This is a genomic window from Streptomyces sp. CLCI03 (genome assembly GCF_053615355.1).
Map to the genome: position 1 here is coordinate 6707501 of NZ_CM132132.1, position 460273 is coordinate 7167773.

Below are 460273 nucleotides of genomic sequence, written 5' to 3' on the forward strand. Positions count from 1 at the left end.
TAAGCGATGGGGTGACGCAGGAAGGTAGTCCAGCCCGGGCGGTGGTAGTCCCGGGGTAAGGGTGTAGGCCGAGGGGTAGGCAAATCCGTCCCTCATACAAGGCTGAGACCTGATGCCGAGCCGATTGTGGTGAAGTGGATGATCCTATGCTGTCGAGAAAAGCCTCTAGCGAGTTTCATGGCGGCCCGTACCCTAAACCGACTCAGGTGGTCAGGTAGAGAATACCGAGGCGTTCGGGTGAACTATGGTTAAGGAACTCGGCAAAATGCCCCCGTAACTTCGGGAGAAGGGGGGCCATCACTGGTGATCGGACTTGCTCCGTGAGCTGGGGGTGGCCGCAGAGACCAGCGAGAAGCGACTGTTTACTGAAAAACACAGGTCCGTGCGAAGCCGTAAGGCGATGTATACGGACTGACGCCTGCCCGGTGCTGGAACGTTAAGGGGACCGGTTAGTGACCTTTCGGGGTTGCGAAGCTGAGAACTTAAGCGCCAGTAAACGGCGGTGGTAACTATAACCATCCTAAGGTAGCGAAATTCCTTGTCGGGTAAGTTCCGACCTGCACGAATGGCGTAACGACTTCTCGACTGTCTCAACCATAGGCCCGGTGAAATTGCACTACGAGTAAAGATGCTCGTTTCGCGCAGCAGGACGGAAAGACCCCGGGACCTTTACTACAGTTTGATATTGGTGTTCGGTTCGGCTTGTGTAGGATAGGTGGGAGACTTTGAAGCAGCCACGCCAGTGGTTGTGGAGTCGTCGTTGAAATACCACTCTGGTCGTGCTGGATGTCTAACCTCGGTCCGTGATCCGGATCAGGGACAGTGTCTGATGGGTAGTTTAACTGGGGCGGTTGCCTCCCAAAGGGTAACGGAGGCGCCCAAAGGTTCCCTCAGCCTGGTTGGCAATCAGGTGTTGAGTGTAAGTGCACAAGGGAGCTTGACTGTGAGACCGACGGGTCGAGCAGGGACGAAAGTCGGGACTAGTGATCCGGCGGTGGCTTGTGGAAGCGCCGTCGCTCAACGGATAAAAGGTACCCCGGGGATAACAGGCTGATCTTCCCCAAGAGTCCATATCGACGGGATGGTTTGGCACCTCGATGTCGGCTCGTCGCATCCTGGGGCTGGAGTCGGTCCCAAGGGTTGGGCTGTTCGCCCATTAAAGCGGTACGCGAGCTGGGTTTAGAACGTCGTGAGACAGTTCGGTCCCTATCCGCTGTGCGCGTAGGAATATTGAGAAGGGCTGTCCCTAGTACGAGAGGACCGGGACGGACGAACCTCTGGTGTGCCAGTTGTCCTGCCAAGGGCATGGCTGGTTGGCTACGTTCGGGAGGGATAACCGCTGAAAGCATCTAAGCGGGAAGCCTGCTTCAAGATGAGTATTCCCACCTCCTTGAGAGGGTAAGGCTCCCAGTAGACGACTGGGTTGATAGGCCAGATGTGGAAGCCCGGCAACGGGTGAAGCTGACTGGTACTAATAGGCCGAGGGCTTGTCCTCAGTTGCTCGCGTCCACTGTGTTAGTTCTGAAATAACGAACAGCTGTGTCAACACCAGCATGTTCAGAATTTCATAGTGTTTCGGTGGTCATAGCGTTAGGGAAACGCCCGGTTACATTCCGAACCCGGAAGCTAAGCCTTTCAGCGCCGATGGTACTGCAGGGGGGACCCTGTGGGAGAGTAGGACGCCGCCGAACAATCATTGCGGAAGCCCCGCACCAGCCCTTTACGGGTTCGGTGCGGGGCTTTTCTGCGTTCAGGACACGTGTGCGGTCTCCTGTAGGGTCAGAGGGCATCGAACGACAGATTTCTACAGTCACAGTGGAGGCCCCCGGGTGGAGGTCCAGGAGACTCGGGTTCAGACTGACCGAATTTTCACCATTCCGAACATCCTGAGCATGGCTCGCCTGGCCGGCGTGCCCCTGTTCTTGTGGCTGATCCTCGCGGAGTACGACGGGTGGGCTCTCGCCGTCCTCATGCTCAGCGGGATCAGCGACTACCTCGACGGGAAGCTCGCACGGCGCTGGAATCAGATCAGCAAGCTCGGCCGGCTGCTCGATCCCGCCGCCGACCGGCTCTACATCCTGTCGACCCTCTTCGGTCTGACTTATCGCGAGATCCTGCCGCTGTGGCTCACCGGAGCGTTGCTCGCGCGCGAGCTGATGTTGCTGGTCATGGTGTGGATCCTGCGCCGTCACGGATATCCGCCGCCGCAGGTCAACTTCCTCGGCAAGGCCGCCACCTTCAACCTGATGTACGCGTTTCCCTTGCTGCTGCTCAGTGACGGAAGCGGCTGGTTGGCCTGGTTGGCCGCAGTTTTCGGATGGGCGTTCGCCGTATGGGGTACAACCCTCTATTGGTGGGCAGGAATCCTTTACGTGGTTCAAGTCCGCCGTCTTGTGAAGGCTGACTCCACGGCCGATTGAGCCCGCCCGGCGCCGGATGACGCGGAGGAGTTGCGAAGTCACCGACCGAGACGGGTGAGGGTCGGTACGACTGTCGTCTCCCAAGGAGGACTCTTCCGACATGAAGGCCGTCGTGATGGCCGGTGGCGAGGGCACGCGTCTTCGCCCCATGACGTCGAGCATGCCCAAGCCGCTCCTGCCGGTGGCCAACCGGCCGATCATGGAGCATGTGCTCAGGCTGCTCAAGCGGCATGGGCTCAGCGAGACCGTGGTCACCGTGCAGTTCCTGGCGTCACTCGTCAAGAACTATTTCGGGGATGGCGAAGAGCTCGGAATGGAGCTCACCTATGCCCACGAGGAGAAGCCACTCGGCACTGCCGGCAGCGTGAAGAATGCCGAGGAGGCCCTGAAGGACGATGCCTTCGTCGTCATTTCCGGCGATGCGCTCACCGACTTCGACCTCACCGATCTGATCCGCTTCCACAAGGAGAAGGGCGCCCTCGTCACGGTGTGCCTGACCCGGGTGCCGAACCCGCTGGAATTCGGCATCACGATCGTGGACGAGCAGGGCAAGGTCGAACGGTTCCTGGAGAAGCCGACCTGGGGACAGGTCTTCTCGGACACCGTCAACACGGGCATCTACGTCATGGAGCCCGAGGTCTTCGACTACGTGGACCCCGACGTCTCCGTCGACTGGTCCGGCGATGTCTTCCCCCAGCTGATGAAGGAAGGCCGGCCCATCTACGGCTACGTCGCCGAGGGCTACTGGGAGGACGTCGGCACGCACGAGAGCTACCTCAAGGCGCAGGCCGACGTGCTCGAAGGCAAGGTCCAGATCGAGATGGACGGCTTCGAGATCTCCCCCGGGGTCTGGATCGCCGAAGGGGCCGAGGTGAGCCCCGACGCCGTGCTCCGCGGGCCGCTCTACATCGGGGACTACGCCAAGGTCGAGGCCGGCGCCGAGATCCGCGAGCACACCGTCATCGGGTCGAACGTCGTCGTCAAGAGCGGGGCCTTCCTGCACCGGGCCGTCGTCCACGACAACGTCTACATCGGCCCCCACAGCAATCTGCGTGGCTGTGTCATCGGGAAGAACACCGACATCATGCGGGCCGCGCGCATCGAGGACGGCGCCGTCATCGGTGACGAGTGCCTCATCGGTGAGGAATCGATCGTTCAGGGGAACGTGCGGGTCTACCCCTTCAAGACGATCGAGGCCGGCGCCTTCGTCAACGAGTCGGTGATCTGGGAGTCCCGCGGCCAGGCGCATCTGTTCGGCGCGCGCGGGGTCTCCGGAATCCTGAACGTGGAGATCACCCCGGAGGTGGTGGTCCGGCTCGCCGGCGCGTACGCCACGACCCTGAAGAAGGGGGCGACCGTCACCACGGCCCGTGACCACTCCCGAGGCGCCAGGGCGCTCAAACGGGCCGTGATCTCCGCGCTCCAGGCCAGCGCCATCAACGTACGCGACCTGGAGAACGTACCGCTGCCCGTGGCACGCCAGCAGACCGCGCGCGGGAGTGCCGGCGGAATCGTCCTACGGACCTCACCAGGTGTCCCCGACTCCGTGGACATCATGTTCCTCGACGAGCGGGGAGCGGACCTCTCGCTCCAGGGACAACGCAAACTGGACCGGGTGTACGCACGCCAGGAGTACCGGCGGGCGTTCCCCGGAGAGATCGGAGACCTGCAGTTCCCGGGCAGCGTCTTCGACGCCTACACCGGCTCGCTGTTGCGGCGGGTGGACACCACCGGCATCGCCGATGCCGGGCTCAAGGTCGTCGTGGACGCCTCGAACGGAAGCGCCGGACTGGTTCTGCCCAGCCTGCTGGGTCGGCTCGGTGTGGACGCGCTGACGATCAACCCTGGGCTCGACGAGTCCCGCCCGACCGAGACCAGGGAATCCCGGCGGGCCGGGCTGGTGCGGCTGGGAGAGATCGTGGCCTCCGCGAGGGCCGCCTTCGGGGTGCGCTTCGACCCGGTGGGCGAGCGGATCTCCCTGGTGGACGAGCGCGGGCGGATCATCGAGGACGACCGGGCGCTCCTGGTGATGCTCGACCTGGTGGCCGCGGAGAAGCGCAGCGGCAAGGTCGCGCTGCCGGTGACCACGACCAGGGTGGCCGAGCAGGTGGCGGCCTACCACGGCACGCAGGTCGAGTGGACGACGACCTCGCCCGACGACCTGACCCGGGTGGGCCGGGCGGAGAACACCATCTTCGGCGGCGACGGCCAGGGCGGCTTCATCGTTCCCGAGTTCAGCAGCGTCTTCGACGGCTCGGCCGCGTTCGTACAGCTGCTCGGGCTGGTGGCGCGCACACAGCTCACGCTGAGCCAGATCGACGCACGCATCCCGCGGGCCCACGTGCTCAGGCGGGACGTGGCGACACCGTGGGCGGTGAAGGGGCTCGTCATGCGGCGGGTCGTGGAGGTGGCCGGAGACCGGCAGGTGGACACCACCGACGGGGTACGGGTGGTCGAGGCCGACGGCCGGTGGGCGCTGGTCCTCCCGGACCCGGCGGAAGCGGTCACCCACCTGTGGGCCGAAGGCCCCGACGACGGCACCGCACAGGCCTTGCTCGACGAGTGGGCGGGCGTGGTCGAGGGCGCCGGGCAGTGAGTGCCGGGCGTGCGATGACGTAGGGCGGACGTCCGGTGGGCCGGGTACGGAGGCACCCGTCCGGCCCACCGGATGGACGCATTGGGTGACTGCGCTGCCGACATGCGACGATGTGCGGCATGTCGCAGCCGCCCCACAACCGGACTCCGGCGTCTCCGGCCCCTGCGCGCCCGGACGCCTCCATGTCGCTGCTGACGCACGTGATGGACCACAGTCTCGACGAGGGCTACGCGGAAGCCGCGGCCCGGCGCGAGGCGGACGGCACGGCCGGCCTGCCACGCACCCTCAAGGCGAAACTGGGGCTCGCCGCCGGGCTCGTCGTCACCGCCATGGTCGTCACGCTCGGTGCGGCCGAGGCACGGATAGCGGCGCCCGTGCTGGCCAAGGAGCGTCAGGAACTGATCGACCGGGTGGAACGGGCGGACGACCGCACGCACGGCCTGGAGCGTGACATCGACCGCCTCAGGACCGATGTCGCGGCCCGCCAGCGTGCGGCACTGAAGCAGCCCGGCGGGGGCCAGGGCGAGCTCGTGGCCCTGCTGGCTGGTGCCACCGCGGTCCGAGGCCCGGGCATCAAGCTGGTCGTGGACGACGCGAAGGGCGCCTCGTCGGGCGGCGGCGGCAAACCGCGCGAGAGCTCGGGCTTCTCGGACACCGGCCGGCTCCGTGACCGGGACATGCAGAAGATCGTCAACGGGCTGTGGCAGTCCGGGGCGGAGGCCATCTCCATCAACGGCCAGCGGCTGACGGAACTGTCGGCGATCAGGGCCGCGGGTGACGCGATACTGGTCGACAACAGGCCGCTGGTGCCGCCGTACGAAGTGCTGGCGGTGGGGGACAAGAAGCGGCTGGGCACGGCCTTCCAGGACTCGGCGGACGGACAGTACCTGCACGTGCTGCAGGAGAGCTACGGGATCCGTTCCTCCCTGTCCCCGGCGGACGACCTGCGGCTGCCGGCCGCGTCGAGCCTGACCGTACGTACAGCTACACCGGCAGAGCAGCAGAAGGGTGCATCGTGATCGCGGTACTGGGCCTCTTGGCCGGAGTGGTGGCCGGACTTCTGGTCCGGCCCGAAGTGCCGGCCGTGGTGGAGCCATATCTGCCGATCGCCGTCGTGGCGGCGCTGGACGCGGTGTTCGGCGGCCTCCGCGCGATGCTGGACGGCATCTTCGTGGACAAGGTCTTCGTGGTGTCGTTCCTGTCGAACGTCGTCGTGGCCGCGCTGATCGTCTTCCTCGGTGACAAGCTCGGGGTCGGTTCGCAGCTGTCCACGGGCGTGGTCGTCGTCCTCGGCATCCGCATCTTCTCCAACGCCGCGGCCATCCGTCGGCACGTGTTCCGGGCGTGAGGCCGATGAGTACGAACGACAACCCCGAGGAGCCGGAGGGCACGGGCCGGCCGCCGGAGCCCCCGAAGTCCCCCGAGCCCCAGAAGTCTCCCGAGCCGCCCCAGCTGCCGCAGTCCCCGCAGCAGCCGCGGTCTTCGGAGCCTGTGCAGCCCCCGGAAGCGCCGGAGCCCTCGGAGCCTTCCGAGGAGGCGCCGGCGCAGCCCGAGGAGACCGGTCGGCAGCGGCTCGCGGCCGGGCTGTGGCCCCCGCGGGTGAGCCGTGCCCAACTGATCGTCGCGCTGCTCCTGTTCGTCCTCGGCCTCGGTCTGGCGATCCAGGTCCGGTCCAACAGCGACTCCAGCGCCCTGCGCGGGGCCCGCCAGGAGGACCTCGTACGGATCCTCGACGAGCTCGACGGGCGGACCAAGCGCCTGGAGGACGAGAAGCAGCGACTGGAGGATCAGCGCAAGGAGCTGGAGAGCAGCTCCGACCAGGCCGAGGAGGCGCGCAGACAGACCGTCGAGAAGGAACGCCAACTCGGCATCCTGGCCGGTACCGTGGCAGCCCAGGGTCCGGGCATCACGCTGAAGATCACGGATCCCACGGGTCAGGTGCAGTCCGACCAGCTGTTGGACACGCTGCAGGAGCTGCGGGCGGCCGGGGCGGAGGCGATCCAGATCAACGGGGTGCGCATCGTGGCGAGCTCGTACTTCTCGGACGAGAACGGCGGAGTCGCCATCGACGGTAAGAAGATCACACAACCCTATGAGTTCAAGGTGATCGGCAAGCCCCAGGATCTGGAGCCCGCGCTGAACATCCCCGGCGGTGTCGTGCAGACGCTGGAGAAGGAGCAGGCCACCGTTGCCGTCACACGGTCGGCGAAGATCGTTGTGGATGCCTTGCGGGCTGCGAAGCAGCCTGACTACGCTCGGTCGTCATCGTCATGATGCGGAGTGAAGAGTGGAGCGGCCCACGCGGGCGGACGCCTGCGGGGGGTCGGCGCACGGAAGTCGCCGTGCGTGGTGGAAACTGTCTGGTGGTTACGGACGTTGTGAGAATGTCCGGGTCGGCAGGTGTCTGCATTCGGAGTTCGTCCTGCCCCACGGGCGGGTCTATTTCGGTCAAGGGGAATCGCCCGTGAAGTTGTTTGAGAAGTTGTTCGGCAAGAAGAACCGCGAGGAAGGCGGCGCGGCACGGCACCGCGCCGGGCACGCGGACGTGGAAGGGCAGGGCGACCGGCCGCTCTTCCGCGACGAGGTCGCCGGCGCGGGTGATGTTCCGGGTGCCCCCGGCGCGTCGTCTGTTGACCCTGCTGGTACCGGGCGCATAGGTTTCGGTGAACCATCAACCTCAAGTGCGGGTGGAGGGTTTGCCCCCGACCCGTATGCCACCAATGCATCCGCGGGGTACCCGCGGCGCGAGGAGCCGTCCATGTCGGCCGAGCAGATTTGCAGCAGGTGCGGACACCGTAGCGATGCGGCCAGTCGGTTCTGCTCGAACTGCGGTGCGCCGCTGCGGGCGGGTCTGACGCCGGAGCGTGCCTCGGAGACCACGTCCACCATCTCGATCTCGGGCCTCGAGGCCTACGAGGCCGAGGTGTCGGGACAACCGCACGTGTCGTCCTCCTCGCTGTCCCCCGAGGCGCAGGCCGCGGTGGAAGCGCTGCCCCCCGGTTCCGCTCTGCTCATCGTGCGGCGCGGCCCCAACTCCGGGAGTCGTTTCCTGCTGGACGGTGAGCTGACCACGGCCGGCCGCCACCCGCAGAGCGACATCTTCCTGGACGACGTCACCGTCTCCCGGCGCCATGTCGAATTCCGCCGGAGCCAGGAAGGCGGCTTCACCGTCGCCGATGTCGGCAGCCTCAACGGCACGTACGTGAACCGTGAACCGATCGACTCCGTCGCTCTGCAGAACGGCGACGAGGTGCAGATCGGCAAGTACCGGCTGGTCTTCTACGCGAGCCTGCGGGGCATCTGACCCTTTTAGGGAAGGTTCCATGCTGCGTACCCCGACCGGCGGTGCCCCGCGAAGTGGCACCGCCGGCACCGCCGGCCCGGCCGGGCGGCTGGTGAGCATCGGCACGGTGCTCACCACGCTGCGTGACGAGTTTCCCGAAGTCACGATCTCGAAGATCCGTTTCCTGGAGGCGGAGGGACTCGTCGAGCCCCGACGCACACCTTCGGGATACCGCAAGTTCAGCACCGAGGACGTGGAGCGGCTCGCGCGCATCCTGCGTCTGCAGCGCGACCACTACCTGCCGCTGAAGGTCATCCGCGAGCAGCTCGACGCGCTCGCCCGCGGGGAACAGATCCGCATCCCGGCGCCCACCGCGCACGGGGACTCCGTCGACCCGTCCGGACCGGCGGCCGTCTACGGCGAAGTCGGGCGGGAGCGCCCCACCGTGGCCCGGGTGGGCCGGGAGGAGCTCCTCGCGGCCGCGGGGGTGGACGAGGCGCAACTGGTCGAGTGGGAGTCCTACGGGCTGCTCGCCGAGGGCGCGGACGGCGGATTCGACGCCGAGGCCGTCACGGTGGCCCGGCTGGTGGCCGACCTCGGCCGCTTCGGGCTGGAACCGCGGCACCTGCGCGCGATGAAGGCCGCCGCGGACCGTGAGGCGGGCCTGGTGGAGCAGGTCGTCGCACCGCTGCGCCGGCATCGCAACCCGCAGACCAGGGCTCACGCGGAGGCCACCTTGAAGGAGCTCGCGGGGCTTTCCGTACGGCTCCACGAGGCCCTCGTGCAGACCGCTCTCGGGGTTCGGCTGCCCTGAGGTGGGGGGCCCGACTACCCAAACCTGCCGAGCAGGTCCTAGGGTTGCTGTGTGAACGAGCTCGACGTTGTGGGTGTCCGGGTGGAAATGCCCTCCAACCAACCGATCGTGCTCCTGCGTGAAGTGGGAGGCGACCGGTACCTCCCCATCTGGATCGGTCCAGGGGAGGCGACCGCCATTGCCTTCGCGCAGCAGGGGATGGCCCCTGCCCGACCGCTGACGCACGACCTGTTCAAGGACGTGCTGGAGGCGATCGGCGAGGAGCTCACCGAGGTCCGGATCACGGATCTGCGGGAGGGCGTCTTCTACGCGGAGCTCGTCTTCGCCAGCGGGGTCGAGGTGAGTGCGCGCCCTTCCGACGCCATAGCCCTCGCCCTGCGGACGGGGACGCCGATCTACGGCAGTGACGGCGTGCTGGACGACGCCGGAATCGCCATTCCGGACGAGCAGGAGGACGAGGTGGAGAAGTTCCGCGAGTTCCTCGACCAGATCTCGCCGGAGGACTTCGGTACCGGCCCGCAGTGAGTGTCGGCCGCGTCGTCCTCGGGGATCCTCAGCCCATTCGATTAGCCTTTCCCCGCAAAGGGATACGGGAAACCACTCTCAGGGTGATTATCACTCGGCGTGCCGAGTGTGGCGATCGTTGACGCACCCCTGGTGACTGCCTACCTTCGAGGTGGGCAGGTCAAGGACGGAGGGTCGGCGTGAGGATCACGGGCGACGGTACGACCGGGGGCACCCCCGTACGGAGTGAGGCTGGGCCGTACCCGCTGCGCGGCGGTGCGGTCGGTTCCGCGCGCCGTCAGCCGGAGTCGACGCCGGTCGGACCGGTGAGCGCCGACCCGGAGCCCGAGCAGATCGGCTACCGCGGGCCGACGGCGTGCGCCGCGGCCGGCATCACCTACCGGCAGCTCGACTACTGGGCCCGCACCGGGCTGGTGGAGCCCAGCGTGCGGGCCGTCCACGGCACGGGGACGCAGCGGCTCTACAGCTTCCGCGACGTCGTGGTCCTCAAGATCGTCAAGCGCTTCCTCGACACCGGGGTGGCGCTGCAGAACATCCGCACGGCCGTCCAGCACCTCCAGGACCGCGGGTTCTCGGACCTCGAACGGATGACGCTGATGAGCGACGGCGCCACCGTCTACGAGTGCACCTCGCCGGACCAGGTCGTGAGCCTGCTCCAGGGCGGGCAGGGCGTCTTCGGCATCGCCGTGGGCGTGGTGTGGAGCGACGTCGAGAGCGCGCTGTCGCAGCTGCACGGGGAGCGCGTGGACACCGGCGAGACCCTCGTCCGGCACAACCCGACGGACGAGCTGGCCGCCCGCCGCAACCGGGCCGTGTGACCCGAGCCGAGGCGTTGTCAGTGGCGTAGGGCAGCATCGGGCTGTGAGAGCCGCGCCGACCATCCTGCATCTGGACATGGACGCCTTCTACGCCTCCGTGGAGCAGGCGTCGAAGCCGAGCCTGCGGGGCAAGGCCGTCATCGTCGGCGGTCTCGGTCCACGCGGGGTCGTCGCCACGGCCTCGTACGAGGCCAGGCGCTTCGGGGTGCACTCGGCGATGCCGATGGGGCAGGCACGGCGGCTGTGCCCGAACGGCGCCTACCTGATCCCCCGCTTCAGCCTCTACCGACAGGTCAGCGACGTGGTGATGGCCCTGTTGCGCGAGCTGTCGCCCCTGGTGGAGCCGCTCAGCCTGGACGAGGCCTTCGTGGATCTGGAGGCGGGCGGGGTGGCCTTCGACTCGCGCGGCGCGCGGGAGACGGGGGAGCGGCTCCGGGCGGACATCCGGGCCGCCACGGGGCTCAGCGGGTCGGTGGGGCTGGCCGGGTCCAAGATGCTGGCCAAGGTGGCCTCCGAGGAGGCCAAGCCGGCCGGACTGCTGCTGATCGAGCCGGGGACGGAGCGCGAGCTGCTCGCGCCGATGTCGGTGCGGACCCTGCCCGGGGTGGGGCCGGCCACGGGCGAGCACCTGCGCCGGGCCGGGATCACCACGGTGGGAGAGCTGGCGGAGGCCGGGGAGGACGAGCTGGTCCGGATGGTCGGCCGCTCGGCCGGCGCCGGGCTGTACCGGATGGCGCTCGGGCTGGACGACCGGCCGGTGGTCGCGGAGCGGGACGCGAAGTCGGTGTCGGTCGAGGACACCTTCGACGTGGACCTGCACGACCGGGTCAGGATCCGCGGCGAGGTGCAGCGGCTCGCCGACCGGTGCGTGCGGCGGCTGCGGGACTCGGGGCACTCGGGGCGCACCATCGTGCTCAAGGTGCGCCGGTACGACTTCTCCACGTTGACCCGGTCCGAGACCCTGCGGGGGCCCACGGACGATCCGGCGGTGGTGCGGGAGGCGGCGGCCCGGCTCCTGGAGGGTGTGGACACCACGGGAGGGGTGCGGCTGCTGGGGGTCGGGGTGAGCGGCCTGGCGGACTACACGCAGGAGGACCTGTTCGCGCAGTCCCTCGCCGCTGAGCCGGACGGGGCGGACAGGGCGGACGGGGCCGGCGGTGCCGATGTGGCCGACAGGACGGCCAGGGCGGACGGGGCGGACGGGGCCGGAGAGGCAGCTGTGACGTCCGGTGCGGCCGAGACGGAGGTGGAAGGTGCCCACGGGGCTGCGGAGCCGTCCGAGGAGCCGGAGCAGGCCCCCGAGCGGCGCTGGGCGGCGGGGAGCGACGTACGGCATGCCGTGTACGGGCCCGGTTGGGTGCAGGGCAGCGGGGTCGGGCGGGTGACCGTGCGGTTCGAACAGCCCGGATCGGAGCCCGGCCGGGTGCGGACCTTCCGGGTGGACGACCCCGAACTGGAGCCGTCCGATCCGCTGCCGCTGGTGGGGGACGGAGCCGAGGGAAGGCCCTGAGGGAGGGCTTGGTGGGAGGCCGGGGAGGGCCCGGCGCGGCTCAGCTCTCGTCACCCGCCAGTCGGCCGAAGTCGCGGTTGAAGTCCGCCGGCAGGGTCGTGTCCAGACCGTAGTGGTGGTAGAGCTGCAGCTCCTGCTCGGGCGAGAGGTGGCGCCCGACACCGAAGTCCGGGGCGTCCCTGATCAGGGCGCGCTCGAAGGGCACCCGCAGGGTGTCGCCCACCAGCTCGCTCGGCTCCAGAGGAACGAACGCGTCCCGGCTGAAGAGCCCCGTCCGGACCGCGGCCCATTCCGGGACGCCCGTGGCATCGTCGAGGTAGACCTCGTCGATCGTGCCGATCTTGGTGCCATTGCGGTCGAACGCCTTGCGGCCGATCAGGCTGCGCGGATCGATGTCGGTCTGCACGGTCCCTCCAAAAGGTCGCAACTGCTCCGTAATGACTACAGAAGTGCATATCCGCAGCGGAGGCCACTCGGGGAGGGTTCAGATCCTCGCTGGTACGCTGGTGAACGGCTGTCGACCCTGTGCGGGAGAGTCCTCCGAGTGAACGAGACGGAGGCGCCGAAGGAGCAAATCCTCCCCGGAATCTCTCAGGCATACGTACCGCACGGACGAGGCCACTCTGGAAAGCAGGGCGGGTACCGGGCACAGTGCCGGTCCCCCTCCTCACCGACGGTGAAAGCCGGATCCTCGGGAGACCCCCGTGACTCCGGTGAAACTCTCAGGTGCAGATGACAGAGGGGGAGGCCGTCCGGGTGCCCGCGCCGTGGTGCCCCTCGCAGGTCATACGACCAGGAGGCCTCCGTACATGACCGCCAACCGCATTCCGCTCTCCCAGCTGGAGCGAGGCATCCCCTTCGAACAGCGCCACATCGGCCCGGATGCCGAGGCGCAGGCGAAGATGCTCGCCCAGGTGGGCTACGGCTCCCTGGACGAACTGACCGCTGCCGCGGTCCCGGATGTGATCAAGACCGCCGAGGCGCTCGACCTGCCCGAGGCGCGTACCGAGGCCGAGGTACTTGCCGAGCTGCGTTCGCTCGCCGACCGTAACCAGGTCCTCTCCCCGATGATCGGTCTCGGCTACTACGGGACCTTCACGCCGCCGGTGATCCTCCGCAACGTCATGGAGAACCCGGCCTGGTACACGGCGTACACGCCCTACCAGCCGGAGATCTCCCAGGGCCGCCTTGAGGCGCTCCTGAACTTCCAGACGGTCGTCGCCGAGCTGACCGGGCTGCCGACCTCGGGCGCCTCGCTGCTCGACGAGGGCACCGCGGCCGCCGAGGCCATGACCCTGGCCCGCCGCGTGGGCAAGTCCAAGGGCAACGTCTTCCTGGTGGACGCAGACGCGCTGCCGCAGACCATCGCCGTCATCGAGACCCGCGCCGAGCCGATCGGCATCGAGGTCGTCGTCGCCGACCTGTCCGCCGGTATCCCGGCCGAGGTCGCCGAGCGCGGCGTCTACGGTGTGCTGGTCCAGTACCCGGGTGCCTCCGGTGCCGTCCGCGACATCAAGCCGGTCATCGACCAGGCCCACGAGCTCGGCGCCGTCGTGGCCGTCGCCGCCGACCTGCTCGCGCTGACCCTGCTGACCTCCCCGGGCGCGCTCGGCGCGGACATCGCCGTCGGCACCACCCAGCGCTTCGGCGTCCCGATGGGCTTCGGTGGACCGCACGCCGGCTACATGGCCGTCCAGGACAAGCACGCCCGCTCGCTGCCCGGCCGCCTCGTCGGCGTCTCCGTGGACGCGGACGGCAACAAGGCCTACCGCCTCGCGCTCCAGACCCGCGAGCAGCACATCCGCCGTGAGAAGGCCACCAGCAACATCTGTACCGCGCAGGTGCTGCTCGCCGTCATGGCCGGCATGTACGCCGTCTACCACGGCCCGGACGGCCTGCGGACGATCGCGAACCGCACCCACCGCTACGCCGCCCTGCTCGCCGCGGGTCTGACGGCCGGCGGGGTCGAGATCGTGCACGGCTCGTTCTTCGACACCGTCACCGCCCGCGTGCCGGGCCGTGCCGCCGAGGTCGTCGCCGCCGCCCGCGAGGGTGGGGTCAACCTGTTCCAGGTCGACGCCGACCTCGTCTCCGTCGCCTGCGACGAGACCACCCTGCGCGCCGACATCGAGGCCGTCTGGGCCGCCTTCGGCGTCAGCGGGGACGCCGCAGACATCACGGCGCTCGACGGGACCACCGCCGACACCCTGCCCGAGGGCCTGCTGCGCTCGGACGCCTACCTGACCCACCCGGTCTTCCACCAGCACCGCTCCGAGACCGCGATGCTGCGCTACCTGCGCAAGCTCTCGGACAAGGACTACGCGCTGGACCGCGGCATGATCCCGCTGGGCTCCTGCACCATGAAGCTCAACGCGACCACCGAGATGGAGCCGGTGACCTGGCCCGAGTTCGGTCAGCTGCACCCCTTCGCTCCGGTGGAGCAGGCCGAGGGCTACCTCACGCTCATCAACGAGCTGGAGGAACGTCTCTGCGAGGTGACCGGCTACGACAAGGTCTCCATCCAGCCGAACGCCGGCTCCCAGGGTGAGCTCGCCGGTCTGCTGGCCGTCCGCGCCTACCACCGTGCGAACGGTGACGAGCAGCGCACCGTCTGCCTGATCCCGTCCTCCGCGCACGGCACCAACGCCGCCAGCGCCGTGATGGCCGGTATGAAGGTCGTCGTCGTCAAGACCGCCGACGACGGCGAGGTGGACGCGGCCGACCTGCGTGCCAAGATCGAGCAGCACCGCGACGAGCTCGCCGTGCTGATGATCACCTACCCCTCGACGCACGGTGTGTTCGAGGAGCACGTCGCCGACATCTGCGCCCAGGTGCACGAGGCGGGCGGCCAGGTCTACGTCGACGGCGCCAACCTGAACGCCCTGGTGGGCCTGGCCAAGCCGGGTCACTTCGGCGGCGACGTCTCGCACCTGAACCTGCACAAGACCTTCTGCATCCCGCACGGCGGCGGCGGCCCGGGCGTCGGCCCGGTCGGCGTCCGGGCGCACCTGGCCCCGTACCTGCCGAACCACCCGCTGCAGCCCACCGCGGGCCCGGAGACCGGTGTCGGCCCGATCTCGGCCGCTCCGTGGGGTTCGGCGGGCATCCTGCCGATCTCGTGGTCGTACGTGCGCCTGATGGGTGGCGAGGGCCTCAAGCGCGCCACCCAGGTGGCGGTACTGGGTGCCAACTACATCGCCAAGCGCCTGGAGCCGCACTACCCGGTGCTCTACACCGGCCCGGGCAACCTGGTCGCGCACGAGTGCATCATCGACCTGCGGCCGCTGTCGAAGGCCACGGGCGTGAGCGTGGACGACATCGCCAAGCGTCTGATCGACTACGGCTTCCACGCGCCGACCATGTCCTTCCCGGTCGCCGGCACGCTGATGATCGAGCCGACGGAGTCCGAGGACCTCGCCGAGATCGACCGCTTCTGCGACGCGATGATCGCCATCCGCGGCGAGATCGAGCGGGTCGCGGGCGGCGAGTGGCCGGTGGACGACAACCCGCTGGCCAACGCCCCGCACACCGCGGCGGCGCTGGGCGGCGAGTGGAACCACCCGTACACCCGGGACGAGGCCGTCTTCCCGGGCGGGGTCACGGCCGCCGAGAAGTACTGGCCGCCGGTGCGCCGCATCGACGGTGCGTTCGGCGACCGCAACCTGGTGTGCTCCTGCCCGCCGCTGGACGAGTACGACGCCTGACATGAGTAAGGGGCCGGTCCGGGAGAAGTCTCCCGGACCGGCCCCTTCGTCGTTCCACCGTCGGCCGGACGGTTCGATCGCCTAGGCCGCCGCGAGCGGGCGGTGCGGGGCGATGATCTGGCCGTCCGGCAGGAGTTCACCGGTGTCCTCGAAGAGCAGGACGCCATTGCACAGCAGGCTCCAGCCCTGCTCCGGGTGGTTGGCCACCGGGCGCGCGGCCTCCCGGTCGGCGGATTCGGCTGACGGGCAGGCTGGCTGGTGCTGGCACATGGATGCGTTCTTTCGCTGCGGTGTGGTCTGTGTGCTACGGCTCGATGCGTGATTCATGGCCGTCCCCCTGGGTCATCCCCGCACCCGCGGGGAGCGTGTCATCAGTCTTCCCCCATGACAGCCGCTTCGCAGGTATTTCCCGGCAGCTGTCCTCACAGATTGATGACGCATCACTCGTGCGGGCGGTTCAGGCCAACTCCCCTGTCATTTCGGATGGTTCGCAAGTGGCCCGGGAGGACTAGGCCGAATGGGTGATTCGGGTCAGGCGGCCGGCGCCGCCAGGGTGGGAGGGGTCGGCGCCGGCGTCGGGGTCAGCCGGCGGACCATGACGGGCAGCAGCTCGGAGACCGGATGCGGTCGGTACGGGGCGATGCCGGGCGGGGCCGGGGCGAGGGGTACCAGCAGGTCCTCTCCGGCCGGCAGCCCGGCGGCGGCGTCCGCGCCCACCGCCCCGTGCAGCCACAGGGTCAGCATGTAGAGCTCCGGTACCGACAGCAGCCGTGGCTGGTAGCCGGTCGTGAGGGACTCCGCCTGGCGCAGGGCGCGTTCGGTGGCCGCGACGTAGGGGCCCTCGAAGAAATGGGAGAAGACCCAGCCGTCGGGCGTCAGTCGGGTGTCGGCCGCCGCCACGTGGCGGTCCCCGCTGCGGATCAGGAACCGCCAGCCCGTGAGCCGGGTACGCGGCGGCCTGCCACCGGCCGCGAGGTTGGACATGCCCAACCGGTCGAGGACGTGGACCGGAAGGGGGAGTTCGGCGGTCAGCGGCCCCTGGATCGCGCGCAGGGCCGGGGTGTGCGCCTCGTGGACGGCGGTGGGGGAACCGAGTGCCGCGAGGACGCTGCGCAGGGCGGGCGCGGGAGCCGGAGGGACATGCAGCGGCATGGTGGGTCGCCTCTCACTTGGGAGACCGGTGGAACGGGGGCAGGTGCGGACTCGCATTCTGGGGCCAGAGGGGGGCCGAGGGGCAATGGCCGCGCGCCAACTCTCTGCCTCGTTTGCGGAGTTTATACGACATGTGTTCACGCAGTGTTTCGGCTAGCTGTCCCGCCTATTGCCGGCAAGGCGCTTACCGGACCCGCTGACATGGCATTCATGTCGGATGCACGCGAACATGTCGCGCTGACCTCGGAGGTTACCGGACGGGGGCTCGGCTGGAAAGCGTCGGTTATCCGAACAAGGCAAAGTCGAAGCGGAATTTGCATAACGCGACTTGCCAGGTGAATGTGCCGAAGCGCCCTTCGGCCAAACCGGCGCGCGCTCCTCGCCACGCACGCCCCTCGCGCGTTATGGATCACGCTGCCGGGGCATCATCGACCGTAACGCGTGCCTGGGTGTCACGGGCCAGGCCCACTCGAGGAGGGACGCTTCGATGGGGGAGAAGGTCGTGGCAGGCGGATTCGACCTGTCCGATCGGCAGCGGTATCGAAGGAAGCTCCACGAGTGTCTGGAGGGACTGGAGCGGCTCCTGGCGGAGAAGAGGTTCGATCGCCCCAAGAACATGATGGGACTGGAGATCGAGCTGAATCTCGCGGGTTCCGACGGGATGCCGAGAATGGTGAATGCCCAGGTGCTGGAGCGGATTGCGAGCACCGATTTCCAGACCGAACTCGGAATGTTCAATCTGGAGGTGAACGTCCTTCCGCACCGACTCGGCGGCCGGGTATTCGACCAGCTCGCCGAGGAACTCAGCGCCGGGCTCGGCTATGCCCACAGGCAGGCCGCCGAGATCGACGCCGGGGTGGTGATGATCGGCATTCTGCCGACGATCTCCCGCACGGACCTGGTCACCGCGAACCTCTCGGCGGTGGACCGCTACTCGCTGCTCAACGAGCAGATCCTGATGATGCGCGGGGAGGACTTCACGCTCGACATCGACGGCGTCGAACGGCTGATCTGGACCTCCGGGTCGATCGTGCCGGAGGCCGCCTGCACCTCCGTGCAACTGCATCTGCAGGTGACGCCGGCGCGGTTCTCGGCGGTGTGGAACGCGGCGCAGGTGGTGGCCGCGGTACAGATCGCCGTCGGCGCCAACTCGCCCTTCCTGTTCGGGCGTGAGCTGTGGCGGGAGTCGCGGCCACCGCTGTTCACGCAGGCCACCGACACCAGGCCGCCCGAGCTCCAGGCGCAAGGCGTGCGGCCGCGCACCTGGTTCGGGGAGCGGTGGGTGGACTCGGCGTACGAGCTCTTCGCCGAGAACGTCCGCTACTTCCCGGCCCTGCTCCCGATATGCGACGAGGAGGAACCGCTGCGGGTGCTGGCCGAGGGCGGGGTGCCGGCGCTGCAGGAGCTGGTCCTGCACAACGGCACCGTCTACCGGTGGAACCGGCCCGTGTACGGGGTCGCCGACGGGGTGCCGCACCTGCGGGTGGAGAACCGGGTGCTGCCGGCCGGGCCCACCGTCGCCGACGTCGTCGCCAACGCCGCCTTCTACTACGGGCTCGTACGCACCCTCGCGGACGAACCGCGACCGGTGTGGACCCGGCTGCCCTTCGCCGAGGCGGAGGCGAACTTCGACGCGGCCTGCCGGTACGGGATCGACGCGCGGCTGCGGTGGCCACGCCGGGGCCGGGCCGGGGGGCCGGCGAGCGTGCCGGCCGTCCGGCTGGTCCTGGACGAGCTGCTGCCGATGGCGGCGGCGGGGCTGGACGCCTGGGGCATCGAGCCCGCGGACCGGGACCACTACCTCGGCATCATCGAGGAGCGCTGTCGGCGCCGGGTGAACGGGGCGACCTGGCAGGTGGACACCTACCACCGGGCGCTCGCCGGCGGACTGGAGCGGGACGAGGCACTGGCGGCGACGACCCGGAGGTACACGGAGCTGATGCACAAGGGCGACCCGGTACACACCTGGCCGGTGGGGCTGACGGAGGAGGTGAGCGCCTCGGTGCCCGTCGCCCGCTGACCGGCCGTTCGCCCGACACCGTCCGACGATGCCCGTGATCCCGGCGATCCCGGAGATCCCCGTGATCCCGGCGATCGCCGGTGATGGCCCCGCAGTGATCCTCCCGGCCCGCCGAGGAGGCAGTATGGGGTGATCGCAACGGGATGGCAGGACGGAGTCGGGCGTGCGGACGGAGCCGGAGCCGGTGTTCGTGGAACTGGACGAGGACGGGCGGCGGAGCCTGCTGCGCACCGAGACGCTGCTCGTCCTCGCGCTGTCGCTGGGCGCGAGCGGGGTCTCGGCCCTGATCAGTTTCATCGGCTCGCTCACCAAGCCCGGCGGCCTCAAGGACCAGGCGGCCACGCTCAACGGCTCCTACGCCCCGGGCCGGCCCTGGCTGGACCTCGCCTGGCAGCTGTTCGGGATCGCGAGCGCCCTGGTGCCCGTACTGCTGGTGGCGCACCTGCTGACCCGTGAGGGCGCTCCCGGACTGCGGGTACTGGGATTCGACCGCACCCGCCCCTGGTGGGACCTGGGCCGGGGCGCCCTCGTCGCGGCCGGGATCGGTAGCGCCGGACTGGCCTTCTACCTGGGCGCCCGGGCCGGCGGCTTCAACCTCACCGTGGTCCCCGAGGCGCTGCCCGACGTGTGGTGGAAGTTCCCCGTACTGATCCTCTCCGCGCTGCAGAACGCGATCGTCGAGGAGATCATCGTGCTGGCCTACCTGCTGCGCAGGCTGGGCCAGCTGGGTTGGTCGCCGATGGCCGCGCTGCTGGCCAGCTCGGTGCTGCGCGGCTCCTACCACCTCTACCAGGGCATCGGCGGCTTCATCGGCAACATGGTGATGGGCGCCGTCTTCGTCCTCGCCTACCGGCGCTGGGGCCGGGTGGGACCGCTCGTCGTCGCGCACGCGCTCCTCGACCTCGTGGCCTTCGGCGGTTACGCCCTGCTCGCGGGCAAGGTGGGCTGGCTGCCGACACCCTGACCCGGGCGGGGCCACCCGATCGGCCCTTCCGGACGGTGCCGGATGCCGGGGCGATGCGACGCTGGAGGCGAGCAAGGAGGCGCGCCCGGTGGCTGTTCTGGACACCTTGGTACCGTTCGCGCCCTTCCTCGTGCCCGTGGTCACCGGCCTGGTGGGCGGCATCAGCCTCCTCATCCGCGACCGCCGCGAGGCGCGCAGCAGCGACCACCACTACCGCAGGCGCTTGGAGAAGGCCCAGCTGGAGATCCAGTTCCTCTCGGGCTGGATCCAGGCCAAGCAGGCGGCGCCGACCGACTCCGTGCCGGACCCGGAGCCGGGGCGCTGGCTGGACGAGTGCTACGCGTCGGTGCGCCGGGCCAAGCAGGACACGGGCGGCCGCCACCGGACCGGGCCGGTCACCCTGCGGCGCCTGCTGCTGCTGGGGGAGCTGAGCGGCCCGGCGAAGACCGTACGGGTCGTCTACTGGATCTCCCTCGTCCTGTTCAACGCGGCGCTCGCGTGGTCGGTGAACGTGCTCATCACCGGCGTACCGGGGTTCCTCCACGAGGAAGGCGCCTCCGAGGGCGAGGAGATCGCCTCCTATCTGGGGCTGGCGGGTGTCCTCTTCGTGGTGTCGGCCCTTCTGTGGGGGTGGACGGTGCACCTGGGCAAGGCCGAGCCGGCGCAGGTCTACCGCAAGCGGATCGACTCGGCGGCCTGGGCGGAGCACGAGGAGGCGCGGCGGACCGCCGCCCGCGCGAAGGCCGACGCGAAGACAGAGGCGAAGGCGCGGAGGACGGAGCGGAGGACGGCGCGGTCGAAGGGCGACCGGGACGGGCACGCGGGCTGAGCCGACCCGGGCGGTCCCGCGTCCGTGCCCCCGGCCGTCCCGTCGGTCAGGCGGCGGGCGGCGACGCGAGAAGCTCGCCGTCGACGACGGTGACGGCCCTGCCGGTCAGCAGGGTGCGGTCGCCCGCCAGGGTCACCCGTACGAGACCGCGCCGCGCGCCGCCCTGGAGGCCGGTCAGCTCGGTGCGGCCCAGCCGCTCCGCCCAGAACGGGGCGAGCGCGGTGTGGGCGCTTCCGGTGACCGGATCCTCGTCGATCCCGAAGGCGGGGAAGAAGCCGCGGGAGACGAAGTCGTACCCGAGGGAGGGATCCTCGGCGGGCGCGGTGACGATCACCCCACGCCGGGCGAAGGCGCGCAGGGCCGCGTGGTCCGGCTCCAGCTCGCGGACGGTCTTCTCGTCGGCGAGCTCGACGACGAGGTCGCCGATGTGATCGGCGGTGTCGTGCACGGAGAGGATCGGGGGGCCGCCGAGCGCGTGATCCACGGCGGCGGGCGCCGGTACCGGGGTGAGCGAGGACGTCGGGAAGTCCATGGTGATCGTGCCGTCCTCGGCCGTCTCGGCGGTCAGGATGCCGCAGCGCGCGGAGAAGCGGATCAGTCCCGTGGCCAGCCCGCTGGTGGCCAGTACGTGAGCGGTCGCGAGGGTGGCATGGCCGCACATGTCGACCTCGGCGGCCGGGGTGAACCAGCGCAGCGCCCAGTCGGCGTCCCCGCCGGGCGGCAGGGGGTGGGCGAACGCGGTCTCGGAGAGGTTCATCTCGCAGGCGACCTGCTGGAGCCAGGCGTCCCCGGGGAACGCGGTGTCGAGGAGCAGGACTCCGGCGGGGTTCCCGTGGAAGGGACGGTCGGCGAAGGCGTCGACGATTCGGATGCGCATGTCCCGACGGTAGGACGATTTCTTGATCGTCGACAAAGGCCAATCGGGGGTGACTGGCCCTGTCGGGGGACCGGCCCGACGGCGGCCGGGCGGACGGTGACCGCTTCGAACGGCTCGGCCTCGATGGCCGTGAGGTCATCGAGGGCGGCGAAGCGGCCGGTGTGTTGTGAGCGGCGGCTCAAGGGCGTTCGGCGTCCACGGGCGGAGCATCCGTGGTCGGGGAGTCGTCACCGGCCGGTGGCCAGACAGGGTCTCCGCCCCACGCGGTCAGCGTGAGGAGCAGCCTGCCGTCCACCACGGCCGCGGACACGTGCTCGTCCGAGGCGGCGGCCTCGGTGAAATCGGCGGGTGCGACGTGGTCGAGGAGGAAGACGAAGTGCAGGGCGAAAGGGGAACCGTACGAGTGCGGCTCACCATCGAGGTCGACCATGAAGTTGGCCCGCCAGGCGCCGTCGCACAAGACCGATACGAGGACATCGAGGAACTCGACGTCCAGCAGTGTGTCCGCGCCGTCGATCAACACCGCCACGTCCTGTTTGCCGTGTCCGGGCCCGTGCCAGTCGCCGAGGCAGTCCACCAAGGCGTTCCAGTTGTGCCCGAAGTAGCCGGGGAAGCCCAGTTCACGGGCGAATGCGCGGAACATGCATCCCTTCTCGTGCAGCTCCTCGCCGTCCAACCGCAGCACGATCCCACCCCGGGCTCGCAGCTCGGCCTCGGCCGCGGCGACCCAGGGATCGGCCGAGGAGGTGAAGGTGACCCAGGGCGATCGGCGTTCGGTGAGGGTGGGAAGGAAGCTGCTCATGCGGCATGTTCGCACCCGACCGGTCCGGGCGCGTACCCCATTTCGTCCGCACCCCGAGCGGTCACGGTGACACCGCGACCGGTCTCACCGAGCCTTGACCGGTCGCGCCCCGCCCCTGGCCGGCGAACCGAGGTGCGGTGGCTTGAGGCTGTGGCGTTGCGGTCGGTGCCGCAAGGTCGAGCGCGCGGGCGAGGGCGGCGGTGACGGGAGCCCGGTGGCCGGGCAGGTGTTGCGCGATCCAGCCGGTGGCCAGTGCGAAGAAGCCGGTCAGGTCGCGTTCGGCGGCGTCGAGGAGGGTGCGGAGCTCGGTGACGGACAGTTCGATCACCGGGCTGTCGCTCTGTTCGCCGTTGACGGTGAGCCGGACGGTGTCGCCGAAGCGCTCGGCCATGGGCGACACAGGGTCGTGGCCGAATCCGAGCAGGCCGCCCACGTCGGCGAATCGGTGCCAGTCGCGCCAGTCCTCCAGCCCGTCGCAGCAGCCGGGCTGGAAGGTGACGCCCGTGGACGTGTCAGTGACCTGCAGACCGCCGGCAGCGAAGACGTTCTCGAAGGTCAGCAGTCCGTGAAGGAAGGAGGAGAGCGGGTCGGTCGGCCGGGGCGGCCCGTCCTCGTCGAGGTCGCTGTCGTTGAAGCCGGCGATGCTCGCGATCGCTGCCCCGACCTCGGCGGGTGAGAGCTCCCCACCGAGGGGCAAGAAGCCGAACCGCTCGACAGCGGCTACAGGCCAGAGGTCGAAGGGGGCAGGGGTGCACATCTCCAGGACGGGCCGCATCACGATCACCCGACGAAGTGTTCCGCATCCCGCCCGCACACCGCCTCCCCTTACGTAGGGCAGGATGATTCCGATGCATTCCGATATATCGTTGACACATCGCGAGCCGTCGCCGATAGTGGAGACAGCGGACAACCGATGAACAGACGACAACGTGACGAAAGGAGCGCAGTCATGCGTTCACACGGACAGCACGGACACGACCACGGACATGACCACGGACGGGGCCACGACCACTGCGGGCCCGATCGTCGGGAGGGTTTCAAGGGGCGGCGCGCCGCCTTCGGCCCGTTCGGGCCGCCCTTCGGCGGAGGCCCCTTCGGTGGCCGCGGCGGCCGCGGCGGACCGCGGGGCCGGGCTCGGCGCGGCGATGTGCGCGCCTCGATCCTGGCACTGCTCGCCGATCGGCCGATGCACGGCTACGAGATGATCCAGGAGATCGGCGAGCGCAGCGGCGGGGCCTGGAAGCCCAGCCCTGGGTCGGTCTACCCGACCCTGCAGCTGCTCGAGGACGAGGGGCTCATCGAGAGTGCGAGCGAGGGCGGCAAGAAGCTGTTCACGCTCACCGAGGCGGGCCGCACCGAGGCCGAGTCGGGTCCGGACGCCCCCTGGGCGGATGCCGGGCGAGGCTTCGACTTCGAGGCGATGCAGGAGGTCCGGACGGCCGGTGTCGGCCTGATGGAAGCCTTCGCGCAGGTCTTCAAGACCGGCTCCCCCCAGCAGCGGGAGAAGGCGCTCGGCGTCATCAACGACGCCCGTAAGAAGCTCTACCTGATCCTGGCCGACGAGCATTGAGCCCGACCGGCCCCGGCGTGCCACGGCACGCGAAGGCGCGCCCCGCGAGTTCCTCTCGCGGGGCGCGCCTTCCTGTGTCGCTGTCAGACGACCATGCCGGCCAGCTTGCGCAGCGACTCGTTCAGCGCGGCGGTGGCCGAGTCCTTGAGCTTGCCCGCCATCAGGGAGACGGCGGCCCCGGTGAACTCGCCGTCGATGCGGACCGTGGTGGCCTCGCCGTCCGGGATCAAGGTGTACCGGGTGAGGACCGCCACACCCATCGGGCCCTTGCCGGTGATGGCGAAGAGGCGCTCGGCCTCCAGTTCCGAGACCGTCCAGACGACCTCGGCGGGGAAGCCCATCATCTTCATGTTCTCCGCGAAGGTGGCGCCCACCGCGAGGGTCTCGGGTCCGCCCTTGGGGAAGTTCGTGTGGGTCATGCTCCACTGCCCGTACGCGTCCCAGTCCGTCAACTGGGACCAGAGCTGCGCGGCGGACGCCTCGATGCGTGATTCCGCGGTGACTTCAGCCATGCGACCACCCCTTCTCGTCGGGTACGTGCGGCGGAAGGTAGCCCCGGCGGGCGGAACATTCAATACTGACGACCTGTCAGATGTGGCCGGGGTCGGCGGGGCGTGATCTCGACTCCGTCTCAACAGGTGTCACCCCGGTGACGGTCCTGACCCGCCCTGTCATGATGGCGGGATGCAAGCGTCAGGGAGAAACGCCGGACTGGGCCTGGCCCTCGTCTCGGCGTTCGCGTTCGGTGGTTCCGGAGTGGCGGCGAAGCCGCTGATCGAGGCGGGTCTGGATCCCCTCCACATGGTCTGGCTCAGGGTGGCCGGGGCGGCGCTCGTGCTGTCCCCGCTGGCCTGGCGCCACCGTGGCCTCCTGCTGCGCAGGCCCGCGCTGCTCGCGGGCTTCGGCCTGATCGCCGTCGCGGGTGTGCAGGCCTTCTACTTCGCCTCCCTGTCCCGCATTCCCGTCGGCGTGGCCCTGCTGCTGGAGTACTTGGGGCCGGCGCTGCTGCTCGGCTACATCCGCTTCGTGCAGCGCAAGCCCGTGACGCGCGGGGCCGCCGCGGGCGCGGCCGTGGCCGTCGTCGGCCTGGCCTGCGTGGTCGAGATCTGGGCCGGGCTGAGCCTGGACCTGCTCGGCGTGCTCTTCGGCCTCGCCGCCGCCTGCTGCCAGGCCTTCTACTTCGTCTTCGCCGACCAAGGCGCCGACGGGGAGGACGCGCCCGACCCGCTCGGCGTGATCGCGTACGGCATGCTCGTCGGCGCCCTGGTGATGACCGTGATCGCCCGCCCCTGGGAGATCGACTGGCAGGTGTTGGGCGGCGAGGCCTCCGTGGGCGCCGCGATGGTGCCCGCTCCGGTGCTGCTCGCCTGGGTGGTGCTGATCGCGACCGTCTTCGCCTACCTCACCGGTGTGGTCTCGGTGCGCCGGCTCTCGCCGCAGGTCGCCGGCGTCGTGGCCTTCCTGGAGGCGGTCGTCGCCACGGTGTTCGCCTGGATCCTGCTCGGTGAACACCTCTCCACCTGGCAGATCGTCGGCGGCGGTCTGGTGCTCGGTGGCGCCTTCATCGCGCAGTCCTCCCGGCCGGCTCCGCCGGTGTCGGTCCTGGCCGACCTGGCCGTGACCGATGAGGCCGTACCGGGCCGTGAGACGGCCCCGGCCGGCAAGGGCTAGGGTGGCGTTCATGCATTCGACCGTGCTTCCGCCTCCCGCCGCCTAGCGCGGGCGGCGCCGCCACGACAGGTACCCGGCCCGGGAAGCCCCTGGGTGGGTCCGTGCTGCTCGCGAAGCGATGACCTGCTTCTTTCATCCTTCATGCATGCGCGGAGACTTCTGTGTCGAACCATTCGCCCGCTGCCGGGCGCAGTCTGCTGTACCTCGTCGTCGCCGGAGCCGCCTGGGGCACCGCCGGGGCGGCCGCCTCCCTCCTCTTCCTGGCCAGTGACCTCGGCCCGCTCGCCCTCTCCTTCTGGCGGTGTGCCGGCGGGCTCGTGGTGCTGCTCGGCGTGCTCGCCGTACGCGGATCCAGGCCCGTCCCGGGGCGGGTGCGGCCCTCGGCGGCTTCGCTGATCGGGACCGGGCTCCTCTTCACCCTCTTCCAGGCCGCCTACTTCGCCGCCGTGCGCGAGACCGGGCTCGCGGTGGGCACCGTGGTCACCCTCGGCGCCGGGCCCGTGATCATCGCGCTGGGCGCCCGGTACTGGATGGGTGAGCGGCTCGGTCGCGGCGGCGTGACCGCCGTCGTGGGAGCCCTGGCCGGGCTCGCCGTACTGGTGCTGGGCAGCGGCGGCGGCGAGGTGCGGCCGCTCGGTGTCGGTTGGGCGCTGCTGTCGGCCGCCGGGTACGCGGGGATGACCCTGCGGGCCCGTTGGCTCGGGCAGCGCGGGGCGGGCGGCGACCCGCTGGTGACCACCGCCTGGTCGGTCGCGGTGGGCACGGTGTGCCTGCTGCCGCTCGCCGTGGTGGAGGGCGTGCTGCCGCACACCGCCGACCTCGGACGGGTGCTGTGGCTGCTGGTGTACGTCGCCACCGTGCCGACCGCGCTGGCGTACGCGCTGTACTTCACCGGCGCCGCCGCGGTACGGGCCGCCACCGTCTCGGTGATCATGCTGATCGAGCCGGTGAGCGCGGCGGTCATCGCCGTCCTGCTGCTCGGGGAGCGCCTGACCGGCGCCGTGGTGCTGGGCACCGTACTGCTGCTGACGGCGGTGGGCGCCCTGATCGTGGCGGAGGCCCGTAGGCCGGCGACGACCGCGCCCACCCCCGAGCGGCGCACCCCTCAGAGCGCGCTGAGGTAGTCCGGGACGGCGGTGCCGGGGGCCAGGTCCGCGTCCGGCACCGGGGTTCCGTAGGCCGGGGCCACCGGAACCACGCCCGCCCAGTGGGGCAGGTCCAGGTCCTCGGCGTCGTCGTTCACCGGGCCGGTGCGGATCTTGGCGGACACCTCGGCGAGGTCCACGCGGATCACCGCGGTGGCGGCGAGTTCCCGGGCGTCGGCGGGCCGGACGTCGGCGGAGCGGCCCGGGACGACGGCGTCGACCATGGCGTCCAGGGCGATCCTGCACTCCGCCTCGTCGGTGACCTGGTGGGCGGTGCCGTGGACGACCACCGAGCGGTAGTTGAGCGAGTGGTGGAACGCCGAGCGGGCCAGGACCAACGCGTCGACGTGCGTCACGGTCACGCATACGGGCAGGCCCGGGTCGCTGCGGCGGGCCGCGAGCAGCGGGCGGGACCCGGTCGAGCCGTGCATGTACAGCGATTCGCCGACCCGGGCGAACAGCGTGGGCAGGACCACGGGCGCGCCGTCGCGGACGAAGCCGAGGTGGCAGATGTAGGCAGCGTCGAGTATCGCGTGCACCGTCTCGCGGTCGTAGCGCGCCCGGTCGCGGGAGCGGCTGGGCACGGTGAGGTCGGTGGGCTCGTAGCGTCCGGTCGACCCGGTCCCGTCGGACGACCCGGTCCCGTCGGTCCGGGTGGTCCTCTGGGTGCTCGTCCCGGGCGTCTCCGTGTCAGGCGTGGCGGTCATGGTGCGAACTCCATTGCACTAGTGCATAATGTTGTTTGTGCTAGGAGAGTATCGGATCACAGGACGTCGTGCAGCTGATATCGCCGCCCGGGTGGAGGCGGGCGTGGCTTCGGGCGCGCTCCCACCGGGTTCGGTGCTGCCGCCGATGCGGGAGCTGGCGGCCGATCTGGGGGTGAACCCCAACACCGTGGCCGCCGCCTACCGGACGCTGCGCGAGCGCGGGGTCATCGAGACCGACGGGCGGCGCGGCAGTCGGGTGCGGGCCCGCCCGTCGAGCACGCCGCGGGACGCGCTGCGGATGTCGGTGCCGAAGGGCGTACGGGACCTCGCCGAGGGCAGTCCCGACGTGTCCCTGCTCCCTTCGCTGGAGGGACCGCTCGCGGCGGCCGCCCGGCGCTACGCGCAGGCGCCGACCCTCTACGGGGCGGCCCCCGTCGCCCCGGAGCTCGCCGAACTGGCCCGGGCCGGCTTCGACGCGGACGGGGTGCCGCCGGGGCCGGTGGCGGTGACCTCGGGTGCGCTGGACGCGATCGAACGCGTGCTCGGCGCCCACCTGCGGCCGGGTGACGCGGTGGCGATCGAGGACCCGGGCTGGGGCGGCGCGCTGGACCTCGTTCCGGCGCTCGGCCTGCGCGTACTGCCGGTGGCCGTGGACGACGACGGGCCCCGCACCGACGCGGTGGCCCGGGCGCTGGAGGCCGGGGCGCGGGCCCTGGTGGTGACCTCGCGGGCGCAGAACCCGACCGGGGCGGCGGTGGGCGCGGAGCGGGCGCGGGAGTTGCGGGCCCTGCTGGCGGACCACCCCGAGGTGCTGCTGATCGAGGACGACCACGGGAACGGGTTCGTCGACCTGCCGTTCCATCCGCTGGGCGGGGTGACCCGACACTGGGTACTGGTGCGCTCCACGGCGAAGGCCTACGGGCCGGACCTGAGGCTCGCCGTACTCACGGGCGACGCGGTCACCCTGGACCGGTTGCGGGGACGGCAGCGGCTCGGGCCGGGCTGGGTGAGCCGGCTGCTGCAGTACGCGGTGGTGGAGCTGTGGACCTCGGGCGCGGTGGACACGGCGACGGTGGCCCGGTCGTACGCGGAGCGGCGGGACGCACTGGTCGAGGCCCTGCGGCAGCGGGGGGTCCGGGCGCACGGGCGCAGCGGCCTCAACGTCTGGGTGCCGGTGGTCGACGAGACGGTGGTGGTGACGCGGCTGCTCGCCGCCGGTTGGGCGGTGTCCGCCGGGGCGATCTTCCGGGTCGAGGCCGGGCCGGGGGTGCGGCTGACGGTGTCGCAGCTGGCGGTCGACGAGGTGCCGGACCTGGCCGACGCGGTGGCCGCGGCGGTCAGCGTCGGGGCGGCGGGGGGCCGCCACGAGTGACCGCCGCGGACCTCCCGGCCGGGTCAGGCGGGTTTACGGGCGCCGGGGCGGGTCTGGGTGAGGGCCGCGCCGGCCAGGACGATCGCGGCGCCGACCGGGGTGTTCCAGTGCAGCTGCTCGCCGAGGACCAGGACGCCCGCCGTGGTGGCGATGACCGGGATGAAGTACGTGACCATCTGGGCGGTGGTCGGGCCGACCTCCGTCACCAGCCCGTACTGCATCTGCAGGGCCATGCCCGTGCCCAGGGCGCCCAGCGCGATCACCGACAGGGTCGGCCAGAGCGGGAACGAGGTCGGCGCCGAGGTGAACACGGCGCTCACGAGCGCCAGCTGCAGCGTGGAGATCATGAGCTGCCCGCCGGTCAGGGCGACCGGGGAGCCGGGGGTCCCGGCCAGCGTGCGGCGGACGTAGATCCAGCCGATGGGGTAGCAGAGCGACGCCAGCAGGGCGAACGCGGTGCCCTTGGCGTCGACGCCGGAGAAGCCCTGCCAGGCACCGAGCACGGTCAGGACGCCGAGGAAGCCCAGGCCCAGTCCGGCGAAGCGGCGGCGCGTCGGACGGTCCTCGGACAGGGCGACCATCGACAGCGCCATGCCCCACAGCGGCGAGGTGGCGTTGCAGATGCCGGCCAGGCTGGAGGGGATGCTCAGCTCCGCGTACGCGAAGAGCGAGAACGGGGCGGTGTTGAGCAGGAGCGCCGCCACGGTCAGGTGGCCCCAGGTGCGCAGGCCCCGGGGGAGCGGCTCGCGGCGGACCAGCAGCACGGTGAGGAGGGCGAGCGCGCCGAACAGGACCCGACCCAGCGCCACCTGGAAGGGCGCGTACGCCTCCGTGCCGACCTTGATCAGGAGGAAGCTGAAGCCCCAGATCACCGAGAGGATCGCGAACCGGACCCGCCAGTCCAGCAGGCCGCCCCGGCGCCGGGTGGTGGTGGGGGCGGCGGTGGTCGCGGTGGGGGAGACCGGGGAGGTGGGTGCCGGGGAGGTGGCGGCGGCCGGGAGGGTCGGCCCGGGGCTGGTCGGTGCGCTCATGCCCTTTACTGTGCTCGTATCAACTTCGTAGGACAAGCGAAAGTTTCTCTGGGTGACGCCGTAGCATTGCTTACATGTTGAACCTGGAGCGCCTGCGCACCCTGGATGCCCTCGCCCGCCACGGCTCGGTCGGCGGCGCGGCCGACGGCCTCCACGTCACCACGTCCGCCGTGTCCCAGCAGCTCGCCAAGTTGGAGCGCGAGGTCGGCCAGCCCCTGCTGGCGAAGAACGGGCGCGGGGTCCGGCTCACCGACGCCGGGCGGCTGCTCGCCGACCACGCCGCCCGGATCATCTCCCAGGTGGAACTCGCCCAGGCCGACGTCGAGGCCCAGCGCGGCTGCGCCGTGGGCGAGTTGCGGATCGGCGCCTTCCCGACCGCCATGCGCGGGCTGCTGCCCCAGGCCCTGGCCGCACTGCGGGCCGGGCATCCGGAGCTGCGGGTGCGGGTGCGCGAACAGGAGCCCGAGGAGAGCATGGCGGCCGTCGTGCGCGGGGACCTCGACCTGGCCCTGGCGATCGACTGGAACAACAAGCGGATGCCGGTGCCCGCCGAGCTGACCCGGACCCATCTGCTGGACGACACCGTCGACATCGCGGTCCCCGCCGGTCACCGACTGACCGACCGGACCGTGAGCCCCGGCGCCGGGATCTCCCTCGCCGAATTCGGCGACGACGACTGGATCTCCTGGAACGAGGGACAGTTCTGCCACGAGTGGCTGGTCTTCACCCTGCGCGGTACGGGCATCGAGCCGCGCATCGCCCACATCGCCGAGGAGCACCACACCCAGCTGGCCTTCGTGGAGGCCGGACTCGGCGTGTGCGTGGCGCCGAAGCTGGGCCGCGGCCCGGTGCCGCCGGGCGTGCGCCTGCTGCCGGTGTGCGACAGCGTACGCCGTCACGTGTACGCCGTCTGGCGCGCGGACGCCGACCGCCGGCCCTCCGTCCGGGCCGCGGTCGACAGCCTGCGGCAGGCGGCCGCGGGCCTCGGCCGAGGGGACTGACGGTGCCCGCTACAGCTTGCGGAAGTCCCAGGAGACCACCGACTCCGGCGTGAGGCGGATCCAGGCGTGCCGCCCGTCGTGCGGCATCTCCTCGATACCGAAGTTCTTGACCGGGAAGATCCGCTCCGCCTCCGCGAGCTCGGGGCAGGGCTCGCCGGTCCGCGGGGCCTCGCCCACGAAGACGGCGCTGCCGGACAGTTCCACCCCGCGCAGTTCGTCGTACGACTCGCCGGAATCCACCACCACCGAGATCCGCGGATCCTTGCTCAGGTCGGACCAGCGGCGGCTGCGCGTGATCGAGTACAGCCACAGCGAGCTGCCGTCCCACGCGAACCACAGGGCGCCCACGTGCGGGCGCCCGTCGGGGGAGACCGTCGCGACCCGGCAGGTCTTCTGCTCGCGCAGGAAGGCGTCCACTTCCGCGTCGCTCATCATGATGCGCCGGCCCCGCCGCTGCGAGGTTCCCGTTCGTGCCCCGTCCACGTCCATCCGTCCTGCACCCCTTCACATCTGACTGTGTGTCAGGAATCATGAGGGCTCTTCCGTCGCCACGCCAGGGGGAGCCATGCCCGATCTCGATCCCGACACCACCGCGCTGCTCACCGTCGAGTGCCAGAACGGGGTCGTGGGCGAGGAGAGCGCGCTGCCCGAGCTCGCCAAGGAGGCCCGGGACTCGGGGATGCTGGAGCGGGTGGCCGCGCTGGTCGACGCCGCGCGCGGGGCGGGCGTACAGGTGCTGCACGCGGTCGCCGAACGGCGGCCCGACGGGCTCGGCGCGAACACCAACGCCCGGCTGTTCCGGGCCGCGGAGCGGCTGCCCGTGCGTCAGCTGACCGGGAGCCGGGCCGTGGAGGTCGCCGCGCCCATCGTGGTGGCCGAGCAGGACCTGGTGGTGCGCCGACTGCACGGACTCTCCCCGATGGCGGGGACCGACCTCGACGCCCTGCTGCGCAACCTCGGCATCCGTACCCTCGTCGTCACCGGGGTCTCCTCCAACATCGCCGTCCCGAACACCGTCTTCGACGCCGTGAACCTCGGGTACCAGGTGGTGGTGCCGGCCGACGCCATCGCCGGGGTGCCCGCCTCCTGCACCGCCGAGGTGATCCGCAACTCCCTCGCGCTGGTGGCGTCCGTCACCACGACCGAGGAACTGCTCACGCGGTGGGCTCCCGCGACCTGACCGCCGTAACCTGGGCGGATGCTGTCCGAAGTGATCGCGACCCGTTACGTCACGCCTCTGCGTGAGGGCGGCTCGCTCCCGGGGATCGTCGAAGCCGACGACCTCGGTACCTACGTCATGAAATTCACCGGAGCCGGCCAGGGACGCAAGACCTTGGTCGCCGAGGTCATCTGCGGCCGCCTCGCCCAGCGGTTGGGGCTGCGGGTCCCACGGCTGGTGCAGATGCAGCTCGACCCCGTGATCGGGCTCGGCGAGCCCGACCAGGAGGTCCAGGAGCTGCTCAAGGCCAGCGGTGGGCTCAACCTCGGCATGGACTACCTGCCCGGCTCGATCGGCTTCGATCCGCTGGCGTACCAGGTGGACCCGGTCGAGGCGGGGCGCGTGGTCTGGTTCGACGCCCTCATCAACAACGTCGACCGCTCCTGGCGCAATCCGAACATGCTGGTCTGGCACGGGGACGTCTGGCTGATCGACCACGGCGCCACCATGATCTGGCACCACAACTGGCCCACCGCGGCGGCCGCGGCCGCCAAGCCCTACAACGCCTCCGACCACGTACTGGCCCCCGTGGGCCCGGACATCGCCGCGGCGGCCGCCGCGCTCGCGCCGCTGGTGACCGAGGAACTGCTCACGGAGGTCGCGGCCGACGTCCCCGACGAGTGGCTGGTCGACGAGCCGGGATTCGACTCCACCGACGCGCTGCGGCGCGCCTATGTGGAGGCGTTGCTGCCGCGCGCGGCCACCATCCACGAGAGGATCTCGCTGGAGGCGGAGGTGAGGGAGCCCGCCGGACCTCCCGGCTGGCTCACCGACCACCTGCCGGAATGGCCCCACAAGACCCACAAGAAGAAGAGCGACAGCGAGTGACCAAGCGGGACGTGTTCGAGTACGCGCTGGTGCGTGTGGTGCCCCGGATGGAACGGGGCGAGTGCTTCAACGCCGGCGTGATCGTCTACTGCCGGGCGCACACGTACGTCGCCGCGCGCACCCACCTCGACGAGGCGAAGCTCCTCGCGCTGGACCCAGGCGCCGATGTGGCCGGGGTACGAGCCGCCCTGCGCGGGGTCGAGGGCGTGTGCAGCGGCGGGGCCGACGCGGGGCAGGCGGCGGGTGACGACGCGGGGCGACGGTTCCGCTGGCTGATCGCGCCGCGGAGCACCGTGGTGCAGCCGGGTCCGGTGCACACCGGCCTGACGGCCGATCCGGCGGCGGAGGTGGAGCGGTTGCTGGACCTGCTGGTCCGCTGACGTCGGGCCGGGGCCCCGCCCCGGACGCCCCGCCCCCAGGACCTGCCTCCTGCCCTCGCCCGGGGCACCCGCGGCCGAGACGCGGACGGGGGCGACCCGCCTGGCGTTGACACCGCGTGCCAGGGCTCCTAGCGTCTCCTCAGCTGAAGCTACTAAGCGGTTGCTCACCTCTGGGCGACCGCGTCTCAAGGGCGAGGAGATCCAGCATGTCCACCACCGAGCAGCGCGTCGCGATCGTGACCGGAGGGGCCCGGGGCATCGGCGCGGCCACCGCCGTACGGCTGGCCGCCGAGGGCCGTGCCGTCGCCGTACTCGACCTCGACGAGGCGGCCTGCAAGGACACCGTGGAGGCCATCACGGCCGCAGGCGGCAGGGCTCTCGCGGTCGGCTGCGACGTCTCCGACGGCGCGCAGGTGGAGGCGGCCGTCGCCCGCGTCGCGAGCGAACTCGGCGCCCCGACCATCCTGGTCAACAACGCCGGTGTGCTGCGCGACAACCTGCTGTTCAAGATGACCGAGACGGACTGGGACACCGTCATGAACGTGCACCTGCGCGGTGCCTTCCTGATGTCCAAGGCCTGTCAGAAGCACATGGTGGAGGCCAAGTTCGGCCGCATCGTGAACCTCTCCAGCAGCTCGGCGCTCGGCAACCGGGGCCAGGTCAACTACTCGGCCGCCAAGGCCGGCCTGCAGGGCTTCACCAAGACCCTCGCCATCGAGCTCGGCAAGTTCGGCGTCACCGCGAACGCCGTCGCCCCCGGCTTCATCGCCACCGAGATGACCGCCCAGACGGCCGCCCGCGTCGGCATGGGCTTCGAGGACTTCCAGGCGGCCGCCGCCACCCAGATCCCGGTCCAGCGCGTCGGCCGTCCGGACGACGTCGCCAACGCCATCGCCTTCTTCACCGGCGAGGCCGCGGGCTTCGTCTCCGGCCAGGTCATGTACGTGGCCGGCGGCCCGCTCAACTGACGGTTCCACGAGAGGCAGGGCGTAGGACATGACGTACAGCGGTATCGACAGCGGCAAGGTCGCGCTGATCACCGGGGCGAGTCGGGGCATCGGGTACGGCGTCGCCGAGGCGCTCGTCGCCCGCGGCGACCGGCTCTGCATCACCGGCCGCAACGAGGAGGCCCTCAAGGAGGCCGTCGAGCGGCTCGGCGCGGACCGGGTGATCGGCGTCGCGGGCAAGGCGCACGACGAGGCCCACCAGGCCGTCGCCGTCGAGCGCACGATGGAGGCCTTCGGCCGCGTCGACTTCCTGGTGAACAACGCCGGCACCAACCCCGTCTTCGGGCCGATCGCGGACCTGGACCTCGGGGTGGCGCGGAAGGTCTTCGAGACCAACGTGATCTCGGCGCTCGGCTTCGCCCAGCGGACCTGGCACGCCTGGCAGAAGGACAACGGCGGCGCGATCGTGAACATCGCGTCCATCGCCGGGGTCTCCGCCTCGCCCTTCATCGGGGCCTACGGGATGAGCAAGGCCGCCATGGTCAACCTCACCCTCCAGCTCGCGCACGAGATGGCGCCCGGGGTACGGGTGAACGCGATCGCGCCCGCGGTGGTCAAGACGAAGTTCGCGCAGGCGCTCTACGAGGGCCGGGAGCAGGAGGCGGCGGCGGCCTATCCGCTCGGCCGGCTCGGGCTCCCGGAGGACATCGGCGGGGCCGCGGCGTTCCTGACATCTGCACAAGCGGAATGGATCACCGGGCAAACTCTCGTCGTCGATGGCGGGATGTTCCTCAATGCCGGGGTCCACTGACCGATAATCGGACATATTTGCCTCCGAAAGAGAGGTAAATGCGTATCGAATATGCACGGAACCGGTCAAGTGCCTCACGAAACCAACCCATTGGATTCGTGGGGCACTGCGGTAGGGTCTGCCGCACCCCTGGCTGATCGAGGAGCGTGCACGTGTTCAACCGGACCAGATGCCTGCAGATCTCTGCGGCCCTTGCGTCCATATCCCTGCTCGCCGGATGCGGCCTGCTGTCGGAGGACGACGGCGACGATATGAAGAGGATCGTCGTCGGTACCACGAGCGCACCGAGCACCCTCGATCCCGCGGCCGCGTGGGACGGCTCCTGGGAGCTGTACCGGAACGTCTACCAGACCCTGCTGGCCTTCCCGACGGGCTCCAGCAAGCCCCAGCCCGACGCGGCCCAGAACTGCGAGTTCACGGACGCGGCGAGCCAGGCCTACCGCTGCACCCTGCGCAAGGGCCTGAAGTTCTCCAACGGCGAGCCGCTCGACGCCAAGGCGGTCAAGTACTCCCTCGACCGGATCAGGACCATCGGCTCCAACGTCGGTCCCAAGGGACTCTTCGGCACCCTCGACAAGATCGAGACGCCGGACGCGCTGACGGTCGTCTTCCACCTGAACACCTCGGACGCCACCTTCCCGTACGTCCTCGGCTCGCCCGCCGCCTCGCTCGTCGCGCCCAAGGACTACCCGGCCGACAAGGTCCGCGAGGGCGACAAGGTCACCGGCTCCGGCCCGTACGTGCTCGACTCGTACAAGGAGGGCGCCGAGGCGGTGCTCACCACCAACACGGGCTACACGGGCTTCGCCAACCGCAAGAACAAGGCCGTGACCATCCGCTACTTCGCGGACTCCCCGAAGATGGTCGCGGCGCTGAAGGCGAAGGAGATCGACGCCACCTACCGAGGCCTGTCGGCCCCGGAGATCACCGACCTCCAGACCCCCGCGGCGCACGCACTGGGCGTCCAGGTCGTCGAGAACGTCGGCGCCGAGATCCGCTACCTGGTCTTCAACCCCAAGGACCCCTCGGTCGCCAAGCTCCCGGTCCGCCAGGCCATCGCCCAGATCGTCGACCGCGGCGCGCTCGTCTCCAAGGTCTACCAGGGCACCGCCGAGCCGCTGTACTCGATGGTCCCCAAGGGGGTCGTCGGCCACAAGACGCCCTTCTACGACAAGTACGGCGCCGCGGACGTCGCCAAGGCCAAGAAGATCCTCAGGGACGCCGGGATCACCCAGCCGGTCGAGCTGACCTTCTGGTACACCACCGACCGCTACGGCTCCTCGACCGCCGACGAGTTCACCGAGCTCAAGCGTCAGCTGGACGAGAGCCAGCTGTTCCGGATCAACCTGCGCAGCCAGCCCTGGAAGACCTTCCAGACCGGCTACAAGAGCGGTGAGTACCCGATCTTCGGCCGCGGCTGGTTCCCCGACTTCCCGGACCCGGACAACTTCATCGCGCCGTTCGTCGGCAAGGAGAACGCGGTCGGCACCCCGTACGAGCCCAACCAGATCCTGACCGAGCTGCTGCCGAAGACCCGCCGCGAGGGCGACCGCTCGGCCGGCGTCCAGGAATTCGAGCAGGCCCAGAAGATCTTCGCCGAGGACGTCCGGCTGCTGCCCCTGTGGCAGGGCAAGCTGTACGTCGCGGCCCGTGAGGACATCGCGGGCGCCGAGCGGGCGCTGGACCCGCAGACCGTCATGCAGATGTGGGAGTTCTACCGCAAGACCAGCTGGTAGTACGTGCACCGATGCGTCGGCCGCCCTGGGCGGCCGACGCATTGTCAGTGGGCCCCGGTAGGTTCTGGAGCAGTTGCACGAGCAGTCGCACGAACTTGTACCGGAGGTTGTCGCCGTGACCCAGATGCTGCCCGAGTCCTGGCTCCCCGTCCTCGGCGGAGAGCTGGACCAGCCCTACTTCAAAGAACTCACCGAGTTCGTCGAGAAGGAGCGGGCGAACGGGCCGGTCTACCCGCCCCGCGAGCAGGTGTTCGCGGCCCTGGAGGCCACTCCCTTCGACCGGGTGAAGGTCCTCGTCCTCGGCCAGGACCCCTACCACGGCGCCGGCCAGGGCCACGGCCTGTGCTTCTCCGTGCAGCCCGGGGTCAAGACCCCGCCCTCGCTGCGCAACATCTACAAGGAGATGAAGGAGGAGCTCGACCTGCCCGTCCCGGACAACGGATACCTGATGCCGTGGGCCGAGCAGGGCGTCCTGCTGCTCAACGCGGTGCTCACGGTCCGGGAGGCCGAGCCCAATTCGCACAAGGGCAAGGGCTGGGAGAAGTTCACCGACGCCGTGATCCGCGCGGTGTCCGAGCGGCCCGACCCGGCCGTCTTCGTCCTCTGGGGGGCCTACGCCCAGAAGAAGCTCCCGCTGATCGACGAGGACCGGCACGTGGTCGTCAAGGGCGCCCACCCCTCCCCGCTGTCCGCCAAGAAGTTCTTCGGGTCCCGGCCCTTCACGCAGATCAACGAGGCCATCGCCGCCCAGGGACATGAGCCGATCGACTGGCGGATCCCCAACCTCGGCTGACCTCCCCCCGCGCCTCGGCGCCATTGCCGGTACCTCCGGCTAGCTTCTAGATGATCAGACCGGAGCAGGTCTGGCAGAGCAAGCCGGAGGCCGCCGTGACGGAGCAGCAGGAGGCGTCGGAGGACGCCGTCATGACCAGGATCGGCCAGGCGGTCATCCTGCTGCACGCCGGGGACCGCGAGGAGGCCCGCAACCGGCTCGGGGAGATCTGGTCGGAGATCGGCGAGCAGGGGGACTCCCTCCACCGGTGCACCTTGGCCCACTACATGGCCGATGCCCAGGACGACCCGGCCGACGAGCTGGCCTGGGACCTGCGCGCCCTGACCGCTGCCGCCACCGCCGACGGGCCGGGTGACGAGCCGGACGACGGACCCGGGACCGGGCCGCCCCAGGACGGGCGGCCCGTACGGGAGGAGCCGCATCCGGCCATGCGGGTGTTCTACCCGTCCCTGCACCTGAGCCTGGCCGCCGACTACGTGAAACTGCAGCGGCCGGAGGCGGCCCGGATCCACCTGGCCCGGGCCCGCGCGGCCACCGGGGCGCTGTCCGACGACGGGTACGGGAACGGCGTACGGGCCGCCATCGCCCGCCTGGAGCGGCGCCTGGCCGCGGAACCGGGAGCCGGGCCGGGGCCCGGGACCGGACCCCGGCCGTTCCCCGAGCAGTCCCCGTAGGACACCCCTGTGCCCGCGGGCGGTCAGTCCCCCTGGACGCCCGAGCAGATCCGGGCCTCCGGACTGTCGGGATGCCAGTGGCCGTGCCTGCGGCCCAGCGCGCACACATCGGCCGGCCGCGCCGGAAGCTTGCGGATCAGCTCGCGCTCCACCTCGGCGTCGGGCCGGGGACGCTGTGGACGGCCTCCAGGGCGCCCGGAGACGGGCTCGGCGGCCCGTCGGGGCTCCGGGATGTCCGGGACCGGCGGCGCCTCCCGTACGGGCCCACCGGAGCCGTCGGGTACGGGCCGCTGCGCGGACCGCTGGGCGGGCGCGGGGGCCGCCGGGGCCGCGGGCGCCCCCGGGGCGCTCTCCACCGCTTCCAGCGCCTCCAGGGCGGGCGCCCGGACGACCACGGGGGCGGCCCCGGGCCCGCCGCGCGGCTCATGGCGGGGCGGTACCCCGGCGGCGGGGGCCGCCGCGGGCTGCACGGGTCCGGGGCTCACATTCACACAGCCGGAGACCGCCGAGACGGCGCAGGCGACTCCGAGCAGCAGCGTTGTCGTGGTTCGGGTTGGATGCACCCGCGCAACTCTGCTGTGCGAGGACCCCGTTGCGAAAACCCGCGGGCGATATTCACCCCGCACGGGTGACGGACCCACCCGCCGTCCAGGGCCTTGCCCGAGCCGCGCCGGCTCCTCCGGAAAGCCGGCAGGGACGGATCAAGGGCCTGTCTTCCGGATCATGCCGGGCCCGCGACGCCTGGCACCGCACCTCGCCGCGTTCTCGTCGGTCGTCGATGCTCCGCATGGACTCCCCCCTCGGCCTTGCGATCCACGGCACCGGACGCCGCGGGCTGACCCGGCCTGATCCGAAAGACAGGCCCTAGTCGCCGGTGGCGCCGTCGATCTGCTCGCGCACCAGATCCGCGTGGCCGTTGTGGCGCGCGTACTCCTCGATCATGTGGGTGTAGACCCAGCGGAGGCTGAACACCTCGCCCCGGTGGTGGCTCTCGGCCTGCGAGACCAGGTCCAGGGAACGCCCCGCGGCAGCCTGACGGGCCAGTTCGACCTCGGTCTGCCAGACCTGCTCCGTCTCGGCCCAGGTGGCCTTGTCGGTGAAGTGGAAATCGCCGTCCGGATCCTCGCTCGTGCAGAACAGCTCGGGCAGGTCCTCGCCCAGCATGACCTCCCGGAACCAGTACCGCTCCACCTCCGCCATATGCCGTACGAGGCCCAGGAGGCTCAGTTCGGAGGGCGCGAGCGGGGCCCGGCGCAGCTGTTCGTCCTGGAGCCCCTCGCACTTCCAGACGAGGGTGGCACGGTGGTAGTCGAGCCACCCGTCCAGCATGTCCCGCTCGTCGGCGGTGGTGGCGGGTTCGGCGCGATGTGATCCGGAGCTGATGGTCATGGGGCTCATCCTCGGCGAACAGGGCCCCCGCCACCAGGGATTAAGCTGCTGGAATCCCACAAGGAACCAACCTGGAGGCCCCGGTGAAGGTCGGCTGCATCGGACTCGGCGACATCGCGCAGAAGGCGTACCTGCCCGTCCTCACCACCCGCCCGGGCATCGAGCTGCACCTGCAGACCCGGAACCCCGACGCCCTGGAGCGGGTCGGCGACACCCACCACGTACCGGCCGCGCGCCGGCACACCGATCTCGACGCGCTGCTCGCCGAGGGACTCGACGCGGCCTTCGTGCACGCCGCCACCGTGGCGCACCCCGAGATCGTGACCCGGCTGCTGGAGGCCGGCGTGCCCACCTACGTGGACAAGCCGCTCGCCTACGAACTCGCATCGTCGCGGCAGCTCGTGGAACGGGCCGAGCGGCTCGGGGTCTCCCTCGCCGTCGGCTTCAACCGGCGCTTCGCCCCCGCCTACGCGCAGTGCGCCGACCACGCCCGCGAGCTGATCGTCATGCAGAAGAACCGGGTCGGGCTGCCCGAGGACCCGCGGACGCTGGTGCTGGACGACTTCATCCACGTCGTCGACACGCTGCGGTTCCTCCTGCCCGGCGAGGCCGACCACTTCGACGTGCGGGCGGTGGTGCGCGAGGGGCTGATGCACCAGGTGGTGCTCCAGCTGTCCGGCGCCGGCTTCACCGCCCTCGGCATCATGAACCGGCTGTCCGGCTCCACCGAGGAGATCCTGGAGGTGTCCGGGCGCGACACCAAGCGGCAGGTCGTCAATCTCGCCGAAGTCATCGACCACAAGGGTCAGCCGACTGTGCGGCGCCGCGGGGACTGGGTCCCCGTCGCCCGCCAACGCGGCATCGAGCAGGTCGTCGACCACTTCCTGGAGGCGGTCGCGGCGGGCACCACGCTCAGCGCCCGCGACGCCCTGCGAACCCACGAGCTGTGCGAGCGGGTGGTGAGCTCGGCTCTGGAGCAGGCCTCCTGAGGGACCGGCTGCCCGCCACCGCGCAGTACACCGCGAGGGCGGCGAGGGCCGCGGTCACCGGCCAGTCCCCGAAGCGGACGTAGAGGGTCGTGCCGCGGGCGAGGGGGACCTCGTACACGGCCGCCGTGCTCGCGGACGTGGGCAGAGCGGCCCCGACCCGCGCGCCGGACGGGCCGCTCACCACGCTGATGCCCGTCAGGGTGGCGTGCACCATCGGGCGGCCGTTCTCGGCCGCCCGCAGCGCGGCCAGCGAGGCGTGCTGGGCCGGGGCCCAGCTCTCCTGGAACGAGGAGGTCGCCGACTGGGCGACGAGCAGGGAGGCCCCGTCCCGGGTCAGGCGCCGGCTCATGTCCGGGAAGGCCGACTCGAAGCACACCAGCGGGCCGATCCGGACCCCGCCCGGCCCGTCCGGGCGGGCGGGAAGGTCCATGACCACCGGGGCGTCGCCGCGCACCCGGTCCTCGCCCGCCGCCTTGCCGACCGAGGTGGCCCAACCGAACAACGCACGGGCCGGCACGTACTCCCCGAAGGGGACGAGCCGCATCTTGTCGTACCGGTCGCCCGTGGGGCCCTGGGGGCCCACGAGGACCGCGCTCTTGTAGATCCCCGGGCGGTCCGCCCTCCGCGCGTCCACGTTCACCAGCAGCGGAGCCCCGACCTCCGCGGACAGCGCGGCCAGCCGCCGGGCCAGGTCCGGACGGGCGCTCAGGTCCGCGCCGACGCTGCTCTCGCCCCACACCACCAGATCGACCCGCTGCCCGGCCAACGGCCGCGTCAGCCGCTCACCGACGTCGAAGCGCCGATCCGCGCTGTCCGGACCGTCCGCCACCGGACCCGGCTGTACGACGGCCACGCGCAGCCGGCCCGATTCCTCGGGCCGCGCCGCCCACACCCACACCGCTCCCGTCAGCACCGCGCAGCCGGTCATCCCGGCCACCGCCGGGATCCGCGCGCCCGGCACCGCGATCAGCAGCACCAGCGCGCAGTTCACCGCCACCACCAGCAGGCTGACCAGCCACACCCCGCCCACCGAGGCCAGCCGCAGCGCCGGCGCCACCTGCCACTGGCTCGCCCCCAGCAGCCCCCACGGCCCGCCCAGCCCCTGCCAGGACCGCACCAGCTCCGACAGCAGCCACGCCGCCGGTACGAGGACCAGCGCGCAGCCGGCCCGGCCCGCCGCCGGGGTTCCGCCGAGGAGCTCCCGCACCAGGAGGGCCCAGGGGATCCAGAGCAGCCCGAGCAGCGCGGCCACCGGGATCAGGAACACGTGCAGGCTGGGCAGCAGCCAATGGTGGACGGCCAGGATGTACCCCGCGCCGCCGAGCCAGCCCTCCAGCGCGGCCCGCCGCCCGGTGGGGGCCGACCGCAGCAGCAGCATCCAGGGCACGAGGGCGGCGTAGGCGAACCACCAGAGGGCGGGGGCCGGGAAGGCGAGGGCCGGTAGCGCCCCGGCGGCCACGGCGGCGGGCGCACGCCATCGAGGGGACCACCACCGCATGCGCATCATGATCATGGCGTGCCTCCGCTTCCAGTGTGGCAGTGCCGGACGTCCGGGCCAGTCGAGCGGTCCCGGTCCGGCTCAGGCGGTCATGTGCCGCCACTTCTCGTGCACCGTGACGCGGGTGAGCCGCCAGCCGTCACGGGTGCGGGCCAGCGCGAAGCCGTAGCGTCCGGCGGCGACGAAGTTGGGGGAAGTGATCGCGGTGTCGGCGTCCGGTCCCGCCAGCCGCATGGGATTGAGGAAGTCCGCCCGGACCTCGGCGCTGTCCCCGGGGGAGCCGCCCACGTCCTCCACCCGGATCAATCGGTTCACGATCAGGTGCTGGCGGACGGGGAACAGCGTCATCGTCTCCGCCAGCCAGTCCGCGACCTCCGCGACCGAGCCCTCGATCCCGCCGGCCGAGCTGTAGTCGACCCTCCCGGAGGCCGTGAACAGGGCCCGGTACGCGGCCCAGTCCCCGTCGTCGACGGCCACCGCGTAGCCCGTGACCACCTCGTCGATCGCCAGCCTGTCCATCACCGTCGCGAGATCCACACGCTGAGTCATCGGGTCAGTCTGGGGCTGCGCGGGCGCGAGGCCAAGGGCCGTGCGCCCACCGGATCTTCCCGCGGCCGGTCAATGACCGGAACGGGACTCCCGCTGCCGGACCACGACGAGGAACGCGTCGCTGTCCAGGTCCATGACCACCTCCGCCTGTACGCCCTCGCGCATCCGCTGCGCCGCGTACTCCTCGGCGGGCCAACTTCCCCGCGGACTCCCGGCGGGAAACCGCTCCAGCACCACTCGACCCATGGGGCACCCCCTGCGTTCGCCTTCCACTCTCTTCAGGCACAACGACGCACAGGCCGCCCGGGAACGTTCCCGAGCGGCCTGCGGTTCACGCGAAGAGGTGGTGCGGGGCCCCGCTAGGAGCCGGACTCACCCGCGTGCGGGCTCAGCACGTCCGTGCCGATCAGCACGAACAGCAGGATGCCCAGGAGGATCCGGTAGATCACGAAGGGCATGAAGCTCTTGGTCGAGATGAACTTCATGAACCACGCGATCACAGCGTAGCCCACGAAGAAGGCGATGACCGTCGCGAAGATCGTCGGGCCCCAGGAGATGTGCCCCGGGTTCTCCACGACGTCCTTGATCTCGAACGCTCCCGAGGCCAGCACGGCCGGGATCGCGAGGAGGAAGGAGTAGCGGGCCGCTGCCTCACGGGTGAAGCCGAGCAGCAGACCGCCGGAGATCGTCGCGCCGGACCGGGAGACGCCGGGGATCAGGGCCATCGCCTGGCAGACACCGAAGATCAGACCGTCCTTGACGCCCAGCTGCGCCAGCGTCTTGCGCTCGCGGATCGCGCGGTGCCGGCCGCCTTCCTCGTCACGGGCGGCCAGCCGGTCGGCGATGCCCAGCACGATGCCCATGAGGATCAGGGTGGTGGCCGTCAGTCGCAGGTCGCGGGCCGGGCCCACGATCGCGTCCTTGAAGACGAGACCGAGGATGCCGATCGGGAGCGAGCCGACGATCACCAGCCAGCCCATCTTGGCGTCCTGTTCGGACCGCAGGGCCTTCGTGTAGAGAGAGCGGAACCAGGTGGAGACGATCCGCGCGATGTCCTTGCGGAAATAGATCAGCACGGCGGCCTCGGTGCCGATCTGGGTGATCGCGGTGAAGGCCGCTCCTGGGTCGTGCCAGCCGGCGAACGCCGCGGTCAGCCGCAGGTGGGCGCTGGAGGAGATCGGGAGGAACTCCGTAAGCCCCTGGACGAGACCGAGGATTAGGGATTCGAACCAGCTCATGTCGGGGTGCGCTCGTCCTTGTGATCGTCGGGCAGTTCGCGTCCGATGCTAGGGCCCGTGCGAAGCGGCGCTGACCACAGGGGGGTGTTGGGGTACCGGTTCGGGCATCCGACCCTCGGTTCGAGGGGGCGTCAGACGGTGTCGTTTGCGCCACGCGAGGACCCCGCCGCCCACCAGCGAGACGACGATGAAGCCGAACGAGACGAGGAACGCGGGCGATCCGGGAGAGGAGGCACTGGCCCCCGCGATCACGTACGCGGCGGTGTTCGGCACGACCCCGATCGCCGTGGCGAGGAGGAAGGGACCCCAGCCGCACCGCGACACCGCGGCGCAATAGTTGGCCACCACGAACGGCATACCGGGGAAGATCCGCACCGCCAGGATCGAACGGAAACCGTGCCGGCTGAGCTGGCCGTCGGCCGCCTGGAGCCAGCGCCCGCGCAGGAACGGCCGCAAAGCCTCCTGGCCCAGGACCCGGCCCAGCCCGAAGGAGATCGCACCGCCCAGCACCGTGCCGCCGACCGCCGCGACAAGGCCGAACTGGCTGCCGAAGACGGCTCCCGCGGCCAGATTGAGCAGGGGGCGCGGCACGAGGGCTGCCGTGCACACGCCGTACGCGGCTGCGAACAGCAGGACCGCCGTGCCCATCGGGAGCCCCGGGGGCCAGCCCTCCGAGAGGATGCGCTGCGGCTCGTACCGCAGCACGCACACGCCGGCCGCGACGAGCAGCACGACGAGCACCGACAGCCGGGTCCACGGCGCGAGGAGGAGGGACATCCCGGGAGACTAGCCCACGTATACGGCGGTGCGCCGTAATCTGGGCCTCATGCAGTCGAACGACCGGCGCCCTCCGCGAGTTCCCCGCAGCGCCCTCGCGGACACCCTGCTGGAGCGGCTGCACCAGGCGTACCCGCCCGCCGCCGATCCCGTACGGGCCCGGGCGATGGGCGCCTACATGAAGGACGTCGCGCCCTTCCTCGGCATCCCCACCCCCCTGCGCCGGGAACTGTCGAAGACCGTGACGAAGGACACTCCGACACCGTCCGAGACGGACTGTGCGGCGCTCGCGCTGGGCTGCTGGCTCCTCCCGGAGCGCGAGTACCAGTACTTCGCGGTGGACTATCTGCGCCGCCACACCGCCCGCTGCTCCTCCGGCTTCCTGCCGGTGGTCCGGCACCTGATCGTCACCGTCCCCTGGTGGGACACCGTCGACCTGCTCGCCGCGCACACGGTCGGACCGCTGGTAGCCGCCGACCCGGAACTCGCGGCCGTGACGGACGAGTGGATCGAGGACGAGAACACCTGGCTCGCCCGCACCGCCCTGCTCCACCAGCTCCGTTTCAGGTCCGCCACGGACACCGACCGGCTCTTCGGCTACTGCCGCCGCCGGGCCGGCCATCCGGACTTCTTCGTGCGCAAGGCCATCGGCTGGGCCCTGCGCGAGTACGCGAAGACGGACCCGGCGGCCGTACGCGCCTTCGTCGAGGCCGAACGCGGCTCCCTGGCCCCGCTGTCGGTCCGCGAGGCGCTCAAGAACCTCTGACCACGCCGAAATTCGCTCGACGGGTCCCGGACCGTCCGGCAGGATCAGGGGCATGAACCGGTATGCCTTCCTCGCAGTGCGGTCCGCGGTCGCGGACGCGCCGAAGGCTGCCGCAATCGTGGAGGCACTGGCAGGCGCACCCGCGTTCGCACCCGTCCTCGCCGCATTCGACGGCGCACGAAGCTGACCCTTCCCGGATCGTCCGGCGGACCCCACAGGGGGAGGGTCGGCTCGCTCTCGGGGTCCCGTAGCAGCTTCCAGACACGGGAATGAATCATGGCCAAGACGGCCTTCGTGCGCACCAAGCCGCACCTCAACATCGGCACCATGGGTCACGTCGACCACGGCAAGACCACCCTCACCGCCGCCATCACCAAGGTCCTCGCCGAGCACGGCGGCGCCTCCTTCGTGCCCTTCGACCGCATCGACCGGGCCCCCGAGGAGTCCCGGCGCGGCATCACCATCAACCTCACGCACGTCGAGTACGAGACCGACACCCGGCACTACGCCCACGTCGACATGCCGGGGCACGCCGACTACATCAAGAACATGGTCACGGGCGCCGCCCAACTCGACGGCGCGATCCTCGTCGTCTCCGCGCTCGACGGCGTCATGCCACAGACCGCCGAGCACGTGCTCCTCGCCCGGCAGGTCGGCGTCGACCACATCGTGGTGGCGCTGAACAAGGCCGACGCCGGGGACCCCGAGCTCACCGACCTGGTCGAGCTGGAGGTCCGTGAGCTGCTCACCGCGCACGGGTACGGCGGTGACGCGGCGCCGGTGGTACGGGTCTCCGGACTCGGGGCGCTGGAGGGCGACCCGCGGTGGACGGAGGCGATCCAGGCGCTGCTGGACGCGGTGGACACGTACGTACCGACCCCGGTGCGCTACACGGACGCGCCGTTCCTGCTGCCGGTGGAGAACGTGCTGACCATCACCGGGCGCGGGACCGTCGTGACCGGCGCCGTCGAGCGCGGCACCGTACGCCTCGGGGACCGCGTGGCGGTCCTCGGCGGTGACGGCGAGCCGGTCCTGACGGTCGTCACCGGGCTGGAGACCTTCGGGAAGCCGATGGAGTCCGCCGAGGCCGGGGACAACGTCGCGCTGCTGCTGCGCGGGGTACCACGCGACGGCGTGCGCCGCGGGCACGTGGTGGCCGCGCCGGACAGCGTGACGCCGCAGCGCCGGTTCACGGCGCAGGTGTACGTGCTGTCCGGGCGCGAGGGCGGCCGTACGACACCGGTCGCCAGCGGCTATCGGCCGCAGTTCTACATCCGCACCGCCGACGTGGTGGGGGACGTGGACCTGGGCGAGGCCGCCGTGGCCCGACCCGGGGAGACGGTCACGATGACCGTCGAGCTCGGCCGGGACGTCCCGCTGGAGTCGGGTCTCGGCTTCGCGATCCGCGAGGGCGGACGGACGGTCGGCGCGGGGACGGTGACGGCCGTACTGGGGTGATCCGGATCTGATCCCGGTCCGATCCGGACCCCTCTGTGGTGGCGGTGGCCCGGCTGCGCCAGACTGCCGTCACCACAGGCATGCGCGGAGGGGCGGGCGGAGATGAGCGGCGACACGGCACTGGTGCTCGGCGGCGGGGGACTGACCGGCATCGGCTGGGAGTGCGGAATCCTGTACGGCCTCGCCCGCGCGGGCGTGGACCTCACCACCGCCGACCTGGTCGTCGGCACCTCCGCCGGTTCCGTGGTCGGGGCCCAGCTCACCTCCGGACTGCTCACCGCGCAGGAACTGTACGAGCGCCAGCTCGGGGACCCCTCCGGCGAGGCCACGGCGAAGCTGGGGGCCGGTCTCCTCGCCCGGTACGCCGTCGCGATGGCGCGCTCGCGCACCGCGACGGCCTACCGGCAGCGGGTCGGCGCCATGGCCCTGGCCGCCGACACCGGCGCGGGCGGCGAGGCCGAGCGGCGCAAGGTCCTGGCCGCCCGGCTGGTCTCCCACGAGTGGCCCGAGCGCCGGCTCGTCGTCACGGCGGTGGACGCCCTCACCGGTGAGCTCAAGGCGTTCGACCGGGGGAGCGGCGACGGGCTCGTCGACGCGGTCTCGGCGAGCTGTGCGGTGCCCGGGGTGTGGCCGCCTGTCACCGTCGGCGGCCGCCGCTTCATCGACGGCGGAATCCGCTCCGCCACCAATGCCGACCTGGCCGCCGGGTACGCACGCGTGGTGATCCTCGCCCCGATGTCGCTCGGTTCGGGCCTGGTCCCCTCGCCGTCGGCGCAGGCCGAGCGACTGCGGGAGGCGGGGGCGCGGGTCGTGCTGATCACCCCGTCGACGGCCGCCCGCAAGGCCTTCGGGCGCAACGTGCTGGATCCGGCGCGGCGTGAGCCGGCCGCCCGGGCGGGCCTCGCGCAGGCCGAGGAGCACGTGGAGGCGACGGCGGCGGTCTGGTCCGCCGCGGCCGCCTGAGGGCTGTTCGAAGCCCGCCCGGCCGCTGCCGGACAATGGACCGGTGAGCGACGAACAGATCCCGGTCGTCCGGGACGTGGGCCAGGGCACCGCCAAGCTGATGCCGGACGTGGACCGGGAGCGGGCCTGGCTGCTGACGGTCGACGGGGCCCCGCAGTCGTATGTGGACCTGGACGATCCGCAGCACCTGGAATTCGAGTACGTACGCCGCCTCGCGCACGTCCTGGACTGCGCCGCCGAGCCCGGCCTCGCGCTCGACCTGCTCCACCTCGGTGGCGGCGCGCTCACCCTGCCGCGCTACGCCGCCGCCACCCGGGCCGGATCCCGGCAGACGGTCGTCGAGTTCGACGCGGGCCTGGTCGACCTCGTGACCGAGCACCTGCCGCTCGCGGCGGACTCCGGGGTCACCGTCCACACCGCCGACGCCCGGGCCTGGCTGGAGGCCGCGCCCGCCGCGAGCGTGGACCTGGTGGTGGCCGACGTGTTCGGCGGCTCGCGGGTGCCGGCGCAGTTGACGTCGGTGGAGTACGCCCGGGCGGCCGCGCGGGTGCTGCGGCCCGGCGGGCTGTACGCGGCGAACCTGGCGGACGGGGCGCCCTTCGACTTCCTGCGGGCGCAGGTGGCGAACTTCGCCGAGGCGTTCGCGGAGCTGGCGCTGATCGCCGAGCCGGGGGTGCTGCGGGGGAGGCGGTTCGGGAACGCCGTACTGCTCGCCTCGGACGCCCCGCTGGAGGTGGGGGCACTGGCCCGCAGGTGCGCGGCGGACGCGTTCGCGGCCAGGGTGGAGTACGGGGACGGGCTGGCCCGGTTCCGCAAGGGCGCGGTGCCGGTGGCCGACGTGGACGCGGCTCCTTCCCCGGTGCCGCCGGAGGGCGCGTTCAGCCTGGGGTGAGCGGCCGGGGCCGACGGCGTCCCGACGGCCGACGAGGTCTCGGCGACCGACGGCGTCTCAGCGACCGACGGCGTCGGCGGGCGCAGCGGGGGGAGCGGGCTCGGCCGCGGCCGCCGTCGACGTCGCCGTCACCGGGACGATGGTCTTGCTGTGCGTCCGGCGGGTCATGCGGCGGACGTCCGGGACCAGCAGCACGAGTGCGGTGGGCACGACGACCAGCACGGCGCAGCCCCACAGGGACGAGGTGCGCCCGAAGGCCGATTCGGCGGGCCCGGCCAGGGCGGTGGCCAGCGGAAGCATCGACACCGAGCCGAACCAGTCGTAGGCGGTGACCCGGGAGAACTTCTCCTCCGGGATCTCCTGGTGCATCGCGGTCATCCAGTTCACACCGAAGACCTCGATCGCGGCGCCGCTGACGAACATCACCACGCACAGCCCCCACACGGGCAACGGCACGGCGAGTCCCGCCGAGGGCAGCGCCAGCGGGAACACGCACAGCGTGCCGACGAGCAGCAGGCGGCGCGGCTTCCACGCCATCATCAGGACGGCTCCGGCGATGGTGCCGACGCCGAAGAAGGCCAGGGCCACGCCCCAGGGCGCGGGCCCGCCCAACTGGTCCCGGGCGACCAACGGCCCGTAGACCGCGTCGGCGGCCCCGACGACGGCGACCACGACGGAGAACTGGAGCACGATGCTCCACAGCCACGGGCGGGTCCGGACCTCCACCCAGCCCTCGCGCAGATCGGACAGCAGACCGCCGCCCGGTGCCCGGTCCGGTACGTGGCTGACGTCGAGGAAGGCCCGCAGGGCGCCGGCGAACGCGAAGGCGGCCGCGTCGGCGGCCAGCACCCAACCCGGGCCCACCGCGGCGATCATCGCGCCGCCGAGGGCCGCGCCGCCGATGCCGGCGCCGTTGATCGCCATGCGGAAGAGCGCGAAGGCGCGGTTGGAGTGTTCGCCGGAGACGGTGGAGAGCAGCATGCCCTCGGCCGCCGGATTGAAGAAGGCCGTGCCGGTGCCGCACAGGGCGGTCAGCAGCATCATCTGCCACAGCTGGGGTTCGCCCGCGAGGACGAGGACGGCGAACGCTGCCTGCGAGAGGCAGTTCAGGACGTTGGCCGCGACCATCACGCGGTGGCGGGGCAGCCGGTCGGCGATGGCGCCGCCGATCAGCAGGAAGAGGACGAGCGGCAGCGTGCGGGCGGCCGCGATCAGTCCGACGTCGCCCACGGATCCGCCGGCCTCCATGACCGCGAAGGCGGCCGCGATGTGCGCTCCGTGGCTCCCCAGGTTCGTGATGATCGCCGCACCCGTGAGCAGGCTGTAGTTGCGGCCGGCCCACTCGGGTCGGCGGCGGTTCACGGGCGTACGGGGTGCTGCGCTGCGGGGAGAACTCACCCCCGGACTATCCCCGCCCCGGGCCGAGAATCCAAACGGATTCGCCGGCCCGGGCCGTGGGACGGATCACGGCTGGGTGAGCCGGATGGAACTCATGATCTTGTTGGAGACGTCGTCCGGAACCTCGTCCTTCACCCCGGCCGCGCTGATGAGTACGAAGCTGGCGAAGTCACCGACGGCGTTCTTGAAGCCGAAGCCGACCGTCTTGCCGTCGGTGGAGCACTTGTGCTCCTTCTTCAGGTTCGGAGCGGTCGCCACGACCATGTGGCCCTTGATCCCGGAGGAGGTCGTGAACTCCTTGGCCGCGGCCACCTTGACCGTGCCCTTGGGCTCCTTCTGGGCGAAGGCCGCCCAGGCCCAGGCACTGGTGTTGTCGGTCGCCACCTGCGCGGTGTCCTTGGCGCCCTGGGCACCCTTGATGCCGGTGTCCGCGAGCGAGAACTTCTCGACCCTGCCGTCCGCGTCCTTGTCGACCGTGCACCACTCCTCCTTGAGGGTGGCGGTGCCGCTCATCGTGATGATGGGGCTTCCGTCGTTCTTGACCTCGTCGTGGAAGGAGAGGCTCACGCCGGATTCGTTGACGTTCCACTCGGGGGGCACGTCGTAGCTGACGCCGTACTTGGTGTTGACGACGACCTTCCAGCCCGGGATGACGGGCTGGGCGTTGCCGCCGGCCCGCGGGTTCGGGCTGCTGCCCGCCGGAGCGGGTGCCTCGACCGGCGCCGAGGGGCTTGCCGCCGGCTTGTCGTCGGCCTCGGTCTTCTTGTCGTCCCGGGTCAGGACGAACGCACCGGTCGCGGCGGCCACGACGACGACGGCGGCCGCGGCGACGATCGCCACGGTCTTGGTCGAGTACGGGCTCCCGCCGCCGGTGGCGGCGGGCTGGGGCGGCTGCGGCAGTTGGGGCTGACCCCACTGCTGGCCGGGGGCGCCCTGGGGCGGCTGGTACCCCGGCTGCTGCGGGTAGCCGTAGCCGGGCTGCTGCTGGTACGGGTTCGGCTGCCCCGGCTGCTGCTGGTACGGGTTCTGTTGCGCGTCCTGAGGGTTCTGTTCTCCCCCGGGCGGCTGCTGCTGTCCTGGCCACATGGCCGGTAACGATAGTGGCCGTGGCCACGGGGAGCCACGGCCGCCCCCTGGGGAGCTCTGGCCAACGGCGACTACTCACGGGTAACATCGCGTTCCATGAGCGCAGACCAGATGAACGTGGGCGAACTGCTCGCCGCGACCGTGCCGATGGCCCGGACCCTGAACCTCCAGTTCCTGGAGACCACCCCCGAGCGCGCGGTCGTCCGGCTTCCGGACCAGCCCGACTACCACAACCACGTCGGCGGCCCGCACGCCGGCGCGATGTTCACCCTCGCCGAGTCCGCGAGCGGCGCGATCGTCCTGGCCGCCTTCGGCGACCAGCTCTCGCGCGCCGTCCCGCTCGCCGTGAAGGCCGAGATCGGCTACAAGAAGCTCGCCAAGGGCGTCGTCACCGCCACCGCCACCCTCGGCCGCCCGGCCGCGGAGGTCGTCGCCGAACTCGACGCCGGTGGCCGCCCCGAATTCCCGGTCACCATCGCCATCCAGCGCGAGGACGAGGCCGTGACGGGCGAGATGACCGTCATCTGGACCCTGCGCCCCAACGCCTGACGGCCTCCGTCGCGCGGCGCCGCAGGCGCGCCGCCGCTGCCGGAGGGCTGAACCTCGGCGCCGCGGTGGCGCGTCTCGGTGGACCCGGCGGGCGCGCGGCGCACAGTGGGCGCGGGAGCGGTCCGGCGCGGGCCGCTCCCGCCGACCCACGCCGCAGGGAGCGCCCATGAGCGAGGCCGTGTCCAGACGTTCCGCGATGCGACTCCTCGCGGCGGCGGGCACGGCGGGTACGGCCCTCGCGGCGAGCGCCTGCGCGCCCGGCGTGCCGCCGGGCGCGGGCGCCCCCAGGACGCCGCCCACCGCACCGGCCGGCGCAGGCGCCGGCGCCAAGGGCCCCGCCCGCATCGACGCCCTGCTGGAGCGGCTCACCCTCGACGAGAAGACCGCCCTCCTGCACGGCGCCCCCGACCCCACCTCCCTCGGCCAGGCCGGCTACGTGCCCGGCGTGCCCCGCCTGGGCATCCCGCCGCTGCGCCTCACCGACGGCCCCGCCGGGGTACGCGTCGCCCGACCCGCCACCGCCTTGCCCGCGCCGGTCCTGCTCGCCTCCGCCTTCGACCCGGCGCTGGCCCGCGAGTACGGCCGCGTCATCGGCCGCGAGGGCCGGGCACTGGGCCAGGACGTCGTGCTGTCCCCCATGGTCAACCTCATCCGTACCCCGTATGCGGGCCGGAACTTCGAGACGTTCGCCGAGGACCCGCGCCTGACCGCCGACCTCGTTGCCGAGATGATCCGCGGCATCCAGGACGAGGGCCTGATCGCCACCGTCAAGCACTTCGCCCTCAACAACCAGGAGCACGGCCGCGACACGGTCGACGTGATCGCCGCCGAGCAGACCCTCCACGAGACGGAGCTACGGGGCTTCGAAGCCGCGGTGGCGGCCGGCGCGGGCGCCGTCATGGGCGCCTACAACAAGGTCAACGGCGTCCACGCCTGCGAGAGCAAGCCGCTGCTCGACGAACTGTTGCGCAGCGGCTGGGGGTTCGACGGCTGGGTGATGTCCGACTGGGACGCCACCCACAGCACCGTCGCCGCCATCGGCGCCGGCCTCGACATGGAGATGCCCGGCGGCACCCACTTCGGTGCGCCCCTGCGCGAGGCGGTGCGCGGCGGATCCGTACCCGAGAGCGCCGTCGACCTCGCCGTCCGCCGGATCCTCGCCACCATGGACCGCTTCGGGCTGCTGGCGGCGCGGCCCGCCACCCGGCCCCCGCGCGACTCCGCCGCCGGGGCCCGGACGGCCCGCAAGGTGGCCACCGCCGGGGCCGTACTGCTGCGCAACGAACACGGCACCCTGCCCCTGACCGGCGCCTCCGCCCGCTCGATCGCGGTGATCGGACCGACCGGCCAGGTGCCCTTCGTCGGCGGCGGTGGCAGCGCGCACGTGATCCCCGACGGGGCGGACGGTCCGCTCACCGCCATCCGGCGACGGGCGGGGAACGGCTCGACCGTCCGCTACGCCCTCGGGGAGGACGTGTACGGGAGGCCGCTCCCGGCGAAGCTGCTGACCCCGGCCGTCGACCTGGAGGCGCGGGCCGTGGAACCCGGGCGGGTCTGGAGCCAGGAGGCGGAGTTCCGCCTCGCGGCCGACGACGAGTGGACCCTGCTCGTCCACTACACCGGGAAGCGGCCCGTCGTGCGCCTCGACGGGAAGGAACTGTTCCCCGTCCGGCAGGGCGTGGCCGAGTACTTCGCCGGCGGACTGCTCGGCTCCGCACCCGACGGGATGAGCGTCCGCCGCACCACCATCGCCCTCAAGGCGGGCACCCACCGGCTCGCCGTGACCGCCGAGGGCGGCGACAAGGGCCAGCGTTTCCGGCTGCGGCACACCACCGGGGCGACCCGCGCCGCGGACCTCGCCGAGGCCGTGAAGACCGCGAAGGCGGCCCGCAGCGTGGTGCTGTTCGCCTACGAGGACGCCACCGAGGGCCGGGACCGCACCTCCCTGGCTCTCCCCGGCGGGCAGGAGCGGCTGATCGAGGCCGTGGCCGCCGCGAACCCCCGTACGACCGTCGTGCTCAACACCTCCTCCAGCACGACCATGCCGTGGCTCCCGCGTACCGGAGCCGTCCTCCAGATGTACTACCCCGGCCAGGAGGGCGCGGGAGCCACCGCCGACCTCCTCTTCGGGGACGTGGACCCCGGCGGCCGCCTCACCCAGACCTTCCCGGCCGACGAGCGGGCCACCCCGGTCGGCGGCGAGCCGCTGCGCTACCCCGGCGTGGGCGGCCGCCAGGAGTACTCCGAAGGCATCCACGTCGGCCACCGCTGGTACGACGCCCAGCGCGTGACCCCGCTCTTCCCCTTCGGGCACGGGCTCTCGTACACCACCTGGCAGTACGAGAAGCTCACCGTCCGGCCGCAGCGCGGTGGGCTGCGCGTGGAGTTCACCGTCCGCAACACCGGTCGCCGCAAGGGCACCGAGGTGGCCCAGGTGTACGTCGGACCTTCCACGGAGCTGGAGCTCGACCAGCCGGTCCGCGCGCTGGCCGGCTACCGGCGGCTCGTCCTGGCGCCGGGCCGGGCGGAGCGGGTCACCCTCGACATCGACGCACGGGCCCTGTCGTCGTGGGACCCGGAGCAGCACGCCTGGGTGCTGGGTTCCGGCCGACGCCAGGTGTTCGTGGGCCGATCGTCGCGTGAACTGCCACTGAGGTCCAAGGCGGTCGTGGCGAGCCGATAGGCTGCCCGTTCGGCGTGTCACAGGGGGCGCGCCGGGGACGACACGGGAGGACGTACCGGTGCACATCCAGGAATGGCTGGAGACGATTCCGGCGGTCAGCATCTATCTCCTGGTGGGTCTGGTCATCGGGTTGGAGAGCCTCGGCATCCCGCTGCCGGGAGAGATCGTCCTGGTCAGCTCGGCGCTGCTGGCCTCGCAGCACGGGGAGATCGACCCCGTGATCCTGGGACTCTGCGCGATCACCGGGGCGATCGTGGGTGACTCGATCGGCTACGCGATCGGCCGCCGGGGCGGCAAGCCGCTGCTGGAGCGGCTGGGCCGGCGCTTCCCCAAGCACTTCGGGCCCCAGCAGGTGGCCCTGGCGGAACGCTCCTTCGAGAAGTGGGGCATGTGGGCCGTCTTCTTCGGGCGGTTCGTGGCCCTGCTGCGGATCTTCGCCGGGCCGCTGGCGGGCGTGTTGCGCATGCCGTACTGGCGCTTCCTGATCGCCAACGTCTTCGGCGGCATCCTCTGGGCGGGCGGCACCACGGCCGTCATCTACTCGGTCGGGATCGTCGCCGAGCCGTGGCTGAAGCGGTTCTCCTGGCTGGCCCTGGGACTGGCCGTGCTGTTCGGCCTCGCCGTGACGCTCGTGGTGCGCAGCCGCATGAAGAAGGCGGCCGCGGCCGCCGGCACCGCCGAGGCGGAGATCCCCGCACAACAGTCGGCCCCGGCCACGGTCGGCGAGTAGCGGCAGCACGGTTCACCGCCCGCCCGCCCGCTCAGCGGGTCAGGCCCGCCAGGACGGTTCTGGCGGCGGCACGGAACTCCTCGTCGTCGCGGATGATCTCGGTATGGCTGCCCGAGCCGATGACGCGACACTCCCCGTCCGCGAGCAGCCGTACACGTTCGCGTCGGGTGGGGGTGAACGCGGCGGGTCCGAGGGCGGCGAGTGCCTCCAGGGAGTTCCGAGCGGAATGAAGGTGCCCGCCCGGCCGCACCGATGAGAGGACCCGGTCGGCGAGATCGGTGAGCCGGACACCGGCCGGACGGTCATCGCCCGGGTACGCGGCGACCAGCGCCCGTGCGGCGCCCGCCACCGTCTCCGGTCGGTCGAGCATCGGCAGCAGATGAGGGGTGGCGGCCGGCCGTGCGGCGGGGCCGAGGAGGGCGGCGACCGCGGCCGCCTGGTTCGCGACCCGGTGGCCCCATGGCCTCGTCGCCCAGGTCAGGCCTTCCAGGATCATGGGCAGCACGGCATCCTGATCGGCGGTCAGCTCCCAGACCGTGGCGGCCGCCGTCAGTCCCGCCTGGGCCGTGTCGAGGGCGGTCCGGGTCTCCGGCGGCTCGGCGAGCAGTGCGAGGAGCTGGGGGAGCATCGGACGGGCCTGCTCGCCGAGCGGAGCGACGGTCCGCAGGCACTGGTCACGTGCGCCGCCCCGCTCACCGAGTGCGTCGCCCAGGACGGCGATCAACGGGCCGGCGTCGCCCGTCAGGGAGTGGAGGGCGCTCGCGGCCGCCTGACGGTTCGCCGGGGGACCGGTTCCGGCGTGGGCCCGAAGCGCGGTCACCGCGTCGGGGTCCCGCTCGGCGTCGGCGACCGCGGCGAGCGCCCGGCAGATCGGGAGGGGGTGGTGGGGCAGCGCGTCCATCAGTTCGGGCAGCGCGGCCCGTGCCGCGGGACCCCAACCGGCCGACAGACCGGCGAGATGCACAGGCTCGTTGACGGCCGCGAGGCCGCCCCCGTCGCCGTATCGCGACCGGCGCCCGCGCGGCGTCGCGGCGGCGGCCGTCACGACGGCCAGCCGCGCGCGGACCGCGTCGAGGAGCACCGGGGTGCACGGCAGCGGAGCCGGGCGCGGGCCGAGGGTGCGTCGGAAGGCGGCCTCCAGCGCGTGCGGCCGGTCCGCGAGCCGGGGCGCGAGGAGTTCCCCGGCCTCGGGCGCGCCCAGCGACACCAGGGCCGCGAGGGCCCGGTCGGCCGTTCCGTCCGTCCCCCGGGAGAGGCGGACCAGTGCCGGCACCGCCTGCGGGGCGGGCTCGGCCCAGTCGCGCACGGCGGAGACGACGTCGTCGGCGGCGGCCGGAACATCGAGCAGCGGCAGCATCGCCGGCAGCAACCGGGCCGGCGCGGCCCGTGAGCGCAGCGCGAGCGACTCGGCCGCCCAGGTCGCCTCGGTGACCGCCGTCCCCGGATCCGCCCCGGCGCGTACGGTTTCCACCGCGCGCTGCAGCGCCGCGACGACGACATCGACCGCCGCGTCGACATCGCCGCGCTCGCGCAGGCCGTCAGCGAGGTCCTTCAGCGGTTCGCCTCGCCACTGACTGTCCGTCGTGTGCCGGTCCAACGGCGACAACGCCGCCACGACAGAGGCCAACTTCCGATCCCAGGGACGACCCGTTTCCACGCACGCCAACAGGGCCGCCACGCGCACCGGCGGAGCCTCCGCCGGGCTCAGGGCGATCGCGGCCATCCCCTCGGCCGCGTCCGGATCGACCCGGACGCACGCGGTCAGCACATCGGCCCGCACCACCGGATCGGTCTCCGACTCCCAGCGCCGGCGCAACGCCGCACGGGTGTCCGGGCCCGCAGCCGGCCCGCACCGGGCCACCGCCCACGCCGCGCACTGCCGCACCTCGGGGACGGCGTCCGCCAGCGAGGGCAGCAACGACGGCAGCTGCGCGACGACCGCCGCGCGCGCCGCGCCCTCCCGGGCGAGGCCGCGCTCGTCCGTGCTCTCGGCGACCGCCCCCAGCATGCCGAGCAGGTGCGCGCGGCGCACACCCGCCTGCGCGAGGCGAGCCAGGAACGGCACGGCCGCCACCGTGGCCTCGTACACCGAGCCTTGGTGAACGAGGCTGTCCCACAGTTCCTGCTCGGCCTCCGCCGCGGCCTCTTCGGTGGAGGCGGTCAGCGTCCGCAACAGATCGGGGACGTCCTCGGCGGAGCCGTAGGCATGGTGCAGTTCGGACCACGCGATCCGGTCGAGGCCCGCGAACACAGCGGCAAGATCCATGCGGCGGATCCTGTCAGACGGCTCCGACAACGCCACGCCCCCCGGCGGAGACGGCCTAGACCTCCGGGGTCACCGAGGCGCGGTGCTGCTTGGCCAGCTCCACGTACATCAGGGCGTTGACCTTGATGCCCTCGCGCTCCTCGTCGGTCAGCGCACGGCGCACCTTGGCGGGCACGCCCGCGACCAGTGAGCCGGGCGGGACGACCATGCCCTGCGGGACCAGGGCCTGGGCCGCCACCAGCGAACCGGCGCCGATCACGGCACCGTTCAGTACGGTCGCGCCCATGCCGATCAGGCAGTCGTCCTCGACGGTGCAGCCGTGGACGACGGCGTTGTGGCCGATGGAGACGCGCTCGCCGATCGAGACCGGGAAGCCGGGGTCCACGTGCACCGTGCAGTTGTCCTGCACATTACTGTCGGCGCCGAGCGTGATCGGGCCGCAGTCGGCGCGCAGCACCGCCGAATACCAGATGCTCGCGCCGGCGGCGAGGGTGACGTCGCCGACCGTGACCGAGGTCGGAGCCGTGAAGGCCGTCGGGTCGATGTCCGGGGTCTTGCCGCCGACACCCGCCACGAGTGCCTGGGCCGCCTGGTACGTCATGTTCTCTTCCTCTGCCGTCTGTCGTCCGGTTGCCGCGCCAACAGCACCGTAGGCCACGCGCGGCATCGTGCCCGCGATGGGGTGAAGATCACAGGAGTGTGGTCGGGGCGACGCGGGTCGGGCGCACTACCGTGGCCGGGTGCCGAAGAAACAGAACACGTTCTCATCTCTGACGGCCGCGCGCCGCCGGTTGGCGAGCCGCGTGGTCCACGCCGGCTGGCGCTGGATGCAGCAGGCCGGTGCGGTCACCGCGCAGACTCCGGGGCGGCTCAGGTTCGGGGCGATCGGTGACAGCACCCGGCTCGCCTTCCCGCAGGGCACCGTCTTCGGTGAGCGCTGGATAGAGCTCGGCTCGCACTGCATCATCGGCGAGCAGGTCACCCTCACCGCCGGGATGATGCCGGACCTCGACCTCGGCGCCGAGCCGATGCTCGTCCTGGGCGACGGGGTGGTCATCGGCCGGAACAGTCATGTCATCGCCGACGCCCGGATCGCCATCGGGTCCAACACCTTCTGCGGCCCCGGCGTCTACATCACGTCCACCAACCACAGCTACGACGACCCGCACGAGCCCGTCGGCCGGCAGTGGCCGCGCAGCGAACCCGTGGAGATCGGCCCGGGATGCTGGCTCGGTACCGGCGCGGTGATCCTGCCGGGCGCGCGCCTCGGCCGCAACGTGGTCGTGGCCGCGGGAGCCGTCGTACGGGGCGAGGTGCCCGACCATGCCGTGGTGGCGGGGGCGCCGGCCCGCATCGTACGGCGCTGGCAGCCCGAGACGGGCTGGCAGCCGCCGCTGCGCACGCCGACACCGGTGCCGATCCCGGACGGGATGACCCCGGAGCAGCTGCGCGGTCTGGCCGAACTGACGGAGGCCGAGCTCGCGGAGATCGAACTTGCCGAGGCCGAGCGTTCGTAGCGGCCTCCGGCGTCGGAATCGCTCAGCCCGCGGCCAGCAGAACCGTTCCGGCGAGGGCCAGGCCGGCGCCGGCGGCCTGGACCGTGCGCAGTCGTTCCTTGAGTACGGCGAAGGCGGCGAGTGCGGTGATCACCGGGTAGAGCGAGGACAGTACGGCGGCCATGGTGACCGGGCCGTTCTGGGCGGCTATCGAGTACGTGCCGTTCGCCGCGACGTCCGCGAGGCCCACGAAGGCCAGGGCGGGCAGCAGCCCCCACAGGATCTTCGGTCCGGTGCCCGCCGGAAGCGCGGGTATGCCGCGCCGGGTCTGCGCCCACAGGGCGGCGCCTCCGACGGTGACGTTGGTGACCCGCTGCACGAAGAGGGCCAGGAACAACCCCGTCACGGTGGTGGACGCCTCCGCGATCAAGGCCATCACCGCGCCGAAGCCGAAGGCCGCGACCAGGGTGAGGACGACGGCCTGCCGCTGGACGGGTGCGCCGCGCAGCTCCGGTCCGCCCGCGAGGACGATGCCGACGACCGCCACGGCGATCCCCGCGAACTGGCCGAGCCCGGGCCGCTCACCCAGGATCAGCCCGGCGGTGACGGGTACGACCACGCCGAGGGAGCCCAGCGGCGAGACCACGCCCATCGGGCCGAGGGCCAGCGCCTTGTAGAAGCTGAGCATGGCGACCGGCCCGACCAGACCGGCGCCGACCGCGAACCACAGCTGCGGACCGGCCTCCCGCCAGGCGCCCGTGCCGAGCACCACCGCGCCCAGCACGACCACGGCGACGACCTGCGAGACGACGACCACCGTGAGCGCCGGGATCCGGCGGGTCAGCAGCCCGCCGCCGAAGTCGGCGAGCCCCCACAGCACGGCTGTGGCCAGGGCGAAGAGGGCGGTCATGGGGCCTCGCAGTACAGTGCGGTGAACGCTGGAGTGCAGCATCGAACACAGAACACGTTAGTTCACTCTGTTGGACCGTGTCATCCAAAATATTGGACGGAATGGTGTCGGACCTCGAACAGCTCACCCAGGCGCTCGCCCGGAACCTCAAGCGGTGGCGCGGCGAGCGCGGTTTCACCCTGGACTCCCTGGCCGCTCGCGCGGGAGTGAGCCGCGGGATGATCATCCAGATCGAGCAGGCCCGTACGAACCCCAGCGTCGGCACCACCGTCAGGCTGGCCGACGCACTGGGCGTCAGCATCTCCGCGCTCCTCGACCACGACCGGGGCCCGCAGGTCCGGATCGTCCAGCCGGACCAGGTGGTACGGATCTGGTCCAGCGAGGCGGGCAGTTCGACGACGATGCTGATCGGCACCGACGAGCGCGGGCCGATGGAGCTGTGGACCTGGCACCTGGTGCCGGGCGAGGGGACGGACTCCGTCGCGCACCCCTCCGGCACCATCGAGATGCTGCACGTCACGGCCGGGGAGCTGACCCTGGTGGTGGGCGAGGAGGAGTTCCGCGTGCCGGCCGGGGCCGCGGCCACCTTCGAGGCGAACCTCGCGCACTCCTACCGCAACGACGGCTCCGTACCGATGGAGATGACCCTCGCCGTGTCGGTCCCCCCGGTCTCGGCGCCGGGCCCCGCGCACACGCACGGGGGCGGCACCGCCTCGACCTCCTAGGTGTGTTGTTCGGACAGGTTGGTGGCGCGGCTGGCGGGGGTTTGGCCTGCGATGCCGGTGTGGGGTCGGTGGTAGTTGTACCAGTGCAGCCAGTCGGTGAATGCTTCCATCCGTTCTCGGTCCGAGGTGTAGGGCCGTTGGTAGGCCCATTCCTCGAGCAGGGTGCGGTGGAAGCGTTCGACCTTGCCGTTGGTCTGTGGCCGCCAGGGGCGGGTCCAGCGGGGGCTGATGCCCAGCTCGCGGCAGGTGCTCCGCCAGGTGTTCCTGCTGTAGGACCAGGCGTTGTCGGTAAGGACCCGCTCGACGCGGATGCCCAGGGACGCGAACCACGCGGTGGCCCGGGTGAGAAAGCCTGCGCAGGTCGGGGCGGTCTCGTCGGGCAGGTCCTCGGTGTAGGCGAGGCGGGTGTGGTCGTCGAGGGCGGTGTGGAGGTAGGCGTATCCGGCGCCGTTGCGGCGGTCCTTGTTCGGGCTGCCGGCGGCCCGGCCCAGGACCTTGTGGCCGCCTCCGTCGGGGATCCGGCCCAGCTTCTTGACGTCGATGTGGATCAGCTCGCCGGGGCGGGCGCGTTCGTAACGGCGGACGGGCTCGCCGGTGGCCCGGTCCAGGGCGGCCAGGGGTGGCTGACCGTGCCGGGCGAGGATGCGGTGGGCGGTCGAGGCCGCGATGCCGCAGCGGACGGCGAGCCGCAGTGGGCCGATGCGGTGTTCCCGCCGCAGGCGCAGCACCTCGGCCTCGACCTCGGCAGGTGTCTTTCGGGGCTGGTGGTGGGGGCGGCTGGAGCGGTCACCCATTCCGGCGACGCCGAGCTGTCGGTAGCGGCCGGCCCAGCGGGCCGCGGTGGTGTGGCTGACCTGGAAACGTTCCGCGGCCCGCCGCACGGGCCATCCGTCGTCCACGACACAGCGGGCGAGACGAAGTCGTCCGGTCTCGGTCAGCGGGGCGTTACGGTGGACCACGAGGGCCTCCTCGGCTAGGTGCAGATGTCGCAATCCACACCGAACCCGGAGGCCCTCACCCATTTCAAGCACCCAGCACGTGTGTCACCAACGTCCCGGGACAACACACCTAGGCCGTCTCTTTCGGATCTTGCCGGGCCCGGCCCGCCCGGCACGGCACCCCGCCGCGTTGTCGGGGCACATGAGTACGTCCAGTACACGAGCGCCCCTCCGCCTTGCGAGGCACCGCACCGGACGACCCGGGCTCGGCCGACAAGATCCCAAAGGGGCGACCTAGAGCGCCGGGATCTCGATCGCCGGGCAGCGGTCCATGACCATCGTCAGCCCCGCCTCACGGGTACGGGCGTAGGCGTCCTCGTCGATCACGCCGAGCTGGAACCAGACGGCCTCCGCGCCGACGGCGGCCGCCTGGTCGGCGACCGGACCGGCCAGCTCGCTGTTCACGAAGACGTCCACCACGTCCACCTTGAACGGGATCTCCGCCAGCGAGGCGTACCCGGGCTCGCCGTGCACCGTCTCGGCCTTCGGGTGCACGGGGATCACGCGCTTGCCGAACCGCTGGAGCACGCGGGCCACCCCGTAGGCCGCGCGGTCCTGGTTGTTCGACAGGCCCACCACGGCCCAGGTGTCGCCGAGCTCGGTGAGGATCTTGCGGATGGTTGCCGGATCGCCGTACACGTGTGCCGCCTCCTGGTGTTCTCGTTCCCGCAGACCCTGACGACGGTTTCCCCGCCGCCCTCGGACCGGCGCTCTGCCGGGTCAACCGAAACGGCCCGCGCCCGATTCCCGGACGCCCGTCCCGGGGCCGCTCGGTAATCTGTCGCTCCGTTCGAACGGATACGAGGGGTGGCACGTGGACACGCTGGTGGAGGCCTCCGTCGTGGAGGCCCTGCGCACGGGTGACGGCGAGGCGGTCCGCCTCTACGTGGCCGCCTGCGCCGAACGCGCGGCGCCCCTGTTCATCGGCTTGCGGGCGGGCATGCCGGACCGCGCGGCCGACCTCGACCTCTGTGTGGAGTCCGTGCGCGACCTCTGGTTCGCCGACCGGGCGCTGCCCGATGCCGCCGAGCGGGTACGCGCGCTGGAGGGCTTCCCGGAGCTGCGGCCGTGCGAGGAGGGCATCACCGATGTCGCGGGAACGTACGCCTTCTTCGGTGTCCTCGTCCTGCGGCACGCACTGCGGGCCAACGCCTCGGCGGACGCCGACCACGCACTGTCCTGCGGTCATGCGGCGCTCACCGCGATGGACCTGCTCGACCGAAATCGTTTCGGTGGCGCCGCCTTCCGGGCCGAGGAGGAGGCACTGCAGGCCCGCTCGCTCAGCGGCGATGCCGCGGGCCTGTGGGAAGCGAGCGTCGCGTCGGGGCGCGAGAGGTTCCGGGCCGTGCTGGGGTGCCTACCCCGTTGACGGGTCCACGTTCCACCTCGGCGGGAGCGGCCCGTCGCAGAAGACGCAGACGAAGTACTCGTCCCGGACGATGTTCAACTGCGCGCAGGCGGGACACCTACGGAACACCACCTCGTGGGTGAAGCCGCCCGGACGCCCGATCCCGGCCGCGTCCAGGGCGTCCGCCACGGCCGGCCACGAGCAGGTGCCCGGGCAGTATCCGGTCGACTGGTTGCTCACCTCGCGGACCACCCACCGCCCGGCCTCCCGCCCGAAGGTCATCTCCCCGGCGCTCAGCACCGGGCCGCCACCCGCGCACACCACGTGCTCGCTCCGCCGCGGCGCGAGCCGCAGCACACCGGCGCCGTCCACGACGAACGTCACGGGCTCGGACAGCTCGGCCGCCGCCCGGCCCGCGGCCCAGTCCTGGAGGTCCTCGGCCGAGCGGATACGCCGGCCCTCGCCCTCCGGCCGGACGAGCGCCCTCAGCTCGGCCGGTCCCACGTACCGGTAGTTCCGCCCCCGTGATTCCATACCCGCCAACCTAGGGCCTGTCTTTCGGATCAGGGCGGATCAGCCCGCGGCGTCCGGTGTCGTGCATCGCAAGGCCGAGGAGGGAGTCCATGCGGAGCATCGACGACCGACGAGAACGCGGCGAGGTGCGGCGCCAGACGCCGCGGGCCCGGCATGATCCGAAAGACAGGCCCTAGGGGGTGCCGTGGGCGATGCCGCGACCTCGTCACGGGCGGGAGGGGGCCCGTTCCGTACCGCTTAGGGTGGTGAGGTGAAGGCAGACCAGTACGTGACGGTGGCCCGTGAGGGCATGCACGAGTCCGAGATCAACCGCTCGCGCTTCCTCTGCTCGCTCGCGCCGGCCGCGACCGAGCAGGAGGCCCAGGACTTCGTCGCGCGCATCCGCAAGGAGCACCCCACCGCCTCGCACAACTGCTTCGCCTACGTCGTCGGCGCCGACGCCTCCGTCCAGAAGGCGAGCGACGACGGGGAGCCCGGCGGCACCGCCGGGGTGCCCATGCTGCAGATGCTCATGCGCCGCGACATCCGTTACGCCGTCGCCGTCGTCACCCGCTACTACGGCGGCGTGAAGCTCGGTGCCGGCGGGCTGATCAGAGCCTACGGCGGAGTCGTCGGCGAGGCTCTCGACGAACTCGGCACCGTCACCCGGCGCCGCTACCGGCTGGCCACCGTCACCGTCGACCACCAGCGGGCCGGCAAGATCCAGAACGATCTGCGCTCCACCGGCCGGACCGTGGTGGACCTGCGCTACGGCGCCGAGGTGGAGATCGAGGTGGCCCTCCCCGAGGCGGACCTGCCCGCCTTCGAGGCCTGGCTCGCCGACACCACCGCGGGCAGCGCCGGTCTCACCCTCGGCGGGGAGACGTACGCGCCCTGAGCGCCCCCGGGGACGGGTTAGCGTAGAGGGGTTCAGCGAGCGGGAGACGACCAGGGGGAGACGGCATGCGCGGCGGGGCCGGCGAGTGAAGTTCCTGCACACCTCCGACTGGCACCTCGGGCGGGCCTTCCACCGGGTCAACCTGCTCGGCGCCCAGGCGGTCTTCATCGACCACCTCATCGAGACCGTGCGCGAACGCGAGGTCGACGCCGTCCTGGTCGCCGGTGACATCTACGACCGCGCCGTGCCCCCGCTGCCCGCCGTCGAGCTGTACGACCGGGCCCTGCACCGCCTGGCCGACCTGGGCGTACCCACCGTGATGATCTCCGGCAACCACGACTCCGCGCGCCGGCTCGGCGTCGGCGCCGGACTCATCGACCGGGCCGGGATCCACCTGCGCACCGACCCGGCCGGCTGCGCCGACCCCGTCGTCCTGACCGACGTACACGGTGACGTGGCGCTGTACGGCCTGCCGTACCTGGAGCCCGCCCTGGTCAAGGATCAGTTCGGCGCCGAGAAGGTGAGCCACGAGGCGGTCCTCGGCGCCGCCATGGACCGCATCCGGGCCGACCTCGCAGGCCGCGCGCCCGGAACCCGTTCGATCGTCCTCGCGCACGCCTTCGTCGTCGGCGGACAGGCCAGCGACAGCGAGCGCGACATCACCGTCGGCGGGGTCGAGGCCGTACCCGCCTCGGTCTTCGACGGCGTGGACTACGCCGCCCTCGGCCACCTCCACGGCAGCCAGACCATCGCCGAACGGGTCCGCTACTCCGGTTCCCCGCTCGCCTACTCCTTCTCCGAGGCCGACCACCGCAAGACCATGTGGCTGATCGAACTGGGTGCGCAAGGGGACATCGTCCACGCCGAGCGCGTCGACACCCCCGTACCCCGCACCCTCGCCCGACTGCGCGGACGGCTGGAGGACCTGCTGAGCGATCCGGCGCACCAGGTGCACGAGGACGCCTGGGTCGAGGCCACCCTCACCGACCCGGTCCGACCCGACGACCCCATGGCCCGCCTCGCCGCCCGCTTCCCGCACACCCTCACCCTCGCCTTCGACCCCGAGGGCCGCCAGGAGGAGGCCGGCGCCTCCTACGCCCAGCGGCTCAAGGGCCGCAGCGACCAGGAGATCGCCGAGGACTTCGTCGCCCACGTGCGCGGCGGCGGCCACGCCGACGAGGCCGAACGGGCCGTCCTGCAAGGCGCCTTCGACGACGTACGGGCCGACGACAGCCACCGGGAGACCCACCGATGAGGCTGCACCGTCTGTCCGTGACCGCCTTCGGACCCTTCGCCGAACCTCAGGAGATCGATTTCGACGCCCTGTCCGGCGCCGGCATCTTCCTGCTGCACGGACCCACCGGAGCCGGGAAGACCTCCGTGCTCGACGCCGTCTGCTACGCCCTCTACGGTTCCGTGCCCGGCCCCCGCCAGGCCCCCGGCACCAGCCTGCGCAGCGACCACGCCGCCGCCGACACCCCGACCGAGGTGACCCTCGAACTCACCGCGGGCGGACGCCGGTTGGAGATCACCCGGCGGCCCGAACAGGAACGCCCGAAGAAGCGCGGCACGGGCACCACCAAGGACAAGGCCCAGAGCCGGCTGCGCGAGCACACCGGCGAGGGTTGGGAGCCGCTCAGCCGCTCCCACCAGGAGATCGGCGAGGAGATCGAGCAGCTGCTCGGCATGAGCCGCGAGCAGTTCTGCCAGGTCGTGCTGCTGCCGCAGGGGGAGTTCGCGAAGTTCCTGCGCGCCGACGAGGCGGCCCGCGGCCGCCTGCTCGGCCGACTCTTCGACACCCGCCGCTTCGCCGCCGTCGAGGCCCTGCTCGGCGAGCGCCGCCGGGCCGCCGAGGCCAAGGTCCGCGCCGGCGACGAGAAGGTGCTGCACACCGCCCAACGGCTCGCCCAGGCCGCCGGCGACAGCGCCGACCTCCGGGCCTGGCCGATGCCCGGCCACCAGCCGGGCGATCCCGGACTCGCCGAGGCCGTCCGCGCCTGGGCGGCCGTCGCCCGCTGCGCGGCCCGCGAACGTCTCGACGTCGCCGAGTACGCGCTGGCCGCCGTCGAGAGCCGGCACGCCGCCGCCCGGCGGGCCGCCGAGGACGCACGGGAACTCGACCGGCTCCAGCGCCGCCACGCGGAGACCCTCCGGCGGGCCGCCCTGCTGGCCGAGGCCGCACCCGAACGGGACCGCGTGCGCGACCTGCTGGACCGGGCCCGGCGCGGAGCCCTGGTGGCCCCCGCCCTGGAACTGCGCGGCGCCGCCTCCGCCGCGCACCTGGCCGCCGCGCACGCCGAGACCTCCGCCCGGGCTCAGCTCCCGCCGGCGCTGGGGGAAGCGGGCGCCGAGCAACTGGCCGACGTCGAGCAGCGCCTGCGCGAGGCCTTGGGAGCCCTCGGCGCGGCGCAGCGCTCCGAACAGCGCAGCGCCGAGATCGGCCGCGAACGGGCCGACCTGGAACGGGAGTCCCGCGCCGCCGAGGAACAGCACCAGGAGTCCGCCGAGTGGCTGGAGCGCTGGGAGGCGACCCGCGCGGCGCTGCAGGAGCGCGTGGACGCCGCCCAGCAGGCCGCGACCCTGGCCGAGCAGCTCGCGGGCCGACTGGAACCCGCCCGCATGCAACTGAACTCCGCCCGGCGACGGGACGAGCTCGACGGCGACGCGACGCGCGCCGCCGGTGAACTGCTCACCCTGCGCGAGGAGTCGGCCGCCGCCCGCGAGCGCTGGCTGGAGCTCAAGGAGGCCCGGCTGCGCGGCATCGCCGCCGAGCTCGCCGAGGCACTGGTCGCGGGGGAGGCCTGCACCGTGTGCGGGTCCGCGGAACACCCCGCTCCGGCCCGTCCGGCCCCCGGCCACGTGGACCGCGCGGCCGAGGACGCCGCCCATGCCCATCTCGAACGGGCCGAGCAGGCGCGGGCCGCCGTCGAGCGCCGGCTCGCCGCCGCGCAGGAGGCCCGCGCCGAGGCCGCGGCCGCCGCCGGGAACGCCACCACCGCCGAACTGCTCACCCTGACCGCCGACCTGAGCGATCGTCATGCCGCCGCCCATGCCGCGGCCGCCGGCCTGCACGCCGCCCGGGAACAGCTCGCCCGGGCCGAGCGGGAGCACGCCACGCGCAACGCCGACCGGCAGGGCGCCGAGAACCGGGCCGCCGCCAGGGCCTCCCGACGCGAGGCCCTGGACCGCGAACAGGCCGGACTGGAGGCCGAACTGGCCCTCGTCCGGGACGGTGCGCCCACCGTCGCGGCCCGTGCCCGCACCCTGGAGGACCGGGTCCGGATCGTCTCCGGCGCCGCCACCTCGCTGCGCCGGGCCGAGACCACCGCGGCCCGGCTGAAGGAGGCCGACGACCAGCTCGCCGACGCCTCGTTCAAGGCCGGGTTCGACACCGTCGAGGCCGCCGCCGACGCGGTGCTCCCGGAGTACGAACGCACCGCGCTCCAACACCGGATGGACGCCTGGCAGACGGAGGAGGCCCTGCTGGCGGACCGCCGTCGCGAGACCGGCGCCGCCCAGGCGGCAGCCCTGCCTCCGGCCGCACCGGACGCGGCCGAGGCGGCCGCGACCTCCGCCGCGGCGAAGCTTCGTACGGCGGGGTCGGCGGCCGACGCGGCCCGGGTGCGCTGCGCGGAGCTCGACCGGCTCTCCCGGCAGGCCGAGCAGGAACTGCGCGCGCTCGGCCCGCTGCGCGAGGCCTACGACCGGGTCGCCCGGCTGGCCGGACTCACCGCCGGCACCTCCGCCGACAACGAGCGCAAGATGCGCCTGGAGGCCTACGTGCTGGCCGCCCGCCTGGAGCAGGTGGCCGCCGCCGCGACGGTACGGCTGCTGCGCATGTCCGGCGGCCGCTACACCCTGGTCCACTCCGACGCGCGGGCGAGCGGACGGGGGCGCTCCGGCCTCGGACTGCACGTGGTCGACGCGTGGACCGGCAGCGAGCGGGACACCGCCACCCTGTCGGGTGGCGAGACCTTCTTCGCCTCGCTCGCCCTGGCGCTCGGCCTCGCGGACGTGGTCACGGACGAGGCGGGCGGCATGCGTCTCGACACCCTCTTCATCGACGAGGGCTTCGGCAGCCTCGACGACCAGGCGCTGGACGAGGTGCTCGACGTCCTGGACGCACTGCGCGAGCGGGACCGCAGCGTCGGCATCGTCAGCCACGTCGCCGACCTGCGGACCCGCGTCCAGACCCAGCTGGAGATCGTCAAGCAGCGCGGCGGCTCCGTGGTGCGCCACCGGACGGCGGCGCTCACGGACTGAGCGGCCTGCGGGGCAGCGGCGAGGAGTAGACGACGCTCGTCGTCACCGAACCGAGCCCCGCGATCCGGCCCGTGACCTCCTCCAGGTGCGCCATCGAACGCGTCGCGACCTTGAGGACGAAGCAGTCGTCCCCCGTGACGTGGTGGGCCTCCAGGATCTCCGGGGTGGCCTCCAGGAAGTCGTGGAAGGGCTTGTAGTTGCCGTGCGGGTAGCGCAGTCGCACCAGCGCGAGGATCGACTTGCCGAGCTTCTCCGGATCCACCACCGCCGTGTAGCCGGTGATGACGCCGCTCTCCTCCAGCCTGCGGACCCGCTCGGTGACGGCGCTCGCGGACATGGACACGGAGCGGGCGAGCTCGGTGAAACTGGCGCGCCCGTCCCGCTGGAGGGCTTCGAGGATCCGCCAGTCGGTGGCGTCAGGGGAATAGTCGGTCATGCTGCAGGTCTAGCAGGGAATTCCCCGGTCGGACAAGGAGAAGGCCGGGGAAAGTCACTTCCTGCGATGATCGACGAATCGTAGATTTCTTGCCATGACGACGACGCAGAACACCACCTCCGCCCCCACGGCCACCCCCAACCCCGTGCTGCGGGTGCCCCCGGCCTCCCCGGCAGCGGCGGCCGCGTACTTCTCCGCGAGCCTGGCCTTCCACGCGGACGTGTCGGATGTCGCCGCCGCTTTCAAGGCCCACCGTGAGCAGGGCGCCGAGCTCGGCTTCCAGCTCGTCGACTCCCGTTCCACCCCGTCCTGGGACCAGGCCCACGTGCCCGGCGCCGTCCACCTGCCCACCGCCCTCGTGCCCGATCAGGCCGAGCGGCTCCTGGACAAGAACGTCCCCGTGGTGACGTACTGCTGGGGCCCCGGCTGCAACGGCGGCACCCGCTCCGCCCTCGCCCTGGCCGAACTGGGCTTCCAGGTCAAGGAGATGCTCGGCGGCATCGAGTACTGGATCCGCGAGGGCTTCGAGGTCGAGACCTGGCAGGGCGGCCGGCAGCGCGCCGAGGCCGACCCGCTGACCGCGCCGACCGATTCGGACGACTGCGGCTGCTGATGTGTGCGTCTTACGGCGCCGACGCGGACGGGCCGCCCACCCCCGGGGATGAGCGGCCCGTCCGTCGTCCGTCGTCCGTCGTCCGACGTCGGCCTCGGCCACCGGAGCGGCCGAGGCCGTGCCGTCAGAGCTTCGACAGCTCGTCCACCAGATCGTCCAGACCCAGTGAGCCCTGCGAGAGCGCCGCCATGTGCCAGGCCTTCAGGTCGAAGGAATCGCCCCGCGCGGCACGCGCGTTGTCCCGGCCCAGCAGCCAGGCGCGCTCGCCCAGCTTGTAGCCGATCGCCTGCCCCGGCATCGACAGGTAGCGGGTCAGCTCGCTCTCGACGAAGTCCGCAGGGCGGCCGCTGTGCAGGCCGAAGAACTCCTGCGCGAGATCCACCGTCCACCGCTCGCCCGGGTGGAACGGCGAGTCCGCCGGGATCTCCAGGCCCACGTGCATGCCGATGTCCACGATGACCCGCGCCGCGCGCATCATCTGGCAGTCCAGGTAGCCCAGGCGCTGCTCGGCGTCCTTGAGGTAGCCCAGCTCGTCCATGAGCCGCTCCGCGTACAGCGCCCAGCCCTCGGCGTTGGCGCTGACCATGCCGACGGTGGCCTGGTAGCGCGAGAGCTGGTCCGCCACGTGCGTCCACTGCGCGAGCTGCAGGTGGTGGCCCGGCACACCCTCGTGGTACCAGGTGGACACCAGGTCGTACACGGGGAAGCGGGTCAGGCCCATGGTGGGCAGCCAGGTGCGGCCCGGGCGGGAGAAGTCCTCCGAGGGGGACGTGTAGTACGGGGCCGCGGGGCCGCCCGGCGGGGCGATGCGGGACTCCACCTTGCGCACGCGCTCGGCGAGTTCGAAGTGGGTGCCGTCGAGGTTCTCGATGGCCTCGTCCATCAGGCCCTGCAGCCAGGCCTGGACCTCGTCCACGCCCTCGATGTGCGTGCCGTGCTCGTCCAGGTGCCCCAGCGCCTCCCAGGGGCCCGCCCCCGGAAGGATCTTGGCCGCCTCGGACTTCATCTCGGCGAGCAGCCGGTGGTACTCCGACCAGCCGTAGGCGTACGCCTCTTCCAGGTCGAGGTCGGTGCCGTTGAAGAAGCGGGCCCAGCGGGCGTACCGCTCGCGGCCCACGGTGTCCGGCTTGCCCTCGACGGCCGGGGCGTACACCGACTGCATCCAGTCGCGGAGTTCGACGACGGCGGCGGTCGCGCCCGCGGCCGCGGCGTCGAGCTCGGTGCGCAGGGGGTCGGGACCGGCGGAGACGAAGCCCTCGAAGAAGGGTGCCTCGGAGCCGTCCTGGCCGACCCAGGTCGTGAGCTGGCCGATCATGGTGGTGGTGGCGCGCGGGCCACCGTACAGGCCGCGCTCCAGGCCCAGTTCGAGGCTCTCGCGGTAGCCGGCGAAGGCGGCCGGTACGGCCCGCAGGCGTTCGGCGATCGCCGCCCAGTCCTCGTCGGTGTCGGAGGGGGTCAGGGAGAAGATCTCACGGACGGAGTGCGCGGGGCTGTGGATGTTGCTGACCGCGCACAGGTCCTCGTCGGCCTCCACCACGGCGAGCTCGGCGGTGAGGCGCTCGCGCAGCAGCCGGGCACATCGGCGTTCGGCGTCGCTGTCGGCGCCGGGCACCGACTCGGCGGCGTCGAGGTGCGTGAGGGTCTCGCGGATGAGCTCGGCCAGGGCCGCACGGCCCGCCGGGGAGAAGTCCGGGAGCTTGCTCGAACTCGCGGCGACACCGAGGTAGGTGCCCGTGATCGGGTCGAGGGCGATGAGGTCGTCGACGTATGCGTCGGCCACCTGGCGGGGCAGCCGAGGTGCACTGCCGTTGTGGAGGGTCTCTGACATGCGGACATCTTCGTATGCGAGACGGGTTCCCGTCATCACCGATTGCCGTCGGACTGCTGACGAGGGCCGGAGCGAGGTCGGCAGTCCGTGCGAAAAACATTCAACCACCGTGCCGGACAAGCGACTTCACGGCCGTGGCCGGAGCGTCGCCGAGGGCGGTACGCGCGCAGCTTGGCCGGATCCCGCCGGAACCGCCGCCCCGCCGGAGCCGGGACCCGGTCGGGGTCCCGGTGGTCCGGACGGATCGTTCAGCGGCGGCGGTGCGGAGCCGACTGCTCGCGGGGGAGCTCGTACGGGAGCGCGCGGGGCAGCTCGTACGGCGGCTCGTAGGGCAGGCGGGAGCTGACCGGGGTCGCGTCCAGCCGGGCCGTGATCACCAGGGTGCCCTCCTCGATCTGGTAGTCGAGAGGGAGGCCGAGGCCGCGCATGGCGGCGACCATGCCGGTGTTGGAGGCCTGGGTGACGGCGTACACGCTGTCGCACCCGGCCTCGACGGCCATCGCGAGGAGCCGGCGCAGCAGCTCGGAACCGATGCCGCGGCGCTGCCAGTCGTCCTCGATGAGCAGGGCGACCTCGGTCTCGTCGCCGTCCCACAGCAGGTGGCCGAGGGCGACGAGCTTGCCGGAGGCGGTGGTCGCGGCGAGGGTGCGGCCGAAGCGGGGGCTCAGCAGGTGGCCGAGGTAGCGGTCGGCGTCGTGGACGGGGCCGTGGTAGCGCAGCGACAGGGTGCGCTCGGAGCAGCGGTCGTGCATGGCGCGGGCCGCCGGCAGGTCGGAGCCGTCGGCGCGGCGCACGGTGATCTCGTTGCCCTCGGGCAGGGTCAGCACGTCCTGGTTGCGCGGAACGCGGGGGCCGAGCCGGGCGTCGAGCTCGACGAGGGCGCGGGCCCGGGCGAATTCGGTCGGGGTGAAGGGCAGGTACGGCCGCTCCACGGTGATCGCACCGCCGGAGGGGTCGCGCAGCCGCATCACCGTCGCTTCCAGGACCCCCTCGACCGGGGCGTCCGCGCCGGCGTTGGGGCGACCGGCGAGGGTGGTCGCCGGGATCGAGTGGATCGTGCAGCGGCCGAGCAGCTGACGCAGGGCGAGGGGAAGCTCGGCGGCGTCCAGGGCGGTGCGGGTGGCGAGGCCGAGGACCCGTGTGGGGGTGTCGACCAGGTCGTGGGCGTCGGCGCGCTCGATCCAGGTGCTGTGGCCGCCGGCCCGGGAGACGGCTCGGCCGAGGTCGGCGGAGGGCAGTTCCTGCGGGGCGCGCAACAGGAACTCGTCGACGGTGCCGCCCTCGGGAAGCGGGTGCGTCTGGAGGGTCAGGATGTCGACGCTGTTACGGGCGAGGGCGGTGCAGAGTGCGGCCAGGGAGCCCGGCTCGTCCCGTACGGTCGTGCGCATCCGCCAGAGGGTGGTGCTGTTGGCGGTCGCGGTCGCGGTCGCGGTCGCGGTCGCGCTCGCTGTCGCGGCCGCGCCGGGGCTCGTCGACGGGAGCGACTCGGGATCGGTGGGAGCTGTGCCCCGCGGCGGGGGCGCATGGCTGTGGCGCCGGGCCCACCAGGTGTGGAAGGCCGCCGTCACCAGGAGTGCGACGGCCGAGGCCACGAGCAGGACGGGGCCCCTCGGGCCGTGCACGACGAGATTGGCGATGGCGTCGGCGACTGCCACGGCGCAGAACATAGCGGCGAGTTCGACGACGTCACGGCGCCAGTGGTGACGGTGGTGACGGTGGACGGAGGCGGGGTTACGGTCAGTCATGCACACCACTGTGGCGCAGGGGTGTTGCGTGATCACGAACGATCTGTGACCGACTGGTTAAGTGTCCATCTGGCCGATTTCACCCAGTTTTCCGGGCCATTTCCGGATCGCGGGCCGGAGCGGCCGCCGCTTCCGGAGGTATCCGGTCGTTCCGACGTCACTGACCCACGCGGCCGGGCTGGAGCGTCCGCGTGAAGAGCACGCCCCCTCCCTGGCGGCGCAGCCGGACGGTGAGCTCCCCGCTGCCGCCGTCGATGTCGACCTCACCGTAGTACGGCGGGTTCTCGGACGGTGACATGTTGGCGAAGGGGGCCGACTGTACGTAGGCGGTCTCCGGGCCGAAGGTGGCGTCGAGCCGCCCGGCCGGGAAGCCGCCCGCGCCGATCGGGCCGGACACGAACTCCCAGAACGGCGCGAAGTCGGTGAAGGACGCCCGCTCCGGCGCGTAGTGGTTCGCGGCGGTGTAGTGCACGTCGGCCGTGACCCAGAGGGTGCCCGTGATGCGCTGGTGCTTGATGTGTCGCAGGAGCTCGGCGATCTGGAGCTCGCGGCCCAGCGGTGCGCCCGGGTCGCCCTGGGCGACGGCCTCGAAGTTCGCCGCCCCGTCGGGGACGACGATGCCCAGCGGCATGTCGGCGGCGATGACCTTCCAGGTGGCGCGGGAGCGGGACAGCTCGCGCTTGATCCAGGCCAGCTGCTCGGGGCCGAGGATGCCGATGGGGTCCTCGGGCTGGGTGTCGGGGGAGTTGGCGTTCCGGTAGGTGCGCATGTCGAGGACGAAGACGTCGAGCAGCGGGCCGTACCGCATCACCCGGTACATCCGGCCCTCGGCGCGGCCTCCGCGCAGGTCGGTGACGGGGAAGTACTCGCCGAAGGCCTGGCGGGCACGGGCGGCGAGGGTGTCGGCCTCCTTGACGGTGTAGCGGGGGTCGTCGATGAGCTGGCCGGGGTACCAGTTGTTGCGCACCTCGTGGTCGTCCCACTGGGCGAGGACCGGGACCTGGGCGTTGAAGCCGAGCAGATTGCGATCGAGCAGGTTGTAGCGGAAGTTCCCACGGAACTCGGCGAGCGTCTCGGCGACCTTCGCCTTCTCCTCGGTGGTGACGTTGCGCCAGAGGGTGCCGTCGCGCAGCGGCGCGGTGGCGTTGATCGGCCCGTCGGCGTAGATGGTGTCCCCGCTGAAGAGGAAGAAGTCGGGGTCGCGCAGTCGCATCTCCTCGAAGACGCGGTAGCCGCCGAGATCGGGGTTGATGCCCCAGCCCTGGCCCGCCAGGTCGCCGGACCACAGGAAGCGCACGTCGTGGCGGCGGGAGACGGGGGTGGTGCGGAAGGTGCCGTGGACCGGTGCGGAGCTGCGGCGGGGGTCGTCGGGGTCGGTCAGGACGACCCGGTAGTGGATCTGCCGGCCGGGCGGCAGGTCGCGGAGCACGGTGGTGCCGGTGAAGTCGCTCGACGGGCCGAGCAGCGGGCCGCGGTGGCGGCGTACGGCGTAGCGGAACGCCTCGCTCGGGGAGGTCTCGACGTACATCCGTGCCAGGCGGTCGGAACGGGTCCACACGGTGGCCGAGTGGGCGGTGATCTCGCCGGACTGGACGCCCCAGAGCGCAGCCGGCCGGCCGGAGCGCGCGAAGGCGGGGGCGGCGAGCGCGGGTGCGGCGATGAGCGCGGAGGACAGGGCGAGGGAACCGCCGATGAGGGACCGTCGGGTGTGCGGGATCGATGCCATCGGTACGTCTCCTGGGGCCGGCGAGGACGGGTCGGACCAGCGTGCCGTCGCACACCGGCCCGGCCGCGTTGCCCACGCGAACCCCGGATGAACAGCCGTCAGCCGCTCATTCGTTCATCTGTTCAGATGTTCGGTTGATCCGGGATCCGATCCGGCCGGATCGGATCGGGTCGGGTCGTTCAGGCGGCCACGAGCTGTGCGCTGCGGGCCGTGTCGAGCACCACCCGGGACACGAGCGCCGGATCGTCGTTCATCGGGACGTGGCCGCAGCCCGGAAGACGGACCAGTCGCGCGCCGGGAACCGTGTGCTTGGCCCGGACGCCCTGCCGGCGCAGCAGCAGTCGGTCACGGCTGCCCCAGGCGATGGTCACCGGCATGCCGGGCACGTCGTCGGTGAAGCGTACGGAGCCGCCCGCGGCCAGTGTGTCCTCGAACCCGGTGGCATCGCGCAGGGCCAGGGTCTCGGCGACGACGGCCTCGGCGGGGCGGCGGGACGGGCGGGCGTAGATCGTGCCGGTGAGCGCGGCACGCCCGGCGGCGGTGCGCGAGAGCCGCCGGACGGCGGGCAGGGGCAGCGCCCTGGCGCCCGCGCGCATCGCGAGGAGGGTGGCGAAGGCGTAGCGGCGCTCGGCCTCGGTCCAGAAGCCGGCGGGGGAGAGGGCGGTGACGGAGCGGACGAGGTTGCTCCGACCCATTTCGAGGGCGAGCAGACCGCCGAGCGAGTTGCCCGCGACGTGCGGGCGCTCGACGCCGAGGGCCGTGCAGAGCGCCCCGAGTGCCGGGGCCACCGTCCCCAGGGAATACGGAACCCCCTTGGGCAGGGGCTCCGAGGCGCCGAAGCCGGGCAGGTCGACGGCGATCACGTCGTGCTCGGCGGCCAGGATGTCGATCACCGGGTGCCAGGCCTGGAGGTGGTGGCCTATGCCGTGCAGCAGCAGAAGGGGTTCACCCGCGCCTTTGCGCTCGTAGGCGATGGTGGTGGGGCGGGGGCCGAGCGGCGAATCGATCGTGAAGGAGACCGTGGCGGTCATGCTGCTCCTCGTCGGTTGGACGCGTGCGAGACAGGATGTCAGTAGTGCCTACCGCCATGATTACCGTCCGGTAGCCCTTGACTACAAGCCTTCCGTGCCCACGAGAACATCCTATGAACGGCTTGATACGTATGCCCGTTCTGCCCGGCAAAGGTATGAGCATTGGTCTTGACCAAGGGGGTGTGCCGTCCTATCGTCGCAGGGATAGTGCAGGAACCTTTAATAAACAAAGGCGCGGAACTGCCGCTGGAACACACGGCGAGTGCAGCGATGGCAGGAGGAGTCAGGGTGGGGACCACGCAGCTCGAAACGGCACCGGAGCCGAAGTACTGGCACCTCAAGACCGTCCTCAGCGAGGCGCTCGACCAGGACTTCGCCGTCGGTGAGGTGCTGCCCAACGAGCGTGAGCTCGCCGCCCGTTTCGGTGTCGCCCGCGCGACCCTGCGTCAGGCACTGGAGCAGCTGGAGCTCGAAGGTCGCCTGCAGCGCCGCCGTGGCGTGGGCACCACCGTCGCCCCGCCGCGCGTCGGCGTCGCCGTCGGCAGCGCGCAGCACAGTTGGCCGGGCGAGAGCGTCGACGGCTGGGAGCCGGTGGACGCGGCCGAGACCCTGCCGACGGCCGCAGTGCTGAAACTCCTCGGAACCGGGGGCGCCTTCGCCGCTGACCAGCCGGTGCACACGGTGCGCCGGACCCGCGTCTCCCACGGCCAGGCCGTCGCCGCCGAACTGCTCTACGTCCCCGCCGCGTCGGTGCCCGGACTCCCCGCCATCGAGGCCCCGGCCGGCCCGGCCCGCGCCCGCGCCGTCCTGCGCGAACTGCAGCGGCTGGTGCTCGACGGACAGGACCGCTCGGTGGAACTCGGCTCCGCCCGCGCCGACGACGCCAAGGAGCTGGACCGCCTGCCCGGAGCCCCGGTGCTCGTGGTCACCACGCGCTACTTCACCACCGCGGGCACGGCTGCGGTCTCGGTGGCCACCTACCGCGCGGACACCTGCCGCCTCACCTTCGGCGACTCGGGCAACGTCGAGATCACCCACGAGTCGCGCGTCGCCTCCTGACGCGACCCTGTGCGAGGCTTCCCGGCCACCGCGGCCTCGGACCACTGACGGCGGCGATCGGCGGGCGTATGCGTACACGTGCCCGGATCCCTGTCGCGAACAACGAGGACGCGCGGAACCGGGGCTGACGGGGCATCGGTGGAGCGCAGCGCCTGCCACCCCCGCCACGCCAGGCTCCGCCACGCCCAGCGAGGCCACGCGAGGCCACGCCTCCCGGGCCCGCCGGCTCCTCGGCCGCCGCTGCCCGAGCCCGCGTGGCCGATAGGCGCCCTGACGCGGGGGCCCGGGCCGTGTTCAGCTGTCTCCCGGCCCGTGGCACCGGCACGCGTACCACCGTGGCACCCCGGCCTGCCGCTGCGCCTCCCGCACGCACCCGAAGAGCCAGGAGGGAAAGAACGTGCCTCGCATCGTCCGACCGGCGGCGGTCACCGCAGCCGCCGTCGCAATCCTCGCCACCGCTCTCACCGGAACCGCCGGCGCAGACCCCACCGGTACGCATGCCGTCCCGGACCGGAACGAGCCCCGGCCCGTGCACTGGACCGTTCCGGAACCCGGGGTGGCGGCCCCCGCACCGCAGCGATTACTGAACCAGCCCGTCCGGATCACCAACGACTTCGCCAAGCGCCCCACCACGCAGTGTCTGGACGTGGACGCGAACGGCGGCGGCAACGGCACGGTCGTCCAGATCTGGCAGTGCAACGGCTCCACCCAGCAGCGTTGGTACCTCTGGAACAACGGCGCGCTGGAGAGCTACCGCTTCCCCGGCAAATGCCTGGACGCCGACCTCAACGGCGGCGGCCGCAACGGCACCAAGGTGCAGATCTGGGACTGCAACAACACCCCGCAGCAGAGCTGGTCCCACCCGTCCGGCGACCGCGCGATCTACAACGCCCGCTTCTACGGCGGCGGCAACATCGTCATGGACCGCGACGCGAACGTCGTGGGCAACGGAGCCCGTGTCCAGCTGTGGCAGAAGAACTTCCAGTCGCAACAGTGGTGGGACGTCTGGACCGACTGACCGCGGTATCCGGACGCGGTATCCGGAGGCGGACCGCCCTCGGGGCGCGCGTCGACGACGGGCGACCCGAGGAGCCCGTGCCGGACCGGACCCAGGATCCACGGCGGGGTCAGCGGCGGGCCGTGACCGTCTTCTCCACCGCGAAGAGCTCCTCCTCGACATGGTCCAGCGCGAGCCGCAGGGCGCCGGTCGCCACCGCGGCCTCGCCGAGCATCGACTGGGCCACCCGCGGCGGGCGCAGGCAGTAGCGCTCCAGTTCCTGGCGGAGGGGCTCCAGGACCCCGTCCAGGCCGGCCGCCCAGCCGCCGACGACCACCAGCTCCGGATCCATCGCCAGGACCAGCGCCGCCACGTCGTGCACCAGCCGCTGCAGGAACCGCTCCACGGCGGCCACCGCCCGCTCGTCGCCCCGCTTGGCCATCGCGAAGACCTCGGCGACGGCAGGCTCGTCCAGCGGATGCAGCGGCTCACCGGTGGTCGACAGCAACCGCTCGGGCGTGACCTCGCGGCCCAGCAGGTGCAGGGCGCCGATCTCGCCGGCCGCTCCACCGAAACCCCGGTGCAGCCTGCCGCCGATCAGCGAACCGGCCCCGGGGCTGAGCCCGGCCATCACGAACACCATGTCGCCGGTGTCCCGCGCGGCACCCTTCCAGTGCTCGGCGACCGCGGCCGCATTCGCGTCGTTCTCCACCTGCACCGGGCAGCGGAAGGAGCGCCGCAGCCGTTCCCCGAGCGGCAGCCCGGTCCAGCCGGGCAGCGCCGTGCCGAGGCGGACCGTACCGTCCGCCTCCACGATGCCGGGGCTGCCGACGCCGACCGCCCGCAGCGAGTCCCGCGGCACCCCGGCGCGGCGCAGCAGATCGGCTACGGCCGCCCGTACCTTCTCCAGCCGCTCATCGGCGGACGCCGTCTCCGCGATGTCCTTGGTGCCGGCGCCGATGACCCGGCCGTCGAGCCCGGACAGCAGCACCGCGATCCGGTGCGAGCCGATCTCGATGCCCAGCAGGTGCCCCGCCTCGGTCCGGAACCGGAACCGCCTGGCCGGGCGGCCCTGCCGCCGCGCACCCTCCTCCGCGTCCGCCTCGACCACGAGCCCGGTGGCGATCAGCCCCTCCACGACACCTTCGACGGTCGGCCGGGAGAGCCCGGTCAACCGTGTGAGGTCGGTCAGGGTCGGCGATCCGGCCGTCCGCAGTGCGCGCAGCACCACGGCGGAATTGATCCGCCGGAGCAGAGAGGGGTCCCCGCCGGTCAGCTGCCCCAACGTGTGTCCTCCCAGGTAGCGAGCTTGTCAGCCGGATCGTACTGCCCGACCGGTGTGTCGGCGAGAAGCAGCCCCCCATCGGCCGGAAGCAGACCTTCCCTCATGCGGGGGAGACGAACCCCGACTCGTACGCCGTGATCACGGCCTGGGTCCGGTCCCGCGCCCCGAGCTTCGCCAGGATCGCGCTGACGTGCGACTTGACCGTCTCCGTCCCGATGATCAGCTCGGCGGCGATCTCCACGTTGGTGAGCCCCCGCGCCATCAGCCGCAGGACCGCCTCCTCCCGCTCGGTCAGGGCGGCCCGCTCCAGCACCGCCCGGGCCTGTCGGTTCCCGTACTCGGCGGCCAAGGCCCGCACCGCCGCGGGGAAGAGCAGCGTCTCGCCCTCCGCCACCAGCCGTACCGCGTGCACGATCTCCGAAGGCCGGGCCCGCTTCAGCAGGAAGCCGTCCGCGCCGGCCCGCAGCGCCTGGTAGACGTACTCGTCGTTCTCGAAGGTGGTCACCACGAGAATCTTCGGCGGGGAGTCCACCGTCCGCAGCACCGCGCGGGTCGCCTCGATCCCGTCGAGGAGCGGCATCCGCACATCCATCGCCACCACGTTCGGCCGCAACTGCCGGACCAAGGGGATCACGGAGGCCCCGTCGGCCGCCTCGCCCACCACTTCGATGTCGGGCTGGGCGTCCAGGACGGCGCGCAGACCCGCACGCACCAGGGGTTCGTCGTCGACGAGCAGTACGGTAACCGGCATCCGGTCAGCGTATTCGCTCCAGAGGCAGCCGGGCGCGCACTCTCCAACCCCCCTCGTGCAGACCGGTCTCGGCCTCGCCGCCGAGCAGCGCGGCCCGCTCTCGGATCCCGCGCAGCCCGCTCCCGCCGCCCGCCGTGACCCCGGGGCTTTCCGGCAGGGGGTTGGTCACCTCCAGGTCCAGCCGGCCCGCGGTCATCTCCACCCGCACCCGCACCGGCACGGGACCGCAATGGCGCAGGACGTTGGTCAGAGCCTCCTGCAGGATCCGGTAACCCTCCCGGGTGACCGGACCCGGCAACTTCTCCAGCGACCCTGTCAGTTGCGCGTCCACGGCGGAGCCGGAAGCCCGGGCCGACTCCAGCAGCCGGTCGGCCTCCGCCAGCGTCGGCCCCTGGGACGGTCGCTGTCCCGACTCCCGCAGCACCCCCAGCACCCGCTCCAGATCCTCCAGCGCGGCCCGGCCCGTCTCCTCGATCGCGCACAGCGCCCGATCGGTGAAGGCGGGATCACCCGCGGCGCGGGCCGCGCCCGCCTGCACGACGGCCACGGTGAGGGCGTGCCCGATGGAGTCGTGCAGTTCCCGCGCGATGCGGGTGCGCTCCAACAACTGCTCCGTGCGCGCCTCCAAAGCGGTCAGCCGCTCGGCGGCGGACGGGCTGAGCAGACGGGTGGCGACCGCGGTGATCAACTCGCCGAGCAGGGCCACGATGGCGATGAGGACGACCAACGGCACGGGCACCAGCAGTGCGGCGACCCAGCGCCCGGGCACGAACGGCAGGAAGAGGTCCGAACCCAGAGGATGACCGACGGCTGTCGCGACGAGCTCCACCGCCATCGCCGACAGCCAGACCGTGGCGCCGAACGCACCGACCGCGATCACCATCCGCGTCTCCAGCCACAGCACGGTGCGCCAGCGGTCCGCCCAGTGGGCCGACGGAGCCAGGCTTATGGCGCTGTCGGAGGAGTCGCGGTCGTACGGCGTGAGCAGGAACCGCGCCTGAAGGCCTTCCGCCAGTCGCACCCAGGGCAGCAACCCGAACGGCAGGACGAGCAGCAGCGGCACCCAGGGCCACCGGGGCATGATGAACATCCATACGGCCAGGAGGAGCAGCGGCACGCAGAGGTGCAACCAGCGTGAATAGGTCACCGGTTGGAACGGGGCGCGCAGCAGTCGGTTCATGACTCCATGGTGGCAGCGCCCTGTTCGCGGCCGTCTCCCCCACGTGGGGGAGACGCCACCCTCGCATGGGGGAGGGAAGGGGATGGGGCCGGCGGCGAGTCTTGAGCCATGAACAGCATCGAGATCCGAGAACTCACCAAGCGATACGGCACCCACCGTGCGGTGGACGGCCTCACCTTCGACGTCCTGCCCGGGCGGGTCACCGGATTCCTGGGCCCCAACGGCGCGGGGAAGTCCACCACGATGCGCCTGCTCCTGGGTCTGGACCGGCCCACATCCGGCACGGCCACCCTCGGCGGCCGGCACTACCTCGACCTGCCGGACCCGTTGCATCGGGTCGGCGCTCTCCTCGACGCACAGGCGGCTCACGGCGGGCGGACCGCCCGTGACCACCTCCGCCTGCTCTCCGCGGCCGGCCGCATCCCCGCGAACAGGGTGGACGAGGTCCTGGAGCAGGCCGGCATAACCTCCGTCGCCGAGCGGCGGATCAAGTCCTTCTCGCTCGGCATGCGCCAGCGCCTCGGCATCGCCGCCGCGCTGCTGGGCGACCCCGGTGTGCTCCTGCTGGACGAGCCCACCAACGGCCTCGACCCCGAGGGCATCATCTGGATCCGCGAGCTGATGCGCTCCCTCGCCGCCGAAGGACGCACCGTCCTGGTCTCCAGCCACCTGATGTCGGAGACCTCCGCGCTGGCCGATCACCTGGTCGTGCTCGGCAACGGCCGGCTGCTGGCCGACACCTCGATGAAGGAGTTCATCGACGCCCGGAGCACCCCCAGGGTGCGCCTGCGCACCTCCGACCCGGTGCGGCTACGGGCCGCACTGGCCCGGGACGGCTTCGAGCTGGCCTCCTCGACCGAAGGGCGATGGACCGTCGAGGGCATACAGGCCGAGCGGCTGGGCACCCTCGCCGCCCGCGAAGGGGTTCCCCTCCTGGAACTGTCCGATGAGCGCGCCTCGCTCGAGCAGGCCTATCTCGACCTCACCGCCGATCACGCGCAGTTCACCGCGACCCACTGACCGACCACCCGCTCCCGCACTTCCAGGAGGCTTCGCCATGAGCGCCGCTCTGCCCACGACCGCCGTACTGCACTCGGAATGGATCAAGATCCGGTCCCTGCGGGGCACCTTCTGGTCCCTGATATCCGTCCTCGTCGCCACGGTGGGCATACAGGCCCTGACGGCCGCGGCACTGGGCGGGACCGACGAGGGCGGCATGGGGGAGGACCCGCTCCTCGCGGCCTTCTACGGGCTCAACTTCGGCCAGATAGCCGCCATCGCCTTCGGCGCGACCGCCTTCTCCGCCGAGTTCCACAACGGAGCCCTGCGCACCAGCCTCACCGCGGTGCCCGACCGCACCCGGTTCTACCTGTCGAAGATCGCGATGCTCGGGGCGCTCGCCCTCGTCGTCGGCCAGTTCGCCGGACTGCTGACCTTCACGGCCGGCCAGGCGTTCATGGGAGAGCGCGCCCTCGCCCTGGGGGACCCGGGCACCGTGCGGGCCGTCGTCGGCTGCGGCCTCTACCTGACGCTCATGACGCTGTTCGCGGCCGGACTCACCGCGGTGCTGCGCAGCGGCGTGGCCGTCCTGAGCATGCTCATACCCTTCGTGGTCATGGTGTCCTTCGTCGTCGGTTCGGCGGCGAGCGGGATCGGGCAGTTCATGCCGGACCGGGCCGGACAGGCCATGATGCGCAGTCAGTCGTACGGTGACCTCGGCCCGTGGGCCGGTCTGGGCGTGCTGGCGCTGTGGGCGGCGATCGCCGTGCTGGGAGGCTGGCTGGCGGTGCGCCGCCGGGACGCGTGACGTCGGGCCAGTTGTCAGTGGGCCTCGGGATACTGACGGTATGACCACGGCAGAGCACCTCGACACGATCGACCGGCTCCGGGCGAAGGAGTTCCCGCCCGAGCCGGTCCGGACCGGAGGAAACAGCAGCGGCCCGGGATTCCACCTGGTCCAGCTCGCCAGGACACAGGACTTCTGGGACGACGACGGCACGGGCCGGATCGAGGCGGCCGATCAGATCGGTGCCGAGTACGGGGCGCTCGCCCAGGCGGTGACCGACCGGTGGGGGGAGCCGCAGGTCGTGGGTCTGGAGACGCTGAGGGAGCGCGGTTTCGGCGGGGAGGAGATACCGCAGCCGTGGGGGGAGATCGGCGACTGCACCGACCACGTGCACCTGTGGCGGGTCGGAGAGCACTGGCTGGTGGCCTACGTGGCGCAGTGGTCCGAGGAGGACCCCTACCAGCTCATGGCAGGGGTCACCGTCATCGATCCGCTCTAGGGCCTGTCCGACGGATCGTGTGACCGGTCCCGGGTTCAAGTCCTCGGCACGTTCATGGAGCGGGGAGACCAGCACGCAAGAAGCCACCCCGGGTTCCGGGATGACGGATGCCCAGGCAGCACCGCCCCGATGAGGGGCTCGGACGCTCTCGGGCGGGCTGACCTGCACGATTCATCTGCTTGGTCAGGGAGTTGCCGGCCTCTCGCCTTCCTCGTCACGCCGGGTCGGTGGGGCGACCCACCGCAGCTCGTTCCCGTGATGGAGCGTGTCCGTGTCGCCCGCCCGGACGGTGGGCGCCCGCGGACCCGGCCCGATCATCTCGGCGGCGACCAGGCGTATTCATCCCGGCGGAACCGCCGCTACCTGCGCCGACGCCAGATCGAGCACACCATCCCCGAACCGAAGAACCAGCGGACGAGATACGAAAAGAGGGCCCACATCTTTCACGGCACCGTCACCGCCGTAGCCATTCGGCTCCGGCTCCGGTCCCAGTCGGAGTGAAGGAGCCGGCACCCGTCACGAGAAAATCGCGTGCACCTGATCGACCGCTTCGGGTCCGTAGCCCACCGCGCCCACGGGGACTGCGCCGTTGATCGCCTCGATCACACGCCCGGCCCATACCGGCCCGAATCCCCCGCAGAGTTCAATCAGCTGCACGCCCTCGCCCACCAGGCGGCGCGCGGCCTCGATGACCTCCTCGGGCGTCTCCACCCCGACGAACACACTGCGGCACGTACCCGTGTCCACGACGCTGACATCGCCACCTGCAGCGCTGCCGTCCGCCGTGTAGATGAACCCCCAGTGTGTGAGCGCCATACGTATCGACCTCCTGTGATCGTCAGAGCCACCAGCCAAGCAGAGCCAGGGCGGGAACGGTCTGGAACGCGGACAAGCCGTGAGTGATCTATGCCGCACTCCGGATGCCCGCGCCGTCCGAGTACGGCAATACGGCCCGCCGGCGCATGAGCCGCCGGACAGCTCCTAGGTCGTCTCTTTCGGATCTTGCCGGGCCCGGCCCGCCCGACACGGCACCTCGCCGCGTTGTCGGAGCACCCGAGTACGTCCAGTACACGAGCGCCCCTCCGCCTTGCGAGGCACCGCACCGGACGACCCGGGCTCGACCGACAAGATCCGAAAGAGACGACCTAGTCGTCGCCGGCTTCGGAGGCTTCCGCGGCCGTTCGGAGGCGGGCGTACTCCTGGGCCATGGACTCGGCGGTCCAGTGGGCGTTGAGACCGCTCGGGTTGGGGAGGGCCCAGACGCGGGTGGCGCCGATGGTCCGCTCCTGGGGGCCGATCTGGGCCTTCCGGTCGCCGAATGCGGTGCGGTAGGCCGTGACGCCGACCACCGCGAGCCACTGGGGGCGCAGCAGTTCCACCTTGGCCGTCAGGATGCGGCCCCCTTCGCGGAACTCCTCGGCGCTCAGTTCGTCGGCGCGGGCCGTGGCCCGGGCCACGACGTTGGTGATGCCGAGGCGATAGGTCAGCAGCTCTTCCTGTTCCGCGGGGGCCAGCCGGCGAGGGGTGAAGCCCGAGAGGTGCAGGACGGGCCAGAAGCGGTTGCCGGGGCGGGCGAAGTGGTGGCCCGTCGCGGCGGAGAGGAGTCCGGGGTTGATTCCGCAGAAGAGCACACGCAGACCGCCCGCGACCACGTCCGGGAGGACGCGGTCACGGGCGGCGTTCAGCTCGTCGGGGGTCAGAGGATCGACCCCGGCGCGTACCCGGCGGCCTCCGGGTGCTGCTTGGCGATCGCCTCGATACGGGAGACCACCACCGCGACCTGGTCGCCCGCGGCGCCCGTGAAGGACAGCTTGTCGGCCATCAGGGCGTCGAGCTGGGCCCGGTCCAGCGGCATCCGCTCGTCGGCGGCCAGCTTGTCGAGCAGCTCGTTGCGCTCGGCGCCCTGCTCGCGCATGGCCAGCGCGGAGGCCACCGCGTGCTCCTTGATGACCTCGTGGGCGGCCTCGCGGCCCACACCGGCCCGCACCGCGCCCATCAGGACCTTGGTGGTCGCGAGGAAGGGCAGGTAGCGGTCCAGCTCGCGGGCGACGACGGCCGGGAAGGCGCCGAACTCGTCGAGGACCGTCAGGAAGGTCTCCAGCAGGCCGTCGAAGGCGAAGAAGGCGTCCGGCAGAGCCACGCGGCGGACCACGGAGCAGGAGACGTCGCCCTCGTTCCACTGGTCGCCGGCCAGCTCGCCGGTCATCGAGGCGTAGCCGCGCAGGATGACCATCAGGCCGTTCACACGCTCGCAGGAGCGGGTGTTCATCTTGTGCGGCATCGCGGAGGAGCCGACCTGGCCGGGCTTGAAGCCCTCGGTCACCAGCTCGTGGCCGGCCATCAGGCGGATCGTCTTGGCGATCGACGAGGGGGCGGCGGCCAGCTGCACCAGCGCGGTGACCACGTCGTAGTCGAGCGAGCGCGGGTAGACCTGGCCCACCGAGGTGAAGGCCTCGGCGAAGCCGAGGTGGGCGGCGATCCGCTGCTCCAGGTCGGCGAGCTTGGCGGCGTCGCCACCGAGCAGGTCGAGCATGTCCTGGGCGGTGCCGACGGGGCCCTTGATGCCGCGCAGCGGGTAGCGGCCCAGCAGGTCCTCGAGGCGGGCGTAGGCCACCAGCAGCTCGTCCGCCGCGGTGGCGAAGCGCTTGCCCAGCGTGGTGGCCTGCGCGGCCACGTTGTGGGAGCGACCGGCCATGACCAGCTCGGCGTGCTCGCCGGCCAGCTTGCCGAGGCGGGCGAGGACGGCGACCGTGCGGTCCCGGGCGAGCTCCAGCGAGAGCCGGATCTGCAGCTGCTCGACGTTCTCGGTCAGGTCGCGGGAGGTCATGCCCTTGTGGACGTGCTCGTGACCGGCGAGGGCGTTGAACTCCTCGATACGGGCCTTCACGTCGTGCCGGGTGACCTTCTCGCGCTCGGCGATGGAGGCGAGGTCGACGGTTTCGAGAACACGCTCGTAGTCGGCGAGGGCCTCGTCCGGGACCTCGATACCGAGGTCCTTCTGGGCGCGCAGCACGGCGAGCCACAGCCGCCGCTCCAGCGTCACCTTGTACTCGGGGGACCACAGGACGGCGAGCTCCGCGGAGGCGTAGCGGCCGGCCAGGACATTGGGGATGCGGGGCTTGGCAGTCACGTGGAGGGAGTTTACCTGCCGTCCATGGAGGACCGCACATGTCCATGCCGCGCAGGAAAATGCAGGTCACGGGCGCATTACGCAGCACTCTGTGTGTAGGTCTGTGATACGTGTGTGAGATGCCTGTCGTAGCAAAAGACGAAGGCCCCGCCGGTCATCCGGCGGGGCCTTCTTTGCGTTGGGGTGGTGCTGCGCTGCGCTCATCCCCACCTCATCGTCAGTCGAGGTCGTACTCAGACATGAGTTCGCGGCCAGGCGCGTGATAGTCGACGGCGTACTCGGTGGGTTCACCGTGCTGGTCCCAGTACCGGTTGGTGACCACGAGGACGTCACGGCCGGCCTGTACGCCGAGGAGCGAGGCCACCTCGTCGGGTACTGCGCGGACGGACACGGCGTCGCGCCGTCGGGTGGCCCGGCGTCCGGTCCGCTCCTCGATGAGCCCGAAGGTCATCGAGGGGAGGGGCTCGGCTCGCGTGAACTCGGGCAGCTCGCGTGCCAAGGTGCCCGCGATCCAGGTGGAGGACACCGCAGAGACTCCCGCGGTGTCGACGTAGCGTCGGCGGCGCACGGCGACCAGGTCGCCCACGTTCAAGCCGAGGGCATCGGCGACCTCCTGTTCGGCCGGCGTAGTGATGCCGAGCAGGATCTCGACCCGCTCGCCATCGGCAAGGCCGGTTCCACCGCCACGGAGCATGGACAGCCGGTCCGCGCCCCGTGTCAGCGGGGCGGGCGTCCTCACGAAGCTTCCTCGCCCGGGAACGGTGTCGATCCATCCCTCGTCGCGGAGCACGCCGAGCACTCGGGCCGCCGTCGCACTGCTCATGCCAGTGCTCTCCACGAGCTGGCGTGCCGAGGGGGCGGCCCCTCCAGGCTGCAGCTCTCCGCTCTTGATGCGCTCGATGATCTCGTTAGCCGCCTCCCGGTAGACCGGTAGCCGCTTGCCTTCCCCAGCCATCCAAACTCTCCCTTCTTAAGACACCTTACGAAGCCTCTTGACATGACAGAGCCTCTTAAGACACCTTAGTGCCATGCCCGGCGGAACGACAGGCCGGGACAAGTCAGGCATGCAAAAGGCCCCGACGGGGGGGTCCCGGTGCTACCAACACCGAGCCCGTCAGGGCCGCGCATCGAGCCTTGGAGAAAGCAGATGCAGGAGAACTCTACCCCCGTGCGCCCTGGCGCCGGGGCCCTCAAGGTCAAGGACGTCGCCGAGTTCCTGGACGTCGACAAGTCCACCGTGTATGTCGCCGTCCGGACAGGCCTGATCGGCTCGTACCGCGTCGGCGTCGGCCGCGGCACCATCCGCATCCCCCGCTCCGCCCTCAAGGCCTACGCCGACGAGCGCGGCATCCCTGCGGCAGAGCTGGGGGTGGCGCTGTGAACGCGATCCCCGCCGACCTGCCCCGCATGTTCCGTCCGGAGCCGAAGCTGTCCGCGGTCCCGACGCAGCCGACGGCCAAGTCCCGCGAGGTCGTCGAGCAGGAGGCCGCGCAGCGCTCCGTCGACGCGCAGTTCCCCCTCGTCGCCGAGCTCGTCGCCAAGCCGGTCCCCCGCACGTGGACGTTCATCGACCGCACCACCGACAAGCTGCAGGAGGTCACCTGCCTGGCCGGCTGCACCGTCGACCACGACGGCGACCGTGAGACGCCGACCCACCCGTATGACGTCTGGTGCCAGACCGACCCGTCCAACGTGTACCTGCCCCTCACCGAGGGACCCGGCAACGTCGAGGAGTTCCGCGTCCTGTCCGCGTACATCCGGCAGGAGCCGTTCTCGAAGCACATGCACGAGCGCGTGCCGCACGCCCAGGTCGAGATCGTCGACGACCACTTCATGGAGAGCCTGGACCCCGACGGCCTGGCCGCGGTCATCCTGACCCTCGAGGCGCAGCTGGCCGGCTTCCGCAAGGTCCACGCCCAGCTGACCGAGCTCCGCGAGCAGGGCCGGGTGCAGCTGTGACCGCCCCCCGCATCGTGTCGGTACGAACGGTCGACCACGGCGTCGTCGAGGTGCCCGAGCCCTCCTGGTGCGCCATCGCCCACCGGGACGACATCCACCGGGCGGACATCCACCACCAGGGCGTCGAACAGCCGGCCACGATCCACATCCCGGGGACCGGGGACGTCACCCTGCTGACGGCGTTCCTGTCGCAGTACCCGTACTCGGAGCACGGGCACCGCGGGGTGTGGGCGGCCGTCGAGATCGAGGGCGAGCACTACGAGTTCGGTCCCGCCGGCCTCGGCGATCTGGCCGCCACCCTCACCGCGCACGCGCTGTACACGCTGCTGCCGCTACGGGCCCGCCTGCAGTCGCTTCAGGAGGACGAGTCATGAGCGCCTACACGCCGCTGTACGGTCCCGGCGACGAGCAGGCGATCGAGTCCGTGACCGTCAGCCGTCGTCTCGCCCGCCAGGCGCTGGACGAGCAGCAGTCCGCGAACATCCACGACCACAAGGCCATGCTGCGAGCGGCCGTCCACCTGGACATGGCGCTGAGGCGGCTCGTCGACAGCCTCGACGCCCAGGACGGAACGTCGTGAGCGCCCCGAAGGCCGCCTCCACCGCATGCGACTGGTGCGGGCAGGGCGGCAGCGACCCGATCGAACCGCAGGACGGCGAGTGAGCTCGCACTGGCCGATTCGCCGGCCGACGGAGAACGCCGCGCTGCGTTCCGTCGGCCGGTCGGCCCGGCCCCTCCCCGAGATTCCGGCCCTGATGGCCGCCCTGATCGTCGCGAACCGTGCCTCGGATCGGCACGGCGCCAACCTGGCCGCCCACCGTGTGGTGCGCGTAGCCGAAGGAGTCTCCGAATGAGCACCCCGGGAATGACCGCCCGCGCCGCACAGACGGCCCGGCAGCTGCTCGCCAAGTGCGAGCAGTTCGACTTCGAGAACGCCACGGACCTCGACCTGTGCCGACTGATCGGCAGCCTGCAGGCCAGCCTTCAGATCCTCCTCCTCGCCATCTCAGAGCCGACCGACGACAAGAACGGAGAGGCCCGATGAAGTTCATCAAGGAGATCCGGCACCAGCTCGTCGACCGGACCATCGACGGCACCACGAACCAGGTGTCGGAGCCGTACACGGTCCGCATGCCGAAGCTCCCCAAGGACAAGGACCAGATGGCGCTCGTCGGCGTCAGCGGCCTCGTCCTGGCCCTCACGCTCGTCGCGATCGTCTGGTCGACGCACAGCATCGGCAACCTGCTGGGCGGTGGCGTCGGCTACGCGGCCGGCATGGTCTTCGACGCGGCGTGGCTGGCCGTGCTGCTGCTGGAGTGGCTGGCCCGCTTCGACCCGGCCAAGCGGGACTTCCCCCGCAAGGTCGGTTGGGCGCTCGCCCTCGTCGCGGCGGCCGCCATCTTCCTCGAGGGGATGCTGGCCGGAGGCTGGCAGATGGCCGCGGTCGGAGCGGCCGTCTCAATCGTCGCGAAGGTGCTGTGGTGGGCCGTCTTCAAGCACATCGACAAGGACCTGTCGCCGGCCGACTCCCAGTGGGTGGCCGCGGAGATGTCGAAGGCGAACGCCAAGCTCGCCATCGCCGGTGTCCGCCGCCAGGCAGCGAAAGCGGAAGTCGCCGCACGCCTCGAGCTGCTGGCCGCCGAGCGGGACCTGAACGAGCTCGCCGGGCTCGATTACTTTCCCGGTGCCGGGAAAGTGATCACGGCCGAACAGGTCCGCGAACACGACCACGGTTCGGGGCTCCCCGAACCGGTGTTGAACAGGGCGAACACGGTTCGCGAACAGGTCGAGCAGGGCCCGAACATCTCGCACCTGGCGCGCGTCGAGCTGAAGGCCGGAGCGTCCCGCGAGGAGGCCGTCGAAGCGATCCTCGCCAGGGTTCCGGACGCCAAACAGGCATCCGTCGAGGCGACCGTGCGACGGGAGCGGAACAAGCTCGACCGCGCCGCCTACCGGTAGAGCCGGCCCCTTCCGTCCCCCGCGCCGAGCGTGCGTGGGGGTGCGGTGGGAGCCGGGATCCACCCGGACCGAGCTGGAGGACATCTGATGCCGATCAACGGGCAGCGCACCAGCAGCAACCCGCAGACCAAGGGCGGCAGCAGCAAGACCAAGCACGGGCCCTCGTTCAGCTTCGGCCCGAACATCAACGTCAACTCGACCAAGACCACTACGACCGGCGGCGGCCAGGGCCGGGGCGGCAACTACGGCCGCTCTCAGCTGATGCTCCCCGACCCCGAGTTCGGGTCCGCGGCCGAGCTGCGGAACTACTGCAACACCCTCCGCGCGTTCGGCGTCCACGCCTCCATCGAGGTGATGGTCGCCGCCGAGATCCTGCAGGCCGCCCTGTCCCAGGCCAGCGGCCTGAAGGACGACAACTTCATCCAGCACAAGCTGAGGGCCCGGAAGGTCGCCCGGAAGCTGAAGAAGTCCGGCGAAGCCCTCGCCGACGCGGCGGCCCTGGCCGCGGCCACCTACGCCGCGTTCCAGCGCGAGTACGCCGACATCATGTCCGCCCGCACCCCGAACCGGCCGGCACAGGCCCGCCCGTTCCAGTACTGAGAGGAGGCACCCCCCATGACCGGCAAAGACATCGAGCAGCGGCACGAAGACCAGCTCAAAGGCGGTTCCGACAAGGGCGGCATCAAGGGCTACCTGCTCCACCGGGCGAAGCCGTACCTGCCGCCGTGGCTCGGCGTCGGAACGGTCGGCATCACCGGCGCCGCCGCGAACCTGGTGTGGGAAGGCGACACCGGCATGGGGGTTCTCCTCACGCTCGGCTCCGTGGCCCTGACCGGCTCCACCTGGTGGGCCGCCAGGTCGACGGGCAAGGAACGGCGCCTGCACTCGGCCATCACCGTGGCCGCCGGCTCGTCCTGGTTCACGTCGGCCGCCCTGTTCGGGCCGAGCTGGGACATGTGGTTCGTCGGCGGGATCGTCGGCGCCCTGTCGTGGAACGTTCGGCAGATCATGCGCCGTGACCCCGACGGTGCCAAGGCGGCATCCTCCGACGGCGGTCTGCTGGAGAAGGTCGGCCTGGCCAAGGCCAAGTTCGGAGAGGCCAAGGTCGAGCCGAATCGGGTGACCGTACCGCTGGCCCTTGAGGGTGGCGAGCAGACCAACGAAGACGCGGCCCGTGCCCTGGCCCGCATCGCGTCCGCGCTGGATCTGCCGACCACCGCCATCCGCTACAGCCCCGACCCCGACTCGGCCCGCCGCGGCGACCTGGTCATCGTCCCCATGGACATGCTGTCCGAGATCGTCCTGTGGGAGGGGCCGGCCCTGCCGGGCGGCTCGATCGCGGACCCGCTCGTCATCGGCCGATACGACAACGGCGACCCGCTGATGATGTGGCTGCCCGCAGACGTTCCCGCCGGCCGCAACGGGACCCACCTGCTCATCGCAGGTGGCACCGGATCCGGCAAGGGCGACGGGGCCCTGAACGTTCTGACAGAGATCCTGTCGAGGAAGGACGTCGTCGTCTGGCTGTCCGACCCGAAGAGCTTCCAGGACTTCCGCCCCCTGCTGCCCGGCATCGACTGGGCGGTCGAGGCGGGAGCCGGCACCGAGGCCATGGTCGAAGCCGTCCAGGCCGTCATTCCCGCCCGCACCCGCTGGCTCGGCCTCCACAAGTACCGGGCCTGGGAACCCGTGTGCGCCGGCACTCAGGACAACCCCCAACACTCCTGCAAGCCGAATGGCCCGTGCGGCTGCGAGGGCATGCCCTACCTGGTCACGTGGTTCGAAGAGGCCGCGAACACGCTGCGCGCCCTCGGCGACGACGCGTTCACCGGCATCGCCCAAGAAGCCCGCTCCGCCGGCGTCTCCCTCGTTGTCTCGCTCCAGCGGCCCAGTCACGACCAGATGTCGACCAGCACCCGCGCGTCGTTGCCCTCGGTCCTGTGCTTCGGAGTCGACAAGCGCGACGAAGGCTTCGCCCTGCCCGACGAAGTACTCGACGCGGGCGCCCACCCGGGCGTCTGGGGCAACCGCCGCCCCGGTTACTGCTACCTCGTCACCCCCGGCGTGGACGAAGCCCTGTACGCGTCGCCCGCCCGGACCCGCCGCTTCACCTGGGATTCCGTGTCTTTGATGGAGACGCTGGCCGCATGGGCCGGTCGGAACGGCGCCAAGCCCGACCCGATCACCGCCGGTGCCGCCGCATCCGTCGTGGGGAAGGCGTACACGGAACGCGCCCGCCATCAGGAGCAGAACTCGGTAGCCGACGAGGACGAGGAGACGACCGTGAGCCGGCTCGACGACGAGGACCTCGACATCGACCCGCGCGAGGAACTGCCGCCGCCGCGGCCGGGCGAGGAGGACGTCCCCTTCGGGCAACTGGAGGGGCGCGACCTCAACGCGGACCAGGCGCGCGATGTCCTCGAGGAGATCCTCGCCGAGTACGAGAGCGCGGGCACCATGGTGATCGGTCCGGTCGACGTGTTGAAGCACGGCGAACGGCTCGGCCGGAAGCGCGGATGGGTCTCCGGAGAGCTGCAACGGCTCATCCAGGACGGCCGCCTGGCCATCACCGCCAAGCCCGGCCGGTACCGGATCGTGCCCGCCATGGCCGACGCCTGACACCCCTGACACCTCTGACGCGTCAGACCGGTCTGACACCCATTCTCCTAGGCGGGAGCGGGTGTCAGGCGGTTCTGACGGTCGGCCTGACACCTTCTGACACCTGACCTGTCGTTACGGCTGACAGCGAAGCACGAAAGATCCAGCCGAGAGGGACTACCCGTATCGGCTTCCCGGTAGTACAGTTCTCGGCCAAAGAGAACACCGAGTTCTAGCCCCCAGGGGCGCAGCCCGACCGACACGGACGGGCAGCCGAATGGCGTTGCGCACGCAAGGGCGAACGGCGGGACCCAGCCACCGACACGGCAGGCGGGAACCCCCCGACACGGGAAGCCGAGACGACTGAGACCGAAGACCGGTCAGTCGTGCTCGGCGTTCGTGTTTTCAGGAGACACATCCCGATGGCTCGGCACTTCTCAGGCCGCCGCCTCCGCGAATCCCGCAAGGCCGCAGGCATCTCCATCGAACTTCTCGCGATCACCATCGCCCGCTCCGCCTACTCCATCCAAGAGTACGAGCGCGGACGCGTCACACCACCCATCACCGTCCTCGCCGCGATCGCCGACGCCCTCGGCCGGTCGATCGAAGACCTCCTCACCGAAGAGGAAGCCCATGCCGCGTAACCGCATCGCCGCGCTGCCCACCGGGGCCAAGACCACGAAGACTCAGCCGACACTCGCCGAGGTCCGCACCTGGCCGGCGACAGTGAGCATCCCCATCGCCGCCAGCGCACTCGGCTGCAGCAGGCAGCATCTGCTCGACCGCATCAAGCAGGGCGACTCGCCCGTCAAGACCATCCCGTTCGGCAGCCGGTACGTCGTCATCACCGCAGACCTCGTCCGCCTGCTGTCCGGGGAGGAGCGAGGAGCCGCATGAGCCAGAACGCAAAGACGCCCCGGCTCGTATCCGGGGCGTCTCAGGAAGTCTCCGCCGGCAGCGGGTCGACTGCTACCAACGTACCGCAGGGTGAACCCCGTCGCGTAGAGGGTCGCATTGATACCTACCGTTCCCGGTCCCACAAGTGGCACCGACAGGTGAAGGTCGAGCGGTGCCCTGGGTGCGGACACCCGCACCTGCACCGCGCGCCGCTGCCGCTCGTCCGCTCCGTCCTGAAGACCGGCCCGTGCGGGACCACTTACGTGGTGGTCCTCCGGACTGATCCGGCGGTGGCCGCATGAGCGCATACCGGCGCGTCATCGACGCGCTGAACGCCAAGGGGAGCAAGGGCCGCGGCAACTCTTGGCAGTGCGTCGCCCACGAGGACAACGCGCCCTCCCTGTCGGTCACTAACGGCACGAAGGGCGTGGCCATCTACTGCCAGGCCGGGTGTCCCACAGAGGCCGTCGTCGCGGCCCTCGGCCTGACCATGGCCGATCTCTTCGACGAGCCGCTGCAGCAGCGGGAGCGACCCAAGGTCGTCGCCGAGTACCCGTACACCGACGAGCACGGCGAAGTTCTGTACCTGGTCCGGCGCATCGAGCCGGGCTACGACGGGGAGCGGAAGACGTTCCGGCAGTACAAGCCGGACAAGACCCCGGGCGTCGCCGGGATCCGCCGCGTGCTCTACCGGCTGCCCGAGGTGCTGGCTGCTGCCGCGGCCGGCGGCCCGGTGTTCGTGGTCGAGGGCGAGAAGGACGCCGACAACCTGAGGGAGACCGGCGCCACCGCCACCTGCAACGTGGGAGGGGCGGGGAAGTGGCACGACGACTACACGCGAGCCCTGGTCGGGGCTTCCGAGATCATTGTGATCCGGGACCGCGACGAGCCGGGCGCCAAGCACGCCGCGACTGTCGTTGCCTCCGTTGGGGCCGCCGGAATTCCCGTCCGGGTGCTGGAGCCGGCCCGCGGTAAGGACGTCTCCGACCACCTGGCCGCGGGGCTCGGATACGAGGATCTGCTCACCCCGGATTCGCATCCCACAAATCCCAAAATGGCAGTGCCATCTCAGGGGGCGGGACCGGACCCGAGTTCTGGGATTTCTGGGACACAGATCCTGGATGGAGGGTGGGACGAGCCGGTGTCCCTGGCCGCCGCCCCGGTACCGCCCTTCCCTGTGGCCTCCCTCGGGGGACTGGGTGAGTTCGTTACTGCGGCTGCCGCGTCCCTGCAGGTGCCCGTCGACCTCGTCGCGTTCGCCGCGCTGGCCACCATCTCCACCGCGACCGGTGGCCGGCGCCGTGTGCAGGTGAAGGCCGACTGGCAGGAGTCGACCGCGCTCTACCTGGCCGCCCTGGCCGACTCTTCCGAGAAGAAGACCCCGGCCCTGAACGCCGCTGCCGGGCCGCTACGTGAGATCGAGGAAGAGCTGATGGAGGCGGCTCGCCCCGACGTCGAAGCGACCGCCCAGGAGATCCGCATCACCACGGCCCGCATGAGTAAGGCCGAGCAGAACGCGGCCAACGCCGCCCCGGACAAGCGCCTCGAGGCTGAGGCAGATGCGGAGGCGGCCCGTGTGAAGCTCCTCGAACTCGGCGACGCCCCCGAGTTGCCGCGGCTCCTGGTCCGCGACATCACCCTCGAAGCGCTCGCCAAGCGCATGTACGAGCAGGGCGGCCGGATCGGCTCCCTCGCCTCCGAGGGCGGCCTGTTCAAGGTCGCGGCCGGCCTGTACGGCAACAACGGCAAGGCCAACACCGACCTGCTCCTGGAGGCGTACACCGGCGGCCCGTACACCATCGACCGCACCGGTCGGGCCTCCGCGCGGATGGCGCACACGTTCCTGGCCCTCGGGTTGATTGTCCAGCCGGGCATCATCTCCGGACTGGAGAAACAGAACCCCGAGTTCAGGCAGTCCGGTCTCCTGGGCCGCTTCCTGTATGCCAAGCCCGCCCCGACCGAGGAAGACACCTTCGACTCCCCGTCCATCCCGGCGCAGCTGTCCAGCGCCTACGACCACCGGATCCGCGACCTCATCAAGCAGGTGTGGGCCAGCCCCGACGTCCTCACGATCGAGCTGTCGGCTCCGGCACGGCAGGCGTTCGGCGACTTCTACAATGCGTTCGCCAAGCGGCGGAAGCCCGGTGGCGACCTGCACGACCTGGCCGACTGGGCCGGCAAGCTCCGTGGCCAGCTCATCCGCATCGCGGCCTGCCTCACCCTCTACGAGGACCCCGGCGCCCGGGAGATCAGCCACCAACGCATCACAGACGTCATCGCCATGGCCCCGTACTTCATCGCTCACGCCCGAGCCGTCTTCGACCTCATGGGCAAGAACCGCGAAGGCGCCGTCAAGCCCCTCAGGGACGTCCTCGCCTGGCTCAAGGGGCGCAACAACCCAGGGGACTCCTTCTCTGCCCGCGACGCCTGGCAGGCACTCAAGGGCCGCGAGTGGGCCACGGAGATGGACGTCATGAACGACGTCCTCCTGCAGCTGGAGGAATACGGCTGGCTCGCCCTGATCCCGCCGCCCGAGACCGGTCGGCGCGGGCGCAAGCCGTCCCCACGCTTCGACGTCCACCCCTACATCGCCAGCCCGAAGGAGATGGCGAAGTGACTCGGACGCGGCGGCGGGAGCCGCTCCTCTGCGAGGCCTGCAGTACTCCCGTTCGCCGCGGCAAGTACCGGCTGTGCCCCACCGGCTGCGGCGCCCGCCTCCACACCGACCGGCACAGCCCCTGTACTGACGCGCACGCCCCCGTCTGCCCCCGCTACCAGCCCCATCCGGAGTCCCAGTGACCGATACGGAAGCCATCGCGACACAGCCCGGAATCACCATCCCCTCCGCCGCACCTGACGAAAGGAACGCCATGACCGACGAGCTCACCAGCGCACTCCACGCCATCCCCGGCTACGACGACCGGGATCGGGCCGTCGCCACCATCAACGAACGCCTCAACGCCGTCCGCACCGCCACGTTCACCGTCGACCCCAACGCGATGGGCCTCCTGCCCGCCCGACAGAAGCTCACCGAGCAGATCGTCGACCTCGCCGCCGGCGGCCGATTGCCCGACGACCTCGCCGCCCACAACTGGGGTTCCGCCTGGCGCGACAGCATGCGCCTCGCCGAGAACCAGAACCTCCTCGCCGTCCTCACCGAAGCCGCCCAGCGCGCCGAAGACGCACGCCAGTTCCACATTGAGCAGAACTCCGCGCCCGCCTTCCAGCACCTCCACGAGCGGCTCCAATCCGTACTGCAGGACACGCGCACCACCGGACCCACCCCTGAAAACGTTCAGGCCTACACCGACACCCGGGCCGCACAGACCAACCTCACCATCCAGGTGATGAACCCCGGCCCGCCGCAGTACCGGACCAACATCCGCCCCACCCTCGACCTCCTGTTCACCGCCGGAGAGATGGCCGACCAGTTCGAGCAGTGGCCCCGATGGACCAAAAATGGCAAGCCCGGCAGCCCGCAGGACAGGGAGACTCCGCCCTGGCCGCTCGAAGACCGAGCCGGCCGCGACAGCACTTTCGGCGCGGTCGCCCCCGACGTCAGGCGCCGCGACTACTCACCCGCCTACCTCAAGTGGGCAGCCGGCAGCAGCGCCCACTTCTGGGTGCCGACCATCCCCCAGCTGCAGGCAGCAGCACGACGGCACCAGGCCCTCGAAGACGCCCGCCTCGTACACGCCCAGGCCGTCAAGCAGCAGCACCTGCCGCCCTCCCGCTGGACCATCCCCGCCGAACTGTCCCTGCCCGCCATGCTCGCCACGTTCACCGAGAAGGAGCACGCCCATGCCTGACCAGAAGCGCAGCACTGCAGCGGGACGCGAACTGTGGCGAGAGCTGCACCCGACCCCCACGGAACCCGGCGTGGACACTGACGACGCCGACCAGAGTGAAGGCAGAACGAACATGGACCGCGGCCGCCAGATGTGGCTCAGGCGCAAGGCCGGCGGGGTGTTCGCGCTGGGCCCCGAGCCGCTGGCCCCTGACGTCACGCCTGACCACAACGACGCGGCCTGACCGCCCTCAGACCCGACGTCAAAGCCACCCGCGCGGATGCTGATTCCGTTCCTGCCGCACGGGAGCCATGGGCGTGAAGCATGCGTCACCCCAGCGTCGACCACGACCCCGGCCGCCACCAGGCGCCGGGGCTTCGTGGCTCCCTGGGCCCCCCTCCCACCCCCCACCCCCCTGAAGACCGGAGAGGTGCTGCGGCTGAAGCTGGGTACGGGTCTGGGGGATTCCGGCCTGAGAGGGCCCTGGAGGGGGTCTCAGGCCGTCGTTCGTGGCCCTGGTGGCGGTTCAGGGGGTCTGGTGGCGACGGTCGGTAGGAGCCCGACAGGGCGCTCCGGGCATTCACCCGATAGGGCAAACATGCAGGTCAGAGCCTAGATTGCCGTTACAGCAGGCGGTATCATGGGGGTATGAACACACGGCGGTGCGAGCAGTGCGGCGACCATCTCGCCGCCCGGCATGCCCACAACGCCCGCTTCTGCTCGGGCCGCTGCCGCACCGCCGCGTGCCGAGCGCGTCGGACGGTTCCGGCGGAGCTGACGTCTCGCCCGCGGTGGATTCGGCACACGGCCCGCAAGGTGCCCCTGACGGCCGCCGGGCGTGCGGCCAGCAGCACGGACCCTGAGACGTGGTCGACGTACCGGTCTGCGGCTGTCAGCAAGGCCGGCGTCGGGCGGGGGTTCGTTCTGAACGGCGACGGCATCGTTTGCGTGGACCTGGACCACTGTCTCGACGAGTCCGGCCAGCCGCTGCCTTGGGCGCAGCGGCTTCTGGACCTGGCTCCGTCGACGTGGGTCGAGGTTAGTCTCAGTGGCGACGGCCTGCACGTGTGGGGGTTCGGCAGTCTCGAGCGGGGCCGGCGGCTGCCGGTCGGTGGTGGCACCGTCGAGGTGTACGGCGACGGCCGCTTCATCGCCGTGACCGGCCGGTCGTTCGTCGATGCCCCGTCGCGCCTGGCCGGCATGCAGCCGCTGCTCGACAGCCTGGGCATGTGAGGCTCTGACGGCTCTCAGCCGTGTTGTGTGCACCGGGTGTCGAGTACACCGCCCTCCGGGCGCTCGGCGTGCTGGACTGACCGCAGCCCCGCACGCTGGACGCATGGAGCATGCGCCGATCCTCGTGCACCGGATCTCCCCCACCGGCGGCCGGCGAGTCGTCATCCGCATCCACGGCGTCGACACCGTCCTCGGCGTGGCGTACTCCGACCGCGACCTGGTCGAGTTCCTGCGGCGGATCGAAATCCCCGACCCCGACGAGCTCGTCCACGGCGACTCCGAGGTCATCGCTTGGCAAGGCGGGCGGCCGCACGTGTACGAGGACGAGGCTGAGGAGTGAGCGGCCCGCTGGTCGACTTGGCCGTATCGACGAGCGTCTGCGCGGACGCCCGATCACCGACCGAGAAACAGTCGGGGTTCTGGAGGATCGCGTTCGCGGCCTTGAGGGTCTGCGGCCTATAGGCGACCTGCTCGGCGTTATACGTGGACTCGGTTTCACCCGCCGTGCGCGTCGGGGCCTGAGCGACAACGTCCGCAACCAGCTTCTGGGCTTCATGGCAGCCAGCCGTTGACGACGATGCAGCCCGGTCGCGGAGCTCATGGATCTCCAGGTACTGGACAACGAGTCCCGTTGCCATCGCCCCTACCGTGACGCCGACGGCAGCCACCGCCCCAATGCGGCCCCAGGTGCGCCGCTGCTGCTGCTCGGGCTCGCCTGCCGGTATCGGCTGTCCTGCATCCCCTGCTGCCCTCCCGTGGATCCGGGCACATCATAAGTCCGGCCTGCCGCGGGGCTGGACGCGCGGCAGGCCTCCCGTGGGGAGGGCCGGGAGGGACGCCGGCCCCGGGGGGGGGGGGGGGGGGGGGGGGGGGGGGGGGGGGGGCGATGGATGCACCGTAAACCCGCAGGCCGTCGGGGCGGTAGGGATATGACAGGGGTAGTTCCGGATGCGAGAAAGCCCCCACCCGCAGGTGGGGGCCGTGGTGGTACCTGGCGTAAGGTGCCGCTAAGCTCCGGATCCCCGCAATAGGGGATCCGTGCCTACCTCGCGCCGCGCCTGCTCGGTAAGAGCCTGCCGAGTTGCGGACACCTCGCCCTTCAGGCGTACATACTCGGAATCCTGATCGGCGTCATGGCTAAGCACAGCGCTGCGGTCACCGTCCGACACCAGCAGGTTCTCGACTACGTAGAAGTCCAGCTGCTGCTCTGCGCGTGAGAAGGCGCGCCAGCGCTCCTCGACGGCGGGCGAGCCGAACAGTTGGACTCGCGCGGTTAGGTCTCGCCTGAGCTTCTCTCTCTCGTCAGCCCAGCCGTACTGCTCGAAGGCGCCGTCGTCATCCCTGTGTGCGACCTTCCCGCCGCCATCGCGCAGAAGGTCCTGGTACATCGTGGCGCGCTTGTCCCACAGGTATTGCACGCGCGTGGCGCGGCGTTGCATTCGCGCCTGCAGGTAGGTAGTTGTACCTCCGCCGACGAGAGCGATGGCACCACCCAGCGCAACACTCCATAGATCTGCCACTGAATCCCCTCCCTAAGCTGACCGCAGGAGCATACGAGGGCCAGCGCTAACGTTCCCTTAGGCGGTGGTGCGACTGACCCTCACTACACTCGTGGCTTTCGGACCACGCGGAGGAGCAGTCATGGAGCCAAGTCCCGACAGAACCTGGCGAGTAACAGCCTTCGGAGCGGACGGAGGTCAGGCATCGCTTGACTGCGAGAGCGAACACCGTGCGCAGAACCTTCTTCGTGGGTTCCTGTTCGACACGAATGCTGAACGCGCACGGGTGGAGGAGTGGGAAGACGGCCGCTGGCGGCCACATGAAACCCTCACCAAGCAAGACCTGCTGTGACCGACCCGCGACCGGGCCCCGCCTGCTAGGGCGGGGCCTTTGCCGCCACCCCAGGTCCCCCAGGGTGGGCGCTGTCGTGCCTACTCTTCCTCGCGCTGGTCCGCGAGGAATGTGATCAGGGATTCGGGCTGATGGAAGCTATAGCCGTCGTCTGCGGGCCACTTCGTACCGACCACCAGGACGTGGGCGTCGACCATGCCCGGGACGATGTCGGCCGGCAGTGCTTCGTCTCCCTCGAGTTTCAGGATCCTCTGGTGCGTGGGCTCGTCGAGGGTGTCCCACCAAGCTTGTATTCGTTCGCTCTGTTCCATGCTGCGACGATACGACTGCTGATCCCTGTATGCCGGGACTAGTTCACGATGTACGTCCAGCGCTGCCGCCGACCGAGCCAGCCTCGCCAGGTGACAACCACGGCGTAGTCCAGGGCGCTGCCGTAGGTCGCGGCCACCAGGACCGGCACGGGTTCCCCCGGTGACACCAGACTGACCCGCGCTTCCGTGTCGACGTCCGCCGCGTTGGCGGCCGACCCGACTCGGAAGTGCACGTCACGGGCCTTGCCGCTGCCTGAGTTGACGACCCGGGAACGACCGTGTTCAGCCAGCTGCAGCTCCCACGTGATCGCGCTCCGCCCCCTCCACCACACTGCTACAGACGCGACCGCAGCCACTCCGGCGCCAGCGGCACCCGCCCATGTCGCCCAATCCCCTGCTTCCATGCGTGCGATCCTCTCGCGTTCCGCATCCCAGCGACAGCCCCAGGAGCAGCAAGGGCCCCGCGAGCGTGCATCGCGGGGCCCCTTGCCGTGAGGGCCGGGCTACTCGGGGCAGTCGATCGGCTCGCCCGGAACGGTGCAGTGGACGGGCGGCTGCGGCAGCCCCGTGAGCGGGTGCGCGAACTCCGCAACCGGACGCTTGCAGTGGATGCAGGACGAGATGAGACGGGCTCCGTCGTGCGACATGAGATCCTCCTGGCTGGTTGGTGCTCAGTGCCAGTGGATGATCCGGGCTCGCTTTTACAAAGCCTCCCAAGGACCCTTGGAGAGTTGCAGCGAGGCGATGGCTGGAGAACAGAAAGGGGCCGCGGGAAGTGCTGTTACGGGCCCTCAGCAGCGCCACCTGCCGCGCGTCTCGGGACTCTGAGTCCGGCGGACACGCTCCCCATCTCCCGGCGATCCGATGTGATCGCCGCTGGGTGTCATACCCCTGCCTCAGGCTTGGCGGACGCGACACACTGTCACTAGCACCCGGCTCGGCGACTGCTCCCGCCAGCCGTAGCCGCACGGAAGGGGCGACATGGCAGAGCCGAAGAAGATCGTGCTACGTGACGGCAAGGTCCGATACCGGACCATGGTCGACGCCGGTCGGGATGAGAACGGCAAGCGGATCCAGCTCACGATCACCAAAGACACCAAGAAGGAAGTCCTCGCGGAGCGGGCGCGGATCCAGGCCGGTCGCGACGCGGGCACGCTGATCGTGCCCAACAAGATCACGCTAGCTGAGTGGCTGGATCAGTGGCTGGAGTACAAGCAGCGGGACGTCGAGGAGACGACCATCCGCACCTACCGGCTCGCCCTGGTGCACGTCTACGACGAACTCGGGCACATCCGCCTGCAGGAGCTCACCGAGGACGACGTCCGCGACTTCATCGACGAGCTGGTCGCCGGAGGGCGCAGAAGGGGCGGGGAGCGCGGCACCCGCCTCGCTGTCAGCACTGTCGACGGAGTCCTCACGCGGCTCCGCGGGGCCCTGGCCCGGGCCGTGGTCCGCAAGCTTGTCGCCGTCAATGTCGCCGCTGAGGTAAGGCCGTCACTCGCCGACAAGAAGACCGACAAGCGCGAGCGGGGCCGAGCCAAGCCGTGGACCGTGGCGGAGGTGCAGACCTTCATCCGTGGGATCCATGAGGACCGGCTCTTTGCGCCGCTGCTGCTGTCGCTGATGGGTCTGCGGCCGGCTGAGGTCTGCGGTGTGCGCTGGTCGGACGTCGACCTCGAGGTGGGGCTGCTGTCCATCAACCAGACGCGGACGATGATCGGCAACCATCGCGTGCTGGAGAAGGACACCAAGACCGCATCCGGCGAGCGAGTGCTCCCGCTGCCCCGCGGCCCCTGGGAGGCGCTCCGCGCTCTGCGCATCCGCCAAGCGCAGGAGCAGGAGAGGGCGGGGGAGGGCTACACAGACTCCGGCTACGTCGCCGTCGACGAGCTGGGCGTCCCGCTTAACACGCGGCAGCTGCGCGAGTACGCCTACGACTTCATGGCCACCCTGGAGCTCCGCCGCGTGCGGCTGTACGACGCGCGGCACTCGGTCCTGAAGGCACTCGCTCTGAGCGGGGTGCCCGACGTCATCCTCGCCGCGTGGGCCGGCCACACGAACGCGGCCTTCACTAAGCGCAAGTACGTGTCCATCGAAGCCGAGGACATGAGGGGCGCGGCTGAGGCCCTTGACGCCTTCCACGGGGGAGATCAAAAGGAGCTCGTGTGAGAGATTGTGAGAAACGATCTATCGCAGCGTTTCTCACATTGCCTCTGATCTGCGTAGATGAATTCTGGCGTAGAACAGTGGAGGGATTCTACTTGGGCCACGGCTGTGTGTTTACGCAGGTAGGGCCACCACTCGGGATTGTGGCTTGCTACGAGGCGCTGTCCTCGTACGGCAGCAGCTCGGGGCGCTTGGCCGGGCGGCCGTCCCCGGAGGAGCGGCCCGTCAGGCGGCGGCCGATCCAGGGGAGCAGATGCTGCCGGGCGAAGCTGAGGTCCTGGGCCCGGCGCACGCCCCAGCCGGGGGGAGCCTCGGTCGGCAGTGCGGTGCGCCAGTCCTGTTCGGCGGGCAGACCCAGCGCCTGCCACACGGCCTCCGCGACCCGGCGGTGGCCCTCGGCGGTCAGGTGCAGCCGGTCGACGTCCCACATCCGGGGGTCCGCGAGCACGGAAGCCCCGTAGAGGTCGACCACCACGGCGCCGTGCCTGGCGCCGAGCTCCTCGATGGTGGCGAAGAGCTCCTCCATGCGCGGGCGGAAGCGTTCCATGACCGGCCCGTTGCGCCCCGGGGAGCGCATCAGGACGAGGCGCTTGCAGGACGGGGCCAGGAGTTCCACCGCCGACTCCAGGTGGTCGCGCACCCGGCCCATGTCCACCTTGGGGCGAAGGGCGTCGTTCAGCCCGCCCACCAGGGTCACCACGTCGGCGCCCATCGCCGCCGCCACGGGGACCTGGTCCTCGGCGATCTGGCCGATCAGCTTGCCGCGGACCGCGAGGTTCGCGTAGCGGAAGCCCGGCTCCCGGGCGGCGAGGCGGGCGGCCAGCAGATCCGCCCATCCGCGGTAGGAGCCGTCCGGAAGCAGGTCGGACATGCCCTCGGTGAAGGAGTCACCGATCGCGACAAAACTGGTGTAAGAGGCATTCATCTCCATGGCGGAGTGATGTTACCGCGCGGTACCCCGGCCGCGCAGGGCCGGGGACCGCACACCTCGAACGATCACATGGAGGGGGGCCTGCCGAACAGCTCCCGCAGCACGTCCTCCATCGTCACCAGGCCCGTCATGGCGCCGTCCGCCCCGAGCACCGCCGCCAGGTGCGTACGGCTGCGCCGCATCGCGGTCAGGGCGTCGTCCAACGGGGTCTCCGCCCGCACCTGCGCGATCGGTCGCAGCGCCGACACCGGGAACGGCTCGTCCCGTTCCTCGTCGTCCACGTCCAGGACGTCCTTCACGTGCAGGTAGCCCAGGATCTTGTGCTCCGCGTCGATCACCGGGAACCGGGAGTACCCGGAGTCGGCCGACAGCAGCTCCAGCCCGCCCGGGGTGATGCCCTCGCGGGCCGTCACCACCCGGTCCGCCGGCAGCACCACGTCGGTCACCGGACGCCGGCCCAGTTCCAGGGCGTCGTGCAGGCGCTCGCTCGCCCGGTCGTCCAGGAGCCCCGCGTCGCTGGAGTCCTTGACCATCCGGGCCAGCTCGTCGTCCGTGAAGGTCGCGCCGACCTCGTCCTTCACCTCCACCCGCAGCAGGCGCAGCAGGGTGTTGGCGAAGGCGTTGATCGTGAAGATCACCGGCCGCAGCGCCCGCGTGAGCGTCACCAGCGGTGGCCCCAGCAGCAGCGCGGTCCGCACGGGCTCGGCCAGCGCCACGTTCTTCGGCACCATCTCGCCGAAGAGCATGTGCAGGTACGTCGCCAGCGTCAGCGCCACCACGAAGGAGATCGCGTGGGTCAGGCCCGCCGGTACCCCGACCAGGTCGAACAGCGGGGTCAGCAGATGCGCGATGGCCGGCTCGGCCACCACACCCAGCACCAGGGTGCACAGCGTGATGCCCAGCTGGGCCGCCGCCATCAGCGCCGACACGTGCTCCAGGCCCCACAGGACGGCGCGGCCGCGCCGGTCGCCCTGCTCGGCGTACGGTTCGATCTGGCTGCGCCGGACCGAGATCAGCGCGAACTCCGCGCCGACGAAGAAGGCGTTGACGACCAGGGTCGCCAGGCCGATCAGCAGCTGGATGACGGTCATCGGGCCTCCTCCGTACCCTCGGCGGGTTCGGCCGGGGCGTGCAGCAGCACACGCGAGGCCCGACGCCCGACGGCGTCCACCACGTCCAGGCGCCAGCCGTTCAGTTCCATCCGGTCGCCGACCGCCGGGATCCGGCCCAGCTCGGTCGCTATCAGGCCGGCCAGGGTCTCGTACGGGCCGTCCGGCACGCGCAGCCCGATCAGCCGGAGCTGGTCGGTGCGCGCCGCGCCGTCGGCGGAGTAGAGCAGGTGCCCGGCCTCGTCCGTACCGGCCGGGGCCAGATCCGGGGTCTCGTGCGGGTCGTGCTCGTCGCGGACCTCGCCGACGACCTCCTCGACGATGTCCTCCAGCGTGGCCACGCCGGCCGTGCCGCCGTACTCGTCGATGACCACGGCCATCGTCTGCTTGCCGGACAGCCGGTCCAGCAGCCGGTCCACGGTCAGCGACTCCGGTACGAACAGGGGCTCGCGCAGCAGCTGCGACACGGGGCGGCGGCGACGCTCCGCGGCCGGCAGCGCCAGGACGTCCTTGACGTGGACGGTGCCGACGACGGTGTCGAGGCTGCCCCGGTACACCGGGAAGCGGGACAGGCCGGTGGCCAGCGTCGCGTTCGCGACGTCCTCGGCCGTGGTCTGCACGTCGAGGGCGGTGACCTGGACGCGCGGAGTCATCACGTTCTCGGCGGTCAGATCGGCGAGGTTCAGCGTACGGACGAACAGCTCGGCGGTGTCCTTCTCCAGCGCGCCGGCCTTCGCCGAGTGGCGCGCGAGGGCGACCAGCTCCTGCGGCGTGCGGGCGGAGGCCAGCTCCTCGGCCGGCTCCAGGCCGAAGCGGCGCACCATGTGGTTCGCGGTGGTGTTGAGGTGGCTGATCAGGGGCCGGAACGCCCGGCTGAAGACCCGCTGCATGGTCGCCACGCGCTTGGCGATCGCGAGCGGGGAGGAGATCGCCCAGTTCTTGGGCACCAGCTCGCCGACGACCATCAGGACGACGGTCGAGAGCGCGGTACCGAGGATCAGCGCGGCGGAGGAGGCGGTGGCGGTCGACAGGCCCATGGCCTCGAAGGGGCCCTGGAGCAGGGCGGAGATCGAGGGCTTGGAGATCATGCCGATGACCAGGCCGGTGACGGTGATGCCGAGCTGGGCGCCGGAGAGCTGGAACGTCAGGGTGCGGACGGCGGCCAAGGCGCTGTCCGCGCCGCGCTCGCCGCGCTCGACGGCTCGTTCGAGCTCGCTGCGTTCGACGGTCGTCAGCGAGAACTCGGCGGCGACGAAGACCCCGCAGACGATGCAGAGCACCAGTGCCACGACGAGCAGGAGCACCTCGGTCATCGGTCGATCACCTCCGTCCCATGATCGGCCAGGAGGCGGGGGATCGCGCGATGTTGCGAACGGGTATGTCGGGGACTGGGAGGCTCGCCCATGGGCGGACGCTCACACCTTTCACTCAAGAGGGACCTTTCACCACATGGTAAAGGACAAGCAAAGGGAACGGATCATTCTTTCGGCGGAGCGCGACCGGATGATGGGGTTCGGCCATGACTGATCTTCATATCGGCCCTGCGGCGACCACCGACCTGGCCGCGGTCCTGGACTTCTGGAAGGCCGCCGCGGAGGGAACGAGTATCAGCGACGATCTCGCCGGGGTCGAGCGTCTGCACGACCGGGACCCCGGGGCGTTGCTCCTCGCCCGGCGCGACGGGGAACTCGTCGGCACGGTGATCGCCGGATTCGACGGATGGCGCTGCCACCTCTACCGGCTCGCCGTGCATCCGGGGCACCGCAGGCAAGGCGTCGGGGCCGCGCTGCTGTCCGCCGCGGAGGAGCGGTTCGTGGCGCTCGGCGGGCGCCGGGGGGACGCGATGGTGCTGGACCGCAACGAGCGGGCGCACCGGGTGTGGGACGCGGTGGGCTACCGGCCCCAGGAGCAGTGGACGCGCTGGGTCAAGCCGCTCGGTCCGTCACCCGCAGGCCGCGCCGTCGGCGCCGTCGGCGTCGCCGATCAAGGTTCGCGGCCATGACCGATCCCACCGCGGAGGCCTGGCCGGAACCGCCCCTCGCCGGCACCGAGGCGGCGGCCGTCCTCGGCGCACTCGAACGCCAACGGGCCACCTCGGCCTGGAAGTGCTCCGGCCTGGACGCCGCCGGCCTGCGCGCCACACTCGGCACGTCCACGATCACTCTCGGCGGCCTCCTCAAGCACCTGGCGCACGTGGAGGACAGTCACTTCGCCCGGCTGTGGCTCGGCTCCCCGGTCGGTGCTCCCTGGGACGCGGTCGACTGGGAGAGCACCCCCGACTGGGACCACCGCTCCGCCGCCGAGGACACGCCGGAGGCGCTCCACGCCCTCTGGCGGGGAGCGGTCGCCCGCTCCCGCGCCATCGTCGACGAGGCGCTCGGCGCGGGTGGGCTGGACCAACTCGGTGCCCACACCACCCGGAGCGGCGAACGCCCCAACCTCCGGCGCGTCCTTCTCGACCTCGTCGAGGAGTACGCGCGCCACGCCGGCCACGCCGACCTCATCCGTGAGTCCGTCGACGGACTCACCGGGGAGGACCCGCCGCGGTGAAGCCGCTCTGCGCCCGCCCGGCGCCCCCGTCGCCCGCCCCGCGCCTCAGACGCCGGCGGGGTCGGGGGTGGCCGGGACGTAGGGCGGCGGGGCCCACGTGGAGAGGAAGGAATCCACCGCCCAGGTGCCCGAGAGTGACGGGGCCAGCCAGGTCGGGGCCGACGCGCGGAACCGGTCCGGCGTGAGGGTTCCCGAACCCTCCGGGACCGCCCCCAGCAGCGGCAGTCCCGAGGACTTCGTGAGGTCCGCCAGGTTGCAGCGGGCCGCCAGATCCGGGATCCGCGGCCAACTGCCGACCACCACACCCGACCCGATCAGGTCCCGGGCCCGCAGCGCCTCCGCCGCGAGGGTGGTGGAGCTGAGCGTGCCGAGACCCGCCTGGGCGACGAGCAGCGTCGGCGCGCCGAGCAGGCGGGCCGCGTCGGCCAGCGTGTGGCCCGCCTCGTCGAAGCGCACGAGCAGTCCGCCCGCGCCCTCCACCAGGACCAGGTCATGGTCCTGCGAAAGCCGCTGCGCGGCCTCCGCGATCTGCGCCGGGGAGAGCGTCGCCAGTCCCGAGCGCCGGGCCGCCGTGTCCGGGGCCAAGGGCTCCGGATAGCGGGCCAGTTCCACCGCCGTGACGGAGGGGCCGGCCAGTCGGACCGCCTCCGCGGCGTCCCCCGGCTCCTGCGGGCCGACACCCGTCTGCGCGGGCTTGAGCACGGCCACCGAGCGGCCGGCGGCCACCGCGGCGGCCGCGATCGCCGACGTGACCACCGTCTTGCCGATCTCGGTGCCCGTGCCGGACACCATCAATACGGACATCTCAACCTTCCTGCGCCGCCGCGCACACCGCACGGCAGATCCGGGCCACGTCCTCGTCGCCGGTCACGAACGGCGGCATGACATAGATCAGGTCCCGGAACGGGCGCACCCACACGCCCTCGCGCACCGCCGCCCAGGTGGCCGCCGGCACGTCGATCTCGTGGTCGAGCTGGACCACGCCGATGGCGCCCAGGACGCGTACGTCGTTCACCCCGGGGATGGTCCAAGCCGCCGCCAGGCCCTCGCGCAGCCCCGCCTCGATCCGCTTGACGTCCGTCGCCCAGTCCTGACCGAGCAGCAGCTCGATCGAGGCCAGGGCCACGGCCGTGGCCAGCGGGTTGCCCATGAAGGTCGGCCCGTGCGCCAGCACCGGGACCTCGCCCTGCGAGATGCCGTCCGCCACCCGCGGCGTGCACAGCGTGGCCGCCAGCGTGAGGTAGCCGCCGGTCAGCGACTTGCCCAGGCACATCACGTCCGGGGTGATCCCCGCGTGGTCGGCCGCGAAGAGCGCGCCCGTACGGCCGAAGCCCGTGGCGATCTCGTCCAGGATCAGCAGGACCCCGTACTCGTCGCACAGCTCGCGCAGTACCCGCAGGTGGCCCGGGTGGTGGAAGCGCATACCGCCCGCACCCTGCACCACCGGCTCCACGATGACCGCGGCCAGCTCGTCCGCGTGCGCCGAGATCGTGGCGCGCAGGTGGTCGGCGTACGCCGGGTCCACGGGCGTGTCGAAACCGGCGGGCGGCGCGTCCGCGAAGACCTGCCGCGGCAGGTGACCCTGCCACAGCTCGTGCATCCCGCCGTCGGGGTCGCACACCGCCATCGGCTGCCAGGTGTCCCCGTGGTAGCCACCGCGCCAGGTCAGCAGCCGGGTCTTGCCCGTCCGCCCCAGCGAACGCCAGTACTGGAGGCACATCTTGACCGCGACCTCGACGGACACCGAGCCCGAGTCGGAGAGGAAGACGTGCTCCAGCCCCGGCGGGGTGATCTCGACGAGCTTGGCGGCGAGCCGGACGGCGGGCTCATGGGTGAGCCCGCCGAACATCACGTGCGACATCCGGCCCAGCTGCGCGGTGGCGGCCTCGTTGAGCACCGGGTGGTTGTAGCCGTGGATGGCCGACCACCAGGAGGACATGCCGTCGACCAGCTCTTCGTGACCGTGTCCCTGGGACGGGTCGGCGAGCCGCAGCCGCACCCCCGAGGCGGAGGCGATGACCAGCGGCTCCTGCCGCCCGGGCATCGGGCCGTACGGGTGCCAGACGTGCTGCCGGTCCAGCGCGAGCAGTTCCGCGCCGGCCGACAGGGGGCCGAGCTGATCAGGCATTGGGGGCGACGTCCGTCCCCGCGCCGCGTCGGCGCACCGCCACCAGCTCCGGGCGGACCTCGCCGGCCTCGGCCTGGACCGGTGCGGACGTCCGGGCCGCCGGCGCGTGGCCGGAGCAGCCGCCGCACGCCGAGCCGCAGCCCGCGGCCTCGTCGCCCTCGGCGGGCGCGCCCGAACCGCAGAGCGAGGCGCCGCCGTTCGAACCGCAGCCCCCACCGGTGGCGGCGGCCGCGATGTCGGAGCGGTGCGCGGGAAGGGTCGACGTACCGGCGCCCTCCACCTCGAAACCGGCGTCCGCGATCATGTCGAGGTCGGCCTGACCGGCCTGGCCCTCACTGGTCAGGTAGTCGCCGAGGAAGATCGAGTTGACGATGTGCAGGGCCAGCGGCTGCATCGAGCGCAGGTGCACCTCGCGCCCGCCGGCGAGGCGGACCTCGACGTCGGGGCAGACGAACCGTGCCATCGCCAGGATGCGCAGGCAGCGCTGCGGGGTGAGGTTCCACTCCTTGGCCAGCGGGGTGCCCTCGAACGGGATCAGGAAGTTGACCGGCACCGAGTCCGCGTCCAGCTCGCGCAACGAGAAGACGACGTCGACGAGGTCCTCGTCGCTCTCGCCCATGCCCGCGATCAGACCGGAGCACGCGGACAGACCGGCGCCGTGCGCCTTCTGCACCGTGTCGACGCGGTCGGCGTAGGTGTGGGTCTTGGTGATCTGCCCGTACGTCGCTTCGGACGTGTTGAGGTTGTGGTTGTAGGCGTCCGCGCCCGCGTCCCGCAGTCGCTCCGCCTGGCCGTCCGAGAGCAGGCCGAGGCACGCGCAGACCTCGACGCCCTCGTTCTGCTCCTTGATCGCCGCGATGGTCTTGCCGACGCGGTCCACGTCCCGGTCCGTCGGCCCGCGGCCGCTGGCGACCAGGCAGACCCGCTTGGCGCCACCCGCGACTCCGGCGGCGGCGGCCTGGGAGGCCTCCTCGGGCTTCAGCCAGGTGTACTTGAGGATCCCGGCCGTCGATCCCAGGCGCTGGGAACAGTAGGAGCAGTCCTCGGGGCACAGGCCCGACTTCAGGTTGACCAGGTAGTTCAGCTTGACGCGACGCCCGAACCACTGGCGGCGCACCTTGCCGGCGGCGGCCACCACGTCGAGCAGTTCGTCGTCAGAAGTCGCCAGTACGGCGAGCGCTTCTTCGCGGGTCGGCAGCTCGCGCCGCAGCCCCTTGTCCACCAGGGTGTTCAGCAGGTCCATGGACCAGATCCTGTCCCACACCCCCGCTCCCGGCCAAGGAGAGATCGCACAACATGGCCGGATGGGTGTGTGTGTATCACCACACCTGGCGCAGCGGTCACGCGAGCTAGGGTCGGGGCAGGTCTGTGGACTGCCGACAAAACACGAGGACGTGCCGATGCCCCAGCTCACTCCCGACCCGGTGGACGTCTTCGCGTGGATCGACGACGCGGAGCGCGCGCGGGAGGAGGCCGGCCTCGTCCGCACCCTGCGCCCCCGGCCGTCCGTGTCGCCGCTGCTGGACCTCGCGAGCAACGACTACCTCGGTCTGTCCCTGCACCCCGAGACCGTCCGCGGGGCGCAGGAGGCGGCAGAGACCTGGGGCGCCGGAGCCACCGGTTCGCGGCTCGTGACCGGCACCACCGAGCTGCACACCGAACTGGAGCGGGAGCTCGCCGCCTTCTGCGGCTTCGAGGCCGCGCTCGTCCTGTCCTCCGGCTACGCCGCCAATCTGGCCGCGGTCACCGCGCTCAGCGGCCGGGGGACGCTGGTCGTGTCCGACGCCGGGAACCATGCCTCGATCGTCGACGGATGCCGGCTCTCGCGCGCCGGGACCGCCGTGGTCCCGCACGCCGACCCGGACACCGCGCGCAAGACGCTCGCCGCGCACGAGGGCCGGGCGCTGCTGGTCAGCGACTCGGTGTTCTCCGTGGACGGGGACGCCGCCCCGCTGGCCGAGTACGCCGCCGCCTGCCGGGACGAGGGCGCCGCCCTGGTCGTCGACGACGCCCACGGGCTGGGCGTGCTGGGCGAGGGCGGCCGGGGCGCGCTGCACGCCGCCGGGCTCGCGGGGGCGCCCTACGTGGTCGCCACCTTGACCCTCTCGAAGTCCTTGGGCAGCCAGGGCGGGGCCGTGCTCGGTCCGGCCAAGGTGATCAGGCACCTGGTCAACACCGCGCGCACCTTCATCTTCGACACCGGACTGGCCCCGGCCGCCGCCGGAGCGGCGCTGGCGAGCCTGCGCCTGCTCCGGCGGGAACCGGAGCGCGCGGACCGCGCCCGCGAGGTGGCCGCCCAGCTGTACGGGCGACTCACCGCGTCCGGCCTGACCGCGGCCCGGCCGGACGCGGCCGTGGTGTCGGTACGGGCCCCCTCGGCGTCGACGGCACTGCGCTGGGCCGCCGACTGCCGCGAGGCGGGACTGTTCGTGGGGTGCTTCCGTCCGCCGTCGGTGCCGGACGGCATCTCCCGGCTGCGGCTGACCGCCCGGGCCGATCTCACGGGGGACGAGATCGATCGGGCGGTCGGGACGATCCTGGCGACCGCACCCGCCGGAGCCACGGACGGCCGGGGCCGGTAGGCCGTAGCGGCCGAAGTCCTGGGCGTTCGGGGTTTCCGGGCGGTACCGGTCGCTCCCGGGGTGTTCCCGGTCGGTGTCCGGGTGGTCCCGGGCCGGGCTACGCGTGCACGTCGGCCCGTACCGAGGCGAGGAAGCCGGTCCAGGCGGATCCGGTGAAGAGCACGGCCGGGCCGTCCGTCCGCTTGGAGTCACGGACGGCCAGCAGACCGCCGTCCAGGACTGCCGCTTCCACGCAGTTGTTCATTCCGGTGCTGCGGCTGCTCCGCCGCCACCGCGCGCTGATCCGAAGTCCGCCGGGAGATAACGGGGTTGCGGACACGGGGGTGCCTCCTTACGCGTCGTCAGCGAGTGAGCTGATGAGATCCGACGAGTCCTGGGGCGGGAGGGCGTGCGCCTGGATGGTGCGGAACGCGGCGCCGTACGCCTCAAGGTCTTCCTTCCGCTCCAGATAGAGGCTACTCGTCAAATGGTCGAGTACCACCACATCCAGATCAGCGATGTCCGGAAATGAAAAAATAACGAACGGTCCGGTCAGGCCGAGATGCCCTCCGACGCTGAACGGAAGCACCTGCAGGCGCACTTGAGGCAGCCTCGACACCTCCGCCAGATGTCGCAATTGCTCGGCCATCACCCCGGGCCCGCCGATCTGACGGCGCAGCACCGCCTCGTCCAGTACGGCGCTGAGCTCCAGCGGCGGATCGGCCCGCAGCACCGTCTGCCGGGCCAACCGTACGTCGACCAGCGCGTCCACCTTCGGCTCCGGAAGCCCGCCCAGCGCCGCCCGGGTCACGGCCCGCGCGTACTCCGGGGTCTGCAGCAGACCCGGCACCACGGACAGCTCCACGGTGCGGGCCGACCGCGCCCCGGCCTCCAGGCTGATGAAGTCCCGGTACTCCTGCGGCAGGAGCCCCCGGTAGTCGTGCCACCACTGGCGGCCGCGCCCGGTGTCGCCCGCCGGACCGGGGCCGGCGGCCGAGGCCGACAGCGCCTCCAGCAGCGCGCGCTGCTCGGGGCTGACGATCTCCCCGTAGGCATCGAGGAGGAGCCGGATGTCCTCCGGCTTCACGCCGCTGCGGCCCGTCTCGATACGGCTGATCTTCGATTGGTGCCACCCCATGATCCGGGCCGCCTCACCACTGGTGAGTCCGGACCGGTCGCGTAGGGCACGCAGTTCCTCGCCGAGCTTGCGTCGGCGCACCGCGGGACCGTGCTGCACACCCGCCTCCTTCCACCGGCACAGCTCGCACCAGTTTGCCGTCCAAATACGCTCTTCCGTAGCAGAGTTCACCGCATCGAGCGACAGATATATGCATATCTTGGGGGAAAGGCAGATGTGACGGCACGATGGGTGGCACTCTGGCGTCCAGCACAGATCCGGGGCTTTTCGCCCCGGTGGGAAAGGGACCGTCGCCATGGCAGATCACCAGGAAGCATCCGTCACTCTGCCGAGCGATCCCGCCTCGGTCGCCACTGCCCGACGCTACGTCGCGGAGGTGCTGAGCGAGTGGGGACTCCCCGATGACGCCGACACCGCCGACAGCGTCCGGCTGATCGTCTCGGAGCTCGCCACCAACGCCGTGCAGCACACCTTCGGCCAGTCGCCCACCTTCACCGTCGACATCCGCCTGGAGCGCCAGGAGTGGTTGCGCGTCGGGGTGACCGACAGCCACCCGCGCTGGCCCAAGCGGCTCCCGGCCGCCGTCCAGCAGGACAACGGCCGGGGCATGGTGATCATCCGCTGGCTGACCGCGGAGGCGGGCGGCCGGCTCTCGGTCACCCCGACCGAGGACGGCGGCAAGACGGTGTGGATCGCGCTGCCCTGGGCCGTCGGCGCCCCGGCGCGGAGCGTCTTCGGCCGCTGACCTGCCGGGGACGGCTCAGAGCAGGCCGCGTTCGCCCGCGCTGCGCTCGATGCACAGCTCGTTGCCCTCGGGGTCGGCGAGTACGACCCAGCCCGCCACGCCGTCCGCGTCGCGGCGGTCGTCGACGAGCTTCGCGCCGAGGCCGATCAGGCGCTCCACGGTCTCGTCCCGGGTGCCCGTGGACGGCTGGATGTCCAAGTGGACCCGGTTCTTGACGGACTTGGCGTCCGGGACCCGGATGAAGAGCAGCCCCGGCACCCCGGGCCGGCCGGGCTCCAGCATGACCTCGTCGTCCCCCTCCACGTCGTCGGGGTGGAACGTGTAGCCGGTCACCGCGGACCAGAACTCGGCGACCCGGTAGGGGTCGAGGGCGTCGAAGGTGATGTGTCGGACGGGATTGATGAACATCTGTCTCCTCGGGGGCGTCCGCGTGCGGAGCCGTATACGGAATCGGGCGCGTGGGGCACCGGAGTTGAACCGGGTACCTGCCGGAAACGTGGGTTAACTCAGCGGAAAAGCGCAGCGCTTAGCGTGGCGGCCACGTTCGACCGCCAATGATCACCCATGATCCGGTAAAGCGGCGGTGGTCGGGGCGGAAAGCCTTTCCCAGTGTTGGGCAAGACTCGCTTGGTTCGGATATGCGCAGGTCAACAAAGTGTTGAAGGCCGATAGGGTCGCCCCGCCCCTTGTTGATCTTGTCCCGGAAGCTTGGTGATACACGTGCAACTGACACCGCACGAGCAGGAGAGACTGCTCATCCACGTGGCCGCCGACGTGGCCGAGAAACGGAGGGCGCGCGGGGTCCGCCTCAACCATCCGGAGGCGATCGCGCTGATCACGTCGCACCTCCTGGAGGGTGCCCGTGACGGCCGGACCGTGGCCGAGCTGATGGCCTCGGGCCGCACCGTCCTGACCCGCGAGGAGGTCATGGAGGGGATCCCCGAGATGATCCACGACGTCCAGGTCGAGGCGACCTTCCCGGACGGCACCAAGCTCGTCACCGTCCACGACCCGATCGTCTGAAACGGAGTACCCCCGCATGATCCCCGGCGAAATCGCCTACGGGGACGGCCCGGTGCTCCTCAACGAGGGCCGTCCCGTCACCCGCCTCACCGTGCTCAACGCCGCCGACCGGCCCGTCCAGGTCGGCTCCCACTACCACTTCGCCGAAGCCAACCCCGGCCTCGACTTCGACCGCGCCGCCGCCCACGGGCTCCGGCTCAACGTCGCCGCCGGTACCGCCGTCCGCTTCGAGCCGGGCATCCCGGTCGCGGTGGAACTCGTCCCCCTGGGGGGCTCGCGCACCGTGCCCGGACTGCGCGGCGAGACCGGAGGACCGCTCGATGGCTGAGCTCTCGCGCCAGGTGTACGCCGACCTCTTCGGGCCGACCGTCGGAGACCGGATCCGCCTCGCCGACACCGACCTCTTCGTCGAGATCGAGCAGGACCTCGGCGGCGGCCCCGGGCGGGCCGGCGACGAGGCCGTCTTCGGCGGCGGCAAGGTGATCCGTGAATCCATGGGGCAGGCCCGCACCACGCGGGCCGAGGGCGCCCCCGACACCGTGATCACCGGCGTCGTCGTCCTCGACCACTGGGGCATCGTCAAGGCAGACCTCGGCATCCGCGACGGCCGGATCTGCGGCATCGGCAAGGCCGGCAACCCCGACACCATGGACGGGGTCGATCCCGCACTGGTCATCGGCCCCGAGACCGAGATCATCGCCGGCAACGGGAAGATCGTCACTGCCGGCGCCATCGACGCCCACGTCCACTTCATCTCCCCGACGGTCATCGAGGAGGCGCTCGCCTCCGGGATCACCACCCTCGTCGGCGGCGGCACCGGACCGGCCGAAGGCACCAAGGCCACCACCGTGACCCCCGGGCCCTGGCACCTGGCCCGGATGTTCGCGGCCCTGGAGGCCTACCCGGTCAACATCGGCCTGCTCGGCAAGGGCAACACCATGTCCCGCGAGGCGATGCACTCCCAGCTGCGCGGCGGCGCCCTCGGATTCAAGATCCACGAGGACTGGGGGGCCACCCCCGCCGTCATCGACGCCTGCCTCTCGGTCTGCGAGGAGACCGGCGCCCAGGTCGCCATCCACACCGACACGCTCAACGAGGCCGGATTCGTCGCCGACACCCTCGCCGCCATCGCCGGGCGGACCATCCACTCGTACCACACCGAGGGCGCGGGCGGCGGGCACGCACCCGACATCATCACCGTGGTCTCCGAGCCGAACATACTGCCCAGCTCCACCAACCCCACCCGGCCGCACACCGTCAACACCGTCGAGGAACACCTCGACATGCTGATGGTCTGCCACCACCTCAACCCGGCCGTCCCCGAGGACCTCGCCTTCGCCGAATCGCGGATCCGACCCTCGACCATCGCCGCCGAGGACGTCCTCCACGACCTCGGGGCCATCTCCATCATCTCCTCCGACTCCCAGGCCATGGGCCGGGTCGGCGAGGTCGTCCTGCGCACCTGGCAGACCGCCCACGTGATGAAGAAGCGCCGCGGCTTCCTCCCCGGCGACGGCCCCGCCGACAACCACCGGGCCCGCCGTTACGTCGCCAAGTACACGATCAACCCCGCGGTGGCCCAAGGGCTCGCCCGCGAGATCGGCTCCGTCGAGACCGGCAAACTCGCCGACCTGGTCCTGTGGAACCCGGCCTTCTTCGGGGTCAAGCCCGAACTCGTCATCAAGGGCGGCCAGATCGCCTACGCGCAGATGGGCGATGCCAACGCCTCCATCCCCACGCCGCAGCCCGTCCTGCCCCGACCCATGTTCGGCAGCCACGGCCGCGCACCCGGCCTCAACTCGCTGAACTTCACCGCCCAGGCGGCGCTCGACGACGGGCTGCCCGAACGCCTCGGGCTGGGCAAGCGGTTCGTGGCCATCGAGAGCACCCGCAAGGTCACCAAGGCCGACATGCGGGGCAACGACGCCATGCCGAGGGTCGAGGTCGACGCCGACACCTTCACGGTCACCATCGACGGGGAGCCCGTGGAACCGGCGCCCGCGGCGGAACTGCCCATGGCCCAGCGCTACTTCCTGTTCTGACCGCTCTCCGCGTCCCGACCGTCCCCACCGTTCCGACCGTTCGAGAAGAGGTCCCTGTCGATGAGCCGCGCCGCGCTGCTCGTCCTCGCCGACGGCCGCTTCCCCGCCGGGGGCCACGCCCACTCCGGCGGGGCCGAGGCCGCCTGCAAGGCGGGCCGGATCCATGACGCCGCCACCCTGGAGGACTTCTGCCGGGGCCGGCTGCACACCGCCGGCCTCACCGCCGCCGCGCTCGCCGCGGCCGCCGCCCTCGGGCTCGACCCGGCCGCCCTCGACGCCGCCGCCGACGCCCGTACCCCCTCCCCGGCGCTGCGCACCGCGGCCCGACGGCTGGGGCGGCAGCTGCTGCGGGCCGCCCGGGCCACCTGGCCCGCCGCCGAACTGGAGGCCCTGGCCGCGGCGTTCCCGCGCGGGGCCCACCAGCCCGTGGTGCTCGGCGTCACCGCCCGGGCGGCCGGCCTCGGGCCGTCGGACGCCGCGCACGTGGCGGCGTACGAGAGCGTCGGCGGGCCCGCCACGGCGACCGTACGGCTGCTGGGCCTGGACCCCTTCGAGGCGAGCGGCGTACTGGCCCGACTCGCCCCCGAACTCGACGCCGTCGCCGCCGAGGCGGAGCGGGCCGCGCTGCGCGCCCGCTCCCAGGGCCCGCAGGCGCTGCCCGCGGCCTCCTCGCCGCTGCTGGACATCTCGGCGCAGGTCCATGCCGACTGGCCGGTCCGCCTCTTCGCCTCCTGACCCCTCGACCTCCTGACCTCCTGACCTCCCGAAGGAGACACCCCCCATGCACCTCGACCACGCCGTGACCTACCCCCACCGGCACACCCACAGCGCCGACCCCCTGCGCCCCGACGGCACCCGGCGGGCGCTGCGCATCGGACTCGGCGGACCGGTGGGCTCGGGCAAGACCGCCACCGTCGCCGCCCTGTGCCGCGCGCTGCGCTCCGAGCTGTCCATGGCCGTCGTGACCAACGACATCTACACCCGCGAGGACGCCGAGTTCCTGCTCCGCGAGGCCGTGCTGCCGCCCGAGCGGATCGCCGCCGTCGAGACCGGGGCCTGCCCGCACACCGCCATCCGCGACGACATCTCCGCCAACCTGGAAGCCGTGGAGGAACTGGAGGACGCCTTCCGGGAACACGGCCGACTGGACCTGATCCTCGTCGAGTCCGGCGGGGACAACCTCACCGCCACCTTCTCCCGCGGACTCGTCGACGCCCAGATCTTCGTCATCGACGTGGCCGGCGGGGACGACATCCCCCGCAAGGGCGGCCCCGGTGTCACCACCGCCGACCTGCTCGTCGTCAACAAGACCGACCTCGCCCCGCACGTCGGCTCCGACCTCGGCCGGATGGCCCGCGACGCCGCCGAGCAGCGCGGCGAACTCCCCGTCGCCTTCCAGTCGCTGCGCGGCCCCGAAGGGGTCGGCCCGGTGGCCGCCTGGGTGCGCGAGCGGATCGCCGCCTGGTCCTCGCGGTGAACGCCGCGACCACCGAGGACATCGCGCAGGCACCACCGACGCCGCCCGCGGGCCTGCGCGCCACCGCCCGCATCCACGCCGTGGCCGACGGGCGCGGCGGCACCGCCCTGCCGCTGCTCGCCGGGGAGGGCCCCCTCGCGCTGCGCCGCACCCGCTCGTCGTCGCGGGTCGAGGCCGGGGTCATGCTGGTCGGCGCGATGAGCGCCCCGCTCGGCGGGGACCACCTCACCGTCGAGGCCACCGTCGGCCCCGGTGCGCACCTCTCCCTCGGCTCCGCCGCGGCCACCCTCGCACTGCCCGGCCGGACCGGAGCGCCCGCGCGGTACGACGTCCACCTCACCCTGGAGGACGGGGCCACGCTCCGGTGGCTGCCCGAGCCGCTGGTCTCGGTGCGCGGCAGCGACCTGAGGGTGCGCACCCGGGTCCGACTCGCCCCCACGGCGCGGCTGGTGCTGCGCGAGGAGCAGGTGCTCGGCCGCACCGGGGAGGTTCCGGGGCTGCTGCGCAGTCGCCTCGCCGTCGAGTACCGGGGGCGTCCGCTGCTGGACCAGGAACTCGCCTGCGGCCCCGGCGCGCCCGGCGGTTGGGACGGTCCGGCCGGCCTGGCCGGGCACCGGGCGCTCGGTCAACTCCTCGTCGTGGACCCCGCCTTCGCCGAGGACGCGCCCGCCGCGGCGGTCCTGGGGGAGTTCGCGGCGGTGACGCCGCTGGCCGGTCCGGCCGTCCTGGTCACGGCCCTGGCCCCGGACGCCCTGCGGGTGCGCGAACTGCTCGACGCGGCCTGCCGAACGTACGGGTGGTGAAAGCGGGACGCATCAGGCACCGCTCAGCGGTACACGCCTTTCCGGTTATCGGGTTGGCAAAGAAGTCGATCCGGCCCTGTCGCCAGGTCCCGATCAGACGACAGGATCCCCCTGCACGCCGACGACCGAACCCGACCAACCCGGCCGCCCACGGCGGTACCTGACGCAGGGGGAACAACCACGTGATACGCAACGCGGCGCTGGGGAGCGCCGCCACACTGATCACCGGCACACTCGCGGCGAGCCTGCTGCTGGCCCCGCCGGCCGCGGCGGCCTCCGCCGGCAGCGACGGCAGGCTGCCGGAGGCGCTGGGCGTTCAGATCGCCGCCGCCCGCGCCGCCCGTGCCGGGATCGACTGGAAGGACTGCCCGGCGGACTGGGGCTTCGAGAAGCCCATCCAGTGCGGCTGGGTGAAGGTTCCGCTCGACTACGCGAAGCCGTACGGCAAGACCATCGACATCGCCGTCGACCGGATCGGCAGCACGGGCACCAAGGAGGAGCGCCAGGGCGCGCTCGTCTACAACCCCGGCGGCCCCGGCGGCTCCGGCATGCGCTTCCCGCGCCGCGTCACCACCAAGAGCCCGCTGTGGGTCAACACCTCCAAGGCCTACGACTTCGTGGGCTTCGACCCCCGCGGTGTCGGCCACTCGGCGCCGATCTCCTGCATCGACCCGCAGGAGTTCGTCAAGGCCCCCAAGGCCGACCCGGTCCCGGACTCCGAGGCCGACAAGCGCGCCCAGCGCAAGCTCGCCGCCGAGTACGCGGACGGCTGCAAGGAGCGCAGCGGCGAGATGCTGCCGCACATGACCACGCCGAACACCGCGCGCGACCTCGACGTGATCCGGGCCGGCCTCGGCGAGAAGAAGCTGAACTACCTCGGCGTCTCCTACGGCACCTACCTGGGCGGGGTCTACGCGACCCTCTTCCCGACCCACGTGCGCCGCATGATCGTCGACAGCGTGGTGGACCCGTCGCAGGACAACATCTGGTACGAGGCCAACCTCGGCCAGGACGTCGCCTTCCAGATGCGCTGGAACGACTGGCAGGACTGGGTCGCCAAGAACGACGCCGTCTTCCACCTCGGCGACACCCGCGCCAAGGTCGAGGCCCGCTACCAGAAGCTGCGCGCCAAGGCCAAGGCCGCCCCGCTCGGTGGGGTCGTCGGCCCGGCCGAGCTCATCGGCTTCTTCCAGGGCGCCCCGTACTACGACTCCTCCTGGGTGCCCGTCGCCCAGACCTGGGCCGCGTACGAGGCCGGTGACGAGCAGGCGCTGATCGACGCCATCGCCCCGGACATGACGGACACCAAGGGCAACGCGGCCTCCGAGAACAGCAACGCCGTGTACACCGCCGTCGAGTGCGCCGACGCGAAGTGGCCCACCAGCTGGTCCAAGTGGGACCGGGACAACACCAAGCTGCACCAGAAGTACCCGTTCCTGACCTGGTCCAACGCGTGGATGAACCTGCCCTGCGCGACCTGGAAGGCCAAGCAGAGCACCCCGATCGCGGTCGGCGCCAAGCACGGGCTGCCGCCCGTACTGATCGTCCAGTCCGAGCGGGACGCGGCCACGCCGTACAAGGGCGCGGTCGAGCTGCACCGCCGTCTCGCCGGTTCGCGTCTGATCACCGAGAAGGGCGCCGGCTCGCACGGTGTCACCAGCCTGGTGAACCCCTGCATCAACACCCGGGTGGACAGCTACCTGCTCACCGGCAAGGTCGACGCCAAGGACGTGACGTGCGCCCCGCACGCCACCCCCGTGGCCCCGGCCCCGGCCGCGGCGAAGTCCCTGTCGTCCGACGCCCGGGCCGAGTCCTCGGCGCTCCCGGCGCCGGAGGAGCTGCCCGCCGTCCGGTAAGGACCGGCGGGAGCGAGCGGGAGAAGGCTCAGCGCGTCGTGCGCCGGGCCTTCTTCCGCTGTTCCTCCTCCTCGGCCTTGACCTCGGCCGCGTACCGGTCGACGTACTCCTGGCCGGACAGTCCGAGGATCGCGTACATGATCTCGTCGGTGACCGCCCGCAGGACCGCCCGCTCGCGCTCCATCCCGGCGTACCGGGAGAAGTCCATCGGTTCGCCGAAGCGGATCGTCACCCGCCGGATCTTCGGGATCCTCTTGCCGGGCGGCTGGATCTCGAAGGTGCCGACCATCGCGCAGGGCACCACGGGTACCCCCGCGCCCAGGGCCATCGCCGCCACCCCCACCTTGCCCTTGTAGAGCCGGCCGTCGTGCGAGCGCGTCCCCTCCGGGTAGATGCCCAGCAGCTCGTCCTTGGCCAGCACCGCCAGCCCCTCGCGCAGGGCGGCCTGCCCGGCGTCCTTGCCCGAGCGGTCCACGGGGATCTGCCCGGCACTGCGGAAGAAGGCGGCGGTCAGCCGCCCCTTGACCCCGGGTCCGGTGAAGTATTCGGCCTTCGCCAGGAAGGTGATCCGCCGCTTGAGGATCGCGGGCATCAGGAAATGGTCGGAGAAGGACAGGTGATTGCCCGCGACGATGGCGGCCCCTTCGGCCGGGATGTTCTCCAGACCCTCGATCCGAGGTCTGAACAGCAGCCGCAGCAGAGGGCCGAGCAACACGTGCTTGAGCAAGTGGTAGAACACCAGGCCGCTCCTGTCGATGTCCCGTTGTCACCGCCATTTTACGAACGGTGAGCCGCGGGACGTCAGGGGGCGGGAAGGGACCTTACTCAGACATTGCGCGTCGCGGCCATCCCGGCGGTCAGCAGCCCCAGCACCACCCAGCCGAACCACAGCCAGCCGTTGCTGCCGAGGGCCACGGAATACGCGGCGACGGCCACCAGAGCGGCGAAGGTCATGACGCACATCGCCTTAACGGATCCGGTCATGCCCCATGGTGGCGCGCGAAGCCGGTGTCGCGCTACTGGCCACGCGCTTGGAGCGACGCGAGATACGCGTTGTACGCAGCCAGCTCCTTGTCACCGCTGCGGTCCTCGGCCCGGTCGGACCGCCGCGCGGCCCGCTGCTCCGAGTGGTACCACTGGTAGACGAGGGCGATCAGGACCAGGACCGAGGGGATCTCGCTGAAGGCCCAGGCGATGCCGCCGCCCCACTGCTGGTCGAGCAGCGGGTCGATGCCGAGGGACGCCGGCGGGTTCTCGTACGTCTTGATCATCGGCTGGCTCGCCATCATCAGGGCGATGCCGAAGAAGGCGTGGAAGGGCATGCCCGCGAACAGCTCCAGCATCCGCATCACGTAGCCCGGCCGGTGCGGGCCCGGGTCGATGCCCATGATCGGCCAGAAGAAGATCAGGCCGACGGCGAGGAAGTGCACCATCATCGCGATGTGCCCGGTCCGGCTCCCCATCAGGAAGTCGAAGAGCGGGGTGAAGTACAGGGCGTAGAGGCTCGCGATGAACATCGGGATCGTGAAGGCCGGGTGCGTGATCACCTTCATGTACCGGCTGTGCAGCAGCATCAGCAGCAGTTCGCGCGGCCCCTTGTGACCGCGGGCGGCGGGCGGCAGCGCGCGCAGCGCCAGCGTCACCGGGGCGCCCAGCAGCACCAGGATCGGGGTGATCATGCTGATCACCATGTGCTGCACCATGTGCACGCTGAACATGACCATGCCGTAGTCGTTCAGCTTGGTGCACATCACGAGGATCACGGTCAGCACGCCCACGGTGAAGGCGATGGTCCGGCCCAGCGGCCAGGAGTCCCCGCGCCGGCGCAGCCGCAGCACGCCCCACCCGTACAGGGCGAGCCCGACCAGCGAGCCGATCAGGAAGAAGGCGTCGAAGGAGAACTCCAGCCCACGCCCGAGAGTGAACGGCGGCAGGTCCATGTCCATGTGCATGTCCATGCCGTGCCCGCTGTGATCCATCTGTTCACTCCCTTGACCGTGATGCCCCACCACAGTAGTGCCGCCCCCGAGCGCTCGTGCGCGCGGGGGCGGCCTGTCACAAAAGGGGCGTCACGGAAGGGGACGTCACAGAACGGTCTGCGCCTCGTCGTACCGCTCGGACGGCACCGTCTTGAGGGTCGAGGTCGCCTCCGAGAGCGGCACCATCACGATGTCCGTCCCGCGCAGCGCGGTCAGCATGCCGAACTCGCCGCGGTGCGCGGCCTCCACGGCGTGCCAGCCGAAGCGGGTGGCCAGGACCCGGTCGTACGCGGTGGGCGTGCCGCCACGCTGGACGTGGCCCAGGATCACCGGCCGGGCCTCCTTGCCCAGGCGGTTCTCCAGCTCCACGGCGAGCCGGTTGCCGATGCCGGCGAACCGCTCGTGGCCGTAGATGTCCTTGCCGCGCTCCTCGAAGTCCATCGAGCCGGGCTTGGGCTTGGCGCCCTCGGCGACCACGACGATCGCGAACCGCTTGCCCGCGGAGAACCGCTCGCCGACGATCTCCGTCAGCTCGTCGATGTCGAAGGGGCGCTCCGGGACGACGATCGCGTGCGCGCCGGCCGCCATGCCGGAGTGCAGGGCGATCCAGCCGGTGTGGCGACCCATGACCTCCACGACCATCACGCGCTGGTGGGACTCGGCGGTGGTCTTCAGCCGGTCGAGCGCCTCCGTGGCGACCCCGACGGCGGTGTCGAAGCCGAAGGTGACGTCGGTGGAGGCGATGTCGTTGTCGATGGTCTTCGGGACCCCGACGATCGGCAGACCGGCCTCGGAGAGCAGGTGCGCGGCCTTCAGGGTGCCCTCGCCGCCGATCGGGATGATCGCGTCGAGGCCGAGGTCCGCGACGTGACCGCGGGCGCGCTCCACACCGTCGCGCAGGTGCGCGGGTTGGACCCGGGAGGAGCCGAGGATGGTGCCGCCGCGGGCGAGGATGCCACCGACGGCGTCGAGGTCGAGCTTGCGGTAGTCCGCCTCCAGCAGGCCCTTCCAGCCGTCGAGGAAGCCGATCACCTCGTCGCCGTGGTCGACCACGGCGCGGTGCACGACGGAGCGGATGACGGCGTTGAGACCGGGGCAGTCGCCACCGGAAGTGAGCACACCTATGCGCATGGCAGGAACGGACCTTTGCAACGTGGGCCGACGACCGGACCACGTCGTCCGGTTGGAACTACGGCCACCCTACAAGCGGTGGAGAGGTGGACTGAACCATCCTCCACATGCTGGTCGCACTCGTCGTACGAAACGACGTCGGCCCGGTTCCCCCTAGGGAAAACCGGGCCGAACACATGATGAGGAGGCCGCCCCGATGAGCGCTCGGCAGGGCGTTGAACGGGGTGCTACGCGGGCTGCGTCGCGGCCGCGATGCGCTCCGCGCGCAGCGCCTCGTACCACCGGTCGTCTATGGCCGGCAGCGCGTTCACATCGAGGGCCAGCTTCAGCAGCAGGTCCGCGATCTGCGGGTTGCGGGCCATCACGGGACCGTGCATGTACGTGCCGAACACCGTGTCGTTGTACGCGCCTTCGGTGCCGTCACCGGTGCCGTTGCCACGGCCCATGCTCACCCGGGCGAACGGCTTGGCCGTCGGGCCGAGGTGGGTCACGCCCTGGTGGTTCTCGAAGCCCGTCAGCTGCGGCAGGCCCAGGCGCGGGTCGATGTCCGCGAGGACGTCGCCGACGCACCGCTCGCCCTCACCGCGCACCGTGACGACGTCCAGCAGGCCGAGGCCCTCCTGGCGCTGTCCCTGGTCGTTGACGAATTCCTTGCCGAGGATCTGGTACCCGGCGCAGACGGAGAAGACGATCGCGCCGTTGGAGACGGCGCGCTCCAGACCGCCGTCGCGCAGCAGGCGCTCCGCGGCCAGGCGCTGCGGCCGGTCCTCGCCACCGCCGATCAGGTAGATGTCGCCCGAGGTGGGGATCGGCTGGTCGCTGCGCACGTCCACGCGCTGCACGTCCAGGCCGCGCTGGCGCGCCCGGCGTTCCACCACGAGGGCGTTGCCCTGGTCTCCGTAGGTGCTCAGCAGGTCCGGGTAGACCCACACCAGACGCAGGCTGTTGTCGCTCATGCTCTTGTCCTTATGGGTACTAGTTGCCGACGCGGCGGCGCACGTCCTGGAAGGCGGTGTAGTTGGCGATCAGCTCGATCTGTCCGGGCGGCGCGAGCTGCACGGCCTCGTCGAGGGTGTCGCACACCCGGAACTCCAGGCCCGCGACCTCCAGGCGGACCGCGAGGTCCAGCTTGCGGTCACCGATCACGAAGATCGGGTGACCGGCCAGCCGCGGGTAGTCCACGTCCCACAGCCAGGAGGTGTCGGTGCCGTCGGCGCCGCGCGCGTTCACCGAGAGGATCACCGGGGTCGGCGGGGGATCGATCAGCGAAAACGTTTCGAGCCAGCCCGCCGGGTTCTTCGCGAGCAGCAGCCGCAGCTCACGGCCCTGGAAGTTCACCACGTCGTAGCGGCCGGCGACGGCCTGCACCTGGTACATCCGCTCCAGCGCGACCTGCGGCGGGACGCCGAAGACGGCTGCCACGGCGGCCGAGGTGGCGGCGTTGGCCTTGTTGGCGCGGCCGGGCAGCTGGAGGTGGATCGGCCAGGCCGAGCCGTGCGGGTCCAGGACGTGGTCGCCGGAGAGCACCCAGGTCGGCGTCGGGCGCCGGAATCCGCACTCGCCGCAGAACCAGTCGTCGCCGGGGCGCTGCATGACGCCACCGCAGGAGGGGCACGACCAGGCGTCGTCCTTCCACTCCTGGCCGGCCGCGACCCACACCACGTTCTGCGAGGAGGACGCGGACCACACGATCAGCGGGTCGTCGCAGTTGGCGACGATGACCGCCTTGGACCCCTGCAGGCCCTCGCGCCACTTCTCCGCGAGCATGCGGGTCTCGGCGGCGCGGTCCAGCTGGTCGCGGGAGAGGTTGAGCAGGGCGATCACCTTGGGGGTGACGTCCCGGGCCACTCCGGCCAGGTACTTCTCGTCCACCTCGATGACGCCGTACTTGGCGTCCGAGCCACCGGCCAGCGCCGAGGTGATGCCGGCCGGCATGTTGGCGCCGAGGGCGTTGGAGACGACCGGACCGCTGGCCCGCAGGGCCTCCGCGATCAGTCGGGTCGTCGTGGTCTTGCCGTTCGTCGCGGAGACGAGGACGACATCGAGATGTTGCGCCAGCGCGCCGAGAAGATCGGGGTCGAGCCTGAGTGCGACCTTGCCACCGATCACCGATCCGCTTCCGCGTCCCGCGGCCCGCGACACCGCCGCCGCGGCCTTGCCCGCCGTCACGGCCAGCTTGGCCCGCGGCGAAAGCGGCTCCGTGTTGCCTGCCATCGTCCCTTGTCCTCCTTGCGTCGGTCGGCCCCAGCCTATCCAGTACCTGCCGCGGCCTTGACCGCGGCGCCCCCGCCCCGCCGCGGATCTCCTCATATAGTCGCCCGTCGTAGGCTTACGGCCATGCGACAGCGCCCCATCCCCGGTACCACCGGCCACGTCCGCACCATGAGCCTGCTGGGTGATCCGGTGCTCCGCTCCGCGTGCGCGGAAGTCACCGCATTCGGCCCGGAACTCGACCGGCTCATCGAGGACATGTTCGCCACGATGTACGCCGCCGAGGGTGTCGGGCTCGCCGCGAACCAGATCGGCGTCGGGCAGCGGGTGTTCGTCTACGACTGCCCCGACGACGAGGACGTCCGCCACGTCGGGCACATCGTCAACCCGCGGTTGGTGACGGCCGACGGGGACGAGTTCCTGGGGCCGGAGGGATGCCTGTCCCTGCCGGGGCTGGAGGCGGGCACCCCCCGCTTCGACCACGCGGTGGTGGAAGGGGTCACGTCGGACGGGGCGGCGGTGCGGATCTCGGGGACGGGGTTCTTCGCGCGGTGCCTGCAGCACGAGTGCGACCACCTCGACGGGACGGTGTACGCGGACCGCGTGACGGGCCTGCGAGCCCGTCGCCTGCGGCGCGCCATCCGCAAGACCCCGTGGGGTGCCGAGGGCATCTCCAGCCTCGCCGGCGTGTGGGGGGCGGGGTCTGGGCGGAGCCCCAGGAACCCGGCTCCGCCGGGCACCGCGCCTCAAACGCCGGCGAGGCTGAAATGAGCCGGCGGGGCCGGGTGTGCCGGCGAGGCCGACAGGGTCGGGCTAGAAGCCCGGGCCGTCCGCGCGGTTGCCGGCGGTGGCCAGGCGGCCCCAGAGGAGGTCGGTGAGGCCCGCGACCAGTTCCGCGCGCTCGCAGGGGCGTTCGCCCAGCCACCAGTCGCCGGCCGCGTGCATCATGCCGACGATGCCGTGCCCCCAGATCCGGGCGAGGCGTTCGCCCCCCGGGCCGAGGTCCACCCGTTCACCGATCACCTCGGCCAGTTCCTCGCCGAGCCGGCGCAGCAGCGGGGCCGAGTGCAGGCCGACGTCGAAGCCGCGTTCCGCGGTGTGGGAGTCCTCGGCGGGGTGCATGAGGAAGCGGTAGACCTGCGGGCGGGCCTCGATGGCGGCGAGGTAGGTGTCGAGGGTCGACTCCACCCGGCGGCGCCGCTCGGCGGGGGCGTCGAGCGCGGCCCGCAGCGAGTCGAGCAGTGCGTCGGTGTGCCGGACGGCGAGGGCCTGGTAGAGGCCCGCCTTGTCCCCGAAGTGCCGGTAGAGGATGGGCTTGGTGATGCCGGCCTCCGCCGCGATCGCGTTCATGGAGGCCTTGGGGCCGTCCCTGAGCACGACCCGGTCGGCGGCTTCGAGCAGCTCCCGGCGGCGGCGTTCGGCCGCTCCCGGCTCACCGGCCTGCTGAGTGGTCTCCATGACGTGTTTCTCTCCCCGCCCTTGCGATGTGCGTGACGCCCACGCAACGTAACACCCCGCACACCCTGTCGATCGAATCGGCGGTCATCCCGTCCGGCGGCAGGGCCGGTGCGGGCGGTGCTTGACAGTGCTTACTCGTCAGTAACAGACTGTGGCCTTCGCGTAGGTTACCGCTAGTAACTTCCGCAGGGACGAGTACAGACAGGTGGAGGGGACATGGCGGAGTTCACCATGGAGCTGAACGACGACCAGAAGCAGGTGCGGGACTGGATCCACGGCTTCGCCGCCGATGTGATGCGCCCCGCCGCCGCGGAATGGGACGAGCGCGAAGAGACTCCCTGGCCCGTCATCCAGGAGGCCGCCAAGGTCGGCATCTACTCGCTGGACTTCTACGCCCAACAGTTCTTCGACCCGACCGGCCTCGGCATCCCGATGGCCATGGAGGAGCTCTTCTGGGGCGACGCGGGCATCGCGCTGTCGATCGTCGGCACCGGACTCGCGGCCATCGGCGTCGTCGCCAACGGCACCGAGGAGCAGATCGGCACCTGGATCCCGCAGATGTACGGCACCCCGGACGACGTCAAGGTCGCCGCCTTCTGCTCCTCCGAGCCGGACGCCGGCTCCGACGTCGGCTCGATGCGCACCCGGGCGGTCTACGACCAGGCCAAGGACGAGTGGGTGCTCAACGGCACCAAGACCTGGGCGACGAACGGCGGCATCGCCAACGTCCACATCGTCGTCGCGGTCGTCGACCCGGCGCTGGGGACCAAGGGGCACGCCTCCTTCATCGTCCCGCCGAACACCCCCGGCCTGTCCCAGGGGCAGAAGTTCAAGAAGCACGGCATCCGCGCCTCGCACACCGCCGAGGTGGTGCTGGAGGACGTCCGGATCCCCGGCTCCTGCCTGCTCGGCGGCAAGGAGAAGCTGGACGAGCGCCTCGCGCGGGCCCACGAGCGCGCGCGCAGCGGCGGCGGCGAGCGGGTGAAGAACGCGGCCATGGCCACCTTCGAGGCCTCCCGGCCGGCGGTCGGCGCGATGGCCGTCGGCACCGCCCGCGCGGCGTACGAGGTGGCCCTCGACTACGCGAAGACCCGTACGCAGTTCGGCCGCCCGATCATCGACAACCAGGGCGTGGCCTTCCAGCTCGCCGACATGCGGACGCAGATCGACGCGGCCCGACTGCTGGTGTGGCGGGCGTCCTGGATGGCGGTGGCGGGCCGGCCGTTCGAGTCGGCGGAGGGCTCGATGTCCAAGCTCTTCGCGAGCGAGGTCGCCAAGAAGGTCACCGCCCAGGCGGTCCAGATCCTCGGTGGCAACGGCTTCACCCGCGAGTACCCGGTCGAGCGCATGCACCGGGACAGCGCCATCTACACCATCTTCGAGGGCACCAGCGAGATCCAGCGCCTGGTGATCGCCCGCACGATCTCCGGCATGCCGATCCGCTAGGCCGTCTGGAGGTCGTGCGGTCGCCGGGGTGCGGGGCGGACGCCCCGTACCCCGGTGGCTCGGCCTGCGCGGCGGACGGTGCGGCGTCCTCAGGGCCGGAGCAGCCGCGTGAGGGCCCGGCCGAAGAGGAGCCGGCCCGCCGCCGCGACCAGGGGATCCAGGGCGCGGGGGAGGCCGCGCAGGCGCAGCTCCTCGCGCCAGTGGATCTCGGCGCCGCCCGTGGCGAGGGGGCGGATCTCGATCTCCGCCCAGCCCGTCACCGTCCGGCCGCGCTTCTCCAGTCGAACCAATCCCGACAAACCCTCCACGGGGGGTCGCCACACGACGACTTCCATGCGGTCGTCGAATGTGATCCTGCTCACGCCCGTACGTGCCGTGAAGATCGTTCCGACGTGGGTGGGCGGCGGCGTCTCGATGATCGTCCGGGTGAGCGGGACCTGTGCGCCGTGGCGCTCCCAGTCCGTGAGCATCGACCACGCCTCGACCGGCGGAAAAGACGTGCGGTGAATGATCCGGATAGCGGGCATGAGCGCATCGTAATCGGGCATACACACCGTGAACTGGACGGCGGATATGGGTTCCGTCCGGGGGCGGCGATCAGTAATACTCACCGCCACCGTGGATCGCGGAATCGACCGGGTGACCACCGGCGCTCCCGCCCCACTTCGCGAGGAGGTGCGCCATGTGCTCCCACCAGCCACCCTGCCCTACCGCCGACAGCGCCGATCACGACGCCGCCCGCATTGTGGCCTCTCACCCGGAACAGGGCTGGAGCCTGCTGTGCAACGGAGTCGTGATGTTCGACGACACCGGTGAACTGCTCCCCGACAGCCGCACGGTGGAACCCCGCCGCCCGGCCCTGGTCTGAGCGAGGAGGCAGCATGCGCCAGCAGCTGATCCGTAAGCCCGTCCCGAAGCCCGCCCCCCGAGACCTGGACCTGCGTACACCGTCGGGCAGACCCCTCCCGTACTGACGGGAGCCCAGGATTTAGGCCGTACCCCGGTCCCACCGGCCGAGACTCAGCCGGTGGGCGCCGCCGCGCCGCCCAGGAACGCCGTCTCGTAGGCGGCGTCCCCGATCGCCGCGCGGGCCTGCCGCTCGCCCTGGTCCCGTAGGGCCGTCAGCGAGGGCGAGCCCATCTGCGGCCGGCCCACCGTGCGCCACCAGGCGTGCCCGGTGCCCAGCAGCCGCGCCGCGAGTTCCCCGTCGCCCAACCCGGCCACCGCCGCGGCCAGCAGGTCCAGGCCGAGCGCGATGCCGAAGCGGTCGCCGAGCAGCCGTTTCCCCGAGAGCATGGCCCGTACGTGCCGGGCGGCCTCCCCGTGGTCCCCGAGGCCCAGCGCGGCCACGGCCAGGATGTAGTCCGCGTACGCCCGCAGCCAGCGCTCGCCCAGCTCCACGCAGGCCTCCCGCAGGGACCGCGCCTCCTCGGTCGCCTCCTCGAAACGCCGCAGGTCGCACAGGGCGTAGCCGGTGGCCAGCTTGCACAGGAGCCAGCCCGCGCCGCTGGTGCGTCCGCCGTGTCCCGCCCGGGCCCGGGGGCCGGCCAGCCGCAGGGCCCGTACGGGATCGCCGGGCATGAGGACGGAGACCGCGTGCAGGTAGCCCGCGCGCAGCTCCCGCTCCGGGTCCGCGAGCCGGGCCGCGTCGCGTGTGCACTCGCCGCCGAGCTTCTGGGCCGCGTCCAGGTCGCCCTGGAGCAGCGCGGTGAGCCCGAGGGCCCACACGGCCTGGTTGTACGCGGCCCCCGAACGCGGAGCGGCCCGCAGGGCCCGTTCCAGGAAGCCGCGGCCCTCGTGCACGTGCCCGCACGCGAACCAGTAGAACCACAGCGCCCCGGCCATCTCCAGCGCCGCCGTCGGGTCGGCGGCGATCAGGTGTTCCAGGGCCGTACGCAGCTGCGCGTGCTCGGCGGTGATCCTGCGGTACCAGTCCACCTGCCCCGGGCCCAGCCATCCGCGGTCGGCGGCCTGGGAGAGCGCCGCGTACCAGTGGGCGTGCCGGTCGGTGACGATCTCCACCTCGCCGAGCTCGCCCAGCCAGTCCTGCCCGTACTCGCGGATCGTGTCCAGCATCCGATAGCGGGGCCCGGTCCCGCGTTCCTCGATGCGCAGCACCACGGACTTGGCGGCGAGGCCCGCCAGCGCGCGCTCCACCCGGGCGGCCGGCAGCGGTCCGCCCGAGCAGACGGCGCGTGCCGCCGCGATGTCGAAGTCACCGGTGAAGACCGAGAGTCGGGCCCACAGCAGCCGTTCCAGCGGCTCGCACAGTTCGTGGCTCCAGCCGATCGTGGTCCGCATCGTCTGATGCCGGCGCGGTAACGCGGCCGCCCGGGCGTCGGACAGCACCTCGAAGCGCTCCCCGATCCGCTCGGCCATGTGCTCCAGCGTCCACAACCGCATGCGGGCGCCCGCGAGTTCCAGCGCGAGCGGGATGCCGTCCAGGCGTCGGCACACCTCGGCGGCCACAGCGGTCCGCGCGGGGTCGGCGAAGACGGCAGCCGCCCCCGGGGTCGCGGCCAGGGCGCGGGCCCGGAACAGGGCGAGGGCGTCGCTGTCGGCCCCCTCGCAGGGCAGCGGCCGGACCTCGAGGACCTCCTCGGTCGGCATGCCGAGCGGCTCGCGGGAGGTGACCAGGATCGTCAACCCGGGTGCGGACTGCAGGAGTTCACCGACCAGGTGGCGGCAGTCGGCCACCAGGTGCTCGCAGGTGTCCAACACCAGGAGCAGCTCCTTGTCGGCCATCCACGCGCACAGCTCCTCGTCGGGAGGGCGCGGAGAGTGGTCGGCGAGGCCGACCGTGTGGGCGACGGTGGCCGTGAGCAGGCTCGGGTCGCGCAGCGGGGACAGCTCCGCCCACCAGACTCCGTCGGGGCGGGCCTGGCGGGCGGCGGCGACGGCGCGTAGGGCGAGCCGCGACTTGCCGACGCCCCCCACGCCCGTGAGCGTGACCAGTCTTCGTTCGCGCAACAGGTCTTCGAGCAGCTGGAGTTCCTGCTCCCGACCGAAGAAGCTCGCAGGTTCCGGGGGGAGGTTGCCGGGCACCGGGCAGGGAGCCGGTCCGGGATCGCCGTCCGCGGAGTCTGCCTGATTGTCATGGAACGAATACTCACCGAACACGGATGTATTGTGCGCGATCTTTCCGGGCGGCCGCGCCGTTCGAGCCGGATCGGTGTCTTCTTTCACGCGACGAGTGTGATCCGCCGCTCCGCGGAGAAGGATCCCCAGTTGCCGTCGGGCAGTCTGGCCCGCAGTTTCACGGCCCACACCGTGCCGGCGGGTTCGGCCACCGTGATCCGGTGTTCCGCCCGGCCGCTGGGCACCGCACCCGCTCCGAACTGGATGACGGTGGTGGGCCGTCCGTTGACGTACAGCTCGTACTCGGTGGTCTCGCCACCGGTGTCCGGGGCGGTCCAGGTCAAGGTGACGGTGCCGGGGGAGGCGGTCGCGGCGAATTCGGCGGGGGCGGTGCCCGGGCCGTCACCGGATGCGGGTGGGGTCGTCACGTCCACCGCAGGGCCGTCGGGGGAGGAGTTGTCCGCCCCGTCGCGGGCCCGGACGGTGAAGGTGTAGACGGTGTCGGGCCGGAGGACGTCCAGGGTCGTGGCGCTCTCGCCGGGGCCGGCGGTGTGGATGCGGACGCCGCCCTGGTAGATGTCGTAGGCCGTGACGCCGGTGTCGTCGGTCGCCGCCGTCCAGGTCACCCGGGCGGACCGCGGTCCGGTCGCCCGGGCGGTGGTGGCGGCCGGGGGAGTGGGAGCCGTGCGGTCCTCGGCCTTGGCGGCGGGCGTGGTCACCCGGGTGACCGGGGCGGGGGCGGAGAGGTTGCCGGCGGCGTCCTCGGCCCGGACCGTGAAGGCATAACCGGTCTGCGGGGCGAGGCCGGTGATGTCCACCATGGTCTTCTCGGCGGGGAGTTCACGGACCAGACGGTCGGCCTCGAAGACCTGGTAGCCGGTCACCCCGTCCCGGTCGGCGGCCGCGTTCCACATGACGTGCACGCTGGTGGCGCTGCCGGCCTGGGCGGTCAGGCCGGCGGGGGCGGGCGGGGGTCGGGTGTCGGGCGTGGTGCAGGCCGTGAGGCCGGTGAGGCCTGCGACGGCCAGGCAGAGGGCGAGCGTGGGGGCGCTGCGTCGCACGGGGGTGCCTTCCTCGGCTTCCTTGGCTCCTTATTGGTCTAGACATATATGGCACGGCGGGCGGGAGCCCGACAAGACCCCTGCGTCCGGCGGCCCGTGGCGTGCCCGGATTCGCGTCCGTCTGTTCCGGACGGCGGCGGCGACTCCACCGTCCTCGACAGTGCCGCGTCGGGGCCGACCGGTCGTGACGAGATCGTCAAGGACCGACCGCCCGTCACGGACGGTCAACACCCGTACGGCGGACACATCTTTCGCCCGAAGGCACCCCCTCCTGCGCCACCATGGCGGCGAGTAAGGAGGTTTCGATGGTGATTTCTCTCTCGGTGGTCGTCCTGCTCCTCATCCTGGCCTGGATCTTCCTGCGCAGCGGCGGACTCAAGTTCTCGCACGCCCTCGTCTGCGCACTGCTCGGCTTCTACCTCGCGAGCAGCAGCATGGCCACGACCATCCACAACGGTCTGACGGCCACCGCGAACGTGGTGGCCGGCCTCAATCCTTGATCGACTGTTGCGCGTTCGTGAATCATCCGGCCCGTCCATGGACTCCTCGTGCGGTGCGATCTAGCGTCTGGCGGCGGCGCGACATCAGACGCAATGTCAACAACGCACAGAGACATGGAGGAAGCCCGGATGCTCCGAAGATCGCTGAACTGCGCCGTGCTGCCCGTCGTCGCCGCACTCACGGTGATGTACGGCGGCTCCTCGGCCCAGGCCGAGGAGATACCCAAGGCCCCCGGTCACCGCCTCGTCACCCACTACGACGGCAGCCCCGCGGCCGCCGCACCGCTGCCCGGCGAGGCACCGCCGCAGCACCCCTTCCTCGCACCCAACGGCCGCAGCGGCATGCACTCCGACGCGGCGGGCAGCGCCACCTCCCCGTGGTCGGGCCCGCTCGGCAGGAACCCGAAGGTCACCAGCGAGAAGATCGCCGCCCTCGGCGGTGAGTGCGCCACCGCGACCTTCGACTCGGCCGGCCGGCTCGTCACGGTGTGCGGCACCTTCTCCGGCTTCAAGGTCAAGCTCCTCGAACCCCGTACGCTCGCCACGCTCGCGGAATACCAGCTCCCGCAGCGCTCCTCGACGGTCGAGGCGATCACCTCGCTCGACTTCGCGAAGATCTTCAAGGACACCTCGGGCGGCGCCTACTTCTACCTGGACGACCAGGACCGGGCCGTGCTGGCCGACTCCCGCCAACACATCCTGCGCCTCGGACACTCCCAAAGCCCCGACGGCACCTGGAAGTTCACGGTCGACGACGACTGGGACCTCACCGGGCAGGTCCCCCACGACTGCGTGACCTGGACCAACCTGTGGCCCAGCGGCACCTGCGACCCCGTCACCTCCGTGATGCCCGACTGGGACGGGCGGATCTGGTGGGTCACCCGCCAGGGACGGGTCGGCACGGTGGACCCGGCGACCGACCGGATCCGCTCCGTCCGACTGCCGGGCGAGGAGATCCAGAACTCCTTCTCGGTCGCCGAGGACGGAGTCTCCATCGTCTCCGACCACGCGCTCTACAGCTTCCGCGCCGGCGCCGACGGCACCCCTGAGGTGCAGTGGCGCCAAACGTACGACCGTGGCACGGCGTCCAAGCCCGGCTCCGTCAACCAAGGCTCGGGCACGACCCCGGACCTCTTCGGCCAGAACTACGTCGCCATCACCGACAACGCCGACGACCGGATGAACGTCCTGGTCTACAAGCGGGGCGTGGACGTGCCCGCCGACCGTCGACTGGTCTGCAAGGTGCCGGTGTTCGGCTCCGGCGCCTCGACCACCGACAACTCGCTCATCACCTGGGGCAACAGCATCGTCGTCGAGAACAACTACGGCTACGAGAACCCCACCACCCTGCTGCTGGGCAAGTCCGTCGTGGGCGGAGTCGCCCGCATCGACGTACGCGCCGACGGCAGCGGCTGCGACACGGTCTGGGAGAGCGCGATCCGCGCTCCCTCCGTGGTCCCCAAGCTCTCCACCGCGAACGGGCTGCTCTACTTCTACGAGAAGGAGCCCAACGCCTGGGGCATCGACGCCTGGTACCTCACGGCCGTGGACTTCCGCACGGGCGAGCGCCGCTGGCGGCAGCTGACCGGCACCGGCCCGCTCTACGACAACAACTGGGCCCCGATCACCCTCGGCCCCGACGGCACCGCGTACGTCGGTGTCTTCAACGGCATCGTCGCGGTCCGCGACAACTGACCGACGAACCGCCCGCCGCCGGATCCCTCCGGCGGCGCGTGGCGTCGGTGCGGGACGTGGTCGAACCCCGGCCGCGAACACGGCCCTTCGACGGTTGCGCGGTCCCGGCCCGGGGTACTCCAGCATGATGTGCGGGCATGGGGTGGCAGGCGGGTGCCGAAGCGGGATCGTCACCTGCGGCCGCGCACGGCCCGCACCACCTCGGCGACGGCCTCGAGAATCCGGGCGCGGTCCCGCGAAGGGGTGCCCTTCACCGCGGCGACCACGATGAGCACGGCCGCAGTGGCCGTGACCACCATGCAGACGACGGGCACCAGGGCCCACACCGTGACGTCCATGACGATTCCTCCGTCCAAGCCGCCGACGGTCGAGCGGCACGAGAGACATCCCAGCAGGACGGTCCGGGCCGGCGAAGACTTGCCGGACCGGGCGGATGGAATCGACGACATGCCAGGTCGCAAGCACGTCCAGCCATCATCCGGGCGGATCCGCCGGATTCCGGGACTCGCGAAGGGGACGCGGTGAGCAAGAAGACGAATCCGGGAGCCGAGAGGCAGACGCTGCGCGACGCGCTGGCGGCGCTGGAAGGGCGGGCGCTCCAGGCAAGGAAACGCAACGGGCCGACCGATGAGGGCAACGCCCGGCCGAACCAGGCCATCAGCCGCGAAGGGGCGATCGACGAGGCGAACTCCCGACGGAAGGCCGCCGGGATGGGCGAGCTCAGGTCGAGCACCGTGGGCGGCTGGTTCGAGAAGGGCACCCCGGCCAAGGACTTCGAGGACCTGTGGGCACTGGTCGAAGTGCTACTGGTGTGGTCCGGACTGCCGGGAGCGGAAACCGTCGACATCTCCTCCCGTGCCAAGGCGAGAGCACGATGGACCAGCAGCAAGGAGGTGTGGAAGGCCCGGTGGGAGCAGGCCAAAGCCCAGCGGCCGCTCCCCGGACCGCCGCACGAACCTGTGCTGGTCGGTACCTTTCCGCAGGTCGTTTCGTGTTTCCAGGACCGTGCTCTCGTCGGTGAACTGGACGCGGCACTGGCCGGCTCGGGCACGGTGGTGTTGTCGCAGGTTCTCGCCGGAACCGGCGGGGTCGGCAAGACGCAGCTCGCGGCCCACTACGCCAAGACGATCCGAGGTTCGGTCGACGTGCAGGTGTGGGCGACGGCGACCAGCCGTGACTCGGTCGTATCCACGTATGCCGCCGCCGCACGCAAAGTCTGCGCAGGTGTCCCGGACGAACCGGAACAGGCCGCGGTCATGTTCCGCGATTGGCTGGAGACGACCGATCGAAGCTGGCTGCTCGTCCTGGACGACGTCACGGAGGCGGCGAACCTGCTGCACCTGTGGCCACCGCAGAGATCTTCGGGACAGTGCTTGATCACCACCCGCAACCGCAACGCACGGATCCTCCGGGGCCGCCGTCTGATGGACGTAGGAGTGTTCACCGAGGCGGAGGCCGTGTCCTACCTCGCCGCCGAACTGGCCGAATATGGGCGGACGGAAGAACGGCACGAGCTTGCCGCCCTCGCGGACGATCTCGGCCACCTGCCACTCGCCCTGGCCCAGGCCGCCGCCTACATGCCGACGAAACGCCTGACGTGCACGGCGTACCGAGCCCGTCTGGCCGAACGAACGCTGGCCACGGCGATGCCCCCTCCGGGGGACCTCGGAGATCACCAGCACACCCTGGCCGCGGTATGGAACATGTCCATCGAGGCCGCCGATGAGCTGCATCCTGCCGGACTCGCCCGCCCTGTGCTCCAGTTGGCATCCATGCTGGATCCCAACGGCATCCCGATCGGCGTCCTGACCGGCGCACCCGTCCTCAACCACCTCATGACCCATGCCGCGTACGGCTCCCCGCGACACGAACCGGAGCCCTCATCGGCGCAGACCGATGCCGAGGAGGTGACGAACGCCCTGCACAACCTTCGCCAGCTGAGCCTCGTCGACTGCATACCCGACGGACCCGAAGACGGGATCCGGACCGTACGGGTCCACCAGCTCGTCCAACGGGCCGTCCGCGAAAGCCTCACTGCTGACCAGCGCCGCCGGACGGCCCGGGCGGCCGCCGACTCCCTGACCGCCAGTTGGCCTCAGGTCGAACGTGACACCGCCCTCGGTCTGCAGTCCAATGCCACTGCCCTGGTCGCCCTGCGGGCCAATGTCGTCGCACTCATCGAATGTGCTGAAGAACCCCTGTACGAGAGCGATGTCCACCCCGTTGTCTTCCGGCTGGGGGAAAGCCTCGCCAGGGTCGGTATGGTCGATGCCGCTCACAAGTACTACCGTCGCGTTTTCGCCGTGGCCGGGGAGACCCTTGGCCCCGAGCATCCCGACACGCTGGAAGCCCAGGACAGCCTCGGTACCTGGTTGGGGGAGTCCGGTGACCTGCGGAGCGCTCTGAAACACCTCGGGGAGGCGCTGGAAACCCGAAAAAGGGTCCTGGGCCCACAGCACCCTGACACCTTGACCACTCAAAGTCATATGGCTGAATACCTGAGTCTCTCCGGCGACCTGGTCGGCGCCCAGGAGAAGCTCGACGAGGTGCTGGACGCGCGAAAGGCGATCTTCGGTGAACTCCATCCGGAAACCTTGATCGCCCAGAACAATTCCGCCCGCCTCAGGGCGGTGACCGGAAGTCCGGAAGAGGCCGCGGTCGAGTTCGAGGAAGTCTTCAGGAAGGCGGCCGAGGTGCTGGGGCCGGAGCACCCGGACACGCTGTCGGCCCGGGGTAATCTCGCCTTCTGCCGGGGGAAGTCCGGGAATGCGCAGAAGGCTGTGCATGAATATTCCGAACTGCTGAAGATCTCCGCTCGGGTCATGGGTCCTGAACACCCCGACACGCTCATCGCCAGGGGCAACCTGGCTCGATGGACAGGGGAGTCCGGTGATGCCGTCGGCGCCGCGGCCGCATTCGCCCTCCTGCTCGAAGACATGGTGCGCGTCCTCGGTGAAGGCCACCCGATCACGCTGACGACGCGCCGCATGCTCGACCAGTGGCAGCAGAGCGCCGAAGGCGGCCATCGATCGGAGTGATCGTCCGCACGTGAACCGGACGCGTCCGATACGGCAGCCCGGGTCGGCGCCGCGCCCCTCACGCCGACCGGCGGTGCCACTCCTCGGCGAGCAGGCGGTAGGAGTTCACCCGGTCCGCGTGCCCGTGCGTGATCGTGGTGATCAGCAACTCGTCCGCGTCCGTCGCCTCCTGGAGTCGCTCCAGGTCATCGGCGACGGTCCGCGCCGAGCCGACGAACCGGGTCTCCACCCGGTCGGCCACCAACCGTCGATCCTCCTCGGTCCACGGCAGGGCCCGCGCCTCGGCCGGGGTGGGGTAGGGGATGGCACCCTCGGCCGTCCGGATGCTGCGTACCCAGGCCCCGTAGCCGGTGGCCAGTTCGCGCGCCGCCTCCTCGTCCTCGGCCACCACCACATCGGCGGACACCGTCAGATACGGCCGTTCCAGCTCGGCCGACGGCTTGAACGCGGCCCGGTACCCCTCGGCCGCCTCCAGCACCGCCGCCGGACTGACGTGGTAGTTCGCCGCGAACCGCAGCCCGTTGCGGCCCGCCGTCTCCGCGCTCACCCCGCCGCTGCTCCCCAGGATCCACACGTCCACCTCGGCCCCCTCGCCGGGGACGGCATGCGCCTCCACCCCCTCCGGCGAGCGGTACTCGCCCCGCAGCAGCGCGAGCACGTCGTCGACCTGCTCGCCGTACTCCTGCGGCCGGGCCCCCGGCAGGTTCAGCAGCTCCTGTTGCAGGGCCACCCGCGGATGGCCCAGGAGAGGGGCGAAGGAGAACGGCTCGGGGATCCGCAGCCCGTTCGGGGTGTACCCGTCCACGACGGGGGTGAGCGGCGGCCGCGGCGCCGGACCCTCGGACGGCCGGGGGCGGCCCGCCGAGCGGCCCAACCCGAGGTCGATGCGCCCGGGATGCAGCGCGTCGATCAGGCCGAACTCCTCGACCGTCGACAACGCGGTGCGGTGCCCGAGCTGTACGGCGCCGGAGCCGAGCCGGATGGTCGAGGTCGCGGATGCGGTCAGCGCGAGCACGACCGCCGGGGACGTCCCGGCGACCCCGGGATTGAGGTGGTGCTCGGCGAACCAGTAGCGGGCGTAGCCGAACTCCTCGGCCCGCCGCGCGAGATCGATGCTGCGCCGCAGGGCATCGGCGGCGGTGGAACCGGAGGAGACGGGGACGAGGTCGAGGACCCCGAGAGGGATGCCGGGCATGGCCGGACTCCTTAAAGGTCGGGGAGGGCGGGGTCGGGGAAGGCGGGGTCGGGTATCGCGCGGCGCAGGACCGGGGCGATCTCCGACTGGAAGAGTTCGAGCGAGGCGCGGTGGTCCGCCTCGGGGAGCCCGCCCGCCTCGGCCTGCAGGTGCAGGGCCGTGTGGCCGAAGGCCTCGTGGTAGCGGTGCACCTTCTCGATGACCTGCTGGGGGCTGCCGATCAGTGCCGAGCTCCGCTCGACGAAGTCCTCCAGCGTCGGGAAGACCGGGGCGGTGCCCAGCTGCTCGTGGAAGGCGAGGTAGCGGGCGAACGCGGGCCGGTACGCCGCGACCGCCTGCTGTGAGCTCCGGGCCGCGTGGTAGCCGGCCGTGCCCGCGCCGACCACGGCCCGCGCGGGATCGTGCCCGTAGTGCTCCCAGCGCTCCCGGTAGTGGCGGATCAGTTCGGCGTAGGGGCCGATCGGGTGGGTGACGTTCGCCGAGAACAGCGGATCGCCGTACCGCGCCGCGAGGTCGACCGACTCCCGGCTGGTGGCACTGCCGTGCCAGACCCGCAGCGTCCGCCGGTACGGCCTCGGCAGCACCTCGGCGCCGCTGAGCGCGGGCCGGAAGCGCGGCCGCGCGCTGACCTTGTCCTCCCGCCAGATCCGGCGGAACAGCTCGTAGCCCTCGGCGTTACGGGCCCACTGGTCCTCGGGGGTCACCTGGAACAGCTCGCGCTGCGCGGTGCCGTTGCCCTTGCCGATCATCAGCTCCAGGCGCCCGTCGCTGAGGTGGTCGAGTGTCGCGTAGTCCTCGTACGCCCGTACCGGGTCGAGCAGGCTCAGGGTGGTGACGGCGGTGAACAGCCGGATCCGGCGGGTCAGCGCGGCGATGTGGCTGAGCACCACGGGCGGTGAGGAGGACAGGAACGGCCGCTCGTGGCGCTCTCCCACGCCGAAGCCGTCGAAGCCGAGCTCCTCCGCCCGCAGTGCGGCGGCGACCACCTCACGGAACCGCTCCCGGGTGGGCCTGAGGCATCCCGTCACCGGGTCCGGGGAGTCCGCGATCAGGGTGATGGCGAGGAACTTCACGAGACCGAGGCAGGCGCAGGCGCAGGGGCGGAGGTGGAGGCGGAGGCGGAGGTAGGTGTCGGGACCGCGAGGCCGAGGTGGTCGCGCAGGGTGGTGCCCTCGTACTCGGTACGGAAGACCCCCCGCTCCTGGAGCAGCGGTACGACGGAGTCCGCGAAGCCGTCCAGGCCGCCCGGGGTGATGTGGGGGACCAGGATGAAACCGTCGGCGGCGTCGGCCTGCACCAGCGCGTCGATCGACTCGGCGATCGTGGCGGCCGAACCGACGAAGGTCTGGTCGGCGGTGGCCCTGATGACCAGCTCGCGGATGGACAGGTTCTTGGCCCGGGCCAGCTCGCGCCACTGCCGGGCGGTGGCGAGCGGATCGCGGAACTGCCGTACGCTCGCCCGCCCCAGGGCGATGGTGTTCTCCCCGAGCAGGGGGTCGATCTCGGGCAACGGGCCGTCCGGGTCGTAGGCGGACAGGTCCCGGTTCCAGACGTGCTCCAGGAACTTGATCGCGGTCTGCCCGCTGACCTGGAGGCGGCGCACCTCGTGCGCGATCTCCCGGGCCTCCGCGTCGGTGTCGCCGAGCACGAAGGTGGCCGCGGGGAGGATCTTCAGCTGGTCGCGCGTCCGGCCGTGCCGGGCGAGCCGGCCCTTGACGTCCGCGTAGAACTCCCGGCCCGCGTCCAGGGTTCCGTACCGTCCGAAGATCGCGTCGGCGCCGGCGGCGGCGAACTCCCGGCCCTCCTCCGAGTCGCCCGCCTGGAAGATCACGGGCCGGCCCTGTGGGCTGCGCGGCACGTTGAAGCGACCCTCGATGTCGAAGTGCCGGCCCCGGTGGGCGAAGGCCCCGGCCCGCGCGTCACGCAGGAAGGTGCCGGACCCCGCGTCGGCGGCGATCGCGGAGCCGTCCCAGGAGTCGAAGAGTTCGGTGGCGGTGGCCAGGAACTCCTGGGCGCGGGAGTAGCGGTCCTCGCGCGGCAGGAATCCGCCGCGCCGGAAGTTCTCGCCGGTGAAGGCGTCCCAGGAGGTGACCACGTTCCAGGCGGCCCGGCCCTCCGAGAGGTGGTCGAGGGTGGCGAACTGGCGGGCCACCTCGTAGGGCTCGTTGAAGGTGGAGTTGATGGTGCCGGTCAGGCCCAGCCGATCGGTCACCGCGGCCAGGGCGGCGAGCACCGTGAAGGTGTCGGGCCTGCCGACCACGTCCAAGTCATATATCTCACCGCCCTGTTCGCGAAGCCGCAGGCCCTCCGCCAGGAAGAGGAAGTCGAACTTGGCGCGCTCGGCCGTCCGCGCGAAGTGGACGAACGAGTCGAAGTCGATATGGCTGCCGGCGGCCGGGTCGCTCCACACGGTGGTGTTGTTGACGCCCGGGAAGTGGGCCGCGAGATGGATCTGCTTGAGCGGCTTGCTGCTCATGGTTCGTCCTTCCGGATGGTCCGGGGTCGGGCGGCGGGTCGCGCGGCGGTCAGGCGGCGGGCCGTGCGTAGCGGTTGGCCGGACGCTCCAGCCCGAGCAGGCCGCGCAGCGTGTCCGCCTCGTAGGCGCGGCGGAAGACCCCGCGCCGCTGGAGTTCCGGCACCAGGGTCCGGGTGATGGCGGGCAGGTCGTGGGCGATCACGCCCGGCCGCAGCAGGAAGCCCGACAGTCCTGCCGCCCGCCGCTCCAGGAGCAGGTCCGCCAACTGCCCGGGGCTTCCGGTGAAGACCGCGCCGTCACCGGCGTACGGGTCGCCCGCGAGCGCGTCGAGGCGCTCCAGGCGGGCGGCGGCGGCCGGGGCGTCCGCGTCGAGGAACACCGTGAGTTCACCGAAGAGGTGCAGCGGGTCCGCGGCGAGCCCGGTCGCCTCCCGGGCCCGTCGGATCGCCGCCACGGCGGCGCGCGTACCGTCCCCGTCGTGCGCGGGCACGTACCCGACCTCGACGGACCGGGCGATGAGCGCGTACGAGGCTTCGCCGGTGCCGGACGCGGTGACGAGAGGCTGCCCCTGCGGCGGGCGTGGAGTGATCGAGGGGCCCCTCACCCTGAAGTGGCGGCCCTCGAAGTCGATGTGGTGCAGCTTCTCGCGGTCGACGAAGCGGCCCGTGGCCACGTCCCGGATCTCCGCGTCGTCCTCCCAGCTGTCCCACAGTCGCCGGACCACCTCGACGTGGTCGGCGGCCTCCGCGTGCAGCTCCCCGTCCGCGAACGGAGCGGTGCGCCGTCCGAAGTGCCGTGCCTCGTGGGCGAGTCCGGACACCTGGATCCGCAGGCCGGCGCGGCCGCGGCTGACGTGGTCGAGCGTGGCGATCGCCTTGGAGATGTGGAAGGGCTCGGTGTGGGTGGCCGTCACGGCCGGGACCAGCCCGATGCGCCGGGTCAGGGGCGCCACCCGGGCCGCGGTGAGCACCGCGTCCAGCCGCCCGCGGACCCGGTCCGTGCGCTCGTCGGATCCGGTGGGTGAGGAGGACTGCAGGGCGAGACCGTCCTCGAAGGTGATGAAGTCGAGGAGCCCGGCTTCGGCCTCGGCGGCGAGACCGGCCCAGTAGCGGGCGGTGAACAGCTCGGTGGGTCGGGCACCCGGCTCGCGCCAGGCGGCCGGGTGCCGGCCCGCTCCGTCGAGGGCGACGGCGAGGTGCAGGGGCGCCGGGGAAGATGAGGGAGCGGACACGGAGAATTGCGCCTTCCTGCTCGGCGTGCGGAAAAGGGAAGCCGATGCGGATCAGGTAATTCGGCCCGTCATCAATTTCTTCGAAAACGCTACGTCCGATAGTGGTGGCATACAATGACCGCAATATTAAGAGAACTTGGCAGCGGTGTTGCCCGGGGCCCGGACGGCCAGGAAGAAGGGCCGGCGGCGCAGGGTGAAGCCGATCGACTCGTAGAGCCGGACGGCCCGCGTGTTGCTCGCCGAGGTGTGCAGGAACGGGACCTCGCCGCGCTCCCGGATGCCCGCGGCGACGGCCCGCACCAGCCTCGTCGCCAGGCCCTGGCCGCGGTGGTCGGGATGGGTGCACACCGCGCTGATCTCGGTCCAGCCGGGCGGACGCAGCCGCTCCCCGGCCATGGCGACCAGCCGGCCCCGCCGGCGGATGCCGAGGTACGTGCCCAGCTCGACGGTGCGGGGCAGGCAGGGGCCGGGCTCGGTCAGCCGGATCAGTTCGAGGACCTCCCGCACGTCGTCGGCGCCCAACCGGACCGCCTCCGGGGCCGGTGCGAGGGGACGATCGCCCGCAGTGCCTGCGGCAGGACGATCCGGGTGAAGCGGTAACGCCCGGGCAGTCCCAGCGCGGCCGCCGCCTCGTGCTGACCCTGGTCCACGGAGAGCAGGCCCGCCCGTACCACCTCGGCCGCGTACGCGGCTTCGGCCAGGCTCAGGCCGACGACCGCGATGACCATGTCCGGGGCTGGTCGGGATGCGTCGAAGGTGAGGAAGGCCGGTCCGAACGGTACCCCGATGCTGAGGGTGGGGTAGAGCGCCCCGAGGTTGTAGAGGAAGAGCAGGACGACGATCAGCGGCACGGAACGCAGCAGCCAGACGTACGTCCAACTCACCGACCGCAGCACCGGGTTGGCGGAGAGCCTGGCGAGGGCCGGCAGGACACCGCCGACCAGGCCCAGCACCGCGCTGTACGCGGCCACCTGAAGGGTGATGAGCAGCCCGTCGAGAATGACGGGCCGCAGGAAGAGGCCGCCGATGTCGACGTCTGCGGCGTAAGCCAGGCGGCCCGGAGAAGGGCTGTCAACGTTTCTGATCGCTATCCGGATAAGCGCCCGGCAATTTCATCGGCCGTACATGAAACGCCTTCCGGCGAAATAGTTCGGGGTGCATGAGAGGTACGTGGGGTACCTGTGGCACATGGGGGCGTCAGGTGTGCGAGGGCCGTACGGGACGCACGGGGTGTGCGAGTGCGCCTCACAGCCAGGGGAACTGCTCGGCGGCGTACCGGTAGGCGCGGAAGACGGAGTTCTGGGCGCCGGCCGAGGACTCCAGGCCCACGCCCTCCCCGAAGGACCGGAACTGCGGGACCACGAACTCCCACACCACGTCCCCGCCGGGAGTCACCTCGAAGAGCCGCCCGAAGGAGCCTTCGGCGATGAAGGTGTTGCCGTTCGGCAGGCGCTGGGCGCTGGACATGTACGGGCTGAAGAAGTTCTGCGGCGGGTTGTCCTCGTACGCCCACACCTCCTTGCCGGTGGACGGGTCGAGCTCCAGCACCCGCGAGTACGGCACCGAGGTGGTGTCGCGGTAGGTGCCGTTGTCGAAGACCAGCAGGGTGCCGCCGGGCAGTTCGTGCGGATGGTGCTGCTGGGCGAGCACGTCCGGGCCGATGCGCCACCGCACCGACCCGTCGGTGCGATCGACGGACACGGTGGTGGACGCGCTGCGGAAGCCCACCACGATCGAGCCGTCCGCGCTCTCGTTGACGGTGTTGGCCATCGGCCAGTGGTTGCGGGCGAAGTGCCGGTTCAGCGGTACCTCCTCCGGGTCCAGGTGCTCGATGGCGGCCCAGCGCCACACGATCTCCCCGTCCCAGGTCAGCTCGTACACCACGTCCCCGTAGATCACCCCGCCGGGCGCCTCGGAGCCGGGGATGCCGCCCCGGATCCGGGCCGCGTCGGCCGGGTCCAGCGGCTCCACGGCCCCGATGAGCAGGTTGCCGTTGCGCAGGATCGAGGCGTCGTGGTGGTGGAAGGGGTGCCGCACCTCGCGGAGCACGGTGGAGTCCGGCGCCAGCTCCTGGAAGATGCCGCCGTGGTAGACGTCCCAGATGGGGAAGAGGGTCGGACCGCTCGTGTCCTTGGCCGCGTAGAAGAGGTTGCCGTTCGGCAGGATCTGGGCCTGACGGCCGGGCGGGTGCGGGGAGTTCCAGGTGTGGACCGGTCGGCCCTCGATGTCGACGAGGTGGATCTCGCCGGCGCTGGTGATCGGTGTGTAGAGGGTGAGGCCGCCGTAGCTGCGCTCGGGGTCGTGGGCGATCAGGCCGACGCCGCGGCGGCGCAGGGTGTTCTGGTCGACGGTCATGGGATCTCTCCTCGGTGCGTGTGCGTGTGCGTGTGCGTGCGGGTGTGTGCGTGCGGGGTTCAGCGGACGGTGACGGCGGCCGGGTCGACGGCCGTCAGGGGGCCGGAGTCGAGGAATCGCAGCAGCGCGGCGCGGTCGGCGGCGCCGGGCAGGTTCTGGGCGGCCTTGGCCCAGGCGGCCTCCTCCTCCAACTGGGCCAGCAGTTCGGGGGAGAGGGTGGTGCCGTACGTGTAGCGGGGCTGGTAGGTCTCGACGTAGGCGGCCTGCAGGACGCCCTTGGACTGGGCGAGTACGGCCTTGCGCGCCGCGGCCGGGTCGGCTTCGAGCTCCCGCTGGGCGCGCAGCAGCGTACGCAGGACCGCGGTGGTGCTCTCCGCGTTAGCGGACGGGCCGGCGACGAGGAGGGTCCTGGCCGTGTATCCGGTGAAGGGGAGCTCGGCGTAGGCGCCGCCGAGGGCGGTGCGCGCGGCGTCGTAGAAGCTGGGGAAGGTGACACCGGCGTCGATGTCGCCGCGGGCCAGGGCCGAGGTGACCTGGTTCGGGGCCAGGTTGACCACGGTCACGTCCGAGGCGGTCAGCTGCGCCGAGGCGAGCATCCGCGACAGGGCGTACTCGACGTTCGTGCCCTGCGGGACCCCGACCTTGCGGCCCTTCAGCGCGGCGAAGCCGGTGATCTGCCGGTCGGTCCGGGTGAGCAGCCGCCAGTCGGAGAACCGGGACAGGTCGGCCACGACCCGCAGCTCGCGCCCGCCCAGTGCGGCCGTCACGGCGGGCAGATCGCCGACGACGCCGAGCTGGGCCTGACCGCCGAGCACGGCGTTCAGCGCGTCCCGGCCGGTGGGCTGGGTGGTGACGGTGGCCGCGATGCCCTCGGCCGACCAGAGGTCGCCCTCCTCGGCCAGGTGGACGGGGGCGCCGCCGAGATGGTCGCTCGTGGCGAGGGTGACGGCCGGGCGGGCGCCGTCCGCGGTGCCCGAGGCGGAGCCGGTGCAGGCGGTGGCGAGCGGGGAGAGCAGGACGGCGAGCAGTACGGCGGCCGCCGCGCGGGGTCTGAGCATGGTGAACGGTCCTTCCGGGGACAGGAGGAGGAAGCAGGGGTCAGGGGAGACGGCGAGCAGGGGGTGCGGGGATCACTCGGAGCCGAGGTGGCGGGCGATCAGGGAGCGCAGGTCGGGATCGGGCGGGCCGGTCGGCACGACGTGGTCGGCGAGCACCCGCCCGGGGATCCCGCCGAGGACGATCACGCGTCCGGCGAGAGCCAGCGCCTCGTCGATGTCGTGCGTGACGAACAGGACGGTGGTGCCGCGGCGCTGCCACAACTCCCGCAGCAGGGTCTGCATCCGGGTCCGGGTCAGCGCGTCCAGCGCTCCGAACGGCTCGTCCATCAACAGCACTTCGGGCTCGGCGGCCAGCGCACGGGCCAGTGCCACCCGCTGCTGCATCCCGCCCGACAGCTGGGCCGGGTACTTCTCCGCGCCGTCCGCGAGCCCCACCTCGGCCAGCGCCGCGAGCGCGCGCCGGCGGCGCTCCGCGCGTGGCAGGCCGAGCCGCTTGAGGGCGAACTCGACGTTTCCGCGGGCGGTGCGCCACGGGAACAGCGCGTAGTGCTGGAAGACCACGCCCCGTTCCGGGCCGGGGCCGCGCACCGGCTCCGCCCCCGCCGTCACCTGCCCGGCGGTGGGCCGTACGAAGCCGGCCACGGTGTTGAGGACCGTGGACTTGCCGCAGCCGCTGGGCCCGAGCAGCGCCGTGAAGGAGCCCGCTGCGAACCTCAGGTCCGTGTGCTCCAGCACGGGGGCGCCGGCCGCGTAGCCCGCCGACAGCCCTTCCAGCCGTACTTCCAGGCTCATGACGCGCTCCAGTGCACGAACCGGCGGCCCACCGCGGCCAGTACGAGGTCGACGGCCACCCCGAGCAGCCCGAGCACGAGCAGCCCCGCGAACATCCGGTCCACCCGCAGGAACTGCCCGTCGACCTGGAGCCGGTACGCCAACCCACTGTCCGCGCCGCCCAGTTCGGCCGCCACCAGTGCGAGCAGGGCCACCGAGGCCCCGTAGCGCAGTGCCGCGAGCACGGCGGGGGCGGCGGCGGGCAGCAGCACCTCGGTGAACCGCCGGTGCAGCGGCGCCCCCAGCGACCGGGCCGCCCGCAGATGGGAGACCGGGACCCGGGACACCCCGTCGTGGACGTACAACCAGACGGCGAGCAGGACGGCGTAGGCGATGAGCAGACGCTTGGCGCTCTCGCCGATGCCGAACCAGGCGGTCGCGAGCGGCACCAGGGCGATGGCCGGGATCGGCCGCAGGAAGGAGATCACCGGGGTGACGGCGGCGGACACCTTCGGTAGGTAGCCGGTGGTGAAGCCGAGCGCGCTGCCGATGACGGCGCCCAGCGCGAAGCCCTGTCCGGCCCGGGACAGGCTGGCACCGAGGTCGGTGGCCAGGGTGCCGCTGCGGGCGCTGTCCGCCAGAGCGGCCATGGTCCGGCCGGGGGTGGGCAGCAGTCCCGGGGCGACCCCGCCGGAGTGGGCGAGGAGGTACCAGAGCGCGAGTACGACGCCGGCCGCGCCCAGGGCCGGGCCGAGCCCGGCGAGGCCCCGGCCGGGGGGTGAGGGGGTGGCGTGCACGGGGCGACTCCTCGTTCGTTGCGGCGCGTTCGTCGGGTGCCGTCGTTCCGCCGGATTTCGACGTGCTCCGACGTGCTCCGATGTGCTCCGACGCGTTGATAAGTGAGGTCAATAATTGACCACGCTTATGACGGGAGTGTTGCGGCAGTGCGAACCCTCCCGCGGCCCGCCGGCCCGCCGGACCCCATGAGGTACGTTCACCTGCGTGTCTCGCCCCGAACCCACGCCCGAAGCGATCGAGGTCGGACGGGTGATCCGCGGCTGCCGCAAACAGCGCGGCGTCTCCATGGCCGCGCTCGCCACCCGCTCAGGCCTCTCCCAGCCCTTCCTCAGCCAGTTGGAACGCGGACTCGCCACGCCCAGCCTCAGCTCGATCTACCGGATCGCCGAGGCCCTGGACGTCACCCCGGGCACCTTCCTGCGGCCGCCCGACCGGCCCGGCGCCGTCAGCCACGAGAGCGACCCGCAGGTGATCCGGGTGGACGAGGCCGCGGGCCAGATCGCCCACGTGCTCATCCCCGGTGGGCGCAGCGCTCTGATGGAGGCCTACGAGCACCACTTCGAGCCCGGCCGGGGCGAGCGCGGCTGGTTCGAACACCCCGGCGAGGACTTCCTCTACGTCCTGGAGGGCGAGATCGTCCTGGAGGTCGAGGGCGAGGAACCGCTGACCCTGCGCGCGGGCCAGAGCGCCCACCACCGGGGCGAAGTCCCGCACCGCTGCCGCCTGTCGGGCCCGGTCGCGGCGCGGACCCTGCTCGTCATCGCGAACGCCTGACCCCGAGGGACGGACCCCCGTCCTGCCCCTCGGGGTCGGACGCCCGCAGCCTGTCGACCGCCGCGAGGCGCGCTCCGACGTCCAGGTCCCACAGCCGTACCGTTCCGTCCGTACCGCTGCTGGCCACCGTCCGCCCGTCGGGGGCGAAGACCACGCCCCACACCGCGTTCGTGTGGCCGGACAGCGCGGCCACCGGTCGGCGCCCGGCCACGTCCCACAGCCGTACCGTGCGGTCGTTGCCGCTGCTCGCGAGCGTGCGGCCGTCGGGGGAGAAGGCGATGCCCCGCGCGGAGCCGGTGTGGCCGGCCAGCGCCGCCCGGAAGCGGTGGTCCCGCGCGTCCCACAGCCGCACGGTGCCGTCGTTGCCGCTGCTCGCCAGCGTCCGCCCGTCCGGGCTGAAGGCCACCCCGCGCACCGCGCCCCGATGACCGGTGAGGACGGCCACGGGACGACGCCCCGCGACATCCCACAGACGGATCGTCAGATCGTCCCCGGCGCTCGCCAGGGTGCGCCCGTCGGGGCTGAACACCACGTCGTCGACGAAGTCCGTGTGACCGGCCAGGGTCGCGAGCGGGCGGCGCCCCGCCACGTCCCACAGCCGTACGGCGCCGTCGGAACCGGCCGAGGCCAGCGTCCGCCCGTCCGGGGAGAAGGCGACAGAGAAGACGGTCCCGCCCTGCCCGGTGAGGACCGCCGGCTCCCCGCCGGCCCCCGTGTCCCAGAGCCGGATCGTCCCGTCGGAACCGGCCGACGCCAGGGTCCGCCCGTCGGGGGAGAAGGCCACCGAGAACACCGTCTCGCTGTGTCCTTCGAACGTGGCCACGACCCGGCGCTCGGCCACGTCCCACAACCGGACCGCGTGATCGGCCTCCGCGGTCGCCAGCCGCTTCCCGTCCGGGCTGTACGCGGCGTCCCAGATCTCCGTGAACGGCCGCGAGGTCAGCGCCGATCCCCGCAGGTCCCACAGCACCACCGACGTGTCGAAACCGGCGGTGGCCAGCACGGCGCCCCGGCGGTCCACGGCCACCCCGAGGACGTAGTCGGTGTGTCCGGCGAGCGTCGCCACCGCCCGGCCCCCGGCCACGTCCCACAGTCGGGTCGTGCCGTCGCCGCCCGCGCTGACGACCGTCGTCCCGTCCGGCGTGTAGGCGACCCCGTTCACGTCGTCGCTGTGCCCGGTGAGCGTGGCCGTCGTCCGCCGGCCCACCACGTCCCACAGTCGTACGGTGCGGTCGACGCCCCCGGTGGAGACCGTCCGGCCGTCCGGGGCGAAGGCCGCGCCCAGCACCTCGTCGGTGTGCCCGGTGAGGACCGCGAGCGGCTCGGCCCCCACCGGATCCCACAGCCGTACGGTCCGGTCGGCGCCGGCCGACACCAGCGTCCGGCCGTCGGCGGAGTACGCCAACGCGTTGACCCGCCCGGTGTGACCGGCCAGGGAGGCCAAGGCGCCATGGCTCCCGGCGGCGTCCCACAACCCGATCGTCCCGTCGGCACCGGCGACGGCCAGGCTCCGCCCGTCCGGCGCGAAGGCCACGGCGCGGGCGCCCGCCGTACTCGCCGGGAGCGGCGTGCCGCCGCCCCCACCGACGGAGGTGCCCCAGAGCCGCGCCGGCCCGTCCGTCGACGTGGCCGCCAGGGTCGAGCCGTCGGGGCTGAAGGCCACCGCGCGCACCCGCCCCGGCAGGGTGAAGGTCGCGATCGTCCGGCGGTCGGCCACCCGCCGCAGGATCACCGTCCCGTCCGAACCGGCCGTCGCCAGCGTCCGCCCGTCCGGCGCGAAGGCCACCGCGTTGACCGGCCCTTCGTGCCCGTCCAGGCGCGCCACGAAGGGCTGGGACTGGGTGCTCAGCAGCGCCCCGCGGGCCTCGATCGTCGCCGAGGTCCGGTACGCCTGACCGGCGAGCCGCATCGAGTCCTCGGGCCGACCCACGGCCAGCGCCGCGGACTGCAGGGCGAGCGCCCGCGACCGGGCGACGCGCTCCTGGCCGAGCGCGCCCGCGCGCTGTTGGTACGCGAGCCCACCCGCGCCCATCGCGAGGACCAGCAGGACCACCAGCGTGGCCAGCGTCCACTGCCGAAGCCGCACCTGGCGACCGGCCTGCCGTTCGCGACCGTCCTGCGCGTCCTGGCTCGCCCGTAGGAAGGCGGCCTCCAGCGGGCCGAGCCGGTCCCGGCCGTCGTGCTCGTCGGCCCAGGCCCGGGCGTTCTCCAGCCGCGTCCCGCGGTGCAGCGCCGACGGATCGCGCCCCTCGCGCTCCCATTCGGCGGCGGCGTGGGCCAGTTGCTGATGGACCAGGAGCCCGGCCCGGTCGGCGCGGATCCAGCCGCGCAACCGCGGCCAGGCGTGCAGCAGGGCCTCGTGGGTGATCTCGACGGTGTCGCTGTCCATGGTGATCAGACGGGCCCGGACGAAGGTGTCGAGCGCGGCCGCGGCGGGGCCGGCGTCGGTCAGCTGTTCCATCAGGGCGGTCCGGCTCATCCGGCGGCGCGTGGCCCCCGTACCGTCCGCGACGTGCACCAGCCGCACCAGGACGCGGCGGAGCGTGTTCTGCTCTGCCGGGTACAGGCGGGTGAACACCTCCTCGGCGGTGCGGGCGATCGCCCCCTGGATGCCGCCGGTGCGCTCGTAGCCGGCGACGGTCAAGGTGGCGCCCTCGCGCTGGCCCCAGGTGGCCAGCAGGGAGTGGGAGACCAGGGGGAGCACCCCGGAGGGCATCCGGTCGGGCGGATCGTCACGCAGGCCGACATCGCGCATCAGCAGCGGGAACAGGCCCGGTTCGAGGGTCAGACCGGCGAGGTCCGCGGGGCGGGTGATCGATTCCCGCAGCTCCGCGAGGGACATCGGGGGCAGGACGAACAGCCCTCGGGTGAACACCGGGGCCAGCTCCGGCAGGTCCAGACAGTTCCCGGAGAAGTCGGCCCGTACGCCGAGCACCACGACCGCGGGGTCGAGGCCCCCCGGTTCCGGGCCGGCCGTCTCGGGACCTGCCGTTTCGGGACCTGCCGGTTCGGGTGGGGCGGCCGCCAGCGCGCACAGCACCCGGACGAACGCGCGCCGCTCGCCCTCGTCGGCGCACAGCGTGAACAGCTCCTCGAACTGGTCGACGAGCAGCACCGGACGCGGGGGAGGCGGCGTCCGGTCGGGGCCGCCCTCCGGGGGGCCGTTCTCCGTGGGTTCGGCCGAGCGCCGCCGGACGGCTTCGAGCAGCGCGTGCGGCCGTTCGCGCACCTCGTCCACGGTGACGCCGAGATCGCCGCCCAGGACTCTCGCGGCGCAGTCCAGCAGTTCCCCCATCGGGTGCGCGGTGGGCGTGAACCGCAGCACCGGCCAGGTGTCGGAGCCCGGCATCGGGAAGGCGCCCCCGCGCAGCGCCGGCACCAGACCGGCGTTCAGCAGGGAGGACTTGCCGGCACCCGACGGGGCGAGCAGCATCAGCGGCCCGTCGCCGATCCGTTCGAAGACCCGCTCGATCAGCTCGGCCGTCGCCCGGTCCCGCCCGAAGAACCAGCGGGCCTCCCGCGCGGTGAAGGCCGGCAGGCCCCGGTAGGGACACTCGGCGTCCACCTGCGGACCGGCGGCGCCCGGGCCGTCGGTGCCGGAGCCATCGGTGCCGTCGCCTTCGGAGCCACGCGGGCCCGTTTCCCGGACCATCCGCACCAGTTCACCCCCGGCCCGCAGTACGTCGTCGCAGCGTCGTGCGACGTCGACGGTGACGCGCTTCGAGCCGGTCTCGATCTTGCTCAGGTAGCCCTTGCTGTAATGCGTCTGCCGGGCGAGGTCGGCGAGGGACAGGCCACGTTGCACCCGCAGACGTCTCAGCTGTGCGGGGAAGTGCATCGCGGCGCCGTCGAACTCGGGCCGGCTATCGGTCTTCCGCCGGTGGTCCGGATCCCCCAAGACATCCCCCATGGCAGTGCGCGCCCAGGCAGCGGTACGGGAGTGCCCAGGCTACAGCGGGGGTGGGGCCGACGACCGCCTCTTCGGACCGGTACGACCGGCGTACGAGCGTGCGGAGCCACCTGGCGGGCGGCTCCGCACGCCGCCCTGACGGGCGCGGCTACCGGTTGAGCCGGATCGAGTTGATGGGCGTGAGGTCGGCGTAGACACCGGTCTTGGAAGCGATGGGGCTGCCGCAGCCCGAACCTCCGGACCCCGTGCACAGATTTGCGGTCGCACCGCCGTACTGGTTGTTGAGCACCCAGTGGTTCCCGAACTGGTTGCTCAGATTGTGCGCCCCGTAGGAGTAGAAGACGTGCGTCGGCTTGACGGCGGGGTTCTGGTTCTGAGGGTAGATGCAGACCGCACCGTCCGGGCAGCCGGCCCACGCGTCGGCCGGCTTGGCCTCGACCGAACCGCTGAGGGCGATCACGGCGACGACGGCGGTGGCGAGCGCGGCGGCGCCGCGGAACATCTTGCGCATGGTTTCCCCTTGTGGAGCTTGCCTCGTGCTGACGACTTCAGCCTGCCCCCGGCCCGCACCCGGGTCGACGGGTTGCCCGTTGCCCATCGCCGTCGTCGCCGGGAAACCCACTACCACCAGCACGAATGCGGAGCAGGGGGCAACGGCCGGGCGGGCCGGCGTAAGACTTTCGTCATCGGCGCGGGCATGGCGCACGGCGGCCCGGCCGCGTTGAATCCGTAGGGACGGGATCAGGACGACGAAGAGGGAACGGCAGTGACACGGATCAGGCGGCGCGGGCGGCTGTGGGGCGGAGCGTCGATCGCGGTGGCGGTGGTGGTGGCGGTGGCCCTGTACTGGTTGCAGCCGTGGAAGTTGTGGCAGGACGAGACCGTCCGCGAGGCGCTCCCGGCCGCCGCCGCGCCGGCGGGCCCGGGCGCGTCCGCGGCCGTACCGGGTGCCCCGGCCGCCCCGGTGACCGTCGCCCGCGGGACGCTCATCAGCCACGAACACAGCACCACCGGCACGGTGGAACTCATCCGACTCCCCGACGGGTCCCACACCCTGCGACTGGCGAACCTCGACACCAGCAACGGACCGGACCTGCGGGTGTGGCTGACCGACGCTCCGGTGAAGGAGGGAGTGGCGGGCTGGCGCGTCTTCGACGACGGCAAGCACACGAGCCTCGGCAAGCTCAAGGGCAACAAGGGGGACCAGAACTACCCGGTCCCCGCCGACGTGAACATCGCCGACTTCAGCAGCGTGACCATCTGGTGCGACCGCTTCGACGTCTCCTTCGGCGCGGCGAGTCTCGCCGCCGTGTGACGCGCCGTCGGGCTCCGTCCGGACCGGGCGACACGCCGTAGGGCCGGAGCTGACCGGGCGTCACCCCGTTCGGCCGTCGCCCGGAGTACGACTATCCACTCCTCCGGACGTCAAAATGCGGCCGTTTGCCCACGGGGTGTATCCATCCGCTCGCGCAGTGTGGCGAGCGGTCGCCATCGCCCATAACTTCGGCATCGTGACGAACCGACAAATCAAGTCCCTCACGTGCATCGCAGTCGTCATGGCCGCAGGTCTCGGCGTGCTCGCGCCGTCCTCGGCCGCCGCCGGACGCAGAGTGCACCCGGGCGACTCGATCCAGGACGCGGTGAACTACGCCAGGCCGGGCGACACCATCACCGTGATGCCCGGCACCTACTACGAGAACGTGCTGATCACCAAGCGGTTGACCCTGCGCGGGTACGGTGCCCGGACGGTGATCAGGCCGCCGGTCACGGCCGTCACGCCGGTCGCCCCCGTGACGCCGCAGGCCCCCGGCGCGACGGGGGCCCCGGTGGCACCCGGGGCGGCCCAGGCACCGGCCGCGCAGCCGCCCGCGAAGCCCGCCACCTCCACCACGCCCGCGACGTCCGGCCGGGCGCTCGCCTGCTCGCAGGCCGACACCGGCATCTGCGTCATGGGTACGGCGGAGCAGCCCGTCGTCGGCGTGGACATCCGCTCGCTGACCGTCTCGGGCTTCAAGCGCAACGGCATCTGGGCCTCCTACACCGACCGGCTGAGCGTCCAGCGGGTGATCTCCGAGAAGAACGGCACCTGGGGCATCGCCCAGGAACGGTCCACGCGCGGGCTCTTCCGCGACAACACCGCCCGCGACAACGCCGAGTCGGGCCTCTTCATCGCCAACACCGTCGACCGGGAGGGCGGCGCCACCGACACCCTGGGCGCCGTGGTCCGCCGGAACACGCTGACCGGCAACCGGATCGGCGTCACCGTCCGACGCGTGCGCAACCTCTCCGTCTACGGCAACGAGCTCACCGGCAACTGCGGCGGCATCTTCGTCGTCGGCGACGAGGGCGAGCCCGGAGCCGGCGACATGACCATCCGCAACAACCGGATCCACGAGAACAACAAGTTCTGCAAGGGCAACACCCGCCTCCCCGACATCCAGGGCGTCGGCATCGTCCTCACCGGGGCGGAGCAGACGGTCATCCGTTCGAACGACATCCGCGGCAACGTCGGAGCCTCCCCGCTGTCGGGCGGAATCCTGCTGTTCAAGAGCTTCGTGGGCGCGACGAACACCGACAACGTCATCCGGGACAACGTGGTGCGGGACAACAAGCCGGCGGACCTGGCCAACCAGGGGACCGGAACGGGCAACCAGTTCGTCAACAACCGGTGCGCATCCTCCGTGCCGGCCGGGATGTGCTGACGCGTGATCCCCCCGATCAGCAGAATCGAGACGTCATGACCACGGTAAGTCCCACCACCACCCCGATCCCGTCCCCCCAGCACACCCCCCAGCCGGCCATGCGCATGCGCGAGCTCGTCTTCGGGGCGGCCTGCGCCGCCGCCGTACGGGCCGCCGCCCGCCTGGGAGTGGCCGACGCCCTCGGGGAGTCGCCCGCCACCGCGGCCGAGCTCGCGACCGCGGTGAACGCCGAGCCGCTGCCCCTGCAGCGACTGCTCCGCGCCCTGTCCTGCTACGGGATCTTCGCGGAGACCGAGGACGGACGGTTCGTCCACACCGAGATGTCGCACCTGCTGCGCGAGGACGACCCGCACAGCCTGCGCTACATCGCCCTGTGGTGCACCGAGCCCTGGACCTGGCAGGCATGGCCGCGGCTCGACGACGCCGTCCGCTCCGGCGGCAGCGTCTTCCAGGAGCTGTACGGCAAGGGGTTCTTCGACTACCTGCACCAGGACGCGCACGAGTCGGCCCACGTGTTCAACCGGGCCATGACCACCTCCAGCATGCAGTCGGCGCTGGACGTCGCGGAGCTCCTCGACCTCACCGGGATCTCGGTCGTCGCGGACATCGGCGGCGGCCAGGGCCACGTACTGGCGAGCCTGCTGGAGAAGCACCCGACGGTACGGGGCGTCCTGCTCGACCTGCCGGGCGTGGCGGCGAAGGCGGACCCGCGCCTGCGCGAGGACGGGCCGCTCGCCGCACGGGCCGACATCGTCCCCGGGGACTGCCGCGAGGCCATCCCGGTCGACGCCGACATGTACATCATCAAGAACATCCTGGAGTGGGACGACGACAGCACCCGCAGGACCCTGCGCAACGTCGTCGAGGCTGCCCGCCCCGGATCCAGGGTCGTCATCATCGAGAACCTGGTCGACGACACCCCGTCGATGAAGTTCACCACGGCCATGGACCTGCTGCTGCTGCTCAACGTCGGCGGCGCGAAGCACACCAAGGCCAGCCTCTGCGCCCGTATGGAGGACGCCGGCCTGGTGATCGGCGAGATCCAGCCGGTCAACGCGTACCTGCACGCGTTCGAGTGCACCGTGCCCGGCTGATGCCCCCCGGCATACGACCGAACGCCTCGAGACCGGCACGAAGCCGGTCTCGAGGGCGTGGGCGGTGTCCCGGGCGGCGTTGTCAGGCGGCCAGGGCGTTGTTGACGAGGTCGAGGAACTCGCGCGGGGACTTGCACCGGTCCGCGTCGGCCGGCAGCGGCCGGCTGTGCCGGTTCTCCAGCTCACCGACGATGCCGAGGAGGCCCAGGGAGTCCAGGCCCCACTCGTCGAAGCCCGAGTCGGGGCGGCTCGCCATGGCCGCGGGGTCGACGGTGACGCCGGCCCCCTTCTTCATGAGCGCGGCCAGTTCTTCCATGGTCAGTCGAGCGGTCATGACGGACAACTCCTCAGGCTTGGACCGGCGAACGCCGGTCGGTGATCAGGCGCATTTCAGAGCGCGCGAGGAAGCGGGAGATCTCCTGGTCGGTGGTGGGGACGCCGTCCTTGGCGCTGTCGAGCAGCCGGGCGAGCACGGCGGCCTTGTGGTCGCCCTCGACACCGAGGGCGAGTGCGGGGCGCGCGTCGAGCGGGCCGCGCAGGTCGAGGAGGCGCACGACGATGTCGTCGCGCTGGAAGACGGTGCTGCCCTCGATGGGGCTCGTCGGGTCGTCCACGGCCGCCTCGTCCTGCCCGGCGAGGAGCCGGGCGAGCGCCGTGCCGCACCCGTCCTTCGCGGGGTAGAAGAGGGCGTGCCGCCCGACGTCCGCCCGCTCGCGTCCGCCGGCCGCCACATGGTGCACCGCGGGGAGCGCCGCACGGGTGAAGAACATCCGCGCCGATCCGGGATCACCGAGATCCCGGTCCTGCTCCAGGTACGGGTTGATGGCCTCCTCCAACGCCCGTACCTCGGGCTGCTGGGCCACGTGCCGCAGGGCCGCCAGCAGGTCGCCCTCGACCTCGACCGCCCGAACGACACGGTTGCCGTGCATGAACAGCGAGGTGCGGCGCAGCCGGGTGGTCTCGTCCACCTGGGCCTGCGGGGACGTGTACCCGGCGAGGAGCTCCGCCACCACCGGTTCGCTGCCGGGTTTCACGGTGAAGGTGAGCGCGTGGCGGACCACGCCGTCGCCACGCCGTGGAGCGACCTGGAGGCTGCCCCGGGCCCGATCCGCGGCGTCCGGTGAGGAGGCTTCGGCGGAGGGCGGGCCGGTGGGGGAGTGCGAGCCGGGGGCCGGCCCCTTGCCGATCTCCCGCAACACGCTGAAACGCAGCGAGCGGGTGTCCCGTACACAGCCGTGGAGCGGCTGCACCGACGCGACGTGTTCCTCACTGTTGATCCAGGCCAAGAACCGCGGTGCGCTCTCCCATTCGCTGGTGATGAGCCACTGGGACGGGTTCTCGATCGACTGGCACAACTCGTCGCTGATGTGTCCGGGGACGGAGGACACCTGCTTCTGGAGATGCTCGTACACCTCCAGGAACTGATTCTGCGCACCGTCGTACAGATCCAGCAGCAGCACGACCCGAAGCCTCGAGCCGTCGAAGGCGGACTGGGATATCCGTTCCGACAAGGTTGTCATCTTCACACTCCTTCGAGACCACACGGTCGCCACGGGGCGGCGCCACCCGAACCGATCGTCGTTCCGTAATCCGTGCGGCGCGAGAGGAGAGAACCAAGCGGGTGAACGAGCGAGGGAACCGGCCTCGTACAGGGCATGGAAGAGCCATGAAGGAAAACGTCGACCACCACGTCCCGGTCCTCATCGTGGGCGGCTCGCTGGTGGGTCTGTGCACCTCGCTCTTCCTCGGCCGGCATGGCATCCCGCACATGGTGGTCGAGAAGCACGCGGGTACCTCGATGCACCCACGCGGACGCGGTATCAACGTACGGACGATGGAACTGTTCCGGGTCGCCCGCGTCGAGGACCGGATCCGTGAGGCCGCCTCGGTCCTGGCGGACAACCACGGCATCATGCAGGGCGGCTCGCTGACCGGTGACGACCAGGAGTGGCTCTTCGAGGAAATCGACCCGGGGGGCGCGCTCGCGCGTTTCAGCCCGGCGGCATGGTGCCTGTGCAGCCAGAACGACATCGAGCCGGTCCTGATGTCCGTGACCCCCACACTCGGGGCCGACCTGCGCTTCTCCACCGAACTCCTCTCCTTCGACCAGGACCCCGGCGGGGTCACCGCGATCGTGAAGAACCGGGAGACCGGGGAGCACAGCACGGTGCGCGCGGACTACCTCGTCGCGGCCGACGGGCCGCGCAGCCCGGTACGGGAGGCGCTCCGGATCGGCCAGAGCGGCTCCGGAGACCTGTTCCACAACGTGAGCATCACCTTCCGGTCCCAGATGCTCTCCCATGTGGTCGGTGACCGGCGTTTCATCGTGTGCTACCTGACGAAGCCCGACGCCGACGGGGCCCTGCTGCCCGTCGACAACGCCGAGCGGTGGGTCTTCCACGCGCCCTGGCACCCGGACCGCGGCGAGACGTTGGAGGACTTCACCGACGAGCGGTGCGTGGAGCACATCCGCCGGGCCGTCGGCGCACCCGACCTGGACATCGAGGTCACCGGGAAGGCGCCGTGGCACGCCGCCGAGCGGGTCGCCGAGCGGTACGCGGTCGGCCGGGTCTTCCTGGCCGGCGACTCCGCCCACGAGATGTCACCCACCGGCGCGTTCGGCTCGAACACCGGCATCCAGGACGCCCACAACATCGCCTGGAAGCTCGCCGCGGTGCTGAACGGCTCGGCCGGGCCGGGGCTGCTGCAGACCTACGAGACCGAGCGGTTGCCGGTGGCCCGGGCCACCAGTGAGCGCGCTTCGGCGCGTTCGGCGGAGCACAGCCACCCCGGGTACGAGCCCGACCCCGAGCACACGCTCCCCGTCGGGTCCGCGCCGGCGGCCCTCCCGGACGCCGCGCCGGGCGCCGGCGGCCGGCAGGGCGGGGTCCTGTCCGTGGCCATGGGCTACCACTACAACCAGGGCGTGGTGCTCGGAGCCGATCCGGACCGACCGGTCGTGCCCGAACGGATGCGGCTCTGCGGCGATCCGGGCAGCCGCGCGCCGCACATGTGGCTCTGCGCTCCGGGCGATCCGGAGCCCAGGTCCACCGTGGACCTCTACGAACGTTCCTTCGTCCTGCTGTGCTCGGAGGAGACGCCGTGGCGGGCGGCCGGGCGATCCGTCTCCGAAGAGCTCGGCCTGCCCCTGGACGTGTACGCGATCGGCACCGGTCCGGAGGCCGACCTGATCCCGGCGAACGGCGGCGACTGGACCGAGGTGCACGGTACGACCCCGGACGGTGCGATCCTCGTCCGCCCGGACGGGTTCGTGGCCTGGCGCTCGGCGCAGGCGGTGGCCGATCCGGCGGCCGTCCTCCACGAGGTCCTGACCACGCTGCTGGACCGATCCTGATCCGACCGCTCCCGGTCCCGTTCCGGTTCCCGTGCCGTCGAGGGCGCCGTCCGGTGGAGGAATCCACGGACGGCGCCCTTTCACGCGGCGCCGGCGCCGGACCGGGTCATCGAGGCGTCTTCGAGCCGAGGGCCCCGGGGATCCGCGGCACCCAGTCGAGCGTCGCCGAGGCCTCCTTCGGATCCGGCTCGCGCATGGTGACGTGCCAGCCGTCCTCCCCGGTCCGTCCGGTGATGCGGACCGTGAACGACTTGGTCTGGCCCGTGTCGTGGAAGTAGACGACGACGAGCTGCCGCACGGACCCCTCGTCGTAGAACTCCGCGGTCACCTTCCCCTTGGCCCCCTCATGGAAGGACCGGATCCAGTTCCGGGCGGTCCGCTCCACGTCCCCCCTCGCCTCGTCGGGGTCGGCGGCGAGCGCCTCCACCTCCTCGGCCTTGCCGTCGGCGAGCCGCCAGACCAACTGCTGGGTGATCCGCAGGGAATCGGACGTGGGATAGCCGACCACGCCCAGCGGATCGTGGTTCGCGTAGTCGGTCGCGTACCGCAGCGCCTCCTCGTCGGAGCCGCACGCGGTGAGGGCGCCGCAGGCCAGCACGGACGCCAGGGCGGCGCGGACGACGAGCGCCGTCCTCGGGCGGGCGCTCATCGGGGAACCCGCGATTCGAGCTCGCCGGGTGTCTTCGGGATCCACGGCTCCACGGCGGTGGCTTCGGCGGGGTCCGCCTCGGTCATGCGCACCAGCCAGGCCTCCTTGTGGTCCACCAGCACGGCCCGGACGTAGAGCTCCTTGATCTGGCCGGTGTGGTGCAGGTAGAGCACGACCGTCTGGCGGTACGAGCCCTCGTCGTAGAACTCCGCGGTGACCGGCCCGCCGGCGCCCTTGCGGAAGGCACTGACCCAGTTCTGGGCGGTCTTCTCGGGGATGCCCTCGCCCTGCTTGTCGGACACGAGCGACGCCAGCCCGTCGACGTCGCCGTCGGCGATCCGCCACACCACTTCCTGGGTGATCCCCAGCGATCCCGTGGAGGGATATCCGACGACGGCGAGCGGCTGATGCCGGCTGTAGTCCCCGACGTAGTCGTTGCCGTCGGCGTCGTTCGCCGTCGAGCAGGCGGTCAGCACGCCGAGTGCCAGGGCGCAGCCGAGCGCGGCGCGCGGGACCGGTCCAGCCATACTTCCTCGGTCTTCCGGTGGTCATCGAGGGATCTCGATGGAGTGAGCTGCAAGGTACTGCGCTGACCGGGCAGTTAGATCCGGTAAACGGACAAGAGGGACACAACTCGCGCCTCAGTGACGCAATTCACTCAATGGCCGAATTTCGACCCCCATGAGTCTCGCCCGACCATCCGAATACCGGACAACTCCGCGCGCCATCGGGGAACGCCGTCTACTCTGGCCGAGCAGCTGGTTCGCCCCGTCCGCCAGGCGGGATGCGTCGTAAGAGGGAACCCGGTGGGAATCCGGGACTGCCCCGCAGCGGTGAGCGGGAACGACCGCCGTCATACGCACTGGACCCGACCGGGTCTGGGAAGCGACGGCCAGTAGGAGTCTCGTACGGCATCCGTACGACGGGACGCGCCCGCGAGTCCGAAGACCTGCCCGTTGCCCGTGCGCGACCGATCGCGCACGGAGATCCCGGTGACCTCGTGGGCGGGTCGGCGACACATCAGGCGGACGACCGCGGACGCGTGCACCTGCACGTACCCGGTCGGGATCCGCCCGGTTCGTCATCCCTTCGCGCCCTCGGCCCCTCATCGGGTCCACAGGAGAACGCTCGCGAAGGAGAGTTCCGTGACCAGCACGACCCCCGCCGCCGGACGGCCCACCGTGGCCACCGTGTACGGCTACCCCCGCCAGGGCCAGAACCGCGAACTGAAGAAGTCCGTCGAGGCCTACTGGAAGGGCCGCACCACCGCCGACGCCCTCCGGGACACCGCCCGCGAACTGCGCCGGACCAACTGGCGGCAACTGGCCGACGCCGGCATCACCGAGGTGCCGACCGGCGACTTCTCGTACTACGACCACGTACTGGACACCAGCGTGATGGTCGGCGCCGTCCCCGAGCGGCACCGCGCCGCCGCCCTGGCCGACCCGCTCGACGGGTACTTCGCGATGGCGCGCGGAACCCAGGACGTGGCGCCGCTGGAGATGACCAAGTGGTTCGACACCAACTACCACTACCTGGTGCCGGAACTCGGCCCGGACACGATCTTCACCGCCGACTCGACCAAACAGGTCACCGAGCTGACGGAAGCGCTCCGGCTGGGCCACACCGCCCGCCCGGTCCTGGTCGGCCCCGTCACCTACCTGCTGCTGGCCAAGCCCGCACCGGGCGTGGCCGCGGACTTCGATCCGCTGGCCCTGCTCGACCGGCTGCTGCCCGTCTACGCCCAGGTCCTGGCCGACCTGCGCGCCGCCGGAGCCGAGTGGGTGCAGCTGGACGAGCCCGCCCTCGTGCAGGACCGCACCCCGGCCGAACTGAACTCCACCGCCCGCGCGTACCGGGAGCTCGGCGGCTCGACCGACCGGCCCCAGCTGCTCGTCGCCTCCTACTTCGACCGGCTCGGCGAGGCGCTGCCCGTACTGGCCAAGGCCCCCGTCGAGGGGCTCGCCCTGGACTTCACCGAGGCCGCGGCCGGAAACCTCGACGACCTCGCCGCCGTCGGGGGACTGCCCGGCAAGCGCCTCGTCGCCGGCGTCGTGGGCGGCCGCAACATCTGGATCAACGACTTCGAGAAGTCCCTCGGCACCCTCGGTACCCTCCTGGGGCTCGCCGACCGGGTGGACGTGGCCGCCTCCTGCTCGCTGCTCCACGTGCCGCTGGACGCCACCGCCGAACGCGACATCGACCCGCAGGTCCGGCGCTGGCTCGCCTTCGCCCGCCAGAAGACCGCGGAGGTCGCCACCCTCGCCCGGGGCCTGGCCCGCGGCACGGGCGCGATCGCCGCCGAACTCGCCGCCAACCGGGCCGACCTGGCCTCCCGCGCCGGCTCCGCCCTCACCCACGATCCCGCAGTCCGGGCCCGCACCGCCGCCGTCACCGACGCGGACGGGCGGCGCGCCCAACCGTACGCGCAGCGGGCCGCCGCCCAGCGGGCACACCTGGGCCTCCCGCTGCTCCCGACGACCACGATCGGATCGTTCCCGCAGACCACCGAACTGCGCACCGCCCGCGCGGACCTGCGCGCCGGGCGCATCGACACCGCCGGCTACGAGGACCGCATCGAGGCGGAGATCCGGGAGATCCTGGCCTTCCAGGAGAAGGCCGGCATCGACGTCCTGGTGCACGGCGAGCCCGAACGCAACGACATGGTCCAGTACTTCGCCGAGCAGCTCACCGGCTACCTGGCCACCCAGCACGGCTGGGTCCAGTCCTACGGCACCCGCTACGTCCGGCCCCCGGTCCTGGCCGGTGACATCTCCCGCCCCGACCCGATGACCGTGCGCTGGACCACCTACGCCCGGTCGCGGACGTCCAAGCCGGTCAAGGGCATGCTGACCGGGCCCGTCACCATGCTCGCCTGGTCCTTCGTACGCGACGACCAGCCCCTCGGTGACACCGCCCGCCAGGTGGCCCTCGCCCTGCGCGACGAGGTCGGCGACCTGGAGGCGGCCGGCACCTCGGTCATCCAGGTCGACGAGCCCGCCCTGCGCGAGACCCTCCCGCTCCGGGCCGCCGACCGTGCCGCGTACCTCGCCTGGGCCACCGAATCCTTCCGGCTCACCACCGGTGGGGTCCGGCCGGACACCCAGATCCACACGCACATGTGCTACGCCGAGTTCGGCGACATCGTGGCGGCCATCGAGGACCTCGACGCCGATGTCATCAGCCTGGAGGCCGCCCGTTCCCACATGCAGGTCGCCGGTGAACTCGCGGGCGCCGGCTACCCGCGCGAGGTCGGTCCCGGCGTCTGGGACATCCACTCGCCGCGGATCCCCTCCGTGGCCGAGGTGACGGCGCTGCTGCGCAAGGGGCTGGGGGCCATCCCGGCCGAGCGGCTGTGGGTCAATCCCGACTGCGGCCTGAAGACCCGCGGTTGGCCGGAGACCGCGGCCTCGCTGGAGAACCTGGTCGAGGCCGCCCGGCAGGTCCGCGCCGAAACGGCCTAGCCTTCGGGTTCCCGGTCGTCGCCGACGAGACTCGCGACGTGGTCGGTGATCATGTCGAGGATGTTCGCCGCGATCCTGTCGTCGCCGAGGACGAGATGGTTCAGCGTCAGACCGTCCGTCATGGCGGCCAGGTAGTGGGCCAGCACCCGGACGGGCACGTGGAGTTCGAAGCCCATGTGGTGGCGGAGCTGCTCGATCAGTTCGGTGTAGGTGTCGCAGTACCGCTCGTACTGCCGCCGCGCCAGGTGCTCGAAGTCCGGTCGGCGCAGGGCGTACTGGGTGAGTTCGTAGGTCAGCATGTGTTCGCCCGGGTGGGCGGACACATGCTCCCAGTACGCCTGGAAGCCCGCCCGGACGGTCTCCCGGAGCGTGGCCTTGGGCTGGATCGCCTGTTTCACCAGGGTGACGCTGTGGTCGGTGATCGCCGCGATCACGGATTCGAGCAGGGCCTGCTTGGAGTCGAAGCAGTAGTGGAAGACGCTCAGGGACACGCCCGCCTCGGCGGCGATCGACCTGGTCGTCGTCCCGGCGACGCCGTCGCGGGTCATCGCGCGGATGGCGGCCTCGGTCAGCTGCCGGCGTCGGTCGGCCGAGGGCATCCGTGCCATGGGCGTTCCTTTCGGTTCGTGCCGCGGTGCGTCGTGCGTGGTGCGTGGTGCGAGGGAGGCCGGGGTCGGCCGGATCCGCAGATCCGGCCGACCCCGGCCCCTGGAGTCCCGCTCGGCGGGATCAGCTGCTGAAGACGCCGACCTCGTGGAGCGAGTACCCCCACTTCGTCGCGCGTTGGAGTCCCTGGACGCGGACGTAGCGGGCCGTCACCCCGGAGAAGCGGGCCGTGTCCAGGCCGCCGTCACTCGCGGTCGTGGACCAGACGGTCTGCCAGTTCGTGTCGTCCGTGGAGACCTCGATGCGGTACGCCTTGCCGTACGCGGCCTCCCAGTCGAGGGTGACGCGCCCCACGCGGTTCGCGGACCCGAGGTCGATGCGCAGCCACTGGTTGTCGTTCCACTCGCTCGCCCAGCGGGAGCCGGAGTCCCCGTCCACGGCCCGGCCCGGGGAGAAGTTCACGAAGGGGTTCCACCACTCCGCGCTCGACGCCGAGGCGGGGGAGCCCGTGGCGAGGTTCACCCCGGACCTGTGCTTCTCGGAGTTCCCCCAGGTGGTCAGGTAGGACTCGGCGCCCTTGAACAGGTCGTCCACCACACCCTGGCCGCCGACGAGGCGGATGTCCTCGATCCAGTCGGGGACCAGACCGTAGTGCGAGGCGCCGTCGGTGTTGAGGTCCCACGTGCGCGAACCGGTGGTCTGCTTGTCGATGACCGAGCCGCCGTCGGTGCTGCGGAACGGGTAGCGCACCGGGTTCGGGGTGTCGGCCCCGCGCGGTCCGGGCCAGCCGCCGACACCGTTCATGTCGGTGCCGTAGCCGTAGCCGACGTTGTACTTGTCGCGCAGCGCGTCCGTCCGCTTCGCCTCGGCGCTGAATCCCTCGGCGCCGCTCATGTACGAGGCGATGAAACCGCCGAGCTTGTAGACCCGCTCGGTCCACTCCATGTCCATCCAGCTGTGCGAGGAGATCACACCCGGGTACGACTCGGACTCCATGATGTCGAAGGACCGGCCCGCGGCCTTCACGCTCATGTGGTCGACCTCCAGCATCATCTTGCGCTTCATCATGCCGCGCAGCGCGTACTCGCCGAGTTCCGTGAGTCCGCGCGTATTGCACTGGGCGTCGGCGGCGTAGGACGGGATCGCCACGCCTTCGGGGAGTTTGCTCTGCACCGCGGGTGCGGCGGCGGCCAGTCCGATGGGGTTGTCGTGCTGGGGGCCGGTGCACTTCTCCGTCTTCCAGAAGGTTCCGGTCGACAGGAACTGGCCCGCGTTGATGGCCGTGCCGAGGGCGCCCTCGTCGAAGCGGACGCCGCACAGGGCGTTGTCGAACTTGTGGCACAGGAACATGCTGCGCACGCCGAGGCGGTACAGCTCGTCCAGGCCGCGGTCGATGTCCGCCTTGCTGCACTGGGCGATGTCCAGGATCTGCTTGCAGCCGAACGGCTCGGAGGTCTCGACGCCGAGGACCACGGCCAGCTTGCCCTGCTGGACGACGTCGCGGGCCTGCGCGGAGTCGGTGACGATGCGGAACCAGCCCTTGCCCGGGCCGCCGTACATCTTGTCTATGTAGGCCTGCATGTCGTAGGTCTTCTGCGCTTCGAGACGGATGGCGGTCATCTCGTCGCAGCCGCGGTCCTTGAAGAAGTAGACCGAGCAGATGACGCCGTTGGTGACGAGGTCGTTCACGAGCACGCGCTGACCGCCGCGCCAGGCCCGTTCGACCCAGGCGTAGTAGTTCTGCTGGTGGGTCAACGAGTCGTGGGCGGGCCAGTCCTTGAAGGTCGGCCAGCCGTTCGGGTCGTGCTTGCCGTCACCACCCTTGGTGATGAAGTCGAAGATCGCGAGGGTGCCGTCGGGGTAGTGCTCGGGGCAGTCCTTGAGCGCGTCGGCCACCCCCGCCTCGGAGAACGGCTTGCCGCAGATGAGCCGGCCGCCGAAGCCCTCGTTGGACATCAGGTGGTCGTGCGCGTCGACGAAGCCCCGGACCCGTCCCTGGGCGTCGGTGCCCTTGAAGGGCTCGCCGGTGACGTTGATGTCGGAGTCGGGTGCGGGCCGCGCGACCGGGTTCCACCAGCCGGGATCGGCGGCGGAGGAGGAGGGCACGGGGCCGAGCACCATGGCCACCACGGCGAGGAGCAATGACAGGACCGCCAGGGGCCTACGCCTGTGGTGCGTGTGTCGAGAAATGGTCATCACTCACGTCTTAAGGTCAGCCGGATGGCACGGTCGAGGAGCCGGATCCGTTCGGAGACACGACGAGCCGCGGTCACAGCCATGACTTGTCATGGACCTCACAAATGGTGGGACGAGAATCGCGACTGCCATCGACGGAGTCAATAGTCCGGGACAGGTGACCTGATGATTCATCAGATCCGCCGATTCTTCACAAGGTCCACGCACCGCTCACGGGCGGAGCGGATACGGCGACGGGGCAGCCCCGGCTCGGCCGCGTACGGGACGGCGTACGCGAGCCGGCCGGGTCTGCCCCGTTCGGGAGGAGGGTGCTACGGCGTCAGCGCGCGTTGTGTTCCGGCAGGTCCATCTCGGCCGGGGCGAAGCCGAATCCGCGCTGGGTGGTCTTCGGGGCCGGCTTGCCGCAGAACGCCGCTTCGAGGGTCCCGCCGAGGGCCGTGTTCGCCTCCCCCCTGTTCGAGGTGTTCGCCATCGCGGAGAGCGAGCGGCGCCCGTCGCGGGTGGAGAAGGCGTAGGTGTAGAAGCCCTGCACGGTACCCGTGTGCCCGTAGACCGAGGTGCCGCACGACAGGTCGTAGCGGCGCAGGCCGAGCCCGTAGAACCGGGTGTTCGTGGCGTCGGTCGGCGTCACCGTGAGCATGGCGTCCAGCAGGCGGGCGGGCAGCAGCCGGCCGCGGAGGAGCGCGGAGGTGAAGGTGTTCAGGTCGGCGGGGTTGGAGATCACCGCTCCGGCCGACTGGGCCCACGACACCGTCTGCTCGGTGGAGTCGACCAGCGGCGCGCCGGCCTCGTCGGGGTGGAGGTAGCCGCGGGTGTGCAGTCCCTTGATCTGCGTGCCGGGGTGCACGTAGGAGGTGTTGCGCAGCTTCAGCGGCTTGATGATGCGCCGCTCGTACTCCTCGGCCACGCCGTTGCCGGTGGCCTTCTCGATGAGCATGCCGACGACCACGAAGTTGGTGTTCGAGTACTTGTACGCGACGCCGGGCTCGGTCGTCCGCGGTTCGCGGAGCGAGAGGTCCACCAGCTCCTGGTAGCTGAACACCTTGTTGCGCACGGCCTCGAAACCCGGCACGGTGTGCTCGAACATCGCGTCCGTGTAGTCCGCCAGCCCGCTGCGGTGGGTGAGCAGATGGCGCACGGTGATCCGGTCGTCGGGCAGCAGCCCGGGCAGGTACCGGTTGACGGCCGTGTCCAGGTCGATCCGGCCCTCGTCCACCAACTGCAGCAGGACGACGGAGGTGAACGTCTTGCTGACGCTCCCGATCCGGAAGCGGGCCTGCGGGTCCATCGCCGAGCCCGTGGCCCTGTCGCGCACCCCCACCGTCCGGACGCTGACCCCGCCCGGTCCGCTGAAGCGGGCCAACGCGCCCGGCGCGCCGGCGGCGGTCGTGTTCCGCAACGCCTGGGTCAGCGCTTCGAGATCGGGGGTGGTGGGGGCGCCCTGGGCGGTGATCGGCGCGGCGTGGGCGGTGGTCGCCGGAGCCACGGCGGCCGTCACCGCCAGCAGGGCCGCACCGAGGGCCAGACGTCGGTTCATGGGCAGGGGCACGATGCTCCTCCGGTGGGGGGCGTACAGGTCGGGCGATACGAGCCTACGCAAGATCATCGGACCGACCGGCCATCGGTATGAGCCAGAACCCGCCATTTACGCACGGCAGTTCCGCCACACGGGCGAGCCACCCCGCGCGCCTGCCCGGGTGCGCCGCACCCAGGCAACCGCGCGAGGGCCGTTCTAGTCTGAAGCCGTGACCAGCAGCGATCTCGGAGACTTCCTGCGCGCCCGACGCGCCCGCCTGCGGCCGGACGACGTCGGACTCGTCTCCTACGGACGCCGCCGCGTGGCAGGGCTGCGTCGCGAGGAGGTCGCGGTCCTGGCCGGGATGAACAGCGATTACTACGCGCGGCTGGAACAGGGGCGCGAACGCGGCCCGTCGCCGCAGATCCTCGACGCGATCGGCGACGCCCTGCGCCTGGACGAAGCAGCGCGGGAGCACCTCTTCCGGCCGGCGGGCACGGCCCCGGACGGCGGCCGGCGCGGTGCCCGCCGGCCGAGGGAGTCGATCGGCGCCCCGCTGCGCCAACTGCTGGACGGATACACGGGCACCCCGGCCTTCGTCCTGAACCCCGCCACCGACGTGCTGGTGGCCAACGCCCTGGCCGACGCGCTGTTCTCCCCGTTCACGCGGCGGGACAACCTGGCACGCATGATCTTCCTCGACCCCGCGGCCCGGTCGTTCTTCGTCCGGTGGGACCTCGCGGCCGAGGCGGTGGTGGCCGGCCTGCGCCACGCGACCGGCCTCGACCCGCACCACCCGCGCCTGAGCGCCCTGGTACGGGAACTCAGCGCGAACGGGGCGGAGTTCACGGAGCTCTGGTGCGCGCACCGCGTCCGCGGCAAGACCCGCGACACCAAGGAACTCGACCACCCCGACGTCGGTCCGCTCTCGCTCGCCTTCGAGTCGTTCGCCGTGCTCGGGGCGCCCGGCCAACAACTGGTGATCTACCACGCCGAACCGGGAAGCCCGAGCGCCCGCGGCCTCGCCCTGCTCGGGAGCCTGCACGCGACCCGCCGGACGAGCTGACCGCGCGGCGGTCGGGCCGGGCCGTGCCGGGCAGGGGTGCCCGTGCCCGGTCTCAGGGTGCGCCGGCCCGCGTCGTCCACGCCGCGAGCGCGTTCTCGCGGCCGGTGCGGCGCGGGTCGAGGTCGGGGCTCCGGGTGGCCCAGGCGACGTGCCCGTCGGGGCGGACCAGGACCTCGCGGACCCCGTCGAGCTCCGGGTGTTCCTCGGTCGCGCGGGCGGTGACGGCGCTGATGCGCGGGCCCCGTCCGGCGGCGGGGGCCTCGTACGTCCGCGGCCGCGGTTCCCGCGCGTGCGCGAGGCGGAGCAGGACGAAGCCGCCCCGGTGCAGGAGTTCGTACACCCGCGTCGCACCCGGACCCGGACCGGCCGGATCGGTCGTGCTCAGGCCGATATCGGGCATGCGGCGGCCGATCAGCGGATCGGCGTCGGGGCGGGCAGGCGGGTAGGCGGTGCCGAGCGCGGAGACCCGGTCGGCGAGCCGGCGGTTGACCTCGGGCATCCCCAGCAGCTCCTCGAAGAGCCCGCGCAGCGCGGCGACCGGCCGCCGGTAGCGGGCCACCAGCGGCAGCTCCGCCAGCAGCGTCTGCACCTCGGTGTTCTCGGTGACGGCCCGGCCGACGGGGTGGCGTTCGGCGTGATAGCTGTCGAGGAGCCCGGGCGGGGCCCAGCCGCGCACCTCCGCCGCCAGTTTCCAGCCGAGGTTCATGGCGTCCTGGAGCCCGGTGTTGAGGCCCTGACCGGCGGCCGGGAAGTGGATGTGGGCGGCGTCGCCGGCCAGCAGGACGCGGCCGGAGCGGTAGGCGGCGGCCAGCCGGGTGGCATTGCCGAAGCGCGAGAGCCAGTGGGGCCGGTCGACCCCGAAGTCGGAGCCGCAGATCCGCACGAGCCCCGTACGGAACTCCTCCAGGGTCACCGGCACCCGCGCCGGCGTCCGCAGCCGCTCCGGATCGATGTACACGAAGCGGGTCAGGCCGCCTTCCAGCGGGACGGCGAGCACGCCCGCGTTCCGCGCGGCGGCGAGGGCCGCGGGGCCGGCCCCGACGGTGGCGAAGTCCCCGAGGACCCCGGTCAGGGTCTCGTCCGTGCCCGGGAAGTCGATTCCGGCCGCCTGCCGGACGAGGCTGCGCCCGCCGTCGCATCCGACCAGGTACGCGGCGCGAACGTGCCGCGGGTCCCCGGCCGGCCCGCGCACCTGTGCCTCGACCCCGTCCTCGTTCTGCCGCAGGCCGGTGAGCGCGTGGCCGCGGTGGATCCGCACCCCCAACTCGTCGGCCCGTTCGGCCAGCAGGGCCTCGGTGCGCGCCTGGGCCAGGAACAGCGTGTACGGGTGGCGGCTGTCGAGGGCGGCGAAGTCCAGCGGGGTGTCGAGGGCGGCGAAATGCCAGCCCGGCACGGTCCGGCCGAGCCCGAGGAAACGGGGGGCGAGCCCGCGCAGGTCCATCAGTTCCAGGCTGCGCGGATGCAGGGTCAGCGCCCGGGAGTCCTGCTGGGGCCCGGTGCGTCGCTCGACGACATGGGTCCGTACGCCGGCCAGGGCCAGCTCGCAGGCGAGCAGCAGCCCGGTCGGTCCCGCGCCCACGACGATCACATCGGTATCCATCGGCGATCCCTCCCACATTTAGTGAACAGTGTTCACGTGAACGGTGTTCACTATAGTGAGGTCCATGAGTTCTCCGTCAACCCCGACCCGGGGTCGCCCGGCCCGCCTCGACCGGGACCGGACCGTCGACACGGCCCTGGACCTCTTGGACGAAGTCGGCCTCGACGCGCTGACGATGCGCCGCCTCGCCGACGCGATGGACGTCCAGGCCGGCGCGCTGTACCGGTACTTCGCGACCAAGGACGACCTGCTGACCGCGATGGCGGAACGGATGCTGGCCGGCCTCGCGGCCACCGACACCGACACCGGCGGCGACTGGAGCGAGCGGCTGGCCACCCTCGCCCGAGCCATGCGGACCGCGCTGCTCGCCCGTCGCGACGGCGCGCGCGTCTACGCGGGCACGCACGCGACCGGACCCCACACCCTCGGCTTCGCCGAAGCGGTCGTCGACGTGCTGCGCACGGCCGGTTTCGGCGAGGAGGACGCGGCGCGCTCGCTGATGGCGTTGGCCCACTTCACCATCGGCCACACGCTGGAGGAGCAGGCCGCGCTCCGGCCGTCGGGGGACGGCGGGGCGTCGGATCCCGAGCGTCTGCGCCTCGCGGCCGAGCCCGAGCGCTATCCGCAGCTCGCCGCCGTGCTGCCCACGCTCACGAGCGGTGACTTCGCGGCGCACTTCGACTTCGGGCTGTCCTTGCTCCTACGGGGGCTGCGCGCCCTGGAGCACTCGTAGGGCCGGCGCCCGGGTCGGGGCCGGACCGGTCCGGGGCACGCCGCTCGCTGACCTGCGGCGATGGGCCCTGAAATATACTGACGGGGTGACTGAGAACCCCCTGCCTCCCTGCCCCGAATGCGCGGGCGCGTACACCTACGAGATGGGTGCGCTCCTGGTCTGCCCCGAGTGCGGCCACGAGTGGCCCCTCGCCCCCGGCGAGTCCGGCGGTGCCGCCGAGGAGCGGGTGATCAAGGACTCGGTCGGCAATGTGCTGGCCGACGGCGACACCGTGACGGTGGTCAAGGGCCTCAAGGTCAAGGGCAGCGCCTCGGGCATCAAGGCGGGCACGAAGGTGCGCAACATCCGCCTGGTGGAAGGCGTCGACGGCCACGACATCGATTGCAGGATCGAAGGCTTCGGCGCGATGCAGCTCAAGTCGAGCGTGGTCAGGAAGGTCTGACCGGAGGTCTGAGCGGAGGCGGCCTCGGGCGCGAACGGAAGAAGGCGCCTGTCGGGCACGGTCCCGATCAGGCGCCTTCGTCGTTCCTCCGCGGGGGTGGAGCCGGTCCGACGGTCGGTTCATGAGCCGGCGCGCTCATGAACCGACCGGATCACCGACGGTCCTTCCTCGGCGGGGACGGGCCGGTCAGCCCGCGGTGTGCAAGCGGAGGGGGACGGTCGTCGCGGTGGCGACGGCCGCCGTGGCGTCGAAGACGACCTCGCCGTTCTGGTGGGCGACGACGCTCACGGGATGCCGGTCCGGCATGGTGGTCGTCTCCCCGGGGTTGGGGAGCGTCTCGATCCAGCAGGCCGAGGTCAGCTCCGCGTAGCGGGAGAAGCGGATCTCCATGTCGGTCAGGACTCCCCGCCGGGGGAAGGCGGATCGGTACGCGGCCTGGCGAACGGCCTCCAGGAGCAGCATGCCCGGGGCGTGGTCGACGGGGTGGTCGAAGAGGATCGGATGGTTGACGTCGGCCCGGAGCTGGGCACGCCGCGTGGAGCTGGTGGGGGAGAGGACCACGTCGTGGAAGCGGTCGCGGCCCACACGGCGGGGGGTCAGCGGGGGCGGAAGCGGGATGGTGCGGGCGGCCACCTCGGCGAGATCCGCGTTCCGGCCGCGCAGGCGCTGGTAGACGGCCTCGGGCTGGTTGGTGAATCCGGCCTCGGCGGTGCCGAGGAACGCTCCGTCGCGGGTCGCGGTCACGTGCATGGTGAGACCCGCGAGTCTGCGACCGCGGCGCGAGATGCCGGAGCAGCGGATGTACAGGGAGATGTCGGCCGGGGTCGAACCGACCGCGAGGGCGTCGGGGTCGGTCGCGTAGCGGAACGTGTCCCAGATCTGGCGGTGACCGAAGGGGACGTCGTACGCGACGTGACTGAGGAGCGGGATGGCCTGGCGGACCGTTTCGGCGAGGAGCAGGGGATCGTGGTGGCCCTCGTCCGGCGTGTAGAAGCTGTGGGTGCGGGGCCATTGGGCGGTGACGACGAACTCGTCAGGCGCGACGGTGCGCCATCCGGTGAGCAGGACTTCCGAGTGTGCGCTCTTGTGTACGTACTCCCGAGGTAAGGCGCTGCTGAGCGCGGCGACGGGTGAGGCGGAACGATCGGTGGACACGGTCATGGTGGAGCCCCCCTGGACGTCGGACATGAGCTGGTGCTTGTTCGGCGCAGGTCCTAAAATAAAGGATGTTCGTTTTTTTTGTCGAGATTAGTTAGGTGCCCATGTCAGAACGAAAGCAGCAACGCGCCCCTCAACTCAGGGCAGTTCAGACCAAAGCCGCCATCCTGCGGGCCGCGGCGGAGGTCTTCGACGAGTTCGGCTTCAGCGGAGCCAGCATCAGCAAGATCATGAAGCGGGCGGACGTCACGCAGGGCGGGATGTACTTCCACTTCAGCTCGAAGGAGGAGCTCGCCTACGCCGTCATGGTCGGCCAGGGCGACGGCCTGGAGTTCCCCGCCGGGGAGGACGGCCTGCAGCACCTGGTGGACATCACGCTCTACCTCGCCGAGCAGCTCCGCCACAATCCGGTGCTCCGCGCAGGCGTCCGACTGGCCGTGGAACAGGGCGAGTTCGGCCTCCGCGACGACGTGGCCTACCAGGCCTGGGTACTGGAGTTCCGCCAGCAGCTGCGCTTCGCCCGGGCCAAGGGCGAGCTCCAGCCGGACGTCGACGACCACGAACTGGCCTGGGTGCTGGTCAGCTCCTTCACCGGGGCGCAGCTCTTCTCCCAGGCGTCCACCGGCCGGGTCGACCTGCCGCAGCGGATCGCCTCCCTGTGGCGCTACCTGTTGCCCGCGGTGGCCGCCGACGACATCCGCGACGGACTGCGCCTGACGCTGCCGCCGAGCGAGCCCACGCCCGAGCCGGCGGCGGACCCGAAGCCGGAGCCGCAGCAGGCCCCGGCGCCGAAGCGCAGGTCCAGGTCGGCATCGGAGAAGGGGGCTTGAGCACCCGTCACGTCGTCGTCACCGGCGCGACGGGCTTCGTGGGCTCGGCGGTGCTGCGTCGACTGGCCGAACAGGGCCCCGGAGACCGGGGGAGCCGGGGGAGTCAGGGAGCCATGGTGCGTGCGGTGTCCCGTACGCAGCCTCCGGCGGGATTACCCGGGGCGCACTGGAAGGGCGCGGACCTGGCCGACGGACCGTCCCTGCGCGGGGTGTGCGACGGTGCGGACGTGCTGCTGTCCCTGGCCTCCTACGTCGGACCGGACGCGGAGCGGTGCACCGCCGTCAACTCCGCCGGAACCGCTGCCCTGATGGCCGAGGCCCGGCGGGCCGGAGTCGGGCGGATCATCCACCTGTCCACCTGCGCGGTGTACGGACCCGGACCCCATCGGGGGCAGGACGTCGGCGAGTTGACGCCCGCCCCGGTATCCGCGGCCAGCGCCGGCCGGCTGGCGGGGGAAGAGGCGGTGCTCGACGCGGGGGGACTGGTCCTGCGCGCGGGGCTCGTGCTGGGAAAGGGCGACCGGTGGGCCGTACCGGCTCTCGTCGACGCCTTCCGGCGCGTACCGGCGGGGTGGGACGGAGGGGCGGGACGTGCCTCCTTCGTCGACGTCGACGACCTGGCCCGGCTCATCGTGGCGCTCGCCTTCGCCGATGGCGCCGAGAGCGACGCCCCGGGCGTCCTGCACGCACACCACCCGGAACCGGTGCGCAACCGCGACCTCATGGACGCCCTCGCCGCTCACCGGGTGCTGCCGGCGCGGCCCGAGGCCGACTGGTCGTGGCGCAGATGCCTCGACGCCCTGGCCGCGACCCCCGGATGGGTGAGCGAGCGTCAGTTCACCCTGCTGGCCGGTGACCACTGGTACCGCGCCGACGCGGCATGGGAACGCGCCGGCATCGCACCGGGGCCCGGCCCGCTGAGCCGGCTCGGCTCGGCGGCGCGGTGGTACCGGGAGAGAGGCGGGGTGGCCCCGGGCTGACGCCGATCTGCCAAAGCCTCGGCGGGATGGGGCGTGGACGGGCTGTGTCGAGCCGGGCGGCGGGTAGCGTCCGAAGCACAGCCGGTCCCCCCTGAAGGAGTGGAAATGCCCGACCTTTCGAACATCGTCAAGGCGTACGACGTGCGTGGTGTCGTGCCGGACGAGTGGGACGAGTCCCTGGCCGAGCTGTTCGGTGCCGCGTTCGTGGAGGTCGTGGGCGCCGCGGCGATCGTGATCGGTCATGACATGCGTCCGTCGTCGCCGGGTCTGTCGGCGGCGTTCGCGCGGGGTGCGGCGGCGCGGGGTGTGGATGTGACGTTGATCGGGTTGTGTTCGACGGATCAGCTGTACTACGCGTCGGGTTCGTCGGGTCTGCCGGGTGCGATGTTCACGGCGTCGCACAATCCGGCGCGGTACAACGGCATCAAGTTGTGTCGTGCGGGTGCGGCTCCGGTGGGTCAGGACACGGGACTGTCGCAGATCCGTGAGCTGGTGGAGAAGTGGTCGGACGAGGGTGTGCCGGCGATCGCCGGAGGCACGGTTCCGGGCACGGTCACGGAGCAGGACTCCCTTCCCGGTTATGCCGCGCACCTGAAGGGTCTGGTGGACCTGGCGTCGATCCGTCCGTTGAAGGTCGTCGTGGACGCGGGCAACGGGATGGGTGGTCACACCGTCCCGACCGTCTTCGACGGCCTGCCGCTCGATGTCGTTCCGATGTACTTCGAGCTGGACGGGACGTTCCCGAACCACGAGGCGAACCCGCTGGACCCGAAGAACATCGTGGATCTGCAGGCCCGTGTGGTGGCGGAGGCCGCGGATCTGGGGATCGCGTTCGACGGCGACGCGGACCGCTGTTTCATCGTGGACGAACGCGGCGTCGGTGTGTCCCCGTCGGCGATCACCGCCCTCGTCGCGGCGCGTGAGCTGGCCCGTAACGGTGGTTCGGGCACGGTGATCCACAATCTGATCACCTCGTGGTCGGTGCCGGAGGTCGTCCGGGAGAACGGCGGCACCCCGGTCCGCACCCGTGTCGGTCATTCCTTCATCAAGGAGGAGATGGCGAGGACGGGTGCGATCTTCGGTGGCGAGCACTCGGCGCACTACTACTTCAAGGACTTCTGGAACGCGGACACGGGCATGCTGGCGGCGCTGCACGTGCTGGCGGCGCTGGGAAGTCAGGACGGTCCGTTGTCGGCGCTGGTGGCCTCCTACGACCGGTATGCGGGCTCGGGGGAGATCAACTCGACGGTCGGTGACCAGGCGGCCCGTCTGGCGGCGGTGAAGGCCGCGTACGGCGACACCGAGGGTGTCACCCTGGACGAGCTCGACGGTCTCACGGTGACGGGCGAGGACTGGTGGTTCAACGTCCGTGCCTCCAACACCGAGCCGCTGCTGCGTCTGAACGTGGAGGCGCGGGACGAGGCCACCCTGGCGAAGGTCCGCGACGAGGCCCTGGCCCTCATCCGCGCCTGACCCCACGCGGTCCCACACCCGGGCGTCGGGCTCCGCCGATTCCAGCCCCGCCGTCGTTCGAGGCGCAGGTCCGGTCCGCACCCGGGAGCCGGGCTCCGCCGATTCCAGCCTCGCCGGCGTTCGAGGCGCGGGTCCGGGCGGAGCCCGGTGCCCGGCGCGGCCGGGATCCCCGAAGCCGCGCCGCGCCGCTCAGGCGGACCGCTGCCCGAGCTCCCCCCGCTCCCCCTCCCGCCCCCGCACCGCATACGCGTAGGCGTACGCCGCCGACATCAGCGTCATGTGGTGGTGCCAGCCCGGGAAGGACCGCCCCTCGAAGTCGAGGAGCCCGAACTCGTCGGCCAGCGAGCCGAGCACCGCCGTGGACCGGGCCGACCGCCGCACCAGGTGCAGCAGGTCGTCCATCCGGTGGCGGTTCATGTTGGTGAGCCAGACGGGTCCGCCGCCCTGCCGGCCCGGCCGCCGCTCACCGAACAGCCGATAGATCTGCTGCGCCCCCCGCCCGGCCGCGTCCCCTTCCGGCAGCCGGACCAGCGCCGAGTGGATGAGCTGCCGCTGCGGCCGCGCGTCGGGGCCGGCGAGCGGCGCGGAGTACGGGTGGCTGGTGTTGCCCAGGCGGGCGAAGTCGCCCGCGGTGGTCCCGCCGCGCCCCGGCCTGCGCGCGGGGTCGCCCCCGTGGGTCAGGGCGGCGGCCCGTACCGCGAGGGTCGGGGGTACGGAGACCAGGAAGTCGTGCCCGCGGCGGCCGAGTACGCCGATCAGCGCGGCGGCGCCGGCGAGGCGGCTGAGATCGGCGACCACGGGCGGACGCGCCGACGAGGTACGGGCGGCGATCGATTCGACGAGTTCCAGGACGAGAGCCTCCGGGCTCTGGTGGACGGCCTCGGGGGAGATGCGCGCCCGGCGGCGCAGGACGGGATCCGCCACCCAGGCCTCGGGGAGCGCCAGCCGCCAGTCCACGGGCACGCTCATGCCGTCGTCCAGGGACAGGAAGAGGCAGAAGCCCAGCTGGCAGTTGACGATGCGTCCGGCGACGGGGTCGAAGCGGCGGTGCACGCCGACCGAGTGCTCGCCACGTTTGGGGAAGCACACCTGCCCGATCGTCCAGGCCCGTACGGGATGTCGTTCCTCCACCCAGCGGAGCAGTTCGGTGCGGGCCGGGGTCCAGTCCCACGGGCTCGCGTTGATGAACTGCTGCAGGGACTGGGAGGCCGTGGGCGACTCGGTGACGGATGCCGCGAGCCGCCGTACGGACTTCTTTCCCGGGGTGGTGAGCAGTCCTTGCAGGTAGACCCGGGCCCAGCGGCGCTGGTCGGCTCTCGGTAAGTGACCGAAGAGGCGTTCCGTGAAGTCGGCCAGGGCGGTGTCACCGGCAGTCAGGGCTCGGGTCCTCGTCCGTGCCGTCATCTGTTCCCCCTCCACTGCGGACGTCGGCGTGCGCCGTCGGTAGTAGTTACAGAATACAGAACGTTCGTTTTTTTTCTAGCGAACCCATGGCGCTCCGCCCCCGACTTCGGCACGTTGGAGGTGGAGGCCCGCGGTGTCCGTGCCGGGGTCGCGCCGGGCCGCTCCCCGGGAGGCGGGGCACGGGCGCTTCTTCGTCAAGTCCGCGTTGTCGACGGTCGGCGTCCGGGTGACGCTGGAGGTCGCCAGCTCCGTACGGGGCGCGATGGCGAGTGAGGAACGACCTGGATGGCAGTGATAGCGCAGTGGTGAAGCAAGAGCGCGGCGTACGCACCCGTAATCATCTGATCTCGGTGGCCGCCGCTGAATTCGACCGCAATGGGTACGACGGGACGTCGCTTTCCCGGTTGAGCCGTTCCGCCGGGATTTCGATCGGAGCCCTCACCTTTCACTTCGCGGCGAAAGGGGAGTTGGCTTCCGCCGTCGAGGATTCGGGGCGGGCCGCCACCCGCAGAGTGGTCGAGGGGGTGACGGCCCGCGGCGGCCCGGCGCTGGACACCGTTTCCGCGCTCGTCCTCGCCCTCGGCCGCCTGATCGAGACGGACGCGGCCGTGCGCGCCGCGGCACGGCTGACCCAGGAGCGGGTGGGCGCCGGACCCGATTGGTGCGGCTGCTGGCTCCCTGACGTCAAGGAGCTGCTGAAGCAGGCCGCGGAGCAGGGTCAGCTGGATCCCGAGGTCGACCCGTGCCCGGTCGCCCTGCTGACGGCGCATCTGGTGGGCGGTGTCGTCACCCGGGTGCGCCGGGGTCGGGGAGAGGGCCCCGGCGCGGTGGCCGGCGAGCTCAGGGAGCTGTGGCGACTCATCCGTCGGGGCATCACGGCCCGGACGGATCCGGAATTGGAATTGCCCAAGTAGGAAGAATGGCAGGGCAATTCAAGCCGTCGGAGTGCGCTGCGCCCTAACGTCGGTGACATGAATTCCACACCTCACCGGATAGCCAAAGCAGTGATCCCCGCCGCGGGACTCGGCACGCGATTCCTCCCGCTGACCAAGGCCACCCCGAAGGAAATGCTTCCGGTCGTCGACAAGCCGGCCATCCAGTACGTGGTGGAAGAGGCCGTGGCGGCGGGGATGTCCGACATCCTGATGGTCACCGGCCGCAACAAGCGGGCGGTGGAGGACCACTTCGACCGTAATCACGAGCTGGAGGAAGCCCTCCGGCGCCGGGGTGATCAGGACAAACTCAGGAGCGTCCGCGCCTCCACCGAACTCGCCGACATCCACTACGTACGGCAGCGCGACCCCAAAGGTCTCGGGCACGCCGTCCTGTGCGCCGCGCCCCACGTCGGCCGGGAGCCCTTCGCCGTCCTCCTGGCCGACGACCTGATCGACCCCCGTGACCCCCTGCTCGCCCGGATGGCCGAGGTGCGGGAGCGGCTCGGTGGCAGTGTCGTGGCCCTCATGGAGGTGGACCCGCAGGCGATCCACCTGTACGGATGCGCCGCGGTCGACCGGTCGGCGGGCGGTGACGGCGTACGCATCACCGAGCTGGTGGAGAAGCCGGAACCCGGCACCGCGCCCAGCAACCTGGCCGTCATCGGCCGCTACCTCCTCGACCCCGAGATCTTCGAGGTCCTGCGGAACACCGCCCCGGGGCGGGGCGGCGAGATCCAGCTCACGGACGCGCTGCGCACACTGGTCCGGGCCGGGCGCCCTGTGCACGGCATCGTCTTCTCCGGCCGGCGCTACGACACCGGGGACCGCGCCGAGTACCTGCGCGCGACGGTCCGGCTCGCCTGCGAACGCGCCGACCTGGGCCCCGAATTCCTCGCCTGGCTGCGGGAGTTCGTACGGGCGGAAGAGCTCGTCGGGGTCTGAGCGGTCGTTCGGTGGGCGACCGGGGAACTTCCGCGGTCGCCCACCCCACCTGGCACTCCTTCGTCAACTTGCCCAGATCTCAACGGGGTTCGCCTTCCCGATGGGTTACCGAACGGTAATTACGTAATTTCTTCTCCGAGGCCGCCCCACCGAACGGAGCGGTCCACGAAGCACCGAGTGCAGACAAGGAGGTGAACCTCATGGACCAGCCGAACCCACGGCACGCGACGCGGACCCCCGACGTCGTCACCGAGGTGCCGGTCGGCGCCCTGCTCGCCGCGGATTCCCCCCGCACCGTCCAGGTCGACGAGAGCCACGCACAGGCCCTCGCACAATCCGGCTGGACACTGCCGCCGCTGCTCGTGCACCGCCCCACCATGCGGATCATCGACGGCACGCACCGGTTACGGGCCGCCGTACTGCGCGGGCAGGACACGGTGGGAGTGACGTACTTCGACGGCAGCGCCGAGGACGCGTTCGTGCTCTCGGTCGAGGCCAACATCAGTCACGGGCTCCCGCTCACCCACGCGGAACGGACCGCGGCGGCGCTACGGATCCTGCGGTCCCACCCGGAGTGGTCCGACCGCGGTATCGCGCGGCGGACCGGACTGGCGGGCAAGACCGTCGGGGCGCTACGACGCCGCGAGGTGCCCGGGCCCGCCCCACCGGGACGCGTCGGCCAGGACGGCCGCGTCCGGCCGGCCGATCCGGTCCGCGGCCGGGAGACCGCGGCCCGACTGATGGCCGGCCGGCCCACCGCGTCGCTGCGCCAGATCGCACGGGAGGCGGGCATCGCACCCTCGACCGTGCGGGACGTACGACGCCGGATGGGAGCGGGCGCGGACCCCGTACCGGCCGCCCAGCGGCGCTCCGGCACCACCCCGGCCCCCGCACCGCCCCCGGTACCCGCCCGGGTCCGGGGGCAGCCACTGCCCGCCCTCGTCGGCAGCCTGTGCAAGGACCCCCTGCTCAGGCTGAGCGATGCGGGCAGGCTCCTGCTCCGCATGCTCGACCTCCAGGTGAGCGGACTGCGTCAGTGGGAGCGGATCGTCGCCGCGATACCCCCGTACCGCGTGGAGACGGCGGCCGCCGCGGCCGCCCAGTGCGCACAGGACTGGCAGGAACTGTCCGAAGAACTCCGGCGCCGGGCCTCGGCGCACACCCCTGCTTGAGCCGGCTTCCCCGGCGAGTACCGGCCTTCGAGTCGGAAGGCCTCAGTTGTGATCGAAAGGATGTATGGCGATGTCGGTTGTCGAGGGAGCGCGTGTTGACGCGGGTTCAGGGGAGGGGGAAGGAGCAGCGGGGCCTGTTCGGCTGGACGGGCGTCTCAAGCTGGTTCTCGTGGTGCTGCTGGTGGCGCAGTTCATGCTGGCGGTCGATTTCTCGATTCTGAACGTGGCGTTGCCGGTGATCGGTGACGGGCTCGGTTTCTCGTTGTCGAATCTGCAGTGGATCGCGACGTCGTTCGCGTTGTGCGCGGCGGGTTTCACGCTGTTGTTCGGTCGGGTGGCGGACCTGTTCGGTCGGCGCCGGTTGTTCCTGGTGGGTTTGGCGGTGCTGGGCCTGTCCTCGCTCGTGGGTGGTCTGGCGACCTCGCCGGAGATGCTGATCGCGGCGCGCGTGTTCCAGGGCCTCGCGACGGCGGCGGTGACGCCGGCGGGTCTGTCGCTGTTGACGACGTCGTTCCCGGAGGGGCCGTTGCGTCAGAAGGCGCTGGGTCTCAACGGTGCTCTGATGTCGGCGGGGTTCACGACGGGCGCGATCCTGGGTGGTGTCCTGACGGATCTGCTGTCGTGGCGGTGGGCGTTCTTCATCAACGTCCCGGTGGCGCTCGCGGTGTTGTTCATCGCTCCGACCGTGATCAAGGAGTCGCGTCCGCAGGTGCGTCCGAAGCTGGACGTGCCGGGTGCGACGGCCGTGACGTTGGGTCTGCTGGCGCTGATCTACGGGCTGACGCAGGCCGGTGAGCACGGCTGGGGCGCTCCGTCGGCGCTGGGCTGGCTGGCCGCGGGTGCGGTGCTGCTGGTGGCGTTCTACGCCATCGAATCGAAGAGCTCGGACCCGCTCGTGCCGGTGTCGGTGCTGAAGAAGAAGACGGTGGCGTGGGGCAACATCGCGGGTCTGATCGCGTTCCTGACGGAGACCAGCCTGGTGTTCCTGATGACCCTGTACCTCCAGGAGGTCCTGGACTTCTCGCCGCTGACGGCGGGTCTGTCCTTCGGTGTGCTGGGTGTAGGCACCGTGATCGGTGGTTCGATCGCACCGCGGGTCATCGCGGCGACGAACACCCGCAGCACCCTCATCATCGGTGGTGTGTTGCAGGCCGTCGCGACATTGAGCCTGGTGGCGCTGGGGGAGACGTCGGCGTCGATGTGGCTGCTGCTGGCGGCGACGTTCGCCGGTGGCGTCGGCAACATGCTGGTGATCGTCGGGTTCATGGTGACGGCGACGACAGGTCTGCCGGACCACGAGCAGGGCATGGCGACGGGTCTGGCGACCATGACCCAGCAGATCGGCATCACCATGGGCACCCCGATCATGTCCGCGGTCGCCGCCGCCCACACCGACATCCACGCCGGCATCACGACCGCGGTCATCGTCAACACCGTGATCGTCGTGGTCGGCATCCTCACCACCGTCCTCTTCCTCCGGAACAAGGCCGCGAAGGATCCCGCCGCCACCGGCTGAACTCCCTGACCGGCCCTTCCCCCCCCAGAGGCGCCCCGGCACGGCCTCCTTCCCCCGACCGTGCCGGGGCGCCCCCTCCCCAGGTCTCCTCCCCAGGTCTCCTCTTCTCAAGGAACGTGATGGACCTCCGTATCGAAGACCGCGTGTACCTCGTGACCGGCGCGTCGTCCGGAATCGGCGAGGCAACCGTCCGCCTCCTGGCCGCCGAAGGCGCCACCGTCGTCGGCGTCGCCCGCAAACCCTGGAACACCGAAGGCCTCGGCGACCGGGTCAGCACCGTCGCCGCCGACCTCACCGACCCCGACGCCGCCCGCCACGTGGCCGACACGGTCATCGAACGCCACGGCCGGCTCGACGGCCTCGTCAACAACGTCGGCGCGCTCCGGTCCCGTACCGGCTTCCTCGACGTGACCGACGAGCAGTGGAAGAGCACCTTCGAGGTCAACTTCCACTCCTTGGTCCGCATGACCCGTGCGGCCCTCCCCGCGCTCCTGGACAGCGGAGCGGGCGCCCTCGTGCACATCGCGAGCGAGGCCGCCCGATTCCCCGACCCGGGCATCGTCGACTACGCCGCCACCAAGACGGCACTGCTCTCCCTCTCCAAGTCCCTCGCCGCGGAGTTCGGCCCCCGCGGCGTACGCTCCAACGTGGTTTCTCCCGGGCCCACCCGGACCGCGCTCTTCGACGCCCCCGGCGGCTTCGCCGAGCAGCTCGGCGAGCGGTTCGGCCTCCCGGCCGACGAGGCCGTCGACCACTTCATCCGTGAGGTCCGCCGACTCCCCACCGGCCGCATCGGCACCCCCGACGATGTCGCCGGCGTCGTCGCGTACCTGCTCTCACCCCTCGCGGGGCAGGTCACCGGCGCCGAGTGGAGCGTCGACGGCGGCGCCCTGCGACAGGTCTGACCGGGCCGATGCGCGCTTCCCTCCTCGCCCTCGCCATCGGTGCCTTCGGCATCGGGACGACCGAGTTCGTCATCGTCGGTCTCCTCCCGGAGGTCGCCGACGACCTGTCCGTGTCCATCCCCTCCGCCGGCATGCTGGTCACCGGCTACGCCCTCGGCGTGGTCGTCGGCGCACCGCTGATGACCGCGGCCGGTGCCCGGCTGCCGCGCAAGACCATGCTCGTCGTCCTCATGGCCGTCTTCATCGCCGGCAACCTGCTCTGCGCCCTGGCCGGCGACTACACCGCACTCATGGGCGGGCGGCTGATCGCCGCCCTCACGCACGGCGCGTTCTTCGGGATCGGATCCGTCGTCGCCGCCGACCTGGTGGCACCCGACCGGCGGGCGAGCGCCATCGCCCTGATGTTCACCGGCCTCACCCTGGCCAACGTGCTCGGCGTACCCCTGGGCACCTTCCTGGGCCAGGAGTTCGGCTGGCGTTCGACCTTCTGGGCGGTCACCGGCATCGGGATCGTCGGACTGCTCGGTCTGCTCGCCCTGGTGCCGGCGCAGCCCGCGCCGGAACGCGGAGCGTTGCGCGGCGAACTCGCCGTCTTCCGCAAACCTCAGGTGTGGCTGGCGCTGACGACCACCGTCCTCGGTTTCGGCGGGGTCTTCGCCTCCTTCACCTACCTCGCGCCGATGATGACGGAACTGGCCGGCTTCTCCGACGGCGCGGTCGCCTGGCTCCTCGTCCTCTTCGGTGTCGGACTGTGCGTGGGCAACGTCCTCGGCGGCCGGGCGGCCGACCGGGCCCTGATGCCCAGCCTGTACCTCATCCTCGGCGGGCTCTGCCTGGTCCTGGTGATCTTCACGTTCACCTCGCACGCCGCCCTGCCCGCCGCGATCACCCTGGCCGCCTTCGGCGCGATCGGCTTCGCGACGGTGCCGCCGCTGCAGGCACGCGTGATGCAGCAGGCCGCGGGCGCCCCCGCCCTCGCCTCCGCGGCGAACATCGCGGCCTTCAACCTCGGCAACGCCCTCGGCGCCTGGCTCGGCGGCCTCGCCGTCGCCCACGGCCTCGGGTGGACCTCGCCGACCTGGATCGGTGCCGGCCTGGCCGCCGCCGGTCTGGGCACCGCGGCGCTCTCCGGTCGACTCGACCGCCGCGGCCACAGGAGCCACGGCAACCGGGGGAGCGGCGAGCCGCACCCGCGGCCCGACACCGGGCTCCCCACCGCACCACTCACGAACGCACCAGGTGCCGGGTTCGGCACCCACTCCATCGTCGAACAGAAGTCGAGGTAGACGCACATGAACGGTGTCGATCGCCGGACCATGCTCACCCGTGGCGCGGCCGTCGTCGGAGGCGCGGCGGTGGCCGGCGCCCTGTCCGGGCACGCGGCGGCAGCCGCGCCCAGCCCCTCCGGCGACGCCGCCCGCGCCGCGGCCGCCGGGACCGGATCCGTCGTCAGGCCGGGGGATCCGCGCTACGAAATGCTCACCACCGGCAACAACCAGCGGTTCGTGGCCCGCCCGGAGTACATCAAGATGGTCCGCTCGACCGCGGACGCCGAACGCGCGCTGAGAGACGCGGTCCGGGCGGGCAAGCGGGTCTCGGTGCGCAGCGGCGGTCACTGCTTCGCCGACTTCGCCGCCCACTCCGCCACCCAGGTCATCATCGACTTCTCGGAGATGACGCACGTCGGCTACGACCCGAAGTTCCGCGCGTTCGTCGTCGAGGCGGGCGCCCGCCTGATCAACGTGTACGAGGCCCTGTACAAGGGCTGGGGCGTCACCATCCCCGGCGGCATCTGCTACAGCGTCGGAGCCGGCGGGCACATAGCGGGCGGCGGCTACGGCCTGCTCTCCCGGGCCCACGGCCTGGTCGTCGACCACCTCTACGCCGTCGAAGTGGTGGTGACCGACGGGAAGGGCGGCGTACGCACCGTCGTCGCGACCCGGGAGAAGAACGATCCGCACCGGGAGCTGTGGTGGGCGCACACCGGCGGGGGCGGCGGAAACTTCGGCCTGGTGACCCGCTATTGGTTCCGCTCCCCGGGCGCGAAGGGCTCCGAACCCTCCGAACAGCTGATATCCCCGCCGTCGAAGGTACTGGTCAGCGCCGTCGACTTCCCCTGGGAGCAGTTGACGGAGGCGAAGTTCACCCGGCTGCTGAAGAACTTCGGCGCCTGGCACGCCGCCAACAGCGCCCCCGACTCCCCCTACCGCGACCTCTCCAGCCTGTTCAACGTCAGCTCCAAGGCGCACGGCAGCCTCGGCATGTTCACCCAGGTCGACGCGACCGTGCCGAACGCGAGAAGACTCCTCGACGACTATCTTGCGGCCATCACGGCCGGTACGGGCGTCACCCCCAAGGCACTCACCCGCCCCACCGGCGAACTGCCCGCCATGCCACAGCTCGCGGAGCCCAGGACCCTGCCCTGGCTCCAGGCGACCAGACTGGTCGGCACCAACAACCCGGTCATCACCGATCCGACCTCACGCGGCGCGCACAAGTCCGCCTACATGCGCGCGAACTTCACCGACCATCAGATCTCCGCGCTCTACCGGTACATGAGCCGGCCGGACTTCAAGAACCCGGACACCATGCTGGTGCTCTTCTCCTTCGGCGGGCAGGTCAACGCCATGGCACCCGACGCGACGGCGAACGCGCAGCGCTCGTCCATCTTCAAGATGTGCTTCCAGACCTTCTGGCAGGACGAAGGCGAGGACGGGTACTACCTGGGCTGGCTGCGCGACCTGTACGAGGACTTCTTCTCGGCGACCGGTGGCGTACCGCTGATCGACGAGAGCACCGACGGCTGCTACATCAACTACCCCGACCGCGACGTCACCGACCCGAGCCGCAACAGGTCCGGTGTGCCGTGGCAGACGCTCTACTACAAGGACAACTACCCGCGCCTGCAGCAGGTGAAGAGGAAGTACGACCCCTCCGACTTCTTCCGCCACTCCATGTCGATCAAGCCCGCCCGAGGTTGACGCCGGCATCCCCACACCCCCATGTAATCCCTGGTCAGAAGCCCCGTACTCCGGTCTCCGGAGTGCGGGGCTTCTGACGTTCCCGCTGGGCCGTTCGAGTGGCCGCGGGCGTTCGTTGACTCCCCGGCCGGCTCCGGGAAAGCTGTGTCTTGGCCGGAAGAGGGCAGCTGAAAAGCCCCTCGCAGTGAGATCCGATCCCCTGGCCACCACCTCTCGTCAGGCCCGCGGTACACCGCCGTGCCGTGCCCTCGTACGCCCCGCCACGGCTCGATTTCGATTCCCAACGTGTCAGAAAGATGAGGAAGCCATGCGTTCCGTCGCCGTAGTCCTCGGCACCCGGCCGGAAGCCATCAAGTTCGCGCCCGTCATCCGCGCCCTCCAGGACGACCCGCGCTTCGAGCCCGTCGTGATCTCCACCGGGCAGCACCGCCAGATGCTCGACGAGACCCTGGAGGCCTTCGGCCTCACCGCCGACGTCGACCTGAAGGTGATGGCCCCCAAGCAGACCCTCTCCCAGGTCACCTACCGCTCGCTGCGCGGCCTGGAGGACTACTTCGCCACCGCGCCCGCCGACGCGGTCCTGGTCCACGGTGACACCGCCACCACCCTCACCGGAGCCCTGGCCGGATTCCACCAGCGGATCCCCGTCGTCCACGTCGAGGCCGGACTGCGCAGCGGCCGGCTCGGCTCGCCCTTCCCCGAGGAGGGCAACAGACGGCTCGTCGCGCAGGTCGCCGCCCTCCACCTGGCCCCCACCCCGGGCAACCTGGCGAACCTGCTGCGCGAGGGCATCGCCGCCGACACGATCACCGTCACCGGCAACACCGTCATCGACGCCCTGCGCTGGGCCAGCGGCCGCGCCGGGAGCTACGGCGACCCGGCCCTGGCCGACCTCGACCACGACCCGCGCCGGATCGTCCTGGCCTCCGCGCACCGCCGCGAGGCCTGGCCGCACCTGCCACAGATCGGCCGGGCCCTCGCCCGCATCGCCGACGAGCCCGGCGTCCGCGTCGTCGTCCCGCTGCACCGCAACCCCGTCGTCCGCGAGGCGCTGCTCCCGTACATCGGCGGCCACCCGAGCATCACCGTCGTCGACCCGCTGCCCTACCTCAGCTTCTGCAAGCTCATGGGCCGCGCCGACGTCATCGTCTCGGACAGCAGCGGCAGCCAGGAGGAAGGGCCCGCGCTCGGCAAGCCCACCCTGGTCCTCGGCGACGTCACCGAGCGGTCCGAGGCCATCGTCGCCGGCACCGCCTGCCTGGTCGGCACGGCCACCGAGGGCATCGTCACCCGCACCCTGGCCCTGCTGCGCGACCGCGCCGAGTACGACCGGATGGCCACCGCCGCCAACCCGTACGGCGACGGACGCGCCACAGACCGCACGGTCGCCGCACTCGCCCACTTCTTCGGCCTGGGACCCGCGCCCGAGCCCTTCGTCCCCGACAGCGCCGTCGACGAACTCAGCGTCGAGCTCGCCCGCACGGCCGACTTCGCCCGCACCTGAACCCCCGAGAGGAAGCAGCCGTATGAGCGCCACCCCGTCCGCCGTCGAACGCCCGCTGAACTTCAGCACCCCGTACCTGAGGGCCGCGCTCGTCCGCGACGCCGTGGACTACACCGTCGAAGGCCGCACCATCGTCGTCAACCCCGGCGTGACGCCCGTGACCATCGCGGAGACACCCCGCAAGACCATCCCCCCGCTCTCCTCGACCGTCCTCGCCGACACCCGCATCGAGAAGGCCGACGCGCTCCTCCTCCTGCGCACCGCCCCCGACGGCACCGACATCACCGGCATCACCGAGGAACCCGGCTGGTCCCACCTCGCCGACCTCCTCGGCCCCGGCGAATTCCCCCGCGAGACCGCCCTGTACCGCAGCCCCCAGGACGACATCAACACCGTCCTGTTCGACCCGGCCCACGTACTCGGCGAACGTGAGAGCGCCCTGGACCTGCGCGAGTTCAACGTCCGCGCCAACCTCTGGTTCTCACCCGCCGGCACCGACTGCGCCGTCCACAACAGCCACGACTTCATCGAGGTCCACACCCAGGTCCACGGCCTCGGCCGGATGCAGCGCTTCCGGGACCGGGACCACGCCTCGCTCTACCAGGACGTCCTGATGAGCCCCGGCTACACCACCCCGGACCCGTTCTGCGCCACCGGCCCCCAGTGCACCTACCACTACCCCTGGCACCAGTACCGGGCCGACACCGACTGCATCTGGCTCGCCATCGAGTACCACCCCGTACCCCGCGCACTGCGCACCCTCCACCCCGCGACCGCCCTCACCTCCCTGGAGAGCCACTCATGACCACCACCGGCACCGGAAAGCACACCGAAACCGCCCTGCGCACACCGAAGTTCACCGCCGAGGTCGTGGCCGACCAGCTCCGTGACGGCTACTGGCTGGAAGCGCCCGACATCGACGGCGACGGCAAGCCCGACCTGTTCGGCTACGGGCTGCGCCTCGGCGAGATCTACTGGTACGCCAACGACGGCGACTGGACCCGCCGGCTGATAGCGGACCGCATCAAGATGCCCGTCGGCGCCGACTTCGCCGACGTCAGCGGCAACGGCCACCCCGACGTCATCGTCTGCTACGACCTCTACGGCCCGATCGGCACGATCCACGACGCCAACACCGAAGGCGGCAAGATCGACTGGTTGGAGAACCCGGGCACCCCCGACAAGGACGAGTCGCGCTGGAAGCGCCACTACGTCGGCCGCGCCACCGGCATGCACCGTCTGCGCGCCGGCCACTTCACCCGCACCGACCGGCTGCAGATCATCGGCCTCCCGATCGTCGCCAAGGAGGACGTGCACGCCGTCCTGCCCGTCGTGCTGTTCACCCAGCCCGACGACGTGCACACGGCGGAAGAGTGGCCGATGACCGTCATCGACGACAGCCACTTCCGAATGATCCACGGCGCCGAGAAGAAGCGGGGCCTGGTCCCCGGCTCCGACCTCGAATCCCTGCTGCTGGCCTCCGACGAGGGCGTGACCTGGCTCTGGTTCGACGAAGCCCGCCAGGAATGGGTCCGCGAGCTGATCGGCACGGGCGAGCTCACCCAGTTCGAGCAGACCGGCTTCCGCGGCAGCGGCGACCTCAACGCCGGCCGCCTCGGCGACGACCCGATGGCCTACGTCGCCGCCATCGAGCCCTTCCACGGCAACACCGTGGCCGTCTACACCAAGGCCGAGGGCGGCGAGGGCTGGAACCGCGTCCTGCTCGACGTGTACGGCGACCCCAACGAGAACGGCGAGGGCCCCGGCCACCAGATCGTCTGCGCCGACTTCGACGGCGACGGTGACGAGGAGTTCCTGGTGGCGCTGCGCGGACCGTGGCCCTGGCAGGGCGTCATGTACTACAAGGCGATCGACGCCGCCAACGGCATCTGGGCCAAGTGGCGGGTCTCCGAGGAGTCCGTGGCCCGCATCGCCACGGCCGACTTCAACGGGGACGGCCGCCTCGACTTCGCCACCATCGCCTACTCCGTCCAGAACTACTACGTGGCCAAGGACGCCAAGCTCATGGTCTACCGCAACGAGATCGAGCAGTAGGCCTCCCGCGCCCTTCCCGGCAGTCCCGTACGCCCCTTCGCGCAGCCGGGACCGCGCCCCGCACGACGGAGCCCGGTCCCGGCCGCCGCCCCCGACGAACCCACTCCAGAAAGAGCGATCCCTGTGGCCTCCACGACGTCCCCCGACGCCGCGAAGCGGGCGAAGCTGCCCTCCCTCACCGGCCTGCGGTTCTTCGCCGCACTCTCCGTCTTCTTCTTCCACTCCTCACTGACCGACTCCCCGATACCGCCGAACGCCCCGATCAACCCCTTCGCCGACGCCTCCGTCGCCGACGGGTTCTCGACCGCCTTCAACAAGGCCGGCTACCTCGGCGTCTCGTTCTTCTTCGTCCTCTCCGGCTTCGTCCTCGCGTGGGCCTCACGGCCCGGCGAGCGCGTCACGGCCTTCCTCCGCCGAAGACTCCTGAAGATCTTCCCGAACCACATCGTCGTCTTCGCCGCCGCGATGATCCTCTTCGCGGGCGCCGCCGTCACCAGCGTGGCCGACTGGCTGCCGAACCTGCTCCTCATCCACACCTGGTTCCCGCAGGCGAGCATCAACCTCAGCGTGAACCCGCCGAGCTGGTCCCTCGGCAGCGAGCTGCTCTTCTACGTGCTCTTCCCGCTGCTCATCGTCCCGATCCGCACGATCCGGGGCGCGGCGCTGTGGGTGTGGAGCGCCCTGATGGTCGTCGGCATGGTCGCCGTCCAGCTCGTCTCGACCTACGTCGTCCCCGACACCCCGAAGTCGGCCATCACGCCCGTCTCCGACCTGCAGTTCTGGTTCGGCTACCTGCTGCCGCTGGGCCGCGTCTTCGAGTTCGCCCTCGGCATCCTGCTCGCCCGCGTCGTCCTGGCCGGACTCTGGCCGCGGCGCGTCGGCTTCGGCGCCGCCCTGGCCCTGACCGTCCTCGGCTACGCCGCCGCGCTCGTCGCCCCGTTCCAGTACGGCTTCGTCGTCGCCACGATCGTTCCCGTCGCCGCGCTCATCGGCGCCACCGCCCAGGCCGACGTGGACGACCGGGCCACCTTCCTGCGCAGCCGCCCCATGGTGTGGCTCGGCGAGGTGTCCTTCGGGTTCTACCTCGTCCAGGGCGTCACGATCTTCTACTTCCGCTCCCTGCTGGGCGAGAACACCTACAGCGTCCCGGTCGCCCTGCTGGTGATCGCGGGCTTCTTCGCGGCGTCCCTGCTGGGCGGCTGGCTCCTGTTCCGCTTCGTGGAGATGCCCGTCATGCGCCGCTTCGGCCGCGCCAAGCCCCGTACCCGGCCCGCCCCGGACCCGGCCGTGGCCCCGTACGAGGGCCAAGGGCAAGGCCAGGACCAGGACCCGGCTCCGGTCCCCGCGGCGGCGGGTGGCGGCCACCGCACCGCCTGACCGCCTGACCGCCCGCCCCGCTCCCGTACCTCGTACGCCTCCCGCTACGCCTCCCCGCCCGCGTCCGCATCCGCCGACGCGGGCTTCGGGCTGTCGTGCCGCGCTCCCGTGGACGCCGCGGTCAGGCTCGACAGCATGCGCAGCCCCGCGTCCGAGGGGGAGGACTCCGGGGCGCTGTAGAGCAGCATCCGGTGGTTGGTGCCGTCGGTGAGGTTCAGGTTCTCGAAATCGAGGGTCAGCGGGCCCACCACCGGGTGGTGCAGGTTCTTGGTACCGACCGTGCAGTCCCGTACGGGGTGCTTCGACCAGAGCGAGGCGAAGTCGGGGCTCTGCAGCATGAGCGACCCGATGAGCTCGGCGAGCGCGCGGTCCTCCGGATTGCGGCCGGCGACCAGGCGCAGGGCCGCAAGGGCGACCCGTGCCTCGCTCTTCCAGTCCGTGTGGAGATCCCGGGTGTGCGGGTCCAGGAACAGCATCCGCGTGAGGTTCGGGCGGACGGCCGGGTCGTCGGGGCTCGCGATGTCCACGTGTCCCGCGAGCAGGGCGTGCCCCAGCGGATTCCAGGCGAGCACGTTGTTGCGGCCGTCCAGGACCACCGCCGGGACGTGCGGCATCGAGGTGATCAGACGCCGCGTGGTGTCACGGGCGTACTCGGGACGCGGCGACGGGGCCCGCTTGGCACGCGGCGGCCGCGCGAGGTTCAGCAGATGCGCGTGCTCGTCCGGGGTCAGGCGCAGGGCGCGGGCCAAGGCGTCGAGGACGCTGTCCGAGGCGTTCGTGCTCTGCCCCTGCTCCAGGTGCGTGTAGTAGGTGATGCTCACGCCGGCCAGCAGGGCGAGCTCCTCGCGCCGCAGCCCGGGCACGCGCCGGCGGGTGCCGTGGGAGGGGAGCCCGACGTCCTCGGGCTGGAGCTGGGCGCGACGAGTGCGGAGGAATTCGCCCAGAGCAGTCGGTGTGTCCATGCGTTCCAGTGTGCCGGGGGACGGCGCCGAAGGGGGCCCGGGAAGGTGGCCCTGGGAGTGCTAGCTTGCGCGGCGCCAGCAAGACCAGGGGGCTGGGTAACCCCCTCCGACCGGTCCAGAGTCGATGACGCAACAGCTCGTTGCGTGATCGAGAGGATGTGGTTCGCGATGTCGGTCGTCGAGGGTACGAGGGTCGTCGATACGGGAACGGAGGGGCCTGTTCGGCTGGACGGGCGTCTCAAGCTGGTTCTTGTGGTGCTGCTGGTGGCGCAGTTCATGCTGGCGGTCGATTTCTCGATTCTGAACGTGGCGTTGCCGGTGATCGGTGACGGGCTCGGTTTCTCGTTGTCGAATCTGCAGTGGATCGCGACGTCGTTCGCGTTGTGCGCGGCGGGTTTCACGCTGTTGTTCGGTCGGGTGGCGGACCTGTTCGGTCGGCGCCGGTTGTTCCTGGTGGGTTTGGCGGTGCTGGGCCTGTCCTCGCTCGTGGGTGGTCTGGCGACCTCGCCGGAGATGCTGATCGCGGCGCGCGTGTTCCAGGGCCTCGCGACGGCGGCGGTGACGCCGGCGGGTCTGTCGCTGTTGACGACGTCGTTCCCGGAGGGGCCGTTGCGTCAGAAGGCGCTGGGTCTCAACGGTGCTCTGATGTCGGCGGGGTTCACGACGGGCGCGATCCTGGGTGGTGTCCTGACGGATCTGCTGTCGTGGCGGTGGGCGTTCTTCATCAACGTCCCGGTGGCGCTCGCGGTGTTGTTCATCGCTCCGACCGTGATCAAGGAGTCGCGTCCGCAGGTGCGTCCGAAGCTGGACGTGCCGGGTGCGACGGCCGTGACGTTGGGTCTGCTGGCGCTGATCTACGGGCTGACGCAGGCCGGTGAGCACGGCTGGGGCGCTCCGTCGGCGCTGGGCTGGCTGGCCGCGGGTGCGGTGCTGCTGGTGGCGTTCTACGCCATCGAGTCGAAGAGCTCGGACCCGCTCGTGCCGGTGTCGGTGCTGAAGAAGAAGACGGTGGCGTGGGGCAACGTCGCGGGTCTGATCGCGTTCCTGACGGAGACCAGCCTGGTGTTCCTGATGACCCTGTACCTCCAGGAGGTCCTGGACTTCTCGCCGCTGACGGCGGGTCTGTCCTTCGGTGTGCTGGGTGTAGGCACCGTGATCGGTGGTTCGATCGCACCGCGGGTCATCGCGGCGACGAACACCCGCAGCACCCTCATCATCGGTGGTGTGTTGCAGGCCGTCGCGACATTGAGCCTGGTGGCGCTGGGGGAGACGTCGGCGTCGATGTGGCTGCTGCTGGCGGCGACGTTCGCCGGTGGCGTCGGCAACATGCTGGTGATCGTCGGGTTCATGGTGACGGCGACGACAGGTCTGCCGGACCACGAGCAGGGCATGGCGACGGGTCTGGCGACCATGACCCAGCAGATCGGCATCACCATGGGCACCCCGATCATGTCCGCGGTCGCCGCCGCCCACACCGACATCCACGCCGGCATCACGACCGCGGTCATCGTCAACACCGTGATCGTCGTGGTCGGCATCCTCACCACCGTCCTGTTCCTGCGCACCGAGCGGTCCAGCTGACGAAGTGCGCGCCTCCACTAAGGCAACTCCGCCTTGTGACAGCCCTGTCCCGGCCGCGAACGTTGGCCCCGGGCCCGGCGCGAGCGCCGGCTACCGATGGAAAGGAACCCCGATGGCCACACCCACCGTCGTCAGCTGGGAGCAGGTGTCCGTGCCCACCCCGTCCGGGCCCCTGTCCGCCCGGGTGTACCGGCCCGGTAGGCCGTCACCGCAGGGCTGGCTGGTGTGGGCCCACGGAGGCAGCTGGCGTGCCGGATCCGCCCGGGACTGGCACGGCGCCACCGCCGAACTCGCCCACCACTCCGGCTTCGCGGTGGTGAGCGTGGACTACCGGCTGGCCCCCGAGGTACGCCACCCGGCCATGGTCGAGGACGTCCTGTCAGCCCTGACCTGGGCCGGGGAACAGCGGGACCGGCCCGCCGGGGACCCGTCCGCCCCGCCCGTCCTGGCCGTCGGCGGGGACAGCGCCGGCGGCACCCTCGCCGCCTCCGCCGCCCTCGTCTGCCGCGACCGCGGGATTCCGCTGGCCGCGCAGGTCCTGGCGTACCCGCCGCTGGACCCGGGGTGCGCGGCGGCCTCGTACCACCGCTTCCCCGACCTGTTCCCCACGGCCTCCTACCTGAGGGCGGCCTGGCAGGACTACCGGGCTCCGGGGCTGCCCGTGGCCGCGGACGGCACGCGGCTCCACAGCACCCCCTTCGAGGCCGCCGACCTGCGCGGACTCGCCCCGGCCGTGATGGCCACCGGCGACCTCGACCCCGTCGGCGACGACGTGCACCGCTACGGGCGCCTGCTGCGGGCGGCGGGGGTCGAGGTCGCCGTACGGGAGTTCCGGCAGACGGGCCACGGAGCGTTCCTGCAGCCCGCCCCCGGACCGGGCCCGGGTCCCGGCCCCGGCCCGGCTCCCGGCGGGCATCCGGCGGCGTCGATGCGCGGCTGGCTCGGGCTGGCCCTGCACCGGCTCACCTCACCGAACGACCCCGACAACCTCCCCTCCCTGGAGCTGACATGACCACCTCCGACGTCCCCAACCTCGACGCCCTGCTCCGCCACTTCGCCGATCTGCGCGACGGCATCCACGGCGGCGCCGTCTCCCGCCCCGACAAGGAGCAGCACTTCCGCACCGCCGCCCGCCTGCTGGACCCGTACGCCCGCCAGGCGCTCGCCGAGCTCAACGACCAACTCCTCCTCGGGCAGGGGGTGATCGACGCCAGCGGTGTCCAACGAGCGGACGACCGCAGCCTCTTCCACGCCTGGACCCTGTGGTGGGACGAGCAGTCGGCGGCCGACATCCCGCCCGTGACGCTGTACGCGCACTACGGAGCCTCTTTCCACCACCCGCACCTGCGCGGTGCGACGGTCTCCGAATGGCCGCTGAACGTCTTCGACGACGCGCAGGCCGCCGCCGAACTGCCCACCCTGCGCGCGATCGCCGCCGCGGACCTCCACAACCTGGTCTTCGAACGGGACTTCAGGATCGTGCCCGCGACCATGGCGGGCGCCACCGGTCTCCCCGCCCACCAGCACTGAAAGGCGGCCCGTCATGACGAAGCTGCGACTGTCCGTACTCGACCAGACCCCGGTCGGCGAGGACCACACCCCGGACCAGGCGTTACGCGCCTCCGTGGACCTCGCCCGCGCCGCCGAGGCACTCGGCTACACCCGCTACTGGGTCGCCGAACACCACGACTCGCCGGGCTTCGCGAGCAGCGCGCCGGAGATCCTCGCGGGCACCCTGCTCGCCCACACCTCGCGCATGCGGATCGGGACCGGCGGCGTGCTGCTGCCCCGCTACGACCCGGCGAAGGTGGCCGAGGTGTTCGGCGTACTGGCCTCCCTCCACCCGGGCCGCGTCGACCTCGGCATCGGCCGCGCCGGCGGACCCGCCCGCGACTTCCCGCACCGGCTGGCCCGACTGGGCGCCCTGCTGGGCGAGGGCGGAGTCGTCCCGCACGCACCGGTCCCGCCGCAGATGTGGCTCCTGGGCGCGGGACGCGAGTCGGCGCGGCTGGCCGGGATGCTGGGCACGGAGTTCGCGTTCGGGCACTTCTTCTCCCCGACGGGCGGCCAGGAGGCCCTCGACGACTACCGCGACCGGTTCCGTACCTCCACCGGCGGTCGACCGGGCGGCGCGCTCGCGGTACGCGTGGTGACGGCGGACAGCGCCTCCCGCGCCGAGGAACTGGCCCAGAGCCTGCTGCTGTGGCGCGCCCGCAAGGATCTCGGCGAGGACGGGCCGCTGCCGTCGTACGAGACCACCCGCCGCCACCGCTGGACGGGCGCGGAACTGGAACGGGCGAAGGTGCACCGCACGGCCCTCGTGTCCGGGGCGCCGGAGCAGGTGTCCGCGGTACTGACGGCCCTCGCCGCGAGCCACGGCGTGGACGAGCTGATCATCAACACCCTGACCTGCGACCCGGCGGACCGTCGGCGCTCGTACGAGCTGCTGGCCGAGGCCTTCGCCCTCCAGGCCCCCGACCCGCACCCCGCGGCCCCGATGGACGCCTCCGGCCTCGCTCTCCAGGGTCAGGAGCGGTCGAGGCCCCAGGTCTGGAGCGCGTAGGGGCGGCCCTTCTCCTCGCCCGTGATCAACGGCACGTCCAGGAGGCGGAAGCCGGCCCGGGTGGCCACGCCGACGCTGGAGGCGTTCTCGGCCTCCAGCTCCAGGATCACCCGCTCCACCCCCAGCTCCTCGAAGGCGTACGCGGCCATCACCCGCACCGCGCGGGCGGCCAGACCCCGGCCCCGGTGCGCCGGCCCGAGTGCGTAGCCGAGCTCGGTGCCCTCGGGCGCGCGCTTGAGCATCACCTCGCCGAGCGGGGCGCCGCCGTCGACGGTGATCGCCAGCAGCAGGGCCGTACCCTCCTGGCGCAGCTGCCGGGCCCGCTCCAGCCGATTGCGGGCGGCCGCGTCGTCGAAGGGGGAGACGATCGGCGTCCAGTAGGCGATGTCGGGGTGGTCGAAGAGCTCGGGCATCGACGCCAGGTCCGCCGCCGTCCAGTCACGCAGGACCAGGCCCTCGCCCGTCAGCTCCATACGGTCGGGATACGACGGCGTCGTGCTGCTCATGCGGGAGGACCTCCGTGATCGGTGCGGGACCAGCCAAGATATCCGGCGGGCGGTCGACGGTTCACCGGGATATCACCGGGACGTCCGCTTGACGGCGCCCCGGGCCGGATCCGGCCGGCTCGCACCGGTCGGATCCGGAGAGGCCGTCCTAGACGGCGTACCGGTCGGGGGCGAAGAGCGAGGGGTTCGCCGCGATCCAGTCCGAGGTGCGGCGCAGACCCTCCTCCAGGCCCACCCGGGGCCGCCAGCCGGCCCAGTCCCGGGCCCGGGAGTTGTCCGACAGCAGGCGCTGGACCTCGCTGCCCGACGGGCGCAGCCGGGTCGGGTCCACCACCACCTCCGCGTCCCGGCCGGACGCCGCGATGAGGGCCTCGGCCAGGGCGCCGACCGAGATCTCCTCACCGGTGCCGAGGTTGACCACCTCACCCAGCGCCCGATCGCACTCGGCCACCGCCAGGAAGCCCTCGGCCGTGTCCGTCACGTACGTGAAGTCCCGGGTCGGCGTGAGCGAGCCGAGGCGGATCTCCCGGGACCCCGCGTGCAGCTGCGCCAGGATCGTCGGGATGACGGCGCGCGCCGACTGGCGCGGCCCGTAGGTGTTGAAGGGGCGCACCACCGTCACCGGGAGTTCGAAGGCGTGGTGGAAGGAGAGCGCCATCATGTCCGCGCCGATCTTCGACGCGGAGTACGGGGACTGCGGCTGCAGCGGGTGGCTCTCGGAGATCGGCGCGGTCAGCGCCGTCCCGTAGACCTCACTGGTCGAGGTGTGCACGAGACGCCGCACGCCGTGCCGCCGGCAGGCCTCCGCCACGTTCTGCGTGCCCGTGACGTTCGTCTGCACGTACGCGCCCGGCGAGGCGTAGCTGTACGGAATCCCGATCAGCGCCGCCAGGTGGAAGACGGTGTCGCAGCCGGCCACCGCGTCGCTGACCCGGCCCGCGTCACGGACGTCACCCGCCCACATCTCCACCGGACCGTCCGGGTCGGCGAGGTACCGGGCCAGGTGGCCCTTCTCGGCGTACGGCTTGTAGTGCACGAAGGCGCGCACCCGCGCACCCCGCGCCACCAGCAGGTCCACCAACGTCGAGCCGATGAAGCCCTCCGCGCCGGTGACGAGGACGGTGCGGTCGGTCCAGCTGTTCATATGCGCTCCAGGTGAGGGGTGGGGACGAGGCCGGCGACGCGGAGTACCTCCGCGGCCAGCAGTTCGGCGGCCCGCGCGTGCGGGCCGGGGTCGGCGGCGCCGGCCATCGCCGACAGCCGCGCCGGGTCGGCCAGCAGCGGCCCGATGAGACCGGCGAGGCGTTCGGCGGTGGTCTCGGAGTCGGGCAGGAGCAGTCCGGCGCCCGCGTCCGACAGCACCCGCGCGTTGTGGGTCTGGTGGTCGCCGGGGGCGTACGGGTAGGGCACCAGGACCGACGGGACCCCGGTCGCCGCGAGCTCGGCGACGGTCGCGGAGCCCGCACGGCACACCACCAGGTCGGCGGCCGCGTAGACGAGGTCCATCCGGTCCAGGTACGGCACGGCCCGGGCGATCCGCTCCCCACCGGACGACACCAGCTCGGCCACCGTGTCCGCCAGCGCGTCCGGACCGGTCTTGACCAGCAGCTGTACGTCGTCCCGGTACTGCCAGAGGTCGGCGAGCGCGGCCGCCGCCCGCGTGAGACGGATCGCGCCCAGGCTGCCGCCGTTGAAGACGATCAGCCGGCGCCCCGCGGGCACCCCGAGCGCGCGCCGGGCCTCGGCGCGCAGCGCCACCCGCTCCGGACCGGGCAGCTCCGCGAGGCCGGACAGGGCCGCCGAGATCGGCATCCCGGTGGTCAGCGCCCGGTCACCGCCCGAGAGGTGGCCCCGGCTGCGGTCGAAGGCCACCGCGACGTGCGGGGTGAGCCGGGCCGCGAACTGGTTGGCACGGCCGGGCACCGCGTTCGACTCGTGGATCACGGCCGGCAGCCCCGCCAGTCGGGCGCCGAGCACGGCGGGGGCACTCGGATATCCGCCCATGCCCACGACGACATGGGCAACCTGCGCCCGGATCACCGAGCGCGCCTGGTGCGCCGAGCGCAGCAGCGCCGCGGGCAGCAGGTACCGCTTCGCGCCCAGCGCGGGATCGAAGGGGATCATGTCGACGGTGTGCAGGCGGTAGCCGGCGCGAGGGATCAGCTCGGTCTCCAGGCCCCGCTCGGTCCCGATGAACGAGACCACGGCGCCGGGCACGGCACCGCGCAGCGCCTCGGCGAGGGCGAGACCGGGATAGATGTGCCCGCCGGTGCCGCCCGCACCGATCACGACGGAGAGTGCCGCGGATGTGTGGGGTGTGGTGGTGGTCATGAGCGCACACTCCCGGTGCGCCCTAAGAACGTTCTAAGAGCCGATCCGGGAGCCACGAGCCATAGGTGGACGGTCTGCCGACGTGGTGCGCGACAGGGGCTGTTGCGTGCCCGGCGGGTGGACGGTCCTGCTGTGCGCGTGCTCGCAGCGGGCCATTGGGATACTTCGGCCCGTGGACACGAATGCGGGGGTGGACGGGATACGGTCGGGCCGTCCCGTGGAATGGGCGCTGCGTTCCGCGGAGCTGGCGGATGTCGAGGCGGCCGCAGAGCTGCGGGCAACGGTGATGCGCCCGGACCTGGAGCGGCTGGGACGGTTCGACGAGCACCGGGTCCGGCAACGGCTGCGGGATTCCTTTTCCTCCCAGCACACGTCGGTCATCGTGGCCGATGGCGCTTTCGCGGGCTGCGTCACCGTACGACCGGCCGAGGACGGGTGGTGGCTGGAGCATTTCTATCTCACTCCGGCCATCCAGGGCCGGGGGCTCGGATCGGCCGTGCTGCGAACACTGCTGGAACGGATCGATGCCGGCGGCCTGCCCGTTCGCCTGAATGTCCTCCAGGGCAGCGCCGCCCGGCGGCTGTACGAGCGCCACGGATTCACCGAGGAGGTTCAGGACCCGATCGACGTCTCCATGGTGCGACGGCCGGGTGCGGGCGCCCTCGGAACGTGAAACGCTCGCCGCCCTGCCGAAGGTCGTCAACGACCGTTTGGGAACGTCTTGGTGACGGCCTGTTCGGGACGGGTCCGAAGCCAGTACGAGCGGGCCGCGATGGCCAGGGCGATGCCGTAGACGGCGAAGGCGACCATCCCGATCCAGCCGACGAGCAGCGCGTCGCCCGAGGAGTGGAAGTCGCCGCGCCGCATCGTCACCAGGCCGGCCGTGGCCAGGACCAGGTACCCGACTCCCACGACGCCGTACGGCGCGAGCGTGGCGGCGCCGAGCAGAGCCGGAGCGAGGGGGAGCCCGCGCGGCACCCGTCGGCCGCGCAGGAACAGCGTCCAGCGCGGGAACACCTGCCCCCACGGGCGGACCAGGCCCCAGAGCAGGAAGACGCCGAGCACGGCCAGCAGCGCGGTGGGGTCCAGGCCCCAGGACTCCAGCGTGAGGAAGATCCCCGAGGCGCCGTTCCGCTCCGAGACCGCGAGCATCTCCTCACCGGTGATCCCCGCGAACGTGCCGCCGGACGCCCAGACCAGCTTCATCGCCGCGTACGGGACAAAGGTCAGGGTTCCCGCCCAGGCGGTGAGTTGGACGCGCCGGGGTGCAGCGGACGGCGCTCGTACTGCAGTACCGGCCGGCCGACGGTCCGACCGGGCCGTGGCCGCGAGCAGGACCGCCCCGACCGCCGCCAAGGCCTTGTTCGCGGCAGAGGCCTTGCTGTCCACTCCCTGACCGAGCATCAGCGTGATCACATCCATCAGCAGGCTGAACGCGGTGACCCCGGCCAATCCGCAGGCCACCCAGAGCAGGCCGCGTAGCGCCGGCCGCAGCCCGTACAGCAGCACCGCGGCGCTCACCAGCGCCGCCGATGCACCCACTGCCACAGCCGCCCAACCCAGACCGGGGGAGCCTGATTCACTGCCGTGGTGGAGCAAGGAGGTCCGGGTCAGCGCGCACGCCAGGCCGAAGCCGGCATACAGCACCGCCCACGACATCGTTGCCCAGGCCACCCAGCGCGGCCATCGCTGCCACCAGGCGCTCCAGAGCGCCTTCATCGTCCGTTCGACACTGGTCATGTTCCGAACGTCGCATCGACCGCGGCGAGGTGGCGTCGGCCGCCGGTACGATCTCCCTCCCCCAACCGGGTGAGTGCTCTCCCAGGCCAAGGTATGCGTGACGGAGCCTGACGTCTCGACCGGCCGTACCTGGGGAATCCGGGCCGGCCGCCGTCACCTGCTGCCGGAGACGAGCGCTTCGGTGAGGGCTTCGAGGTAGCAGGCCAGGTGGCTCCTTGCTGGTCAGCCCCCTGCAGAGTCGGTCAAGCCCCGAGATTCCGTGTCGTGACGTCGTGGATTTCCGCGGCCTTACTGGAACTCCGGCGGGCTCGCATTCTGCAGTCCGACACGACTCCTCCATGGACGAGTGCCTTCTGCCACGCCGCCGAGCGGACTCAACGAGGACTGGTTCGGTGAAACCGCTGGGGACGGTACGGCATAGTCAGGCCCCCGTTTCCCGGTACCGGCGACGGTCCGTGAGCCGATCGGGGAGCCACCCGGCACGGCATCGCCCGGACCCGCAGCGAGGTGAATGGCGTTCACCTACAGTGGTGAACGCCATTCACCTCAAGCGGGGTTTCGCGGTGTCCACTGATCCGCGGTCCCCGTCCCCGGCTCCGTCCGCCGATCGCCGGGTCATGGCCGTTGTGGCGGGCGACCGCATCATCGAAGGCGTCTGAGCCCGTGGCCCGTACCTGACCAGCGCCGATGGCGAGGACACGGGCCCCGGAGCCGTGGGTGGATCGCCCGCCACACCAGCGGCCACGGTCTCCCGTACCGGCTGCGTCCCGGTACGGCTCCCCGCGCGCCGTCCGCCGGACGGCCGGCTCGGCGTGCTGGACCGGTGCCGGCACGGCAGGCTGGGGGCGTGTCCGACCAGACGGAGATCGTCGTGCATCCGGTGTCCCCGACGGGCGGCCGGAAGGTGACCGTTCATGCGCTCGGCGTGGACGCGGACCTCGGGCGTGCCCACACCCCCAGGGACGTCGCCGAGTTCCTGCGTCGCGCCGGCCTGGAGGACGTGGACCTGAGCGAGGACGGGCCGATCACCTGGGAGGGCGGCGGGCCCGAAGTGTGGAAGCGCCCCGAAGCCTGAACGCCACAGGTGGGGCGCGGGGAGCCGGTCGGGGAGCCGGTCGGGGAGCCGACTCCTGTCCGGCCTCACGAACGTTCTAAGAGGTTCTCTCAGACGCCTTTGGCAGGCTGTGACCCATGAGCTCCACGGACAGCACAGGCAGCACACGCGCTACGGGCGGTACGGGCAGGCAGCGCATCCTCGTCGTCGACGACGAGCCCGAGGTGCGGGCCGCCGTCGAGGACGGGCTCGCGGTCGAGGGGTACGAGGTCCGGGGCGTCCCGGACGGGCTCGCCGCCCTCTCCCAGGTGGCTGACTGGGAGCCCGACGCGGTCGTCCTCGACGTGATGATGCCCGTACTCGACGGCCTCGCCGTCTGCCGGCAGCTGCGGGCGCTGGGCGACCGTACCCCCGTCCTCGTCCTGACCGCGCTCGACTCCGTCAGCGAGCGCGTCGACGGACTGGAGGCGGGCGCCGACGACTACCTCGTCAAACCCTTCGCCCTGGACGAGCTGGTCGCCCGGGTCCGCGCACTCCTGCGGCGGGCCGCCCCCGGACCCGCCGGGGCCACCGCTTCGCTCGGCTTCGCCGACCTCGTCCTCGACCCGGTGACCCGGACCGGACGCCGGGGGAGTCGGCCGCTGGAGTTCAGCCGGACCGAAGCGGCCCTGCTGGAGCTGTTCCTGCGCCACCCCGGCCAGGTGCTCCCGCGCGAGCTGATCCTCGAACTGGTGTGGGGGCGGGACTTCGGGCCGGACTCCAATTCCCTCGCCGTCTACGTCGGATACCTGCGCCGGAAATTGGAGGCCGCGGGCGAGCCCCGGCTGGTGCACACCGTCCACGGGGTCGGCTACCGACTGGACGCCGCGTGAGCGGCCGCCGGCGGCTCGGCCGGGTCTGGCGCAGGCGCGGCCCCCTGCGCACCCGGCTCGCGCTGTCGGTCACCGCCGCCGTGGCCCTCGTGGCCGTCGGGGTGTGCGCGGCGGCGTTCCTGGTGGTCCGCTCCGCGCTCTACGAGCAGCTCGACCTCAGCCTCACCCAGTCCGCGCGGCTCGCCGCCCAGCGCAACCCGGGGGACGCACCGGGCGTCCTGGCCGGGGAATGCCGGTTCCTGGCCGCTCCCGCCTGCGCCGAGGTGGTGCCCGCCGACCCGGCCAAGGACCCGCAACCGCCGGGACAGCTGCCCGTGGATCCGGCCGCGAGGGAGGTCGCCGCGGGCCGTAAGGCCCCCTACTACACGAACATCACGGTGGCCGGGTTCCCCGCCCGGATGCTCACCACCGACTACGCCAAGGGGCGCGCCCTCCAGGTGGCCCTGCGGGCCGACACCGTCGAGGACGGCATCGAGGAGGCCGCCCGGTGGCTGGTGCTCACGGCGGCGGCCGGGGTGCTGCTGGCGGCCTTCCTCGGGTACTGGGTCTCGCGGACCGGCCTGGCCCCGGTCGCCCGACTCACCGCGACGGCCGAGCGCATCGCCGCCACCCGCGACGCCCGACACCGGATCGAACTGCCCCCACCGGGACGGGAGGACGAGATCACCCGGCTGGCGACGAGCTTCAACACCATGCTGGGGGAGCTCGAACAGTCCATCGCCGCGCAGCGCCAACTGGTGGCGGACGCCTCCCACGAGCTGCGCACCCCGCTGACGGCCCTGCGGACCAACGCCGAGCTGCTGGCCCGGGCCGACCGGCTCACCCCCGATCAGCGCGAGCGCGCCTCGGCCGCGCTGGGGCGGCAGTTGCGCGAGGTGACGGGACTCGTCAACGACCTGATCGAGCTGGCACGTGACGAGGAGCCGCGACCGCTGGTGGAACAGGTCGCGCTGGGCGCGCTGGTGGAACATGGCGCGCGGGCGGCGCGGACCCACTGGCCGGCCGTGCCCTTCCACGTGCACGTGCCGACCGAACCCGTCGTCGTGCCCGGGGTACCCGCGCGACTCAGCCGACTGCTGGGGAACCTGCTCGACAACGCCGCCAAGTTCGGTCGGGACGGGCTGCCCGTCGAGGTGGAGCTGGTGGCGGGCGTCCCGGGCGGCCGAGGCCCGGAACTGACGGTCCGCGACCACGGTCCGGGGATCGCGCCGGAGGACCTGCCGCACGTCTTCGACCGGTTCTACCGGGCCGGGGCGGCCCGCGCCCTGCCCGGGTCGGGGCTCGGCCTGGCCATGGCCCGGCAGATCGCGCGGGCGCACTCCGCCGAGCTGACCGCGGAGGCCGCCCCGGGCGGGGGCGCGTTGTTCAGGCTGGCGTTCTGAACGGAGCCCCGGAGCCCGGGCGCGAGGCCCGCGGGCTCAGTAGATGTCCCAGGCCTCGCGCGGGAGGATGTGGTGCGCGTCGTCCAGCACGTGTTCGGCGAAGACCACCGGTCGGGTGACCAACCGGTCGCCCAGCCGCTGGACGTTCACCACCAGACCGAGGCTCCACGACCCCGGGATCCCGGCTCCCAGGTGACCGAGCTCGTCCTCGTCGTCGGGGAAGCGGGTCGCGTGCCGCTCGACCAGCCACCGTTCCACCTCCGAGGGCACGCGCCCCGTCAGCCCCACGCCCTCCGCGAAGAGCAGGGGTCCCCGCAGCGCGTCCACCGTCAGACCCTCCAACCGCGCCTCGCGGTCGTAGAACACCCGAAGACCCAGGTCACGGAACTCACACCTGGAAGCGGAGGGCGGCGCGCCCTTCACCCGGTACGTCATGACGCAGGACGGCTCCTCCACCGTCACCCCGGTCAGCGCGTCCACCACCTCATCGGGAGTCATACCGAAACGCAGCGGCCCCACCCCGACCCACGGATCGACCGTCCACCGCGGCCTCTCACCCTCCGGCCGCACTTCCCACCAGTCGTACATGCCCTCATGATCGCCGACGCCTGAGGCATGCTGGTGGGAGAGTCCGATCATGGGGGAGAGATCCGATGCAACGGCACGTCGAGTTCGACCGTCTGCACAACTTCCGGGACCTGGGCGGCTACCGGTCCGCCGACGGGCGGACCGTGCGATGGGGGACGCTGTACCGGGCCGACTCGCTCGGCAAGCTGGCGGGCGGCGACCGGGAGCGGTTCCTGAAGCTCGGGATCAGGACCGTGATCGACCTGCGATACCCGTGGGAGATCGAGGCCAAGGGACGGGTTCCCGAGGCGGACCGCTTCCGCTACGTCAACCTGAGCATCGAGCACCGGCCCTACGACCAGGCCGAGATCGACCCCGACATCGACCCCTGGCGCTACCTCGCGGACCGGTTCGCCGAGGTCACCGAGGACGGGGCCGACGAGATCCGTCAGGTCCTGGAGGAACTGGCGCAGGCCCCCGGCCCCGCGGTCTTCCACTGCACCTCGGGCAAGGACCGGACCGGGCTGATCGGAGCCTTCGTACTGACCCTGCTCGGGGTGGAACGGGCTGACGTCCTCGCCGACTTCGCGCTCACCGAACTGGCCACCGAACGACTCGCGGCCGACTGGCGCGCCGCCCACCCTGACCGGGTCATGAAGTGGCCGAGCTACGGCCGCGCCCCCGCCGTGATCATGGAGTTGGTGCTCGCGGACCTGGAGGCCCGGTACGGATCCGTGCACGGCTACCTCACCGACCGGGTCGGACTACGGGAGCGGACCGCGCGACAGCTGCGCGACCGGCTGCTGACCACGGCCTAGACGGCGTCCGCGCGACGTGAAGTCGCTCTAGTGGCGCCACCGACGCATCTCCTACCATCGGAACACGGGGTGGGGGAGGGGGGTGCGTTCATGGCAGCGCACGTAGGGCGGCTGGAACGCTTCGTTGCCTGGGTGCTGCGGAACGCCGACGTCGTGGTCGCCCTGGGCATCGCGATGGCGGTCGGACTCCTCGACATCTTCGGCGACGTCATCAGTGACGACGTCTCCTCCGGCGCCACCCTCGTCGTCCTCGGTCTCCTCGCGACCGGGTCGATCGTGGAGCGGGTGCGCCGGCCCGCGAGCATCCAGGAGGCGATGAGCGGGACCCGGCAGGCCCTGGAAGACCTGGCGATGGTGCGTTCGCTCTCGGGCAACGAGGTCGGCGAGGCGCTCCGCAAGGCCCGCCAGCACACCAACCTCTGGTACTTCAAGGGCGGTACGGGCACCTACCTGCGGGCGGTCACGCTGCCCCTGTGCGTGGCCGCCGCGAAGGAACAGCGCTCGCAGCTCAACGTGAAGATCGACATCGTCAATCCGGCCGACGAGCGGGCCTGCGCCGCCTACGCCCGCTTCCGGCAGATGTTCGGCGCGCAGCGTCGCGGGGACGATCTGTGGACCACCGACCGGGTCCGCCGCGAGTCGTACGCGACCGTCCTCGCCGCATGCTGGTACCAGAGGCAGCTGACCACCCTGGAGATCAGCGTGCACCTGTCGGCCGCCGTGCCGACCCTGCGCTTCGACCTGTCCGAGACCTGCCTCATCATCACCCAGGACGACCAGAACCGGGTGAACCTGCTGGTGGAGCGCGGACAGCCGCTCTACGACTACTACGTGACCGAGCTGCACCAGAGCCGAGAGCAGGCGACCGTGCTCGACCTGCGCGTCGCCTCCCCGCTCGGCCAGGAGCCCACCGTCGACGAGGTCCGGACGCTCTTCGACGACCTGCGACTGCCCCTGCCACGCGTCTTCACCGACAGCGACATCGGCAAGATCATCGAGAAGGCCCTGCACGCGGAGGACCCCTACAGGAGGTGATGCGCTCCGGCGCGTGCCCATGGACCGCGAGCTCGAAAGCACTCTCGTCACCCTGGAGGAAATCGCCTCCGGGGCGCGCGAGTTACATGCCGTCCGTCATCCGCTCGGATTCCTCTGCCTGCCCTTGCTGAGAGAGGGGCCGCGCGGAATCTGCGTGCATCTCTTCGAGATCGGCAACCGCGCCGATCCGGACGCGTCACCGATGCACGCCCACAGCTGGGAACTGCGCAGCCGCGTGCTGTACGGGCGCGTGGCCAATCTGCCCGTACGGACGACCGTGGTGCGGGACGGCGAGGAGGGCGCCACCCACCGGATCTTCGAGGTGTTCAGCGGGAGCGACGGCGTGGACGAGATCCGGCCGACCTCCCTCCTGGTGCGGAGCGAGCCCGGACCCGCCCACGTCAGCGCGGGAGGGGAGACGTACACGGTGGCGGCGGGCGAGTTCCACGCCACCGCACTGGAGGGGGCGCAGCCGGCGGCCACCCTGGTGCACGGGATGTCGATCCCCGGGCAGCTCGACCTCTCGCTCGGCCCGCTCGACGGCCGACCGCGCCGCACGACCCGCCGGCTGTGCGACACCGCGCAGACCGTGCGCAGCGTCCACACCGTCCTCAGGAGGATCGATGCCCAACAGCGGGCCTGACTTCGACCACGAGAGGCAGGTCGCCGTCGCCGCGGCGGAGGAGGCGGGCGGCCTGCTGCGCAGGCGCTTCGCCGCGGCGCGGTGCGTGCGGACGAAGGGCGCGTCCGGGGACGTGCAGATGGATCTCGACCTCGCCGCCGAGGAACTCGTACTGAGCCGGATACAGCGCCACTTCCCGCGGGACCGGATCCTGTCCGAGGAGGCCGGGCTCCTCGAAGCGGCGGGCGAACGCACCTGGCTGGTCGACCCGTTGGACGGCAGCAACAACGTCGTGATCGGGCTGCCCACCTACGCGGTGGGGATCGGGCTGTGCCTGGCGGGCACCCCGGTGATGGGAGTGGTGCACGAGCCGGTCACCGGGGAGACCTGGCACGCGGTCAAGGGGTACGGAGCCCACGGACCGTCCGGCGAGCTGCCGGGCCCCGCCCGCACCCTGCCGCGCCCCGGGCCCGTCGTCGCCTGGACCCAGGGATACGCCGTGGAACGGGGCGACCCGACGGCGGTGGCCCTGCGCGCGGTGCTGGAGCTGCGCTGCCGGCGCGTCCTGCAGCTGTGGGCGCCGCTGCTCGGCTGGAGCCTGCTGGCGCGCGGCACCATCGACGCATTCGTCGGCTACCGCGCCGAGGGCGTGGACCTGCCGACCGGGGCGCTGCTCGCCGCCGAGGCGGGCGTGGAGCTGCGCACGCTGTCCGGGGCGCAGTTCAGACCGGGATTCGCCGGGGCCGACACCGGGCGCAGCTTCGTCGCGGCCCGCGGCGAGACCCTCGCCCACCTGCTGGAGGAGGTGGGGGTCATCGCCCGGCGCGCGTACTAGGGGGTGTCCGGAAAGTAGCGCCGGCCGCCCGAAGGGCGGGCCACGCGGCGTCCGGTGCCATGGGGTCTCCCCAGGCCCGCCAGGGCCGAGGGGAAGCATCGCAAGGCGGAGGGGCGCCCGTGTACTGGACGTACTCGGGCGCCCCGACAACGCGGCGAGGTGCGGTGCCGGGCACCGCGGGGCAGGCGGGACTTCGCGGACACGCCCTAGCTGTGTTGTCCCGGGACGTTGGTGACACACGTGCTGGGTGCTTGAAATGGGTGAGGGCCTCCGGGTTCGGTGTGGATTGCGACATCTGCACCTAGCCGAGGAGGCCCTCGTGGTCCACCGTAACGCCCCGCTGACCGAGACCGGACGACTTCGTCTCGCCCGCTGTGTCGTGGACGACGGATGGCCCGTGCGGCGGGCCGCGGAACGTTTCCAGGTCAGCCACACCACCGCGGCCCGCTGGGCCGGCCGCTACCGACAGCTCGGCGTCGCCGGAATGGGTGACCGCTCCAGCCGCCCCCACCACCAGCCCCGAAAGACACCTGCCGAGGTCGAGGCCGAGGTGCTGCGCCTGCGGCGGGAACACCGCATCGGCCCACTGCGGCTCGCCGTCCGCTGCGGCATCGCGGCCTCGACCGCCCACCGCATCCTCGCCCGGCACGGTCAGCCACCCCTGGCCGCCCTGGACCGGGCCACCGGCGAGCCCGTCCGCCGTTACGAACGCGCCCGCCCCGGCGAGCTGATCCACATCGACGTCAAGAAGCTGGGCCGGATCCCCGACGGAGGCGGCCACAAGGTCCTGGGCCGGGCCGCCGGCAGCCCGAACAAGGACCGCCGCAACGGCGCCGGATACGCCTACCTCCACACCGCCCTCGACGACCACACCCGCCTCGCCTACACCGAGGACCTGCCCGACGAGACCGCCCCGACCTGCGCAGGCTTTCTCACCCGGGCCACCGCGTGGTTCGCGTCCCTGGGCATCCGCGTCGAGCGGGTCCTTACCGACAACGCCTGGTCCTACAGCAGGAACACCTGGCGGAGCACCTGCCGCGAGCTGGGCATCAGCCCCCGCTGGACCCGCCCCTGGCGGCCACAGACCAACGGCAAGGTCGAACGCTTCCACCGCACCCTGCTCGAGGAATGGGCCTACCAACGGCCCTACACCTCGGACCGAGAACGGATGGAAGCATTCACCGACTGGCTGCACTGGTACAACTACCACCGACCCCACACCGGCATCGCAGGCCAAACCCCCGCCAGCCGCGCCACCAACCTGTCCGAACAACACACCTAGCTCGTGGCGGCCAGGGCCAGCGTCGCCGCCAGGGTGCCCGCCACCGCCAGCACGGCGCCCGTACCGAAGAAGCGGCCCAGGTCGATCCGGGTCCCGTGCCAGCGGCACCGCTCGAACCACAGCAGGGTGGCCAGCGAGGCCCACGGCGTGATGACGGGTCCCACGTTGACGCCGATCAGCTGGGCGAGCAGCTGCTCGTGATTGGCGACCGGAATGGCCGCCTCGCCCGCCAGATAGGCCGGGAGGTTGTTCAGGACGTTCGAGAAGCCCGCACCGACCGCCGCCGACCGCAGCATGCCGACGACGTCGTTGTCGGACCCCATCGCCGCCGCCAGGATGTCGTGCAACCCGTGGGCGTTGACCGTCTCCACGACCAGGAACATGCCCGGGACGAGGACGAGGAGCCGCCAGGGGATCAGGGAGAGGCGCAGCGTCTCCCGGCTGCGGAACCAGAAGGCCACGACCACGATCAGCGCGGCCGCCATCGACGCCGACCACAGCGGCACGTCGGCGAGCAGGATCGCCAGCAGGAACCCGGCACACGCCACCGCGCTCACCCGGAACAGGACCCGGTCCGCGGGCCGCGGCAGGGGCGGCGGCGTGTAGCGGGTCTCGGTGCGACGCCCCGGGCGCCAGTAGAAGCCCCACAGGCAGGCCATCGTGACCGCGATCGCGGCCAGCTGCGGAGCCCACATGGTGGCGGCCATCTCCGACGGGGTCAGCGCGATGCGGTCCGCGGCCAGCAGGTTCGTCAGGTTCGACACCGGAAGCAGCAGGCTGGCCGTGTTGGCCAGCCACACCGTGGTCATCGCCAGCGGTACGGGCGCGATACCGACCCGGGTCGCCAGCGCCAGCATCACCGGGGTCAGCAGGACCGCCGTCGTGTCCAGGTTGAGGGTGATGGTGGTGACGGACGCGAACAGCACGCAGAGACAGAACAGGAGGGGGTACCGGCCGCGCCCCGCCCGGGCCACCCACGTGGCGACGACGTCGAAGACCTCCGCCTTGCCGGTCAGCTCCGCGAGGACGATCACGGTGGCCAGGAACACCACCAGCGGGCCGATCCGCTGCAGCACGTCCGAGGCGGGCCCGGTGGGCAGCAGGCCCGTGGCGACGCACAGCGCACCGAGTGCGAGCAGCCCGCCGGCCAGCCAGTCCAGTGGATGCAGACGCCTGAGGAGGGACACGGCGAACAGGTTCGCACATACACACGCCCCGGCATCAGACGGGGCGGAAGGAATCGGACAGGCTCGCCCGGGCGGCGGGTCCGGTGTCCCGTGGGGGACCACCTCGTCCTCGCCGGGACAAACCCGCAGACGGGGGCACGGCCCTACGATGGACCCATGATGACGGACGGGCAATTCGGCGCTCCCGCAAGAGAGTTCGACTTCTTCATCAGTTACTCCCCGGCAGACGAACAATGGGCCGCGTGGATCGCCTGGACCCTGGAGGAAGCCGGCTACCGCACGGTGGTGCAGGCCTGGGACTTCGTACCGGGAACCAACTTCATCGACTTCATGGACCGGGGCGTCAGCGAGTCCCTGGCGGTCATCGCCGTACTGTCACGCCACTACGAGCGTTCCACCTACGGTCGCATGGAATGGCAGGCCGCGCTCCGGGCCTCGCCCGAGTCGCCCGAACGGAGGCTGTTGACCGTCCGGGTGGACGAGATCCCGATCGAGGGACTCCTCGCCACGATCACCTACGTCGACCTCGTCGGCGTCGCGGACATCGACGCGGCCCGTTCCCTGCTCCTGAACCGTGTCGGCCAGGCCGTCGACGGCCATGCCCGCCCGGGCCGCCGCCCCGGCTATCCGGGGAGCGGGCCCGGACCCGTCCGCCACCCGGAGCAGCCCAACCCCGGGCAGCCGCAGCCGAGCGCGCTCGCCGGCCCCGGCTGGTCCGGGCGCCGGCGACCGGCCAGGGCGCCGCTCTACCCGCAGGCCGCCGCGGCCGGCCACGACCCGCAGGACGCCGTGACCGTCCTGCACCTGGCCGGACCCGACTTCGGTCGCGGCCGCGAACCCGACTCGCTCAGCCGGCAGATCCGCGGCGACCTCATCATGCTCAGGGACGCCGGGGCACCCGCCCCCGATCTGATGGTCGTCACCGGCGACCTCACCGCGTCCGGCAGCCCACGCGAATGCGACCAGGCCCTCAGCTTCCTCACCGCCTTACGGTCCCAGCTCGACCTGTCCCCCCAGCGCGTGATGGTGGTACCGGGCGCGCAGGACGTGAACCAGGCCGCCTCCCAGGCCTACTTCCACACCTGCGAGGCCGACGAGGTGGCTCCGCAGCCGCCCTACTGGCCCAAATGGCGCCACTACACCCGGCTGTTCCGCGGTCTCTACCAGGGCCTGGACACCGTTTTCGACAGCGACCAGCCCTGGACCCTCTTCCCGGTGCCCGAACTGAGCACGGTCGTCGCCGGATTCAACTCCTCCATGGCCTACAGCCACCGCCCCGAGGAGCAGTACGGCTTCATCGGCCGCGACCAGGCCGCCTGGTTCGCCGAAGCCATGCGCCGCTACGAGGAGGAGGGCTGGCTGCGCGTCGGCGCGCTCCGCCACCCGCTCACCGACGGCCGCCGCCCCGGCGACGCGGTCGGCGGCCCCGGCGGGCTGCGGGACGCCGACACCTTCGCCCGGCTCGCCGCCCCACGGCTGCACCTGCTGCTGCACGGCCCGACCGGCGGCCCGCGCAGCACCACCTCGGCCCCCAGCCGCACCCAGCTCGCCGGGGCCGACGGCGCCGCGGCCGCCGGAGCCACCGGTGAGCTGCCCCTGTTCGGCTCCGCCGCCCCCGCCCGGTTCCAGCTGCTCCGGATCGACGCCCAGGGCGTGACCCGCTGGGACGACCGGATCACCACCGCGTCCGAGACCTTCCCCGCCGCGTGGCGACAGACCCGCCGGGTCTTCCCCGTACCGGAACTGCCGGCCGTCATCGACGTCGAGCGGCCCGACGGACGGGCTCCCCTGGACGATCCGGCCGCCTCGCTCGCCGAGCGCGTCAAGGAGATCTGCCGGGTGCGCCGGGAAGGCGTGCGGCTGCGCGACGTCCCGCGCCGCGATCCGGCCGACATGGCGCAGATCATGGCCACCTGGCGGGAGCAGGAGGACGGCGTCGTGCAGCAGCAGCGCATAGCCGTCCACCCGGGGAGCCCCACCGAGGAGGAACTGGACCGCTTCATCGCCCAGGTGCACGCCACCGACACCGGCTCCGAGGCCGTCCTGGTGTACGCGGGCGACGCCCCGGCCGCCGGACTGCGCCGCCGGGCCGCCGCCCACGGCGTCCGCGTCCGGGTCCGCAGCTTCATCGAGTTCCAGGGCCTGCTCGACCTACGGGGCTACGTCGCCGCGCAGACGGCCCGGCTCAGCGGCAGCGAGCAGTACGCCCCCGGCCTCTACCTCCCCCAGCGCTACCGCGACGCGGACCGCCCCGACGGCCAGGGCGGTGCCGGTCAAGAACGTGACGGACTCGTCGAGGAACTGCTGGAACTCCTCGAATCCGACCACGGCCGGTTCGTCCTGCTCCTCGGCGACTTCGGACACGGCAAGACCTTCGCCCTGCGCGAGCTCGCCCGGCGCATCCCCGAACAGCTCCCGCACCTCACCCCGTTGTTGATCCCGCTCAACTCCCTGGACCGGGCGCACAGCCTCGAAGGCCTGGTCGCCGCGCACCTGGCCGGCCACGACGTCGACACCATCGACCTGCGCGCCCTGCGCTACATGCTGGCCCAGGGCCGCGTCGTCCTGCTCTTCGACGGCTTCGACGAACTGGTCAACCGGGTCAGCTACGACCGGGCCGCCGACCACCTCCAGGTCCTCCTCGACGCCGCCGTCGACCACGCCAAGATCGTCGTCAGCAGCCGCACCCAGCACTTCAAGTCGCACGCCCAGGTCCTCACCGCGCTCGGCGAGCGCGTCGGCCTGCTCCCGCAGCGCAGGATCCTGGCCGTCGAGGGCTTCACCCCGGCCCAGATCCGTTCCTACCTCGTCCGCAGCTACGGAGAAGAGCAGGCCGCCGACCGCCGCTACCAGCTCCTGCGCAACATCCCCGACCTCCTGATGCTCTGCCGCAATCCCCGGCTGCTCTCCTTCGTCGCCGACCTGAGCCAGGACCAACTGCGCGCGGTCGCCGGAGCGGGCCGCGCGCTCAGCCCCGCACGACTGTACGAGGACGTGTTCACCTCCTGGCTCGGTCACGAGGAGCGGCGCGGCCAGGGCGGTCCCGGCGCGCCGCCCGGGCTCACCCTCGACCAACTGTGGGCGGCGGTGACCGCGCTGGCCTGGCGGTTGTGGGAGAGCGGCCGCAGCGCCCTACGGCTCGACGAGCTCACCGAGACCGTGGCCGGCACCCTCAGCGAACTCACCGAGTCCCCGCTCACCGCGTCCGAGCGCGCCCAGGCGGTCGGCGCGGGCAGCCTGCTGGTCCGCAGTGACGACGGGGTCTTCCAGTTCATCCACGGCTCCGTCGTCGAATGGCTGGTGGCGCGGGAGGCCGCCCGCCAGCTCGCCCGCGGGCAGCACACCGTGCTCCTCGCACGCCCGCTCAGCCAGCTGGCCGTCGAGTTCTTCTGCGACCTCGCCGACCACGAGCAGTGCGCCCGCTGGGTGCGCGAGGTCCTGGACTCCCCGGGGCGGGTGGTCGGCGAGGCCGCCCGCGCCAACGCCGTACGGATCTCCGACCGGCTACGGGTACCGGCCAACGCCGATCTACGGGGCGCCCGGCTGGCCGGCGAGGACCTCTCGCACCGAGACTTCTCCGGCGTCGACCTCACCGACGCCGATCTGACGGACGCCCGGCTGATCGGCGCCAACCTCTCCGGCGCCCTGTTGCGGGGCACCCGGCTGACCGGCGCCCGGCTCGACCGGGCCGACCTGAGCCGGGCCGACCTGTCCGGCGCCAACCTCAGCCGGGCGCGGCTGACCAGGACCGATCTACGGGGCGCCCTGCTGGCCGGCAGCCGCTGGCACCGGGCGGCGCTCATCGACGTGACGATGGACGACGAGGTACGGGCCGCCCCCGAGCTGGGGACCGCCGCGATCGCCCCCGGGATGCCCGTGGACGCCGGGTTCCGGCCCTCCGCCGTCGGGGTCCCGTACGGATTCGGCATGCGCACGAGCCGCCTTCCCGAACCCATCGCCTACAGCAGCGACGGCGAACTCCTCGCGGTCGGCAGCGAGGACGGCTCCGTCCTGGTCTGCGGCGCCGACGACGGCCGGGCCGTGCGCACCCTCCAGGGGCACGAAGGGCGCGTGTACGCCGTGAAGTTCCGGCCGGACGTCATCGCCACCGGCGGCTCCGACGGCGCGGTGCGGCTCTGGGACCCGGTGACCGGGGCCTGCCGCCACCATCTGCGGGTCCACCCCGACGGGGTGTGGCCGGTCTCCTTCGACGCGGCCGGGACGCTGCTCGCCACGGGCGACCGCGAGGGCCTGGTCACGGTCTGGGACGTGGCCACCGGCGAGCCGCTGCACCGGATGCCGGGCCACACCGCGCCCGTCTACACCGCGGTGTACGGACCCGGCGACCTGCTGCTCACCGGGGACGCGGGCGCGAAGGTACGCCTGTGGGACCTGACCACCGGGCACTGCGTGCGCGAGATCGAGGGCCATCAAGGCGCCGTCTACCGGGCCCGGTTCAGCCCCGACGGAACCCTCTTCGCCACCGCCGACCGGGGCGGTCCCGGACAGGGCGGCACGGTACGGATCTGGCGGACGACCGACGCGCGGCTGCTGCACGAGTTCACCGGACACACCGGGCGCGTGTACGTCCTCGACTTCCACCCCGAGGGAAACCTCCTGGCCAGTGGTGACACGGACGGCCAGATCCGGCTCTGGGACCCGGTGGTCGGCACTCCCGCCGGAGTCCTCGAACGGGGCACCGGCGCCGTCTACCAGGTGCTCTTCGGCGACGACGGGAAGCTCCTCGCCGCCTGCGACAGCAACGGCGCGGTCCGGCTGTGGACGGTCACCGGGCGCCCCCACGGGTACACGATCGCCCTTCACCCCCAGCAGCCGACCGAGCACCGCGGCACCGCCTGGGCGTGCGCCTTCCGACCAGGCGACAGCCAGTTGCTCACCGTCGGCAACGACGGCGGCGCGCAGATCTGGGACGCGGCCACCGGTCAGGGCAAGCGCATCCTGCGCGGCCACGGCCGCCGGATCAGCGGGGTCGCCTTCAGCGCGGACGGCACGCAGCTGGCGGCGGCCGGCAACGACGGGGTCGTACGGCTGTGGGAGACGCGCACGGGCCGCCGTACGGACGAACTCACCGGGCGCGGCGACCGGCTGGTCTCGGCGGCCTTCAGCCCGGTCGAAGCGGTCCTGGCCACGGCCAGCAACGACGGCGACATGTACCTGTGGAACCCGGTGGGCGGGGAGTACCTCAGGGAGCTCGACGCCGAGACCGAGCACGTCTGGGCGGAGGCCTTCAACGCCGACGGGGCCCTGCTCGCCACCGCCAACGACGACGATTCCGTCCGCGTCTGGTTCCGGCCCACGGGTTCGCCCGTGTCGACGCTGACCCAACACCGGGGCCGGGTCCGGTCCATCGCCTTCCGCTCGGACGCCGATGTCCTGGCGACCGGCTGCGACGACAGTTTCGTCCGGGTGTGGGACGCCCGCAACGGCGCCCTCCTGCATCAGCTCGGCGGGCATGCCGACCGGGTGTACGGCGTCGCCTACGGCCCCGGCGGCGCCTGGCTCGCCAGCGCGAGCTGGGACGGTACGGCCGTCGTCTGGCGGGACGGGCAGGCCGGTCCGCGGCTGCGCGGACGCGGCGGCAGGCTGTGGGCGGTGGCCGCCCACCCGAGCCGCCCGCTGCTGGCCACCGGCGGCGACGACCGGGCCGTCGCCCTGTGGGACGCCGTGACGGGCGAGCATCTGACCGACCTCGTCGGGCACACCGGTCGGGTGCTCTCGCTCGCCTTCGCCCCGGACGGTACGACCTTGGCGAGCGGCGCCGAGGACGGCACCGTACGGCTCTGGAACGTCCCCGGGGACGGGGAACCACCGTCCCCCCGCGCGACGTTGATGGGGATGGCGGGTGGCTGGGCGGCGCTGACACCGGCCGGCGGATACAAGTACGAGGGCGATGTGGCCGGTGAGTTCTGGCACGTCGTGGGCATGTCCCGGTTCACCCCGGGCGAGCTCGACGCGTACCTGCCGGGCATCCACCGGCTGCCGCTCGGCGAGGAACTCTGAGTCGGGCCGGCTGTACGCAGGCCGACCCGGCTACGGTGGGTGCGTATGACACACACCGAGACGCACGACCGGACAGAGGTCACCGCGGAGCTGGTCCGGGACCTGTTACGCGATCAGCACCCCGACCTGGCGGACCGCCCCGTGCGGTTCGGTGCCCGCGGCTGGGACAACCAGCTGTGGCGGCTCGGGGAGGACCTCGCCGTCCGGCTGCCCTGGGCGACGCCGTCCGCGGACGCGCTGCTGCGCAAGGAGCACGCCTGGCTGCCCGTCCTCGCCCCGGGCCTGCCGCTGCCGGTTCCCGTACCGCAGCGCATCGGAGAGCCCTCCGAGCGCTTCCCGCGTCCCTGGATCGTCACCACCTGGGTGCCCGGCGAGCCCGCCGACCGCGCTCCCGTGACGAACGCCGCGGACGCGGCCGACGCCCTGGCCGCCTTCCTGACGGCCCTTCACCGACCTGCTCCCGAAGGGGCACCCCTGGGCAACCACGGCCGCGGGGGACCACTGGCCGACCACGCCGACGCGTTCGCCGACGGACTCGCCGCCGCCACGGAGATGGGGCTGATCCCCGACCCCGACGCCGTCCGCGCGGTCTGGGAGGACGCCGTCGCCGCGCCCGTCCGGTCGGGCCCGGCGGTGTGGCTGCACGGCGACCTGCACCCGGCGAACGTCCTCACCGCGGACGGCACCCTCTGCGGCGTGATCGACTTCGGTGATCTCTGCGCGGGCGATCCGGCCTGCGACCTCGCCGCCCCCTGGAACCTGCTGCCGGACGGCGCCGTCGAACGCTTCCACGCCGCCTACCGGCCGGCCGTGGACGACGCGACCCGGCGCCGCGCCCGTGGCTGGGCGGCACAGCGAGCCCTCGGCGGCATCCTCATCGGCGAGGCCGGCGTCCGCGGCCGCCCCGGTGGCAAGCCCACCTGGGGCCCACCCGCCCAGGCCGCGCTGCGACGCCTCGTGGCGACGGCGGGCTGACGGACCGGCCGTCGCCTCAGTCGAGGGCGGAGACGGACGGGACGACGACCCCGTAGAGGTCGGCGATCGTCGCGAGCGCGGCGTGGTGGAGCTGTTCGGCGGACACCTCGGCCACCGCCGTCCGCAGCGGCCGGGTCGCGCACGCGTCCGCGACCACCGTGGGCCGGTTCCCCCGCAGGAACGCGCCCTGCGCGGTGAAGGCCACGCACATGTGGGTCATGAACCCGGCGAGGAGGACGTCCTTGTGGCCGGCGGCGTCGACGTGGTCGCCCAGATCGGTCAGGGCGAAGGCGTCGGGGACCGTCTTGACGACCACGACCTCGCCTTCGACCGGGGCCACCCGCGGATGGATCCGGCCGATCTCGGCCCGGATGTCGTACGGGCTTCCCTCGCCGCCGTCGTTGATCACATGGATGACCTTCGCCCCGGCCGCACGGGCCCGCTCCAGCAGCGCGGCGCCGGCGTCGAGGGCGGCCTCCCACCCCGTCAGCTCCATCACGCCCCGGGTGTAGGTGTTCTGGTAGTCGATCAGGATCAGCGTCGCCTCGGCCGGTGACGCCGGGCTCGCGTCGAGGCCGCTCAGATCGCGCAAGGTCGTGCTGGACATGGGCATACCCTCCTGGGGTGTCGTTCGGGGGTTCCGGCCGCGGAGCGGCGGCCGTGCTCTCCACGCTATGACCGCCCCCGGATGTCGGCAATGTCATCCAACCCGCAGAAACCGACATACGGTGGGGTCGGACACGACCGTCGTCGCACCGAACGGAGACCAGCCTTGAGCACCGTGGGACGGTTCGTCGTCGTCGTCCTCTTCGACGGCGTCGACCTGCTGGACGTCACCGGCCCGCCGGAGGTGTTCGCCCTGCTACGGCGGGAGCTGGGCGAGGCGTCGGGCTACCGGGTGGCCCTGGCCGCCGAGACCATGGACCCCGTCACCACCTCCGCCGGGGTCCGCATCCTCCCGGACACCACCTTCCGGGAGGTGGTCGGGCGGAGCATCGACACCCTGCTGGTGCCCGGATCGGTCGAGGTGGACGAACGGGGTCGGGTCCGCGCCCTCGCCGACCCCGCCGTCGTCGACCGGGTGCGGACCCTCGCCGCCACGGCCCGGCGCGTCGCATCCGTCTGCGTGGGCGCGCACATCCTCGCCGACGCCGGGCTGCTGGACGGCAGGCGGGCCACCACCCACTGGTCGACCGCCCGCCAACTCGCCGACGAGCACCCCTCGATCGAGGTCGACGCCGACCCGATCTTCATCCGGGACCGCGACGTGTGGACCGGCGCCGGCATCAGCGCCTGCCTCGACCTCTCGCTCGCCCTCGTCGCCGACGACTTCGGCGAGGCCGTCGCCCTGCGCGTCGCCCGCCAGCTGGTGATGTACCTGAAACGGCCCAGCGGCCAGAGCCAGTTCAGCGTCCCGCTCGAACCGGTGTCGACCACGCGGCGCATCGAGGACCTGCGCCACTACATCACGCGCAACATCGCCGAGCAGCTGACCGTCGCCGACCTCGCCGAACAGGCGCACGTCGGCGAACGGCAGCTCACCCGGATCTTCAAGACGGAACTGGGCATGACCCCCGCCGCCTACATCGAATCCGCCCGGGTCGAAGTGGCCCGCAACCGGCTGGAGTCCACGGACGACACCCTCGAACGCGTCGCGACCGTCTGCGGTTTCAACACGACCGACACCCTCGTCCGTGCCTTCCGCCGCAAGCTCGACACGACGCCGACGGAGTACCGCAACCGCTTCCGGGCATCCGCCACGGCCTGACCGGCAGCGGGCCCCGGCACCGGGCCCCGGCACCGAGGGCCCGGAGGGTGGTCAGGCCGTCGGGAAGGTCAGCAGGGCCACCGGAGCCGAGGTCGGCTGCGGCGAGCCACCGGCCGGTTCGACGGTGACACCCATCCCCGACGCCTTGCCGACCGGACCGTCGAGCAGCGTGGCCGTCGCCGGGGCACCGGAGCCCATCAGACCCGCCGGACGCATCTTGCCGCCGCCGTCGTTGTACCAGAGCTGGTACACCTTCCCGCCGGGCGGCGCCGGCAGCCCTGAGGCCGCGAAGACCGCCTGGTTGCGGGAGTCCGAGACCACCACGGTGCCCACCGCCCCGTCCCGCAGCGGCGCCGTGGCCACCCGGGCGTCGGCGGCCGCGAGGACCGCGCCCACGGCATCGTTCGCGATCCGGGCCTGCTGCGCCTGCTGCCGGGCGTCCTCGGCCTGCTGGTACTGCGCCACGGCGACACCGCCGAGCGCCACGGCCCCGGCGAGGCAGGCCGCCAGGGCCCAGCTCGGGACCGGCCGCCAGCGGGGGCGTACGTGGCCGCCGCGACCGGTCCGCGCCGTCGTGGGCGAATCCTGGCGTACCGTCGCGATCCGGCGCATCACCTCGTCGCGCAGCGCGGCACTCGGCGGCGCCGCGACGGCGAGCCCGAGACGCGTCACGGTCTCGGAGAACTCCCGGACCTCCTGGGCGCAGGACGCGCAGTCGGCGAGGTGCCGCTCGACGGCGGCCCGCTCGCCCGGATCCAGGGCGTCGAGCACGTACGCGCCCGTCAACGTGTGCAGATCCGCGGTGTTCACACGCCCACCCCCAGGCAGTCACGAAGCCGGATGAGCCCGTCGCGCAGCCGTGTCTTCACGGTACCCAACGGAAGGGCCAGCAACTCCGCGACCTCCCGGTGGGTCAGCCCCCGGTAGTACGCCAACGTGACCGCCTGGCGCTGCATCTCGCTGAGCCCGTGCAGACAGCGCCGTACCTGCTCGCGCTCCAGCCGGCTCTCCACCTGCTCCACCACCTCGTCGTAGGCGGTGGTGTGGTCCAGCAGCGCCGCCCGCTTCTCGCGGTTGGTCGACGCCTGTGCGGAACGCACCCGGTCGACGGCCCGGCGGTGGGCCAGGGTCAGCACCCAGTTCATCACCGAGCCCCGCGCGGGCTGGTAGCGGGCGGCGGTCCGCCAGAGCTCGACCAGAACCTCCTGGGCGACCTCCTCGGACTGGGCCGGGTCCCGCAACACGGTCCGTACGAGGCCCAGTACGGGACCCGACACCGCCTCGAAGACGGCGGTGAACGCCTGCTGATCACCGCGGGCCACCCGGCCCATCAGTTCCGGCAGGTCGGGAGCGGCCGACGGATGCCGGCCTATGCGCACGTTCTCTCTCACCGGGGAGGTCCTCCAGGAGTACTCGGTTGCACAGCTCATTCGGAGCCGAGGGGCAGGCGGATGGGTCGCGGCGGGCGGTGCCTTCGGCAGCCCCCGGACCGTCGATCGACAGCTTGTGCGAGCTGCCACTCGTTCGGGTGAGGGGGCCATCCGGATGAGGGACCGTGCCGAATGGCCGACGTGATTCACCGATGGGTGGATCCCGTAGCCGCAGGAGAGACCATGAGCATTCACACCTTCCGTCGTGCCGCCCTCGCCGTGACCGCCGCAGTGCTGCTTCCGCTGGCACTGTCCGCCTGTTCGGAGGAGAGTACGAGCAATGAGGGGGCCGCCGCTCCCGACGCGGTCTCTTCACCCGATCCGATCGGCGACACCGGCGCGGGAACGGACGCTCCGTTCGGTACCGCGTGCGCCTCGGTGCCCAAGAGCGGCGCGGGTTCCTTCGACGGCATGGCGCAGGACCCGGTCGCCACCGCCGCCTCCAACAACCCGGCGCTGTCGACCCTGGTCGCGGCCGTGAAGAAGGCCGGCCTGGTGGACACGTTGAACAACGCCCAGAACATCACGGTGTTCGCGCCGACCAACGACGCGTTCGCGAAGATCCCGAAGGCGGACCTGGACAAGGTCCTGGCAGACAAGGAGACCCTGACCAAGATCCTCACCTACCACGTGGTGGGCGAGAAGCTCACCCCGACGCAGCTGGGCAGCGGTTCCTTCCAGACCCTCCAGAAGGGAATGATCACCACCAAGGGCTCGGGCACCGCCTATCAGGTGAACAGCTCCTCCACCGTGGTCTGCGGCAACGTCCCCACCGCCAACGCCACCGTCTACCTCGTCGACACGGTCCTCATGCCGAAGTAGGCGCGCTCGCGCTCCGCACGATCAGCTCGTGGGCGGCGGGTCCGTGCATCCGGCCGGACCGTACCCCCGGAAGAACTCCGGGGGAGCACCCGCGACACCCGATCGGAGCAACTCGATGACGGACGCACATGGACCCTCGGCCCCGGGCACGCTGTGCCTGGTCACCGGAGCCACCGGCTACATCGGCGGCCGGCTCGTCCCCGAACTCATCACCGCCGGCCACCGGGTGCGCTGCCTCGCCCGCACCCCGGAGAAACTGCGCGACCACCCCTGGGCCGGGCAGGCGGAGATCGTCCGCGGCGACGTCACCGACGCCGCGTCGCTCGTCCCCGCCCTGCGGGACGTCGACGTCGCCTACTACCTGGTGCACGCCCTCGGCACCGGGCGCGACTTCGAGCACACCGACCGCCTGGCCGCGCGGAACTTCGCCGAGCAGGCCCGCGCCGCCGGCGTACGCCGCATCGTCTACCTGGGCGGACTCACCCCGAGCGGGGTGCCCGACCACGACCTCTCGCCCCATCTGCGCTCCCGCGCCGAGGTCGGGCGCATCCTCCTGGACTCCGGGGTCCCCACCACGGTGCTCCGCGCCGCCGTCATCATCGGCTCCGGCTCGGCCTCCTTCGAGATGCTCCGCTACCTGACCGAGCGGCTGCCCGTGATGGTCACCCCCAGCTGGGTACGCACCCGTATCCAGCCCATCGCCGTCCGCGACGTGCTGCGCTACCTGGTCGGCAGCGCCCGGATGCCCGCCGAGGTCAGCCGCGCCTTCGACATCGGCGGCCCCGACGTCCTCACCTACCTCGACATGATGCAACGCTACGCCCGCGTCGACGGGCTGCCCCAACGGGTCATCCTGCCCGTACCGGTCCTCACCCCACGGCTGTCCAGCCACTGGGTCGGCCTGGTCACCCCCGTGCCGCGGGCCATCGCCCGCCCCCTCGCCGAATCCCTCAAGTACGAGGTCGTCTGCGACGAGCACGACATCGCCACCTGGGTGCCCGACCCGCCCGGCACGCCCCTCGACTTCGACACGGCCCTCACCTACGCCCTCAAGAAGGTCCGCGACGCCCAGGTCCTCACCCGCTGGTCCTCCGCCTCCGTGCCCGGCGCCCCCAGCGACCCGCTGCCCACCGACCCGGACTGGGCCGGCGGCAGCCTCTACTCCGATGTCCGTGAGCGCACCGTCGAGGCCTCCCCGCAGGCCCTGTGGCGGGTCGTGGAGGGCATCGGCGGGGAGAACGGCTGGTACTCCTTCCCGCTCGCCTGGGCCGTCCGCGGCTGGTTCGACCGGCTCGTCGGGGGCGTCGGACTGCGCCGGGGCCGCCGCGACGCCGCACACCTGAGGGTCGGCGACTCCCTCGACTTCTGGCGGGTCGAGGAGATCGAACGCGGCCGGCTGCTCAGGCTCCGCGCCGAAATGCGGCTGCCGGGCCTGGCCTGGCTGGAGATGTACGCCGAGCAGGACGGGGACGGGCGCACCCGATACCGGCAGCGGGCGCTGTTCCACCCGCGCGGCCTGGCCGGTCACCTGTACTGGTGGAGCGTCTCCCCGTTCCACGCCGTGGTCTTCGGGGGCATGGCCCGCAACATCGCGCGCACGGCGGAGGCGGGTGACGACCGCGGGTCGGCCGCGTCCACGGCGCCCGCCGCGTCCGGTGCGTCCGGTGCATCCGCCGCGGCCGCCCGCGCCGAATGACGGGCGAGGCCAGCCCAGCGACCTCCGCGCGGCCCCCGCTGGGTCCGCCCGGTGGCCCGATGCCAGGAGCAGCACCATGAACGTCTCGGTCGTCCTGTTCACCTCGGACCTCCGCGTCCACGACCATCCGCCGCTGCGCGCCGCGCTGGGTTCGGGGAACGAGACCGTCCCGCTCTTCGTCCGGGACCCGGCGGTGGACCGCGCCGGCTTCGCCGCGCCCAACCGGCTGGCCTTCCTCGCGGACTGCCTGGCCGGACTCGACGCCGGGCTGCGCGAGCGCGGCGGCCGGCTCGTGGTGCGCTCGGGGGACCCCGTCGCCGAGGTGTGCGCCGTCGTACGGCAGGCCGACGCCGACGAGGTGCACATGGCGGCCGGGTGCAGCGCCTTCGCCCTGCATCGCGAGCAGCGGCTGCGCAGCGCCCTGGAGGCCGACGGGCGACGGCTGTACGTCCATGACGGTGTCGTCACCGCCCTGCCCGCCGGGGCCGTGACCCCCGCCGGATCCGATCACTTCGCCGTCTTCACCCCCTACTTCAGACGCTGGTCCCGCGAGCGGCTGCGCGAGCCGCTCGCCGCGCCGCAGCAGGTCCGGGTGCCCGGCGCGATCCGCTCGGAGGCGCTCCCGTCCCGCGACGAGGTCGCCTCCGTCTCGGCGGGCCTGGCCACCGGGGGCGAGCAGGAGGGCCGGCAGCGGCTCACGGACTGGCTGGGGGAGTACGCCGACGGGTACGAGGCAGGCCACGACGACCTCCCCGGCGACGCCACCTCCCGCCTCTCCCCGTACATCCACTTCGGCGCGGTCTCGGCGGCCGAGGCCGTCCACCGGGCGCGGTCCCGGGGCGGAGCGGGCGCCGAGGCCTTCGTACGGCAGCTCTGCTGGCGCGACTTCCAGTACCAGCTCCTCGCCGCCCGCCCCGGCGCGGCCGTCCGGGACTACCGCTCCCGGGCCGACCGCTGGCGGCGCGGCAAGGCGGCCGAGGCCGACCTGCGGGCCTGGAAGGAGGGCCGCACCGGCTACCCCGTGGTCGACGCGGCCATGCGGCAACTCGCCCACGAGGGCTGGATGCCCGGCCGGGGCCGACTGCTCGCCGCGTCCTTCCTGACCAAGACGCTCTACATCGACTGGCGAGCCGGAGCCCGTCACTTCCTCGACCTGCTGGTCGACGGCGACGTGGCCAACAACCAGCTCAACTGGCAGTGGGTGGCCGGTACCGGGACCGACAGTCGCCCCAACCGGGTGCTCAACCCGGTGATCCAGGGCAAGCGGTACGACCCCGCAGGCGCGTACGTGCGGCGCTGGGTCCCGGAACTCGCCGAGCTGCCGGGCCCGTCGGTGCACGAGCCCTGGCGGCTGGCCGACCCGGAACGGGCCCGGTACGACTACCCCGCCCCCCTGGTCGGACTCCCCGAGGGACTGGCCCGCTTCCGCGCGGCCCGCGGCAAGGACGGACCGTGACCGGCCCGGGACCGGGAGGTCCGCATGTTCAGGAGACGCGTATGCGCCCTGGACGTCGGCCGCCGGTGATCACGAACGGTGACCGTCGGGAGAGGTTCGGCCGATGCCTCACACCACCGATGCCCGGAAGGGATCGATCGGATTGATCTCCGCCTCATCGAACAGCTCTTCCAACGCCTCATGACCGTGACGTCTACGGAACTCGATTTCCGCTGCCGTCACCGGCAGGGTCCAGAGGATGCGAGCGTGTCCCCCGGGCAGCGGACAATGCTCAAGATCGGGTCCGTGAAGGTAGGGCAGGCTGATCAGCAGGTGGTCGCAGGTCGAGCCGGGCACCCATGGTTGACCGATCGGCATGCTGTGCTCCAGATCGAGCTCCGGTGCCAGACTGGACGGGTGCTCGGAAGTCGCCCGGTCCGGACCCGTCACGCGTCCGCCGTCGTCACCCTCGCGCTCTCGCTCGCGCTGTGCGCGGGGGCGGTACCCATGGCCGCCGCCGCCGACGACGGGGCCGACCCGGCCCGCCCGGTGGACATCGGCGGTGGCCGCCGCGTGACGTTGGACTGTCGTGGATCCGGGTCCCCCACGGTCGTGCTCGTGTCCGGGGCCGGCGGCGCCTCGGACGAGTGGACCCACAGCGTGGACGCCGCCCGGCCGGAAGCCGAGCCGAGGCCCGATCCGTCGGCGGTGCTCCCGAAGGTCGCCCGGTTCACGCGGGTGTGCGCCTACGACCGCCCCGGCACGACCCGGCTGGACGGCACGCCGAACCGCTCGACGCCGGTCACCGGGCCCACCACGGCGGCGGCGGGTGTCGAGGACCTGCGGGCGACGCTCGCCGCGGCCGGTGAGCATCCGCCGTACGTCCTGGTCGGCGCCTCCTGGGGCGCGATGATCGCCTCGCTGTACGCGCGGACCGAACCGGCGCGGACCGCCGGGCTGGTGACCGTCGACGGGGCCTCCCCGTTCCTGAAGGACACGCTGACACCGGCCCAGTGGGCGACGTGGATGGACAGGATCCGGTCCGCGAACCCCGGGAAGGGCGTCGAAACACCCGACTACCCCGCCGCCGTAAAGGAACTGCGCGCGGCGCCGGCCCCGCCGCGCGGACTGCCCGCCGTCGTGCTGACCTCCGACCGTCCGTGGGACCTCGCGGTCGGAGGCGGTTCGACCTGGCCGGCCTGGTTGGCCGCCCAGCGGCGCCTGGCCGGGGAGCTGCGGGCCCGCCACGTCTCCGACACCGACAGCGGCCACGGCATCGCCGTCGAGCGGCCGCGACTCGTCGCCCGGGAGATCCACGACGTGTTCGAGCGGGCCCGCGCCGGTCAGGGGCGCTGAGAGGCCCGGCCGCCGCTTCCCGGCCCCTCGCCGCCCGGCGCGGTCGCCGCCGCCTCGCACAGTCCGCGCAGCAGGCCCAGGGCCTCCCGCAGCCCGCCGGGGCGCAGCATGCCCGGAGCGGGGGCGGGACCCGCCCAGCCGGGGCCCGCCAGGAGGACCGTGGTCCGGGCCCTGGCGCCCTTGACCCCCCAGGCGGTGTCGGCGACATGCCGGGCCAGGGCGTGGTGCGCGGTGGAGCGGGCCTGGGCCCACAACACGACCGCGCCGGGCCCCGTCCGGCGCACGGCCTGGACGAGCGCCTCCGGCGGCACCGCTGCCCCGAACATCCGCGCAGGCAGGCCCAGTTCGGCGAGACCCGCGGCGAGCGCCTCCAGCGGGAGGGTGTGCTGCTCGCCGGGTACGCACGCCAGCAGGATCGGCGGAGCGGTCGCCCGGGGCCCGGACAGCGCACCGATGCTCACGCGGCGCAGCGCCGTCGAGACGTGCCAGGAGAGCAGGTGCTCGACCTCGACGTACTGGTCGCCCGAGGTCTCCCACTTGCGCCCCACGGCGTGCAGGGTCGGCACCATCACCTCCTCCCAGGTGGTGACCAGGCCGTACTCGCCGATCAGGGAGCCGAGCATCTCGTCCATGGTCGGCGAATCGAGGCGGACGGCGGCCCGCCCCAGCCCCCGGCACTCCTGGCGCACGTCGCCGAGCGGCAGTCCGTTGCCCGATCCCGGCCGGCGGGCCGGCGCGGGGGAGGCGGCCACGGGCGAGACGGCCACCGACCCGGCCCGGGCGGCGCGCGCGGCCTCCGCGGGCGGCACGCCCGACGCGGTCAGGCGGCACATCTCCTGCAGGACGGCGATGTCCCCGGGGGTCCACCGCCGGTGCCTGCCGTCCTCGCGGGCGGCGGGCCCGATGCCGTACCTCCGGTCCCAGGAGCGCAGCGTCGTGGGGGCGACCCCCAGCCGGCGTGCCACGGCCCCGGTGGTGACTCCGTGCGCGGGCTCGGCGGGCCCGCCGGTCTCACGGATCTCGCCGGCCTCAAGGATCTCGCCGATCTCGCCGATCTCGCCGGGCTGTGCGGACTCGTTCATGGATCCATTATGCGACGCACAACCGATGCGAGTGGAATCGATGCACGGGCGAGCCGGAATCTGGACGGGAACCGGCCCCGGCCCCCAGGAGCAGTCGCCATGACCGCACAGAGCGTCACCGCCCGGCCGTCCCCCGTGTCCACCGTCCGGGAGCAGCTCCTCGACCACGAGGTCGCCGAGGGTTTCGTACGCGGCGACGAGCGGTGCCTGAGCGCCGCGTACCGTCGCTGGGGCGGCCTCGTCCTCGCCCTGGCCACCCGTACGCTCGGCGATTCCAGAGAGGCCGAGGACGTCAGCCAGCAGGTCTTCCTGGCCGCCTGGCAGGGCCGCGCCAACTACCGGCCGGAGCGCGGGCCGTTCCCCGGCTGGCTGGTGGGCATCACCCGGCGGAAGATCGCCGACGCCCTCACGGCCCGCACCCGGCGGCTCGCCCTGGTCGCCGCGGCAGGCGCCGCCCTCCCGCCCACGGACGAGCCGCCGGCCGGTCCGGAAACGGTCCTGGACCGGCTGCTCCTCACCGGCGAACTGGCGAAGCTGCCCCGCGCCCAGCGGGAGGTACTGGCCATGGCCTTCTACGCGGACCTCACCCAGGCCCAGATCGCCGAGCGCACCGGACTGCCGCTCGGCACCGTCAAGAGCCACGCACGGCGAGGACTGCACCGGATGCGCCACTGCCTCGGCGGCGAGGCGCGCCCCGCCGCGGGTGGCGGCGTCGGGGGTGGTGGGGCGGCGGTTCCGGCCGGCTCCCGGCACCCGTCGGAACAAGATTCCCATCCACGGGTCGACCGGCACCGAAGTACCCGTGAAACGCCCGGCACCGGCCGTGCCGGGCAGGCGAGCGCGAGGGGTTGATCGACGTGGACCGGCGGAGAGTCGCTGTGGTGGGCGGGGGCGTGGCAGGACTCACGGCCGCCCACATCCTGCAACGCGCCTACGACGTGGTGCTGTACGAGGCGGACGACCGCCTCGGCGGACACGCGCACACCCATGAACTGACCACCGAGGACGCGGGCACGGTCCACGTGGACAGCGGATTCATCGTGCACAACGAGCGCACCTACCCGCACCTGCTGCGGCTGTTCCGGGAACTCGGCGTCACCACGCAGGAATCCGAGATGAGCATGTCCGTACGGTGCGACGGCTGCGGCCTGGAGTACGCGGGCGCCCGGGGCGCGGCCGGACTGCTCGGCGGAGGCAACCTGCTGCGCGGCCGCCACCTGCGCATGCTCACCGAGGTGCCGCGCTTCCACCGCGCCGCCCGGCGGCTGCTCGCCTCCCCCGACAGCGGGCAGACCTTGGGGGAGTTCCTCGACGGGCACGGCTTCTCCCGCTACTTCGTCGGCCACTTCGCCATTCCGCTCGTCGCGGCCGTCTGGTCGTGCGCGCCGGACACCGCCCTCCAGTACCCCGCCCGGTACCTCTTCCGCTTCCTGGCCCACCACGGACTGCTGTCCGTCAAGGGATCCCCGCAGTGGCGTACGGTCACCGGCGGTTCGGCCGACTACGTGGCCAAGGCCGCCAAGAACCTCACCTCCGTCCGCACCTCGACCCCGGTCCGGGCCGTCGTGCGCGCCGCCGACCACGCGCGCGTGCTCACGCCGGACGGCGACTCCACCCCGTACGCCGCCGTGGTCGTCGCGGTCCACCCCGACCAGGCGCTGCGCCTGCTGGCCGATCCGACCGAGGACGAGGTCCGGATCCTCGGCGCGTTCAGCTACTCCCGCAATCCCACCGTGCTGCACCGCGACACCTCGCTGCTGCCCCGCTCCCCGCACGCGCGCGCCTCGTGGAACTACTGGCTCCCCTCCTGCTCCGCGCGGCCCGAGAGCGTCCAGGTCAGCTACGACATGAACCGGCTCCAACAACTGCCGACCGCCGAGCCGCACATCGTCACCCTCAACGCCCGCGGCCGGGTCGATCCCTTCGACGTGATCGCCCGCATGGTGTACGAACACCCGGTCTACACCCCCCGGTCCGTCGCGGCGCAGGAGGAACTGCCCCGGCTGAACACGTCCGTGACCGCCTTCGCCGGCGCCTACCACGGCTGGGGCTTCCACGAGGACGGCTGCCGCTCCGGCGTCGCCGCGGCCGAGGCCCTGGGGGTGCGGTGGTGAACGGCGTCTCCGCGGGGCCCGCCGCCCCGCCCCACGTACCGGCCCTCTACGCGTGCACGGTGGCCCACACCCGCACGACCCCGATCCGGCACGCCTTCCGGCAGCGCACCTACCTGTGGCTCATCGACATCGACGATCCACCCCGCATACCCCGGGCGCTGCGCCCGCTGGCCCGGTTCGACGCCCGCGACCACTTCGGCGGCGAGGCCGCCACCCTGCGGGCGGGCCTGCAGGCCGAACTCGCCGCCCACGGCGTGACGGACGCCGACGGCCGCGTGCTGATGCTCGCCCACGCCCGGGTCCTCGGCCACGTCTTCAACCCGCTCACCCTCTACTGGTGCCACGACCGCGCCGGCACCCCGGTCTGCGTCGTCGCCGAGGTCCACAACACCTACGGCGAGCGCCACTGCTACCTGCTGCGCCCCGGCGCCGACGGACTGGCCGACGTCCCCAAGGACTTCTACGTCTCGCCGTTCTTCGCGGTCGAGGGCTTCTACCGGATGCGGCTGCCCGTACCCGGCGACGACCTCGACCTGACCGTGCAACTGCGCCACGGCGACGGGACCTGCCCCTTCACCGCGACGGTGCGGGGCAGCCACCGCCCGGCCGGCGTCCGCACCCTGCTCGGAGCCGCCCTGCGCCACCCGTGGTCCACCGCCCGGGTGTCCCTCGGTATCCGCTTCCACGGCATCCGTCTCCTCCTCCGCGGCCTCCCGGTCCGGCCCCGTCCCGCCCGTCCCGTCCCTTGCGTCAGTCCCGTCCGCCCCCCGCAGGAAGGCACCCTGTGACCGTCTCGTACATCCCGGCCCACGAGAGCGCGCTCGCACCCGTCGACCCGGCGCGCTGGCCCGACGTGGCCCGGCAGCCCCGCACCTCGGCCCTGCGTACCGCCGTCGCCGAGCGGATCCTCGCCCGGGCCCTCGCGCGGCTCCCGCTGCGGGTCCGCCGCGGCCCCCGGGAGCCGGCCGCGTACGACGTGCCCCGGCAGGCCGGCGCGCTGCCCACCCTCACCCTCCACGACCCCGAGGCCTTCCACCGCCGGATCGGCGCGGACGGCCTGATCGGCTTCGGCGAGTCGTACATGGCCGGGGAATGGGACAGCGACGACCTGGTCGGCGTCCTGACCGTGCTCGCCGGCCACGTCGACGAGCTGGTGCCGGCGCCGCTGCGCCGACTGCGCGACGCGTGGGTACGCCGACGCCCGGAGCAGCAGCGCAACACCCCCGAGGGCGCGCGGGAGAACATCCACCGCCACTACGACCTCTCCAACGAACTGTTCACGCTGTTCCTGGACCGGAGCATGAGCTATTCCTCGGCGGTCTTCGCCGCCTTCCCCGCGCAGCCCGCCACCTTCACCGCCGCCCAGCACCGCAAGATCGACCGGCTCCTCGACCTCGCGGACGTCGGTCCGGGCACCCGGCTGCTGGAGATCGGCACGGGCTGGGGCGAGCTGGCCGTCCGGGCCGCCTCCCGGGGCGCCGAGGTACTGACCGTGACCCTCTCCGCCGAGCAGCGCGACCTGGCCCGCGAGCGCATCGCCGCGGCCGGCCTGGGCGACCGGGTCACCGTCGAACTGCGTGACTACCGCCACGTCGAGGGTTCCTTCGACGCCGTCGTCAGTGTGGAGATGATCGAAGCGGTCGGCGCCGAGTACTGGGCCACCTACTTCGCCGCCCTGCGCCGGCTCCTCGCCCCGGGCGGCCGCGTCGCCCTCCAGGCCATCACCATGCCGCACGAGCGCATGCTCCTCACCGCCCGCACGCACACCTGGATCAGCAAGTACATCTTCCCCGGCGGGCTCATCCCCTCCCGCGAGGCGATCGCCCGCACGAGCGCGGCGGCCGGACTGCGTACCGTGGCGGACGACGGCTTCGGCGACCACTACGCGGAGACGCTGCGGCTGTGGCGCGAGGAGTTCGACCGACAGGCCGACTCCGTCGCCGCCCTCGGCTTCGACCGCACCTTCCACCGCATGTGGGAGCTCTACCTCGCCTACTCCGAGGCCGGATTCCGCTCGCGCTACCTGGACGTACGCCAACTGCTGCTCACCGCCGACGACCACGGGCCACGGGAGTCCCGATGACCCTCGACGGGGCCGCGCTGTCCCTCAACCTGGCCGCCGCGGCCGGCGCGGCGCTCGCCGTCATGCTGGCCACCTTCGCCGTCGCCACCGTCAAGGGCCTGCACCGGATCGTCGACATCGCCTGGGGCGTCGCCTTCGCCGCGGTGGCGCTCACCAGCTGGCTGCTGTCGGCGGGGTACGGCGACGACGGACGGCGCCTCGCGGTCGCCGCGGCGACCGTCGTGTGGGGACTGCGCCTGGCCCTGCACATCGCCGGGCGCGGCCGGGGACACGGCGAGGACCCGCGCTACGCACGCATGCTCGCCCGGGCACCGGGCAGCCCCCGGCTCTACGCCCTGCGCAAGGTCTACCTGCTGCAGGGCGCGCTCGTCTGGCTCGTCTCGCTGCCGGTGCAGGTCGCGTCGTACGTGCCCGTACCGCTCGGGCCGCTCGCCGCCGTCGGCCTGCTGCTGTGGGCCACCGGACTGCTCTTCGAGGCGGTCGGGGACTTCCAGCTGGCCCGGTTCAAGAAGCGCCCCGAACACCGGGGCAGGGTCATGGACAGGGGTCTGTGGAGCTGGACCCGGCACCCCAACTACTTCGGCGACTTCCTCGTCTGGTGGGGTCTTTATCTGCTGGCCTGCGCCACCTGGCAGACTGCGGCACTCACGCTGGTCTCACCGCTGGTGATGAGCGCGCTGCTGATCTGGGGCAGCGGCAAGAGACTGTTGGAGGCGCACATGGCGGACCGGCCCGGCTACGCCGACTACGTGGCCCGCACCAGCGGGTTCTTCCCGCGCCCGCCGCGCCGCATACGCCAGGAGGCACGGTGACGGCCGGGACCGATCGGGACACGGAGTCCACCGGCCAGGGTCGCGCCCTCGTGCTCCGTACGTCCCCCGCGACACCGGCGGCCGCGGTACTGCTGCTGCACGGCGGGCGCGAGGAGGGGCCGGAGCCGCCGCCCCTGGTCAACCTGCCCGCGCTGCGGATGCGGCCCTTCGCGGCCGCCGTCGCCCGCGCGACGCGAGGCCGCGACGTCCTGGTGGCGGAGGTGCGCTACCGCCACCGCGGCTGGAACGGCTCCCGCTGCGACGCCGCCCGCGACGCGGAGGCGGCCCTCGCCCGGCTGCGGACGCTCGCCGGGGACGTGCCGGTGGTCCTGGTCGGCCACTCGATGGGCGGCCGAGCGGCGCTGCGGGCGGCCGGCGCACCCCTGGTCCACGGCGTGGTGGCCCTCGCCCCCTGGTGTCCGCCGGGCGAACCGGTGGACCACCTCGCGGGCCGCCGGCTCTACCTCCTGCACGACGAGGCGGACCGGGTCACCTCGGCCGCCGGGTCCTGGGAGTTCGTCCGCCGGTCCCGGCTCGCGGGCGCCGACGCCACCGCCATCCCGATGTCCACGGGCGGGCACGCGATGCTCCGCGGCGCGGGCGCCTGGCACCGGCGCACCGCCGCCCTCGTCACCGGACTCGTCACCCGGGACTGAGCCCCGCCGACCGAGCCCGGCCGACCGAGCCTTCGAAGGTGAACGCGGCCCGCGTCATCGACCGCGTCGAGATCCGGATGCACGACGGGCCGTGACAGGAGGCCGATCGCGCCATCGAGGACGCCCACGACACGCGGTGCCGGTGGCCGGCGCCCGGTCGTCGTCCTGGCCGGACGGCCGTCGCACGGGCGTCGGACCGGCGCCGGGAACACCTTTCCGGCCGACCTGTGGTGCCCCCTCGGCCAAGCCCGTGAGCAGGCCGGTACGCGCCTATTTGACGTGCACCTGCTAGGGCAAAATGGCAGATGTCACAGGCAAATGGGTACGGAGGGGTGTGTCTTGGCGTTGCTGTCCTTACCGGTACGGCGCACACGGGCACTACGGGGGACGAGCGGGGTGGCGTCGGGCCTGCAACGCGCCCAGTCCTTCATGATCGTGGCCACCCTCCTGTACCGGGCGAGCCATCTGACGGTGGGCGCCCTCGCCGTCGCCCAGCGCCGGTCGGAACTGCCCCTGCAGTACGTGGGATTCGTCGTCGCCCTGGGACTGAGCGCGCTGACCTACGGCACCGCCCTGCGGCGCGGCTGGTTCGACCGGCGGCACATCTGGGCGGACGCCCTGGTCGTCGGATGCCTCCTGCCCCTGGCCCTGTGCACCTGGGGCGGCCTGCGCGAGCCGCCCGCGATCGCGTGGGCCATGCTGCTCGGCGGATCGGCCAGCGCCGTCGCGGCCATCTCCCTCGAACGACTGCACGCCCTCACCGTCATCGCCCTGCTCGTGGTCACCCACTTCATCGGCTACCAGGCGGTGGGCGCGAGCCCCGCCGTGATTCTCGGCCATCTCAACTCGATCGTGTCCTCGGCCGTGATGACCTGGCTCTTCCGCTGGTACCTGCTGCGCCAGGGCCGCCTCCTCGACGAGGCCAACGCCCGCGCGGTGGCCGCCGAGGCCCACAAGGCGCGCTACGCCGAGCGGCTCGAACACCACCGGGCCCTGCACGACACCGTCCTCGCCACCCTGACCACCCTCGCCTCCGGCTCGGTCGACGCCAACGCCCCCGAGGTGCGTCGGCGCTGCGCGCGCGAAGCCGCGTACCTCCGCCGGCTGATCCAGCAGACCGCGGACGAGGTCCACCACCGGGAGATCGGTACCGCCCTGGAGGAGGCGGTCGGGTCCGTCGAGAGCCTCCAACTACGGGTCACCGCCCAGTACCACGAGCTGCCGCAGGTGCCCCCCGAGGTGGCCGCCGCGCTGGGCGACGCCGTCCGCGAGGCCCTGAACAACGTACGGCGCCACGCGGGCACCGGACACGCCTACCTCACCGCCACCAAGGACCCGGACGCCCGCGGGGGAGCCCTCGTCACCGTCGTCGACCGGGGCCCCGGATTCGATCCCGAGCACTGCCGGCCCGGCCTCGGCCTGCGCCGCTCGATCCACGACCGGATGGTGGAGGTGGGAGGCCGGGCGACCGTGGACACCGCCCCCGGCGAAGGCGTTCGGGTGGAGCTGAGATGGCCCGGGTGATCACCGTCTCGGTCGTCGACGACGACCGGATGCTCCTCGACGGCCTGCGGGCCTGGCTCGGCGGCGTGCCGGAGCTACGACTCGTGGCGACCGCCGCCACCGTCGGCGAACTCCTCGGCGCACCGGACGCACACCTGCCCTACGGCTTCGGGGCGACGGCCTACTCCCCGCCCGACATCGTCCTCCTCGACCTCGTCCTGCGCGACGGATCCGCCCCCGCCGACAACATCCGGCGACTGCTGCGGACCGGCAGCCGCGTCCTGATGATCAGCACGGTGCCCGACCGCTCCCGGATCATCGAGGCCATCCGGGCCGGCGCCGACGGCTACCTGACCAAGGACCACGACCTGCCCACCCTGGTCGCCGCCATCAAGGACCTGGCCTCCGGCCAGGGCGCCCTCTCCGCGGAACTCGCCTTCGCCTGCGCCTACGACGACAGCCCGGCCCGCCCCCGCCTCTCGCCCAGGGAACGGCAGATCCTCCTCGACTACGCCTCCGGACTGACCCTGAAATCCGCCGCCCGGCGGGCCGGCATCACCGTCCACACCGCCAAGGACTACCTGGACCGGGTCAAGGCCAAGTACCAGCAGGCGGGCCGCCCCACCTACACCAAGCTCGACCTGGCCCGACGGGTACGGGAGGACAGTCTCGACGGGGGCTGACCACCCCCACAAGCCCCCCAAACGGACGGCTACAGGGGGCACGCGCGGCGTCCCTATCGTCATCCCCGGCGGCGCCTCGGAGGGCCCGCCGGAAAGGGGACGAGCCGGTGTCCATCTTCTGGCCGGCGCTGCCGGAGGACTGTACCGTCGCGGGCCCGGACGGAGGCCCGCACCCGAGGCGAGGGGAACTCATCGGCCGCGGGGCCGAGATGGGGCAGATCATGCGCGCGCTGGCGGACGCCCGCGCCGGGCGCGGCGCGGCCCTCTTCGTGACGGGAGAGCCCGGTGTCGGCAAGACCCGGCTCGCCACCGAGGCCCTCGCCGTGGCCGCCGAGACGAACATGGTCACCGTACGGGGGCGGGCCAGCGCGGTCGGCTCGCCCGTCCCGTACCGGCCGCTGGTCGAGGCCCTGCTCCTGCTGTCCCGGGCCGGCCTGCTGCCCGACCCGGACGAACTCGGCTGCTACGGCCCGGTCATGGCCCGGCTGCTGACCGGCGCCCGGGACACGGGCGCCGACGCCGCCTCGCACCTCGTGGTCGCCGAGACCATGCTGCGCCTGCTCACCGTCGTCGGGGAGCGCCACGGCTGCCTCCTCGTCCTCGACGACCTGCACGACGCCGACGCCGCGACGCTGGCGGTCCTCGACTACCTCCTCGACAACATCGGGCACCAGCCGGCCGCCCTGCTCCTCGTCACCGGATGCGCACCCTGCGCGGCGACCGAACTCGCCTCCAGGGCCCGCGGCCGCGACGCCGCCGCGGTGCTCGACCTCGGCCCCCTCAGCCGCCCCGACGTGCACCTGCTCATCGCGGCCGAGCTGCGCGTCCCCCCGACCGAGGTCTGCCCCGACCTCGTCCACCGCGCGGTCGACAGCGGCGCCGGCATCCCCTTCGTCGTCAAGGAACTCGTCCACGACCTCACCGGCCGCCCCGCCCGCCGCGACCCGGGGACGCCGACCGTCCCACCCACCGTCGCGGACAACGTCAGACGCCAGGCCGAGCGGCTCGGCCCGCTCGGCGTGGAACTCCTCGGCATGGCCGCCCTGTTCGGCCGCCGCTTCGCCCTGCCCGTACTGGAGCGCGCCCTCGGCCGTGACCACGCCGAACTGTCCGCGGTCCTGCGCGCCGCGGTCGCCTCGTACCTGATCACGCCGGACGGTCCCGGCGCCCAGTGGTACACCTTCCGCTACCCGCTGGCGGCCGAGGCCCTGCTGGACGACCTCGGCCCGGGGGAGCGGACCCGGTACGTGAGGCGGGCCGCGCGCGCCCTCACCGAGCTCCACCCCGGGCTGCCCGGGACCTGGTGCGAGCACGCCGCCCAGCTGCACGAGCACGCCGGCGACACCCCCGAGGCCATCCGTCTGTACTGCGAGGCGGCCGGGCGGGCGACGGGCGAGGGCGCGACGGACCGGGCCGTGGACCTGCTCACCCGGGCCCACCGGCTCGTCGAACCGGACACCGTCGCCGAACTGCGCGCCACGGTGCTGGAACGCCTCCTGGACGCCGTCGCCCGCTCGGCCCGGTTCGACGGCCTGCCCACTCCCGCCGCCCTCCTGAACACCCTCGGCGGCGACGGCGGCGAGCACGACATACCCGCCGAGCGCCGCGCCGGACTCCATGCCCGGCTGAGCGACCTCGCCACCCTCACCGGCCGCCCCGCGGAGGCCCTGTGGCACCTCGACATCGCCCGCCAACTGCTCGGAAGCCACCCGGCCGACCAGTACGCCGCCCTCGTGGACCTGTCCGCCGTGCACGTGGAACTGGGCCGGCTCGCCCCCGACCGGCTGCGCACCGCCACCCGGTACGCCCTCCGGGCCCTGCACGCCGCCCAGCGCGTCGACCTGCCCGACGTGGCCTGCAGGGCCCTGCTGCTGCTCGGGCAACTGGCCCGGGAACAGGACGAGCGGACGGCCGCGGCCCACTTCCGGCGGGCCCGCGCCATCGCCCTCGCAAGCCGGCTCCCCGTCCCGCGCGTGGCCGCCGACGTACACCTGGCCATCGTCGCCGCGAGCCACGACGGCCGACCCACCCGGATCGAACAGGCCCGCCAGGAGGCCCTGGGCATGGGGCTGCTGCCCCTGGCCCACGAGACCGGATTCGTCCTGGCGCTGGACCGGATCCAGCACGGTCGCTACGACGAGGCCCGGGACCGGATCCGGGAGGCCGCAGCCGACGCCTCACGACTCGGACTGGGCCGCCCCCTGGCCATGCTCCGGCTCGCCGAGGCCGTCCGGTACGCCCACCAGGGCCGCCGGGCCGAGATGCGCGGGGCTCTGGAACGCCTCGCCCCGCTGCTGGACGCGGCGCCCGGCGTCCGCGCGATGTCGTACGGGCTGGCACGGGCCGTCTGCTCGCTGCTGGAGGAACGGCACGAGGCCGCCGGGCAGGAGTTCGCGCAGGCCCTCGCCTACGACGCGGAGAACCCGGCGATGGGCGGCTTCGGCAAGCACGGCATCATCCTGCTGCTCGGTGTGCTGGCCGGCCGCATGGGCCGACCCCACCACGCCGAGGTCACCCGGGCGAGCGCCGGCGCCACCCGCTGGAACCACCAGTTCACCGGCCTGGCGCACGCCGTGCTGCTCGGCCGCGAGGGCCGCCCCGACGAGGCCACGGCCGCCGCGAGCACGGCGTTGGAGGCGGCCGAACCCTTCCCCATGGCGCGCAGGCTGTGTCAGCGCCTCGTCGCCCGGTCGGCCTACGACGACGGCTGGGGCACTCCGGTCGAGTGGCTGCGCGAGGCGGAGGAGTACTTCCACGACGCCGGCCTGCAGGCGGTCGCCGGAGCGAGCCGGGCGCTGCTGCGCGGGATGGGCGCCTCGGTGCGGCAACGGCGCACGGGCACCGAGCGGGTGCCCGCGGACCTGCGCCGGTGCGGGATCACCGTCCGGGAGTTCGAGGTGGCCCGGCTGGTCGCCGAACGCATCAGCAACAAGGACATCGCCGGCCGGCTGCACATCTCGCTGCGCACCGTCGAGAAGCACGTGGCCAGCCTCCTGCAGAAGACAGGCCACCCGAACCGGACGGCCTTCGCCACCGCCACCCGCGACCTGGTCGCCTGACCGCTCGCCCCGACCGCTCGCCCGACCGCCTCACGAGAGTCGGGCCGGCGGGTGTCCGGCCGCCAGGGTCACCACGCGGTCGAAGCGGCCGTCGAGGTCCTCGTCCCCGTGGTGCACGACGAGCAGCGCCCGTCCGGCCGTTCGCTCGCGCAGCAGCCGGAACACCAGCTCCCGGCCGCGGTCGTCGAGGTTCGCGAACGGCTCGTCCGCGAGGTACGCGTCGGCGTCCTCGCACAGGAGCGCGGCGACGCCGGCGCGCTGGCGCTGGCCCGAGGACAGCTCCGACGGCAGCCGGTCGGCCGATCCGTCCAGGTCCAGGGCGGCGCGCAGCCGCTCGTCGGGGACGAGGTCGCGCACCGGCAGCGGGGGCAGGTTCACCGGAGCGGTCAGGCTCGCCACCCGGGGCGGCAGGGTGACCGACCCGGCGTCGGGGGCGAGCGTCCCGGAGATGATGTGCAGCAGCGTGGTCTTCCCGCAGCCGTTGGGGCCGCGCAGCAGCACGTGCTCGCCGGCACGCTGCTCGAAGGCGTCGAACGACACCCCGGCCACCCCGGTGCCGCCGCTCCCGCCGTGCTTCTCCTCGCCCTCGTCCCCGTCCGCGCCGCCGTACACGACACGGGCCCCGTGGACCCGTACCAGCGGCCCCTCGTCGTGGTACGGGCTCCGACGGGACTCCCTCAGGGACTCGATCCGTTCGAGGACGGCGGTGCTCCGGCGGGCCTGCGGAATCATGTTGATGAGGTCGAACACCCCGGTCACCGCCCGCCACAGCGAGTTGACGAAGGCGAGGAAGCTGCCGAAGGTCATCCGGCCGGAGAAGACGAAGAAGGCTCCGACGATCATCGAGGCGGTGTCCGACAGGTTCATCACCAGGTCGCTGAGGGTCCGCTGGCGCTGCGCCAGCCGGAAGTTGACGAAGGTGATGCCGAGGAAGCCGCGCAGCGCGTCCCGGTTCGCGCGGCGCGTGCCCGGCAGCAGCGCCGGCAGCCCGCGCAGGGCGGGGAAGGCCTCCAGCGTCCGGGTCAGCGTGTTGATGTAGCGGGCCTCCGCCTCGCGTTCGGGACCGGTGTTCTCCTCGATCCGCCGGCCGAGCCGGTTGCTCACGAACACCAGCGGCGGCACGATCACCAGCAGGATCAGGCTGGCCTGCCAGGACAGGTACAGCAGCACCCCCAGGAACACCACCGAGGTGACCGCCTGCCGTGCGATGCGCAGGGACACGTCGACGGCCGGCAGGACCCCCTGGGAGACGTCGTTGTGGATGCGGCTGACGTACGAGGCGTTGCCCGCCCGCGTCATCGTCCGGCCGTCCAGGCCGAGCGCGCGGCCCAGCAGCTCGCTCTCCAGCACCAGCGTGAACGCGTTCTCGAACCGTTTGCGCCGGCAGGCGATCCAGTACCCCGTGAGGTTGAGGGTCAGCCCGAGCGCGAGGTAGGTGAGGCCGAGGAACAGGAAACGCCGCGGGTCGGCGGTCAGGATCGCCTCGTCGAACAGGGCCTTGAGCAGCAGCGGGTGCAGCAGGGCCTCCAGCCCGCTCGTGGTGACCTCGGCGACGAGGATCACCACGAACGGGGTCCGGTGACCGCGCAGCGTGCGCCAGAGCTGCCTCACCGTCCGACCTCGTCCAGCAGGAAGTCGGCCGGGCCTCCTCGGTTCACCCGGTGGAGCACCCGCAGCACGCCCGCCGATCCGGTCAGATAGTCGGTGGAGCAGCGCAGCAGTCCGTCACCGGGCAGAGCCAGCAGGGGCGGCCGGCCGTCGGCGCGCGGCAGCCCGAAGCGCTCGGCGGGCTCGAAGAGGAAGACCCTCCGGACGAAGTCGAGCTGGCGCAGCGCCGTGTCACGGTAGGACCGGTCGCCGGTGAACTCGGCCGCGTCCAGCAGCGCGTCGGCGACCCCGGCCATGCCGAAGGCGTAGCCCGGCATCACCGAGTACCGGACGTCCAGCCCGCGCAGGACGGTCCGGGCCGCGTCCGTGTCCCCGTAGCGCAGCAGCACCTTCAGCACGCCCGCGGAGCCGACCTCGACGTACGGCTCCATCGTCCCCTCGTGCTCGAACATGACCGGGCCGCCGTCGTCGTCGATGGGTGCGGCGTGGGCCATCTCCCAGGCGAGGGCCTCCCGTCCGAGCCGCAGATGGCGCGCCTCTCCCGTGACCTGGTGCATGCGCAGCAGGAACATCGCGACACCGGCCTGCCCGAAGCCCAGTCCGGTCAGCGGCCCCTTCGTGGAGAACTCGTTCAGCCAGTGGGCGTGGCCGCCCTCCCGCCGGGCGCTCTCGTGCAGCGCCTGCGCGCACTCCTGCGCGGCGGTGAGGTCGCGGGGGTCGTGGCCGCGCAGGAAGAAGCGCAGGTCGGTCATGCCGACGCCGGAGAGGCCGTAGTAGAAGGTGTGGTCGCCCGTGTCCACCGCGCGCTCGTTGGCCCGGGTCAGCAGTTCCCTGGCCGGTCCGCCGAGCCCGAGGGAGTCGGCCGCCCAGGCGATTCCGGACAGGCCGTTCATGAGGCCGTCCGGATAGCGGGCCGGATCGATGTCCGCGAGCCTGCGGCCCAGCCAGTCACGCCACGCGGGCCGGACGGGGACCCCGCCGGCGTGCAGCGCCCACAGGACGCCGCTCGCGCCGAAGCCCAGGCTCAGCGGGTTCGTGACGTGCGCGAAGGGGTCCACGGGGAAGAGCGTGTCGCGGTCGGTGTCGGCGCTCGCCCCGATGAAGGCGGCCACCCCGGCCTCCGCGTCCACGAGCCCCGACTCCGCCTCGACGACCGGGGGCACCGGGGCGGCCTCCACCCGCGCCGGCAGGTCGTCGCCCTCGTCCTCCAGGGCCTTCAGCAGGCCGTCGAGGTCGATCCGGTCCCGGGCCAGGTCGGTGATCAGCCGGTGCACCCGCTCGGGCCATCCCAGTCCCTCGGTGATGAAGATCCGGTACAGGTCCAGGACGTCCTCACGCAGGTACGACATGGCGGCGATCGGGAAGACGAAGTACGCCATGGTGGAAGCCAAGGCGTACCGGTCGCCCTCCGGTCCGTACGCCTTGAAGCGGTTGCGGGAGAGGCTGAATCCCGGGGTGTAGAGCTCGACCGGCTTCGCCAGCGCGTCGTCACCGCCCTCGGCCAGCCGGCAGGCCTCCAGGTCGACGACGGTCACCTCGTAGGTGTCCGGGTCGATGAGCAGGTTCGCGGCGGTGAAATCGGTGAGGATGACGCCCCGGTCGTGGGCGGCCCGGATCGCGCGGGCCAGTCCGCGGAAGACGGCGAGGAAGATCCGCAGGTACTCCCGCGACCGTTCGACGTCGAACCCCGGCCGCGCCAGCGGGTTGCGTTCCAGCAGTACCGAGCGGATGTCGGAGCTGTCGACGAACTCCTCGGCGATGTAGTGGTGTTCCCAGTGCCGGAACGTCGCGATCGGGGCCGGGTACGCGCCCGTGTCGGCCAGCCGGTTCAGGAACATCCACTCGCGGCCGAGGATGTCCACGGCGTCGTGGTCCTGTCGCGGGTTGATGTTGGTGTGCGGGCGGGCCTCCTTGAGCAGCACCGGGCGGTCGTCGTCCGCGGTGTCCTCGGCGGTGTACACACCGCCGCTGTTGGAGAACTGGATCGCGCCGGTCACCCGGAAGCGGCCCCCGAGCAGGCCGTCGTCCTCCGCGTCCTCGTCGGCGGGCCGCCAGTCGTCGAACGGCCAGGGCACCCAGGAGGGCTGCGCGTGGCCGGGGCGCCGGTCGTCGGGGACGGGTCCGTCCGGTCCGAGGATGCGCGGTCGTCTCCGGCCGAGGACGTCGACGGTGTGGGTGTCGAGGAACTGGCCGTAGCGGAAGTAGAGGGCCTTGCTGTCGCGGTACCGCAGGTCCGACAGGACGTAGGCGCCCTCGACGCCCTTCAGGAGGCGGGCCAGGTCCGCCAGGCAGGTCCGGAACTCTTCGTCGTCGCGCGGGTAGACGGTGACGAGCTTGCCGCCGCTGCCCCGGGAGATGGCCTTGGAGTTGAGCATCTCGAAGATGTTGAGATCGAGAGCGATCTTGAAGTCGATCTCGCGTTCCGTCAGGTGGCCGATCACCGAGGTGGCGACCTCGCGCACGTGACGGTGGCTCGACGAGATGTGGATCTTCCAGCCCTGCGCCGGCAGGTTCTGGTTGTGGCGGAAGCTCCACCAGATGCCGCTGCGGACGAACCGGGCCCGCACCCGCTCGTCGAACGCGGCGAGGAAGTGGTCCGCGTTCGGTTCGTAGAAGACGTCGAGCGGGTCGAAGAACAGTGTGTCGTTCCACGCGAAGAGGAAGCGGTAGACCCAGCGTTCGTTGCGCATCTCAGCCTCTGTGATCGTCCGGAGCCGCCGGCAGCAGCGGCCGCGGCGGCGGCCGTCGGGAACGGTGGGTCCGTGCGGGGGCGCGCCGAGCCCGCGCACGGACCCGGTGCGTCAGTTCGGGTCGTGCGGCTGGTGCGGAGACTTGCAGCAGTCGCTGCTGCTGCTCGTCAGGCTGACGGTGGCGGCGGCACTCTGCGTGGTGCGGGCCTCCATGTTCTGAAGCTTGAGGACGCTCATCCGGATCACCTCCTCGAAGGTCGGGTGCGTGGATCGTGCGCTGACGTGGATTCCTTGCCGGCCGATCGGCAGGTCCGACTCAACGCCATCCGCACCACCCGCACATGGGCGGTGGCCGCGCATAATCGCCGCCCCCGCCCCCCACCGGAACGCCGCCCCGCGCAGGGCGAAATGGTGGTGGTCCGCCCCCTCCGGCCGGCGGCACTCGGTGTGGTAGGGAACGGCGATGTCAGAGGCGGTCTCTAGCCTCGGGGGCATGTACGAGACCTCCACGGGTGCGCCCGACGACGTGAATGCCCCGCTGCCCGAGCCGCGGTGGACCGCGCAGTGGGCCGACGGCCCCGTACCGGACCAGCGGCGCCTGCGTCCCCTCACGGGGCACAGCGGCCCGGTGCGGACGGTGGCCACGGCGATCGTCGACGGCAGACCGGTCGCGGTCTCGGGCAGCCGGGACCGCACCGTGCGCGTCTGGGACCTCGCGACGGGCGGGCAACTGCACGATCCGGTGACCGGCCGCACCGACGCGGTGTCCTCGATGACCGCCGAGGTGCTGTCCGTGGCCACGGCGGTCGCCGACGGCAGGCCCGTGGCCTTCAGCCTGCACGGCGACGACTCGGTCCTCGTCTGGGACCTGGCCACCGGCCGCGCGGCGGGGGAGTTCGTCCGACTGGTGGAGAGCGCCGTCCTGGACGAGCGCCGGGTCCTGCTCACCCTCGGGGCCGACGGGACCCTGTCCGTGGCGGAACTGCGCACCGGCCGCCGGGTCGCCGCCTTCCCGTCGGCGACCGGCATCGCGACGCTGGACGGCCGCCGGGTCGTCCTCACCGTCGACCCCGTCGACGTGGACCGGACGGTGCGCGTGTGGGACCTGGCCACCGGCGGTCAACTGGCCCGGTCGCTGCAGGTGGTGCGGACCGTCGACGTCGACGGACGGGTGTTCGCCGTCACCGCCCGGGATCCGGGCCAGGAGGCGGACCCGGATCCGGACCCGGCGGCGGATTCGGGGGAGGGGCGGCTGTGGGACCTGGCCACCGGCGAGCCGTCGGACGGCCCCGAGGCGGCCGCGGCCCTCTCCGGCGGCGTGGACCGACCCGGTGTGACGACCCTGACGGTGGTGCACGGCAAGGCCGTCGCCGTCGGCCTCGACGGCGAGGAGCCCCGCTTCATCGGCCCCTTGGCCCTCGCCCGCCAGAACGGCGCCCTGGTCCGCACCCGGGCGCGGGAGACCGCGTTGCTGGACGGGCGTACCGTCGCCCTGACCACCGAAGCGGACGGGACCCTGCGGATATGGGACCTGACGGACGATCGGCCGCGCGTGCACGGCATGAGGGTGCTCGACGCCGTCGGCGCGGGCGACACCGCGCCGGCCTTCCCGCCCGGCCCGGAGCGGGAGGCCGACCTGTGGCACCGGATCTCCGGCCGCGGGGCCGGTCCGTCCGACAGCACCGATCCGGTCCTGCTCACGGTGGAGCAGGGCGACACGGTGGTGGTACGGGACCGCGCCACCGGACAGCCCGTCGGCCGGCCGCTCACCGGACACACCGGCAAGGTCTGGGACGTGGCCACCACCGTCGTGGACGGGCGGCCCGTGGCCGTCACGGCGAGCGCCGACCACACGCTCCGGACCTGGGACCTCTCCCACGCCCTCGCCCCCGGGGACGGTCCGCCCCGCGCCGGTCACACCGCAACGGTCACGGCGGTCACCACGACCGTCCTCGACGGGAGCCCGGTGGTCGTGACGGCCGGCGCCGACCGCACCCTGCGCGTCCGGGACCTGAACACCGGCCGACAGGTCACGGTCCCCGTGGCGGGCCTGGAGGGCGAGGTGACCGCGATGGTCGCCTCGGAGGTGGACGGGCGGCCGGTGATCGTGACCGCGGGTTCCGGTGACATCCTGCGCCTGCTGGATCCGGTGGGCGGGGAACACATCGGCGAGCCCGTCACCAGCCACCACGGTCGGGTGCTGGCCCTGGCCGGCGCGACCCTCGCGGGCCGGCCGGTCGTGGTCACGGCCGGCACCGACCGCACCGCGGCGATCCGGGACCTCGCCACCCGCCGCCCGGTCGGCGAGCCGCTCACCGGTCACACGAGCAGGGTGACCGCCGTGGCGACGGCGGAGCTCGCGGGGCGGCCCGTCGCGGTCACCGGCAGCTGGGACAGGACCGTACGGCTGTGGGACCTCGGCACGGGCCGGCAGATCGGCGAACCCCTGACCGGCCATACCGACTGGGTGACCTCGGTGGCCACCACGTTGATCGACGGCAGACCCGTCGCGGTCAGCAGGAGCCGGGACAAGACGGTGCGCCTGTGGGACCTGGCCACCCTGCGGGAGATCGGCGAACCCCTGAGCGGTCACACGGATCCGAACGGGCCCATGGTCGTCACCACCGGGGGTGCCCGGCCGGTGATGGCCATCGGCCAGGGGCAGGCCGTGCGCTTCTGGGACCTCACCACGGGGCGCGAGGTGGGGAACGAGTACGCGCTGCCGCTTCCGGCGGCCGTGCTCGCGGCGGCACCGGGCGGCCGGCTCGCGGTCGGCTTCGGCCCGGAGGTCACGGTGCTGGGCCCGGCGGCAGATTGACTCGAACGGACCGTATGCCTCCGGTAGGTCGGGAGAATTCCGGGAGCAAGAGGCGGTGATCGACGTGCGGGCCGGTGGCGAGTGAATTCGCCGCCGCCGTACGGCGGTTCACCGATCCCCCCAGCACCGTGAGAGGCACCACGATGACCACACACCGCGTCAGGCGTTACGCGGCCCGCGCGTTGACCATGACGATGGCGGCCTGCGCCGTCGCTGCGGCGACCACCCTTCCGGCGTCCGCCGCCGACCAGCCGACCCGGCCGCAGCTCATGGCGGACTGCGCCTCGGGCGAAGGCAAGTGCACCTTCAACTCGCCCGAGCTCGGGGAGGCGTACCTGGGTGACTTCCGCCAGGTGTCGAACTCCCTGTTCAACTGCACCACTTCCGACGCGACCCAGTCGATGACCTGGGACGACACGGTGGGATCCACCGACTCGCTGGGTGTCTCCGTCACGGCCGGCGGTAACATAGCGGGCATCGTCGACCTGAGCGTAACCGCGAGTTACAGCCATAGTTGGTCGAGCAGCCACTCGGAAAGCAGCTCGCTCAACATGACGGTGAAGCCGGGCGAAGTCGGATGGATCTCGCGCGCCCAGGTGATGCAGAAGGTCTCCGGCACCTGGCAGACCCACTACGACAGCCCGAAGTGGAGCCACTACTACTGGTTCTTCCAGGACACGATCACCGGCCCGGCCAAGAACGGCACGGACGGCAAGAGCAACGCCGTGGTGGTCAAGACCCGCAAGATGACGGCCGCGGAGAAGCGCTCCTGCGCCGCCGAGGGCCACCAGGGCCGCAGTTTCGTCCAGGCCCGCTGAACCGGCCCGGCCCCGCCCCGTTCCTCGGGGCGGGGCCGGGCCCGTTCTCGACCCCGTCCGATGTGAAGACGTAGAAGAGCGTCGTTTCGATGTCCGCCCCCCGCCAGGGCGGTTTCACACGCAAGGGTGTCCGCCCCGGCCGGGTCACATCCCGGCAGGTCGGCCGGGCCGCCGGGGCAGACCTGGTCGATGATCCGGCGGATCGTCGCCGTACTCGGCGCGAGACGGACGCCGAACACCGAGACGGTGCGGGCACCGAGTCGGGCGAGGGCGGCCTGTGGGGCGCTTCGCGCCCACTGCCCGATCGCCGCGAAGGACCGGGCGCCGGCCACCACGGCCGAGCACGCCACCAGCAGCACGCTCACGAACGGGTGCCGCTTCCCCCGCCGACATCGCGGATCCACCGCGTCCCGGGCAGAGTCGGCAGGCCGACGAGTCTGCGGTGCTGACGCGAAGGCGACGTGATCAGACGGACGCCGGCGGACGGAGCGTCTCTGCGGCGGCCCGGTACAGCACGCACCGGCGTAGCGGCCCTTCGGGCACGCTCGGATCCTCGACGTCGTCGGCCGGGTCCCGGTTCATGCCGATCCGGCGCATCACCGCCCGGGAACGAAGGTGGGCGACGGTCGTCGACGCGACCACCTCCGGCAGTCCGAGGGCGTAGATCCTCACGGTCTGCACCACCCGGCGGGACGCCACCGTCGCCCCGCCGTGACCTGCAGGGATTCACTCTGGAGCCGTTCCTGCACGGAGTACGCGGGCGCGCCGTGCACCGCCCGCCCCCACCGGGCGGAGGCGGCTTTTATCCCGAGTTCACGAGGGTGTCAAGTCCCGAGTTTCCGGAACATGACCCGGGTGTGGCCCCCGGGGCTTACTTGTGGTGCGGGCCTCACCGGAAAGAAAACGAGGCAGACGAAAGAAAAGGAATACCTCCCCGAGGATCCCTTCTCTCGCCGATATCACCGCACCGTCCCGGAAATCCGGGTACGTCAAACACCCCTCTTGAACTGTAGGAGAAAGTCATGAACCGCAAGATGCACACCAGCAATGGCACCCGCTCCACCCGCCGCGGTTTCCGCGTCGCCACTCTGGTCGCCGCGGCCGCTGTGGTCACAGGAGGGGTCGTGCTTCCGGCGTCCATGGCTTCGGCCGCTCCGGTGGCCTCCCACGTGGCTACGGCCCTCCCGAACGGCGGAGGCGCCGGAGGTGACGGTGGCAAGGGCGGTACCGGCGGTCTCGTCGGTGGCGCCGGTGGTGCCGGTGGCTCCGGTGGCGGCAGCGTCAAGGGCACCGGTGGTAAGGGCGGCAACGGCGGTGCCGGTGGAGACGGTTTCCTGCTCGGTGGCGCCGGTGGCGGTGGCGGCGGTGGCGGCGAAGGCCGGATCGGTGGCGCCGGTGGTAACGGTGGCGACGGCGGCTTCGGCGTCCTCCAGGGCGGCAACGCCGGTGGCGGCGGCGGGGGCGGCGACGGCTTCCTCAAGGGCGGCAAGGGCGGCAACGGCGGCAACGGCGGCTTCAGCTTCTTCAACGGAGGCAACGGCGGCAAGGCCGGCGACGGCGGCTTCGGAGGCCTGATCGGTGGCGAGGGCGGTAACGGCGGCGCCGGTGGCGGCAGCCTCTTCTGACCGCTCGCCGTAGCACCCGGCTCAACGGGGTGGAGGCCTTCGGGCCTCCCCCACCCTCCACCCCCCTCTCGGTATGTGCCGAAACGGAGAAACCCCTCATGTTCACGAAGTCCTGGCAGCGTCCGATCATCCTGGCCACGGCCTCTCTGGCCCTCGTCACCGGTACGGCGTGCGCCGCGCAGGCGTCGCAGTCCCACACCCCCACGAGCATCAGCGCCTCGGCCCCGGCCGACCTGCCCGCACACTGCGTCGGATTCGGCGGCAAGGGCGGAGAGGGTGGAGAGGGCGGCAAGGGCGGCCGGGGCGGCGAGCCCGGTCAGCCGGGTGAACCCGGTCAGCCCGGCGGGGTCGGCTGCTTCACCTTCAAGGACCTGCCCGACAAGTCGAAGGCGGATCTGACCGTGGTCGACAAGGTGCGCATCGCGATCATCGTGCTGGCGGCCGACGACGAGGAAGAGACCACGAAGAAGATCGCCGACAAGTACAAGATCTCGGAAAAGCAGATCGACACCTGGAAGAAGTACTACGCCGACGGCGACTGGTTCGCCCTGATGGCTGACGACGTCCGCTCGTGAGGCCTCGACGCCCCGGTGCGCAACAGGCCGGGGCGTCGGCGAAAACCTCGGGAATACGAACGGCCGGACATCGATCGGGCCCACTCGGCAGGAACGCGGAAAGCGGGACATCGCAGCCGCGTCACGGAATGCAATTCCAGGCAAGGGAGAGTCTCATGCGTACGCGATCCACGAAGTTTCGGCTCGGCCTCATCATCTCCGCGACTCTGATCGGCGCGGGTGCCGTCGCACCGGTCGCCACCGCGGCCCCGGCCCCGTCCGCCCAGACCGTCTCCGCCTTCGGCAGCGGCGACGCCCGTCCCGGCGGCGGCCGGTTCCACGGCAAGGCGGTGCTCGGCGGGGTCAAGGTCGACAAGGGCAGCGTACGGGTCGGTGACCGGGTCTGTGCCGGCAGCTGCGACGGATCGGTGAACGGAACCAACGGCGGCAAGGGCGGCATCTGCGCCGGGCTGTGCAACGGGAGCGCCAACGGCGGCACCGGCGCCACGGGCGTGCCGGGTGGCAGCGGTAAGAACGGAGGCAAGGGCGGCATCTGCGCCGGGACCTGCAACGGCAGCGCCAACGGCGGCACCGGCGGCACCGGCGGGGTCGCGCTGCCCGGCGGCGACGGCGGCAAGGGCGGCACCGGCGGTGACGGCGGCCTCTGCATCGGCTTCGGCTGCGGGACCACCGGCGGGCTCGGCGGTAACGGCGGCGCCGGCGGCAACGACGACGACTGACCGCCATGCACCCGCACGCGCCCGGTGACCGGTTCCCCTCGGGGACCGGTCACCGGGCGCGTCCGGGTGCGCGTACGGGCCCGTCCCGACCGTCCCCCTCCCCGTTCCCGTCCACGGCGCGCGCGGGTGGGGCGGTCGATAGACTTCCAGGTATGGAAGAGCGGCCTGCCGCGTCCGGCGGCGTCACACGGCCGGGCGAGGGGGACGTCCGATGAGCGAGGTGTCGAACCTCAGCGTGTACGCGGGCCGCGCCTCGGGCCTCATCGGCAAGCAGATCGCCGGCTACCGGGTGGAGCGCATGATCGGCCGCGGTGGCATGGCCGTCGTCTACTGCGCGAAGGACCTGCGTCTCGACCGTACCGTCGCGCTCAAGCTGATCGCCCCCGAGCGCGCCCGTGACGAGACCTTCCGGCGCCGCTTCACCCACGAATCACGGGTGGCCGCCTCGATCGACCACCCGCACATCGTGCCCATCTTCGAAGCCGGTGAGACCGACGGCGTCCTCTACATCGCCATGCGCTACGTCTCCGGCCTGGACCTGCGCGCCCTGCTGGACCGCGAGGGCCCCCTGCCGGTCGCGACCGCCCTGCGCATCGCCGCCCAGGTGGCCTCGGCGCTCGACGCAGCCCATGACCACGATCTCGTGCACCGCGACGTCAAGCCCGGCAACATCCTGGTCGCCGCGGGCACCGACAGCGACCACCCCGAGCACATCTACCTCACCGACTTCGGGCTGACGAAGAAGGCGCTGGCGCTGACCGGGTTCACCACGGACGGGGAGTTCGTCGGCACGCTCGACTACATGGCGCCGGAACAGATCTCCGGCAGGCCGGTGGACGGCAGGTGCGATCTCTACAGCCTGGCGTGCGTCGTCTACGAGACCCTCGCCGGCGGGCCGCCCTTCCAGCGCGAGGAGGACGCGGCGCTGCTGTGGGCGCACCAGTACGACCCCCCGCCCCCACTCACGGAAAGGCGGCCGGGAATCGCTCCCGCCGCCGCCGACGTACTGACCAAGGCTCTGTCGAAGGTCCCCGAGGACCGCTACGGGTCCTGCCTCGAATTCGTGGCCGCGCTGCGCGACGCCACTGGAGGCGGCATCGGCCGTCACGCCGATCCGCCGTCGCGGGAGGATTCCCGTCCCCCCGTCCCCCCGAGGGACTCCGTGCCCCCGCGGGAGCCCCCGGTCTGGGCCCGGCCGGTCTTCTACGGCCTGCCCGGCGGCCCGTAGACCGCCTCGCCCGTCACGGGCGTCCTCCGTCTTCCTGTCGATGTCCCTACCGCGGCTGTCACAGTCCCATCGAGATGGCCAGGCGGGTCATCTCGGCCGTGGTGCTGATGTTCAGCTTGGCGCGGATGCGGCGCAGGTAGGCGTCGACCGTGTGCTTGGAGAGCCCCATCTGGCGGGCCGTCTGCAGGTAGGTGCAGCCTGCGGCGATGTGGCGCAGGGCCTCCTGCTCGCGGGGGGCGAGCGTGGGGGCGGTGGCGGTGGCTTCGGTCTGCGGGGCGACGAGGGTGAGACTCATGATTTCCTCCGACGGATCGGCCTGGTCATCACTGCTCACGTCCTCGGAAGCAGGGGACGTATACCTGAATGTCGGTGTTTGTCCCTGATAAAGAGCTTGTCGGCGGGACTTCATGGAGGTGTCCGTCAACTGTCACAGGCGCGTCACAGGGGACATTTCCGTGCATACCGCCCGGCTCTGTACGCGTCCTCGTCGCCTGCGGAGCCCTCAGAACCCGGTGAGGGACTGCTCGGCCCAGATGGTCTTGCCGATCTCCGCGTGCCGGGTGCCCCAGCGCTGGGCGAGCTGGGCCACCAGCAGCAGACCCCGGCCGCCCTCGTCGAAGGTCCGGGCCCGCCGCATGTGCGGGGCGGTACTGCTCGCGTCGGAGACCTCGCAGATCAGCGTGCTGTTCTTCTCGTGGATCAGCCGCAGCTGGATGGGCGGCTGACCGTACCTGATCGCATTGGTCACCAACTCGCTGACCAGGAGCTCCGTGACGAAGGAGGCCTCCTCCAGCCCCCAGGCCGTCAGCTGGTCGGTGGTCTGGCGCCGCGCCGTGGCGACCACGGAGGGGTCGGAGGGCAGGTCCCAGACGACGACCTGGTCGGCGTGCAGACCCCGCGTCCGGGCGACGAGCAGGGCCACGTCGTCGTCCGGGCGGTGCGTCAACATGGCCGTCAGGACGCGGTCGCACACCGCGTCCAACGTGTCCGCCGGCCGGACCAAGGCCGCGAACATGCTGTCCAGCGCCTCGTCGATGTCGTGGTCGCGGGCCTGCAACAGACCGTCGGTGTACAGGGCGAGGATGCTGCCCTCCGGCAGCTCGACCTCCAGCGTCTCGAACGGCAGGCCGCCCAGTCCCAGCGGGGGACCGGCCGGGACGTCCAGGAGGTACACGGAACCCTCGGGCGAGACCACGGCCGGCGGCGGGTGTCCGGCCCGGGCGACCGTACAGCGCCGGATGACCGGGTCGTAGACCACGTACAGGCAGGTGGTGCCGATGCCCCCGGCCGTCTCCTCGCCGGAATCCTGGTCGCTCTCGTCGGCGGACAGGTGGATGACGAGGTCGTCGAGGTGCGTGAGCAGCTCGTCCGGTCCCAGGTCGACGTCGGCCAGGGTGCGTACGGCGGTGCGCAGTCGTCCCATCGTGGCGGTGGCCCGGATGCCGTGGCCTACGACGTCCCCCACGACCAGTGCCACCCGGGCGCCCGACAAGGGGATCACGTCGAACCAGTCGCCGCCCACCCCGGCCTCGCCGGCCGCCGGCAGGTACCGGGAGGCGATCTCCAGCGCCGCCTGGTCGGGCAGCGTGTGCGGGAGCAGGCTGCGCTGCAACGTCATCGTCGTCGTGTGCTCCCGGCCGGACCGGTACGCGTTGCGGATCCCGGCCGCCGCCCGGGCCGTCAGTTCCCCGGCCACCCGCAGGTCCTCCTGCTGGAAGGGCTCCCGGCGCCGGTGTCGGCCGAAGACGGCCACCCCGAGGGTGCCCCCGCCGGCCCGCATCGGCACCACCATGATCGAGTGGGCCCCGTACTCCCCGATCCAGGCGGCCTCCGGATCCTGGGCCGCCCACCGGGCGAAGGCCGGGTCCTCGGCCCCGTACACGGCGCCCCGGCCCGCGACCAGCGCCTCGACGGGCGGTGACAGCGGGGGATAGCTGGTCGTGTCCCCGACGGCGACCCCGGATTCGGGGGTCCCGTCGAGCACCGACCGCGCCGCGGCACGGCACACGGTGACCGGCACGTCGGCCTGGACCGAGGACGGCTCGTCCCCGCGCGGCAACGGCTCCAGCAGGTCGACCACCGCGAAGTCGGCGAACCGGGGGACGGCGGCGTCGGCCAGCTCGTGCGCGGTGCGGACGCTGTCCAGCGTGGTCCCGATGGGCGCGGTGTCGACCGCGTCCGTCAGGAGCATCTGGTGCTGGACGCTCTCCACCGCGCTCCGGTCGTGCGCGGCCAGACACACGGCGTGCACCCGGCCGTCCGGGTCCCGCAACGGCGCCAGCGAGGTCGCCCAACCGTGCTCCCCGCCGACGCCCGTCGGGTGGACGAAGGCCTCCATGTACTGCGGCTCACCGGAGTCCAACGCCAGGCGCATCCGGCGCTCGGTCTCGTCGCTCACGGGATCCGGCGCGATCTCCGGCAGCCGTAGTCCCCGCATCTCGGCCTCCGTGAGCGAGAGCGTGCGCTCCATGCCCGCGTTCGCCCGCACCAGTCGCAGATCCGTGTCGAAGATCGCCAGAAAGCAGGGGGACTGGGTGAACGCCCACTCCTTCAGCGGTTCCTCCCAGGGCGCCCGGGGCGCGCCCCCGACGGCGGACACCACGAACCACTTGGTGGTTCCGCCGCTGGACGTCCAGCGGTGCGCGAGCAGTGCCACCTCCATGCGGTGACCGTCCCGGTGCCGCAGCGCCACCGTGCCGCTCCACCGCTCCTGCTCGTCCGGCAACCGGCGCGCCGCCTCGCTGAGGACATCGGCGAGCCGGTGGGCGGCGGGAAGTCCCACGACCTCGGACGGCACGTAGCCGAGCAGTCGGGTCGCCCCCTCGCTCCACTCGGTGACGATGCCCTGCTCGTTGATCGTCGCCGAGGCCGTGTAGGCCGACTCGAGGGAGGCGCCCGTCTCCTCGGGCCGCTCACCAGGAGAGGTGGGAACTCGCTCCATCGCCACTCATCTCGCCCTCGCTCGTTCCGCTGCCGCCGTCCTACGGGGACGTGCACGGCCAGGCGCTCCTCAGACCAGAATGATCCCGCCGGGCAAGGAGCACCAACGCAATGCCGTCACGCGGGGCACTCGGTCACCCGGGTGCGCGAGGACCAGGGCGAGCACCGCCTCGCCCGCCCGCCACACCATGGCGCGGCGCCGTCCGCCGAGGAGGGGCGGCCGGAGCCCGCGGATCGGGATGCCGAGCGGAGCGGCGCCGAAGATGCCGCTCCGGTCGGCCTTGACCGCGGCCTCCTTCAGCGCCCAGGCCCCGGTCATGGCGTCCGGCCGTCCCGTGCCGATGAGGGAGAGTTCCTCGGGCGACAGGAAATGGTCCGCGACCCGGCGCACGGCGTCGGCCGAGTCGATCTCGCACAGGTCCACCCCGACCGGTTCCGGCGCGAGCGCCGCGGCGACGTGCCTGGCGGTGTGGCTGATGGAGAGGTGCAGGGCGGGCATCGGGCCGCCGCCGACGAGGACGCGGGGACTGCCGTCCTCCCGGGGGAGGATCTCCACACCGTCCGCCGGCCCGGGGACCACCTCGCCCACCAGCCGCTTGGCGAGGAACCGACCCGCCGTCCACTCGGCCTGCCGCCAGGCCGGCAGCGTGCGGAGCACGCGCCGCTCGGCCGGTGAGAGTGCGGGCACCTGCCTGAGGTCATCGGCCCGGGCGACGATCAGGCGGGCTCCGCCCCATCGGTGGACCCGGCCCGGCGCGATGGCCGGGAAGCCGGCGTCCACGGCCGCGGAGGTCATGAGACCGGGGCCGTGTCGAGGAGCAGCAGCTCGCGGGTCAGGGCGGCCACGGTCCGGCGGATCTGCCCGGGCGTGTGGTCGTACGTGAGGAAGAACCGCAGCCGGGCCAGCTCCTCCGGTACGGCCGGATGGAGGATCGGGTTGACGCTGATGCCGTGCTGGAACAGGGCCTCCGCGAGCCGCAGGGTCTTCAGCGAGTCCCCGACGATGCACGGTACGACCGGCGTGTCATGGCTGTCCCCGGTGTTGATGCCCGCCTCGCGCGCGAGGTGGACGAAGAGCGCCGCATTCTCCGAGAGCCGTGCCACCCGCTGAGGTTCGGCCCGCAGCATGCGCAGGGCGGTCAGCGAGGCCGCGGTGTCGGCCGGGGTCATTCCGGCGCTGTAGACGAAGCCCGGCACGGTGTAGCGCAGGTACTCCACGACGGGGCGGCTCCCCGCGACGTAGCCCCCGCAGCTCGCCAGCGCCTTGGACAGGGTGCCCGACCAGAGGTCGACGGCCGAGCGGTCGATGCCGTAGTACTCGCCGACGCCGCGCCCGGTCCGCCCGATCGTCCCGATGCTGTGCGCCTCGTCGATCATCAGCAGCGCGCCGTGCCGCCGCTTGACGTCGACGAGGGCGGGCAGGTCGGCGATGTCGCCGTCCATGCTGTAGACGCCTTCGACGACGACGAGCACCCGCCGGTACTGGTCGCGGACCTGCGTCAGCAGGGCGTCGAGGGCATGGGCGTCGTTGTGGGGGAAGGGCCGCCGGGTCGCGCCGGAGAGCCTGCACCCCTGAAGGATGCTGTCGTGGGCGAGGGCGTCGTGGACGATGAGGTCCCCGGGGCCGACGAGGTGGCCGATCACGGTGACGTTGGTGGCGTGGCCGTTGGTCAGGGTGATCGCCGCTTCGCAACCGAGCAGGTCGGCGAGCTCGCTCTCGAGTTCCACATGGAGCGGTCGGCTGCCGGAGAGCAGGCGGCTGGCGGAGACCGAGGTGCCGCAGCGCTCTATCGCTTCGTGGGCCGCCGCGTTCACCTGCGGGTGGGTGGCCATGCCCAGGTAGTTGTAGCTGGAGAAGGAGAGGAGCTCCCGGCCGTCGATCACGGTGGTGTCCGTCAGCGCGCCCTCGTGGACGAGGAAGTACGGATTGGACAGCCCCAGCTCGGAGAGCGTCGCGACGCGCTCGGTGTGGGCGGTGACCTCCGGGAAGCACTCGATCCGGGTGTGCTCCTCGGGGAGCGGGGCGGCGACCGGGTCCGTGGCCGCCCGAAGGCCGGCGGGTGGAGCGACGGGCGGAGCGGGGGCCACCTCGGTGGGCGGCGGTGCCGGGACCTCGTCGGCTCCGGTGCGCTGCTCGGGGACGGGGGCCGGTACGGCGTCGCCGTGGTCGCTCGCGATCACCGCGATGATCCCGGCGATGGTGGGCCTGTCGGCGGCCGTCTCGTCGAGCGTCCATCGGGGCCACTGTCGCTTGAGCGAGGTGAACAGGTCGGTCAGCATCAGCGAGTCGAAACCGAGGTCGTCGATCAGCGACCGGTCGTCGTGCAGGTGCGCCACGGGGAAGGCGCTGACCCGGGCCACCTGGGCGAGCAGGGACTCCCGGACGGCGGTGATGTCGACCCCCGGCCGTGCCGGTGCCTCGTCGGCGAGCGCGGCGGGGACGGCCGGTGCGTCCGGTACGTCCGGTACGTCCGGCGCGTCCGGCGCGTCCGGTACGACCGGTGCGGCAGTGGGCGCCGCGTCGCTCTCGGCAGGCCGGCTCCGCTCGGGGATCTCGGGGAGCTCCGGGAGGGTTTCGGCGAGGCGGGCCAGCAGCGCCGCCTCCGTGGCTGCGTTCGGCCCGGGAAGCGTCTCGGCGAGGCGGGCGAGCAGCGCCGTCTGCTGCTGGACCAGCCGGCGCAGTTCGTCCATCGGTCGGAGCGGCGAGTCGTTCATCGTGATCTCCTCGGGGGATACGGACGGGGCCTGGGGCCCGGGCCGGCCCTGGTGGGCGGGCGCGGGGACGGGGGCACCGGTCTTCCCCGGGCGCCGACGGGGGACCCAGTAGGACTGGGCAGCGAGCTTGGCCACCGGCAGGTCGAGCAGGCGCCGCTCCTCCTGGGGGACCAGGGCGCGCGGGTCGACCGGGGCACCGAGGACCGCGAGCCGGGCGAGGGCACGGACGAGGCACTGCCCGCCGTCCGGCGCCGCCCCGGTGACGGGGACGACGTGGACGTCGCCGTGGTCGGCGAGGTTGCGGCGGACCGAGGTGAGCAGCGAGTTGCCGCCGGTCACCTGGAGGAAGACGCGCGCCCCCTGGTCGTAGGCGGTGCGCACGGCGTCGCCGAACAGGACCGGCGCGGAGGCGTGGCGGGCCCACAGTTCGCGCAGCCGCTCGGGGTCGGTGCAGACGGCCGCGTCCACGGACGAGACGAACGGCAGGACGGGGCTGCCGACCGGGCGCCCGGCGAGGTCGGCGCGCATCGTCTCGTCGGCGGTGGCCAGCCGCGGCGAGTGGAAGGCGTTCGACACGTCGAGCGCCACCGTGACGACCCCGGCCCGCGCGCAGGCCTGCCGCATGGCGTCGAGACCCTGCGGCGTACCACTGACCACGACCTGACGCGGCTGGTTGAAACAGGCGAGCCACACGTCGTCGATGCCGTTCACCAGCCGGCGGCAGGTCTCCTTGTCGGTCTGCACGGCGAGCATCCCGCCGCGCAGGCAGCTCTCGGCCTCCCGGAGGGTCGCGCCCCGGTGCACCAGCAGCCGCACCGTGTCCTCGTCGGTGAGGGCGCCGGCCGCCGCGGCCGCGGCGAACTCCCCGACGCTGTGGCCGAGGACCAGGTCGGGGGCGATGCCGAAGCCGGCGAGGAGCCGGGTGGTGGCGATCTGGACGGTCCCGAGCAGCGGCTGGCACACCTCGGTGGAGGCGAGCCGGCGCCCGTTCTCCCCGGCGTCGCCGCTGTCCCTGTCCCTGTCCCTGTCGCCGTCGGTGGTCGCCGGCTCGCCGTACAGCAGCTCGGCGATGTCGAAGCCGGCGTCCTCGCGGGCCGCGGCGCCGAGGCCGTCGACCGTCGCCCGGAAACCGGGGAACCGCTCGTGGAGGTCCCGCATCATGCCCGGCCGCTGACTGCCCTGACCGGGGTAGACGAAGGCGAGGCGGCGCTGCTCGGCCGGCAGCGGGGCGTCGGCGGCGTAGGCCCCGTCGCCGAGGTCGCCCCGCTCGCCCTCGACGAGCTGCCGGCGGGCGTGACGCAGCCGCTCGACGAACGCGTTCGTGTCGTCGGCGACGATCGCGAGCCGGGCCGTCAGCGGCCGGCGGGAGCCGAGGGTGTGGGCCACGGCTGCCAGCGGGGCGGGGTCCGCCGCGTCGAGTGCGTCGAGAACGTCGCCGATGTACTGGTCCAGTTGCTCGGGACCACCGGCCGAGAGCAGGACGAGCTGAGGGCCGGCGTCCGGGGCGTCCGCGCCGGGAACGGGAGCGGGAGCGGGCCGCTCCTCCAGGACGACGTGGACGTTCGTCCCGCCGAAGCCGAACGAGCTGACGGCGGCCCGGTGCGGAGTGCCGGAGTCCGGAAAGGGCCGTGCCGTGTCGGCGAGCCGCAGGCCCGCGGCGTCGATGCCCAGACCCGGGTGCGGGGCGGTCTTCGGCTGCGGAACGATCGTCCGGTGGTGGACCACCAGCGCCGTCTTGATCAGCCCGGCGATGCCCGCGGCGGACAGCGAGTGCCCGATGAGGGCCTTGCCGGCGCCGACGTAGCACAGCGAGGGGTCGTCGTCGGGGTACTCGGTACGCAGCCGGCGCAGCGCCTCGACCTCGGCGCGGTCCCCGGTCGCGGTACCGGTGCCGTGGGCCTCCAGGAAGTCCACCGAGGACGGGGCGACCCCGGCGTCGTCGTAGGCCCGGCGCATGGCGCGCAACTGGCCCTCGGGAGCGGGCGCCAGCGGCCCGGGGGACGCGCCGTCGTTGGCCGAGCCGATGCCCTTGATCACGGCGTAGACCCGGTCGCCCGCCGCGAGCGCGTCGGCGAGCGGCCGTACGACGACGGCGCCGGCGCCCTCGCCGAGGACGAAACCGTCGGCCGCCTCGTCGAAGGGGCGGCACATCCCGGTGGCGGAGAGCGCCCGGAGCGTGGAGAAGCCGATCAGGCTGTCCGGGGTGAGGTTGAGGTACACGCCACCGACGACGGCGATGCGGCAGCTGCCCTGGCGCAGCTGGGCGATGGCCTGGTCCAGGGCGACGAGGGAGCCGGAGCAGGCGGCGTCCACCGCGAAGCTGGGCCCGCCGAGGTCGAAGTGCCGGCTGACGGTGCCCGGGGCCATGTTGAGCAGGCTGCCCGGCAGGCTGAAGGCCTGGACGGTGCCGAGCGATCCCGCGTGGTCCTTGACGGCGTCGAGCAGGTCACCGGGCTCCCCGGCGGACCGCTGGGCGTCCTCGGCCAGGGCGATGGCCCGGATGGGGGCCGACATGAGGTCCTTGTAGTCGGACACCGACAGGCCGCAGAAGACCCCGGTGTTCTCCCGGTCGAAGTCTCCCCGGCCCAGCCCGGCGTCGTCGAGGGCTTCACGGGTGACGTCCAGCAGCAGCCGGTGCTGCGGGTCCATGGCCCGGGCGCGGGCGGGCGGTACGCCGTAGTGCAGGGCGTCGAAGCGGTCCACGTCGTCCAGGAAGGCGACCTGGTCGGTGTACGCGGCATGGGGGGCCGACGGATTGCCGGGCTCGTGGAAGGTCTCATGGTTCCAGCGCTCCTTCGGCACGGCGGAGAACTGTCGTTCCCCGCTCAGCAGGAGCTTCCAGTAGGCGCTGATGTCGGGAGCGCCGGGGAAGCGGCAGCCGAGTCCGGTGATGGCGATGTCGGTCATGGGAGTTCTTCCTTGCCGTGAGGAGCGTGCGGGAGGTGGACGGTCGTGCGGGGGACGGGGGACGGGGGACGGGGGACAGGGGACGGGTACGGGTACGGAGCGGTGGTCAGTGCCGGGCGCGGGCCGGGGTACGCGGGGCGGGCCGGGCCGCGGGACACCTGCGGACGGGAGCCGGCGGCGGACGGGACGCGGGCAGCGGCTCCTTGGGCCGGACGGGTCGCGGCGCCCACCAGTTCAGGCCGCCCGCCAGGCGCATCAGCGCGGGGACGAGGACACCCCGGACGAGCGTGGCGTCGAGGAGGACACCGAGGCCCGCGCCGATCCCGAAGAACTGCAGGAGGGACACCCGCGAGGTGCCGAAGCTCAGGAGGGTGAAGGCGAGCAGGGCGCCGGCGGTGGTGACGATGCCGCCCGTGCGGGACATGCCCGTGACGATCGAGCGGGCGTTGTCCTCCCCGGCGTCGTGCGCCTCCTTGATGCGGGCGAGGACGAACACCTCGTAGTCCACCGAGAGCCCGAAGACGATGCAGAACAGCAGGACCGGCATGGTCGTACTGAGGGGTCCCGGGGTGAAGCCGAGCAGCTGGTGCAGATGACCCGACTGGAAGACCCAGACCATGGCGCCGAGGACGGCCGCGAGACTCAGGGCGTTCAGCGCGATGGCCTTCAGCGGGAGCAGCAGGCTGCGCGTGAAGCCCAGCAGCAGCACGAAGGTGGTGACGGAGATCAGCGCGAGCGCCAGGGGGATCCGGTCACCCACGGTGGCCTTGGCGTCGACCAGGACGGCGCTCGGCCCGCCGACGAGGACCTCGGCGCCCGCCGGGCCGGGCAGCGCGCGGACATCGCGGACGAGCCGCTGGGCGGCGTGCGACTGGGGGTCGACCAGCGGCACCACGGAGAGCCGCACCGGGCCCTCGACGGGCCCGGCGGTCCGGACGCCCGCTCCGGCCGTGCCGGCGGTCGCCGTGGCGGCCCGCTCGCCGTACCGGAAGCCGCCGTCGGCTCCCACGACCTGGGCGACCTGCGGGAACGCGGACAGGCGGCGGGCGTACTCCGCCCGCTCACCCGGGGGGACGGCGCGTGTGGTGACGACCGTCAGCGCGCTCGCGCCCTTCATGTCGAAGCGGTCGCGCACCAGGTCACCGGTCTGCCGGGCGGCCGCGCCGACCGGCAGCGCCCGGTCGTCGGGGGTGGCGAAATCGGCGTGCGCGAAGGGCGCGGCGAGCAGCGTCAGCAGTCCGATCACCGGCAGCGCCGCGATCAGCGGGCGGCGTACGACGATCCGCGCCAGCCCCTCCCAGAACCGGGACCGGGAGCCGGAGCGGACCGTGCGGCGCCACGGCACGGCCCAGGCGTTCACCCGCTTCCCGAGCAGGGCGAGCAGGGCGGGCAGTACGGTCACGGCGCTCACCGCGGCGATCGCCACCACGGCGATCCCCGCGTAGGCGAAGGAGCGCAGGAAGTAGGGCGGGAACACCAGCAGCGTGGCGAGCGCGGCGGAGACCGTCGCGGCGCTGAAGGCGATGGTGTGACCGGCGGTGCGCACGGTCCGTACGGCGGCGGTCCGGGGCAGGAACCCGGCGGCCAGCTCCTCGCGGAACCGGGAGACGACCAGCAGTCCGTAGTCGATGCCGAGCCCCAGGCCGAGGGCCGTGGTGAGGTTCAGCGCGAACACGGACACGTCGGTGACACTGCCGAGAACGCTCAGGACCAGCAGCGTCCCGGCGATGGCGAGGACCCCGATCAGCAGGGGCAGGGCGGCGGCGACCACGCTGCCGAACACCAGGACCAGCAGGATCAGGGTGCCCGGCAGGACGACGGACTCGGCCCGCTTCAGGTCGGACTCCGAGATGTCCTGGAGCTCGGCGTCGACCAGGGCGCTCCCGCCGACGTGCACCGTCAGGGGCTTCCCGGCGTCGGCCGGGGCGGCCAGCTCCGCGCGCAGCCGCTCGGCCCGCGCCGCGAGTTCCTCCCCCTCGCCGGCCACGTGCGCGACCAGCATCGCCGCGTGGCCGTCGCGGCCGCGCAGCTCCGCCGCGCGGTCGGTCCAGTAGGAGGTCACGGCGCTCACGTGCGGCTGCGCGGCGAGCCTGCCGGTCAGTTCCTCGCCCGCGCCGCGGACGGCCGGGTCGTCCACGGAAGCGCCGCCGCTGCGCGCGACGAGCACCAGGTTGGGGGAGGCGCCCAGGCGTTCGCCCACCAGTCGGGCGGCGCGGCTGGACTCGGACCGCGGATCGTCGTATCCCTGTGTCTTCAGCCGACCGGCCGCGTCCATGCCGAACACGACGGACAGGACGAGGAAGACGAGCGCGCCGACGAGGACGAGTCGGGGGTGACGGGTCACGAAGGCCCCTGCGCGGCGGAACATGGATGCCTCCGGTACGGACGGCGATTCGCTCCTGCTCTTGCGCAGGAAGGTCGATATCCACCGTGCCCGGGGGCGGGACGAGGCCGTAGTCCCGGCCATTCGTACCTTGACAGGAGCGGGAGGGGACGCACTCCGAGCGCGCCGACACGCAGGGTGACATCGCGTGCCCGCGAGTCACTCGATGTGGTGGGTCCGTGGTGGGAGTGGCGGCGCCGGGGTGCGTCCGGTGCGTCCGCCGCCGACTATGGGCGGCGTACCACCCCCACTGCCGTTGTCAGGAGCTCACCATGCTGGAGCGCAAACTGCGCAAGGACCGCACCGAGGTCACCTTCATCCTGCCCGTCGACACCCCGCCGGGACCGGTCAGTGTGGTGGGCGACTTCAACGACTGGCAGCCCGGGGTCCACACCCTGGCCCGCAGGAAGGACGGCAAGCGCGCCGTGACCGTCGAGCTGCCCAGCAGGAGCACCCATTCCTTCCGGTACCTGGCGGCCGGCGACTACTGGTTCAACGACGAGAGCGCCGGCGACCAGGACGGTCCGAACAGCCGTCTGCACACCTGACGGATCGGGACTCCTCGCGGACTCGAAGCGCGCCCCGGCCATGGGCCGGGGCGCGTTTGCGTGCCGTCGTCGCGGACAAGTAAGGTTAGGGTTACCTAATCGTTCAACAGTGCATATTTGAGGGCGAGTTGGTTGTTCGCCACCCCTGCCTGACCGTTTTGTCTATCGACAGTGTGCCGTGGGATCAGCTTAGCTTTGCCTAAGTTTCGGTCGCGGCTGCGTCGGCGTGCCGACCCGACCGGGTGGTGGCGGGTGCCACCGGCCGTGCCACCCCGGTGGATCGAAGGGATGACGTAGAGCGACATGGGCACGATCGCAGTGGAACGCCCCGTGCCCCGGGGCGTGTCGGAGGCCCGCCGCCGGCGGGTCGTGGGCTCGGTCACCCTCGTGCTGGTCCTCCTGGCCGCCGTGGTGGTCTCGCTGGCCGTCGGCGCGCGGGCGCTGACCCCCGCCGAGGTGTGGCGCGGGTTGTCGGCGGCGCCGGACCCCGATCAGCGGCTCACCGAGATACGGCTCATCGTGCGCACCGTACGGGTGCCGCGCACGGTGCTCGCGCTGGTGGCGGGCGTGGCCCTGGGGGTCGGCGGGGCGCTGATCCAGGGGTACACGCGCAATCCGATCGCCGACACGGGCCTGCTGGGCGTGAACTCGGGCGCCTCGTTCGCCGTGGTGCTGGTGATCGCCCTGTTCGGGTTCGCCGACCCGTTCCAATACGTGTGGTTCGCCTTCCTCGGTGCCGCGGTCGCGGGCGTCGTCGTCTTCGGACTGGCGAGCATCGGCCGGGGAGCCGGCAATCCGCTGACCCTGGCTCTGGCCGGGCAGGGGGTCACGGTGTTCCTCGCCGCCATGACCACGGCGGTCGCGCTGTCCGACAAGGCCTCGCTGAACGCCCTGCGGTTCTGGAACGCGGGCTCCGTGGCCGGTGTCGGGTTCGACGTCATCGGGCCCGTGATCGCCTTCATCGCCGTCGGGTTGGTGCTCGCGCTGATCACACTGCCGGCCCTCAACCTGCTCAACCTCGGCGACGACGTCGCCCGGGGGCTGGGGGTGAACATCGTGCTCAGTCGGACCGTCGGCATCGCCGCCATCACCCTGCTCGCGGGAGCCGCCACGGCGGCGTGCGGCCCCATCGCCTTCCTCGGCCTGATGGTGGCCCACATGGCCCGGTACCTGACCGGGCCGGACTACCGTTGGCTGGTGCCGTACGCGGGCCTGCTCGGCGCCATCGTCCTGCTGGTCTGCGACATCGTGGGGCGCCTGCTGGTGCGGCCCGGGGAGTTGGACGCGGGGGTCGTCGTGGCCCTCCTGGGGGCTCCGTTCTTCGCGGCCCTGGTGTGGCGCGGAAAGTTCAAGAGCGCATGACCGGGACCGAGGTGAAGGCATCGGTGACGCCGGGCATGCGGCTCGGTCCGGTCTCGTTCGTCTGGCGGCCCTGGGTCGTGTGCGTCACGCTGCTGCTGGCGGCGGCGACCTTCCTCGTGTTCTGCGTCTCCATCGGCGTCGGGGACTTCCCCATCGGCCTGTCCCGGGTCATCGCCACGGTCGTGGGCGGGGGCGAGCAGGTCGACCGGTTCGTGATCATGGACCTACGGATGCCGCGGGCCCTGGCCGGTCTGGTGGTGGGCGTCGCGCTCGGGGTCTCGGGGGCGATCACCCAGTCGATCGCGCGCAATCCGCTGGCCAGCCCGGACATCCTGGGGATCACCGGGGGCGCCGGCGTGGTCGCGGTGTTCCTGGTGACGGTGTCGGGCGGGACCGCCGCGGCGGTCGAGGGCTCCGTGGGCCTGTCCGGGGCGGCGCTCGCGGGCGGGCTCGGCACGGGACTGCTCGTCTACTTCCTGGCGTGGCGGCGCGGGATCGACGGTTTCCGACTCATCCTCATCGGCATCTCGGTGAGCGCCGTGATGGAGGCGATCACGACCTGGCTGCTGGTCACCGCCGACATCAGGGACGTCGCCCGGGCCCAGGCCTGGCTGGTCGGCTCGCTCGACAACCGGTCGTGGGACGACGTGGGCGTGGCGCTGTGGTGCACCGCCGCCCTGACGGTCGTCGTGACGGTGGTGGCGTTCCAGTTCAAGCCCCTGCACCTCGGCGACGACGTGGCCGCGGGCCTCGGTGTCCGGTACACGAGGGTGCGCGCGGTGCTGCTGCTGTGCGCCGTGCTGTTGGCCGGCGTGGCGGTGAGCGCGGCCGGGCCGGTCCCGTTCGTCGCGCTGGTGGCGCCCCAGGTGGCGATGCGGCTGGCGAAGTGCCCGACACCGCCCATGGCGGCCTCCGGGATGGTCGGGGCCCTGCTGCTGATCGGCGCGGACCTGGTCGCCCGTACGGCACTGCCGATCACCCTCCCGGTGGGCGTGGTGACCGCCGTGATCGGCGGCCCCTTCCTCATCTACCTGCTGGTGCGGGCCAATCTGCGCTAGCCGGGGGTCGATACCTCTTCAGACATGCCTACCTCAGGGGGAGTTGTGGCCGTATCGCAGATCGCCGGAATCGAGACCGACGGGGACGAGGCCGTACGGCTGGCGGCCAGAGGGGTCACGGTCGGGTACGGCGGGCGGGTCGTCATCGACGACCTCCACGTGTCGATCCCGCCACGGGTGATCACCACGATCATCGGCTCCAACGGCTGCGGGAAGTCCACCCTGTTGCGGACCCTGTCCCGGCTGCTCAAACCGAGCAGCGGATCGGTCGTGCTCGACGGCGAGGACATCGGCCGGCTCAGGACCCGGGACGTGGCCAGGAAGCTCGGTCTGCTCCCTCAGGCTCCGGTGGCGCCGGAGGGGCTCACGGTGTCCGACCTGGTCGCCAGGGGCCGCCATCCGCACCAGAGTTGGCTACGACAGTGGTCCTCCGACGACGCCGAGGTCGTGGCGCGGGCCCTGGCCATGACCGGGGTCTCCGACCTGGCCGACCGCCCGGTCGACGCGCTGTCCGGCGGCCAGCGGCAGCGGGTCTGGATCTCGATGACGCTGGCCCAGGGCACCGACCTGCTGCTGCTGGACGAGCCGACCACGTATCTGGACCTGGCGCACGCGATCGACGTGCTCGACCTCGTGGACGACCTCCACGAGTCGGGATGCACCGTGGTCCTGGTGCTGCACGACCTCAACCTGGCCACGCGCTACAGCGACAACCTCATCGTGATGAAGGCCGGTTCGATCCTCGCGCAGGGGCATCCCCGTGACGTGATCACCGCTGAGTTGTTGTACGAGGCGTTCGGACTGCGCGCCAAGGTGATCGACGATCCGGTCGGGGACCGGCCGCTCATCGTGCCCATCGGGCGTGCCCACGTGCGCACCTCATAGATCAAACAAAGTTACGCCGCAAGTAAGGCTAGGCTAGCCTCACTTGGGCGCGGTAGGGTTTGGCTGCCCTCGGGCGGAACTGCAATGGACGGCACGAAAGCAAGGGATTTCGGATGCTTTTCCATCGATCGACACGTACGAAGCCCTGGCAGCGGTTGGCGGCCGGGGTCTTTGCCGCGACCCTCGGTGTCGGCCTCCTGGCCGGATGCGGTTCCGATTCGGCGGACCAGGCCGACAAGAAGAGCGACAACGCCCCGGCCGCCGGGGGCACCTTCCCGGTCACCGTGGAGCACGCCTTCGGATCCACCAAGGTGGAGAAGGCTCCCAAGCGGGTCGTCTCGGTCGGCTACACGGACGACCAGGCCATCCTGGCGTTCGGCATCAAGCCGGTCGGCATGGTCGATCAGTACCCGAACCCGCCGGGCACCTCCCCCGACATCAACACCCAGTGGCCGTGGGTGAAGGAGAAGTGGGGCGACACCCGCCCCGAGGTCATCATGAACAACGGTGACGCCGGCCCGAACTACGAGAAGATCGCGGCCCTGCGGCCGGACCTGATCATCGCGGTGTACTCCGAGATCGACCAGGCCGGCTACGACAAGCTCTCCAAGATCGCCCCCACCGTGGGCCGCACCAAGGCCGAGAAGGAGCCGTTCAGCGCCCCCTGGCAGGACAACGCCGTCCACATCGGCAAGGCGCTCGGCCAGGAGGCCAAGGGCACCGAGCTGGTGAAGGGCATCCAGGACAAGCTCGACGCGGCCAAGAAGGCGCACCCCGAGTTCGCGAACCAGACGGCCGTCCCGTTGTCCTGGTACAAGGACTCGGTGGCCCCCTTCACCACCACCGACGTCCGCGGCCGACTGGTCACGGGCATCGGCTACAAGGGCCAGACCGAGATCGACAAGATCGCGGACGGCAAGTTCTACACCACGCTCTCCCCGGAACGCATGGACCTCGTCGACGTCGACCGCATCTTCGTCATCGCCGACAAGGCGGACCAGGAAGCCCTGAAGAAGTTCCAGCTGTTCACCAACCTGAACGCGGTCAAGAACGGCAAGGTCTCCTACCTCCTCGACAGCGAGGGTCCGGCCGTCGGCGCGGCCATGTCCCAGGGCACCCTGCTCTCCCTGCCGTACGCCATCGACGAACTCGTCAAGTCGGTCGGTCAGGTGTGAGCATCACCGCCACGCGCGTCGCCCCGTCGACCCTGCGCACGACGAGCGGACGCGAGGCCACCCGCTGGGTCGTGACGCACTGCCGCGAGGTGCCCTGGCTGACCTTCGCCACCGTGTTCACCACGGTGGCGGGGGCGGCCCTCCAGGTGCTCCCGCTGCTCCTGCTCGGCCGGGTCGTCGACGGGGTGGTCGCGGGCGGACCGCGCTCCATCCTCGTCACCACCGGGGTGTTGATGGTGGCCGCCGCGCTGCTCGGCGCGGCGGCCACCGCCCTGTCGACCTACCTCATCGGGCGACTCGGCGCGGACCTGCTCGCCCGGCTGCGCGAAGGCGCGGTCCGGGCGGTGCTCGGGATGCCGAGCGCCCGGGTCGAGCAGGTCGGCCGGGGAGACGTGCTCTCCCGGGTCGGCGACGACGTGGCCGTCCTCTCCAAGGGCATCAGGACGGCCGTCCCCACCGTGTTCTCGGCCGGGGTGCTGGTCTTCATCGCCACGCTCGGCATGTTCGGCCTGGACTGGCGGCTCGGACTGGCCGGCGCCTGCGCGCTGCCCGCGTACGGCCTGGCCCTGCGCTGGTACCTGCCCCGCTCCGCCCCGCTCTACCGGGGGCAGCGGGCGGCCCAGGCCGACCGGGCGCAGGCCCTGATCAGCGGACTGAACGGGATCGACACGGTCCGGGCGTACCGCCTCGAAGGGGCCGTCCGGGAGAAGGTCACCCAGGAGTCCTGGCGGGTACGCGACCTCGGCGTCGAGGTGTTCCGGCTCTTCGGCCGGTTCGTCGGCCGGGAGAACCGCGCCGAGTTCATCGGCCTCACCTTGATCATCGTGGTCGGGTACGCGCTGCTGGAGGCCGACGCCGCCACCCTCGGCGAGGTCTCCGCGGCCCCGCTGCTCTTCCACCGCCTCTTCACCCCGCTGGGCTCCATCATGTTCACCTTCGACGAGGCGCAGAAGTCGGGCGCGAGCCTGACCCGCCTGGTCGGAGTGCTGGAGGAGGAGGCGGAGGACCGGCTGGTGGGCGCCCTGGCCGTGGCGGGCGCCACGGACGCGCCGCGGCCGGTGGCCGTCGAGGTCACGGGGCTGACGTTCCGCTACCCCGACTCCGAGGAACCGGTCGTCCGCGACGTCGACCTCACCATCCCGGCCGGCACCTCGCTCGCCCTCGTCGGGGCGACGGGCGCCGGCAAATCCACCCTGGCCGCACTGATCGCGGGCATCGGCACCCCGCAGAGCGGATCGGTACGCATAGGGTCCACCGACCTCGCCGGCCTCGACGAGGCCGGCGCGCGCGCCCTGGTCAGCATCCTGACCCAGGAGACGCACGTCTTCTCCGGTCCGCTCGCCGAGGACCTGCGCCTGGCCGCACCGGAGGCGACCGACGCCCACCTGCTGGACGCGCTGCGCACCGTCGGCGCCGACGGATGGGTCGACGCGCTGCCCGAGGGGCTGAACACCCCGGTCGGCGAGGGCGGCGAACGCCTCGACGTCACCAAGGTCGCCCATGTCGCCCTGGCCCGGCTGGTGCTGGGCCGCACCCCCGTGGTGGTGCTCGACGAGTCCACGGCGGAGGCGGGCAGCGAGGGCGCGGCCGAGCTGGAACGGGCCGTGCTCGCCGCGTGCGCGGGCCGGACCACGCTGTTCGTGGCCCACCGACTCACCCAGGCGATGGCGGCGGACCGGATCGCCGTACTGGACGCGGGTCGCGTCGTGGAGCAGGGGACGCACGAGGAACTGGTGGCCCTGGGCGGCCGCTACGCACGACTGTGGCGGGCCTGGCGCGAAGGCAGCTAGTCCGCCCCTGTTCCGCTTGGGCCGACATATCGATCTGGAAAGGGCGTTGAGCCTCCGATGACGGAATCGACCGATCGTCTCGTGCTGCTTTCACCCACCCGCCTGGCCGACGTGCGCCGGCGGGCCGGCGACTACGGTGACACGACCATCGCCCGGGCGTGCGCCATCGGACTGGCCTACTGGGCGACGGGCCGGAGCCCCGACGGCCTGGAACTCACCCCCGGCACCCTGTTCGCCGACGTTCTCGGCTGGGCGGACAGCGGCGGAGCCGCGACGGCCGGCTGGGAGGTCGGGACCGAGGGCCGGCACGGCCCGGACGGCCGCAGCATCGCCCTGCCGGAAGGTGTCGTACGGGCCGACGCGCAGCTCGCCCTCGACGACCTGGCCGACTTCCCCGACCGGCCCCTGTCCACCATCGGCCCGTCCGGAGTCGCGGAGCGGCTCGTGACCCTGGCCCGGTGGAACGACACCGCGGCGGACCGGATCCGCCCGACCATCGTCGAGATGTTCCGCGAGCAGGCACGCCTGCGGCCGGACGCCGTCGCCGTCGTCGACGAACACCGCTCACTGACCTACCGTCAGGCGGCCGAGTACTCCGCCCAGCTGGCCCACCACCTGATCGAACGCGGACTCACCGCCGAACAGGTCGTCGCCATCTCCCTGGACCGCTCCGCCGCCATGGTGATCGGCCTGCTCGGCGTGCTCCAGGCCGGCGCCGCGTTCGTACCGCTCGACCCGCAGTGGCCCGCCGCCCGCCGCTCCGTCGTCATCGCCGACGCACGCGTCGTCCTGCAGCTCAACGACTCGGGCGAGCACGCCCCGGACGAACCGGACGCCGTGCCGGTCGACCTCGCCGACTGGCGGTTCGACTCCTACCCCGGCACGGAGACCGGGGTCACCGTCCCCGGCGACGCCCTCGCCTATGTGATCTTCACGTCCGGTTCGACCGGCCGGCCCAAGGGCGCGATGATCCGCCACGAGGCCATCAGCGAGCGCCTGCTGTGGCAGGTCGACGAGATCCTGGGCTTCGGCCACGACGACGCCTCACTGTTCAAGGCACCGTTGTCCTTCGACATCTCCATCAACGAGATCTTCCTGCCCCTGGTGTGCGGCGGCCGGCTGGTGGTCCTACGGCCCGGCGGCGAACGCGACCCCCACCACCTGCTCGGCGTGATCGCCGAGCACCGCGTCACCTTCACCTACCTCGTCTCGTCCATGCTGGACGTCCTGCTGGAGATCGCGGGCGACTCCGGACGGCTCGACAGCCTGCGCCACGTGTGGTGCGGCGGCGAGGTACTGACCCCGGAGCTGTACGAACGCTTCCGCACCCGGCTCGACATACCCATGTACCACGGCTACGGCCCGGCCGAGACGACCATCGGCGTCTCCCACGTGATCTACCGGGGCACCGCGGAACGCCTGTCGACGTCGATCGGCAAGGCCAACCCCAACACCCAGCTGTACGTGCTGGACGACGAGCTGCGCCCGGTCCCGATCGGAGTCGGCGGCGAGCTGTACGTCGGAGGCTTCCTGCTGGGGCGCGGATACGTGGGCGCGCCCGGCCTGACGGCCTCCCGCTTCGTCGCCAACCCCTTCGCCGCCGACGGATCCCGGCTGTACCGCACCGGCGACCTCGCCCGCTTCGCCCCCGACGGCTCCCTGGACTTCCTCGGCCGCGCCGACAACCAGATCAAGATCCGCGGCATGCGGCTGGAGATAGAGGACGTCGAGGTCGGCCTCGCCGAACACCCCGGAGTGCGGCACACCTGCGTCGTCGCGAAGAAGAACACGGTCGGCGGCACCTACCTCGTCGGCTACGTCATCCCCGCCACCGGGAGCGAGGACCTGCGCGCCGACGAGGTCAAGGAATGGGCCACCGGGCACATGGTGGAGTACATGGTGCCCGCCCACATCGTCGTGATGAAGGAGTTCCCGCTCACCGCGAACGGCAAGCTCGACCGGGGCGCCCTGCCGGAGCCCACGACCGGAGCGGGCGCCCTCGCCCCGCCCGTCACCGAGAACGAGCGCCTGGTGTGCGCGGCGGTCGCGACGGTCCTGCGACGCGAAGCGGTCGGTGTCGACCAGGACTTCTTCCAGCTCGGCGGAGACAGCATCCTGGCGATCTCCCTGCTGAGCGCCCTGCGCGGGGCGGGCCTCCACGTCACCGCCCGCCAGATCTTCACCCACAGCGTCGTGGGCGCGCTGGCGGCCGTCGCCGACCGCGAGGCCGCCGCCGTGGACCACGGCGACGTCGCCACCGGTACCGTCCTCGGATCGCCGATCGTGCAGTGGCTCGGCGAGACCACGGACGCCGTCGCCGGCTTCGTGCAGTCGGTGGTGCTGAACACCCCTGCGGACCTGACGCCCGACGCCCTCGACGCCGTCCTCACCGCCGTCGTCGCACGGCACGACATGCTGCGCGCCAGGCTGGTCCGAGGCGAGCGCTGGAGCTTCGAGATCCCGGAGCCGGACCGCGCCACGGCCGGATGGCAGGAGAGCGACCGGCCGCTCGACGCGTGCGTCGCGCTCGCCACCGCCGGGCTGGACCCGGAGAACGGCGTGATGCTGCGTGCCGTCTGGCGCCGCGCGGCGCGCCAACTGGTGCTGGTCGCGCACCACGTGGTGATCGACGGCGTGTCCTGGCGGATCCTGATGGAGGACCTCTCCACGGCCTGGCGTTGGCACGTCTCGGGCGCGCCGATCGCTCTGCCCCCGGTGGGCACGTCGTTCCGGCGCTGGACGCAGTTGCTGGAGCGCGCGGTGTTCGACGCCGACCTGGCCTACTTCCGGCGCGCCCTGCCGGGGGAGGACGCCCCGCTGGGCCGGCGCGCGCCGGCCCCGACCGACACCGTCGCCCGGGAACGCACGACGACCCTCGCGATCGGCCCCGAGATCACTGCCGCCCTGCTCGGCGAGATCCCCGCGAAGTTCCACGCCGGGGTCAACGACGTGCTGCTGACCGCCCTCGCCGTCACCCTCGCCCGGTGGCGCCGTGACCTCGGCCAGGACCAGACGTTCGCCCACATCGAACTGGAGGGCCACGGCCGCGAAGGACGCCACGTGGCGGACTCCGCCGGCTTCGAGCCGGAACTCTCCCGGACCGTGGGCTGGTTCACCACCCTCTTCCCGGTGACCGTCGACCCCGGGACGGCCACCGACCTCACGGCCCCCACCTACCTGGTCTCCGCGCTCAAGGCGGTCAAGGAGGACCTCGCCCGAGTGCCGAGCAACGGCCTCTCCTACGGCGCCCTGCGCTACCTGGCCGACACCACGTTCGACGCGCCCGCGCCCCAGGTGCTGTTCAACTACCTGGGCCGGTTCGACGCCGGATCCGCCGCGGACTGGGAACTCGCCCACACCACGGGTCAGTTGGGTGAGAAGCGCGACCCCGGCATGCGGCTCCCGCGCGCCCTGGAGTTCAACGCCATCGCCGAACCCGCCTCGGCCGGCGGCGCCTACGCACTGGTCACCACCCTCTCCTGGCCCGACGGGCTGTTCACCGACCAGGACATCGAGACCATCGGCGGATACTTCCGGGAGGCCCTGGCCGGACTCGCCGCACTGGCCGGCCAGGACCTGGCCGCCCTCGGCCTGGGCGGCCACTCGCCCGTCGACTTCGCCGTGCCGGCGCTCACCCAGGCCGACGTCGACGAGCTGGACGGCCCGACCCTGCGGGACGTCCTGCCGCTGACCCCGCTGCAGGAGGGCCTCTACTTCCACTCGGTCTTCGACGGCGACTCCACGGGCAGCTATGTCGAGCAGCAGCTGCTGACCCTGGAGGGAGAGGCGGACGCCGACCGGCTCGCGGCGGCGGCCACCCGCCTGCTCACGCTCTTCCCCAACCTGGCCGCACGGTTCACGGCCCTCGCCGACGGCCGGGTGGTCTCCGTCCTGGAGGCCGGGGTCCAGGCCCCCTTCACCACCCTGGACCGCCCCGACATCACCGACGAGGAGATCCGCGAACTCGCCGAACACGACCGCCGCGCCGGGTTCGACCTGGCACGCGGCCCGCTGATGCGATACACCCTGATCCGCACGGGCGCCGGCCGCGCCGTCCTGGTGCAGACCGTGCACCACATCGTCGCCGACGGCTGGTCGGTGCCGCCGATGCTCCGCGCGCTGCTGACCGAGTACCACGCGCCCGGTTCCGTCCACCCGCTCGGCGGGTTCGGGGACTACGTGCGCCGGCTCGCCGCACACGACGAGGACGAGAGCGACCGGGTCTGGAGCGAACAGCTCGCCGGACTGCCCGGCCCCTCGTTGGTCGCCGAGGGGCACACCCCGTCCGACCGGTTCGACGACACCGCCACCTCGCCCGACGGCGACATCGACGAGGCCGCCCGGTCCGCAGGCGTCCCGCTCAGCGTGGCCGTGCACAGCGCCTGGGCGGTGACGCTCGGCGGCCTCCTGCACACCGAGGACGTCGTCTTCGGCTCCACGGTGTCCGGCCGTGACGCGGACGTGCCCGGCATCGAGGACATGGTGGGCCTGTTCATCAACACGATTCCCGTACGCGCCCGATGGGCCACCACCACCACGGCGCGCGACCTGCTCGCCTCGGTACGGGACCACCAGAGCGCGGTGCTCGCGCACCAGCACGTCTCGCTGGCCCGCATCAGTCGGCTGCACGGTGCCGGCCCGCTCTTCGACACCCTGGTGGTGTTCGACGTGGCGACCGACGTGGCCGCCCTGCGCGGACCCGAGGACACCCTCGTCATCGGCGACATCGTGAACGAGGGCGCCCCGCACTACCCGTTGACCCTCGTGGTGGAGCGCTCCCCCGACGGCCGTCCGCGCTTCAACCTGATCCACGACGGCGCGCTGGTGCGGGAGTCGACCGCCCGGACGGTCCTCGCGACCTTCACCCGCACCCTCACGAGCCTGCTCACCCGGCCCGACGACCTCGTCGACGACCTGGCCGCCACGGGCACCCGGCCCCCCGCACAGCTCACCCCCACGACGCTCGGCGAGCTGTTCGACGCCGCCGCGCACCGCGATCCCGCCGCCACCGCCGTCACCCGGTGCGCCCTCGACGGCGCCACCCGATCACTGACCTACGGTGAACTGGCCGCCGCGAAGGACGAACTGGCCCGGGCCCTGCGCGCCGCCGGGGTCCGGCCGGGCGAGCGGGTCGCCGTGGCCGTCCCGCGCTCCCTCGAACAGGTCGTCGCCCTCGTCGCGATCGTCACCGCGGGCGGTGCGTACGTACCGCTGGACCTCGCCTACCCGGACGAACGACTGGAGTACGTCCTCGCCGACGCGGCCCCGCAGGTGGTGCTCGTGGACCCGGAGCACCGAGGCCGCTTCACGCGGCTCCTGGACCGGGCGGGCGTACCGGCCCGGGTGCTCGTACAAGGGGAGCAGCCGCCACCGGACACCCAGGTCGCCCAGATCGCCCAGGACGGGCCCGACGGGCCCGCGGTCGACTGGCACGACCCCGCCTACGTGATCTACACGTCCGGGTCGACCGGCAGGCCCAAGGGCGTCGTCGTCCCGCACTCCGCCGTGGTGACCCTGCTCGCGAACACGCGGCCGGACATGGAGTTCGGCCCGCACGACGTGTGGGTGCAGTTCCACTCCTACTCCTTCGACTTCGCGGTGTGGGAGCTGTGGGGCGCGCTGACCCACGGCGCCGAACTGCTCGTGCCGGACTACGGACTGACCCGCTCGCCCGTCGACTTCCACCGCCTGGTGCGCGAGCGCGGGGTGACCGTCCTCAACCAGACCCCGTCGGCCTTCTACCGGTTCATCGAGGCCGACCGGCACGCCGGCCGGCCCGCCACCGCCCTGCGCCGCGTCGTCTTCGGGGGCGAGGCGCTGGACCTGGGGCGGCTGCGCGGCTGGGTCGAGCGGTACGGGACGGCCTCGCCCGAGCTGGTCAACATGTACGGCATCACCGAGACCACCGTGCACGTCACCCACCGGGTCCTGACCGACGAGGACTTCCGTCCCGGCGAAGACGTCAGCCCGATCGGGGGTCCGATCCCCGGACTGGCCACCTACCTGCTCGACGACCGGCTCCGACCCGTCCCGCCGGGCCGGGTGGGCGCCATCTACGTCGCCGGCGACCAGGTCTCCCTCGGCTACCTCGGCCGGCCGGCCCTCACCGCGGGCCGGTTCGTCGCGGACCCGTTCGCGGCCGACGGCTCCCGGATGTACCACACGGGCGACCTCGCCCGCCGTACGCTCGACGGGGAACTGGAGTTCACCGGCCGCGCGGACGACCAGGTACAGCTCAAGGGCTTCCGCATCGAGCTCGGCGAGGTGGAGTCCGCGATCCGGGAACTCGACGGTGTGGTCGACGTGGCCGTCACCGTCGCCGACAGCGCGGACCACCTGGTCGCGCACGTCGTGGGCGGGGACTCCTTCGACACCGCCGCCCTCGCCGCACTGCTGGCCCCGAAACTGCCCGCCCACATGGTGCCCGCACTGGTCCTGCCCGTCGACGCCCTGCCGCTGACCGTCAACGGCAAACTGGACCGCGCGGCCCTGACCGCCCGCGCCGCGGCGCACGTCGTAGCGCACCCCGTACCGCACGCCGTCCCGGTGGCCGCGACCGGCGCCGCGCTCGCCGCACTGATCGACATCTTCACCGACACCCTGCCCGGCACCGCCGTCGACGGCGACAGCGACTTCTTCCGGGCCGGCGGCGACAGCATCCTCGCCATCACCGTCGTCAACCGGGCCAGGTCACTGGGCCTCACGATCGCCCCCCGGGACGTGTTCCTGCTCAGGACCCCGCGCGCGCTCGCCGAGCACCTGGCGACGAGCAACCCGCCGGCCACGGCGCCCACCGCACCCGAACCCGTCGAGGACGGCCCGCTGACCCCGACCCCGATCATCCTGCGCCGACGCGAACTCGGCGGTTCCCTCGCCCGGTTCGCCCAGGCCCGGACCCTGGTCGCGCCCGAGGGCACCGGCCTCGCCGACGTGGAGCGCGCCGCGCACGCCGTCGTCTCCGCCCACCCCGCCCTGCGCCTACGGCTGCGTACCGAGCACGGCGTGTGGGCCCTGCGCACCGAACCCGCCCGCGCCGCCACCGTCGTCCGCAGCGCCGCGCCCGACGCGACGGCCGCCGCCGACGAGGCCGCCGGACGGCTCGACCCCGAGTCCGGAGAAGTCATCGCGTTCTCCTGGCTGGAGGCGACCCGGACCCTCGTGGTCACCGTGCACCACCTCGCCGTCGACGCCGTCTCCTGGCTGATCCTGCTGGACGACCTCGCCGCCGCCCTGCGCGGGACTCCGCTCGCCCCGCCCACCACCTCCTACGCCGCCTACGCACGGGCCCTGGCCGACACCTCCGCCCACGAGACCGACGACCTCGGGCACTGGATCACCACCCTCCAGGCGCCCCCGCTGCTGCCCGTGGCCGAACGGCCGCGCACGACCACGGTCGTCCTCGCACCCGGGGCCGCCGACCACGTGACGCGCACCGCGCCCGCCGCACTCGGCGTCGGCCTCACCGAGCTGCTGTGCGGCGCGCTGCGCACCGCGCTGACCCACGTCCAGGCCGCGCCCACCGATCTCGCGATCGAGGTGGAGCGGCACGGCCGGGTCCCGGCCTCGCCGCACCACGACTACACCCGTACGGTCGGTTGGTTCACCGCCATCGCCCCGGTGCGGCTCACGGCGCACACCGACCCCGTCGCCGCGGCCCGCGAGGTCGCCGCACGCCGGCCGGACGACCGCGCGCACGTCGCGTACGGCGGCCTGCGGTACCTCAACCCGCAGACGGCCCCGCTGCTGACCGCCCGCCCACAGGTGCTGTTCAACTACCTGGGCCGGGGAGACGAGTCACAGGCCCTCCACCTCACCGGCGTCGACGAGGGCCACCCGTACGCCGTCGAGGTCAACGCCTGGACCGACGCGGCCACCGGAAGCCTCCACGCGGTCTTCACCCTCGCCGAGGGCATACCCGACGAGATCACCGACCACTGGCTCGCCGCCCTGGAGCACATCGCGGTGGCCGCCACGACCGCCGAGCGCACCGCGCCCGTCACCCCGCTCCAGCGCGGCCTGTTCTTCCAGGCACAGCTGGCCGGCCCGGCCGGACACTACGTCGCGCAGAGCTGGTTCACCTTCGACCGACGTCTGGACACCGACGCGCTGGCCGAGGCCATGGCCTGGGTGATCGCCCGGCACCCGGTCGTCGGCGCCGGCTTCACCACCGACGACGACGGCGCGGCCGTCCAGGTCCTCGGCGCGGGCCGGCGCGTCGCCGTCCGTACGGTCGACCTCGCGACGGACGCCGAGATCGACGCCCTGCTCGCCCGCGACCGGGACACCGGATTCGACCCCGGCGAGCCGCCGCTGATCCGCATGACCGTGGTACGGCTGCCCGGCGACCGCGACGGCCTGCTGCTGAGCTACCACCTGCTGCTGTGGGACGGCTGGTCCCGCGAGATCGTGCTGCGCGACCTGTTCGACGCCTACGAGGCCGCCGTCGCGGGCCGGTCGACACCCGCGACCCCGGCGACACCCGGCTTCGAGGACTACGCCCGGGCGCTCGCCGCCAAGGACCCGGCCGTCTCGGAACGCTTCTGGGCCCAGCACCTGACCGGACTCCCCGGCCCGACGCTGCTCGCCGGCCCGGCACCGGCCCTGGTCGACGCCCTGCCCCGAACCCTCGTCCACACCCTCGCCGCCGAGGAGTCGCAGCTGCTGCGGGACCTCGCCCGCACCCACGGCGTCACCCTCAACTCCGTCCTGACCGGCGCGTTCGGCCTCCTGCTCGGCGCCCGCACCGGCCGCGCCGACGCGGTGTTCGGCGTGACCGTCTCCGGCCGCGAGGGCGAGAACCTCTCCGAGGTCGTCGGCGTCCTGCTCAACACCGTGCCCATGTGGACGCGGGCCCGCCCGGACGACACCGTCCGGGACTACCTGACGGCCGTACAGGCGGCCCGGGTCGAGGCGATGGAGCACGAGCACCTGGGACTCGGCGAGATCCAACGGGCCGGCGGCCACGACACCCTCTTCGACAACCTGTTCGTGCTCCAGAACTTCCTCGACATGGAGGCGTTCGCCGCGATGAACACCCGGCACGGCATCACCGCGGTACGGGCCGACGACTCCACGCACTACCCGTTCACCTGGGTCGTCACCCCAGGCGACCGGCTCACCGTCAAACTGGAGTACCGCGACCACGACACCGAGGCCGCCCGCGCGCTCCTCGACGACTACCTGCGGGTGCTCGCCGACCTGGCCCGCTCCACCGGGCCGGTGGGCGCGCTGCCGGGCGCGGGGCACGCGCCGGAGCCCGCCGCCCGCACGGACGTCGGCACGGACACCGTCGTCGACCGGTTCGACCGGGCGGCCGACCGTGATCCGGAGCGGGTCGCGCTCGTCGCCCACGGCCGGACCATGACCTTCGGCCTGCTCCGCGACCGCAGCCGCGCGCTCGCGGGCGTGCTCGCCGCACGCGGCGTCGGACCCGAGACGACGGTGGCCCTCGCCATCCCGCGTTCCCTCGACTCGATCGTCGCGTTGTTCGCCGTCCTGCGCGTGGGCGCCGCGTACGTGCCGCTGGAGCTGGACCACCCGGACGAGCGGATCGCCGCCATCGTCGCGGACGCCCGCCCGGACGTGACCCTGACCGTGAGCGCCGTGTCGCCCCGGCTGACCGGCGACCTGATCGAACTGGACCGGCCGCTCCCCGAGGCCGAGCCGTTCGTGACCTTCGCCCCCGACGACCCGGACCGCCTGCGCCACCCCGCGTACACCATCTACACCTCCGGCTCCACGGGCCGGCCGAAGGGTGTGGTGACCGAGTACGCCGGGCTCACCAACATGCTGATCAACCACCAGCGCCGGATCTTCGAGCCCGTGCTGGCCGATCACGACCACCGCGTCTTCCGCATCGCCCACACCGTGTCCTTCGCCTTCGACATGTCGTGGGAGGAACTGCTCTGGCTCGCCGACGGCCACGAGGTGCACATCTGCGACGAGGAACTGCGCCGCGACGCCCCCCGGCTGGTCGAGTACTGCCTGGAGCACGGGATCGACGTCATCAACGTGACCCCGACCTACGCGCAGCAGCTGGTGGCCGAGGGCCTGCTCGACCACCCCGAGCGGCGGCCGGCGCTGGTGCTGCTGGGCGGCGAGGCCGTCACCCCGGCCCTGTGGCAGCGGCTCGCCGAGACCGAGGGAACGGCCGGCTACAACCTGTACGGACCCACCGAGTACACCATCAACACCCTGGGCGTCGGCACCTTCGAATGCCAGGACCCGGTGGTGGGCGTGGCCATCGACAACACGGACGTGTACGTCCTGGACCCGTGGCTGCGGCCGCTGCCCGACGGAGTCCCCGGCGAGCTGTACGTGGCGGGCGTCGGCATCGCGCGCGGCTACCTCGGACAGCCCGCCCAGACCGCGGACCGCTTCGTCGCCTGCCCGTTCGGCGCACCCGGCGAACGCATGTACCGCACCGGGGACCTGGTCTCCCGGCGGACCGACGGGAACCTGACGTACCTGGGCCGCACCGACCAGCAGGTCAAGATCCGCGGCCACCGCGTGGAACCGGGCGAGGTCGAGGCCGCGTTCGCCGCGCACCCGGCGGTCCGGTTCGTCGCCGCGGTCGCCCAGCCCGACCCACAGGCCGACGGCGCGTACCGACTGGCCGCCTACCTCGTGCTCGACGGCCCGGACGGCGGCGATCTGGCGGCCGTCGCCGCCGAGGTGGGCGCGGCCCTGCCGGACTTCCTGCGCCCGACGCACTACGCCCAGGTCGACCGCATCCCGCTGACCGTCAACGGAAAGGCGGACACCAAGGCATTGCCGGAGGCCCGGCCACTGGGCACGCTGACCACGGCGGGGGAGCGCGGACCGGAGACCGGGACCGAGACCGTCGTGTGCGAGTTCTTCGCCGAAGCACTCGACCTGGACGACGACGAGGTGAGCGCGTTGAGCGATTTCGTGTCCCTGGGAGGGCACTCCATGCTGGCGGTGCGGCTGATCGGCCTCCTCCGCCGGGAGTACGGTCCTGTGATCACGATCCGTGATCTGTTCACCCTGCGAACCCCTGAGATGATTGCCCGCCACCTCGATGAAAACTCCTGACGCACAGCGGCCCCGACCGGGGTCCGACATCCTTCGGACGGCCCTGCGCCGCAACATCGGCGCCATGACCTGGGGCACGATCCTCATGGGCCTGTACCAGGCCGGTGAGACCGCCTTCCCCATCGCGCTCGGCCTGATCGTCGAGCACACGATGCAGGACCGCAGCCCCGGCGCGCTCGCCCTGTCGATCGGCTCCCTGGCCGTGATCATCACGACGGTGTCGCTGTCGTGGCGCTTCGGCATGCGCATCCTGCAGAAGGCCAACACGACCGAGGCGCACCGCTGGCGGGTGCGGGTCGCGGACTGCGGGCTGGAGCCGGTCGCCCGGGACGCCGGACTCAAGTCCGGCGAGGTGCTGACCATCGCCACCGAGGACGCCGACCAGACGGCCGACATCATCGAGGTGGTGCCGCTGCTGATCAGCTCACTCGTCGCGGTGCTGGTCGCGGCGGTCGCGCTCGGGCTGGCCGACATCCGGCTCGGCCTGCTGGTGATGGTGGGCACCGCCCTGATCCTGTCCATCCTGAGCGTGATGTCCAAGCGGATCGGCTCCAGTACCCGCGAACAGCAGGCCCGGGTGGCCCGGGCGGGCGCGAAGGTGGCCGACCTGATCACCGGCCTGCGCCCGCTGCACGGCTTCGGCGGCAACCACGCGGCCTTCCGCTCCTACCGCGAGGTCAGCACGGAGGCCAAGAGCCAGGCGATCACCGTGGCCGGGGTCAACGGCGCCTACGCGGGTACCGCGACGGCCCTCAACGCGGTGCTCGCCGTCGCCGTGACCCTGACGGCGGGCGGGCTCGCCTTCAACGGCGACATCACCGTCGGGGAACTCGTCATGGCGGTGGGGCTCGCCCAATTCATCATGGAACCGCTGAAGCTGTTCTCGGACATGCCCAAGTACGTGATGATGGCCCGCGCGTCCGCCGAACGGATGGCCCTGGTACTGGTCGCGCCCCCGGTGGCGACCCACGGACCGGAGCGTCCGGCCGCCGGCGGGGGCCTGGAGATCGACTGCGTCCGGTACGGGGCCCTGCGGGACCTGAAGTTCCAGGTGCCGGCGGGCGAGTTCGTGGCGATCGCCGCCTACCAGCCGCGCGCGGCGGCCGACCTCGCCGCGATCCTGGCCGTGCAGGTCCCGCCGCACGCGTACGAGGGAGCCGTGCGGGTCGGCGGGGAGGAGCTCGCCGCCCTGTCCATCGAGGCGGTACGCGAGCACCTGCTGGTGAACCCGTACGACGGGGAGATCTTCGCGGGCACCCTCCGCACCAACATCGACCCCTCGGGCACCAGCCGCACGGTCGACGCGGCCGTCGAGGCGTCCATGCTGACCGACGTCGTCGCCCTGCACCGCGAAGGACTCGACCACGGTGTCCGCGACCGCGGCGCCAACCTCTCCGGCGGACAGCGCCAACGGCTCTCCCTGGCCCGCGCCCTGGCCGCCGACTCCGACATCCTCGTCCTGCACGACCCGACCACGGCCGTCGACGCGGTCACCGAGCAGCTCATCGCCCGCAACATCGCGAAGCTGCGCCGTGGCCGCACCACCGTCGTGATCACCAGCAGCCCGGCGCTGCTGGACGCCGCCGACCGGGTGCTCGTCCTGGACGACGGGGTCATCACGGCCGAGGACACCCACCGCAACCTCCTCGCCGGGGACCAGGAGTACTGCCTGGCGGTGGCCCGTTGACGCCGTGATCCGCCCCCTCGACCCGCCCCTCGATCCGCCCGGACCGTGCTCAGCCGAGGGCCCAGGCCACGTCCCGGAGCAGGGCCTGGCGCCAGCCCGCACGGTCGTGGGCGGACGCCGACCGGGAGGTCCGCACGGTCGCTCCCGCCCGCTCGGTCAGGGACTCGACCAGCGCGCAGTGGGGCAGCATCCGCGTCTCGTGTTCCCCCACGTCGAAGGCGATCCGTAGGCCGGACAGGTCCGGGCGCTCCCGTAGCCGTGCGGCGACCGAGCCGCCGACCGGACCGCCCAGCGGGTCCGCCGCCTTCACGGCCTCGGGTGTCCACCACAGCGACGCCGACTGGCAGGCGACCCGGGACACCAGGTCGGGGAACTCCAGCGCCGCGTACACGGCGCTGAGCCCGCCGAGGCTCTGCCCCGCGACCACGAGACGGTCCCGGTCCGCGGGGACGCCGGACTCCGCGACCAGCGGCAGCAGTTCGTCCCGGACCGCCTCCCACAGCTCCGGCCGGCACCCGAACTCGGCCTCCCGGTCCCTCGTCGGCAGGAAGACGAGGGTGACGGGCGGCATCTCGCCGGCCGCGACGGCGGAGTCGAAGGCTGTCATCGCCGGGTGCAGATACAGCCAGTCGTCCCCGTCCAGCAGCAGTACCACCGGCCCACCGCCGCCCGCCGGGTGGACCCGTACGGTCCGCCGCCCGCCCAGCCGCTCGCTCGCCCAGCGGATCCGGGCCCGCGGAAGGGGCAGCACCGCGTCGGCGCCGCCCGCTCCGGTGGCCCAGTGCGGCTGGGCCGGGGCGTCCGGGGTGGCGGCGACGGACCGGTCACCGCCCGCCCCGGCCGGGTTGAACGGGTCGGCGTACGCGGTCCCGTCCACCAGGAACCGGTAGGTCACCCGCAGCCGCGCGGGCATGCGGACCTCGGCGTACCAGCAGTCGGTGTCGTGCCAGCGGCGCAGCGGCACGTCCGGCGACCAGCTCTCGAAGCCGATGCGGGCCGCCGAGCCCCGCCACAGGAACAGGGTCACCCAACCGCCCCCGTCGGCGGGCACCGACGCGGGAGCCCCCGCCCCCGCCCAGAACTCCTCGGAACCTGGTTCACCGGGCAGCCCGAATGCGGCGAAGGCGTGCTCCACGGGCATGAAGTCTCCTCGTGAGGGGCGTAGTTAGGTGAACCTAACTTATCGTCCTTCCGCCCGGCCCGGACGGGAAACCGGCCATCGCCACGGAAGTCCCCACCGGGGACAGCCCCCGCGGGCACGGGGTCAGTCGCCCACCGGGGGTCTCCTGAGCAGGGGAATCACGGGCGTCCGGTGCCGCCGGTACGCGTTCCAGGACACCGCCCGCGAAGACGTCGTAGAGCGGCAGCGTCTCCAGGTGCACGTAGCCGATGTGGCAGTCGCAGGTGGTCAGCGGGCACGGACGGGGGCCGAGCGCGGTCCGGTAGGAGCCGTCGTACAGATTGCCCAGCTCGGCACGGACGAAATGGCAGCGGCGCACCGTGCCGTCACCGTCCACCGAGAGCACCGACTCGCCCGTGCGGCACGGGAGTCCGGCCGAGCGGTGCGGGTGCCTGCTGTACGGGAACAGCGGGTCGAGGGCGGTCCACAGGTCGGCCTCGGCGTCGTCGTACGTGTGGCCGTCGGCCGCGTTCACCCACAGGTAGACGTGGGAGGGCAGGGCGGCGCGCAGCCGGCGGGCGTGCTCCAGATTCTCCGGGAGGCCCACGATGCCGACGCTGTGGCGGATGCCCCGGTCGGCGAGGTCGCGCAGCTTGGCCAGGAAGCGGTCGTACGGAGTCTGTCCCGGGTGGTAGGTGCACCACAGGGCGAGCGTGGCGGGGTCGGCCTCCGCGAGCCAGTCCGTGCGGCAACTCAGGTTGGTCTGGATGGCGACGCGCTCGACGTGGGGCCGGTGCGAGAGATCGACGAGGGCGCGGCGGTACCAGGAGCGGACGAGTTGCGCGGAGGCGACCGCGTGGCTGTAGCCGTCGCAGTGGTGCCGCGCCGGCTCGTTTCAGCGGCGTAGGCGGGGCCGACGTCGTTCCGCTCCTTCTGCCGGTTCCCGTGGAGAACGAGATCCCGCGAGCGCGTGGGTCCGGTGCGGAGCGTAGTCAACCGGAATCACCTCTGCGCCGTTCCGCCGCGGCCGCAGCCGGCCGATCGGGTGCTGTGTCCCAGGTCACGGCATGCGTCGGCGACGGCCCGGCCCAGGTCCGCTCACCGCCTCGCCGCTCCGGGCGGTCCTCGTCCTGCCACCCCTCGGCGGGCCTGACCTGCGCACACATCTGCCCCCGGGCGACACCAAAGATCTGCATCACATGTCCGTATTTGGGGTGTTTTCGGGAGTGAACCAGGACACTCTCCGCAAGGCGTTGCGCATGGGTTCCGGGAGTCGGGGCAGGCGGGCGGATCAAGTCGGTCTGACCGACAGGGGGACTCAAAGGAACGAAAGGCAATACGTACCGTGACGGCAGCACAGCAGACCATCCACGTGGGCGGAGAGTGGCGCGCAGCCCTGTCCGGGGCCACGCGCGAGATCATCGACCCCGTCGACGCGACCCCCTTCGAGGTCGTGGCGGAGGGCGGCGTCCTGGACACCGACGACGCCGTGGCCGCGGCGCGGGCCGCCTTCGACGCCGGTGCCTGGCCGCGCACGCCCGTCGCCGAGCGGGCCGCCCTGCTGCGTCGGGTCGCCGAACTGCTGGAGCGCGACCGGGAGCGGATCGGCGTCCTGGAGAGCCGGGACGCGGGCAAGACCCTGGAAGAGGGGCGCGTCGACGTCGACTGCGTCCGCGACGCCTTCCTCTACTTCGCCGACCTCGTGGAGAAGGAGGACGGCGGGCGGGTCGTCGACACCGGTGCGGCCGAGATCCGCAGTGTCGTCGTGCACGAGCCGGTCGGGGTCTGCGCGCTGATCACGCCGTGGAACTACCCGCTGCTCCAGGCGAGCTGGAAGATCGCTCCCGCCCTCGCGGCCGGCAACACCTTCGTGATCAAGCCCAGCGAGATCACCCCGCTGACCACCGTCGTGCTGATCGAGCTGTTGCTGGAGGCCGGACTCCCGCTCGGTGCGGCCAACGTCGTCACCGGTCCCGGCGACACGGTCGGCGCCCGGCTCGCCGCGCACCCCGACGTCGACCTCGTCTCCTTCACGGGCGGTCTCCTCAGCGGTACCAAGGTCGCCCGGGCCGCCGCCGACAGCGTGAAGAAGGTCGCTCTCGAACTGGGCGGCAAGAACCCCAACGTCGTCTTCGCCGACGCGTGCTCGACGCCCGAGGGCTTCGACACCGCCGTCGACCAGGCACTGAACGCCGCCTTCATCCACAGCGGCCAGGTCTGCTCCGCCGGCTCCCGCCTCATCATCGAGGAACCGCTGCGCGACCGGTTCGTCGCCGAGCTCGCCCGCCGGGCCGAACTGATCCGGCTGGGACGCGGAACCGACCAGGGCGTCGAGTGCGGACCGCTGGTCTCCGCGGCCCAGCTGGCACGGACCGAGGCGTACGTGGCCTCCGCCCTCGCCGAGGGCGCGGTGCTGCGCGCGGGCGGCGGCAGGCCGGCCGGTCCCGGCTACTTCTTCCGGCCCACGGTCCTCGACCGCTGCCACCGCGGTATGCGCGTGGTCCGCGAGGAGGTCTTCGGCCCGGTCCTCACCGTCGAGACCTTCCGCACCGAGGAGGAGGCCGTCGCCCTCGCGAACGACACCGAGTACGGCCTCGCCGGAGCGGTCTGGACCTCCGACGAAGACCGGGCCCGGCGGGTCGCCGGCCTGCTGCGCCACGGCACGGTCTGGATCAACGACTTCCACCCCTACCTCCCGCAGGCGGAGTGGGGCGGCTTCGGGAAGTCCGGCATCGGCCGCGAACTGGGCCCCGGCGGCTTCGCCGAATACCGCGAGGCCAAGCACATCTACCAGAACCTCGCCCCGCGCCCCGTGCGCTGGTTCGCGGGCGCGACGGCGAAGGGCTGAACATGAACGACCAGCACGCGAACGACCACCACGTGAACGACCCGCACACGAACGACCCGCACCTGTACGACTACGTCGTCGTCGGCGGCGGCACCGCCGGATCCGTCATCGCCTCCCGGCTGACCGAGGACCCGGACATCAGCGTCGCCGTCATCGAGGGCGGCCCCAGCGACGTCGGGCGCGACGACGTCCTCACCCTGCGCCGCTGGATGGGCCTGCTCGGTGGTGAGCTCGACTACGACTACCCCACCACCGAACAGCCCCGCGGCAACTCGCACATCCGCCACAGCCGCGCCCGGGTGCTGGGCGGCTGTTCCTCGCACAACACCCTCATCGCCTTCAAGCCCCTTCCCTCCGACTGGGACGAGTGGTCCGAGGCCGGTGCCGACGGGTGGGACGCGGCGGCCATGGACCCCTACTTCGCCCGGCTGCGCAACAACATCGTCCCCGTCGGCGAGGCGGACCGTAACGACATCGCCCGGGACTTCGTCGACGCGGCGCAGACCGCACTCGGTGTGCCGCGGATCGAGGGCTTCAACAAGCGCCCCTTCGACGAAGGCGTCGGCTTCTTCGACCTCGCCTACCACCCGGAGAACAACAAGCGGTCCTCCGCCTCCGTCGCCTATCTGCACCCGTTCCTGGACCGGCCGAACCTGCACATCGCCCTGGAGACCTGGGCGTTCCGGCTGGAGCTGGACGGCACCCGCGCCACCGGCGTGCACATCCGTACCAAGGAGGGCGCGGAGCACGTCGTACGCGCCCGGCGCGAGGTCCTGGTGTGCGCCGGGGCCGTGGACACCCCGCGCCTGCTGCTGCACTCCGGCATCGGACCGCGCGCCGACCTGGAGAAGCTCGGGATCCCCGTCGTGCACGACCTGCCGGGAGTCGGCGAGAACCTGCTCGACCACCCCGAGTCGGTCATCGTGTGGGAGACCCACGGGCCGATCCCGGAGAATTCCGCGATGGATTCCGACGCCGGACTGTTCGTCCGCCGGGACCCCCGGGCAGAAGGCCCGGACCTGATGTTCCACTTCTACCAGATCCCCTTCACCGACAATCCGGAGCGCCTGGGCTACGAACGGCCCGCGCACGGCGTGTCGATGACCCCGAACATCCCCAAGCCGCGCAGCCGCGGCCGGCTCTACCTGACGAGCGCCGACCCCGAGGTCAAGCCCGCGCTCGACTTCCGGTACTTCACCGACGAGGACGACTACGACGGGCGGACCCTCGTCGACGGCATCCGCATCGCCCGACAGATCGCGGCGAGCGAACCGCTGGCCGGCTGGCTCAAGCGCGAGGTGTGCCCGGGCCCCGAGGTGACCTCCGACGAGGAACTCAGCGCGTACGCCCGCCACGTCGCGCACACCGTCTACCACCCGGCCGGCACCTGCCGCATGGGGGCCGCCGACGACGAACTCGCCGTCGTCGCACCCGACCTGAAGATCCGGGGCCTCGACGGCGTCCGGATAGCCGACGCGTCCGTATTCCCCACCATGACCGCCGTGAACCCCATGATCGGCGTGCTCATGGTCGGCGAGAAGTGCGCCGACCTGCTGGGAGGAACCACCCGATGAACCAGCCCACGATCCCCCTGACGAAAACGCCGGACACGGCCGCGGAGACCGTCTTCTCCGTACGCGACCTGTGGAAGGTCTTCGGCCCGAAGGCGGACCGCGTGCCCGCCGACCAGGAGCTCGCGGCCCTCGACGCCGCCGAGCTGCGCGAACGTACCGGCTGCACCGCCGCCGTCCGCGATGTCTCCTTCGACGTCCGCAAGGGCGAGGTCTTCGTCGTGATGGGCCTGTCGGGCTCCGGCAAGTCGACGCTCGTACGCTGCCTCACCCGGCTCATCGAACCGACCTCCGGCACGATCTCCATCGACGGCGAGGACGTGCTGTCCATGGACACCGGCCGGCTCCGCGAGCTGCGCCGCCACCGGGCGGCCATGGTCTTCCAGCACTTCGGACTGCTCCCGCACCGGACCGTGCTCGACAACATCGCCTACGGGCTGGAGATCCAGGGCGTGGGACGCGGCGAACGGCGCGAACGCGCGGCCGAGTTCGTCGCCAAGGTCGGCCTGGACGGCATGGAGCACCGCAGGCCTAGCCAGCTGTCCGGCGGCCAGCAGCAACGCGTAGGACTGGCCCGCGCACTCGCCGTGGACCCCGAAGTCCTGCTGTTCGACGAGCCGTTCAGCGCGCTCGACCCGCTCATCCGCCGGGACATGCAGGAAGAGGTCGTACGCCTGCACCGGGAGGAGGGACGCACGATGGTCTTCATCACCCACGACCTGAACGAGGCGCTGAAGCTCGGCGACCGCATCGCGCTCATGCGCGACGGCCGGATCGTGCAGCTCGGCACGCCCGAGGAGATCGTCGGCGCTCCCGCCGACGACTACGTCCGGGACTTCGTCCGCGACGTGCCGCGCGAGCAGGTGCTGACCGTGCGTGCGGCGATGCGCCCCGCGCTCGGCGACGAGTCCCGGGCCGCGGGCCCCGCGCTCGCCCCGAGCGCCACCGTTCACGAGGCCATCGAGGCCGTCGCCCGGACCGGCGAGAACGCGCGGATCGTCGAGGACGGCAGGTGCCTCGGCGTGGTCGACCACGCGGGACTCCTCGGTGTCGTCGCCGGGGTCCCGGCCACGACCGGGAAGGCGGTGGCCTGATGTACGACCATACGACCTGGCCGCCGCCGTGCGGCACGACCGGCGCCGCCGCGGCCGCGCACCACGCCGGGCGGTGCGGCCGATGACCACCACCGTCACCCCCGCCCCGCCGGACTCCACGACCACGACCACGTCCGCCCCCACGCCGTCCACCGACACCGGACCCGGAGTGCTGCGCACGCTCACGCGCCACCGCGGCCGGCTGATCGTCGCCTGCGCGGCCGTCGCGCTCGTCCTCGGCTGGGCGCTCCTGGGCGCCGGGAACTGGCCGGCCTCGCTCTCCGTCGACCTGTCCGGACCGCTCGAACGCACCAGCGACTGGATCATCGACAACCGCGACGGCCACCCGCTCTTCCTCTACTTCCTCGGACACGTCAGCAACGTCGTCGTCGTGTCCGTCCGCGCCGTGTACCTGGTGCTGCTCGCTCTCGGCTGGGCCGGCGTCACCGCCGCCGCCGCTCTGCTGGCCTGGCGCGTCGCCGGCGTCCGGCTCGCGCTGACCTCCGTCGCCGCCTTCGTCGTGTGCGGACTGCTCGGCATGTGGGTTCCCACCATGCAGACCCTCGCCCTGATGGTGGTCGCCGTCGCCGCGTCCGTGCTGATCGGAGGCCTCCTCGGGTTGGCCGCCGGCCTGTCCGACCGGATGCACCGGATCCTGCGGCCCGTCCTGGACACCATGCAGGTGCTGCCGGCCTTCGCGTACCTCCTGCCCGTCGTCCTGGTCTTCGGCATCGGTGTGCCCGCCGCCGTCCTCGCGACCGTCGTCTACGCGGCCCCGCCCATGGCCCGCCTGACCGCGCTCGGGCTGCGCGACGCGGACGCCGGGGTCGTGGAGGCCGCCACCTCCCTCGGCGCCACCGGCCGGCAGCGGCTGCTGACCGCCCGACTGCCGCTGGCCCGCAAGGAACTCCTGCTCGGCGTCAACCAGTCGATCATGATGGCGCTCGGCATGGCCGTGATCGCGTCCGTCATCGGAGCGGGCGGCCTCGGCGACCGCGTCTACCAGGCGCTGGCCTCCGTCGACGTCGGCGCCGCGCTCGCCGCCGGCGTACCGATCGTCCTGCTCGCCGTCGTCCTGGACCGCGTCACCGCCGCGGCCGGGCAGCGGATCGGCGAAGCCCCGGCCGGCCGGTCCCGACTCCTGTGGGCACTCGCCGCCCTGGTGACCGCCGTCGTCGCCGTCGGAGCCCGCCTCCTCGACCGGCTCACCTGGCCCGACGCGTGGACGGTGGACATCGCCGAGCCCGTCAACGGCGCCGTGGACTGGATGACCGCCCACCTCTACTCCGGCGTGCCCCTCGTCGGCGGCACCGCGGACTGGGCCGGGCACTTCACCACGTGGGTCCTGAACCCCCTGCGCGACGGACTGCAGTGGCTGCCCTGGTGGGCGGTCCTGCTGACGGTCGGCGTCCTCGCCCTGCTCATCGGCACCTGGCGCACCGCCGCGACGGCCGTCCTCGCGATGGCCGCCATCGGTGTCCTCGGTGTCTGGGACCCGGCGCTCGACACGCTGTCCCAGGTCCTGGCCGCCGTCACCGTGACCCTGCTGCTCGGCTTCGCCCTCGGCGTCGCCGCCGCCCGCAGCAGCCGCCTGGGGCGCGCGCTGCGTCCGGTGCTCGACGTCTTCCAGACGATGCCGCAGTTCGTGTACCTGATCCCCGTCGTCGCCCTGTTCGGTGTGGGCCGCGCCCCGGCCGCCGCGGCCGCCGTGGTCTACGCGCTGCCCGCGGTCGTGCGCATCACGGCCCAGGGCGTGCGCGCGGTGGACCCGGGCACGCTGGAGTCCGCCCGCTCGATGGGCGCGACCGGTCGACAGCAACTGCTCCAGGTCCAGCTGCCGTTGGCCCGGCCCGCGCTGCTGCTGGCCGTCAACCAGGGTGTGGTGCTGGTCCTCGCCGTGGTCGTCATCGGCGGCCTCGTGGGCGGCGGCGCGCTCGGCTACGACGCGGTCTTCGGCCTTGCCCAGGGCGACCTGGCGACCGGTCTGGTCGCCGGCGCGGCGATCGTCTGCCTCGGCCTGATGCTCGACCGCGTCACCCAGCCCACCGGGCGCCGCGACCTCACCGGAAAGGGGGCCTGACATGGCTCGCACCACACGCTCCGCCGTCCTCGCGGCGGCGGCCGCCGTCTCCGTCGCCCTGACGGCCCTCACGGGCTGCGGCGCCGCCGACATGACCCGCCAGGCCTCCCCGTACGCCGACGCGAAGGGCTCCCGCACGGTGACGCTGTCCGTGCAGTCGTGGGTCGGCGCCCAGGCCAACGTCGCCGTCGCCCAATACCTGCTGGAGCACGAGCTCGGCTACCGGGTGGACACCGTCCAGATCGACGAGGTCCCCGCCTGGGACGCCCTCAGCCAGGGCCGGGTGGACGCCATCCTGGAGGACTGGGGCCACCCGGAGCAGGAGAAGCGGTACATCGACGAGAAGGCGACGATCGAGCGGGGCGGCGACCTCGGGGTCACCGGCCACATCGGCTGGTTCGTGCCGACGTACTTCGCCGAGCAGCACCCGGACGTCACCGACTGGAAGAACCTGAACAAGTACGCCGACCAGCTCCGTACCGCCGAGAGCGGCGGCAAGGGCCAGTTGCTGGACGGCTCCCCGTCCTACGTGACGAACGACAAGGCCCTCGTGAAGAACCTGGACCTCGACTACCAGGTCGTCTTCGCGGGCTCCGAGGCGGCGCAGATCACGCAGATCAAGCAGTTCGCCAAGGAGAAGAAGCCGTTCCTGAGCTACTGGTACAAGCCCCAGTGGCTGTTCGAGCGGGTCCCGATGACGGAGGTGAAGCTCCCCGCCTACGAGGAGGGTTGCGACACCGACCCCCAGAAGGTCGCCTGCGCGTACCCGCACACGCCGCTGCAGAAGTTCCTCAACGCCCGCTTCGCGGCGGGCGGCGGTGACGCCGCGGCCTTCCTGAAGAAGTTCCGGTGGACGACCGAGATGCAGAACGACGTCGCCCTGATGATCGCCGAGGAGAAGCTGTCGCCCCAGGAAGCGGCGGCCCGCTGGGCGAAGAAGAACGAGGCCACCTGGCGGGAGTGGCTCCCGTCCTGACGCGACGGCCCGGAGGGCGCCCCCTCCCTCCGGGCCGCGGGGCCCAGTTCGCCCCGCGTGCGCGCGTACGGTCCAGCCGGTAGCGTCGAGAGCGAGCGTTGCGCCCGAACCGCTGCCCTCCGCCCGGTCGACGGCACGGACCGGTGCGACAGCCCCCTCACCGGCGCGCACGACGCGAAGACGGGGCCGAATCGGGCGAAGGACGGGATTCGACGGGACTGCGTGGACGGCGGCCTCGCAGCCGAACCGTTCACGATCATCCCGAAGTGACCAGGAGGGCAGATGGCACTCCACCCCGCGCCCCGTCGGCGCCGCACCGCACGCCGGCTCCTGGCCACGTCGGCCGGACTCGTGACCGGTCTCCTCGTCACCGGCCTGCTCACGGCCCCCGCTCAGGCACGGCCACGGACCGACGGCAGCCCCAGCCCCGACGCGCCGATCGGCACGGTCGCCCGGACGGTGGGTGACGCCCGCTTCGTACCGGGCCCCTGCCCGAAGACGCCGGAACCCATCGAGGCCCTCGACGACGCCCGCTGCGGAACGCTCACCGTGCCCGAGAACCGCGCCGCACCGAACGGCCGGACGATACGACTCGGAGTCGCGATCGTGCCCGCCGCGACCGACGACCCGAAACCCGACCCCATCGTGTGGCTCGCGGGCGGCCCCGGCGACGACGCCGTGGGCGAGGCGAAGATGGCGATCGACGGCGGCCTGAACCGCGACCGTGACGTCGTCCTCATGTCCCAGCGCGGCACCTACTCCGCCGAACCCAACCTCCTGTGCCCCAACATCGACGCGTTCAACGCACGCTCCGTCGGCCTCGTCCAGAACGCCCCCTCCACCGAACGCCTGCACGTCGAGGCGACCAAGGCCTGCCGCGACCGACTGGCCGCCCAGGGGATCGACCTCGGCGCCTACAACGACACCGAGAGCGCCGCCGACTACGAGGACCTGCGCAAGACCCTCGGCCTCGACCGGTGGAACCTGTACGGGATCTCCTACGGCACCCACCTGGCGCTGGCCTACATGCGCCTGCACCCCGAGGGGCTCCGCTCGGTGGGCATCGACGGCATCCTGCCGCCCTCCACGTCCGGGTCGGCGGCGACCTGGAGCAGCGCCCGGCAGGGCTTCGACGGCCTGTTCAAGGCCTGCGCGGAGCAGCCCGCGTGCAACAAGCGCTATCCGAACCTGTCGGCCACCTTCGACCGGCTCGTCCGCGAACTCGAAGCCCGTCCCGTCACCACCACCGTCACCCTCCCCGGCAGCGACAAGCCGGTGAAGGTCGTCCTGGACGGCGGAGCACTGGTGAACTGGATGACCTCGGCCACCCACGTGGCGCCCCAGGTACCCGCCGCGCTCGACGAACTGGCGCACGGCAAGCCGCAGCGCATCGCCCAGCAGTGGGCGGGCGGCAAGCTCAGCCCCCAGGCCATGGGAAGGGTCGCGCACGGCCTCGTCTACGGCGTCTTCTGCAGCGAGTGGACCCCCTACGAGACCGAGCGGGAGGCGCTCCAGGGCGGGCGGAAAGCCTTCCCGTCGTTCCCCCGCTCGGTACAGGAGCAGGCTCCGCAGCTGGCCTTCCTCCGGCCGGACTGCGACGCCTGGAACGTCCCGGCGGCGGCGCCCTCCATCCGGGACGTCACGCGCGGTGACATCCCGACGCTCGCCCTGTCCGGTGGGTTCGACTCCCAGACCGGGGCTGACAACGGACCGTACGTCGCCGAGACGCTGAGCAAGGCCAAGGTCGTCACGGTCCCGTTCGAGCCGCACGTCGTCTTCGCCACCTCCAAATGCGCCCAGGAGATCGCCGTCTCCTTCTTCGACGACCCGGCCGCGCCGAAGACCGCGTGCCTGGACGACCTCCGGGCACCCGAGTTCGAGATCGGCTCCTGAGCCCACCCGGCAGAGCCCCCGGCAGGAGCCCGCCCGTCCCGCCGGTCCACCACGGGTTCACCCCTGTGGAGGCCCCCGGGAGCAGCGGCTAGGGTGAGGTGGGGACGCTGCGGAGAGCCAGGAGCCGTGATGCGCGGACACCGTCCCGAGCAGCCCGACAACGTCCAAGAACTTCTGGTCGCACTCGGACAGCTCGTCGATCAGGCCCTGGACCGGATCGAGTACCAGCGGGCCAGGGTCGAACTGGCCGAGGCTCTGCAACGCCACATGCTCCCACCGGGACTGCCCGAACTGCCCGGGCTGCGACTGGCCGCCAGGTACGCGCCCTCACGAGGCGGTCTGGAGGTCGGCGGCGACTGGTACGACGCCTTCGTCATGCACGACGGGTCACTGGGACTCACGGTCGGCGACGTACAGGGCCACGACGTGGAAGCCATCGCCTTCATGGGGCAGGTACGCACCAGCCTGCGCGCCCTCGCACAGACGACGAGCGACACCCAGGAAGTACTGGGCCGCGCCAACGACCTGCTGATCGCCATGGGGCGCGGCCTCTTCGCGACCTGCTGCTTCCTGCGCTTCGACCCGGCCAGCCGCGATCTGACGGTCTCCCGGGCCGGCCACGTGCCCATGGTCTGGGCGACGGCCAACGGTCGCCACGGCATCGCGCTCGACCGCGGCGGCCCGCCGCTGGGCGTCGTGCCCGGGGAACGGTATCCGGTGACCCACCGGCGTCTGACCGAGGCAGGGGTGCTCGTCCTGCTCACCGACGGAGTGGTGGAGGGCCCGCACTACCCGATGGAGGCCGGTCTGGCCGAGGTGGAGAAGCTGGTGCGCGCGGGGTTCGACGCCGATCCCGACGTGCTGGCCTCCGCCGTCGTCAAGGTCGCCGACCTGACGGGACACCGCGACGACGCCGCGGTCCTGGTCGTCCGCTACGACGGCCCGCGGGAGCCGGACTGACCCACGACGGTCGTCGGGCGCCGGCCCTTGGGGTCGCCGGCGCCGGGATCTGAGCGCAGACTGCTGTCGTGGGCAGCGCGGAGATGGGTCGTCTCGGGTCCACCGCGCTGCGCATCGCCGCCGTCGCCGCCGTCTACTACGGGGCCGCGCAGGTCGGCCTCCTCCAGCAGCTGGTGCGCGACCAGGTCACCCCGCTGTGGCCGCCCACGGGCGTCGCCCTGGCCGCTCTGCTCCTGATGGGGTTGCGTGTCTGGCCGGGCATCGCACTCGGCGCGTTCCTGGTCAACGTGTCCCTCGGGCCGTCGCTGCTCTCCGTACTGGTCATCACCGCGGGCAACACGCTCGCTCCGGTCTGCGCCGCTCTGATGCTGCGCAGGGCCGGGTTCAGGAACGACCTGGACCGCCTGCGGGACGTCCTGGCACTGGTCTTCCTCGGCGCGCTCGCCGGGATGTCGATCAGTGCGACCATCGGCAGCGGTGTCCTGGTGCTCTCCGGAGCACTGGACGCGGGCGACTTCTGGCCGACGTGGTCGGTGTGGTGGACCGGTGACGCGATGGGGATCCTCGTCGTCACGCCGTTCCTACTGGTGCTGCGCAAGGCCCGGTGGCCGGTGCGGGCCGGTGTCGGCCGATGGATCGAGGCGGTGGCGCTGGCCATCGGTACGGTCCTGGTCACGCTCCTGGCGACACGGACGCGCGACTCGAACCTGCTCTTCCTCGTCTCGCCGTTCCTGATCTGGGCGGCCTTCCGCTTCCGGCTGGCCGGGGCGGCGCCGTCCGCGCTCGCCGTGGTGACGCTGGCGATCCTGGCGGCCGACGGCGACCGAGGTCCGTTCGTCGGCGAGGACGTCGTCGCCAGCATGGTCACGCTCCAGGCCTTCAACGGCACGACCGCGCTGACGGCACTTCTGATCGCGGCCGTCATCACCGAACGCGACAGGACGCACGAGGAGATCAAACAGCTCTGCGCGCGGCTCGCGGAGGTGGTGTCCCGGATGGAGCCGCGGCCCGACACGTACCGGCACCCGCCGGAGGACCGTCCGCCGCCGTGACACCCCGGTGGGGACGCCGAGGCCGAGCGTGCGCCGCGGCCGAACGCACGGAAGGGCCGGCGCGGGTGTTCCCGCGCCGGTCCGTCCGTCCGTGCCGAAAGCTGCGTGATCAGCAGTCGCCGTCGTCCCAGCCTCCGCCCCAGTCGTCATCGTCGTCGTAGTAGCCGTGGTGGCCGCCGTACCCGTGGTCGTCGTCCCAGCCACCGCCGCTGACGTACGTGACCGAATGCGTGGGGGCCGCTGCCGAGGCCGTACCTGCGGCTCCGAGGGCGGCGCCGCCTGCCATCAGGACACCGATGGCGGAGACCGCGAAGAGTCGCTTCACTCTCAGTGCTTGCATGATTCCGAACCCTTCTTGTCGTTGACGTGCCACGCACTTCGGGACGTCGAAGGACGCCCTCCCGCGCAAAGGGGTGGAGCGCGGGTGCGTGACCGACCGCATGGCTGCGACGCGCGATTTCCCCTGTCAACGCCGCCTGTTGGGGCGGCGGACCTCCGGGCCGACGCGCGATTCCTCAAGCAAGGTGCTTGGGCGCGCTCCTGCGGGCTGAGTGTTCCCCGCAGTTGCGGTCATCACTTAGTGACGCTAGTCCCATATCCGCCGCTCGGCATCTCGGGACGAGGGATCCGGTCCGGACGATCGTGCTCGCAACCGGACGACCGACGCCGACGCGCCGGACCGCGCCGACCGAGCCGGTCGGCCGGCCGCGGCCGCAGGGGGAGGGCTGATGCGGCGCGGCCGGGCCCTCTCCCGAATCCTGCATTCGGGGCAAGCCGGGAGGGGCCGCAGCGTGCCTCGGCACGCTGCGTGTTCAGGTTAGGACCACATCGATGCGCCATGCACGAGAAAGGGCCCGGTCAGCCCATCGGGTGACATCCGAGGCGCACGGATGACTCGAACCACCCCCGCTGCCAAGGCAGTTGTGTACGGGGCTTCAGAGGGTCAGGGGGAGGGCCGTCAGGCCGCGGGTGAGGCGGGTTCGGCGCCAGGCCAGGGATTGCGCGGGGACGGCCAGGCGGAGGTTCGGGAAGCGGGTCAGCAGGACGCGCAGGGCGATCTCCGCCTCGGCGCGGGCCAGGGGGGCGCCCGGGCAGCGGTGGATGCCGTGGCCGAAGGAGAGGTGGCCGCCGGCGTCGCGGTCGAGGTCGAGGTGGTGCGGGTCGGGGAACACCGCGGGGTCGCGGTTCGCGGCTCCGGGGGCGATGAGCACCGGGAAGCCCGCCGGGATGTCGACCCCGCCGACGCGCAGGTCCTGCGTGCTGTGGCGGAAGGTGGCCACGCTCACCGGGGAGTCGAAGCGGAGCAGCTCGTCCAGGGCGGCGGGGATCAGGTCCGGATTCCGGCGCAGGCGGTCGAAGGCCTCCGGGTGGCGGAGCAGGGCCAGGACGGCGTTGCCGATGAAGTGCGTGGTGGTCTCGTGCCCGGCGACCAGGATGAGGGCGGCCAGCGAGACGATCTCGTCCCGGTCGAGGCCGCCCGCGTCGCAGTCGTGCAGGAGGGCGTGGAGCGGGCCGTCGCCGGGGGTGGCGCGGGCCGTGTCGACGAGCTGGGTGAGGTGGTCGCCGATCCGGTGCGACGCGGCGTCGACGCGGTCGGTGTCGGTCGCGTCGAAGAGGTCGTGGGACCAGCCGGCGAGCGTGGCACGGTCGGACTCAGGCACCCCCAGCAGCTCGCAGACCACGGTGACCGGCAGGGGCACCGCCAGGTCCGCGACCAGGTCGATCTCCGCGCCCGGTCGCCACGCGGCCACGCGGTCGTCGACGACCCGGGTGATGTACGGGCGCAGCTCCCGGACGCGTCCGGTGGTGAACAGGGGCGTCGCCACCCGCCGGTGGCGGGTGTGCGCGGGCGGGTCGCTCGCCAGCATGTTGCGGGAGATCGCCGGGTGCAGGTCGCGGTCCGAGGGCCGGTCGGCGAAGAAGCGGGCCGTGTCCTTGGACAGCCGGGGGTCGGTGAACGCCTCGCGGGCCTCGGCGTGACCGGTGATCAGAAACGCCTGGTGCCCGCCGGAGCCGGTGGGGACACGTCGTACCGGGCAGCCCTCGCGCAGCCGGTCGTACGTGGGGTAGGGGTCGGTGAAGAAGCGCGGGTCGCGCAGGGGGTCCTGCCGCGGGGCGGTCACGAGGCCGTGCCCACGGGTGCGCCTTCGTGCTCGCGGGCCGGGCGGCGCGTGTACGCGTCCGCCACGAGCAGCAGCCACGCGGTCTCCGCCGGGAGGTCGCCCTTGCGGGAGCGGATACCGGCGGCGGGCGGAGCCTCTTCGCCGTCCATGGGGCGTCCGCGTCGTTCGGCGACGGTGTCGCGGAGGTCGCGGGTGCTGAAGCGGTGCGGGAGTCCGAGCGCCTCGACGCGCGCCTCGCACGAGGCGCGCAGCTGCTCAAGGTCCATGTCCTCACTCTGCTGACGCCGGGCGGCCGGGGCGCACCTCGCCCTGGAAGCCGGTACGCGCGCCCCATGTTGGCATGTCCGCGACCCCGCTGTGAGGGCGGGGTCCGGTCGTGTCGCGGGCGTGGTTCAGTCGTCCAGGTCCAGGTCCTGCGTGGGTTCGTCGGTGGTGAGTCCTTCGAGTTTCCGGGCCTGTTCGATCACGGTGGACAGCATCTTCAGGCTGTCGACGCTCAGGCCGTTGGCGCGCAGGGCCAGCTTGCGGACGTCCCGGTCGCGCATGGCGGCGAGGAGACCGATCTCCGCCTTGGTGCGTTCGGCCGCCGCGCTGTCGACGAAGTAGCCCGCCGGCACGCCGAAGAAGTCGGCAAGGGCCTTGATGGTGTGCCGCGTCGGGTTCCGCTTGGCGCCGGTGCGCAGCTGCTGGATGGCGCTCGCCGTCACCCCGCGTCCCTCGCCGGTCGCGTTCTCGCGGATGCCCCCGGCGACCTCCGCGTAGGTGTAGGGCCCCCGGGAAGGGGGGTGCACCTCGCGGAAGAGGTGGTCCAGGAGTTGGGCGAAGGTGGGCGCCCCGTCATCGTCCACGTGCACGACCTCCTTGGTGTGATGCCGAGCCCTTGCCCACCACAGTGTTGCTCGAAGCCCCTCGGGCCGGCTCCGGCACCACTTTGGTTGACGCCGGACTGACACTCTGGTGTACGTTACCAATGCCTCGCCGCCACTGAAGTGTCGAGGGGTCGCTGGCGCCGGCCGGGTCGGGTCGAGCTTCACGGGGGTGGGCTCGGCCGAACGTCCCGGAGGCGCGCCCGCCGACGGGGGGCGTGGGCGGACGCTTCCTCGGCCCGCTCCCGCGCACGGCGCGGTGGACGAACGGGATCGGCGGGTCGTGCTCAGACCACGGAGAGCAGGTCCACCACGAAGACGAGCGTGGAACCCGCCGGGATCAACGGCGAGGGGGACTGCTTGCCGTAGCCGAGGCGCGGGGGAATGACGATCTCGCGCCGACCACCGACCTTCATCCCCCGGATTCCCCGGTCCCAGCCCTTGATGACCCGGCCACCGCCCACGGCGAACTTGAACGGCTCGCCCCGGTCCCAGGAGGCGTCGAACTCCACTCCGGACTCGAAGGTGACCCCGACGTAGTGGACCCGGATCACCCTGCCCGGCTTCGCCTCGGCCCCGTCCCCGACGACGATGTCCCGAACGGCCAACTCCTGCGGAGCATCACCCTTCGGAACTTCGACCTCGGGCTTCGTCAGTTCACTCATCGCAGCCTCATCACTCTTTGCCGGTCCCTGGAGCAGACCGGCCGCAGGCATGGTCATCCGCACAGCGGACGCTCACGCCACCGAGAACACCGATCGACCGAAGTACATCAAACCCCGAGCCGCCCCGACGCGACGCCCGACGCACCCGCAGCCGTCAGCCACCCGAGAGCAGGCGCTCGCGCTCGGCCGCCACGATCTCCCGGGCGAGCTCGGCATCCGTGATGTCGAACGCTTCCGGGGCACTGTCGGCGGTCGCGGAGACACGGGCGAACTCCGCGAAGAGCTCGTTCTTGCGAGCGAGGATCTCGACGAGGCGCTGGTCGACGCCCACTTCGGAGAGAAGGCGGTGCACCTGCACCGACTCCAGCTGCCCCATCCGGTGGGAGCGCCCGATGGCTTGCCATTCGGTCGTCGGCTTCAGCTGAGGTTCGCAGATCACGACGACCGATGCCGCCTGGATGTTCAGGCCGACGCCGCCCGCCACGATCTGCGAGACGAGGGCGGCCCCATGAGAGGCTCGGGAGAACTCGTCGACCATGTTCTGCCGCATCGCGGCGGGTACGGCACCGGTCAGAGGGCCGAACACCTTCCCCGGTAGGTGCGCCGCCACCGCGTCGAGGACGTCACGGAAGTACGAGAAGACCAGCACCTTGCGCTCGTTCTCCTCCGCTTCCTGCACGATGTCGATGAGGCGTTGCATCTTCTCGGACTTACTGCCGGCGCGTAGGGCGGCCTGGCGCATGGCCATGAAGTTGCCCTGCAGAACGGCCGCTCGGTAGTGCTGCTCGTCGGCGCCGGACATCGGCAGCCATTCGTCGATGTCCAGCCTCTCGGGGAGCTCGGTGAGGACGTCCTCCTGATTGCGCCGCAGGTACGCCGGTGCCACCTGCTTGCGGAACTGGCGAGGAGCTATTTCGGAGGCATTGATCGGAAGGTCCGGCCGGAGGTAGCCGATGAGATTGCGGAACTCCTCGATCCGGTTCTCCAGTGGGGTGCCGGTGAGGAGGATCGCGCGCTCCGAGCGTTCGATCAGGGCTGTGGAGCGTCGGGTTCGCTTGGCGTCCGGGTTCTTGATGTAGTGCGCTTCGTCGAACACCAGGCACGCCGGTTCGGCACGGCGCGGGATCTGGCCTTCCAGCCACCCGAGGATGTCGTAGGTCGTGACCGCGACTCCACCGTTGCGGATCCAGGACTTCAGGGCGTCCTGGCGCGCCGGTCCGTGGAGGCGGTACGCACCCAGAGCGGACTTGGCCTGGACTTCGCGCACCCAGTTGGTCACCACCGCGGCCGGGCACACGACCAGGAAGTGGGAGGACCCCTTGGCGCGCAGGTGGGTGAGCACGGCGAGTGATTCGACCGTCTTCCCGAGGCCCATCTCGTCACCGATGACGACCTTGCGCTGCACGATCGCGAAGCGGGCGGCGAAGGACTGGTATCCGCGCAGGGACGCCTTCAGATGGGTGGTGTCGAGGGTGAGTTCCCTGATCGCCTCGACGATCTCGGCCGGCAGGTCGCCCTGGGTCTTCTCCGCGTCGTCCGCCAGGAACCCGAGCTCCGCCAGCATCGCGTAGTAGTCGGCCGGCCGGGAGAGGAAGTCCTCCCAGGGATCATCAGCCGCCGTGCTGGTCCCACCGGTGAGCAGTGCACCGCGTGCTTCGACGGCTGCCAGCGCGGACCGCAGTGCGGCGACGCCACGGGCCTCGGGAATCAGCACCACGTGGGAGGTCCGGGAATCGAGGCTCTTCAGAAGCGGACGAACCGAGTCGGCAGCCGCAAGGTCCGCCGTCGCGCCGCGGATCGAGCGTGCCGCGTCCCAGGCCCGCATCTTCGTGAGGAGCTTCGTGGTGTTCTCGTTCCGGTTCCTGATGTCGATGCGGATCGGCATGTCGTCCATCGTGGTCTGCCGGATGGTCTGCGCGGCACCGATCATCCGGTTGCCCGTCGTCTCACCGACCCCGGGGAGCGTCCGGATCCGTGCCTGCTGGTCGAGGACCTGCTGCACGTTTCGGATGCCGGCGTCGATCAGCGCCGTGATGCGCAGCTGTCCGCTGGTCGCGTCCTTGAGCCGTTCGACAGGCATCTCGGCGACCAGTTTGCGCACCTCGACCTTTCGCACGGCATTGCCGGCGGAGCTGACCGCCGCTCGGAACTCGCTCTCGCGCTGCAGGGCTCGATCGATCGCGGTGATCGCGGTCCTGGCGCCTTCCAGCTCGTGCCGCTCCAGAAGCTCGGCTCGTACGCCGAGGCGCTCGGCGAAGCCGACCCGCTCGTCCAGCACGGCCGAGGGCCCGACCGGCGGGGTCGTGCTCGCGTCCCACGTCGCCAGGGCCTCCAGCTCGGGTACGAGTCGGACACCCGTGAACCTCTCGTGGAGGGACAGCAGGTACGCCGCGGCCTGCTGTGCTTCTTCCTTGCGGCTCTTGCCCGAGAGGATCCGGCGGGCGCCGAACAGCGCGCGGACGGCCGTCAGCGCCCGACCGGCCTCGTCGGACAGCCCTCGGACGCCCTCCTGGGCGCCGGCTGTGAGCGCGGGAAGGGCCTCGCGGCGGGCCAGGGCGGTCAGCAGGTCGGTATCGGAAGGCGAGACCTGCAGGACGCGCCATGCGATGTCGGTCCCGGCCCCGAGCGGGGCCACTCGCCCGAGCAACTGCCGGGTGGCGTCTTCCGCCGCTGACTCGACGGGCTTTCGCCGCTCGACGATCCCGCCCGCGAGCTCGCGCCACCTGCTGACGTCGTCCACCACACCGCGCAGGTGATGACGTGCTTCTCGTTCCATTGCCCCCGCCGACTCGCGCAACCTCTGGGAAGATTAGCGACCCCGGTCGACCAAGTCGACGGGACCAGTGAATCGCCGGAACGTCCGTAACGTTCGCAGGCCACCAAGCGGGAGGTTGCGCACGTGCTGCTCGAGGAGCTCAAGCCCGGTCTGCGGATCGACGGGGTCGTACCGGCGGAGGTCGTCACGATCATCGCCGCGCAGCAGCACGGTGCGAACGCGGTCGAGCTGACCTACAAGACCGCCGGGGGCATCCTCGACCAGCGGGTCGTCTTCCGCAAGGACGAGGCCAGGCTGAGCATCGCCCGCGGCGGGAGTCGCGCCTTCGACGCGAAGGTGCCCGACTTCAAGCTGGTCGCCGAGGCTCAGCGGATCTCCCTGGCCGGCCTGTTCGACCCGATGCTCGCCGTGGCGACCAGTGACGTTCAGCCGCTCCCGCACCAGATTCGCGCCGTGTACGGCGAGCTCATGCCCCGTACACCGTTGCGTTTCCTGCTCGCCGACGACCCGGGTGCCGGAAAGACGATCATGGCCGGGCTCTACATCAAGGAGCTCCTGCTCCGCGACGACGTCAAGCGGTGCCTCGTCGTGGCTCCTGGAGGTCTGGTCGACCAGTGGCAGGACGAGCTCTACTTCAAGTTCGGCCTCCGCTTCGACCTGCTCACGAACCAGCTCGCCGACTCGCGGCTCCATCTCAACGTCTTCGAGAGCCACCCGCTCCTCATCGCCCGCATGGACCAGCTCTCCCGCAACGAGGACCTGAAGGCGCAGCTCAAGGAGACGGACTGGGACCTGATCGTCGTCGACGAGGCACATCGCATGGGTGGCCACTACTTCGGTGGCAAGGTCGAGAAGACCAAGCGGTTCCAGCTCGGCGAGACGCTCGGTGGGATCACTCGTCACCTGCTCCTGATGACGGCGACTCCGCACTCGGGGAAAGAGGAGGACTTCCAACTCTTCCTCACCCTGCTGGACAGCGACCGGTTCGAGGGCAGGCAGAAGAGCAGCGTCGACGTCAGCGGGATCATGCGACGCATGATCAAGGAGGATCTGCTCACCTTCGAGGGCAGGAAGCTCTTCCCCGAGCGCCTGGCGGAGACGGTCCCCTACGAACTCACGGCGCTCGAGTACGACCTCTACGAGGACGTCACCCACTACGTCCGCGAGGGGATGAACCGAGCCGACCGGGTCGGCGGCACACGCAAGAACACCGTCGGCTTCGCGCTCACCGTGCTGCAGCGACGATTGGCCTCCAGCCCCGAGGCGATCCACAAGAGTCTCGTGCGGCGTACCGAACGCCTGGAGCGCAGGAAGCGGGAGATCCTCGACGGCACCTGCCGCGAGATCGTGCCCGCCGTCGACCTCGCCGGCCTCGACCACGGTGACCTCGACGCCCAGGAGATCGAGGAGATGGAGGAGGAACTGCTCGACGCCGCGACGGCGGCCCGGACGGTCGATGAGCTCGACGCCGAGCTCATCGAGCTGAGGGCGTTGGTGCGGACGGCGCAGCGGGTGCGCGAGGCGGGCACGGACCGCAAGTGGACCGAACTGGCCGCCCTCCTGCGGGACCACGCGCTGGTGACGGACCCCGAGGGAAACCCGCGGAAACTGATCGTCTTCACCGAGCACCGCGACACCCTCCACTATCTGCAGGACAAGATCGGCTCCCTGCTGGGGAGATCCGATGCCGTCAAGGCCATTCACGGCGGTGTACGCCGGGCCGAGCGACGTCAGATCACCGAGGAGTTCACGAAGAACAGCGACGTTCGGATCCTGCTGGCCACCGACGCCGCCGGTGAGGGCCTCAACCTGCAGGCCGCACACCTGATGATCAACTACGACCTGCCCTGGAACCCCAACCGCATCGAGCAGCGCTTCGGCCGCATCCACCGCATCGGTCAGACGGAGGTCTGCCGGCTCTGGAACCTCGTGGCCTCCAACACCCGCGAGGGCGAGGTGTTCACGCGCCTGCTGGAGAAGCTCGACCAGATGCGCCAGACGTACGGCGGGAAGGTCTTCGACGTCCTGGGGGAGGCCTTCGCCGAGGTCCCGTTGCGCGACATGCTCCTCGACGCGATCCAGTACGGCGAGCAGCCCGCGGTCAGGAACAGGATGTACGAGGTCATCGACAGCACCGTCGGAGACGGCCTCAAGGGCCTCCTGGACGAACGCGCGCTCGCTTCGGAGCACCTCTCGGACGCCGATCTCCGCGTGCTGCGCGACACGATGGACGACGCTCGTGCCCGGCGCCTTGAGCCGCACGACATCGAAGCGACCTTCAAGGACGCCCTCACCCGACTCGGCGGTCGGATCGTCAAGCGGACGCAGGGGCGTTACGAGATCACCCACGTGCCGCAGCACGTCCGCTCGGCGGGGAACGGCCCCATCGCCACCAGGTACGACCACGTCACCTTCGACCTCGGCCATGTTCAGCCCGACGACCGCGCCCACGTCGACCTGCTCGCTCCCGGCCACCCGCTGCACGACGCCGTCATGGCCGAAACCATCCGGAACTTCGGAGGTTCACTCAACCGTGGCGCCGTGCTCGTCTCGGCCGATCTCGACGCACCGCACCTCCTCGTCGGGGTCGTCGAAGAGGTCACGGACGGCACCGACGAGTCGGTGGCCCGCAGGTTCTCCTACGCCTACGTCGACAACCGCGGCGCCGTACACCCGGCCGGCCCCGCGCCCTACCTCGACTGCGCCGCGGCGCCCGAGGGCGCGGCGGCCGACGTCGCACGCGCATTGCCCTGGCTCGCGGACGCCGAGGACAAGGCGACCAGCTGGATCATCGCCAACCGGCTTCCCGCGTACCTGGCCGAGGTCCAGCCCAGGCGACTGGCCGAGCTGTCCAGGACCCGGGAACTGGTGACCGAGCGACTGACCTCGGAGCGTGAGCGGCTGATCCTCGATGCCGCGGCGGCCTCCGAGAAGGAACGGAGGGGCGAGAAGCCCAAGGAGTCCTCCGAGAGCCTCCACCGCAAGGCCGTCGAGCTGGACGCACGGCTTCGCGAACGTCTCGCCCTGCTCGATCGGCAGCAGCGGATGGCGACGAAGCCGCCGCGGATCCTCACCGCCGCGCTCGTGTTGAGCCCATCCGAACAACCCTGTGGCCGGTGACCTCCGGAAAGGCTCATCTAGGATGTCGGCCGCGCGTCGATGTCACATGCGGTTGACGTCACGCCAGGTCGTACCTCATGCGCAGTCCTGCGTCCGTGAGCCGTCCGACCGGATGCGGGTAGCTGTTCCTAGGGGGAGAACTTCGGTGTTCGGAATCATCAGGCCATGCCGTCATCGCCTCGGCGAGGGCTTGCGTACCGAGTGGATGGCGCACCTGTGCGGGCTGTGCCTGGCTCTGCGCAGCGAGTACGGGCAGTTCGCGAGGGTGGCCACCAACTACGACGGACTGATCGTCTCGGTGCTGACCGAAGCGCAGTCGGAGCGTACCGGCGACTGGCGGCGGGGTGCCGGTCCGTGCCCGCTGCGCGGGATGCGGTCGGCGGACGTGGCGCAGGGCGAGGGTGCGCGGCTGGCGGCGACGGTGTCGCTGGTGCTGGCCGCGGCGAAGATGCGTGACCACGTGGTCGACGGCGACGGCTTGCTGGGGCGCCGCCCGGTGGCGCTGGCGGCACGCCGGATCGCCCACAACTGGGACCGCGCGGGAGTCGCAGGCGGCGAACGTCTCGGCTTCGACACCACGCTGCTGATCGAGGCGGTCGAGCGCCAGCCGGACATCGAGCGGTCGACCGGCCCCGGTGGCTCGCTGCTGACGGTCACGGAGCCCGCGGAGACGGCGACCGCGGCCGCCTTCGCGTACACCGCGGTGCTCACGGGTCGCCCGGGCAACGCCGAACCGCTGGCGGAAGCCGGCCGTCTGTTCGGGCGGCTGGCGCATCTGCTGGACGCGGTGGAGGACCTGGACGCGGACGCGGCGTCCGGCGCGTGGAACCCGATCGCCGTGACCGGCACGGACCGCGCGGAGGTGCGCCGGCTCTGCGACGACGCGGTCCGTGGAATCCGATTCGCGCTGTCCGACGTCGTGTTCGTCGACGGGCGGCTGGTGGGGGCGCTTCTGGGTGGCGAGTTGGAGCGTGCCGTCGATCGCGTCTTCGATCCTCGACACCGTCACCATCAGCACCGCGGCCAGGCGCGGGGTCCGCGCATGCTGCCCTGGCTGGGCCGCCGTACGGAGACGGAGACGCCCTCGGGGACCGGCACGGGCGCGGCCTGCGGCGTGGGGCAGCTCGCGGGCGCGGCCCCGGAGGGCGGGGCGATGTCGGCGCACCGGTCGTCGGAGGGGCAGTGCCGGCGGTGCCGCGAGTCGGCTCGGATATGTCGCCATTGCGGATTGTGCCCCAGATGCTGTCGCTGCGGCGACGACTCCGGCGGGGACGAGGGCGAGTCCTGGCAGTTCGGCGACGGCAACCGTGGCGGCGGCTCGGGGCGGGACGGTTCCGGGGGCGACGGCTGGTTCGGCGGCCAGGGTGGTGGCGCCTCGGGTGGCTCCTCCGGCGGCTCGGGCGGCGGTCACGGCTCCGGCGGCTCCAGCGGTTCCGGCGGTTCCGGTGGTGGCTCGGGTGACGGCTGCGGCGGAGGTGGCGGTGGCTGCTGCAATCCGTGCAAGTGCTGCTGCGACTGCTGCGACTGAACGACGGACGAGCCCGGTTCCCCGCCCGGCGGGGAACCGGGTGCCGAACTTCAGACCTTCGGAAGGAAGGCATGCCTCGGCCGTTCCGGGTCGGCAAAATGATTTGAGCTCGGGCGGCGGCACCGACAGGATCGGAGAAGACCGATGAGTTCTTCCCTGCGCCGCAGTCTGTCAGTGTGACCGCCACGCGCGGAGGACACTCACCTGACGGAAGGCGCCATGCCCGCACCACAAGAATCGCCCACGCTCTCGCCCGCCCGCGTCACCACCGTGCTGCGGATTCTCGTGCTGTCCACGTTCGTCGTCCTCCTCAACGAGACGATCATGGTCAACGCGATCCCGCGGCTCATGCGCGATTTCGAGGTCACCGCAGCCGCCGCCGGGTGGCTGTCCACGGCCTTCATGCTCACCATGGCCGTGGTCATCCCGGTCACGGGGTGGTTCCTGCAGCGTGTGACGACCCGGACCGCCTTCGTCCTCGCCATGGCACTGTTCCTCGCCGGCACGGCCCTGGCCGCGGCCGCGCCCGCCTTCCCCGTACTGTTGGGCGCCCGCGTCATCCAGGCGAGCGGCACCGCCGTCATGATGCCGCTGCTCATGACGACGCTGATGACCCTCGTACCCCCGCAGGACCGCGGCCGTGTCATGGGCAACATCACCCTCGTCATCTCCGTCGCCCCCGCCCTCGGCCCCGCCGTCTCCGGTGTGCTGCTGCAGCTGGGGTCATGGCGGCTGCTGTTCCTGGCCGTGCTCCCCATCGCCGGAGCCATGGCCATATTCGGTCGGCGCAATCTGATCAACATCGGCGAGCCGCAGGCCACTCCGATCGACTGGTTGTCCGTTCCCCTGGCGGCAGGGGGCTTCGGCGCCCTGGTCTACGGCCTGAGTGGGCTCGGTGCCGGGGACGCGACCCAGGCTCCCGTGCCCCCGGAGGCCATCACTCTGGTCGGCGCCGTGCTGGTGGGCCTCTTCGTCTGGCGTCAGCTGGCACTGCAGCGCTCGTCCGCACCGCTGCTGGACCTGCGTGCGTTGACGTTCCGGCACTTCTCCGTGGCGCTGGGTCTGATGTGCCTGTCCTTCATGGCCCTCATGGGCGCGTTCATCCTGCTGCCGATCTATCTGCAGGAGGTGTGCGGCCTGACCTCACTGCAGACCGGACTGCTCCTCATCCCCGGCGGCCTGACCATGGGCCTGCTCGGACCGCAGGTCGGCAAGCTCTACGACCGCCTCGGCGCACCGCGCCTGGTCGTACCCGGAGCCGCACTCACAGCGCTCTGCCTCGCTCTCTTCGCCCTCACGGGTGAACAGACCTCACCGTGGCTGGTCCTCGCCCTGCACGTGGCCCTGAGCGCGGGCATGGCGTTCGTCTTCACCCCCGTCTTCACCTCCGGTCTGGCCGTACTGCCGCCGCACCTCTACCCCCACGGCTCCGCCATCCTGGGCTCGCTCCAGCAGGTCGCGGCGGCCGCCGGTACCGCCTTGGTCATCAGCGTCATGTCGGGACACGCCGCCACGGCAGCGGCCGAGGGCGCCGACGCCACCAGCGCCCTCGCCACGGGCGTCCGATGGGGATTCGGTATCGGTGCCGTGCTCGGCGCCCTGGCCGTACTGGTCGCGTTGCTCATCCGCACCCCACCCGCTCCGCAACAACCTGCTGCTTCGCAGGCCCAGGACGAGGACGGCACCACGGCCGACAAGACCGCCCACACGCCGACCTGACGTCCTGTTCCAGTTCGGTCCGCCAACGGCGCCTGACGGGTGAAAGCCCAGGTCAGGCGCCGTTTTCGCGTGTGAGACAGAGCCGTCGGGTCGGCCTCGTACGGTCGGCGCGCACGAACAGCCCGACCCGGCGCCGTGTGACGCCGACCGACCCGCCACCCGTATGGCGCTGAGGTTCCGAACGGGCGGCGCGGAGGTTCACGTACGTGCCCTGTCCCTATTCCTAAGATTCGACGGCAGAAGGGAAACCCGGGCTGTTCCTGGACGGGTACACACCAAGGACAAGAAGCTCGTGAAACAAGAGAAGTCCAGCCGCACGGCCGTCATCGCGGGGCCCGGCGCCGACACGGACATCCCCGACGGGATGATCGGCAAGGCCCGGACCGGGCGGGCCCGGGCCCACCGGATCAGGGTGATCGTCCGCCACCGGCCCACCTCGGCGCCCGTCAGCGCCGGCAGCGCGCCACCTGCCTCCGGACAGCTCTGCTCCACCGGAGCCCGCTCGCTGCTGAACATCCGGCTCCACGCCTTCCGCGCGCCGAGCTCGGATGCGGCAGAGCGAGGCGCAGGGCCGACCTGAAGAGGACCATCCCGACTCTTCGGCCCCTTCGGTACGTGCAAGCAATCAGCTCCTTGATCGTCGAGGAGCCTTCTCCTGAAACCCGGTGGTCGAACAGTGCTGCCGTGGGAAGCGGAGACATGATGGGCCAGAGCCCTTATGACTATGACCATGTCGTTGTGGGAGCGGGAACCGCGGGGTGCGTGATCGCCTCCCGGCTTTCGGAACGCCCCGGCGCGGGTGCTGTTGCTGGAGGCGGGAGCCCGGGACGCGACCGAGGCGATGGCATCTCCTTGGGGATTCCTCGGGTTCGACCCGTCATCCCTCTGGCTGGGCGCCTCGACCGTGCAGGCCGGTACCGGCAGGGCCGCTGACGTGCTGCGCGGTAGGGCGCTCGGCGGATCGTCGAGCATCAATGGCCTCTACCACCTGCGTGGGCACCGCTCCGGTTACGACGAATGGGCCGGACTCGGTGCTCCGGGCTGGGGTTTCGACGATCTGCTGCCCTCTTTCCGCCGCAGCGAGAGCACCCGAGGTCGTGACGCCTCCGTGCGCGGTACGGACGGGCCGGTCGTGGTCGCCCCGGTTCCGGAGCCCCACCCCCTGGCCACGGCGGGCGTCGCCGCCGCGGTGCAGGCCGGGTTCACACGCGCCGATGACATCGCCGGCGGGCTGGAGACCGGGTTCGGGTGGAGCGACATGAATCTGCCCGGCGGCGCCCGCCAGAGCGCGGCCGACGCCTACATCCGCCCGTTCCTCGACCGGCCGAACCTGGACCTCGTCACCGACGCGACCGTGCGACGGCTGCGCATCACCGCGGGCCGCTGCACCGGCGTCGAGTACACCGTGGGTGGCGAGCACCTGTCCGTCGAGAGCGCCGAGGTCATCGTGACCGCGGGGGCCATCGGCTCCGCGCACCTCCTGATGCTGTCAGGGATCGGCCCGGCACGACACCTCGGCGAACACGGCATCGGCGTCGTCGCCGACCTGCCGGGAGTGGGATCCCATCTGCAGGACCATCCGATGGCGGCGGTGGTGTACGAGGCCAGGCAGCCCGTACCGTTCGTTCCTGCCAACCCGCCGGCCGAAATGATGGGTCTGCTGTACAGCGACCCCGCCGCGGCCCGGCCGGACCTTCAGGTCTACATCGTCGCCGCACCGCTCCTGTCGGCATGGGGCCGGCCGCCGGCCAACGGCTACTCCATCGCCTTCTCCGCGATGGCTCCGCACAGCAGGGGCACCGTGCGCCTGGCGGACGCCGATCCCGCCGGCGCTCCCGTCGTCGACCCCGGCTACCTGAGCGACGACCGTGACCTGGAGGTCATGCGCAGGGGCCTGGCCGTGGCACGCCGCATCGGGGAGGCCGACGCGTTCGCCGAATGGCGCAAGCAGGAAGCGGTGCTGGGCTCCGGGACGAGCGGTGCGTCCGAGGAAGAGTTCATCCGCAAGGCCACCGGCCCCTACTTCCACTTCACCGGCACCTGCCGCATGGGAACCGACGCCGATGCCGTCGTCGACCCCGCGAACCTTCGCGTACACGGCGTCGCCGGACTGCGGGTCGCCGATGCCTCGGTGATGCCGTCCATCCCCTCGGCCAACACCGACGCGACCGTCTACGCCATCGCCGAACGGGCTGCCGAACTGCTCGACTGAGCCCTCTTCCGCGCCCACGGCGCTTCCACCACGCGCGTCGTCCCCCCGTCGTCGCAGGGGCGGTGACGCGCAGTCGAGCGGACGCCCCGACCGCCGGCCGCCCCGGCCGCACCGCCCTCCGCCGGCAGCACGTCGAGCACGGCGGGCAGGTGCGCATTCAATTGCATGTGAGTAATTCTTGCCGTGCTTCACATGCATTTGAAGTTAACGGTGCAGGCTTATAGCTTCGAGGCGAAAGCGCGGGAAGCAACGCGCGGTTCGGCCCCGACCGGCCTCATCACCCCTCCTCAGACAGGAGCACCACCATGTCCGAAACACTTCAGACCGCCGATGTCGTCACCTCCGACGCCGACCTGCTCGACCACACCGCGACCGCCGTGCGCGCCGCCGGTGCCGCGCTGCGTGAGCGCTTCGGCGACGTGGTCCGCTACGAGACCCGCGAAGAGCTGATGCGCGCGCTCGCCGTCAACGACGACGCGGCCCTCGACATCCTGCGCCCCCGTCTCACGAGCCTGCGCCCGCAGGCCGGTTGGGTGGAGGACGAGCTGGACGGCGGGGCGCTGCCGCCCGGCGAATGGTGGGTCGTGGACCCGGCCGAGGGCAACGTCAACCACCTGCACGCCCTGCCGGATTGGGCGGTGACCGCCACCCTCGTACGGGAGAACCTGCCCGTACTCACCGTGGTCCACCTGCCGTTGACCGGCGAGACCTACACCGCGCTCACCGGCGCCGGCGCCCACCTCGACGGCCGGCCGCTCCACGTCTCCGGCACCGCGGACCTCGGCCTGAGCATCGTGGCCACCAGCCAGGCCCGGCCGGACGAGGACGAGAAGGTCGTACGGCGCGTCGGCTCCTCGATCACCGCGATGCTCTTCGACGCGCTCGTCGTCCGCACCTCCGTACCCGCGACCCTGCACCTGACGAACGTGGCCGCCGGCCGGATCGACGCCTTCTGGCAGTTCGCCGGCGCCCGAGCGGATCTGCTGCCCGGCGCGCTGCTCGTCACCGAGGCCGGCGGACGGATCTCCGACGCCGAGGGCCGCCCGTGGACCCCGCAGAGCGACAGCTTCCTGGCTGCCGCGCCCGGCGTCCACGCCGAGGCCGTCGCCACGCTCTCCCGCTGACCCGCACCCCGCACACCACCACCCGAACCTACGCAAGGACCACGTCACCATGACCAAGATCGCAGTTCTCGGAAACGGCCGTGTCGGCGGCAACCTGGCCGCGGCCCTCACCCGGGCCGGGCACGAGGTGAGCGTCGCGGACCGCGCGCCGGGTGCCGCCGCCGACGCCGCTCGGACGGCCCGGATCGTCATCAACGCCACCCCGGGCGCCGGCTCCCTGGAACGTCTCGCCGCCCTGCGCGAAGAGCTGCACGGCAAGATCCTCATCGACGTCTCCAACGCCACCACCGACGGACCGGACGGACTGCCCGCCGACCTCATCCACCCCGGATCGAGCCTCGCCGAACAGCTCCAGGCGGCACTCCCCGAAACACACGTCGTCAAGACGCTGAACACCATGCTCTTCCCGGTGATGACCGCCCCGGCCACGCTCACCCAGCCGCCGACCGCCTTCCTCTCCGGCGAGGACCCGTTGGCCAAGCAGACCGTCCGTGAACTGCTCGTCGACCTCGGCTGGCACAAGGAATGGATCACCGATCTCGGCGGGATCCGGACCGCCCGCGCCACGGAGGCCGCGATTCTGTTCGTCCCGCACGTCATCCGGTCCACCGGATTCACCCCCTTCGCGATCTCGATCGCCCGCTGACCGTCGAGCCACGCACGCTGCGGGCGACCGGAGCCGGCACCGGCAGGGACGGTCCCGGCGGGACCCGATCGCGGCAGGCACGATCGGCATGGCCCACCGGCTGGAAGACGCCCGGATCCGGCTGCGGCTGCACCGCTTCGAACGCCCCATCGGCGAGGGGGGGTCGGCCCGTTCCGGATACTGCTCGTCGGTCAACACATCAGCCGGCTCGCTCCGGCCGCCACCCGTCTGCGCCCCGAGCGCCTGCACCGTGCCGATTGTTCGTACGGGGTCCCGCTGCGTTCCCGGATCGGCGACGTCGACACCGACCAGCACGTCAACTTCATCGCCCTGGCCACGTGGTACGACGAGGCCGTCGCCGCATTCGCCTCGGACTCGATCGGGAAGCTCTGACCGAGGCGGCGAAGAAGACCCCTGCCGTAGGCGGTCGGAGCCTCGCGCCCGCCGAACTCCGCAATGTGATCCCCTCATAGGAAGATTGGCACGGTGTCCACCTGAGTCATGGCGTCGTCCTGCGGAACACGACCACCGCAGGACGACGTCGGAGCAATGCGTACGAGAGGACGGAGAGGGATGCACGGCACTGGAGCGGAGGTCCCCGGCACGCGCGGGGTGTTCGCAGTGGACTCCACCGCCCCGGGCTCCGCACCGCGGGGGCTCGACGCCTTCCGGCGCGGGTGGGAGACGCAGGTCGGCGACGACGTCTTCCAACTCCCGGCCTTCAGCCCGGACACGATCGGTGACTTCCGGGTCAAGGGCAACGTGGCCAAGGTGCACGGCGCGGCGATGGCCGATCTTCACGCCGAGTCGGCGACCCGGACCGCGGACGTCCCGGGTGGCGATCAGGATCTGGTTGCCATGTACGTCGTGCGGCGCGGCGCATGGACGCTGGGCGGCCCGCCCGGCTACGGCGACCGGACCGTGTCGGCCGGGCAGTTCCTCGTCCGGCACCTCGGGAACCTGACGGCCTTCGAGACCTCGGCGCACCTCACGGCGAAGTTCCTCGTCCTGCCCCCCCGGTGAGCTCAAACCCCTGCTCGGGACTTGAGGCATCACCGGGCCGGCGGACTCGGCCGAGATGCGCCTGCTGACAGCCCTCACCGACATGATCCACACGACCGTGGCCGACCTCGGCCCGGCCGGTGTGGTAGCCGCCGAAGGCACCCTGATCGAGCTGACCAAGGCGGTGGCGAAGGGTCGGTACGACGACGTGGAACCCCGATTGGCTCCCGCGCTCACCCAGGCGGCCAAGGACCTCGCGAACCGTCGGCTCGCCGATCCCGAACTCTCTCCGGCGATGCTCGCGCGTGAACTCAACGTCTCCGTCCGTACGCTGCACCGTGCCTTCGCCGCGGTGGGTGAGCAGGTGACGACCTACATCCGCCACCGGCGACTGCACGAGGCCCGGCTCGCCCTTGCCGCACCGTCAGGGCGGCTGAGCATCTCGGAACTCGCCGCACACTGGCAGTTCGCGGACGGCAGTCACTTCACCCGAGCCTTCAAGAAGCACTACGGTCGCACTCCCACCGAGTACGCCCGCTCGACCCGAGCGGCCTCGCCCTCGCCGAACCGGCCCCCGCCGGGACGGGAGCCGGCCGAAAGCGCGTGCGCCTGCGTCGACGGGTGACCCTCTTCCGAACCTGCTCCGGGAGGGTAGATCACCCTCTGGTGAGTCGACTTGGCGGTCTAGAAGAAGCCGAGACGCTTCGGTGAGTACGAGACCAGGAGATTCTTCGTCTGCTGGTAGTGCTCCAGCATCATCTTGTGGGTCTCGCGGCCGATGCCCGACTGCTTGTAGCCGCCGAAGGCGGCGTGTGCCGGGTACGCGTGGTAGCAGTTCGTCCAGACGCGGCCCGCCTGGATCGCGCGGCCCGTGCGGTAGGCCGTGTTGATGTCCCGGGTCCAGACGCCCGCGCCCAAGCCGTATGCCGTGTCGTTCGCGATCCGTACCGCGTCGTCGAAGTCCTGGAAGGAGGTCACCGACACCACCGGCCCGAAGATCTCCTCCTGGAAGATCCGCATGCGGTTGTCGCCCTCGAAGATGGTCGGCTCGACGTAGAAGCCGCCCGCGAGGTCACCCTCCAGTTGTCGGCGCTCGCCACCCGTGAGGATCTTCGCGCCCTCGCGTCGGCCGATCTCCACGTACGACAGGACCTTCTTCAGCTGCTCCTCCGAGGCCTGCGCCCCGATCATCGTGTCCGTGTCCAACGGGTGCCCCGGCACGATCAGCTCGGTGCGCGCCACCGCCGCGTCGAGGAACTCCCCGTACCGGCCCCGCTCGACCAGCGCCCGCGACGGGCTCGTGCACACCTCGCCCTGGTTGAGGGCGAACATGCTGAAGCCCTCCAGGGCCTTGTCGCGCAGGTCGTCGTCCGTCGACCAGATGTCGTCGAAGAAGAGGTTCGGGCTCTTGCCACCGAGTTCCAGGGTGACCGGCTTCAGGTGCTCGGCCGCGTACTGCATGATCAACCGGCCGGTGGCCGTCTCCCCGGTGAAGGCGATCTTCGCCACCCGCGGGCTCGACGCGAGCGGCTTGCCCGCCTCCTCCCCGAAGCCGTTGACGATGTTGACCACGCCCGGCGGCAGCAGGTCCGCCACCAGGCTCAGCCAGTAGTGGACGGAGGCCGGGGTCTGCTCGGCCGGCTTGAGGACCACCGCGTTGCCCGCCGCCAGCGCCGGGGCCAGCTTCCACACCGCCATCAGGATCGGGAAGTTCCACGGGATGATCTGCCCGACCACGCCCAACGGCTCGTGGAAGTGGTAGGCCACGGTGTCGTCGTCGAGCTGGCTCAGCGCGCCCTCCTGCGCGCGCAGGGCCCCCGCGAAGTACCGGAACTGGTCCACGGCCAGGGGCAGGTCGGCCGCCAGGGTCTCCCGTACCGGCTTGCCGTTCTCCCAGGTCTCCGCGACCGCGAGGGCCTCCAGATGCTGTTCCGTCCGGTCCGCGATGCGCAGCAGGATCGACGACCGGTCGGCGACCGACGTCCGGCCCCAGGCGGGCGCCGCCGCGTGGGCCGCGTCCAGCGCCCGCTCCACGTCCTCGGCCGTGCCCCGGGCGACCTCCGTGAAGACCTGGCCGTTGACGGGGGAGGGGTTCTCGAAGTAGCGACCGCGGGCGGGCGGGACGTACGCGCCGCCGATGAAGTGGTCGTACCGGGGCGCGTACGACATGAGCGCCCCCTCGGTTCCGGGCGCAGCGTAGCGGGCCATGGTGTCCTCCCCTTGCCGGGCGCCGGCCGCCGTCGGACAGCGCTCCGGTGGAGGCTAGGAGCGGGCAGGTTGCGGATACGTTGCACGCCGCCGGGTACGGAGGTCCGGGCGCGCGCCGAGCTCCCGGTCCAGGGCGTGTACGCGGGCCAGCGCGGCCGGGCGGCGCTCCGGCGGCAGCGCCGCCGCCAGCGCCCGCCACGCCTCCGGGTCGTCCGCGCCCCACGGCCCGCACACCCAGTCGGTCAGCAGTCCGGCATCGGCCCGCGCGATCACGGCCGCCCGCGCCTGGTCCTCGATGCGGCGCCGCAGCCGGACGATGCCCGGCGCGGTCGAGGCCGGCAACAACGGCCCGGGGTAGTGGTGGAGGGCAGCGGACACCGCCCCGGTGGCCAACTGCCGGGTCAGGACGGTGAAATCCGCCTCCAGCCGACCGGCCGTGCGATACGGGCGCGACAGCGGGGCCGACGCCCCCAGCAGGGCGCGCAGCCGGGAGACCTCGGCGCGCAACGTCACCGGTGACACCGACTCGTCCTCGTACAGGGCGATCGTCAGCTCCTCGCCCGACAGCCCCTCCGGGTGGTGCGCGAGCAGCGCCATGATCTCGCTGTGCCGCCGACCCAGCCGAAGCCTGCGACCGGCCGTGACCAGCAGCGCCTCGTCCTGGCCGAGGGCCGCCAGGGTGTCCGCCGCGGCCGGCGGCTCGGGTGCGAGCAGGGACAACTGGGCTTCCGCCGCCCGGGCCACCGCCTGGACGAAGCCGAGGGAGTGCGGGTGGGCCAGGCCGTCGCCCCCGGTGATGTCCACCGCGCCCAGCAGCCTGCCCGTCCGGGGATCCCGCACCGGGGCCGCCGCGCAGGTCCACGGGTGCACCCGCCGGCTGAAGTGCTCGGCCCCGAAGACCTGCACCGGCTCGCCCGTCGCGACCGCCGTCCCGGGGGCGTTGGTCCCCATCGCCGACTCCGCCCAGCGCGCACCCGGGACGAAGCCGAGGCACTCGGCCCTCCGTAAGGTGGCCGGTTCGCCCTCCACCCACAACAGGCGGCCCCGCGCGTCGCACACGGCCAGCAGGTGCGCCCCGTGCGCGGCGAACGCCCCGACGAGATCCCGGAACAGCGGCATCACCCGGGCCAGCGGGTGCTCCTCCCGGTACGACCGCAGCTCCGCCTCCGCGAGCTCCACCCGGGGCGCGCACTCCGGGCTGAGCCGGGCCCGCGCGCACCGCCGCCAGGACCGCGCGATGACCGCCCGCACCGGGCCCTCGACCCGCCCGTCCCGGGTGAACGCGGCATGGGCCCGCCGCAGTTCGCGCGTACGCGCGGCCGGATCGGCCCCGCCCGGCAGCGCCACCGACGGACCACCCATGTCACCCTCCCGTGGTGCCGCGCGGTACGGAGCTACGGAGTTGCGGAGCCACAGCGTCGCGCCGCCTCGGATCGTCGAGCGGTTGAGCCGTGGAGCCGTGGAGCCGTGGAGCCGTGGAGCCGTGGAGCCGTGGAGCCGTCCCCATCGTCGTCCGGGTACCGGGTCCCGGCAAGCCGTACGTCGGCCAGGGCGCCGGTGGTACACGGCCCCGCGCGGGCCGAAACCTCACGGGGCCGGATCGGCCTCCAGCGCCGAGCCCGGATCCGGGGCGGAGGGGCCCGACGGGATCCAGCGCCCCGCCTCGCGGCGGTACGGCCACCAGCGCCCCTCCCGCCCCAGCCGAAGCTGCCGGTCGGTGCCCGCCTGAGTCCAGCGGGCGCGGACCCGGCGGAGCACCGGCGCCTCCCCGTCCGCCCAGGCCGTGGCCAGGGCCGCCCGGGCGCGGTCCAGCGTGCTCCGGTCCGGCGTCCAGTCGTCCTCCAGCGCCGCGAGGCCCGGGGCCGCGCCGAAGCCCCAGGCGCGTACGGCCAGTTCCATCTCGGCCCGGCTGCGTCCGGTAGCCGCCGCCAGGCGGGAGCGGACCCGGAAGTCATCGGCCTCGGCCGTGAGGCGTACGGCGTCCTCGGCGAGCGAGAGTGGGGCCGTCGGAGCGCGATCGGCGTGGCCCGGAGCCAGGGCCTCCGCGAGCCGCCGGTGGGCCTCGGTCGCGGCCGTCTGCGCCAGGAACTCCACCGCGTCCACGTCGAGATGCGGTTCCGGTTCCGCCTCGGTGTCCAACGTCGGTGGTTGGCCCGGCGCCTCGGGCAGCGCCGGGAGCGGGGGCAGCGCGGGACGCGGGGCGCCCACCGCGAAGACCTCCGCCGCCGGAACCCCCTCGTCGACAGACCCGTTCGGAGCCTCCGCCTCCGCTTCTGCGTCCGCCGTGTTCCGCTCAGCCAGATCGTCCACGAGCTCCCGCTCGCCCCGGCCCCGCAGGAGCAGCAGGACGAAGGGGTCCTGGTCCAGCAGCCGTGCCACCTGGTAGCAGAGCGCGGCCGTGTGCGCGCAGTGGTCCCACTCGCCGCAGTCACACCGCGGATCGAGGTCCCCTATGCCGGGCAGCAGCTCCACCCCGGCGGCGGCCGCGTCCTCGGCGAGCTCCGGCGGCACCTCCCGGTCGAGCAGAGCCGCGATGTGCCCGGCCTCCGCGGCTGCCAGGTCGAGCAGTCGGTTCCATTCCGCTTCCGTGAACTCCTGTACCAGCACGTCCGTCCGGTGCGCCGTCCCGTCCGGGTCGCGCACCACCGCGGTGAGCCCGCCGGGGCGCACCGACATCGCGCCGACCGCGCCCGAGCGCGCGTACCGGCGACCTTGCTTGAGCTGCGTCCCGTCGAGCGCGCTGTCCTCCAGGGCGCGCACCCAGGCATGACCCCACCAGGTGTGGGCGAAGCCGCGGCCGCGGGTGGGTGCTACGGCCGGGAAGGTCTTCTCGTAGGGCTCTCGGTCGCGGTCTCGGTCTCGGGTGTTCATCGCTCACTCCCCGCGCGCGGTCGGGCGCAGTGCCACGAGTTCGGCCAGTTCGGCATCGGTCAGTTCGGTCAGCGCGCCCTCGCCGCCCGCGAGGACGGAATCGGCGAGGGCGCGTTTGCGCGCGAGGAGCTGTGCGATCCGGTCCTCGACGGTGCCTTCGGCGATGATCCGGTGGACCTGGACGGGCTGGGTCTGGCCGATGCGGTAGGCGCGGTCGGTGGCCTGTTCCTCGACGGCCGGGTTCCACCAGCGGTCGAAGTGGACGACATGGCCGGCCCGGGTGAGGTTCAGCCCGGTGCCCGCGGCCTTCAGGGACAGCAGGAAGACCGGGACCTCGCCCGCCTGGAACCGGTCGACGAGCTCCTCGCGGCGCGGCACCGGCGTCCCCCCGTGCAGCAGCTGCGAGGCGATCCCGCGGGCCTGCAGGTGCCGTTCGATCAGGCGGGCCATCGTCACGTACTGGGTGAAGACCAGCACCGAACCGCCCTCCGCCAGGATCGTGTCCAGCAGCTCGTCGACGAGCTCCAACTTCCCGGAGCGGGCGGCGCCACCACCCGCGGCCGCCTTGGCGCCGCGGTCCGCCGGATCGTGCTCGCGCAGGTAGTGGGCCGGGTGGTTGCAGATCTGCTTGAGGGAGGTCAGCAGCTTGACCACCAGGCCGCGCCGCTCCATCCCGTCCGCCTCCGAGATCGCGGCGAGGGTCTCGCGCACGACCGCCTCGTAGAGCGAGGTCTGCTCGGGGCTGAGGGCGACGGTGTGGTCGGTCTCGGTCTTGGGCGGCAGCTCGGGCGCGATCCCGGGGTCGGACTTCTTGCGCCGCAGCAGGAACGGCCGGACGAGCGCTCCGAGGCGGGCGGCGGCCTGCGGGTCGTGGCCGCTTTCGACGGGGTCGGCGTAGCGGGAGCGGAAGGTGCCGAGGCGGCCCAGGAGCCCGGGGGTGGTCCAGTCGAGGACGGCCCACAGCTCGGAGAGGTCGTTCTCGACGGGGGTGCCGGTCAGGGCCACGCGGGCCGGGGCCGGGATGGTGCGCAGGGCCTTGGCGGTGGAGGAGCGCGGGTTCTTGACGTGCTGGGCCTCGTCGGCCACCACCATGCCCCAGCGGACGGCCGCGAGTTCGGGCGCGTCCAGGCGCATGGTGCCGTAGGTGGTGAGGACGAAACCCCTGTCGAAGTCGCTGAGGCCGGTGAGGTCGGTGAGGCTGCGGCCCGGTCCGTGGAAGCGGCGTACGGGAGTGCCGGGGGCGAACTTCTCGATCTCCCGCTGCCAGTTGCCCAGCAACGAGGCCGGGCACACGACCAGGGTGGGTCCGGCGGTGGCGGTGGCGGTGGCAGGGTCGGTGCCTGTGGCGGCGGTCGGGTCCTCGGGCCGGTTGCGGTGCAGGTGGAGCGCGATCAGAGTGACGGTCTTGCCGAGGCCCATGTCGTCGGCGAGGCAGGCGCCGAGGCCGAGCGACGTCATCCGGGCCAGCCAGCGCAGGCCGCGGAGCTGGTAGTCGCGCAGGGTGGCGCGCAGTTCGGGCGGCGCGTCGACGGCGTCGGTCTCGTCCTGCGGGTCGGCGGCCAACCGCGCACGCAGTTCTTCGAGCGGACCGGAGGCCGCTACGTCGACCCGTTTCCCGTCGATCTCCGCCGACCCGGTGAGTACGGCGGCCAGGGCCTCCGAGGCGGCGATCGTACGGTCCTGGCGGGCGCGGGCCCGGCGGGCCTCGGCGGGATCCACCAGGACCCACTGGTCGCGCAGCCGCACCAGGGGGCGCTTCGATTCGGCGAGGCGGTCGAGTTCGGCCCCGGTCAGATCGCCTTGGTCGCCCAAGGCGTGGCGCCAGCTGAAGGAGAGCAGGGCACCGGGGGAGAGCAGACCGGAGGAGCGGGCACGGGCGGTGGAGTCTTCGGGGGAGCCCAGCACGGCCCGGGCGCTCAGGTCGTGCAGGAGACCGCGCGGCCAGTGCACCTGGACCCCGTCGGCGGCCAGGGCGGCGCCGGCTTCGCCGAGCAGCTCCGTGACGTCCTCGTCGGCGAGTTCGACCGTGTCCGGGACGGCCGCGCCCAGCAGCGGGGCGAGCGGGGGCCACAGCCGGGAGGCGCGGCGCAGGGAGCGCAGCGCGTCCATCCGGGCTCCGGGCGGGAAGGCGGCCGCGGCGGCTCCGGAACCGGCCCAGACGTCGGCGGCATCGGCGACGAGGGCGGCGTCGGCCAGGCTGTGCAGCTGCAGGACGCAGCGGAAGGTGGGGGCGGCTTCGTGCGCCTGTGCCGCGCCCGCGTCGAGGTCTCCGTCGAGCTCGATCCGCAGGGAGATCCGCACCCCGGCGTCGTGGCCGGCGGCCACCTCGGTGGCCCATGCGCGCAGCTCGGGGTGGAGCCGTGGCGGGCGCTCGGCGTAGGCGGGCCCACCGGCGGCCGCGGGGGCGGCGGGGGAGCGGGGGAGGGTGTCGGCGACGGCGTCGAGGAAGGCCCGCAGCAGCGGCTCCGGCGCGGGCAGCCGGGGCGGCCCGTCGGCGTTCAGCGGCACGCAGTGGGCCGCGGGCGGCATGGCGGCGGCCAGTTCCCGGATCTCGTCGAGGTCGGCTGCCCCGAGCGGCCCGATCCGCCAGGCGTCGTGGCCGGCGGGGCTCAGCCCGGGCAGGAGCTTCCCGCGCGCGGCGAAGCGCAGGGCGAGCAGCGCGGCGGCGCCCCAGAACGCCGCGCTGCCGGCCCCGGCCGGCGTGGCGCCGGCCCCGCCTGTCGCGGTGTCGGCCCCGGCCGCCCCGGTGTCGGTCCCACCTGTCGCGGTGTCGGTCTCCGCCGCGGTGGACCGGGCGCGGGTGAGCAGGGGCAGGGCTTCGTCCAGGGACAGGACGAGCGCGACCACGGTGGCCCGACGCAGGTCGGGGGTGACGACCGTGAGCTCCTCCCGGCTGCCGAAGCGGGCGGGGGGACCAGCGTCATCGGCAGCGGCGGCGCCCGTCGTCGTGGCGGGGGAGTCGGTGCCGGGGGTTCTGCCGTCGGTCCGCCAAAGGGCGATCCGGCCGCCGCGGGCCGGGTCGGCGGGAAGGAACACGGCGGAGTGATGGATGAGGCCGGAGATCTCGGAGAGCACGCATTCCTCAAACTTGACTACTGGGTACGGGGTGGCCGAGGGTACCCCACCGCGGGCACCTTACGAGGAGGGCGCGTCCGTGACCCGGGTCACTTCGAAGACCGTTCGGCTGTCGGGGAACGCGTGGTCGTGACGGCGCGTTGAGGGGGGTAGGAGTGGTCGACGGCAGAAGGAGGTGTCCGCAGGTGTCCACAAGCGGAAAGATCGCGGTTGCCGGAGTCGTGGCAGCCATCGTGCTGTTCTGGACCGTGGGCTTCTGGGCGGGGTTGCTGGTCCTGATCGGCGTGCCGCTCGCCGCCTACCTCCTGCTGGACTCCTCCCAGCGGCGTCGTCTGCGGGGGATGTCCAGGAAGCAGATCGGCCGCTGACGGCGCCCGCCGATCAGTCGCCCCGCGGGGCGGCCGGCGCTCCGGCCACGGCGCGGAGCCCTGTAGGCGCGACCGCGGGGCGGGGCCCGTTCGCATGGCCGCCCGGCGGCGGACGCGCCCGAGTGGTGGCGGCCCACCCGGGCGGCGGCGAGGCGAGGAGGCGGCGCCGCACGCGACGGTCAGGTCGGGCGGCGCGCCACACACGGCGATGACCGGATCAGGCGGCGCCGCTCACGACGACCGGGGCCAGGTCGAGGTCGAGGTCCGCTTCGAGCAGCATCTGGGACGCGTGGTCCACGAGGTGCCGGAGCACCGGCAAGTAGGTTTCGTCGCCGCCCAGTTCGTCCAGGATGCGGTGCCCCTCGGCGCGGAACACGTCGATCTCCGCCCGGTACCGGTCGAGGGCGGTGGGTGTCCGCAGCAGTGCCGCCAGTTCCGTTCTGGCTTGATGTGAGCGCCCGGCGGCGGCGCACAGGCCCAGGATGTGCTGCCGGGATTCAGGCGAGGCGTCCTCGACGACGGAGGCGAGGAGATAGGTGACGGTGCCGTTGAGCAGGTCTTCGTTGCGACCGGACAGGATGTCTTCCTGGTCGTTGAATATTTGCCAAAGGATGCCGAAGACATAGCCGAATTCACGCCACAGCTCCACCTTCTCGGCTGTCGTTCCCGAAAATATGGCGGCCATTGCCGTGATCATTCCGAAGGGGGCGCCGGACTTGCCGCGGTACGTCTCGACCACCGATTTCCGCGACGCGCCGTGGATGTCCCCGCGCATGTCGTCGATCTGTCCGTCGACGCCGATGATCCAGCCGTTCAGGATCTCGGTTATCAGCGCGGCGCGCGCCGGCTCCGGGAGATCCTGCGACAGGAGGATCTGAATCGGGAGCGAGTTTCCCGTGATGACCGAGGCGAGCAGTGCTTCGTTCTCGGTGAGCTCGCCGGAGATGGAGGCGCCGTTGGCGTCCGCCAGGTCGTCGAGATAGCAGGCCGAGGTCCACCACAGCAGGTGCACGGCGGACAGGGGGATGGCCGGTCTCGGATTACCGGTCTCTATGGCGTGCGTGAGGAGCGGCAGCACCGAGAGGGGATGTCTCAGTTTGCGGTGCTCCAAGAGCTTGGCGACCGAGTTCTTGGTCGTGCCGCCCAGTGAGCCGAGGCGCTCCAGCGCGGTGTCGATCTCCGCGTCGATGTCCTGCGAAACTTCCCGGTGCAGGTCCAGGTAGGACATGGAATTCAAGAATGGCCTCCGTCGTGGAATGGGCCGCGGGTGTGGGTGCACACCTTTGAGCCGCGTGACTGGCCGATTCGATCATTCCGGAGGAGGGGGATCCAGAGCGATTTCCAGCCTCTTAGGCCGAATCTTTTCGATTATGAGGGGTCGGTGCGGCCCGCACCCGGGGTCGGGCGTCGACGAACCGATCGGTATGCGTCGTACATCACGGCCGCATCGGCCGTCGCCGCCCCGGCCCGGGTTCATGACGGGCGGACCGCGATCCGGTCCAGTGCCGCCAGCAGGTCCGGCAGGTCCGGAAGGTCCCCGTCCCCCTCGTGCGGGACCGTGAGCACCTCGCTCGGTTCCTCGTCCAGCAGGACGAAGGCGGCCTCGCCGGTGCGCGCCACCAGCGACCACCCGGGTCCGTCCACCCGCAGCGTCCGTGCGCCCTCGCCGGCGAAGGAGGACCGCACCCGGCCGGGCGGCGGCGCGGTCTCCGTATACGCCAGGGCCTCCTCCAGCGCCCGTGCGAGCCCCGGATGCGCGGCGGCCGCCGCCCCGCCGTCCGTGGCCTCGCGCTCCCGCCAGTCCGCCCACTCCCGCGCGATCTGGTCCGCACCCATCCGCCGCTGCACCGGACCCCACGAGTCCGCCGAGGGCGGGGCGAGCGGGACCCGCCCCGTACCGTCCGCTCCCTGCTCGGGATCGTGCGGCTCCGGAATCCCCGAAGCGGCGACCGACAGGTCCAGCGGCCAGCCCGCCAGCGAGACCACGATCGTCCGCTCGTCGGGGGACAGGTCGTACTCCATCCCGCAGTCCCAGGAGGCGATGGCCGTCGCGACGAGCGAGACGTCGTCCACGACGACCGTCCAGCGCGCGCCCTCCTCGTCCTGGCCGAGCACCAGCCCGTAGCCCTCCCCGCCCGGCGCCACGCCCAGCAAGGAGCAGGCCTCGGGGAAGTCGTCGCCCAGGATGCTGGGGAACTGCGCCGGAGTCAGCAGCACGGCGGTCAGCACGTACAGCGAGCCGCCACCCTCGTCGTCGGACACCTGGCCTCCTGGTAGCTCTCTCGTCGGCGCACCTTAACCAGCGGGTAACCCGCCCGTCGAGAGCTTCCCGGACACGATTTCCAAGGCTGCTACCTGCACGTAGAGTTGGGGACCCGCCACAGAAAGGGACACCAGGTGCAGCGTTACGATCGGCTGAGGGAGATCCTCCGTCTCGATCCCGACAAGGATTTCCTCGCCATCTACCGGCTCACCGCCACCTACGAGTTCCCCTGGGACTTCACCCGCGCCCTGGAACTCGCCCTGTTCCGGACCTATGCCGTCCCGAGCATCGGTGGCCTGCTGGCCGAGACGGCCGAGTTCACCGACCGCACCCAGAAGCGCTACGACGACACCGCGCTGCTCCTGGACGCGGTCGTCGAGCACGGCTTCGAGAGCGACACCGCACGCACCGCCATCCGCCGCGTCAACCAGATGCACCGCAGCTACGACATCTCGAACGAGGACATGCGGTACGTCCTGTGCACCTTCGTGGTGATTCCGGCGCGCTGGCTGGACGCCTACGGCTGGCGTCCGCTGACCCATCACGAGCGTCGGGCCTGCGCGAACTACTACGCCGCCCTCGGCCGCCATCTGGGCATCACGGACATCCCGGGCTCCTACGAGGAGTTCGAAGCCACCCTCGTGGCCTACGAGGAGGCCCACTTCGGCTGGGACGAAGGCGCCCGCGCGGTCGCCGACTCCACCCTCGACCTCATGGCCTCCTGGTACCCGGCGCCGGTCGCCCCCGCCGTGCGGCGCGCGAGCCTCGCCCTCCTCGACGAGTCGCTCCTGGACGCCTTCCGGTACGAGGCCCCGCGCCCCCCGGTCCGGCGCCTCGTCCAAGGCGCCCTGCGGCTGCGCGGTCGCGCGGTACGGCTGCTGCCCCCGCGCCGGGCCCCGCACTACGCCCGCCAGAACCCGGAGATCAAGGGCTATCCGGACGGCTACGACGTGGGTGAGCTCGGCACGTTCCCCGTGCCCGGCTCGGGCGGCTGCCCGGTGCCGCATCCCCGCCGGCCCGCCGGAGCCGAGGCCCAGCCTCCGGCCTGATCCCGAGCACCTCCGCGGACCCCGGGCGAGGGGGCGACGTACAGGCGTATGTCACGGGCGACGCACGGCCAGCACCAGAAAACGGTCGTCGTCGTCCGCGTACGAGGCCATCTCCCAGCCCGAACCGCTCAGCAGCGGGCCGAGGTTGTGCTCGGCCCGCATGTCCTGCGGGGTCAGCTCGCGGCCGTGGCGCGCGGCGAGGGCGGCTCGCCCGATCGGGTGGAAGAGCGCGAGCCCGCCACCGGGGCGGACCACGCGGGCGAGCTCGCGGAGATTGGCTTCCGGGTCCGGCAGGTGGGCGATGAGTCCGGCGGCGAACACCGCGTCGAGCACCTCGTCGCGCAGGGGCAGCCGGGCCACGTCGGCGAGCAGCAGGGCGCCCTCGGCGTCCCGTCCCGCCCGCCGTGCGGCGACCAGCATCTGGGGGGTGAGGTCCACTCCGAGTACGGTCCCGCCGGGTCCCACGGCGGTCCGCAGCGCGGCCATGGCCCGCCCGGTGCCGCAGCCCGCGTCGAGCACGCGGTCCCCGGGCCGTAGTCCGAACTCGGCCACGGCGGTGGTGAACGCGGGCCCGTCCCCGGGGAACTTGCGGTCCCAATCGGCCGCGCGGGCCCCGAAGAACTCCTGCACGTGTGTCCGGTCTTCGCTCATGCGCCCATGATCTCCCACGGCGGCCCTCGCACGTCTCAGCGGACCGTGAGCAAGCTGGCGCGTGGTGTGATCGGAGATGAACGTAGCTCTGTCATATTCCAGCAGTTACAGCTGCTTTCGAAATGCGCCCCCTGTTCGCGCCCTCACCCGGACTAGCGTCCCGTGGCCATGGGACACCTGGGACATCTGGACCACGCCGCCTATGGGTGGCTGACACCCGTGCTGTCATATGTGATGGCATCGATCGGCGCCGCCCTCGGGCTGCGCTGCACCGTCCGCGCGCTCGCCACGACCGGATCCTCTCGCCGCAACTGGCTCCTCACCGCTGCCTCCGCCATCGGCACCGGCATCTGGACCATGCACTTCGTCGCGATGCTCGGCTTCGAGGTCACGGGCACCGAGATCCACTACAACGTGCCGCTCACGATCCTCAGCCTGCTCGTCGCCATGGTGGTCGTCGGCGCCGGAGTCTTCGCCGTCGGCTACGGCAAGGAACGCGGCCGGTCCCTCGTCCTGGGCGGTCTCACCACCGGACTCGGCGTCGCCAGCATGCACTACCTGGGCATGGCGGCCCTGCGACTGCACGGAGACGTCTCCTACGACCCGCTCACCGTCGGACTCTCGGTCGCCATCGCCGTGATCGCGGCGACCGCCGCCCTCTGGGCCGCGCTCAACATCAAGTCACCGGTGGCGGTCGCCGTCGCCTCGCTCGTCATGGGCGCCGCCGTCAGCAGCATGCACTACACGGGGATGATGGCCGTCGCCGTCAGCGTCAGCCCCTCGGACGCGGTCCTGCCCGGTGCCACGGCCATGCAGTTCATCTTCCCGCTCGCCGTCGGGCTGGGCTCCTACCTGTTCATCACCGCCGCCTTCGTCGCGCTCTCCCCGACGGTCGACGGGCACGCCGCCTCCGCTTCGGCCCGACACGTGGGGGAGCACACCGTGACCGCCCACTGACGCGCCACCGGTCGCCCGTCGGCCCGCCCCCGGCGGCCCGTCGGCCGCGCACGGACCATCCGTCGACCGCGCCGCTCCCGCTCCCCCGGCACCGCACCACCGTGCACCGCCACACGCCGCACCGCCGTGCACCGCACGCACCGGCCGTGACCCCTTCGCCCCGCGGCCACCGCGTCACCACCACACCTGCCCCACCCGCTCCGCCGCTACACCCGCCGCCCCACCCGCTCTGCCGCCCCACCGCACCCGTAGGCACCGCCCGGAACGAGGAGCCCATGCGAACACCCCGCAGAAAACCGGAAGCAGCGGCGCCGAGGTTGCCCGCGCCCCCGGCACGCGGCCGCCGGGCCCACGCCGGGCCGCCGGCCGAGGAACCGGCGGAGCTCCGGGCCCAGCGGCCCCACCAGCCCCACCCGCCCGCCGCCCGCGCGAGCGGAGACCGACCCCGGCCCCGGTTGCGGCTGCGCCCCGCCACCGTCCGCGCCAAGATCGTCTCGCTGCTCATGGTCCCGGTCGTGTCGCTCCTCGCCCTCTGGGCCTTCGCCACCGTCAACACCGCCCAGGACATGGCCCGGATCAGCCGCGTCCAGCGGGTCGACACCGAGATACGCACGCCCGTCGCCGCCGCCGTCACCGAGCTCCAGGCCGAACGCCGCGCCGCCGTCCGGCTCCTCGCCGACCCCACCGCCGACCAGGGCGCCCTGGACCGGCAGGCCCGCCGGACCGACGCCGCCGTGCAGCGGTTGCGGCTCGGTGACCGGCACACCGTCGCGGACTCCGGCGACTACCGCTCCGACATCGTGGTCCGGCTGGAGGCGTTCGTCGCCGCCGCCGAAAGCCTGGGCTCCTCGCGCAAGGACATCGCAGACCGCCGCGCCACCCCCGAGGCGGCCTGTGCGATCTACACCCGCGTGGTCGATTCCGCCTTCGCCGTCGGCGGCGCCCTGACCGGCGGGGAGAAGGCCGAACTCGGCCCCGACGCGAGGGTCCTGCTCGAATTCTCCCGCGCCGCGGAACTGCTGTCCCGGGAGGACGCGCTGCTCGCCGCCCCCGGCCCGCGCACGGCCGAAACGCTTCGGCAGCTGACCGGCGCCGTCGAGTCCCGCCGGGCCCTCACCGACTCCGCCGCTCGCGACCTCCCCGCCGATCAGCAGGCCGTCTGGGAGTCCGCCGCGAAGAGCGCCGCCTACGCCGACCTCACCGGCGCCGAGGACCGGGCGCTGGCCGCCGGCACTTCCAAGGACAGCCGTGGGGTGCCCGCCGGATGGGATGCCGCCCACAGCGCCATCGCCGCCTCGATGGGGGAGGTCGAGGCGGGGGCGCACCTCGCCGCCGCCGGTCGGGCCGACCCCTTCACCGAAGGGGCGCTCACCCCGGCGGGGGCCGCCGTGCTGCTGGGCCTGGCGGCCGTCGCCGCCTCCCTCGTCATCTCGGTCCGGATCGGCCGGGCCCTGGTCGTCGAACTGGTCTCGCTGCGCAACACCGCCCTGGAGATCGCCCACCGCAAACTCCCGCAGGCCATGGAACGGCTGCGCGCCGGCCAGGAGATCGACGTCGCCGCCGAAACCCCGCCCGGGCCGCCGGCCGAGGACGAGATCACCCAGGTCGGCGAGGCGCTCGGCACCGTCCACCGGGCCGCGCTCAACGCCGCCGTCGAACGGGCGGAACTCGCCGGCGGCATCTCCGGCGTCTTCGTCAACCTCGCGCGCCGCAGCCAGGTCCTGGTGCACAAGCAGCTCACCCTGCTCGACTCGATGGAACGGCGCGCGGACGACCCGAACGAACTGGGTGACCTCTTCCGTCTCGATCACCTGACCACGCGGATGCGCCGACACGCGGAGAGCCTGATCATCCTGTCGGGTGCCACCCCTGGCCGGGCCTGGCGGATACCGGTCCCGCTCACGAACGTCGTGCGGGCCGCCGTCTCCGAGATCGAGGACTACCCGAGGGTCGAGGTCCGCCGGCTCGCGGAAGCCGCCGTGGTCGGCGGCGCCGTCGCCGACCTCACCCACCTGCTCGCCGAACTCATCGAGAACGCGGCCCAGTTCTCGCCGCCGCACACGAAGGTCAGGGTCAGTGGCGAGCCCGTCGGCACCGGATACGTCCTGGAGGTCGAGGACCGCGGACTCGGCATGGGCCCCGACACCCTCGGCGACGCCAACCGCCGCATCGAACAGTCCGAGTCGCTCGACCTCTTCGACAGCGACCGGCTCGGGCTCTTCGTGGTCAGCCGGCTCTCGGCGCGCCACGGAGTGAAGGTGCACCTGCGCACGTCTCCCTACGGCGGCACCACCGCGGTGGTGCTCCTGCCCAACTCCATGCTCCAGAGCGCGATCACGGCGGGCGCCGGAGCCCCCGCCACCGCCTCCCCCAACGGTTCGGCTCCGGACTCCGACACGGGGGCGCGACCGGAGTCGGCGGCCCCCGCTCCGGCCCGTGCCTCGTCCCCGTCGTCCTCACCGGGACCGAAGGTGGTGGTGCGGGCCGAACAGCCGCCCGCCATGGCCGTCGTACGGGAGGACACGCAGCCCCCGACGCCGGCCCCGACGCCGCCCCAGGCGCCGGACCCGGCTCCGGACCCGGCGGGCGAGGAACCCCGTCCGGCCCCGGTGGCTCCGCTCCGGCCACGCGGCCCCGGTGGTGCGGGCGCCCGTACCCAGGCGGCCGCGGCGCCCCCGGCCTCGGTCACGGAACTGCCGCGCCGGGTGCGCCAGGCCAGCCTCGTTCCGCAGCTCCGGGAGGCCCCCGCCGCCAAGGCCCCGACCGCGTCCCGTCCGCCCGAGGAGCCGCCCGGCCGCAGCCCGGAGCAGGCCCGGGACCGGATGGCGGCCTACCGGGCCGGCTGGGTCCGCGGCGCCCAGGAGAACTCCCCTCACGCAGGCAGCGAAGGAGAAGTGTGATGATCGAACACCAAAGGATCGACCTCGACGGCGGCCGCAGGTCCGGCGAACTGGACTGGCTGCTCGACGACCTGGTGCTCCGGGTCCGCGAGGTCCGGCACGCCGTGGTCCTCTCCAACGACGGCCTGGCGGTCGGCGCCTCCAGCGCGCTCAGCAGGGAGGACGCCGAGCACCTGGCCGCGGTGGCCTCCGGCTTCCACAGCCTCGCCAAGGGCGCGGGCCGGCACTTCCACGCCGGGGGCGTGCGCCAGACGATGGTCGAGATGGACGAGGGCTTCCTCTTCGTCGCGGCCGCCGGCGACGGTTCCTGCCTGGCCGTGCTCAGCGCCGCCAGTGCCGACATCGGCCTGATCGCCTACGAGATGGCCCGACTGGTGAAGCGGGTCGGCGAGCACCTCTACACCCCGCCCCGGTTCGCGGCGCGCCCGCCGGCCGCCGGCTGAGGGCGGCGGTCCGGCACATGAACGGCCAGTGGTACGACGCCGACGCGGGCCCCCTGGTCCGTCCGTACGCCATGACCGGCGGGCGTACGAAGCCGGGACCCCACGGGGTCCGCTTCGACCTGATCGCGCTGGTCGTGGTCGATCCGGAGGGGACGGACGAGGCGGCCGAGTCCCTGATGGGCCCCGAGCACCGGGCACTGCTCGGCCTCTGCCGGTCCGAGACCCAGTCGGTGGCCGAACTGGCTGCCGACGCCGACCTGCCGGTGGGGGTGGTGCGGGTGCTGCTCGGGGACCTGCTGGAGGGCGGGCACGTCAAGGTCAGTCGGCCGGTACCACCCGCGCAACTGCCGGACGAGCGGATTCTGCGTGAAGTCATCGAGGGATTGAGAGCGCTTTGATGGGACAGCATGACGAGCGAACTGCCGGAGACGCCCCGGGCGTGGATCCCGGTCCGGGGGAGGACCCCGAACTGGCCGCACTCGCGCTGAAGATCCTGGTGGCGGGCGGCTTCGGGGTGGGCAAGACCACGCTGGTGGGGGCGGTCAGCGAGATCCGGCCGCTGCGGACGGAGGAAGCGCTGAGCGAGGCGGGTGAACTGGTCGACGACACCGGCGGTGTGGCCCAGAAGACCACCACGACGGTGGCCATGGACTTCGGGCGGATCACCATCCGGTCCGGGCTGTCCCTGTACCTGTTCGGTACGCCGGGGCAGGACCGGTTCTGGTTCCTGTGGGACGAGCTGTCGCAGGGCGCGCTGGGCGCGGTGGTCCTCGCCGACACGCGGCGGCTGGAGGACTGCTTCCCGGCGGTGGACTACTTCGAGCACCGGCGCATCCCGTTCGTGGTGGCCGTCAACTGCTTCACGGACGCGCGGCGGTTCGGGGCGCACGACGTGTCGCGGGCACTGGACCTGGAGCAGGGGACGCCGGTGGTGCTGTGCGACGCGCGGGACCGGGACTCGGGGAAGGAAGTACTGATCAGGCTGGTCGAGTACGCCGGGCGGGTGCACACCGCCCGGCTGCTGGACTCGGTGGAGCCGCAGGCCGATTCCGTGTGAACCGGCCCGGTCGGCGGGGCGGGTGGGTCAGTCGGCGATGTCGGCGAGAGCGATCACCTTGTCGATCGGCACCCTGACGAGGAGTTCGGTCGGGACGGCGTTGCGGCGGCCGAAGGCCTCCCCCTGGTCCTCGCCCATGTACCGGGCGCCGATCCGGGTGGCCCAGGTGAGCAGTTCGTCGGCGTCGTCGGCGTAGCCGCTGATCTCGGCGCGGCCCTCCAGGATCACGAAGGAGAAGGGCGGCCGGTCGTCGTCCACGCAGAGCGCGACCCGGCCGTCGCGGGCGAGGTTGCGTCCCTTGACGGTGTCCTTCCCGGTGTTGAAGACGAAGGAATCGCCGTCGAGCACGAACCAGATGGGAGCGATGTGCGGACTTCCGTCCTCGCGCACGGTGGAGAGCTTTCCGGTGCGGGTGGAGTGCGAGACGAATGCCCGCCATTCCTCTTGAGTCATCTTCTTCGCCATGGGGACATCCTCCTTGCCCGAAAGGCACTGGTGGGGAAGGCTTGCGGCACAAGTACGAGGGGTGGGGCGCGGCCGAGTGGCCGACGTCGACGGGGAGGGGCTGGGAATGGCACTGGACAAGCAACTGGACTGGCTGCTGGACGACCTGACGCGCAGGGTCCAGCAGGTGCGGCACGCGGTGGTGCTGTCCAACGACGGCCTGGTCACGGGAGCGAGCGCGGGGCTGGCGCGGGAGGACGCGGAACACCTGGCGGCCGTCGCGGCCGGTCTGCAGAGCCTTGCCAAGGGGTCCGGTCGCCACTTCCGGGCCGGCGAGGTGCGACAGACGATGATCGAGTACGACGAGGGGGCACTCTTCGTCATGGCGGCGGGCGCGGGCAGCAGCCTGTGCGTGCTCAGCGCCGCCGAGTCGGACATCGGCCAGGTCGCGTACGAGATGACGCTGCTGGTCAACCGGGTGGGCGAGCACCTAGGCGTCGCTGAGCGGCGCATCACCGGCGGCTGAGCACGCCCCCGCTCGGGGGTTGTCCACAGGCCTCGCAGGGTGTCGTTGCGCTGAGTTACGGTCTTCACACAGAGTCACTGCTCGTGGGGGAGGACCGTAATGACGCAGATGGGGATCGCACTTCGGGACGATGTGACCGACGGAGCCGCGGACGTGCTGGTGGGGGGCGCGCAGGCCGCCGGTGAACTGGGACTGAGCCGCGGCGAGTTCGCCAGGGCCGTCCAGCTGGGGATCGTCCGGGCCGGGCCGCGCACGCTCGGCGGCGCCGCGCGGTACGCACGGGCCGAGCTGGACCGGGTCAGGTCGGCGGCGGGTCCGCCGGGCGCGCTGCGCGAGCAGGTCGAGACGGTGGCCGGGGCGGAGGCCGCGGCCGAGGTGGTGGGGGTCGGCCCGAGCCGCTTCACCCGGCTCGCGCGCTGCGGGCACGTGATCCCGGTCGGCTACCGGATCAACCGGTACCGGGCCGTTGTGTGGCTCTATCTGACCGCGGAGCTACGGAGCTTCGCCGCGCGGGAGCCCGCGAAGCTGCGCGGGATCGCGCCCCCGGAGGACCGGGAGCTGATGGCGGCCAGGACGGATCTGCGCCCGCGGACCTGGCGCGGGCGGCACATCGGGCTGCTGCTGAGACGAACCGCCGACCCGTGGGAGCGCGCCGCCGTGCTGGCCTCCGTGCTCCCCGAGGACGAGCTGCTGGAGGCCGTGCCCGATCCGCAGGAGCGGATCGTCCTGGCCGCCCTCGGCCCGCCCCTTCCGTACGGGCACCCACAGGTTCCGGCGGCAGCCGCGGTGGCGACGGGACTGCTGAAGGCCGGCCCGCCGGACGAGATCCACTGGTACCGCACCAGCCTGGACTTCGCCCTGGCGGGGGCGCGGGGTCAGTCGAACTCGACGGGGGAGAGGGGGCCGACGTAGACCCAGGCCCCGGCCTCGCGGGAGAAGCTGCTGTGCTCGTGCAGCGAGCCGGTGTGCCGGCCCTCGCGGTAGTGGGCGCGGAACTCCACAGAGCCCTCCGTCTCGAACATCCCGCCACGCTCGGTGGAGAGGATCTCCAGCCGCTCCCAACGCTGTTCGGGATCCAGGTCGAGGCGGTCCGGACGGGTGGTGGGGTGCCAGGAGCGCAGCAGGTAGGCGGTGTCGCCCACGGCGAAGGCGCTGAAGCGGGAGCGCATCAGCCGCTCGGCGGTGGGTGCCGAGCGCGCACCGGAGTGGAAGGTGCCGCAGCACTCCCGGTAGGTGGCGGGCAGCCCGCAGGGGCAGGGGACGGCAGGGGTGGGCATGGGTGTGCTCAGTTCTCCGGGGCGGGCCAGGGCGTGGCTTGTCGATCAGAGGTGGATCAGGGAGCGGGCGGTCGACCAGGACACCCCTAGGAGGGCTTGGCGGGGTACGGGCGGAAGAGGCCCTCCTGGACCACGGACACCAGCAGCCTGCCCTCCACGTCGTAGATGCGGCCCCGGGCCAGGCCACGGCCGCCGTGCGCGATGGGTGACTCCTGGTCGTACAGGAACCACTCGTCCGCACGGAAGGGCCGATGGAACCACATGGCGTGGTCCAGCGAGGCCATGTCGAAACCGCGCATGCCCCACAGGGGCTCCACCGGGATGCGCACGGCGTCGAGGAGGGTCATGTCGCTCGCGTAGGTGAGGGCGCAGGTGTGGATGAGGGGGTCGTCGCCCAGCGGGCCGACCGCGCGCATCCACACGGCGCTGCGGGGATCGGATCCCTTGAGCTCCTCGTGGCTCCAGCGGAGCCGATTGACGTACCGGATGTCGAAGGGCTGGCGGCGGGCCATCCGCTCCAGCGCCTCCGGCAGCGCCCCGAGGTGCTCGCGGATCTCGTCCGCGAGCTTGGGGAGCGTGTCCGGATGAGGAACGTGGTGAGGAGGCAGCTGGTGCTCGATGCCGCCCTCCTCCGGTTGATGGAAGGAGGCGGTGAGATTGAAGATCGTCTTGCCCTGCTGGACCGCGGTGACCCGACGCGTGGTGAAGGACCGCCCGTCGCGCACCCGCTCCACCTGGTACACGATCGGCACCCCGGGGATGCCGGGGCGCAGGAAGTACGCGTGCAGCGAGTGGACCGGGCGGTCGCTCTCGACGGTGCGCCCCGCGGCCACCAGCGCCTGGCCGGCCACCTGCCCGCCGAAGACGCGCTGGAGGGACTCCTGCGGGCTGGCGCCGCGGAAGATGTTGACCTCGATCTGCTCCAGATCGAGCAGATCGACCAGTCTCTCGGCGGGGTTCGTCATCAGAGGATCTCCACGGTCGGGTCCGGCGGGTCCGGGGGTGCGGGCGGGTTCGGCGGGGTGCTGCGGACGGTCAGAGCGCTCCGAGCTCGCCGACGGAGGTGACCCGGATGACGGCCCGGCCCTCCTCGTCGGAGGCGGCCAGGTCGACCTCGGCGCTGATGCCCCAGCCATGGTCGCCGTTCGGGTCCGCGAAGGTCTGGCGGACGCGCCACAGGCCGTGCGCCGGGTCCTCCTCGATCTGCAGCAGCTTCGGGCCGCGTGCGTCGGGGCCGGTGCCCAGGTCGTCGTACTCGTCCCAGTACCCGTCGAGGGCCTCGCCCCAGGCATCCGCGTCCCAACCCGACTCGGCGTCCAGCTCGCCCAGCACGTTGACGTGGTCCAGGGCGGCCAGCTCCACGCGACGGAACATGGCGTTGCGGACCAGGACGCGGAAGGCGCGCGAGTTCGCGGTGACCGGCTTGACCTGGTCGGCCTTCTCCTGGGCCTGCTCCGCCGTCTCCACCTCCGGGTTCGCCAGCTGCTCCCACTCGTCCAGCAGGCTGGAGTCGACCTGGCGGACCAGCTCGCCGAGCCAGGCGATCAGGTCCTGGAGGTCCTCGGACTTGAGGTCGTCGGGGATGGTGTGGTCCAACGCCTTGAACGCGCTCGCCAGGTAGCGCAGCACGATGCCCTCGGTGCGGGCCAGCTCGTAGAAGGAGGTGAACTCGGTGAAGGTCATCGCGCGTTCGTACATGTCGCGGATGATCGACTTCGGCGAGACCGGGTGGTCGCGCACCCACGGGTGGCTCTTCGCGTACACGTCGTAGGCGTGCGAGAGCAGTTCTTCGAGCGGCTTGGGATAGGTGACGTCCTGGAGACGCTCCATCCGCTCCTCGTACTCGATCCCGTCGGCCTTCATCTGGCCGACCTGGATGCCGCGCTCCTTGTTCTGCTGGGCGGCGAGGATCTGCCGCGGGTCGTCCAGCGTGGACTCCACGACGGAGACCATGTCCAGCGCGTAGGAGGGGGACTCCGGGTCCAGCAGGTCGAAGGAGGCCAGGGCGAAGGTGGACAGCGGCTGGTTGAGCGCGAAGTCCTGCTGGAGGTCGACGGTGAGCCGGATGGTGCGGCCCTCCGCGTCCGGGGTGTCGAGCTTCTCGACCACACCGCCGTCCAGCAGCGAGCGGTAGATCGCGATGGCCCGGCGGATGTGCCGCAGCTGGGCCTTGCGGGGCTCGTGGTTGTCCTCCAGCAGGTGGCGCATCGCCTGGAAGGCGTCGCCGGGCCGGGCGATCACCGACAGCAGCATGATGTTGGTGACCTTGAAGCGCGAGGTGAGCGCCTCCGGGTCGGCGGCGATCAGCTTCTCGAAGGTGGTGTCCGACCAGGCGACGAAGCCCTCGGGAGCCTTCTTGCGCACCACCTTGCGGCGCTTCTTCGGGTCGTCGCCCGCCTTCGCGAGCGCCTTCTCGTTCTCGATGACGTGCTCGGGGGCCTGGGCCACCACATAGCCCGCGGTGTCGAAGCCGGCGCGTCCGGCGCGCCCCGCGATCTGGTGGAACTCCCGGGCGCGCAGGGTCCGGACCCGGTTGCCGTCGTACTTGGTGAGCGCGGTGAACAGCACTGTGCGGATCGGGACGTTGACGCCGACCCCGAGGGTGTCCGTACCGCAGATGACCTTCAGCAGACCGGCCTGGGCGAGCTTCTCGACGAGGCGGCGGTACTTGGGCAGCATGCCCGCGTGGTGCACACCGATGCCGTGCCGGACGTAGCGGGAGAGGTTCTGGCCGAACTTGGTGGTGAAGCGGAAGTTGCCGATGAGATCGGCGATCTTGTCCTTCTCCTCGCGCGTGCACATGTTGATGCTCATGAGCGACTGCGCCCGCTCGACCGCCTGGGCCTGGGTGAAGTGCACGATGTAGACCGGCGCCTGCCGGGTCTCCAGCAGTTCGGTGATCGTGTCGGTGATCGGCGTGGTGACGTACTCGTACGAGAGCGGGACGGGCCGGGTCGCGGAGCGGACCACCGAGGTGGGCCGACCGGTACGCCGGGTCAGGTCCTCCTCGAACCGCTTCATGTCGCCGAGGGTCGCCGACATCAGGATGAACTGCGCCTGCGGCAGTTCCAGCAGCGGGATCTGCCAGGCCCAGCCGCGGTCCGGCTCGGCATAGAAGTGGAACTCGTCCATCACGACCTGGCCGATGTCGGCGTGCTTGCCGTCGCGCAGGGCGATGGAGGCCAGCACCTCGGCGGTGCAGCAGATCACGGGAGCGTCCGCGTTCACGGACGCGTCGCCGGTGAGCATGCCGACGTTCTCGGTGCCGAACAGCTTGCAGAGGTCGAAGAACTTCTCCGACACCAGCGCCTTGATCGGAGCGGTGTAGAAGGTCACCTTGTCCTGCGCCAGGGCGGTGAAGTGCGCACCGGCCGCCACCAGGCTCTTGCCGGAGCCGGTCGGCGTGGACAGGATGACGTTCGCCCCGGAGACGACCTCGATCAGCGCCTCCTCCTGAGCCGGGTACAGGGTGATGCCCTGGTCCTCCGCCCACGAGGAGAAAGCCTCGAAGAGGGCATCGGGGTCGGCGTTCGGCGGGAGCTGATCAATGAGGGTCACACCCCCCATCTTGCCTGGCTTCCCCCCGGATCAGGGAACCGGCGGACGGAACGAAGATCACCGACGGTACGCTGTGCCGTCGATGCGGCCCGAACGAAACAGTCGACCGGGCCCGACCACACACCAGCGGGGCGGGGAACGACCATGATGGGTCCGGCGCACTCACTGTCCGGTGCAGCGGCCTGGCTGGGGGTGGGCGCGGCCACCGCGGCCGCCGGCCACCCCATGCCCTGGCCGGTCCTCGTCGTCGGCGCGCTGATCTGCGCCGGGGCGGCCCTCGCCCCCGACCTCGACCACAAGTCGGCGACGATCTCGCGCGCCTTCGGACCGCTCTCCAAAGGCGTGTGCGAGGTGGTCGACAAGATCTCCTACGCCGTCTACAAGGGCACCCGCTCCAAGAAGGACGCCCGCCGCACCGGCGGCCACCGCACCCTGACGCACACCTGGCTCTGGGCCGTGCTGATCGGCGGCGGGGCATCCCTGCTCGCCGTCACCGCCGACCGCTGGGGTGTCCTCGCCCTGCTCTTCGTGCATCTGGTGCTGGCGGTCGAGGGCCTGTTGTGGCGGGCCGCCCGGATGTCCAGCGACGTCCTGGTCTGGCTGCTCGGCGCGACCAGCGCCTGGATCCTCGCCGGTGTGCTCGACCAGCCCGGCAACGGTGCGAACTGGCTGTTCACCGGTACGGGCCAGGAATACCTCTGGCTCGGCCTGCCGATCGTGCTCGGGGCTCTGGTCCACGACATCGGCGACGCGCTCACCGTCTCCGGCTGCCCGGTCCTGTGGCCGCTGCCGATCGCCGGTAAGCGCTGGTACCCGATCGGCCCGCCGAAGGCGATGCGCTTCCGTGCCGGCAGCTGGGTGGAGCTGAAGGTCCTCATGCCGGTCTTCATCCTGCTGGGCGGCTTCGGCGGAGCCTCGGCCCTCGGCTTCATCTGACCCACCTACCGGCGGGGGCGGGACCGCGTCCCACCCCCGCCGCCACCCGGGCGTCCTGACCCGGCTCAGCCGTGCCAGGAGCGCCACAGGGCCGCGTACGCCCCGTCGGCCGCGACCAACTCGTCGTGCGAGCCGAGTTCGCTGATCCGGCCACCCTCGACCACCGCGATCACATCCGCGTCGTGCGCGGTGTGCAGCCGGTGGGCGATGGCGATGACCGTACGGCCGTCCAACACCCGGGCCAGCGAGCGCTCCAAGTGCCGTGCCGCGCGCGGGTCCAGCAGTGAGGTGGCCTCGTCCAGCACCAGCGTGTGCGGATCGGCCAGCACCAGCCGGGCCAGCGCGATCTGCTGCGCCTGCGCCGGGGTCAGCGTGGTGCCGCCGGAACCGACCTCGGTGTCCAGGCCCGCCTCCATGGCACGGGCCCAGCCGTCGGCGTCCACCGCGGCCAGCGACGCCCACAGCTCGGTGTCCCCGGCGTCCGACCGCGCGAGGCGGAGGTTGTCCCGCAGGGTGCCCACGAACACGTGGTGCTCCTGGTTGACCAGCGCCACGTGCTCGCGCACCCGCTCCGCGGGCATCCGGGACAGCCGCGCCCCGCCCAGGGTGACCTCGCCGGTCCGAGGCGCGTAGATGCCCGCGAGCAGCCGCCCCAGCGTGGACTTGCCCGCGCCCGAGGGGCCGACCAGCGCCATCCGGGTGCCCGGCGGCACGGACATCGACACCTGGTGCAGGACGTCCACGCCCTCCCGGTAGCCGAAGTGGACCTCTTGGGCCCGCACGTCCCGGCCCTCGGGCGCCACCTTCGCGTCCCCGGCGTCCGGTTCGATCTCCCGCACGCCCACCAGGCGGCCGAGCGAGACCTGGGCGACCTGCAACTCGTCGTACCAGCGCAGGATCAGACCGATCGGATCGACCAGCATCTGCGCGAGGAGCGCGCCCGTGGTCAGCTGCCCGACCGACATCCAGCCCCGCATCACGCAGAACCCGCCGATCAGCAGCACCGAGCCGAGGATCGTCACGAAGGTGACGTTGATGACCGGGAAGAGGACGGTCCGCAGGAACAGCGTGTACCGCTCCCACGCCACCCACTGCGAGATCCGCCGCTCCGACAGCGCGATCCGCTCCGGCCCGAGGCGGTGCGCCTCGACCGTACGGCCCGCGTCCACCGTCTCGGTGAGCACGGCCGAGACCGCCGCGTAGCCGGCCGCCTCCGAGCGGTACGCCGACGGCGCCCGCCGGAAGTACCAGCGGCAGCCGATCACCAGTACCGGCAGCGCCACCAGCGCGGCGAGCGCCAGCGGCGGCGCGGTCACCGCGAGCGCCCCGAACAACAGCCCCGCCCACACCACGCCGATCGTCAGTTGCGGCACGGCCTCGCGCATGGCGTTCGCCAGCCGGTCGATGTCGGTGGTGATCCGCGACAGCAGGTCACCGGTGCCGGCCCGCTCCAGCACGCCCGGCGGCAGACCCACCGACCGCACCAGGAAGTCCTCGCGCAGATCGGCCAGCATCTCCTCCCCGAGCATCGCCCCACGCAGCCGGACCAGCCGGACGAAGAACGTCTGGACCGCCAGCGCCAGCGCGAACAGCAGGGTCACACGCCCCAGATGCAGCTCACGCGCCCCCGCCGAGAGGTCGTCCACGACCTGGCCCAGCAGGTACGGACCTGCCATGGAGGCGATCACCGCGGCCGCGTTGACGCTCACCAGCACCACGAAGGCCCGCCGGTGGCGCCGGAACAGGCCGCGCACATAGCCCCGTACGGTCGCCGACGTGCCCACGGGCAGGGTCGCGGCCGACTCGGGGGCAGCCGGGTCGTACTCCGGCGGCGCCACGCCGATCATGCGGATTCCTCGATCTCTGTGAGTGCTTCTTCCAGCTCTGTCAGTTCCAGCCCGCCGAGCCGCTGCTCCTCGTCGGTCTCACGGGTGACGACCGCCCGGTAGCGCGGCTCGGACCGCAGCAGATCGCGGTGGGTGCCGACGGCCGCCACCGTGCCCTCGTCGATGAGCACGACCCGGTCCGCGCGGTCCAGCAGCAGCGGCGAGGACGCCAGTACCACCGTGGTCCGGCCGGCGCGCAGGGCCGCGACGCCGTCCGCGATCCGCGCCTCGGTGTGCGAGTCGACCGCGGAGGTCGGCTCGTCGAGCACCAGCACCTCCGGATCCGTGACCAGGGACCGTGCCAGCGCCAGACGCTGACGCTGGCCGCCCGACAGGGACCGGCCGCGCTCGGTGATCCGGGCGTCCATCGGGTCCTCCACCCCGTCCGGCGCCGACTGCAGCAGCGCGTCCAGGACGTCCGCGCACTGGGCCGCGTCCAGCGCCGCGGCGGACTCGACCGCCCCGGAGGCCGGTACGTCGAACAGCTCCCGCAGGGTCCCGGACAGCAGCACCGGATCCTTGTCCTGTACCAGGACCAGGGTGCGCGCGGTGTCCAGGTCGAGCTCGTCCAGCGCGACCCCGCCGAGGAGCACGGACGGCGCCCCGGCCGTGTCGGCCGTGGTCTCGGCGGTCGCAGCCGCCGAAGACGGCGCCCCGGCCTCCGCCTCCGCGCCCGTATCCGAGGCCGCGGCCTCGTCCATCGGGTGGCCGCCCAGACGTTCGGCGAGCCGCCCCGCCAGGTCCGGGTCCCCGCACACGACGGCGGTGAACCGCCCCGCGGGGGCCAGCAGCCCGGTCCGCGGGTCGTACAGGTCCCCGCCCGGGGCGGGTGCCCGCACCGGCTCGGTGCGCGCGGTGCGTTCGGTGGCGGCGACGGCGTCCGTCCGGTTCAGCGACAGCACCCGGGCGGCGCGCTTGGCGGAGGGACGGGAGAAGGAGTACGCCATGGCGATCTCCTGGAAGTGCCGCAGTGGATAGAGCAGGGTCGCCACCGCGCTGAACGCGGCGACGAGTTCGCCCACCGCGATGCGCCCGTCCGACACGAGCGTGGCGCCGTACCAGACCACCGTGATCATCAGGGCGCCCGGGAGCACCACCTGGATCGCGGAGATCAGCGCCCACATCCGCGCGCTGCGCACGGCGGCCTTGCGGACCTCCTGCGAGGCCTCGCGGTAGCGGCCGAGGAAGAGTTCCTCACCCCCGATGCCGCGCAGCACGCGCAGGCCCGCGACGGTGTCGGAGGCCAGCTCCGTGGCCTTGCCCGCCTTCTCCCGCTGCACGTCGGCGCGTCGGGTGGCGCGCGGCAGCAGGGGCAGCGGGGCCAGGGCGATCAGCGGAACACCGATGGCCACGACCACACCGAGCTCCGGGGCGAAGAACAACAGGCCCACGCAGACCAGGACGACGGAGAAGAGGGCCGCGAGGAAACGCGAGACCGCCTCGACGAACCATCCGATCTTCTCCACGTCGCCCGTGGACACGGCGACCACCTCACCCGCGGCGACCCGTCGGGTGAGGGCGGAGCCCAGCTCGGCCGTCTTGCGCGCGAGGAGCTGCTGCACCCGGGCCGCGGCGGTGATCCAGTTGGTGACGGCGGTGCGGTGGAGCATCGAGTCGCCGACCGAGATGGCGACCCCGATGGCCAGGAGCAGCGCGCCGACGAGCAGCAGCCTGTTCGGCTCGTGGTCGACCACCGCGTCGACGCCGAGGCCCACCGCGTACGGCAGGGCGGCGACGCCGGTGAAGTGCAGCATTCCCCAACACAGGCTCTTGAGCTGGCCGCCGAGTTGACCGCGCCCCAGCCACAGCAGGAACCGGGGGCCGGAACGAGCGTCGGGTACCCCTGGATCCGGATACGGAAGATCGCTGATCTGCATGACGCCCCATGACTGGTCGAGTGGTCCAAACCGAGCAAGGTTCGCCTTCCGGACGGGTGCCGGGCAATCGATTTTCCGCGGGGTGCCCGCCGCGGCCAGCAGGTTTACGGCATCGGGTGGCGGCGCGGCACCTGGTCACGGGGGTCGCACGCCCCGGCGCTCAGGGGCGGGTGGCGTGCTCCAGTTCGAGCAGAGCGGAACGGTAACTCCGCCCCGTCGCCCGGTCCATGCCCACCTCGCACATCCGGTTCGCCGACAGATGCGCGTCGAAGGCCCGCGCGGTCACCTCCGCCGCCTCGCGCGCCGTCGCCGAGGCCGTCAGCTCCGGATGCAGCATGCCCCGGTCGCCCGCGAAGGCGCAGCAGCCCGCGTCGTCGGGGACCACCACCTCCTCGGCGCACGCCTGGGCGACCGCCCGCAGCCGGTCCTCGTCGCCGAGGTGCCGCATCGAACAGGTGGGGTGGAGCACGGCGGATCCCACCGTGCGCCGGATCTCCAGCCGTGGCAGCAGCTCGTCGGCGGCCCACACGATCGAGTCGAGGACCCGCAGCTCCGCGTGGAGGGCCCGGTTCTCCGGCGTCAGGTACGGGACCACCTCGCGCGCGATGCCCAGCGTGCAGGAGGAGGCGTCGACGACCAGCGGCAGCAGCCCGCCGGCCGTCCAACCCCAGGCCGCCTCGACGATCCGGTTGGCCATCACCCGGGTGCCGGCCTCGTAGCCCTTCGAGTGCCAGATCGTCGCGCAGCACGTGCCGCCGACGTCGCCGGGGATCCAGACGGGTCGGCCGGCCCGCTCCGACACGGCGACCACGGCCTGGGGCAGCGAGGGGCCGGGCCGGCCCTCCGAGGCGCCGAAGATCCGGTTGACGCAGGCCGGGTAGTACACGGCTGCGGCGCCCACCCGCCGGGTCGTCGGCAGGTGCCGCGCCGCGGCGCCGGGGAGCTCCGCGAGCCACCGCGGGACCAGATCCGGGCGTACGGCCTTGCGCGCGGCCCCGGTGAACGCCGCCAGCAGGGGGTCCCCGACCCGGGAGGGGATGCGGTCGGCGGCCGCCACCGCCAGCCGGGCGGCGGACTCGGCGGCCCCGAACCGCCGGGCGGCCAAGGCGGCGGCCGCCTCCTCGCGCGGGCTGTGCCGGCGGTGGCGGAAGTCCTTCATCAGCGCCCCGGTGTCGATGCCGACCGGGCAGGCGAGCTTGCAGGTGGAGTCGCCCGCGCAGGTGTCCACCGCGTCGTAGCCGTAGGCGGCGAGCAGCCCGTCCAGCACGGGGGAGCCGGGCTGCTGGCGCATCATCTCGCGGCGCAGCACGATCCGCTGGCGCGGAGTGGTCGTCAGGTCCTGGCTGGGGCAGACCGGTTCGCAGAAGCCGCACTCGATGCAGGGGTCGGCCACCGCCTCCACCTGCGGAATGGTCTTCAGCCCGCGGAGATGGGCGCGGGGGTCGCGATCGAGCAGGACACGCGGCGCGAGCACCCCGTCCGGGTCGACGAGCCGTTTGGTGCGCCACATCAGGGCGGCGGCCGCGGGGCCCCATTCCAGCTCCACGAAGGGGGCCATGTTGCGGCCCGTGGAGTGCTCCGCCTTCAGGGAGCCGTCGAACCGCTCCACGGTGAGCCGGCAGAAGGCGTCCATGAAGGCCCCGTACCGCTCGACGTCGGCGGGGTCGGAGGCGTCGAAGGCGAGCAGGAAGTGCAGGTTGCCGTGGGCCGCGTGGCCGGCCACGGCCGCGTCGAAGCCGTGCTCCGCCTGGAGCGCGAGGAGCGCCTCGCAGGCTTCGGCCAGCCGGGCCGGCGGCACCGCGAAGTCCTCGGTGATCAAAGTGGTGCCCCGGGCGCGGGCGCCGCCGACGGCGGTGACGAAAGCCTTGCGGGCCTGCCAGTAGCCGCCGACCGTCCGCGGGTCGCCGGTGAAGGTGTTGGTGATCGAGGCCACCGGGGCGACCAGGTCGAGCCCCTCCAGGACCCGGGCGGCCCGGTCCGCGCAGGCGTCCCGGCCGGCGCGGTCCGCGGCCCGGAACTCCACGAGCAGGGCCGTCGTCGCGCGGGGCAGGTCCGCCCAGTCGGCGGGCACCCCGGCGACGCTGACGGAGGCGCGCAGGGTGTTGCCGTCCATCAGCTCGACGGCGACGGCGCCCGCTTCGTTGAACAGCGGCGCGGCCGCGGCCGCCGCGTGCAGCGAGGGGAAGAACAGCAGGGCCGAGCAGACCTCGCGGTCCAGCGGGAGGGTGTCGAGGACGACCTCGGAGATGAAGCCGAGGGTGCCCTCCGAGCCGACCATGAGTCCGCGCAGGATCTCGACGGGGGTGGTGCCGTCCAGGTAGGCGTCGAGGCGGTAGCCGGTGGTGTTCTTGATCGCGTACTTGGCGCGGATCCGGGCGACCAGCGCGGGATCGGCCTCCATCTCCCGCTTGATCTCCATGAGCCCGTGGCACAGGGCCGGCTCGGCGCGTGACAGCTCCTCGTCGGCGAGCGGGTCGGCGGTGTCCACGACGGTGCCGCCGGGCAGGACGAAGGTGAGGGAGGAGAGTGTGCGGTAGGAGTCGCGGGTGGTGCCCGCCGTCATGCCGGACGCGTTGTTGGCGACGACCCCGCCCAGGGTGCAGGCGGCGGCGCTGGCCGGGTCGGGGCCCAGGATCCGGCCGTGCCGGGCGAGGGCCGCGTTGGCCCGGGCCACGGTGGTGCCGGGCCGGATCCGGGCCCGCCGGCCCTCCTCCAGCACCTCGATCCCGGCCCAGTGGCGGCGTACGTCGACCAGGATGTCCTCGCCCTGCGCCTGGCCGTTCAGCGAGGTCCCGGCGGCCCGGAAGACGATCTCGCGCTGCCGGCCGTGGGCGTACGAGAGCACCGCGGAGACGTCGTCGATGTCCTCGGCGATCACCACGACCTGGGGGACGAAGCGGTACGGGGAGGCGTCGGAGGCGTAGCGGACCAGGTCGGAGACCTTCCACAGCACTTTCTCGGGGCCGAGCAGTGCGGTCAGCTCGGTGCGCAGAGGCTCGGGCGTGCCGCCGGACCGGTGCCCGGGGAGCCGGTCGGGGGCGGGGCCGCGGATGCCACGGGGGCGCAGGGCCCCCGGCTTCGGTTCCAGCAGCGGCATCTGCGACCCCTCGCGTCATGGAGGCCCCCGGGTGGCCTACTCAGCAGGTGTGCTCCGCCGGGGCGTCCGACAGGGCGTTCAGCAGCCCGCCGAGCACCTCGCGCTGGTCGGCGGTCAACGGAGCCAGGATCTCCTCCGCCGCGTCGGTTCGCGCGTTGCGCAGCCGGCGCAGCGTGGCGCGGCCGGTGTCGGTGAGCTCGATCCGGATGACGCGGCGGTTCGCGGGGTCGGGCGCGCGCCGTACGCACTCGGCCGCCTCCAGGCCGTCCACGAGGGTGGTCACCGCACGCGGGACGACTTCCAGGCGGGCGGCGAGATCCGCCATACGGGGTGCCTGCTCGCCCTCGTAGTGCGAGACGAGGCGCAGCAAACGACTCTGGGCGGGAGTGATCCCGAGCGGCACCATGTGGCGCTTCTGGATCCGGTGCAGCCTGCGCGTCAGGCGCAGGAGCTGTTCGGCGAGGAGACGATCGCTGTCGGAGGCGGAGCTCATGCGGGAACGATATCAGGATGCCGTTCATTGTGAGCATAGGTAACAATGACCTATGCTCCAATGGTCCCGACCTCGCCGAAGGGGACCTTCGCGTAGACCGACCGACCGACCCGACGACCGACCTCCGACCCCCGAGAGGGTGCCCATGCCGCACGACGAACCGAAGTGGATCCCATCGAAAGAGCCCATCGACCCCACCCGTCCCGCCCCGGCGGAGCAGCCGCGTGAGCTGCGCCGCATCGTGGGGCTGTTCCGGCCCTACCGTGGCCGGCTGGTCGTCGTCGGTCTGCTGGTCGGCGCCTCCTCGCTGGTCGGCGTCGCCTCGCCGTTCATGCTCCGGGAGATACTCGACGTCGCGATCCCGCAGGGCCGCACGGGGTTGCTCAGCCTGCTCGCGCTCGGCATGATCCTGACCGCCGTCGTCACCAGCGTCTTCGGTGTGCTCCAGACCTTCATCTCCACCACCGTCGGCCAGCGCGTCATGCACGACCTGCGCACCGCCGTCTACGCACAGCTCCAGCGGATGCCGTTGGCCTTCTTCACGCGGACGCGCACCGGGGAGGTGCAGTCCCGCATCGCGAACGACATCGGCGGCATGCAGGCCACCGTCACCTCCACCGCGACCTCCCTCGTCTCGAACCTGACGGCCGTCATCGCCACGGTGGTCGCCATGCTCGCGCTCGACTGGCGGCTCACCGTGGTCTCGCTGCTCCTGCTGCCCGTCTTCGTGTGGATCAGCCGGCGGGTCGGACACGAGCGCAAGAGGATCACGACGAAGCGGCAGAAGCAGATGGCCGCCATGGCCGCGACGGTCACCGAGTCGCTCTCGGTGAGCGGCATCCTGCTCGGCCGCACCATGGGCCGCTCCGAGTCCCTCACCGCCGCCTTCTCCGCGGAGTCGGAGAAGCTCGTCGACCTCGAGGTGCGCTCCAGCATGGCCGGGCGCTGGCGGATGTCCACGATCGGCATCGTCATGGCCGCGATGCCCGCGCTCATCTACTGGGCGGCAGGCATAGCCCTGCAGACGGGCGCCCCCTCGCTGTCCGTCGGCACCCTCGTCGCCTTCGTCACGCTCCAGCAGGGCCTGTTCCGGCCCGCCGTGAGCCTGCTGTCGACCGGCGTGCAGATACAGACCTCCCTCGCACTGTTCGCCCGCATCTTCGAGTACCTCGACCTGCCGGTCGACATCACCGAGCGTGCGGACCCGGTGCGGCTGGACCGGGCCAAGGGCGAGGTCACCCTGGAGGACGTGCACTTCGCCTACGACGCCAAGAACGGTCCGACCCTCTCGGGGATCGACATCACCGTCCCGGCCGGCGGATCCCTCGCCGTCGTCGGCCCGACCGGCTCCGGCAAGAGCACGCTCAGCTACCTGGTGCCCCGGCTCTACGACGTCACGGGCGGACGGGTCGCCCTCGACGGGGTGGACGTGCGCGACCTCGACTTCGACTCGCTGGCCCGCTCGATCGGCGTGGTCTCCCAGGAGACGTACCTCTTCCACGCCTCGGTCGCCGACAACCTGCGCTTCGCCAAGCCGGACGCCACCGACGAGGAGATCACCGAGGCGGCCCGCGCGGCCCAGATCCACGAGCACATCGCCTCCCTGCCCGACGGGTACGACACCCTGGTCGGCGAGCGCGGTTACCGGTTCTCCGGAGGCGAGAAGCAGCGCCTGGCCATCGCCCGCACGATCCTGCGGGATCCGCCGGTGCTGATCCTCGACGAGGCCACCAGCGCCCTGGACACCCGTACCGAGCACGCCGTCCAGCGGGCCATCGACAACCTCTCCGCCGGACGCACCACCATCACCATCGCCCACCGTCTCTCCACCGTCCGCGACGCCGACCAGATCGTGGTGCTGGACGCCGGGCGCATCGCCGAACGCGGCACCCATGAGGAGCTGCTGAAGGTCGACGGTCGCTACGCCGCACTGGTCCGCCGGGATCGGGACGCCGCGCTGACGCCCGAGCCGCCGGAGGGCTTCCAGCTGGCTCCGGTAAACGTGTGACCGTATGACAGGCGCGCGGGCCGGGTGCCGGAAATATGACAAATCGGGGGTTAGCTTTCCCGTATGCGTCATGAGAACCGGCCGCCGCAGCGCCGTTCCCGGCTGACCCGCCGGGGCCGGCTGGCGCTCTTCCTCGGCACGCTGCTCGCCCTCGGCGCGGCGGTCCTGATACCGATGCTGCGCGGCGCCGACGTACCGGAGACGCCACGTCGGCTGCTGATCCCCGAGGGCTGGCGGGCCCAGCAGGTGTACGCCGCGGTCGACCGCGAGCTGAAGCTCCCGCCGGGATCCACGAAGGCGGCGGTGGCCACCACCGGGCTGGCACTGCCCGCGGAGGCCAAGGGCAATCCGGAGGGCTACCTCTTCCCGGCGACGTACCCGGTGACCTCGAAGTCCACCCCGGCCACCCTCCTCACGCACATGGTGCGGACGGCGAACGAGAAGCTCGCCACCCGGGCCGTCGCCGACGGCGGCAAGGCCCACGGAATGACCCCGTACCAGACGGCCACCCTCGCCAGCATCATCGAGGCGGAGGCCGAGGGCCGCGCCGACATGGGCAAGGTCGCACGGGTGGTGCACAACCGGCTGGCGAAGTCGATGCCGCTGCAGATGGACTCCACCATCAACTACGCGCTGAACCGCAGCACCGTGGACACCAAGCTGAGCGACACCCGGATCGACAGTCCCTTCAACAGCTACGAACGCCAGGGACTGCCACCCACGCCGATCGACAACCCCGGGCTGGCGGCGATGGCGGCCGCGGTCGCCCCGACACCCGGCGACTGGTTGTTCTTCGTCACCGTCAAGCCGGGTGACACCCGCTTCTCGGCGACCTACGAGGAACACAAGAAGCACGTCGCGGAGTTCAACCGGATCCGCGCGGGCGCGGGCCCCCGCACAGGTCAGGCCGGTCCCACCGGGAAATGAGGGGCGCCGGCCCGGGCAGCGGCTCTACGATCGGCGGCCTGCCGGACGCGTCGACCGAGGGGGCCGAGAGCCGTGAACTGGCCATGGAGAGCGAAGCCGCCGCGCGGCGGGTCGGCGGCCCGCGCCGAGGAGCCCGTACGCGCCGAGGAACCCGCGAGCGCCGAGCAGGCCGAGCAGGCCGAAACGGCCCGGCGGCATGCGATCGAAGAACGCTGGGGAGGGCGGACGGCGGCCTGGGCCGACTGGCTGGCCCGTTCCCCGGCCGGTGTGGACCTGTGCCTGTGGTGGCAGAAGCGGAACGATCTCATCCCGCTTGTCGGCGAGGAGCGTTACCAGGTCCGCCTCGCCGAACTGCTCTCCCGGGCGGCCCCCCGCGATCTCGCGGCCATGGGACTCGGCTGTTCCCGGCGCGTCGACCGGGCCTGCCGCACCCCCGAGATCTGCGGGCAGGATCCCGAGCCGCGGCCGGACGACCGCCCCTACCGCCGCAGCGGCCCCGTCCCGGGGGCGTGCAGCTCCTTCATCGACTGCTACAGCCCGCACGAGATCCGGGTCCGGTTCAACGGCGACGACCGCCACAGCGCGGTGATGCTGCTCCGGGGCGGGCCCAGCCGGGCGCTGCTGTGGGTGGACGGTGCACCCGTCCTGGAGGGGGAGTGGCTGGACAACGGCGGCTACTGGCTCGACGAGCGGTTCTTCGTCGTCCGGACCGGCGGCCCGGACGACCACCCCGAGCAGGGGTACACCTCCATCGGCCAGTGGCTCTACGACATCGTGTCACTGCTGGTCTACGACGCCGAGCTGCGGATCCCCTACGTCCTGGTCCCCGGGCCCACCGAGAACTGGCGCGACCCGGTCGTCGAGGTGCGGGACGGGACGGTCCGCGTCTACGTGGACGAGGGGGCCCAGGCGGCCTCCACCCCGGACCGGGAGTTCCCCGTCGGGGCGCCCGAGGCAGGGTGAGGCGTGACGCCGATCAGGTCGTGGGGCCCCCGAAATCGGGCAGGGTGACCGAGCCGTCCGCGGCGAGGGGGAAGCCCGGATTGTGCGCGACTTCCCAGCAGTGGCCGTCCGGGTCGGTGAAAGCACTGGAATAGAACCCGATCGCGTTGACGGCCGCGGCCTTGGTGACGGTGCCGCCCGCCCGTCGTACCGCGGCCAGCAGCTCGTCCACCTCGGCCTCGGAGCGGACGTTGTGGGCGAGGGCGATCCCCCCGAACCCACCGGTCCCCCTGACCGGTCCGGGCTCGACCCCGCAGTCGCGAGCCAGTTGCTCCCGGTCCCACAGCACCAGCGCGAGCCCGCCGGCCTGGAAGAAGACGGTTTCCTCGACCTCCTGTCCCCGCCAGCCCAGGGCCTCGTAGAAACCCTTCGATCGGGCGAGATCGGAAACCCCCAGGGTGACGAGGGTGATGCGCTGCTCCATGCGAGCACAGTAGAACGCCGCGGGCCGCGGCGCCGTGCGGCTGTCCCCGGCCGCACGCTCAGTCGCCGAAGTAGGCCTGGGCCACCGCGTAGGTGTCCTCGTAGAGGTGATAGCGGGTGATCCGCCCGTCCCGGACCGTGGCGTGCAGGGCGAACGCGGTGTCGATGTCCCGGCCCGTCCTGCGGACCTCGGACACCATGCGGCCGAGGAGCACCACGTCGTCGCCCTCGGCGATGACCTGGCGGAGCTCGAACCCCTTGGTCCGCACATGTGTTGCCGGCAACTCGAAGAACGTCCGCATGCCGTCCGGAGAGTCGACCTCCGGAACCCACGGAAGGCCCGGCGGGTGCGGGATGCCACCCGGGAGGGCCCGGTGGATCAGCCCACCGGCGCCCCCGCCGCTTCGCGGCTCAGGAGCCGGCGGATCTCGCGGACCGCCGCGCCGCCCGCGCGGTTGGCGCCGATGGTCGACGCCGACGGGCCGTAGCCCACCAGGTGGATCCGCTCGTCACGCACGGCCCGGGTCCCCTCGGCGCGGATGCCGCCGCCCGGCTCGCGCAGGCGCAGCGGGGCGAGATGGTCGACGGCCGCCCGGAATCCGGTGGCCCACAGGATCACGTCCGCGTCCACGTGACTCCCGTCCGCCCAGGCGACACCGGTGGGGGTGATCCGGTCGAAGACGGGCCGCCGGTCGAGCACGCCCGAGGCGAGCCCGGCCCGGACGGCGTCGTTCAGCGGGAGTCCCGTCACGCTGACCACGCTCTGCGGCGGCAGCCCTCGGCGCACGCGCTCGTCCACCAGGGCCACCGCGGCCCGCCCCTCGGCCTCGCCGAAGCTCCCGTCGCGGAAGACCGGGGGCCGCCGGGTCACCCAGGTGGTCCCCGCCGCCACCTCGGCGATCTCCAGCAGGTGCTGCACCGCCGAGGTGCCCCCGCCGACGACGATCACCCGCGCCCCGGCGAACTCCCGCGGCCCCGGATAGTTCGCGGTGTGCAGTTGGCGGCCGCGGAAGGTCTCCTGGCCCGGGTAGCGCGGCCAGAACGGCCGGTCCCAGGTTCCGGTGGCGTTGATCAGGGCCCGGGGCGACCAGACGCCGGCCGAGGTCTCCACGCGCAGCCGCCCCGCGTCCCCCTCGCGTACGGCGGACACGTCCACGGGGCGGCGTACGCGCAGGTCGAAGCGGTCCTCGTACGCGGCGAAGTACTCCCCGACGACCTGCGAGGACGGCCGTAGCGGGTCGGCGCCCGTCAGCTCCATGCCGGGCAGGGCGTGCATGCCGTGGACCTTGCCGTAGGTGAGCGAGGGCCAGCGGAACTGCCAGGCCCCGCCCGGGCGGGGGGCGTGGTCGAGCACCACGTGGTCGATCCCCGCCCGGCCGAGGTGGTAGGCGCTGGACAGGCCCGCCTGCCCGGCGCCGATGACCACGACGTCCACGTCCACGTCCACCGGCACATCCGCGTCCCGCCGCATGTTGTTCACGGTTCTACCAACTTCGGGCGGGTGCCGGATCTTCCCGGGCTCCTGCGTGAGCCGTCGAGGTGGCCGTTCACACGCTCAGCGGCCGCCCCCGTCGTGCGAGGCGGTGCCGGCGGGGCGCAGGGTCGCCAGGACCGGACCGGTCGGCTGCAAGGTGAGCCCGGGGAAGACCCCGGCCCGGGTGTTCCCGCTGTCCAGGTGGAACCGCTGCGCAAGCACCGCCAGTACGAGCGCGGCCTCCACCAGCGCGAACCGCGCCCCCAGGCAGGCCCGCGGGCCGCCGCCGAAGGGGAACCAGGCGTGCTCGGGCACCGGATGCGGGGCGTCCGCGTCCCACCGCTCCGGGCGGAAGGCCTCCGGGTCCGGGAACCACCGGGCGTCGCGGTGCATCGACCAGGGGCTGGTCCACACCGAGGTCCCGGCCGGTATCGCGCGCCCGCCGAGCGTCGCGCCCTCCGTGGCCACCGCCGAGATCAGCCAGATCGGCGGATAGATCCGCAGGGCCTCCTTGACGACCTGCTGGGTCCAGGGCAGCCGCGCGTAGTCGTCGTAGGTCGGCAGCCGCCCGCCGAGCACCCGGTCGAGCTCCTCCGTCAGCCGGGCCCGTGCCGACGGCGCCCCCGACAGCAGCTGCCAGGCCCAGGTCAGGGTGGTCGAGGTGGTCTCGTGGCCGCCGATGTAGAGGGTGATCGACTCGTCCCGCAGCTCCTTGCGCGAGAGCGGGCCGCCGGTCTCGTCGCGGGCCGCGAGCAGTCGGCTCAGCAGGTCGTCCCGTTCCGCACCGGCGCTCGACGCCGCCTCGTGCTCCCGTATGACGTGCTCGATCTCCCGGTCGAGCACCGCCACCGCCTCCCGCATCCGCCGCCGCCCGGGAGTGCGCACCCACGGCGGCAGGAACAGCGTCAGCCCGCGGAACTCCGCGCCCAGTTCCCGCTGCGCCGTGGCCATGGCCGCGCTGATGGGCCCCTCCCGGCCGGCGGCGTCGCTCCCGAAGAGCGTGCGCACCGCGATCCGCTGGGTGAGTCCGGCCATCTCCCGGTGCACATCGATCCGTCGGCCCGCGCGCCAGCCGCTCGCCAGGGCGTCCGCGCACTCGACCATCGTCGCGGCGTACGAGCGCACCTGGCGCGGCCGTACGGCCGGCTGGACCAGCGCGCGCTTGCGCCGCCAGTCGTCCCCGGTGGCGACGACCACCCCGTTGCCCAGCAACTGGCGGAAGGCCCAGCCCAGTTCCGTCGGCCGAAAGGTGGACTCGACGGCTCCGAGCAGCTCCCCGGCGTGCTCGGGCCGGGAGACCAGGATGTTGCGCCGGCGGCCGAGCGCCCAGGGCACCCAGTCGCCGTAGCCGTCACGCAGGGACTCGAAGAAGGACAAGGGGTCGCGGGCGAAGGCGGGGAGGTTGCCGAGCAGCGGCCAACGGCGCGGTCCGCCGCTGCGGGCGTCCGGGGTCAGGGTCGCGGTCACGCAGGCATGGTGACAGTCGCCCCCGCAGGCCGCCAGAGAGCGGACACGGTCTCCTCGGGGCGGCGCGCGGCCGCCGAGCAGCGACGCGGTGGCCCCCTCGGCCGGCTACGCGGTCCGGCGCGCGGACAACCAGTCGTACGCCGCGTCCGCGCTGAACTGCGGCTGCCCGCCCGGGAAGAGGAGGCCGGCGGAGGCGAAGGCCGGGTCACCCGCGATGGCCGGGGTGTACGGGACCGCCACGCAGGCCATGCCCGCGGCGTGCGCGGCCCGCGCCCCGGGCGCCGCGTCCTCGACGACCACGCAGTCGGCGGGCTCGGCGCCCAGCCGACGGGCCGCCTCCAGGAACACGTCCGGAGCGGGCTTGCCCCGCGCCACCTCCTCGGCGGACACCGTCGTCGTCAGCAGCGCGTCCAGCCCGGTGCCCGACAGCACCGCGTCGATCGCCTCCAACGAGGAGCCGGAGGCCACCGCCATCGCCACGCCCTCGCCGTGCAGCCGCTCGACGAACCCCCGCATCTGCGGGAAGACCTCGGTCCGGGTGCGGGCCAGCTCCAGGTAGGCGGCGTTCTGCTCGGCGAGCAGCTGCTCGACCGGTGCCCGGATCCCGTACCGGTCCCGCAGGATCTCCAGGGTCTCGCGCGTGCCGATGCCGATGAAGCGGGAGTGCTGCTCCCACGTGAAATCGGGGACCCCGTGCCGCTCCAGGGTGCGGCGCCCGGACTCGTAGTAGTTGGGCTCGCTGTCCACGAGGGTGCCATCGAGATCGAATATGACGGAAATCATCCGTTACGCCCGTCCTGCAGGTCGCGTCCTGTTTCGATAATCCTGTCAGGTTTTGCTGGCATTTCTGCCCACGGATTCGACCAGCGGCAACAAGCGGTGCGGCACCCGCTCGCGCAGTGCCACCTCCGTACGGGTGCGGACCACGCCCGGGAGCTGGATCAGCCGCTGGATCACGTCCTCCAGGTGCCCGTTGTCCCGGGCCGCCACCCGGGTCAGCAGGTCCCCGCCGCCGGTGATCGAGAAGGCCTCGATGATCTCGGGCACGGCGGCCAGCGCGTCCCCCACGTCGTCCAGATGGCCCTGCGTGACCTCGATGTGCACGAAGGCCAGCACCGGATGGCCCAGCGCGGCGGGGGAGAGCACCGGCCCGGTGCCGGTGATCACACCGGTGCGCTCCAGCCGGTCCAGCCGTGCCTGCAAGGTGCCGCGCGCGACGCCGAGGATCCGGGCGTACTCACGGACACTGGTGCGCGGCTGCTCGATCAGCAGGCGCAGAATTCTGGTGTCGAGCTCGTCCACCGCCACGCCCCGACTGTACCAATGGCCCCGTTCACCCCGATGGTTCCCGGCCAGGTGCCTGGTCGGTGTGCAGCTCGGGCTGACTCCGGTAGAGCAGGCCCACGACCAGCACCGTCGCGCCGGCCGGCAGCAGCAACCAGCCCACGGTCGCACCGGTCCGCAGCAGCAGCGCCCCGAGGAACCCGCCGGCGAACATGGCCAGGACGGACAGGCCGCGCAGCTTCCAGCCGGCCGTCCCGAACCCGTACGTGTTCTCCCGCCCCATGGCGGTCGCGCCGATGAAGGCGGTCATGGAGCGGGTGACCAGCGTCGTCGGCACCCCGGGCACGTTCGCCCGCATGATCGTGGTGTTGCGCAACCCCATCGCCAGGGCCAGAACCGCCATCGTCGCCAGATGCCGCCGTGACGGCGATCCGTACTGCGTGGCCAGGCCCCAACCGATGCCCGCCGCGGTCAGGATCAGCACCGCCTCGGAGATGAGGCCTATGACGAACCAGCGCCTCCCACGGACCTCGGTCACGGACTCCAGGTGCGATCCGCACACCACCCCGACGACGAACGCGGCCAACGAGACCCCGGGCGCCAGCGTCTCCAGCCGCCCCGCCCCCGCCGCCCCGAAGGCCACGAACAGCACGTTGCCCGTCTGCATCGCCGTGAAGGCCGGCCCGAGCGCCAGCAGACTCGCCGCCTCCACCAGCCCGGTCACCCCGGTCAGCACGACCATCAGCGCGGGCATGCGCGGGGGGAGCAGCGGCGGACCGGCCCTCCGCCCGGCCTCCCGGTTCTCGTCCATGACGCCCGACAGTGACACGCCCGCCCGGGTGCTCCGGCGTCGACATGCCGGAAGGCATAGGGTCCGAAGGATGAGTGACCTGTTGCTGGTGAGGCACGGCGAGACCGCCTGGAGCGCGAACGGGCGGCACACGGGACGCACCGACCTGCCGTTGACCGCGCGCGGGGTCGAGGAAGCCATCGAGCTGGCCCCCTTCTTCCGGGACCAGCGGCCCGCCCTGGTGCTGACCAGCCCCCTGCGCCGGGCCGTCGCCACCGCCGAACTCGCCGGGCTCACCGGCGGCGAGACCGACCCCGACCTGTACGAATGGGACTACGGCGGCTACGAGGGGATCACCACCGCGGAGATCCGCGAGAGCACGCCGGACTGGTCCCTGTGGACCCACGGCGTCCCGCCCGGCGACGCCGAGCACCCGGGCGAGAGCGCCGCCCAGGTGGGCGCCCGCGCCGACCGCGCCCTGGCCCGCGTCGCCCCCGTGCTCCGCGCGGACGACGGCGACGTGGTGCTCGTCGCGCACGGCCACTTCCTGCGTGTCCTCACCGCCCGCTACCTGCGTCTGGAGCCCGAACACGGCCGGCTCTTCCTGCTGCGCACCGGCACGGTCAGCGTGCTCTCCACGGAACACGACCTCCCGGTGATCGCGGGCTGGAACACCCGCCCCTGACAGCGGCGCCGACCGCGGTCGCCTCGCCTCGCGCGGCGCTGCCGTGTGCGTGACCATTCGTACATGGGTCACGACTCGTACACGGACGACGGCAGTGCGGGTGCCGGACCGGAGGGCCTGGACGCGAGGCTCAAGGCCAACGCGATCGGCTTCCTCGACGCACTCGTCATCGGCCTGAACTCCACCTCGCCCGCCTACTCCCTGGCCGCCGTCCTCGGCCCGATCGTGGCGCTGGCCGGTATCTACGCGCCCGGCGTGATGCTGGCCTCCTTCGTCCCGATGCTGCTCATCGCCGCCGCCTTCTACTACCTCAACAAGGTCGACCAGGACTGCGGGACGACCTTCTCCTGGGTCACCCGCGCCATGGGCCCCTGGGCGGGTTGGCTCGGCGGCTGGGCGATCGCCATGACCGGCGTCCTCGTCATCGGCTCCCTCGCGGACGTCGCCGTGAACTTCGGGCTGCTCGCCGTCGGACTCGACAGCTGGGCCGCCAACGCCTGGATCCGGCAGGGCCTCACCGTCGCGGTGATCCTCGCCATGACCCTCATCTGCGTCATCGGCACCGAGCTCTCGGCCCACCTCCAGGACGTCCTGATCCTCGCCCAGGTCTTCTTCCTGCTGGCCTTCGCCGTGGTCGCCATCTACCGCGTCTACGCCGACACCAGCACCCTGGACTCGATCGAGCCGTCCCTCAGTTGGCTCAACCCCTTCGGCGCGGGCGGCGCCGCCCTCACCGGCGGGCTGCTGCTCGGCGTGTTCATCTACTGGGGCTGGGAGTCGGCGGTCAACCTCACCGAGGAGGTCGAGAACTCCGCCACCGCGCCCGGCAAGGCGGGCATCTGGTCGACCGTGATCCTCCTCGTCACCTACCTGTCCGTGGGCTTCGCGGTCGTCGCCTACGCGGGCACCGCCTACCTCGCCGAGAACGCGGGCGAGGAGGAGGCCATCTTCGCGGTCCTCGCCCACGAGGTCATGGGTGGCTGGGACTGGGTGGTGCTCCTCGCCGTCTGCACCTCGGCCCTCGCCTCCACCCAGACCACGATCATCCCCGCCTCCCGCACCGCCCTGTCCATGGCCCGCCGGCACGCGCTGCCGCACGGGCTCGCGCACATCCACCCCCGCTTCCGCACCCCGGACGTGAGCACGTGGTGGGTGGCCGGCATCGCCATCGGTTGGTACCTCGTCGTCAACCAGATCAGTGAGAACGCGCTTCTGGACTCGCTCACCGCGCTCTCCCTGCTCATCGCGTTCTACTACGCGCTGACCGGCCTGGCCTGCGCCATCTACTACCGCCGCCATCTCCTGGAGAACGTCCACAACTTCGTGCTCATCGGACTCGGCCCGGTGATCGGCGCCGGCCTGCTGGCCTGGCTGCTGGTGGAGTCGATCGGCGACATGTCCGACCCGGAGAACTCCGCCGGCGGGGTCTCCTGGTTCGGCCTCGGCCCCCCGCTGGTCATCGGCATCGGCATCGCGCTGGTGGGCGTGGCCGTCATGTGCTTCTGGCGGGTCCGGGACGGCAGGTTCTGGCAGGAGCGGCGCGGCGTCGTCGACCCGGAACTCGTCCACGCAGGGAAGCACCAGTCCTCTTAGGAGCCCCGATGTCCGTGGTCCTTGGATACGACGAGTCACCGGGCGCGGAGCGGGCCCTGCAGGTGGCGCTGGAGGTGGCCACCGCCTTCGGCGAACCCCTCGTCCTCGTCTACGGCGCGGCCGCCCCGGGCGCCACCGGCGAGGAGTCCCGCGCCCACCGCGAAGCCGTCCGCCAGGCGGGCCGCAGCGCGCTGGCGCACGCCGTCGAGGAGGCCGACGCCGCCGGGGTGCCCTCCACGGTCGAGGTGGCCGACGAGAAGCCCGCGCAGGCCCTGCTGGACGCCGCCGAGCGCCACCGGGCCCGCGTCATCATCGTCGGCAGCTGGGGCGACAGCCCACTGCGCGGAGCGCTGCTCGGCTCCACCCCGCACAAGCTGCTGCACCTGTCGCCGATCCCGGTGCTGTGCGTACCGACCGGGCCGGAGGGTGCCTGAACAGCCGTGGCGCGGCCGGGGCGGGCGGACACCTCCGGTTCCGGTCGGCGGACACCCTCCGGTTCCGGTACGCCCGTCAGGGCCCGGAGAGCGCGTTCTCGGGCTCGGCCTGCGCCGGGGCCCGGCGGCTCACCTCCCTCCCGGCGCGCAGCCGGGTCAGGGCCGGGCTGGTGATCGCCGTCGTCACCAGGGCCATCAGCACCAGCATCGTGAACAGCTGCGGCCCGATGACGCCGAGTTCCAGACCGACGTTGAGCACCACCAGCTCGGTCAGTCCCCGGCAGTTCATCAGGGCGCCGATCGACAGGGCCTCCCGCCAGGGTCTTCCGCAGGCGCGCGCCGCTCCCGCCGCGCCGCCCCACTTGCCGAGGAAGGCGACCAGGAGGATCGCGGCCGTCCAGAGCCACAGCTCGGGCGCGGCCGTCAGCCCACCGATGTCCGTCCGCAGCCCGGTGTGCACGAAGAACAGCGGCAGCAGCACGGGCACCGTGAACGCGCGCAGCCGGGCCGCCGACGCCTCGATGCGTTGCCCGGTGCGCGGGGTGACCACCCCGAACAGGAACGCCCCGAACAGCGCGTGCACGCCGATCAGGTCGGTGGCCAGCGCGGACAGGCTCAGCCCGCTGAACAGCGCCACCAGGACCGCCGCGTCGCCGGCCCGGTCGGCGCGGGCCGACCAGCGGGCCAGCAGCGGCCGTACCGCGTACAGCATCACCAGGGTGAAGGCCACGGCGAGTCCGGCCGTGGTGGCCGCCTCCATCGGGGACCCGGCACCGGCGAGGGCCACCACCAGGGCCAGCAGGCACCACGCGACGACGTCGTCCACGGCCGCGCAGGCCATGGCGAGCGCGCCGAGCGGAGTCCCGTACAGGCCCCGGTCGATGAGGATCCGGGCGAGGACCGGGAACGCGGTGATGCTCATGGCCACGGCCATGAACAGGATGAACGGCATCCGGCCGACGCCGTCCGGGGCGAAGCCGTCGTACATGGCTATCGCGAGGAGCGCGCCCAGGGCCAACGGCAGCAGCATGCCGGCCTGGCTCACGGCCACCGCGACCCTGGTGTGACCGCGCAGGCTCTTCAGGTCGAGCTCCAGCCCGACCAGGAACATGAAGGCGAGCAGCCCCAGTTGTCCGAGCACCGAGGTGTACGGCAGCACGGACGTCGGGAACAGCGCGTGCTGGGCCTGTGGCCAGATCCAGCCCAGCAGCGAGGGGCCCAGCAGGATGCCGGTGGCGATCTCGCCCACCACCGGGGGCTGGCCGAACCGGCGGCAGACGGAGGCGCCGACCTGGCAGGCGAGGATCACCGCCGGGACGGCGATCAGCAGGGCCGGCAGCGGATCAGCGGACGACACGGGTGGCTCCCTCCGGCGCGGCGGGCCGCAGCGCGGCGGGCGGTTCGTGGCGCGCGGCCGACTGCGGGGCGGGCGTCGGGGCCGCGGCCGCCGCGGACCAGGGGGCGTACCGGCGCAGCCCGTAGAGCAGCGGTTCCCGGTCGTCCCGTACGGTCACCCGGCGGGCCTCGGCGAAGACGGCCGTGTGGTCCCCGAAGCCGACGGTTCTCACCACGGCACAGTCCGCGACGGCGTGCGCGTCCGCCGTCAGGTGCGGTCCGCCCGCCCCGAGCGGCAGCCGCCACTCGACGCGGTCGAAGCGGTCGGGCGCCCCGGAGGCGAACAGGTCGGAGGTGCCGCGGGCCCGCTCGTGCAGCAGGTTCACGGCGAAGTGGCCCTCGGCGAGCAGCACCGCGAGGGTGGGGCTCGCCGCCCGTATGCACACCACGAGCGTCGCCGGTTCGAGCGCGACGCTCGCGAGGGAGGTGCAGGTCAGGCCGTGCGGCACGGAATCGGAGTCCAGCGTGGTGACGACGGACACCCCGGTGGGGAAGGCGGCCATGAAGGGACGGAGGTCCATGGGCCGGTCCCCGGCCGACTCGTCCGGTGCGGCGGGGTGGGGCACGGAGCGGTGGGGCATGTCTGACTCCTGAGGTGGCTGAGGCAACTGCGGCCCGGCAGCCGGCGGGAGAGCCGTGCTGCCGGGCCGTGGGAGCGGTGGGCCTTACGCGCCGTGCAACTGGCGCAGGTAGTCGTAGGCGGTGGGCAGCGTCTCCAGCAGGTTCTGCTGTTGGCGCTTGACCGTGTCGAAGAGGGGTTCGGCACCGGCCACCGAGTCCGGCCGGTGGGCCAGGGAGGGCAGCGGGGCGTCCGGCTCCAGGCCGAGACCCGCGAAGATGCAGTAGTAGCTGCCGTTGGTCCAGAAGTTGCGGAACTCGGCCTCGAAGTTGCCGTAGTACGTCGACTCGTCGGTGATCGGCGAGTTGATGGGCAGGCCGGCCTTGTACGCGGAGATCTTCTGCTGGATGTTGTCGGGGAGGGTCAGCTTCTTGTTGGCCTGCCAGAACGGCGTGTCGTTGCGCGGCGCGTAGAAGAAGTGTGCCTGGATGAAGTCGCGGGTGTCGTCGAACATCACCTCGATCTCGTGGTTGAAGCTGTTGATCAGACCGTCGTTGAAGGTCTTGTCCGGGAAGTGCTTGGCCAGCTGGTAGATCGCGGCCGTGATGAAGTAGATGCCGGTCGACTCCAGCGGCTCCAGGAAGCAGGACGACAGGCCGATGCTGACGACATTCTTCACCCACGCGCGGCGGTTGCGGCCGACGCGGAAGCGGATGTGGTTGAACTTCGTCTCCTCCACGTCCAGGCCCCACATGTCCGCGAACTCGGCGGTGGCGGTGTCCTGGTCGGTGAACTTGCTGGAATACACGTAGCCGGTGCCGAAGCGCCCCAGCATGGGGATCTTCCACGCCCAGCCGGAGGACATGGCGATCGCGGACGTGTACGGCTCCACGCCGTTCGCCTCGTCGTCGTGCGCAACGGCCGTCGCCACCGCGCTGTCGCACAGCAGGTGGTCGCTCATGTCGATGAAGGGTTCCTCCATCGCCTGGTTGATCAGCAGGCCGCGGAAGCCCGAGCAGTCCACGAACAGGTCCGCGTCCAGGGCCAGTCCGCCCTTGGTGTGCAGGGTGGTCACGTAGCCGCGCTCGTCCTGCTCGACCCGCACCATCTCGTCCTGCACGTGGTTCACGCCCTGCTTCTCGGTGCTGAACCGGCGCAGGAAGTCGGCCACCAGCTGGGCGTCGAAGTGCCAGGCGTACCGGGTGGCCGGCCGGCCGTCGAGCCAGCGCGGCGCCTTCATCGCGTCCATCACCGGGGGCTCGCGGAAGCAGGCGTAGTCGAACGGCTCGGTGGTGCGGCCCTCGTACTTGCGCTTGAACCAGTAGTGCGACAGCGGGGTCTGGTCGTAGTCGGGGAGCAGCCCGAACGGGTGGTAGAAGTGGTCCGGGCCGCCGCCCGGCAGCTCACGGGCGCTCGACTCGCCCTGCCCGTCGGTCCGCCAGTTGACGAAGCGCACGGCCATCTTGAAGCTCGCGTTGCACTCCCGCATCCACTCGTCCTCGGCGATGCCCAGGTAGTCGAAGAAGGAACGCTGCAGGTTGGGCACGGTGGCCTCGCCGACACCGATGCGCGGGATCGTCGGCGCTTCGAGCACGGTGATGTCGACCGTTCCCTGCAGCGCCTTTCCGAGGTATGCGGCCGTCATCCAGCCGGCCGTGCCGCCGCCCAGGATGACGACCTTCTGAAGCCGGGTGTCGCTGCTGGTCATGAAACAGCCCTCATTTCGGATTCGGCGGTTCGGGTGGTCGTGCTCATCAGTGTCGAAAAACGCCCTATCACCGCTCTACACCGATCGGATCCGGCCGTTGTAGGGCCCTTGTAGACCCCCCGGACACACTCCTCGCAGGCAGAGCGGCAGGCTGAAAACCACCGGGAGGACGCGATGACCACCGCAGCGACCGAAACAGCGGGGCCGGCGGTACGGGTCCGATTCCTGGGCGACTTCGAGCTGACCGTCAACGGCACCCCCGTCCAGCGCTGGCGGGCCGGCAAGGCCCGTGGCCTGTTCCAGTACCTCGCGGTCCACCGAGGCCAGATGCTCACCCGCGACCGGCTCTACGCCTCCCTGTGGCCCGACGCCGACTCCGCCGCGGGCAGCTCCCTGAAGGTCGCCGCCCACGCCTTGCGCCGGGTGCTCGACGCCCACCCCGACCGCCCCGGCGACTCCGGGATCCAGCTGGTCTACCGGGACTTCGGGTACGTCCTGCACATCAGCGGCCTCTGGTGCGACCTGGACCGGTTCCAGGAACTGGTGCACACCGGCCTGCGCGCCGCCACCGCCGGTGACGCCCCGCTCGCCCGCACCCGGCTGCGGGCGGCGATCGGCCTCTACGGCGGCGAGTTCCTGCGCGGCGAGAGCGCCGACTGGGTCGTCGAACAGCGCGAGTACCTCAGGGCGCTCGCGCTGCGGGCCCTGGGAGCACTGCGCGCCGACGCCGAGGCCCGCGAGGACTTCGTGGAGCTCATCGAGGTCTGCAAGCGCACCCTGGAGATCGACCGCCACCACGAGGAGACCTACCGCGCGCTGATGGCCGCGCACGGCCGGCGCGGTGAACTCGCCTGCGTCCGGCGCTGGTACGAGCTGTGCGCCCGCCGGATGCGCGACGAGCTGGCCGTGGCACCCGGCCACGAGACCCAGCGGCTGCTGGGCACCCTGATCCCGGCCGCCGCGCGCGCCGCTGCCACCGCTCCCGTCTCCGCCGTCACCGGCGCCCCGCCCGCCACCGTCCGCGCGCTGCGGCCGACGGCCCGCCGGGCCGGGACGCCCGCCTGGAGCCCGGAGGCCCGTACGACCGCCCTGGCCCGCCCCGTGCGGCGGGCCAGGCCCGACAACCGGGCCGCGGCCGCCCTGGCCCGTGCGGCCGACCAGGCGACCGCGTGACACCGACCCAGCTGTTCAGCGAGCCCGTGATCCCGTGACCGAGTGAGGACCCCACCGTGACCGTGCTGACCGTGCCGACCGAGCCACAGGACTCTAGACCCGCCGGGGCCGAGCCCGACACGGCCCCCCTGCCGCCCCGTTACACCGACCAGTGGATCGGCGGCGCCTGGGTGGCCTCCGACGCCGACGGCCGCCTGGTCGTCACCGACCCCGCCACCGAGCGCGCCCTGGCGACCGTGCCCGCGGGCACCGCCCGGGACGCCGACCTCGCCGCGCGCGCCGCCGCGGCCGCGTTCCCGCGCTGGGCCGCCACGCCGCTGCGCGAACGCACCGCGCTGCTGCGCCGGGTCGTCGAGGCCATGGAGGTCCGGGCCGACCGCTTCGCCGAGACCATCACCGCCGAGGTCGGGGCACCCGCCCGGATGGCCCGCCAGACCCATGTCGGGCTCTCCCTCGGCATGGCGGCGCACTGCGTCGAGACCGCCGCCCTCCACACCTTCGAGGAGCGCGTCGGCCATTCCCTCGTCGTGCGCGAGGCCGCCGGAGTGGCCGCCTGCATCACCCCCTGGAACACACCGCTGCTGCTCACGGTCCAGAAGATCCTGCCCGCGCTCGCGGCCGGCTGCACGGTCGTCCACAAGCCGAGCGAGATCACCCCGCTGCACGCCCGGCTGCTCGCCGAGGCCATCGCCGAAGCCGATCTGCCGCCCGGCGTCTTCAACATGGTCGTCGGCACCGGCGCCGCCGTCGGCACCGCGCTCGTCACCCACCCGCTGATCGACGTGGTCTCCCTGACCGGTTCCACCCGCGCCGGCCGCGAGGTCTCCGCGCTGGGAGCCGACACCGTCAAGCGCGTCCACCTCGAACTCGGCGGGAAGAACGCGAGCCTCGTCCTCGACGACGCCGACCTGGCCGCGTCCGTGGCCGCCACCGTCGACCAGATGCTCTTCAACACCGGCCAGACCTGCCTGCAGTGGAGCCGACTGCTGGTACCGAGGGACCGCCAGGACGAGGCCGTACAGCTCGCCGGAGAAGCCATGGCCGGGTACGTGACCGGCGATCCGCGCGACCCGGCGACCGACCTCGGCCCCCTGGTCTCCGCCGCCGCGTACACACGTGTCACCGACCACATCCGCCGGGGCGTCGAGGACGGCGCCGGCCGCCTGGTCCGCGGCGGCCCCGACCGGCCCGACGGGCTGGACACCGGCTACTACGTCCGGCCGACGATCTTCGCCGACGTGGACCCGCTCAGCACGATCGGCCAGGAGGAGATCTTCGGACCGGTGCTCTCGGTCATCCCCTACGACGACGAGGACCAGGCCGTCCGGATCGTCAACGGCACCCGCTACGGGCTGCACGGCGCGGTCTGGTCCGGCGACGGAGCCCGCGCCGAGCGGGTGGCCCGACGCTTCCGCTCCGGCCTGGTCGACGTGAACGGCGGCCAGTTCAACCCGGCCGCCCCGTTCGGCGGGTTCAAGCAGTCCGGGATCGGGCGCGAATGCGGCACCGCCGGACTGGAGGCCTTCCTGGAGACCAAATCGATGCAGCTCCCGCAGGGCGGGGGAGGCCAGGTGGTGGGCCCGCGCCTGCGAGCCACCACGGCCGCCCGCCCCGCGGACACCGAGAGGAACGACGGATGACCGACCGGCACGCCGAGTCCGCCGGGGCCACCGCCCCGGGCGCACCGGCCGACGACGCACCGCCCCGCGCGGCCCGGGCCGAACCGGGCCCCGCCGAGCCGGCCGACGCCGCGCTCCCGCCGCTCTTCGCCCGCCTGGAACGGTGGACCCGCGAACAGCCGAACGAGACCGCCGTCAAGGCCTTCGACGGCACCCTCACCTACGCGGCGCTCACCGCCCGCACCGCCCGCTACGCCACCGCGCTCGCCGCGGCCGGGGTCGGCCCCGAGACCTCGGTCGGGCTGCTGCTCGGCCGATCCCGGGAGAGCGTGCCCGCCCTGCTCGCCGTCTGGAGCCTCGGCGGGACCGCCGTACCCCTGGACCCCGCGCATCCCGTCGAACGCCTCGGCCGCGTCCTGCGCGACGCCGGGGCCGCCGTCCTGGTCGCCACCGAGGTACCCACGGGCCTGGAGCCCGGCGGGACCACCCTGCTGGCCCCCGCGGACGTCCGCCGCGGCGCCCCCGGGCCGCTCGGGGTGACCGTACCCGCCCCCGACAGCTGCTCGTACCTCATCTACACCTCCGGAACCACCGGCCGCCCCAAGGGGGTCGAGGTCACCTACCGGGGCCTGGACACCTTCGTGGAGGCCCTCGGCGGCCTCGGACTGCCCCCCGGCGGGCTCGGCCTCAACGCCGTCTCGCCCGCCTTCGACGGCTGGCTCTGGTGCACCCTGCTCTACCTGACGCACGGCCAGGGGGTCGCCCTGACCGACCTCTCCCTGGACGGGCTGCGCCAGGCCGCGGCCGAGGGCCGCGAGCCGCTGCCCGCCGGCCTGCGCACCGTCTCCCTCACCCCGTCGCTGCTCGCCGCGCACGGCGCCGGCATCGACTCCGCCGAGGTGGTCGTGGTCGCCGGGGAGGCCTGCCCGGCCGCCCTGGCCGAGCGGTTCGTCCGCGGCCGCCGGCTGCTCAACGTGTACGGGCCGACGGAGGTGACCATCGCCGCGACCTGGGCCGACAGCCGACGAGGGGACGACGTGACCACCATCGGACTTCCGCTGCCCGGCTACCGGGCCTACGTCCTGGACGAGGAGCTCCGCCCGGTCGCCGCCGGCACCGAGGGCGAGCTCTATCTCGGCGGCCCCGCCGTCGCCCGCGGCTACCGGGGCCGGCCCGGGCTCACCGCGAGCCGTTTCCTGCCCGACCCCTTCCAGGGCGGCGGCACCCGCATGTACCGCACCGGTGACGTGGTCGTCCGCCGCCCGAGCGGCGAACTGGAGTACCGGGGCCGCCGCGACGACCAGGTGAAGATCCGCGGCCACCGCATCGAACTGGGCGAGGTGGAACGGATCGCCGCCGAACTCCCCGAGGTCGTCGCCGCCGCCTGCTGCCCGCTCGCCTCGGGGCAGACCCTCGGCCTCGCCGTGGTCGCGGCCCCCGGCAGCGACCCTGCGGGCCTCGCCGAACTGGTCGTGGAACGCTGCCGCAAGCAGCTGCCCGCGGCCGCGGTGCCCGCCGCCGTACGGGTGCTCGACCGGATCCCCACCCTCAGCACCGGAAAGGCCGACCGCGAGGCGCTGGCCCGGGCCCTGGCGGCGCCGGAAGGGACCCCCGGCACACCGGAGGCGGCCCCGAGCGGCGGTCCGACCACGAGCGAGCGCATCGTGATGGCCGTCTGGGCCGACGTGCTCGCCACCGAGATCCCCGGCCCCGACGCGGACTTCTTCGAGCTGGGCGGCCACTCCCTGGCCGCCGCCCGCGCGGTCTCCGAACTGCGTCGCGTCACCGGACTGCGGGTGGGCCTCGGCGCGCTGCTGGCCGAGCCGACGGCCAGGCACTTCGCCGCCGAACTCGACCGGCTCTCCGCCGAGCGGGAGGCGTCCGCCGACGCCCCGGCCGACGACACCGCCGAAGGGGCCTGAGCCATGGGCGCCTGGATCTCCACCTGGACCGACGACCCCGCCGACCGGGCCCTGCCCGTCCTCCTGTGCCTGCCGCCCGCCGGCGCCGGCTGCCAACAGTTCCGCCCCTGGCAGACCGAGCTGGCCGGCACCGCCCAGGTGTACGGAGTACAGCTGCCGGGCCGGGAGAACCGCTGGCGGGAACCCATGCCGGACAGCTTCGACGAGGCCGTCGAGGCCATCGCGACCGAACTGGTGTCCACCGTGGGGAATCGGCCCCTGATCGTCTTCGGCCACAGCTTCGGCGGTCTCCTCGGCTACGAGGTCTCCCGCCGGGTCACCCCGCGGGCCCTGGTCGTCAGCGGCTGCCGGGCCCCCGGCCACTGGGACGGCGCCGGCCGCGGCATCGTCGACGACGGAGAAGAACTGGACAAGCTCTTCGACACCGCCGGCCTCGACCCCGAACTGCTCGACGAGGACACCCGCGCCCTGATGGTCGACATGCTCCGCAAGGACGCCCAACTGTCCCTGAGCTACGTCCACAAGCCCGGCGTCCGACTCGACACGCCCGTCCACGCCTGGGGGGCCGACGGCGACGAGACCGTCACCTCCGCCGACCTGGACGGCTGGGCCGCGATCACCACCGCCGCCTTCACCCGGCACACCACCACGGGCGGTCACCACGCCGTACTGCGCCACCCGAGGCCCGTACTGGACCAGCTGACCGCCCTGCTGCGGACCGCGGGCGGCGATCCGACCGCCCCCGCACCCGCCCCCACCACGACCGGCGCCTGAGCGCCCACCGTCCCCACCCGCCCGAGTCCGGAGGACACCGTGCCCACCACCCACCAGGTCCTCGTGAACCACGAGGGGCAGTACGCGCTGTACCCCGCCACACGTGAGACCCCCGACGGCTGGACGCCGGCCGGCTTCGACGGCACCGAGGACGAATGCGCCGGCTTCGTGGACGCCCACTGGCCCGACACCCGCCCGCTCAGCCTGCGAGGAGCCTGAGATGGAGATCGACCTGCTCGACCCGGGCCCCTTCGGCCGCAACGACTTCTGGCCCACCTTCACCTGGCTGCGCGCCCACTCGCCCGTCCACTGGCACCCCGAGCCCGGCAGCGACGACGGCGGCTTCTGGGTGCTGAGCCGGCACCGCGACATCATGAAGGTGTACGCCGACAGCGACACCTTCAGCTCCGCGCGCGGCATGCGACTGGGCAGCGATCCGGCCGCCGTGGCCGCCGTCGCCCAGCGCATGCTCATCGTCTCCGACGTCCCGCACCACACCCGACTCAAGCGGGCCCTCCACCAGGCCTTCGGACCGCAGCAGATGCCGCGCCTGGAGGCGATGGTCGAGAAGGTCGTCGGCGAGCTGGTCACCGAGGCCCTCGAACGCGACGAGCTGGACTTCATCGACCTCGCCAAGCAACTGCCCAACCGGGTCGTCTGCGCCATGATGGGCATCCCGCGCGCCGACTGGGCCTGGATCGGGGCCCTCACCACCGACGCCTTCGACTCCCCGGACGACGAGGTACGCACCAACGCGCACTCGGAGATCTTCCTCTACTTCATCGAGCTGCTCGCCGAGCGCCGGGCCCGCCCCGGCGACGACCTGGTCAGCCAGATCGCCCACGACACCCTCGTCGACGAGGGCGACGGGGTCGAACGGCCCCTCAGCGACCACGAGATCGTCTTCAACCTCAACGGCGTCCTCTCCGGCGCCAACGAGACCACCCGCTACTCGGCGGCCGGCGCGGTCCACATGTTCGCCGAACACCCCGACCAGTGGCGGCTGCTGCGCGGCCTCGGCCAGGGCGGCATCGCCCCGGCGGTCGAGGAGATCCTGCGCTGGACCACCCCCGGGGTGCACGCCCTGCGCACCGCCGTCCGCGACACCGAGATCAACGGGATCCCGGTGGCCGAAGGCGCCCGGGTCACGCTGTGGAACGTCTCGGCCAACCGCGACGAGGACGTCTTCGCCGACCCGCACGCCTTCCGGGTCGACCGCCGCCCCAACCGGCACGTCGCCTTCGGACACGGCCGCCACCTGTGCCTCGGCGCGCGCCTGGCCCGCTTCGAGCTCGGCGCCCTGCTCACCGAGATGCTCGGCGTGCTGGACGGCTTCGAACTCGCCGGACCCGTCACCTTCAACTCCTCCAACTTCACCTGGGGGATCAACGCTCTCCCCGTGCGGCTGCTGCGCAGCCGAGCCTTCGCGAAGTAAGAAAGGGCCCGCACTGTGACCACCGCACTCCTCGACTTCAACCGCTCGGACGCCGCCTTCCCCACCACCGGGTATCCGCAGCTCCTCGCCGAACAGGCCGCCCGCACCCCCCGGGCCACCGCCCTCGCGCAGGGCGACCGCAGCTGGACCTACGCCGAACTGGAGGCCGCCACCAACCGGCTGGCGCACGCGCTGATCGCCCGCGGAGCCGCCGAAGGCACCCGGATCGGCCTCTGCTACCCGCGCAGCGCCGAGTACGTCATCGGCTCCCTCGCCGTCCTCAAGACCGGCGCCGCCATCGTCGCCCTCGACCCGGTCAACCCCGACGACCGGCTCGCGGCGATGATCGCCGACGCAGCCCCGCTGCTCGTCCTCACCCCGGCCGACCTCGGCCGCCGGATACCCGAGGACATCCCGCAGGCCGAGGTCGCCACCGCCGGCGCCGGCCTGCCCGACACCGCCCCCGAGGTGGTGACCGGCCCCGACACCGTCAGCCACCTGATCTACACCTCCGGCTCCACCGGCACCCCCAAGGCCGTCCTGGAACGGCACGGGGCGCTCACCAACCTCGTGCACTGGACCACCCGCGCCTACGGGGTCCGGCCCGGCGACCGCGCCTCCTGGATGTCAACCCCCGGCTTCGCCGTCCAGATCATGGAGTGGCTCGCCTACCTGCCCGCCGGCGCGGCCATCCACATCCCCGAGGCGGGGCAGGCGCAGACCCCCGAGCAGATCCGCGACTGGCTCGTCGGCGAGGGCATCACCCACACCATGCTGGTGGCCGCCCTGGCCGAGCCCGCCTGGGGCCTGGACTGGCCCGCGGACACCGCGCTGCGGATCCTCGTGACCACCGCCGAGCGCGTCCACAGCTGGCCGCCCGTCGACACCCCCTTCCGGGTCGTGATGACCTACGGCACCACCGAGACCACCAACGTCCTGTCCTGCCTCGACCTCGGCGCCGGCATCGACTTCACCAGCCAGGCCACCTCCGACGAGGTCCGCGCCACCCGGCAGGTCCCGGTCGGCGTGCCCATCGCCAACCTCCGCGTCCACCTCCTGGACGAGGACGGCAGCCCGGTGCCCGAGGGCGAGGTCGGCCGCCTGCACGTCTCCGGCGCCGGGGTCGCGGCCGGCTACCACGGCCGCCCCGAGCTCACCGCCGCGAAGTTCCACCCCAACTTCCTCGCCGACGACCCGCACCCGGTGCTCTACGACACCGGCGACCTCGCCCGCCGCCGCGAGGACGGAGCCGTCGAACTCCTCGGCCGCTCCGACTCCCAGGTCAAGATCCGCGGCTTCCGCGTCGAGCTCGGCGAGGTCGAGACGCACATCGCCCGCCTCGACGACATCGCCGAGGCCGTCGTCGTCACCCAGGAGCGCGGCCCCGGCGACAAGCGGCTCATCGCCTACGTGTCCCCGGCCGGCGCGGCCGCACCGGACTCCGCCGCCGTGCGCGCCGAGGTCGCCCGCACCCTGCCCTATTACATGGTCCCCGCCACCGTCGTCGTGCTGCCCTCCCTCCCGCGGCTGCCCAACGGCAAGGTCGACCGGCGCAGCCTGCCCGAGCCCCCGGAGGGCCGGGACGCGGTCGGCGCGGGCTACGAGGCACCCCGTAACGAGGTCGAGGACGGGCTCAGCAGGCTGTGGTCCGACGCCTTCCGCACCGACGGCGTCGGCATCCACGACAACTTCTTCGAGCTGGGCGGGCATTCGCTGCTGGCCTTCCAGCTGATCGACGCGATCCGCCGCCGCTACAGCGTCGAGCTCAGCCTCTCCGACCTGTCCACCTGCCCCACCGTCGCCGAACTCGCCACCCTCGTCACCACCGAACGCGCGGGCGGCCGCAGCTCCTTCGGCGGCCTCCCCGCGATCGTCCCGGACCCCGCCGCGCGCTTCGAGCCCTTCCCGCTCACCGAGAGCCAGCAGGCCCTGTGGATCGGCCGCGGCGGCCTCGTCGAGCTCGGCAACGTCGGCTGCCACGGCTACTTCGAGTGGGAGAGCGAAAAGCTCGACGTGCCCCGCTTCGAGGGCGCCTGGCGCCGGCTCGTCGAACGCCACGACGCCCTGCGCACCCGGGTCCTGCCCGACGGCACCCAGCAGGTCTTCGAGGAGATCCCGGCCTACGAGATCCCCGTCACCGACCTCGGCGGCCTCGACGAGGAAGCCCGGCAGGCCGAACTCGCCGCGCTGCGCGAGCGACTGTCCCACCAGGTCCTCGACGGCGACGCCTGGCCGCTGTTCGACGTACGGATCAGCCTGCTCGGCGACGGCCGGGCCCGGATCCACCTCTGCCTGGACTTCCTCGTCGCCGACGCCTGGAGCTACTTCCAGGTCCTCATCCCCGACCTGGTCACCTACTACGTGGAACCGGGCGCCGAACTCGCCCCGCTGGAGCTGACCTTCCGCGACTACGTGCTCGCCGTCGGGAACTCGCTGCGCGACAGCGAGCTCTACCGCCGCTCCGAGTGGTACTGGCGCGACCGCCTCGCCACCCTCCCGCCCGCCCCCGAACTGCCCGAGCGCCCGGCCGACGCCCCCGAGCTGCCCGTCCGCTTCGAGCGCCGCAGCCACGTCGTCGCCCCGGAACGGTGGAGCCGGATCCAGGAGCGCGCCCACGCCCGCGAGGTGACCCCGTCCGGGGTCCTGGCCGCCGCCTACGCCGAGATCCTCGGCCGGGCCGCCGGACAGGCCCGCTTCACCATCAACTTCCCGCTGTTCAACCGCCTTCCGCTGCACCCGCAGGTCAACTCGCTGCTCGCGGACACCACGACCACCCTGCTGCTGGCCGTCGAACAGACGGAGAGCACCTTCGCCGGACGGGCCCAGGCCGTCCAGCGCCGGCTCTGGGCCGACCTGGAACACCGCTACTTCAGCGGGGTACAGGTGCTGCGCGAGCTGACCAAGCTGCGCGGCTCCCTCGCCCCGGCCATGCCCGTCGTGATGACCAGCCTGGCCGGCCACCCGCCGCAGTACGAGGAGACGGAGCTCGGCGCCCCCGTCTACGGCATCTCCCAGACCCCGCAGGTCTCCCTCGACTTCCAGGTCTTCGAGAAGCCCGAAGGACTCACCTTCAACTGGGACTTCCTGCCCGCCGTCTACCCGGACGGACTCATCGACTCGATGTTCGAGGAGTTCACCGCCCTGCTGGACGCCCTCGCCGAGGACGAGATCTGGGAGCGCCACTCCCCGCCGCCCGGCGAGGACGACGCCGCCCCCGTCACGACCGAGGAGCGCGACACCGGCGACGCCTGGGAGCGGTACTGGGCCGGAATCCGGCGCACCGGACGCGGCGGCGACGTCATCTGGGACGCCGACAGCGGCGAGGAGTTCCACTGGCTGCTGGGCCAGGCACGACGCCACTTCCGCGGCGGCCTGCCGGTCATCGACCTGGGCTGCGGCAACGGCCGTTACAGCCGCGAACTCGCCCCGCACTACCCCTCGGTCATCGGCGTCGACGTCTCGGCCAGCGCCATCGAACACGCCAAGCGCGAGGCCGAGGGCGTGCCGAACGTCGATTACCTGGCGATCGACATGACCGACACGGAGCAGGCCGCCGTCCTGGGCGAGGGGCCGTACAACATCTTCGTCCGCGGCGTCTTCCACGTCCTGGACAGCGAGGCCCGGGCCCGGCTCGCCGCCGTCGCCGACCGCCTGCTGGGCGACGAGGGCACGCTGATCGTCCACGAGCCCGACTACTCCAGCAACTCCTTCGGCTACCTCGGCTTCGTCGGCGGCAAGCGCGGCCGCGCCGAGGACCTGGTCGGCCCGCTGGAGGCGGCCGGTGTCCGGCACTCGCACCGCTTCACCCGACCCGAACTGGCCGAGGCGTTCGGCGCGGACGGGTGGGAGGTCGTCGAGGACGAGGCGATAGAACTGCATGCGATCGACCCGCAGTCGGACTCCGACGCGCTGCGGCTGCCCGGCTACTACGCGGTGCTGCGCCGCAAGCGCTGACCGCGGCACGCTCCGGCTCCGGCTCTGTGCCGGGCGGCTCCCCGCCGCCCGGCACAGGGCCCGCGCGTCGTTCGGAGCACCGGACCGGTGGTGGTGGGCGGGCCGTCGGACGCGTGGCGGCCCGCGACGAGAAGACGCGGCCACGGCCGCACGGCTGAAAGACTGGACACGTGGAACGACGTACGACGACCGACCGGCTGCTCAGGGCGCGCGCACAGGCGATCGGGGGCGAGGTCCGGGAGGAATCGGTCGCCGCCGTCCTCGACCGGGTGCTGGCCGTGCAGGCACAGGACCTGCCCGCGGCGGAGCTCGGCCTGCGGGTACGGGCCCGCGGGCTGACCCAGGACGCGGTGCGCCGAGCCACCGACGTGGAACGCACCGCCGTCCGCGGCTGGTTCATGCGCGGCACCCTCCAGCTGGTGCCGGCCGCCGACGCCCGCTGGCTGCTGGCCCTCTTCGGCCCGGTCCACCTCGCGCTCGCCGCCCGGCGGCTGCGCGAACTGGGCCTCGACGAGTCCCTGTGCGCACGCTCGGAACGGCTCATCACCGAAGCGATCGCAGCCGAGGGGCCGTTGACCCGTGCCCAGCTCACCGACCGGCTCACCACCCTCGGGGTGGAACCGAAGGGCCAGTCCGCCTTCCACCTGATCCGCCGCGCCGCGCTCGCCGGCCACGTCTGCCACGGCCCGCAACGGGAGGGGGAGGCCACCTTCGTCCTCCTCGACGACTGGCTGCCCGCGACCGGACCCCTGCCCTTCACCGGAGCCGCCGCCGAACGCGAACTCGCCCGCCGCTACCGCGCGGCGTACGGACCGTCCGACGCCCTGGACTTCGTCCACTGGTCGGGGCTGAAGGCCACCACGGGCAGGAGCGCGTGGGCCGCCGTACGCGAGACCGGACCCGAGCCGCTCCCCACCCCGGCCGAGCCCGACGTCCGCCTGCTGCCGGCCTATGACAACTACCTCGTCGGATACCGCAGCCGCGAGCTGTCGGTACCCGCGGCACACGAACGCCGCGTGTGGCCCGGCGGCGGGCAGATCCGCGCCACCGTGCTCGTCGACGGCCTGGCCGTCGGCACCTGGTCGGGAGGCCGCCGCGGGGCCCCGGTGACCGTCGAACCCTTCCCCGGGGCCGAGCCCCACACCCCCGCCGTGGCGGCCGGCATCGCCCGCGAGAGCGCCGACATCGCACGGTTCTCCAGCTGAACCCATCGCATGTCTACAAGGGTTCTACATTCCCGGAATTCATAACCGGGGTCTAACTCGGGGTCCATAGCGTCAGTGCCGTCCGACAATTCCGTACCCAATCAGAAAAGGGCGTCGACATGGCACTCGGTCGGCATTCCGATTTCAATCGCCTGTGGTTCGGGCAGACCGTCAGCAACTTCGGAGACAAGATCTCCCTCCTGGCGCTACCGACCCTCGCGGTCGTGGTGCTGGACGGAGGAGCCCTGGAGGTCGGCGTGCTCGGCGCGCTGCGCTTCCTCCCCTTCCTGCTGCTCGCCCCGATCGCCGGGCTGGTGGCCGACCGGGTGTCGAGGCGCACCGTCATGATCGTGGCCGACCTGGGCCGTTTCCTGGCCCTGGCCACGATCCCGCTGGCGTTCGCGCTCGACTCCGTCAGCATGACCCACCTCTTCATCGTGGCCGGCATCACCGGCTGCCTCACCACCTTCTTCGAGGTCTCGTACCAGTCCTGGCTGCCCCAGCTCATCGGCACCGAGAACCTCATCGAGGGCAATACCAAGCTCCAGATCAGCCGCAGCGTCGCCGAGGCGGTCGGCGCGGGCGCCGGTGGCGCACTCATCCAGCTGCTCGGCGCCGCACGCGCCATCACCGCCGACGCGTTCACCTTCCTCATCTCGCTCGTCGCCCTGCTGGTCATCCGCCACCGGGACGTGCGCGAGCGGACCGAGGAGCGCAAGGCCTCCGCGAAGGCGGAGATGAAGGAGGGCATGCGGACGCTCTTCGGCAACCCGGTCCTGCGCGGCCTGTTCACCGCCAACGTCGTGGTCAACCTCGGTGCCGCGATGGGCGACGCGCTCCTGATCGTCTACGCGTACAAGGTGCTGGACCTCAGCCCCGGCCAGGTCGGCGTCGCCTTCGCCGTCATGTCGGTCTTCGTCATCGTCGGTGCGGTGCTCTCCGAGGTCGTCTCCAAGAGCCTCTCGGTGGGCCGCCTGCTCGTCATCACCGCGGTCGTGCTCGGCGCCGGCTACATCCTGGTCCCGACGGGCGGGGCGATCGGCGGCTTCGTCGGACTGATCGTGGTCCAGGCCGTCATCGGCTTCGTCTCCCCGATGTTCGACATCCACGTCCTCAGCCTCGTGCAGGGGGTCACCCCGAACGAGCAGATGGGCCGCGTCAGCGGCACCGCGCTCTCCGCGGTGTACGGCGCCCTGTCGCTGGGCTACTTCGCCGGCGGCGCGCTCGGCGAGGGGATCGGCCTGACGGCCGGCCTCGCCGTGGCCGGCACGGTCACCATCGTCGGCGGCCTGACCCTGCTCGCCGGACCGGTGGCCAAGATCAAGGAAATGCCCGCCGGTGACAACGCCGAGGAGGGATCTCCGGCGGCCGACGAGGCCAGGATCACCGCCTGATCGACGCACGACGGGGGAGCGGGAGTGGGTGCCGGCCGAACGGCGCCCACTCCGCACCGCACCCCCGCCCCCACCCCGTACGTCCGTACACCGCACCCGAACCGGTGCCCGTACGACCCCCCACGCCAACTCCCCACGCCCAGCGCCGCGCATCCCGCGGCGCCACCTCGCCGTATCCCTCTCCCGACTCCCGAAGACGCACGGAGGCTCAAGGTGAGCGAGTCCCTCGCCGAACGCATAGCCGCACTGCCGAAGTCCCGCCGGGCACTGTTCCAGGCCCTGACGGGCCGCACCGGCGGGCGCGCCGCCGTACGGGAGGACCCTGAGCCGGCACCCCGCGACCCCGCCGAAGAACCGGTGCTCTCCTTCGCGCAGCGCCGCCTGTGGTTCATCGACCAGCTGCAGCCCGGCAGCCCCGCCTACAACGTGCCGGTCGCCACCCGCATCCGCGGCCCGCTCGACGTCCCCGCCCTGCACGCGGCGCTCCAGGACATCGTGGACCGCCACGAGGTGCTGCGGACCGTCTACCGCTACCAGGAGGGCGCCACCGAGGCCGTCCCCCGGGTGATCGACGGCTACCGGCTTCCCCTCCCGGTGACCGAGCTGCCCGACGAGGCGGCGGCCCGACCGTTCTACGACGCCGACGCCGGCGCCCCCTTCGACCTGGCCGGCGCCGTCCCGCTGCGGGCCCGGCTCGGCCGGATCGACGCCGAGGACCACGTCCTCGTCCTCAACCTGCACCACATCGTCACCGACGGCTGGTCCATGCGCGTCCTCTACACCGAACTGGAGCGCGCCTACGCCGCCCGCACCGGCGCCCCCACCGAGGCGACGGCCCCGCTCGCCCTCCAGTACGCCGACTTCGCCACCTGGCAGCGCCGTCGCGTCAGCGGGGACCGGCTGGAGAGCCTCACCTCCTTCTGGCGCGAGGAACTGGGCGGCGCCACCCCGGTGGACCTGCCCACCGACCGGCCCAGACCGCCCGTCTTCGGCCACGCCGGCGCCTCCCGCTACATCGACCTCCCGCCCCGGCTCATCGCCCGGCTGCGGGAGTTCGGCAAGTCCGAGGGCGCCACGCTCTACATGACGATGCTGGCCGGCTTCGCCGCCACCCTGCGCCGCTGGACCGGCCAGGAGGACATCGTCGTCGGCACCTCCGTCTCCGGCCGCGACCACCCGGCCTTCGGCGAACTCATCGGCTTCTTCGTCAACACCCTGCCGCTGCGCATCCGCACCGGCGGCGACCCCGGCTTCGCGGAGCTGGTCCGCGCCACCCGCCACACCACCCTCCAGGCGTACGCGCACCAGGAACTGCCCTTCGACCTGATCGTCGACGCCCTCGGCCTGCCCCGCGACCCCAGCCGGCCGCCGCTCACCTCCGTGATGTTCCTCCTCGACGAGACCCCGGACACCGCCCCCGGCCTCGCGGGCGTCGCCACCGAGCCCATCGACTTCTCCTCGCACGCCACCAAGTACGACCTCATGATCAGCGTCCACGACACCGGCACCGCCGTCCGCGCCCTCGTCGAGTACCCCACCGCCCTGTTCGACGCCACGACCGTGGACCGGCTCCTCGGCCACTTCCTCACCACCCTCGAAGGGGCGCTCGACCGCCCCGACGCCCCGCTGTCCGCCCTGCCGTTGCTCACCGACGGCGAGCGCCGGGCCGCCCTGGACGACTGGAACGCCACCCGCGCCCCCTTCCCCCAGGACGCCTGCCTGCACGAGCTGTTCGAGCAGCACGCCGACCGGCGGCCCGACGCGCCCGCCGTGATCCTCGGCGGACTCGGCGGCTGGAACGTCACCTACCGGGAGCTGGAGGAGCGCGCCAACCGGCTCGCGCACCGGCTGATCGAAGCCGGCGCCGGCCCCGACCGGACCGTCGCCCTGTGCCTGCGCCGCGGCCCCGGACTGGTCACCGCGATCCTCGCCGTCCTCAAGGCCGGTGGCGCCTACGTCCCCCTCGACCCGGACTACCCGGCCGAACGCCTGGCCCTGCTGCTGAAGGACGCCGCGCCGCCCATCGTCGTCTCCGACGCGGAGCTGATCGGCCGGCTGCCCGTCCCCGCCGGCACCGCCCAGGTGCTCCTCGACACCGACCGGGCCGCCCTCGCCGAGCTGCCCGCGAGCCGCCCGGCCGTCCCCGTCACCTCCCGGGACCTGGCCTACGTCATCTTCACCTCGGGCTCCACCGGCACCCCCAAGGGCATCGCCCTGGAACACCGCGGCGTCGTCAACAACCTGCTCGACCTCAACCGCTCGTACGGCATCGGGCCCGGCGACTCGGTCCTCGCGCTGTCCTCGCCCAGCTTCGACATGAGCGTCTACGAGACCCTCGGCATCCTCGCCGCGGGCGGCACCCTCGTCCTGCCCGACCCGGCCGCCGCCAAGGACCCGGCCCACTGGGCCGACCTGGTCGAGCGGCACGGCGTCACCGTCTGGAACTCCGCCCCCGCCCTCCTCGGCCTCCTCGCCGACCAGCTCGAACACACCGGCGGGCCCCGCCTGCCGAAGCTGCGCACCGCGTTCCTCGGCGGCGACTGGATCCCCGTCACCCAGCCCGACAGGATCCGCGCCTTCGCGCCCGACCTGTCCTTCGTGGCGCTCGGCGGGGCCACCGAGGCCTCCATCCACTCGGTGGAGTTCCCCGTCGGCCGGGTCGATCCCGAGTGGACGAAGCTCCCGTACGGGCGGCCCATGGCCAACCAGCTCACCTACGTCCTCGACCCGAACGACCGCCTCGTCCCCGTCGGCGTACCCGGCGAACTCCACCTCGGCGGCGTCGGACTGGCCCGCGGCTACCTGAACCGGCCCGAACTCACCGAGGAGAAGTTCGTCCACGTCGAACTGGAGCCCGGCCGCACCGAACGCCTCTACCGCACCGGCGACCTGGCCCGCTACGGCGCCGACGGCACCATCGAACTCCTCGGCCGCACCGACTTCCGGATCAAGCTCAACGGGCTCCGCATCGAACCGGGCGAGGTGGAGAGCGCGCTGCGCGACCGACCCGGGGTCCGCGAGGCCGTCGTGGCCGCCCGCCGCACCGCCGGCTCCGACCGCCTCGTCGGCTACGTGGTCCCCGAGGAGGGCGCCGACCTCGACACCGCGGCCCTACGGACCGCCCTCGCCGCCGTCCTGCCCCCGCACTGCGTCCCCGCCGAACTGGTGCTGCTGGAGCGGCTGCCTCTGAGCCCCAACGGCAAGGTGGACCGGGGCGCGCTGCCCGACCCGCGTCCCGCCGGCCTCGCCGGCACCGCCGTGAGCCGGCCCGCCGCGTCCGCGCCCGTACCGGCCGACACGGACCCGGTCGCCCTGCGGATCGCCGCCGTCTGGGCCGAGGTGCTGGGCGTGCCCGAAGTCGCCCCCGACGACGACTTCTTCGCCCTCGGCGGGGACTCCTTCGCCGCCGTGCGCGCGGTCCGCGCCGTCGCCACCGCCCTGCCGGACGGCGCGGCCACCGCCCTGCGCGTCGTCGACCTGTTCAGCAACCCGACCCCGGCCGGTCTCGCCGCCCGCACCGCCGAACTCGCCGGAGCGGACCCGGCAGCGGGCCCGCGGCAGCACCGACTCCTGCACCGGCTCACCCCCGAACGCCCCGCCGGCACCACCGCGTTGACCCTCGTCTGCTTCCCGCACGGCGGCGGCGACGCCATCGCCTACCAGCCGCTGGCCGCCCAGCTCCCGCCGCACATCGAACTCCTGGCCGTCTCCCCGCCCGGACACGACCCGCTGCGCCCCGGCCCGATGCTGCCGGTCCCCGAGTTCGCGGAACTCGCCGCCGCGGAGATCGCCCGCACCGTACGGGGCCCGTACGCGGTCTACGGCCACTGCGCCGGAGTCGTCACCGCCCTGGAGACCACCCACGTCCTGGAACGGCTGGGGCAGCGCCCGATCGCCCTCGACCTCGCGGCGGCCCTCCCGGAGGAGGACCCCGCGTACGCCCTGGAGATGGAACGCGTCTCCGGCGACGACGACCTCGTCGCGTACCTGACCACCATGGACGGGTTCGACGGCGTCCTCGACGACAGCGACCTCACCGCGGTCCTGCGGATGGTCCGCCACGACATGACCGAGGCCGCCCGCTTCTTCGCCCGCACCCCGGACGGCTACGACCGCCCCCTGGCCACCCCGCTCACCTGCATCATCGGCGACGCCGACGACGCGACCGAGGGCTACGAAGCCGGCTACCGCGCCTGGGGCCGGTACGCGGCCGACGTACGCCTCGCCGTGATCCCCGGCGGCCGCCACTACTTCGCCAAGCACCTGCCCGACGCGCTCGCCGCTCTCCTCGCCGACCTGCACCGCAACGGAGGAACCCATGTCTGATCTCGCCGAACGGCTCGGCCGGCTGCCCCAGGGACAGCGCTCCCGGCTGCTGGGCCGGATGCGCAACCAGATGACGGCCGGCGTGGGCCGCCGCGTCGAACTGAAGCGCGCCGACCACGGACCGCGCTCCCGCTCCTCCTTCCAGCAGGAGCAGATGTGGTTCGTCGACAAGCTCGGCGCCGGCAAGGCCCGCAACAACATAGCCCTGGCCATAGGCCTGGGCGGACCCCTCGACCGGGCCGCCCTGCACGAGGCGCTCAACGCCGTCGTCGCCCGCCACCAGGTGCTGCACAGCAAACTCGTCGAGATCGACGGAGTGCCCTGGCAGGAACCCGTCCCCTCCTTCGTGCTCGGTGTCCAGAGCACCGACCTCGCGGGCAGCGAGGACGCGGACCGCGAACTCGCCGAACTCACCGCGAGCTGCGCCGCCGCACCCTTCGACCTGGCCGCCGGCCCGCCCGTCCGCGCCCACCTCGTACGACTCGCCCCCGAGCACCACGTCCTGCTCTGGGTCGTCCACCACGTCGCCTGGGACCCGGGCTCGACGCGGATCTTCACCGAGGAACTGACCGCGAGCTACGCGGCGGCCGCCGCGGGCAAGCGCCACGAGGCCCCCCGGCTCGCCGTCGAGTACGCCGACTTCGCGGCCTGGCAGCGGGCCAAGCTGGAGAACGACGAGCACGGCCGGGCCCTCGCGACCAAGTGGCGCCAGATCCTCGCCGGCGCCGTCGCCACCGAGGTCCTGCCCGACCACCCGCGCGGCCCCGAGACCAGAGGCGACGGCCGCGGTCTGAAACTGACCCTCGACCAGAAGCTGCTGGACCGCCTCACCGAACTCGCCGACGCCAACAGCACCACCGTCTTCACCACCCTGCTCGCCGCCTTCAACGCGCTGCTGCGGCACTGGACCCGCACCGAGGACGTCGTCGTCGGCACGGCCAGCGCCTCCCGGCCGCACCCCGACCTGGAACAGGTCATCGGCTGCTTCGTCCAGATGATCACCCTGCGGACCGAGGTCACCGACCAGCTCACCTTCCGCGAGCTGGTCACGCGCACCGCGGCCTCCGTCATGGACTCCTTCACCAACAGCGAGCTGCCCTTCGAGCAGGTCGTCGAGGCCGTCCGCCCGGTCCGCGACCCGCTGCGCCACCCGCTGTTCCAGATCGAGTTCACCTCGCTGGGCCGCTGGGGAACCCACCGGGCGCAGGCCGCGGACGTCGAGTTCACCATGGACCAACTGCACGACGGTGCGGCCAAGTTCGACATGAGCTTCCTGGTCGGCGAGAACGACGGCCTGGAACTCTCCCTCGAATACAACACCTCCCTCTACCGGCACGGCACGGCGAGCGCCCTGCTCGGTGCCTTCCGCCAGGTCCTGGAGCAGGTCGCCGAGAACCCCGACCTCCAGGTCGGCGACATCAGCCTGGTCGAGGAGCCGGCCGCCTCCCGGCACGCCCGCGAGCTGTCCCGCGGCGGCCCCGTCGACGAGGCCGCCTGGACCACCACCCTGGACCGCGCGTTCCGCGAGCGGGCCACCATCCACCCCGACGCCGTCGCCGTCCGCCACGGCTCCACCCGGCTCGACTACGCGGCCCTCGACCGCTGGTCCGAGGCCATCGCCCACCGGCTGCGCGACCGCGGGGTCCGCCACGGCGACCCCGTCGCCGTGTGCGTCTCCCGCGGCCCGGCCGCCGTCGCCGGCGTCCTCGGCGTACTCAAGGCGGGCGCCCACTACGTCCCGATCGACCCGGCCGCCCCGGCCGAGCGGACCCGTACCGTCCTCGCCGACGCCAAGGTCCGGCACGCCCTCGTCGACGAGACCGCACAGCTGCCCGTACCACTGGAGCTGGTGACCACCGGGACGGCCGCCCCCGTCCGGGAGGTCCCCTCCCTCGCACCGACCGCCACCCCCGGCGACCTGGCCTACGTGCTCTACACCTCCGGCAGCAGCGGCACCCCCAAGGGGGTCATGATCGAGCACCGCTCGGTCACCCACTTCTCCCGCACCATCGCCAAGGCCTACGAGATCCGGGCCGAGGACCGCGTCCTGCAGTTCGCCCCGCTCACCTTCGACGTCTCCGTCTTCGAGATCTTCACCACCCTGCTGGCGGGCGGCTCGCTCGTCATCGCCACCGACGACGAGCGCCGAGACCCGGTCCTGCTGCAGACCCGGATGCGCGAGGACGCGGTCACCGTCGCGGAACTCCCGCCCGCGCTGCTGCCGTTGCTCGACCAGGCCGGTCTGCCCGACCTGCGGCTGGTCTCGGTGGGCGGCGAGGCCTTCCCCGGCCGGCTGGTCGCCGAATGGACCGCGGGGGAGCGCAGGTTCGTCAACGGGTACGGACCCACCGAGGCCACCGTCGCCGTCACCCTCATGGACTGCACCGGCAGCTACGACCGCAACCCGCCGATCGGCCGCCCCATGCCGGGCCACCAGGCCTTCGTCCTCGACGAGCGGCTGCGACCGGTCCCGCCCGGCGTCCCCGGCGAACTGTGCGTCGCAGGTCCCGGCGTGGCCCGCGGCTACCTGGGCCGTCCCGACCTCACCGCCGACCGCTTCGCCGACAACCCCTACGCGGACGGCCCCGAGACCGAGCGCCTCTACCGCACCGGCGACCTGGTCCGCTGGCTGCCCGGCGGCAACCTGGACTTCCTCGGCCGCACCGACCGCCAGCTCAAGGTGCGCGGCCACCGCATCGAGCCGGGCGAGGTCGAGTCCGTGCTCACCGGGCACCCCTCCGTGCAGCAGGCCGTCGTCGTCGCCCAGCCTGCTGCGGGCGGCGAGCGCATGCTGGCCGCCTACGTCACGGTCGAGCAGGTCGGCTCGTACGCCTCCGAGGTCGCCGACGCCGAGGGCCTGCGGGCCTACGCGGCCGGCCGGCTGCCCGGCTACATGGTGCCGGTCGTCGTCGTCCTCGACGAACTGCCCCTCACCCCGCACGGCAAGGTCGACACCGCCGCGCTGCCGCAGCCGACGGAACTGTCGGCCGAGGGCGGCACCGCGCCCCGCGACGCCATCGAGGAGCAGATCTGCCGCGACATCCTCACCCCGCTGCTCGAATGGCAGAACCCGGACGTGGAGGGCGACTTCTTCGCCCTGGGCGGCAGCTCCCTGCAGGCCACCATCGTGGTCTCCCGGGTCCGCGCCCTCTTCGGCATCGACATCGCCCTCGCCGACTTCTTCGGTCGCCCGACCGTCTCCGGGCTCGCCGAACTGGTCCGCGCCGCCAAGGCCGAGGCCGCCGGTGAGCAGGACCGGCTGCTCGCGGTCTTCGAGCAGATCGAGAACATGAGCGACGACGAGGCCGCCGCCCTCCTCGGCTCCCTCCAGCACCCGGACGGTCCCTGATGGCCGACCCGGCCGGGCTCGAAGGAGCGCTCGCCGCGCTCCCGGAGGCGAAGCGCGAACTGGCCCGCCTGATGCTGGCCGCCCGCCGGCCCGTACCCGCCCACCCGGCCCCGCGCTCCGGCGCGGGGCCGGTCCCCCCGACCGCTCTCCAGTCCCGGCTGTGGCGCCGCGAACGCACCCACCCGGCCGTCGCCACCGGCTCGCACGCCCTGCGGCTGACCGGCCCCCTCGACCCCGAGCGGCTCGTGGAGGCACTCACCGGGGTGCTGCGCCGCCACGAGGCGCTCCGTACGAGACTCGCCGTCTCCACCACCGGTCAGCCCCGGCTGCACGTGGACGAGGAACCGGTGCTGCGGCTCACCCGGGCCGACCTCTCGGGCTTCACCGCGCGGTCCGCCGCCGAACGCGTGGCCCTGCAGCTCACCGAGAGCGCCTCCACCGTCCTGGACCTGGAGAGCGGCCGCACCAGCGCCTTCCGGCTGCTGCGGCTCGCCCCGGACGAGCACGTCCTGATCCTCGCCTCCCACCTCGCGGTCTTCGACGGCTGGTCCTCCGGGGTCTTCCTCGCGGACCTGGCCGCCGGCTACCGCGCGGGCCCGGCCGGGCTCGCCCCGCCCGACCTGCAGTTCCCCGACTACGCCGACTGGCAGCACCGCTGGCTCGCCGGACCCGACGGATCGGCCGAACTGTCCCGGCGCCGAGCGGTGTTCGCCGCCGATCCGCCCGCACCCCGGGCGCCCGGCGGATTCGAACGCGGCCACCTGCCGGTACGGCTGGCCCGCGGGCCCGTCGACGCCGGGCTGGAGCTCGGCGCGGCCGAGGGGGCCACCCCGTTCATGACGCTGCTCGCCGCACTGGCCGTCGTGCTGGCCCGCAGCCAGGGTCGTACCTCGCAGGTGATCGGCACCCCCGCGGCCGGCCGCTTCGCCGGAGCCCTCGAAGGCGCCGTCGGGCAGTTCACCACCGTGGTGCCGATCCGGCTCGACCTGGCGGGCGGTCCCACCTTCCGGGAACTGCTGCACCGCACCCGGACCGCGGTGGCCGAGGCGCTCGCCCACCAACGCCTGCCCGTGGACGTCCTGTTCGACGGCGGCTCGCCCCCGCCGTACAACGTCCTGTTCGCCCTCCACAACTACCCGTCGGTCCCCCTGGACCTGCCGGGCATCGAGGTCGGCCAGCTGCCCGGGCCGCCCGCCCGGCACCTGGAGCTGTACAGCCCCGACCCGGCCGCCGCCCTGGCCTGCATCGGCCTCGTTGAACGGGACGGCGAGATCGGCGGCACCGCCGAGTACAACCGCCACGCGGCCGCGCCCGAGGACGTGCGAGGGCTGCTCACCGGAATCGAGGACGTGCTGGACCGGGCCGTCGCCGCGCCCGCATCCCCGCTCACCACCTAGGGAGTTGCCCGTGCTCACCACCGAGTTCTACCGCGCGCCCGCGGACTGCGGGCTCGTACGGAGCGGAGCCGACGTGCCCCGCACCCCCATGCGGGCCCTGCGCGAGGACATCCACGACATCCTGGTCTCGGCCCCCGTGGCCGAGGCCCGGCGCACCCGTGACCCCCGGCCCATCCACCGGGCCCTGGGCGAGCGGGGCCTCCTCGCGCCCCAGTGGCCCGAGGAGTACGGCGGCCGCGGCATCAGCCAGGTCGCGGCCGCCGTACTGGTCGAGGAACTGGCCATGCACGACGTCCCCGACCTGCTGCACACCCTCACCGTGCAGATCGTCGGATCCACCCTGCTCAACGTCGCGAGCCCGGCGATGAAGGCCCGACACCTGCCGGGCTTCGCGGCCGGCACCGCCTTCGGCTGCGTGCTGTTCAGCGAACCGCAGGCCGGATCCGACCTCAACATCCTCTCCACCCGGGCCGTGTCCGACGGCAAGGGCGGCTACAAGCTGTACGGCACCAAGGTCCACTCGCTCTTCGCCCGGCTCGCCGACTACGGACTGTGCCTGGCCCGCGGCGAGGACGACGCCTTCAGCCTGTTCCTCGTCCCGCTGGCCCAGCCGGGCGTCACCATCCGGCAGATCCCGGGCATGGGCGACGACGCCTTCCACGAGGTCACCCTCGACGGGGTGGCCGTGACCGCCGACGACGTGGTCGGCGAGACCGGCCAGGGCTGGGCCATCGTGGTCAAGACCCTCGCCTTCGAGCGCACCGGACTCGACTACTACGTCAAGGCGCTGCGCTGGTACCGGGCCGCCGTGGAACGGCTGGAGGCCCACACCGACCGGCTGGAGGCCGGCCAGCACGACCAGATCGGCCTGGCCAAGCTCAACGCCCGGCTGCTCGCGGCGGGCACGCTGGTCCGCCGCGTCCTCACCCGCCTCGACCGGGGCGAACTCAACGAGGACGAGGCCGCCGCCGCCAAGTGGTACACCACCGAGCTCGCCGCCGAGGTGGCCTGGTGGGCCGCGGAACTCGACGGCGACCGCAGCATGACCCTCGACGACCCCGAGGTCGACGGGGTGGCACACCCACTCGACGCGGCGTTGCGCGAAGCCCCGGGGATGCGGATATCGGGCGGCACCGCCGAAATGATGCTGGAGACGCTGGCCCGGCTGCGTCTCGACTCAGGGGCGGAGGTACGGCCGTGACGACACAGGCGGTAGGCGGGAACGGTACGGGCGCTCAGAGCGCGGCGGCGTCCGAGCGCTGGCGGGAGCGGGAGGACGAGGACTCCCTCTTCCGGCAGCTCCGGCTCACCGTGCGGCAGGGGCTGGAGGTCGACGGGGACACGCCCGCCGGCGCCTGGGAGGCGCTGACCCAGGTCGGGGCCTGGGAGTTCGCCCTGCCCATCGGCCACGACGGCCTCGACCTCGGCCAGGCCGTCGTCGCCATGGTGTGCGAGGAGGCGGGCAACGCGACGCAGCCCCTCCCGCTCACCGACACCCTCCTCGCCCTGGACCTGATCTCCGGCCTCGGCCCGCTCGCCCCCGAAGCCGCCGACGCCGTCCTGGACCAGGTCCGCACCGGGGAACTGGCACTGGCCGTGCCGGGCCGGCTGCCCGATCCGCGCGGCACCGTACCGCCGGGCATCAGCTGGAAATCCGACCCGGACACCGGCGCCGTCGTCCTCACCGGCACCGGCGGCCCCTTCGCCGCCGGCGTCGCCCCGGGCGCGCTGCTGGTCCTGGCCGACGGCCCCGACGGGCCGTGCGTGGCACTCGTACGCCTGCCCACCGAGGGCGTCCAGGTCCGCCCGCTGCGCGACCACGGTGGGGGAGCCGTCGCCGGTGCCGTCTTCGACGAGGTACGGCTGCCCGCCGAGGCGGTGCTGCTGAGCGGCCTGGCCGCCGAACAGGCCCTCGCCCGCGTGGGCCTGCGCGCGGCCGTCCACCAGGCCTCGCTGCTGGCCGGGATCACGGCGGCCGCCCTGACCGCGGTCGTCTCCCGCATCCGCGGCCGGCAGCAGTTCGGCCAGGCCCTGGTCAAGCACCAGGGTCCCCGGCTGCGCGTGGCAGGCCTGTTGGCCCGCCTCGACGCCGTGCGCTGGGCCGTCGGGGACGCGGCCCGGGACCTCGACGAGGACCGGCTCAGCGCGGGGGAGGCCGCCGGGCTGATCGCCCTCACCGCGGAGACCACTCTCGACGTGACCCGTGACGCGGTCCACCTGCACGGCGCCTCGGGCCTGGTCCGGGACGGCCTGGTGGCGGGCTGCTACCGGCGCGCGGCCTGGGAGGCCATGCGCTGCGGGCGTCCCGCCCACCTCTGGGACATCGCGGCGCACACGCCCTGACCGGCGCCCGCACGAGGGAAGGGGCCCCCGCACAGCGGGAGCCCCTTCCCCGTACCACGAGGACCGTCAGACCAGGTCGCGGCGCATGACCCAGCGGTGGCGCTTGTCGCTCTTGGCCTCGGTGCGGTGGACCCGGCGGAAGCCCGCCCGCTCGAACATGTCCATCGTCCCGACATAGGCGAGGGTCGGATTCACCCGACCGCCCTCCGGATCCACCGGATACCCCTCGACGGCGGGCGCACCGTGGGCGCGCGCGTGCTCGACGGCCCCCTCCAACAGGCCGGAGGCGACCCCCTTGCCACGGAAGTCCTTGCGCACGACGAAGCAGGTCACCGACCACACGGGCAGATCGTCCACCGGTGTGATCGTCTTCGAGGAGGTCAGTCGGTCGAGCTGCCGGCGCGGCGCCACGTTGCACCAGCCGGCCACCTCGCCGTCCAGGAACCCGAGGACCCCGGGCGGCGGATCGGCCTTCTCCATGAGGCCGCGCAGGTGCTCGCCCCGCTCGTCCGCCGTGAGCCGCCCGTAGTCGCCGGTGGACAGCCGCCACGCCATGCACCAGCACGTGTGCGCGCTCTTCTTCGGCTGGAGCACCTGGCGGATGTCGTCCCACAGATCCGCCGTGGCGGGCCGTACTTCTAAACTCATGCTGCTACTTCGCTCTCTTCCGCTACTTACGAGCGTCCCGTGGCCGCGGTGTCCCGCGTCCCGGTGACGACATCGGTCATCACGGCGGTCAGCACCCCGAGGGCCCGCCGACACGCCTGTCGTCCTGCGTCCAGATGAGTGACCAGCCGGACCGTCTCCGGGCCCGGCGCGGTCACCAGTACTCCTTCCTTGGCGGCCCGTGCGACGACCTCGTCGGCGCCGGGAACCTCGATGAGGACGATGTTGGTCTCCGGCGGGCGCACGGTGAACCCGGCGTCCCGCAGCCCCGCCGCCAGCAGCGCGGCATTGGCGTGGTCCTCGGCGATCCGCTCCACGTGGTGGTCCAGTGCGTACAGACCCGCAGCCGCCAGAATGCCCGACTGGCGCATGCCGCCGCCCAGGCCGTGCCGCAACTTCCGGGCCCGCGGCAGCTGTTCGGCCGCCAGCAGGAGCACCGAGCCGACGGGCGCGCCCAGCCCCTTCGACAGGCACACGGCCAGCGAGTCGGCCGTTCGCCCGTACGCGTGCGCCGAGGTGCCCGTCGCGGCCATCGCGTTCCAGATCCGGGCCCCGTCCATGTGGACCGCCAGGCCCGCGCCGGACGCCAGTTCGCGTACGGCGCGCAGGGTGTCCAGGGGGTGGACCGTACCACCGGCCCGGGTGTGGGTCTGCTCGACCTCCACCGCCCGGGTGCCGAGCGTGTACGGGTTCCCCCGCCGGACCACGCCGGCCAGCAGGGCCGCGGTGACCACCCCCCGCTCGGCCGTCACCGTACGCGTCTGGATCCCGCCGTAGCGGGCCGGGGAGGCCTCCTCGTGCGCCAGGATGTGCGCCTCCGCGTCGCACACCAGCTCCTCGCCGGGACCGACGAGGAGCTGGAGGGCGATCTGGTTGGCCATCACCCCGGACGGGGTGAACAGCGCCCCGGAGAAGCCGAAGAGCCCGGCGAGCCGGTCCTCCAACGCGCGGACGGTCGGGTCCTCCCCGAACAGGTCGTCGCCGACCTCGGCCGCGGCCATCGCGGCCCGCATCCCGGCACCCGGCCGGGTCACCGTGTCGCTGCGCAGATCGACGGTCTCGAAACTCCCGATGCTCATGACGGTACGTCAACTCCTCGCTCGCGGGGCTGTGGGGTGAGTTCGCGGGCCGCCACCCAGTCCAACAACGGGCGCACCAGCTGCCAGGTCTCCCGCACCAGCTCCCCGGCGCGCGCCGTGTGCAGCCCGGCGTCCGGACCGAAGCGCCGGCCCGCGTCGATCTTGCGGTGGCGCAGCAGCCCCAGCCGCGGGTGGTCCGCCGGGACCCCCCGCGGCCGGGACTTGAGCCGATCGCCGCCCAGGGCGAACCCCCGGGCCTCCAGCCGGCCCACGACCCGGGCCAGCTCCGCGCCGCCGTCCTCCTCCTCGACGGCGGCGCGGTACCGGGCGACCTCGGCCCCGGCGTAGGGGTACCAGCGCCCGGAGGCGTAGAGGCCGTGCCGGTCCAGGTGCACCCACAGGCCCAGGCAGGGCAGCAGATCCAGATAGGCGCCCTGGTAGGTCTTGTACGGGGACTTGTCGTGGGACATCCGGGTGTCCCGGACCGGACCGAGCACCCGCACCCCGGCCGGCCCGGCCCACTCCTCGAAGAACGTGCCCAGTTCAGCGGCCAGCTCGTCCATCGGCGCACGTACGTCACGCTCGTACCGCTCGCGGTGGCGCAACCGCCACGCCTCCTTGTCGTTGTCGGCCGCGAGGTCCTCGTACAGGCGCAGTGCCGAGGGCGGGAAGCCGCTGAACGTCACGGCAGATACCCCGGCAGGGGGTGGGCGGCGCACAGCTCGGAGACCCGGGTACGCACCCGGTCGCGCAGCGCGTCGGGCAGTACGCCGCCCTGCGCGCGCAGCGCCACCAGGACATCGGCGACCAGGTCGGCGCACTCGGCGGCCACCGCGTGGTCCATCCCGCGCGCGGCCAGCGTGTTGGTGCCGAGCCGCAGTCCACCGGTCACCCGGACCGGTGTGGTGTCGCCGGGGACCCGATTGCGGTTGACGACGATCCCGCAGGACTCCAGGGCCTGCTCGGCGACATCCCCGGTGACCCCGGTGCCGCGCAGGTCCAGCAGCACCATGTGGGTGTCCGTACCGCCGGTGACCAGCCGGAACCCCCGGTCCGACAGGCGCCCGGCGATCGCCTGCGCGCCGTCGGCGAGCCGCTTGGCGAGCTCGGCGAAGTCGGGGCTCGCCACGAAGTCCAGGGCGCGCGCCTTGGCCGCCACCGACGCCAGGTCGGGCGTGCCCTGGGTGAAGGGGAACACGGCCCGGCGCAGGGTCGCCGCCAGCGTGCCGCGCTCCGGCCCGGCCTTACGGGCCTCCCGGCCGAGCAGGATCAGCCCGCCGCGCGGGCCGTACAGCTGCTTGTAGGTGCTGGTGGTGGTCACGTGGGCATGGTCGACGGGGCTCTGGTGGAGGCCGGCCGCGACCAGTCCCGCGATGTGCGAGATGTCCGCCAGGAGATAGGCGTTGGCCTCGTCCGCGATCTCCCGGAACCGGGCGAAGTCGATGCTGCGCGGGTACGCGCTCGCCCCGCACACGATCAGCTTCGGGCGGTGCTCCAGGGCCAGTTCACGGATCTGGTCGTAGTCGAGCAGCCCGTCCGGGGTCACCCGGTAGCCGTGGGCCCGGTAGTAGCGGCCGGTCACCGAGGCGGGGGAGCCGTGGGTGAGGTGTCCACCGCAGTCCAGGTCCAGCCCGAGCAGGGAGTCACCGGGGTTCAGCAGCGCCGTGATCACGGCGAGGTTGGCGGAGGAACCGGAGTGCGGCTGCACGATCGCGTCCTCGGCCCCGAACGCCGCGCACGCCCGCTCGATCGCGAGGCGCTCGATCTCGTCGGCGACCCCGCATCCGGCGTGGTAGCGGTTCCCGGGGAAGCCCTCGGCGGTCAGGTTGCCGAGCGCGCTGCCCTCGCACGCCAGGACGGAGGGATCCGCGACGCTGGACGCCGCGACCATCATCAGGGTGTCGCGCTGGCGCGCCGACTCCCGGGCCAGCAGGTCGTACAGGACGGAATCGCGCTCTCTCAGCCGGGTGTTGGCGTGCGCCGCGAAATCGACCAGGTCGGGCGCGGGCGCCTGCGGCGCGCCGCCCCGGAACCCGTCCTCGTCCAGCGGATCGGTGACGGGCGCGGGCAGGGTGAGGCTCATGACTGTCCCCTCTCGGAATCGTCCGTGATGGCCGTGCTGAACCGGCTCGTGTCCTCAGCCGTCCGCATCGGCGGTGTCCGTCTCGTCGGCGTCCAGCTCACCGAAGGCCTCGGCCGCCGCGACCGCCTCCGCGCCGTGCTGCTCGTCCGCGGCGATCTTCTCGGCCAGCTCGCGGATCAGCGGGTTCTGGAACACGGTCTTCACCGGCACCGGCACCCCCAGCAGTTCCTTGAGCAGACCGGCCAGCCGGGTACCGCTGAGCGAATCGCCGCCCAGGCTGAAGAAGTTGTCACCGGGCGCCACCCCGTCCAGGCCGAGGATGTCGGCGACCGCCGCGCACAGCACGAGCTCCAGCGCACTGCCCGACCCGTCCCCGGCGTCCCGTACGGCCGCCTCGTCGGCGGACTGCTGCCGCCCGGCGGAGGAGGCCAGCAGCAGCCGGTCGACCTTCCCGTTGCGGGTCAGCGGCAGCTCCGGCAGCACGGTGAGCGCGGCCGGCACCATGTAGCCGGGGAGCTGCGCGGCGAGGCGTTCCAGCACCGGCCCGGCCGCGTCCTCGTCGGCCACGACGAAGGCGTGCAGCCGCCGCACCCCGTGGGCGCTGGCCGGGGCCACCACCACGGCCGCCTCGACCGCGGCGTCCTGGCGCAGCACGGCCTCGATCTCGCCGAGCTCGATCCGGTGGCCCTGGATCTTCACCTGGAAGTCGTCCCGGCCCAGGATCTCGATGCTGCCGTCCGGCAGGTACCGGCCCAGGTCGCCGGTCAGATAGGCGCGTTCGCCGCTCTCCGGGAGGTGCACGAAGCGGTTCGCGGTGCGTTCGGCGTCGTTCCAGTAGCCGAGCGCGAGCCCGACGTCACTGGCCACGGCCATCTCGCCGACCACTCCGAGCGGGCGCTCGTAGGCGGCCGCGTCGACGATGTAGTAGCGCTGGTTGGTGATCGGCTTGCCGTACGGGATGCTCGTCCAGGACGGGTCGACCTCGCCGATCGGCTGGAACAACGACCAGCAGATCGTCTCGGTCGGACCGCCCGAACCCACCACCTCGATCCGGGGGCTCTGCGCCCGCAGCCGGTCCGGCAGCGTCAGCGGGATCCAGTCCCCGGAGAGCACGGACAGCCGCAGGGACTCCAGCGGCCGGTCGCCGCCGCGCCGCTCGCGCACCTCGGCCTCGCCCACCAGCAGCTCCATCAGGACGGGCACGGAGTTCCACAGGGTGACCTGCTCCGCCCGCACCAGATCCGCCCACACATCGGGCTCGGCGTGCTCGAACGGTGGCGGCAGCACCACGGTCCCGCCCTGCGTCAGCACCCCGAACACGTCGTAGATCGAGGCGTCGAAGTGCAGCCCGGAGATGGCCAGCAGCCGGTCCCGCGCACCGACCTCGAAGCGGGTCGCGACATCGCGGATCAGGTTGACCACGCCGATGTGGTCGACCATCACGCCCTTGGGCTCACCCGTGGACCCCGAGGTGAAGATGGTGTAGGCGAGGTCCGCCGGGGTCTGCGCGGTCTCGGGCCGCGTCGCGTTCCCGGACTCGAAGTCCTTGTCGACCCGGTAGCGGCGGGCCGTGGGCGGCCAGCTGATCCGGGAGTCCAGCCAGGACTGGGTGAGGATCCGGTCCACCTTGGCCTCGGTGAGCAGACGGCGCAGCCGCTCCGCCGGCACGGACGGATCCAGCGGCAGATAGGCGGCGCCCGAGGCGAGGATCCCGTACACCGCGGCGTACTGCTCCCAGCCCTTCTCCATCACCACGGCGACCAGCTCGCCCGGAGCCGCCCCGTGCTCCCGCAGCGTCTGCCCGATCCGCCAGGCGTACGAGGCCAGTTCGGCGTAGCTCAGGCGCCGGCCGGAGGCGTCCACCACGGCCTCGGCGTCGGGCGTGCGCTCCACCTGCCGGGCGAACAGCTCGTGCAAGGTGGTGTACGGGATCTGCCCGGCGGTGTCGTTGACCTGGCGGCGCAGCGTCCGCTCGGCCGCCGGGACCAGGTCGAAGCGCCCGGTACGCAGGGCCTCCGGGTCCCGCGTGAGCCGCTCCAGCAGGTCCACGTACACGCCGAAGGCGGCGTCGATGAAGCCGGGCGCGAACGCCCCGTCGACGAAGTCCCAGATGACGCGCAGCTCACCGGCCAGTTCGCGCAGCTGTACGTCGAGCGAGACCTGCGGGGTCTGCGAGATCGAGTACACCTCCCGGCCCAGGTCCGTGACGGGCCTGCGCACCGGGTAGTCGAGGAGGCTGGTCACCACCACCGGCATGCCGGCCTGAGCGCCCACCCCGTGCAGCCGGGTCAGCTCGCGCAGCACCCGGACGCCGTTGAAGGAGCCGTGCTCCGCGTCGCGGGCGAGCTGGTCGCGCAGCGCGTGCGCGCGGTCCAGGAAGGTGGCGCCCGACCCGTCGGCGGCGAGCATCACGGCATTGGTGAAGTCACCGAGGACGCCGGTGATGTCCGGGTGCACCGCCGGACGCTGGAAGATCGGGTAGTTGATGGTGAAGTCCGACTCCTCCGCCCAGCACCGGACCACCTCGGCGAAGGCGGCGGTGAGCAGGACCGACGGTGTCAGCCCCGCCTCGTGCGCCCGCGCCGAGAAGCGCTGCCATTCGGTGGGGGACAGCCGGTGCTCGCGCCGGTCGAAGCGCACCTCGCGCCCGGTGTCGGTGGAGCCGCCCGTGGGCAGCGAGGGGGCCGGCGGCAGGGTGGGGACGCGCTCCACCCAGTAGTCGCGGGCGGCCCGGAAGGCCTCGGTGTGCGGCAGGGCGTCGGCGCGCCAGCGGGCGTACTCGGCGAAGCTGATCCCGGGCTCCGGGAGTTCGACGTCCGGGTTCTCGTACAGGTCGACGAGCTCGGGGAAGAGCACCTGGAAGGCGCTGGAGGCGTCCAGCACCTGCAGGTCGATCCCGAGGTGGACGCGGCTCAGGTTCCCGGGACCGCCCAGCCGGATGATCCGCAGGTCGAACAGCGGCCAGCTGCCCACCGGGAAGACCACGTGGCTCATCTCGGCGCGCAGCTCGGCGAGCCGCTCCCGCGAGGCGTCGGCGGACAGCTCGCTCAGGTCCACGACCGGTATGTCGAAGGGCAGGGGGTCGGCCGGCACCCACTGGGTGCCGTCGGTGCGGCCGATCGCGCGGAGCATGTCGTGGCGGGCGACCACCTTGCGCCAGGCGGCGGCGAAGCGTTCCGGGTCGAGGTCCGCACGCTCCCACTCGAAGTATCCGTAGCAGCCGATACCGCCCAGCTCGACTGCTTCACCTCGCCCGATCATCAGTGCCTGCTGCGTCTCGGTCATCGGGAAGGACGCGGCACTGTCCGCGCGAGCGGGCAGGAGCTCGGTCATGGTCCAACTCCATTCGGTGTCACGGGCCGTCGGCTGGTGCGTGCCCGGGGTGGGTACGGGCCGGAGCGCCCTGCTGCGGGGCAGGGCGAGGCTAGGGGCGGTGAGTTAGCCGCCGGTTATGTTCCGTGCGGGCGGCGGTCCCTCGGCCGGGCGCGGCCCCCTCGCCCAGGGAGAGCGCGAAGAGCCGTACGAGCGGGTGGAACAGGTAGCAGGGCTGGCCCCGCTCGTCCGCGCCGCTGACCTCCAGCAGGGCCGCGTCGGCCAGCGCCTCCAGCAGCCGCTCCGCCTCGACCTCCGGCAGGCTCAGCGACACCGCCGCCTCCGCGGCCGGGAACGGCTGCGGACCCAGCGCGGCCAGCGCCGGGAACACGGAACGCACCTCCGCGTCCAGCGCCCGCCAGGACGGCAGCAGCGAGCTGTGCACGTCCAGATCGCCCGAGTGCAGCTCCCGCAGCCGGGTCACGGGATCCGCCAACCGGCCGGCCAGCCGGTCCGGGGTGGAGTGCGGCCGGGCGGCGATCCGGGTCCCGACGATCCGCAGGGCCAGCGGCAGACCGGCGCAGTGCTCGACGATCGAGGACGCCGCACCGGGTGCCGAGGCCACCCGGGCCGGACCGGCCGCCGCCGAGAGCAGCTCCAGCGAGTCCCGGGGGGCCAGGGGGGCGAGGGCCACGGTGTGCGCCCCGGCCACGGTGGGCAGGGCCGTCCGCCCGGTGACCAGGACCGCGGGCTCCGGGGTGTTGGGCAGCAGCGGACCCAACTGGGCGGCCCCGGAGGCGTTGTCCAGCACGATCAGCAGCTGCTTGCCCCGGGTCCGCTCCCGGTAGAGCCGGACCAGCTGGTCCTGGTCGTCGGCGGCCGGTACGTCGTCCATCGGGCCCAGTGCGCGCAGCAGCCCGCGCAGCACCCGGGTGGGGTGCCGGGGCGTGCCGTCGGGCGCCCGCAGGTCGGCGTACAACTGCCCGTCGGGGAAGTGGCGTCGGCAGCGGTGGGCCGCGTGGACGGCCAGGGCGGTCTTGCCGAGCCCGGCCATCCCGGTCACCAGCACCCGGCGGGGCCGCCCGGTGCTCTGCGCGTCGGGGGCCAGGGCACGGCACAGCAGCTCCAGTTCGGGCTCCCGACCGGTGAAGTCGACGGTGTCGGGCGGCAGCATGGCCGGGGCGCCGTCCGCGCGGCCGGCCGCGACCCGACGGGGACCGGCCGGCACGGCCGCGGTGCGCGGCCGGCGGTCCAGCGTGCCCTCCAGCAGCGCCCGGTAGGTGGCCTGGAGCTCCTCGCCCGGGTTCACCCCCAGCTCGTCGGCGAGCACCGTGCGACCGTGGTGGTAGAGGTGGATGGCGTCCGCCTGCCGCCCCGACCGGCACAGTGCGGTCATCAGCTGGCACCGGATGCGCTCGCGCAACGGGAACTCGGCGACCAGGCCGGTCAGTTCACCGGTGATCTGCTCGTGCCGGCCCAGTGCGAGATCCGCCGCGATGCGGTGCTCCAGGGTGACGGCACGAGCCTCGGTGAGCCGCGGCGCCTCGGCGTCGGCCAGGTATTCGGTGGCGTTGGCGAAGGGCGTCCCGTTCCACCGGGCCAGGGCGCGGCGCAGCAGCTCACCTGCCTTTTCGAAGTCCTCGGCGATCAGCGCCTCGCGGCCGCCGAGCGCCAGCTTCTCGAATTCGTTCAGGTCGAGCGTCGCATTACCGATGCTCATGGCATATCCGGGCGGTCGACGATCGATCAGAACATCGTCGCCGAGAATCTTGCGCAAGCGGGAAACATAGGTGTAGAGCTGTGCGCTGACGGTGGCCGGTGGAGCCCAGCCCCACAGCAGCCGGCACAGCCGTTCGTCGGAGATCACCTCTTCACGGGCCACGAGGAGCGCCGCGAGCACGGTGTGCAGCTTCGCCCCGGACAACGCGACCCGGCGACCGTCCCGCCGTACCTCGACCGGTCCGAGCACTCGGAATTCCATGTACCGCCCCATCCGTGATTCATGGAGAAGAATCTCTGAACGAAGCTAGTGGAGTGCGTTGTCTCCTCGATATCGTGTCGATTTCGAGGGCGGTCCGGGTCACGAAATCGATGGAACACAGAAGGAAAAGGAGGCGTCCCTACTGTTCCATTCATGCCGCAGCGAGCGGCAGTGATGCTCCACCGAGAGGGGATTCCCAGATGCGCAGCACGCGGACGGCGAAGACGGCGAACACCACGGCGGCGGCCTGCCTGGTCGTTCTTGCGGGGATGTTCGTCGGCACGGGGGCAGCGTCGACCGTCCTGGCGGACACGCACACCACCACGCAGGCGGACGGCGACATGCCCTGGGGCGTCGTCAAGCCGGTGGACCCCCCGCGCCACGGCTCCGCCGGCAAGCACGGCGACATGCCCTGGGGCTGACCCGCCCCCGCCCGCCCCCGCCCGCCCGTTCCCGCGGGTTCGGTCGCGGACGCCGTCGATGTCGACCAGCACGTGCCGCGGTCCACGGAAGATCCGGTCGCGCCGGTACGGCGGCGGGTCCTCGACGAGCCGGGAGCAGGCTCCGCTACGGCTTGTCGTTCTCCGGGTGCGTCAGCAGCAAGGTCAGTTCCGCCGCCGTGAAGGAACGATGCGGCAGTTCACCGGCGACCCCACCGCCCGGACCGCCCCCACTTCCCGGACCGCCCGCCGATACCGCCGTGCCCTGGACCGCGGCCAGCAGCCGGTCCGCCTGCGCCCGCCAGGGCTGCGCGCCGACCTCGCCGAAGGCGGCCCGCGCCCGCCGGAACCGCTCCGCCGCCTCCGCCGGGCGGCCGCCGATCGCCTCCACACACCCGAGATCGGTCTCCACCCGGGCGTACAGGAAACGGTCCGCCAGCTCATCGGTGATCTCCAGGGCCTGCTGCAGCGTCCGCCCCGCCGCCGGCAGCAGGCCCTGGCTCCACTGCGTCTGGCCCAACCCCCGCAGCGCGTGCGCCTCCCCGACCCGGTCGCCCTCGCCCCGGGTCAGCCGCAGCACCGCGCCGAAGGCCTCCGCGGCCTCGTCCAGATCGCCCGCGCGCAGCCGCACCTCGGCCAGCCGGTACACGCTCTGCGCCTCCGCCCGCACCGATCCGGTACGCCGGCTCAGCGCCACCGCCTGCTCGGCGAGCGGCAGCGCGCCGCCCACGTTGCCCCGGTCCAGCTCGATCTGCGCCTGGAAGCCGAGCAGGTGGGCCTCGTTGCCGATGTCACCCGACGCGTGGAAACCGCTGAGGGCCGCCTCGCAGTACTCCAGGGCCCGCTCCCAGTCCCCCTGGAACCGCGCGCACATCGCCAGGTTCCGCTGGGCCAGCGCCGCCCCGCCCATGTCACCGGCGTTCCGCAGCAGCCGTAGCGCGGCCATGTTCCAGCCCTCGGCCTGTTCGTACCGCCGCTGGTAGATCGCCAGCGACCCCAGCAGCCGCAGCATCGTCGCCTCGCCCGGCTCGTCGCCGGTACGTCGGGCCGTGGCCAGCGCCTGCTCGGCGCAGCGCTGCCAGTCCTCCAGGTAGTTCTTCGTCTCGAAGTGCGGTACCGCGCTCTCGGTCAGCGTCCACGCGTACCGGGCCCGGCCCGTCTCCGCCGCGTGCGCCACCAGGTCCGTGACGGCCGTGCGCTCCGACTCGAACCAGTCCATCGGCGTGGCCAGCAGCTCGTCGGCCAGCTCCGGCAGGAAGCGCGGAGCCGGGGCGGGCGTCCGGCCCACCGGGAACTCCCGGCCGTCGATCCGCCGGTGCGCCTCCTCCGCCAGCCAGAGCCAGGACGCGAAGGCCCGCTCCAGCGCGGCGTCGGTCTCCCCCTCCGGCTCGTCCGACTCCGCCCGCTCACGGGCGAACAACCGCAGCAGGTCCTGGAACCGGTAGCGGGTGGCCCGCCCCGGCTCGGCGTCGGCCACCTCCAGCAGCTGCGCGTCGACCAGGTGGTCGATCAGTTCCTCCGCGTGCCACACGTCGGTGTCCAGTACGGCCGCCCCCGCCCAGGCGGCGAAGTCCGCGGTGCGCAGCAGCCCGAGCCTGCGGTACATCCGGGCCGCCTCGGGGGCCAGGTCCCGGTAGGTGAGCCGGAAGCCGGCCCGCACCCCGCCCTCGCCCGGGCTCAGCACGTCGAGCCGGGACCGGTGGTCGCGCAGCCGCGCCACCAGGCTCCGTACGCTCAGACCGGGTTTGGCCGCCAGCCGCGCCCCGGCGATCCGCAGCGCGAGCGGCAGACAGTCGCACAGCGCGCCGAGCTGCTCCACCGCCACCGGGTCGCTGCCGAACCGGTCGGCCCCGGCCAGTTTGATCAGCAGTGCCGTCGCCTCGGTCGGCTCCAGCATCCGCAGCCGCAGGGTCAGCGCGGTGTAGTCCCCGGTCAGGTCGCCCAGGCTCTCCCGGCTGGTGGCCAGCACCACGCTGCGCCCGCCACCCGGGAGCAGGGGTCTGAGCTGGGCGAAGGACCGTACGTTGTCCAGGACGATCAGTGTCTTGCGGGTGCTGAGCAGGCTCCGGAAGAGCGAGGCCCGCTCGTCGGGATCCGCCGGTATCTGGGGCGCGCCGATTCCGAGGGCCCGCAGGAACCGGTCGAGCACGGCGGCGGGGGACACCGGCGCGTGCTCCTCGTCGTAGCCGCGCAGATCGGCGAAGAGCTGGCCGTCCGGGAACTGGTCGGCGACCTGGCTCGCCCAGTGCACCGCGAGGGCGGTCTTGCCCACGCCGCCCACGCCGACGATGGTCGCCAGCGCCGGGGTGTGGGGGTTGTAGGGCTCCTTCAGGAGCCGGTCCAGCGAGGTCATCTCCCGCTGCCGGCCGGTGAACGCCATGACGTCGGCGGGCAGTTGGGCCGGGATGGTGCTCAGGGCCGCCGGCGCGGGCACCGCCGTGGCGGGGGGCCGGGTCAGTTCGGGGGAGTCGCGCAGGATCAGTTCGTGCAACTGACGCAGTCCGGGACCCGGTTCGATCCCGAGCTGCTCGGTGAGTAACCGGCGGCCGTGCAGGAACACCTCCAGGGCCTCGGCCCGCTGCCCGGACCGGTACAGCGCCAGCATGAGGTGTTCGCGGCACTGCTCGCGCAGGGGGTGCCGGGCGACCAGCTCGGTGAGTTCCCCGGTGAGCGCGCGGTGCCGGCCCAGCTGGAGCATCAGCCCGGCGCGTTCCTCCATCAGCGCGAGCCGCATCTGCTCCAGCCTGGTGGTCTCCGCCTCCAGCCGGGAGCCGGACGGCTCGTCGAGCGCGGAGCCCCGCCAGATGCTGAGCGCCTCCTCGAACTGCGTGCACGCCTCATCGGTCCGTCCGTGCCGGGCGGCGTCCCGTCCCTGTTCGGCCCGCTCCAGGAACTCCTGGACGTCGATCCGGTGCTCGCCCTTGGCCAGCAGGTAGCCCGGGGGAGAGGTGATCAGCAGATCGGTCACCCCGGCCTGCTTGAAGGTCTTGCGGAGGGTGGCCACGCAGATGGCGATCTGGTTGCGGGCCGTCGCCGGGGGAGATTCCGGCCAGACGGCGTCCACGAGGGTGTCCACCGAAACGATTCGGTCGGCGTAGAGGACCAGCATCGCGAGGACCGTGGCCTGGCGTCGGCCGTTGATGCGCAACGGACCGTCATCGGTCTGGACGAGCAGCGGTCCCAGCACTCTGAAGACAAACCGATTCAAAAGGTCCCCCGGCCTTGAAACCCCGCGTCAGGCGCGAACGGTACCGCAAAGAGCGTTCCTCGGTGCAGTCAACTCTTTGGAAAAACACGGGCTCTTTCAGGCCGGCTTGTCCGTATAGCGGCGGACACGTGCGCGGGCCTCACGCAGAGTCGTCGGATCCGATGGACGACAACGCGCCGGACAGGCCCCGCAACACCTCGGCCGTGCGGTATACCTCGCCCTCGCCCCCGAGGCCCTCGCACAACTGCCGGGTCAGCTCGGCCAGACAGGAGTCGATCTCCCGCTTCGCCGCCACGCCCTGCTCGGTGGCGGTGAGCAGCTTGGCCCGCCGGTGGGCCGGATTGTCCAGATAGACCGCGAGACCCTGCCGCACCAGAAGATCCGCTATGCGCTGCACGCTCTGCCGGCTGGTCCCCACCCGCCGGGCCACGGCGGACACGGACAGTGACTCCTCCGTGACCGTGGTGAGTATCTGCCAGCGTGCGGCACTGAGCCCCGAAGCGACCGCGAGCCGGTCGAGGGCCGCGGTGAACCGTCCGTTCAGTCGGAAGACCGCCACGGCGGCCCGGCTGAACGCCTCGGCCGCCCCGAACTCCGCCGTACGCGTCAACGTCGGTCCCCTTCCGTACGCCCCGCGGGTCGCTGCACGATAACAGCGCGTGGTCACGCGGACGAGAGTCGGCCACGGTCGGCCACGCCGGCGGCCCAGGCCGGTGAGCTGCCGCCGTCGACAGTGGTCCGATGGCAGGCTCATGGCCGACATCCCGGCTCCCGCGCTGTACCAATGGCCCAGCACTGGAGGGCCCGTTTGAGCCAGTGGGCCTCCGGATGCTTATCTGTGTCGTATCCATGTACTTACGGCGCCGCGCAGCGCCGGACGGCAACGAGGCCGGTTCCGGAGCGCGGCGCCTTCGCCGTGCCCGTCCGCCGCCCACCACCCCCGGGCGGCGCCGGGCCGGCGCGCAGCACTGCAAGGGGGGCGGCACACCGCCGTGAAGAGGATGTTCGTGGCTCCGGATCCGGGGCGTATGAGACTGCGGAACTCGGCCCGCGCCGTGATCGGCGTCGTCGCCGCCGTCGCCCTCGCCGAAGTGTGCGGTCTCTCCCTGACCGCCTCCATCACCGGAGGACTTGCGGCCCTGCTCGCCCTCTTCACCGTGCTCGACGGAGACGTCCGCGCCCAACGCCTGACCACCGCCCTGCTGCCCGTCGCCGGATTCCCCGTCCTGACCCTCGCGACCACCCTGCACGGGGTGCCGCTCGCCCGGGACGCCACCTTCCTCGCCGTCGTGTTCGCCGGGGTCTACGCCCGCCGCTTCGGCCCCCGCGGCCACGCCCTCGGGATCTTCGGCTTCATGATGTTCTTCGTCACGCAGTTCCTGCACGCCCGGCCCGCGCAGCTGCCCGAGCTCTACGCCGCCGTGGGCCTGGCCCTCCTCGCCGCCGGAGCCGTGCGTTTCCTGCTCTGGCCCATCGAGCGGCGCACCCCGCCCCCCGCGGCCCCGCCCGGCCTGCCCGGGACCGGGCTCGCCCGCCCGACCACCCGACAGGCCTTCCAGGCCACCGCCGCCTGCGCCTTCGCGCTCGGCATCGGCCAGGCGCTTTCCGACGACCGCTGGTACTGGGCCGTCGGCACCGCCTGGTGGATCTTCGTGAACACCACCTCCCGGGGCGAGACCCTCGTACGGGGCTTCCGCCGCGTCCTCGGCACCGTCGTCGGCATCGCCGCCGGCCTGCTGATCGCCGTACCCCTGCATGGCGCGCCGGCCCCCACCGCCGCACTGGTCGCCGTATGCGTCTTCGGGATCTTCTACACCGCCGCGCCCTCGTACTCCTGGATGATGTTCTTCGTCACCGTCATGGCCGGGCTGCTCTACGGCCTCCTCGGTGTCCTGCACCCCGGACTGCTGCTCCTGCGCTTCCAGGAGACCGCCATCGGCGCGCTCGGCGCCGCCCTCGCCGTCGTGATCATCCTCCCGGTCACCACCCACGCCGCCAACGACGCCTGGATCCAGCGCGCCCTGCACTGCGTACGCGCCGCCACCGCGGCCGCCCTGGAGCGTCTCGCGGGAGACCCGGACGCCGACCCCGCCCCGCACGCCGCCGAACTGGAGCTGCTGCTGGGCCGGGTCCGGATGGCCCTCGCGCCGCTCGTCCACCCGCTGAGCCCGCTGCGCGCCCGCAAGGCCCGCGCCCGGCAGGTGCTCGCGCTGCTGGACGACTGCGCCCGGGACGTACGCGGGCTGGTCGCCGTCGCCGCCGATCCGCAGGCCTCGCACGACGCCCGGCTCGCCGCCGCCTGCTGGCGCGTCGAGGCCGCGGTGGAAGCCCTGACCGCCCCGCACGGCACGCCCGGGCCCGCCACCGTGCCGCAGCCCCGGCCCGCCGCCGCGGAACCGGCGCTCGCCCACCTCCACGGCCTGGAACACACCCTCGTGGCACTGGCGACCCCGCTGCGCACCGACCCCCGGGCGCCGCTCGTCATCAGCGCCTGAGCAGCCCCTCCGGGGTGTCCGCCAGCCCCGCCGGCAGCCGGCCGGCGGTGTGCACCACCCCGAGGGTCTGGGTGGCCCGCGTCAGCGCCACGTACAGATCGCTCGGCCGCAGCTCGGCCGGCTCCACCACGATCACCGTGTCGAACTCCAGCCCCTTGGCCTGGCGAGGGTCCAGCAGGACCACCTCACCGGTCAGATCCGGCTCGACGCCCTCCCGTACCCCCGGCAGTACGGCGGCCAGCGCCGCGTGCCGGGCCCGCGGCGCGATCACCGCGAGCCGCCCCTCGGCCGGCAGCTCCCGAGCCACCGCCTCCCCGGTCGCCGCCGCCAGATCACCGGTCGCGTGCGCCCACGGCCGCACCCCGGTGGCCCGTACGGACCGCGGCGGCTCGAAGCCGGGATCGCGGGTCCGCAGCACGGCCGCCGCCACCTCCATGATCTCGGCCGGCGTGCGGTAGTTGACCCCCAGCCGGACCAGCTCCCAGCGCTCGCCCACGTACGGCGACAGGATCCGCTCCCACGAGCCGCAGCCCGCCTCGTCGGCCGTCTGCGCCGGGTCGCCGACCAGCGTCATCGACCGGGTCGGGCAGCGCCGCATCAGCAGCCGCCACGCCATCGCCGACAGCTCCTGCGCCTCGTCCACGATGACGTGCCCGAAGGCCCAGGTACGGTCGGCCGCGGCCCGCTCTGCGGTACTGCGGTGGTCGGACTCCTCGTGACGCTCGGCCATCCGCTCCGCGTCGATGATGTCGTGGGCCGCGAGGAACTCGTTCTCCTCGTCCTCGAACTCGTACGACTGCGAGCCCTCCGACAGGTCCAGCACCCCCTGCGCGTAGGCGACGCGCCGCTGCCGGTCCCGTTCCTCGGCGGCCCGCCGGGCGCTGTCGTCCTCGCCGAGCAGCTCGGCCGCCTCGTCCAGGAGCGGCACGTCCGCCGGGGTCCAGTCGGGGCGGGCCGAGGGCGCGCGCCGGATCAGGTCGGCCTCGTGCGCGGGCAGGTGCGTCGGGTCCGCGAGGAAGTCGGAGACCAGCCGCTGGGGGGTGAGGGAGGGCCACAGCGAGTCGATCGCCGCGTGCACGGCGGCGCTCGTCGCGATCTCCTTGCCGATCTGGGCGATGTCGTCCGAGCCGAGCAGGTTCGGACCGCCGTACGGATCGGCGCCCAACCGGTCGGCGAGCTGCGCCGTGAGCGCGTCGATGATCGGGAAGACGAAGGAGGGACGGGCCTGGTTGTGCGGCAACCCGGTGGCTCGGGCCCGGTCCCGCGCCTCGTACGCCATGGTGCGGTCCAGCAGCAGCGTCCCGTACTCCTCGTGGTCGATCTCCAGCGCCGGCTCGGGGACGGTGTCGTACTCCTCGCCGGTGTCCGCCGGCACGGTCTCCGGCAGGCACTGCCTGTCGGCCACCACCCGGGCGAGGACCTCCGCCATCGCGGCGCGCCCCTTCACCTCGGCGGCCCCCGGGCGGTCGGCGGCGGTGGCGTGCACACCCGGGAAGAGCTCGCCCGGGGTGGCCAGCAGCACGCCCGTCTCGCCGAGGGCCGGGAGCACCCCGCCGATGTAGCCGAGGAAGGCCGGGCCCGGTCCGACGATCAGCACACCGCGCTTGGCGAGCAGCTCCCGGTGGGCGTACAGCAGGTAGGCGGCGCGGTGCAGCGCCACCGCGGTCTTGCCGGTGCCGGGACCGCCCTCGACGACCAGCACCCCGCGGTGCGTGGAGCGGATGATCCGGTCCTGCTCGGCCTGGATGGTGCGCACGATGTCGTGCATCCGGCCGGTCCGGGCGGCGTCGAGCGCGGCGAGCAGCACGGCGTCCGCGTCGGCGCCCTCGTGTCCGGTGCGCTCCGCGTCGGTCAGGTCGAGGATCTCGTCGTGCAGGGCGGTGACCACGCGCCCCCGGCTGCTGATGTGCCGGCGGCGGCGCAGCCCCATGGGGGTGTGACCGGTGGCGAGGTAGAAGGGGCGGGCCACGTCCGCGCGCCAGTCCAGGACCAGTGGGGTGCGTTCCGCGTCGTCGGCCCGGATTCCGAGCCGGCCGATGTGGTGGTCCCGGCCGTCGGAGAACTCCAGACGGCCGAAACAGAGACCGTTCTCGCCCGCATTCAGGGCGGAAAGCAGACCGGACTGCTCGGCGACGAGGACGTCCCGCTCCAGCCGCGCCTGAAAGCCGGTTCCGACATCGCGCAGCGCGCCTTCGACCACCTGTTCGGCCTGGTCACGCAGACCGTCGAGGCGCCGATAGAGGTCGGTGACGAATTGCTGCTCTTTCCGGAATTCCTCGGTTGACAATTGCACTCCTGCCGCGCTACAGTGTCCTCGTAAGCTTCACTACGACTTCGTTCAAAGCGAAGTCGTGAACCATTGAATATACGCTCTTCCGTCCCTCGGCAGCCAATTCGGCCGGGGGATTTTTTGCGTACGGTTGATCTCATGACCACCGCACACGGCTCGGCCGAATCGATCGTGTACCGCCCCGCCCGTCCCGAGGACGCGGGTGCCATCGAGGCCCTGGACTCCTCCTTCACCACCGCCACGGTGTTCGAGGTGAGCGAGCCCGGTCCGGGCGACGGCTTCGGCTTCCTGCTCCGCGAGGTCCCCGTGGACCCGCCCGTGCGCAAGGCGTTCCCGCCCGAAGAGCACGACGAGCAGGTCTTCGGCGGCGGGAAGGACTCGGACGCCGACGCCCGGACCTTCGTGGCTCTCGACGGCGAGCTGCTGTGCGGGTACGCCGCCGTCGGATACGCGCCCTGGAACCGGCGCCTGACCATCGAGGACATCGAGGTCGCACCCGACCACCGGGGTCGCGGCATCGGCCGGGGTCTGATGGAGTGCGCCGAGCGGTTCGCCCGCGAACGGGGCGCGCGGCACCTGTGGTTGGAGGTCAGCTCGGTCAACGCCCCGGCGGTGCACGCCTATCGGCGGATGGGGTTCTCCTTCTGCGGTCTCGACACCGTGCTGTACGAGGGCACACCGGCGACCGGTGAGCGGGCGCTCTACATGAGCCGCCCCTGCCGCTGACCCGGCGCACCGCCAACTCCCGGAGCGCGCCGGATCGTACGCCCCCGCGCGCCTCACCGCAGCCCGATCCATGAGGGATCACCCGGAGGAGTGCTCCCTGACTGTCAATCACCCCGCGCTGACCTGCGACATGTACAACGGGTAATTGTTTATTGCACATTCATCCGGCATGTACAGGGTGGATCTGGTCGGACAGGGGGTAACCGCCCGGAATGGAAATTCTTCAACAGCGCTCCACCACCGCTCAGGTGTGGGAAGCGGCCGAGGAGTTCATCCGACTCTTCCACCGGGAGAACCCGGACGCCGGCGATCCGCGTGCCCGACTCGCCGCCGTGCGGGCCGAACTCGCCGAGACCGGCACCTATGCGCACACCCCCGAGGAACTGGTCCACGGGGCCCGGGTCGCCTGGCGCAACAGTAACCGCTGCATAGGCCGCCTCTACTGGAACTCGCTGCGGGTCCGCGACCGCCGCGGGCTCACCGACGCCGACGACATAGCCGCCGAGTGCTTCGACCACCTGCGCGAGGCGACCAACCGGGGCCGGGTGAGGCCCACGATCACCGTCTTCGCCCCGGACGCCCCGGACCGCCCCGGCCCGCTGATCTGGAGCGAGCAACTGGTCAGATACGCGGGCTACGGCGACCACCCGTCCATAACCGTCGGCGACGCCCGCAACGGCCCGCTCACCGAGGCCCTGCTCCAGCTCGGCTGGCCCGGCGGCCCCGGCACCCCCTTCGACCTCCTGCCGCTGGTGGTCCAGGGCGTCGACGACAAGCCCCGCTGGTTCGACACTCCCTCGGACGCCGTCCTGGAGGTTCCGATCGACCACCCCGACGACGCGGGCTGGGCGGACTGGGGACTGCGCTGGCACGCCGTACCCGCCATCTCCAACATGTGCCTGGAGATCGGCGGCATCCACTACCCGGCCGCGCCGTTCAACGGCTGGTACATGGGCACCGAGATCGGCGCCCGCAACCTCGCCGACACCGATCGGTACAACCTCCTCCCCGCGGTCGCCCGCCGGCTGGGCCTGGACACCTCCAGCGACCGCTCCCTCTGGAAGGACCGCGCGCTCGTCGAGCTCAACCGGGCCGTCCTGCACTCCTTCGACCGCGCCGGGGTCACCATCGCCGACCATCACACCGAGTCCCGGCGCTTCCTGTCCCACATGGAACGGGAGGAGCGCAAGGGGCGCGAGGTGGGCGCGGACTGGTCCTGGATCGTGCCGCCGATCTCCGGCTCCGCCACCCCGGTCTTCCACCGCACCTACGAGGACCGCAGCAGCAGTACCGCCTACGTCCACCACCCCGGCGCGCAGGAGCGGGCCAGGGGGCGGGACTTGGTCTAGACCTTCTGTTACCGTCGGCTCCGGACGGATCCGGCAGCGGTGAAAGGGGCTCGACGTGGGTGGCACGGACATCAGGAGCCGGAGCGGTGAACCCCGGGCCTACATCGGCTCGTTCACCTCGACGGGTGGCCGCGGTGTCACCACCGCCACCGTGGACCCGAGGACCGGGGCGCTGACCCCGCTCTCGGTCACCCCCGCCGAGGACCCCTCGTACCTCGCCCTCTCCCGCTCCACCGGTGTCCTCTACGCGGTCAACGAGACCGAGCGGGGCACGGTCGCCGCCTTCGAGACCACCGTCGCGGGCCTCGCCCCCCTCGGCGCGCCCGTCCGCGTGGGAGGCTCCGGGCCCACCCACCTCAGCCTGGCGGGGCGCAGACTGCTCACCGCCAACTACACCTCCGGCAGCGTCAGCAGCCTCCCGCTCGCCGCCGACGGCCGCCCCGGCGGGCCCGCCCACGTCCTGTCGCACCAGGGTTCCGGCCCCGACGCCGACCGGCAGGAAGGCCCGCACGCCCATCAGGTGCTGCCCGACCCGACCGGCCGCTGGGTGCTCGCCGTGGACCTCGGCACCGACTCGGTACGGGTCTGCGCGCTCGACCCGACCACCGGGGCGCCGCGGCCGCACACCGAGACCGCGCTGCGTGCCGGGACGGGCCCCCGTCACCTCGCCTTCCATCCGGCGGGCGAGGTGGCGTACGTCCTGCACGAGCTGGAGCCCCAGGTGACCGTCTGCCGCTGGAACGGCGGCTCCGGGCGACTGGAACCGGCCGGAGAGGTTCCGGTGGCCTCAGTGGGCGCCTCAGAGGCCGTACGGGCCTACCCCTCGGCGGTCGTCGCCTCGCCCGACGGCCGCTTCGTCTGGGCGGCCGTCCGCGGGGCCGACACGATCGTCACCCTCTCCCTCGCCGACGGGCCGGAGAAACCGCGACTCACCGGAGCCGTGGCCTGCGGCGGAGCGTGGCCGCGCGATCTCGCCGTCGATCCCTCGGGGAGGCGGCTCTACGCGGCCAACGAGCGCTCGGGGGACGTCACCTGGTTCGACGTGGACCCGCTGACCGGGCAGCCGCGCCTCGCCGGCTCGATGGCCGTGCCCGCGGCCACCTGTGTGGTCCTGGGCTGACACGGGCCGGCGGGCCATGGGAAAGGGCCCCCGACGGCCACGGATGACCGTGGCCGTCGGGGGCCCTTCGCGTCGTACGGGCGGGTCAGTGTGCGGCGGCGTCCTGGGCGATCCCGAGGGCGGCGGCGTACTGCGCGACGGCCAGCTTGCCGAGCGCGCCGTAGGCGCCGAGCACCTCGGCCGTGGCGCAGTCGGCCTCCTTGCAGGCGGTGTCGAGCAGACCGTCGGCGGCCTCCGGGCCGATCAGGTACGGGGCGAGCGCGAGCAGCGTGGACCCCTCGCGGCGCAGCTGCTCGGCGACCGCGGCCACCGAACCCTCCTGGTCGAGCGCGGCGGCCATGACGGGCACGGCGAGCCGGGCGGCCAGCAGCATGCCCGTGATCCCGGCGGCCTGTACGGCCTCCTCGCCACCGGTGGTGGCCAGGACGATGCCGTCGGCGGCGGTGGTCACGGTGAAGAGCCGGGCGCGGTCGGCACGGGCCAGGCCCGCCTCCGACAGACGCACGTGCAGGCCCTCGGCGAGCAGCGGGTGCGGGCCGAGCACGTCGGCCAGCTCGGCGGCGGCGGAGGAGTCCATCAGCGCCTGGCGGATCCGGCGGAGCAGATCGCTGTCGGGGCCGGCGAGCAGCGGGACGACCACGGCGTCCGGGCCGGTCGGCGCGGGCACCTCGTGGCCGGCGGCGCGGGCGAAGTCCGCGCGCGCGACACGCTCGGTCGCGACGGCGGTCAGCACGCCGGACAGCGACGGGAACTCGGTGTCGTCGTCACCTTCGAGGAAGCCGATGCGGGCGTCGAGGCCCGGCAGCTCGGAGCGGCCGATGCTGATGATCTCTTCCGCGAGCCCTCGCGAGGCGGCCGAGGGGGCACCGGGCACGGCGAGCACCAGCGCGGGCGCGCCCTCGGGCGCCACCGCGGGCTCGGGCCGGCGGTGCCGTCCGGTCTGGCGGGGTCGCGGCATTCGTACGGGCAGGCCATTTGCGGGCCCAGTGGGGGAGCTCATGGCGCCGCATGCTACTGGCTTATCGGAACAAGGTGTTCGGGCAGGGCCTTCCCGCGGGGCATCTGTCCGTATTTATCCGGTGAATATCAGATACGTTCAACTGACTGACGGCAAGCGCCAGTCCACAGGCTGTGAACCCTGACCCACCAGCAGCTCGTTCGTCCGGCTGAACGGCCGGGAGCCGAAGAACCCGTAGTCGGCCGACTTGGGGGAGGGGTGCGAGGACTCCACGACGGGCAGTTCGCCGAGCAGCGGCCGCAGGTTGCGGGCCGCCCGTCCCCAGAGGATGGAGACCAGCGGCTTGCCGCGCGCGGCCAGGGCGCGGATGGCCTGGTCGGTGACGGCCTCCCAGCCCTTGCCCTGGTGCGCGTTGGAGCGGCGGGGCGCGGTCGTGAGCGATCTGTTGAGCAGCAGGACGCCCTGCCGGGTCCACGGGGTCAGGTCGCCGTTCGCCGGGCGGCCGGTGCCGATGTCCCGGTGCATCTCCAGGAAGATGTTGTCGAGGCTCGGCGGCACCGGCCGTACGTCCGGGGCGACCGAGAAGGACAGTCCGACCGCGTGCCCCGGCGTGGGATAGGGGTCCTGCCCGACGATCAGCACCTTGACCTCGTCGAAGGGCTGTTGGAAGGCGCGCAGCACATTGGCCCCGGCCGGTACGTAGGTCCTCCCCGCCGCGATCTCGGCGCGCAGGAAGTCGCCCATGGCGGCGATCTGCCCCGCCACCGGCTCCAGAGCACGGGCCCAGCCCGGCTCGACGATCTCGTTCAACGGTCGTGCTGCCACGGTGGATCACTCTACTGGCCGAACGTGGCCGCCCGTACACACAGGACGTCGGGCAGGTGCTCCGCGAGGAGTTGCCAGCTCTCGCCGTCGTCGTGGCTGGCGTACACCTCGCCGTTGCGGTTGCCGAAGTAGATGCCCGCGGGGTCCGCGTCGTCCGTGCACAGCGCGTCGCGCAGCACCGTGCCGTAGTGGTCCCCGGCCGGGAGTCCGCGGGCCAGCGGCTCCCAGGTGGCGCCCGCGTCCCGGGTGCGGAAGACCCGGCACCGGTGCTCGGCCGGGACCCGGTCGGAGTCGGCGTTGAGCGGGAAGACGTAGGCGGTGTCCGGCCGGTGCGGATGGGCGGCGACCGCGAAGCCGAAGTCGGAGGGCAGACCGCCGCCGATGTCGGTCCACCGGCCGCCCGCGTCGTCGCTGCGGTAGACGCCCCAGTGGTTCTGCAGGTACAGCCGGTCCGTGTCCCCGGCGTCCTGGGCGATCTTGTGCACGCACTGGCCGAACTCGGGGTTCGGGTCCGGCAGGAACACCGCCGAGACCCCCTGGTTGGACGGGTTCCAGCTGGCCCCGCCGTCGGTGGTCCGGAACACCCCGGCGGTGGAGACGGCCACGGTCACCGCGTCCGGGTCGCGGGGGTCGGTGATCACCGTGTGCAGGCCCTCGCCCCCGCCGCCCGGTACCCACTTCCCGCGGCTCGGGTGCTCCCACAGCGGACGGACCAGCTCGAAGGAGTCACCCCGGTCGGTCGAGCGGAACAGCGCGGCCGGTTCCGTCCCCGCGTACACCACGTCGGGGGCCTCGGGGCCGGCCGGCTGCAGCTGCCAGACCCGCTCCAGGGAGGCCCCGGTGTCCTTCGGGAACTTCACGGCGGGCGCGGCGGGCTCCCGCCAGGTCGCGCCGAGGTCGTCGGAGCTGAAGACGGACGGGCCCCAGTGGGCGCTGTCCCCGCCGACCAGCAGCCGGGGCACCGGGCCCCGCCGGTCCACGGCGACCGCGTAGACGGCCTGGGCGTTGAAGTGGGGTCCGTCGAACTCCCAGGGCGCCTCGCCCCGGCGGCGTCCGATGAAGAGTCCTTTGCGGGTTCCCACGAGCAGCACTGCGTCGGTCATGGCCGGCACCTCCGGGCCTCGTCGTCCTCCGCGGGCGTTCCTTGCGGAGTATGTTTTCGGCCAGTCTGCACCCGCCCGGTGACAGTGACCCGGCGGACGGTGCGGGGATCCTGATGAGCAGATCAATACCGATCGTTTACCGCCCTGAAATGATTGTTGCTTGCATGCAGGTGTCCGTAATGGATTGACTTCGGTCACTGCCGCCGCACGCGAGAGGACGTATGTGGTCACCGAGCACCTGTCCCCGCTCGACCTCGCCTTCTGGCGGATCGAATCCGCCGACCATCCCATGCACCTGGGGGCCCTCGCCGTCTTCCACGCCGCCGGACCCGACGCCGCGGAGCGAGCCGCCCGGCTGCTCACCGCCCGTTGCGTGGCCGTACCCCGCCTGCGCCGCCGGATCCGCGACGTGCTGCTGCCCGTCGGCGCGGCCGCATGGTCGCCCGACCCCGGCTTCGACCCGGCCCGGCACGTGTTCCTCGTGCGGACCGACGAGAGCGTCCCGCACACCGCCGCCGGACCGCTGATGGCCCGGCCGCTGGACCGGACGCTGCCTCCGTGGGAGGCGCACGTACTGGCCGGACCCGATCCCGACTCGTTCGCGGTCCTCTTCAAGTTCCACCACGCCCTCGCCGACGGTCTGGGCGCGCTGGCCCTGGCGGCCACCCTGTTCGACGAGGCCACGGTCCCGCGGCCACCCGCGCGCCCGGTCCCCGAGCAGCGGGGCGGCTCCGTCCTGCGCCGACTTCCCGGGGTCCTGGCCGCCCGGGTCCAGGACGTGGGCCAGGCCCTGGAGATCGGGGCCGCCGTGGCCCGCGCCGGACTGCCGCTCGGGGTGCCCACGGCCCTCACCGCGGACTCCACCGGCTCGGGCGCCCGCGCGGTCGCCGGCCTCGCCCTCGACCTGGACGAGGTCAACCTCGTCCGCAAGGGCGCCGGCGGCACCGTCAACGACGTGCTGATCGCCCTGGTCGCCGGTGCGCTGCGGCGCTGGCTGGCGGGGCGGGGCGATCCCGAGCCCTGGGGCGCGGGACCGCGCGCGCTGATCCCGGTCTCCCGCCGCCGCGGGCCCGCGGGCTCGGGAGGCGCCGGGAACCGGCTCTCCGGCTATCTGCTCCGGCTGCCGCTCGCCGAAGCGGATCCGCTGCGCCGCCTGGCCGGCGTGCGTGCCGCCATGGACCGCAACAAGGACGCCGGACCCGCCCGCGGCGCCGGGGCCGTCGCCCTCCTCGCCGACCACGTCCACCCGCTCGGCCACCGGCTCGGCGGCCCGCTCGTGGCCCAGGCCGCCCGGCTGCTCTTCGACATCCTCGTCACCAGCGTGCCGCTGCCGAGCTTCACCTTCACCCTCGGCGGCAGCCCGGTCCGCGAGGTCTACCCGCTCGCCCCGCTGGCCCGAGGGCAGTCGCTGGCCGTCGCGGTCTCCACGTACAAGGGCACGGTCCACTACGGACTGGTCGCCGACGCGGCCGCCGTCCCGGATCTGGCGGCCCTGGCCGGGGCGCTGCGCACGGAACTCGACGAGCTTGTACGAGAGGTCTCGTAGTACGAGGAAATCCGTAGTACGGTGACTCTCGTACTTGATCGATCCCCGGCATGCCCGGTCGTATCTGGAGAGCCTGATGAGTGCTGCCCCCGCCGCCTTCGCCGCCCTGTTCGCGCCCTACACGCTCCGCTCCGTCACCATCCCGAACCGGGTGTGGATGGCCCCGATGTGCCAGTACAGCGCCGAGGCGTTCGGGCCGAACGCGGGCGTGGCCGGCGACTGGCACTTCGCGCACTACGCCGCCCGTGCCACCGGCGGAACCGGACTGATCGTCCAGGAGGCCACCGCCGTCTCCCCGGAAGGCCGGATCTCCCCCTACGACCTCGGCATCTGGAACGACACCCAGGTCGAGGCGCTGCGCCGGATCACCGCCTTCGTCAAGTCCCAGGGCGCCGTCCCCGGGATCCAGATCGCTCATGCCGGCCGAAAGGCGTCCACGGACCGCACCTGGAAGGGCGGGCGACCGGTCGGAGCCGAGGCGCACGGCTGGCAGCCGGTCGCCCCGAGCCCCGTGCCCTTCTCCGAGGGGTACCCGGTACCCCATGAGCTGACGGTCGAGGAGATCCGTGAGATCACCGGCCAGTTCGCGGCCGCAGCCGAGCGCGCGCTGGCCGCGGGGTACGAGGTCGTCGAGATCCACGGCGCCCACGGCTACCTGATCGGCGAGTTCCTCTCCCCGTACAGCAACAAGCGCACCGACGAGTACGGCGGCTCCTTCGAGAACCGCACCCGCTTCGCCCTCGAAGTCGTGGACGCCGTAAGGGCGGTGTGGCCCGAGGAGCTCCCCCTCTTCTTCCGGATCTCCGCCACCGACTGGCTGGAGGAGGAGGGCTGGACCGCCGACGAGACGGTCCGCCTGGCCGACCTGCTGCCGGCGCACGGCGTGGACCTGCTCGACGTCTCGACCGGCGGCCTCGCCCCGCACGCCACGATCCCCGTGGGCCCCGGCTACCAGGTCCCCTTCGCGGCCCGGGTCAAGGCCGGCACCGCCCTGCCCGTGGCCGCCGTCGGCCTGATCACCGAACCGGAACAGGCCGAGAAGGTGCTCGCCAACGGGGAGGCCGACGCCGTCCTGCTGGGGCGGGAGCTCCTGCGCGACCCGTACTGGGCCCGCCGCGCCGCCAAGGAGCTGGGCGGGGAGATCCGTACGCCCGAGCAGTACCACCGCTCCTGGTGACGCGGGTTCGGCTCCGGCGGCCCCGCCCCGGAGCCGAACCGGTTTCCCCGACCCGCCCGCCTGCTTCGACGACTCTCGTACGATGGGGTGCGCGGCATCCGGAACACATCGACCGAGTGAGTGGAGCAGGGACATGACGGAACGGGACACCTCCCGCACCCTCGCCCACCCCGAGGAGGGCGAGATCCGCCTGGAGGGCGTGCTGCACGCCCTCTCCGACCCGGTCCGGCTGTCCATCGTCCTGGACCTGGCCGCCTCGGCCGAGGACCTGGCCTGCTCCTCCTTCGACCTGCCGGTCACCAAGTCCACGACCACGCACCACTTCCGCGTCCTGCGCGAGAGCGGCGTCGTCCGCCAGGCCTACCGCGGCACCACCAAGCTCAACGCCCTGCGCCGCGAGGAACTCCAGTCACTCTTCCCCGGTCTCCTCGACAGCGTCCTGGCGGCGGCCGCGGCCGAGGCGGCCCGGCTCACCGCATAGAGGTCCATGCCCCACTGCCGGTGGGAGCTTCGGCCGGGCCGGGACCGGTAGCCTGACGCCAGGTCGGCCGGGGGTGTCAAGGCGCACATGTGTCGCACCCTCCCCTTGCGCCCGGTCGGATTCGGCCACGGCCCAAGAGCCTGCCGACACGTCCCGCAGCCCCCTCCGGCCATCACCTGCCACGCTCATGGCACGAAGGCCGTACCCACCTCCCCGACCGGGTCCGTGAGGGCGGGCCGCGCGACCTCGCCGGCGGTCACCGGCGTGGCCGTGTTCTCGGCGGTCACCGTCACGCCTTCGGCGATGTTCTCCTCCGTCAGCACCAGGGGGCCGAACACCGGGTTGAGGGGCAGGTCGTAGCCGGGCGGGGCCTGGGTCTCCTGCCAGTAGTAGACGCCGGTCGGCAGGGTGCGGGCGCACGTGCCGTCGGCGGAGGTGGTGCAGGTGTCGCCGATGGAGGTGTCCGGGTCGCTGCCGGTGGGCTGGAGTCCAGGGATGCCGTTGGTCTCCTCCCAGAGCTGGAAGACGGCGCCTCCCAGAGGGTTGCCGGTCGTCGCGTCCTCCTTGACCACCGTGACGTCACCGAGAGGCACACCGGGGCCTTCGCAGTGGTCCGGGCACCGGGCGGCACCCTCGGCGGCCGGGCTCGCGATGCCCGGCCGGTTCCGGACGGCCGCGCCCGCCCCGGCCGCCGCTGCGGCGTACGAGGACGTCGACACCAGCAGCGCCACCGTCGCCGTCCCGAGGACCCAGGGCCGCCAACCATCCCATGACCGGCGGAATCCGTTCGGTGCCATGACGCTCCATCCGTTTGCCGCTCCGAGGCTTCGCTCCCGCGACATGATCGGCCCGCGCGCGGCGGCGGGCCCGGCGACACTCCCCGCGCGAGGGCATCGCGGCCGGATCACCACCCGGAAGCACCTCCGCGACGGGCGGGGCCGTCACCCACGGCCGTCGGTCCCACGCGGCACCAGGTGGTCGAGGGCGCTGCCGGAACCCCGCCCCGCGGCCACGGAGCCCGGCCTGCGCGAGCGCCCGGGGAACGGCGATCCGCGGGAACCGGCCTACGACCGGTCCGGGTCAGCCGCGGCCAGCAGGCCGGCCCAATCGGGGATCTTGACGGAACGGCGGCCCAGGGAGCGCCCCAGGTCGGCCTCGGCCGCCTCGATGGCCAGCCAGCCGGGCCACCGGACCGGGCGCAGCCCCGCCGCCCGCAGCGCGTCCAACGGATCCCCCGGGAGGTCGCGCCGGACCAATGTCCCCGCGTCCTGGAGCAGTGCGGACACGGTCTCCTTGGCGCAGGGCCGGTTCGTGCCGATCACCCCGGTCGGACCGCGCTTGATCCAGCCGGCCACGTATTCGCCGACCGAGGCCCGGCCCGCGCGCAGCACCCGGCCCGCCGCGTGCGGGACCGTGCCCTTCGCGGGGTCGAAGGGCAGCCCGGCGAGCGGAACGCCCTTGTACCCCACCGAGCGCAGCACCAACTGCGCCGCGACGTCCTCGTGCACGCCCGTCCCGATCACCCCGCCCCGGCCGTCCGGGGCGGTGCGCTCGAAGCGCATCCCGGTGACCCGGCCGTCCGGCCCGCCCAGGATCTCCACCGGGCGCAGGTAGAACCGCAGCGCGATGCGGCGCGGTAGGCCGGCCGGTTCGGCCTGCGCCCAGCCGCGGAGCACCTCCAGGTTCCGTCGGGCCACCGCCGGCAGGGCGGCGGCCGCCACCGGGTCGGCGTACACGGGGTCGAGGGCCAGTTCGGCCGGATCGGTGCGGACGTCCACCCCCGGCAGCGTGCCCAGTTCCCGTAGCTCCTTGGTGGTGAACCGGCCCTGCGAGGGTCCGCGACGGGCGACCATCGACACCGCGCGCACCCCGCTCTCCGCGAGCGCGCCGAGCGCCGGCTGCGGCATGTCCGTCGGCGCCAGTTCGGCCGCACCCCGGGCCAGGATCCGCGTCACGTCCACCGCGACGTTGCCGGCCCCGACCACCACCGCCGCGTCCACGCCGGGCAGATCGAACACCTCGGCCGCGGCGTCCGGGTGTCCGCTGTACCAGGACACGAAGGCCGTGGCGGAGTGCACCCCGGTCAGCTCCTCGCCGGGAATCCCCAGCATCCGGTCCCGGGCCGCGCCGACGCAGTACACCACCGCGTGGTACAGCTCCAGCAGCCGGCCGGTGGGCAACGCCTCCCCGCCGACCTCGACGTTGCCGAGGAAGCGGATCCGCTCGTCCTCCAGCACGGTGCGCAGGCTGCCCTGGAGCGACTTGATCTTCTCGTGGTCGGGGGCGACCCCGTACCGGACGAGCCCGTAGGGGGCGGGGAGCCGGTCCAGCACGTCCACCCGTACCCCGGGCACCTCGCGCTGCTGTACCAGCGTCTGGGCCGCGTAGACCCCGCTGGGGCCCGATCCGACGACGGCTACACGAAGCACGGCGGAGCTCCTCCCGCAGGTGGTCCCAGCTCCCTGATCCGGCCTGACCCACAAGACACCCCCAGCATGACACCGGCCCCTCGCGGAGTCAGCCCATCGCGCGCATCCGGTGGATCTCGGCGCTCTGGGTGGCCACCACCTCGGTCGCCATCTCCTCCACGGCCACGTTGTTCCCACCCGCCAGCGCCTCGCCGGCCATCGTCACGGCGCCCTCGTGGTGGGCGGTCATCAGCTTCAGGAAGAGCCGGTCGAAGTCGGTCCCCGTGGCCGCGGTCAGTTCCGCCAGCTGCCGCTCGGTAGCCATTCCCGGCATCGCGCCGTGGTCATGGCCCGCCGCCGGTGCCGCGGGCGTGGCGGTGGCCGGGGGAGTGGTCGCGGCAGGGTGGCGGGCCAACCACTTCTCCATCGCGCCGATTTCGGGCTTCTGGGCCGCCGTGATCCGCTCCGCCAGCCGTTCGACCCCCTCCGAGGCGGCCCGGTCCGGTGCCAGGGCGCTCATCGTGAGCGCCTGCCGGTGGTGTTCGATCATGCGTGACACGTAGGTGCGGTCGGCGGCGTTCGGGCTGTCGTCGGGTTTCGCCTTCGCGGCCTCCTCCGGGGTGAGGTGGCGGGCCTCCTCGCCCGGCCCGCCCGGCGCGACGATCGTGGCCCGATCCGATCCGTCGTCCCCCTGGCAGCCGGGGAGCGTCAGCAGCAGGCCGGCGGTCACGACCGTGGCCGCGGCCGTGGCGGCGAACCGGCCGGGCCGCGCCGATAAGACAGTGCGGAGGACCCCGTGGGCTTTTGCCATGTCCATGAAGGGAAGATACTGCCGGGGTCCTGGTTCCGCTCCCTCGCGGGCGGAACCGATCGGGCTCTCAAAGGAGGGCACAGTGACCTCGCTCCACAGCAGGCGGGTACACAGCAGGACCGTGGGGGTGGCCGTCGCCGCGGCCGGTCTCCTCACCACGCTCCTGGCGGCAGCCGGACCGGCCGCCGCCACCCCCGACCCGGGCGAATCATCATCCGGCAGTGCGCATCAGCACGACGCGGGCCTCACCGAGGGCCGGGGACTCGCCCCGGGGGACATCCCCGGCCAGGACGAGATCGTGCACAGCGCCAACGTCAAGCCCCTGGCCAACATCCCCAGCACCGACCCCACGGGGATCAACACCGATCTGGCCTTCCAGGGCAGGTACGCCTACGCGGGCAGCTACAGCGGCTTCACCATCTACGACATCGCCGATCCGAAGGCACCGAGGACCGTCACCCAGGTGCTCTGCCCCGGCGGCCAGAACGACATCTCCGTCCACGGCGACCTGCTCTTCCTCTCCACCGACTCCTCGCGCAGCGACGACTCCTGCAACAGCGTCTCGCAGCCCGCCACGGAGAAGTCCTCGTGGGAGGGCATCAAGATCTTCGACATCAAGGACAAGAAGAACCCCCGGTACATCAAGTCCGTCGAGACGGCCTGCGGTTCGCACACCCACACCCTGGTGCCGGGCGACCGCGACCTCTACCTCTACGTCGCCTCGTACTCCCCGAACGAGGCCTTCCCCGACTGCAAGCCGCCGCACGACGGCATCTCGGTCGTGAAAATCCCGAAGAAGGCACCGACGAAGGCCGCGGTCGTCGCCTTCCCGGTCCTCTTCCCCGATGGCGGCAACCCGGGCACGCCCACCAACCCCGGCGTCTCCAAGACCACCGGCTGCCACGACATCACCGTGCTGCCGTCGAAGAACCTGGCTGCCGGCGCCTGCATGGGTGACGGCATCCTCTTCGACATCAGCAGGCCCGAGCAGCCGCGGGTCATCGACCGGGTCCAGGACAACGTGAACTTCGCGTTCTGGCACTCGGCCACCTTCAACGAGCGGGCGAACAAGGTGGTGTTCACCGACGAACTCGGCGGCGGTGGCGGCGCCACCTGCAACGAGGCCACCGGTCCCGACCGCGGCGCCGACGGGATCTACGACATCACCGGCCGCGGGGACCAGCGCAAACTCGTCTTCCGCGGCTACTTCAAGATCCCGCGCCACCAGGCCGACACCGAGAACTGCGTGGCGCACAACGGTTCGCTGGTCCCGGTCGGCGGCGGCCGCGACATCATGGTGCAGGCCTGGTACCAGGGCGGCGTCTCCGTCTGGGAGTTCACCGACTCGACCCGCCCCCGCGAGATCGCCTACTTCGAGCGCGGGCCGCTGACGACGGACCAGCTCGGACTCGGCGGGTCCTGGTCGGCGTACTACTACAACGGGCACATCTACTCGAACGACATCGTCAAGGGCCTCGACGTGCTGCGGCTCGACGACCGGCGCACCGAAAACGCCACGCGGGTGCGCATGGACCGGCTCAACGTGCAGACCCAGCCCGAGTACCACTGACCTCCGGCGCGTCCGTGGTGCTACGGGCGCCAGGTCCGTGAGGGGAACGTTCCGCCGGGCGGCCCGCCGTCCGGCGGAACTCCGAGCTCCCAGTCCAGCCCGTAGCGCTGGAACAGCTCGGCCCGCAGCCGCTGCGCCGGCATCGGGGCCCCGGGCAGCAGGATCGCCACGACCGCGCCCATCAACAGGGCCCGAAGCAAGGGATAGTCCGTGTCCGGGTCCATCGAGCCGTACCGCACGACGGTGTCCCGCAGCAGCTCCGCCAACCGCTGCTGCTCGGGACACTGCACGAAGCCCTCGGCCGTCAGGATGCCCGCCATGTGCGTGCGCATCAGCAGGGGTTCGTCCCGGGCCAGCCCCAGGACGGCGTCGACGGCACGCGCGAGCCGCTCGCGCCCGCACTCGCTGCGGGGCTCCCGCTCCAGGGCGTCGTGGAGGGTCAGGTGCATCAGCCGGTGCACCGCGGACTGCAGCAACTGCCGTTTGCCCGGGAAGTAGTACGAGACCAGGCCGCGCGCCGCGCCCGCCCGGTCGGCGATGTCGCCGAGCGTCGTGGCCTCGTAGCCGTGCTCGGCCACGAGTTCGACCGTGGACTGCAGCAGCCGCTCCCGGGAACGTCTGCGCAATTCTTCATTGACCGATGCGCTGCGCGGGGACATGCTTACTCCTGCGTTGACTGGCTCCCGGCCAATATACTCAGCGCACGGGGTCGCCTGCTCTGGGTGACACGGGGGATCATCCAGGGCAGGCACGCCGTACCCTTACCGCTCCACCGGATCGCGTCCGCGTTCGCGCACGGCCATGGACGTCGCCAGAGCCACCAGGGCCACGCCCAGGAGCCAGCCCGCCAGCACGTCCGACGGCCAGTGCACCCCGAGGTACACCCGGGTGAAGCCGACCCCGAGCACCGAGACCACGGCCACCGTCCAGGCGGCGACCACGCGGGCGCCCGGCGCCCGGCCCGGCGGCGGGCGGGGGAGCAGCCACAGGAGCAGTCCGCACACCACCGTCGCCGTCATGGCGTGGCCGGACGGGTACGCCGCGTACTGCGCCGAGTCCACCGGATCCGACCACACGGGACGATCCCGCCCCACCAGTAGCTTCAGCCCCTGCTGCAGCGCCGACGCCGCCAGGGTCACCAGGGCCACCAGCAGCGCCCTCCGCCGATCGCCCCGCCACCACAGCAGGGCGCAGGCGACCGCCGCCAGCGCCCGCATGGTCCAGGGGTCCCACACCCAGTCGCTGAGCACCCGCATGGACCGGGTGACGGCGGGGTGGGTCACGGCGTGGGCGTGCAGATCCCGCGCGACCCGCTCGTCGTACGCGATCAGCGGCCGCCATCCCGCCACCACCAACGCCGTCAAGACCGCCGCGAGCAGCGCACAGCCGATGCCCGTCCACCACAGGGGATCTTTGCGCATGCCTCGATCCTCGCACCGTCGAGCGTCGACGGGCGGCGGGCAGCGCCGAGGCCCCCTTGCCGGGCCGTCTAAGCCAGGGCGCTCAGCCCCGGTACGAAGGCCACCACCAGCGGGATCGCGGGGACCAGCGTCGCCAGTGCCGTCAGCCGCAGCCGACGGCCGGGGGAGAGCCGGGGCGCCGCCGACAACAGCCTCCGCACCCGCTGCGGCACGTGCGCGTGCTCGGGCGAGGAGGACCCGAACACCCCCCGGTCCTCGTTGAGTCCGACCAGCGCCAGCGCGATCGTCAGCCGCCCGAACCGCCGGGAGGCCACATCGTCGGCGGCCATCTCCACCAACCGGTGCATCTCCGCCTCGAACGCCGCGAAGACCGGCACCTGCGGGAAGCCCCGGGCCAGCGCCCGCGAGCAGTGCAGCAGCCAGTCGTGCCGGGCCGCGGCGTGGCCCTGCTCGTGCGCCAGCACGGCGTCCAGCTGGCTGCCCTTCAGCCGGGCCAGCGCCGCCGTCGTGACCACCAGCTGCGGGGCCGCCCCCGGCAACCACCAGGCGTCCGGCCGGGGACCCTCCAGTACGACGAGCCGCGCGCCCGTCGGGTCCTCCCCGGGCAGCAGCGGGGCCCGTACCAGCAGTTCGCTGCCCTGTGCTCGCCGCCGGGCCCGCGCCCGCAGCACCTCACCGGTCAGCATCGCGGCGGTCCACAACCCGCCGCCCGCCAGCACCAGCGCGGTGAGAGCGGCCCAGGGCCCGCCGGCCGCGCCCAAGGCGTAGGCGTCGACCACCCCGTGCGGGGCGGAGGCGAACAGACGGCCCCGGACCTCCTGCCAGGCGGCCGCCGCGCTCAGCAGCATCGACAGCCCGAAGCACAGGAGCACGGCACCGACCACGCACTGCCACACCCACAGGGCGACGACCGGCTCACGCTCGGGCCATCGGGCCCGGGCCAGCAGACGGGGGGCGAGCACCGCGGTCAGGGCGCCGAGCAGGAGGAGAACGGCGGGGACCATCATGGCCGCCAGCCTATGAGCGAGGGACTACCTGCGGGTACGTCCGCGGGCCATTGGTGACGCAGGACACGTCCGCCGGCGCCGTCACATCGTGAGCAACATGGCCAACATTCCCATTCCCATGGCGAGTCGGCAGGCGCGGATGAGTTCGGCGGGTCCGCCCCGGCCGGCGGCCGACCGGGGCGACACGGGGCCGCCCGCGGTGATCAGCCGGGTCCCGCCGAGCATCACGTACCCGGCGTAGTAGAGGAGCAGCGCGCCCGTCAGCAGGGGCGGGCCGGCCGCCTGGGCGTGCTCCTGCCCGTGCCCGGACCCGGTGCCCGCCATCAGGGTCATGTAGACCATCGTCAGCGAGCCGACCAAGTGGTGCGCGTGGTGCGGGCCGCCCCGCAGCAGCCACAGGGCGTGCAGGGCCGCACCGCCGAAGACCACGCCCAGCAGGGGCGCCCGCCACCCGTCGTCGTGCCCGCCGAGGGGCACCGCCATCAGGGCCATCCCGAATCCCATCACCGCCTCCCCGGCGGCGCCGCCCGAACCCCGCGCCCGCCGCAGACAGTACGCACCGCTCACCGCGCACAGCAGCACCAGCAGCCAGGAGGAGACGGAGGAGGTGAGGGACGTGGTGGAACCGTGCACGGCGGAACCTCCCGGTTCGTCGGCGTCACGGGGAGAGATGCCCCTCTCACCGCACCCTCACGCGGCTCCGGGTTAGGCTCTCCGTGCCTTCCCGGCATGTCATATGCCGCCGCACTGAACGGAGCGCCCGATGACGACCGCCCAGCCCGAAGCCCTCAGTTTCCGCAGCGCCGTGGAGGCGGACGTACCGGAACTGGTGGCGCTCGTCGAGTCCGCCTACCGAGGCGACGCGAGCCGGGCGGGCTGGACCACCGAGGCCGACTACCTGGACGGGCAGCGCACCGACCCGGACGGGGTCCGCGCGGTCATCGCCGCCCCGGACGGGGTCCTGCTCGTCGTCGAGCGCGCGGACGAGATCGTCGCCTGCTGCCAGCTCGAACACCGGGACGACCACGTCTACTTCGGGATGTTCGCCGTCCGCCCCGGTCTCCAGGGCGCGGGCCTCGGCAAGGAGATCCTGGCCGAGGCCGAGCGCCGCGCCCGTGAGACGTGGGCCGCCAAGGAGATGCGGATGACGGTGGTGCACGTACGCGAGGAGCTCATCGCCTACTACGTGCGCCGCGGATACCGGCGCACCGGCGAGATGAGCCCCTTCCCCTACGGTGACGAGCGCTTCGGCGTCCCGCTCCGTGACGACCTGGCCTTCGAGCTGCTGGTCAAGTCGCTCTGAGTCGAAGCCGAAGCCGAAGCCGGAGCCGGGTCGCCGCCGTCAGGCGGTGAAGCGGCCGGTGCTGCGGATCTCCGGGAAGTCGGTGACCGCGCCGTCCAGTCCGAGCGCCCGCGCGAGCCGCAACAGGTCCAGGGTGTCGACCGCCAGGCCGGTCACGCGCAGGCCCACCGCGTGCGCCGAGTCCACCGTCTCCAGGCTGAGCCGGTGGACGTCCACGGCGACCCCCGCGGCGCCCACGGCCGACGCCCGTTCCACGACCGACCCGGCCTCGCCGCCGGCGGAGGCCGCGTACAGGACGGTCCGTACGCCCGGCACCAGCCGGGCCGTCTCGGCGAGCACCGCGTCCTGGGCGGAGGCCACCTCGATCCGGGAGGTCAGGTCGTGGCGCAGGATCAGCGCCGCGAGCGCGGTGGCGGTGGCCACGTCACCGACGAGGGCCTGGATCGGCACCCGGACCGCGTCCAGGACCTCCTCCAGGACCGGGACGCGCTCGCCCTGACCGGCGTCCAGCTCGCGCAGTTCGGCCACGGTCAGATCGGCGACGGCCCCCGAGCCGTCGGTGGTCCGGTCCACGTCGGGGTCGTGCACGGCGACCAGGGCTCCGTCCTTGCTCAGACGCAGATCCAGAGCGATGACGTCCATGCCGCAACGCTCCGCTCGGAGGTACGACCGCAGGGTGTTCTCCGGTTCGACACCCATGACCCCGCGGTGACCGATGGTGAGGAAAGTCAAGGTTCTCTCGCTTCCGTCGACGGCGGCTCCCCGCGCGGCTTCGGTGTCCCGACCGGCCGCGCGCGATGAGGTCGCATGCTAGTGCGCCGAGGGTGCGATGGGACCGGGCGTGCAAGGCCCCCGAGGAGCGCTCCGGCCGCTTCCCGCCAGGGTTGTGCGCCCCACCGGGAGCGGCGTCGCTCCTGTCGCGTCACCCGGGCGTGGGCGCGTCCCCGTCGGCTTGACGATCCGGATCGTGCCGCTCCTCGCGGAGCCCGTCCAGGTCCGTGAGCAGGGCCTCGGCGAGGTCGAGTTCGGCCAGGTGCTGCCGTTCGCTCCAGCGCAGCGCGAGGGTCGGGAACGTCCATTCCGGTACGCCGCTCGCGTGTTCCATCGCCTCCCGTACGGCGGCCAGCTCGCCCCGGGTGCGCTCCAGGTGCTCGCCGACCATCGCGCGCAGCCGCTCCGGCTCGGCCAGGTGGCCGAGCCAGATCCGCAGCAGCAGTCCGTGCTTGAGGACCGGGGGACCGGCCTCCGCGGTGTCGGCGGCCCAGCCGGCCAGCGCGTCGCGTCCGGCGTCGGTGATGGCGTAGCGGCGCTTGGCCCGCGCCTCCTCGGGCCCCGAGCGCACGGAGGCCGCGTAGCCCCGTTCCTCCAGACGGCGCAGCTCCGCGTAGATCTGGCTGATGGCCGGTGACCAGTAGAAGAAGCGGAGCGAGGAGTCCGCCCACTTCTTCAGCTCGTACCCGGTCCGCTCGCCGGGGAAGGAGAGCAGGCCAAGAACGGCCCACGCGGTCGGCGGCAGGTCTTGCTTCTTCGACTCCTGACTACTAGTCATATTTCGAATTGAAGTGAGACCGGGTACGCGACGCAACCCTGGAGGCACAGTGGAATTCTCCGTGATCTTCGAAGCTCAGCTTGCCGACCCGACGGTGGAACGGGAGCACCAGCTCATCCGCGACTGCGTCGAGCAGGCCGTGCTCGCCGAACGCATGGGATTCGACCGGATCTGGGCGGTCGAGCACCACTCGCTCAAGTGGTACGCGCACATGTCGGCCCCCGAGATCTTCCTGACCTGGGTCGCGGCCAGGACGAACACCATACGCATCGGCCACGGCGTCGTGTGCATGCCCTTCAACTTCAACCACCCCGTGCGGGTCGCCGAGCGGGCCGCCATGCTCGACCTGCTCTCGGGCGGGCGCCTCGATCTCGGGGCCGGGCGCGGTGGCACCGAGCAGGAGACGTCCTTGTGCGGGGTGGACCGGGACCGCACCGCGGCCGAGGTCGAGGAGGCCCTGCGGATCATCGGCCGTGCCTGGCGGGAGGAGGAGTTGGAGTACCACGGACGGCTGATCGACATCGATCCGCACCCGATCCTGCCGAGGCCGCGCCAGACCCCCCATCCGCCGCTGTTCCTGGCGTGCAGCCGGGGCGAGACCCTGGTCAGGGCGGCCGAGCTGGGGATCGGGGCGCTGGTGATGGGCTTCGCCGGTCCCGAGTCCGTCGCGGGGATGCGCTCCGTCTACGACGCGGCGATCGCCGGGCGGGACGGCAGCGGCTTCGTGTCCACGGTGGTCAACGACCACTTCTCCGTGCTGTGCCCGACCATCGTGCTCGACGACCGGGAGGAGGCGCGCCGGATCGGCACCCGGGGGCAGCGGTTCTTCGCCCAGTCCATCGGCCACTGGTACGGCGGGGCCGGCGTCCCGGACGAGGCCGTGGTCGCGGGCGCCGACGAGGCCGCGGAGATGCGCGGGGCCGCCGAGCGGATGGTGGCCCGGCTGCACGAGCTGGACATCCCCGTCCGGCCGAACGCGACGGCAACCTTCGACGCCGATCACGCCTACGGCACCGCCGACGACGCGATCGCGTACGTGGAGCGGCTGCGGGAGGCGGGCGCCGACGAGATCATGTGCCTGATCCAGATGGGGACCGTGGGGCAGGAGGCCTGTCTGGAGACCCTGAGGCAATGGGGCGAAAAGGTCATTCCGCACTTCCGTGGCGTGTGATGTGCGCCTCTGTCGCCTGCCGGGCCCCGCCCGCCCCGGATCTGTCGACCGATGGTCTTCGGTCGGGGAGGCCTTGGCGCAACTGGGCGGAGTCCTCGATTCCACAGCAATGGACGGGAAGACTTCCGGTGAAATGGGGGGTGGGGCAGGATAATTTCCCGAGTTCCCTCTTGAGGGGGAGAGCCTCGCACGCATACCCTGCCCATACGTGAGGTTCTCCTGTGGAGGAAGTGACATGACGGAAACTCTTGTGCCCGGTACCGGCGGCGCCGTGATAACCGCTGGAGCGCGGGTGGTCGACCACCCCGCGTGGCCCGAGCTCAAGGCCGCCGTGGAGGAGATCCGGCCCTGGCAGGCCACGGACGGCTCCATCGACTTCGAGGTCGAGGGCGCGCACGGCCGTGCCACCGTCCTGGCCGCGGTGGAACGTGTGATCACGGCGGTCGAGGCGCTCTCGCCGCTGCTCCCGCACGGTGCCGCGTACCACCGGGCCCTCGTCGCCGACCTGCGCAAGTGGGCCGCGGACGACTTCAAGGTGCCGGACTTCCTCGACTCCCTGCTGGCCTTCCACCCGGCGGCCGAGCGCGCCGACGGGCTCCAGCACCTGGTCGTCTTCCCCATGTACACCCAGAACGGCAACCTGGACCGCAACCTGGAAGCCGTCGTGCTCAAGATGGTGTGGCCCGAGTGGCTCGCCGAGCTGGAGCGCACCCGGTACGACAACCCGCTCTTCCTCGGCATCACCTTCGAGGACTTCACCCCGGGTTACGACACCCACTCGGCCGTCCTCTTCCCGGAGACCATTGCCGTGCGCGAGGCCCCCGAGCGCTTCACCTGGGGCGGCATCTTCTGCGACCGCGAGGCCGCCCGCTACCGCAAGGTGACCGAGGCCGCCGTCGACATCCTGGGCATCGACCTGCCCGAGGACATCGCCCGCATGGTCGAGGACCAGGAGCGCTGCGAGAAGGCCTTCGTCCTGTGGGACATGGTCCACGACCGCACCCACAGCCACGGTGACCTGCCGTTCGACCCCTTCATGATCAAGCAGCGCCAGCCGTTCTGGATGTACGGCCTGGAGGAGCTGCGCTGCGACCTCACCGCCTTCAAGGAGGCCGTGAAGCTGGAGTCCGAGGGCAACGAGCACGGCCGTGACGTGCAGTACGCCGTCCTCTTCGACCGGATGTTCCGCTTCCCGGTCTCCGGCGACCGCAACCGCAACTACGACGGCCTCGGCGGCCAGCTGCTCTTCGCCTACCTCCACAAGCACGACGTCGTGCGCTGGACGGACAACAAGCTGAAGATCGACTGGATGCGCGCCCCGCAGGTCACCAACCAGCTGTGCGCCGAGATCGAGGACCTGTACCGGGCCGGCATCGACCGCCCGAAGCTCGTGCACTGGTTCAAGGCGTACGAGCTGGTCTCCACCTACCTCGCCCCGCACCCGGGTTCGAAGTGGGCCAAGGGTGCCGACGCCCTGGACCTGACGCAGCCGCCGCGCAAGCTCGTGGACGACGTGCTTCCGGACGAGTTTCCGCTCAGCATGTTCTTTGAGGCGCTCGCCAAGAAGCTCAAGGGCACGATCGCCTCGACCAAGGGCATCACGGCCCTGAACGCAGAGCAGGCCGAGCGAGTCGCCGCGTGAGCGCTCGCCCACAGGAGGCTGCACAGATGAACGGCTCCGGGAACGGCAACGGAAAGCTGCACGGAGCGGTGGTGGCGGTGGCCGGGGCCGGCGGGCCCGCCGGCCGCGCCACCCTGCTCCGCCTCGCCGAGGCGGGTGCGGTGGTCATCGCGTCCGACGCCGATCCGGCGCGGCTCGCGGAAGCCGTCGACGCGGCACGCTACGCCCACGGTGGTGCCACCATCACCGGTGACACCGTGGACCTGCTGGACCTGGACGCCACCAAGGCCTGGGCCGAGCAGACCGAGAAGGAGTTCGGCCGGATCGACGGCCTGGTCCACCTCGTCGGCGGCTGGCGCGGCAGCAAGACCTTCACCGACACCGACCTCGCGGACTGGACCTTCCTGGAGAAGCTCCTCATCCGCACGGTCCAGCACACCTCGCTGGCCTTCCACGACGGCCTGCTGCGCAGTGACCGCGGCCGCTACGTGCTGATCAGCCAGTCGGGGGCGCACAAGCCGGTCGCCAACAACGCCGCGTACAACGCGGGCAAGGCGGCGGCCGAGGCCTGGACCCTGGCCATGGCGGACTCCTTCCGCAAGGCGGGGGGTGACGAGGGCCCCGGCGCGGCAGCTGCGATCCTGGTCATCAAGGCACTGGTGCACGAGGCGATGCGCGCCGAGCGTCCCACTGCGAAGTTCGCGGGCTTCACCGACGTGACGGAACTGGCCGAGGCCATCGCCGGCGTCTGGGAGCGGCCCGCCATCGATGTGAACGGACAGCGTCTGTGGCTCACTCCGCAACCGTGAGAACCGAGGCAGGGAAGACCGACGCAAGGCGCCACCACGACCCGGCGGTGCGCGGCTTCGCGAGCGACAACTACGCGGGTGTGCATCCGGAGGTCCTGGCCGCCATCGCGCTCGCCAACGGTGGCCACCAGGTCGCCTACGGCGAGGACGACTACACCGAACACCTGCAGAAGGTCATCCGCAGCCACTTCGGGCCGTACGCGGAAGCCTTCCCGGTCTTCAACGGCACCGGCGCGAACGTCACCGCCCTCCAGGCGATGACGGACCGCTGGGGCGCCGTGATCTGCGCCAAGAGCGCCCACATCAACGTGGACGAGGGCGGCGCGCCGGAGCGGATGGCGGGCCTCAAGCTGCTTGCCGTCCCGACCCCGGACGGCAAGCTCACCCCCGAGCTGATCGACCAGGAGGCCTGGGGCTTCGAGGACGAGCACCGGGCGATGCCGCAGGTCGTGTCGATCACCCAGAACACCGAGCTGGGTACGGTCTACACCCCGGACGAGATCCGGGCGATCTGCGAGCACGCCCACCGGCTCGGCATGAAGGTCCACCTCGACGGCGCCCGGATAGCCAACGCCGCGGCCTCCCTCGACGTGCCGATGCGCGCCTTCACGAACGCCGTCGGCGTGGACGTGCTGTCGTACGGCGGCACCAAGAACGGCATGATGTTCGGCGAGGCCGTGGTGGTGCTCAACCCGGACGCGGTCCGGCAGATGAAGCACATCCGTAAGATGTCGATGCAGCTCGCGTCCAAGATGCGCTTCGTGTCGGTGCAGCTGGAGGCCCTGCTCGCCAAGGACCTGTGGCTGCGCAACGCCCGACACGCCAACGCGATGGCGCAGCGGCTCGCCGCCGGCGTGCGCGAGACGGACGGCGTGGAGATCCTCTACCCGGTGCAGGCGAACGCGGTGTTCGCGCGGCTGCCCCACGAGGTCTCGCGCCGACTGCAGAAGCGTTACCGCTTCTACTTCTGGGACGAGGCCGCGGGCGACGTCCGCTGGATGTGCGGTTACGACACCCAGGAAGAGGACGTGGACGGCTTCCTCCAGGCACTGAAGGAAGAGCTGGCGCGCTAGTCGGCACACTCCGCAGTACTGCATAGCTATGCCCCCGACCGTAAATTCATTGATCTACGGTCGGGGGTTTGCCTATGCTCCGGCCATGCGGCTCATTCAGCAGAACCCCGATATCCACGCCTACTTGGCGTCCAGTGAGGCGATCGACCACTGGCATCCGGTCGTGCAGGAAACCTCCGACACGCTCTGGTCGTCCCACGCCGACGCATACTCATACGCGAAGACCGCCTTCGAATTCGTCCGCGACGCCATCCCGCACTCGGCCGATTCCGGTGACCCGCGCGTCGCCTGGCGCGCGTCCGACGTCCTCGCCACGCGCAACGGCGTCTGCTACGCCAAGGCCCACGCCCTCGTCGCCCTGCTGCGGGCCCAGGGCATCCCGGGGGCCCTGTGCTACCAACGCCTGGCCGACGACGACGGCACGAACCCCGTGGTGCACGGCCTGGTCGCCCTGCGGCTGCCGGGCGGTACGCGCTGGTCCCGCCTCGACCCGCGCGGCAACAAGCCCGGAGTGGACGCCCGGTTCGACCTCGACCAGGAACGCCTGGCCTTCCCCGTGCGCCCGGAACTCGGCGAGATCGACCACCCCGAGCTCCATGCCGCCCCGCACCCGGCCGTGCTCAAGGCCCTTCAGGAGTCCGTGGACCGGCCGATGCTGTGGCGGAACCTGCCGACGGCTCTGTAGGCTCCGCGGCCTCGGTGCGGGCGGCGCCGGCGGGCTTCCGCGGCACCGTCAGGGCGTGCAACAACGCCGCCGCGATCAGCAGCCCGGCGATCCCGGTCAGCAGCGCCGCCGCGGGCGCGTCGGCCGCGATCCCGACCAGGGCCGCCCCGGCGGACGCGGCCGTCAGTTTCAGCCCCGCGCCCAGGGTGAACACCTGGGTCCGCACCCCGTCCGGTGCGTACCGCGCGCGGATCCGCAGCGTGGCCGTGAGCAGCGGCCCGTCGCACACCCCGGCGAGCGCGAACACCGCCGCCGTCACGGCCACCGACGGGGCGAACGCGGCCGCCGCGAGAGCCGCCCCGGTCCCGGCCAGCGCCCACCGCACCAGCCGGCCCGGCTCCACGGACGTGATCCGGCCCACCGTGAGCGAGCCGCCCAGCGCGCCCACCGCGAAGGCCGTCATCAGCACACCCCCGCCACCCGGGCTGCCGAGTTCCGTGGCCAGCAGCACCGAGACGGTGGTGAGCGAGCCGATGCCCACGAAGCCCAGGGTCGTGGCCGAGGTGACCGCCCGTAGCTCCCGGACCCGCCACAGGGCCGCGAGCCCCGCCCCCAGCCCGGCGCGGGGCGCGCCCGGGACCGGGCCCGCGCCCTGGTCCTCGTAGGGGAGGGTGGCCGCCAGCGCCGCCGCCAGGGCTCCGGACGTCGCCAGGACGGCCATGGCGGGCCCGGCCGACCCCAGCGCCGTGACCAGGCCGACCGCCGCCGGCGCGGTCACCGCCGCCGCGTTGTAGGTCGCGGCGTCCCAGCCGTACGCCCGGTCCCGCCCGGCTCCCGCCGGGACCAGAGCGGTGATCAGGCTGGACAGCCCGCCCGTCACCATCGGCCCGCAGGAGCCGCCGAGCACCGCCACGGCGAGCACCAGCGGTACCGGGGCCCGGCCGAGCAGGACGGTCAGCGCCGCGACGGCCGTCGCGAACCCGGCCAGGGAGCCGACATGGAAAAGGCGCGGACGGCGGGTCCGGGCCGCCGCGGCGCCCGCGAGCGGGGCGGCCAGGACGTGCGGGGCCAGCCAGGCCGTCAGGACGAACGCCCCGTGCGCCGCGCTCCCGGTGCGCTCCAGGGCGAGCAGCACCACGGCCATGCCCATGCCCTCCGAGGCGATGCGCGCCGCCAGCGCCGCCGCCAGGTACCGCCCGAAACCGCCCATGGGACCCCTCCCCGGTACGCTGTAACGTCATGGGCGCACAAGACGTTACGTCATGCGCGTGTACGGCGAAAGGACGTGGGATGGGTGACCCGAGGGAGGGCTTCTCGGCGGCCCGGCGACTGATCGACCTCGCCGAAGCGGTCCGGGTGACCCCCGAACTGCCGCGCGCCGAGCTCGCGGAGCTGCTGGCCGGGCACGGGGAGCGCCCCGCCGACCTCACGGAGGAAGCGTTCACCGAGGCGGGCGCGGCGCAACTGCGGGCCGCGGCCCACCGGATGGGGGAGGTGCTGGGCGAGGTCGACGAGGACCGCGCCGCCGAGGCCCTCAACGCGCTGTTCGCGGAGTACGGCACCCGCCCCCGCCTCACCCGCCACGACGGACACCCCTGGCACCTGCATGTCGACCGGGGCGAGGAGGCCGGCTGGGGGGAGTGGTTCCTCGCCTCGGGCGCCCTCGCGCTCGCCCAACTCCTCACGGAGTACGGGCGGATCGCCTGGGGCGCCTGCGCCGCCGCGGGCTGCGGGCGGTTCTTCCTCGCCACCGGTCCGGGAAGCGCGCGCCGCTACTGCTCCGGCAGTTGTGCCACGCGGGCGCGGGTCGCGGCCCACCGCCGCCGGAGGCGGGAGGGCGGGGCGGCAGGGTGACGGGCCCCCTGCCGGACGAGTCGAACCGAGGTCAGGGGTTCTGCGATCCGTCAAGTCACGAGATGCAGCGGCATGACGGGAGGCATCGGGCGAGGCGTACTGGAGGGAAAGTCCGAACCGGCTTCCCCGCAGGAGGAGAACGGCCATGACCCAGCTTCTTCGAACCCGACGTCTCGCCCTGCTCGTCGCCTCGACCGCGATCGCGGCGGGAGGCGTGCTGGTGCCCACGACCGCCTTCGCCGCCACCCCGACAGCGCCTCACCAGGTGATGGCGGACGGCACCGACGGCAAGGTGCTCGTCCCGGACGGGCGGCAGCAGTGGCAGTGCTTCGCCGCCCCGTGCGAACCCCCGGGCGGCACCGAGCCCGGAACGGATCACCACGACACGTGGGACCACCACGATACGTGGGACCGTCACGACAAGAAGGGCGAGCACCGTCCCGGCCGGCACGACGGCGTCGGAGTGCACGTCCCGGACGGGGATCAGCAGTGGCAGTGCTTCGCCGCCCCGTGCGAGACCCCCACCGGCACCCGGAGCTGACTGCCGGTCACCCGGGCCACCGCCTCGGCCTCCAGGACCCGCCGGCGGTCCGGGAGGCCGGCGTCATGCGCGGAGGGGATCAGCCGGCCTCGCGGACCTCGGCCGCCGTCGGCGCGGTGCCGCCCAGGTGGGCCGGGAGCCACCACGAGTCGTCGGCGCCCTTCGGCTTGTCCGGGTAGGCGCGCTGCGCGGCGTCCAGCAGCTCCTGCACGCGCTCGCGCAGCCGCCGGGTGATCGCGCCGGCGTACTGGTCGGCCGGAGCCTCCACGGGCTCGCCCACGCGCATCGTCACCGGGATGTGGCTGCGCTTGAGGTTCTTCGGGCGGCCCTTGGTCCACAGTCGCTGGGTGCCCCACAGCGCCACCGGGATCAGCGGGACGCCGGCCTCCTGCGCCATGCGCGCGGCGCCCGACTTGAAGCTCTTGAGCGTGAAGGACTGGGAGATCGTCGCCTCGGGGAAGACGCCGATGATCTCGCCGGCCCGCAGCGAGTCCAGGGCGTGCTGGTAGGCGGCCTCGCCCTGCTTGCGGTCGACGGGGATGTGCTTCATCGCGCGCATCAGCGGACCGGACACCTTGTGCCGGAACACCGACTCCTTGGCCATGAAGCGGACCAGGCGCTTCTGCGGCCGCGCCGTCAGGCCGGCGAAGATGAAGTCGAGGTATCCGATGTGGTTCGACACAAGGACCGCACCGCCCTTGCGGGGGATGTTCTCGGTGCCCTTCATGTCGATACGGATGTCCAGCGCGCGGAAGAGTCCGTGCGCGGCGCCGATCACGGGAGGGTAGACGAGCTCAGCCATGGTGGGGAGACCCCGCTTTCTGCCTGGGGAGGTGCTCCCGGCCGGAAGTTACGGAAGCGTAGGTACGCGACCATGGGGATCGTGCCCCATACGCGGCCCGCTGGCCAGTCCAGAGGCTCCTACCCGGGGAGATTCTCATCACGCCGGGAATGTCGAGGGAATGTCGGGGGTCCGCCGGGTGCTCGGATCACGGACGAGCGTACGAGGATGATGTACGCGGACGAATACGGCGACGGGAGCGCGAGTGCTGGGGCGGGAAGACGCGCGGACCCGACTGGGAGCCGCCGAACTGGGCGCGGAACCGGGGGAGCGGGCCACCCTGGTGCAGTTCTCCAGCGCCTTCTGCCAACCCTGCCGGGCCACCCGGCGGATCCTCGCGGAGGTCGCCGCGATGGTGGACGGGGTGGCGCACATCGAGATCGACGCCGAGGAGCGGCTCGACCTGGTGCGGGCCCTCGGGATCGAGAAGACCCCGACCGTACTGGTCCTTGACTCGGCGGGCCGGATCGTGCGGCGGGCGGCCGGGATGCCGCGCAAGGTGGACGTGATCGCCGCCCTGGGGGCCGCCGTATGACGCGGGGCCCCGCCGTCGGGCGGCCGGACGTCGCCGTCGGGCGATCCGCCGCCGAGGGGCCGGGGGCGCCGGTGCACGCGCCCGCACACAGCGTGACGCGCCTGACATCTGCCCGATCTCGCTTGACTGGGTCCACGGGAGATCGCCAGGCTGGCGGTATGCGGTATGAACTCCTGCTCTACGGACGGGTCCATGTGGATCTCGTCCGCCACGCGAGCGCGCGCTGTCGGGCCCACTGACCACCCCGGCCCCCCGATCCTCGACAGCGCCCGCGTGTCCCGCGGCAGAAGGCAGAACCCTGATGACTGCACCGACAGTCCCGACGGCCCCCACGGCTCCGTCCCCCCGTTCCCCTCGTCCCGGCACCGCCCCGGCCCCGGGCGCGTCCCGCCCCGGCTCGCCCGACCTGCTGCGCTCGGTCTTCCGGCAGCACGCCGCAGGCGTCGCCGTGATCACCGCCCAGGACGGCGGCCGCCCGGTGGGGTTCACCGCCACCTCGCTCAACTCCGTCTCCGCCGATCCGCCGCTGCTGTCCTTCACGATCGGCACCGGGGCCTCCAGCTGGCCCGCGGTCCGCGACAGCGAGTACCTCGGCGTCCACATACTGGGCGAGCACCAACGGGAGCTGGCGGGGCTGTTCGCTCGCAGCGGAGCGGACCGTTTCGGTCCGCCGACAGGCTGGGCCGCGGGCCCGCACGGGGTGCCGGTGCTGGACGGCGTACTGGCGTGGCTGGTCTGCCGGGTGGTGGCTCGTGTGCCCGCCGGCGAACATCGTGTGATCATCGCTGAGGCGGTCGTCGGGGATCCGGCCGGGGAAGGCCGCCCCCTGCTGTACCACCAGGGGCGCTTCAACGCGTTGCGCGACTGAATCGTCCCTGCTTGGAAGGGTCGGACGGCGTTGGGCAGATCACAGCTCGGCAGCCTTGCGACTTGGCGGGACCCACGGTGTACTGACGAGTAACATTCCCTTCGGAGCGCGGGCCGCCCCGACCGGGATCCGCCCGACAAGGCGCCTATGCTGCCTGCATAAGGCGGTACCAGAAAAGACGATGCGGTAGGAGAGCCGGCGTGAGCCTGAGGATCGTTGTCTGTGTGAAGTACGTGCCCGACGCCACGGGCGACCGGCAGTTCACCGAGGACTTGACCGTCAACCGTGACGACGTCGACGGCCTGCTGTCGGAGCTCGACGAGTACGCCGTCGAGCAGGCGCTGCAGATCGCCGACGAGGCCGACGATGCCGAGATCACCGTCCTGACGGTGGGCCCCGAGGACGCCAAGGACGCGCTGCGCAAGGCGCTCTCGATGGGTGCCGACAAGGCCATCCACGTCGAGGACGACGACCTGCACGGCACCGACGTCATGGGCACCTCGCTGGTGCTCGCCAAGGCGATCGAGAAGGCCGGCTACGACCTGGTCATCACCGGCATGGCGTCGACCGACGGCACCATGGGTGTGCTGCCGGCGATCCTGGCCGAGCGCCTGGGCGTCCCGCAGGTCACGCTGCTCTCCGAGGTCAAGGTCGAGGACGGCACCGTGACCGGCCGCCGTGACGGCGACACCGCGAGCGAGCAGCTGGAGGCCTCCCTCCCCGCGCTCGTCTCGGTGACGGACCAGTCGGGCGAGGCCCGCTACCCGTCCTTCAAGGGCATCATGGCCGCCAAGAAGAAGCCGGTCGAGTCCTGGGACCTGTCCGACCTGGACCTGGAGTCCGACGAGGTCGGCCTTGAGGGCTCCTGGACCGCGGTCGACTCCGCGGCGCAGCGCCCGGCCCGCACCGCCGGCACGATCGTCAAGGACGAGGGCGAGGGCGGCAAGCAGCTGGCCGAGTTCCTGGCCGGCCAGAAGTTCATCTAAGAACCTCGGCCACCCCTCTTAGCCCCCAGACACTTCGCAATCGCAGGAGAGCAGTCCCATGGCTGAAGTTCTCGTCTACGTCGACCACGTGGACGGTGCCGTCCGCAAGCCCACCCTTGAGCTGCTGACGCTGGCCCGCCGCATCGGCGAGCCCGTCGCCGTCGCCCTCGGCGCCGGTGCCGACGCCACCGCCGCGGTGCTCGCCGAGCACGGCGCGGTCAAGGTCCTCACCGCCGACGCCCCCGAGTTCACCGAGTACCTCGTCGTACCGAAGGTGGACGCGCTCCAGGCCGCGTACGACGCCGTGTCCCCGGTAGCCGTGCTCGTCCCGTCCTCCGCCGAGGGCAAGGAGATCGCCGCGCGCCTGGCCGTCCGTATCGGCTCGGGCATCATCACCGACGCCATCGACCTGGAGGCGGGTGACGAGGGCCCGGTCGCGACGCAGTCCGCCTTCGCCGCGTCGTTCACCACCAAGTCCCGCGTCTCCAAGGGCACCCCGGTCATCACCGTGAAGCCGAACTCGGCCCCGGTCGAGGCCGCTCCGGCCGCCGGCGCCGTCGAGGCGCTCGCCGTCACCTTCGGCGCCCTGGCCACCGGTACCAAGGTCACCGCTCGCACCCCGCGCGAGTCGACCGGCCGTCCCGAGCTGACCGAGGCCGCGATCGTCGTCTCCGGTGGCCGTGGCGTCAACGGTGCCGAGAACTTCGGCATCATCGAGGCCCTCGCGGACTCCCTCGGCGCGGCCGTCGGCGCCTCGCGTGCCGCCGTCGACGCCGGTTGGTACCCGCACACCAACCAGGTCGGCCAGACCGGCAAGTCGGTCTCCCCGCAGCTGTACATCGCCTCGGGTATCTCGGGCGCGATCCAGCACCGGGCCGGCATGCAGACCTCGAAGACCATCGTGGCCATCAACAAGGACGCCGAGGCCCCGATCTTCGACCTCGTCGACTACGGCGTCGTCGGCGACCTGTTCGCCGTCGTCCCGCAGCTGACGGACGAGATCAAGGCGCGCAAGGGCTAGAGCCCGATCCCGGGACGGCGACACGTCGCTCACCGGGTGCACGAACGAGTGAGGGCCTCCCGGGCCCGGTGCGGACGCAGACGTCCCCACCGGGCCGGGAGGCCCTCGTCGTATGCGGACCCGGTCGTCCCCGAGGCGGCGGACGCTGCGCGCAACCCCTCTCGTGCGGTCGCGGGACGGGCGTAGGCTGCGGTCAGCCCGGGGAGGGCGTGGGAACGGGGAAGGGATTCTTCCGATGCGGGGCGCGTTACTGGAAGGGCGTTACCGGCTGGAGCGCAGGCTCGGGGCGGGCGGGATGGGCGAGGTGTGGCAGGCCCGGGACCTACGGCTCGACCGGGAGGTCGCGGTCAAGGTGATCTCCCGGGGCGTGGCCGGCGACCACCTCCTGGAGGAGCGCTTCCGTAAGGAGGCCCGCACGGCCGCGGGCCTGACCCACCCTCGGATCGTGACGGTCCACGACCACGGCGAGGTCGAAGTCGACGGCAGTCCGGTGCTCTTCCTCGTCATGGAGTTGGTACGGGGCAGGCCCCTGACCGCCGTACTGGGCGAGCACCGCTCGGGTGCGGACCCCGCCGCCGTGGTCCGGTGGGCGGTGCAGATCTGCGAGGGCCTGGCCGCGGCGCACCGGGCCGGTGTGGTCCACCGGGACATCAAGCCGGCCAACATCATGGTCCACGGGCCCGCCGAGGCCGACGTCACCATCTGCGATTTCGGCATCGCCCGCCTCGCCGAGGAGACGGGCACCGGCCTGACGGCCACCGGCGCGGCCATCGGCACACCGACCTACATGTCCCCGGAACAGGCACGCGGCGACCGCCGTATCGACGGCCGCAGTGACCTGTACTCCCTCGGTTGCATGCTGTACGAGCTGCTGTCCGGCAGGCCGCCGTTCACCGGCTCCGGGCTGTCGGTGCTCTCGCAGCACCTCACCAGCGAGCCGACCCCGATCAGGGAGCTGCGGCCCTCGGTGCCCGAGAAGCTGGAACGGCTGGTGCTGGAGCTGCTGGCCAAGGAACCCGCGGCACGACCGGCCGACGCGCAGCAGGTGATCGACCGGCTGCGCAAGGCGGCGACGCGGGTCCGGCCCCGGCCGCAACCCCGGCCCGAGCCCCGGCCCCGGCCGCGCTCGCGGGCCGCCGCCGACCCGGCGGCAGGGCGCGGGACGGCGACCGCCCTGGGGGCCGAAGCGCCCGCGCCGGCCCCCGCCGTTCGCGGCGGGTCCGGCCACCCGGTCCCGGCCTCGTCCGTGCCCGGGACCCGACCACGCCTCCTGTGGGGCTCGCTGCTCGCCGCTGCCGGGGTGTACGCCCAGCTCGTCGGACTGGGTGGTTGGGGCTCGACGACCCTGATGACGCTCGGCGCCGCACTGCTCGCCTACCTGGTGACGTTCTTCGTCTCCAGGAGTTCCGCCGACGTGACCGACGCGGGCGGCCGGGGGGTCGCGGCGGCCGTCACGGCCGGCGTCCTGATCGGTGTGGTGCTGCTGTTCTGGCCGCCGGCCCCGTGGTGGGTGGGGGTGCCGGTCCTGTGCCTGGGGTGGGCGGTGCTGCTGTTCCTGTCCTTTTTCGTCCAAGGTCTGGTGGGCTCGCTGGCCCGGCTGGACCCGTGGGTGGCCTGGCTCGCCACCGAGGCCGGGCTGCTCAACGCGGCGGTGTTCGGCGGCGTTCTGGCCGCGAACGGGAAGGCCGTCTACGCGGCGGTCGGCCTGGGGCTGGTCATGTGGTTGGGCGCGGCCGTCTTCACGGCCGTCTGTGTTCCCCGTATGCCGGCGGCGCCCACTCCGGCCTGATCCGGGTGCACAGTCGCTGACCTGCGTACTCTCCGACCGTGGGGCCGTGTGGTGTTTGTCACCGTGCGGCCCCGGGTCGTTTGTCCAGGACGGCGGAGGGACCATTGACGGAGCGGAACCTCGTGACTAAATTCTGCTATGCGGATCTATGCTTCCGTGAAGCGGAAAAGAGGAGAGTGCACGATGGGTCAGCAGGAGAAGGTGGCGACGAGCCTCGCAGGCGCGGTCAGCGAGGGCATCAGCGCCTCCCTCGCGCCGGTGGACGCGGAACTCGCGCGCCACTACCCGGGCGACCCCGGCACCCGGCAGCCGATCCACACGGTCTACGTACCCGGTGACGTCTTCGCCGCGGACACCATCCGCTCCTGGGGCGACCAGGCCCTCGCCGCGCTCGACGAGCACGCCCCGGACGCCACCACCTTCGCCAAGGTGCTCGGCATCTCCGACGAGCTGGCCGTACCTGTCTACGACCGCGTCCGCGCCAAGCTCCGGAGCGAGCCCGTCGAGGACCTCCGCGTCGACTTCGAGGACGGCTTCGGCGTCCGCTCCGACGAGGAGGAGGACCAGGCCGCGGCCCGCGCCGCCCGCCTCGTCTCGGAGGCCTTCTCCAACGGCACCAACGCGCCGTACATGGGCATCCGCATGAAGTGCATGGAGTCCAACGTCCGCGACCGCGGCATCCGCACCACGGACATCTTCCTCTCCGGCCTGCTGGAGCACGGCGGCCTGCCCGAGGGCCTCGTCCTGACCCTGCCGAAGGTCACCTACGCCGAGCAGGTCAGCGCCTTCGTCAAGCTGCTGGAGGCCTTCGAGAGCACCCGCGGCCTGCGCCCGGGCCGGATCGGCTTCGAGATCCAGATCGAGACCAGCCAGTCCATCCTGGCCTCCGACGGCACCGCCACCGTCGCCCGGATGATCGAGGCCTCCAAGGGCCGCGCCACCGGCCTGCACTACGGCACCTTCGACTACAGCGCCTGCGTCGGCGTCTCCGCCGCGTACCAGGCCAGCGACCATCCCGCCGCCGACCACGCGAAGGCGATCATGCAGGTCGCGGCCGCCGGCACCGGCGTACGCGTATCCGACGGCTCCACCAACGTGCTGCCGATCGGCACCACCGAGAAGGTGCACGAGGGCTGGAAGCTCCACTACGGCCTGACCCGCCGGGCCCTGGCCCGCGCCTACTACCAGGGCTGGGACATGCACCCGGCGCACCTGCCGACCCGCTACGCGGCCGTCTTCACCTTCTACCGCGAGGGCCTGGAGGCCGCCGCGGCGCGCCTGAAGGCGTACGTGGCCAAGATCGAGGGCGACGTGATGGACGAGCCGGCCACCGCCAAGGCCCTGGCCGGCTACCTGGTCCGCGGCCTCGACTGCGGCGCGGTCGGCACCGACGAGGTCACCGCCCTCACCGGCCTGACCCGCGCGGAACTGGACGCCTTCGCCATCCCGCGCCGCTCGGCCACCCTGACGGCCACCAACTGATCGGACCGAGCCGACCGCTGGCTGTGCGGCCCGCCCCCGGGGCCCGGTCCGGGAACCTTCCCGGACCGGGCCCCGGGGTATGTCGTCCTCAGTCGAGGACGAACCTGTTCTCCTCCGCGACCTCGGTCACGATGTCCGCCACGGCCTTCAGGAAGCCGTTCCGGTCGGGGGAGGCCGCAGCGGTCGGCACGGGGACGCCGCGCCCGAAGACGTCGCTGTCGATGATGCGCGCCCGGGCGAAGGTCGACTTCGCTCCGCGCTGGCAGTAGGCGTCGAGCCATGCGTTCTGGACGTCGGACTTGAGGCGCTGTTCGGTCAGCGCGTACAGCTTTCCCGTCACGGCACTGGAAATCTCGTCGATCACCGCCTGCCGTTCCTCCTCGGTCGGCTCGCCCCCTTCCCAGCGGACGGGACGCTGCAGTAGGAGGAAGATCTGCACCTGGAGTTCCGTGCGCAGGTCGGCGACCGGCCGCAGGGAGTCGTACTCGTCGCCCCAGCCCTCGCCCAGCCTCCGGGCGAGAGCCTTCACCCGCGTCCAGTGCTGCTTGGGAGCGTCCGGGTTGTGCGTCAGGCCGAGCAGCCCGCGCCATCGGGTGTGGAAGTTACCCGCTGCCTCGCTGACCGCGATGGAGAGGTTCATCCGGTCGAACGCCGGCCGGGCCGGCCCGGTGTCCGGTGCCGCCTCGTCGGCGGAGAGGTCCGCGCTGAGCGCCCGCATCTGCCCGGCGGTCCGCCGTCCCTCCTTCCCCCAGCCGTCCAGCGGCCTGTGCATGCCACCGACGAAGTAGCAGTGGTGCTCGAGCCGGGTACGGACCGCGCGCTCGCCGATGGGGCCGAGTTCCTTGCCCATGGCGTTCAGGACGTTCTCGACCGAGGCGAGGACATGGCGCTTGCGATCCGAGAAGCGCGGGAGGTTGTCGGCCCGCATGTGGTCGAAGTGCGTGAAGAGAAAGTGTAGTTTGCCGGAGTTGCCGGACACCGCAACGGCCTTGAGGGCAGAGACCGGAGCTGCCTGCATGGGCGCGGTCGCGTTGTCGACGACGAGGATCGCGTCCACCTCGTCGATGCGCTTGGCCAGGTCCGTGGAGACGGAGGCCACCGACTTCGGCGTGTGGCCGAGTCCTTCGACGTCCACCAGGACGAGGCGGTCACTGGCCTCCGCCCAGGTCGGGACGAACGGCCCGGCGACCCGGATCCCGTTCACCAGCGGTGTCAGTAACCGGCCGAAGAGCGGTGCGTAGTTGCTGGAGAACCGCATGACGGTCTTCAGGAAGGCGGCACGGTCCTCGGTCTCCAGCGTCCAGCTGAGCGGCCATCCCTGACGGGTGCGGCGCAGCTCGCCCTCGGCCAGCAGCGAGAACCTGAGCTCGATCTCGTGCAGCAGGCCGTCGACGACGGCGTGGAACTCCTCCAGAGCGCGAAGGTCGGTGTCGAGGGTCTCCTCCACGATCTCCTCGACGACCCGGGCGTCCTCGTCGGTGGCGCGCAGTTCCTCGCGGGCGTGGGCGGCGCACTTCTCGACCATGGACCGCAGCCGGGGAACGGTCTGCACGAGCATGGCCACCGTGGCGGCCGGGTCGATGACCTCCAGGTCGGCGAGGCCGAGGACGTCCTCAGCGGCGCCCCCGTCGTCGATGTCGTCCTCGTCGTCCTCGTCGTCCTCGTCGAGGTGATCGTCGCCCGCGGGGACCTCGGGGCGGCCCAGGACGTAGCTGAAGCGGAAGCGCTGGTTCACGTGGTCGACGAGACGTCGGAGGGCGTCCTCCTCGGACTTGCCCTGGAAGAGGGCGAGGGCGGCGGCCGAGACGTTCTCCGTGAGGTGGTCGATGACCTCGTCACGGCCGGCGAAGGTGATGGCGGCCCGGTACGGCCCGGCTTCGGTCAGCACGATCTCGGTGTCGGCCACGGTGGTCTTGGCGGTTGATGTGGAGGGGAACCGCTCGGTCTCCGGGTCCGTCCCGAGGAGTTGCCGCACGACCGTGGTCTTGCCCGCCCCGGTCGTGCCCACCAGCAGAACGTGCTTGTAGCCGTCGGAGGCGCCGGGCAGCGCGAGGAGCTCGTCGCGGATCCTGCGGAAGTCGGTCCTGCCGGTCTCGAGGTGCTCGTAGAACACGTCCACAACACGGCTGTCGAAGAGCCCCGCGGCCTGCTGGCGGGAGTGCGGGTCCCAGAGGGACTTCGTGCCCAGGATCTCGTTGAGCTGCCCGACCAGCAGGTCCGCCTCGGCGTCCACCGATGTGCCCAGTCCGCGCCGCACCCTTCTGCCCGGGCGGCCCGTCGAGGGGTCCAGGCGCACCGGGTGGCGGAAGATGACGGACCACCCCTCGCGCCCCTGGCTTCGGCTCTTCTGCGCGGTGTACTGCGGGCTCATGGCGCCTCCGGTTGTTCCCCGTTGTTCCGGGGTTGGCGAGGCTGGCAGAGGCGTGGCGGAGCGTCAAATCACTGAAAAGACACGGCAAACGGGTGAGCGATTCAAGTGCTCCGGCCAAGTTGGTCCGATGTGCGCATGTACGGGTGAACGCGCTGCTGGCGTGCGGTGCGGGGCGCGTGCGCGCGGCGAGAAGCGACCCCACCGCACTCGAATGTCAGTTCGCAGGGGCGATCTCGCCCGAGCCGCGGGGGATCAGGCGGGTCGGGAGTTCGATGCGGCACGGCGTCAGGTCCGCGCCCGCGAGGCGTTGGAAGAGGCGGTCCGTGGCCACCCGGCCCAGGGCCGCCGGGTCCTGGGCGACCACCGTCACGCCCGGGCGGAGCAGATCGGCCAGCTCGAAGTCGTCGAAGCCGACCAGCGCCACCGGGCGGGCGTACGCCGCGAGGACCCGTACCAGGGTCACCGTCACCCGGTTGTTGCCGGCGAAGACGGCGGTCACCGGGTCCGGGCCCGTGAGCATCGCGCCGGCCGCCGCCGCGACCCGTTCGGGGGCCGTGGACCCGAGCGAGATCCAGGAGTCCGCCACGGGCAGGCCCGCGTCCGTCATCGCCGAGCGGTAGCCGCGCAGGCGTTCCGCCACCGTGTGGATGCGGGGCTGGTCGCCGATGAAGCCGATCCGTCGGTGGCCGCCCGCGATCAGGTGGGCCACGCCGCCCCGGGCGCCGCCGAAGCTGTCCGAGAGGACGACATCGGCCTCGATCCGGCCCGCCGGGCGGTCCACGAACACCGTGGACACACCGGCCCGCATCTCCGGCTCCAGATAGCGGTGGTCGTCCCCGGCCGGGATCACGATCAGCCCGTCCACCCGGCGGGCGCACAGCGCGAGCGCCAACTCCCTTTCCCGGTCCGGGTCCTCGGCGCTGGAGCCGTTGATGAGCAGCGCCCCGTGCGCGCGGGCCACCTCCTCCACCGCCCGGTTCAGCGGACCGTAGAAGGGATCGGCGAGATCCTCCAGGACCAGGCCCACGGTGGCGGTACGGCCCTTGCGCAGCACGCGGGCACTGTCGTTGCGGCGGAAGCCGAGGGCCTCGATCGCCTCCTGGACCCGTCTTTCGGTCTCAGGAGTCACTCCCGGCTCACCGTTGACCACGCGCGACACCGTCTTCAGACCGACGCCCGCCTGGGACGCCACGTCCTTCATGGTCGGCCGGTTGCCGTAGCGGAGCTCGGACGGGTGGCGGTTGTGGGGCACGGTGGCGAATCCTCCGGGGCTCACGAGCAGGGCTGTGACCTTGAGGATAAGCACTGGGCCGATCGCGAGGTTTTCGTGGCAGGCTGATGCGGGCAAGCCACTGGGGGCTCCGGACGAGCCATGGGGAAAGGGGTAGACGTGATTGTCTGGATCAACGGCACGTTCAGCGCCGGAAAGACCAGCACGGCCCGCGAACTGACCGGAATCCTGCCGGACAGCACCCTGTTCGACCCGGAGTTCATCGGCGACGCGCTGCGCGTGCTGCTCCCGGCCAAGCGACTGGCCGAGGTCAGCGACTATCAGGACCTCCCGAGCTGGCGGCGGTTGGTGGTGGACACGGCCGCGGCGATGCTGGCCGAACTGGGCGGGGTGCTCGTCGTCCCGATGACCCTGCTGCGCCAGGAGTACCGGGACGAGATCTTCGGCGGGCTGGCGGCTCGCCGGATCCCGGTGCGCCATGTGTTGCTGGCGCCTGAGGAAACGATCCTTCGGGAGCGGATCGCGGCACGGGAGGAACCAGGAGAGCCCGCGCAGGTCGATCTGCGGGTCCGGCAGTGGGCCTACGACCACATCCCGGTCTACCAGCAGGCCCTCGGCTGGCTGACCGGTGACGCGCACGTCATCGACAACGGGACGCTGACCCCGCGGGAGACCGCCGAGCGCGTCGCCGAGGCCGTCCGCTCCGACGAGGCGAAGGTCTGCGACATCGTGCAGACCCCGGAGCCCACCCGGGAGACGGTGGCCGCCGGGGTCCTGCTCTTCGACGACCAGGACCGGGTGCTGCTGGTCGATCCGACGTACAAGGCGGGCTGGGAGTTCCCGGGCGGGGTCGTCGAAGCGGGCGAGGCACCCGCCGGCGCGGGCGTACGGGAGGTCGCCGAGGAACTGGGCCTCGTACTGGAGGAGCCGCCCGGGCTGCTGGTGGTCGACTGGGAGCCGCCCCAGCCCCCCGGCTACGGCGGGCTGCGCCTGCTCTTCGACGGCGGCCGGCTCTCGGCGGAGGCGACGGCCAGGCTCCGGCTGCCCGGCCCGGAACTGCGGGCCTGGCGCTTCGTCACCGAGGCCGAGGCCGCCGACATGCTCCCGCGGCACCGCTACGAACGCCTGCGCCGCGCCCTGCGCGCCCGCGAACGCGACCGGCCCGCGTACCTGGAGGCGGGCACGCCGGTCGGCTGAACGACCACGCGCCGGTACGCCCCTCAGACGGGCGTGCCCGCCGCGGCCTCGGCCAGGGCCGCGGCCGTGTCCACCGTCAACGGATCGCCGTGGCCGAAGCAGGCGATCGAGGGGGCGAGCGCGGCCAGGCGGTGGAAGGTCTCGATCGCCCGCGCGCGGTCCACGTTGAAGACGCCCAGCATCAGCGGGCCGACGGCGGCGACGCAGTCGCCCGTGAACAGCACGCCGTGGCGCGGAAGGTGGATCCCGATACTGCCGTCCGTGTGGCCCGGGGCGTGCACGACGTACGCCCCGTCCCCGAAGCCGAGCGCCTCCCCGTCCTCCACCTCGTGGTCGACCGGGGTGGGCGGCGCCTCGGGGACGGTCAGGCCGTGCGCGTACAGCGGCATCTCCCAGTCCAGCAGCACCGGTTCGGGCATCGGCCGCTCGCCCCGGATCACCGGCGCGTCGAGGCGGTGGGCCAGCACCCGCGCGCCCCGGCGGGCCCGGAGCTCACCCGCCGCGCCGACATGGTCGCGGTGGCAGTGCGTGAGGACGATCCGCTCCAACCGTTCGGGCAGCAGCCCGAGGGAGCGGATCGCCTCCTCGATCCCGTCGGCGGACCCGGCATGGCCCGCGTCGATCAGGGTGAGGGCTTCGCCGTCCTGCCAGAGGTAGGCCTGGCCGATGGGGAAGCGGAGCATGTGGAGTCGGTTCGGCAGTACTTCGACAAGATCCATACGGACGAACGTACGGCCGGTCCGCGGCCGCGGGGACGTGAATTCACCCGGAGCGAAGTACGCCCAGGGCGCACCGCGCGGCGGCGGAACGTCCTGGGCGTACCCACGTAAGGGTTCATGCTCTGTCGGCCGGTACGGGCACCGGCGGGCGGGTCAGGCGCGCTTGGACTCCGCGTAGTCGACGAGGAAGAGGGCCTCCGCCACCGACAGGCGCTCCAGCTCCTGCGGCGACACGCTCTCGTTGACCGCGTGGATCTGGGCCTCCGGCTCGCTCAGCCCGATCAGCAGCATCTCCGCCTCGGGGTAGAGGGACGTCAGCGTGTTGCACAGCGGAATCGATCCGCCCATGCCGCTGATCTGCATCTCCTGGCCGGGGTAGGCGGCTTCCAGGGCCCTGCGCATCGACGTGTACGCCGGGCTGTCGGTGTCCGCCTGGAACGGTTGGCCCTGACCGACGACCTCCAGTTCGAGGCGCGCCTTCCACGGGGTGTGCGCCTCCAGGTGGGCCTGCAGCAGCTTGACGGCCGCGGCGGTGTCCACGCCCGGCGGCACCCGCAGGCTGATCAGCGCGCCGGCGCTCGCGTGCACCGAGGGCGTCGCGCCGATGACCGGCGGGCAGTCGATGCCGAGCACCGTGACGGCCGGGCGGGCCCACAGCCGGTCCGCGATCGTGCCCTCGCCGATGAGCTCGACCCCGTCGAGGACCTTCGCGTCGGCGCGGAAGTCCGCCTCCGGGTACTGCAGGCCGTCCCACACCTCGTCCGAGGCCAGGCCGTCCACGGTCGTCGAACCGTCCGCCGCGCGCAGCGAGTCGAGTACGCGGATCAGCGCGGCCAGCGCGTCGGGGGCGGCGCCGCCGAACATGCCCGAGTGCAGGTTGCCGCCCAGCGTGTCGATCTTCACCTTGACCAGGCACATGCCGCGCAGGGTGGCCGTCACCGTCGGCAGCCCGAGCCGGAAGTTGCCCGCGTCGCCGATGACGATGGTGTCGGCGGTCAGCAGCTCCGGGTGCGCCTCCGCGTACTGCTGGAGGCCGCCGGTGCCCTGCTCCTCCGAGCCCTCGACGATCACCTTCACGTGCACGGGCACACCGCCGTTGGCCTTCAGCGCGCGCAGCGCCAGCAGGTGCATGATGAACCCGCCCTTGCAGTCGGCCGCGCCGCGCCCGTACCAGCGGCCGTCGCGTTCGGTCAGCTCGAAGGCGGGGGAGGTCCAGGCCGCGTCGTCGAGCGGCGGCTGGACGTCGTAGTGCGCGTAGAGCAGCACGGTCGGCGCGCCCTCGGGGCCGGGCAGGAAGCCGTAGACCGACTGGGTGCCGTCGGGGGTGTCGAGCAGCGCCACGTCCTGGAAGCCCTCGACGCGCAGGGCGTCGGCCACCCAGTTCGCGGCGGCCTCGCTCTCGCTCTTGGGGAACTGCGCCCAGTCCGCCACCGACTGGAAGGCCACCAACTCGGTCAGCTCCCGCTTGGCGCGCGGCATCAGCGAGGCGATGGTCTCGGCGATCGGATTCTGGGACATGGGCACGCTCCTTCTGGGTGCGACGTTGTTCTGTTCGTACGCCGCCCGCACGCGCGGGGTGTGCGTATGCCGGGTGGGCGAAAGACAGTCTTGATCCTCGCACAGCGGGACCGGGCGGTGTCTCGCCGTAGGATTTCCCCGGCATCGGAGCAACCGGGTGATCAGGAGCAGCAACACATCGTGAGCAGCGACGACGACGTACGCGACGCAGACGCAGGGGCGGACGCAGGCGCAGGCATGGACGCGAGCGCGGAGGCGGGCGCGAGCGCGGACGCAGACGCGGACGCCGGTGTGGGCGCAGGCGTGGGCGCAGACGCAGGCGTGGGCACGGGGCAGGACGACCGGGGGGCGGGCGACGAGGCGGCCGGGGAGACCGGCGAGGTGTGGGACGTGGTCGTGGTCGGCGCGGGACCTGCCGGGTCCTCGGCCGCGTACGCGGCGGCGACGGCCGGGCGGCGCGTCCTGCTGCTGGAGAAGGCCGAGCTGCCTCGCTACAAGACCTGTGGCGGCGGCATCATCGGCCCTTCCCGCGACGCCCTGCCTCCGGGGTTCGTGCTGCCCCTCAAGGACCGCATCCACGCGGTCACCTTCTCGATGGACGGGAAGCTGACCCGCACCCGACGCTCGAAGCACATGCTGTTCGGGCTCATCAACCGTCCGGAGTTCGACGCCGGCCTGGTCGCCGAGGCGGAGAAGGCGGGCGCCACCATCCGTACGGGTACGGCCGTGGCCCGCGTCGAGCAGCACGGGGCGGCCGTCCCCGACCGGCGCACCGTCGCCGTGGTGCTCGCCGACGGCGAGACGGTGCTGGCCCGCGCGGTGGTCGGCGCGGACGGCAGCGCGAGCCGGATCGGCGCGCACGTCGGCGTGGAGATGGACCAGGTGGACCTGGGCCTGGAGGCCGAGATCCCCGTCCCCGAGACCGTCGCGGAGGACTGGAAGGGGCGGGTACTGATCGACTGGGGCCCGCTGCCCGGCAGTTACGGCTGGGTCTTCCCCAAGGGAGACACCCTGACCGTCGGGGTCATCTCGGCCAAGGGCGAGGGTGCCGCGACCAAGCGCTACCTGGACGACTTCATCGCCCGGCTCGGACTCGCCGGCTTCGAACCGGCCGTCTCCTCCGGCCACCTGACCCGCTGCCGCAAGCCCGATTCACCGCTCTCGCGCGGCCGGGTGCTGGTGGCGGGCGACGCGGCCGGACTGCTGGAGCCGTGGACCCGGGAGGGGATCTCCTTCGCGCTGCGCTCCGGGCGGCTGGCGGGGGAGTGGGCGGTGAAGATCTCCGAGGCGCAGGACGCCGTGGACGCGCGCCGCCAGGCCCTCAACTACGCCTTCGCGGTGAAGGCCGGGCTGGGCGTGGAGATGGGGGTCGGTACGCGGATGCTGCACCTCTTCGAGGCCAAGCCGCGGCTGCTGCACGTGGCGATCACCGGCTTCGGTCCGGCGTGGCGGGCGTTCGCCCGGATCACCCGGGGCTCGACGACGCTGGCCGAGCTGGTGCGTACGTACCCGCTGGCCCGCAAGGCGCTGCACATGATGGACGCCCGACAAGCGGCGGCCCGCAGCGGCGGCGGCCAGGGCCAGGGCTAGGGGCAGTGGTGGGCGGGGGCGACGGCGAAGCCCGGGCGGACGGTGCGGGCCCGGCGGAGGGCACCGGTACGGGTACGGCCGACCGCACCGGTGCTGCCGACGGTACGGGTACGGCGGACGGCGCGGGTACGGGTACGGGTACGGCGGACGGCGCGGGTGGTCCGGATTTTTGGCGGGGTCGCTCGAACCTCCTCGACGAGGACCGACCGGACGTCGTCCTCGCCGCCTTCGAGCGCGGCGAGCCGCGGGTCGGGGAGGCGGTGATCGGGCTCGCCCTCAACCACGAGGACCCCGCGGCCGTGCTCCCCATGGTCGCGAGGGCGTTGGAGTCGGCGGACCGGGTGATCCGCCAACAGGGGGTCATCGCCCTGGCCCACGTGGCGCGGCTCCACCGCACGGTGGACCGGCGCTGCCTGGAACTGCTGCGACGCTGCCCCCGCGGCAACGAGGCCGACGACGACCTGTGGTCGTTCGTCCCGCACCGTGAGCTGCCGCCGTGGTTGTGGCGGCACCACCTGCGGGAGCGGCTGGTGTATCGGTTGCGTCGGCCGTTCGACTGAGCGACCGGTCCGGGCGGACCGGTCGCCGTCCTGAGCGGCCGCCGCCTCCGGACCGGTCCAGCAGTCCGGACCGGTCACAGCAGTCCGGGCCGGGCCGGGCTGGCGCGCGGCCGTCCGGACGGCCGCCGGCGCCCGTCAGCCGGACACCGTGATCCGGAAGACCGGGTGGTCGCCGGCGGCCGCCCGGAGTTCGGCGTCGGAGGACTTCGCGGTGACCCCCTGGAAGAACCGGTTGACCTCCCAACCCCACTTCTCCAGGTAGGCGCGCAGGATGTCGGCCTTCCGCGCCGGGTCGGTGATCTCGGTGACGGTGAACGCGCGCACCTTGCGCCCGACACGCAGCTCGCCGCCGCCCGCCACGCGCATGTTGCGGACCCACTGGGAGTGGCCGCGGGCCGAGACCAGGTACTGGGCGCCCTCGTAGGTGTGCGGGTTGACCGGGATCCGCTGCATCTCACCGGACTTGCGGCCGCGCACCGACAACTCGGCGGTGCCCGCCAGGCTGATGCCGAAGCGCGCCAGCTTGCCGAAGAGCGAGTTGAAGCGGATCGCGAGCGGGGTGGCCTGGACGTAGTACGGGGTGGGCGCGTTCATCGTGACCTCCGGGGCCGCTTCGACTTCCTCCATCGAGAGAGCACTGCTCTCGCTTGAGAGCAGTGTGCACGGATCGATGCACCAAAGCAAGAGCAGTGCTCTCGAATTGGAGCGGCAATCCGTTTCCTGTGCGGTGCTCCGTTCGCGTGGCAGACTGGCCCGCATGAATACCGTGCGAGGGGCCAGGGAACGGGCCCGCATCGAGGTCACCGCCGCCATCAAGGACGAGGCGCGCCGCATGCTCGGCGCCGAGGGAGCCGCCAAACTCTCCCTGCGCGCCGTGGCCCGCGAGCTGGGCATGGTCTCCTCCGCCCTCTACCGGTACTTCCCCAGTCGGGACGAACTGCTCACCGCTCTCATCATCGACGCGTACGACAGCGTCGGCGCGGCCGCCGAGACCGCCGACGCCCACGCCCGCGCCGCCGGGGCCCCGCCCCGCACCCGCTGGATCGCGGTCTGCGAGGCCGTCCGCTCCTGGGCGCTGGAGCACCCGCACGAGTACGCCCTCATCCATGGTTCCCCGGTCCCCGGCTACAGCGCCCCCGTCGACACCGTCGGCCCGGCCTCCCGCGTCGCCAACGCCTTCATCGGCATCCTCCGCGCCGCGTACGAGGGTCCCGGCCTCGCCCTTCCGCCGCTGCCGCCCACCCTGCGCCCCGAGGCCGACCGTATGACCGCCGACTTCGCCGAGGGACTGCCCCCGGCGGTGACCGCCGCGCTCGTCGTCGCCTGGGCCCAGTTGATCGGGCTGGTGTCCTGCGAGCTGTTCGGCCAGTTCAACCGGGTCGTCGAGGACCGTGCCGGCTTCTTCGCGCACGCCGCCGACCAGTTGGCGCACGGGGTCGGACTGCCGGCCGTATGACGGGAGGGCGGGGACCCGGACCGCCGCGCGGATCCGGGAGATTCACATGATGAGGGGATGGCTCGCTCTTCTGTTCCTCATACGAATGCGGGCGGTTCAGCCTTGAACGATGGGCCGCCCGTCTAGTGTTCCTCGGGTCGCCCCCTGCCGCCGCCGGAGGAAACGTTCATGCCTCGCGCCGTGAAGGCCCTGTACGCCGCCCTGGTCACCGCCGTGTTGGCCGTGTCGGCGCCTGCCATCATCGCCGCGGCACGCGACACGCCCCCGTCGGCCGCGCCGGCACCCGACCCGCCCCCGACGCCCCGGACGCCGGGGGTACGAGGCCTGGACATCGCCGTCCCCGCCTACGTCTGGGCGAACGACCCCATGCTGACCGACCTCACCACCACCGCGCCGGCGCCCTCGGTGGTCGTACTGAACCCGGGCAACGGCGACTCCCCCTTCGACGCCCCCTGGCGCTCCCGCGCCGACGCGCTGCGCGCCCGTACCACCTCCACCGGCGAGAAGACCCGGGTGCTCGGCTACGTCCACACCGACCACGGCAACCGCGACATCGCCGCGGCCAAGGCCTCCGTCGACAACTACCTCAGGCCGCCCGACGGCCGCCTCCACGTCGACGGCATCTTCTTCGACGTCGTCGGTCGCGACTGCGGCCCCGCCAACACCACCCGCGACTACTACGCCGAGCTGCGCCGCTACGTCCAGGAGCGGATGGACGCCATCGACCCGACCGTCCCCGACCTCGTCGTCAACAATCCCGGCACCGCCATAGCCGACTGTTACCTCGAACCGGCCCACCGCACCGCGGACATCTTCGTCACCTTCGAGGACACGTACGCCGCGTACACCGGCGCCGGCTGGCTCGGCGGCAACGTCTTCGACCACGCCTCCGGCTACCGCTCCGGCACCGAACTCGACCCGAGCGGCACGGCGTTCTGGCACCTGGTCCACGACGTCCCCGACCCCGAGGCGATGCGCGCCACCCTCCGCACGGCCTTCGAACGGGGTGCGGGCTACGCGTACGCGACCAGCACGGTCATGCCCAACCCGTGGAACGCCGGACCGACATGGAAGTACCGCGCCCAGACCACGTACGCGGCCACCCTCGGCTGAGGGCTGCCCCCGTGTCCAACGGGGCGGCGTGCCGGGGTGGGGGAGTGACTCAACCGCCGTTCGCCCCGCCCAGGCCGCCGTCGCTCCGCAGAAGCCGGCCGTTGATCCAGCCGCCCTCGGTGGAGCAGAGGAACGTGACGAGGTTCGCGCAGTCCTGCGGTGTACCGACGCGCCCCAGGGGAGTGGCGCGGGCCGTGTCCGCCTTCTGCTGCCCGGTCATCCACCCGGTGTCGGTCGGCCCGGGGTCGATCGCGTTGCAGGTCACACCCAGGTGGGCGAGCTCCTGGGCGGCGGCCGGCGTGATCCGGTCCAGGGCGCCCTTGCTCGCCCCGTACGGCAGGTTGCCGGCGGTGTGGTCACTGGTCAGGCTGACGACCCGCCCGCTGCCGTGCCGGCCGCGGAACCGCAGCCCGTACTCCCGGATCAGCAGCCAGCCGGCCCGCGCGTTGACCGCGAAGTGCAGGTCGAAGCTCTCCACCGTGGTGTCGAGCAGGCCCGAATCGACCGACTCGCAATGGCAGAGCACCAGCGCGGTGACGTCGCCCAGCGCCTCCTCGACGCTGTCGAAGAGCCGCGCCGGTACGGCCGGATCGCTCAGGTCCGCCTCGACCGCGTGCGTTCTCGCGCCCAAGGACGTCACCGCGGCCCGCAGTTCCTCGGGCGCACCGGATTCCGCGCCCCAACTCATCCGCGGGTCGTACGGGGTCCAGTAGGTGAAGGCCACGTCCCACCCGGCCCGAGCCAGGTCCAGCACGACGGACGACGCGATCCCCGCCGACCGTCCCGCCCCCGTGACCAAGGCGAGCGGCCGCCCCGCCCCACCCGTGTCCTGCCGACTCCCCGCCCGCGTCTCACCGGTCATGCCCGTCATCCTTACGGTCCGCGCCGGCCCCGGCACCCGAATTTCCGGACGGGTGACGCCGTGCCCGTGGTCAGCGCCCGTCGTTCTCCGGGCGGCGGGCGAATCCCCACAGCACATGGGTGACACGGAGCAGGAAGACCACCCCCGCCACGATCACCCCGGCCACGGCCAAGGTTCGGCGTACCGACGGGGGCAGGGAGAACGCGAGCGCGGGACCGTACACCGCGCCGAAGGCGAGGGCGGCCGCGAAGCAGGCGCTGACCACGGCGTAGCCGATCTCGATGGTGATCGCGTCCCGGTCCGCCTGCGTACGTCGCTCCATACGTGGAGTGTCACAGCGTGCACCGCCCGTCACAAGACCCTCCACGCCGCCCCCGGCCCTCCCACGGTCAGATTCCGGCCGTGTCCGTCCACAGCCGGGCCAGCGTCAGGTCGCCGCTCACCGCCGGACCCGCCAGCGGGATCCGGTTCCACAGCGCCTCGTACAGCCAGGCCGCCTCGCCGATCAGTTCGCAGTCGGCCGGCTCGCCCGTGTCGCCCCGCACCGTCCGGGCCGGCTCCGCCGACAGGTGCACGGTCCACACCGCGCCCGTGTCGGCGGCCCGTACCCGCACCACCTTGGGCTCCGCCGTCCGCACCCGGCTGCGCGGTCGGGCGTGGAAGCCCGTCAGCAGCTCGTCCACCCCGTCCTCCGCGAACCGCGGCTCCACCGTCGAGAACAGCACACCGAGCGCGGCCTCCGCGTCCATCCGGTGCACGGCGGTCTCGTGCGCCTGCCGCCGGGCCCAGAACGCCACCGGCGAGGGCGGCGCCGTCGGCAGGAAGGTCCAGCACTGCACATCGGCCGGCGCCTCGCCCAGCGTCCGCACCAGGTCCGTGTGGCCCTCCCGGAACCAGGCCAGCAGCTCACCGCCGACCAGCTCCGGCGCGTCCGGGAAGCCCATCGGCTCCAGTCGCCGCTCCGCGACGTACGCGGTGGCCCAGCGGTGCACCGAGCCGGTGTGCCGCAGCAGGTCGGTGACGCGCCACCCCGGGCAGGTGGGGACCGCGGCGTCCGTACCGGCGCGTTCGGCCACCTCGGCGAGCAGCTCGCCTTCGCGCGCGAGGGTCTTCACATGTTCGGTGATCTCCATACCGTGAGTCCTATCAGCCCGCCCGCGACAATGGAGAGCATGAACGGGGAACTCTTCCCGCGCGAGCGGACCGTGATCGCCCCCGGCGCGGTGCACGTGCCGGACTGGCTCGGGGCGCGGCGCCAGGGCGAGTTGTTGGCGGCCTGCCGCGAGTGGGCCAGGCCGCCCGCCGGCCTGCGCACCGTACGCACCCCGGGCGGTGGGGTGATGACCGCCCGCCAGGTGTGCCTCGGCCTGCACTGGTACCCGTACGGATACGCGCGCACCGCCGTCGACGGCGACGGGGCACCGGTCAAGCCGATGCCTGCGTGGCTCGCCGAACTGGGGCGGGAGGCGGTGGCCGCCGCGTACGGGACCCCGCCCGGGCCGGAGCCCGGGGCGGCCTACGACATCGCCCTGATCAACTTCTACGCCGGCGACTCCCGCATGGGCATGCACCGCGACGCCGAGGAGCGGTCCACCGCGCCCGTGGTCTCGCTCAGCCTCGGCGACACCTGTGTCTTCCGCTTCGGGAACACCGCCTCCCGCGGGCGCCCGTACCAGGACGTCGAGCTGCGCAGCGGGGACCTCTTCGTCTTCGGGGAGGCGAGCCGACTCGCCTATCACGGGGTACCGAAGGTCCTGCCGGGAACGGGCCCGCGGGAGCTCGGACTGACCGGGCGGCTGAACATCACACTCCGGGTCGGCGGGCTGGGCTGAGCGGCGGCACCCGGCGCCCTCCGATCATGCGAGGATCGATGCCATGAACGGCAACGGGGCCCCGCCGCGGGTGGGGGATGTGACCACGCCGTCCGCGTCCGGTACGGCGGCGCGGACCAGGCTGGAACGGGGTCGCGGCGCGCTCGGGCCGGCGCTGGAGCTCGTCCACACCGGCCGCGCCCCGACCCGCGCCGTCCTGACGGCCGAGCTCGGGGTCACCCGCGCCACCGCCGGAGCGGTCGCCGCCGAGCTGGAGGCCCTCGGGCTGATCCGGGTCGATTCCCGCCCCGGCGGTGCCGGCGGGACCGGCGGAGCCCAGGGCCGCCCCTCGCACCGGCTCTCGGTGGCCGAGGACGGCCCGGTGGCACTGGCCGCCCAGGTGCACTCGGACGGCTTCCGCGCCGCCCTGGTCGGCCTCGGCGGCCGCATCGTGGCCACCGCCCCCGGCAAGGTCACCGTCTCGGCCGATCCGGCGCAGGTGCTGGGCGCGGTCGTGGAGGCGGGCGCGGAGCTGCTCGCTCGGAGCGGCCGCCGCTGCGTCGGCGCGGGCCTCGCGGTCCCCTCGGCCGTCGCGGAACCCGACGGTACGGCGCTCAACCCGCTGCACCTGGCCTGGCCGGCCGGCTCCCCGGTACGGGCCATCTTCGCGGAGTGCGTGAAGGCGGCCGGGATCGACGGCCCGGCCCTGACCGGCAACGACGTCAACCTCGCGGCCCTGGCCGAGCACCGGCACGGCGCGGGGCGCAGCGCCCAGCACCTGCTGTGCGTGGCCACCGGGCACCGCGGGGTCGGCGGCGCGCTGGTGCTGGACGGCCGCCTGCACAGCGGGAGTTCGGGCCTGGCGCTGGAGGTCGGCCACCTCACCGTGAACCCCGAGGGGCGGGCCTGTCATTGCGGCAGCCGCGGTTGCCTGGACGTGGAGGCGGATCCGCTGGCCTTCCTCACCGCGGCGGGCCGCAGCCCCGGCCCCGAGGTGTCGCTGCTCCAGCAGGCCCGCGACCTGCTGCGCGACGAGCCCGCGGAACCGGCGGTACGGGCGGCCACGGAGGAGCTGATCGACCGCCTCGGCCTCGGCCTCGCGGGCCTGGTGAACATCCTCAACCCGGACCGGATCATCCTGGGCGGACTGCACCGGGAGTTGCTGCACGCCGACCCGGATCGGCTGCGCGCGGTGGTCGCGGACCGCAGTCTGTGGGGCCGCAGCGGCGGGGTGCCGATCCTGCCGTGCACCCTGGACCACAACAGCCTGGTCGGCGCGGCGGAGCTGGCGTGGCAGCCGGTGCTCGACGACCCGCTGGGAGCCCTGGCCTAGGCCGGAGCCCTGGCCCGGGCCGGAGCCCTGGCCCGGCGGGTGTCCTCCTCGGGTGTCCACCCCGGACCGCCGGACGGGGGCCGGCCGGGTGTGGTGGCCGGCCGTCGGTCACCCCGGGCGGGCGCCGACCGGCGAGGCCACCGGCAGGCCTGTCGCGACGGCCCCCGGATCGATGGCCAGGAGCACCGAGCGCGCGGGTTCGCGTACGGGCGTGGCCCTGATCGGGACCGGCCGCACCGGTGCCGCCGGGGTCGGGGCAGCCGTGAGCGAGAACCACACCGCCTTGCCGGGGCCGTCGGGCCGCTCGCGCGCCCCCCAGGCCTCGCTCAGCGCCGCCACCAGGGCGAGCCCGCGCCCACAGGTCTCCAGTGCCTCCGCCCGCGTCTCGTGGACGACCGGCAGCCGCGGATCGCTGTCGATGACCGAGACCGTGAGCCGCCCGAGCCGGAGTTCGATCTCCACGGTGCAGGTCTTGTCCGGCTGCGCGTGGCGGTGGACGTTGCTGAGCAGTTCCGTCACGCCGAGCGCAGCCCGGTCTATGAGCGGATCCAGCTCCCAGTGGCGCAGTTGTGCAGAAACGATTCTGCGGATTTGGCCGATCCGCGACGGCAAGGCCTGCAGTTCGACGACGCAGTGCCTGCGGGAATGACTGATCACGGCTGCGACTCCCCGACATGAGTGTTACGGGTGCTGCACCCTCGGTAATGCTCCACCAGGGTCACCCACGGTGCCGCGCAGTGCAACCGAACGCGATCGAAAGGGATGTGCATGGATCCCCAAAGCGAACGTTTGTGCAGGTGGGAGAGGTACATTGCGAAGAAGGGGGGGGCGAAGTTCACCCACGAAGGAGCGCGGCACATGAGCACCACCGGCACCACCAGAACCACCGGTACGACTGCCACGACCGTTGATGTCGATCGCAGCGACGCGGACTACCGGGCCTGGCTGAAGGAGGCCGTCCGCAAGGTCCAGGCCGATGCCAACCGCTCCGCCGACACCCACCTGCTGCGCTTCCCGCTCCCCGAGGCGTGGGGCATCGACCTCTACCTCAAGGACGAGTCCACGCACCCGACGGGCTCCCTCAAGCACCGCCTCGCGCGCTCGCTGTTCCTGTACGCGCTCTGCAACGGCTGGATCCGCCCCGGCCGCCCGGTCATCGAGGCGTCCTCCGGCTCCACCGCCGTCTCCGAGGCGTACTTCGCCAAGCTGATCGGTGTCCCCTTCATCGCCGTCATGCCGCGCACGACCAGCCCGGAGAAGTGCCGCCTCATCGAATTCCACGGCGGTGAATGCCACTTCGTGGACGACCCGATGAAGATGTACGAGGCGTCCGCCGAGCTCGCCGCCCGGACCGGCGGGCACTACATGGACCAGTTCACGTACGCGGAGCGGGCCACCGACTGGCGCGGCAACAACAACATCGCCGAATCGATGTACCAGCAGCTGCGCCTGGAGCGGTACCCCGAGCCCGCCTGGATCGTGGCGACCGCCGGCACCGGCGGCACGTCGGCGACCATCGCGCGCTACGTGCACTACATGCAGCACGACACCCGCGTCTGCGTGCCGGACCCGGAGAACTCCTGCTTCTTCGACGGCTGGACGAACAACGACCCGGACGCGAGCAGCGATTGCGGCTCCCGCATCGAGGGCATCGGCCGGCCGCGGATGGAGCCGAGCTTCGTGCCGGGGGCCATCGACCGGATGATGAAGGTCCCGGACGCGGCGAGCGTCGCCGCCTGTCGGGCGCTGGAGACGGCCATAGGGCGCAAGGCGGGCGGCTCGACCGGCACCGGCCTGTGGAGCGCCCTGAAGATCATCTCGGAGATGGTGGCGGAGGGCCGCACGGGCAGCGTCGTCACCCTGCTGTGCGACCCGGGCGACCGCTACCTGGACAAGTACTACTCCGACGAGTGGCTGGCGGCGCAGCGGCTCGACATCGCCCCGTACGCGAAGACCATCGACACGCTGCTGACGACCGGGATCTGGAGCGAACCGGTCGCCTGAGCGGACGACCTACGGCTGTCCTACGCTGCCCCACTCCCACATGCTGTGCACCACCGGTTCGAGGGCGCGGCCCCGGCCGGTGAGGACGTAGCGGACCCGGGGAGGCCAGCCGGGGGTGCGGTGACGCTCGATGACGCCCACCCGGGTCAACTGGGCCAGCCGGTCAGAGAGGACCTTGTCCGACAGGACGGGCAGGGCCGTGGACAGTTCGGAGTAGGTGGCTTCGCCGCGGCGAAGGAACTCCCGCAGGACCAGTGGCGTCCACCGGCCGCCCAGCGCGCCGAGGGTGATGTCGACCGGACAGTGCGGCTCCCGGGCGGGCGGGACGAGAGCGGTGTCCGGGCAGTCCGCCAGCGGGCCGTCCGCCGGTGGGCCGTCCGTCGGCGGGCCGTCCTGGGCGCCTTCCGGCGCGTGTCCAACCGTTTGGTGAGTCACGGGAGCCCCTCGTAGCGTCCGTCGCGAACAGCCCGCCCGTGTACCTCCAGGGGGTCTTTGTGCGCATCCATCATCTCAACTGCGGTTCGCTCCGTACGATTCCACCGCTCGGATCGGAGCCCGCGCCGGGCGCCGCTCACCGCGCGCCGCCCGCCGTCTGCCACTGCCTGCTCATCGAGACGGACACGGACGGACCGATCCTGGTCGACACCGGGATCGGCACCACCGATCTGCTGCAGCCCGACCGGACGCTGGGCGCGGACTGGGTGGCCTACGCCCAGCCCGTGCTGGACCCGCGGGAGAGCGCGCTGCACCAGGTCGCCCGCCTCGGGTACGAGCCGCGGGACGTGCGGCACATCGTTCTCACCCACCTGCACCGGGATCACACGGGCGGGCTGGCGGACTTCCCCCACGCGCGGGTGCACGTGCACCCCGACGAGTACCGGGCCGTCACCGATCCTTCGGCCGCGCACCACCGGCACAGTGTCGAGCGCTTCATGCCGGCGCACCGGGCGCACGGCCCGCTGCTGTCACCCGCGACCGTCGACGGGCACACGACATGGTTCGGCTTCCCCGGGGTGGCGCGACCGCAGGGGCTGGGATGCGAGTTGCTGCTCGTGCCGTTGCCCGGCCACTCGGCCGGGCACGCGGGGGTCGCGGTGCGCGACGACGACGGCCGGTGGCTGTTGCACGCGGGCGACGCGTACACGTATCACGGGGAGCTCGAACAGACCCCGCCGCTCGCCCACCCGGTCTTCGAACCGGTCCAGCAGGGCGCGCAGACCGATGCCGCGGTACGCACCGCGACCCGCGACCGCCTGCGCGCACTCGTCCGCGAGCACGCCGACGAGGTCACCGTCTTCAGCGCGCACGACCCGTGGGAGTTCGCCCGCCTCGCCGCGGTCACCGGCCCGACGCACGACGGGCGCTGAGGCGCCGGTCCAGGCTGCGCACCGCCGTGCGGAAGGAGTGGCCCAGGCCCGGGCGGGCGGCGGTCAGGCCCAGGCGGAACGGGGTCGGCCCGTCCGCCGCGAAGGTCCAGCGGACGTGCGTGCCGGTACCGGACGGGGTCAGCCGCCATTCCTCCAACAGGGCCCGCACCCCGGGGACGTTGGTGGTGTCGACCCGATAGGCGTACCGCCGCTCGGGATCGGCGGCCATGACGGTCTCCTGGAAGCGCACACCACCCTTCAGTCTGACCTCGCGACCGGCGCCCCCGTGCGTGGGGCGGGCCAGCGTCACGGCCCCGAACCAGTCGGCCCAGCCCGTCACTTCCTCGGCGAGCGCGTGGTAGACGGCCTCGGGCGGTGCCACGGTGTCGGCGGCGAAGACCAGCCGTACCGGCGCGTCCTCGATGAAGTCGAGCCCCACCGGGCGGAGTCGGCGAGCCATGGGCGGTACCCCCTGGGGTGAGGTGCTGAACGGGCGTGCGCGCCACCATAGCCCCGCACCCGCGAGAAGTCCGTAGTGATCTCGCCCGATCCTGAACGATCCCGTCCGACGGCGTTCGACGGTGTCCGACCTCGCCCGATCTCGTCCGACGCCGTCCGATCCGTGTCGATCCCCGCGTGGGACCTGGGCAGCGGCCCCCGCGCGCGGGATGCTGGAGTCGCGCCGATCCCGCCCCGCGAGCGGAGGCCGTTGTGCCCGACCGCCCCCAGCCCGACACCTCCCCACCGGACCCCCGGCCCGGCCCCCTGCCCAACACCCCGCCCGGCATTCCGCCCGACACCCCGCCCGGCACTCGTCCTCCTGCCGTGCCCGCCACGCCCGCCACCCCCCTCGCCCTCGAACTCCTGGTCCACGGAGTCGCCGGCGCCGCCCCCGGTGAGCTGCTCGGCGACCCGCGCACCGTCCGGGTCACCGGCGACTCCACCGCCGCCGTCTTCCGCCGCACCGAGGACGCCGACGCCGAGGCCCACCCCGAGCGGTACGCCGGGCGACCCGTCCCCGAGGCCTACTGCTGGTCCCGGCTCACCTCCGGCAACGGCGCCCGCGCCCTGTGGCTGCTGCTCCTGCCCTTCATGGTGGCCAACCTCGCCCACTGGGCCCGGCCGGCCACGCCCGCCGACCGGCCCGCGCCGCGCGCCGTGCGCACGTACGGGGTCCTCGTACGGATCCTCGCCCTCAGCCTCACCGTGCTGCTGATCGCCGCCGCCTGCGAGGTCGCGCTCGACCTCCTCGCCTGGCAGTGCGCCGGCTCCGGGACCTGCGCCGGCTCCCGGTTCCGCTCCTGGCTCGGCTTCCTCGCGCCCGGCGGCGGCTGGTGGGCCCAGCCAGGGCGCCGCCTCGCCCTCGGGGCCCTGGTCCCCGCCGCGTTGACCGGGCTGCTCTGGTACCTGTCGAACCGCACCTGGAGCGCCTACGAGTCCCAGCCCCCGCCCGCCGGAGCCGCCGACCCGGACACCGCCTCGGACCCCGTGCCCGCCCTCGGGCGCCCCGGCTTCTGGTACGGCCGCCGGCTCGTCGCCCGGCTGCGCGCCGCGCACACCGCCGCCGGGCTGCTCACCGTGGCGGTGGCCGTCTCCGTACCGACCGCCCGCCACGACCGCCGGGCCGGTGCCCCTCTCCTCGCGGCCCTCGGCACGCTCACCCAGGTCCTGCTCGCCGTCGGGGCCGTCGCCGTGGCCTCGGTCGTCTGCCGGCGCGGCCGCACCGAGGCCCGGCCCGACCACCGGCTCGACCGGGCCGCCGTCACCCTGCTGCCGGGCGCCTCGCTCGCGTTGCTCGCCGCCGTCCTCGTGCACGCCTGCTGGTCCCGGCCCGACTGGACCGCCACCGGACGGCTCCCCGGGGACCTGACCTTCGGCGTGCTGATGCTGGGTCAGGGGCTCTGCGTGCTCGCCCTGGCCGCCGTCGCCCGGTACCTGTACCGCAGGGCCCCCGACCCGGCGGCCGCCCTGCGGGGCCTGGGCGGTCCCGCCGTCGCCATGCTCGGCTGCGCGCTCGGCGGGGTGATGTCCGGCGGGGTCGCCCAGCGCGTCGCCGACTGGCTGGACGGGGGAGCCACGCCCGGAATGCGCGGCGCCGCACTGCCCGGGCCGCCCGTGCTGCTGTCCTGGCAGGCCGCCGTGCTGCCCCCGATGCTCCTCGTACTGGCCCTGCTCGCGGCCTGGTTCGCGGCGCGCGGAGGCAGGGCGCGGGGTCGGCTCGCCGCCGCCGTGGCCGCCGAGTACTCGGGGGAGACGCCGGATTTGGACCGCAGCCGCCGGATCGCCGGGGCGCGGACCGCGGCCGCGCTCACGGACTCCGCGCCCTGGTTCGTGGCGGCCGTCTCCGGGATCACCCTGGTGCTCGGTGCGGGCGCGCTGGCCGGGGCCTGGTTCAGCGGGAAGGTTCCGGGCGAGGCGGCCCGCGGGACCCTGCCGCTGCTGGAGGCCGCCGCCCGTGCCGCCCAGGACGCCGGGTCCTGGCTCATCGGCCTGGGCATCGCCGCTTTCGTCGCCTGGGGCCGCCGTGCCTACCGGGACCCCGCCGCCCGCCGGACCATAGGGATCCTGTGGGACGTCGGCACCTTCTGGCCGCGCGCCGCCCACCCCTTCGCACCGCCCTGCTACGCCGAGCGGGCCGTCCCCGACCTGACCTGGCGGATGGCCGGCTGGACCGGTCGCACCGGTGGCCGCCTCGTCATCTCGGGCCACTCCCAGGGCAGCGTGCTCGCCGCGGCGGCCGTCTGGCAGCTACCGCCGGCCGCCCGCCGCCGGGTCGCCCTGCTCACCTACGGATCCCCGCTCGCCCGCCTCTACGGCCGCTGGTTCCCCGCCTACTTCGGCCCCGGGCCGCTCACCGCCCTGCACCGCGAGGTCGATTGTTGGCGCAACCTCTGGCGGGCCACCGACCCCATCGGCGGCCCGGCCCTGCCCGGCGCGGGGCAGGACGTGGACCGCGGGCCGCTCGCCGACCCGCTCGCCTACGGGCGCAGCGCCCGGCATCCGCTGCCCGCCCCGAT

Annotated in this window: 392 protein-coding genes, 2 rRNA genes, 8 pseudogenes and 2 riboswitches (2 of these 404 cut by a window edge); of the genes and pseudogenes, 230 read left to right on the forward strand and 172 right to left on the reverse strand. The window is 72.3% G+C overall.

Annotation, left to right across the window (positions count from 1 at the left end; all coding sequences use genetic code 11):
- The 12 genes from ACWG52_RS30970 to ACWG52_RS31025 all read left to right on the forward strand — a co-directional run.
- Window positions 1-1495 (forward strand): 23S ribosomal RNA (locus tag ACWG52_RS30970); it begins 1629 nt to the left of the window's first position.
- A gap of 79 nt (window positions 1496-1574) precedes the next feature.
- Window positions 1575-1691, forward strand: a 5S ribosomal RNA gene (gene rrf / locus ACWG52_RS30975).
- Window positions 1692-1829: 138 nt separating this feature from the next.
- Entirely contained in the window at window positions 1830-2420 is a 591-nt protein-coding gene (locus ACWG52_RS30980) for a CDP-alcohol phosphatidyltransferase family protein (RefSeq protein ID WP_030718774.1), read from the forward strand.
- 100 nt (window positions 2421-2520) lie between these two features.
- Window positions 2521-5016: a sugar phosphate nucleotidyltransferase gene (locus ACWG52_RS30985; RefSeq protein WP_389808297.1), complete on the forward strand. Its 2496-nt coding sequence runs from the start codon at window positions 2521-2523 to the stop codon at window positions 5014-5016.
- Window positions 5017-5126: 110 nt separating this feature from the next.
- Window positions 5127-6035, forward strand: coding sequence for a DUF881 domain-containing protein (locus ACWG52_RS30990; protein ID WP_389808300.1), 909 nt, complete (start codon window positions 5127-5129; stop codon window positions 6033-6035).
- Window positions 6032-6364 carry a small basic family protein gene (locus ACWG52_RS30995; RefSeq protein WP_030010496.1) on the forward strand — a complete coding sequence of 111 codons (333 nt, stop codon included), beginning with the start codon at window positions 6032-6034 and terminating at the stop codon, window positions 6362-6364. Before ACWG52_RS30990 ends, ACWG52_RS30995 begins: the two co-directional genes overlap by 4 nt.
- Window positions 6365-6369: 5 nt before the next feature.
- The gene (locus ACWG52_RS31000; RefSeq protein WP_389808303.1) at window positions 6370-7290 is read left to right on the forward strand and encodes a DUF881 domain-containing protein; all 921 of its coding nucleotides are present in this window, start codon (window positions 6370-6372) and stop codon (window positions 7288-7290) included.
- A 130-nt stretch (window positions 7291-7420) separates the two neighbouring features.
- Window positions 7421-8320 (forward strand): FHA domain-containing protein, encoded by a 900-nt coding sequence (locus ACWG52_RS31005; protein WP_078909330.1) that lies wholly within the window; start codon window positions 7421-7423, stop codon window positions 8318-8320.
- A 19-nt stretch (window positions 8321-8339) separates the two neighbouring features.
- A complete protein-coding gene (gene ftsR, locus ACWG52_RS31010) occupies window positions 8340-9113 on the forward strand; it encodes a transcriptional regulator FtsR (protein WP_389808306.1) in 774 nt (257 codons plus the stop codon).
- 51 nt (window positions 9114-9164) lie between these two features.
- Complete coding sequence (locus tag ACWG52_RS31015; RefSeq protein ID WP_030009777.1) at window positions 9165-9638, forward strand: bifunctional nuclease family protein; 474 nt, start codon at window positions 9165-9167, stop codon at window positions 9636-9638.
- 179 nt (window positions 9639-9817) lie between these two features.
- Window positions 9818-10456 (forward strand): MerR family transcriptional regulator, encoded by a 639-nt coding sequence (locus ACWG52_RS31020; protein ID WP_078909319.1) that lies wholly within the window; start codon window positions 9818-9820, stop codon window positions 10454-10456.
- A 43-nt stretch (window positions 10457-10499) separates the two neighbouring features.
- Window positions 10500-11966: a DNA polymerase IV gene (locus ACWG52_RS31025; protein WP_389808310.1), complete on the forward strand. Its 1467-nt coding sequence runs from the start codon at window positions 10500-10502 to the stop codon at window positions 11964-11966.
- Window positions 11967-12006: 40 nt separating this feature from the next.
- Here the strand turns inward: ACWG52_RS31025 and ACWG52_RS31030 are convergent, their stop codons facing one another.
- Window positions 12007-12372: a PRC-barrel domain-containing protein gene (locus tag ACWG52_RS31030; protein WP_030770347.1), complete on the reverse strand. Its 366-nt coding sequence runs from the start codon at window positions 12370-12372 to the stop codon at window positions 12007-12009.
- A 112-nt stretch (window positions 12373-12484) separates the two neighbouring features.
- Window positions 12485-12583, forward strand: a riboswitch (glycine riboswitch).
- Window positions 12584-12775: 192 nt separating this feature from the next.
- Between ACWG52_RS31030 and gcvP the strand changes: the two genes are divergently transcribed.
- Window positions 12776-15670 (forward strand): aminomethyl-transferring glycine dehydrogenase, encoded by a 2895-nt coding sequence (gene gcvP / locus ACWG52_RS31035; RefSeq protein WP_389808314.1) that lies wholly within the window; start codon window positions 12776-12778, stop codon window positions 15668-15670.
- An 81-nt stretch (window positions 15671-15751) separates the two neighbouring features.
- Here gcvP and ACWG52_RS31040 read toward each other — a convergent pair whose 3' ends face one another.
- Both ACWG52_RS31040 and ACWG52_RS31045 read right to left on the reverse strand, forming a co-directional pair.
- The gene (locus ACWG52_RS31040) at window positions 15752-15940 is read right to left on the reverse strand and encodes a DUF5999 family protein (RefSeq protein WP_030009772.1); all 189 of its coding nucleotides are present in this window, start codon (window positions 15938-15940) and stop codon (window positions 15752-15754) included.
- A gap of 261 nt (window positions 15941-16201) precedes the next feature.
- A complete protein-coding gene (locus tag ACWG52_RS31045; RefSeq protein WP_389808317.1) occupies window positions 16202-16822 on the reverse strand; it encodes a hypothetical protein in 621 nt (206 codons plus the stop codon).
- A gap of 487 nt (window positions 16823-17309) precedes the next feature.
- Here ACWG52_RS31045 and ACWG52_RS31050 point away from each other — a divergent pair, with 487 nt between their 5' ends.
- The 3 genes from ACWG52_RS31050 (at window position 17310) to ACWG52_RS31060 (ending at window position 20635) form a co-directional block, all read left to right on the forward strand.
- A complete protein-coding gene (locus tag ACWG52_RS31050; protein ID WP_389808320.1) occupies window positions 17310-18842 on the forward strand; it encodes a glutamate-cysteine ligase family protein in 1533 nt (510 codons plus the stop codon).
- Between the two features lie 163 nt (window positions 18843-19005).
- Window positions 19006-19806 carry a CPBP family intramembrane glutamic endopeptidase gene (locus tag ACWG52_RS31055; protein WP_389808321.1) on the forward strand — a complete coding sequence of 267 codons (801 nt, stop codon included), beginning with the start codon at window positions 19006-19008 and terminating at the stop codon, window positions 19804-19806.
- An 88-nt stretch (window positions 19807-19894) separates the two neighbouring features.
- Entirely contained in the window at window positions 19895-20635 is a 741-nt protein-coding gene (locus tag ACWG52_RS31060) for a hypothetical protein (RefSeq protein WP_389808324.1), read from the forward strand.
- Between the two features lie 46 nt (window positions 20636-20681).
- On the opposite strand, the gene ACWG52_RS31065 is transcribed toward ACWG52_RS31060, so the two are convergent.
- The 3 genes from ACWG52_RS31065 to ACWG52_RS31075 form a co-directional block, all read right to left on the reverse strand.
- On the reverse strand, window positions 20682-21512 hold the full coding sequence (locus ACWG52_RS31065; protein ID WP_389808327.1) for a PhzF family phenazine biosynthesis protein: 831 nt from the start codon (window positions 21510-21512) through the stop codon (window positions 20682-20684).
- 178 nt (window positions 21513-21690) lie between these two features.
- Complete coding sequence (locus tag ACWG52_RS31070) at window positions 21691-22314, reverse strand: barstar family protein (RefSeq protein ID WP_453126534.1); 624 nt, start codon at window positions 22312-22314, stop codon at window positions 21691-21693.
- A gap of 61 nt (window positions 22315-22375) precedes the next feature.
- Complete coding sequence (locus ACWG52_RS31075; protein ID WP_389809075.1) at window positions 22376-23089, reverse strand: hypothetical protein; 714 nt, start codon at window positions 23087-23089, stop codon at window positions 22376-22378.
- Between the two features lie 174 nt (window positions 23090-23263).
- On the opposite strand from ACWG52_RS31075, the gene ACWG52_RS31080 reads away from it, so the two are divergent.
- The gene (locus ACWG52_RS31080) at window positions 23264-23884 is read left to right on the forward strand and encodes a PadR family transcriptional regulator (protein ID WP_389808334.1); all 621 of its coding nucleotides are present in this window, start codon (window positions 23264-23266) and stop codon (window positions 23882-23884) included.
- 83 nt (window positions 23885-23967) lie between these two features.
- Here ACWG52_RS31080 and ACWG52_RS31085 read toward each other — a convergent pair whose 3' ends face one another.
- A complete protein-coding gene (locus tag ACWG52_RS31085) occupies window positions 23968-24396 on the reverse strand; it encodes a type II toxin-antitoxin system Rv0910 family toxin (protein WP_033220833.1) in 429 nt (142 codons plus the stop codon).
- A 172-nt stretch (window positions 24397-24568) separates the two neighbouring features.
- On the opposite strand from ACWG52_RS31085, the gene ACWG52_RS31090 reads away from it, so the two are divergent.
- Both ACWG52_RS31090 and ACWG52_RS31095 read left to right on the forward strand, forming a co-directional pair.
- Window positions 24569-25555, forward strand: a complete 987-nt coding sequence (locus tag ACWG52_RS31090) for an EamA family transporter (RefSeq protein WP_389808337.1) — start codon at window positions 24569-24571, stop codon at window positions 25553-25555.
- A 161-nt stretch (window positions 25556-25716) separates the two neighbouring features.
- Window positions 25717-26679 (forward strand): DMT family transporter, encoded by a 963-nt coding sequence (locus ACWG52_RS31095; RefSeq protein WP_343298972.1) that lies wholly within the window; start codon window positions 25717-25719, stop codon window positions 26677-26679.
- Here ACWG52_RS31095 and ACWG52_RS31100 read toward each other — a convergent pair.
- Window positions 26661-27407 (reverse strand): pyridoxamine 5'-phosphate oxidase family protein, encoded by a 747-nt coding sequence (locus ACWG52_RS31100; protein ID WP_389808341.1) that lies wholly within the window; start codon window positions 27405-27407, stop codon window positions 26661-26663. The genes ACWG52_RS31095 and ACWG52_RS31100 overlap by 19 nt on opposite strands.
- Window positions 27408-27435: 28 nt before the next feature.
- Here ACWG52_RS31100 and ACWG52_RS31105 point away from each other — a divergent pair, with 28 nt between their 5' ends.
- On the forward strand, window positions 27436-28779 hold the full coding sequence (locus ACWG52_RS31105) for an aminotransferase class I/II-fold pyridoxal phosphate-dependent enzyme (protein WP_453126538.1): 1344 nt from the start codon (window positions 27436-27438) through the stop codon (window positions 28777-28779).
- A 23-nt stretch (window positions 28780-28802) separates the two neighbouring features.
- Here ACWG52_RS31105 and ACWG52_RS31110 read toward each other — a convergent pair whose 3' ends face one another.
- On the reverse strand, window positions 28803-29810 hold the full coding sequence (locus tag ACWG52_RS31110; protein ID WP_453126540.1) for a DMT family transporter: 1008 nt from the start codon (window positions 29808-29810) through the stop codon (window positions 28803-28805).
- 74 nt (window positions 29811-29884) lie between these two features.
- Between ACWG52_RS31110 and ACWG52_RS31115 the strand changes: the two genes are divergently transcribed.
- Window positions 29885-30811 (forward strand): LysR substrate-binding domain-containing protein, encoded by a 927-nt coding sequence (locus ACWG52_RS31115; RefSeq protein WP_453126542.1) that lies wholly within the window; start codon window positions 29885-29887, stop codon window positions 30809-30811.
- Between the two features lie 9 nt (window positions 30812-30820).
- Here the strand turns inward: ACWG52_RS31115 and ACWG52_RS31120 are convergent, their stop codons facing one another.
- Window positions 30821-31246 (reverse strand): pyridoxamine 5'-phosphate oxidase family protein, encoded by a 426-nt coding sequence (locus ACWG52_RS31120; protein ID WP_234314428.1) that lies wholly within the window; start codon window positions 31244-31246, stop codon window positions 30821-30823.
- A 130-nt stretch (window positions 31247-31376) separates the two neighbouring features.
- On the opposite strand from ACWG52_RS31120, the gene ACWG52_RS31125 reads away from it, so the two are divergent.
- The 8 genes from ACWG52_RS31125 (at window position 31377) to ACWG52_RS31160 (ending at window position 38199) form a co-directional block, all read left to right on the forward strand.
- Window positions 31377-31991 carry a cysteine hydrolase gene (locus ACWG52_RS31125; protein WP_389808352.1) on the forward strand — a complete coding sequence of 205 codons (615 nt, stop codon included), beginning with the start codon at window positions 31377-31379 and terminating at the stop codon, window positions 31989-31991.
- Between the two features lie 18 nt (window positions 31992-32009).
- Window positions 32010-32858 carry a HipA family kinase gene (locus tag ACWG52_RS31130; RefSeq protein WP_389808355.1) on the forward strand — a complete coding sequence of 283 codons (849 nt, stop codon included), beginning with the start codon at window positions 32010-32012 and terminating at the stop codon, window positions 32856-32858.
- Window positions 32855-33238 carry a DUF3037 domain-containing protein gene (locus ACWG52_RS31135; RefSeq protein WP_030718859.1) on the forward strand — a complete coding sequence of 128 codons (384 nt, stop codon included), beginning with the start codon at window positions 32855-32857 and terminating at the stop codon, window positions 33236-33238. The genes ACWG52_RS31130 and ACWG52_RS31135 overlap by 4 nt, the downstream gene beginning before the upstream one ends.
- A 206-nt stretch (window positions 33239-33444) precedes the next feature.
- On the forward strand, window positions 33445-34206 hold the full coding sequence (fabG, locus tag ACWG52_RS31140) for a 3-oxoacyl-ACP reductase FabG (RefSeq protein WP_266388907.1): 762 nt from the start codon (window positions 33445-33447) through the stop codon (window positions 34204-34206).
- A 28-nt stretch (window positions 34207-34234) separates the two neighbouring features.
- A complete protein-coding gene (locus tag ACWG52_RS31145; protein ID WP_030770413.1) occupies window positions 34235-34996 on the forward strand; it encodes an SDR family oxidoreductase in 762 nt (253 codons plus the stop codon).
- Between the two features lie 152 nt (window positions 34997-35148).
- Entirely contained in the window at window positions 35149-36732 is a 1584-nt protein-coding gene (locus ACWG52_RS31150; RefSeq protein WP_389808359.1) for an ABC transporter substrate-binding protein, read from the forward strand.
- A gap of 124 nt (window positions 36733-36856) precedes the next feature.
- Window positions 36857-37525, forward strand: a complete 669-nt coding sequence (locus ACWG52_RS31155) for a uracil-DNA glycosylase (protein ID WP_386020520.1) — start codon at window positions 36857-36859, stop codon at window positions 37523-37525.
- 95 nt (window positions 37526-37620) lie between these two features.
- Window positions 37621-38199 carry a hypothetical protein gene (locus ACWG52_RS31160; RefSeq protein ID WP_386020519.1) on the forward strand — a complete coding sequence of 193 codons (579 nt, stop codon included), beginning with the start codon at window positions 37621-37623 and terminating at the stop codon, window positions 38197-38199.
- 23 nt (window positions 38200-38222) lie between these two features.
- Here ACWG52_RS31160 and ACWG52_RS31165 read toward each other — a convergent pair whose 3' ends face one another.
- Both ACWG52_RS31165 and ACWG52_RS31170 read right to left on the reverse strand, forming a co-directional pair.
- The gene (locus ACWG52_RS31165) at window positions 38223-38762 is read right to left on the reverse strand and encodes a hypothetical protein (protein WP_389808362.1); all 540 of its coding nucleotides are present in this window, start codon (window positions 38760-38762) and stop codon (window positions 38223-38225) included.
- A 301-nt stretch (window positions 38763-39063) separates the two neighbouring features.
- Entirely contained in the window at window positions 39064-39588 is a 525-nt protein-coding gene (locus tag ACWG52_RS31170; RefSeq protein ID WP_389808365.1) for a DinB family protein, read from the reverse strand.
- Between the two features lie 83 nt (window positions 39589-39671).
- Here ACWG52_RS31170 and ACWG52_RS31175 point away from each other — a divergent pair, with 83 nt between their 5' ends.
- The gene (locus ACWG52_RS31175; RefSeq protein ID WP_389808368.1) at window positions 39672-40577 is read left to right on the forward strand and encodes a Gfo/Idh/MocA family protein; all 906 of its coding nucleotides are present in this window, start codon (window positions 39672-39674) and stop codon (window positions 40575-40577) included.
- On the opposite strand, the gene lnt is transcribed toward ACWG52_RS31175, so the two are convergent.
- The 5 genes from lnt to ACWG52_RS31200 all read right to left on the reverse strand — a co-directional run bounded on the left by lnt (window position 40501) and on the right by ACWG52_RS31200 (window position 44639).
- A complete protein-coding gene (lnt, locus tag ACWG52_RS31180; protein WP_389808370.1) occupies window positions 40501-42090 on the reverse strand; it encodes an apolipoprotein N-acyltransferase in 1590 nt (529 codons plus the stop codon). The two genes, ACWG52_RS31175 and lnt, sit on opposite strands and share 77 nt — an antisense overlap.
- Before the next feature lie 66 nt (window positions 42091-42156).
- Window positions 42157-42624, reverse strand: coding sequence for a nuclear transport factor 2 family protein (locus ACWG52_RS31185; RefSeq protein ID WP_389808372.1), 468 nt, complete (start codon window positions 42622-42624; stop codon window positions 42157-42159).
- A 69-nt stretch (window positions 42625-42693) separates the two neighbouring features.
- Complete coding sequence (locus ACWG52_RS31190; protein ID WP_167745548.1) at window positions 42694-42870, reverse strand: hypothetical protein; 177 nt, start codon at window positions 42868-42870, stop codon at window positions 42694-42696.
- Window positions 42871-42983: 113 nt separating this feature from the next.
- Window positions 42984-43862 carry an undecaprenyl-diphosphate phosphatase gene (locus ACWG52_RS31195; protein ID WP_390169018.1) on the reverse strand — a complete coding sequence of 293 codons (879 nt, stop codon included), beginning with the start codon at window positions 43860-43862 and terminating at the stop codon, window positions 42984-42986.
- 48 nt (window positions 43863-43910) lie between these two features.
- Window positions 43911-44639, reverse strand: coding sequence for a TVP38/TMEM64 family protein (locus ACWG52_RS31200; RefSeq protein WP_389808377.1), 729 nt, complete (start codon window positions 44637-44639; stop codon window positions 43911-43913).
- Between the two features lie 49 nt (window positions 44640-44688).
- Between ACWG52_RS31200 and ACWG52_RS31205 the strand changes: the two genes are divergently transcribed.
- The 4 genes from ACWG52_RS31205 (at window position 44689) to ACWG52_RS31220 (ending at window position 48718) form a co-directional block, all read left to right on the forward strand.
- Window positions 44689-45405 (forward strand): DNA alkylation repair protein, encoded by a 717-nt coding sequence (locus ACWG52_RS31205; RefSeq protein ID WP_389808380.1) that lies wholly within the window; start codon window positions 44689-44691, stop codon window positions 45403-45405.
- Between the two features lie 276 nt (window positions 45406-45681).
- Window positions 45682-46863: an elongation factor Tu gene (tuf, locus tag ACWG52_RS31210; protein ID WP_389808382.1), complete on the forward strand. Its 1182-nt coding sequence runs from the start codon at window positions 45682-45684 to the stop codon at window positions 46861-46863.
- A 102-nt stretch (window positions 46864-46965) separates the two neighbouring features.
- Window positions 46966-47826, forward strand: coding sequence for a patatin-like phospholipase family protein (locus tag ACWG52_RS31215; protein WP_389808384.1), 861 nt, complete (start codon window positions 46966-46968; stop codon window positions 47824-47826).
- A gap of 100 nt (window positions 47827-47926) precedes the next feature.
- Window positions 47927-48718: a spermidine synthase gene (locus tag ACWG52_RS31220; RefSeq protein WP_453129087.1), complete on the forward strand. Its 792-nt coding sequence runs from the start codon at window positions 47927-47929 to the stop codon at window positions 48716-48718.
- 57 nt (window positions 48719-48775) lie between these two features.
- Here ACWG52_RS31220 and ACWG52_RS31225 read toward each other — a convergent pair whose 3' ends face one another.
- Window positions 48776-50116: an MFS transporter gene (locus ACWG52_RS31225; RefSeq protein WP_390135562.1), complete on the reverse strand. Its 1341-nt coding sequence runs from the start codon at window positions 50114-50116 to the stop codon at window positions 48776-48778.
- 66 nt (window positions 50117-50182) lie between these two features.
- A complete protein-coding gene (locus ACWG52_RS31230; RefSeq protein ID WP_389808389.1) occupies window positions 50183-51202 on the reverse strand; it encodes a hypothetical protein in 1020 nt (339 codons plus the stop codon).
- 96 nt (window positions 51203-51298) lie between these two features.
- Here ACWG52_RS31230 and ACWG52_RS31235 point away from each other — a divergent pair, with 96 nt between their 5' ends.
- From ACWG52_RS31235 to ACWG52_RS31245, 3 genes are all read left to right on the forward strand, one after another.
- Window positions 51299-51751, forward strand: coding sequence for a DUF4442 domain-containing protein (locus ACWG52_RS31235; protein WP_184791899.1), 453 nt, complete (start codon window positions 51299-51301; stop codon window positions 51749-51751).
- 166 nt (window positions 51752-51917) lie between these two features.
- The gene (locus tag ACWG52_RS31240) at window positions 51918-54434 is read left to right on the forward strand and encodes a beta-glucosidase (RefSeq protein ID WP_453126548.1); all 2517 of its coding nucleotides are present in this window, start codon (window positions 51918-51920) and stop codon (window positions 54432-54434) included.
- A gap of 58 nt (window positions 54435-54492) precedes the next feature.
- Complete coding sequence (locus ACWG52_RS31245) at window positions 54493-55164, forward strand: DedA family protein (protein WP_389808395.1); 672 nt, start codon at window positions 54493-54495, stop codon at window positions 55162-55164.
- A 31-nt stretch (window positions 55165-55195) separates the two neighbouring features.
- On the opposite strand, the gene ACWG52_RS31250 is transcribed toward ACWG52_RS31245, so the two are convergent.
- Window positions 55196-57430: a hypothetical protein gene (locus tag ACWG52_RS31250; RefSeq protein WP_453126550.1), complete on the reverse strand. Its 2235-nt coding sequence runs from the start codon at window positions 57428-57430 to the stop codon at window positions 55196-55198.
- 55 nt (window positions 57431-57485) lie between these two features.
- Window positions 57486-58031: a gamma carbonic anhydrase family protein gene (locus ACWG52_RS31255; RefSeq protein ID WP_033220878.1), complete on the reverse strand. Its 546-nt coding sequence runs from the start codon at window positions 58029-58031 to the stop codon at window positions 57486-57488.
- A gap of 139 nt (window positions 58032-58170) precedes the next feature.
- Between ACWG52_RS31255 and ACWG52_RS31260 the strand changes: the two genes are divergently transcribed.
- A complete protein-coding gene (locus tag ACWG52_RS31260) occupies window positions 58171-58947 on the forward strand; it encodes an acyltransferase (protein ID WP_389808400.1) in 777 nt (258 codons plus the stop codon).
- Between the two features lie 22 nt (window positions 58948-58969).
- Here ACWG52_RS31260 and ACWG52_RS31265 read toward each other — a convergent pair whose 3' ends face one another.
- Window positions 58970-59836 (reverse strand): EamA family transporter, encoded by an 867-nt coding sequence (locus ACWG52_RS31265; RefSeq protein ID WP_389808403.1) that lies wholly within the window; start codon window positions 59834-59836, stop codon window positions 58970-58972.
- A 104-nt stretch (window positions 59837-59940) separates the two neighbouring features.
- On the opposite strand from ACWG52_RS31265, the gene ACWG52_RS31270 reads away from it, so the two are divergent.
- The gene (locus ACWG52_RS31270; protein ID WP_389809084.1) at window positions 59941-60561 is read left to right on the forward strand and encodes a helix-turn-helix domain-containing protein; all 621 of its coding nucleotides are present in this window, start codon (window positions 59941-59943) and stop codon (window positions 60559-60561) included.
- Here ACWG52_RS31270 and ACWG52_RS31275 read toward each other — a convergent pair.
- A complete protein-coding gene (locus tag ACWG52_RS31275) occupies window positions 60558-61520 on the reverse strand; it encodes an IS481 family transposase (protein WP_453126552.1) in 963 nt (320 codons plus the stop codon). The two genes, ACWG52_RS31270 and ACWG52_RS31275, sit on opposite strands and share 4 nt — an antisense overlap.
- Before the next feature lie 273 nt (window positions 61521-61793).
- Window positions 61794-62198 carry a CoA-binding protein gene (locus ACWG52_RS31280; protein WP_030718939.1) on the reverse strand — a complete coding sequence of 135 codons (405 nt, stop codon included), beginning with the start codon at window positions 62196-62198 and terminating at the stop codon, window positions 61794-61796.
- Window positions 62199-62373: 175 nt separating this feature from the next.
- Here ACWG52_RS31280 and ACWG52_RS31285 point away from each other — a divergent pair, with 175 nt between their 5' ends.
- Window positions 62374-62928, forward strand: a complete 555-nt coding sequence (locus ACWG52_RS31285) for a hypothetical protein (protein ID WP_390135570.1) — start codon at window positions 62374-62376, stop codon at window positions 62926-62928.
- Here ACWG52_RS31285 and ACWG52_RS31290 read toward each other — a convergent pair.
- Complete coding sequence (locus ACWG52_RS31290) at window positions 62917-63441, reverse strand: hypothetical protein (protein WP_389808408.1); 525 nt, start codon at window positions 63439-63441, stop codon at window positions 62917-62919. The two genes, ACWG52_RS31285 and ACWG52_RS31290, sit on opposite strands and share 12 nt — an antisense overlap.
- Window positions 63442-63691: 250 nt before the next feature.
- Between ACWG52_RS31290 and ACWG52_RS31295 the strand changes: the two genes are divergently transcribed.
- The 3 genes from ACWG52_RS31295 (at window position 63692) to ACWG52_RS31305 (ending at window position 68581) form a co-directional block, all read left to right on the forward strand.
- Complete coding sequence (locus ACWG52_RS31295) at window positions 63692-64318, forward strand: YigZ family protein (protein ID WP_389808413.1); 627 nt, start codon at window positions 63692-63694, stop codon at window positions 64316-64318.
- 85 nt (window positions 64319-64403) lie between these two features.
- Window positions 64404-65573: an exonuclease SbcCD subunit D gene (locus tag ACWG52_RS31300; RefSeq protein ID WP_390169130.1), complete on the forward strand. Its 1170-nt coding sequence runs from the start codon at window positions 64404-64406 to the stop codon at window positions 65571-65573.
- Complete coding sequence (locus ACWG52_RS31305; protein ID WP_390135574.1) at window positions 65570-68581, forward strand: AAA family ATPase; 3012 nt, start codon at window positions 65570-65572, stop codon at window positions 68579-68581. Before ACWG52_RS31300 ends, ACWG52_RS31305 begins: the two co-directional genes overlap by 4 nt.
- Here the strand turns inward: ACWG52_RS31305 and ACWG52_RS31310 are convergent.
- Window positions 68571-69017, reverse strand: a complete 447-nt coding sequence (locus ACWG52_RS31310) for an Lrp/AsnC family transcriptional regulator (protein ID WP_389808421.1) — start codon at window positions 69015-69017, stop codon at window positions 68571-68573. The genes ACWG52_RS31305 and ACWG52_RS31310 overlap by 11 nt on opposite strands.
- A 94-nt stretch (window positions 69018-69111) precedes the next feature.
- Here ACWG52_RS31310 and ACWG52_RS31315 point away from each other — a divergent pair, with 94 nt between their 5' ends.
- Window positions 69112-69630 carry a rhodanese-like domain-containing protein gene (locus ACWG52_RS31315; RefSeq protein ID WP_389808423.1) on the forward strand — a complete coding sequence of 173 codons (519 nt, stop codon included), beginning with the start codon at window positions 69112-69114 and terminating at the stop codon, window positions 69628-69630.
- 124 nt (window positions 69631-69754) lie between these two features.
- On the opposite strand, the gene ACWG52_RS31320 is transcribed toward ACWG52_RS31315, so the two are convergent.
- From ACWG52_RS31320 to ACWG52_RS31335, 4 genes are all read right to left on the reverse strand, one after another.
- Window positions 69755-71458: a DUF885 domain-containing protein gene (locus ACWG52_RS31320; RefSeq protein ID WP_390135581.1), complete on the reverse strand. Its 1704-nt coding sequence runs from the start codon at window positions 71456-71458 to the stop codon at window positions 69755-69757.
- A gap of 248 nt (window positions 71459-71706) precedes the next feature.
- On the reverse strand, window positions 71707-73203 hold the full coding sequence (locus ACWG52_RS31325; RefSeq protein ID WP_453126557.1) for a GNAT family N-acetyltransferase: 1497 nt from the start codon (window positions 73201-73203) through the stop codon (window positions 71707-71709).
- Between the two features lie 157 nt (window positions 73204-73360).
- Window positions 73361-74929 (reverse strand): alkaline phosphatase D family protein, encoded by a 1569-nt coding sequence (locus ACWG52_RS31330; RefSeq protein ID WP_390135586.1) that lies wholly within the window; start codon window positions 74927-74929, stop codon window positions 73361-73363.
- 179 nt (window positions 74930-75108) lie between these two features.
- Entirely contained in the window at window positions 75109-75960 is an 852-nt protein-coding gene (locus ACWG52_RS31335) for an alpha/beta fold hydrolase (RefSeq protein WP_389808435.1), read from the reverse strand.
- Between the two features lie 288 nt (window positions 75961-76248).
- Between ACWG52_RS31335 and ACWG52_RS31340 the strand changes: the two genes are divergently transcribed.
- The gene (locus tag ACWG52_RS31340) at window positions 76249-77019 is read left to right on the forward strand and encodes a GntR family transcriptional regulator (RefSeq protein WP_161292874.1); all 771 of its coding nucleotides are present in this window, start codon (window positions 76249-76251) and stop codon (window positions 77017-77019) included.
- 397 nt (window positions 77020-77416) lie between these two features.
- A complete protein-coding gene (locus ACWG52_RS31345) occupies window positions 77417-78037 on the forward strand; it encodes an RICIN domain-containing protein (RefSeq protein WP_390135588.1) in 621 nt (206 codons plus the stop codon).
- Between the two features lie 109 nt (window positions 78038-78146).
- On the opposite strand, the gene ACWG52_RS31350 is transcribed toward ACWG52_RS31345, so the two are convergent.
- The 3 genes from ACWG52_RS31350 to ACWG52_RS31360 form a co-directional block, all read right to left on the reverse strand.
- Window positions 78147-79301: an ROK family transcriptional regulator gene (locus ACWG52_RS31350; protein WP_453126560.1), complete on the reverse strand. Its 1155-nt coding sequence runs from the start codon at window positions 79299-79301 to the stop codon at window positions 78147-78149.
- A 100-nt stretch (window positions 79302-79401) separates the two neighbouring features.
- Window positions 79402-80052 (reverse strand): response regulator, encoded by a 651-nt coding sequence (locus tag ACWG52_RS31355; RefSeq protein ID WP_390135591.1) that lies wholly within the window; start codon window positions 80050-80052, stop codon window positions 79402-79404.
- Window positions 80053-80056: 4 nt separating this feature from the next.
- Window positions 80057-81232, reverse strand: coding sequence for a sensor histidine kinase (locus ACWG52_RS31360; protein ID WP_390135593.1), 1176 nt, complete (start codon window positions 81230-81232; stop codon window positions 80057-80059).
- A gap of 108 nt (window positions 81233-81340) precedes the next feature.
- On the opposite strand from ACWG52_RS31360, the gene ACWG52_RS31365 reads away from it, so the two are divergent.
- The 4 genes and pseudogenes from ACWG52_RS31365 to ACWG52_RS31380 form a co-directional block, all read left to right on the forward strand.
- Window positions 81341-82252, forward strand: coding sequence for an ABC transporter ATP-binding protein (locus tag ACWG52_RS31365; protein ID WP_389808445.1), 912 nt, complete (start codon window positions 81341-81343; stop codon window positions 82250-82252).
- Between the two features lie 37 nt (window positions 82253-82289).
- Complete coding sequence (locus tag ACWG52_RS31370; protein WP_389808447.1) at window positions 82290-83039, forward strand: ABC transporter permease; 750 nt, start codon at window positions 82290-82292, stop codon at window positions 83037-83039.
- Between the two features lie 40 nt (window positions 83040-83079).
- Window positions 83080-83517 (forward strand): hypothetical protein, encoded by a 438-nt coding sequence (locus tag ACWG52_RS31375; protein ID WP_389808450.1) that lies wholly within the window; start codon window positions 83080-83082, stop codon window positions 83515-83517.
- Window positions 83518-83564: 47 nt separating this feature from the next.
- Window positions 83565-84018 (forward strand): annotated as a pseudogene (locus tag ACWG52_RS31380) (transposase); the annotation flags it as partial.
- 15 nt (window positions 84019-84033) lie between these two features.
- Here the strand turns inward: ACWG52_RS31380 and ACWG52_RS31385 are convergent.
- The 4 genes from ACWG52_RS31385 to ACWG52_RS31400 all read right to left on the reverse strand — a co-directional run bounded on the left by ACWG52_RS31385 (window position 84034) and on the right by ACWG52_RS31400 (window position 87602).
- Window positions 84034-84333: a DUF6506 family protein gene (locus ACWG52_RS31385; protein ID WP_389808452.1), complete on the reverse strand. Its 300-nt coding sequence runs from the start codon at window positions 84331-84333 to the stop codon at window positions 84034-84036.
- Between the two features lie 329 nt (window positions 84334-84662).
- The gene (gene mug / locus ACWG52_RS31390; RefSeq protein ID WP_386129381.1) at window positions 84663-85217 is read right to left on the reverse strand and encodes a G/U mismatch-specific DNA glycosylase; all 555 of its coding nucleotides are present in this window, start codon (window positions 85215-85217) and stop codon (window positions 84663-84665) included.
- Complete coding sequence (purB, locus tag ACWG52_RS31395; protein WP_389808455.1) at window positions 85214-86647, reverse strand: adenylosuccinate lyase; 1434 nt, start codon at window positions 86645-86647, stop codon at window positions 85214-85216. The genes mug and purB overlap by 4 nt, the downstream gene beginning before the upstream one ends.
- A gap of 217 nt (window positions 86648-86864) precedes the next feature.
- Window positions 86865-87602, reverse strand: coding sequence for a GntR family transcriptional regulator (locus ACWG52_RS31400; protein ID WP_453126564.1), 738 nt, complete (start codon window positions 87600-87602; stop codon window positions 86865-86867).
- Window positions 87603-87794: 192 nt separating this feature from the next.
- On the opposite strand from ACWG52_RS31400, the gene ACWG52_RS31405 reads away from it, so the two are divergent.
- The 16 genes from ACWG52_RS31405 (at window position 87795) to ACWG52_RS31480 (ending at window position 99421) form a co-directional block, all read left to right on the forward strand.
- Complete coding sequence (locus tag ACWG52_RS31405; RefSeq protein ID WP_453126566.1) at window positions 87795-88028, forward strand: helix-turn-helix domain-containing protein; 234 nt, start codon at window positions 87795-87797, stop codon at window positions 88026-88028.
- On the forward strand, window positions 88025-88606 hold the full coding sequence (locus tag ACWG52_RS31410) for a DUF6907 domain-containing protein (protein ID WP_453126567.1): 582 nt from the start codon (window positions 88025-88027) through the stop codon (window positions 88604-88606). The genes ACWG52_RS31405 and ACWG52_RS31410 overlap by 4 nt, the downstream gene beginning before the upstream one ends.
- Window positions 88603-88980 (forward strand): DUF6907 domain-containing protein, encoded by a 378-nt coding sequence (locus tag ACWG52_RS31415; RefSeq protein WP_453126569.1) that lies wholly within the window; start codon window positions 88603-88605, stop codon window positions 88978-88980. Before ACWG52_RS31410 ends, ACWG52_RS31415 begins: the two co-directional genes overlap by 4 nt.
- Window positions 88977-89186, forward strand: coding sequence for a hypothetical protein (locus ACWG52_RS31420; RefSeq protein WP_453126570.1), 210 nt, complete (start codon window positions 88977-88979; stop codon window positions 89184-89186). The genes ACWG52_RS31415 and ACWG52_RS31420 overlap by 4 nt, the downstream gene beginning before the upstream one ends.
- Before the next feature lie 79 nt (window positions 89187-89265).
- Window positions 89266-89460, forward strand: a complete 195-nt coding sequence (locus ACWG52_RS31425) for a hypothetical protein (RefSeq protein ID WP_453126572.1) — start codon at window positions 89266-89268, stop codon at window positions 89458-89460.
- On the forward strand, window positions 89457-89651 hold the full coding sequence (locus ACWG52_RS31430) for a hypothetical protein (protein ID WP_453126574.1): 195 nt from the start codon (window positions 89457-89459) through the stop codon (window positions 89649-89651). The genes ACWG52_RS31425 and ACWG52_RS31430 overlap by 4 nt, the downstream gene beginning before the upstream one ends.
- Window positions 89648-90565: a hypothetical protein gene (locus ACWG52_RS31435; protein ID WP_453126576.1), complete on the forward strand. Its 918-nt coding sequence runs from the start codon at window positions 89648-89650 to the stop codon at window positions 90563-90565. Before ACWG52_RS31430 ends, ACWG52_RS31435 begins: the two co-directional genes overlap by 4 nt.
- 87 nt (window positions 90566-90652) lie before the next feature.
- Complete coding sequence (gene traA / locus ACWG52_RS31440) at window positions 90653-91165, forward strand: plasmid transfer protein TraA (protein ID WP_453126578.1); 513 nt, start codon at window positions 90653-90655, stop codon at window positions 91163-91165.
- A 15-nt stretch (window positions 91166-91180) separates the two neighbouring features.
- Complete coding sequence (gene traB, locus ACWG52_RS31445; RefSeq protein WP_453126580.1) at window positions 91181-93184, forward strand: plasmid transfer protein TraB; 2004 nt, start codon at window positions 91181-91183, stop codon at window positions 93182-93184.
- 401 nt (window positions 93185-93585) lie between these two features.
- Window positions 93586-93807, forward strand: a complete 222-nt coding sequence (locus ACWG52_RS31450) for a helix-turn-helix domain-containing protein (RefSeq protein ID WP_453126582.1) — start codon at window positions 93586-93588, stop codon at window positions 93805-93807.
- Window positions 93797-94060 (forward strand): DNA-binding protein, encoded by a 264-nt coding sequence (locus ACWG52_RS31455; protein WP_453126584.1) that lies wholly within the window; start codon window positions 93797-93799, stop codon window positions 94058-94060. The genes ACWG52_RS31450 and ACWG52_RS31455 overlap by 11 nt, the downstream gene beginning before the upstream one ends.
- A 298-nt stretch (window positions 94061-94358) precedes the next feature.
- Window positions 94359-96677: a DUF3987 domain-containing protein gene (locus tag ACWG52_RS31460; protein ID WP_453126586.1), complete on the forward strand. Its 2319-nt coding sequence runs from the start codon at window positions 94359-94361 to the stop codon at window positions 96675-96677.
- Between the two features lie 253 nt (window positions 96678-96930).
- A complete protein-coding gene (locus ACWG52_RS31465) occupies window positions 96931-97869 on the forward strand; it encodes a hypothetical protein (RefSeq protein WP_453126588.1) in 939 nt (312 codons plus the stop codon).
- Window positions 97862-98092, forward strand: coding sequence for a hypothetical protein (locus tag ACWG52_RS31470; RefSeq protein WP_453126590.1), 231 nt, complete (start codon window positions 97862-97864; stop codon window positions 98090-98092). Before ACWG52_RS31465 ends, ACWG52_RS31470 begins: the two co-directional genes overlap by 8 nt.
- Before the next feature lie 704 nt (window positions 98093-98796).
- Window positions 98797-99081, forward strand: coding sequence for a hypothetical protein (locus ACWG52_RS31475; protein ID WP_453126592.1), 285 nt, complete (start codon window positions 98797-98799; stop codon window positions 99079-99081).
- A gap of 103 nt (window positions 99082-99184) precedes the next feature.
- On the forward strand, window positions 99185-99421 hold the full coding sequence (locus ACWG52_RS31480) for a hypothetical protein (RefSeq protein ID WP_453126594.1): 237 nt from the start codon (window positions 99185-99187) through the stop codon (window positions 99419-99421).
- A gap of 667 nt (window positions 99422-100088) precedes the next feature.
- On the opposite strand, the gene ACWG52_RS31485 is transcribed toward ACWG52_RS31480, so the two are convergent.
- The 4 genes from ACWG52_RS31485 to ACWG52_RS31500 all read right to left on the reverse strand — a co-directional run bounded on the left by ACWG52_RS31485 (window position 100089) and on the right by ACWG52_RS31500 (window position 101890).
- Entirely contained in the window at window positions 100089-100520 is a 432-nt protein-coding gene (locus ACWG52_RS31485; RefSeq protein WP_453126595.1) for a hypothetical protein, read from the reverse strand.
- Window positions 100521-101012: 492 nt separating this feature from the next.
- Window positions 101013-101243, reverse strand: coding sequence for a hypothetical protein (locus tag ACWG52_RS31490; RefSeq protein ID WP_453126597.1), 231 nt, complete (start codon window positions 101241-101243; stop codon window positions 101013-101015).
- Window positions 101244-101281: 38 nt separating this feature from the next.
- Entirely contained in the window at window positions 101282-101476 is a 195-nt protein-coding gene (locus ACWG52_RS31495) for a hypothetical protein (protein ID WP_453126598.1), read from the reverse strand.
- Between the two features lie 270 nt (window positions 101477-101746).
- A complete protein-coding gene (locus ACWG52_RS31500; protein WP_453126599.1) occupies window positions 101747-101890 on the reverse strand; it encodes a hypothetical protein in 144 nt (47 codons plus the stop codon).
- 334 nt (window positions 101891-102224) lie between these two features.
- Here ACWG52_RS31500 and ACWG52_RS31505 point away from each other — a divergent pair, with 334 nt between their 5' ends.
- A complete protein-coding gene (locus tag ACWG52_RS31505) occupies window positions 102225-103412 on the forward strand; it encodes a site-specific integrase (protein ID WP_453126600.1) in 1188 nt (395 codons plus the stop codon).
- 148 nt (window positions 103413-103560) lie between these two features.
- Here ACWG52_RS31505 and ACWG52_RS31510 read toward each other — a convergent pair whose 3' ends face one another.
- From ACWG52_RS31510 to ACWG52_RS31520, 3 genes are all read right to left on the reverse strand, one after another.
- Complete coding sequence (locus ACWG52_RS31510; RefSeq protein WP_389808458.1) at window positions 103561-104340, reverse strand: SGNH/GDSL hydrolase family protein; 780 nt, start codon at window positions 104338-104340, stop codon at window positions 103561-103563.
- Between the two features lie 65 nt (window positions 104341-104405).
- The gene (locus ACWG52_RS31515) at window positions 104406-105431 is read right to left on the reverse strand and encodes a hemolysin family protein (RefSeq protein ID WP_389808461.1); all 1026 of its coding nucleotides are present in this window, start codon (window positions 105429-105431) and stop codon (window positions 104406-104408) included.
- Window positions 105428-106762, reverse strand: a complete 1335-nt coding sequence (locus ACWG52_RS31520; protein ID WP_389808464.1) for a hemolysin family protein — start codon at window positions 106760-106762, stop codon at window positions 105428-105430. Before ACWG52_RS31520 ends, ACWG52_RS31515 begins: the two co-directional genes overlap by 4 nt.
- Window positions 106763-106968: 206 nt before the next feature.
- Between ACWG52_RS31520 and ACWG52_RS31525 the strand changes: the two genes are divergently transcribed.
- Together ACWG52_RS31525 and ACWG52_RS31530 are read left to right on the forward strand one after the other, a co-directional pair.
- A complete protein-coding gene (locus ACWG52_RS31525) occupies window positions 106969-107451 on the forward strand; it encodes a GNAT family N-acetyltransferase (RefSeq protein WP_389808467.1) in 483 nt (160 codons plus the stop codon).
- Window positions 107448-107999 (forward strand): DinB family protein, encoded by a 552-nt coding sequence (locus ACWG52_RS31530; protein WP_389808469.1) that lies wholly within the window; start codon window positions 107448-107450, stop codon window positions 107997-107999. Before ACWG52_RS31525 ends, ACWG52_RS31530 begins: the two co-directional genes overlap by 4 nt.
- Window positions 108000-108044: 45 nt before the next feature.
- Here ACWG52_RS31530 and bioD read toward each other — a convergent pair whose 3' ends face one another.
- Genes bioD through bioB form a run of 3 tightly spaced genes read right to left on the reverse strand, consistent with a single transcriptional unit; the run spans window position 108045 to window position 111370 of the window.
- Window positions 108045-108803, reverse strand: a complete 759-nt coding sequence (gene bioD, locus ACWG52_RS31535; protein ID WP_389808472.1) for a dethiobiotin synthase — start codon at window positions 108801-108803, stop codon at window positions 108045-108047.
- A gap of 1 nt (window position 108804) precedes the next feature.
- The gene (locus ACWG52_RS31540; protein WP_390169122.1) at window positions 108805-110127 is read right to left on the reverse strand and encodes an adenosylmethionine--8-amino-7-oxononanoate transaminase; all 1323 of its coding nucleotides are present in this window, start codon (window positions 110125-110127) and stop codon (window positions 108805-108807) included.
- Window positions 110120-111370: a biotin synthase BioB gene (gene bioB / locus ACWG52_RS31545; RefSeq protein ID WP_389808477.1), complete on the reverse strand. Its 1251-nt coding sequence runs from the start codon at window positions 111368-111370 to the stop codon at window positions 110120-110122. Before bioB ends, ACWG52_RS31540 begins: the two co-directional genes overlap by 8 nt.
- Window positions 111371-111527: 157 nt before the next feature.
- Between bioB and ACWG52_RS31550 the strand changes: the two genes are divergently transcribed.
- A complete protein-coding gene (locus tag ACWG52_RS31550) occupies window positions 111528-112709 on the forward strand; it encodes an 8-amino-7-oxononanoate synthase (RefSeq protein WP_389808479.1) in 1182 nt (393 codons plus the stop codon).
- Between the two features lie 97 nt (window positions 112710-112806).
- Here the strand turns inward: ACWG52_RS31550 and ACWG52_RS31555 are convergent, their stop codons facing one another.
- Together ACWG52_RS31555 and ACWG52_RS31560 are read right to left on the reverse strand one after the other, a co-directional pair.
- Window positions 112807-113028, reverse strand: a complete 222-nt coding sequence (locus ACWG52_RS31555; protein ID WP_453126603.1) for a DUF397 domain-containing protein — start codon at window positions 113026-113028, stop codon at window positions 112807-112809.
- A 12-nt stretch (window positions 113029-113040) separates the two neighbouring features.
- Window positions 113041-113925 (reverse strand): helix-turn-helix domain-containing protein, encoded by an 885-nt coding sequence (locus ACWG52_RS31560; RefSeq protein WP_033220933.1) that lies wholly within the window; start codon window positions 113923-113925, stop codon window positions 113041-113043.
- A gap of 196 nt (window positions 113926-114121) precedes the next feature.
- On the opposite strand from ACWG52_RS31560, the gene ACWG52_RS31565 reads away from it, so the two are divergent.
- Window positions 114122-114571: an ATP-binding protein gene (locus ACWG52_RS31565; RefSeq protein WP_389808484.1), complete on the forward strand. Its 450-nt coding sequence runs from the start codon at window positions 114122-114124 to the stop codon at window positions 114569-114571.
- A 15-nt stretch (window positions 114572-114586) separates the two neighbouring features.
- Here the strand turns inward: ACWG52_RS31565 and ACWG52_RS31570 are convergent, their stop codons facing one another.
- Window positions 114587-114979, reverse strand: coding sequence for a VOC family protein (locus ACWG52_RS31570; protein ID WP_386234063.1), 393 nt, complete (start codon window positions 114977-114979; stop codon window positions 114587-114589).
- A 312-nt stretch (window positions 114980-115291) separates the two neighbouring features.
- Here ACWG52_RS31570 and ACWG52_RS31575 point away from each other — a divergent pair, with 312 nt between their 5' ends.
- From ACWG52_RS31575 to ACWG52_RS31605, 7 genes are all read left to right on the forward strand, one after another.
- Window positions 115292-115594, forward strand: coding sequence for an urease subunit gamma (locus ACWG52_RS31575; RefSeq protein WP_030011137.1), 303 nt, complete (start codon window positions 115292-115294; stop codon window positions 115592-115594).
- 16 nt (window positions 115595-115610) lie between these two features.
- A complete protein-coding gene (locus tag ACWG52_RS31580; protein WP_033220939.1) occupies window positions 115611-115922 on the forward strand; it encodes an urease subunit beta in 312 nt (103 codons plus the stop codon).
- Window positions 115915-117636 (forward strand): urease subunit alpha, encoded by a 1722-nt coding sequence (locus ACWG52_RS31585; protein WP_390135601.1) that lies wholly within the window; start codon window positions 115915-115917, stop codon window positions 117634-117636. The genes ACWG52_RS31580 and ACWG52_RS31585 overlap by 8 nt, the downstream gene beginning before the upstream one ends.
- A gap of 60 nt (window positions 117637-117696) precedes the next feature.
- On the forward strand, window positions 117697-118371 hold the full coding sequence (locus tag ACWG52_RS31590) for an urease accessory protein UreF (protein WP_033220943.1): 675 nt from the start codon (window positions 117697-117699) through the stop codon (window positions 118369-118371).
- Window positions 118372-118417: 46 nt separating this feature from the next.
- Window positions 118418-119113 (forward strand): urease accessory protein UreG, encoded by a 696-nt coding sequence (gene ureG / locus ACWG52_RS31595; protein WP_390135603.1) that lies wholly within the window; start codon window positions 118418-118420, stop codon window positions 119111-119113.
- Entirely contained in the window at window positions 119110-119916 is an 807-nt protein-coding gene (locus ACWG52_RS31600) for an urease accessory protein UreD (RefSeq protein WP_453126608.1), read from the forward strand. The genes ureG and ACWG52_RS31600 overlap by 4 nt, the downstream gene beginning before the upstream one ends.
- Before the next feature lie 182 nt (window positions 119917-120098).
- Window positions 120099-121772, forward strand: coding sequence for an alpha/beta hydrolase (locus ACWG52_RS31605; protein WP_389808499.1), 1674 nt, complete (start codon window positions 120099-120101; stop codon window positions 121770-121772).
- A 28-nt stretch (window positions 121773-121800) separates the two neighbouring features.
- Here the strand turns inward: ACWG52_RS31605 and ACWG52_RS31610 are convergent, their stop codons facing one another.
- From ACWG52_RS31610 to ACWG52_RS31635, 6 genes are all read right to left on the reverse strand, one after another.
- Complete coding sequence (locus tag ACWG52_RS31610; RefSeq protein WP_389808502.1) at window positions 121801-122511, reverse strand: lysophospholipid acyltransferase family protein; 711 nt, start codon at window positions 122509-122511, stop codon at window positions 121801-121803.
- An 86-nt stretch (window positions 122512-122597) separates the two neighbouring features.
- Window positions 122598-122756, reverse strand: a complete 159-nt coding sequence (locus ACWG52_RS31615; protein ID WP_030719054.1) for a hypothetical protein — start codon at window positions 122754-122756, stop codon at window positions 122598-122600.
- Between the two features lie 32 nt (window positions 122757-122788).
- Entirely contained in the window at window positions 122789-123751 is a 963-nt protein-coding gene (locus ACWG52_RS31620; protein WP_033220950.1) for a cytochrome c oxidase assembly protein, read from the reverse strand.
- 105 nt (window positions 123752-123856) lie between these two features.
- A complete protein-coding gene (locus ACWG52_RS31625) occupies window positions 123857-124882 on the reverse strand; it encodes a 6-phosphofructokinase (RefSeq protein ID WP_266358931.1) in 1026 nt (341 codons plus the stop codon).
- Between the two features lie 227 nt (window positions 124883-125109).
- Complete coding sequence (locus ACWG52_RS31630; RefSeq protein WP_030719062.1) at window positions 125110-125838, reverse strand: type 1 glutamine amidotransferase; 729 nt, start codon at window positions 125836-125838, stop codon at window positions 125110-125112.
- A gap of 19 nt (window positions 125839-125857) precedes the next feature.
- Window positions 125858-127096, reverse strand: coding sequence for a MurT ligase domain-containing protein (locus ACWG52_RS31635; RefSeq protein WP_030719064.1), 1239 nt, complete (start codon window positions 127094-127096; stop codon window positions 125858-125860).
- 123 nt (window positions 127097-127219) lie between these two features.
- On the opposite strand from ACWG52_RS31635, the pseudogene def reads away from it, so the two are divergent.
- A pseudogene (gene def / locus ACWG52_RS31640) lies at window positions 127220-127753 on the forward strand (peptide deformylase); the annotation flags it as partial.
- A gap of 153 nt (window positions 127754-127906) precedes the next feature.
- Here the strand turns inward: def and ACWG52_RS31645 are convergent.
- Window positions 127907-128551 (reverse strand): TetR family transcriptional regulator, encoded by a 645-nt coding sequence (locus ACWG52_RS31645; RefSeq protein WP_389808512.1) that lies wholly within the window; start codon window positions 128549-128551, stop codon window positions 127907-127909.
- Between the two features lie 216 nt (window positions 128552-128767).
- Here ACWG52_RS31645 and ACWG52_RS31650 point away from each other — a divergent pair, with 216 nt between their 5' ends.
- Window positions 128768-129997, forward strand: coding sequence for an acyl-CoA dehydrogenase family protein (locus ACWG52_RS31650; protein ID WP_150256329.1), 1230 nt, complete (start codon window positions 128768-128770; stop codon window positions 129995-129997).
- Window positions 129998-130086: 89 nt separating this feature from the next.
- On the opposite strand, the gene ACWG52_RS31655 is transcribed toward ACWG52_RS31650, so the two are convergent.
- Window positions 130087-130524 (reverse strand): SRPBCC family protein, encoded by a 438-nt coding sequence (locus ACWG52_RS31655; protein WP_161291408.1) that lies wholly within the window; start codon window positions 130522-130524, stop codon window positions 130087-130089.
- A gap of 155 nt (window positions 130525-130679) precedes the next feature.
- Between ACWG52_RS31655 and ACWG52_RS31660 the strand changes: the two genes are divergently transcribed.
- Window positions 130680-130865: a DUF5999 family protein gene (locus ACWG52_RS31660; protein WP_030388211.1), complete on the forward strand. Its 186-nt coding sequence runs from the start codon at window positions 130680-130682 to the stop codon at window positions 130863-130865.
- 152 nt (window positions 130866-131017) lie between these two features.
- On the opposite strand, the gene ACWG52_RS31665 is transcribed toward ACWG52_RS31660, so the two are convergent.
- Window positions 131018-133117, reverse strand: coding sequence for an ATP-binding protein (locus ACWG52_RS31665; protein WP_389808516.1), 2100 nt, complete (start codon window positions 133115-133117; stop codon window positions 131018-131020).
- Between the two features lie 62 nt (window positions 133118-133179).
- Window positions 133180-134136: a fibronectin type III domain-containing protein gene (locus tag ACWG52_RS31670; protein WP_389808519.1), complete on the reverse strand. Its 957-nt coding sequence runs from the start codon at window positions 134134-134136 to the stop codon at window positions 133180-133182.
- A 305-nt stretch (window positions 134137-134441) separates the two neighbouring features.
- Between ACWG52_RS31670 and ACWG52_RS31675 the strand changes: the two genes are divergently transcribed.
- Both ACWG52_RS31675 and ACWG52_RS31680 read left to right on the forward strand, forming a co-directional pair.
- On the forward strand, window positions 134442-134636 hold the full coding sequence (locus tag ACWG52_RS31675; RefSeq protein WP_328964299.1) for a hypothetical protein: 195 nt from the start codon (window positions 134442-134444) through the stop codon (window positions 134634-134636).
- Window positions 134637-134765: 129 nt separating this feature from the next.
- Window positions 134766-136331, forward strand: coding sequence for a hypothetical protein (locus ACWG52_RS31680; RefSeq protein ID WP_389808522.1), 1566 nt, complete (start codon window positions 134766-134768; stop codon window positions 136329-136331).
- Between the two features lie 170 nt (window positions 136332-136501).
- Here ACWG52_RS31680 and ACWG52_RS31685 read toward each other — a convergent pair whose 3' ends face one another.
- Window positions 136502-136669 (reverse strand): hypothetical protein, encoded by a 168-nt coding sequence (locus tag ACWG52_RS31685; RefSeq protein ID WP_389808525.1) that lies wholly within the window; start codon window positions 136667-136669, stop codon window positions 136502-136504.
- Window positions 136670-136852: 183 nt separating this feature from the next.
- Here ACWG52_RS31685 and ACWG52_RS31690 point away from each other — a divergent pair, with 183 nt between their 5' ends.
- Entirely contained in the window at window positions 136853-139369 is a 2517-nt protein-coding gene (locus tag ACWG52_RS31690) for a tetratricopeptide repeat protein (protein WP_390135612.1), read from the forward strand.
- A gap of 58 nt (window positions 139370-139427) precedes the next feature.
- On the opposite strand, the gene ACWG52_RS31695 is transcribed toward ACWG52_RS31690, so the two are convergent.
- The 10 genes and pseudogenes from ACWG52_RS31695 to ACWG52_RS31740 form a co-directional block, all read right to left on the reverse strand.
- Window positions 139428-140564 (reverse strand): LLM class flavin-dependent oxidoreductase, encoded by a 1137-nt coding sequence (locus tag ACWG52_RS31695; protein ID WP_389808530.1) that lies wholly within the window; start codon window positions 140562-140564, stop codon window positions 139428-139430.
- A gap of 11 nt (window positions 140565-140575) precedes the next feature.
- Window positions 140576-141637: an LLM class flavin-dependent oxidoreductase gene (locus tag ACWG52_RS31700; RefSeq protein ID WP_389808533.1), complete on the reverse strand. Its 1062-nt coding sequence runs from the start codon at window positions 141635-141637 to the stop codon at window positions 140576-140578.
- A complete protein-coding gene (locus ACWG52_RS31705; RefSeq protein ID WP_390135617.1) occupies window positions 141634-143040 on the reverse strand; it encodes an NtaA/DmoA family FMN-dependent monooxygenase in 1407 nt (468 codons plus the stop codon). Before ACWG52_RS31705 ends, ACWG52_RS31700 begins: the two co-directional genes overlap by 4 nt.
- Before the next feature lie 49 nt (window positions 143041-143089).
- A complete protein-coding gene (locus tag ACWG52_RS31710) occupies window positions 143090-144271 on the reverse strand; it encodes an LLM class flavin-dependent oxidoreductase (protein ID WP_389808536.1) in 1182 nt (393 codons plus the stop codon).
- Window positions 144272-144397: 126 nt separating this feature from the next.
- Window positions 144398-144814, reverse strand: a pseudogene (locus ACWG52_RS31715) (GNAT family N-acetyltransferase); the annotation flags it as partial.
- A pseudogene (locus ACWG52_RS31720) lies at window positions 144814-145287 on the reverse strand (ABC transporter permease subunit); the annotation flags it as partial. The pseudogenes ACWG52_RS31715 and ACWG52_RS31720, both read right to left, overlap by 1 nt.
- Before the next feature lie 229 nt (window positions 145288-145516).
- Window positions 145517-146626: an aryl-sulfate sulfotransferase gene (locus tag ACWG52_RS31725; protein ID WP_389808541.1), complete on the reverse strand. Its 1110-nt coding sequence runs from the start codon at window positions 146624-146626 to the stop codon at window positions 145517-145519.
- A gap of 59 nt (window positions 146627-146685) precedes the next feature.
- A complete protein-coding gene (locus tag ACWG52_RS31730) occupies window positions 146686-147684 on the reverse strand; it encodes an ABC transporter substrate-binding protein (RefSeq protein WP_389808545.1) in 999 nt (332 codons plus the stop codon).
- Window positions 147685-147756: 72 nt separating this feature from the next.
- Window positions 147757-148476 carry an ABC transporter ATP-binding protein gene (locus ACWG52_RS31735; RefSeq protein WP_389808548.1) on the reverse strand — a complete coding sequence of 240 codons (720 nt, stop codon included), beginning with the start codon at window positions 148474-148476 and terminating at the stop codon, window positions 147757-147759.
- Entirely contained in the window at window positions 148473-149252 is a 780-nt protein-coding gene (locus ACWG52_RS31740) for an ABC transporter permease (protein WP_389808552.1), read from the reverse strand. The genes ACWG52_RS31735 and ACWG52_RS31740 overlap by 4 nt, the downstream gene beginning before the upstream one ends.
- Window positions 149253-149457: 205 nt before the next feature.
- Here ACWG52_RS31740 and ACWG52_RS31745 point away from each other — a divergent pair, with 205 nt between their 5' ends.
- Window positions 149458-150027: a helix-turn-helix domain-containing protein gene (locus ACWG52_RS31745; protein WP_389808554.1), complete on the forward strand. Its 570-nt coding sequence runs from the start codon at window positions 149458-149460 to the stop codon at window positions 150025-150027.
- Here ACWG52_RS31745 and ACWG52_RS31750 read toward each other — a convergent pair.
- Together ACWG52_RS31750 and ACWG52_RS31755 are read right to left on the reverse strand one after the other, a co-directional pair.
- Window positions 150011-153925 (reverse strand): nSTAND1 domain-containing NTPase, encoded by a 3915-nt coding sequence (locus ACWG52_RS31750; protein WP_453129088.1) that lies wholly within the window; start codon window positions 153923-153925, stop codon window positions 150011-150013. The two genes, ACWG52_RS31745 and ACWG52_RS31750, sit on opposite strands and share 17 nt — an antisense overlap.
- 160 nt (window positions 153926-154085) lie before the next feature.
- A complete protein-coding gene (locus ACWG52_RS31755) occupies window positions 154086-154448 on the reverse strand; it encodes a hypothetical protein (RefSeq protein WP_033220992.1) in 363 nt (120 codons plus the stop codon).
- Between the two features lie 255 nt (window positions 154449-154703).
- Here ACWG52_RS31755 and ACWG52_RS31760 point away from each other — a divergent pair, with 255 nt between their 5' ends.
- The 3 genes from ACWG52_RS31760 to ACWG52_RS31770 all read left to right on the forward strand — a co-directional run bounded on the left by ACWG52_RS31760 (window position 154704) and on the right by ACWG52_RS31770 (window position 157733).
- Window positions 154704-155252 carry a DM13 domain-containing protein gene (locus ACWG52_RS31760; RefSeq protein WP_389808560.1) on the forward strand — a complete coding sequence of 183 codons (549 nt, stop codon included), beginning with the start codon at window positions 154704-154706 and terminating at the stop codon, window positions 155250-155252.
- Between the two features lie 241 nt (window positions 155253-155493).
- Complete coding sequence (locus ACWG52_RS31765; RefSeq protein ID WP_389809086.1) at window positions 155494-156639, forward strand: right-handed parallel beta-helix repeat-containing protein; 1146 nt, start codon at window positions 155494-155496, stop codon at window positions 156637-156639.
- A gap of 35 nt (window positions 156640-156674) precedes the next feature.
- Complete coding sequence (locus ACWG52_RS31770; protein ID WP_453126617.1) at window positions 156675-157733, forward strand: methyltransferase; 1059 nt, start codon at window positions 156675-156677, stop codon at window positions 157731-157733.
- Between the two features lie 82 nt (window positions 157734-157815).
- On the opposite strand, the gene ACWG52_RS31775 is transcribed toward ACWG52_RS31770, so the two are convergent.
- Both ACWG52_RS31775 and ACWG52_RS31780 read right to left on the reverse strand, forming a co-directional pair.
- The gene (locus ACWG52_RS31775; protein WP_030388264.1) at window positions 157816-158067 is read right to left on the reverse strand and encodes an acyl carrier protein; all 252 of its coding nucleotides are present in this window, start codon (window positions 158065-158067) and stop codon (window positions 157816-157818) included.
- 13 nt (window positions 158068-158080) lie between these two features.
- Complete coding sequence (locus tag ACWG52_RS31780) at window positions 158081-159253, reverse strand: SchA/CurD-like domain-containing protein (RefSeq protein ID WP_389808566.1); 1173 nt, start codon at window positions 159251-159253, stop codon at window positions 158081-158083.
- A 101-nt stretch (window positions 159254-159354) separates the two neighbouring features.
- Between ACWG52_RS31780 and ACWG52_RS31785 the strand changes: the two genes are divergently transcribed.
- Window positions 159355-161088 (forward strand): FAD-dependent oxidoreductase, encoded by a 1734-nt coding sequence (locus ACWG52_RS31785; RefSeq protein ID WP_390135634.1) that lies wholly within the window; start codon window positions 159355-159357, stop codon window positions 161086-161088.
- A 106-nt stretch (window positions 161089-161194) separates the two neighbouring features.
- Here the strand turns inward: ACWG52_RS31785 and ACWG52_RS31790 are convergent, their stop codons facing one another.
- Window positions 161195-161737, reverse strand: coding sequence for a hypothetical protein (locus tag ACWG52_RS31790; protein WP_389808571.1), 543 nt, complete (start codon window positions 161735-161737; stop codon window positions 161195-161197).
- A complete protein-coding gene (locus ACWG52_RS31795) occupies window positions 161734-162264 on the reverse strand; it encodes a hypothetical protein (RefSeq protein ID WP_389808574.1) in 531 nt (176 codons plus the stop codon). The genes ACWG52_RS31790 and ACWG52_RS31795 overlap by 4 nt, the downstream gene beginning before the upstream one ends.
- A 215-nt stretch (window positions 162265-162479) precedes the next feature.
- Window positions 162480-162708: riboswitch (cobalamin riboswitch) on the forward strand.
- A gap of 174 nt (window positions 162709-162882) precedes the next feature.
- On the opposite strand from ACWG52_RS31795, the gene metE reads away from it, so the two are divergent.
- Complete coding sequence (metE, locus tag ACWG52_RS31800; protein WP_453126620.1) at window positions 162883-165201, forward strand: 5-methyltetrahydropteroyltriglutamate--homocysteine S-methyltransferase; 2319 nt, start codon at window positions 162883-162885, stop codon at window positions 165199-165201.
- On the opposite strand, the gene ACWG52_RS31805 is transcribed toward metE, so the two are convergent.
- The 3 genes from ACWG52_RS31805 to ACWG52_RS31815 form a co-directional block, all read right to left on the reverse strand.
- On the reverse strand, window positions 165198-165809 hold the full coding sequence (locus tag ACWG52_RS31805) for a TetR/AcrR family transcriptional regulator (RefSeq protein ID WP_389808580.1): 612 nt from the start codon (window positions 165807-165809) through the stop codon (window positions 165198-165200). The two genes, metE and ACWG52_RS31805, sit on opposite strands and share 4 nt — an antisense overlap.
- Window positions 165810-165930: 121 nt before the next feature.
- Entirely contained in the window at window positions 165931-168003 is a 2073-nt protein-coding gene (locus ACWG52_RS31810) for a galactose-binding domain-containing protein (RefSeq protein ID WP_389807365.1), read from the reverse strand.
- A 319-nt stretch (window positions 168004-168322) separates the two neighbouring features.
- On the reverse strand, window positions 168323-169540 hold the full coding sequence (locus tag ACWG52_RS31815) for a serine hydrolase domain-containing protein (RefSeq protein ID WP_389807363.1): 1218 nt from the start codon (window positions 169538-169540) through the stop codon (window positions 168323-168325).
- A gap of 208 nt (window positions 169541-169748) precedes the next feature.
- Here ACWG52_RS31815 and ACWG52_RS31820 point away from each other — a divergent pair, with 208 nt between their 5' ends.
- The gene (locus ACWG52_RS31820) at window positions 169749-170585 is read left to right on the forward strand and encodes a helix-turn-helix transcriptional regulator (protein ID WP_389807361.1); all 837 of its coding nucleotides are present in this window, start codon (window positions 169749-169751) and stop codon (window positions 170583-170585) included.
- 52 nt (window positions 170586-170637) lie between these two features.
- Here ACWG52_RS31820 and ACWG52_RS31825 read toward each other — a convergent pair whose 3' ends face one another.
- Window positions 170638-172185, reverse strand: a complete 1548-nt coding sequence (locus tag ACWG52_RS31825; protein ID WP_453126622.1) for a monooxygenase — start codon at window positions 172183-172185, stop codon at window positions 170638-170640.
- A 64-nt stretch (window positions 172186-172249) separates the two neighbouring features.
- Here ACWG52_RS31825 and ACWG52_RS31830 point away from each other — a divergent pair, with 64 nt between their 5' ends.
- On the forward strand, window positions 172250-172918 hold the full coding sequence (locus ACWG52_RS31830) for a TetR/AcrR family transcriptional regulator (protein WP_389807359.1): 669 nt from the start codon (window positions 172250-172252) through the stop codon (window positions 172916-172918).
- A gap of 85 nt (window positions 172919-173003) precedes the next feature.
- Entirely contained in the window at window positions 173004-173360 is a 357-nt protein-coding gene (locus ACWG52_RS31835) for a zinc ribbon domain-containing protein YjdM (RefSeq protein WP_386230498.1), read from the forward strand.
- Between the two features lie 186 nt (window positions 173361-173546).
- Here ACWG52_RS31835 and ACWG52_RS31840 read toward each other — a convergent pair whose 3' ends face one another.
- Window positions 173547-174548: a ScbA/BarX family gamma-butyrolactone biosynthesis protein gene (locus tag ACWG52_RS31840; RefSeq protein WP_389807357.1), complete on the reverse strand. Its 1002-nt coding sequence runs from the start codon at window positions 174546-174548 to the stop codon at window positions 173547-173549.
- A gap of 74 nt (window positions 174549-174622) precedes the next feature.
- On the opposite strand from ACWG52_RS31840, the gene ACWG52_RS31845 reads away from it, so the two are divergent.
- From ACWG52_RS31845 to ACWG52_RS31855, 3 genes are all read left to right on the forward strand, one after another.
- A complete protein-coding gene (locus tag ACWG52_RS31845; protein ID WP_389807355.1) occupies window positions 174623-175348 on the forward strand; it encodes a ScbR family autoregulator-binding transcription factor in 726 nt (241 codons plus the stop codon).
- Window positions 175345-176328 (forward strand): NAD-dependent epimerase/dehydratase family protein, encoded by a 984-nt coding sequence (locus ACWG52_RS31850; RefSeq protein ID WP_389807353.1) that lies wholly within the window; start codon window positions 175345-175347, stop codon window positions 176326-176328. Before ACWG52_RS31845 ends, ACWG52_RS31850 begins: the two co-directional genes overlap by 4 nt.
- Window positions 176329-176433: 105 nt before the next feature.
- Window positions 176434-177801, forward strand: coding sequence for a phosphomannomutase/phosphoglucomutase (locus tag ACWG52_RS31855; RefSeq protein WP_389807351.1), 1368 nt, complete (start codon window positions 176434-176436; stop codon window positions 177799-177801).
- A gap of 189 nt (window positions 177802-177990) precedes the next feature.
- On the opposite strand, the gene ACWG52_RS31860 is transcribed toward ACWG52_RS31855, so the two are convergent.
- Window positions 177991-179205 carry an IS701 family transposase gene (locus ACWG52_RS31860; RefSeq protein ID WP_390135655.1) on the reverse strand — a complete coding sequence of 405 codons (1215 nt, stop codon included), beginning with the start codon at window positions 179203-179205 and terminating at the stop codon, window positions 177991-177993.
- A gap of 269 nt (window positions 179206-179474) precedes the next feature.
- On the opposite strand from ACWG52_RS31860, the gene ACWG52_RS31865 reads away from it, so the two are divergent.
- From ACWG52_RS31865 to ACWG52_RS31915, 11 genes are all read left to right on the forward strand, one after another.
- Window positions 179475-180119 carry a TetR family transcriptional regulator gene (locus ACWG52_RS31865; protein ID WP_390169105.1) on the forward strand — a complete coding sequence of 215 codons (645 nt, stop codon included), beginning with the start codon at window positions 179475-179477 and terminating at the stop codon, window positions 180117-180119.
- A 57-nt stretch (window positions 180120-180176) separates the two neighbouring features.
- On the forward strand, window positions 180177-181082 hold the full coding sequence (gene galU / locus ACWG52_RS31870; protein ID WP_389807346.1) for a UTP--glucose-1-phosphate uridylyltransferase GalU: 906 nt from the start codon (window positions 180177-180179) through the stop codon (window positions 181080-181082).
- A gap of 200 nt (window positions 181083-181282) precedes the next feature.
- On the forward strand, window positions 181283-182254 hold the full coding sequence (locus ACWG52_RS31875) for a ParB/RepB/Spo0J family partition protein (RefSeq protein WP_389807345.1): 972 nt from the start codon (window positions 181283-181285) through the stop codon (window positions 182252-182254).
- Between the two features lie 70 nt (window positions 182255-182324).
- Window positions 182325-183770 (forward strand): MFS transporter, encoded by a 1446-nt coding sequence (locus ACWG52_RS31880; RefSeq protein ID WP_453126628.1) that lies wholly within the window; start codon window positions 182325-182327, stop codon window positions 183768-183770.
- 119 nt (window positions 183771-183889) lie between these two features.
- Window positions 183890-184675, forward strand: coding sequence for an SDR family NAD(P)-dependent oxidoreductase (locus ACWG52_RS31885; protein ID WP_389807341.1), 786 nt, complete (start codon window positions 183890-183892; stop codon window positions 184673-184675).
- 8 nt (window positions 184676-184683) lie between these two features.
- A complete protein-coding gene (locus ACWG52_RS31890; RefSeq protein ID WP_389807339.1) occupies window positions 184684-185961 on the forward strand; it encodes an MFS transporter in 1278 nt (425 codons plus the stop codon).
- Window positions 185962-185967: 6 nt separating this feature from the next.
- Window positions 185968-187656 carry an FAD-dependent oxidoreductase gene (locus ACWG52_RS31895; RefSeq protein ID WP_390169099.1) on the forward strand — a complete coding sequence of 563 codons (1689 nt, stop codon included), beginning with the start codon at window positions 185968-185970 and terminating at the stop codon, window positions 187654-187656.
- 307 nt (window positions 187657-187963) lie between these two features.
- A complete protein-coding gene (gene wecB, locus ACWG52_RS31900; RefSeq protein ID WP_389807336.1) occupies window positions 187964-189160 on the forward strand; it encodes a non-hydrolyzing UDP-N-acetylglucosamine 2-epimerase in 1197 nt (398 codons plus the stop codon).
- A gap of 22 nt (window positions 189161-189182) precedes the next feature.
- Complete coding sequence (locus tag ACWG52_RS31905; protein ID WP_389807335.1) at window positions 189183-189965, forward strand: hypothetical protein; 783 nt, start codon at window positions 189183-189185, stop codon at window positions 189963-189965.
- Entirely contained in the window at window positions 189962-191215 is a 1254-nt protein-coding gene (locus ACWG52_RS31910; RefSeq protein ID WP_389807333.1) for an FG-GAP repeat domain-containing protein, read from the forward strand. The genes ACWG52_RS31905 and ACWG52_RS31910 overlap by 4 nt, the downstream gene beginning before the upstream one ends.
- Window positions 191216-191338: 123 nt before the next feature.
- Window positions 191339-192592 (forward strand): acyltransferase family protein, encoded by a 1254-nt coding sequence (locus ACWG52_RS31915; RefSeq protein WP_453126631.1) that lies wholly within the window; start codon window positions 191339-191341, stop codon window positions 192590-192592.
- Window positions 192593-192636: 44 nt separating this feature from the next.
- On the opposite strand, the gene ACWG52_RS31920 is transcribed toward ACWG52_RS31915, so the two are convergent.
- Window positions 192637-193554 (reverse strand): helix-turn-helix transcriptional regulator, encoded by a 918-nt coding sequence (locus ACWG52_RS31920; RefSeq protein WP_389807329.1) that lies wholly within the window; start codon window positions 193552-193554, stop codon window positions 192637-192639.
- 168 nt (window positions 193555-193722) lie between these two features.
- Between ACWG52_RS31920 and ACWG52_RS31925 the strand changes: the two genes are divergently transcribed.
- The 4 genes from ACWG52_RS31925 (at window position 193723) to ACWG52_RS31940 (ending at window position 197698) form a co-directional block, all read left to right on the forward strand.
- Complete coding sequence (locus ACWG52_RS31925; protein WP_453126633.1) at window positions 193723-195135, forward strand: MFS transporter; 1413 nt, start codon at window positions 193723-193725, stop codon at window positions 195133-195135.
- Between the two features lie 112 nt (window positions 195136-195247).
- Complete coding sequence (locus tag ACWG52_RS31930; protein ID WP_389807325.1) at window positions 195248-196147, forward strand: alpha/beta hydrolase; 900 nt, start codon at window positions 195248-195250, stop codon at window positions 196145-196147.
- Window positions 196144-196665 (forward strand): hypothetical protein, encoded by a 522-nt coding sequence (locus tag ACWG52_RS31935; RefSeq protein WP_389807324.1) that lies wholly within the window; start codon window positions 196144-196146, stop codon window positions 196663-196665. The genes ACWG52_RS31930 and ACWG52_RS31935 overlap by 4 nt, the downstream gene beginning before the upstream one ends.
- 13 nt (window positions 196666-196678) lie before the next feature.
- On the forward strand, window positions 196679-197698 hold the full coding sequence (locus ACWG52_RS31940; protein ID WP_389807323.1) for an LLM class flavin-dependent oxidoreductase: 1020 nt from the start codon (window positions 196679-196681) through the stop codon (window positions 197696-197698).
- Here the strand turns inward: ACWG52_RS31940 and ACWG52_RS31945 are convergent.
- The 3 genes from ACWG52_RS31945 to ACWG52_RS31955 all read right to left on the reverse strand — a co-directional run bounded on the left by ACWG52_RS31945 (window position 197662) and on the right by ACWG52_RS31955 (window position 200535).
- Complete coding sequence (locus ACWG52_RS31945) at window positions 197662-198204, reverse strand: GNAT family N-acetyltransferase (RefSeq protein WP_390135668.1); 543 nt, start codon at window positions 198202-198204, stop codon at window positions 197662-197664. The genes ACWG52_RS31940 and ACWG52_RS31945 overlap by 37 nt on opposite strands.
- 148 nt (window positions 198205-198352) lie before the next feature.
- Entirely contained in the window at window positions 198353-199348 is a 996-nt protein-coding gene (locus ACWG52_RS31950) for an SDR family NAD(P)-dependent oxidoreductase (protein ID WP_375936212.1), read from the reverse strand.
- Entirely contained in the window at window positions 199345-200535 is a 1191-nt protein-coding gene (locus ACWG52_RS31955; RefSeq protein WP_390135670.1) for a UDP-N-acetylglucosamine--N-acetylmuramyl-(pentapeptide) pyrophosphoryl-undecaprenol N-acetylglucosamine transferase, read from the reverse strand. Before ACWG52_RS31955 ends, ACWG52_RS31950 begins: the two co-directional genes overlap by 4 nt.
- Before the next feature lie 217 nt (window positions 200536-200752).
- Here ACWG52_RS31955 and ACWG52_RS31960 point away from each other — a divergent pair, with 217 nt between their 5' ends.
- Window positions 200753-201208, forward strand: coding sequence for an N-acetyltransferase family protein (locus tag ACWG52_RS31960; RefSeq protein ID WP_453126636.1), 456 nt, complete (start codon window positions 200753-200755; stop codon window positions 201206-201208).
- A gap of 26 nt (window positions 201209-201234) precedes the next feature.
- On the opposite strand, the gene ACWG52_RS31965 is transcribed toward ACWG52_RS31960, so the two are convergent.
- On the reverse strand, window positions 201235-202275 hold the full coding sequence (locus tag ACWG52_RS31965) for a hypothetical protein (protein WP_390169093.1): 1041 nt from the start codon (window positions 202273-202275) through the stop codon (window positions 201235-201237).
- A gap of 847 nt (window positions 202276-203122) precedes the next feature.
- Between ACWG52_RS31965 and ACWG52_RS31970 the strand changes: the two genes are divergently transcribed.
- The 3 genes from ACWG52_RS31970 to ACWG52_RS31980 all read left to right on the forward strand — a co-directional run bounded on the left by ACWG52_RS31970 (window position 203123) and on the right by ACWG52_RS31980 (window position 205583).
- A complete protein-coding gene (locus tag ACWG52_RS31970; protein ID WP_389807316.1) occupies window positions 203123-203350 on the forward strand; it encodes a hypothetical protein in 228 nt (75 codons plus the stop codon).
- Window positions 203351-203466: 116 nt separating this feature from the next.
- Window positions 203467-204201 carry a response regulator transcription factor gene (locus ACWG52_RS31975; RefSeq protein ID WP_389807314.1) on the forward strand — a complete coding sequence of 245 codons (735 nt, stop codon included), beginning with the start codon at window positions 203467-203469 and terminating at the stop codon, window positions 204199-204201.
- Window positions 204198-205583 (forward strand): sensor histidine kinase, encoded by a 1386-nt coding sequence (locus tag ACWG52_RS31980; protein WP_389807313.1) that lies wholly within the window; start codon window positions 204198-204200, stop codon window positions 205581-205583. Before ACWG52_RS31975 ends, ACWG52_RS31980 begins: the two co-directional genes overlap by 4 nt.
- Before the next feature lie 36 nt (window positions 205584-205619).
- Here the strand turns inward: ACWG52_RS31980 and ACWG52_RS31985 are convergent, their stop codons facing one another.
- Window positions 205620-206081, reverse strand: coding sequence for a DUF4283 domain-containing protein (locus ACWG52_RS31985; protein ID WP_390135676.1), 462 nt, complete (start codon window positions 206079-206081; stop codon window positions 205620-205622).
- A 155-nt stretch (window positions 206082-206236) separates the two neighbouring features.
- Here ACWG52_RS31985 and ACWG52_RS31990 point away from each other — a divergent pair, with 155 nt between their 5' ends.
- The 5 genes from ACWG52_RS31990 (at window position 206237) to ACWG52_RS32010 (ending at window position 210742) form a co-directional block, all read left to right on the forward strand.
- A complete protein-coding gene (locus tag ACWG52_RS31990; RefSeq protein ID WP_389807310.1) occupies window positions 206237-206968 on the forward strand; it encodes a tyrosine-protein phosphatase in 732 nt (243 codons plus the stop codon).
- A 90-nt stretch (window positions 206969-207058) separates the two neighbouring features.
- The gene (locus tag ACWG52_RS31995; RefSeq protein WP_386225700.1) at window positions 207059-208003 is read left to right on the forward strand and encodes a hypothetical protein; all 945 of its coding nucleotides are present in this window, start codon (window positions 207059-207061) and stop codon (window positions 208001-208003) included.
- Between the two features lie 19 nt (window positions 208004-208022).
- Window positions 208023-208646, forward strand: coding sequence for a hypothetical protein (locus ACWG52_RS32000; protein ID WP_389807409.1), 624 nt, complete (start codon window positions 208023-208025; stop codon window positions 208644-208646).
- Window positions 208627-209460: an inositol monophosphatase family protein gene (locus ACWG52_RS32005; protein WP_389807308.1), complete on the forward strand. Its 834-nt coding sequence runs from the start codon at window positions 208627-208629 to the stop codon at window positions 209458-209460. Before ACWG52_RS32000 ends, ACWG52_RS32005 begins: the two co-directional genes overlap by 20 nt.
- 319 nt (window positions 209461-209779) lie before the next feature.
- Complete coding sequence (locus tag ACWG52_RS32010) at window positions 209780-210742, forward strand: IS481 family transposase (protein ID WP_453126552.1); 963 nt, start codon at window positions 209780-209782, stop codon at window positions 210740-210742.
- On the opposite strand, the gene ACWG52_RS32015 is transcribed toward ACWG52_RS32010, so the two are convergent.
- On the reverse strand, window positions 210739-211929 hold the full coding sequence (locus ACWG52_RS32015; RefSeq protein WP_244290971.1) for an SLC13 family permease: 1191 nt from the start codon (window positions 211927-211929) through the stop codon (window positions 210739-210741). The genes ACWG52_RS32010 and ACWG52_RS32015 overlap by 4 nt on opposite strands.
- Before the next feature lie 159 nt (window positions 211930-212088).
- On the opposite strand from ACWG52_RS32015, the gene ACWG52_RS32020 reads away from it, so the two are divergent.
- Together ACWG52_RS32020 and ACWG52_RS32025 are read left to right on the forward strand one after the other, a co-directional pair.
- Window positions 212089-217950, forward strand: a complete 5862-nt coding sequence (locus ACWG52_RS32020) for a WD40 domain-containing protein (protein WP_453129089.1) — start codon at window positions 212089-212091, stop codon at window positions 217948-217950.
- A 45-nt stretch (window positions 217951-217995) separates the two neighbouring features.
- On the forward strand, window positions 217996-218925 hold the full coding sequence (locus ACWG52_RS32025) for an aminoglycoside phosphotransferase family protein (RefSeq protein ID WP_389807306.1): 930 nt from the start codon (window positions 217996-217998) through the stop codon (window positions 218923-218925).
- A gap of 16 nt (window positions 218926-218941) precedes the next feature.
- Here the strand turns inward: ACWG52_RS32025 and ACWG52_RS32030 are convergent, their stop codons facing one another.
- Window positions 218942-219532 carry an isochorismatase family protein gene (locus ACWG52_RS32030; RefSeq protein ID WP_389807304.1) on the reverse strand — a complete coding sequence of 197 codons (591 nt, stop codon included), beginning with the start codon at window positions 219530-219532 and terminating at the stop codon, window positions 218942-218944.
- A 165-nt stretch (window positions 219533-219697) separates the two neighbouring features.
- Here ACWG52_RS32030 and ACWG52_RS32035 point away from each other — a divergent pair, with 165 nt between their 5' ends.
- The gene (locus tag ACWG52_RS32035) at window positions 219698-220693 is read left to right on the forward strand and encodes a GlxA family transcriptional regulator (protein ID WP_389807303.1); all 996 of its coding nucleotides are present in this window, start codon (window positions 219698-219700) and stop codon (window positions 220691-220693) included.
- Between the two features lie 51 nt (window positions 220694-220744).
- On the opposite strand, the gene ACWG52_RS32040 is transcribed toward ACWG52_RS32035, so the two are convergent.
- Both ACWG52_RS32040 and ACWG52_RS32045 read right to left on the reverse strand, forming a co-directional pair.
- Window positions 220745-221503, reverse strand: coding sequence for an anti-sigma factor (locus tag ACWG52_RS32040; protein ID WP_389807301.1), 759 nt, complete (start codon window positions 221501-221503; stop codon window positions 220745-220747).
- Window positions 221500-222084 carry a sigma-70 family RNA polymerase sigma factor gene (locus ACWG52_RS32045; protein ID WP_033225123.1) on the reverse strand — a complete coding sequence of 195 codons (585 nt, stop codon included), beginning with the start codon at window positions 222082-222084 and terminating at the stop codon, window positions 221500-221502. The genes ACWG52_RS32040 and ACWG52_RS32045 overlap by 4 nt, the downstream gene beginning before the upstream one ends.
- Window positions 222085-222306: 222 nt before the next feature.
- On the opposite strand from ACWG52_RS32045, the gene ACWG52_RS32050 reads away from it, so the two are divergent.
- The 3 genes from ACWG52_RS32050 (at window position 222307) to ACWG52_RS32060 (ending at window position 226097) form a co-directional block, all read left to right on the forward strand.
- Complete coding sequence (locus tag ACWG52_RS32050; RefSeq protein ID WP_453126644.1) at window positions 222307-222945, forward strand: fasciclin domain-containing protein; 639 nt, start codon at window positions 222307-222309, stop codon at window positions 222943-222945.
- Window positions 222946-223060: 115 nt separating this feature from the next.
- A complete protein-coding gene (locus tag ACWG52_RS32055) occupies window positions 223061-224641 on the forward strand; it encodes an SDR family oxidoreductase (protein ID WP_389807298.1) in 1581 nt (526 codons plus the stop codon).
- Between the two features lie 76 nt (window positions 224642-224717).
- A complete protein-coding gene (locus tag ACWG52_RS32060) occupies window positions 224718-226097 on the forward strand; it encodes a cryptochrome/photolyase family protein (protein WP_390135678.1) in 1380 nt (459 codons plus the stop codon).
- 108 nt (window positions 226098-226205) lie between these two features.
- Here ACWG52_RS32060 and ACWG52_RS32065 read toward each other — a convergent pair whose 3' ends face one another.
- A complete protein-coding gene (locus ACWG52_RS32065) occupies window positions 226206-226454 on the reverse strand; it encodes a suppressor of fused domain protein (RefSeq protein WP_389807294.1) in 249 nt (82 codons plus the stop codon).
- A gap of 39 nt (window positions 226455-226493) precedes the next feature.
- Between ACWG52_RS32065 and ACWG52_RS32070 the strand changes: the two genes are divergently transcribed.
- On the forward strand, window positions 226494-227432 hold the full coding sequence (locus tag ACWG52_RS32070) for an alpha/beta fold hydrolase (protein WP_453126647.1): 939 nt from the start codon (window positions 226494-226496) through the stop codon (window positions 227430-227432).
- On the opposite strand, the gene ACWG52_RS32075 is transcribed toward ACWG52_RS32070, so the two are convergent.
- The gene (locus ACWG52_RS32075; protein ID WP_389807290.1) at window positions 227420-228514 is read right to left on the reverse strand and encodes a MerR family transcriptional regulator; all 1095 of its coding nucleotides are present in this window, start codon (window positions 228512-228514) and stop codon (window positions 227420-227422) included. The genes ACWG52_RS32070 and ACWG52_RS32075 overlap by 13 nt on opposite strands.
- A 99-nt stretch (window positions 228515-228613) precedes the next feature.
- On the opposite strand from ACWG52_RS32075, the pseudogene ACWG52_RS32080 reads away from it, so the two are divergent.
- The 9 genes and pseudogenes from ACWG52_RS32080 to ACWG52_RS32120 form a co-directional block, all read left to right on the forward strand.
- A pseudogene (locus ACWG52_RS32080) lies at window positions 228614-229192 on the forward strand (RNA polymerase sigma factor); the annotation flags it as partial.
- Window positions 229193-229365: 173 nt separating this feature from the next.
- Window positions 229366-230628, forward strand: a complete 1263-nt coding sequence (locus tag ACWG52_RS32085) for an NAD(P)/FAD-dependent oxidoreductase (protein ID WP_033225153.1) — start codon at window positions 229366-229368, stop codon at window positions 230626-230628.
- On the forward strand, window positions 230625-231416 hold the full coding sequence (locus ACWG52_RS32090) for a DUF1365 domain-containing protein (RefSeq protein WP_389807288.1): 792 nt from the start codon (window positions 230625-230627) through the stop codon (window positions 231414-231416). Before ACWG52_RS32085 ends, ACWG52_RS32090 begins: the two co-directional genes overlap by 4 nt.
- Window positions 231413-232711: a class I SAM-dependent methyltransferase gene (locus ACWG52_RS32095; RefSeq protein ID WP_453126649.1), complete on the forward strand. Its 1299-nt coding sequence runs from the start codon at window positions 231413-231415 to the stop codon at window positions 232709-232711. Before ACWG52_RS32090 ends, ACWG52_RS32095 begins: the two co-directional genes overlap by 4 nt.
- Entirely contained in the window at window positions 232708-233523 is an 816-nt protein-coding gene (locus ACWG52_RS32100) for a DUF1295 domain-containing protein (RefSeq protein WP_390166870.1), read from the forward strand. The genes ACWG52_RS32095 and ACWG52_RS32100 overlap by 4 nt, the downstream gene beginning before the upstream one ends.
- The gene (locus tag ACWG52_RS32105) at window positions 233520-234179 is read left to right on the forward strand and encodes an alpha/beta fold hydrolase (protein ID WP_389807282.1); all 660 of its coding nucleotides are present in this window, start codon (window positions 233520-233522) and stop codon (window positions 234177-234179) included. The genes ACWG52_RS32100 and ACWG52_RS32105 overlap by 4 nt, the downstream gene beginning before the upstream one ends.
- Before the next feature lie 396 nt (window positions 234180-234575).
- Window positions 234576-235703, forward strand: coding sequence for a sensor histidine kinase (locus ACWG52_RS32110; protein ID WP_453126652.1), 1128 nt, complete (start codon window positions 234576-234578; stop codon window positions 235701-235703).
- Window positions 235691-236365, forward strand: a complete 675-nt coding sequence (locus ACWG52_RS32115; protein WP_389807278.1) for a response regulator — start codon at window positions 235691-235693, stop codon at window positions 236363-236365. The genes ACWG52_RS32110 and ACWG52_RS32115 overlap by 13 nt, the downstream gene beginning before the upstream one ends.
- A gap of 107 nt (window positions 236366-236472) precedes the next feature.
- The gene (locus ACWG52_RS32120; RefSeq protein WP_453126655.1) at window positions 236473-239424 is read left to right on the forward strand and encodes a helix-turn-helix transcriptional regulator; all 2952 of its coding nucleotides are present in this window, start codon (window positions 236473-236475) and stop codon (window positions 239422-239424) included.
- Between the two features lie 30 nt (window positions 239425-239454).
- Here ACWG52_RS32120 and ACWG52_RS32125 read toward each other — a convergent pair whose 3' ends face one another.
- The 3 genes from ACWG52_RS32125 to ACWG52_RS32135 form a co-directional block, all read right to left on the reverse strand.
- On the reverse strand, window positions 239455-241035 hold the full coding sequence (locus ACWG52_RS32125; RefSeq protein ID WP_389807274.1) for an ATP-binding cassette domain-containing protein: 1581 nt from the start codon (window positions 241033-241035) through the stop codon (window positions 239455-239457).
- On the reverse strand, window positions 241032-243722 hold the full coding sequence (lanKC, locus tag ACWG52_RS32130; RefSeq protein ID WP_453126657.1) for a class III lanthionine synthetase LanKC: 2691 nt from the start codon (window positions 243720-243722) through the stop codon (window positions 241032-241034). The genes ACWG52_RS32125 and lanKC overlap by 4 nt, the downstream gene beginning before the upstream one ends.
- Before the next feature lie 111 nt (window positions 243723-243833).
- Window positions 243834-243959 (reverse strand): class III lanthipeptide, encoded by a 126-nt coding sequence (locus ACWG52_RS32135; RefSeq protein ID WP_189966317.1) that lies wholly within the window; start codon window positions 243957-243959, stop codon window positions 243834-243836.
- A 256-nt stretch (window positions 243960-244215) separates the two neighbouring features.
- Between ACWG52_RS32135 and ACWG52_RS32140 the strand changes: the two genes are divergently transcribed.
- Both ACWG52_RS32140 and ACWG52_RS32145 read left to right on the forward strand, forming a co-directional pair.
- Window positions 244216-246540, forward strand: coding sequence for a WD40 repeat domain-containing protein (locus ACWG52_RS32140; RefSeq protein WP_453126659.1), 2325 nt, complete (start codon window positions 244216-244218; stop codon window positions 246538-246540).
- Between the two features lie 143 nt (window positions 246541-246683).
- On the forward strand, window positions 246684-247358 hold the full coding sequence (locus tag ACWG52_RS32145) for a hypothetical protein (protein ID WP_389807268.1): 675 nt from the start codon (window positions 246684-246686) through the stop codon (window positions 247356-247358).
- Window positions 247359-247549: 191 nt separating this feature from the next.
- On the opposite strand, the pseudogene ACWG52_RS32150 reads toward ACWG52_RS32145, so the two are convergent.
- A pseudogene (locus ACWG52_RS32150) lies at window positions 247550-247762 on the reverse strand (transposase family protein); the annotation flags it as partial.
- 61 nt (window positions 247763-247823) lie between these two features.
- A complete protein-coding gene (locus ACWG52_RS32155) occupies window positions 247824-248030 on the reverse strand; it encodes a GNAT family N-acetyltransferase (RefSeq protein WP_389807266.1) in 207 nt (68 codons plus the stop codon).
- 350 nt (window positions 248031-248380) lie between these two features.
- On the opposite strand from ACWG52_RS32155, the gene ACWG52_RS32160 reads away from it, so the two are divergent.
- The 4 genes from ACWG52_RS32160 (at window position 248381) to ACWG52_RS32175 (ending at window position 251505) form a co-directional block, all read left to right on the forward strand.
- Window positions 248381-248983 carry a hypothetical protein gene (locus tag ACWG52_RS32160; protein WP_389807264.1) on the forward strand — a complete coding sequence of 201 codons (603 nt, stop codon included), beginning with the start codon at window positions 248381-248383 and terminating at the stop codon, window positions 248981-248983.
- A gap of 98 nt (window positions 248984-249081) precedes the next feature.
- A complete protein-coding gene (locus ACWG52_RS32165) occupies window positions 249082-249558 on the forward strand; it encodes a helix-turn-helix domain-containing protein (RefSeq protein ID WP_453126662.1) in 477 nt (158 codons plus the stop codon).
- A 155-nt stretch (window positions 249559-249713) separates the two neighbouring features.
- Entirely contained in the window at window positions 249714-250277 is a 564-nt protein-coding gene (locus ACWG52_RS32170; RefSeq protein WP_389807262.1) for a hypothetical protein, read from the forward strand.
- Window positions 250278-250488: 211 nt separating this feature from the next.
- The gene (locus tag ACWG52_RS32175; RefSeq protein WP_389807260.1) at window positions 250489-251505 is read left to right on the forward strand and encodes a serine/threonine-protein kinase; all 1017 of its coding nucleotides are present in this window, start codon (window positions 250489-250491) and stop codon (window positions 251503-251505) included.
- Window positions 251506-251563: 58 nt separating this feature from the next.
- Here ACWG52_RS32175 and ACWG52_RS32180 read toward each other — a convergent pair whose 3' ends face one another.
- The 5 genes from ACWG52_RS32180 to ACWG52_RS32200 all read right to left on the reverse strand — a co-directional run bounded on the left by ACWG52_RS32180 (window position 251564) and on the right by ACWG52_RS32200 (window position 262411).
- Window positions 251564-251800, reverse strand: a complete 237-nt coding sequence (locus ACWG52_RS32180; RefSeq protein ID WP_030767565.1) for a response regulator transcription factor — start codon at window positions 251798-251800, stop codon at window positions 251564-251566.
- Between the two features lie 207 nt (window positions 251801-252007).
- Window positions 252008-254446, reverse strand: a complete 2439-nt coding sequence (locus ACWG52_RS32185) for a SpoIIE family protein phosphatase (RefSeq protein ID WP_389807257.1) — start codon at window positions 254444-254446, stop codon at window positions 252008-252010.
- Window positions 254447-254515: 69 nt separating this feature from the next.
- Window positions 254516-255241 carry a 4'-phosphopantetheinyl transferase family protein gene (locus tag ACWG52_RS32190; RefSeq protein ID WP_390166862.1) on the reverse strand — a complete coding sequence of 242 codons (726 nt, stop codon included), beginning with the start codon at window positions 255239-255241 and terminating at the stop codon, window positions 254516-254518.
- Window positions 255238-260067 (reverse strand): aminotransferase class I/II-fold pyridoxal phosphate-dependent enzyme, encoded by a 4830-nt coding sequence (locus ACWG52_RS32195; protein ID WP_453126665.1) that lies wholly within the window; start codon window positions 260065-260067, stop codon window positions 255238-255240. The genes ACWG52_RS32190 and ACWG52_RS32195 overlap by 4 nt, the downstream gene beginning before the upstream one ends.
- Window positions 260068-260173: 106 nt before the next feature.
- Window positions 260174-262411 carry an MMPL family transporter gene (locus tag ACWG52_RS32200; protein WP_389807254.1) on the reverse strand — a complete coding sequence of 746 codons (2238 nt, stop codon included), beginning with the start codon at window positions 262409-262411 and terminating at the stop codon, window positions 260174-260176.
- A 311-nt stretch (window positions 262412-262722) separates the two neighbouring features.
- Here ACWG52_RS32200 and ACWG52_RS32205 point away from each other — a divergent pair, with 311 nt between their 5' ends.
- The 8 genes from ACWG52_RS32205 (at window position 262723) to ACWG52_RS32240 (ending at window position 282010) form a co-directional block, all read left to right on the forward strand.
- The gene (locus ACWG52_RS32205; RefSeq protein WP_033225103.1) at window positions 262723-262998 is read left to right on the forward strand and encodes an isoamylase early set domain-containing protein; all 276 of its coding nucleotides are present in this window, start codon (window positions 262723-262725) and stop codon (window positions 262996-262998) included.
- A 303-nt stretch (window positions 262999-263301) separates the two neighbouring features.
- Entirely contained in the window at window positions 263302-264360 is a 1059-nt protein-coding gene (locus ACWG52_RS32210) for a FecCD family ABC transporter permease (protein WP_390166856.1), read from the forward strand.
- Complete coding sequence (locus ACWG52_RS32215) at window positions 264357-265418, forward strand: FecCD family ABC transporter permease (RefSeq protein ID WP_389807252.1); 1062 nt, start codon at window positions 264357-264359, stop codon at window positions 265416-265418. The genes ACWG52_RS32210 and ACWG52_RS32215 overlap by 4 nt, the downstream gene beginning before the upstream one ends.
- 45 nt (window positions 265419-265463) lie before the next feature.
- A complete protein-coding gene (locus ACWG52_RS32220; RefSeq protein ID WP_453126667.1) occupies window positions 265464-266303 on the forward strand; it encodes an ABC transporter ATP-binding protein in 840 nt (279 codons plus the stop codon).
- A gap of 113 nt (window positions 266304-266416) precedes the next feature.
- Window positions 266417-267478: an iron-siderophore ABC transporter substrate-binding protein gene (locus tag ACWG52_RS32225; protein ID WP_389807250.1), complete on the forward strand. Its 1062-nt coding sequence runs from the start codon at window positions 266417-266419 to the stop codon at window positions 267476-267478.
- Window positions 267475-269268 carry an ABC transporter ATP-binding protein gene (locus ACWG52_RS32230; protein WP_389807248.1) on the forward strand — a complete coding sequence of 598 codons (1794 nt, stop codon included), beginning with the start codon at window positions 267475-267477 and terminating at the stop codon, window positions 269266-269268. The genes ACWG52_RS32225 and ACWG52_RS32230 overlap by 4 nt, the downstream gene beginning before the upstream one ends.
- A 57-nt stretch (window positions 269269-269325) precedes the next feature.
- Window positions 269326-280323, forward strand: a complete 10998-nt coding sequence (locus tag ACWG52_RS32235) for an amino acid adenylation domain-containing protein (protein WP_453126669.1) — start codon at window positions 269326-269328, stop codon at window positions 280321-280323.
- Entirely contained in the window at window positions 280310-282010 is a 1701-nt protein-coding gene (locus tag ACWG52_RS32240; RefSeq protein WP_390166848.1) for an ABC transporter ATP-binding protein, read from the forward strand. The genes ACWG52_RS32235 and ACWG52_RS32240 overlap by 14 nt, the downstream gene beginning before the upstream one ends.
- 49 nt (window positions 282011-282059) lie before the next feature.
- On the opposite strand, the gene ACWG52_RS32245 is transcribed toward ACWG52_RS32240, so the two are convergent.
- Window positions 282060-283151 (reverse strand): alpha/beta hydrolase-fold protein, encoded by a 1092-nt coding sequence (locus ACWG52_RS32245; RefSeq protein WP_389807242.1) that lies wholly within the window; start codon window positions 283149-283151, stop codon window positions 282060-282062.
- A gap of 34 nt (window positions 283152-283185) precedes the next feature.
- Window positions 283186-283968, reverse strand: a pseudogene (locus ACWG52_RS32250) (STM4011 family radical SAM protein); the annotation flags it as partial.
- A gap of 507 nt (window positions 283969-284475) precedes the next feature.
- Between ACWG52_RS32250 and ACWG52_RS32255 the strand changes: the two are divergent.
- The 8 genes from ACWG52_RS32255 (at window position 284476) to ACWG52_RS32290 (ending at window position 295604) form a co-directional block, all read left to right on the forward strand.
- Complete coding sequence (locus tag ACWG52_RS32255; protein ID WP_389807232.1) at window positions 284476-285978, forward strand: aldehyde dehydrogenase family protein; 1503 nt, start codon at window positions 284476-284478, stop codon at window positions 285976-285978.
- Window positions 285979-285980: 2 nt separating this feature from the next.
- On the forward strand, window positions 285981-287552 hold the full coding sequence (locus ACWG52_RS32260; RefSeq protein WP_389807230.1) for a GMC family oxidoreductase: 1572 nt from the start codon (window positions 285981-285983) through the stop codon (window positions 287550-287552).
- Window positions 287549-288643 carry a quaternary amine ABC transporter ATP-binding protein gene (locus ACWG52_RS32265; protein WP_453126671.1) on the forward strand — a complete coding sequence of 365 codons (1095 nt, stop codon included), beginning with the start codon at window positions 287549-287551 and terminating at the stop codon, window positions 288641-288643. The genes ACWG52_RS32260 and ACWG52_RS32265 overlap by 4 nt, the downstream gene beginning before the upstream one ends.
- A gap of 82 nt (window positions 288644-288725) precedes the next feature.
- A complete protein-coding gene (locus ACWG52_RS32270) occupies window positions 288726-290723 on the forward strand; it encodes an ABC transporter permease subunit (RefSeq protein WP_389807226.1) in 1998 nt (665 codons plus the stop codon).
- Window position 290724: 1 nt separating this feature from the next.
- A complete protein-coding gene (locus ACWG52_RS32275) occupies window positions 290725-291699 on the forward strand; it encodes an ABC transporter substrate-binding protein (RefSeq protein WP_033225494.1) in 975 nt (324 codons plus the stop codon).
- 282 nt (window positions 291700-291981) lie between these two features.
- Window positions 291982-293592: an alpha/beta fold hydrolase gene (locus tag ACWG52_RS32280; RefSeq protein ID WP_389807224.1), complete on the forward strand. Its 1611-nt coding sequence runs from the start codon at window positions 291982-291984 to the stop codon at window positions 293590-293592.
- A gap of 129 nt (window positions 293593-293721) precedes the next feature.
- Window positions 293722-294552 (forward strand): PP2C family protein-serine/threonine phosphatase, encoded by an 831-nt coding sequence (locus ACWG52_RS32285; RefSeq protein WP_389807223.1) that lies wholly within the window; start codon window positions 293722-293724, stop codon window positions 294550-294552.
- Window positions 294553-294635: 83 nt separating this feature from the next.
- Window positions 294636-295604, forward strand: a complete 969-nt coding sequence (locus ACWG52_RS32290; RefSeq protein WP_453129090.1) for an MASE1 domain-containing protein — start codon at window positions 294636-294638, stop codon at window positions 295602-295604.
- Between the two features lie 109 nt (window positions 295605-295713).
- On the opposite strand, the gene ACWG52_RS32295 is transcribed toward ACWG52_RS32290, so the two are convergent.
- The 6 genes from ACWG52_RS32295 to ACWG52_RS32320 form a co-directional block, all read right to left on the reverse strand.
- Window positions 295714-295944: a hypothetical protein gene (locus ACWG52_RS32295; RefSeq protein ID WP_389807221.1), complete on the reverse strand. Its 231-nt coding sequence runs from the start codon at window positions 295942-295944 to the stop codon at window positions 295714-295716.
- A 595-nt stretch (window positions 295945-296539) separates the two neighbouring features.
- Window positions 296540-297727, reverse strand: a complete 1188-nt coding sequence (locus ACWG52_RS32300) for a cytochrome P450 family protein (RefSeq protein WP_389807219.1) — start codon at window positions 297725-297727, stop codon at window positions 296540-296542.
- Entirely contained in the window at window positions 297724-297993 is a 270-nt protein-coding gene (locus ACWG52_RS32305) for a hypothetical protein (RefSeq protein WP_389807217.1), read from the reverse strand. Before ACWG52_RS32305 ends, ACWG52_RS32300 begins: the two co-directional genes overlap by 4 nt.
- 126 nt (window positions 297994-298119) lie before the next feature.
- Entirely contained in the window at window positions 298120-298575 is a 456-nt protein-coding gene (locus ACWG52_RS32310) for a helix-turn-helix domain-containing protein (RefSeq protein ID WP_389807215.1), read from the reverse strand.
- 305 nt (window positions 298576-298880) lie between these two features.
- Window positions 298881-299258 (reverse strand): FKBP-type peptidyl-prolyl cis-trans isomerase, encoded by a 378-nt coding sequence (locus ACWG52_RS32315; protein WP_389807213.1) that lies wholly within the window; start codon window positions 299256-299258, stop codon window positions 298881-298883.
- A 154-nt stretch (window positions 299259-299412) separates the two neighbouring features.
- Window positions 299413-302034 carry a DEAD/DEAH box helicase gene (locus ACWG52_RS32320; protein WP_389807211.1) on the reverse strand — a complete coding sequence of 874 codons (2622 nt, stop codon included), beginning with the start codon at window positions 302032-302034 and terminating at the stop codon, window positions 299413-299415.
- Between the two features lie 123 nt (window positions 302035-302157).
- Here ACWG52_RS32320 and ACWG52_RS32325 point away from each other — a divergent pair, with 123 nt between their 5' ends.
- The 9 genes from ACWG52_RS32325 to ACWG52_RS32365 all read left to right on the forward strand — a co-directional run bounded on the left by ACWG52_RS32325 (window position 302158) and on the right by ACWG52_RS32365 (window position 314010).
- Window positions 302158-305154 (forward strand): helicase-related protein, encoded by a 2997-nt coding sequence (locus ACWG52_RS32325; RefSeq protein WP_389807209.1) that lies wholly within the window; start codon window positions 302158-302160, stop codon window positions 305152-305154.
- 145 nt (window positions 305155-305299) lie between these two features.
- The gene (locus tag ACWG52_RS32330) at window positions 305300-306682 is read left to right on the forward strand and encodes a DUF5685 family protein (protein WP_453126675.1); all 1383 of its coding nucleotides are present in this window, start codon (window positions 305300-305302) and stop codon (window positions 306680-306682) included.
- 219 nt (window positions 306683-306901) lie between these two features.
- On the forward strand, window positions 306902-308401 hold the full coding sequence (locus tag ACWG52_RS32335) for a DHA2 family efflux MFS transporter permease subunit (RefSeq protein ID WP_389807205.1): 1500 nt from the start codon (window positions 306902-306904) through the stop codon (window positions 308399-308401).
- Between the two features lie 292 nt (window positions 308402-308693).
- Window positions 308694-308981 (forward strand): hypothetical protein, encoded by a 288-nt coding sequence (locus tag ACWG52_RS32340; RefSeq protein WP_389807203.1) that lies wholly within the window; start codon window positions 308694-308696, stop codon window positions 308979-308981.
- A 219-nt stretch (window positions 308982-309200) separates the two neighbouring features.
- Window positions 309201-310613, forward strand: a complete 1413-nt coding sequence (locus ACWG52_RS32345) for a GMC family oxidoreductase (protein ID WP_453126677.1) — start codon at window positions 309201-309203, stop codon at window positions 310611-310613.
- A 305-nt stretch (window positions 310614-310918) separates the two neighbouring features.
- Window positions 310919-311737: an inositol monophosphatase family protein gene (locus ACWG52_RS32350; protein ID WP_389807199.1), complete on the forward strand. Its 819-nt coding sequence runs from the start codon at window positions 310919-310921 to the stop codon at window positions 311735-311737.
- A gap of 49 nt (window positions 311738-311786) precedes the next feature.
- A complete protein-coding gene (locus ACWG52_RS32355) occupies window positions 311787-312383 on the forward strand; it encodes an NADPH-dependent F420 reductase (RefSeq protein WP_389807197.1) in 597 nt (198 codons plus the stop codon).
- A gap of 573 nt (window positions 312384-312956) precedes the next feature.
- On the forward strand, window positions 312957-313406 hold the full coding sequence (locus ACWG52_RS32360; RefSeq protein WP_390166837.1) for a hypothetical protein: 450 nt from the start codon (window positions 312957-312959) through the stop codon (window positions 313404-313406).
- A 55-nt stretch (window positions 313407-313461) separates the two neighbouring features.
- Window positions 313462-314010: a helix-turn-helix domain-containing protein gene (locus tag ACWG52_RS32365; RefSeq protein ID WP_389807193.1), complete on the forward strand. Its 549-nt coding sequence runs from the start codon at window positions 313462-313464 to the stop codon at window positions 314008-314010.
- Window positions 314011-314069: 59 nt separating this feature from the next.
- On the opposite strand, the gene exaC is transcribed toward ACWG52_RS32365, so the two are convergent.
- The 4 genes from exaC to ACWG52_RS32385 form a co-directional block, all read right to left on the reverse strand.
- On the reverse strand, window positions 314070-315593 hold the full coding sequence (gene exaC, locus ACWG52_RS32370) for an acetaldehyde dehydrogenase ExaC (protein WP_389807191.1): 1524 nt from the start codon (window positions 315591-315593) through the stop codon (window positions 314070-314072).
- A 54-nt stretch (window positions 315594-315647) separates the two neighbouring features.
- On the reverse strand, window positions 315648-316955 hold the full coding sequence (locus tag ACWG52_RS32375; RefSeq protein WP_389807189.1) for a GAF domain-containing protein: 1308 nt from the start codon (window positions 316953-316955) through the stop codon (window positions 315648-315650).
- A gap of 225 nt (window positions 316956-317180) precedes the next feature.
- Entirely contained in the window at window positions 317181-318464 is a 1284-nt protein-coding gene (locus tag ACWG52_RS32380; RefSeq protein WP_390136058.1) for an SWIM zinc finger family protein, read from the reverse strand.
- 3 nt (window positions 318465-318467) lie between these two features.
- Window positions 318468-321539: a DEAD/DEAH box helicase gene (locus tag ACWG52_RS32385; RefSeq protein WP_453126681.1), complete on the reverse strand. Its 3072-nt coding sequence runs from the start codon at window positions 321537-321539 to the stop codon at window positions 318468-318470.
- A 185-nt stretch (window positions 321540-321724) separates the two neighbouring features.
- Here ACWG52_RS32385 and ACWG52_RS32390 point away from each other — a divergent pair, with 185 nt between their 5' ends.
- Window positions 321725-321907: a hypothetical protein gene (locus ACWG52_RS32390; RefSeq protein ID WP_030732713.1), complete on the forward strand. Its 183-nt coding sequence runs from the start codon at window positions 321725-321727 to the stop codon at window positions 321905-321907.
- 217 nt (window positions 321908-322124) lie between these two features.
- Here the strand turns inward: ACWG52_RS32390 and ACWG52_RS32395 are convergent, their stop codons facing one another.
- Together ACWG52_RS32395 and ACWG52_RS32400 are read right to left on the reverse strand one after the other, a co-directional pair.
- On the reverse strand, window positions 322125-323135 hold the full coding sequence (locus tag ACWG52_RS32395) for a polyprenyl synthetase family protein (RefSeq protein ID WP_389807399.1): 1011 nt from the start codon (window positions 323133-323135) through the stop codon (window positions 322125-322127).
- Between the two features lie 245 nt (window positions 323136-323380).
- The gene (locus ACWG52_RS32400) at window positions 323381-324169 is read right to left on the reverse strand and encodes a hypothetical protein (protein ID WP_389807185.1); all 789 of its coding nucleotides are present in this window, start codon (window positions 324167-324169) and stop codon (window positions 323381-323383) included.
- A 135-nt stretch (window positions 324170-324304) separates the two neighbouring features.
- On the opposite strand from ACWG52_RS32400, the gene ACWG52_RS32405 reads away from it, so the two are divergent.
- Complete coding sequence (locus tag ACWG52_RS32405) at window positions 324305-325219, forward strand: oxygenase MpaB family protein (protein ID WP_389807184.1); 915 nt, start codon at window positions 324305-324307, stop codon at window positions 325217-325219.
- Between the two features lie 51 nt (window positions 325220-325270).
- Here ACWG52_RS32405 and ACWG52_RS32410 read toward each other — a convergent pair whose 3' ends face one another.
- Complete coding sequence (locus ACWG52_RS32410; RefSeq protein WP_389807183.1) at window positions 325271-325870, reverse strand: class I SAM-dependent methyltransferase; 600 nt, start codon at window positions 325868-325870, stop codon at window positions 325271-325273.
- Between the two features lie 177 nt (window positions 325871-326047).
- Here ACWG52_RS32410 and ACWG52_RS32415 point away from each other — a divergent pair, with 177 nt between their 5' ends.
- The 5 genes from ACWG52_RS32415 (at window position 326048) to ACWG52_RS32435 (ending at window position 331227) form a co-directional block, all read left to right on the forward strand.
- The gene (locus tag ACWG52_RS32415; protein ID WP_389807398.1) at window positions 326048-326827 is read left to right on the forward strand and encodes an MHYT domain-containing protein; all 780 of its coding nucleotides are present in this window, start codon (window positions 326048-326050) and stop codon (window positions 326825-326827) included.
- Between the two features lie 275 nt (window positions 326828-327102).
- Window positions 327103-329727, forward strand: coding sequence for a sensor histidine kinase (locus tag ACWG52_RS32420; RefSeq protein ID WP_389807182.1), 2625 nt, complete (start codon window positions 327103-327105; stop codon window positions 329725-329727).
- Window positions 329727-330170 (forward strand): roadblock/LC7 domain-containing protein, encoded by a 444-nt coding sequence (locus ACWG52_RS32425; RefSeq protein ID WP_161289274.1) that lies wholly within the window; start codon window positions 329727-329729, stop codon window positions 330168-330170. The genes ACWG52_RS32420 and ACWG52_RS32425 overlap by 1 nt, the downstream gene beginning before the upstream one ends.
- 17 nt (window positions 330171-330187) lie before the next feature.
- Window positions 330188-330568: a DUF742 domain-containing protein gene (locus ACWG52_RS32430; RefSeq protein ID WP_161289276.1), complete on the forward strand. Its 381-nt coding sequence runs from the start codon at window positions 330188-330190 to the stop codon at window positions 330566-330568.
- Complete coding sequence (locus tag ACWG52_RS32435; protein WP_389807180.1) at window positions 330565-331227, forward strand: GTP-binding protein; 663 nt, start codon at window positions 330565-330567, stop codon at window positions 331225-331227. The genes ACWG52_RS32430 and ACWG52_RS32435 overlap by 4 nt, the downstream gene beginning before the upstream one ends.
- Window positions 331228-331254: 27 nt before the next feature.
- Here ACWG52_RS32435 and ACWG52_RS32440 read toward each other — a convergent pair whose 3' ends face one another.
- On the reverse strand, window positions 331255-331692 hold the full coding sequence (locus ACWG52_RS32440) for a PPOX class F420-dependent oxidoreductase (RefSeq protein ID WP_389807179.1): 438 nt from the start codon (window positions 331690-331692) through the stop codon (window positions 331255-331257).
- A gap of 106 nt (window positions 331693-331798) precedes the next feature.
- On the opposite strand from ACWG52_RS32440, the gene ACWG52_RS32445 reads away from it, so the two are divergent.
- A complete protein-coding gene (locus ACWG52_RS32445) occupies window positions 331799-332197 on the forward strand; it encodes a roadblock/LC7 domain-containing protein (RefSeq protein ID WP_030009154.1) in 399 nt (132 codons plus the stop codon).
- Window positions 332198-332296: 99 nt separating this feature from the next.
- On the forward strand, window positions 332297-333109 hold the full coding sequence (locus ACWG52_RS32450) for a DUF6397 family protein (RefSeq protein WP_389807178.1): 813 nt from the start codon (window positions 332297-332299) through the stop codon (window positions 333107-333109).
- Here ACWG52_RS32450 and ACWG52_RS32455 read toward each other — a convergent pair.
- From ACWG52_RS32455 to ACWG52_RS32465, 3 genes are all read right to left on the reverse strand, one after another.
- Entirely contained in the window at window positions 333073-333474 is a 402-nt protein-coding gene (locus tag ACWG52_RS32455) for a YchJ family protein (protein ID WP_389807176.1), read from the reverse strand. The genes ACWG52_RS32450 and ACWG52_RS32455 overlap by 37 nt on opposite strands.
- A gap of 86 nt (window positions 333475-333560) precedes the next feature.
- Window positions 333561-334439, reverse strand: a complete 879-nt coding sequence (locus tag ACWG52_RS32460) for an acyl-CoA thioesterase (RefSeq protein WP_389807174.1) — start codon at window positions 334437-334439, stop codon at window positions 333561-333563.
- Between the two features lie 70 nt (window positions 334440-334509).
- A complete protein-coding gene (locus ACWG52_RS32465) occupies window positions 334510-337032 on the reverse strand; it encodes a DUF3516 domain-containing protein (RefSeq protein ID WP_161289282.1) in 2523 nt (840 codons plus the stop codon).
- Window positions 337033-337176: 144 nt separating this feature from the next.
- Between ACWG52_RS32465 and ACWG52_RS32470 the strand changes: the two genes are divergently transcribed.
- Window positions 337177-337968 carry a metal-dependent hydrolase gene (locus ACWG52_RS32470; protein ID WP_030732753.1) on the forward strand — a complete coding sequence of 264 codons (792 nt, stop codon included), beginning with the start codon at window positions 337177-337179 and terminating at the stop codon, window positions 337966-337968.
- A 65-nt stretch (window positions 337969-338033) separates the two neighbouring features.
- On the opposite strand, the gene ACWG52_RS32475 is transcribed toward ACWG52_RS32470, so the two are convergent.
- From ACWG52_RS32475 to ACWG52_RS32490, 4 genes are all read right to left on the reverse strand, one after another.
- Complete coding sequence (locus tag ACWG52_RS32475; RefSeq protein ID WP_389807172.1) at window positions 338034-339815, reverse strand: ABC transporter ATP-binding protein; 1782 nt, start codon at window positions 339813-339815, stop codon at window positions 338034-338036.
- Entirely contained in the window at window positions 339812-341731 is a 1920-nt protein-coding gene (locus tag ACWG52_RS32480) for an ABC transporter transmembrane domain-containing protein (protein ID WP_390136066.1), read from the reverse strand. Before ACWG52_RS32480 ends, ACWG52_RS32475 begins: the two co-directional genes overlap by 4 nt.
- Window positions 341732-341891: 160 nt before the next feature.
- Window positions 341892-344828 carry an FAD-binding and (Fe-S)-binding domain-containing protein gene (locus tag ACWG52_RS32485; RefSeq protein WP_390166832.1) on the reverse strand — a complete coding sequence of 979 codons (2937 nt, stop codon included), beginning with the start codon at window positions 344826-344828 and terminating at the stop codon, window positions 341892-341894.
- 40 nt (window positions 344829-344868) lie between these two features.
- Window positions 344869-345321 (reverse strand): MarR family winged helix-turn-helix transcriptional regulator, encoded by a 453-nt coding sequence (locus ACWG52_RS32490; RefSeq protein ID WP_030713410.1) that lies wholly within the window; start codon window positions 345319-345321, stop codon window positions 344869-344871.
- Between the two features lie 145 nt (window positions 345322-345466).
- Between ACWG52_RS32490 and ACWG52_RS32495 the strand changes: the two genes are divergently transcribed.
- From ACWG52_RS32495 to ACWG52_RS32505, 3 genes are all read left to right on the forward strand, one after another.
- Window positions 345467-347329 (forward strand): ABC transporter ATP-binding protein, encoded by a 1863-nt coding sequence (locus tag ACWG52_RS32495; protein ID WP_389807167.1) that lies wholly within the window; start codon window positions 345467-345469, stop codon window positions 347327-347329.
- A 63-nt stretch (window positions 347330-347392) separates the two neighbouring features.
- Window positions 347393-348256 (forward strand): endolytic transglycosylase MltG, encoded by an 864-nt coding sequence (mltG, locus tag ACWG52_RS32500; RefSeq protein WP_389807165.1) that lies wholly within the window; start codon window positions 347393-347395, stop codon window positions 348254-348256.
- Between the two features lie 72 nt (window positions 348257-348328).
- Window positions 348329-349219: a hypothetical protein gene (locus tag ACWG52_RS32505; protein ID WP_389807164.1), complete on the forward strand. Its 891-nt coding sequence runs from the start codon at window positions 348329-348331 to the stop codon at window positions 349217-349219.
- Window positions 349220-349232: 13 nt separating this feature from the next.
- On the opposite strand, the gene ACWG52_RS32510 is transcribed toward ACWG52_RS32505, so the two are convergent.
- The 7 genes from ACWG52_RS32510 to ACWG52_RS32540 all read right to left on the reverse strand — a co-directional run bounded on the left by ACWG52_RS32510 (window position 349233) and on the right by ACWG52_RS32540 (window position 354717).
- Window positions 349233-349682: a VOC family protein gene (locus ACWG52_RS32510; RefSeq protein WP_389807163.1), complete on the reverse strand. Its 450-nt coding sequence runs from the start codon at window positions 349680-349682 to the stop codon at window positions 349233-349235.
- A gap of 58 nt (window positions 349683-349740) precedes the next feature.
- Window positions 349741-350064, reverse strand: coding sequence for a nuclear transport factor 2 family protein (locus tag ACWG52_RS32515; RefSeq protein WP_453129091.1), 324 nt, complete (start codon window positions 350062-350064; stop codon window positions 349741-349743).
- Window positions 350061-351152, reverse strand: coding sequence for an FAD-dependent oxidoreductase (locus ACWG52_RS32520; RefSeq protein ID WP_389807395.1), 1092 nt, complete (start codon window positions 351150-351152; stop codon window positions 350061-350063). The genes ACWG52_RS32515 and ACWG52_RS32520 overlap by 4 nt, the downstream gene beginning before the upstream one ends.
- A gap of 84 nt (window positions 351153-351236) precedes the next feature.
- On the reverse strand, window positions 351237-352622 hold the full coding sequence (locus tag ACWG52_RS32525) for a cytochrome P450 (RefSeq protein WP_389807162.1): 1386 nt from the start codon (window positions 352620-352622) through the stop codon (window positions 351237-351239).
- 105 nt (window positions 352623-352727) lie between these two features.
- A complete protein-coding gene (locus ACWG52_RS32530) occupies window positions 352728-353405 on the reverse strand; it encodes an HAD family hydrolase (protein WP_161289296.1) in 678 nt (225 codons plus the stop codon).
- 45 nt (window positions 353406-353450) lie between these two features.
- Window positions 353451-353930 (reverse strand): Lrp/AsnC family transcriptional regulator, encoded by a 480-nt coding sequence (locus ACWG52_RS32535; RefSeq protein ID WP_033214198.1) that lies wholly within the window; start codon window positions 353928-353930, stop codon window positions 353451-353453.
- Window positions 353931-353955: 25 nt separating this feature from the next.
- A complete protein-coding gene (locus tag ACWG52_RS32540; protein ID WP_453126691.1) occupies window positions 353956-354717 on the reverse strand; it encodes a YoaK family protein in 762 nt (253 codons plus the stop codon).
- A gap of 70 nt (window positions 354718-354787) precedes the next feature.
- Here ACWG52_RS32540 and ACWG52_RS32545 point away from each other — a divergent pair, with 70 nt between their 5' ends.
- The 3 genes from ACWG52_RS32545 (at window position 354788) to ACWG52_RS32555 (ending at window position 357408) form a co-directional block, all read left to right on the forward strand.
- Window positions 354788-355381, forward strand: a complete 594-nt coding sequence (locus tag ACWG52_RS32545; RefSeq protein WP_389807160.1) for a histidine phosphatase family protein — start codon at window positions 354788-354790, stop codon at window positions 355379-355381.
- Between the two features lie 63 nt (window positions 355382-355444).
- Window positions 355445-356974, forward strand: coding sequence for an APC family permease (locus ACWG52_RS32550; protein WP_389807159.1), 1530 nt, complete (start codon window positions 355445-355447; stop codon window positions 356972-356974).
- Between the two features lie 8 nt (window positions 356975-356982).
- Window positions 356983-357408, forward strand: coding sequence for a universal stress protein (locus ACWG52_RS32555; RefSeq protein ID WP_033214194.1), 426 nt, complete (start codon window positions 356983-356985; stop codon window positions 357406-357408).
- Window positions 357409-357484: 76 nt separating this feature from the next.
- Here ACWG52_RS32555 and ACWG52_RS32560 read toward each other — a convergent pair whose 3' ends face one another.
- The 3 genes from ACWG52_RS32560 to ACWG52_RS32570 form a co-directional block, all read right to left on the reverse strand.
- Complete coding sequence (locus ACWG52_RS32560; RefSeq protein WP_078908918.1) at window positions 357485-358765, reverse strand: cation:proton antiporter domain-containing protein; 1281 nt, start codon at window positions 358763-358765, stop codon at window positions 357485-357487.
- Complete coding sequence (locus tag ACWG52_RS32565) at window positions 358752-359384, reverse strand: flavin reductase family protein (protein ID WP_389807157.1); 633 nt, start codon at window positions 359382-359384, stop codon at window positions 358752-358754. The genes ACWG52_RS32560 and ACWG52_RS32565 overlap by 14 nt, the downstream gene beginning before the upstream one ends.
- Window positions 359385-359468: 84 nt before the next feature.
- Window positions 359469-361070: a tryptophan halogenase family protein gene (locus ACWG52_RS32570; protein ID WP_389807156.1), complete on the reverse strand. Its 1602-nt coding sequence runs from the start codon at window positions 361068-361070 to the stop codon at window positions 359469-359471.
- A 174-nt stretch (window positions 361071-361244) separates the two neighbouring features.
- Here ACWG52_RS32570 and ACWG52_RS32575 point away from each other — a divergent pair, with 174 nt between their 5' ends.
- From ACWG52_RS32575 to ACWG52_RS32640, 14 genes and pseudogenes are all read left to right on the forward strand, one after another.
- A complete protein-coding gene (locus tag ACWG52_RS32575; protein ID WP_389807155.1) occupies window positions 361245-362243 on the forward strand; it encodes an AfsR/SARP family transcriptional regulator in 999 nt (332 codons plus the stop codon).
- A gap of 128 nt (window positions 362244-362371) precedes the next feature.
- A complete protein-coding gene (locus ACWG52_RS32580; protein WP_389807394.1) occupies window positions 362372-363883 on the forward strand; it encodes an aldehyde dehydrogenase family protein in 1512 nt (503 codons plus the stop codon).
- Entirely contained in the window at window positions 363880-365784 is a 1905-nt protein-coding gene (locus ACWG52_RS32585) for a non-ribosomal peptide synthetase (RefSeq protein WP_389807154.1), read from the forward strand. The genes ACWG52_RS32580 and ACWG52_RS32585 overlap by 4 nt, the downstream gene beginning before the upstream one ends.
- A gap of 3 nt (window positions 365785-365787) precedes the next feature.
- Complete coding sequence (locus ACWG52_RS32590) at window positions 365788-366558, forward strand: thioesterase II family protein (RefSeq protein WP_389807153.1); 771 nt, start codon at window positions 365788-365790, stop codon at window positions 366556-366558.
- A gap of 36 nt (window positions 366559-366594) precedes the next feature.
- Window positions 366595-366777: pseudogene (locus ACWG52_RS32595) on the forward strand (MbtH family protein); the annotation flags it as partial.
- 1 nt (window position 366778) lies between these two features.
- Window positions 366779-367993: a cytochrome P450 gene (locus ACWG52_RS32600; RefSeq protein ID WP_389807152.1), complete on the forward strand. Its 1215-nt coding sequence runs from the start codon at window positions 366779-366781 to the stop codon at window positions 367991-367993.
- A gap of 15 nt (window positions 367994-368008) precedes the next feature.
- Window positions 368009-371947, forward strand: a complete 3939-nt coding sequence (locus ACWG52_RS32605) for an amino acid adenylation domain-containing protein (RefSeq protein ID WP_453126696.1) — start codon at window positions 368009-368011, stop codon at window positions 371945-371947.
- 170 nt (window positions 371948-372117) lie between these two features.
- On the forward strand, window positions 372118-373152 hold the full coding sequence (locus ACWG52_RS32610) for a winged helix DNA-binding domain-containing protein (RefSeq protein ID WP_389807150.1): 1035 nt from the start codon (window positions 372118-372120) through the stop codon (window positions 373150-373152).
- A gap of 119 nt (window positions 373153-373271) precedes the next feature.
- Complete coding sequence (locus ACWG52_RS32615) at window positions 373272-374546, forward strand: MFS transporter (protein WP_389807149.1); 1275 nt, start codon at window positions 373272-373274, stop codon at window positions 374544-374546.
- Between the two features lie 213 nt (window positions 374547-374759).
- Window positions 374760-378872 carry a non-ribosomal peptide synthetase gene (locus ACWG52_RS32620; protein WP_453126698.1) on the forward strand — a complete coding sequence of 1371 codons (4113 nt, stop codon included), beginning with the start codon at window positions 374760-374762 and terminating at the stop codon, window positions 378870-378872.
- The gene (locus ACWG52_RS32625; protein ID WP_389807147.1) at window positions 378865-382221 is read left to right on the forward strand and encodes a non-ribosomal peptide synthetase; all 3357 of its coding nucleotides are present in this window, start codon (window positions 378865-378867) and stop codon (window positions 382219-382221) included. The genes ACWG52_RS32620 and ACWG52_RS32625 overlap by 8 nt, the downstream gene beginning before the upstream one ends.
- A complete protein-coding gene (locus ACWG52_RS32630; RefSeq protein ID WP_390166822.1) occupies window positions 382221-383618 on the forward strand; it encodes a condensation domain-containing protein in 1398 nt (465 codons plus the stop codon). The genes ACWG52_RS32625 and ACWG52_RS32630 overlap by 1 nt, the downstream gene beginning before the upstream one ends.
- A 10-nt stretch (window positions 383619-383628) precedes the next feature.
- Window positions 383629-384819 (forward strand): acyl-CoA dehydrogenase family protein, encoded by a 1191-nt coding sequence (locus tag ACWG52_RS32635; RefSeq protein ID WP_389807145.1) that lies wholly within the window; start codon window positions 383629-383631, stop codon window positions 384817-384819.
- Window positions 384816-385961, forward strand: coding sequence for an acyl-CoA dehydrogenase family protein (locus tag ACWG52_RS32640; protein ID WP_389807144.1), 1146 nt, complete (start codon window positions 384816-384818; stop codon window positions 385959-385961). The genes ACWG52_RS32635 and ACWG52_RS32640 overlap by 4 nt, the downstream gene beginning before the upstream one ends.
- 66 nt (window positions 385962-386027) lie before the next feature.
- On the opposite strand, the gene ACWG52_RS32645 is transcribed toward ACWG52_RS32640, so the two are convergent.
- The 6 genes from ACWG52_RS32645 to ACWG52_RS32670 all read right to left on the reverse strand — a co-directional run bounded on the left by ACWG52_RS32645 (window position 386028) and on the right by ACWG52_RS32670 (window position 395082).
- On the reverse strand, window positions 386028-386609 hold the full coding sequence (locus tag ACWG52_RS32645) for a GNAT family N-acetyltransferase (protein WP_030713495.1): 582 nt from the start codon (window positions 386607-386609) through the stop codon (window positions 386028-386030).
- A gap of 26 nt (window positions 386610-386635) precedes the next feature.
- Complete coding sequence (locus ACWG52_RS32650; protein ID WP_453126701.1) at window positions 386636-387706, reverse strand: threonine aldolase family protein; 1071 nt, start codon at window positions 387704-387706, stop codon at window positions 386636-386638.
- Entirely contained in the window at window positions 387703-388392 is a 690-nt protein-coding gene (locus ACWG52_RS32655) for a DUF2461 domain-containing protein (RefSeq protein ID WP_389807142.1), read from the reverse strand. The genes ACWG52_RS32650 and ACWG52_RS32655 overlap by 4 nt, the downstream gene beginning before the upstream one ends.
- Window positions 388389-389789, reverse strand: coding sequence for a serine hydroxymethyltransferase (locus tag ACWG52_RS32660; protein ID WP_389807141.1), 1401 nt, complete (start codon window positions 389787-389789; stop codon window positions 388389-388391). The genes ACWG52_RS32655 and ACWG52_RS32660 overlap by 4 nt, the downstream gene beginning before the upstream one ends.
- A 54-nt stretch (window positions 389790-389843) precedes the next feature.
- Entirely contained in the window at window positions 389844-393122 is a 3279-nt protein-coding gene (locus tag ACWG52_RS32665; RefSeq protein WP_453126704.1) for a non-ribosomal peptide synthetase, read from the reverse strand.
- Between the two features lie 91 nt (window positions 393123-393213).
- A complete protein-coding gene (locus ACWG52_RS32670; RefSeq protein ID WP_453126706.1) occupies window positions 393214-395082 on the reverse strand; it encodes a BTAD domain-containing putative transcriptional regulator in 1869 nt (622 codons plus the stop codon).
- Between the two features lie 200 nt (window positions 395083-395282).
- Between ACWG52_RS32670 and ACWG52_RS32675 the strand changes: the two genes are divergently transcribed.
- The gene (locus ACWG52_RS32675; protein ID WP_033214179.1) at window positions 395283-395504 is read left to right on the forward strand and encodes a hypothetical protein; all 222 of its coding nucleotides are present in this window, start codon (window positions 395283-395285) and stop codon (window positions 395502-395504) included.
- A 145-nt stretch (window positions 395505-395649) separates the two neighbouring features.
- On the opposite strand, the gene ACWG52_RS32680 is transcribed toward ACWG52_RS32675, so the two are convergent.
- The gene (locus ACWG52_RS32680) at window positions 395650-398709 is read right to left on the reverse strand and encodes an AfsR/SARP family transcriptional regulator (RefSeq protein WP_389807137.1); all 3060 of its coding nucleotides are present in this window, start codon (window positions 398707-398709) and stop codon (window positions 395650-395652) included.
- 160 nt (window positions 398710-398869) lie between these two features.
- Entirely contained in the window at window positions 398870-399340 is a 471-nt protein-coding gene (locus ACWG52_RS32685; protein ID WP_389807136.1) for a MarR family winged helix-turn-helix transcriptional regulator, read from the reverse strand.
- A 391-nt stretch (window positions 399341-399731) separates the two neighbouring features.
- Here ACWG52_RS32685 and ACWG52_RS32690 point away from each other — a divergent pair, with 391 nt between their 5' ends.
- Window positions 399732-401225 carry an FUSC family protein gene (locus ACWG52_RS32690; RefSeq protein WP_389807392.1) on the forward strand — a complete coding sequence of 498 codons (1494 nt, stop codon included), beginning with the start codon at window positions 399732-399734 and terminating at the stop codon, window positions 401223-401225.
- On the opposite strand, the gene ACWG52_RS32695 is transcribed toward ACWG52_RS32690, so the two are convergent.
- The gene (locus tag ACWG52_RS32695) at window positions 401215-403512 is read right to left on the reverse strand and encodes a HelD family protein (RefSeq protein ID WP_389807135.1); all 2298 of its coding nucleotides are present in this window, start codon (window positions 403510-403512) and stop codon (window positions 401215-401217) included. The two genes, ACWG52_RS32690 and ACWG52_RS32695, sit on opposite strands and share 11 nt — an antisense overlap.
- A 141-nt stretch (window positions 403513-403653) precedes the next feature.
- On the opposite strand from ACWG52_RS32695, the gene ACWG52_RS32700 reads away from it, so the two are divergent.
- The 3 genes from ACWG52_RS32700 to ACWG52_RS32710 all read left to right on the forward strand — a co-directional run bounded on the left by ACWG52_RS32700 (window position 403654) and on the right by ACWG52_RS32710 (window position 406710).
- Window positions 403654-404241, forward strand: a complete 588-nt coding sequence (locus ACWG52_RS32700) for a GNAT family N-acetyltransferase (RefSeq protein WP_389807134.1) — start codon at window positions 403654-403656, stop codon at window positions 404239-404241.
- Between the two features lie 212 nt (window positions 404242-404453).
- On the forward strand, window positions 404454-405590 hold the full coding sequence (locus ACWG52_RS32705; protein ID WP_389807133.1) for a nitric oxide synthase oxygenase: 1137 nt from the start codon (window positions 404454-404456) through the stop codon (window positions 405588-405590).
- A gap of 55 nt (window positions 405591-405645) precedes the next feature.
- Window positions 405646-406710 (forward strand): lactonase family protein, encoded by a 1065-nt coding sequence (locus ACWG52_RS32710; RefSeq protein WP_389807132.1) that lies wholly within the window; start codon window positions 405646-405648, stop codon window positions 406708-406710.
- Window positions 406711-406795: 85 nt separating this feature from the next.
- Here the strand turns inward: ACWG52_RS32710 and ACWG52_RS32715 are convergent, their stop codons facing one another.
- From ACWG52_RS32715 to ACWG52_RS32725, 3 genes are all read right to left on the reverse strand, one after another.
- The gene (locus tag ACWG52_RS32715) at window positions 406796-407710 is read right to left on the reverse strand and encodes a sirohydrochlorin chelatase (RefSeq protein WP_389807131.1); all 915 of its coding nucleotides are present in this window, start codon (window positions 407708-407710) and stop codon (window positions 406796-406798) included.
- A gap of 96 nt (window positions 407711-407806) precedes the next feature.
- Window positions 407807-408493, reverse strand: a complete 687-nt coding sequence (locus tag ACWG52_RS32720; RefSeq protein WP_030012774.1) for a uracil-DNA glycosylase — start codon at window positions 408491-408493, stop codon at window positions 407807-407809.
- An 11-nt stretch (window positions 408494-408504) separates the two neighbouring features.
- Window positions 408505-409596, reverse strand: coding sequence for a WD40/YVTN/BNR-like repeat-containing protein (locus ACWG52_RS32725; RefSeq protein ID WP_161289399.1), 1092 nt, complete (start codon window positions 409594-409596; stop codon window positions 408505-408507).
- Between the two features lie 223 nt (window positions 409597-409819).
- On the opposite strand from ACWG52_RS32725, the gene ACWG52_RS32730 reads away from it, so the two are divergent.
- The 3 genes from ACWG52_RS32730 (at window position 409820) to ACWG52_RS32740 (ending at window position 412800) form a co-directional block, all read left to right on the forward strand.
- Window positions 409820-411142 (forward strand): wax ester/triacylglycerol synthase family O-acyltransferase, encoded by a 1323-nt coding sequence (locus ACWG52_RS32730; RefSeq protein ID WP_453129092.1) that lies wholly within the window; start codon window positions 409820-409822, stop codon window positions 411140-411142.
- 76 nt (window positions 411143-411218) lie between these two features.
- Entirely contained in the window at window positions 411219-412319 is a 1101-nt protein-coding gene (locus ACWG52_RS32735) for an NADH:flavin oxidoreductase/NADH oxidase (RefSeq protein ID WP_389807130.1), read from the forward strand.
- Between the two features lie 133 nt (window positions 412320-412452).
- Entirely contained in the window at window positions 412453-412800 is a 348-nt protein-coding gene (locus ACWG52_RS32740; RefSeq protein ID WP_389807129.1) for an ArsR/SmtB family transcription factor, read from the forward strand.
- A gap of 185 nt (window positions 412801-412985) precedes the next feature.
- Here ACWG52_RS32740 and ACWG52_RS32745 read toward each other — a convergent pair whose 3' ends face one another.
- The 3 genes from ACWG52_RS32745 to ACWG52_RS32755 form a co-directional block, all read right to left on the reverse strand.
- Window positions 412986-413597 carry a prealbumin-like fold domain-containing protein gene (locus ACWG52_RS32745; RefSeq protein ID WP_390166813.1) on the reverse strand — a complete coding sequence of 204 codons (612 nt, stop codon included), beginning with the start codon at window positions 413595-413597 and terminating at the stop codon, window positions 412986-412988.
- A 267-nt stretch (window positions 413598-413864) separates the two neighbouring features.
- A complete protein-coding gene (locus ACWG52_RS32750; RefSeq protein ID WP_389807127.1) occupies window positions 413865-415229 on the reverse strand; it encodes an FAD-dependent oxidoreductase in 1365 nt (454 codons plus the stop codon).
- A gap of 88 nt (window positions 415230-415317) precedes the next feature.
- On the reverse strand, window positions 415318-416019 hold the full coding sequence (locus ACWG52_RS32755) for a DUF305 domain-containing protein (RefSeq protein WP_389807389.1): 702 nt from the start codon (window positions 416017-416019) through the stop codon (window positions 415318-415320).
- A gap of 82 nt (window positions 416020-416101) precedes the next feature.
- Here ACWG52_RS32755 and ACWG52_RS32760 point away from each other — a divergent pair, with 82 nt between their 5' ends.
- Window positions 416102-417589: an LVIVD repeat-containing protein gene (locus ACWG52_RS32760; protein WP_453126713.1), complete on the forward strand. Its 1488-nt coding sequence runs from the start codon at window positions 416102-416104 to the stop codon at window positions 417587-417589.
- Window positions 417590-417609: 20 nt separating this feature from the next.
- Here the strand turns inward: ACWG52_RS32760 and ACWG52_RS32765 are convergent, their stop codons facing one another.
- The 4 genes from ACWG52_RS32765 to ACWG52_RS32780 all read right to left on the reverse strand — a co-directional run bounded on the left by ACWG52_RS32765 (window position 417610) and on the right by ACWG52_RS32780 (window position 420650).
- Window positions 417610-418248: a TetR/AcrR family transcriptional regulator gene (locus ACWG52_RS32765; protein ID WP_389807125.1), complete on the reverse strand. Its 639-nt coding sequence runs from the start codon at window positions 418246-418248 to the stop codon at window positions 417610-417612.
- Between the two features lie 102 nt (window positions 418249-418350).
- Window positions 418351-419010: a phosphatase PAP2 family protein gene (locus tag ACWG52_RS32770; protein ID WP_389807124.1), complete on the reverse strand. Its 660-nt coding sequence runs from the start codon at window positions 419008-419010 to the stop codon at window positions 418351-418353.
- A 68-nt stretch (window positions 419011-419078) separates the two neighbouring features.
- The gene (locus tag ACWG52_RS32775) at window positions 419079-420017 is read right to left on the reverse strand and encodes a M56 family metallopeptidase (RefSeq protein ID WP_033214141.1); all 939 of its coding nucleotides are present in this window, start codon (window positions 420015-420017) and stop codon (window positions 419079-419081) included.
- Between the two features lie 81 nt (window positions 420018-420098).
- A complete protein-coding gene (locus ACWG52_RS32780) occupies window positions 420099-420650 on the reverse strand; it encodes a DUF5134 domain-containing protein (RefSeq protein WP_453126714.1) in 552 nt (183 codons plus the stop codon).
- A gap of 130 nt (window positions 420651-420780) precedes the next feature.
- Here ACWG52_RS32780 and ACWG52_RS32785 point away from each other — a divergent pair, with 130 nt between their 5' ends.
- Entirely contained in the window at window positions 420781-421320 is a 540-nt protein-coding gene (locus tag ACWG52_RS32785) for a GNAT family N-acetyltransferase (RefSeq protein WP_389807122.1), read from the forward strand.
- A 39-nt stretch (window positions 421321-421359) separates the two neighbouring features.
- Here the strand turns inward: ACWG52_RS32785 and ACWG52_RS32790 are convergent, their stop codons facing one another.
- Entirely contained in the window at window positions 421360-422052 is a 693-nt protein-coding gene (locus ACWG52_RS32790; protein WP_389807121.1) for a glycerophosphodiester phosphodiesterase, read from the reverse strand.
- Between the two features lie 190 nt (window positions 422053-422242).
- Entirely contained in the window at window positions 422243-422869 is a 627-nt protein-coding gene (locus ACWG52_RS32795) for a helix-turn-helix transcriptional regulator (protein WP_389807120.1), read from the reverse strand.
- A 49-nt stretch (window positions 422870-422918) separates the two neighbouring features.
- Here ACWG52_RS32795 and ACWG52_RS32800 point away from each other — a divergent pair, with 49 nt between their 5' ends.
- The 5 genes from ACWG52_RS32800 (at window position 422919) to ACWG52_RS32820 (ending at window position 428228) form a co-directional block, all read left to right on the forward strand.
- Window positions 422919-424040, forward strand: coding sequence for an LLM class flavin-dependent oxidoreductase (locus ACWG52_RS32800; RefSeq protein ID WP_389807119.1), 1122 nt, complete (start codon window positions 422919-422921; stop codon window positions 424038-424040).
- A 235-nt stretch (window positions 424041-424275) separates the two neighbouring features.
- The gene (locus ACWG52_RS32805; protein ID WP_389807118.1) at window positions 424276-425682 is read left to right on the forward strand and encodes a DUF6421 family protein; all 1407 of its coding nucleotides are present in this window, start codon (window positions 424276-424278) and stop codon (window positions 425680-425682) included.
- Between the two features lie 26 nt (window positions 425683-425708).
- Window positions 425709-426470 carry an SDR family NAD(P)-dependent oxidoreductase gene (locus ACWG52_RS32810; RefSeq protein WP_030713586.1) on the forward strand — a complete coding sequence of 254 codons (762 nt, stop codon included), beginning with the start codon at window positions 425709-425711 and terminating at the stop codon, window positions 426468-426470.
- Window positions 426449-427543, forward strand: coding sequence for a threonine aldolase family protein (locus tag ACWG52_RS32815; RefSeq protein ID WP_389807117.1), 1095 nt, complete (start codon window positions 426449-426451; stop codon window positions 427541-427543). Before ACWG52_RS32810 ends, ACWG52_RS32815 begins: the two co-directional genes overlap by 22 nt.
- A gap of 85 nt (window positions 427544-427628) precedes the next feature.
- A complete protein-coding gene (locus ACWG52_RS32820; RefSeq protein ID WP_390166807.1) occupies window positions 427629-428228 on the forward strand; it encodes a transglutaminase-like domain-containing protein in 600 nt (199 codons plus the stop codon).
- On the opposite strand, the gene ACWG52_RS32825 is transcribed toward ACWG52_RS32820, so the two are convergent.
- Window positions 428164-429417 (reverse strand): MFS transporter, encoded by a 1254-nt coding sequence (locus ACWG52_RS32825; protein ID WP_389807115.1) that lies wholly within the window; start codon window positions 429415-429417, stop codon window positions 428164-428166. The genes ACWG52_RS32820 and ACWG52_RS32825 overlap by 65 nt on opposite strands.
- 80 nt (window positions 429418-429497) lie before the next feature.
- Here ACWG52_RS32825 and ACWG52_RS32830 point away from each other — a divergent pair, with 80 nt between their 5' ends.
- Complete coding sequence (locus tag ACWG52_RS32830; protein ID WP_389807114.1) at window positions 429498-430061, forward strand: CGNR zinc finger domain-containing protein; 564 nt, start codon at window positions 429498-429500, stop codon at window positions 430059-430061.
- Between the two features lie 145 nt (window positions 430062-430206).
- Entirely contained in the window at window positions 430207-430602 is a 396-nt protein-coding gene (locus tag ACWG52_RS32835) for a hypothetical protein (protein WP_453126720.1), read from the forward strand.
- A gap of 79 nt (window positions 430603-430681) precedes the next feature.
- Here the strand turns inward: ACWG52_RS32835 and ACWG52_RS32840 are convergent, their stop codons facing one another.
- Window positions 430682-431404: a lysophospholipid acyltransferase family protein gene (locus ACWG52_RS32840; protein WP_030713622.1), complete on the reverse strand. Its 723-nt coding sequence runs from the start codon at window positions 431402-431404 to the stop codon at window positions 430682-430684.
- A gap of 244 nt (window positions 431405-431648) precedes the next feature.
- Between ACWG52_RS32840 and ACWG52_RS32845 the strand changes: the two genes are divergently transcribed.
- From ACWG52_RS32845 to ACWG52_RS32870, 6 genes are all read left to right on the forward strand, one after another.
- Window positions 431649-431978, forward strand: coding sequence for a TlpA family protein disulfide reductase (locus ACWG52_RS32845; RefSeq protein WP_389807112.1), 330 nt, complete (start codon window positions 431649-431651; stop codon window positions 431976-431978).
- Between the two features lie 301 nt (window positions 431979-432279).
- Window positions 432280-432846 carry a flavin reductase family protein gene (locus ACWG52_RS32850; RefSeq protein WP_390166804.1) on the forward strand — a complete coding sequence of 189 codons (567 nt, stop codon included), beginning with the start codon at window positions 432280-432282 and terminating at the stop codon, window positions 432844-432846.
- 200 nt (window positions 432847-433046) lie between these two features.
- Complete coding sequence (locus ACWG52_RS32855) at window positions 433047-433832, forward strand: electron transfer flavoprotein subunit beta/FixA family protein (protein ID WP_030713631.1); 786 nt, start codon at window positions 433047-433049, stop codon at window positions 433830-433832.
- A 58-nt stretch (window positions 433833-433890) separates the two neighbouring features.
- A complete protein-coding gene (locus ACWG52_RS32860; RefSeq protein ID WP_389807110.1) occupies window positions 433891-434853 on the forward strand; it encodes an electron transfer flavoprotein subunit alpha/FixB family protein in 963 nt (320 codons plus the stop codon).
- 235 nt (window positions 434854-435088) lie between these two features.
- Complete coding sequence (locus ACWG52_RS32865; RefSeq protein WP_389807109.1) at window positions 435089-436642, forward strand: serine/threonine-protein kinase; 1554 nt, start codon at window positions 435089-435091, stop codon at window positions 436640-436642.
- Window positions 436643-436825: 183 nt separating this feature from the next.
- The gene (locus tag ACWG52_RS32870) at window positions 436826-438124 is read left to right on the forward strand and encodes a DUF6986 family protein (RefSeq protein ID WP_389807108.1); all 1299 of its coding nucleotides are present in this window, start codon (window positions 436826-436828) and stop codon (window positions 438122-438124) included.
- Between the two features lie 88 nt (window positions 438125-438212).
- Here the strand turns inward: ACWG52_RS32870 and ACWG52_RS32875 are convergent, their stop codons facing one another.
- Both ACWG52_RS32875 and ACWG52_RS32880 read right to left on the reverse strand, forming a co-directional pair.
- Entirely contained in the window at window positions 438213-440495 is a 2283-nt protein-coding gene (locus ACWG52_RS32875) for a hypothetical protein (protein WP_390166800.1), read from the reverse strand.
- A 214-nt stretch (window positions 440496-440709) separates the two neighbouring features.
- Window positions 440710-441696, reverse strand: coding sequence for a LacI family DNA-binding transcriptional regulator (locus ACWG52_RS32880; protein WP_389807388.1), 987 nt, complete (start codon window positions 441694-441696; stop codon window positions 440710-440712).
- A 189-nt stretch (window positions 441697-441885) separates the two neighbouring features.
- On the opposite strand from ACWG52_RS32880, the gene ACWG52_RS32885 reads away from it, so the two are divergent.
- Window positions 441886-442923, forward strand: coding sequence for an NUDIX hydrolase (locus ACWG52_RS32885; protein WP_390166798.1), 1038 nt, complete (start codon window positions 441886-441888; stop codon window positions 442921-442923).
- Window positions 442924-442946: 23 nt separating this feature from the next.
- Here ACWG52_RS32885 and ACWG52_RS32890 read toward each other — a convergent pair whose 3' ends face one another.
- Both ACWG52_RS32890 and ACWG52_RS32895 read right to left on the reverse strand, forming a co-directional pair.
- The gene (locus tag ACWG52_RS32890) at window positions 442947-443642 is read right to left on the reverse strand and encodes an MBL fold metallo-hydrolase (protein ID WP_389807105.1); all 696 of its coding nucleotides are present in this window, start codon (window positions 443640-443642) and stop codon (window positions 442947-442949) included.
- A 153-nt stretch (window positions 443643-443795) separates the two neighbouring features.
- Complete coding sequence (locus tag ACWG52_RS32895) at window positions 443796-445160, reverse strand: dipeptidase (protein ID WP_033214106.1); 1365 nt, start codon at window positions 445158-445160, stop codon at window positions 443796-443798.
- A 381-nt stretch (window positions 445161-445541) separates the two neighbouring features.
- Between ACWG52_RS32895 and ACWG52_RS32900 the strand changes: the two genes are divergently transcribed.
- Both ACWG52_RS32900 and ACWG52_RS32905 read left to right on the forward strand, forming a co-directional pair.
- Window positions 445542-446750, forward strand: coding sequence for a geranylgeranyl reductase family protein (locus ACWG52_RS32900; RefSeq protein ID WP_389807386.1), 1209 nt, complete (start codon window positions 445542-445544; stop codon window positions 446748-446750).
- An 8-nt stretch (window positions 446751-446758) separates the two neighbouring features.
- Window positions 446759-447310 carry a hypothetical protein gene (locus ACWG52_RS32905; protein ID WP_389807104.1) on the forward strand — a complete coding sequence of 184 codons (552 nt, stop codon included), beginning with the start codon at window positions 446759-446761 and terminating at the stop codon, window positions 447308-447310.
- Window positions 447311-447445: 135 nt separating this feature from the next.
- On the opposite strand, the gene ACWG52_RS32910 is transcribed toward ACWG52_RS32905, so the two are convergent.
- Complete coding sequence (locus ACWG52_RS32910) at window positions 447446-447904, reverse strand: nitroreductase/quinone reductase family protein (RefSeq protein ID WP_389807385.1); 459 nt, start codon at window positions 447902-447904, stop codon at window positions 447446-447448.
- Between the two features lie 163 nt (window positions 447905-448067).
- Here ACWG52_RS32910 and ACWG52_RS32915 point away from each other — a divergent pair, with 163 nt between their 5' ends.
- Together ACWG52_RS32915 and ACWG52_RS32920 are read left to right on the forward strand one after the other, a co-directional pair.
- Entirely contained in the window at window positions 448068-448766 is a 699-nt protein-coding gene (locus ACWG52_RS32915; RefSeq protein ID WP_389807103.1) for a TetR/AcrR family transcriptional regulator, read from the forward strand.
- Window positions 448767-448934: 168 nt separating this feature from the next.
- Window positions 448935-449879, forward strand: a complete 945-nt coding sequence (locus ACWG52_RS32920; protein ID WP_389807102.1) for a spherulation-specific family 4 protein — start codon at window positions 448935-448937, stop codon at window positions 449877-449879.
- A gap of 49 nt (window positions 449880-449928) precedes the next feature.
- On the opposite strand, the gene ACWG52_RS32925 is transcribed toward ACWG52_RS32920, so the two are convergent.
- The 3 genes from ACWG52_RS32925 to ACWG52_RS32935 form a co-directional block, all read right to left on the reverse strand.
- Entirely contained in the window at window positions 449929-450750 is an 822-nt protein-coding gene (locus ACWG52_RS32925) for an SDR family oxidoreductase (RefSeq protein WP_453126726.1), read from the reverse strand.
- 61 nt (window positions 450751-450811) lie between these two features.
- Window positions 450812-451063 (reverse strand): DUF6332 family protein, encoded by a 252-nt coding sequence (locus tag ACWG52_RS32930; RefSeq protein ID WP_389807100.1) that lies wholly within the window; start codon window positions 451061-451063, stop codon window positions 450812-450814.
- 67 nt (window positions 451064-451130) lie between these two features.
- Complete coding sequence (locus ACWG52_RS32935) at window positions 451131-451874, reverse strand: maleylpyruvate isomerase family mycothiol-dependent enzyme (protein ID WP_389807099.1); 744 nt, start codon at window positions 451872-451874, stop codon at window positions 451131-451133.
- Window positions 451875-451913: 39 nt separating this feature from the next.
- Between ACWG52_RS32935 and ACWG52_RS32940 the strand changes: the two genes are divergently transcribed.
- Both ACWG52_RS32940 and ACWG52_RS32945 read left to right on the forward strand, forming a co-directional pair.
- On the forward strand, window positions 451914-452573 hold the full coding sequence (locus ACWG52_RS32940; protein WP_389807098.1) for an alpha-ketoglutarate-dependent dioxygenase AlkB family protein: 660 nt from the start codon (window positions 451914-451916) through the stop codon (window positions 452571-452573).
- A 43-nt stretch (window positions 452574-452616) separates the two neighbouring features.
- Window positions 452617-453885 carry an ROK family protein gene (locus ACWG52_RS32945; RefSeq protein WP_389807097.1) on the forward strand — a complete coding sequence of 423 codons (1269 nt, stop codon included), beginning with the start codon at window positions 452617-452619 and terminating at the stop codon, window positions 453883-453885.
- Window positions 453886-453993: 108 nt separating this feature from the next.
- Here ACWG52_RS32945 and ACWG52_RS32950 read toward each other — a convergent pair whose 3' ends face one another.
- Window positions 453994-454542, reverse strand: a complete 549-nt coding sequence (locus ACWG52_RS32950) for an ATP-binding protein (protein ID WP_389807096.1) — start codon at window positions 454540-454542, stop codon at window positions 453994-453996.
- 201 nt (window positions 454543-454743) lie between these two features.
- Here ACWG52_RS32950 and ACWG52_RS32955 point away from each other — a divergent pair, with 201 nt between their 5' ends.
- Window positions 454744-455889 (forward strand): PLP-dependent cysteine synthase family protein, encoded by a 1146-nt coding sequence (locus ACWG52_RS32955; RefSeq protein ID WP_389807095.1) that lies wholly within the window; start codon window positions 454744-454746, stop codon window positions 455887-455889.
- A gap of 9 nt (window positions 455890-455898) precedes the next feature.
- On the opposite strand, the gene ACWG52_RS32960 is transcribed toward ACWG52_RS32955, so the two are convergent.
- A complete protein-coding gene (locus tag ACWG52_RS32960; RefSeq protein WP_389807094.1) occupies window positions 455899-456324 on the reverse strand; it encodes a winged helix-turn-helix transcriptional regulator in 426 nt (141 codons plus the stop codon).
- Window positions 456325-456383: 59 nt separating this feature from the next.
- Here ACWG52_RS32960 and ACWG52_RS32965 point away from each other — a divergent pair, with 59 nt between their 5' ends.
- Window positions 456384-457256, forward strand: coding sequence for an MBL fold metallo-hydrolase (locus ACWG52_RS32965; RefSeq protein WP_390136139.1), 873 nt, complete (start codon window positions 456384-456386; stop codon window positions 457254-457256).
- Here ACWG52_RS32965 and ACWG52_RS32970 read toward each other — a convergent pair.
- Window positions 457228-457716, reverse strand: coding sequence for an SRPBCC family protein (locus ACWG52_RS32970; protein WP_389807092.1), 489 nt, complete (start codon window positions 457714-457716; stop codon window positions 457228-457230). The genes ACWG52_RS32965 and ACWG52_RS32970 overlap by 29 nt on opposite strands.
- A 365-nt stretch (window positions 457717-458081) precedes the next feature.
- On the opposite strand from ACWG52_RS32970, the gene ACWG52_RS32975 reads away from it, so the two are divergent.
- Window positions 458082-460273, forward strand: the 5' portion of a protein-coding gene (locus ACWG52_RS32975; RefSeq protein ID WP_389807091.1) for a hypothetical protein. The gene runs 172 nt beyond the window's last position; only the first 2192 of its 2364 coding nucleotides appear in the window; the start codon lies at window positions 458082-458084; the stop codon falls past the right edge of the window.

Excerpts from the sequence above, each read along its gene's own strand:
- ACWG52_RS31825 (WP_453126622.1), bottom strand. The coding sequence starts at position 172,185 with ATGGATACCGATGTGATCGTCGTGGGCGCGGGACCGACCGGGCTGCTG.
- ACWG52_RS32115 (WP_389807278.1), top strand. The coding sequence starts at position 235,691 with ATGGCCCGGGTGATCACCGTCTCGGTCGTCGACGACGACCGGATGCTC.
- ACWG52_RS32890 (WP_389807105.1), bottom strand. The coding sequence starts at position 443,642 with ATGGATCTTGTCGAAGTACTGCCGAACCGACTCCACATGCTCCGCTTC.
- ACWG52_RS32000 (WP_389807409.1), top strand. The coding sequence starts at position 208,023 with ATGGACCGCGAGCTCGAAAGCACTCTCGTCACCCTGGAGGAAATCGCC.
- ACWG52_RS31250 (WP_453126550.1), bottom strand. The coding sequence starts at position 57,430 with ATGGATCTTGCCGCTGTGTTCGCGGGCCTCGACCGGATCGCGTGGTCC.
- ACWG52_RS31645 (WP_389808512.1), bottom strand. The coding sequence starts at position 128,551 with ATGGAGACCACTCAGCAGGCCGGTGAGCCGGGAGCGGCCGAACGCCGC.
- ACWG52_RS32810 (WP_030713586.1), top strand. The coding sequence starts at position 425,709 with ATGAACGGCTCCGGGAACGGCAACGGAAAGCTGCACGGAGCGGTGGTG.
- ACWG52_RS32570 (WP_389807156.1), bottom strand. The coding sequence starts at position 361,070 with ATGACCAGCAGCGACACCCGGCTTCAGAAGGTCGTCATCCTGGGCGGC.
- ACWG52_RS31170 (WP_389808365.1), bottom strand. The coding sequence starts at position 39,588 with ATGACCATCAGCTCCGGATCACATCGCGCCGAACCCGCCACCACCGCC.
- ACWG52_RS32770 (WP_389807124.1), bottom strand. The coding sequence starts at position 419,010 with ATGCGCAAAGATCCCCTGTGGTGGACGGGCATCGGCTGTGCGCTGCTC.
- ACWG52_RS31840 (WP_389807357.1), bottom strand. The coding sequence starts at position 174,548 with ATGTCCGACGTCCAGGGGGGCTCCACCATGACCGTGTCCACCGATCGT.
- ACWG52_RS32820 (WP_390166807.1), top strand. The coding sequence starts at position 427,629 with ATGCGGCTCATTCAGCAGAACCCCGATATCCACGCCTACTTGGCGTCC.
- ACWG52_RS32715 (WP_389807131.1), bottom strand. The coding sequence starts at position 407,710 with ATGAGCTCCCCCACTGGGCCCGCAAATGGCCTGCCCGTACGAATGCCG.
- ACWG52_RS32955 (WP_389807095.1), top strand. The coding sequence starts at position 454,744 with ATGAGCACCACCGGCACCACCAGAACCACCGGTACGACTGCCACGACC.
- ACWG52_RS32880 (WP_389807388.1), bottom strand. The coding sequence starts at position 441,696 with ATGAAGGACGTGGCGTCCCAGGCGGGCGTCGGTCTGAAGACGGTGTCG.
- ACWG52_RS31465 (WP_453126588.1), top strand. The coding sequence starts at position 96,931 with ATGACCGACGAGCTCACCAGCGCACTCCACGCCATCCCCGGCTACGAC.
- ACWG52_RS32585 (WP_389807154.1), top strand. The coding sequence starts at position 363,880 with ATGACCGACCGGCACGCCGAGTCCGCCGGGGCCACCGCCCCGGGCGCA.
- ACWG52_RS32065 (WP_389807294.1), bottom strand. The coding sequence starts at position 226,454 with ATGCCGATCGGTCAACCATGGGTGCCCGGCTCGACCTGCGACCACCTG.
- ACWG52_RS31965 (WP_390169093.1), bottom strand. The coding sequence starts at position 202,275 with ATGACCAGTGTCGAACGGACGATGAAGGCGCTCTGGAGCGCCTGGTGG.
- ACWG52_RS32315 (WP_389807213.1), bottom strand. The coding sequence starts at position 299,258 with ATGAGTGAACTGACGAAGCCCGAGGTCGAAGTTCCGAAGGGTGATGCT.
- ACWG52_RS31480 (WP_453126594.1), top strand. The coding sequence starts at position 99,185 with ATGGAGCATGCGCCGATCCTCGTGCACCGGATCTCCCCCACCGGCGGC.
- ACWG52_RS32705 (WP_389807133.1), top strand. The coding sequence starts at position 404,454 with ATGGAAATTCTTCAACAGCGCTCCACCACCGCTCAGGTGTGGGAAGCG.
- ACWG52_RS32920 (WP_389807102.1), top strand. The coding sequence starts at position 448,935 with ATGCCTCGCGCCGTGAAGGCCCTGTACGCCGCCCTGGTCACCGCCGTG.
- ACWG52_RS31455 (WP_453126584.1), top strand. The coding sequence starts at position 93,797 with ATGCCGCGTAACCGCATCGCCGCGCTGCCCACCGGGGCCAAGACCACG.
- ACWG52_RS31860 (WP_390135655.1), bottom strand. The coding sequence starts at position 179,205 with ATGACGGCACGGACGAGGACCCGAGCCCTGACTGCCGGTGACACCGCC.
- ACWG52_RS32460 (WP_389807174.1), bottom strand. The coding sequence starts at position 334,439 with ATGACGAACCCCGCCGAGAGACTGGTCGATCTGCTCGATCTGGAGCAG.
- ACWG52_RS32940 (WP_389807098.1), top strand. The coding sequence starts at position 451,914 with ATGAACGGGGAACTCTTCCCGCGCGAGCGGACCGTGATCGCCCCCGGC.
- ACWG52_RS31200 (WP_389808377.1), bottom strand. The coding sequence starts at position 44,639 with ATGTCCCTCCTCCTCGCGCCGTGGACCCGGCTGTCGGTGCTCGTCGTG.
- ACWG52_RS32970 (WP_389807092.1), bottom strand. The coding sequence starts at position 457,716 with ATGGCTCGCCGACTCCGCCCGGTGGGGCTCGACTTCATCGAGGACGCG.
- gcvP (WP_389808314.1), top strand. The coding sequence starts at position 12,776 with ATGACCGCCAACCGCATTCCGCTCTCCCAGCTGGAGCGAGGCATCCCC.
- ACWG52_RS31100 (WP_389808341.1), bottom strand. The coding sequence starts at position 27,407 with ATGACCGCCACGCCTGACACGGAGACGCCCGGGACGAGCACCCAGAGG.
- ACWG52_RS31305 (WP_390135574.1), top strand. The coding sequence starts at position 65,570 with ATGAGGCTGCACCGTCTGTCCGTGACCGCCTTCGGACCCTTCGCCGAA.
- ACWG52_RS32360 (WP_390166837.1), top strand. The coding sequence starts at position 312,957 with ATGCACGGCACTGGAGCGGAGGTCCCCGGCACGCGCGGGGTGTTCGCA.
- ACWG52_RS32395 (WP_389807399.1), bottom strand. The coding sequence starts at position 323,135 with ATGTCCTACCTGGACCTGCACCGGGAAGTTTCGCAGGACATCGACGCG.
- ACWG52_RS31625 (WP_266358931.1), bottom strand. The coding sequence starts at position 124,882 with ATGCGCATAGGTGTGCTCACTTCCGGTGGCGACTGCCCCGGTCTCAAC.
- ACWG52_RS32350 (WP_389807199.1), top strand. The coding sequence starts at position 310,919 with ATGTCCGAAACACTTCAGACCGCCGATGTCGTCACCTCCGACGCCGAC.
- ACWG52_RS32915 (WP_389807103.1), top strand. The coding sequence starts at position 448,068 with ATGAATACCGTGCGAGGGGCCAGGGAACGGGCCCGCATCGAGGTCACC.
- ACWG52_RS32245 (WP_389807242.1), bottom strand. The coding sequence starts at position 283,151 with ATGCCCGTGGAGCACGCCTTCGCCGCATTCGGGCTGCCCGGTGAACCA.
- ACWG52_RS31325 (WP_453126557.1), bottom strand. The coding sequence starts at position 73,203 with ATGACTGACCGTAACCCCGCCTCCGTCCACCGTCACCACCGTCACCAC.
- ACWG52_RS31675 (WP_328964299.1), top strand. The coding sequence starts at position 134,442 with ATGGTGATTTCTCTCTCGGTGGTCGTCCTGCTCCTCATCCTGGCCTGG.
- ACWG52_RS31855 (WP_389807351.1), top strand. The coding sequence starts at position 176,434 with ATGCCCGACCTTTCGAACATCGTCAAGGCGTACGACGTGCGTGGTGTC.
- ureG (WP_390135603.1), top strand. The coding sequence starts at position 118,418 with ATGCACCTCGACCACGCCGTGACCTACCCCCACCGGCACACCCACAGC.
- ACWG52_RS32700 (WP_389807134.1), top strand. The coding sequence starts at position 403,654 with ATGACCACCGCACACGGCTCGGCCGAATCGATCGTGTACCGCCCCGCC.
- ACWG52_RS32495 (WP_389807167.1), top strand. The coding sequence starts at position 345,467 with ATGCCGCACGACGAACCGAAGTGGATCCCATCGAAAGAGCCCATCGAC.
- ACWG52_RS31635 (WP_030719064.1), bottom strand. The coding sequence starts at position 127,096 with ATGGCAGGCAACACGGAGCCGCTTTCGCCGCGGGCCAAGCTGGCCGTG.
- ACWG52_RS31810 (WP_389807365.1), bottom strand. The coding sequence starts at position 168,003 with ATGACCATTTCTCGACACACGCACCACAGGCGTAGGCCCCTGGCGGTC.
- ACWG52_RS31680 (WP_389808522.1), top strand. The coding sequence starts at position 134,766 with ATGCTCCGAAGATCGCTGAACTGCGCCGTGCTGCCCGTCGTCGCCGCA.
- ACWG52_RS32445 (WP_030009154.1), top strand. The coding sequence starts at position 331,799 with ATGGCACTGGACAAGCAACTGGACTGGCTGCTGGACGACCTGACGCGC.
- ACWG52_RS32865 (WP_389807109.1), top strand. The coding sequence starts at position 435,089 with ATGCGGGGCGCGTTACTGGAAGGGCGTTACCGGCTGGAGCGCAGGCTC.
- ACWG52_RS31755 (WP_033220992.1), bottom strand. The coding sequence starts at position 154,448 with ATGCGCAAGATGTTCCGCGGCGCCGCCGCGCTCGCCACCGCCGTCGTC.
- ACWG52_RS31955 (WP_390135670.1), bottom strand. The coding sequence starts at position 200,535 with ATGACCACCACCACACCCCACACATCCGCGGCACTCTCCGTCGTGATC.
- ACWG52_RS32740 (WP_389807129.1), top strand. The coding sequence starts at position 412,453 with ATGACGGAACGGGACACCTCCCGCACCCTCGCCCACCCCGAGGAGGGC.
- ACWG52_RS31765 (WP_389809086.1), top strand. The coding sequence starts at position 155,494 with ATGGCCGCAGGTCTCGGCGTGCTCGCGCCGTCCTCGGCCGCCGCCGGA.
- ACWG52_RS32050 (WP_453126644.1), top strand. The coding sequence starts at position 222,307 with ATGAGCATTCACACCTTCCGTCGTGCCGCCCTCGCCGTGACCGCCGCA.
- ACWG52_RS31650 (WP_150256329.1), top strand. The coding sequence starts at position 128,768 with ATGGCGGAGTTCACCATGGAGCTGAACGACGACCAGAAGCAGGTGCGG.
- ACWG52_RS32795 (WP_389807120.1), bottom strand. The coding sequence starts at position 422,869 with ATGACTAGTAGTCAGGAGTCGAAGAAGCAAGACCTGCCGCCGACCGCG.
- ACWG52_RS32140 (WP_453126659.1), top strand. The coding sequence starts at position 244,216 with ATGTACGAGACCTCCACGGGTGCGCCCGACGACGTGAATGCCCCGCTG.
- ACWG52_RS31115 (WP_453126542.1), top strand. The coding sequence starts at position 29,885 with ATGTTGAACCTGGAGCGCCTGCGCACCCTGGATGCCCTCGCCCGCCAC.
- ACWG52_RS31985 (WP_390135676.1), bottom strand. The coding sequence starts at position 206,081 with ATGACTCCCGATGAGGTGGTGGACGCGCTGACCGGGGTGACGGTGGAG.
- ACWG52_RS31185 (WP_389808372.1), bottom strand. The coding sequence starts at position 42,624 with ATGACTCAGCGTGTGGATCTCGCGACGGTGATGGACAGGCTGGCGATC.
- ACWG52_RS31315 (WP_389808423.1), top strand. The coding sequence starts at position 69,112 with ATGACGACGACGCAGAACACCACCTCCGCCCCCACGGCCACCCCCAAC.
- ACWG52_RS32425 (WP_161289274.1), top strand. The coding sequence starts at position 329,727 with ATGATCGAACACCAAAGGATCGACCTCGACGGCGGCCGCAGGTCCGGC.
- ACWG52_RS31090 (WP_389808337.1), top strand. The coding sequence starts at position 24,569 with ATGCAAGCGTCAGGGAGAAACGCCGGACTGGGCCTGGCCCTCGTCTCG.
- ACWG52_RS32225 (WP_389807250.1), top strand. The coding sequence starts at position 266,417 with ATGCTTTTCCATCGATCGACACGTACGAAGCCCTGGCAGCGGTTGGCG.
- ftsR (WP_389808306.1), top strand. The coding sequence starts at position 8,340 with ATGCTGCGTACCCCGACCGGCGGTGCCCCGCGAAGTGGCACCGCCGGC.
- ACWG52_RS31105 (WP_453126538.1), top strand. The coding sequence starts at position 27,436 with ATGTTGTTTGTGCTAGGAGAGTATCGGATCACAGGACGTCGTGCAGCT.
- ACWG52_RS31265 (WP_389808403.1), bottom strand. The coding sequence starts at position 59,836 with ATGACCGCCCTCTTCGCCCTGGCCACAGCCGTGCTGTGGGGGCTCGCC.
- ACWG52_RS32195 (WP_453126665.1), bottom strand. The coding sequence starts at position 260,067 with ATGACCGACATCGCCATCACCGGACTCGGCTGCCGCTTCCCCGGCGCT.
- ACWG52_RS31190 (WP_167745548.1), bottom strand. The coding sequence starts at position 42,870 with ATGGGTCGAGTGGTGCTGGAGCGGTTTCCCGCCGGGAGTCCGCGGGGA.
- ACWG52_RS32725 (WP_161289399.1), bottom strand. The coding sequence starts at position 409,596 with ATGACCGACGCAGTGCTGCTCGTGGGAACCCGCAAAGGACTCTTCATC.
- ACWG52_RS31530 (WP_389808469.1), top strand. The coding sequence starts at position 107,448 with ATGACCGATCCCACCGCGGAGGCCTGGCCGGAACCGCCCCTCGCCGGC.
- ACWG52_RS32625 (WP_389807147.1), top strand. The coding sequence starts at position 378,865 with ATGTCTGATCTCGCCGAACGGCTCGGCCGGCTGCCCCAGGGACAGCGC.
- ACWG52_RS32205 (WP_033225103.1), top strand. The coding sequence starts at position 262,723 with ATGCTGGAGCGCAAACTGCGCAAGGACCGCACCGAGGTCACCTTCATC.
- ACWG52_RS31540 (WP_390169122.1), bottom strand. The coding sequence starts at position 110,127 with ATGCCTGATCAGCTCGGCCCCCTGTCGGCCGGCGCGGAACTGCTCGCG.
- ACWG52_RS31370 (WP_389808447.1), top strand. The coding sequence starts at position 82,290 with ATGAGCGCCGCTCTGCCCACGACCGCCGTACTGCACTCGGAATGGATC.
- ACWG52_RS31130 (WP_389808355.1), top strand. The coding sequence starts at position 32,010 with ATGCTGTCCGAAGTGATCGCGACCCGTTACGTCACGCCTCTGCGTGAG.
- ACWG52_RS32775 (WP_033214141.1), bottom strand. The coding sequence starts at position 420,017 with ATGATGGTCCCCGCCGTTCTCCTCCTGCTCGGCGCCCTGACCGCGGTG.
- ACWG52_RS31070 (WP_453126534.1), bottom strand. The coding sequence starts at position 22,314 with ATGAGCAGCTTCCTTCCCACCCTCACCGAACGCCGATCGCCCTGGGTC.
- ACWG52_RS32870 (WP_389807108.1), top strand. The coding sequence starts at position 436,826 with ATGGGTCAGCAGGAGAAGGTGGCGACGAGCCTCGCAGGCGCGGTCAGC.
- ACWG52_RS32335 (WP_389807205.1), top strand. The coding sequence starts at position 306,902 with ATGCCCGCACCACAAGAATCGCCCACGCTCTCGCCCGCCCGCGTCACC.
- ACWG52_RS32180 (WP_030767565.1), bottom strand. The coding sequence starts at position 251,800 with ATGAGTCTCACCCTCGTCGCCCCGCAGACCGAAGCCACCGCCACCGCC.
- ACWG52_RS32860 (WP_389807110.1), top strand. The coding sequence starts at position 433,891 with ATGGCTGAAGTTCTCGTCTACGTCGACCACGTGGACGGTGCCGTCCGC.
- ACWG52_RS32840 (WP_030713622.1), bottom strand. The coding sequence starts at position 431,404 with ATGGCTGAGCTCGTCTACCCTCCCGTGATCGGCGCCGCGCACGGACTC.
- ACWG52_RS31120 (WP_234314428.1), bottom strand. The coding sequence starts at position 31,246 with ATGATGAGCGACGCGGAAGTGGACGCCTTCCTGCGCGAGCAGAAGACC.
- ACWG52_RS31815 (WP_389807363.1), bottom strand. The coding sequence starts at position 169,540 with ATGAACCGACGTCTGGCCCTCGGTGCGGCCCTGCTGGCGGTGACGGCC.
- ACWG52_RS32545 (WP_389807160.1), top strand. The coding sequence starts at position 354,788 with ATGAGTGACCTGTTGCTGGTGAGGCACGGCGAGACCGCCTGGAGCGCG.
- mltG (WP_389807165.1), top strand. The coding sequence starts at position 347,393 with ATGCGTCATGAGAACCGGCCGCCGCAGCGCCGTTCCCGGCTGACCCGC.
- ACWG52_RS32270 (WP_389807226.1), top strand. The coding sequence starts at position 288,726 with ATGACCACCACCGTCACCCCCGCCCCGCCGGACTCCACGACCACGACC.
- ACWG52_RS31155 (WP_386020520.1), top strand. The coding sequence starts at position 36,857 with ATGCTGCCCGAGTCCTGGCTCCCCGTCCTCGGCGGAGAGCTGGACCAG.
- ACWG52_RS31695 (WP_389808530.1), bottom strand. The coding sequence starts at position 140,564 with ATGCCCGGCATCCCTCTCGGGGTCCTCGACCTCGTCCCCGTCTCCTCC.
- ACWG52_RS32055 (WP_389807298.1), top strand. The coding sequence starts at position 223,061 with ATGACGGACGCACATGGACCCTCGGCCCCGGGCACGCTGTGCCTGGTC.
- ACWG52_RS31520 (WP_389808464.1), bottom strand. The coding sequence starts at position 106,762 with ATGACCGAGGTGCTCCTGCTCGTCGTGGCACTGGTGCTCTGCATCGTC.
- ACWG52_RS32075 (WP_389807290.1), bottom strand. The coding sequence starts at position 228,514 with ATGAACGAGTCCGCACAGCCCGGCGAGATCGGCGAGATCGGCGAGATC.
- ACWG52_RS32945 (WP_389807097.1), top strand. The coding sequence starts at position 452,617 with ATGAACGGCAACGGGGCCCCGCCGCGGGTGGGGGATGTGACCACGCCG.
- bioD (WP_389808472.1), bottom strand. The coding sequence starts at position 108,803 with ATGTCCGTATTGATGGTGTCCGGCACGGGCACCGAGATCGGCAAGACG.
- ACWG52_RS32020 (WP_453129089.1), top strand. The coding sequence starts at position 212,089 with ATGACGGACGGGCAATTCGGCGCTCCCGCAAGAGAGTTCGACTTCTTC.
- ACWG52_RS31330 (WP_390135586.1), bottom strand. The coding sequence starts at position 74,929 with ATGGCATCGATCCCGCACACCCGACGGTCCCTCATCGGCGGTTCCCTC.
- ACWG52_RS32240 (WP_390166848.1), top strand. The coding sequence starts at position 280,310 with ATGAAAACTCCTGACGCACAGCGGCCCCGACCGGGGTCCGACATCCTT.
- ACWG52_RS31385 (WP_389808452.1), bottom strand. The coding sequence starts at position 84,333 with ATGGCGCTCACACACTGGGGGTTCATCTACACGGCGGACGGCAGCGCT.
- ACWG52_RS32895 (WP_033214106.1), bottom strand. The coding sequence starts at position 445,160 with ATGTCCCAGAATCCGATCGCCGAGACCATCGCCTCGCTGATGCCGCGC.
- ACWG52_RS32030 (WP_389807304.1), bottom strand. The coding sequence starts at position 219,532 with ATGTCCAGCACGACCTTGCGCGATCTGAGCGGCCTCGACGCGAGCCCG.
- ACWG52_RS31930 (WP_389807325.1), top strand. The coding sequence starts at position 195,248 with ATGGCCACACCCACCGTCGTCAGCTGGGAGCAGGTGTCCGTGCCCACC.
- ACWG52_RS32805 (WP_389807118.1), top strand. The coding sequence starts at position 424,276 with ATGACGGAAACTCTTGTGCCCGGTACCGGCGGCGCCGTGATAACCGCT.
- ACWG52_RS31040 (WP_030009772.1), bottom strand. The coding sequence starts at position 15,940 with ATGTGCCAGCACCAGCCAGCCTGCCCGTCAGCCGAATCCGCCGACCGG.
- ACWG52_RS32375 (WP_389807189.1), bottom strand. The coding sequence starts at position 316,955 with ATGGGTGGTCCGTCGGTGGCGCTGCCGGGCGGGGCCGATCCGGCCGCG.
- ACWG52_RS31400 (WP_453126564.1), bottom strand. The coding sequence starts at position 87,602 with ATGGCTGGGGAAGGCAAGCGGCTACCGGTCTACCGGGAGGCGGCTAAC.
- ACWG52_RS31195 (WP_390169018.1), bottom strand. The coding sequence starts at position 43,862 with ATGAGCTGGTTCGAATCCCTAATCCTCGGTCTCGTCCAGGGGCTTACG.
- ACWG52_RS32185 (WP_389807257.1), bottom strand. The coding sequence starts at position 254,446 with ATGGAGCGAGTTCCCACCTCTCCTGGTGAGCGGCCCGAGGAGACGGGC.
- ACWG52_RS32025 (WP_389807306.1), top strand. The coding sequence starts at position 217,996 with ATGACACACACCGAGACGCACGACCGGACAGAGGTCACCGCGGAGCTG.
- ACWG52_RS31235 (WP_184791899.1), top strand. The coding sequence starts at position 51,299 with ATGAGCGCAGACCAGATGAACGTGGGCGAACTGCTCGCCGCGACCGTG.
- ACWG52_RS31570 (WP_386234063.1), bottom strand. The coding sequence starts at position 114,979 with ATGTTCATCAATCCCGTCCGACACATCACCTTCGACGCCCTCGACCCC.
- ACWG52_RS31220 (WP_453129087.1), top strand. The coding sequence starts at position 47,927 with ATGCCGGACGTGGACCGGGAGCGGGCCTGGCTGCTGACGGTCGACGGG.
- ACWG52_RS32170 (WP_389807262.1), top strand. The coding sequence starts at position 249,714 with ATGCGTACGCGATCCACGAAGTTTCGGCTCGGCCTCATCATCTCCGCG.
- ACWG52_RS31065 (WP_389808327.1), bottom strand. The coding sequence starts at position 21,512 with ATGCGCATCCGAATCGTCGACGCCTTCGCCGACCGTCCCTTCCACGGG.
- ACWG52_RS31660 (WP_030388211.1), top strand. The coding sequence starts at position 130,680 with ATGTGCTCCCACCAGCCACCCTGCCCTACCGCCGACAGCGCCGATCAC.
- ACWG52_RS31085 (WP_033220833.1), bottom strand. The coding sequence starts at position 24,396 with ATGGCTGAAGTCACCGCGGAATCACGCATCGAGGCGTCCGCCGCGCAG.
- ACWG52_RS32755 (WP_389807389.1), bottom strand. The coding sequence starts at position 416,019 with ATGGCAAAAGCCCACGGGGTCCTCCGCACTGTCTTATCGGCGCGGCCC.
- traA (WP_453126578.1), top strand. The coding sequence starts at position 90,653 with ATGCCGATCAACGGGCAGCGCACCAGCAGCAACCCGCAGACCAAGGGC.
- ACWG52_RS31075 (WP_389809075.1), bottom strand. The coding sequence starts at position 23,089 with ATGCGGCCCGTCCTGGAGATGTGCACCCCTGCCCCCTTCGACCTCTGG.
- ACWG52_RS32575 (WP_389807155.1), top strand. The coding sequence starts at position 361,245 with ATGACCACCGCAGCGACCGAAACAGCGGGGCCGGCGGTACGGGTCCGA.
- ACWG52_RS31925 (WP_453126633.1), top strand. The coding sequence starts at position 193,723 with ATGTCGGTCGTCGAGGGTACGAGGGTCGTCGATACGGGAACGGAGGGG.
- ACWG52_RS32295 (WP_389807221.1), bottom strand. The coding sequence starts at position 295,944 with ATGCAAGCACTGAGAGTGAAGCGACTCTTCGCGGTCTCCGCCATCGGT.
- ACWG52_RS32510 (WP_389807163.1), bottom strand. The coding sequence starts at position 349,682 with ATGGAGCAGCGCATCACCCTCGTCACCCTGGGGGTTTCCGATCTCGCC.
- ACWG52_RS32850 (WP_390166804.1), top strand. The coding sequence starts at position 432,280 with ATGACTGCACCGACAGTCCCGACGGCCCCCACGGCTCCGTCCCCCCGT.
- ACWG52_RS31205 (WP_389808380.1), top strand. The coding sequence starts at position 44,689 with ATGCAGTCGAACGACCGGCGCCCTCCGCGAGTTCCCCGCAGCGCCCTC.
- ACWG52_RS31110 (WP_453126540.1), bottom strand. The coding sequence starts at position 29,810 with ATGAGCGCACCGACCAGCCCCGGGCCGACCCTCCCGGCCGCCGCCACC.
- ACWG52_RS31975 (WP_389807314.1), top strand. The coding sequence starts at position 203,467 with ATGAGCTCCACGGACAGCACAGGCAGCACACGCGCTACGGGCGGTACG.
- ACWG52_RS31780 (WP_389808566.1), bottom strand. The coding sequence starts at position 159,253 with ATGACAACCTTGTCGGAACGGATATCCCAGTCCGCCTTCGACGGCTCG.
- ACWG52_RS32875 (WP_390166800.1), bottom strand. The coding sequence starts at position 440,495 with ATGAGCCCGCAGTACACCGCGCAGAAGAGCCGAAGCCAGGGGCGCGAG.
- ACWG52_RS32190 (WP_390166862.1), bottom strand. The coding sequence starts at position 255,241 with ATGACCTCCGCGGCCGTGGACGCCGGCTTCCCGGCCATCGCGCCGGGC.
- ACWG52_RS31565 (WP_389808484.1), top strand. The coding sequence starts at position 114,122 with ATGGCAGATCACCAGGAAGCATCCGTCACTCTGCCGAGCGATCCCGCC.
- ACWG52_RS32235 (WP_453126669.1), top strand. The coding sequence starts at position 269,326 with ATGACGGAATCGACCGATCGTCTCGTGCTGCTTTCACCCACCCGCCTG.
- ACWG52_RS32410 (WP_389807183.1), bottom strand. The coding sequence starts at position 325,870 with ATGAGCGAAGACCGGACACACGTGCAGGAGTTCTTCGGGGCCCGCGCG.
- ACWG52_RS32825 (WP_389807115.1), bottom strand. The coding sequence starts at position 429,417 with ATGGGCGGTTTCGGGCGGTACCTGGCGGCGGCGCTGGCGGCGCGCATC.
- ACWG52_RS31615 (WP_030719054.1), bottom strand. The coding sequence starts at position 122,756 with ATGACCGGATCCGTTAAGGCGATGTGCGTCATGACCTTCGCCGCTCTG.
- ACWG52_RS32660 (WP_389807141.1), bottom strand. The coding sequence starts at position 389,789 with ATGAGCCTCACCCTGCCCGCGCCCGTCACCGATCCGCTGGACGAGGAC.
- lnt (WP_389808370.1), bottom strand. The coding sequence starts at position 42,090 with ATGATCATGATGCGCATGCGGTGGTGGTCCCCTCGATGGCGTGCGCCC.
- ACWG52_RS31730 (WP_389808545.1), bottom strand. The coding sequence starts at position 147,684 with ATGCTCAGACCCCGCGCGGCGGCCGCCGTACTGCTCGCCGTCCTGCTC.
- ACWG52_RS32765 (WP_389807125.1), bottom strand. The coding sequence starts at position 418,248 with ATGTCCCCGCGCAGCGCATCGGTCAATGAAGAATTGCGCAGACGTTCC.
- ACWG52_RS32455 (WP_389807176.1), bottom strand. The coding sequence starts at position 333,474 with ATGCCCACCCCTGCCGTCCCCTGCCCCTGCGGGCTGCCCGCCACCTAC.
- ACWG52_RS31735 (WP_389808548.1), bottom strand. The coding sequence starts at position 148,476 with ATGAGCCTGGAAGTACGGCTGGAAGGGCTGTCGGCGGGCTACGCGGCC.
- ACWG52_RS31515 (WP_389808461.1), bottom strand. The coding sequence starts at position 105,431 with ATGACCGTCATCCAGCTGCTGATCGGCCTGGCGACCCTGGTCGTCAAC.
- ACWG52_RS32475 (WP_389807172.1), bottom strand. The coding sequence starts at position 339,815 with ATGATCGGCGTGGCGCCGCCGGAGTACGACCCGGCTGCCCCCGAGTCG.
- ACWG52_RS32060 (WP_390135678.1), top strand. The coding sequence starts at position 224,718 with ATGAACGTCTCGGTCGTCCTGTTCACCTCGGACCTCCGCGTCCACGAC.
- ACWG52_RS32645 (WP_030713495.1), bottom strand. The coding sequence starts at position 386,609 with ATGAGTTTAGAAGTACGGCCCGCCACGGCGGATCTGTGGGACGACATC.
- ACWG52_RS31430 (WP_453126574.1), top strand. The coding sequence starts at position 89,457 with ATGAGCACCCCGGGAATGACCGCCCGCGCCGCACAGACGGCCCGGCAG.
- ACWG52_RS31490 (WP_453126597.1), bottom strand. The coding sequence starts at position 101,243 with ATGGAACAGAGCGAACGAATACAAGCTTGGTGGGACACCCTCGACGAG.
- ACWG52_RS32285 (WP_389807223.1), top strand. The coding sequence starts at position 293,722 with ATGCGCGGACACCGTCCCGAGCAGCCCGACAACGTCCAAGAACTTCTG.
- ACWG52_RS32145 (WP_389807268.1), top strand. The coding sequence starts at position 246,684 with ATGACCACACACCGCGTCAGGCGTTACGCGGCCCGCGCGTTGACCATG.
- ACWG52_RS32550 (WP_389807159.1), top strand. The coding sequence starts at position 355,445 with ATGGGTCACGACTCGTACACGGACGACGGCAGTGCGGGTGCCGGACCG.
- bioB (WP_389808477.1), bottom strand. The coding sequence starts at position 111,370 with ATGGACCTGCTGAACACCCTGGTGGACAAGGGGCTGCGGCGCGAGCTG.
- ACWG52_RS32450 (WP_389807178.1), top strand. The coding sequence starts at position 332,297 with ATGACGCAGATGGGGATCGCACTTCGGGACGATGTGACCGACGGAGCC.
- ACWG52_RS31705 (WP_390135617.1), bottom strand. The coding sequence starts at position 143,040 with ATGAGCAGCAAGCCGCTCAAGCAGATCCATCTCGCGGCCCACTTCCCG.
- ACWG52_RS31290 (WP_389808408.1), bottom strand. The coding sequence starts at position 63,441 with ATGGAATCACGGGGGCGGAACTACCGGTACGTGGGACCGGCCGAGCTG.
- ACWG52_RS32165 (WP_453126662.1), top strand. The coding sequence starts at position 249,082 with ATGTTCACGAAGTCCTGGCAGCGTCCGATCATCCTGGCCACGGCCTCT.
- ACWG52_RS32260 (WP_389807230.1), top strand. The coding sequence starts at position 285,981 with ATGAACGACCAGCACGCGAACGACCACCACGTGAACGACCCGCACACG.
- ACWG52_RS32480 (WP_390136066.1), bottom strand. The coding sequence starts at position 341,731 with ATGCAGATCAGCGATCTTCCGTATCCGGATCCAGGGGTACCCGACGCT.
- ACWG52_RS32490 (WP_030713410.1), bottom strand. The coding sequence starts at position 345,321 with ATGAGCTCCGCCTCCGACAGCGATCGTCTCCTCGCCGAACAGCTCCTG.
- ACWG52_RS32005 (WP_389807308.1), top strand. The coding sequence starts at position 208,627 with ATGCCCAACAGCGGGCCTGACTTCGACCACGAGAGGCAGGTCGCCGTC.
- ACWG52_RS31125 (WP_389808352.1), top strand. The coding sequence starts at position 31,377 with ATGCCCGATCTCGATCCCGACACCACCGCGCTGCTCACCGTCGAGTGC.
- ACWG52_RS32565 (WP_389807157.1), bottom strand. The coding sequence starts at position 359,384 with ATGCCCCACCGCTCCGTGCCCCACCCCGCCGCACCGGACGAGTCGGCC.
- tuf (WP_389808382.1), top strand. The coding sequence starts at position 45,682 with ATGGCCAAGACGGCCTTCGTGCGCACCAAGCCGCACCTCAACATCGGC.
- ACWG52_RS31990 (WP_389807310.1), top strand. The coding sequence starts at position 206,237 with ATGCAACGGCACGTCGAGTTCGACCGTCTGCACAACTTCCGGGACCTG.
- ACWG52_RS32925 (WP_453126726.1), bottom strand. The coding sequence starts at position 450,750 with ATGACGGGCATGACCGGTGAGACGCGGGCGGGGAGTCGGCAGGACACG.
- ACWG52_RS31485 (WP_453126595.1), bottom strand. The coding sequence starts at position 100,520 with ATGCAACGCCGCGCCACGCGCGTGCAATACCTGTGGGACAAGCGCGCC.
- ACWG52_RS30990 (WP_389808300.1), top strand. The coding sequence starts at position 5,127 with ATGTGCGGCATGTCGCAGCCGCCCCACAACCGGACTCCGGCGTCTCCG.
- ACWG52_RS31895 (WP_390169099.1), top strand. The coding sequence starts at position 185,968 with ATGAACGGTGTCGATCGCCGGACCATGCTCACCCGTGGCGCGGCCGTC.
- ACWG52_RS31500 (WP_453126599.1), bottom strand. The coding sequence starts at position 101,890 with ATGTCGCACGACGGAGCCCGTCTCATCTCGTCCTGCATCCACTGCAAG.
- ACWG52_RS31770 (WP_453126617.1), top strand. The coding sequence starts at position 156,675 with ATGACCACGGTAAGTCCCACCACCACCCCGATCCCGTCCCCCCAGCAC.
- ACWG52_RS30985 (WP_389808297.1), top strand. The coding sequence starts at position 2,521 with ATGAAGGCCGTCGTGATGGCCGGTGGCGAGGGCACGCGTCTTCGCCCC.
- ACWG52_RS31880 (WP_453126628.1), top strand. The coding sequence starts at position 182,325 with ATGTCGGTTGTCGAGGGAGCGCGTGTTGACGCGGGTTCAGGGGAGGGG.
- ACWG52_RS32530 (WP_161289296.1), bottom strand. The coding sequence starts at position 353,405 with ATGATTTCCGTCATATTCGATCTCGATGGCACCCTCGTGGACAGCGAG.
- ACWG52_RS31215 (WP_389808384.1), top strand. The coding sequence starts at position 46,966 with ATGAGCGGCGACACGGCACTGGTGCTCGGCGGCGGGGGACTGACCGGC.
- ACWG52_RS31510 (WP_389808458.1), bottom strand. The coding sequence starts at position 104,340 with ATGGAGATGAATGCCTCTTACACCAGTTTTGTCGCGATCGGTGACTCC.
- ACWG52_RS31320 (WP_390135581.1), bottom strand. The coding sequence starts at position 71,458 with ATGTCAGAGACCCTCCACAACGGCAGTGCACCTCGGCTGCCCCGCCAG.
- ACWG52_RS31360 (WP_390135593.1), bottom strand. The coding sequence starts at position 81,232 with ATGAACCGACTGCTGCGCGCCCCGTTCCAACCGGTGACCTATTCACGC.
- ACWG52_RS31585 (WP_390135601.1), top strand. The coding sequence starts at position 115,915 with ATGGCTGAGCTCTCGCGCCAGGTGTACGCCGACCTCTTCGGGCCGACC.
- ACWG52_RS31920 (WP_389807329.1), bottom strand. The coding sequence starts at position 193,554 with ATGGACACACCGACTGCTCTGGGCGAATTCCTCCGCACTCGTCGCGCC.
- ACWG52_RS32555 (WP_033214194.1), top strand. The coding sequence starts at position 356,983 with ATGTCCGTGGTCCTTGGATACGACGAGTCACCGGGCGCGGAGCGGGCC.
- ACWG52_RS31240 (WP_453126548.1), top strand. The coding sequence starts at position 51,918 with ATGAGCGAGGCCGTGTCCAGACGTTCCGCGATGCGACTCCTCGCGGCG.
- ACWG52_RS31805 (WP_389808580.1), bottom strand. The coding sequence starts at position 165,809 with ATGGCACGGATGCCCTCGGCCGACCGACGCCGGCAGCTGACCGAGGCC.
- ACWG52_RS31255 (WP_033220878.1), bottom strand. The coding sequence starts at position 58,031 with ATGACGTACCAGGCGGCCCAGGCACTCGTGGCGGGTGTCGGCGGCAAG.
- ACWG52_RS32935 (WP_389807099.1), bottom strand. The coding sequence starts at position 451,874 with ATGGAGATCACCGAACATGTGAAGACCCTCGCGCGCGAAGGCGAGCTG.
- ACWG52_RS32355 (WP_389807197.1), top strand. The coding sequence starts at position 311,787 with ATGACCAAGATCGCAGTTCTCGGAAACGGCCGTGTCGGCGGCAACCTG.
- ACWG52_RS31795 (WP_389808574.1), bottom strand. The coding sequence starts at position 162,264 with ATGGCTGGACCGGTCCCGCGCGCCGCGCTCGGCTGCGCCCTGGCACTC.
- ACWG52_RS31845 (WP_389807355.1), top strand. The coding sequence starts at position 174,623 with ATGTCAGAACGAAAGCAGCAACGCGCCCCTCAACTCAGGGCAGTTCAG.
- ACWG52_RS32600 (WP_389807152.1), top strand. The coding sequence starts at position 366,779 with ATGGAGATCGACCTGCTCGACCCGGGCCCCTTCGGCCGCAACGACTTC.
- ACWG52_RS32540 (WP_453126691.1), bottom strand. The coding sequence starts at position 354,717 with ATGGACGAGAACCGGGAGGCCGGGCGGAGGGCCGGTCCGCCGCTGCTC.
- ACWG52_RS32215 (WP_389807252.1), top strand. The coding sequence starts at position 264,357 with ATGACCGGGACCGAGGTGAAGGCATCGGTGACGCCGGGCATGCGGCTC.
- wecB (WP_389807336.1), top strand. The coding sequence starts at position 187,964 with ATGCGTTCCGTCGCCGTAGTCCTCGGCACCCGGCCGGAAGCCATCAAG.
- ACWG52_RS31050 (WP_389808320.1), top strand. The coding sequence starts at position 17,310 with ATGGGGGAGAAGGTCGTGGCAGGCGGATTCGACCTGTCCGATCGGCAG.
- ACWG52_RS31375 (WP_389808450.1), top strand. The coding sequence starts at position 83,080 with ATGACCACGGCAGAGCACCTCGACACGATCGACCGGCTCCGGGCGAAG.
- ACWG52_RS32380 (WP_390136058.1), bottom strand. The coding sequence starts at position 318,464 with ATGAACACCCGAGACCGAGACCGCGACCGAGAGCCCTACGAGAAGACC.
- ACWG52_RS32430 (WP_161289276.1), top strand. The coding sequence starts at position 330,188 with ATGAACGGCCAGTGGTACGACGCCGACGCGGGCCCCCTGGTCCGTCCG.
- ACWG52_RS32280 (WP_389807224.1), top strand. The coding sequence starts at position 291,982 with ATGGCACTCCACCCCGCGCCCCGTCGGCGCCGCACCGCACGCCGGCTC.
- ACWG52_RS31945 (WP_390135668.1), bottom strand. The coding sequence starts at position 198,204 with ATGAGCAGCACGACGCCGTCGTATCCCGACCGTATGGAGCTGACGGGC.
- ACWG52_RS32305 (WP_389807217.1), bottom strand. The coding sequence starts at position 297,993 with ATGGACCTTGAGCAGCTGCGCGCCTCGTGCGAGGCGCGCGTCGAGGCG.
- ACWG52_RS31420 (WP_453126570.1), top strand. The coding sequence starts at position 88,977 with ATGAGCGCCTACACGCCGCTGTACGGTCCCGGCGACGAGCAGGCGATC.
- ACWG52_RS31725 (WP_389808541.1), bottom strand. The coding sequence starts at position 146,626 with ATGACCGTCGACCAGAACACCCTGCGCCGCCGCGGCGTCGGCCTGATC.
- ACWG52_RS32630 (WP_390166822.1), top strand. The coding sequence starts at position 382,221 with ATGGCCGACCCGGCCGGGCTCGAAGGAGCGCTCGCCGCGCTCCCGGAG.
- ACWG52_RS31775 (WP_030388264.1), bottom strand. The coding sequence starts at position 158,067 with ATGACCGCTCGACTGACCATGGAAGAACTGGCCGCGCTCATGAAGAAG.
- ACWG52_RS32100 (WP_390166870.1), top strand. The coding sequence starts at position 232,708 with ATGACCCTCGACGGGGCCGCGCTGTCCCTCAACCTGGCCGCCGCGGCC.
- ACWG52_RS31890 (WP_389807339.1), top strand. The coding sequence starts at position 184,684 with ATGCGCGCTTCCCTCCTCGCCCTCGCCATCGGTGCCTTCGGCATCGGG.
- ACWG52_RS32420 (WP_389807182.1), top strand. The coding sequence starts at position 327,103 with ATGCGAACACCCCGCAGAAAACCGGAAGCAGCGGCGCCGAGGTTGCCC.
- ACWG52_RS32320 (WP_389807211.1), bottom strand. The coding sequence starts at position 302,034 with ATGGAACGAGAAGCACGTCATCACCTGCGCGGTGTGGTGGACGACGTC.
- traB (WP_453126580.1), top strand. The coding sequence starts at position 91,181 with ATGACCGGCAAAGACATCGAGCAGCGGCACGAAGACCAGCTCAAAGGC.
- fabG (WP_266388907.1), top strand. The coding sequence starts at position 33,445 with ATGTCCACCACCGAGCAGCGCGTCGCGATCGTGACCGGAGGGGCCCGG.
- ACWG52_RS32520 (WP_389807395.1), bottom strand. The coding sequence starts at position 351,152 with ATGCGGCGGGACGCGGATGTGCCGGTGGACGTGGACGTGGACGTCGTG.
- ACWG52_RS32910 (WP_389807385.1), bottom strand. The coding sequence starts at position 447,904 with ATGAACGCGCCCACCCCGTACTACGTCCAGGCCACCCCGCTCGCGATC.
- ACWG52_RS32290 (WP_453129090.1), top strand. The coding sequence starts at position 294,636 with ATGGGTCGTCTCGGGTCCACCGCGCTGCGCATCGCCGCCGTCGCCGCC.
- ACWG52_RS31885 (WP_389807341.1), top strand. The coding sequence starts at position 183,890 with ATGGACCTCCGTATCGAAGACCGCGTGTACCTCGTGACCGGCGCGTCG.
- ACWG52_RS32615 (WP_389807149.1), top strand. The coding sequence starts at position 373,272 with ATGGCACTCGGTCGGCATTCCGATTTCAATCGCCTGTGGTTCGGGCAG.
- ACWG52_RS31470 (WP_453126590.1), top strand. The coding sequence starts at position 97,862 with ATGCCTGACCAGAAGCGCAGCACTGCAGCGGGACGCGAACTGTGGCGA.
- ACWG52_RS31365 (WP_389808445.1), top strand. The coding sequence starts at position 81,341 with ATGAACAGCATCGAGATCCGAGAACTCACCAAGCGATACGGCACCCAC.
- ACWG52_RS32745 (WP_390166813.1), bottom strand. The coding sequence starts at position 413,597 with ATGGCACCGAACGGATTCCGCCGGTCATGGGATGGTTGGCGGCCCTGG.
- ACWG52_RS32835 (WP_453126720.1), top strand. The coding sequence starts at position 430,207 with ATGACCCAGCTTCTTCGAACCCGACGTCTCGCCCTGCTCGTCGCCTCG.
- ACWG52_RS32675 (WP_033214179.1), top strand. The coding sequence starts at position 395,283 with ATGCGCAGCACGCGGACGGCGAAGACGGCGAACACCACGGCGGCGGCC.
- ACWG52_RS31435 (WP_453126576.1), top strand. The coding sequence starts at position 89,648 with ATGAAGTTCATCAAGGAGATCCGGCACCAGCTCGTCGACCGGACCATC.
- ACWG52_RS31450 (WP_453126582.1), top strand. The coding sequence starts at position 93,586 with ATGGCTCGGCACTTCTCAGGCCGCCGCCTCCGCGAATCCCGCAAGGCC.
- ACWG52_RS31590 (WP_033220943.1), top strand. The coding sequence starts at position 117,697 with ATGAGCCGCGCCGCGCTGCTCGTCCTCGCCGACGGCCGCTTCCCCGCC.
- ACWG52_RS32830 (WP_389807114.1), top strand. The coding sequence starts at position 429,498 with ATGGGTGACCCGAGGGAGGGCTTCTCGGCGGCCCGGCGACTGATCGAC.
- ACWG52_RS32135 (WP_189966317.1), bottom strand. The coding sequence starts at position 243,959 with ATGAGCGTCCTCAAGCTTCAGAACATGGAGGCCCGCACCACGCAGAGT.
- ACWG52_RS31550 (WP_389808479.1), top strand. The coding sequence starts at position 111,528 with ATGCCCCAGCTCACTCCCGACCCGGTGGACGTCTTCGCGTGGATCGAC.
- ACWG52_RS31000 (WP_389808303.1), top strand. The coding sequence starts at position 6,370 with ATGAGTACGAACGACAACCCCGAGGAGCCGGAGGGCACGGGCCGGCCG.
- ACWG52_RS32590 (WP_389807153.1), top strand. The coding sequence starts at position 365,788 with ATGGGCGCCTGGATCTCCACCTGGACCGACGACCCCGCCGACCGGGCC.
- ACWG52_RS31995 (WP_386225700.1), top strand. The coding sequence starts at position 207,059 with ATGGCAGCGCACGTAGGGCGGCTGGAACGCTTCGTTGCCTGGGTGCTG.
- ACWG52_RS32175 (WP_389807260.1), top strand. The coding sequence starts at position 250,489 with ATGAGCGAGGTGTCGAACCTCAGCGTGTACGCGGGCCGCGCCTCGGGC.
- ACWG52_RS31525 (WP_389808467.1), top strand. The coding sequence starts at position 106,969 with ATGACTGATCTTCATATCGGCCCTGCGGCGACCACCGACCTGGCCGCG.
- ACWG52_RS32665 (WP_453126704.1), bottom strand. The coding sequence starts at position 393,122 with ATGACCGAGCTCCTGCCCGCTCGCGCGGACAGTGCCGCGTCCTTCCCG.
- ACWG52_RS31045 (WP_389808317.1), bottom strand. The coding sequence starts at position 16,822 with ATGCCGCTGCATGTCCCTCCGGCTCCCGCGCCCGCCCTGCGCAGCGTC.
- ACWG52_RS31655 (WP_161291408.1), bottom strand. The coding sequence starts at position 130,524 with ATGCCCGCTATCCGGATCATTCACCGCACGTCTTTTCCGCCGGTCGAG.
- ACWG52_RS31790 (WP_389808571.1), bottom strand. The coding sequence starts at position 161,737 with ATGAGCGCCCGCCCGAGGACGGCGCTCGTCGTCCGCGCCGCCCTGGCG.
- ACWG52_RS32470 (WP_030732753.1), top strand. The coding sequence starts at position 337,177 with ATGATGGGTCCGGCGCACTCACTGTCCGGTGCAGCGGCCTGGCTGGGG.
- ACWG52_RS31935 (WP_389807324.1), top strand. The coding sequence starts at position 196,144 with ATGACCACCTCCGACGTCCCCAACCTCGACGCCCTGCTCCGCCACTTC.
- ACWG52_RS32485 (WP_390166832.1), bottom strand. The coding sequence starts at position 344,828 with ATGCCGCTGCTGGAACCGAAGCCGGGGGCCCTGCGCCCCCGTGGCATC.
- ACWG52_RS32785 (WP_389807122.1), top strand. The coding sequence starts at position 420,781 with ATGACGACCGCCCAGCCCGAAGCCCTCAGTTTCCGCAGCGCCGTGGAG.
- ACWG52_RS32440 (WP_389807179.1), bottom strand. The coding sequence starts at position 331,692 with ATGGCGAAGAAGATGACTCAAGAGGAATGGCGGGCATTCGTCTCGCAC.
- ACWG52_RS32670 (WP_453126706.1), bottom strand. The coding sequence starts at position 395,082 with ATGGAATTCCGAGTGCTCGGACCGGTCGAGGTACGGCGGGACGGTCGC.
- ACWG52_RS31405 (WP_453126566.1), top strand. The coding sequence starts at position 87,795 with ATGCAGGAGAACTCTACCCCCGTGCGCCCTGGCGCCGGGGCCCTCAAG.
- ACWG52_RS31950 (WP_375936212.1), bottom strand. The coding sequence starts at position 199,348 with ATGAACAGCTGGACCGACCGCACCGTCCTCGTCACCGGCGCGGAGGGC.
- ACWG52_RS31580 (WP_033220939.1), top strand. The coding sequence starts at position 115,611 with ATGATCCCCGGCGAAATCGCCTACGGGGACGGCCCGGTGCTCCTCAAC.
- ACWG52_RS31080 (WP_389808334.1), top strand. The coding sequence starts at position 23,264 with ATGCGTTCACACGGACAGCACGGACACGACCACGGACATGACCACGGA.
- ACWG52_RS32210 (WP_390166856.1), top strand. The coding sequence starts at position 263,302 with ATGGGCACGATCGCAGTGGAACGCCCCGTGCCCCGGGGCGTGTCGGAG.
- galU (WP_389807346.1), top strand. The coding sequence starts at position 180,177 with ATGAATTCCACACCTCACCGGATAGCCAAAGCAGTGATCCCCGCCGCG.
- ACWG52_RS31230 (WP_389808389.1), bottom strand. The coding sequence starts at position 51,202 with ATGTGGCCAGGACAGCAGCAGCCGCCCGGGGGAGAACAGAACCCTCAG.
- ACWG52_RS31620 (WP_033220950.1), bottom strand. The coding sequence starts at position 123,751 with ATGGATCACAGCGGGCACGGCATGGACATGCACATGGACATGGACCTG.
- ACWG52_RS31335 (WP_389808435.1), bottom strand. The coding sequence starts at position 75,960 with ATGACCGCCACGGTCTCCTTCACGATCGATTCGCCGCTCGGCCCCCGC.
- ACWG52_RS31145 (WP_030770413.1), top strand. The coding sequence starts at position 34,235 with ATGACGTACAGCGGTATCGACAGCGGCAAGGTCGCGCTGATCACCGGG.
- ACWG52_RS32735 (WP_389807130.1), top strand. The coding sequence starts at position 411,219 with ATGAGTGCTGCCCCCGCCGCCTTCGCCGCCCTGTTCGCGCCCTACACG.
- ACWG52_RS31460 (WP_453126586.1), top strand. The coding sequence starts at position 94,359 with ATGAGCGCATACCGGCGCGTCATCGACGCGCTGAACGCCAAGGGGAGC.
- ACWG52_RS32650 (WP_453126701.1), bottom strand. The coding sequence starts at position 387,706 with ATGAGCATCGGGAGTTTCGAGACCGTCGATCTGCGCAGCGACACGGTG.
- ACWG52_RS31310 (WP_389808421.1), bottom strand. The coding sequence starts at position 69,017 with ATGACCGACTATTCCCCTGACGCCACCGACTGGCGGATCCTCGAAGCC.
- ACWG52_RS31355 (WP_390135591.1), bottom strand. The coding sequence starts at position 80,052 with ATGCCGGTTACCGTACTGCTCGTCGACGACGAACCCCTGGTGCGTGCG.
- ACWG52_RS31875 (WP_389807345.1), top strand. The coding sequence starts at position 181,283 with ATGGACCAGCCGAACCCACGGCACGCGACGCGGACCCCCGACGTCGTC.
- ACWG52_RS32265 (WP_453126671.1), top strand. The coding sequence starts at position 287,549 with ATGAACCAGCCCACGATCCCCCTGACGAAAACGCCGGACACGGCCGCG.
- ACWG52_RS31505 (WP_453126600.1), top strand. The coding sequence starts at position 102,225 with ATGGCAGAGCCGAAGAAGATCGTGCTACGTGACGGCAAGGTCCGATAC.
- ACWG52_RS31910 (WP_389807333.1), top strand. The coding sequence starts at position 189,962 with ATGACCACCACCGGCACCGGAAAGCACACCGAAACCGCCCTGCGCACA.
- ACWG52_RS32160 (WP_389807264.1), top strand. The coding sequence starts at position 248,381 with ATGAACCGCAAGATGCACACCAGCAATGGCACCCGCTCCACCCGCCGC.
- ACWG52_RS31685 (WP_389808525.1), bottom strand. The coding sequence starts at position 136,669 with ATGGACGTCACGGTGTGGGCCCTGGTGCCCGTCGTCTGCATGGTGGTC.
- ACWG52_RS32275 (WP_033225494.1), top strand. The coding sequence starts at position 290,725 with ATGGCTCGCACCACACGCTCCGCCGTCCTCGCGGCGGCGGCCGCCGTC.
- ACWG52_RS31940 (WP_389807323.1), top strand. The coding sequence starts at position 196,679 with ATGACGAAGCTGCGACTGTCCGTACTCGACCAGACCCCGGTCGGCGAG.
- ACWG52_RS32690 (WP_389807392.1), top strand. The coding sequence starts at position 399,732 with ATGTTCGTGGCTCCGGATCCGGGGCGTATGAGACTGCGGAACTCGGCC.
- ACWG52_RS31905 (WP_389807335.1), top strand. The coding sequence starts at position 189,183 with ATGAGCGCCACCCCGTCCGCCGTCGAACGCCCGCTGAACTTCAGCACC.
- ACWG52_RS32930 (WP_389807100.1), bottom strand. The coding sequence starts at position 451,063 with ATGGAGCGACGTACGCAGGCGGACCGGGACGCGATCACCATCGAGATC.
- exaC (WP_389807191.1), bottom strand. The coding sequence starts at position 315,593 with ATGGCCCGCTACGCTGCGCCCGGAACCGAGGGGGCGCTCATGTCGTAC.
- ACWG52_RS31830 (WP_389807359.1), top strand. The coding sequence starts at position 172,250 with ATGAGTTCTCCGTCAACCCCGACCCGGGGTCGCCCGGCCCGCCTCGAC.
- ACWG52_RS31630 (WP_030719062.1), bottom strand. The coding sequence starts at position 125,838 with ATGAGCGACAACAGCCTGCGTCTGGTGTGGGTCTACCCGGACCTGCTG.
- lanKC (WP_453126657.1), bottom strand. The coding sequence starts at position 243,722 with ATGCGCAACGAACGCTGGGTCTACCGCTTCCTCTTCGCGTGGAACGAC.
- ACWG52_RS32365 (WP_389807193.1), top strand. The coding sequence starts at position 313,462 with ATGCGCCTGCTGACAGCCCTCACCGACATGATCCACACGACCGTGGCC.